417 protein-coding genes, 5 tRNA genes, 3 rRNA genes, 1 other RNA gene and 7 pseudogenes (2 of these 433 running past the window's edge) are annotated in these 455,653 nt (G+C 60.2%); 195 read left to right on the plus strand and 238 right to left on the minus strand.

Annotated features, from left to right (window positions below):
• The 3 genes in view from yajC to queA are tightly spaced (at most 43 nt apart) and all read right to left on the minus strand, a layout consistent with a single transcriptional unit that may run on beyond the window.
• Nucleotides 1-69, minus strand: partial view of a preprotein translocase subunit YajC gene (gene yajC, locus PverR02_RS25830; RefSeq protein ID WP_003175975.1) — the 5' portion only. The gene continues 270 nt to the left of window position 1, outside the view; only the first 69 of its 339 coding nucleotides appear in the window; the start codon lies at nt 67-69; its stop codon lies off the left edge, out of view.
• Between the two features lie 43 nt (nt 70-112).
• Complete coding sequence (gene tgt / locus PverR02_RS25835) at nt 113-1,228, minus strand: tRNA guanosine(34) transglycosylase Tgt (protein ID WP_010565220.1); 1,116 nt, start codon at nt 1,226-1,228, stop codon at nt 113-115.
• Between the two features lie 5 nt (nt 1,229-1,233).
• The gene (gene queA, locus PverR02_RS25840; protein WP_017846191.1) at nt 1,234-2,283 is read right to left on the minus strand and encodes a tRNA preQ1(34) S-adenosylmethionine ribosyltransferase-isomerase QueA; all 1,050 of its coding nucleotides are present in this window, start codon (nt 2,281-2,283) and stop codon (nt 1,234-1,236) included.
• 108 nt (nt 2,284-2,391) lie between these two features.
• Between queA and PverR02_RS25845 the strand changes: the two genes are divergently transcribed.
• Nucleotides 2,392-2,476 (plus strand) — tRNA-Leu (locus PverR02_RS25845).
• A gap of 163 nt (nt 2,477-2,639) precedes the next feature.
• On the opposite strand, the gene PverR02_RS25850 is transcribed toward PverR02_RS25845, so the two are convergent.
• Nucleotides 2,640-2,948: a DUF3077 domain-containing protein gene (locus tag PverR02_RS25850; RefSeq protein WP_017846211.1), complete on the minus strand. Its 309-nt coding sequence runs from the start codon at nt 2,946-2,948 to the stop codon at nt 2,640-2,642.
• A gap of 557 nt (nt 2,949-3,505) precedes the next feature.
• Between PverR02_RS25850 and PverR02_RS25855 the strand changes: the two genes are divergently transcribed.
• The 3 genes from PverR02_RS25855 (at nt 3,506) to PverR02_RS25870 (ending at nt 6,282) form a co-directional block, all read left to right on the plus strand.
• Nucleotides 3,506-3,883 (plus strand): c-type cytochrome, encoded by a 378-nt coding sequence (locus PverR02_RS25855; protein ID WP_079444642.1) that lies wholly within the window; start codon nt 3,506-3,508, stop codon nt 3,881-3,883.
• Nucleotides 3,884-4,092: 209 nt separating this feature from the next.
• Nucleotides 4,093-5,073 carry an AraC family transcriptional regulator gene (locus tag PverR02_RS25860; RefSeq protein WP_079444643.1) on the plus strand — a complete coding sequence of 327 codons (981 nt, stop codon included), beginning with the start codon at nt 4,093-4,095 and terminating at the stop codon, nt 5,071-5,073.
• Between the two features lie 909 nt (nt 5,074-5,982).
• Entirely contained in the window at nt 5,983-6,282 is a 300-nt protein-coding gene (locus PverR02_RS25870; protein ID WP_052735758.1) for a hypothetical protein, read from the plus strand.
• Here the strand turns inward: PverR02_RS25870 and PverR02_RS32345 are convergent.
• The 9 genes and pseudogenes from PverR02_RS32345 to PverR02_RS25905 form a co-directional block, all read right to left on the minus strand.
• Nucleotides 6,275-6,460, minus strand: a pseudogene (locus PverR02_RS32345) (DUF6124 family protein); the annotation flags it as partial. The gene PverR02_RS25870 and the pseudogene PverR02_RS32345 sit on opposite strands and share 8 nt — an antisense overlap.
• Nucleotides 6,452-6,607, minus strand: a pseudogene (locus tag PverR02_RS33195) (integrase); the annotation flags it as partial. The pseudogenes PverR02_RS33195 and PverR02_RS32345, both read right to left, overlap by 9 nt.
• Entirely contained in the window at nt 6,562-6,747 is a 186-nt protein-coding gene (locus tag PverR02_RS33200; RefSeq protein WP_165933317.1) for a hypothetical protein, read from the minus strand. The pseudogene PverR02_RS33195 and the gene PverR02_RS33200, both read right to left, overlap by 46 nt.
• Nucleotides 6,748-7,336: 589 nt before the next feature.
• The gene (locus PverR02_RS25880; RefSeq protein ID WP_046382167.1) at nt 7,337-7,993 is read right to left on the minus strand and encodes a hypothetical protein; all 657 of its coding nucleotides are present in this window, start codon (nt 7,991-7,993) and stop codon (nt 7,337-7,339) included.
• A 100-nt stretch (nt 7,994-8,093) separates the two neighbouring features.
• On the minus strand, nt 8,094-8,555 hold the full coding sequence (locus PverR02_RS25885; protein WP_046382166.1) for a hypothetical protein: 462 nt from the start codon (nt 8,553-8,555) through the stop codon (nt 8,094-8,096).
• A gap of 557 nt (nt 8,556-9,112) precedes the next feature.
• Nucleotides 9,113-9,346 (minus strand): hypothetical protein, encoded by a 234-nt coding sequence (locus PverR02_RS25890; RefSeq protein ID WP_152032042.1) that lies wholly within the window; start codon nt 9,344-9,346, stop codon nt 9,113-9,115.
• Nucleotides 9,347-9,385: 39 nt separating this feature from the next.
• Nucleotides 9,386-10,129 carry a hypothetical protein gene (locus tag PverR02_RS25895; RefSeq protein WP_227778716.1) on the minus strand — a complete coding sequence of 248 codons (744 nt, stop codon included), beginning with the start codon at nt 10,127-10,129 and terminating at the stop codon, nt 9,386-9,388.
• Between the two features lie 117 nt (nt 10,130-10,246).
• On the minus strand, nt 10,247-10,978 hold the full coding sequence (locus PverR02_RS25900) for a hypothetical protein (RefSeq protein WP_046382164.1): 732 nt from the start codon (nt 10,976-10,978) through the stop codon (nt 10,247-10,249).
• A 154-nt stretch (nt 10,979-11,132) separates the two neighbouring features.
• Nucleotides 11,133-11,969, minus strand: a complete 837-nt coding sequence (locus tag PverR02_RS25905; protein ID WP_046382163.1) for a hypothetical protein — start codon at nt 11,967-11,969, stop codon at nt 11,133-11,135.
• A gap of 1,128 nt (nt 11,970-13,097) precedes the next feature.
• Here PverR02_RS25905 and PverR02_RS25915 point away from each other — a divergent pair.
• On the plus strand, nt 13,098-13,667 hold the full coding sequence (locus PverR02_RS25915) for a hypothetical protein (RefSeq protein WP_017846752.1): 570 nt from the start codon (nt 13,098-13,100) through the stop codon (nt 13,665-13,667).
• A 296-nt stretch (nt 13,668-13,963) separates the two neighbouring features.
• Nucleotides 13,964-14,284: a hypothetical protein gene (locus PverR02_RS25920; RefSeq protein WP_017846753.1), complete on the plus strand. Its 321-nt coding sequence runs from the start codon at nt 13,964-13,966 to the stop codon at nt 14,282-14,284.
• Between the two features lie 232 nt (nt 14,285-14,516).
• Here the strand turns inward: PverR02_RS25920 and PverR02_RS25925 are convergent, their stop codons facing one another.
• The 4 genes from PverR02_RS25925 to PverR02_RS25940 all read right to left on the minus strand — a co-directional run bounded on the left by PverR02_RS25925 (nt 14,517) and on the right by PverR02_RS25940 (nt 17,068).
• Nucleotides 14,517-14,909 (minus strand): hypothetical protein, encoded by a 393-nt coding sequence (locus tag PverR02_RS25925; RefSeq protein WP_046382162.1) that lies wholly within the window; start codon nt 14,907-14,909, stop codon nt 14,517-14,519.
• 171 nt (nt 14,910-15,080) lie between these two features.
• The gene (locus tag PverR02_RS25930; RefSeq protein WP_052735757.1) at nt 15,081-15,731 is read right to left on the minus strand and encodes a hypothetical protein; all 651 of its coding nucleotides are present in this window, start codon (nt 15,729-15,731) and stop codon (nt 15,081-15,083) included.
• Between the two features lie 243 nt (nt 15,732-15,974).
• On the minus strand, nt 15,975-16,511 hold the full coding sequence (locus PverR02_RS25935) for a dihydrofolate reductase family protein (RefSeq protein ID WP_079444646.1): 537 nt from the start codon (nt 16,509-16,511) through the stop codon (nt 15,975-15,977).
• A gap of 191 nt (nt 16,512-16,702) precedes the next feature.
• Complete coding sequence (locus tag PverR02_RS25940) at nt 16,703-17,068, minus strand: SMI1/KNR4 family protein (protein WP_017846748.1); 366 nt, start codon at nt 17,066-17,068, stop codon at nt 16,703-16,705.
• Between the two features lie 380 nt (nt 17,069-17,448).
• Here PverR02_RS25940 and PverR02_RS25945 point away from each other — a divergent pair, with 380 nt between their 5' ends.
• On the plus strand, nt 17,449-17,811 hold the full coding sequence (locus tag PverR02_RS25945; RefSeq protein WP_197089044.1) for a DUF167 domain-containing protein: 363 nt from the start codon (nt 17,449-17,451) through the stop codon (nt 17,809-17,811).
• 86 nt (nt 17,812-17,897) lie between these two features.
• Complete coding sequence (locus PverR02_RS25950; RefSeq protein ID WP_161493732.1) at nt 17,898-18,614, plus strand: TonB-dependent receptor domain-containing protein; 717 nt, start codon at nt 17,898-17,900, stop codon at nt 18,612-18,614.
• 46 nt (nt 18,615-18,660) lie between these two features.
• Here the strand turns inward: PverR02_RS25950 and PverR02_RS25955 are convergent, their stop codons facing one another.
• Nucleotides 18,661-19,548: a LysR substrate-binding domain-containing protein gene (locus tag PverR02_RS25955; protein ID WP_079444648.1), complete on the minus strand. Its 888-nt coding sequence runs from the start codon at nt 19,546-19,548 to the stop codon at nt 18,661-18,663.
• A gap of 126 nt (nt 19,549-19,674) precedes the next feature.
• Here PverR02_RS25955 and PverR02_RS25960 point away from each other — a divergent pair, with 126 nt between their 5' ends.
• Nucleotides 19,675-20,184, plus strand: coding sequence for a sugar ABC transporter (locus tag PverR02_RS25960; RefSeq protein ID WP_079445041.1), 510 nt, complete (start codon nt 19,675-19,677; stop codon nt 20,182-20,184).
• Between the two features lie 186 nt (nt 20,185-20,370).
• Here PverR02_RS25960 and PverR02_RS25965 read toward each other — a convergent pair whose 3' ends face one another.
• The 3 genes from PverR02_RS25965 to flgA form a co-directional block, all read right to left on the minus strand.
• Nucleotides 20,371-20,802 (minus strand): flagella synthesis protein FlgN, encoded by a 432-nt coding sequence (locus tag PverR02_RS25965; protein ID WP_046382158.1) that lies wholly within the window; start codon nt 20,800-20,802, stop codon nt 20,371-20,373.
• 27 nt (nt 20,803-20,829) lie between these two features.
• Nucleotides 20,830-21,108 (minus strand): flagellar biosynthesis anti-sigma factor FlgM, encoded by a 279-nt coding sequence (gene flgM, locus PverR02_RS25970; RefSeq protein WP_046382157.1) that lies wholly within the window; start codon nt 21,106-21,108, stop codon nt 20,830-20,832.
• An 88-nt stretch (nt 21,109-21,196) separates the two neighbouring features.
• On the minus strand, nt 21,197-21,856 hold the full coding sequence (gene flgA, locus PverR02_RS25975; RefSeq protein ID WP_227778721.1) for a flagellar basal body P-ring formation chaperone FlgA: 660 nt from the start codon (nt 21,854-21,856) through the stop codon (nt 21,197-21,199).
• A gap of 162 nt (nt 21,857-22,018) precedes the next feature.
• Here flgA and flgB point away from each other — a divergent pair, with 162 nt between their 5' ends.
• The 11 genes from flgB (at nt 22,019) to flgL (ending at nt 31,907) form a co-directional block, all read left to right on the plus strand.
• On the plus strand, nt 22,019-22,432 hold the full coding sequence (gene flgB / locus PverR02_RS25980) for a flagellar basal body rod protein FlgB (RefSeq protein WP_046382155.1): 414 nt from the start codon (nt 22,019-22,021) through the stop codon (nt 22,430-22,432).
• 15 nt (nt 22,433-22,447) lie between these two features.
• Nucleotides 22,448-22,855 (plus strand): flagellar basal body rod protein FlgC, encoded by a 408-nt coding sequence (flgC, locus tag PverR02_RS25985; protein ID WP_079444649.1) that lies wholly within the window; start codon nt 22,448-22,450, stop codon nt 22,853-22,855.
• 3 nt (nt 22,856-22,858) lie between these two features.
• A complete protein-coding gene (locus PverR02_RS25990) occupies nt 22,859-23,536 on the plus strand; it encodes a flagellar hook assembly protein FlgD (RefSeq protein ID WP_046382153.1) in 678 nt (225 codons plus the stop codon).
• A 27-nt stretch (nt 23,537-23,563) separates the two neighbouring features.
• Nucleotides 23,564-24,712, plus strand: a complete 1,149-nt coding sequence (flgE, locus tag PverR02_RS25995; RefSeq protein WP_079444650.1) for a flagellar hook protein FlgE — start codon at nt 23,564-23,566, stop codon at nt 24,710-24,712.
• Between the two features lie 4 nt (nt 24,713-24,716).
• Nucleotides 24,717-25,457: a flagellar basal body rod protein FlgF gene (locus PverR02_RS26000; RefSeq protein ID WP_046382151.1), complete on the plus strand. Its 741-nt coding sequence runs from the start codon at nt 24,717-24,719 to the stop codon at nt 25,455-25,457.
• 31 nt (nt 25,458-25,488) lie between these two features.
• Nucleotides 25,489-26,271 carry a flagellar basal-body rod protein FlgG gene (gene flgG, locus PverR02_RS26005; protein ID WP_079444651.1) on the plus strand — a complete coding sequence of 261 codons (783 nt, stop codon included), beginning with the start codon at nt 25,489-25,491 and terminating at the stop codon, nt 26,269-26,271.
• 23 nt (nt 26,272-26,294) lie between these two features.
• Nucleotides 26,295-26,948, plus strand: coding sequence for a flagellar basal body L-ring protein FlgH (locus tag PverR02_RS26010; protein ID WP_046382149.1), 654 nt, complete (start codon nt 26,295-26,297; stop codon nt 26,946-26,948).
• A gap of 11 nt (nt 26,949-26,959) precedes the next feature.
• Complete coding sequence (locus PverR02_RS26015) at nt 26,960-28,078, plus strand: flagellar basal body P-ring protein FlgI (protein WP_079444652.1); 1,119 nt, start codon at nt 26,960-26,962, stop codon at nt 28,076-28,078.
• Entirely contained in the window at nt 28,078-29,010 is a 933-nt protein-coding gene (gene flgJ, locus PverR02_RS26020) for a flagellar assembly peptidoglycan hydrolase FlgJ (protein WP_079444653.1), read from the plus strand. The genes PverR02_RS26015 and flgJ overlap by 1 nt, the downstream gene beginning before the upstream one ends.
• Before the next feature lie 65 nt (nt 29,011-29,075).
• A complete protein-coding gene (gene flgK, locus PverR02_RS26025; RefSeq protein WP_079444654.1) occupies nt 29,076-30,686 on the plus strand; it encodes a flagellar hook-associated protein FlgK in 1,611 nt (536 codons plus the stop codon).
• Between the two features lie 24 nt (nt 30,687-30,710).
• Nucleotides 30,711-31,907, plus strand: coding sequence for a flagellar hook-associated protein FlgL (flgL, locus tag PverR02_RS26030; protein WP_079444655.1), 1,197 nt, complete (start codon nt 30,711-30,713; stop codon nt 31,905-31,907).
• 1,381 nt (nt 31,908-33,288) lie between these two features.
• Here the strand turns inward: flgL and PverR02_RS26035 are convergent.
• The 14 genes from PverR02_RS26035 to fliF all read right to left on the minus strand — a co-directional run bounded on the left by PverR02_RS26035 (nt 33,289) and on the right by fliF (nt 46,856).
• Nucleotides 33,289-34,467, minus strand: a complete 1,179-nt coding sequence (locus PverR02_RS26035; protein ID WP_372340312.1) for an integrase core domain-containing protein — start codon at nt 34,465-34,467, stop codon at nt 33,289-33,291.
• 1,665 nt (nt 34,468-36,132) lie between these two features.
• Nucleotides 36,133-36,921, minus strand: a complete 789-nt coding sequence (gene fliR / locus PverR02_RS26040; protein ID WP_079444656.1) for a flagellar biosynthetic protein FliR — start codon at nt 36,919-36,921, stop codon at nt 36,133-36,135.
• A 6-nt stretch (nt 36,922-36,927) separates the two neighbouring features.
• Entirely contained in the window at nt 36,928-37,197 is a 270-nt protein-coding gene (gene fliQ / locus PverR02_RS26045; protein WP_046382143.1) for a flagellar biosynthesis protein FliQ, read from the minus strand.
• Nucleotides 37,198-37,211: 14 nt separating this feature from the next.
• Entirely contained in the window at nt 37,212-37,904 is a 693-nt protein-coding gene (fliP, locus tag PverR02_RS26050; protein WP_079444657.1) for a flagellar type III secretion system pore protein FliP, read from the minus strand.
• Nucleotides 37,901-38,305, minus strand: coding sequence for a flagellar biosynthetic protein FliO (fliO, locus tag PverR02_RS26055; protein WP_046382141.1), 405 nt, complete (start codon nt 38,303-38,305; stop codon nt 37,901-37,903). Before fliO ends, fliP begins: the two co-directional genes overlap by 4 nt.
• Nucleotides 38,302-38,772 carry a flagellar motor switch protein FliN gene (gene fliN / locus PverR02_RS26060; RefSeq protein WP_046382140.1) on the minus strand — a complete coding sequence of 157 codons (471 nt, stop codon included), beginning with the start codon at nt 38,770-38,772 and terminating at the stop codon, nt 38,302-38,304. The genes fliO and fliN overlap by 4 nt, the downstream gene beginning before the upstream one ends.
• On the minus strand, nt 38,765-39,820 hold the full coding sequence (fliM, locus tag PverR02_RS26065; protein WP_046382139.1) for a flagellar motor switch protein FliM: 1,056 nt from the start codon (nt 39,818-39,820) through the stop codon (nt 38,765-38,767). Before fliM ends, fliN begins: the two co-directional genes overlap by 8 nt.
• Before the next feature lie 3 nt (nt 39,821-39,823).
• A complete protein-coding gene (gene fliL, locus PverR02_RS26070; RefSeq protein ID WP_046382138.1) occupies nt 39,824-40,294 on the minus strand; it encodes a flagellar basal body-associated protein FliL in 471 nt (156 codons plus the stop codon).
• 123 nt (nt 40,295-40,417) lie between these two features.
• Complete coding sequence (locus tag PverR02_RS26075; protein WP_079444658.1) at nt 40,418-41,620, minus strand: flagellar hook-length control protein FliK; 1,203 nt, start codon at nt 41,618-41,620, stop codon at nt 40,418-40,420.
• A gap of 8 nt (nt 41,621-41,628) precedes the next feature.
• Nucleotides 41,629-42,099: a flagellar export protein FliJ gene (gene fliJ / locus PverR02_RS26080; RefSeq protein ID WP_046382136.1), complete on the minus strand. Its 471-nt coding sequence runs from the start codon at nt 42,097-42,099 to the stop codon at nt 41,629-41,631.
• A 19-nt stretch (nt 42,100-42,118) separates the two neighbouring features.
• Nucleotides 42,119-43,486, minus strand: coding sequence for a flagellar protein export ATPase FliI (gene fliI, locus PverR02_RS26085; RefSeq protein WP_079444659.1), 1,368 nt, complete (start codon nt 43,484-43,486; stop codon nt 42,119-42,121).
• Nucleotides 43,483-44,157 carry a flagellar assembly protein FliH gene (locus PverR02_RS26090; protein ID WP_079444660.1) on the minus strand — a complete coding sequence of 225 codons (675 nt, stop codon included), beginning with the start codon at nt 44,155-44,157 and terminating at the stop codon, nt 43,483-43,485. The genes fliI and PverR02_RS26090 overlap by 4 nt, the downstream gene beginning before the upstream one ends.
• Nucleotides 44,150-45,148 carry a flagellar motor switch protein FliG gene (fliG, locus tag PverR02_RS26095; RefSeq protein ID WP_046382133.1) on the minus strand — a complete coding sequence of 333 codons (999 nt, stop codon included), beginning with the start codon at nt 45,146-45,148 and terminating at the stop codon, nt 44,150-44,152. Before fliG ends, PverR02_RS26090 begins: the two co-directional genes overlap by 8 nt.
• Nucleotides 45,141-46,856, minus strand: a complete 1,716-nt coding sequence (gene fliF, locus PverR02_RS26100; RefSeq protein WP_108524550.1) for a flagellar basal-body MS-ring/collar protein FliF — start codon at nt 46,854-46,856, stop codon at nt 45,141-45,143. Before fliF ends, fliG begins: the two co-directional genes overlap by 8 nt.
• A gap of 238 nt (nt 46,857-47,094) precedes the next feature.
• Here fliF and fliE point away from each other — a divergent pair, with 238 nt between their 5' ends.
• From fliE to PverR02_RS26165, 13 genes are all read left to right on the plus strand, one after another.
• Nucleotides 47,095-47,409, plus strand: coding sequence for a flagellar hook-basal body complex protein FliE (gene fliE / locus PverR02_RS26105; protein ID WP_046382132.1), 315 nt, complete (start codon nt 47,095-47,097; stop codon nt 47,407-47,409).
• 99 nt (nt 47,410-47,508) lie between these two features.
• On the plus strand, nt 47,509-48,915 hold the full coding sequence (fliD, locus tag PverR02_RS26110; protein ID WP_079444661.1) for a flagellar filament capping protein FliD: 1,407 nt from the start codon (nt 47,509-47,511) through the stop codon (nt 48,913-48,915).
• 23 nt (nt 48,916-48,938) lie between these two features.
• Nucleotides 48,939-49,340, plus strand: coding sequence for a flagellar export chaperone FliS (gene fliS, locus PverR02_RS26115; protein WP_046382130.1), 402 nt, complete (start codon nt 48,939-48,941; stop codon nt 49,338-49,340).
• Nucleotides 49,341-49,342: 2 nt separating this feature from the next.
• Nucleotides 49,343-49,714, plus strand: coding sequence for a flagellar protein FliT (gene fliT / locus PverR02_RS26120; protein WP_046382129.1), 372 nt, complete (start codon nt 49,343-49,345; stop codon nt 49,712-49,714).
• A gap of 330 nt (nt 49,715-50,044) precedes the next feature.
• Nucleotides 50,045-50,380, plus strand: a complete 336-nt coding sequence (gene flhD / locus PverR02_RS26125) for a flagellar transcriptional regulator FlhD (RefSeq protein WP_046382128.1) — start codon at nt 50,045-50,047, stop codon at nt 50,378-50,380.
• Between the two features lie 3 nt (nt 50,381-50,383).
• Nucleotides 50,384-50,935, plus strand: coding sequence for a flagellar transcriptional regulator FlhC (flhC, locus tag PverR02_RS26130; protein WP_046382127.1), 552 nt, complete (start codon nt 50,384-50,386; stop codon nt 50,933-50,935).
• An 869-nt stretch (nt 50,936-51,804) separates the two neighbouring features.
• Nucleotides 51,805-52,677: a flagellar motor stator protein MotA gene (gene motA, locus PverR02_RS26135; RefSeq protein WP_046382126.1), complete on the plus strand. Its 873-nt coding sequence runs from the start codon at nt 51,805-51,807 to the stop codon at nt 52,675-52,677.
• A gap of 2 nt (nt 52,678-52,679) precedes the next feature.
• The gene (gene motB, locus PverR02_RS26140) at nt 52,680-53,534 is read left to right on the plus strand and encodes a flagellar motor protein MotB (RefSeq protein ID WP_046382125.1); all 855 of its coding nucleotides are present in this window, start codon (nt 52,680-52,682) and stop codon (nt 53,532-53,534) included.
• 102 nt (nt 53,535-53,636) lie between these two features.
• Nucleotides 53,637-54,806, plus strand: coding sequence for a flagellar biosynthesis protein FlhB (gene flhB, locus PverR02_RS26145; RefSeq protein WP_046382124.1), 1,170 nt, complete (start codon nt 53,637-53,639; stop codon nt 54,804-54,806).
• Nucleotides 54,803-56,899 carry a flagellar biosynthesis protein FlhA gene (gene flhA / locus PverR02_RS26150; protein WP_079444662.1) on the plus strand — a complete coding sequence of 699 codons (2,097 nt, stop codon included), beginning with the start codon at nt 54,803-54,805 and terminating at the stop codon, nt 56,897-56,899. Before flhB ends, flhA begins: the two co-directional genes overlap by 4 nt.
• A complete protein-coding gene (locus PverR02_RS26155; RefSeq protein ID WP_079444663.1) occupies nt 56,896-58,716 on the plus strand; it encodes a flagellar biosynthesis protein FlhF in 1,821 nt (606 codons plus the stop codon). The genes flhA and PverR02_RS26155 overlap by 4 nt, the downstream gene beginning before the upstream one ends.
• A gap of 2 nt (nt 58,717-58,718) precedes the next feature.
• Nucleotides 58,719-59,186 (plus strand): hypothetical protein, encoded by a 468-nt coding sequence (locus PverR02_RS26160; RefSeq protein ID WP_079444664.1) that lies wholly within the window; start codon nt 58,719-58,721, stop codon nt 59,184-59,186.
• A gap of 100 nt (nt 59,187-59,286) precedes the next feature.
• On the plus strand, nt 59,287-59,979 hold the full coding sequence (locus PverR02_RS26165; RefSeq protein ID WP_046382120.1) for an RNA polymerase sigma factor FliA: 693 nt from the start codon (nt 59,287-59,289) through the stop codon (nt 59,977-59,979).
• Between the two features lie 75 nt (nt 59,980-60,054).
• Here the strand turns inward: PverR02_RS26165 and PverR02_RS26170 are convergent, their stop codons facing one another.
• Nucleotides 60,055-63,423: an O-linked N-acetylglucosamine transferase, SPINDLY family protein gene (locus PverR02_RS26170; protein WP_079444665.1), complete on the minus strand. Its 3,369-nt coding sequence runs from the start codon at nt 63,421-63,423 to the stop codon at nt 60,055-60,057.
• A gap of 172 nt (nt 63,424-63,595) precedes the next feature.
• Nucleotides 63,596-64,648 carry a FliC/FljB family flagellin gene (locus PverR02_RS26175; protein ID WP_079444666.1) on the minus strand — a complete coding sequence of 351 codons (1,053 nt, stop codon included), beginning with the start codon at nt 64,646-64,648 and terminating at the stop codon, nt 63,596-63,598.
• A 241-nt stretch (nt 64,649-64,889) separates the two neighbouring features.
• Here PverR02_RS26175 and PverR02_RS26180 point away from each other — a divergent pair, with 241 nt between their 5' ends.
• From PverR02_RS26180 to PverR02_RS26190, 3 genes are all read left to right on the plus strand, one after another.
• A complete protein-coding gene (locus PverR02_RS26180) occupies nt 64,890-65,714 on the plus strand; it encodes a motility protein A (RefSeq protein WP_046382118.1) in 825 nt (274 codons plus the stop codon).
• Entirely contained in the window at nt 65,711-66,481 is a 771-nt protein-coding gene (locus tag PverR02_RS26185) for an OmpA/MotB family protein (protein WP_079444667.1), read from the plus strand. The genes PverR02_RS26180 and PverR02_RS26185 overlap by 4 nt, the downstream gene beginning before the upstream one ends.
• 73 nt (nt 66,482-66,554) lie before the next feature.
• Nucleotides 66,555-66,884, plus strand: a complete 330-nt coding sequence (locus PverR02_RS26190) for a hypothetical protein (RefSeq protein ID WP_017846741.1) — start codon at nt 66,555-66,557, stop codon at nt 66,882-66,884.
• A 44-nt stretch (nt 66,885-66,928) separates the two neighbouring features.
• On the opposite strand, the gene PverR02_RS26195 is transcribed toward PverR02_RS26190, so the two are convergent.
• On the minus strand, nt 66,929-67,564 hold the full coding sequence (locus tag PverR02_RS26195; protein ID WP_046382117.1) for a LysE family translocator: 636 nt from the start codon (nt 67,562-67,564) through the stop codon (nt 66,929-66,931).
• Nucleotides 67,565-67,730: 166 nt separating this feature from the next.
• Between PverR02_RS26195 and PverR02_RS26200 the strand changes: the two genes are divergently transcribed.
• Nucleotides 67,731-68,102, plus strand: a complete 372-nt coding sequence (locus tag PverR02_RS26200; protein ID WP_017846739.1) for a PH domain-containing protein — start codon at nt 67,731-67,733, stop codon at nt 68,100-68,102.
• Between the two features lie 200 nt (nt 68,103-68,302).
• Nucleotides 68,303-68,815 (plus strand): type VI secretion system amidase effector protein Tae4, encoded by a 513-nt coding sequence (locus PverR02_RS26205; protein ID WP_079444668.1) that lies wholly within the window; start codon nt 68,303-68,305, stop codon nt 68,813-68,815.
• A 411-nt stretch (nt 68,816-69,226) separates the two neighbouring features.
• Here the strand turns inward: PverR02_RS26205 and PverR02_RS26215 are convergent, their stop codons facing one another.
• Nucleotides 69,227-69,604 carry a c-type cytochrome gene (locus PverR02_RS26215; RefSeq protein ID WP_079444669.1) on the minus strand — a complete coding sequence of 126 codons (378 nt, stop codon included), beginning with the start codon at nt 69,602-69,604 and terminating at the stop codon, nt 69,227-69,229.
• Nucleotides 69,605-69,646: 42 nt separating this feature from the next.
• Nucleotides 69,647-69,988, minus strand: a complete 342-nt coding sequence (locus PverR02_RS26220) for a demethoxyubiquinone hydroxylase family protein (RefSeq protein ID WP_231589867.1) — start codon at nt 69,986-69,988, stop codon at nt 69,647-69,649.
• Nucleotides 69,989-70,169: 181 nt separating this feature from the next.
• On the opposite strand from PverR02_RS26220, the gene PverR02_RS26225 reads away from it, so the two are divergent.
• From PverR02_RS26225 to PverR02_RS26245, 5 genes are all read left to right on the plus strand, one after another.
• Complete coding sequence (locus PverR02_RS26225; RefSeq protein WP_046382115.1) at nt 70,170-70,550, plus strand: response regulator; 381 nt, start codon at nt 70,170-70,172, stop codon at nt 70,548-70,550.
• A gap of 204 nt (nt 70,551-70,754) precedes the next feature.
• Nucleotides 70,755-70,949 (plus strand): hypothetical protein, encoded by a 195-nt coding sequence (locus PverR02_RS26230; protein WP_079444671.1) that lies wholly within the window; start codon nt 70,755-70,757, stop codon nt 70,947-70,949.
• A gap of 123 nt (nt 70,950-71,072) precedes the next feature.
• On the plus strand, nt 71,073-72,968 hold the full coding sequence (locus PverR02_RS26235) for an alkaline phosphatase D family protein (RefSeq protein WP_079444672.1): 1,896 nt from the start codon (nt 71,073-71,075) through the stop codon (nt 72,966-72,968).
• A gap of 134 nt (nt 72,969-73,102) precedes the next feature.
• Nucleotides 73,103-74,104 carry a sensor domain-containing diguanylate cyclase gene (locus PverR02_RS26240; protein WP_046382112.1) on the plus strand — a complete coding sequence of 334 codons (1,002 nt, stop codon included), beginning with the start codon at nt 73,103-73,105 and terminating at the stop codon, nt 74,102-74,104.
• A gap of 143 nt (nt 74,105-74,247) precedes the next feature.
• Nucleotides 74,248-75,498 carry a 2-aminoadipate transaminase gene (locus PverR02_RS26245; RefSeq protein WP_046382111.1) on the plus strand — a complete coding sequence of 417 codons (1,251 nt, stop codon included), beginning with the start codon at nt 74,248-74,250 and terminating at the stop codon, nt 75,496-75,498.
• On the opposite strand, the gene PverR02_RS26250 is transcribed toward PverR02_RS26245, so the two are convergent.
• Nucleotides 75,495-77,519, minus strand: a complete 2,025-nt coding sequence (locus tag PverR02_RS26250; protein ID WP_079444673.1) for a c-type cytochrome — start codon at nt 77,517-77,519, stop codon at nt 75,495-75,497. The two genes, PverR02_RS26245 and PverR02_RS26250, sit on opposite strands and share 4 nt — an antisense overlap.
• Nucleotides 77,520-77,748: 229 nt before the next feature.
• On the opposite strand from PverR02_RS26250, the gene PverR02_RS26255 reads away from it, so the two are divergent.
• From PverR02_RS26255 to PverR02_RS26265, 3 genes are all read left to right on the plus strand, one after another.
• Nucleotides 77,749-77,982 (plus strand): type II toxin-antitoxin system Phd/YefM family antitoxin, encoded by a 234-nt coding sequence (locus PverR02_RS26255; protein ID WP_227778728.1) that lies wholly within the window; start codon nt 77,749-77,751, stop codon nt 77,980-77,982.
• On the plus strand, nt 77,949-78,026 hold the full coding sequence (locus tag PverR02_RS32815) for a type II toxin-antitoxin system YoeB family toxin (RefSeq protein ID WP_141123716.1): 78 nt from the start codon (nt 77,949-77,951) through the stop codon (nt 78,024-78,026). Before PverR02_RS26255 ends, PverR02_RS32815 begins: the two co-directional genes overlap by 34 nt.
• Nucleotides 78,027-78,318: 292 nt before the next feature.
• Complete coding sequence (locus tag PverR02_RS26265) at nt 78,319-79,035, plus strand: hypothetical protein (protein WP_046382109.1); 717 nt, start codon at nt 78,319-78,321, stop codon at nt 79,033-79,035.
• Between the two features lie 59 nt (nt 79,036-79,094).
• Here PverR02_RS26265 and ptaA read toward each other — a convergent pair whose 3' ends face one another.
• The 6 genes from ptaA to cyoA all read right to left on the minus strand — a co-directional run bounded on the left by ptaA (nt 79,095) and on the right by cyoA (nt 85,165).
• Entirely contained in the window at nt 79,095-80,189 is a 1,095-nt protein-coding gene (gene ptaA, locus PverR02_RS26270; RefSeq protein ID WP_079444674.1) for a pyoverdine biosynthesis transaminase PtaA, read from the minus strand.
• A gap of 148 nt (nt 80,190-80,337) precedes the next feature.
• Nucleotides 80,338-81,225 carry a heme o synthase gene (gene cyoE / locus PverR02_RS26275; RefSeq protein ID WP_017846726.1) on the minus strand — a complete coding sequence of 296 codons (888 nt, stop codon included), beginning with the start codon at nt 81,223-81,225 and terminating at the stop codon, nt 80,338-80,340.
• A gap of 11 nt (nt 81,226-81,236) precedes the next feature.
• Nucleotides 81,237-81,572 (minus strand): cytochrome o ubiquinol oxidase subunit IV, encoded by a 336-nt coding sequence (cyoD, locus tag PverR02_RS26280; protein ID WP_017846725.1) that lies wholly within the window; start codon nt 81,570-81,572, stop codon nt 81,237-81,239.
• On the minus strand, nt 81,572-82,198 hold the full coding sequence (locus PverR02_RS26285) for a cytochrome o ubiquinol oxidase subunit III (protein WP_017846724.1): 627 nt from the start codon (nt 82,196-82,198) through the stop codon (nt 81,572-81,574). Before PverR02_RS26285 ends, cyoD begins: the two co-directional genes overlap by 1 nt.
• A 3-nt stretch (nt 82,199-82,201) precedes the next feature.
• Nucleotides 82,202-84,220: a cytochrome o ubiquinol oxidase subunit I gene (gene cyoB, locus PverR02_RS26290; RefSeq protein ID WP_079444675.1), complete on the minus strand. Its 2,019-nt coding sequence runs from the start codon at nt 84,218-84,220 to the stop codon at nt 82,202-82,204.
• A 3-nt stretch (nt 84,221-84,223) separates the two neighbouring features.
• A complete protein-coding gene (gene cyoA, locus PverR02_RS26295) occupies nt 84,224-85,165 on the minus strand; it encodes a ubiquinol oxidase subunit II (protein WP_026139992.1) in 942 nt (313 codons plus the stop codon).
• A 27-nt stretch (nt 85,166-85,192) separates the two neighbouring features.
• Between cyoA and PverR02_RS32965 the strand changes: the two are divergent.
• Nucleotides 85,193-85,482: pseudogene (locus tag PverR02_RS32965) on the plus strand (hypothetical protein).
• A 473-nt stretch (nt 85,483-85,955) separates the two neighbouring features.
• Here the strand turns inward: PverR02_RS32965 and PverR02_RS26305 are convergent.
• Nucleotides 85,956-86,462, minus strand: a complete 507-nt coding sequence (locus PverR02_RS26305) for a disulfide bond formation protein B (protein ID WP_017846721.1) — start codon at nt 86,460-86,462, stop codon at nt 85,956-85,958.
• A 427-nt stretch (nt 86,463-86,889) separates the two neighbouring features.
• Nucleotides 86,890-88,071: an NO-inducible flavohemoprotein gene (gene hmpA, locus PverR02_RS26310; protein WP_079444676.1), complete on the minus strand. Its 1,182-nt coding sequence runs from the start codon at nt 88,069-88,071 to the stop codon at nt 86,890-86,892.
• A 146-nt stretch (nt 88,072-88,217) separates the two neighbouring features.
• Between hmpA and norR the strand changes: the two genes are divergently transcribed.
• Nucleotides 88,218-89,762 (plus strand): nitric oxide reductase transcriptional regulator NorR, encoded by a 1,545-nt coding sequence (gene norR, locus PverR02_RS26315; protein WP_079444677.1) that lies wholly within the window; start codon nt 88,218-88,220, stop codon nt 89,760-89,762.
• 253 nt (nt 89,763-90,015) lie between these two features.
• Here norR and PverR02_RS26320 read toward each other — a convergent pair whose 3' ends face one another.
• Nucleotides 90,016-90,927: a DMT family transporter gene (locus PverR02_RS26320; RefSeq protein WP_046382104.1), complete on the minus strand. Its 912-nt coding sequence runs from the start codon at nt 90,925-90,927 to the stop codon at nt 90,016-90,018.
• Between the two features lie 138 nt (nt 90,928-91,065).
• Here PverR02_RS26320 and PverR02_RS26325 point away from each other — a divergent pair, with 138 nt between their 5' ends.
• Nucleotides 91,066-91,941 (plus strand): helix-turn-helix domain-containing protein, encoded by an 876-nt coding sequence (locus tag PverR02_RS26325; protein WP_079444678.1) that lies wholly within the window; start codon nt 91,066-91,068, stop codon nt 91,939-91,941.
• On the opposite strand, the gene PverR02_RS26330 is transcribed toward PverR02_RS26325, so the two are convergent.
• From PverR02_RS26330 to PverR02_RS26365, 8 genes are all read right to left on the minus strand, one after another.
• A complete protein-coding gene (locus PverR02_RS26330; RefSeq protein ID WP_079444679.1) occupies nt 91,938-94,445 on the minus strand; it encodes a LuxR C-terminal-related transcriptional regulator in 2,508 nt (835 codons plus the stop codon). The two genes, PverR02_RS26325 and PverR02_RS26330, sit on opposite strands and share 4 nt — an antisense overlap.
• A 226-nt stretch (nt 94,446-94,671) precedes the next feature.
• Complete coding sequence (locus PverR02_RS26335; RefSeq protein WP_046382101.1) at nt 94,672-96,030, minus strand: DUF1329 domain-containing protein; 1,359 nt, start codon at nt 96,028-96,030, stop codon at nt 94,672-94,674.
• A 26-nt stretch (nt 96,031-96,056) separates the two neighbouring features.
• Nucleotides 96,057-97,847, minus strand: coding sequence for a DUF1302 domain-containing protein (locus PverR02_RS26340; protein WP_046382100.1), 1,791 nt, complete (start codon nt 97,845-97,847; stop codon nt 96,057-96,059).
• Between the two features lie 483 nt (nt 97,848-98,330).
• Nucleotides 98,331-99,242 carry an SDR family oxidoreductase gene (locus PverR02_RS26345; protein ID WP_017847774.1) on the minus strand — a complete coding sequence of 304 codons (912 nt, stop codon included), beginning with the start codon at nt 99,240-99,242 and terminating at the stop codon, nt 98,331-98,333.
• A 118-nt stretch (nt 99,243-99,360) separates the two neighbouring features.
• Complete coding sequence (locus tag PverR02_RS26350) at nt 99,361-100,263, minus strand: alpha/beta fold hydrolase (RefSeq protein ID WP_079444680.1); 903 nt, start codon at nt 100,261-100,263, stop codon at nt 99,361-99,363.
• Nucleotides 100,263-101,045, minus strand: coding sequence for a class II aldolase/adducin family protein (locus PverR02_RS26355; protein WP_057005283.1), 783 nt, complete (start codon nt 101,043-101,045; stop codon nt 100,263-100,265). Before PverR02_RS26355 ends, PverR02_RS26350 begins: the two co-directional genes overlap by 1 nt.
• Nucleotides 101,046-101,194: 149 nt before the next feature.
• Nucleotides 101,195-101,881 carry an LrgB family protein gene (locus tag PverR02_RS26360; RefSeq protein WP_017847771.1) on the minus strand — a complete coding sequence of 229 codons (687 nt, stop codon included), beginning with the start codon at nt 101,879-101,881 and terminating at the stop codon, nt 101,195-101,197.
• The gene (locus PverR02_RS26365) at nt 101,871-102,257 is read right to left on the minus strand and encodes a CidA/LrgA family protein (RefSeq protein WP_046385176.1); all 387 of its coding nucleotides are present in this window, start codon (nt 102,255-102,257) and stop codon (nt 101,871-101,873) included. The genes PverR02_RS26360 and PverR02_RS26365 overlap by 11 nt, the downstream gene beginning before the upstream one ends.
• Nucleotides 102,258-102,355: 98 nt before the next feature.
• Between PverR02_RS26365 and PverR02_RS26370 the strand changes: the two genes are divergently transcribed.
• Complete coding sequence (locus PverR02_RS26370; protein WP_046382098.1) at nt 102,356-103,252, plus strand: LysR family transcriptional regulator; 897 nt, start codon at nt 102,356-102,358, stop codon at nt 103,250-103,252.
• Here the strand turns inward: PverR02_RS26370 and PverR02_RS26375 are convergent.
• A complete protein-coding gene (locus tag PverR02_RS26375) occupies nt 103,233-103,688 on the minus strand; it encodes a flavodoxin (RefSeq protein ID WP_017847768.1) in 456 nt (151 codons plus the stop codon). The genes PverR02_RS26370 and PverR02_RS26375 overlap by 20 nt on opposite strands.
• Nucleotides 103,689-103,817: 129 nt before the next feature.
• Here PverR02_RS26375 and PverR02_RS26380 point away from each other — a divergent pair, with 129 nt between their 5' ends.
• Both PverR02_RS26380 and PverR02_RS26385 read left to right on the plus strand, forming a co-directional pair.
• The gene (locus tag PverR02_RS26380) at nt 103,818-104,285 is read left to right on the plus strand and encodes a PAS domain S-box protein (RefSeq protein WP_017847767.1); all 468 of its coding nucleotides are present in this window, start codon (nt 103,818-103,820) and stop codon (nt 104,283-104,285) included.
• A gap of 60 nt (nt 104,286-104,345) precedes the next feature.
• Nucleotides 104,346-104,951, plus strand: coding sequence for a hypothetical protein (locus tag PverR02_RS26385; protein ID WP_017847766.1), 606 nt, complete (start codon nt 104,346-104,348; stop codon nt 104,949-104,951).
• 3 nt (nt 104,952-104,954) lie between these two features.
• Here PverR02_RS26385 and PverR02_RS26390 read toward each other — a convergent pair whose 3' ends face one another.
• Complete coding sequence (locus PverR02_RS26390; RefSeq protein ID WP_079444681.1) at nt 104,955-105,914, minus strand: MerR family transcriptional regulator; 960 nt, start codon at nt 105,912-105,914, stop codon at nt 104,955-104,957.
• 217 nt (nt 105,915-106,131) lie between these two features.
• Here PverR02_RS26390 and PverR02_RS26395 point away from each other — a divergent pair, with 217 nt between their 5' ends.
• From PverR02_RS26395 to PverR02_RS26420, 6 genes are read left to right on the plus strand one after another with little or no spacing between them, the layout of a single operon-like run.
• Complete coding sequence (locus PverR02_RS26395; RefSeq protein ID WP_046382095.1) at nt 106,132-106,692, plus strand: antibiotic biosynthesis monooxygenase; 561 nt, start codon at nt 106,132-106,134, stop codon at nt 106,690-106,692.
• 56 nt (nt 106,693-106,748) lie between these two features.
• Nucleotides 106,749-107,459: a dihydromonapterin reductase gene (folM, locus tag PverR02_RS26400; protein ID WP_079444682.1), complete on the plus strand. Its 711-nt coding sequence runs from the start codon at nt 106,749-106,751 to the stop codon at nt 107,457-107,459.
• Between the two features lie 20 nt (nt 107,460-107,479).
• Entirely contained in the window at nt 107,480-108,040 is a 561-nt protein-coding gene (gene folE, locus PverR02_RS26405; protein ID WP_017847762.1) for a GTP cyclohydrolase I FolE, read from the plus strand.
• 2 nt (nt 108,041-108,042) lie between these two features.
• Nucleotides 108,043-108,414 (plus strand): dihydroneopterin triphosphate 2'-epimerase, encoded by a 372-nt coding sequence (gene folX, locus PverR02_RS26410; RefSeq protein ID WP_026140129.1) that lies wholly within the window; start codon nt 108,043-108,045, stop codon nt 108,412-108,414.
• Between the two features lie 22 nt (nt 108,415-108,436).
• Nucleotides 108,437-108,733, plus strand: coding sequence for a DUF1244 domain-containing protein (locus PverR02_RS26415; protein WP_017847760.1), 297 nt, complete (start codon nt 108,437-108,439; stop codon nt 108,731-108,733).
• Nucleotides 108,726-109,064: a HopJ type III effector protein gene (locus PverR02_RS26420; protein ID WP_017847759.1), complete on the plus strand. Its 339-nt coding sequence runs from the start codon at nt 108,726-108,728 to the stop codon at nt 109,062-109,064. Before PverR02_RS26415 ends, PverR02_RS26420 begins: the two co-directional genes overlap by 8 nt.
• A gap of 209 nt (nt 109,065-109,273) precedes the next feature.
• On the opposite strand, the gene trxB is transcribed toward PverR02_RS26420, so the two are convergent.
• Nucleotides 109,274-110,230 carry a thioredoxin-disulfide reductase gene (gene trxB, locus PverR02_RS26425; protein WP_017847758.1) on the minus strand — a complete coding sequence of 319 codons (957 nt, stop codon included), beginning with the start codon at nt 110,228-110,230 and terminating at the stop codon, nt 109,274-109,276.
• Nucleotides 110,231-110,522: 292 nt separating this feature from the next.
• Between trxB and cysZ the strand changes: the two genes are divergently transcribed.
• From cysZ to PverR02_RS26445, 4 genes are all read left to right on the plus strand, one after another.
• A complete protein-coding gene (gene cysZ, locus PverR02_RS26430) occupies nt 110,523-111,278 on the plus strand; it encodes a sulfate transporter CysZ (RefSeq protein WP_017847757.1) in 756 nt (251 codons plus the stop codon).
• Nucleotides 111,279-111,899: 621 nt separating this feature from the next.
• A complete protein-coding gene (locus tag PverR02_RS26435; RefSeq protein ID WP_017847755.1) occupies nt 111,900-113,078 on the plus strand; it encodes a glycosyltransferase family 4 protein in 1,179 nt (392 codons plus the stop codon).
• Nucleotides 113,079-113,342: 264 nt separating this feature from the next.
• Nucleotides 113,343-113,864 (plus strand): chromosomal replication initiator protein DnaA, encoded by a 522-nt coding sequence (locus PverR02_RS26440; protein WP_079444683.1) that lies wholly within the window; start codon nt 113,343-113,345, stop codon nt 113,862-113,864.
• Nucleotides 113,865-114,105: 241 nt separating this feature from the next.
• On the plus strand, nt 114,106-114,285 hold the full coding sequence (locus PverR02_RS26445) for a hypothetical protein (protein WP_032804636.1): 180 nt from the start codon (nt 114,106-114,108) through the stop codon (nt 114,283-114,285).
• A gap of 49 nt (nt 114,286-114,334) precedes the next feature.
• Here PverR02_RS26445 and PverR02_RS26450 read toward each other — a convergent pair whose 3' ends face one another.
• The 7 genes from PverR02_RS26450 to rplU form a co-directional block, all read right to left on the minus strand.
• The gene (locus tag PverR02_RS26450) at nt 114,335-115,438 is read right to left on the minus strand and encodes an NADH:flavin oxidoreductase (protein WP_017847753.1); all 1,104 of its coding nucleotides are present in this window, start codon (nt 115,436-115,438) and stop codon (nt 114,335-114,337) included.
• A 219-nt stretch (nt 115,439-115,657) separates the two neighbouring features.
• Entirely contained in the window at nt 115,658-116,140 is a 483-nt protein-coding gene (locus PverR02_RS26455; protein WP_017847752.1) for a glutathione peroxidase, read from the minus strand.
• 101 nt (nt 116,141-116,241) lie between these two features.
• Nucleotides 116,242-116,706: a CreA family protein gene (locus PverR02_RS26460; protein WP_017847751.1), complete on the minus strand. Its 465-nt coding sequence runs from the start codon at nt 116,704-116,706 to the stop codon at nt 116,242-116,244.
• A 16-nt stretch (nt 116,707-116,722) separates the two neighbouring features.
• Nucleotides 116,723-117,841 (minus strand): glutamate 5-kinase, encoded by a 1,119-nt coding sequence (proB, locus tag PverR02_RS26465; RefSeq protein ID WP_057005288.1) that lies wholly within the window; start codon nt 117,839-117,841, stop codon nt 116,723-116,725.
• A gap of 139 nt (nt 117,842-117,980) precedes the next feature.
• Nucleotides 117,981-119,204, minus strand: coding sequence for an Obg family GTPase CgtA (gene cgtA / locus PverR02_RS26470; RefSeq protein WP_017847749.1), 1,224 nt, complete (start codon nt 119,202-119,204; stop codon nt 117,981-117,983).
• 193 nt (nt 119,205-119,397) lie between these two features.
• Nucleotides 119,398-119,673 carry a 50S ribosomal protein L27 gene (gene rpmA / locus PverR02_RS26475; RefSeq protein ID WP_007901871.1) on the minus strand — a complete coding sequence of 92 codons (276 nt, stop codon included), beginning with the start codon at nt 119,671-119,673 and terminating at the stop codon, nt 119,398-119,400.
• A 34-nt stretch (nt 119,674-119,707) separates the two neighbouring features.
• Entirely contained in the window at nt 119,708-120,022 is a 315-nt protein-coding gene (gene rplU / locus PverR02_RS26480; RefSeq protein WP_017847748.1) for a 50S ribosomal protein L21, read from the minus strand.
• Between the two features lie 239 nt (nt 120,023-120,261).
• On the opposite strand from rplU, the gene PverR02_RS26485 reads away from it, so the two are divergent.
• From PverR02_RS26485 to PverR02_RS26495, 3 genes are all read left to right on the plus strand, one after another.
• Nucleotides 120,262-121,230 carry a polyprenyl synthetase family protein gene (locus tag PverR02_RS26485; RefSeq protein ID WP_017847747.1) on the plus strand — a complete coding sequence of 323 codons (969 nt, stop codon included), beginning with the start codon at nt 120,262-120,264 and terminating at the stop codon, nt 121,228-121,230.
• Nucleotides 121,231-121,426: 196 nt separating this feature from the next.
• Nucleotides 121,427-121,768 carry a zinc ribbon domain-containing protein YjdM gene (locus PverR02_RS26490; RefSeq protein WP_017847746.1) on the plus strand — a complete coding sequence of 114 codons (342 nt, stop codon included), beginning with the start codon at nt 121,427-121,429 and terminating at the stop codon, nt 121,766-121,768.
• Between the two features lie 158 nt (nt 121,769-121,926).
• On the plus strand, nt 121,927-122,184 hold the full coding sequence (locus PverR02_RS26495) for a PA4570 family protein (RefSeq protein ID WP_003194088.1): 258 nt from the start codon (nt 121,927-121,929) through the stop codon (nt 122,182-122,184).
• Between the two features lie 135 nt (nt 122,185-122,319).
• On the opposite strand, the gene PverR02_RS26500 is transcribed toward PverR02_RS26495, so the two are convergent.
• Complete coding sequence (locus PverR02_RS26500; RefSeq protein ID WP_017847745.1) at nt 122,320-122,937, minus strand: FKBP-type peptidyl-prolyl cis-trans isomerase; 618 nt, start codon at nt 122,935-122,937, stop codon at nt 122,320-122,322.
• A 279-nt stretch (nt 122,938-123,216) separates the two neighbouring features.
• Between PverR02_RS26500 and PverR02_RS33205 the strand changes: the two are divergent.
• Together PverR02_RS33205 and PverR02_RS33210 are read left to right on the plus strand one after the other, a co-directional pair.
• Nucleotides 123,217-124,281, plus strand: a pseudogene (locus PverR02_RS33205) (methyl-accepting chemotaxis protein); the annotation flags it as partial.
• A gap of 258 nt (nt 124,282-124,539) precedes the next feature.
• Nucleotides 124,540-125,136: pseudogene (locus PverR02_RS33210) on the plus strand (methyl-accepting chemotaxis protein); the annotation flags it as partial.
• Between the two features lie 605 nt (nt 125,137-125,741).
• Here PverR02_RS33210 and PverR02_RS26510 read toward each other — a convergent pair.
• From PverR02_RS26510 to PverR02_RS26525, 4 genes are read right to left on the minus strand one after another with little or no spacing between them, the layout of a single operon-like run.
• Nucleotides 125,742-126,110, minus strand: a complete 369-nt coding sequence (locus tag PverR02_RS26510; protein ID WP_017847743.1) for a glyoxalase superfamily protein — start codon at nt 126,108-126,110, stop codon at nt 125,742-125,744.
• Between the two features lie 29 nt (nt 126,111-126,139).
• On the minus strand, nt 126,140-127,603 hold the full coding sequence (locus PverR02_RS26515; protein WP_079444685.1) for an N-acyl-D-amino-acid deacylase family protein: 1,464 nt from the start codon (nt 127,601-127,603) through the stop codon (nt 126,140-126,142).
• Nucleotide 127,604: 1 nt separating this feature from the next.
• Nucleotides 127,605-128,465, minus strand: a complete 861-nt coding sequence (locus tag PverR02_RS26520) for a MurR/RpiR family transcriptional regulator (protein ID WP_046488199.1) — start codon at nt 128,463-128,465, stop codon at nt 127,605-127,607.
• A 12-nt stretch (nt 128,466-128,477) separates the two neighbouring features.
• Nucleotides 128,478-129,827, minus strand: coding sequence for a GntT/GntP/DsdX family permease (locus tag PverR02_RS26525; protein ID WP_227778730.1), 1,350 nt, complete (start codon nt 129,825-129,827; stop codon nt 128,478-128,480).
• A 248-nt stretch (nt 129,828-130,075) separates the two neighbouring features.
• On the opposite strand from PverR02_RS26525, the gene PverR02_RS26530 reads away from it, so the two are divergent.
• Nucleotides 130,076-130,456 (plus strand): lysozyme inhibitor LprI family protein, encoded by a 381-nt coding sequence (locus PverR02_RS26530; RefSeq protein ID WP_017847739.1) that lies wholly within the window; start codon nt 130,076-130,078, stop codon nt 130,454-130,456.
• A 132-nt stretch (nt 130,457-130,588) separates the two neighbouring features.
• Here the strand turns inward: PverR02_RS26530 and PverR02_RS26535 are convergent, their stop codons facing one another.
• From PverR02_RS26535 to PverR02_RS26555, 5 genes are all read right to left on the minus strand, one after another.
• A complete protein-coding gene (locus tag PverR02_RS26535) occupies nt 130,589-132,034 on the minus strand; it encodes a SulP family inorganic anion transporter (protein ID WP_079444687.1) in 1,446 nt (481 codons plus the stop codon).
• 215 nt (nt 132,035-132,249) lie between these two features.
• The gene (locus tag PverR02_RS26540; RefSeq protein ID WP_079444688.1) at nt 132,250-133,143 is read right to left on the minus strand and encodes an NAD-dependent epimerase/dehydratase family protein; all 894 of its coding nucleotides are present in this window, start codon (nt 133,141-133,143) and stop codon (nt 132,250-132,252) included.
• Nucleotides 133,144-133,246: 103 nt separating this feature from the next.
• The gene (locus PverR02_RS26545; RefSeq protein WP_017847736.1) at nt 133,247-134,143 is read right to left on the minus strand and encodes a LysR family transcriptional regulator; all 897 of its coding nucleotides are present in this window, start codon (nt 134,141-134,143) and stop codon (nt 133,247-133,249) included.
• Between the two features lie 30 nt (nt 134,144-134,173).
• Nucleotides 134,174-134,764, minus strand: coding sequence for an NAD(P)H-dependent oxidoreductase (locus PverR02_RS26550; protein ID WP_046382082.1), 591 nt, complete (start codon nt 134,762-134,764; stop codon nt 134,174-134,176).
• A gap of 123 nt (nt 134,765-134,887) precedes the next feature.
• The gene (locus PverR02_RS26555) at nt 134,888-135,652 is read right to left on the minus strand and encodes a sulfite exporter TauE/SafE family protein (protein ID WP_079444689.1); all 765 of its coding nucleotides are present in this window, start codon (nt 135,650-135,652) and stop codon (nt 134,888-134,890) included.
• A 184-nt stretch (nt 135,653-135,836) separates the two neighbouring features.
• Between PverR02_RS26555 and PverR02_RS26560 the strand changes: the two genes are divergently transcribed.
• Nucleotides 135,837-136,733, plus strand: coding sequence for a LysR substrate-binding domain-containing protein (locus PverR02_RS26560; RefSeq protein WP_046488209.1), 897 nt, complete (start codon nt 135,837-135,839; stop codon nt 136,731-136,733).
• On the opposite strand, the gene PverR02_RS26565 is transcribed toward PverR02_RS26560, so the two are convergent.
• Nucleotides 136,679-138,085: an amino acid permease gene (locus tag PverR02_RS26565; RefSeq protein WP_046488211.1), complete on the minus strand. Its 1,407-nt coding sequence runs from the start codon at nt 138,083-138,085 to the stop codon at nt 136,679-136,681. The genes PverR02_RS26560 and PverR02_RS26565 overlap by 55 nt on opposite strands.
• Before the next feature lie 775 nt (nt 138,086-138,860).
• On the minus strand, nt 138,861-140,111 hold the full coding sequence (gene kynU, locus PverR02_RS26570; RefSeq protein WP_017849465.1) for a kynureninase: 1,251 nt from the start codon (nt 140,109-140,111) through the stop codon (nt 138,861-138,863).
• 144 nt (nt 140,112-140,255) lie between these two features.
• On the opposite strand from kynU, the gene PverR02_RS26575 reads away from it, so the two are divergent.
• Complete coding sequence (locus PverR02_RS26575; protein WP_017849466.1) at nt 140,256-140,729, plus strand: Lrp/AsnC family transcriptional regulator; 474 nt, start codon at nt 140,256-140,258, stop codon at nt 140,727-140,729.
• Between the two features lie 127 nt (nt 140,730-140,856).
• On the opposite strand, the gene catA is transcribed toward PverR02_RS26575, so the two are convergent.
• From catA to PverR02_RS26590, 3 genes are read right to left on the minus strand one after another with little or no spacing between them, the layout of a single operon-like run.
• On the minus strand, nt 140,857-141,786 hold the full coding sequence (catA, locus tag PverR02_RS26580; protein WP_079444690.1) for a catechol 1,2-dioxygenase: 930 nt from the start codon (nt 141,784-141,786) through the stop codon (nt 140,857-140,859).
• Nucleotides 141,787-141,827: 41 nt separating this feature from the next.
• Nucleotides 141,828-142,118, minus strand: a complete 291-nt coding sequence (gene catC / locus PverR02_RS26585; RefSeq protein WP_017849468.1) for a muconolactone Delta-isomerase — start codon at nt 142,116-142,118, stop codon at nt 141,828-141,830.
• Between the two features lie 12 nt (nt 142,119-142,130).
• On the minus strand, nt 142,131-143,258 hold the full coding sequence (locus PverR02_RS26590; RefSeq protein WP_079444691.1) for a muconate cycloisomerase family protein: 1,128 nt from the start codon (nt 143,256-143,258) through the stop codon (nt 142,131-142,133).
• Nucleotides 143,259-143,372: 114 nt separating this feature from the next.
• Between PverR02_RS26590 and PverR02_RS26595 the strand changes: the two genes are divergently transcribed.
• Nucleotides 143,373-144,248 (plus strand): LysR family transcriptional regulator, encoded by an 876-nt coding sequence (locus PverR02_RS26595; protein WP_017849470.1) that lies wholly within the window; start codon nt 143,373-143,375, stop codon nt 144,246-144,248.
• 133 nt (nt 144,249-144,381) lie between these two features.
• Here the strand turns inward: PverR02_RS26595 and PverR02_RS26600 are convergent, their stop codons facing one another.
• Nucleotides 144,382-145,374, minus strand: a complete 993-nt coding sequence (locus PverR02_RS26600; RefSeq protein WP_046382074.1) for an AraC family transcriptional regulator — start codon at nt 145,372-145,374, stop codon at nt 144,382-144,384.
• Between the two features lie 312 nt (nt 145,375-145,686).
• Between PverR02_RS26600 and antA the strand changes: the two genes are divergently transcribed.
• The 4 genes from antA to PverR02_RS26620 all read left to right on the plus strand — a co-directional run bounded on the left by antA (nt 145,687) and on the right by PverR02_RS26620 (nt 150,201).
• Complete coding sequence (gene antA / locus PverR02_RS26605) at nt 145,687-147,078, plus strand: anthranilate 1,2-dioxygenase large subunit (RefSeq protein WP_079444692.1); 1,392 nt, start codon at nt 145,687-145,689, stop codon at nt 147,076-147,078.
• Entirely contained in the window at nt 147,078-147,569 is a 492-nt protein-coding gene (gene antB, locus PverR02_RS26610) for an anthranilate 1,2-dioxygenase small subunit (protein WP_017849473.1), read from the plus strand. The genes antA and antB overlap by 1 nt, the downstream gene beginning before the upstream one ends.
• Nucleotides 147,570-147,719: 150 nt before the next feature.
• The gene (antC, locus tag PverR02_RS26615) at nt 147,720-148,727 is read left to right on the plus strand and encodes an anthranilate 1,2-dioxygenase electron transfer component AntC (RefSeq protein ID WP_079444693.1); all 1,008 of its coding nucleotides are present in this window, start codon (nt 147,720-147,722) and stop codon (nt 148,725-148,727) included.
• Between the two features lie 73 nt (nt 148,728-148,800).
• Nucleotides 148,801-150,201, plus strand: coding sequence for an amino acid permease (locus tag PverR02_RS26620; protein WP_079444694.1), 1,401 nt, complete (start codon nt 148,801-148,803; stop codon nt 150,199-150,201).
• Between the two features lie 144 nt (nt 150,202-150,345).
• Here PverR02_RS26620 and kynA read toward each other — a convergent pair whose 3' ends face one another.
• Nucleotides 150,346-151,203, minus strand: coding sequence for a tryptophan 2,3-dioxygenase (kynA, locus tag PverR02_RS26625; RefSeq protein WP_046488227.1), 858 nt, complete (start codon nt 151,201-151,203; stop codon nt 150,346-150,348).
• Nucleotides 151,200-151,850 (minus strand): arylformamidase, encoded by a 651-nt coding sequence (kynB, locus tag PverR02_RS26630; protein WP_046382069.1) that lies wholly within the window; start codon nt 151,848-151,850, stop codon nt 151,200-151,202. The genes kynA and kynB overlap by 4 nt, the downstream gene beginning before the upstream one ends.
• A 385-nt stretch (nt 151,851-152,235) precedes the next feature.
• On the opposite strand from kynB, the gene PverR02_RS26635 reads away from it, so the two are divergent.
• On the plus strand, nt 152,236-152,580 hold the full coding sequence (locus tag PverR02_RS26635) for a cupin domain-containing protein (protein WP_010566207.1): 345 nt from the start codon (nt 152,236-152,238) through the stop codon (nt 152,578-152,580).
• Nucleotides 152,581-152,630: 50 nt separating this feature from the next.
• Here the strand turns inward: PverR02_RS26635 and mmsB are convergent, their stop codons facing one another.
• Together mmsB and PverR02_RS26645 are read right to left on the minus strand one after the other, a co-directional pair.
• Nucleotides 152,631-153,518 (minus strand): 3-hydroxyisobutyrate dehydrogenase, encoded by an 888-nt coding sequence (mmsB, locus tag PverR02_RS26640; protein ID WP_017849480.1) that lies wholly within the window; start codon nt 153,516-153,518, stop codon nt 152,631-152,633.
• A gap of 15 nt (nt 153,519-153,533) precedes the next feature.
• Nucleotides 153,534-155,051, minus strand: coding sequence for a CoA-acylating methylmalonate-semialdehyde dehydrogenase (locus PverR02_RS26645; RefSeq protein WP_079444695.1), 1,518 nt, complete (start codon nt 155,049-155,051; stop codon nt 153,534-153,536).
• 131 nt (nt 155,052-155,182) lie between these two features.
• Here PverR02_RS26645 and PverR02_RS26650 point away from each other — a divergent pair, with 131 nt between their 5' ends.
• Entirely contained in the window at nt 155,183-156,130 is a 948-nt protein-coding gene (locus tag PverR02_RS26650; protein WP_046382067.1) for a LysR family transcriptional regulator, read from the plus strand.
• Nucleotides 156,131-156,444: 314 nt separating this feature from the next.
• Nucleotides 156,445-156,735 (plus strand): DUF3077 domain-containing protein, encoded by a 291-nt coding sequence (locus PverR02_RS26655; RefSeq protein WP_017849488.1) that lies wholly within the window; start codon nt 156,445-156,447, stop codon nt 156,733-156,735.
• 143 nt (nt 156,736-156,878) lie between these two features.
• On the opposite strand, the gene PverR02_RS26660 is transcribed toward PverR02_RS26655, so the two are convergent.
• The 20 genes from PverR02_RS26660 to mrcB all read right to left on the minus strand — a co-directional run bounded on the left by PverR02_RS26660 (nt 156,879) and on the right by mrcB (nt 184,249).
• Nucleotides 156,879-157,370, minus strand: a complete 492-nt coding sequence (locus PverR02_RS26660; protein WP_079444696.1) for an OmpA family protein — start codon at nt 157,368-157,370, stop codon at nt 156,879-156,881.
• A 4-nt stretch (nt 157,371-157,374) separates the two neighbouring features.
• Nucleotides 157,375-158,637, minus strand: coding sequence for a diguanylate cyclase domain-containing protein (locus tag PverR02_RS26665; protein ID WP_017849490.1), 1,263 nt, complete (start codon nt 158,635-158,637; stop codon nt 157,375-157,377).
• Entirely contained in the window at nt 158,634-159,209 is a 576-nt protein-coding gene (locus tag PverR02_RS26670) for a YfiR family protein (RefSeq protein ID WP_046382063.1), read from the minus strand. The genes PverR02_RS26665 and PverR02_RS26670 overlap by 4 nt, the downstream gene beginning before the upstream one ends.
• Nucleotides 159,210-159,352: 143 nt before the next feature.
• Complete coding sequence (gene recD, locus PverR02_RS26675) at nt 159,353-161,422, minus strand: exodeoxyribonuclease V subunit alpha (RefSeq protein WP_079444697.1); 2,070 nt, start codon at nt 161,420-161,422, stop codon at nt 159,353-159,355.
• Nucleotides 161,419-165,093, minus strand: coding sequence for an exodeoxyribonuclease V subunit beta (gene recB, locus PverR02_RS26680; RefSeq protein ID WP_079444698.1), 3,675 nt, complete (start codon nt 165,091-165,093; stop codon nt 161,419-161,421). The genes recD and recB overlap by 4 nt, the downstream gene beginning before the upstream one ends.
• Nucleotides 165,090-168,542 (minus strand): exodeoxyribonuclease V subunit gamma, encoded by a 3,453-nt coding sequence (recC, locus tag PverR02_RS26685; RefSeq protein WP_079444699.1) that lies wholly within the window; start codon nt 168,540-168,542, stop codon nt 165,090-165,092. The genes recB and recC overlap by 4 nt, the downstream gene beginning before the upstream one ends.
• Nucleotides 168,543-168,678: 136 nt before the next feature.
• A 5S ribosomal RNA gene (gene rrf, locus PverR02_RS26690) occupies nt 168,679-168,794 on the minus strand.
• 156 nt (nt 168,795-168,950) lie between these two features.
• Nucleotides 168,951-171,841, minus strand: a 23S ribosomal RNA gene (locus tag PverR02_RS26695).
• Nucleotides 171,842-172,088: 247 nt separating this feature from the next.
• A tRNA-Ala gene (locus tag PverR02_RS26700) sits at nt 172,089-172,164 on the minus strand.
• Between the two features lie 27 nt (nt 172,165-172,191).
• A tRNA-Ile gene (locus tag PverR02_RS26705) sits at nt 172,192-172,268 on the minus strand.
• Between the two features lie 82 nt (nt 172,269-172,350).
• Nucleotides 172,351-173,887 (minus strand): 16S ribosomal RNA (locus tag PverR02_RS26710).
• The 16S, 23S and 5S rRNA genes sit together here with 2 tRNA genes alongside, the layout of an rRNA operon.
• 544 nt (nt 173,888-174,431) lie before the next feature.
• Nucleotides 174,432-175,052 (minus strand): protein-methionine-sulfoxide reductase heme-binding subunit MsrQ, encoded by a 621-nt coding sequence (gene msrQ / locus PverR02_RS26720; RefSeq protein ID WP_046382059.1) that lies wholly within the window; start codon nt 175,050-175,052, stop codon nt 174,432-174,434.
• Nucleotides 175,052-176,065: a protein-methionine-sulfoxide reductase catalytic subunit MsrP gene (msrP, locus tag PverR02_RS26725; protein WP_079444700.1), complete on the minus strand. Its 1,014-nt coding sequence runs from the start codon at nt 176,063-176,065 to the stop codon at nt 175,052-175,054. Before msrP ends, msrQ begins: the two co-directional genes overlap by 1 nt.
• A 63-nt stretch (nt 176,066-176,128) precedes the next feature.
• The gene (gene pssA, locus PverR02_RS26730) at nt 176,129-176,986 is read right to left on the minus strand and encodes a CDP-diacylglycerol--serine O-phosphatidyltransferase (RefSeq protein WP_017847454.1); all 858 of its coding nucleotides are present in this window, start codon (nt 176,984-176,986) and stop codon (nt 176,129-176,131) included.
• A 144-nt stretch (nt 176,987-177,130) separates the two neighbouring features.
• Nucleotides 177,131-178,147 carry a ketol-acid reductoisomerase gene (gene ilvC / locus PverR02_RS26735; RefSeq protein WP_003212125.1) on the minus strand — a complete coding sequence of 339 codons (1,017 nt, stop codon included), beginning with the start codon at nt 178,145-178,147 and terminating at the stop codon, nt 177,131-177,133.
• Between the two features lie 47 nt (nt 178,148-178,194).
• Complete coding sequence (gene ilvN, locus PverR02_RS26740) at nt 178,195-178,686, minus strand: acetolactate synthase small subunit (protein WP_003176102.1); 492 nt, start codon at nt 178,684-178,686, stop codon at nt 178,195-178,197.
• 2 nt (nt 178,687-178,688) lie between these two features.
• Nucleotides 178,689-180,413: an acetolactate synthase 3 large subunit gene (locus PverR02_RS26745; RefSeq protein WP_026140092.1), complete on the minus strand. Its 1,725-nt coding sequence runs from the start codon at nt 180,411-180,413 to the stop codon at nt 178,689-178,691.
• A gap of 431 nt (nt 180,414-180,844) precedes the next feature.
• Entirely contained in the window at nt 180,845-181,174 is a 330-nt protein-coding gene (locus PverR02_RS26750) for a YqcC family protein (RefSeq protein WP_079444701.1), read from the minus strand.
• Nucleotides 181,174-181,908, minus strand: a complete 735-nt coding sequence (locus PverR02_RS26755) for a tetratricopeptide repeat protein (RefSeq protein ID WP_057005452.1) — start codon at nt 181,906-181,908, stop codon at nt 181,174-181,176. Before PverR02_RS26755 ends, PverR02_RS26750 begins: the two co-directional genes overlap by 1 nt.
• Nucleotides 181,909-181,924: 16 nt before the next feature.
• A complete protein-coding gene (mrcB, locus tag PverR02_RS26760; RefSeq protein WP_026140090.1) occupies nt 181,925-184,249 on the minus strand; it encodes a penicillin-binding protein 1B in 2,325 nt (774 codons plus the stop codon).
• A 117-nt stretch (nt 184,250-184,366) separates the two neighbouring features.
• Here mrcB and PverR02_RS26765 point away from each other — a divergent pair, with 117 nt between their 5' ends.
• The 3 genes from PverR02_RS26765 to PverR02_RS26775 all read left to right on the plus strand — a co-directional run bounded on the left by PverR02_RS26765 (nt 184,367) and on the right by PverR02_RS26775 (nt 186,837).
• Nucleotides 184,367-185,923, plus strand: coding sequence for a bifunctional aminoglycoside phosphotransferase/ATP-binding protein (locus PverR02_RS26765; protein WP_079444702.1), 1,557 nt, complete (start codon nt 184,367-184,369; stop codon nt 185,921-185,923).
• Nucleotides 185,924-186,015: 92 nt separating this feature from the next.
• On the plus strand, nt 186,016-186,360 hold the full coding sequence (locus PverR02_RS26770; RefSeq protein ID WP_017847447.1) for a pentapeptide repeat-containing protein: 345 nt from the start codon (nt 186,016-186,018) through the stop codon (nt 186,358-186,360).
• A gap of 204 nt (nt 186,361-186,564) precedes the next feature.
• A complete protein-coding gene (locus PverR02_RS26775) occupies nt 186,565-186,837 on the plus strand; it encodes a TfoX/Sxy family protein (RefSeq protein ID WP_017847446.1) in 273 nt (90 codons plus the stop codon).
• Nucleotides 186,838-187,057: 220 nt separating this feature from the next.
• Here PverR02_RS26775 and PverR02_RS26780 read toward each other — a convergent pair whose 3' ends face one another.
• The 3 genes from PverR02_RS26780 to PverR02_RS26790 are packed head-to-tail and all read right to left on the minus strand — an operon-like array spanning nt 187,058 to nt 189,737.
• Nucleotides 187,058-187,825: a heme ABC transporter ATP-binding protein gene (locus PverR02_RS26780; RefSeq protein ID WP_046382057.1), complete on the minus strand. Its 768-nt coding sequence runs from the start codon at nt 187,823-187,825 to the stop codon at nt 187,058-187,060.
• Nucleotides 187,825-188,808 (minus strand): FecCD family ABC transporter permease, encoded by a 984-nt coding sequence (locus tag PverR02_RS26785; RefSeq protein ID WP_164887008.1) that lies wholly within the window; start codon nt 188,806-188,808, stop codon nt 187,825-187,827. The genes PverR02_RS26780 and PverR02_RS26785 overlap by 1 nt, the downstream gene beginning before the upstream one ends.
• A 50-nt stretch (nt 188,809-188,858) precedes the next feature.
• Nucleotides 188,859-189,737: a heme/hemin ABC transporter substrate-binding protein gene (locus tag PverR02_RS26790; protein ID WP_079444703.1), complete on the minus strand. Its 879-nt coding sequence runs from the start codon at nt 189,735-189,737 to the stop codon at nt 188,859-188,861.
• Between the two features lie 156 nt (nt 189,738-189,893).
• Between PverR02_RS26790 and PverR02_RS26795 the strand changes: the two genes are divergently transcribed.
• Complete coding sequence (locus PverR02_RS26795; protein ID WP_046382054.1) at nt 189,894-190,211, plus strand: Rieske (2Fe-2S) protein; 318 nt, start codon at nt 189,894-189,896, stop codon at nt 190,209-190,211.
• On the opposite strand, the gene sfsA is transcribed toward PverR02_RS26795, so the two are convergent.
• Nucleotides 190,208-190,921, minus strand: coding sequence for a DNA/RNA nuclease SfsA (gene sfsA / locus PverR02_RS26800; protein WP_017847441.1), 714 nt, complete (start codon nt 190,919-190,921; stop codon nt 190,208-190,210). The two genes, PverR02_RS26795 and sfsA, sit on opposite strands and share 4 nt — an antisense overlap.
• Nucleotides 190,921-192,093: a pyridoxal phosphate-dependent aminotransferase gene (locus PverR02_RS26805; protein WP_046487535.1), complete on the minus strand. Its 1,173-nt coding sequence runs from the start codon at nt 192,091-192,093 to the stop codon at nt 190,921-190,923. The genes sfsA and PverR02_RS26805 overlap by 1 nt, the downstream gene beginning before the upstream one ends.
• A 321-nt stretch (nt 192,094-192,414) precedes the next feature.
• Here PverR02_RS26805 and dksA point away from each other — a divergent pair, with 321 nt between their 5' ends.
• The 14 genes from dksA (at nt 192,415) to PverR02_RS26870 (ending at nt 211,862) form a co-directional block, all read left to right on the plus strand.
• Nucleotides 192,415-192,858: an RNA polymerase-binding protein DksA gene (gene dksA, locus PverR02_RS26810; RefSeq protein ID WP_017847439.1), complete on the plus strand. Its 444-nt coding sequence runs from the start codon at nt 192,415-192,417 to the stop codon at nt 192,856-192,858.
• A gap of 84 nt (nt 192,859-192,942) precedes the next feature.
• The gene (gluQRS, locus tag PverR02_RS26815; protein ID WP_017847438.1) at nt 192,943-193,830 is read left to right on the plus strand and encodes a tRNA glutamyl-Q(34) synthetase GluQRS; all 888 of its coding nucleotides are present in this window, start codon (nt 192,943-192,945) and stop codon (nt 193,828-193,830) included.
• A gap of 62 nt (nt 193,831-193,892) precedes the next feature.
• The gene (locus tag PverR02_RS32105; protein WP_003176118.1) at nt 193,893-194,069 is read left to right on the plus strand and encodes a hypothetical protein; all 177 of its coding nucleotides are present in this window, start codon (nt 193,893-193,895) and stop codon (nt 194,067-194,069) included.
• Nucleotides 194,053-197,007: a sensor histidine kinase gene (locus PverR02_RS26820; RefSeq protein WP_026140088.1), complete on the plus strand. Its 2,955-nt coding sequence runs from the start codon at nt 194,053-194,055 to the stop codon at nt 197,005-197,007. Before PverR02_RS32105 ends, PverR02_RS26820 begins: the two co-directional genes overlap by 17 nt.
• Nucleotides 197,008-197,029: 22 nt before the next feature.
• Nucleotides 197,030-198,469, plus strand: coding sequence for a sigma-54-dependent transcriptional regulator (locus PverR02_RS26825; protein WP_017847436.1), 1,440 nt, complete (start codon nt 197,030-197,032; stop codon nt 198,467-198,469).
• A gap of 697 nt (nt 198,470-199,166) precedes the next feature.
• The gene (locus tag PverR02_RS26830; protein WP_079444704.1) at nt 199,167-200,570 is read left to right on the plus strand and encodes a polynucleotide adenylyltransferase PcnB; all 1,404 of its coding nucleotides are present in this window, start codon (nt 199,167-199,169) and stop codon (nt 200,568-200,570) included.
• A gap of 2 nt (nt 200,571-200,572) precedes the next feature.
• Nucleotides 200,573-201,070 (plus strand): 2-amino-4-hydroxy-6-hydroxymethyldihydropteridine diphosphokinase, encoded by a 498-nt coding sequence (gene folK / locus PverR02_RS26835; RefSeq protein WP_017847434.1) that lies wholly within the window; start codon nt 200,573-200,575, stop codon nt 201,068-201,070.
• Nucleotides 201,071-201,310: 240 nt separating this feature from the next.
• The gene (panB, locus tag PverR02_RS26840; protein ID WP_079444705.1) at nt 201,311-202,111 is read left to right on the plus strand and encodes a 3-methyl-2-oxobutanoate hydroxymethyltransferase; all 801 of its coding nucleotides are present in this window, start codon (nt 201,311-201,313) and stop codon (nt 202,109-202,111) included.
• On the plus strand, nt 202,108-202,959 hold the full coding sequence (gene panC / locus PverR02_RS26845; protein ID WP_046382048.1) for a pantoate--beta-alanine ligase: 852 nt from the start codon (nt 202,108-202,110) through the stop codon (nt 202,957-202,959). The genes panB and panC overlap by 4 nt, the downstream gene beginning before the upstream one ends.
• Before the next feature lie 213 nt (nt 202,960-203,172).
• Entirely contained in the window at nt 203,173-204,837 is a 1,665-nt protein-coding gene (gene pgi, locus PverR02_RS26850; RefSeq protein WP_017847431.1) for a glucose-6-phosphate isomerase, read from the plus strand.
• A 105-nt stretch (nt 204,838-204,942) separates the two neighbouring features.
• Nucleotides 204,943-206,880 (plus strand): acetate--CoA ligase, encoded by a 1,938-nt coding sequence (gene acs, locus PverR02_RS26855; RefSeq protein WP_079444706.1) that lies wholly within the window; start codon nt 204,943-204,945, stop codon nt 206,878-206,880.
• Between the two features lie 16 nt (nt 206,881-206,896).
• The gene (locus PverR02_RS26860) at nt 206,897-207,766 is read left to right on the plus strand and encodes an oxygenase MpaB family protein (protein ID WP_046382047.1); all 870 of its coding nucleotides are present in this window, start codon (nt 206,897-206,899) and stop codon (nt 207,764-207,766) included.
• Nucleotides 207,767-207,823: 57 nt separating this feature from the next.
• Nucleotides 207,824-208,840: a class I SAM-dependent rRNA methyltransferase gene (locus PverR02_RS26865; RefSeq protein WP_046382046.1), complete on the plus strand. Its 1,017-nt coding sequence runs from the start codon at nt 207,824-207,826 to the stop codon at nt 208,838-208,840.
• A gap of 88 nt (nt 208,841-208,928) precedes the next feature.
• Entirely contained in the window at nt 208,929-211,862 is a 2,934-nt protein-coding gene (locus PverR02_RS26870; RefSeq protein ID WP_079444707.1) for a DUF748 domain-containing protein, read from the plus strand.
• 192 nt (nt 211,863-212,054) lie between these two features.
• On the opposite strand, the gene PverR02_RS26875 is transcribed toward PverR02_RS26870, so the two are convergent.
• From PverR02_RS26875 to rlmE, 16 genes are all read right to left on the minus strand, one after another.
• Entirely contained in the window at nt 212,055-212,657 is a 603-nt protein-coding gene (locus tag PverR02_RS26875; protein ID WP_046382044.1) for a BON domain-containing protein, read from the minus strand.
• Nucleotides 212,658-212,952: 295 nt separating this feature from the next.
• Nucleotides 212,953-215,058 carry a polyribonucleotide nucleotidyltransferase gene (pnp, locus tag PverR02_RS26880; RefSeq protein WP_017847425.1) on the minus strand — a complete coding sequence of 702 codons (2,106 nt, stop codon included), beginning with the start codon at nt 215,056-215,058 and terminating at the stop codon, nt 212,953-212,955.
• Nucleotides 215,059-215,253: 195 nt separating this feature from the next.
• Nucleotides 215,254-215,523: a 30S ribosomal protein S15 gene (gene rpsO / locus PverR02_RS26885; protein ID WP_003176135.1), complete on the minus strand. Its 270-nt coding sequence runs from the start codon at nt 215,521-215,523 to the stop codon at nt 215,254-215,256.
• A gap of 159 nt (nt 215,524-215,682) precedes the next feature.
• Nucleotides 215,683-216,600, minus strand: coding sequence for a tRNA pseudouridine(55) synthase TruB (gene truB, locus PverR02_RS26890; RefSeq protein WP_014719950.1), 918 nt, complete (start codon nt 216,598-216,600; stop codon nt 215,683-215,685).
• 3 nt (nt 216,601-216,603) lie between these two features.
• Complete coding sequence (gene rbfA, locus PverR02_RS26895; protein WP_017847424.1) at nt 216,604-216,999, minus strand: 30S ribosome-binding factor RbfA; 396 nt, start codon at nt 216,997-216,999, stop codon at nt 216,604-216,606.
• Between the two features lie 159 nt (nt 217,000-217,158).
• Nucleotides 217,159-219,687 (minus strand): translation initiation factor IF-2, encoded by a 2,529-nt coding sequence (gene infB, locus PverR02_RS26900; protein WP_079444708.1) that lies wholly within the window; start codon nt 219,685-219,687, stop codon nt 217,159-217,161.
• Nucleotides 219,688-219,714: 27 nt separating this feature from the next.
• Entirely contained in the window at nt 219,715-221,196 is a 1,482-nt protein-coding gene (nusA, locus tag PverR02_RS26905) for a transcription termination factor NusA (RefSeq protein WP_008057419.1), read from the minus strand.
• Nucleotides 221,197-221,243: 47 nt separating this feature from the next.
• Nucleotides 221,244-221,702: a ribosome maturation factor RimP gene (rimP, locus tag PverR02_RS26910; RefSeq protein ID WP_026140087.1), complete on the minus strand. Its 459-nt coding sequence runs from the start codon at nt 221,700-221,702 to the stop codon at nt 221,244-221,246.
• A 141-nt stretch (nt 221,703-221,843) separates the two neighbouring features.
• Nucleotides 221,844-221,920, minus strand: a tRNA-Met gene (locus tag PverR02_RS26915).
• Between the two features lie 96 nt (nt 221,921-222,016).
• A tRNA-Leu gene (locus PverR02_RS26920) sits at nt 222,017-222,102 on the minus strand.
• 22 nt (nt 222,103-222,124) lie between these two features.
• Complete coding sequence (secG, locus tag PverR02_RS26925; RefSeq protein ID WP_010206600.1) at nt 222,125-222,508, minus strand: preprotein translocase subunit SecG; 384 nt, start codon at nt 222,506-222,508, stop codon at nt 222,125-222,127.
• A 4-nt stretch (nt 222,509-222,512) separates the two neighbouring features.
• Nucleotides 222,513-223,268, minus strand: coding sequence for a triose-phosphate isomerase (gene tpiA / locus PverR02_RS26930; RefSeq protein ID WP_046382042.1), 756 nt, complete (start codon nt 223,266-223,268; stop codon nt 222,513-222,515).
• Nucleotides 223,269-223,334: 66 nt separating this feature from the next.
• Nucleotides 223,335-224,672, minus strand: coding sequence for a phosphoglucosamine mutase (gene glmM / locus PverR02_RS26935; protein WP_017847420.1), 1,338 nt, complete (start codon nt 224,670-224,672; stop codon nt 223,335-223,337).
• A gap of 16 nt (nt 224,673-224,688) precedes the next feature.
• Nucleotides 224,689-225,540: a dihydropteroate synthase gene (gene folP / locus PverR02_RS26940; protein ID WP_026140085.1), complete on the minus strand. Its 852-nt coding sequence runs from the start codon at nt 225,538-225,540 to the stop codon at nt 224,689-224,691.
• Between the two features lie 8 nt (nt 225,541-225,548).
• The gene (ftsH, locus tag PverR02_RS26945; RefSeq protein WP_017847418.1) at nt 225,549-227,459 is read right to left on the minus strand and encodes an ATP-dependent zinc metalloprotease FtsH; all 1,911 of its coding nucleotides are present in this window, start codon (nt 227,457-227,459) and stop codon (nt 225,549-225,551) included.
• Between the two features lie 200 nt (nt 227,460-227,659).
• Nucleotides 227,660-228,310 (minus strand): 23S rRNA (uridine(2552)-2'-O)-methyltransferase RlmE, encoded by a 651-nt coding sequence (gene rlmE, locus PverR02_RS26950; protein WP_017847417.1) that lies wholly within the window; start codon nt 228,308-228,310, stop codon nt 227,660-227,662.
• A gap of 105 nt (nt 228,311-228,415) precedes the next feature.
• Here rlmE and PverR02_RS26955 point away from each other — a divergent pair, with 105 nt between their 5' ends.
• Entirely contained in the window at nt 228,416-228,724 is a 309-nt protein-coding gene (locus PverR02_RS26955; RefSeq protein ID WP_017139256.1) for a YhbY family RNA-binding protein, read from the plus strand.
• A gap of 9 nt (nt 228,725-228,733) precedes the next feature.
• Here PverR02_RS26955 and PverR02_RS26960 read toward each other — a convergent pair whose 3' ends face one another.
• The 8 genes from PverR02_RS26960 to grpE all read right to left on the minus strand — a co-directional run bounded on the left by PverR02_RS26960 (nt 228,734) and on the right by grpE (nt 239,200).
• Nucleotides 228,734-229,138: a hypothetical protein gene (locus tag PverR02_RS26960; RefSeq protein ID WP_017847416.1), complete on the minus strand. Its 405-nt coding sequence runs from the start codon at nt 229,136-229,138 to the stop codon at nt 228,734-228,736.
• A 28-nt stretch (nt 229,139-229,166) separates the two neighbouring features.
• Nucleotides 229,167-229,643, minus strand: a complete 477-nt coding sequence (greA, locus tag PverR02_RS26965; RefSeq protein WP_017847415.1) for a transcription elongation factor GreA — start codon at nt 229,641-229,643, stop codon at nt 229,167-229,169.
• On the minus strand, nt 229,640-232,861 hold the full coding sequence (carB, locus tag PverR02_RS26970; RefSeq protein WP_017847414.1) for a carbamoyl-phosphate synthase large subunit: 3,222 nt from the start codon (nt 232,859-232,861) through the stop codon (nt 229,640-229,642). Before carB ends, greA begins: the two co-directional genes overlap by 4 nt.
• A gap of 105 nt (nt 232,862-232,966) precedes the next feature.
• Nucleotides 232,967-234,103, minus strand: a complete 1,137-nt coding sequence (gene carA, locus PverR02_RS26975; RefSeq protein WP_046382040.1) for a glutamine-hydrolyzing carbamoyl-phosphate synthase small subunit — start codon at nt 234,101-234,103, stop codon at nt 232,967-232,969.
• 259 nt (nt 234,104-234,362) lie between these two features.
• Complete coding sequence (gene dapB / locus PverR02_RS26980; protein WP_026140082.1) at nt 234,363-235,169, minus strand: 4-hydroxy-tetrahydrodipicolinate reductase; 807 nt, start codon at nt 235,167-235,169, stop codon at nt 234,363-234,365.
• Nucleotides 235,170-235,179: 10 nt separating this feature from the next.
• Nucleotides 235,180-236,304 (minus strand): molecular chaperone DnaJ, encoded by a 1,125-nt coding sequence (dnaJ, locus tag PverR02_RS26985; RefSeq protein WP_057005459.1) that lies wholly within the window; start codon nt 236,302-236,304, stop codon nt 235,180-235,182.
• Nucleotides 236,305-236,620: 316 nt separating this feature from the next.
• Nucleotides 236,621-238,537 carry a molecular chaperone DnaK gene (gene dnaK, locus PverR02_RS26990; protein WP_017847410.1) on the minus strand — a complete coding sequence of 639 codons (1,917 nt, stop codon included), beginning with the start codon at nt 238,535-238,537 and terminating at the stop codon, nt 236,621-236,623.
• Between the two features lie 102 nt (nt 238,538-238,639).
• Complete coding sequence (grpE, locus tag PverR02_RS26995) at nt 238,640-239,200, minus strand: nucleotide exchange factor GrpE (RefSeq protein ID WP_017847409.1); 561 nt, start codon at nt 239,198-239,200, stop codon at nt 238,640-238,642.
• A gap of 254 nt (nt 239,201-239,454) precedes the next feature.
• Between grpE and recN the strand changes: the two genes are divergently transcribed.
• Nucleotides 239,455-241,128 carry a DNA repair protein RecN gene (gene recN / locus PverR02_RS27000; protein ID WP_046382039.1) on the plus strand — a complete coding sequence of 558 codons (1,674 nt, stop codon included), beginning with the start codon at nt 239,455-239,457 and terminating at the stop codon, nt 241,126-241,128.
• Between the two features lie 90 nt (nt 241,129-241,218).
• Here recN and fur read toward each other — a convergent pair whose 3' ends face one another.
• Nucleotides 241,219-241,623: a ferric iron uptake transcriptional regulator gene (gene fur / locus PverR02_RS27005; RefSeq protein WP_046385174.1), complete on the minus strand. Its 405-nt coding sequence runs from the start codon at nt 241,621-241,623 to the stop codon at nt 241,219-241,221.
• Between the two features lie 98 nt (nt 241,624-241,721).
• Here fur and PverR02_RS27010 point away from each other — a divergent pair, with 98 nt between their 5' ends.
• Nucleotides 241,722-242,249: an outer membrane protein assembly factor BamE gene (locus PverR02_RS27010; RefSeq protein WP_046382038.1), complete on the plus strand. Its 528-nt coding sequence runs from the start codon at nt 241,722-241,724 to the stop codon at nt 242,247-242,249.
• Nucleotides 242,250-242,312: 63 nt separating this feature from the next.
• Here PverR02_RS27010 and PverR02_RS27015 read toward each other — a convergent pair whose 3' ends face one another.
• A complete protein-coding gene (locus PverR02_RS27015) occupies nt 242,313-242,615 on the minus strand; it encodes an RnfH family protein (protein ID WP_079444709.1) in 303 nt (100 codons plus the stop codon).
• Complete coding sequence (locus PverR02_RS27020; RefSeq protein ID WP_046382036.1) at nt 242,608-243,042, minus strand: type II toxin-antitoxin system RatA family toxin; 435 nt, start codon at nt 243,040-243,042, stop codon at nt 242,608-242,610. The genes PverR02_RS27015 and PverR02_RS27020 overlap by 8 nt, the downstream gene beginning before the upstream one ends.
• A 168-nt stretch (nt 243,043-243,210) precedes the next feature.
• Between PverR02_RS27020 and smpB the strand changes: the two genes are divergently transcribed.
• Nucleotides 243,211-243,693: an SsrA-binding protein SmpB gene (gene smpB, locus PverR02_RS27025; RefSeq protein ID WP_017847403.1), complete on the plus strand. Its 483-nt coding sequence runs from the start codon at nt 243,211-243,213 to the stop codon at nt 243,691-243,693.
• 38 nt (nt 243,694-243,731) lie between these two features.
• Here smpB and PverR02_RS27030 read toward each other — a convergent pair whose 3' ends face one another.
• Nucleotides 243,732-244,499, minus strand: a complete 768-nt coding sequence (locus tag PverR02_RS27030; RefSeq protein ID WP_017847402.1) for an FCD domain-containing protein — start codon at nt 244,497-244,499, stop codon at nt 243,732-243,734.
• Between the two features lie 261 nt (nt 244,500-244,760).
• Here PverR02_RS27030 and PverR02_RS27035 point away from each other — a divergent pair, with 261 nt between their 5' ends.
• The 8 genes from PverR02_RS27035 (at nt 244,761) to PverR02_RS27070 (ending at nt 254,704) form a co-directional block, all read left to right on the plus strand.
• Nucleotides 244,761-246,455, plus strand: a complete 1,695-nt coding sequence (locus PverR02_RS27035) for a lactate permease LctP family transporter (protein WP_017847401.1) — start codon at nt 244,761-244,763, stop codon at nt 246,453-246,455.
• Between the two features lie 136 nt (nt 246,456-246,591).
• Nucleotides 246,592-247,416, plus strand: coding sequence for a (Fe-S)-binding protein (locus PverR02_RS27040; protein WP_046382035.1), 825 nt, complete (start codon nt 246,592-246,594; stop codon nt 247,414-247,416).
• Nucleotides 247,413-248,864 (plus strand): LutB/LldF family L-lactate oxidation iron-sulfur protein, encoded by a 1,452-nt coding sequence (locus PverR02_RS27045; RefSeq protein ID WP_079444710.1) that lies wholly within the window; start codon nt 247,413-247,415, stop codon nt 248,862-248,864. Before PverR02_RS27040 ends, PverR02_RS27045 begins: the two co-directional genes overlap by 4 nt.
• Nucleotides 248,864-249,535 carry a LutC/YkgG family protein gene (locus tag PverR02_RS27050; RefSeq protein ID WP_046487594.1) on the plus strand — a complete coding sequence of 224 codons (672 nt, stop codon included), beginning with the start codon at nt 248,864-248,866 and terminating at the stop codon, nt 249,533-249,535. Before PverR02_RS27045 ends, PverR02_RS27050 begins: the two co-directional genes overlap by 1 nt.
• The gene (locus tag PverR02_RS27055) at nt 249,532-252,342 is read left to right on the plus strand and encodes an FAD-binding and (Fe-S)-binding domain-containing protein (RefSeq protein WP_046382032.1); all 2,811 of its coding nucleotides are present in this window, start codon (nt 249,532-249,534) and stop codon (nt 252,340-252,342) included. The genes PverR02_RS27050 and PverR02_RS27055 overlap by 4 nt, the downstream gene beginning before the upstream one ends.
• Before the next feature lie 137 nt (nt 252,343-252,479).
• Entirely contained in the window at nt 252,480-252,764 is a 285-nt protein-coding gene (locus PverR02_RS27060) for a hypothetical protein (protein ID WP_079444711.1), read from the plus strand.
• A gap of 102 nt (nt 252,765-252,866) precedes the next feature.
• Nucleotides 252,867-253,260: a transfer-messenger RNA gene (gene ssrA, locus PverR02_RS27065) on the plus strand.
• Between the two features lie 187 nt (nt 253,261-253,447).
• Entirely contained in the window at nt 253,448-254,704 is a 1,257-nt protein-coding gene (locus PverR02_RS27070) for an integrase domain-containing protein (RefSeq protein ID WP_079444712.1), read from the plus strand.
• 182 nt (nt 254,705-254,886) lie between these two features.
• Here PverR02_RS27070 and PverR02_RS27075 read toward each other — a convergent pair whose 3' ends face one another.
• The 5 genes from PverR02_RS27075 to PverR02_RS27100 form a co-directional block, all read right to left on the minus strand.
• Nucleotides 254,887-255,141 carry a hypothetical protein gene (locus PverR02_RS27075; protein ID WP_079444713.1) on the minus strand — a complete coding sequence of 85 codons (255 nt, stop codon included), beginning with the start codon at nt 255,139-255,141 and terminating at the stop codon, nt 254,887-254,889.
• The gene (locus PverR02_RS27080) at nt 255,138-256,118 is read right to left on the minus strand and encodes an integrase domain-containing protein (protein ID WP_079444714.1); all 981 of its coding nucleotides are present in this window, start codon (nt 256,116-256,118) and stop codon (nt 255,138-255,140) included. The genes PverR02_RS27075 and PverR02_RS27080 overlap by 4 nt, the downstream gene beginning before the upstream one ends.
• Nucleotides 256,102-256,455 (minus strand): hypothetical protein, encoded by a 354-nt coding sequence (locus PverR02_RS27085; protein WP_079444715.1) that lies wholly within the window; start codon nt 256,453-256,455, stop codon nt 256,102-256,104. The genes PverR02_RS27080 and PverR02_RS27085 overlap by 17 nt, the downstream gene beginning before the upstream one ends.
• Complete coding sequence (locus PverR02_RS27090; RefSeq protein WP_079444716.1) at nt 256,442-257,848, minus strand: YfjI family protein; 1,407 nt, start codon at nt 257,846-257,848, stop codon at nt 256,442-256,444. The genes PverR02_RS27085 and PverR02_RS27090 overlap by 14 nt, the downstream gene beginning before the upstream one ends.
• Before the next feature lie 1,067 nt (nt 257,849-258,915).
• Nucleotides 258,916-259,452 carry a LasR-specific antiactivator QslA gene (locus tag PverR02_RS27100; protein WP_079444717.1) on the minus strand — a complete coding sequence of 179 codons (537 nt, stop codon included), beginning with the start codon at nt 259,450-259,452 and terminating at the stop codon, nt 258,916-258,918.
• A gap of 535 nt (nt 259,453-259,987) precedes the next feature.
• On the opposite strand from PverR02_RS27100, the gene PverR02_RS27105 reads away from it, so the two are divergent.
• Nucleotides 259,988-260,320: a hypothetical protein gene (locus PverR02_RS27105; protein ID WP_079444718.1), complete on the plus strand. Its 333-nt coding sequence runs from the start codon at nt 259,988-259,990 to the stop codon at nt 260,318-260,320.
• A gap of 91 nt (nt 260,321-260,411) precedes the next feature.
• Here the strand turns inward: PverR02_RS27105 and PverR02_RS32820 are convergent.
• The 3 genes and pseudogenes from PverR02_RS32820 to PverR02_RS27115 all read right to left on the minus strand — a co-directional run.
• A pseudogene (locus PverR02_RS32820) lies at nt 260,412-260,712 on the minus strand (IS5/IS1182 family transposase); the annotation flags it as partial.
• 401 nt (nt 260,713-261,113) lie between these two features.
• Nucleotides 261,114-263,477 carry an AVAST type 5 anti-phage protein Avs5 gene (gene avs5, locus PverR02_RS27110; protein ID WP_079444719.1) on the minus strand — a complete coding sequence of 788 codons (2,364 nt, stop codon included), beginning with the start codon at nt 263,475-263,477 and terminating at the stop codon, nt 261,114-261,116.
• Between the two features lie 247 nt (nt 263,478-263,724).
• Nucleotides 263,725-263,995: pseudogene (locus PverR02_RS27115) on the minus strand (integrase domain-containing protein); the annotation flags it as partial.
• Nucleotides 263,996-264,507: 512 nt separating this feature from the next.
• Here PverR02_RS27115 and mads1 point away from each other — a divergent pair.
• The 11 genes from mads1 to PverR02_RS27170 all read left to right on the plus strand — a co-directional run bounded on the left by mads1 (nt 264,508) and on the right by PverR02_RS27170 (nt 279,953).
• Complete coding sequence (mads1, locus tag PverR02_RS27120; protein WP_079444720.1) at nt 264,508-264,717, plus strand: methylation-associated defense system helix-turn-helix domain-containing protein MAD1; 210 nt, start codon at nt 264,508-264,510, stop codon at nt 264,715-264,717.
• A complete protein-coding gene (locus tag PverR02_RS27125) occupies nt 264,714-265,112 on the plus strand; it encodes a hypothetical protein (RefSeq protein WP_079444721.1) in 399 nt (132 codons plus the stop codon). The genes mads1 and PverR02_RS27125 overlap by 4 nt, the downstream gene beginning before the upstream one ends.
• Nucleotides 265,113-265,131: 19 nt before the next feature.
• A complete protein-coding gene (locus PverR02_RS27130) occupies nt 265,132-267,258 on the plus strand; it encodes an HsdM family class I SAM-dependent methyltransferase (protein ID WP_079444722.1) in 2,127 nt (708 codons plus the stop codon).
• A complete protein-coding gene (locus PverR02_RS27135; protein ID WP_079444723.1) occupies nt 267,258-268,802 on the plus strand; it encodes a restriction endonuclease subunit S domain-containing protein in 1,545 nt (514 codons plus the stop codon). The genes PverR02_RS27130 and PverR02_RS27135 overlap by 1 nt, the downstream gene beginning before the upstream one ends.
• 3 nt (nt 268,803-268,805) lie before the next feature.
• A complete protein-coding gene (locus PverR02_RS27140; protein ID WP_079444724.1) occupies nt 268,806-270,002 on the plus strand; it encodes a hypothetical protein in 1,197 nt (398 codons plus the stop codon).
• Nucleotides 269,999-274,285 (plus strand): hypothetical protein, encoded by a 4,287-nt coding sequence (locus tag PverR02_RS27145; RefSeq protein ID WP_079444725.1) that lies wholly within the window; start codon nt 269,999-270,001, stop codon nt 274,283-274,285. The genes PverR02_RS27140 and PverR02_RS27145 overlap by 4 nt, the downstream gene beginning before the upstream one ends.
• Nucleotides 274,282-275,082 carry a hypothetical protein gene (locus PverR02_RS27150; protein ID WP_152032045.1) on the plus strand — a complete coding sequence of 267 codons (801 nt, stop codon included), beginning with the start codon at nt 274,282-274,284 and terminating at the stop codon, nt 275,080-275,082. The genes PverR02_RS27145 and PverR02_RS27150 overlap by 4 nt, the downstream gene beginning before the upstream one ends.
• Before the next feature lie 3 nt (nt 275,083-275,085).
• Entirely contained in the window at nt 275,086-276,228 is a 1,143-nt protein-coding gene (locus tag PverR02_RS27155; RefSeq protein ID WP_079444727.1) for a hypothetical protein, read from the plus strand.
• Nucleotides 276,225-277,910, plus strand: coding sequence for an ATP-binding protein (locus PverR02_RS27160; protein ID WP_079444728.1), 1,686 nt, complete (start codon nt 276,225-276,227; stop codon nt 277,908-277,910). Before PverR02_RS27155 ends, PverR02_RS27160 begins: the two co-directional genes overlap by 4 nt.
• A gap of 79 nt (nt 277,911-277,989) precedes the next feature.
• The gene (locus PverR02_RS27165; RefSeq protein ID WP_227778732.1) at nt 277,990-278,481 is read left to right on the plus strand and encodes a hypothetical protein; all 492 of its coding nucleotides are present in this window, start codon (nt 277,990-277,992) and stop codon (nt 278,479-278,481) included.
• Complete coding sequence (locus PverR02_RS27170) at nt 278,478-279,953, plus strand: protein kinase domain-containing protein (RefSeq protein ID WP_079444730.1); 1,476 nt, start codon at nt 278,478-278,480, stop codon at nt 279,951-279,953. Before PverR02_RS27165 ends, PverR02_RS27170 begins: the two co-directional genes overlap by 4 nt.
• Before the next feature lie 694 nt (nt 279,954-280,647).
• On the opposite strand, the gene PverR02_RS27175 is transcribed toward PverR02_RS27170, so the two are convergent.
• A complete protein-coding gene (locus PverR02_RS27175; protein WP_046382026.1) occupies nt 280,648-281,568 on the minus strand; it encodes a LysR family transcriptional regulator in 921 nt (306 codons plus the stop codon).
• A gap of 159 nt (nt 281,569-281,727) precedes the next feature.
• Here PverR02_RS27175 and PverR02_RS27180 point away from each other — a divergent pair, with 159 nt between their 5' ends.
• Together PverR02_RS27180 and PverR02_RS27185 are read left to right on the plus strand one after the other, a co-directional pair.
• The gene (locus tag PverR02_RS27180) at nt 281,728-283,038 is read left to right on the plus strand and encodes an MFS transporter (RefSeq protein WP_079444731.1); all 1,311 of its coding nucleotides are present in this window, start codon (nt 281,728-281,730) and stop codon (nt 283,036-283,038) included.
• 68 nt (nt 283,039-283,106) lie between these two features.
• Nucleotides 283,107-284,291: a M20 aminoacylase family protein gene (locus tag PverR02_RS27185; protein WP_057005087.1), complete on the plus strand. Its 1,185-nt coding sequence runs from the start codon at nt 283,107-283,109 to the stop codon at nt 284,289-284,291.
• 156 nt (nt 284,292-284,447) lie between these two features.
• On the opposite strand, the gene PverR02_RS27190 is transcribed toward PverR02_RS27185, so the two are convergent.
• Nucleotides 284,448-285,653 carry an MFS transporter gene (locus PverR02_RS27190; protein ID WP_057005088.1) on the minus strand — a complete coding sequence of 402 codons (1,206 nt, stop codon included), beginning with the start codon at nt 285,651-285,653 and terminating at the stop codon, nt 284,448-284,450.
• Between the two features lie 110 nt (nt 285,654-285,763).
• Between PverR02_RS27190 and PverR02_RS27195 the strand changes: the two genes are divergently transcribed.
• Nucleotides 285,764-286,390 (plus strand): TetR/AcrR family transcriptional regulator, encoded by a 627-nt coding sequence (locus tag PverR02_RS27195; protein WP_079444732.1) that lies wholly within the window; start codon nt 285,764-285,766, stop codon nt 286,388-286,390.
• 65 nt (nt 286,391-286,455) lie between these two features.
• Here PverR02_RS27195 and PverR02_RS27200 read toward each other — a convergent pair whose 3' ends face one another.
• Nucleotides 286,456-287,301 carry an MBL fold metallo-hydrolase gene (locus PverR02_RS27200; RefSeq protein ID WP_079444733.1) on the minus strand — a complete coding sequence of 282 codons (846 nt, stop codon included), beginning with the start codon at nt 287,299-287,301 and terminating at the stop codon, nt 286,456-286,458.
• A gap of 46 nt (nt 287,302-287,347) precedes the next feature.
• A complete protein-coding gene (locus tag PverR02_RS27205) occupies nt 287,348-288,541 on the minus strand; it encodes an MFS transporter (protein ID WP_227778736.1) in 1,194 nt (397 codons plus the stop codon).
• A gap of 495 nt (nt 288,542-289,036) precedes the next feature.
• On the opposite strand from PverR02_RS27205, the gene PverR02_RS27210 reads away from it, so the two are divergent.
• Nucleotides 289,037-289,987, plus strand: coding sequence for a LysR substrate-binding domain-containing protein (locus tag PverR02_RS27210; RefSeq protein ID WP_079444735.1), 951 nt, complete (start codon nt 289,037-289,039; stop codon nt 289,985-289,987).
• Between the two features lie 146 nt (nt 289,988-290,133).
• Here PverR02_RS27210 and PverR02_RS27215 read toward each other — a convergent pair whose 3' ends face one another.
• The 3 genes from PverR02_RS27215 to PverR02_RS27225 form a co-directional block, all read right to left on the minus strand.
• Nucleotides 290,134-291,498, minus strand: a complete 1,365-nt coding sequence (locus tag PverR02_RS27215) for a hypothetical protein (RefSeq protein ID WP_079444736.1) — start codon at nt 291,496-291,498, stop codon at nt 290,134-290,136.
• Between the two features lie 398 nt (nt 291,499-291,896).
• Nucleotides 291,897-292,553, minus strand: a complete 657-nt coding sequence (locus PverR02_RS27220) for a VOC family protein (protein ID WP_079444737.1) — start codon at nt 292,551-292,553, stop codon at nt 291,897-291,899.
• A gap of 82 nt (nt 292,554-292,635) precedes the next feature.
• Nucleotides 292,636-293,553, minus strand: coding sequence for a LysR family transcriptional regulator (locus PverR02_RS27225; RefSeq protein WP_046382019.1), 918 nt, complete (start codon nt 293,551-293,553; stop codon nt 292,636-292,638).
• A gap of 101 nt (nt 293,554-293,654) precedes the next feature.
• Here PverR02_RS27225 and ilvD point away from each other — a divergent pair, with 101 nt between their 5' ends.
• Complete coding sequence (gene ilvD / locus PverR02_RS27230) at nt 293,655-295,586, plus strand: dihydroxy-acid dehydratase (protein ID WP_046382018.1); 1,932 nt, start codon at nt 293,655-293,657, stop codon at nt 295,584-295,586.
• A 68-nt stretch (nt 295,587-295,654) separates the two neighbouring features.
• On the opposite strand, the gene PverR02_RS27235 is transcribed toward ilvD, so the two are convergent.
• Nucleotides 295,655-296,098, minus strand: a complete 444-nt coding sequence (locus PverR02_RS27235; protein WP_017847343.1) for a tautomerase family protein — start codon at nt 296,096-296,098, stop codon at nt 295,655-295,657.
• A gap of 95 nt (nt 296,099-296,193) precedes the next feature.
• On the opposite strand from PverR02_RS27235, the gene PverR02_RS27240 reads away from it, so the two are divergent.
• The gene (locus PverR02_RS27240; protein WP_079444738.1) at nt 296,194-297,156 is read left to right on the plus strand and encodes a GlxA family transcriptional regulator; all 963 of its coding nucleotides are present in this window, start codon (nt 296,194-296,196) and stop codon (nt 297,154-297,156) included.
• 52 nt (nt 297,157-297,208) lie between these two features.
• Here the strand turns inward: PverR02_RS27240 and PverR02_RS27245 are convergent, their stop codons facing one another.
• Complete coding sequence (locus PverR02_RS27245; RefSeq protein WP_046382016.1) at nt 297,209-297,703, minus strand: winged helix-turn-helix transcriptional regulator; 495 nt, start codon at nt 297,701-297,703, stop codon at nt 297,209-297,211.
• Between the two features lie 111 nt (nt 297,704-297,814).
• Here PverR02_RS27245 and fabF point away from each other — a divergent pair, with 111 nt between their 5' ends.
• Nucleotides 297,815-299,083, plus strand: coding sequence for a beta-ketoacyl-ACP synthase II (gene fabF / locus PverR02_RS27250; protein ID WP_046382015.1), 1,269 nt, complete (start codon nt 297,815-297,817; stop codon nt 299,081-299,083).
• A gap of 113 nt (nt 299,084-299,196) precedes the next feature.
• Nucleotides 299,197-299,793, plus strand: a complete 597-nt coding sequence (locus PverR02_RS27255) for an NADPH-dependent FMN reductase (RefSeq protein ID WP_079444739.1) — start codon at nt 299,197-299,199, stop codon at nt 299,791-299,793.
• A gap of 67 nt (nt 299,794-299,860) precedes the next feature.
• On the opposite strand, the gene PverR02_RS27260 is transcribed toward PverR02_RS27255, so the two are convergent.
• Together PverR02_RS27260 and PverR02_RS27265 are read right to left on the minus strand one after the other, a co-directional pair.
• Nucleotides 299,861-300,895 (minus strand): alpha/beta hydrolase family protein, encoded by a 1,035-nt coding sequence (locus tag PverR02_RS27260; protein WP_079444740.1) that lies wholly within the window; start codon nt 300,893-300,895, stop codon nt 299,861-299,863.
• A gap of 129 nt (nt 300,896-301,024) precedes the next feature.
• Complete coding sequence (locus tag PverR02_RS27265) at nt 301,025-301,888, minus strand: LysR family transcriptional regulator (RefSeq protein ID WP_079444741.1); 864 nt, start codon at nt 301,886-301,888, stop codon at nt 301,025-301,027.
• Nucleotides 301,889-301,996: 108 nt separating this feature from the next.
• Here PverR02_RS27265 and PverR02_RS27270 point away from each other — a divergent pair, with 108 nt between their 5' ends.
• On the plus strand, nt 301,997-302,389 hold the full coding sequence (locus PverR02_RS27270) for a tautomerase family protein (RefSeq protein ID WP_017847336.1): 393 nt from the start codon (nt 301,997-301,999) through the stop codon (nt 302,387-302,389).
• A gap of 181 nt (nt 302,390-302,570) precedes the next feature.
• On the opposite strand, the gene lpdA is transcribed toward PverR02_RS27270, so the two are convergent.
• From lpdA to PverR02_RS27325, 11 genes are all read right to left on the minus strand, one after another.
• Nucleotides 302,571-303,962: a dihydrolipoyl dehydrogenase gene (lpdA, locus tag PverR02_RS27275; protein ID WP_079444742.1), complete on the minus strand. Its 1,392-nt coding sequence runs from the start codon at nt 303,960-303,962 to the stop codon at nt 302,571-302,573.
• 10 nt (nt 303,963-303,972) lie between these two features.
• Nucleotides 303,973-305,187, minus strand: a complete 1,215-nt coding sequence (locus tag PverR02_RS27280; RefSeq protein ID WP_079444743.1) for a pyruvate dehydrogenase complex dihydrolipoamide acetyltransferase — start codon at nt 305,185-305,187, stop codon at nt 303,973-303,975.
• Nucleotides 305,187-305,672 (minus strand): VOC family protein, encoded by a 486-nt coding sequence (locus tag PverR02_RS27285; RefSeq protein WP_046382011.1) that lies wholly within the window; start codon nt 305,670-305,672, stop codon nt 305,187-305,189. The genes PverR02_RS27280 and PverR02_RS27285 overlap by 1 nt, the downstream gene beginning before the upstream one ends.
• The gene (locus PverR02_RS27290) at nt 305,669-307,861 is read right to left on the minus strand and encodes an alpha-ketoacid dehydrogenase subunit alpha/beta (protein WP_057005097.1); all 2,193 of its coding nucleotides are present in this window, start codon (nt 307,859-307,861) and stop codon (nt 305,669-305,671) included. The genes PverR02_RS27285 and PverR02_RS27290 overlap by 4 nt, the downstream gene beginning before the upstream one ends.
• Before the next feature lie 62 nt (nt 307,862-307,923).
• Nucleotides 307,924-308,766, minus strand: a complete 843-nt coding sequence (locus PverR02_RS27295) for an SDR family NAD(P)-dependent oxidoreductase (protein WP_079444744.1) — start codon at nt 308,764-308,766, stop codon at nt 307,924-307,926.
• A gap of 126 nt (nt 308,767-308,892) precedes the next feature.
• The gene (locus tag PverR02_RS27300) at nt 308,893-310,140 is read right to left on the minus strand and encodes an OprD family porin (protein ID WP_372812282.1); all 1,248 of its coding nucleotides are present in this window, start codon (nt 310,138-310,140) and stop codon (nt 308,893-308,895) included.
• A 115-nt stretch (nt 310,141-310,255) separates the two neighbouring features.
• Nucleotides 310,256-310,978 (minus strand): ABC transporter ATP-binding protein, encoded by a 723-nt coding sequence (locus tag PverR02_RS27305; protein ID WP_079444746.1) that lies wholly within the window; start codon nt 310,976-310,978, stop codon nt 310,256-310,258.
• Nucleotides 310,975-311,730: an ABC transporter ATP-binding protein gene (locus tag PverR02_RS27310; protein ID WP_046382007.1), complete on the minus strand. Its 756-nt coding sequence runs from the start codon at nt 311,728-311,730 to the stop codon at nt 310,975-310,977. Before PverR02_RS27310 ends, PverR02_RS27305 begins: the two co-directional genes overlap by 4 nt.
• Nucleotides 311,727-313,004 (minus strand): branched-chain amino acid ABC transporter permease, encoded by a 1,278-nt coding sequence (locus PverR02_RS27315; protein WP_057005098.1) that lies wholly within the window; start codon nt 313,002-313,004, stop codon nt 311,727-311,729. The genes PverR02_RS27310 and PverR02_RS27315 overlap by 4 nt, the downstream gene beginning before the upstream one ends.
• A gap of 3 nt (nt 313,005-313,007) precedes the next feature.
• Nucleotides 313,008-313,949, minus strand: a complete 942-nt coding sequence (locus tag PverR02_RS27320; RefSeq protein WP_046382005.1) for a branched-chain amino acid ABC transporter permease — start codon at nt 313,947-313,949, stop codon at nt 313,008-313,010.
• Nucleotides 313,950-314,008: 59 nt separating this feature from the next.
• The gene (locus PverR02_RS27325) at nt 314,009-315,250 is read right to left on the minus strand and encodes a branched-chain amino acid ABC transporter substrate-binding protein (protein ID WP_079444747.1); all 1,242 of its coding nucleotides are present in this window, start codon (nt 315,248-315,250) and stop codon (nt 314,009-314,011) included.
• 285 nt (nt 315,251-315,535) lie between these two features.
• Between PverR02_RS27325 and PverR02_RS27330 the strand changes: the two genes are divergently transcribed.
• The 4 genes from PverR02_RS27330 (at nt 315,536) to PverR02_RS27340 (ending at nt 318,128) form a co-directional block, all read left to right on the plus strand.
• Nucleotides 315,536-316,249, plus strand: coding sequence for a FadR/GntR family transcriptional regulator (locus PverR02_RS27330; RefSeq protein ID WP_046382004.1), 714 nt, complete (start codon nt 315,536-315,538; stop codon nt 316,247-316,249).
• A gap of 87 nt (nt 316,250-316,336) precedes the next feature.
• Nucleotides 316,337-316,519: a hypothetical protein gene (locus PverR02_RS32120; RefSeq protein ID WP_126587246.1), complete on the plus strand. Its 183-nt coding sequence runs from the start codon at nt 316,337-316,339 to the stop codon at nt 316,517-316,519.
• Between the two features lie 8 nt (nt 316,520-316,527).
• Nucleotides 316,528-317,358, plus strand: coding sequence for a shikimate dehydrogenase family protein (locus PverR02_RS27335; RefSeq protein ID WP_079444748.1), 831 nt, complete (start codon nt 316,528-316,530; stop codon nt 317,356-317,358).
• Nucleotides 317,359-317,387: 29 nt separating this feature from the next.
• Nucleotides 317,388-318,128 (plus strand): SDR family NAD(P)-dependent oxidoreductase, encoded by a 741-nt coding sequence (locus tag PverR02_RS27340; RefSeq protein WP_046382002.1) that lies wholly within the window; start codon nt 317,388-317,390, stop codon nt 318,126-318,128.
• A 96-nt stretch (nt 318,129-318,224) separates the two neighbouring features.
• Here the strand turns inward: PverR02_RS27340 and PverR02_RS27345 are convergent, their stop codons facing one another.
• From PverR02_RS27345 to PverR02_RS27355, 3 genes are all read right to left on the minus strand, one after another.
• Nucleotides 318,225-318,998, minus strand: a complete 774-nt coding sequence (locus tag PverR02_RS27345; protein ID WP_079444749.1) for an AraC family transcriptional regulator — start codon at nt 318,996-318,998, stop codon at nt 318,225-318,227.
• An 11-nt stretch (nt 318,999-319,009) separates the two neighbouring features.
• Nucleotides 319,010-320,356, minus strand: coding sequence for an MFS transporter (locus PverR02_RS27350; RefSeq protein WP_227778738.1), 1,347 nt, complete (start codon nt 320,354-320,356; stop codon nt 319,010-319,012).
• A gap of 186 nt (nt 320,357-320,542) precedes the next feature.
• Entirely contained in the window at nt 320,543-321,430 is an 888-nt protein-coding gene (locus PverR02_RS27355; RefSeq protein WP_079444751.1) for a LysR family transcriptional regulator, read from the minus strand.
• Between the two features lie 131 nt (nt 321,431-321,561).
• Between PverR02_RS27355 and PverR02_RS27360 the strand changes: the two genes are divergently transcribed.
• Both PverR02_RS27360 and PverR02_RS27365 read left to right on the plus strand, forming a co-directional pair.
• Nucleotides 321,562-322,599 (plus strand): SDR family oxidoreductase, encoded by a 1,038-nt coding sequence (locus tag PverR02_RS27360; RefSeq protein WP_079445043.1) that lies wholly within the window; start codon nt 321,562-321,564, stop codon nt 322,597-322,599.
• Nucleotides 322,596-323,159, plus strand: coding sequence for a histidine phosphatase family protein (locus tag PverR02_RS27365; RefSeq protein WP_017847333.1), 564 nt, complete (start codon nt 322,596-322,598; stop codon nt 323,157-323,159). Before PverR02_RS27360 ends, PverR02_RS27365 begins: the two co-directional genes overlap by 4 nt.
• A gap of 284 nt (nt 323,160-323,443) precedes the next feature.
• Here the strand turns inward: PverR02_RS27365 and PverR02_RS27375 are convergent, their stop codons facing one another.
• Nucleotides 323,444-323,701, minus strand: a complete 258-nt coding sequence (locus PverR02_RS27375; protein WP_079444752.1) for a hypothetical protein — start codon at nt 323,699-323,701, stop codon at nt 323,444-323,446.
• 119 nt (nt 323,702-323,820) lie between these two features.
• On the opposite strand from PverR02_RS27375, the gene PverR02_RS27380 reads away from it, so the two are divergent.
• A complete protein-coding gene (locus tag PverR02_RS27380; protein ID WP_017847330.1) occupies nt 323,821-324,696 on the plus strand; it encodes a WYL domain-containing protein in 876 nt (291 codons plus the stop codon).
• Here the strand turns inward: PverR02_RS27380 and PverR02_RS27385 are convergent.
• Together PverR02_RS27385 and PverR02_RS27390 are read right to left on the minus strand one after the other, a co-directional pair.
• Nucleotides 324,662-325,321 carry an ankyrin repeat domain-containing protein gene (locus tag PverR02_RS27385; RefSeq protein WP_186357210.1) on the minus strand — a complete coding sequence of 220 codons (660 nt, stop codon included), beginning with the start codon at nt 325,319-325,321 and terminating at the stop codon, nt 324,662-324,664. The genes PverR02_RS27380 and PverR02_RS27385 overlap by 35 nt on opposite strands.
• The gene (locus PverR02_RS27390) at nt 325,303-326,775 is read right to left on the minus strand and encodes a hypothetical protein (protein ID WP_079444754.1); all 1,473 of its coding nucleotides are present in this window, start codon (nt 326,773-326,775) and stop codon (nt 325,303-325,305) included. Before PverR02_RS27390 ends, PverR02_RS27385 begins: the two co-directional genes overlap by 19 nt.
• A gap of 550 nt (nt 326,776-327,325) precedes the next feature.
• On the opposite strand from PverR02_RS27390, the gene PverR02_RS27395 reads away from it, so the two are divergent.
• The 4 genes from PverR02_RS27395 to PverR02_RS27410 all read left to right on the plus strand — a co-directional run bounded on the left by PverR02_RS27395 (nt 327,326) and on the right by PverR02_RS27410 (nt 333,369).
• Nucleotides 327,326-328,258 (plus strand): chemotaxis protein CheV, encoded by a 933-nt coding sequence (locus PverR02_RS27395; protein ID WP_017847327.1) that lies wholly within the window; start codon nt 327,326-327,328, stop codon nt 328,256-328,258.
• Between the two features lie 76 nt (nt 328,259-328,334).
• Entirely contained in the window at nt 328,335-329,477 is a 1,143-nt protein-coding gene (locus PverR02_RS27400; RefSeq protein WP_227778741.1) for an HD-GYP domain-containing protein, read from the plus strand.
• 131 nt (nt 329,478-329,608) lie between these two features.
• The gene (locus PverR02_RS27405; protein WP_079444755.1) at nt 329,609-331,771 is read left to right on the plus strand and encodes a methyl-accepting chemotaxis protein; all 2,163 of its coding nucleotides are present in this window, start codon (nt 329,609-329,611) and stop codon (nt 331,769-331,771) included.
• A gap of 158 nt (nt 331,772-331,929) precedes the next feature.
• Nucleotides 331,930-333,369, plus strand: coding sequence for an ArnT family glycosyltransferase (locus PverR02_RS27410; RefSeq protein ID WP_079444756.1), 1,440 nt, complete (start codon nt 331,930-331,932; stop codon nt 333,367-333,369).
• A 15-nt stretch (nt 333,370-333,384) separates the two neighbouring features.
• Here PverR02_RS27410 and PverR02_RS27415 read toward each other — a convergent pair whose 3' ends face one another.
• On the minus strand, nt 333,385-333,873 hold the full coding sequence (locus tag PverR02_RS27415; RefSeq protein ID WP_017847323.1) for a TIGR00645 family protein: 489 nt from the start codon (nt 333,871-333,873) through the stop codon (nt 333,385-333,387).
• A gap of 163 nt (nt 333,874-334,036) precedes the next feature.
• Here PverR02_RS27415 and PverR02_RS27420 point away from each other — a divergent pair, with 163 nt between their 5' ends.
• Nucleotides 334,037-335,860: a hypothetical protein gene (locus tag PverR02_RS27420; protein WP_079444757.1), complete on the plus strand. Its 1,824-nt coding sequence runs from the start codon at nt 334,037-334,039 to the stop codon at nt 335,858-335,860.
• 6 nt (nt 335,861-335,866) lie between these two features.
• Here the strand turns inward: PverR02_RS27420 and PverR02_RS27425 are convergent, their stop codons facing one another.
• Nucleotides 335,867-336,184: a PA4575 family protein gene (locus PverR02_RS27425; RefSeq protein WP_017847321.1), complete on the minus strand. Its 318-nt coding sequence runs from the start codon at nt 336,182-336,184 to the stop codon at nt 335,867-335,869.
• A 179-nt stretch (nt 336,185-336,363) separates the two neighbouring features.
• Entirely contained in the window at nt 336,364-338,802 is a 2,439-nt protein-coding gene (locus PverR02_RS27430; RefSeq protein ID WP_017847320.1) for a Lon protease family protein, read from the minus strand.
• A gap of 267 nt (nt 338,803-339,069) precedes the next feature.
• Here PverR02_RS27430 and PverR02_RS27435 point away from each other — a divergent pair, with 267 nt between their 5' ends.
• From PverR02_RS27435 to PverR02_RS27455, 5 genes are all read left to right on the plus strand, one after another.
• Nucleotides 339,070-339,558, plus strand: a complete 489-nt coding sequence (locus PverR02_RS27435; protein ID WP_046381990.1) for a DUF3015 domain-containing protein — start codon at nt 339,070-339,072, stop codon at nt 339,556-339,558.
• 92 nt (nt 339,559-339,650) lie between these two features.
• A complete protein-coding gene (locus PverR02_RS27440; RefSeq protein ID WP_079444758.1) occupies nt 339,651-341,504 on the plus strand; it encodes an Lnb N-terminal periplasmic domain-containing protein in 1,854 nt (617 codons plus the stop codon).
• Between the two features lie 34 nt (nt 341,505-341,538).
• Nucleotides 341,539-341,844 (plus strand): chorismate mutase, encoded by a 306-nt coding sequence (locus PverR02_RS27445; protein ID WP_079444759.1) that lies wholly within the window; start codon nt 341,539-341,541, stop codon nt 341,842-341,844.
• A 94-nt stretch (nt 341,845-341,938) separates the two neighbouring features.
• Nucleotides 341,939-342,295 carry a hypothetical protein gene (locus PverR02_RS27450; protein WP_046381987.1) on the plus strand — a complete coding sequence of 119 codons (357 nt, stop codon included), beginning with the start codon at nt 341,939-341,941 and terminating at the stop codon, nt 342,293-342,295.
• Nucleotides 342,296-342,365: 70 nt separating this feature from the next.
• Nucleotides 342,366-342,863 (plus strand): GreA/GreB family elongation factor, encoded by a 498-nt coding sequence (locus PverR02_RS27455; RefSeq protein ID WP_079444760.1) that lies wholly within the window; start codon nt 342,366-342,368, stop codon nt 342,861-342,863.
• Here PverR02_RS27455 and gdhA read toward each other — a convergent pair.
• Complete coding sequence (gene gdhA, locus PverR02_RS27460; RefSeq protein WP_057005109.1) at nt 342,860-344,197, minus strand: NADP-specific glutamate dehydrogenase; 1,338 nt, start codon at nt 344,195-344,197, stop codon at nt 342,860-342,862. The two genes, PverR02_RS27455 and gdhA, sit on opposite strands and share 4 nt — an antisense overlap.
• Nucleotides 344,198-344,496: 299 nt before the next feature.
• Nucleotides 344,497-346,161 (minus strand): energy-dependent translational throttle protein EttA, encoded by a 1,665-nt coding sequence (gene ettA / locus PverR02_RS27465; protein ID WP_017848266.1) that lies wholly within the window; start codon nt 346,159-346,161, stop codon nt 344,497-344,499.
• Between the two features lie 285 nt (nt 346,162-346,446).
• On the opposite strand from ettA, the gene PverR02_RS27470 reads away from it, so the two are divergent.
• The 3 genes from PverR02_RS27470 (at nt 346,447) to PverR02_RS27480 (ending at nt 353,127) form a co-directional block, all read left to right on the plus strand.
• Nucleotides 346,447-350,298, plus strand: coding sequence for a sensor domain-containing protein (locus PverR02_RS27470; RefSeq protein WP_079445045.1), 3,852 nt, complete (start codon nt 346,447-346,449; stop codon nt 350,296-350,298).
• A gap of 244 nt (nt 350,299-350,542) precedes the next feature.
• Complete coding sequence (gene glyA / locus PverR02_RS27475; RefSeq protein ID WP_017848268.1) at nt 350,543-351,796, plus strand: serine hydroxymethyltransferase; 1,254 nt, start codon at nt 350,543-350,545, stop codon at nt 351,794-351,796.
• Nucleotides 351,797-351,904: 108 nt separating this feature from the next.
• Nucleotides 351,905-353,127 (plus strand): IS3 family transposase gene (locus PverR02_RS27480; protein WP_167379478.1). Its coding sequence is split into 2 segments (ribosomal slippage): nt 351,905-352,256 and nt 352,256-353,127, totalling 1,224 coding nucleotides; the frame shifts between segments, so codons are not numbered across the junction.
• Between the two features lie 171 nt (nt 353,128-353,298).
• Here PverR02_RS27480 and yjiA read toward each other — a convergent pair.
• The 3 genes from yjiA to PverR02_RS27495 all read right to left on the minus strand — a co-directional run bounded on the left by yjiA (nt 353,299) and on the right by PverR02_RS27495 (nt 356,694).
• The gene (gene yjiA / locus PverR02_RS27485; RefSeq protein ID WP_079444761.1) at nt 353,299-354,258 is read right to left on the minus strand and encodes a GTPase; all 960 of its coding nucleotides are present in this window, start codon (nt 354,256-354,258) and stop codon (nt 353,299-353,301) included.
• Nucleotides 354,259-354,414: 156 nt separating this feature from the next.
• A complete protein-coding gene (locus PverR02_RS27490) occupies nt 354,415-354,612 on the minus strand; it encodes a YbdD/YjiX family protein (RefSeq protein ID WP_017737420.1) in 198 nt (65 codons plus the stop codon).
• Between the two features lie 15 nt (nt 354,613-354,627).
• Nucleotides 354,628-356,694 (minus strand): carbon starvation CstA family protein, encoded by a 2,067-nt coding sequence (locus PverR02_RS27495; protein ID WP_017848270.1) that lies wholly within the window; start codon nt 356,692-356,694, stop codon nt 354,628-354,630.
• Nucleotides 356,695-356,870: 176 nt separating this feature from the next.
• On the opposite strand from PverR02_RS27495, the gene PverR02_RS27500 reads away from it, so the two are divergent.
• Nucleotides 356,871-357,239 (plus strand): PilZ domain-containing protein, encoded by a 369-nt coding sequence (locus PverR02_RS27500; protein ID WP_079444762.1) that lies wholly within the window; start codon nt 356,871-356,873, stop codon nt 357,237-357,239.
• A 53-nt stretch (nt 357,240-357,292) separates the two neighbouring features.
• Here the strand turns inward: PverR02_RS27500 and radA are convergent, their stop codons facing one another.
• From radA to katB, 3 genes are all read right to left on the minus strand, one after another.
• A complete protein-coding gene (radA, locus tag PverR02_RS27505; RefSeq protein ID WP_017848272.1) occupies nt 357,293-358,660 on the minus strand; it encodes a DNA repair protein RadA in 1,368 nt (455 codons plus the stop codon).
• A gap of 35 nt (nt 358,661-358,695) precedes the next feature.
• Nucleotides 358,696-359,244 (minus strand): ankyrin repeat domain-containing protein, encoded by a 549-nt coding sequence (locus PverR02_RS27510; RefSeq protein WP_046381982.1) that lies wholly within the window; start codon nt 359,242-359,244, stop codon nt 358,696-358,698.
• Between the two features lie 138 nt (nt 359,245-359,382).
• On the minus strand, nt 359,383-360,912 hold the full coding sequence (gene katB / locus PverR02_RS27515; RefSeq protein ID WP_227778912.1) for a catalase KatB: 1,530 nt from the start codon (nt 360,910-360,912) through the stop codon (nt 359,383-359,385).
• 299 nt (nt 360,913-361,211) lie between these two features.
• Between katB and mscL the strand changes: the two genes are divergently transcribed.
• A complete protein-coding gene (gene mscL, locus PverR02_RS27520) occupies nt 361,212-361,628 on the plus strand; it encodes a large-conductance mechanosensitive channel protein MscL (RefSeq protein WP_017848275.1) in 417 nt (138 codons plus the stop codon).
• Between the two features lie 45 nt (nt 361,629-361,673).
• On the opposite strand, the gene PverR02_RS27525 is transcribed toward mscL, so the two are convergent.
• Nucleotides 361,674-362,450 (minus strand): ferredoxin--NADP reductase, encoded by a 777-nt coding sequence (locus PverR02_RS27525; RefSeq protein ID WP_079444764.1) that lies wholly within the window; start codon nt 362,448-362,450, stop codon nt 361,674-361,676.
• A gap of 400 nt (nt 362,451-362,850) precedes the next feature.
• On the opposite strand from PverR02_RS27525, the gene PverR02_RS27530 reads away from it, so the two are divergent.
• A complete protein-coding gene (locus tag PverR02_RS27530; RefSeq protein ID WP_046381979.1) occupies nt 362,851-363,561 on the plus strand; it encodes a helix-turn-helix transcriptional regulator in 711 nt (236 codons plus the stop codon).
• A 169-nt stretch (nt 363,562-363,730) separates the two neighbouring features.
• Nucleotides 363,731-364,855: a methyltransferase gene (locus PverR02_RS27535; protein WP_046381978.1), complete on the plus strand. Its 1,125-nt coding sequence runs from the start codon at nt 363,731-363,733 to the stop codon at nt 364,853-364,855.
• A gap of 69 nt (nt 364,856-364,924) precedes the next feature.
• Here PverR02_RS27535 and PverR02_RS27540 read toward each other — a convergent pair whose 3' ends face one another.
• The 3 genes from PverR02_RS27540 to PverR02_RS27550 are packed head-to-tail and all read right to left on the minus strand — an operon-like array spanning nt 364,925 to nt 367,553.
• Nucleotides 364,925-365,092, minus strand: a complete 168-nt coding sequence (locus tag PverR02_RS27540; protein ID WP_017848279.1) for a DUF2474 domain-containing protein — start codon at nt 365,090-365,092, stop codon at nt 364,925-364,927.
• A 12-nt stretch (nt 365,093-365,104) separates the two neighbouring features.
• Nucleotides 365,105-366,112, minus strand: coding sequence for a cytochrome d ubiquinol oxidase subunit II (cydB, locus tag PverR02_RS27545; RefSeq protein ID WP_046381977.1), 1,008 nt, complete (start codon nt 366,110-366,112; stop codon nt 365,105-365,107).
• A 1-nt stretch (nt 366,113) separates the two neighbouring features.
• Nucleotides 366,114-367,553: a cytochrome ubiquinol oxidase subunit I gene (locus tag PverR02_RS27550; RefSeq protein WP_017848281.1), complete on the minus strand. Its 1,440-nt coding sequence runs from the start codon at nt 367,551-367,553 to the stop codon at nt 366,114-366,116.
• A gap of 317 nt (nt 367,554-367,870) precedes the next feature.
• On the opposite strand from PverR02_RS27550, the gene PverR02_RS27555 reads away from it, so the two are divergent.
• Nucleotides 367,871-369,109 carry an MFS transporter gene (locus PverR02_RS27555; protein ID WP_017848282.1) on the plus strand — a complete coding sequence of 413 codons (1,239 nt, stop codon included), beginning with the start codon at nt 367,871-367,873 and terminating at the stop codon, nt 369,107-369,109.
• A 48-nt stretch (nt 369,110-369,157) separates the two neighbouring features.
• Here PverR02_RS27555 and PverR02_RS27560 read toward each other — a convergent pair whose 3' ends face one another.
• The gene (locus PverR02_RS27560; RefSeq protein ID WP_046482566.1) at nt 369,158-369,604 is read right to left on the minus strand and encodes a DUF4879 domain-containing protein; all 447 of its coding nucleotides are present in this window, start codon (nt 369,602-369,604) and stop codon (nt 369,158-369,160) included.
• Nucleotides 369,605-369,826: 222 nt separating this feature from the next.
• Between PverR02_RS27560 and PverR02_RS27565 the strand changes: the two genes are divergently transcribed.
• Together PverR02_RS27565 and trmA are read left to right on the plus strand one after the other, a co-directional pair.
• Nucleotides 369,827-371,122: an NCS2 family permease gene (locus tag PverR02_RS27565; RefSeq protein WP_017848284.1), complete on the plus strand. Its 1,296-nt coding sequence runs from the start codon at nt 369,827-369,829 to the stop codon at nt 371,120-371,122.
• Nucleotides 371,119-372,198, plus strand: a complete 1,080-nt coding sequence (trmA, locus tag PverR02_RS27570) for a tRNA (uridine(54)-C5)-methyltransferase TrmA (RefSeq protein ID WP_046381974.1) — start codon at nt 371,119-371,121, stop codon at nt 372,196-372,198. The genes PverR02_RS27565 and trmA overlap by 4 nt, the downstream gene beginning before the upstream one ends.
• A gap of 6 nt (nt 372,199-372,204) precedes the next feature.
• Here the strand turns inward: trmA and PverR02_RS27575 are convergent, their stop codons facing one another.
• Nucleotides 372,205-372,642: a DUF2442 domain-containing protein gene (locus tag PverR02_RS27575; RefSeq protein ID WP_046381973.1), complete on the minus strand. Its 438-nt coding sequence runs from the start codon at nt 372,640-372,642 to the stop codon at nt 372,205-372,207.
• Complete coding sequence (locus PverR02_RS27580) at nt 372,639-373,067, minus strand: hypothetical protein (protein ID WP_046381972.1); 429 nt, start codon at nt 373,065-373,067, stop codon at nt 372,639-372,641. The genes PverR02_RS27575 and PverR02_RS27580 overlap by 4 nt, the downstream gene beginning before the upstream one ends.
• Nucleotides 373,068-373,340: 273 nt before the next feature.
• On the opposite strand from PverR02_RS27580, the gene aroQ reads away from it, so the two are divergent.
• Together aroQ and PverR02_RS27590 are read left to right on the plus strand one after the other, a co-directional pair.
• Nucleotides 373,341-373,781: a type II 3-dehydroquinate dehydratase gene (aroQ, locus tag PverR02_RS27585; protein ID WP_017848288.1), complete on the plus strand. Its 441-nt coding sequence runs from the start codon at nt 373,341-373,343 to the stop codon at nt 373,779-373,781.
• A 5-nt stretch (nt 373,782-373,786) separates the two neighbouring features.
• Nucleotides 373,787-374,635 (plus strand): shikimate dehydrogenase, encoded by an 849-nt coding sequence (locus PverR02_RS27590; protein WP_046482177.1) that lies wholly within the window; start codon nt 373,787-373,789, stop codon nt 374,633-374,635.
• 64 nt (nt 374,636-374,699) lie between these two features.
• On the opposite strand, the gene PverR02_RS27595 is transcribed toward PverR02_RS27590, so the two are convergent.
• Both PverR02_RS27595 and quiC read right to left on the minus strand, forming a co-directional pair.
• Nucleotides 374,700-375,365, minus strand: coding sequence for a TetR/AcrR family transcriptional regulator (locus PverR02_RS27595; RefSeq protein ID WP_017848290.1), 666 nt, complete (start codon nt 375,363-375,365; stop codon nt 374,700-374,702).
• 81 nt (nt 375,366-375,446) lie between these two features.
• Nucleotides 375,447-377,345: a 3-dehydroshikimate dehydratase QuiC gene (gene quiC, locus PverR02_RS27600; protein WP_079444765.1), complete on the minus strand. Its 1,899-nt coding sequence runs from the start codon at nt 377,343-377,345 to the stop codon at nt 375,447-375,449.
• Between the two features lie 210 nt (nt 377,346-377,555).
• On the opposite strand from quiC, the gene PverR02_RS27605 reads away from it, so the two are divergent.
• Nucleotides 377,556-378,890, plus strand: a complete 1,335-nt coding sequence (locus tag PverR02_RS27605) for an MFS transporter (RefSeq protein ID WP_046381969.1) — start codon at nt 377,556-377,558, stop codon at nt 378,888-378,890.
• A gap of 1 nt (nt 378,891) precedes the next feature.
• Here PverR02_RS27605 and PverR02_RS27610 read toward each other — a convergent pair whose 3' ends face one another.
• Nucleotides 378,892-379,770: a DMT family transporter gene (locus PverR02_RS27610; RefSeq protein WP_017848293.1), complete on the minus strand. Its 879-nt coding sequence runs from the start codon at nt 379,768-379,770 to the stop codon at nt 378,892-378,894.
• 185 nt (nt 379,771-379,955) lie between these two features.
• Here PverR02_RS27610 and PverR02_RS27615 point away from each other — a divergent pair, with 185 nt between their 5' ends.
• Genes PverR02_RS27615 through PverR02_RS27625 form a run of 3 tightly spaced genes read left to right on the plus strand, consistent with a single transcriptional unit; the run spans nt 379,956 to nt 382,282 of the window.
• Nucleotides 379,956-380,369: a lipoprotein gene (locus PverR02_RS27615; protein WP_046381968.1), complete on the plus strand. Its 414-nt coding sequence runs from the start codon at nt 379,956-379,958 to the stop codon at nt 380,367-380,369.
• Between the two features lie 44 nt (nt 380,370-380,413).
• Nucleotides 380,414-381,301 (plus strand): KPN_02809 family neutral zinc metallopeptidase, encoded by an 888-nt coding sequence (gene ypfJ, locus PverR02_RS27620; RefSeq protein ID WP_046482187.1) that lies wholly within the window; start codon nt 380,414-380,416, stop codon nt 381,299-381,301.
• The gene (locus tag PverR02_RS27625) at nt 381,302-382,282 is read left to right on the plus strand and encodes a hypothetical protein (protein WP_079444766.1); all 981 of its coding nucleotides are present in this window, start codon (nt 381,302-381,304) and stop codon (nt 382,280-382,282) included.
• A gap of 59 nt (nt 382,283-382,341) precedes the next feature.
• Here the strand turns inward: PverR02_RS27625 and PverR02_RS27630 are convergent, their stop codons facing one another.
• From PverR02_RS27630 to PverR02_RS27640, 3 genes are read right to left on the minus strand one after another with little or no spacing between them, the layout of a single operon-like run.
• The gene (locus PverR02_RS27630; RefSeq protein WP_079444767.1) at nt 382,342-382,941 is read right to left on the minus strand and encodes an HAD family hydrolase; all 600 of its coding nucleotides are present in this window, start codon (nt 382,939-382,941) and stop codon (nt 382,342-382,344) included.
• On the minus strand, nt 382,938-383,807 hold the full coding sequence (gene tesB, locus PverR02_RS27635; protein WP_046381965.1) for an acyl-CoA thioesterase II: 870 nt from the start codon (nt 383,805-383,807) through the stop codon (nt 382,938-382,940). Before tesB ends, PverR02_RS27630 begins: the two co-directional genes overlap by 4 nt.
• Before the next feature lie 38 nt (nt 383,808-383,845).
• Complete coding sequence (locus PverR02_RS27640; RefSeq protein WP_046381964.1) at nt 383,846-384,415, minus strand: GNAT family N-acetyltransferase; 570 nt, start codon at nt 384,413-384,415, stop codon at nt 383,846-383,848.
• 76 nt (nt 384,416-384,491) lie between these two features.
• Here PverR02_RS27640 and PverR02_RS27645 point away from each other — a divergent pair, with 76 nt between their 5' ends.
• On the plus strand, nt 384,492-385,412 hold the full coding sequence (locus PverR02_RS27645) for a histone deacetylase family protein (RefSeq protein WP_046482194.1): 921 nt from the start codon (nt 384,492-384,494) through the stop codon (nt 385,410-385,412).
• Nucleotides 385,413-385,583: 171 nt separating this feature from the next.
• Nucleotides 385,584-386,810 carry a TIGR03862 family flavoprotein gene (locus PverR02_RS27650; protein WP_079444768.1) on the plus strand — a complete coding sequence of 409 codons (1,227 nt, stop codon included), beginning with the start codon at nt 385,584-385,586 and terminating at the stop codon, nt 386,808-386,810.
• A gap of 138 nt (nt 386,811-386,948) precedes the next feature.
• On the opposite strand, the gene PverR02_RS27655 is transcribed toward PverR02_RS27650, so the two are convergent.
• Both PverR02_RS27655 and yedA read right to left on the minus strand, forming a co-directional pair.
• The gene (locus PverR02_RS27655) at nt 386,949-388,283 is read right to left on the minus strand and encodes a DEAD/DEAH box helicase (RefSeq protein ID WP_079444769.1); all 1,335 of its coding nucleotides are present in this window, start codon (nt 388,281-388,283) and stop codon (nt 386,949-386,951) included.
• Nucleotides 388,284-388,343: 60 nt separating this feature from the next.
• Nucleotides 388,344-389,240 (minus strand): drug/metabolite exporter YedA, encoded by an 897-nt coding sequence (yedA, locus tag PverR02_RS27660; RefSeq protein WP_057005123.1) that lies wholly within the window; start codon nt 389,238-389,240, stop codon nt 388,344-388,346.
• 160 nt (nt 389,241-389,400) lie between these two features.
• Here yedA and PverR02_RS27665 point away from each other — a divergent pair, with 160 nt between their 5' ends.
• Nucleotides 389,401-389,862, plus strand: coding sequence for an Lrp/AsnC family transcriptional regulator (locus PverR02_RS27665; RefSeq protein ID WP_046381959.1), 462 nt, complete (start codon nt 389,401-389,403; stop codon nt 389,860-389,862).
• Nucleotides 389,863-390,037: 175 nt separating this feature from the next.
• On the opposite strand, the gene PverR02_RS27670 is transcribed toward PverR02_RS27665, so the two are convergent.
• Nucleotides 390,038-390,334 carry a DUF6124 family protein gene (locus PverR02_RS27670; protein ID WP_017848305.1) on the minus strand — a complete coding sequence of 99 codons (297 nt, stop codon included), beginning with the start codon at nt 390,332-390,334 and terminating at the stop codon, nt 390,038-390,040.
• A 494-nt stretch (nt 390,335-390,828) separates the two neighbouring features.
• On the opposite strand from PverR02_RS27670, the gene PverR02_RS27675 reads away from it, so the two are divergent.
• Together PverR02_RS27675 and PverR02_RS27680 are read left to right on the plus strand one after the other, a co-directional pair.
• Nucleotides 390,829-391,395 (plus strand): hypothetical protein, encoded by a 567-nt coding sequence (locus PverR02_RS27675; protein ID WP_079444770.1) that lies wholly within the window; start codon nt 390,829-390,831, stop codon nt 391,393-391,395.
• Nucleotides 391,385-391,657 carry an acyl carrier protein gene (locus PverR02_RS27680; RefSeq protein WP_017848306.1) on the plus strand — a complete coding sequence of 91 codons (273 nt, stop codon included), beginning with the start codon at nt 391,385-391,387 and terminating at the stop codon, nt 391,655-391,657. The genes PverR02_RS27675 and PverR02_RS27680 overlap by 11 nt, the downstream gene beginning before the upstream one ends.
• A gap of 175 nt (nt 391,658-391,832) precedes the next feature.
• On the opposite strand, the gene PverR02_RS27685 is transcribed toward PverR02_RS27680, so the two are convergent.
• From PverR02_RS27685 to PverR02_RS27695, 3 genes are all read right to left on the minus strand, one after another.
• Nucleotides 391,833-392,444, minus strand: coding sequence for a 3'-5' exonuclease (locus PverR02_RS27685; protein ID WP_079444771.1), 612 nt, complete (start codon nt 392,442-392,444; stop codon nt 391,833-391,835).
• Between the two features lie 46 nt (nt 392,445-392,490).
• Entirely contained in the window at nt 392,491-392,967 is a 477-nt protein-coding gene (locus tag PverR02_RS27690; protein ID WP_017848308.1) for a LabA-like NYN domain-containing protein, read from the minus strand.
• Nucleotides 392,968-393,095: 128 nt separating this feature from the next.
• Entirely contained in the window at nt 393,096-393,860 is a 765-nt protein-coding gene (locus PverR02_RS27695; RefSeq protein WP_017848309.1) for a DUF2076 domain-containing protein, read from the minus strand.
• Nucleotides 393,861-394,041: 181 nt separating this feature from the next.
• Here PverR02_RS27695 and PverR02_RS27700 point away from each other — a divergent pair, with 181 nt between their 5' ends.
• Both PverR02_RS27700 and PverR02_RS27705 read left to right on the plus strand, forming a co-directional pair.
• Entirely contained in the window at nt 394,042-394,701 is a 660-nt protein-coding gene (locus PverR02_RS27700; protein ID WP_046381956.1) for a YciC family protein, read from the plus strand.
• 40 nt (nt 394,702-394,741) lie between these two features.
• On the plus strand, nt 394,742-395,830 hold the full coding sequence (locus tag PverR02_RS27705; RefSeq protein ID WP_079444772.1) for an endonuclease/exonuclease/phosphatase family protein: 1,089 nt from the start codon (nt 394,742-394,744) through the stop codon (nt 395,828-395,830).
• A 32-nt stretch (nt 395,831-395,862) separates the two neighbouring features.
• Here PverR02_RS27705 and hrpB read toward each other — a convergent pair whose 3' ends face one another.
• Nucleotides 395,863-398,370: an ATP-dependent helicase HrpB gene (gene hrpB / locus PverR02_RS27710; protein ID WP_079444773.1), complete on the minus strand. Its 2,508-nt coding sequence runs from the start codon at nt 398,368-398,370 to the stop codon at nt 395,863-395,865.
• Nucleotides 398,371-398,553: 183 nt separating this feature from the next.
• Here hrpB and PverR02_RS27715 point away from each other — a divergent pair, with 183 nt between their 5' ends.
• A complete protein-coding gene (locus PverR02_RS27715; RefSeq protein ID WP_017848313.1) occupies nt 398,554-398,973 on the plus strand; it encodes a hypothetical protein in 420 nt (139 codons plus the stop codon).
• Nucleotides 398,974-398,988: 15 nt separating this feature from the next.
• Entirely contained in the window at nt 398,989-399,882 is an 894-nt protein-coding gene (locus tag PverR02_RS27720) for a cation diffusion facilitator family transporter (RefSeq protein ID WP_017848314.1), read from the plus strand.
• Here the strand turns inward: PverR02_RS27720 and PverR02_RS27725 are convergent.
• Entirely contained in the window at nt 399,879-400,940 is a 1,062-nt protein-coding gene (locus PverR02_RS27725; protein WP_079444774.1) for a DUF6515 family protein, read from the minus strand. The genes PverR02_RS27720 and PverR02_RS27725 overlap by 4 nt on opposite strands.
• A gap of 415 nt (nt 400,941-401,355) precedes the next feature.
• Here PverR02_RS27725 and PverR02_RS27730 point away from each other — a divergent pair, with 415 nt between their 5' ends.
• Together PverR02_RS27730 and PverR02_RS27735 are read left to right on the plus strand one after the other, a co-directional pair.
• Nucleotides 401,356-401,835, plus strand: a complete 480-nt coding sequence (locus tag PverR02_RS27730) for an Lrp/AsnC family transcriptional regulator (protein ID WP_003194418.1) — start codon at nt 401,356-401,358, stop codon at nt 401,833-401,835.
• Between the two features lie 165 nt (nt 401,836-402,000).
• Complete coding sequence (locus PverR02_RS27735; RefSeq protein ID WP_026140189.1) at nt 402,001-402,210, plus strand: DUF2788 domain-containing protein; 210 nt, start codon at nt 402,001-402,003, stop codon at nt 402,208-402,210.
• Here the strand turns inward: PverR02_RS27735 and PverR02_RS27740 are convergent.
• The 4 genes from PverR02_RS27740 to PverR02_RS27755 form a co-directional block, all read right to left on the minus strand.
• Nucleotides 402,205-402,840 carry a pseudouridine synthase gene (locus PverR02_RS27740; protein WP_017848317.1) on the minus strand — a complete coding sequence of 212 codons (636 nt, stop codon included), beginning with the start codon at nt 402,838-402,840 and terminating at the stop codon, nt 402,205-402,207. The genes PverR02_RS27735 and PverR02_RS27740 overlap by 6 nt on opposite strands.
• A 71-nt stretch (nt 402,841-402,911) precedes the next feature.
• Nucleotides 402,912-404,384, minus strand: a complete 1,473-nt coding sequence (amn, locus tag PverR02_RS27745) for an AMP nucleosidase (protein ID WP_167379492.1) — start codon at nt 404,382-404,384, stop codon at nt 402,912-402,914.
• 155 nt (nt 404,385-404,539) lie between these two features.
• A complete protein-coding gene (locus PverR02_RS27750) occupies nt 404,540-406,192 on the minus strand; it encodes an acyl-CoA dehydrogenase family protein (protein ID WP_079444776.1) in 1,653 nt (550 codons plus the stop codon).
• Between the two features lie 69 nt (nt 406,193-406,261).
• Nucleotides 406,262-408,655, minus strand: coding sequence for a hybrid sensor histidine kinase/response regulator (locus PverR02_RS27755; protein ID WP_079444777.1), 2,394 nt, complete (start codon nt 408,653-408,655; stop codon nt 406,262-406,264).
• A gap of 288 nt (nt 408,656-408,943) precedes the next feature.
• On the opposite strand from PverR02_RS27755, the gene PverR02_RS27760 reads away from it, so the two are divergent.
• The 4 genes from PverR02_RS27760 (at nt 408,944) to PverR02_RS27775 (ending at nt 412,463) form a co-directional block, all read left to right on the plus strand.
• Nucleotides 408,944-409,741 carry a hydroxymethylpyrimidine/phosphomethylpyrimidine kinase gene (locus PverR02_RS27760; RefSeq protein WP_079444778.1) on the plus strand — a complete coding sequence of 266 codons (798 nt, stop codon included), beginning with the start codon at nt 408,944-408,946 and terminating at the stop codon, nt 409,739-409,741.
• A gap of 18 nt (nt 409,742-409,759) precedes the next feature.
• Complete coding sequence (thiE, locus tag PverR02_RS27765; RefSeq protein WP_017848322.1) at nt 409,760-410,389, plus strand: thiamine phosphate synthase; 630 nt, start codon at nt 409,760-409,762, stop codon at nt 410,387-410,389.
• 11 nt (nt 410,390-410,400) lie between these two features.
• On the plus strand, nt 410,401-411,684 hold the full coding sequence (gene hemL / locus PverR02_RS27770; protein ID WP_046381936.1) for a glutamate-1-semialdehyde 2,1-aminomutase: 1,284 nt from the start codon (nt 410,401-410,403) through the stop codon (nt 411,682-411,684).
• Nucleotides 411,685-411,908: 224 nt separating this feature from the next.
• Entirely contained in the window at nt 411,909-412,463 is a 555-nt protein-coding gene (locus tag PverR02_RS27775; protein WP_017848324.1) for a tetratricopeptide repeat protein, read from the plus strand.
• Between the two features lie 42 nt (nt 412,464-412,505).
• Here the strand turns inward: PverR02_RS27775 and PverR02_RS27780 are convergent, their stop codons facing one another.
• Complete coding sequence (locus tag PverR02_RS27780) at nt 412,506-412,832, minus strand: DUF1820 family protein (protein ID WP_003194436.1); 327 nt, start codon at nt 412,830-412,832, stop codon at nt 412,506-412,508.
• A gap of 131 nt (nt 412,833-412,963) precedes the next feature.
• Between PverR02_RS27780 and miaB the strand changes: the two genes are divergently transcribed.
• The 5 genes from miaB (at nt 412,964) to lnt (ending at nt 418,340) form a co-directional block, all read left to right on the plus strand.
• Complete coding sequence (gene miaB, locus PverR02_RS27785; RefSeq protein ID WP_017848325.1) at nt 412,964-414,289, plus strand: tRNA (N6-isopentenyl adenosine(37)-C2)-methylthiotransferase MiaB; 1,326 nt, start codon at nt 412,964-412,966, stop codon at nt 414,287-414,289.
• A gap of 184 nt (nt 414,290-414,473) precedes the next feature.
• Nucleotides 414,474-415,475, plus strand: a complete 1,002-nt coding sequence (locus PverR02_RS27790) for a PhoH family protein (protein WP_017848326.1) — start codon at nt 414,474-414,476, stop codon at nt 415,473-415,475.
• Nucleotides 415,468-415,926, plus strand: coding sequence for an rRNA maturation RNase YbeY (gene ybeY / locus PverR02_RS27795; RefSeq protein ID WP_079444779.1), 459 nt, complete (start codon nt 415,468-415,470; stop codon nt 415,924-415,926). Before PverR02_RS27790 ends, ybeY begins: the two co-directional genes overlap by 8 nt.
• A 42-nt stretch (nt 415,927-415,968) precedes the next feature.
• Nucleotides 415,969-416,808: an HlyC/CorC family transporter gene (locus tag PverR02_RS27800; RefSeq protein WP_017848328.1), complete on the plus strand. Its 840-nt coding sequence runs from the start codon at nt 415,969-415,971 to the stop codon at nt 416,806-416,808.
• 8 nt (nt 416,809-416,816) lie between these two features.
• A complete protein-coding gene (lnt, locus tag PverR02_RS27805; protein ID WP_017848329.1) occupies nt 416,817-418,340 on the plus strand; it encodes an apolipoprotein N-acyltransferase in 1,524 nt (507 codons plus the stop codon).
• Nucleotides 418,341-418,464: 124 nt separating this feature from the next.
• Here lnt and PverR02_RS27810 read toward each other — a convergent pair whose 3' ends face one another.
• The gene (locus tag PverR02_RS27810) at nt 418,465-419,226 is read right to left on the minus strand and encodes a YdcF family protein (protein ID WP_079444780.1); all 762 of its coding nucleotides are present in this window, start codon (nt 419,224-419,226) and stop codon (nt 418,465-418,467) included.
• Between the two features lie 107 nt (nt 419,227-419,333).
• Nucleotides 419,334-419,651, minus strand: a complete 318-nt coding sequence (locus PverR02_RS27815; protein WP_046381934.1) for a hypothetical protein — start codon at nt 419,649-419,651, stop codon at nt 419,334-419,336.
• A 262-nt stretch (nt 419,652-419,913) separates the two neighbouring features.
• Between PverR02_RS27815 and leuS the strand changes: the two genes are divergently transcribed.
• The 5 genes from leuS (at nt 419,914) to PverR02_RS27840 (ending at nt 426,005) form a co-directional block, all read left to right on the plus strand.
• Nucleotides 419,914-422,520, plus strand: coding sequence for a leucine--tRNA ligase (leuS, locus tag PverR02_RS27820; RefSeq protein ID WP_046381933.1), 2,607 nt, complete (start codon nt 419,914-419,916; stop codon nt 422,518-422,520).
• An 89-nt stretch (nt 422,521-422,609) separates the two neighbouring features.
• The gene (locus PverR02_RS27825; protein ID WP_017848334.1) at nt 422,610-423,215 is read left to right on the plus strand and encodes an LPS-assembly lipoprotein LptE; all 606 of its coding nucleotides are present in this window, start codon (nt 422,610-422,612) and stop codon (nt 423,213-423,215) included.
• A gap of 39 nt (nt 423,216-423,254) precedes the next feature.
• A complete protein-coding gene (gene holA / locus PverR02_RS27830; protein WP_046381932.1) occupies nt 423,255-424,292 on the plus strand; it encodes a DNA polymerase III subunit delta in 1,038 nt (345 codons plus the stop codon).
• Nucleotides 424,293-424,453: 161 nt separating this feature from the next.
• The gene (arfA, locus tag PverR02_RS27835) at nt 424,454-424,618 is read left to right on the plus strand and encodes an alternative ribosome rescue factor ArfA (protein ID WP_003176285.1); all 165 of its coding nucleotides are present in this window, start codon (nt 424,454-424,456) and stop codon (nt 424,616-424,618) included.
• A 61-nt stretch (nt 424,619-424,679) separates the two neighbouring features.
• Nucleotides 424,680-426,005, plus strand: a complete 1,326-nt coding sequence (locus tag PverR02_RS27840; RefSeq protein WP_046381931.1) for a lytic murein transglycosylase — start codon at nt 424,680-424,682, stop codon at nt 426,003-426,005.
• A 129-nt stretch (nt 426,006-426,134) separates the two neighbouring features.
• On the opposite strand, the gene PverR02_RS27845 is transcribed toward PverR02_RS27840, so the two are convergent.
• The 13 genes from PverR02_RS27845 to PverR02_RS27905 form a co-directional block, all read right to left on the minus strand.
• Nucleotides 426,135-427,067 (minus strand): S66 peptidase family protein, encoded by a 933-nt coding sequence (locus PverR02_RS27845; protein WP_079444781.1) that lies wholly within the window; start codon nt 427,065-427,067, stop codon nt 426,135-426,137.
• Nucleotides 427,068-427,218: 151 nt separating this feature from the next.
• Entirely contained in the window at nt 427,219-428,220 is a 1,002-nt protein-coding gene (gene lipA, locus PverR02_RS27850; protein WP_167379504.1) for a lipoyl synthase, read from the minus strand.
• A gap of 26 nt (nt 428,221-428,246) precedes the next feature.
• On the minus strand, nt 428,247-428,894 hold the full coding sequence (gene lipB / locus PverR02_RS27855; protein ID WP_046381930.1) for a lipoyl(octanoyl) transferase LipB: 648 nt from the start codon (nt 428,892-428,894) through the stop codon (nt 428,247-428,249).
• Complete coding sequence (locus PverR02_RS27860; RefSeq protein ID WP_017848340.1) at nt 428,894-429,169, minus strand: DUF493 domain-containing protein; 276 nt, start codon at nt 429,167-429,169, stop codon at nt 428,894-428,896. Before PverR02_RS27860 ends, lipB begins: the two co-directional genes overlap by 1 nt.
• 85 nt (nt 429,170-429,254) lie before the next feature.
• Nucleotides 429,255-430,412 carry a D-alanyl-D-alanine carboxypeptidase family protein gene (locus tag PverR02_RS27865; RefSeq protein WP_046381929.1) on the minus strand — a complete coding sequence of 386 codons (1,158 nt, stop codon included), beginning with the start codon at nt 430,410-430,412 and terminating at the stop codon, nt 429,255-429,257.
• 183 nt (nt 430,413-430,595) lie between these two features.
• Nucleotides 430,596-431,594 carry a septal ring lytic transglycosylase RlpA family protein gene (locus PverR02_RS27870; RefSeq protein ID WP_017848342.1) on the minus strand — a complete coding sequence of 333 codons (999 nt, stop codon included), beginning with the start codon at nt 431,592-431,594 and terminating at the stop codon, nt 430,596-430,598.
• Complete coding sequence (gene mltB, locus PverR02_RS27875) at nt 431,594-432,604, minus strand: lytic murein transglycosylase B (RefSeq protein WP_046381928.1); 1,011 nt, start codon at nt 432,602-432,604, stop codon at nt 431,594-431,596. Before mltB ends, PverR02_RS27870 begins: the two co-directional genes overlap by 1 nt.
• Nucleotides 432,605-432,621: 17 nt before the next feature.
• The gene (gene rodA / locus PverR02_RS27880; protein WP_017848344.1) at nt 432,622-433,725 is read right to left on the minus strand and encodes a rod shape-determining protein RodA; all 1,104 of its coding nucleotides are present in this window, start codon (nt 433,723-433,725) and stop codon (nt 432,622-432,624) included.
• A gap of 31 nt (nt 433,726-433,756) precedes the next feature.
• Complete coding sequence (gene mrdA, locus PverR02_RS27885; protein ID WP_046381927.1) at nt 433,757-435,655, minus strand: penicillin-binding protein 2; 1,899 nt, start codon at nt 435,653-435,655, stop codon at nt 433,757-433,759.
• 15 nt (nt 435,656-435,670) lie between these two features.
• A complete protein-coding gene (rlmH, locus tag PverR02_RS27890) occupies nt 435,671-436,138 on the minus strand; it encodes a 23S rRNA (pseudouridine(1915)-N(3))-methyltransferase RlmH (protein WP_003176297.1) in 468 nt (155 codons plus the stop codon).
• Between the two features lie 9 nt (nt 436,139-436,147).
• Nucleotides 436,148-436,642: a ribosome silencing factor gene (gene rsfS, locus PverR02_RS27895; protein WP_003176298.1), complete on the minus strand. Its 495-nt coding sequence runs from the start codon at nt 436,640-436,642 to the stop codon at nt 436,148-436,150.
• Between the two features lie 69 nt (nt 436,643-436,711).
• Nucleotides 436,712-437,356 carry a nicotinate-nucleotide adenylyltransferase gene (nadD, locus tag PverR02_RS27900; RefSeq protein ID WP_017848346.1) on the minus strand — a complete coding sequence of 215 codons (645 nt, stop codon included), beginning with the start codon at nt 437,354-437,356 and terminating at the stop codon, nt 436,712-436,714.
• On the minus strand, nt 437,356-438,621 hold the full coding sequence (locus PverR02_RS27905) for a glutamate-5-semialdehyde dehydrogenase (RefSeq protein WP_046381926.1): 1,266 nt from the start codon (nt 438,619-438,621) through the stop codon (nt 437,356-437,358). Before PverR02_RS27905 ends, nadD begins: the two co-directional genes overlap by 1 nt.
• Before the next feature lie 174 nt (nt 438,622-438,795).
• Here PverR02_RS27905 and PverR02_RS27910 point away from each other — a divergent pair, with 174 nt between their 5' ends.
• Both PverR02_RS27910 and PverR02_RS27915 read left to right on the plus strand, forming a co-directional pair.
• Entirely contained in the window at nt 438,796-439,479 is a 684-nt protein-coding gene (locus PverR02_RS27910) for a DNA-3-methyladenine glycosylase (protein ID WP_046381925.1), read from the plus strand.
• Nucleotides 439,480-439,504: 25 nt separating this feature from the next.
• Nucleotides 439,505-440,821: a bifunctional DedA family/phosphatase PAP2 family protein gene (locus tag PverR02_RS27915; protein WP_079444782.1), complete on the plus strand. Its 1,317-nt coding sequence runs from the start codon at nt 439,505-439,507 to the stop codon at nt 440,819-440,821.
• Here PverR02_RS27915 and PverR02_RS27920 read toward each other — a convergent pair.
• The 4 genes from PverR02_RS27920 to PverR02_RS27935 form a co-directional block, all read right to left on the minus strand.
• Complete coding sequence (locus PverR02_RS27920) at nt 440,815-441,030, minus strand: hypothetical protein (RefSeq protein ID WP_026140195.1); 216 nt, start codon at nt 441,028-441,030, stop codon at nt 440,815-440,817. The two genes, PverR02_RS27915 and PverR02_RS27920, sit on opposite strands and share 7 nt — an antisense overlap.
• Before the next feature lie 102 nt (nt 441,031-441,132).
• Complete coding sequence (locus PverR02_RS27925; protein WP_017848351.1) at nt 441,133-441,723, minus strand: LON peptidase substrate-binding domain-containing protein; 591 nt, start codon at nt 441,721-441,723, stop codon at nt 441,133-441,135.
• Nucleotides 441,724-441,744: 21 nt separating this feature from the next.
• On the minus strand, nt 441,745-442,461 hold the full coding sequence (locus PverR02_RS27930; RefSeq protein ID WP_017848352.1) for an LrgB family protein: 717 nt from the start codon (nt 442,459-442,461) through the stop codon (nt 441,745-441,747).
• Entirely contained in the window at nt 442,458-442,820 is a 363-nt protein-coding gene (locus tag PverR02_RS27935; RefSeq protein WP_017848353.1) for a CidA/LrgA family protein, read from the minus strand. The genes PverR02_RS27930 and PverR02_RS27935 overlap by 4 nt, the downstream gene beginning before the upstream one ends.
• A 159-nt stretch (nt 442,821-442,979) precedes the next feature.
• Between PverR02_RS27935 and PverR02_RS27940 the strand changes: the two genes are divergently transcribed.
• The 3 genes from PverR02_RS27940 to PverR02_RS27950 all read left to right on the plus strand — a co-directional run bounded on the left by PverR02_RS27940 (nt 442,980) and on the right by PverR02_RS27950 (nt 446,021).
• The gene (locus PverR02_RS27940) at nt 442,980-443,435 is read left to right on the plus strand and encodes a MaoC family dehydratase (RefSeq protein ID WP_017848354.1); all 456 of its coding nucleotides are present in this window, start codon (nt 442,980-442,982) and stop codon (nt 443,433-443,435) included.
• Nucleotides 443,436-443,630: 195 nt separating this feature from the next.
• The gene (locus PverR02_RS27945) at nt 443,631-445,349 is read left to right on the plus strand and encodes a C13 family peptidase (protein ID WP_046381922.1); all 1,719 of its coding nucleotides are present in this window, start codon (nt 443,631-443,633) and stop codon (nt 445,347-445,349) included.
• A 30-nt stretch (nt 445,350-445,379) separates the two neighbouring features.
• Nucleotides 445,380-446,021 (plus strand): oxidoreductase, encoded by a 642-nt coding sequence (locus PverR02_RS27950; RefSeq protein WP_046381921.1) that lies wholly within the window; start codon nt 445,380-445,382, stop codon nt 446,019-446,021.
• 58 nt (nt 446,022-446,079) lie between these two features.
• Here the strand turns inward: PverR02_RS27950 and PverR02_RS27955 are convergent, their stop codons facing one another.
• The 5 genes from PverR02_RS27955 to PverR02_RS27975 form a co-directional block, all read right to left on the minus strand.
• A complete protein-coding gene (locus PverR02_RS27955) occupies nt 446,080-446,364 on the minus strand; it encodes a YceK/YidQ family lipoprotein (RefSeq protein ID WP_017848357.1) in 285 nt (94 codons plus the stop codon).
• On the minus strand, nt 446,357-446,986 hold the full coding sequence (gene ubiX, locus PverR02_RS27960; RefSeq protein WP_010206807.1) for a flavin prenyltransferase UbiX: 630 nt from the start codon (nt 446,984-446,986) through the stop codon (nt 446,357-446,359). The genes PverR02_RS27955 and ubiX overlap by 8 nt, the downstream gene beginning before the upstream one ends.
• Nucleotides 446,983-448,332, minus strand: a complete 1,350-nt coding sequence (mpl, locus tag PverR02_RS27965; RefSeq protein ID WP_017848358.1) for a UDP-N-acetylmuramate:L-alanyl-gamma-D-glutamyl-meso-diaminopimelate ligase — start codon at nt 448,330-448,332, stop codon at nt 446,983-446,985. Before mpl ends, ubiX begins: the two co-directional genes overlap by 4 nt.
• A gap of 209 nt (nt 448,333-448,541) precedes the next feature.
• The gene (locus PverR02_RS32130; RefSeq protein WP_152032046.1) at nt 448,542-449,618 is read right to left on the minus strand and encodes a hypothetical protein; all 1,077 of its coding nucleotides are present in this window, start codon (nt 449,616-449,618) and stop codon (nt 448,542-448,544) included.
• 211 nt (nt 449,619-449,829) lie between these two features.
• The gene (locus tag PverR02_RS27975; protein WP_057005937.1) at nt 449,830-451,755 is read right to left on the minus strand and encodes a sigma-54-dependent Fis family transcriptional regulator; all 1,926 of its coding nucleotides are present in this window, start codon (nt 451,753-451,755) and stop codon (nt 449,830-449,832) included.
• 274 nt (nt 451,756-452,029) lie between these two features.
• On the opposite strand from PverR02_RS27975, the gene exaC reads away from it, so the two are divergent.
• From exaC to PverR02_RS27990, 3 genes are all read left to right on the plus strand, one after another.
• Nucleotides 452,030-453,550, plus strand: coding sequence for an acetaldehyde dehydrogenase ExaC (gene exaC / locus PverR02_RS27980; RefSeq protein WP_017848361.1), 1,521 nt, complete (start codon nt 452,030-452,032; stop codon nt 453,548-453,550).
• Nucleotides 453,551-453,735: 185 nt separating this feature from the next.
• A complete protein-coding gene (gene eat, locus PverR02_RS27985; RefSeq protein ID WP_017848362.1) occupies nt 453,736-455,169 on the plus strand; it encodes an ethanolamine permease in 1,434 nt (477 codons plus the stop codon).
• A gap of 63 nt (nt 455,170-455,232) precedes the next feature.
• A protein-coding gene (locus PverR02_RS27990) for an ethanolamine ammonia-lyase subunit EutB (RefSeq protein ID WP_017848363.1) crosses the window boundary here: on the plus strand, nt 455,233-455,653 show its beginning. Its footprint extends 974 nt past the window's final position; 421 of the gene's 1,395 nt are visible here — the first part of the coding sequence; it begins with the start codon at nt 455,233-455,235; its stop codon lies off the right edge, out of view.

Below are 455,653 nucleotides of genomic sequence, written 5' to 3' on the forward strand. Positions count from 1 at the left end.
ACCGCCCATAGGGCCGGCAGCAGCAGGCGCAGCGGCATCAGCCATGGCGTTAGAGATAAAAAAGCTCATTTAGCACTCCAGTTGCAAATAGTGAATCTTAGGGTCGGAAAACTCAGTCCAAGGGCGGCACAGGGAGCCCGCGCTTGGCATAGAAGGCATCGACGAAGGCGGCCAATGTACCCTGTTGAATAGCCTCGCGCAAACCAGCCATCAGGACTTGGTAATGACGCAAATTGTGGATGGTATTCAACATGCTACCCAGCATTTCCCCACACTTGTCCAGATGGTGCAGATAAGCACGGGAGAAGTTCTGGCAGGTATAGCAGTCACAGGTGGGATCCAGCGGCGAATCATCATGGCGATGGAACGCGTTACGGATCTTCAGCACGCCTGTATCGATGAACAGATGCCCATTGCGGGCATTACGGGTTGGCATCACGCAATCGAACATGTCCACACCGCGGCGCACACCCTCTACGAGATCCTCCGGTTTGCCAACGCCCATAAGGTAACGAGGTTTGTCAGCAGGCATCAGGCCCGGCAGGTAATCCAGCACCTTGATCATCTCGTGCTTGGGCTCACCCACCGACAGACCGCCGATGGCCAGGCCGTCGAAGCCGATCTTGTCCAGGCCTTCCAGCGAGCGCTTGCGCAGGCTTTCATGCATGCCGCCCTGGACGATACCGAACAGCGCCGCAGTGTTGTCGCCGTGGGCGTTCTTCGAGCGCTGGGCCCAACGCAGCGACAACTCCATGGAAACCCGCGCGACGTCTTCGTCGGCCGGGTACGGCGTGCATTCGTCGAAAATCATCACGATGTCGGAGCCCAGGTCGCGCTGGACCTGCATCGACTCTTCCGGGCCCATGAACACTTTGGAACCGTCGACCGGCGAGGCGAAGGTCACGCCCTCCTCCTTGATCTTGCGCATGGCGCCCAGGCTGAACACCTGGAAACCACCCGAGTCAGTGAGGATCGGGCCTTGCCACTTCATGAAGTCATGCAGGTCGCCGTGCTTCTTGATCACTTCCGTGCCCGGGCGCAGCCACAGGTGGAAGGTGTTGCCGAGGATGATTTCGGCGCCGGTGGCGACGATATCGCGCGGCAGCATGCCTTTGACGGTGCCGTAGGTGCCGACCGGCATGAACGCCGGGGTCTCTACCGTACCGCGCGGAAAGGTCAGACGACCGCGACGGGCCTTGCCGTCAGTGGCCAGCAATTCAAACGACATACGACTCATAGTTGTTCCTCTGGGCCGCGTGGCGCCGGATTACGGGTGATAAACATCGCATCACCGTAGCTGAAAAAACGGTATCCATTGTCGATGGCAGCCTGATAAGCAGCCATGGTTTCCGGATAACCGGCAAATGCCGACACCAGCATCAACAGCGTGGATTCCGGCAAATGGAAGTTGGTCACCAGCGCATCGACCACATGAAACGGCCGGCCTGGGTAAATAAAGATATCGGTGTCGCCGCTGAACGGCTTGAGCACGCCATCACGCGCCGCGCTTTCCAGGGAACGCACGCTGGTGGTGCCCACGGCAATCACCCGCCCGCCGCGCGCCTTGCACGCGTTGACCGCGTCCACGACGTCCTGGCTGACTTCCAGCCATTCGCTGTGCATATGGTGGTCTTCGATGTTATCCACACGCACCGGCTGAAACGTGCCGGCCCCCACGTGCAGGGTCACATACGCGCTCTCGACGCCCTTGGCGGCGATCGCATCCAGCAGCGGCTGGTCGAAATGCAGCCCGGCCGTCGGCGCCGCGACGGCACCGAGGCGCTGGGAATACACCGTCTGATAGCGCTCGCGGTCCGCATCTTCGTCGGGGCGGTCTATATAAGGAGGCAACGGCATATGGCCGACGCGCTCCAGCAGCGGCAACACTTCCTCGGCAAACTTGAGCTCGAACAACGCATCATGACGCGCCACCATCTCGGCCTCGCCACCGCCATCGATCAGCAGGGTCGAACCCGGTTTCGGCGACTTGCTGGAGCGCACATGGGCCAGCACGCGATGGCTGTCCAGCACCCGCTCCACCAGAATTTCCAGCTTGCCGCCGGAAGCTTTCTGGCCAAACAGCCGCGCCGGAATCACCCGGGTATTGTTGAACACCATCAAATCGCCTGGGCGCAAATGCTCAAGCAAATCAGTGAATTGACGGTGTGCGAGGGCACCGCTGAGCCCGTCCAGGGTCAGCAGTCGACTGGCGCGACGCTCGGCCAAAGGGTGGCGGGCGATCAGCGAATCAGGGAGCTCAAAAGTAAAGTCAGCAACGCGCATGATGGGGTTCGTCTAGCAGGGCCGGGAAGTCTAGCGGAAATAGTCAAAATTGACCATGAAACGTGATTGACCAACGGTAATCTCATCTCTATACTTCGCCGCCATTGAGCCCTGATGGCGGAATTGGTAGACGCGGCGGATTCAAAATCCGTTTTCGAAAGGAGTGGGAGTTCGAGTCTCCCTCGGGGCACCATCTTAAAAAAAGACCTTGAAATTCAAGGTCTTTTTTTTCGCCTGTCGAAAAGTGGGCAACCAGCAAAATCCCCGACCAGCGCAACATCAACTTGAAACACAGCCCCTTGTGGGAGCTGGCTTGCCTGCGATAGCGTCAGCCGCAACACCCTCAAACCACCAGACTAACTACCCGCCACTTCACCCTCCTCCGTCACCCCATTGGCCAACATCCCATTCGCCAAATCATCCACCACCGCCTTCGCCATCTCCCCCAAATAATGCGCCGCCCAGGCATAACGATCCGCGCCCGTGTCCATGGCCGCATCCAACGCCAGCAGCTTTGAACAGTGGAGAAGTTCGGAGGCATGCTCCAACGCATCGCGGATGGGCACGCCGGCGTTCACGCGGAATAGTCGGTGAAGGTTGGGCTGCTTGCCACAGGTGGAAAAGGTGATGACGCCGAGGGTTTTGTTGAGGGGTGGGTTGATCATTGGGCACCTCCTGGATGGGCGGAGGTGTGGGTGGTGGGGTTGTGAGGGTATGGCCTGTCAGAAATGCTCATGGTTTTAGCTCCTAATGTCGAGAAGCTGCCACGTTCGTTATCAGGCGAAAGGGTGGCAGCTGTGCGCAGGCTGATAAACCGGGACAATAGGAACCCGGCAGGCCCGAAGGCCTCCCGCGCACAGCCGCCATAACACGGATGTGCGGACGCAAAAAAAGCGTCGGCATGGTGCTGGAGACGCTAGAGCGCCTATTGTTCCACGGGTTATCAGGCCCGGTCACTGAATTTGCAGCGACGACGGAAAGGTAGCGCGGATGGAGGCGGGACTAAAAGGTGGTATCTGTGGCGAAAGGTTTCCGGGATCTGTAAGGGTTAGGCGAGTGTCGACGGAAACAACCGGGGTCTGCCCCCCGATTACCTCCGGGAAAACGTGTTGGTTTAATGGGCATCAGAAATGACCGTGTGCGCCGACGCGATGGCTGATATCTTTCCCGCGCGCCCAATCGCGTCCAATCAACGCCGGTCCCATCAAGGAAGATAAAAACAATGAAAGTAGTGCTCATCGCTTCGCTAGGAATGTTGTCGCTGACTCAAACATCACTATCCTTCGCGGATAATGCTAATGGAAAAAATCTCTATCTACAGCGATGCAGCATGTGCCATGGAATGGATCTCAAAGCAACAGGACCGCTGGCTAAAAAAAGTAATCCGCCGACGCCTGATCTAACAACGCTCGCTTTCAAAAAACGATTAAATGATTATCCGGGCGTGATTGTGTCTTCGATAATACTTCGCCCAAATGGCGACTTAATTCCAAAAACCTTGCGAGAGAATGGAGTAAAGCTATCGCCGCACTCATGGAGCGTTAAGGATTTTCGCGATTTAAATCAATACATGGGTGGCGTTATTTCACAAACCCGATGACCGTCGAAGTGCCTGGTCCTGTGCTGTCTCCGTGGATTGACATGACGCTTTAAGCGCTCTGCCAACAGTTCAAACTCGATACCTTTGCTACAGATTGGCCTACGCTGGAGCTGCACGCTGCCGAGAAAGAAACGAAGAACGCGCTGCGGTTATCGCAGGAACTCAACGACTCAACAGCCACATGAACGGTGATTTTTAGAATAGCTAACATGACGACCAAGCCTTCTGCGCAAGCATCCCGCGCTGAGTACGCGCGACGGATAAATCGTGTACTCAACTACATCGATGCTCACCTCGATCAGCCGTTAGATGGCGCGCAGTTAGCCGACATCGCCAATTTCTCGCGCTTCCATTTTCATCGAATTTTCGCCGCATGGATGGGCGAAACGCTTGGCAGCTATGCACAGCGTCGACGGCTCGAGAAGGCGGCCTTCCGGCTGTCCTGTGGTAGCCATGAAACAGTACTTGAAACAGCGTTGGCCACCGGCTTCCATTCGGGTGAAGCGTTTGCGCGAGCCTTCAAACTCAAGTTCGGCTGCACGCCATCGACCTGGCGCTCCACGACTCTTCAGCGGCTGAAAATGCAGGCGTCCGCGATCGGACAGCAACCAGGCAACCAAGAGAGCAATCCTGATCAGGTCTTCAGCAATATCCATCAGGAAGGCGAGCCCGCGCTCGGTGAATCTGACGTCTCTTATCGGCTAACGGAAACTTGTGCCATGGATGTACGTATCGTTGATTTACCAAAAGCACGCGTCGCGTATCAACGTTTAATCGGACCATATGGGCCCGCCATCGGCGAATTTTGGCGCGGCACCATTGCCCCGTGGATGCACTCAAATGGCCTCAGTGATGAAACCTGTTATGGCATAGGTCATGACGACCCGTCTCTCACTCCAGCCAACAAGTGCCGCTATGACGCGTGCGTCGAAGTACCCGCTCATTTTGTTGCTAGCGGCCAGGTAGATATTCTAACTCTGCCGGGCGGCCGTTATGCCGTAGCAAGTTTCAAAGGGAAAGCTGAGGTTTTAGGTAACGCCTGGATGTGGCTGACGCGTGAATGGATGCCGTCCAGCGGACTACAATGCGACGATAGGCCTTGCTTCGAGATGTTTTCTGCGACCACGGCACTTGACCCCCACACCGGTGAATTTAGTTGCGACATCTGCATTCCAGTGCGAGCGCTGTAACGCAATTCCCGCGTGCCGCATCGTTTAGGGGCGTGAGCGCATCGCATTCACCAGCCACTATCGTTATGCCATGCAGCTGCATGGCATAACGCAAAATCGAGCAAGCGATAAGAGCCCATATCCCTAACGACGCATTCGTTAAAATCCCTCCTTGATCTAGTTGCACAGGTGAAAATCAGACGAGTTAATTCTCTTCACTCGAAATGGTTTACGGCCTAAAGCGGGCGATCACCACCAGCAGCTATGGGGCGAGAGCGGGGATTCGGAATAGGCCGCATTCGGCCAATAGCTGCCTGTCGGAACCGGCTGAAATAGCCCCAGAGCGGTCATCTCCGCGTTCCAGTATTATCATGCCGATCTTCGGACTATTTATTGGTAGGTTGATCCATGGTCAGAAGCGTTAGGCTTCAAAAAAACTGCATACACGGCATCTGATCGAGACAGCTGAAGAGGTGGTACTTGATGACAGCCTTGTTGGAAAGCTATGGGCGCTCAATCAAGGTGACAGATTTGAGTTGAATTCAGCTTCTCTCACTTTATGGGCTGGCTGGTGAAATGACTGCATGAGCAAGCCTGAACCGGCCAAGTATAAAACGAGTAGCTGGTCACTTTCTTCCCGCGAAATAGAATTCCGAACCGCTAGATTTGGATAGCGGACTACAGTGATCACTTTAGAGCGATAAGGCGTGGGCCTTCACGCTGCCAAGCAGCTCGACGCCATCGATGGCGCTTGAGCTCAATCGCGCGTTCGGCAAGGCTGAGGGGGTTGACCAAAGCCATCACAAGCCAGATCGCCGAGCCGTTGTATGTACCGTATGATGACGCCGCCAGCAATCGGGCAGGTGAGTTGAAACGGCCCGCGTGGATATCGATAGACTGGACGCTTCGATTTTTTAGGATGAAATGCTCATGTTCAAAGCTGCCCTCGCTTCCTTGCTGTTGACCTGCACTTTTTGCGCTCACGCCGGTACGACGGTCGATGTGTCGAAGATTTACGGCAAGATCCAGTTCGTGAACAGCTATCCCGACTACAAGGTGAAAGTGGTGAATCAGTACCCCGACCTTAAGGTAAAGAAGGTGGTTTCCTGGCCGGACTCTGTTGGCAAATGGCAAACCGTCGACAGCTACCCCGACTACAAGATCCAGATCGTCGATTCCTATCCGGACTTCACTATTGAATATGTGGAGAGCTGGCCTGGGGTCAATTGATCGCGGCAAGCCGTTGCAGGTGGCCTGAGACGGCTTGTTGGGCGGGTTGGCCAGGGCAAGGCGTTTCACGATCGAGCAATTTGGCGGTGAGGAGTACGCCCAGTTCGCTCAGTTGATGGATCGCCAGGGCGATGTCGCGGTGTTTGCCGTTCAGGTCTTCGTACAGGTCGAGCAGCAGTTGAACCGCCTGCAGGTTATTCGTTCTGCGATAGATCAGTGATGCCTTCGTACGTCTCATCTCATGAGTGCCATACATGGCTGGATCAAGGCCAACGGCCTTCACCCAGCCTTTGACGATACGAGCGTATTGGCGAGTGGATAGATGGACTGTGTTTGTTCAGTAATCTTGAACTGCGCTGGCCGCTGCGTTTTCTCTATTTCCCAAGCACCAGCATTCGCAAGTGCTTTGCTCAGCGTCGAAATTGTGAGCGTACTATCAGCTTCCAAGCACAGATCAAGACTCATGAATCCTCCCTTTTCCATGGCTGCACACTTGCACCAAAATTTTTGAGCGCGATCTTCTCGACAGTGTATTTGGCTAGCGGTTTGAATGTCTGCTTCTGGCCGATTTCAGCCAGTGGCGACCGGCTGAAATCGACCCACTGCTGCCGTTCGCATACGACTTTACCGTGCCCAATCGCACAATAGGCTTCCCACCAATCACAAAGGCCTTGGTGACTTGAGAAAATTTTCAGCTATCTGTCCAATCGGTTGGATGAGCAGATCTGCGATAAAAAAAGGCAGAGGTCAAGACAGTTCTGTTACACGTTTGTTGGCATACCAGGCATACCAAAACTTTTCGACCACGTTCGTGCTCGTGGTGCCGGTTGAAACCGTTAACCACAACGCTCTGGACTACCTGATTACAGCTCGGTTTCGCTTCCATGATTGCAAGCTGAGGCTGACGGCCAAGCTTACAAGCTGCCAAAGCGGACGTTTGTTATGGGTGGACCAGTTTGATGAGAAACAGGCCCCCAGACCATGGAGTGGCAGCAGGAGGTCGCTGCTTCTATCTGTCTGGCCGCCCGTCGGGTTTTACCGCTGACCTAAACAATCAATCCAGTATCAAAATCAGCGCGTCACGCTCGGAGGCTCGACTGCTCAGCATGTCAACCGCCCTTGACCATGCAGACTTCGCCAGCACAGCCCCTTGACCTGACCAATTCGGAACAATGCCGCCGAGAACTTCTTCGTGACGCGCATGATCGATGAAGAAATAATCGCGAGTTGAATTCAACTCCATGGTCAGCTTGGCGCATTCATCGGGACCGAGAATACCTACGATATCAGTGAGGCCAGTGAATATCGCTTCCAAATCTTTTCTCTCCGCCATAGAAAACAAGATTGTTGCTGGCTTTCCACGAATAAGGTCAGTGATTCGCTCGTTACTCCACCCCGCATCCGTCAGTAGAGCCTTCAGAATCAAATGATATGGAAGCTCACCGCTTCGACCTAGCGAGAGTACTGGATGACAATGCCCAAGTAGGCATACCAGCAATTGCTTTGCCGGGCGATCACTCTCTTCCTCATCGGTAAGCCAAGAAGGGCTAAAACGCACTGCCTCTAAAGCCTCCGCCATCACATGGGACGGCTTTCTGCACGCCTCAGCTGATTTTTGGTGCAACCGAGCAATGACTTCATCTGGGGTTCCAGCGAGATCTTTTTTGAGGACATCGCTTGTGAATGAATAACAATAATGCAGAACAGCCATAAGACTCTCCTAAAAAAAGAAGAGGTGCTAACCAGACACCTCTTCTCAATTGACTGTAGTTCTAATCAGTCATCACAATATCAATTGCGCTCTGGCAGTACTAATTTGGCTGTGCCGGAGTGAGGCATTGAGAAGGACTGCCTCCGGTATAGCCGACATTTACCTCCGCCGCATTGTTTGCAATCACAAAGTTCGTGATTTCAGCCGGGACAGCCGGCGCGGGGTCCTTGGTAATGCTCCAATGCCCCAGCCCTCCGTGCTGAGGAGAGTAAACGCCAATATATCCGGCCATATTGTGGATCGGACCCTGGTCGCCCTGATTGAACGGCGGGTTGACCCCAACGACAGTGAACCGGACCTTGCAAGGCTTTCCGGGCACAATGAAGTTTGCTGCTTCAAATGTGGACAGACCATCCTCGTCAATCCTCCATTGCGCATCTGCTACCTTCGCATAAGTGGCGTTTTTTCTATCGATCGCTCGGAACACGTTAACATCCGCAGTCGCCAGCGTGCTGAACAGCGAACCGGCACAAAACAGCACAATCAGATTTTTACTTTTCATGTCCATTCCTTAGGGCTTAAGTCGAGACAAATCAGATCATCAGACATTCTAGAAATCTCCAAGTGATAAGGCCTCCGCTGGCTTGGATCGCAATGTCCTGCAATCACTACCGCGGCTGACCGTCGTTGCCGTCATTGGCTGCGACCATTTGAGATTCGCGAACTCCCCTGCTTCTGGTAAGTAACGTTACAGATACACCGTGTAACAGCTCGGCTGTTACCCACTAAAAATAAGCGTAGCAATGGGTGACTCGGTGGCTACGAGCCAGAGGTGCATTAATATTTTCATCACAGATAAACCACTAGATAATTTTCGTAAGATCACCCTAAAAAGTTCCAATCTTAAACCACGCTAATTTGTGAAAAACAAGCAAGACCAATAGTAATGAAACACTAAAGACGACTCTGAAATTACGCGACAGACCGCCCATATGTGTTAACGCCAATGCAGAATTGACCCGCGAGCTGACGTGAGACTGACCCACCTTTAAATCAACACAAATCTAGCAAAGGTAGTGGCTCGCGAGGAGTCTGACCGGGTCAGAGATATATCGGCAACTAGGGCAATTCGGCGTCGGCGCCAACACCATGCTCTCTGTAGTTAAAAATCAGTTTATTGGAGCGTTTGTCAGCTTGAGCTAAGTCGTTGATAAACGTTTTTCCATAGGCTTCACTCTGGCTCTCTCCAAAACCAGCAGAAATGGACATCACCGCAAATTCGTCCCACACTGCAAGAATTACTTGCCACTGCATTTGTTCCAGAATCGACCCATTTTTCTGACGCAGTAGCACGTTAGTGGCACAACCTGGGTAAGTATCGTTACCGTAGCGCTACTTCGGGTAGGGCCCACATTCGAAGGCGTTAAGGGATAAGTCAAAATGAATACTGGCCTGGTTCTGTTCATTGAAGGGTACTTCGAGGTAACGACTGATTTGAAAGGACGAACGCCCTTGTGTCGATGCGTTGGCATAGGACAGATACGGCGATACAGACTTGAGCACGCTGTTAGGCAATACGCTGCCGCTGCTGATATTGCTGCCGATCAGCGCCCATATAACCGCGGCCGGCTGCGAGATATAGCGAGATTGAAAGGGGTTGAGGGTGAAGCCATTGATCGGCGACGGTGAAGCAGGCTTTCCTGTGTCACTGTCATAGATAAATAACGCCTGCCCCGTGATCAGCGGTTTCGCGTTAGGGGGTGCGTCGTAGTAGATACCCACGCTGCCGTCCTTGCCTTTGCCGTTTCCGTTAATTTTATAACCGTTGAAGCTGTACGCGTTGCCATACAAGACAGGGCTGGACACCCCGATTTTAAAAGCCTGTGCGGAGCTGACGACACCGTGGGCAACATAAATGCTGGTCTTCGGTTCAATGACCACCACCATCGAGTCCGTGATAGGCGGCGGTAAATTAATAGCCACTACGCTGTTGTCTCCTTCAGACGAGGGGTCGGGTACAACGATGACAATGGACTGGTTAGTGGCATTCAAAAATTGCCGGGCTTCAATGTTCAGATAAAGCGTCAGCCGCAACGGCGCCGCGTGGCAAACCTGAGTCAACAGGCCTGTTATCAAGCAGGCACACAACAGTACGTACGGTCTGTATTCACACACAGGCACCTCCCGCCAGATAGAAAAACACCCGTTTCCGCCAGGACGGACACGGGTGTAGTGCACCTATTTAAAATCCGGTCACTTGGCCGAGTTGACGATGGTGCCAATGGTCGAGCCGGAACTTACGGGGGAAACCGAAGGTTTACCTTTCAGGTTGGTAATGGCAAAGGTGCTGGGCAGCACTTGCATGTCATATTTGCCCACGCTCGCGGAGAACGAGAAGGTGCACCCAGGCGCCGAAACGCTGGCTTGGACATTACCTGACTCCAGGCTCTGTTGCGCTGCAACCAGCAAAATGGTTTCCAGCGGCTTCATCATGATTGAACCCTGTGGGTTCAAGGTAAATGCGCAGAACGGCAAGTACTGTTCGCCTCCTGAAGGGGTAGTGACAAGGCCGGCAAGGCCCACTGTCAGCGGTGGCGTACCCGCAGGCCGATTATTGAACAGCCCCAGGCTATCAGCGGGAACATTGCTGACCCCGCCTGAAACGAAGGTGCCGTCAGAGTTGAATGTTTGCGCAATGCCAAGTTCGAGGGGCCGGGACAGGGATTTCATGAGAATCGTTGTATTGGCAGCGATATCGGCCTGGGTGCTGACGTACAACTTGTATTTAGGTTTGTAATAAATGTCGACGATGCCGAACTGGTCGCCGTAAGGGACCGAAAACCAGGTCGGTACGCCAGTGGTTAGCTGGTTGGGGCCAACGGCGCCTTTATAAGCCAGCAGATTATAACCCTGCGCCTGTAAAGCCGCGAGCACGGCCTGTTGTTCGGAATTTTCAAAGTTGAACTCAATAGTGTACGTAGTCATTTTTTCACCTGTTAATCCCTAACACATTAAAGTTTGTCAGTCGTTCATTCCGCGCGACTGGCTATTTGAATCGCCGGGAGGCTAATCAGTGGTTAGCGCATTCCAGTGGTTCGAGGGGGAGCGTATGAATAACGCGATGTTTTTATAAGTATCGTTACAGTAACGCCGTGCCGCTGTTATGGGCTGAGTGCTCCGAAAGAATACTCGCATGCATTGCCAGGAAGCCTTGTAGTGCATAACAAATAGACGACGCCAGTTCTTGTTGATGTGCAATGGCCGTATACGCCGCGCGATTGAACTGTTCCGACCAGGCCACATAGCCTGTTGTTACATCAATCAGGCGTACTGACGTTCTGATCCGTTCCGCGTCCACGTGGACACTGCCCTCCAGACGGTGACCGATGCCGTTGCAGGGCACACTGTCGAGTGATTGCGCAGGGTGAATGCCTGCACAAGTAGCTGCGGACTCGACGATGATTTTCCTGTCGAGCTTTTTGTACAGGTGGTGGGTCAATTCCTCATGCAGCCCTTCGGTAAAGCATTCCCACCTCGTTTGTGAAGACAGGCATTTGAACGGGCAGATACAAAACGCATGGCTGGGCGCAACCCCGGTGGCGTTTGCTGACTGGCGCTGGAAGGTGGGCATGTAGCAACCCAGGGGAATCACGATCCTGACCTTGGCGTTACGCCCGAATGTTGCGTAGTAATTCCTCAGCTTTGCCCGCAAGCGCCCCACCTGTACCCGAACGACCGGGTCTTCGCCCGTGCTGTACGAACATGGGTCGCGGTCAAATACGCTGATGCCGATGGCGTATTCGCTGGTGTCGCGCACCGACTCGACGATGGCCTGTTCAACAAGATAGTTGAGCAGGCGACTCATGCGCGGAGAGTGTTTGAACATGTCGCTGGATAATAAAACGTCTCTGGCGGATTTAACGTCAATGAGTTCTATAAGGTCGCGACCAAAATAGCGGATGTCGTTGTCAGTCATAGCATTACTTCCCCTGCGTCCGTTCATAGAAAAAGTTTGCGCATGCCGAATGACTGAGTTTGATACTTATTTGGGCAGCCGTGCATTCGCCAAGTAGCATGATCTATAACTGCTGCCCATTGTTTTCGAATCAAAACTCTATTCTTAATTTTGTATTCGCAAACGTTTTCAACTTGCTCGGGGAGTCTAGCGTCTAATCGACTGACGACTAAGTATCGTTACCGTAGCGCAGGGCTACCGCGAGGGGCTTGTAGAACGGCTGCCCGAGCGGGCAACCGAGGGGTCATGAGAGTTAGAAGCACCTCCTTGTACGTTGACTCAGATCCTGCACAGTACAGGGTGCCAGCTTTGTCCCTCAACGAGCTATAGAGGTCAGGGCTGTTGATCTGGTCTAAGCGTTCGGCTTGAAGCAGGCGCTAGAACGATAACTGGTTGTGCCGTTGTGATCGTAAGTACTTAGTCGAAAGGTTTCTGAACGTCCGCAACGGGTCGTTTTTTGCCGGTCGCGAAGGACAGCTTAGGGTCGGTTGCCGTTCTGCGCGACGGGCAAAAAACGGCCAAAAGGGGCCTTTGATAGACAGTAGTTGATGACGAAATTATCACTGTGGCTCTAATTCTGACCATAAACCTTTGCGTCCCATGCCGGCCATTAATGTCCCGAAGTCTTCAAAATTGCAGACATTCACCTCAATCTGGCTCGCCCACGTTGCTTCACACTCGTCGCACACCCACAGTAAAAGTTGTGTAGAGCAGACCCGCATTGCTCGAACGTCACCTTGACCGCACCTTTGGCATTTAATCAGCATGGAAATAATCTCTGACAGGACCCCGGTGTAGTCTAATCCGATCGGTCGACTGTCGCCCGCGGCGACAGGCAGAGGTTGTCCAAAAGCAGAAATCTAAAGTGTCCACTAGAGTGGGGGCTATTCAGATGAGTGCCTGATGGTCGGCACGCTCTCAATCACCCTGGCGTCGTTCCGGGCGCGCACGCCGGCACTCTGGTCTCGGTGCTATTGCACACCTCGGCGAAAGCCGTGAATATCTTGAGGGGCGTCGTGACAAGCCTGTGGCTGTTGAGCTGCGCTGCCTTCGACTCATGTTGGAAATAAAAAATAGAGCATTCAGGGAATGGAATATCCTTCATTTGAAAACGAGCCAAAGAAAAAAGCTTTCTGGGCGGCGACGTGCCTGATTTTGGTGGTGGGCTGGATTATTTATATGCTTTGGGCTAGTCGCATTGGGACTCGAATCGTTTTAATGGCGTCGATTCCTGAGTGGACCACCTATATAGTCGTTGGCTGTTTGGTTGGACTCGTTTTTGCCGGACGAGCAATTTACTATCGCCCTGACGGAAGAGATTTGAAGCGAGTTGCCGACTCTTTTGTGGGGGGCGTTTGTCTGGGTCTTGTATTATCTTTAAATAGTTATAAGGTTTTTACTTATCTGTTGCCTGGCGAGATTGTTCATTATGAATCAGCTTATGAGCTACATATTCCGGGACCTTCCTTTGGAAGGTCTGGCCGGTGTGAGGCGGGCTTGCGGTTTAAGGATTTAAATACTGAGCGCTGGATTGAGCTGTGCACCACTGAGTTGGAGTTCAACGAACGAAGGAAAAAAGGCATGGATGTCGTTTTGGTGACTGCACACTCCAATAAGATAGGCTCTTATATTGTTGGGTATCAGTTCATTTATAAATAAATTATAGTGGAGTCGCTTCCATAGACCTCAGTGCTTAATCAGCCTGTAAGTAACTCTGGCAGCACTTTGATGTAGCCTACTACCGTCGTCCGCATCATAGCTGTTTTCTGTCATAGACGACAGGCAGAATCGACTCAAAAGCGGCTTCCGACACCGACAAAAATCCACAACTGTTTATCAGCCCTCGGCTAAACGGTCGTGTAACCTGACGGCTGCACCCTGCACGTTTAATGAGTTCTGACAAAGTCTTGTCTTGGCTCAGCTACGTGGAAACCCCGACTACCTTACGAGACACCATGGACTCTTCATTTGACGAATTGATCGATAGGGCGATGTATCTGGGCGTGCACCAGGTTGCATACCCAATTGATATCTTTGGTATTGCCAGATTGCTGGCAGAGCATGCGTCCGATGATGCAGACTTTGAAAAAATACTTTTGCTGGTTTCAGATCCCGAGAACCATTTCACTCGTTGGGCTGCCATACGCGCCATTGGTATCCTGGGGCCCGCGTCTGTTGCCAAAGCACGCGCAACGCTGGAAGCCAGGACAAGGCTTGAGGATTTTCCTCTCGCTCGACAAGAGCTTTACAGTGCGTTGGGTTCGATAACAGATTGAGAGTCCATGGTTTCAGCGTCAAGGCAATCGACAGGCGGCTTTTGGCCGATAGCGGTCGGTCTGTAAGCATCGGCCGAAGGGCCATGCTTTACCCCTGGGTGTCTTCGCGGAGCGGTTTCGCCTTTGTTGAACCCGCAACGCGGAAGGAGCCCAGGGGGTGCTGTTGGTCGATGGCTGCCTTTGGCAAAGGGCTGCTATCGACCCAGGTTGTGTGAAAACGAGCTGGAAGCAGTTAACTAAACGTGATGCAGACTGGTTCCATCTCTACCAACGAATTTTCACAGGCCCCTACGAGATCTCGCACACAGTAAAGCCTCCATCCCTTACCTGATCCCCACTTTGCCGCGACAGGTTCAAGCGAAGACTCTTCCTCCTGCGTTGCGCGAGCCCAATCATCGTGCCCGATCTCAGCGATCAATTGAGCCTGGTAGACCTGTAAGAATGGAAGCAAGCTTTTCGCTTGTTCAACCTCTATGAGGACAAATTCTGCTGTATCGAGTTGCTGTTTAACATTTTCGACCAGTTCGTGAGCCTGCAACGGGAGTGCCTCTAACACAACCTCCAAGGCTGATCCGGATTTGTCAGCACTTTGGAAGGTGCCGCAGATGATGTTCCCTCCTGCCATATCTTTCCCCTATCGTGGCTTCGAAGCTTGGATTAGGCAGCTCGCGATTACGTGTCTAACGTCGATTTTTTGCTGGTCTACGCCCGTTGCGAGCGGCCAATTAATCCAAGGCTTGATGAAAAATCCTGCGATTCTCTGACCTTCTGGTGGTCGAGATAGTGACGGGACCTTTCAATCATTTCTTACCTGTTTGAGCCAGTTCCAGAAAGGATCACTGGATTCATGCGCGTCCATGCTTGTTGTGCTTGAGATGAGATCTGATGCGCGCGCCGGGACGCTGAGGCCAAGCGTGCGTTCCACGTACGCCCGCAATGCCCTAGGTGGTGCGGGGTAGTCATCATCTGCGTATTGCTGCTCCCGCAGTTCGGCCGGTGTTCTCGTAAACTCCTCTGGCCAGCAGTGCTCGTTGTAACCGATGGCCAGTAAGCGAATCAGGTCTTGCGTACTATTGGTCAAGACGCAGAGCATGTCTGATCCCGAGCCTGAGCCAAGATGGACGATTCGCTGCTGATCGTGGTCGTCCAGCCATAACCCTGCCCACGATCCATCGCCACCAGTCCTGAGGAATATTGATAGCCGCTCGTTTACTCTGGGATCTTCGCAGGCCGTCCATCGAGCAGTATCGGCGGAGTCCGGAACGTGAAAGGCGGTGATAGCGCTGTTGTTGTATTCAGGTTCGGGATGCAAAGTCATGTAGCGGCCCCCGGTCCGATAGTGACGGACGCAGCCTAGTGCTTCCAGGAATTCCATGGTCTGTCGTAATACTGGAGGTACCGGATTGCTTGCCGGGAAGGCGGCTACTAATTCGTCGGTGAAGTTCATGTCTTTCCTGACCATTGTCTTTAGCGAGTATCGTGAATGAAGGTGGATTGCTATGCCCGGAATATATCGCCATGTGCCACCCAATGCCCGCTTCTGGCCGATTTCTGCCTGTCATATCCGGCAGAAGTCGACCACTAACTGACTGCCAGCCAGAAGAAAAGGCAACGTTCACGAGAATCGGCCTCGGCAAATAAATCCCCCCTCTCCCCTCATTGCTCTAGATCGAACATCCTCGCGAACCGCTCATACCGTCAACCGATAGGTAGACTGCACCAACCCCGAAGCAAAGCTGCAGCTGGATACTAGTTCCAAGTCAATGTCCTGCTGAAGGGCCCCAAACAATCGCCTTCCCGATCCGATCAGTACGGGAACAGTGGTAATCACCATATCGGCGACTAACCCATCGCGCAGGAAGGATTGCACCAACTGCCCGCCATCGACATAGACACGATGCACGCCTTGCCCATCCAGTTCGGCCATCAGGTCCCCTGGTGCGAGGTTTGAGAAGCGCAGCTTGCCCTTCAACGCCTCGGGCACCGGCGTACCGGCCAGTTGTTCAGACAGCACCACGACGGGCCGGTCGTAGAACCATGTGTCGAAGGTCAGCACCTTCTCATAGCTGCCTCGCCCCATCACGATCACATCCTTGTCGGCAATGAAGGCGCAGTAGCCATGATCTTCAGTTGGATCATCACGCTGCAAAAGCCAATCAATGTCGCCATCTGGCCGGGCGATGAAGCCGTCCAGGCTGACGGCGATGAAAACATGTGCAGTGGCCATCAGGACCTCCTAATTGAAACGACGTTTATTCATCCTTGATCATAAGCAGAATAAAAGATTCGCCTTCGCTGACTGCCGTTCAAAATTTCAGATTTAACGTAGATGCGCCCACTTCAATTTTGGCGAAGCGTTTTTACACACTCTGGGCCAGCAGCGGACACTTGGTATGGATCGCGGATATCGTACATACACTACTCGAGAGCTATACAGACCTGTTCGAACCAGGCGGCAAAGGTTGGCCAACTTTCGTCTGTACTTCCGTTGTGGGACCAGTATCGAACAACACCAGCCTGCGATATGCAGAAGTAGTCGCTGTTGTCCTCAATGAAAGGCAACCAATCCCGAGGCACTCCCTGGGCCCAGGCGGCTTCGGTAATTTCAAAAATATCCAGATGGCTGCATCCTCCCAAAATCACCGCGGGTTCAAATGCGGCGTTTGCGACATCGCTGCCACCTTTCAGGAAGCGGATATATTCATCGGGAAAGCGAAAATTGAGCCTGCTCTCTGCGTCAGCAATTTCAGCATCTGTTGGAATACGAAAAGGATTGTCTGTCATTCGTTCAAGTCCGAGTGTTGATCAGTATCGTGCGGTGGACGATAGCTTATTCAATCAGAGAGTGTAGAAGCCCGCTTGGGTCGACTTCTGCCGGTCGCAATAGGCCGGGACGGGCAAGAAGCAGTCGTTCGTCTTTTCCCCAAGCACCGGTGCTACGGCTGCTGCCCTCTTGTCTTTCCTCCAAGCCCCGCGCTACCCTCGACACTGTTAAATACCGTTCGCAAAAGGAATTACTGCAATGGTGTCTAACCGTTTTTACTTCCGCCCTCCTCGTAAATACTGCACTCCGGAGCGGCAGCGCACGTCCGCCCAAAAATGTTATGCACCCATTGATGTCTATTTATAGTTAGGCATTTTTATCCGACCTACGCAGGATCCATGTGAAGAAAGCAAAAGCGATTACCAAAAAGAAATCATCCGGCCGTGGCTTTGAGATGTCCTCGTTTTGTGGGTGGGATGGAGAGACTTTAGTTCTGAACATACTTGGAACTCCGAGCGCCAAAAAGGATGCCATCGGCAAGGCGAAAGGAAGTCAACTCAAGATCAGCGTCACCGCCGCACCCGTAGCAGGCAGGGCGACTGACCATATGGTTAAGTTTCTCGCCCGAGAGTTTGACGTCTCGGTTTCTGACATCACGGTTGTGTTCGGTCGTTTTAATTTGAACAAGCAAATGCGTATAAGGGCGCCCGGAAGCTTACCTGCCGTAGTGGCCAAGGCCCTGTCAGAAGCAGAAAACACCTGACCATTCGCTACGGGCGCGTGCAGCCTAATGAGCCGCCCTGCTGTAGTGCAAACCCGGCGAAACCCTGCCTGCTCGAAGGTTTCCTAGTGTCAGACCCGCCCCTGAAGCAAGTTGTCTCAAGAACCTACGACGCAGGCCTGCGTGGTCACAGCACGGTGAACACCGACTCGACGATTGACTGGAAACTCAGCGTGTTCCGTACTGACAACAGCGATGACATCGTCAGCCAGCCCAGCAGCGTGGTCCCGGGCTATGGCTACTACGTGAATGCGGGCAAAACCCGTCGCCAGGCTATCGATGCCTACGTCCAGTACCGAACTTCCGACTGGTTTGCCTACACGACGCTGGCCTATGTCGATGCAACCTACCAATCCAACCTGAGCCTGACGCCGGCGAACAATCCTGAAGCCGATGCCAACGGCAATATTGCTGTCGCCCGCGGCGAAAAAATCCCCGGAATTTCGCCATGGCAATTGAAGATGGGCGGGGATTATAAAGTGACACCGGCCTTGACCCTCGGCGCGGACATGATCGCCAACAGCAGCCAGTACTATGTTGGCGACGATTCAAACCAGAATGCCAAGTTGGCCGGGTACGCAGTGTTCAATGTCCACAGCGATTATCAGCTCAGCCAAACAATCAAACGCTTCGCGAAACTGAACAATGCCCTTGATCGCAAATATGCCACCTACCGTACTTTCGCCGCCGTTGGTGACATCCCGTCGCTTGGGCTATCCAATCCGCAAACCGTCACCCCGGCGGCGCCTCGGGCGATGCATGCCGGTTTCAATGTGAAGTTCTGAGTCGCTCAGCGTCTGAACCAATCCGGTACAGGCCCCACCGCATCCCCTACTTCACCTGCGCTTCCTCCAACAGCCAACGCGCAAATACCTGGATGGGCGCGCGGCTCAGTTCAAGCGGTTCGGGTAACACGAGGCAAAAGGCCTTGGCGACATTCTTCTCTTGTGGCCATGGCGCGACCAGCCGGCCTTGCGCCAGTTCGGCTTCCACGTACAGGCGCGGTACGAGTGCCACGCCGAGCCCCGCCAGCGCGGCTTCGATCAGCATCGCATGCAAATCGTAACGCGCGCCCATCGCGGCGTTGCTCAGGACAATCCCGGTTTGCTGGGCGTAACGCTGCCAGGCATCCGGGTTCTGTCGTCGGTGTAATCGCGGCAGTGAATCCAGAGCCGTTGCCTGCTTGCCCGGCTTCAGCAGGCCAGGGTGACAAACCGGAATTAACACTTCGTTCAACAGGCGGTGCGTCTGCATGCCTGTCCACGCCGGGTGCTCAAAATGGATGGCGGCATCAAAACCGCTGCCGGCGAGCACGAACGGCTCCATACGTTCCGAGAGGTGTACGCAGATATTCGGGTGTTGCTGGCCAAAGCCGGCCAACCGCGGAATTAGCCAGCGCAGGGCAAAGGTTGGGCTGACGGCGATATCCAGGCTGGCGCCGTCGCTGGGCTGGCCCATCAAATACTGGCTGTCCCTGTCGAGCCGGTCGAGTAGTTCGCGCACTTGGGCCGCGTAGCGCTCACCGTTGGGCAAGAGCCGCACGCGGTTGCCAACACGCTCGAATAACGTGACCCCCAGAAACACCTCCAGACGGCCTATCTGCCGGCTGATGGCGCCTTCAGTCAGGGCCAACTCGTCTGCGGCACGGGCGAAACTGCCATGCCGGGCTGCTGCTTCAAAGGCCATCAGGGCAGCGTTACTCGGGAGCTTTCGACGCATGGGCATTCCTGGTTCAAGTCAAGGCCTCCACCTTGATGTTTAATCACTGAAGAGTGCCGAAAAGTCGTTTTATGGATCATTACCGTGTCACTAGCATGATTAAACATCAACCAACGAAGTGACATGATGATTTATACAGTCGAATGCAACTACGCTGACCCCGCCAGCGAAGCTGAGTGGAATGCGTTTTACAGCCTGGAAAAACTGCCAGCGCTGATCTCGGTGAGCGGATTCAGCTCCTCGCAGCGTTTCAAAGCCTTGAGCGGCGATTGCCCGGCCTACCTGGCCCTGCATTCAGTCGACACGCTTGCCGTGTTGCAGAGCGACGAGTACCGCCAAAAAGGGGGAGGCAATTTTGCCCGTTGGCAGTCGCACATCACTGATTGGAAGCGCAACCTCTATGCCGGGCTGGACCGGGCAGTTGGCGTGGGCGCGGACGAATTCCTGTTGGTCAGTGAACAAGGCCCTCAAGTACTGATTGGATTAGGCCTTACACCTGTAGCGCTGCACGCGGTTGCGTTGGACAAGAACCCTACACACCGTTGGCTGGCCAAACTGGGTTGCACTCAAGCAAGGGCCAGCGATCTGCAGGGGCTGAAGGTATATAGCGCAATGACCATGCAGTTACTGTCATGAGCCACGCGGACATAAATCACTGGAGGCTTGCCGGCCGGCACAGTGATCTAGGTTTTACCCCGAAGGGTCTTACCGGATGACCAATCACCTTCATAGGGGCCCGACTTAGCGGCCTCTTGTTCGCGTTTAACCTTCTCGTCGGTTTGCTGCCTAAGTTTGTTTCGATCACACAGACAACATCACTACTCAATCAACGCCACGCAGCCTGCGCCCATCCGGCCCATACAACTTGTTACCAATAACCGAATTCAAAAACCCGACAACCCGCTGATTACTCGCCATCCGCAGCCCCAACGCCTCGCCATTGGCGATATTAAGCTGCCGCGCCCGCCGCGCCAGTGCCTGCACTTCCCGCCAGGCCGCGACGCAATCGGCATCCTGCGCCGCCTTCAGCGCCCCCTGCCGCCCTGCCCCATAGCCGAGCTTCAACTGCGCCCCAGACCGAATCGCTTCCAACTGCTCCAGCTTCTGCAACGCCGCCTGCTTGCACGCCGTCAGTTCCTGCAGCTTTTCACCGTCGACCTTGGCCTGGGCCAATGCACGCCGTTCCAGTTCCAGCCAGTCGATCAGTTCGACGATCGCCTGCTGCTGCAACTCCAAGTGTTTCGCCAGACTCATAGGTACCTGCTGCTCATCGACCAACGCTCATGGAAGGGTTTCGCGCACGCTGGAGGCCAGGCCGTCGAAGATCGAATCCGCGCTGACCTGATAGGTGCCACTGTCGATGGCCTGGCGCAGCGCCGCGACTTTCTCCATGTCCACGTCCGCCGACGTCGCGACCTGCGAGCTGGCGGTGCTGCTGGAGACTTGCACGCCGTCGTCTAGGGTGGCTTCGAGAGGTTGCAGTTCCACGCGTTGATTACCGCCTGCTTTGCTGTCAGCGGGCGCCAGGGTGTTGGTCAGGTTTGCACTTATGATTTTCACGTTAGAGGCTTCAATTGGCTGTGGTTGGGTCAACTATCGGCAATCGCGACGGCAAACTTTGACCGGTAATCGGGTTTCGCTGAAAAAATCAGTAGCGCAGTTGCAATTCGTTCTGGCCCACCACCTGGGCGTTGAGCATTTTGCCGTCGTTGCCCATGACGCGCACGTTGCCGCCCAGGCTGCCGTTGTCCAGTGCCTTGCCTTCGCGGCGGATGGTGAATCCAGCGCCCCGGGCCTGCAGGACCACGCGGGCGTTCCGCTCGACCAGCCAACGCTCGCGCACGTGATTCACGGTGATCACCATACCCCGGCTTAGGTTGCGGCTGGCCTGGCGGCCGATGATCTGCGAAGGCTCGAACACGCTGCCTTTGGGCAGGCGCTCCAGCGGGCCGCGCTTGAGTTCCAGCATCGGCGCCTTGATCACCTCACCCGCGGCAATCCGCTGACGGCTGACCACGTAGTCGCCGACCACGCGCACGCTGACTTGCAGGTAACCCGCGACCTCGTCCAGGCAACGCACGCCCACGGCCACACGACCGATCACGCTTTGCTCCGGGCGCACCAGGTACGGCCGCGGGTGGGCGCAGGCCGCGATGCGCGCCGCCGGCTGGCCGATGTCCACGGCAACCAATTGGGCGCGCGCGGGCAAGCGTGGCGCAATCACCTCGCGCACCTGCTCCTGCAGGCCGTCCGCCTGGGCCAGGGTGCAGCACAACAGGCCCATCAAGCCCCACATCCGTCTTGTCATCGATCCCGCCCTCCGCGCTACCCAGCGCAGAATTCTAGTCGCCCCGCCAGCGAGGCAAGGCCTGAATTGGTCGTCAAATAGCGGCCTGTTTCGGCCTTTGCCGGGGCAGCCTTGGGACTAACCTGCGAGCCGTTCATTTATTTGATGCACAGGTCCGCAACCATGATCGACAAGCTCGACAACGAGCTGCGCTTTCAGCAGGACGCAATGAGTTTGCGGGCTGAGCGCCAGCAGGTATTGGCCAATAACATCGCCAACGCCGACACACCCAACTTCCGCGCGCGGGATTTCGACTTCAGCGCCGAACTGGCCAGCTCCCTGCAAAAGTCCCACACCCAGGGCCGCGGCATGACCCTGGCCACCACGTCCGACCGCCACCTGCACGCCGACTCCAGCCGCTTCGCCAGCCGCGACCTGCTCTACCGCGTGCCGGACCAACCGAGCCTGGACGGCAACACCGTGGACATGGACCGCGAACGCGCGCAGTTCACCGATAACGCCGTGCGGTACCAGGCCAGCCTGACCTTTCTGAGCAGCCGCCTGCAGTCGCTCAAGACCGCCATGCAGTCCGAATAACCCAGGGAAACCACCATGTCGATGTTCAGCATTTTCGATATCGCCGGCTCCGCGCTGAGCGCCCAGTCTCAGCGCATGAACGTAACCGCCAGCAACCTGGCCAACGCCGACACCACCAGCGGCCCGGACAACGAAGCCTACCGGGCGCGGCAGGTGGTGTTCGAGTCGCAATACCAGGCCGGCAGCAGCATCGGCGGCGTGCGCGTCAGCCAGGTGGTCGAAGACAGCTCGCCGATGCGCCAGGAATACCGCCCCGGCGACCCATTGGCCGACGAATCGGGCTTCGTGACCATGCCCAACGTCGAGCCGGTGGGCGAAATGGTCAACATGATCTCCGCGTCGCGCTCTTACCAGGCCAACGTCGAGGTCATGTCCACCAGCAAGGAAATGATGCTGAAAACTTTGACCCTAGGTGAGGCGTAAACCATGACCAGTACGATTGCCAGCTCGGTGCTGTCGACGATGAACAGCACCAGCACCACCGCCGAAAGCACCACTTCGGCGGCGGACGATTTGCAGGACCAGTTCCTCACGCTGCTGACCACCGAGCTGCAGAACCAGGACCCCACCGACCCGATGGACAACAGCGAGATGGTCACCCAGCTGGCGCAGATCAGCACCATCAGCAGCATCGAAGACGTCACCAGCACCCTGGAAGGCATCTCCAGCCAGATCAGCGCCTCCGAAACCCTGCAAGCCTCGGCCCTGGTGGGCAACGGCGTGTTGATCGACGGCAATGTGATCCAGGTCGACAGCGGCGTGGCGACCACGTTTGGCGTCACTCTGGACAGCGATGCCGACAGCGTCAGCGTCACCATCAAAGACAGCAGCGGCACCGTCGTGCGGACCCTGGACGAAGGCAGCATGAGCGCCGGCACCCAGGCGTTGTCGTGGGACGGCCTGCAAGACGACGGCACCACGGCCGCCGACGGCGCCTACACCTTCTCTATCAGCGCTACCACCGACGACGTCGCCGTGGCCAGCACCGCCCTGAAATACGCGCTGGTCACCGGCGTCACCACCGACAGCAGCAACGAAGTCGCGCTGGACCTGGGGGGCGTCAACGACAACGTCGCCCTCAGCGACATCAGTCTTGTCCTCTGACCCTCTACCTAACGAAGGAGAAACACCATGGCTTTTTCCCAAGCGCTCAGTGGTCTGTCGGCAGCGTCCACCGACCTCAACGTGGTCAGCAACAACATTTCCAACTCCCAGACCGTGGGCTTCAAAAGCTCGACCACGCAGTTCGCCGATGTGTACTCCGGCGCCGACGTCGGCCTGGGTACCCAGGTCTCGGGCGTGGTGCAGAACTTCGAATCCGGCAGCCTGACCACCACCGATAACGCCCTGGACCTGGCGATCAACGGTGACGGCTTCTTCACCTTCTCCGACGGCACGCAAACCGTGTACTCGCGCAACGGCCAACTGACCCTGACCGCCGATGGCTACCTGGAAAACGCCGCCGGCGATCAACTGCTCGGGGTCAACGGCGTGATCCAGATCCCCACCACCGGCATGCAAGCCAGCGCCAGCACCGAGCTGGACGCCGAGCTGAACCTGGACGCCAGCGAGGACATCATCACCACCACCTTCGACCAGACCGACTCGTCGACCTACTCCTATTCCACCAGCGCGACGCTCTACGATTCCCTGGGCATCAGCCACACCAGCACCCTGTATTTCAGCAAGACCGCCGACAACACCTGGGACGTACACACCGCCATCGACGGCAACCTGCTGACCGACTCCCAGACCGTCAGCTTCAGTTCCAGCGGCCTGATCACCAGCGGCGAAACCGGCACCTACACCTACGACCCGGCCAACGGCGCGGCCAGCCTGTCGCTGACCCTGGACCTGACCGGCACGACCCAGTTCGGCAACGACTCCTCGGTGTCCGACATCACCCAGAACGGCTACACCTCCGGCAGCCTGGTGAGCTTCACCATCGACGAGACCGGCACGGTGGTCGCCACCTACTCCAACGACCAGACCAAAAACATCGACCAGATCCAGCTGGCCACCTTCAGCAATGAAAACGGCCTCAAAGCCAACGGCGACAACACCTGGCTGGCCACCACCTCCTCCGGCCAGGCCCTGCTCGGCGCGGCCAGCAGCGGCTCGCTGGGCTCGATCCTGAGCGGCACCACCGAAGACTCCAACGTTGACCTGACCGCCGAACTGGTCAACCTGATCATTGCCCAGCGCAACTTCCAGGCGAACGCGAAGTCGGTGACGGCGCAGAGCGAAGTGTTGCAGCAAGCCGTGAATATCGGTTCCTGACCCTATGGATCGCATGCTCTTCACGGCCATGAGCGGGGCCAATCAGGCGCTCGAACAGCAGGCCGTTGTGGCCAACAACCTGGCCAATATCGTCACCCCGGGGTTTCGCGCGCAACTGGTGGAGATGCAGTCTTCGCCGGTGGCGGGCGAAGGCTTGCCGACCCGCGTGTCGGTGGCCGCCAACGGCGTGGGCGTGGACTGGAGCGAAGGGCCGATCGTGCATACCGACCGCGCGCTGGACGTGGCCCTTGGCGCAAACGTGATGCTCGCCGTGCAGGCCGGCAACGGCCAGGAAGCCTACACCCGGCGCGGTGACCTGCAGGTCGACGGCACCGGCGCCATGACCGTGGGCGGGCGCCCGGTGATCGGTGACGGCGGGCCGATCAGCGTGCCGCTGGGCAGCGAGGTCACCCTGGGCAGCGACGGCACCATCAGCGTGCGCGAGCTGGGCATGGAACCCCGCGGCTTGAGCCCGGTGGGCAAGTTGAAGCTGGTGTCGGCGCCGCCCGGCACCTTGCAGGCCGGCACCGACGGTTTGTTCCGCAGCGCGAACGCGCAGCCGCTGCCGGCCGACGACAGCCTGCGCGTGGCGCCCGGTGCGTTGGAAGGCAGCAACGTCAGCCCGACCAACGCCATGGTCGCGATGATCGACAACTCGCGGCGCTACGACATGCAGATGAAAGCCATCAGCACCGCCGACGAAAACGCCAAACGCGCCAACAGCCTGCTTTCCCTGCAGGGCTGACCTCCCGGTTGAATAGACAAGGAACCGAACGATGATCCGATCACTGTGGACGGCGAAAACCGGACTGGAAGCCCAGCAGGGGCAAATGGACGTGATCGCCAACAACCTGGCGAACGTCAGCACCAACGGCTTCAAGCGCTCGCGGGCAGTGTTCGAAGACCTGGTGTACCAGAACGTGCGCCAGCCCGGCGCCCAGAGCAGCACCGACACGCGCCTGCCCTCCGGCTTGCAAGTGGGCACCGGCGTGCGCGAAGTCGCCACCGAGCGCCTGCACACCCAGGGCAACCTGGAGCAGACCAGCAACTCCAAGGACCTGGCCATCAACGGCCAGGGCTTTTTCCTGGTGGACATGCCCGACGGCAGCACCGGCTACACCCGTGACGGCAGCTTCCAGCTCGATGCCAATGGCGAGATGGTTACCTCCAACGGCTACAAGCTGTCGGCCGGCGTGACCATCCCGGCCAACGCCACAGCCATCACGATCAGCAGCGACGGCATCGTCTCGGTGACCACGCCCGCCACGTCTACCTCGACCCAGGTCGGCCAATTGAACCTGGCGTTGTTCATCAACCCGGCCGGCCTGGAAAGCATCGGCCAGAACCTGTACCTGGAAACCGATGCCTCGGGCTCGCCCACCGAAACCACGCCGGGCCTGAACGGCGGCGGCACGCTGTCCCAGGGCTACGTGGAAACCTCCAACGTCAACGTGGTGGAAGAAATGGTCGGCATGATCCAGACCCAGCGCGCCTATGAAATCAACAGTAAGGCCGTCGAAAGCTCGGACGAGATGCTCCAGCGTCTGACCCAGCTCTGAGCGCCCGGTTCGAGACTCCCTTTATGGCTCACAAGTATCTTCTGGCCGGCGTGCTGGCCCTCGCCGGCTGCGATCAACTGCCCCACAAACCGGTGGTGCCCGACGAAGAAGTCCAGGCGCAGGGCTACCCCGCGCGCCTGGCCAACGGCTCGATCTACCAGAGCAGCCGCTCGCAACCGCTGTTCGAAGACCGCCGCCCGCGCATGGTCGGCGACACCCTGACCATCGAGCTGGAAGAACAGGTCAGCGCCAGCAAGAACTCCTCCTCCAATGCCAGCCGCGCCGGCTCCATGGGATTGAGCCTGGCGACCACCTCCAGCCGCGCCAGCCAGGTCGGCTCCTTTGGGCTGGATGCTTCGACGACTCATGACTTCCTGGGCGCCGGCGGTTCCCAGGCGAACAACTCGTTCACCGGCACGATTTCCGTGACGGTGATGCAGGTGATGCCCAACGGGCACTTGCGTGTGCGCGGCGACAAACAGATCGCGATCAACCAGGGCACCGAGTTCATCCGCTTTTCCGGGCTGGTCAACCCGCGCAGTATCACCGGCGAGAACACCGTGTCATCGACCCAGGTGTCCCAGGCGCGCATCGAATACGTGGGCGATGGCTACATCAACGAAGCGCAGCGGATGGGCTGGCTCCATCGCATCCTCCTCAACGTTTCCCCTTTTTGAGTACCCACGCCATGTTCACTAGAGCCGCCCGAACGTTGCGCACCCTGCTGCTGAGCTGCCCGTTGTGGCTGGGGGCAACGGTTCACGCCGAGCAGATTCGCGACATCGCCGACTTCGCCGGCATCCGCTCCAACAACCTGGTGGGCTACGGCCTGGTGGTCGGCCTGGATGGCAGCGGCGACCAGACCACCCAGAGCCCGTTCACCGAACAGGGCCTGACCAACATGTTGTCGCAATTGGGCGTGACCCTGCCGGCCGGTGCGAACATGCAGATGCGCAATATCGCGGCGGTGATCGTCACCGCCAACCTGCCGGCCCTCTCGCGCCCGGGGCAGCAGATCGATGTGGTGGTGTCGTCCATCGGCAACGCCAAAAGCCTGCGCGGCGGCACCTTGCTGATGACCCCGATGAAGGGCGCCGATGGCGAGGTGTACGCCATGGCACAGGGCAACCTGCTGGTGGGCGGCGCCGGCGCGTCGGCCAACGGCAGCAGCGTGACGGTCAACCAGTTGGCCGGCGGGCGCATCAGCCGAGGCGCGATTATCGAGCGCACGGTGGCGCTGAATTTGAACAACGACCACGGCCTGCTCGGTTTGTCCCTGCACGAACCGGACTCGGCCACGGCACAACGCGTGGTGTATGCGATCAACCTGGAAATGCGTCGAACCGTGGCCTCGGCGGTGGACGGCGGGATGATCGAGATTCAGGGCCCGGTGTCGCCCAATGAGCGCACCAACTTCATGGCGCGCATCGAGAGCATCGAAGTGCTGCCGATCCAGGCGCGCCCCAAGGTGATCCTCGATTCGCGCACCGGCTCCATTGTGCTCAACAGCTCGGTGAAGCTGTACCGCGCCGCCGTGGCACACGGCAATTTGTCGGTGATCATCGACACCACCAACACGGTCAGCCAGCCCGGCGCCTTCAGTGGCGGCCAGACGACGACCAGCTCCCAGAGCAATATTTCCATCGAGTCCCAAGGCGGTTCGCTGCATTTGCTCGAAGGCACGGCGAACCTGATGGACGTGATCAAGGGCCTGAATGCGCTCGGCGCCACGCCACAGGACCTGATGGTGATCTTGCAGGCGCTCAAGGCGGCCGGTTCCTTGCGGGCCGAGTTGGAGATCATCTGATGAACAAAGGCGGCAGTACCGATGGCTTTGCCCTGGATGTGCAAGGCCTGGACCGGCTGCGCAACAGCGCGCACCTGGACCCGCAATCGGGGCTCAAGCAAGCCAGCAAGCAGTTCGAGGCGCTGTTCCTGCAGATGATGCTCAAGAGCATGCGGGCGGCGGTGCCCAAGTCGGAGATGTCGAACAACTCGCAGACCGAGATGTACACCGAGATGCTCGACCAGCAGTGGGCCCAGAGCCTGGCGGGCAAAGGTATCGGCCTGGCCGAGCAACTGACCCGACAACTGAGCGGCTACACCACCCGGCAGGCGCCTGAACTGGACAGCGCCACCACAGCCTTCCTCGACCTGCCGCCCTCGCGCCCCACGCCGTTTGCCAGCCCGGCGTTCGATGCCTGGAAACGCCGTGAAGTCAGCGGCGGCGACAAGGACCAGCCCGAGCATGTACAGGCGTTTATCGCGCGCTTGAGCGAACCGGCGCAAAAGGCCGCCCGCGCCAGTGGCGTACCCGCCGAGTTGATCCTGGCCCAGGCCGCCCTGGAAACCGACTGGGGCCGGCGCACCATCACCACTGCCCAGGGCGCCGACAGCCACAACCTGTTCGGCATCAAGGCCGGCGGCCAGTGGCAAGGCGCGACGACCCAGGTGATGACCACCGAATACACCGACGCCCAAGCGCAAAAACAGCTGGAAGCGTTTCGTGTCTATACCTGCGACGACGCTGCCTTCAACGACTATGCACGCCTGATGCGCAACCGCCCCGGTTATGCCGCCGTGCGCAATGCCGTCGATGCGCCCCAGGCCGCCATCGCGTTGCAACAGGGCGGTTACGCCACCGACCCGCGCTATGCACAGAAGCTGATTTCGGTGATGGCCACCATCGGTCCGCTGCGCAACGTGCCGGCCGTGGCGCAACTGCAAAACGATTTATAGAACAGGGGTCAAGTTGCCCTTTCGCCGGGCCGATAGTGCCAACCATGTAGCCCAGGAGCTTCTCGATGAGCATTATTTCCATTGGCGTCAGCGGCCTGACCGCCGCGCAGATCGCCCTCAGCACCAGCAGCAGCAACACCACCAACGCCTACACGGCGGGCTACACCTTGCAGGTGGCGAACTTCTCCGAATCCACCTCGGGCAGCGGCGTGCAGATCGCCAGCGTCGACCGCCAGTACAACCAATTCGTCACCAGCCAGCTCAACAGCTCCATCAGCGCCGAAAGCGCGCTGTCGACCTACCAGACTGAAGTCGACCAGATCGATAGCCTGCTGGCCGATGGCGATGCCAGCCTCGACACCCTGATACAAAGCTTCTTCTCGTCGATCCAGACCCTGACCTCCGACGCCAGCGACACCGCCGCGCGCGAAGAAGTGGTCGGCGCCGCGCAAACCCTGACCTCGCAGTTCACCCAGTTGGGCAGCTACCTGGACGACATGGCCAGCGACGTGAACAGCCAGATCAGCGACCAGGTCACCCAGGTCAACGACCTCACCGAACAGATCGCCGGCCTCAACAAAAAGATCAGCCTGTCCGACGCCCTGGGTTCGACGTCCAACGCCCTGCTCGACCAGCGCGACCTGCTGGTCAGCCAGCTCAGTGAACTGGTGGACGTGGATGTCACCACCCAAAGCAACGGCAGCTACACCGTGGCACTGAGCAACGGCCTGGCGCTGGTGTCGGGCAATGACAGCTTCGATCTGCAGACCGCCGTCTCGGCCAGCGACCCGACGCAAACCGTGGTCACCTACGTCGACGCCGCCGGCCACACCACGGTGCTCGACGACTCCACCTTCGAAGGCGGCTCCCTGGGCGGCCTGATGGACTTTCGCGACACCAGCCTGAGCGACGCGCAAAACCAGCTGGGCATCCTGGCAGTGAGCCTGACCCAAGCCTTCAACACCTTGCAGGCAGCAGGCATCGACCTGAATGGCGACAGCGGCAGCGCGTTCTTCTCGGTGGATGACCCGAGCATCTACGGCAACACCCAGAACACCGGCGACGCGACGCTGAGCGCGACCTTTACCGACGATGTCAGCGCCCTGAGCGCTACCGACTACACCGTCAAGTATTCCGCCACCGACGGCTACACGGTGACCCGCAACGACAGCGGCGCCAGCGTCACCTCGACCTACGACGCCAATAACGACACCCTGACCTTCGCCGGCATGAGCGTGGCCATCAGCGGCACCGCCGATGACGGCGACAGTTTCCTGGTACTGCCCACACGCAACGCCGCCAGCAGTTTCAGCACCTTGACCAGCGACGGCAGCCTGATCGCGGCAGGCACCTCCACCGGCAGCAGCGACAACAGCAATGCCCTGGCGATGCTCAACCTGCAGACCGACAGCATCGTCGGCGGCAGCAAGACCCTCAGCCAGACCTACTCGGCACTGGTCAGCGACGTGGGCAGTACCGCCAGCAAGGTCGCCGGGCAACTGGAAACCCAGTCGGGCCTCACCGAGCAACTGACCACGCTGCAACAGTCGGAATCGGGGGTGAACCTGGATGAAGAGGCGGCCAACCTGATCGTCTACCAGCAGTATTACCAGGCCTGCGCGAAGGTGGTCGAAGTGGGCACGTCCCTGCTCGACACCCTCCTCGATATCAACTGATAACTTTCTGAGCGGAGCGACGCCATGCGCCTCAGCAGTGCGACGATTTACAACCAAAGCCTGAACTCGATGCTCACCCAGGAAAGCGCCTACCAGGACGCCGCCCAGGAAGTGTCCAGCGGCACCCGGGTGGTCAACCCTTCGGATGATTCGCTGGCCGCCGCCCAGGCCGTCAACGTGCGCCAGGCCATCGCCGCGAATACGCAATATGCCGACTCGCGCAGCACCATCAGCACGTCCTTGTCCCAGGAAGAAAGCACCCTGGACAGCATCAACGATGCCATCACCAGCGCCAAGGCGCTGATCGTGCAAGCCAACAACGGCACCTTGAGCGACGCTGACCGCGAGTCCATCGCCACCTCGCTGCAAGGGGTGTACGACACGCTGGTGACACTGGCCAACGCCACCGACAGCAACGGCAACTATCTGTTTTCCGGCTACCAGAGCCAAAGCCCGGCGTTTGCCACCGATGCCAATGGCGATCTGGTGTATCAGGGCGACAACAACGCGGTCACACAACAGGTCAGCTCCACTCAGAGCATGGCCAGCGGCGATACCGGGGCGACGATTTTCCTTTCGGTGAGCAGTTCGGCGGGGTTTATCGCCGAGGCCGGCGACAATAGCGGCAGCGTGACCTACAGCGGCCCGACCATTACCGATACCCAGGACGCCAATTACGGCAGCGGCTTCAGCCTGACCTTCAGCACCGCCGCCGACGGCACCGCGCAATACAGCCTCGACGGCGCCACCCCGGTGACGTACACCTCGGGCGACACGCTGGAAGTCAACGGCCTGTCCCTGACCTTGAGCGGCACCCCGGTGGACGGCGACACGGTTACCGTGAGCAAGGCCGCCGACGCCGACCCGGACCTGTTCGCGACCCTGAAAAACCTGATCTCGGTGCTGCAGACCCCGGTGGAAACCGACGCCGACCAGGCCAACCTGGACAACACCCTGTCCACCGCCAGTCGCCAACTGAGCAATGCCCAGGACAACGTACTCACAGTGCAGACCTCTGTCGGCTCGCGGCTTAACCAGCTGGACGTGCTCGACACCATCGGCGACGACCTGGCACTGAGCTACACCGAACGCCTGTCGGGGTTGGTGGATGCCGACTACACCGAGTCGGTCACCGAGTACACCGCACTGCAAGTGGCCTTGCAGGCGGCGCAGCAGACCTTCGTCAGCATCCAAAAGATGTCGCTGTTCGAATACATCTAAAACTGTGAGAGGGAGCTTGCTCCCGATAGCGGTAGATCAGTCACCAGATGCATGGGCTGAAACACCGCCATCGGGGGCAAGCCCCCTCCCACAGTTGGACCGTGGCAGTTGATTGGCCAAAAATAGTCCTAAACCAAGCCCACAAAAGCCCATCAACTGCGACGCCCCCATGTCACTGTTCAAACACATCAAAAACTGTGGGAGGGAGCTTGCTCCCTCCCACAGTTGGACCGTGGCAGTTGATTGGCCAAAAATAGTCCTAAACCAAGCTCACAAAAGCCCATCAACTGCGACGCCCCCATGTCACTGTTCGAACACATCAAAAACTGTGGGAGGGAGCTTGCTCCCGATAGCAGTAGATCAGTCACCAGATGCATGGGCTGAAACACCGCCATCGGGGGCAAGCCCCCTCCCACAGTTGGACCGTGGCAGCTGATTGGCCAAAAATAGTCCTAAAGCCCACAGAAGCCCATCAACTGCGACGCCCCCATGCCACTGTTCAAACACATCAAAAACTGTGGGAGGGAGCTTGCTCCCGATAGCGATAGATCAGTCACCAGATGCATGGGCTGAAACACCGCCATCGGGGGCAAGCCCCCTCCCACAGTTGGACCGTGGCAGTTGATTGGCCAAAAATAGTCCTAAACCAAGCTCACAAAAGCCCATCAACTGCGACGCCCCCATGTCACTGTTCGAACACATCAAAAACTGTGGGAGGGAGCTTGCTCCCGATAGCGGTAGATCAGTCACCAGATGCATGGGCTGAAACACCGCCATCGGGGGCAAGCCCCCTCCCACAGTTGGACCGTGGCAGTTGATTGGCCAAAAGTAGTCCTAAACCCAGCCCACAGAAGCCCATCAACTGCGACGCCCCCATGTCACCGTTCAAACACATCAAAAACTGTGGGAGGGAGCTTGCTCCCGATAGCGCTGGATCAGTCATCAGATGCATGGGCTAAAACACCACCATCGGGGGCAAGCCCCCTCCCACAGTTGGACCGTGGCAGTTGATTGGCCAAAAGTAGTCCTAAACCAAGCTCACAAAAGCCCATCAACTGCGACGCCCCCATGTCACTGTTCAAACACATCAAAAACTGTGGGAGGGAGCTTGCTCCCGATAGCGCTGGATCAGTCACCAGATGCATGGGCTGAAACACCGCCATCGGGGGCAAGCCCCCTCCCACAGTTGGACCGTGGCAGTTGATTGGCCAAAAGTAGTCCTAAACCAAGCTCACAGAAGCCCATCAACTGCGACGCCCCCATGTCGCTGTTCGAATACATCTAAAACTGTGGGAGGGAGCTTGCTCCCGATAGCGGTAGATCAGTCACCAGATGCATGGGCTGAAACACCGCCATCGGGGTGTACAGACGGAGACATCCTTTACAAACGAGACCGGGGACATCCTTTACGTTTCTGGGTGCTGGACAGCCGGCTTGCACCGCTGTCTAGCCTACCCAGTGGATAGTTACATAGGTACATGTCCCACACGTTGTCGTCCACTTCTCGCAGTCCAACGGACTCTCCTACCAGTGACTCACTCAAAAAGATCATCCTGCCCCTCCACTTCATTGATCCGTCTGTTCTGACTTTGCGTACCTCCATATCCGCTCCATATTCGGCAGGAGGTACCCAGCCTGTATAGATCCTTGGCGATTTATCGTACAGATCGTTCGGCACTTTCATACCCAACGCCTCGTGCGGCCGATCATGATTGAATTCCTGTCGAAATCGTTCAAACGCCAACTGCTGCTGGACCATATTGGCTTCTGGCGTCTTCAGTAACGCGGCCTTGAGTGAGCGATGCATACGCTCATGCCGCCCGTTCTGATCGGGTCGCCCCGGCTGAATACGCTCTGGGTAGATACCCAGTCGTATCCACCATACGGCCAGACTCGAGAGCCTGTTGAGGCCGGTTGAAGCGAAGGGTGAACCGTTGTCAGTCCTGATGACGTCAGGCAGACCATACTCGCGAAAAGCCCAGTCAAAACCCTCGCGGGCCCCAGCCACACTGGGCTGAGCACGACACAACAATATGAATCTGCTGGCCTGATCCGTGAGTGTCAGCGGGTAACAGCGTCGGCCATCCGTCATTAAAAAGTCACCTTTGAAGTCAGCGGCCCACGTTTGATTGGGGAGGTCTGCCGGGCGAAGTTTGACGGGGCCGGTAGGCGGACGATTGCGCTTGCGCCGCTCTTGGACCAGTCCCGCTCGTTTGAGCCATTCCCCCGCCGTGCTGGGTGCCGGCCAATGACATTCCGGATAGCGATTGGAAAGGACCTTGACCAGCTTTTTGGGGCCCCAGTCATGGTGTTGATGCTTGAGCTCAATTAGAGCAGCAATATGTGCATCGCACGTTTGAAAAGGGCTTGAGAGTGGACGGCGTGAAGCCTCCTTGAGTCCGTCCAAGCCCGCAGTGGCGTACCGTTGCAGCCACTTGTCCAAGGTCGGTCGACTAATGCCGTAGCTCAATGCCAGTTGACGTTTTGAATAGGCGCCGGACAGCCAGTCGCCTATCAATCTGACTTTTTGGTCCATAGGGGACTCTCGATTCCATGACATGGCCAGTTACCTCCTGGCCATGATTAATACATGTAAACGATGTCTCCGGTTTCAAACGTAAAGGATGTCTCCGGTCTGTACCGGGGCAAGCCCCCTCCCACAGTTGGACCGTGGCAGCTGATTGGCCAAAAGTAGTCCTAAACCCAGCCCACAGAAGCCCATCAACTGCGACGCCCCCATGTCACTGTTCAAACACATCAAAAACTGTGGGAGGGAGCTTGCTCCCGATAGCGCTGGATCAGTCACCAGATGCATGGACTGAAACACCGCCATCGGGGGCAAGCCCCCTCCCACAGTTGGACCGTGGCAGCTGGTTGGCCAAAAATAGTCCTAAACCCAGCCCACAGAAGCCCATCAACTGCGACGCCCCCATGTCACTGTTCAAACACATCAAAAACTGTGGGAGGGAGCTTGCTCCCGATAGCGATAGATCAGTCACCAGATGCATGGGCTGAAACACCGCCATCGGAAGCAAGCCCCCTCCCACAGTTGGACCGTGGCAGTTGATTGGCCAAAAGTAGTCCTAAACCCAGCCCACAGAAGCCCATCAACTGCGACGCCCCCATGTCACTGTTCAAACACATCAAAAACTGTGGGAGGGAGCTTGCTCCCGATAGCGCTGGATCAGTCACCAGATGCATGGGCTGAAACACCGCTATCGGGGGCAAGCCCCCTCCCACAGTTGGACCGTGGCAGTTGATTGGCCAAAAGTAGTCCTAAACCAAGCTCACAAAAGCCCATCAACTGCGACGCCCCCATGTCACTGTTCAAACACATCAAAAACTGTGGGAGGGGGCTTGCTCCCGATAGCGCTGGATCAGTCATCAGATGCATGGACTGAAACACCGCCATCGGGGGCAAGCCCCCTCCCACAGTTGGACCGTGGCAGCTGATTGGCCAAAAATAGTTCTAAACCCAGCCCACAGAAGCCCATCAACTGCGACGCCCCCATGTCACTGTTCAAACACATCAAAAACTGTGGGAGGGAGCTTGCTCCCGATAGCGCTGGATCAGTCACCAGATGCATGGGCTGAAACACCGCCATCGGGGGCAAGCCCCCTCCCACAGTTGGACCGTGGCAGCTGACTGGCCAAAAATAGTCCTAAACCCAGCCCACAAAAGCCCATCAACTGCGACGCTCCCATGTCACTGTTCAAACACATCAAAAACTGTGGGAGGGAGCTTGCTCCCGATAGCGCTGGATCAGTCACCAGATGCATGGGCTGAAACACCGCTATCGGGGGCAAGCCCCCTCCCACAGTTGGACCGTGGCAGCTGATTGGCCAAAAGTAGTCCTAAACCCAGCCCACAGAAGCCCATCAACTGCGACGCCCCCATGTCACTGTTCGAACACATCAAAAACTGTGGGAGGGAGCTTGCTCCCGATAGCGCTGGATCAGTCACCAGATGCATGGGCTGAAACACCGCCATCGGGGGCAAGCCCCCTCCCACAGTTGGACCGTGGCAGCTGATTGGCCAAAAATAGTCCTAAACCCAGCCCACAAAAGCCCATCAACTGCGACGCCCCATGTCACTGTTCGAATACATCTAAAACTGTGGGAGGGAGCTTGCTCCCGATAGCGATAGATCAGTCACCAGATGCATGGGCTGAAACACCACCATCGGAAGCAATCCCCCTCCCACAGTTGGACCAGGGTGCATGAGTCAAGCAAGGGTCATGTTGTCGACAAGGTACTGCATGAAGTGCAGGGTGTTGGTGAGCAGGCTGGCCAGAAACGGTCCCAGGTCGCCCATCACCACCATCAGCAGGATCAGGCCCACGGACAAGGTCAGCGGGAAGCCTACCGAGAACACCGTCAACTGTGGCGACACCCGGTTGAGAATGCCCATGGCCAGGCTGATGATCAGCAGCGTGGCGACCATCGGCAAAGCCAGCAACAGGCCAGTGAGAAAGATCGTGCTGCCATAGCGCGCAATCAGGTTCCAGGCGTTGGGGTCAAAACGCAGGTGGCCGATGGGCAGCGTCTTGAACGTGGTCGCCAGCAGTTCGAGCACCATGAGGTGGCCGTCCAGCGCGAGGAACATCAGGATCGTGATCATGCCCAGGTAGCGCGACAGCACCAAGCTGTTGGTGCTGGTATCGGCGGAAAAGAACGTGGCAAACGCCAGCCCCATCTGCATGCCGCAGATATCGCCGGTCATCTCCACCACCGCCAGCGTCACGCGCATCACCATGCCCAGCGACATGCCGATCAGCACCTGCTCCACCGTCACCCCAAGGCCGGCCCAGGAAAACAGCGACACCTCCGGCAGCGCCGGCAAATTGGGCGCCAGCAAGAAAGCCAGCAGCATCGCCAGGCCGACCTTCACCTGGCTCGACACGTTTTTGTGGCCGAGGATAGGGTCGCTCATCAGGTACGCCAGCACCCGGCAGAACGGCCAGAAAAAGCTGGTGAGCCACAGTTGCAGTTGCGCCGAACTGACCTCGATCAAGGTGCGTCAGCCAATCAACGTGGGCAGGCTGGTGAACAGCGCGCGGGTGTAGTCCACCAGCATTTCCATGATCAAGGGCCCGGCGATCACCAGCACCACGCACACACCGATGATCTTGGGGATAAACGAGAGGGTCGATTCGTTGATCTGCGTGGCCGCCTGGAACAGGCTCACCAGCAAGCCGACAAACAGCGTCACGAACAACACGGGCGCGGCCACGATCATGCTCATCCGCATGCCTTTGTAAGCCAGATCCATGACCATTTCCGGCGTCATCGTCTACGTCCTCATCAGGTATAAAAACTCTGCGCCAGGGAACCGAGCAGCAACTGCCAGCCGTCTACCAGCACAAACAGCATCAACTTGAACGGCAGCGAGATGGTCGACGGCGGCACCATCATCATGCCCAGCGCCATCAACACGCTCGCCACCACCAGGTCGATGATCAGGAACGGGATAAAAATGGTGAAACCGGCCTGGAACGCGGTCTTCAATTCACTGGTGACAAAGGCCGGCAGCAACACACGCATGGGCACATCCTCCGGCCCTTGCAGGTCGCCGATGCGCGCCACCCGTGCGAATAATGCGAGGTCGCCCTGGCGGGTCTGGGTCAGCATGAAGACGCGAAACGGCTGGCTGCCCTTGTCGAGAAATTGCTCCACCGTGATCTCGTCCCGGGAGAACGGCTGCCAGGCGGTTTCGTATGCCTGGTCGAGGGTTGGCGACATGACGAAAAACGTCAGGAACAGCGCCAGCCCCAGCAGCACCTGGTTCGGCGGCGCCGAGGTGGTGCCGATGGCCGTGCGCAGCAGGCCGAGCACAATGATGATGCGGGTGAACCCGGTCATCATCAGCAGCACCGCCGGCAGGAACGCCATGGCGCTGAGCAGCAGCAGGGTCTGCAGGCTCAGCGACCATTGCTGGCCGCCGGCCTGGCCGGTGAAGGCGCTCAGGCCCTGCATCGCCGGTTCCAGGGCCGTCATGAGGCGCGCCCCTTGCGCAGGTTGTGCTTCAGCGCATGCGTCAGGCGTTCGGCAAAACTGTCGCCCGGTGCGACCGCCGCCGGCTCAGGCTCGGCTGCTGGCGCGTCCATTTGCGCCAGGGCGGTGACTTGCTGGGCCGTCACCCCCAGCACCAGCCATTGGCCGCGCACCTCCACAATCACCACCTTTTCACGCTGGCCCAGCCCGGTGCTGCTGACCACCCGCAGCATCTTCCCCGGTGCCAACGGCCGTGAACCCATGCGCCGCGCGAGCCAGCCGCACACCAGCACGCAGGCGAGCACCACCACCAGCGCCAGGCCGGTCTTGCCCAGCAATGCCAGGTTCATCACGTTGTCCGAGGGCACGCCAAGGGGCGCGGGTGTTGCGCTGACCAGGCTCATCGGTTGAGCTTTTGCACGCGTTCGGACGGAGTAATGATTTCCGTGATCCGAATGCCGTATTTGTCATCCACCACCACCACTTCGCCCTGGGCGATCAGGTAGCTGTTGATCAGGATGTCCATCGGTTCCCCCGCCAGGCCGTCCAGCGCCAGCACCGAGCCCTGGGCCAGTTCCAGCAATTGCTTGATGGTGATTCGGGTGCGGCCCAGTTCCACGCTGAGCTTGACCGGAATATCCATGATCATTTCCAGCTCACGCGCAGCCGCCGCAGGTGCTGGCACCGGCAACGGCTTGAACAGGCTCGAGCCTACGCTTGGCGCCGGGCCGGCAACCGCCGCGTCGGCTTGCTCCTGTTCGGCCAAGGCCGCCGCCCACGGGTCGTCGTCACCGGCTTCGGCGGCCTGTTCGGCCAGGGCGTCAGCCCATTCATCGGGCTCTTGGGGCTCGAGGGTGTTTGAATCAGTCATGATCGGATTCCTTGGCAGTGGACACGTGGCCCTTCACGAATCGGCTGGTAGAAGAGGAGGAAAGGCTCAGCGAGTGATCGACCAGGTCCTTCACAAGTAACGCGCGCACGCCGTTCTGGCTGCCGTATTCGCAGGTCATGACCGGCACGCCGTCGACCCGCGCACTGACGATCTCGGGCAGGTCGATAGGCAGCACATCGCCGACTTTGAGCGCCATGACCTGGCCCATTCGCGCATCCAGCTCGACAAAATCGGCGATCAGCTCAATCTCGGAATGGGTGATCTCGCCGGCCATGCGCTTGTTCCAGTGGCGCTCTTCCTCGGGATTGGTATCCGTCAGCGGGCCGTTGAGCAGTTGGCGCATCGGCTCGATCATCAGGTACGGGATCACGATGTTGAAATCGCTGGACAGGTTGCCGACCTCCAGGTGGAAGGTGGCATTCACCACGATTTCATTCGGTGAACTGGTGATGTTGGCGAACTTGGCCTGCATCTCGGAACGCAGGTATTCGATTTCCAGGGGGTAGACCGACTTCCAGGCGTCCTTGTAGGCATCCACCGACAACCCCAGCAAACGCCGGATGATGCGCTGTTCGGTGTGGGTGAACTCGCGACCTTCGGACTTGGTCACGAAACGCCCGTCGCCGCCGAACAGGTTGTCCACCACCATGAACACCACGCTGGGCGGGAACACCACCAGGGCCGTGCCGCGCAGCGGTTTCATGGCCAACAGATTGATGTTGGTGGGCATCGGCATGTGCATCGAGAATTCGCTGTAGCTCTGGTAGCGCACGCTTTTGACGGTGATATCGATGCTGCGCCGGATCAGGTTGAACAGGCTCATGCGAAAGTAACGGGCGAAGCGTTCGTTGATGATGTCCAGGGCGTGCAAACGCTCATGGATCACCCGGTGCTGGGTCGCCGGGTCGTAAGGGCGCACCCGCGCGGCGTCCAGGGTGTCGGCGTCATCCGCCGCAGCGTCGCCGTCGTCGCCCCCGCGAAGCAACATGTCGATCTCGTCCTGGGAGAGCAAATCGTCAATGGCCATGGGTTATTGCACGATAAAGTCGGTGTACAGCACGCGCAGCACCGCAGGTGCGGGTTGCTGCGGCGCCAGGGGCTGCTTGAGGGTTTCCAGGACCTTGCCGGCAAGCGCCGCCTTGCCCTGGGGCGTGATCACCTGCGTGGTGTTCTGCCCGCTCAACAGGGTCAACAACTGGCTGCGTATTTGCGGCATGTATTGCTGCAGCAGGGCCTGGGTCGCGTCATCCGCCACTTCCAGGGCAAACCCCACGTACAGCAGGCTTTGCTCATCGCGCTCGTTCACCAGGTTGACCGTCATCGGGGCGATGGTGACCAACCGCGGCGCCTGGGGCTTTTGCGCCACGGGCTCGACCGTCACTGCCTCAGCCGCCATGCCGTGTTGACTGAAATAGAGGTAGGTGCCGCCGGAACTGGCGGCGACGACGACCAGCGCCAGCAGCAGAATCAAGAGCCAGGGGGTTTTGCGGGTGGTGGTCATTGGCTGGAACCATGGAATGAAGGAAAACGGTTAGGCAGGGCTCAAGTATGACCATCGCCCTGCTCCGCCCATGGCGCGATAAGACCAGGGTAACGGCGGTATCTCGCTGTTTTGATTTGAGAATCAGACGTACAGGTCCACACCCGAACTGCGCAACACCACCTGCTGGACGTGCGCCGGGAGTGCTTCGTCGCGGCTGACCGCTGCGCTGGACGGCTGGGCCTGCGGATCACGCGGTGTCTGGCCGCCCGCGGCCTGGCGTGAAGACTGGTCGCTGACCGAGGCTTGCCCCAACGCGATGCCTTGGGTGGCCAGCGCCTCGCGCAACTGCGGCAACGCCTGCTCCACCGCCGCCCGCACCGACGCATGGGCGGCCTGGAACTGCGCCTGGGTGGTGCCGTCATTCAGGTTGAGGCTGATGGACAACGGGCCGAGTTCGGCCGGGTGCAGGCGCAAGTCCACTTGCTGCTCGCCACGCGTGACCATGTCGACCATCTGCTGGCCCAGGTCAGTCTGCCAATCGGCGCTGCCGATAGCGGCGGTGAGCACCAGGCCATTGCTCGCAACCGTGTCGGCGACGGCCAGGTTCGTCGGGTTGAAGGATGCCGCTGAAAGGCTGAAGACACTTTGCGGATCGGGCTGGCTCTGCGCCTGGCTGTCGTGCGTTTGCGCGCGCACGCTGGGCACGCTGTCGGCGACGCTGGCGACCAGCGTCGGCATGGCGTCGGGCAGGTCGATCGGTTGCGGCGTATCTGCCTCGTCATCCGCCGCAGGCAGGCTGGTCGCCTGGGCCGGCGCACGACTGCTGATCAGCGGGGCGGGCTCGGCTGACTCAGCGCTGACCACCACAGGCAGCGGCACGCTGACAGGCGTCGGCGGTGCCACGATCATTGCGGCGGTATCCAACTGGCCGGCGCTTTCGATCAGGGCCATGCGCTGGCGAATGTCGTCCAGCGAGCTGTCGCCCTTGGTCGTCGACTCAGGTTCTTCAACCGCTGTCACGGGTTGATCGGGCCAGGCATTCGGCACCTCGTCCACCGCTACGGGCTCTGGCTCAGCCAGCGGCACTGGCGCTGCGACCACCGGCGTGGGCAGTGCAGCCGCAGCCGGTTCCGGCATGACCGGGGCGGTGTCCGCAGCCGCCAATGCCGGTGCCAATGTCGGGGCCGGTGCCGACTGAACCACCGGCAGCGGGTCAGCCACTGGTACATCGACCTGGCTTAATACCGCGGCAAACGACTCACTCGGCGCAACCGTCGCCTCAGCGGGAAGACTGGCCGACGCAGGCGCTGCGGTCGATGGCGCTAACGACGCGAGAATGTCCATGGTGTCCCTTAGAGGCTGCTATCGATGGAAGTTGGAAACGCTGCCGCCCGGCGCCGCAATTGGCTGGCCAGTTCGTCCATCTGGCGTTGCTCGACACGCCCGGCGCGCACTTGCGCCTGTTGGGCGCGGCGGCTCAACAACGCTTCAATCGCGTTGACCTTGCGCCACTGCGCCATCCAGGTGATCTGGTGGTGCGCCACCTGTTTGCGGTGGCGCTCCAGGCTTTTTTGCGCACGCTCCACGGCCTCTTCCAGCGACTGCAAAAAGCCCCGGTAGTTGGTCAGCGCCGAAGGGCTCATGCCGTCCTTGGCCAGTTCCAACTGCAGGTTCTGGCGGTACTCCTGCTGGTACTGGTCCAGGGTGCGCAACTGGTTGATCACCAGTTGCTCGGCAGTGCGGCTTTGCGCCAGGGCGCGGGCCGCGATGTCGCGTGCCTTGGCGGTCAGTTCGATCAGCAGGTGCAGCGATTGGTCAGCCATCGATGGTTACTCGAAAAGGTCAGTTGCCGGGGAACAACAGGGTCAGGCCGTGCAGGGTCTCGTCAACGCTGGCACGGTCGTCGATGCGCTGCTGCAGGAACCGTTCGATATGCGGGTACAAACCCACCGCGCGGTCGAGTTGCGCGTCGTGGCCCTGGGTGTAGGCGCCCACGCTGATCAGGTCGCGATTGCGCTGGTAGCGCGACAGCGCCTGCTTGAGCTGATTCGCCTTGCGCTGCTGGGCGTCGCTGGCAATGGCCGTCATCGCCCGGCTGATCGACGCTTCGATATCGATGGCCGGGTAGTGCCCGCTTTCGGCCAGGTGCCGGGACAGTACAATGTGCCCGTCGAGGATCGCCCGCGCCGAGTCGGCAATCGGGTCCTGCTGGTCGTCGCCTTCGCTGAGCACCGTGTAAAACGCAGTGATCGAGCCGCCGCCGGGCGGCCCGTTGCCGGTGCGTTCCACCAGCTTGGGCAGCTTGGCGAACACCGACGGCGGGTAGCCCTTGGTGGCCGGCGGCTCGCCCACGGCCAGGGCGATTTCGCGCTGGGCCATGGCGTAGCGGGTCAGCGAATCCATGATCAGCAGCACGTCTTTGCCCTGGTCGCGAAAGTCCTCGGCCACCCGCGTGGCGTACAACGCGCCCTGCAAGCGTTGCAGCGGCGAGGTATCGGCCGGCGCGGCGACCACCACGGAGCGACGCAGGCCGTCTTCGCCGAGAATGTTGTCGATAAAGTCCTGTACCTCGCGGCCCCGCTCGCCGATCAACCCGACCACGATCACATCGGCCTGGGTGTAGCGGGCCATCATGCCCAGCAGCACCGACTTGCCCACGCCGGAACCGGCAAACAGGCCCAGGCGCTGGCCACGCCCGACACACAACAAGGCATTGATGGCGCGGATGCCCACGTCGATCTGACGGTCGATCGGCGCACGCTTGAGCGGGTTGAGCGGTTGGGTGTGCAGACTGGCGTGGTGGGCGCCCAGCAGCGGGCCGCGACCATCCAGGGGTTGGCCGCCGCTGTCGAGCACGCGGCCGAGCAAGGCCATGCCGAGGGGAAAACTGCGATTGCCGCCGACGCCGGTCTGGCCGTCCTGCGCGGCAAACACCCGCGCCCCTGGTTGCAGGCCGTGGATTTCCGCCAGGGGCATCAGGTACAACGTGTCCCCGGCAAAGCCGACCACTTCAGCCTCGGCGTATACGCCTTCATGGGACGTCAGCTCAATACGGCAGGCGCCTCCCAGCGGCAGACGCAGGCCCACCGCTTCCAGCACCATGCCGGTGGCGCGGGTGATGCGCCCGCTGCGCAGGTGCGGCGCGACCTGCAAGGGCTTGCCCTGCACCGACGCCAGGACCTGGCTCCAGCGCTCGAGGTGCGCGTTCATGGCTGTTCATCCAGGGTGCGCTCGACGCTGCGATTGAGCAGGCCCAACCGCGAAGGCCGCGTGGCATCCAGCTCTCCGCCGGCACTGACCACACGGCACCCGCCGGGCAACATCGCCGAGTCCGCATGCAAGGCCCAGCCTGCCGCTTCGATCTGCTCGCCGAGGCTGTGTTGGACGCGTTGCAGATCCTCCGGGTGGAGCCACAGCTTGGGTTTGCCGGTGAGTTCAAGGTCACTGTCGAGCAGGCTTTTGACCAATACCAGCACCTGCTCCGGCTGGGCGGCCAGCGCATCACCGGCCAATTGTCGGGCGGCCTCCAGCGCAATGCCCACCAACTGGCGGGCAATGTGCGTATCCATCGCCTTGAGGGCCTCGTCGAAGTTACGGCACAGCTCCAGCAGCGGTTGCAACGTCTGCCGCACCTGCTGGTGCAACTCCACGGCGGCGGCCTGGCGCCCTTCGCTCAAACCTTGTGCATAGCCCTGCTCCACGCCTTGGGCATGGCCGACCTGCTGGGCTTCGGCGAGGGTCTTTTCCCGCAGCACCTGCATCTCCAGCTTGCGCTGGAAGGCTTGCTTGCGCACGCGCTCGCGGTGGCTGCTCTGCGGATCATCGCCGAGCGAGGCAGGGCTGCCCAACGGGTCCATCTGCCAGGGCTGCCAATCAGACATAAGTGTCATTACCGCGCGCGGTCACGATTTCGCCGCTGTCGGACAAGCGCCGCACCACCGCAAGGATGGCCTTCTGTTCGGTTTCGATCTGCGACATACGGATAGGACCGCGCGCTTCCATGTCTTCGCGGAACAACTGCCCGGCACGCTGGGACATGTTGTGCAGGAAGCGTTCGAGCAACGCCGGCGGCGAGCCCTTGAGCGCGATCGCCAGGGAGTTGTGCTCCACCTGTTGCAGCAGGGTCTGGATGCCGCGGTCGTCGACGTCGATCAGGTTTTCGAACAGGAACATCTCGTCGAGGATCTTCTGCGCCAGGTCTTCGCTGTGCTCGCGCACCGTGCCGATGGCCAGTTCCTCGTGGGTGGAACTCATCAGGTTGAGGATCTCCGCCGCCGTCCTCACGCCGCCCATTTTGCTGCGCTTGAGGCTTTGACCGTCGAGCATCACGCCGAGCACTTCGGTCAGTTCCTGCAGCGCCACCGGCTGCACGCCGCTGAAGGTGGCGATACGCAGGATGATGTCGTTGCGCAGGCGGTCGGGCAGCAATTGCAGGATGTCGGAGGCCTGGTGACGCTCCAGGTGGACCAGGATGGTCGCGATGATCTGCGGGTGTTCGTCGCGGATCATTTCGGCCACCATCGAGGCCTCCATCAGGTTCAGCTTGTCGATGCCGGAGCCGGTGTTGGTGCTTTCGAGGATGTCGTCGATCAGGCTGGCGGCACGCTCGCTGCCCAGGGCCTTGGTCAGCACCGCACGAATATGGTCGCTGGTCTGGATATTGATGGCCGCGTATTGGTCGGTCTCGTCCATGAACTCTTCGAGTACCTGACGCATTTCTTCATGGGAGACCTGGCTCAGGCGCGCCATTTCCATGCTGATGGCTTCCACATCGCCACTGGGCAGGAACTTGAACACTTCCGCCGCGCTGTCGGCATCCAGGGACAGCAGCAAAATCGCACTGCGGCGCGAGCCGTTCATTTTGCTAGTCATTTTTCTTCATCCATCCGCGCACGATCATGGCGACCAGCCGCGGGTCTTCGGCGGCAATCTGTTGCAGGCTCTGCATGTTCTGCTCGTACACCGCCGACTTGCGCGGCAGGGTGTGCGGCGTGTTGTCCTGGCCGGCGACCACCACGCTGGTACCGGTGCTGGTCGGCATCAGCGCGGTGCCCGGCTCGGCACTGGCCGCGAGCATCTGGGCGTTTCGACTGGCGTTGCGCCGTTGCATCGGTCGCAGCACCAGCCACCACAGCAGCAGCGCGGCAAAGGCCACCAGCAGGTAACGCAAACCACTGATCAGCAGGTTGTAGGCCTCGGGGGTTTTCCACCATGGCGGCTCGGCGACCGAGGTGTCTTCGGTCACGAACGGGCTGTTGATCACTTGCAACGCATCGCCACGACTTTCGGTAAAGCCCATGGCCTGGCGCACCAGGTTATTGATGTTCTCCAGCTCTTCCTTGCTCAGCGGCTCAGCGGTCGGCGCGCCGTCCTTGAGCACCGTGCGGTAGTTGACGACCACGGCGGTGGTCAGGCGCTGGATCGTGCCCAGGCTCGATTTGACGTGCTCGACGTTACGGTCGACCTCGTAGTTGATCATCCGCTCGCTTTGAGTGGCATTCGCCGGCTTGCTGGCCTTGGCATCGGCGGCGGTTGCCGTGCCGCCCGCCGGCGTCGGTGCGGTGGCCTTGGTCGGCGCCGGGGTATTGGGCGGCGAGTTGGTCAGCGCGCCAGGCACGCCGCGACCGGCATCATCGCCTTCCACCACATGTTCGGAGGTTTGCTTGCTGCGCACCGCCGCTTCATGGCTGTCCTGGTTGGGCGCATAGCGTTCGGCGGTGCTTTCGCGGGTGGAGAAATCCACTTGGGCAACGACCTGGGCATGCACGTTCTGGCTGCCGAGCAGCGGCGTGAGGATGTCTTCGATACGCCGCTGGTAGGAGCGCTCGATCTCATGCACATAGTCCAGTTGCGTGCCGTCGGGGCCGGTTGTATCGCCGTGGACCTGGGACAGCAGGCGCCCGTTCTGGTCGACCACGGTTACCGCATCGACACTCAGTTCCGGCACGCTGGAGGTGACCAGATGCACAATCGCGCTGGCCTGGCTTTGCCCCAATTCACGGCCGGGTTGCAGGGTCAGTACCACCGAGGCGCGCGCGGCCTCGCGGTCGCGAACGAATACCGATTGCTTGGCCATCACCAGATGCACCCGCGCCTTGGCCACCGGCCCCAGGGATTCGATGGTGCGCGCCAGCTCGCCTTCAAGGCCGCGCTGGTAGTTGAGGTGTTCGGCGAACTGGCTGACGCCAAAGGCCTGCTTGTCGAGCAACTCGAAGCCGATGCTGCCGCCCTTGGGCAAGCCTTGCTCGGCCAGCTGCAGGCGCAGGGCGTTCATCTTGTCGCCGGGCACCAGGATGGTGTTGCCGCCTTCGCTCAGGCGATAGGGAATCGCACGCTTGTCCAGCTCACTGATGATTTGTCCGCCGTCCGCTTCGCCGAGCCCGGAAAACAACACGCGATATTCCGGCTCGCGCGCCCACAGCAGCAACGCCACCACGACGGCAACCGCGGCGGCTGCCGCCAGCAGCAGAGGCACCAGGGGCTGGTTGCGAAACAGCGTGGTCAACGCCTCCAACGGCTGGGTTGGAACACGGGTCGCCAGGTTCTTTTGCGCGCCTTTGGCCAGGACTGCGGTACTCACGAACACCTCGATGGCGAGGGTAGGGCCTGTACGAAAGACATTGCAGAGTCCGGTAACAGTATTATTAGTCGATCAGCCTCCCCTCGCAGAGAGGAACAGCTGGCAGGGCTTCATTCTGGCGAAAATGCCAAAAGCTAAACGCCGGAAAAGCCACCGCTTTTGTGCTCAATTGGGCGAATGTGCAGGCAGGCAGGCTTGGTAATCTGCTGGCCTGATCGCTTCCAATGGAACCTGCAGCATGAATTCGTCCGCACTGACCAACGCCCTGCAACAACTGTCGCTGCTGGCCGAACAGGCCGAAGGCAGCGGCACGCAACGTTTCGCCCCGGCCACGGGGTTTGCCGGCGAGTTGCAGTCGTCCTTGCAGCGCATCAACCAGTTGCAACAGACCGCCACCCGCCAGTCAAACGCCTTCCAGGCCGGCAGTGAGGCGGTGTCGCTGAGCGATGTGATGGCCGATTCGCAAAAGGCCAGCGTGGCCTTCCAGATGGGCGTGCAGGTGCGTAACCGTCTGCTCAGCGCCTACAAAGACGTGATGGCCATGCAGGTGTAAAAAACTTCGGCGCTTGCCTAAAGACGGGTCAGCCGTTTGCCGATGTTGGGTTCAACCGCACCCCATCGTGTGTGAACACAAACCAGGACAGGCATTCACATGGCAACCACGACCTCTACCACTTCGACTGCAAGCATCACTTCCCTGGGGGTCGGCTCCGGGCTGGACCTGGACAGCATCCTGACCAGCCTGGAGGAATCCAAGGAAGCCAGCCTGCTGACGCCCATCACCAACCAGGAAACCTCGGTCAATGCGGAAATATCCGCCTACGGCACCCTGACCAGCGCCCTGACCAAACTGCAAACGGCGGCAGAAGCACTGGCCGACTCGAGCTTGTATGAATCGTTGACCACCAGCCTGTCCGGCACCGGTGTCACCGCCGCCACCACCAGCAAAGCCGAAGCCGGCACCTATAAACTGGAAGTCACCCAACTGGCCCAAGCCCAAAGCCTGAGCACCAGCGGTGTCGCCAGCAAGACCACCGCCCTGGGCACCGGCACCCTGACCCTGCAAGTGGGCACGGCGGACGCGGTGTCGATTACCCTGGACAGCAGCAACAACACCCTTGAAGGCATTCGTACCGCCATCAATGCCTCGGGGGCCGGCGTGACCGCCTCGATCGTCAACGATGGCAGCGACACGCCGTACCGCCTGGTGCTGACCTCTAACAGCACCGGCACCGAATCGGCAATGACCGTGACCTACACCGGCACCGACAGCACCGACCAGGCGTCCAGCCTGCTCGGCTACGACGGCAGCAGCGGCAACATGACCCAGACCGTGAAAGCGCTGGACGCCGAGCTGACCCTCAACGGCATCTCGATCACCAGCCAAAGCAACACCGTGGAGGGCGCACTGCAGGGCGTCACGCTGAACCTGTCCGCCACCAGCAGCTCGCAGACCCTGACGATTTCCCAGGACACCGACGCGATCTACGACGCCATCTCCACATTCGTCACTGCCTACAACAGCTACGTTTCCAGCGTGGATACCCTCACTGCCTACAATGCCGATTCCGACACCGCAGGCGAGTTGCTGGGCGACTCGACCACCCGCCGCATCAGCACAGAATTGAGCAGCGACCTGTACACCGCCATTGGCAGCGGCACCTTCAGCTATCTGTCGCAATTGGGTATTTCCCTGGAAGTCGATGGCACTCTGCTGGTTGACGAAGACACCCTGACCAGCGCCATCACCGACAACATCGACGCCGTGTCGGAGTTCTTTATCGGTACCGACGGCACCTCCGGCTTCATTGGCCAAATGACGGACGACCTCGACAACTACCTGGACGAAGACAGCGGCCTGATCGTCGCCAGGACCGACAGCCTGGAATCCAAACTGGTGCAACTTGAAGAGCGCTATGTCGAAAAGCAGGCGCTGATCGACTCCGAGATGGCGCGCTGGACCGACGAGTTCACCCAGCTCGACACCTTGATCTCGTCGCTCAACTCCACGTCCGATTACCTGACGACCCAGTTCGATGCACTTAACAGCAGCGATTGACGACCACACCTGGAGCAAATCAGATGAGTTCCCTTCGAGACGCGAATGCCTACGCCAAGGTTGGCGTAGAAAGCGGCATTTTGGCGGCCTCCCCTCACCAAAGAATCGTGATGCTCTTCGACAGTTACCAGGCTTCGATCCGTATCGCACGCCTGCATATGCAGGCCGGCCATACCGCCGAAAAAGGCAAGGCCATCACCAAGGCAATCAATATCGTCAGCCAGGGTTTACGCGCTTCGCTGGACCTTGAACAAGGAGGTGACATCGCCGTGCAACTGGACCAACTCTACGACTACGTGGTTCGTGTGCTGCTTCGCGCAAACCTGAACAATGATGAGACCGCACTGACCACGGCCGCGACGTTACTGGAAAACGTCGCCGCCGCCTGGCTGGCCATCGGTTCGCACATCGAGGAAGAGCGGTAGACATGATGCAAGCACAACTGATCGCCGCTTATGAACAACTGCTCGAACAATCCCAACGCCTGCTCGAATACGCCAAAAAAGCCGATTGGGACGGCATCTTCGCGTTGAAGTCCCAGGGGCTGATCGACGCCGCTTACTTACGCCGCGCGCAGGACCAAGTTGATCTTGATGCAAGCGGTCAGCAATACAAGCTTGAACTACTCAGCCAGATCCTGGCGCTGGAAGAACAAGTAAATTGGTTTTTGCATGCGCGACAAAATGATTTGGGCGAGTTGATGCAGATCAACCGCAAAAAGAGCAATTTAAACACGGCCTACCGAGCCTCATCCAACCAAGTGATACCAATAAGCCATTATTTGTATCGAAAAAAATAACAAATACTTACACGCTGTATCTACGCGAGACACATAATTATGAAACTATCGACTATGTACAGTAAAGTACTGAAAACAGACAAGAAATAACATTCCTCAGTCTGTTATCGTACAAATTACTTGATACTTTAGAAAAAATTAAAAAATTCGGTATTCACGGCCTGTGAGCACATGGCCGGGAGCATGGATAACCGAGTAGCGCTACAACCAGGCATTCGTTGTACAACTATAAAAGCCTGACTTTAGTACTTGTCGATTTGCAGCACTGTCTGCCAGAGGTCGCACCATTAGGTGTGCCGAACTGTAGTACCCAACGGGAGGGGTGGAAAGTTGCCAAATACCAACACTGAGCTTGAAGACATCCAGGACCTGAATCTTTCGTATTTATTACTGGCCCAAAACCTATTGCGCAAAGACCGTGAGATCGCGATTTTTCGCCTGAAACTCAGCGAACAAATGGCTGACCTGCTGACCAAACTCAGCAGCAAGCAAATGACCCAACTGGCGCGAGTCAACCAGTTGATTTGTCGTCCGGTGTTCGAAGAGACCGATCGGCTATCCCGGGTGCTGGGTAACGCGCGCGAACTGGGCATGGTGGAAATTCATTCCGCACTGCTGATGGCCGCCGCCGACCGCACGGGCGATTTGCGCATCGGGGAAGGCTGATCCATGTCAGACAAAAGCCTGGTCACCGAAATGCAGCAAGTGCAACTGGCAATCGAACTGATTGAACTGGGCGCACGGCTGCAGGTGCTGGAAACGGAAACGTCGCTGAGCCGAGGTCGATTGATCCGGCTCTACAAGGAAGTTCGCGGCGCCTCACCCCCCAAAGGCATGCTGCCCTTCTCCACCGACTGGTTCGTGACATGGCTGCCGAACATTCACTCGTCGCTGTTCTACGGTATCTATCGCAGCTTGATGGAAATCAGTGGGCACCGTATCGACGCCTTCGTCAAAGCCTATCGCCTGTACCTGGAACAGGTGGGTGACCAGGAAGGAGAACTGGTGCTGGGACTTACCCGCGCCTGGACCCTGGTGCGTTTTTTTGAAAGCGACATGCTTGAACTGATCCGCTGCTCGTGCTGTTCCGGCGAATTCGTTGCCCATTCACACGCACCGGCGCAGCAGTATGTGTGTGGGATTTGCCAGCCGCCTTCGCGGGCGGGCAAGACCTTGAAGCGCAGGGATATCGACGCACAACTGCTGATACGCAAGGCTTAAGTCGAACCGGATCAAATGTGGGAGGGGGCTTGCCCCCGATGAGGGACTGTCAGTCAGTCATTGTTTGGCTGATCCCCCCCATCGGGGGCAAGCCCCCTCCCACATTTGATCCGGTTGTTCTTTAGAGGTATTTGAACAGGGACATCTTCAATACCCTTCATGCATTACCGGGTCGACAACCTGCCCAGCCCTTGAGCTGTAAACCCAATCCAATGTGGGAGGGGGCTTGCTCCTGATGAGGGAGTGTCAGTCAGTCATTGTTTGGCTGACCCACCCCCATCGGGGGCAAGCCCCCGATGAGGGAGTGTCAGTCAGTCATTGTTTGGCTGATCCACCCCCATCGGGGGCAAGCCCCCTCCCACATTTGATCCGGTTGTTCTTTAGAGGTATTTGAACAGGGACATCTTCAATACCCTTCATGCATTACCGGGTCGACAACCTGCCCAGCCCTTGAGCTGTAAACCCAATCCAATGTGGGAGGGGGCTTGCTCCTGATGAGGGACTGTCAGTCAGTCATTGTTTGGCTGATCCCCCCCATCGGGGGCAAGCCCCCTCCCACATTTGATCCGGTTGTTCTTTAGAGGTATTTGAACAGGGACATCTTCAATACCCTTCATGCATTACCGGGTCGACAACCTGCCCAGCCCTTGAGCTGTAAACCCAATCCAATGTGGGAGGGGGCTTGCCCCCGATGAGGGACTGTCAGTCAGTCATTGTTTGGCTGATCCACCCCCATCGGGGCAAGCCCCCTTCCACATTGGATCTGTGGCGTTTTCAATTTCACCGTCTGCAAAAACCCCCTCAATTCGTCCCTCGCCGTTGCCGATATTCAGCAAGTCATCCATTGCTTGAATCTAAGGAACGACCACGTGCTCATCGTATCCGGGCTTATCGTTGTACTGTTATCGGTGTTCGGTGGCTTTGTCCTGTCCGGCGGCGCCCTTGGCCCGCTGTATCAACCCACCGAGTTACTGATGATTGCCGGGGCCGGTGTCGGTGCGTTCATTGCCGCCAATAACGGCAAGGCCATCCGGGCCACGCTCACCGCCGTGTCACGTTTCAAGCGCAGCGCCAAATACGACAAAACCTTGTACCTAGAATTGATGGCCATGCTCTATGCCTTGCTGAGCAAGGCCCGCCGCGAAGGCATGCTCGCCCTGGAACGGGATATCGAAGAACCCGCGCAAAGCCCGATTTTCGCCCAATACCCACGACTGATCGCTGACCCGCTGATCATCCTGTTCATCACCGATTACCTGCGCCTGTTGGTCAGCAGCGCCATGCAGGCCCATGAACTTGACGAGCTGATGCTGCACGAGATCGAAGGCTTCGAACACGAAGCCCACTTGCCTGCCGATGCCCTCTACAAAGTCAGCGACGCCCTGCCGGCCTTCGGCATCGTCGCGGCGGTGATGGGTGTGGTCAAAGCCTTGAGCGCGGTAAACGTCGGCCCGGACTTGATGGGCCAGATGATCGCTCATGCCTTGGTCGGTACGTTCCTGGGCATTTACCTGGCCTATGGGTTGGTCGCCCCCCTGGCCAGCCGCATCGACCGGCAAGCCGCCGAATCCGCCAAGATGCTGCAATGCATCCGCGTCACGCTGCTGGCCAGCGTGCAGGGCATGCCGCCGCAGTTGGCCGTGGAGTTCGGCCGCAAGGCGCTGCACACCAGCGAACGCCCTGGTGCCCTTGAGCTGGAAACTTATGTGCGCAGCGGCAGCGGCCAGCCGGGAATCGACTGAGCATGAGCGATCAACCGATCATCATCCGGCGTAAAAAAGCCGCCCGGCACGCCCACCATGGCGGCGCCTGGAAGATCGCCTTCGCCGACTTCATGACCGCGCTGATGGCACTGTTCCTGGTGCTGTGGGTACTGTCCAATGCCAGCAAAAACGACAAGGACGCGATTGCCGAGTACTTCAGCACGCCGTTGTTGGTGGCCATGAGCAAAGGCGATCGCAGCACGTCCAGCACCAGCGCGATCCCCGGCGGCGGGCCTGACCAACGCTTCTCCGAAGGCGAGCGCGCGCGCCAGACGACGCGCCCTTCGCCGCTTTCCGGTGATGAGCGGCGTCACCTGGAATCCCTCAAGCAGCGGCTGAACAACGCCGTGGATCGCGACCCGCAATTGCGCGAACTCAAGCAGCAGATCGCGATAGAACTGAGCCCCGAAGGCCTGCGCGTGCAGTTGATCGATACCGACAAGCGCCCGATGTTCGAGCTGGGCAGTGCCAACGTCGCGCCGTACCTGAGCAAGCTGCTCAAGACGTTCGCCCCGGTGCTCAACGAATTGCCCAACCGCATTCAAATCAGCGGGCATACCGACAGCCACCCCTACCCCGGCGGCGATGCCGGCTACAACAATTGGGACCTGTCCGCCGACCGCGCCAAGGCCTCGCGCCAGGAGCTGGTGGCCGGCGGCCTGGACTCCAACAAGCTGCTGCGCGTTTCCGGCATGGCCGACCGCATCCGCTTCCACGGCGCCGGCCCCTACGATGCCGCCAATCGCCGCATCGAAATCATCGTGCTCGACAACCGCGTGGCCGAACGCATCCTGTCCCAGGATGAATACGCGCCAGAGGAACCATCCGCTCATTAACGCGCGATTGTGCCGGGTGTTCGTGCGATCGGCGGCCCGGGCGCCTGCGCACAATAGCGGCTTTGACAGGTCGCGCGGGTTGCCGCAGGCGCCCGGAGAGCCATGGCCGAGACCAGCAGAGAAGACAAGACCGAAGCGGCAACGCCGCGACGGATCGAAAAGGCCCGCGAAGAAGGCCAGGTTGCACGTTCCCGTGAAATGAACACCTTCGTCATGCTGCTGGCCGGCATTGGCGGGCTGTGGCTGATGGGCGGCACCCTCTATGACAACCTTGGCCAGGTGATGGAACAGGCGCTGTTGTTCGACCGCGCACAGCTGTTCGACACCGCACGCATGCTCAGTACGCTGTGGACATTGAGCCAGACCGCGCTGCTGACCTTGGCGCCGTTCTTTGCCCTGACGACCTTCGCCGCCCTCGCCGCGCCGGCCCTGCTGGGTGGGCTGGTGATCACCCTGAAGGCCGTGCGCCCGCAGTTTTCCCGGGTCAACCCCATGAGCGGGCTGGCGCGCTTGTTCTCAGTGCAGGTGCTGGTGGAGTTGGCAAAGGCCATCGCCAAGGCCAGCCTGATCGGTACGGTGATCTACTTCTTTCTGCGCAGCCATATCGAGCAGTTGCTCAACTTGCCGCACATGCCCGCGCCCAAAGCCCTGGCCGCCATGCTGAGCCTGACCGCCAGCGCCTGCACGATGTGCGTCGCGGCACTGATCATCGTGGTGGGCATGGACGTGCCTTACCAACTGTGGACTTACGCCAAGAACCTGCGCATGTCCAAGGAAGAGCAGCGCCAGGAACACAAGAACGCCGACGGCGACCCGCATATCAAGGCGAAGATTCGCCAGATGCAACAGACCCGCGCGCGGCGCCGCATGATGAGCAAAGTGCCCAAGGCCGACGTAATCGTCACCAACCCCAGCCACTTTGCGGTGGCCTTGTCGTACCAGAAAGAAAAGAACGGCGCGCCCCGTGTGGTGGCCAAGGGCGCGGATGATGTGGCGCTGCGCATTCGCGAGATCGCCGCGCAACATCACCTGCCGATGCTGGAAGCACCGCCGCTGGCACGGGCCCTGTATTTCCACGTCGACCTGGACCGAGAAATTCCCATCGAGCTGTACACCGTGGTCGCTGAGGTGGTGGCCTGGGCCATCCGCCTCAAGCGTGTCAGTGAACACGGCGGCGATCTGCCGCCGACCCCGGTGAACCTGACTGTACCGCCAGGCATGGACCAGCGTGGCCCGCGTACCCCGACACCTGAGGATGACCCGAACGCATGAAAGGCATGACCGATTTATTCGGCCCCGACTCCTGGCTGGCCACCACCGACCTCAAGATCATGACCGGCCCGGTGCTGATCGTGCTCATCCTGTCGATGATGATCCTGCCGCTGCCCACGTTCATCCTCGACCTGCTGTTCACCTTCAATATCGCCCTGGCGATCATGGTGTTGATGGTCAGCATGCTCACGGAAAAGCCGCTGGACTTCTCGGCGTTTCCCTCGGTGCTGCTGTTCACCACCTTGCTGCGCCTGTCGCTGAACGTGGCGTCCACGCGGGTGATCCTGATGGAAGGCCACACCGGCCCCGACGCGGCCGGCAAGGTGATCGAAGCCTTCGGCGAGTTCCTGGTGGGCGGCAACTTTGCCGTGGGCCTGGCGTTGTTCCTGATCCTGGTGACCATCAACTTCATGGTGATCACCAAGGGTGCCGGGCGTATCGCCGAAGTCGGCGCACGCTTCACCCTCGACTCGATGCCCGGCAAGCAGATGGCGATCGACGCCGACCTCAACGCCGGTCTGATCGGCGAACCGCAAGCCCGCCAGCGGCGCAAGGAAGTCGCCCAGGAAGCGGACTTCTTCGGCTCCATGGACGGCGCCAGCAAGTTCGTGCGCGGTGACGCCGTGGCCGGGCTGGTGATCATGGGCGTGTGCATCATCGGCGGCCTCGCCATCGGCATCCTGCAACACGGCATGGCCTTCTCCGACGCAGCCCACACTTACACCATGCTGACCATCGGCGACGGTCTGGTGGCGCAGATTCCCGGCCTGGTGATTTCGATTGCCGCCGGTGTCACGGTGTCGCGCGTGAACACCGAACAGGACGTCGGCCAACAGATGATGGGCCAGCTGTTCAGCCGCCCGAAAGTGCTGATGATGACCGCAGGCGTGATGGGCCTGCTCGGGCTGGTGCCGGGCATGCCCAACCTGGTGTTCCTGATCCTTACCGGGCTGCTGGCCGGGCTGGGCTGGTGGTTCTCCAAACAGGAGGAACTGGCCCCGGAGGGCTCACCGGTGCAGACCCTGCTGCCCAAATCCGCCTCGCAAAGCAGCGAAGCCTCCTGGGACGATGTGCACTTGGTCGACACCCTGAGTCTGCGCGTCGGCCATCGCCTGATCCAACTGGTGGATGCGCGCCAGCAAGGCGAGCTGATCACCCGGATCAAAAGCCTGCGCAAAAAATTCGCCCAGGACGTGGGCTTTCTGCCGCCGGTGGTGCATGTGCGCGACAAGTTGGAACTGGCCGCCAACACCTACATCATCAGCCTCAAGGGCGTGGAAATCGGCCGCGGCGAAGTGTTCCCCGGCAAGTGGCTGGCGATCAACCCCGGCAAGGTCACCCATGAGCTGGAAGGCACGGCGGCGGTGGACCCGGCGTTCGGGTTGCCGGCGATCTGGATCGAACCGAACCTGCGCGAGCACGGGCAGATCTATGGCTACACCGTGGTCGACGCCAGCACCGTGACCGCCACGCACCTCAACCACCTGCTGCATCAGCACGCCAAGGACATGCTGGGCCGTGGCGAAGTGCAGAAGCTGCTGGACAAGCTCGGCCCCGACAGCAAGGGCCTGGTCGACGAAGTGGTGCCCAAGCTGGTGTCGCTGACGGTGTTACAGCGCGTGCTGCAGAACCTGCTCGAAGAAAACGTCTCGATCCGCGACATGCGGACCATCCTCGACGCCCTGGCCGAACACGGTGGCGTGCAACAACCGCCGGATGTGCAAGAGCTGACGGCTGTCGTGCGCGTGGCCTTGGGACGCTCCATCGTCAATCAGCTGTTTGGCAACAAAACCGAACTGAAAGTCATCGGCCTGGACTTCAACCTGGAGCAGGTCTTGATGCAGGCGGTGGGCAACGGCGGCGCGCTGGAGCCGAGCCTGGCGGACAACCTCATGCAGCAAACCACCTTGACCCTCAAGCGCCAGGAAAACAGCACCGAGCCGCCGGTGCTGGTGGTGCCCAACAAGCTGCGCCCGGTGTTGTCGCGTTTCCTGCGGCGGCGTCTGCGCCAGCTCACGGTGATTGCCCTGAGCGAAATACCCGACGACCGCACCCTGCGCATGACTAACGTGATCGGAGGCAAACCCAAGTGAGCGCTCAACGATTTATCGGCGCCAACAGCCGCGAAGCCATGAACCAGGTGCGCCTGGCCCTGGGTGAAGACGCGCTGATCCTGTCGAGCCGCATGACCGATGTCGGGGTGGAAATCCTGGCGCTGGCCGAAGCGCCGCCCACGCCCGCCACGGCGGATTTCGCCGCGTTGAGTGAACGCCTGCTGAGTGAAATCCAGACTATGCGCCAGTTGATCGATGGCCGGGGGAAACCCTCGCCCTTGCTCAAATGGCTGCTCGACGCCGGTTTCAGCGCCAGCCTCAGCCAGGAGCTGCTCGACCACAGCCCGCCCCCGCTGCCCGATGCCACACCGGCACGGCTCAAGGCCTGGCTGACGCAACGGCTGGACAGCCAACTGATCCAACTGGCCGATGAAGCCGAGCTGTTCAGCGCCCCCACGATCATTGCCCTGGTCGGCCCCACCGGCGTGGGCAAGACCACCAGCACCGCCAAGCTGGCGGCGCGTTATGTCATGCGCCACGGTCCCGGCCCGGTGGCGCTGGTCAGCACCGACAGTTTTCGCATCGGCGCCCACGAACAACTGAACATTTACGCGCAATTGCTCGGGGTTGAACTGCACGCCCTGGGGCCGGATGCCGCGCTCGGGCCGCTGCTGGACAGGCTGGCCGACAAGCGCCTGGTGATCATCGACACCGTGGGCATGAGCCAGCGCGACCAACGCCTGCTCACCCAAATCAACCAGTTGGGCGCCAGCGGCCGGGCGCTGCGCCTGATGCTGGTGCTCAACGCCGCCAGCCATGGCGACACGCTCGATGAAGTGGTCCACACCTACCGGGACGCCGCGCATGCCGCCGGTTGCTGCCTGGACGATTGCATCATCAGTAAATGCGACGAGGCTGCCAGGCTGGGCCCGGTGCTCGATACGTTGATTCGACACGGCTTGCGATTGAACTACCTGTCGGCGGGCCAGCAAGTGCCGGAAGACTTGCAACTGCCCGGCGCTTCGAACTTTTTGCAGCAAGCGCTGGATACGTCCCGGCCTTCGCGGTTCGCCTCGGCCCCCGGCAAGCCGACGAGCCAACGCCTGAATGCGCTGGTGCGCGGGTTGGTGGGGCAGCGCAAGGCGATGCTGGCATTGCGCGACAGCCTGGTCGCACACGTCGACGGCTTCGGCCCATTGCTCGACGCCTGGCCGCTGATGGCGTTACCGGCGGCGCAGCAACCCGGGCGCTGGGACGCCTTTGTCAGCGCGCAAGCACCGTGCGCGCCCGTTACAGCGGCGAAAGCCGCCGCGACCCAGGGCAACCAGCACGTGGTGTATCGAGGTGAACGCCAACGCCTGGGCAACCTGGCCGGGCACGCTGAAGCCTTCGGCCTCCGCGAGTTGCGCTACCGCAACCGCACTGCGCGGTTGACCTTGAGTCATCTGCCGGTGGTGCTCAAAGACGGGGCGGTTCGCGCCTGGTTCGGCACCCTGCAGGACAGCCACAGCGGCCAACGCTTGGGGCAACGCTATTGGCTGGCCCGGGAACCCCATGGGTTGCATGAACAGGTCAGCGACCTCGTGCAGCAGTTGAAACATGATGAACTGGCCAGCTTGGCTGCGCGCGGCAAGACGCTGTTGCTCGACATGCACCCGCACCTGCACGCCGAACTGCAGCGGTACCTGGCCGCCGGTATCGCCGCCAGTGCCGTGCTCCTGAGCAATGCCAGTGATGACTGGGCCTTCCAGGCCCGTGCCCAACTATTGGGGCTGTTGCCGAAAAAACCCAGGGGCCACGCCGCTGAAATCCTCGAAGGCGTGCTGCACTTTTGCGCCATCACGGAAAGCCTCTGACCATGCACGATCAAGCCGCCGGCCTGCGCCATTGGGCCAGTCAGCGCCCGCTCCCCGTGGTGGATCGCACCTTGATGCTGTTCGGCGCGACGCAGGCGGCTGTCCAGGCACACAACACCCTGGAGCGCTGGCACCGTCAAGGTCATCGCTGGGTGGGCGACCCCGCGTGCTGGCGCGTTCAGGCTGTGGATAACTATCACCGCGACCTGCCCGAACGCTGGGGCGTGTGGGTCGACAGCGACCTCGGCGCCTTCCGCCGCACGTTCGACACCTTGAGCCAGCTCCGCGAACAGAATGGCCCCCGGCAGGTATTGGCGCTGCACAGCGGGTTTTCCCAACACGGCCTGCTCAACAATTTGCGTGAAGCGGCGCAGCGGTATCTGGGGACACGATTGTTGTTGATCGACGAGACCTGCGCGCACCGCCAATCAAGCCGCCCCCCACATAGCATCGGTGTCGGCCCGGCTTAAAGGGCGAACACGTCACCTGGCGTACAGCTGTTCCGCGCTTAAGCGGCCAGGGCGAGCGGTAATAATCCCGTGGATTTTCTGTCTTTCGCAGGCGCGCACGATGTATACGGCACAGGGCAAGATTAACCAGCAGGAAGTCCTCCAGCAGTACCTCCCCATGGTCCGGCGCCAGGCACTGGGATTGAAGACCCGGCTGCCTTCCAATATTGAACTGGACGACTTGATTCAAGCCGGCAGCATCGGCCTGCTCGATGCCATGACGCGCTACGACGTGAGTGTGGGCGCAACCTTCGCCACCTTTGCTTCGCAACGCATTCGCGGGGCGATGATCGACGAGCTGCGCACCCGCGATTGGGTGCCCCGCAGCGTGCGCCGTAACGCGCGGGCGGTGGAGGATGCCATGCACCGCGTGGAGCAGAATCTCGGGCGACCGGCGCGGGAGCGGGAAGTCGCTTCGGCCATGGGCCTGACGCTGGAGCAGTACCAGAAGGTGCTCGATGACACCAACGGCAGCCAGATGCTGCCCTTTGACGATGTGGACGAAGAGCACAGCGAGGGCTCCAGTTCGCGGCTGCGCACGCCGTTTGCCGAACTGATCAACGACCGCAACCGCGCCAACCTCACCCGCGCCATCGACGCCCTGCCGGCGCGCGAACGCCTGCTGCTTGCGCTCTGTCACCACGAAAAGCTCAACCTGCGCGAGATTGGCGTGGTGCTGGAGGTGAGCGAATCACGCGTGTGTCAATTGCATGCCCAGGCGATCGCGCGACTGCAGGTCAGAATGAAGGAATAGCGCCGACGATCCAAGGTGGGGGCAGGCACGCCAGCGCCCGCCTTTAATCGACGGCGTTCCCGAGCCTGCCTTGCATCAGGGCAGGTCTTCCCCCTCGGCGTAAGCCACTTCATTGAAACTGGCGATCAGCCAGGTCAGTTCCTCACGCGGCAGGTGCGTCAGCGGCTGCAGATCGAACCGCGCCATGCGCCCGACAAACGCGGTCGGGGCCAACAACCGTTCGACCACATGGTAGTGTCGGCGGTCCAGATAATCGTCGAACAACACGATGACCGGCTTGGTCGCCCGCAGGTACGCGGTGACAAAGCAGGCAATGCGAAATCGCCCATCGATCAGGATTACATCGGGCTGCTCGAAGAACGGCTCATCCCAGACCCTCAGCGGGTAGGTGTGGAATTTCTTCCAGTGCCGGGCGTTCTTCGGCCGTGCCCATTTACCGGTCTCGCCCACATCCACCGGGTAAATCATCGGCCGTGAGGGCAGCACCGCGTTGGCGATCCAGGCTTGCATGTCCTGCGCCCAACGGGCGTCGTTTTCCACCGAGATCACGGTTTTGTCCGGCATGTTGGCGGCCAGTAGGGTGGAACCGCCGCTGCCATATTCCAGAATCACCGAGGCCTGGGTGTAGAGTTTTTTCACATAGGCGGCCACTTCTGCCGGAAAGGTCACCTGGGGGGCCTGCATCGGCGCCCGCGGCAGTTCGAGCGGTTGCGGCATGGCGCTCGGGTTCCGGCAGTGCTTGAGGTACTGCGCGGCCAGGTCGCTATCGATTGTGTTGAGCAGTTGCGTCGCCACGTCAAAGGCAGCGTAGACCGTGTGCAGTAAAAAGGCCAGCTTCAGGCGCTGGTTATCGGACAGTGCTGCCATACGTGTTGCGTCCGGCAAAAACAGCGCATCGGCACACACCAGGTGAGAAGCGCGCAATTGATCCAGGCTTTGCCCTTCGGCCGGATGGCTGATGTGCTGCAGGTTATTGAGCCGGTAAAAACTGAACCCGCGCCGCGCCAGGCAGCGGCTGATCAAGCCCACATCGGCCTGCTGATCATGCGTCGGCGCGAAGTTGACCCGCGCTTGCACCAACAGCGTATCGGCGAGGGTACGTTGGCCATGTTCGATCACGGCCAGGCTGTCGTTGAGGTTGTCGAGCAACAGCCAGTCCACCGACGGCAAGCCGTTGATCGCATCCAGCTTGAGGGTGGGCACCGCCAGTTTGGCCAGTACCGCGGATGCCGCCAGCGGTGCCAATGTGGCGCTCATGGCCGGATCGAGGCAGGCGTAGAGCGTGGCGGGCTGGCCATTGCCCAGCGCCGCATGGGGGTAGTAATGCAACTCACCCAGTTGCGCCAGTTGTCGGGCATTGTCGATACGGCTGGCGGGATCAAAGGCCACCGTGGAAAACGCCGCCATTTTTTGCAGCGCAACAAACTGCGCCGATGCGATCAGCGTGCCGCCGTGGTCCAGGGTCACTACTTTGCCCTGGAACTTGAAACCAAAACCCTCGTCCCTGGCCGGTGCCGCCGGGTGCTGAAGCACGACGGCGGTGGCCTCCCCCTCGAACCTGGCCAGCCCTTGCGGGTTCAATGTCAGGGCGGCAGCCGGCTGGCCCGCGCAGTAGCGCTGCCAGATAGCACGCATGGCGGTGCCGAAGTGGTTAGCGAAACGCTGGCTGTCGCACACCGGCGAGCCCATCAGTACCTCGCGCAGGTGGCTGCGAATGCGCGCCAAGCTGTCCAGGTCATTGGCCAATTCAATGACACGTTGCTGATAGTGCGCCCAACTGTGCGCCACCAACTCCGGCAGACCGGCGTTGACCAAGTGGGTGGCCGAGTGGCGCCCGGCAAAGGTCGGCCCGGGGAAGGTGACCACCGGCACGCCCATCAACAGGGCTTCGCAGGTGGTCAGGCCGCCGGAATAAGGCCAAGGGTCCAGCGCGATGTCGATGCGGTTGTAGGTTTCCAGCAGGGTCTTGTGCCCCACCGGCCCTTCGATCAGCACCCGCTCCCGGGCGATACCGTGGGCAGCCATGATGCCGTGTACATGGGCGCGCAACTCGTCATTGCCAAAGGCTCCGCCCTTGAGCAACAGGCGCGAATCAGGTGCGGCCCGCAGCAATTCGGCCCAGCGCCCGAGCAGCACATCGTTGACCTTGCTCGGGTTGTTGAAGCAGCCAAAGGTGACAAAGCCGTTTGCCAGCGCGGGCAAGGGCTTGATGTCCGGTGTGTAGGGCGGCGGGTCGTAGCAAATGTAGTCGTCGGGCAGGCGGATGAGCTTTTCGGTGTAGAACGCGTCTTCCCCCTCCGGTGACTCGATGCGGTCGGTGAGCAGGTAATCGATGGCATCCAACCCGGTGGTGTTGATCAGGCCGCCGACCCATTTCACCAGCAAGGGCGCCGGCTGCAACGCCATGGTGCCCATGCGGTTGCCGGCATTATGGCCACAGAGGTCAATCAGGATATCGATGCGATCGTCGCGGACGCGCTGGGCCAACGTGACGTCGTCCATATGCTTGATCGCCAGCCATTGCTGCACCGACGCCTGGATGCGCCGGGTCAGGTGATCGCACACCTGACTGGTGCTGTAGGCGAACAACTGGAACTGATGACGCGGCAGTTTTTCCAGCACGCCCACGATCATGTTGCCCACCGGGTGCTGGCGCAGGCCGTCGGATACCAGGCCGATGCGCAAGCAACGGTCGGGCGCGCGGTCGAGCACTTCGGGGCGCGGCGGCACGGCTTTGGGGCCAAAGCGCGATTGCCATTCCTTGCACACCTCGAAGATAAACTCGCGGCTGCGCTCGGGGTCGTAGTGCAGCGAGGTCAGCCGGTTGGAATACGGCAGCACGTCCTTGCGCTTGGCCAGCGCCACAGCCTTTTGATAATAGGTGTCGGCGGTGGCCAGTTGGCCGATGTCCTTGTACAGGTTGGCCGCGTTGTTCCAGTGGCTGTAATCCCCGGGTTCGCGTTCGATCAGCTTGTCGAACACCTTGATGGCTTCGCCATGGCGTTCCAGGCGATTGAGGATCAAGCCTTTGCGCGAGAGCATATGACAGTCATGGGGCGCCAACGCCAGTGCCTGATCGATATGCGACAGGGCGTTGGCGAACTGGCCTTTCTCAAAATACAGCGTGGCCAGGCGGTGATGTCCGACGGCGAAATCCGGGTCGATGCCCAGCGCCTTGTGGACGAGTTCAAGGGCACGATCCGCCTGGCCGAGCTTTTGCGCGGCCTTGGCCACCCACTCCAATGCCTGAGGCTCATCGGGCAGCAACTGCAATGCACGCTCGAAACTGGCCAGCGCTTGCTCGGGGTCGCTGTGCAGTTGCTGATTGCCCAGGTCTTTCCATGCCTGTGGGTCACGGGGGCGTTGCTCGGTGCGTCGTCGCGCCTGGGCAAGCGTATGGGCAGCAATATGGCTGGGCGCGCCGTGGCGCGGGGATCTTGGCATTCAGGAGCAGCCTTGTGCAGAGAGATACTAGGCGAAATGCTATCGCGCCACCCTCCCCACCAAAGCCCGGATAAACCCACCTCAATGCCACGATTACCAAAGATTGTGCAGCGAACGCGCACAAAAAAAGGGGCTCAGCGTGCGCTGGCCCCTTCGTACCGCACCGTCGCGATTATTGCAGCAGCGACAGCATTTGCTCCGGCATGGAGTTGGCTTGGGCCAATACCGACGTACCTGCCTGTTGCAGGATCTGGGCGCTGGTCATGGCTGACACTTCGGTGGCGTAGTCCACGTCCTGAATGCCCGAACGCGCGGACGTCAGGTTAGTGGTCGTGGTGGAAATATTGGTGATCGCCGAGTCGAAACGGTTTTGCACCGCACCCAGGTCCGAACGCATCGAGTCCACCGTGTTCAGGGCGTTGTCGAGGGTGGTCAGGGTGCTGGTGGACTTCTTGGTCACCTCGTTTTCGGTGTCGATGCTGATGCTGGCCGAGGTGGTAGTGCCGCTGGTGGTCAGGGTCACTTCGGCCGCGTAGGTCTTGCCGCCCACGGTCAGGAAGTAGTCGCCGTCGGCGTCGGCGGACAGCGTGCCGGTGGTGACCGTGGTACCGGACTTGTCGACATAGCTGGTGTTGGTCGACGTGATCGCAGTGCCCGAGGAATCCGACAGGGTGCTGGCCGTCAGGGTGGTGTCGTAGCCGTTCACGTTGAAGCTGTCCAGGCCCAGGGTCTTGGCATTGATTTCGCTGAGCTTGATGTCGATGGTTTCGCCATCGTTGGCGCCGACCTGGATGGTGATGGTCTGGTCTTTGGACAGCACGTCCACGCCGTTGAACGCGGTTTGCGAGGAGATACGGTCGATCTCGTCCAGACGCTGGGTGATCTCGTCCTGGATCGATTGCAGGTCGGACTGGGAGTTGGTGCCGTTGGACGCTTGCACCGACAGCTCACGGATGCGCTGCAGGTTGTCGTTCACCTGGTCCAGCGCGCCTTCGGTGGTCTGCGCCAGAGAGATGCCGTCGCTGGCGTTACTGCTCGCCTGCGACAGGCCGGTGATCTGCGAGGTCATGCGGTTGGCAATTGCCTGGCCTGCGGCGTCATCGGATGCGCTGTTGATTTTCAGGCCCGACGACAGGCGTTCGATCGAGGTGCTCAGGCTGTTCTCCGAGGAGTTCAGGTTTTGTTGAGCGATCATGGACGTGATGTTGGTATTGATAACTGACATGGTGCAGTTCCTTTTCGTGGGTGAGCCGCTTGAACAGATGAGAGGCCCGGCGTTGATGCCATCACCGCCGTTGCCGTACAGACAAAGCGAACATCGGCGATCCGATCAGGCGTCTTTAGGCAGCCCCCAAAAAAATTTGCGCAGCCGTCCGATTTCGCCACGCAAAGTGCCTGTATTAGCCGATTTGAATCAGCACCCACCGCGTTATAAAGCCTGCCTTGGCCCACAACAGGAGTGCTGCATGAACCCCTCAACCCTGATCGGCATGCTCGCCAGCCTGCTACTGCTGACGGTGCTGCTCATGTTCAGCGCGCAACAACCCGGCTTGTTCATTGACCTGCCGGCCCTCGGTATTGTGGTGGTCGGCACGTTTGCCGCGACCTTCATCAGCTACCCGCTGCGCGAAGTGCTGCACGTCTTCAGCCTGATCAAGACCGTGGTGCGTCACGAGCGCGAATACACCCAGGAAGACATCGACGAACTGGTGAGCCTGTCGCGCCTGTGGATCGACGGCGACCTGCGCGCGGTGGAGGACGTCCTCGACCGGGTGAAAAACCCTTTCCTGCGCTCCGGCGTGCAACTGGTGATCGACAAGACACCGCTGGACGACATCCTCGACCTGCTGCAATGGCGTATCGCGCGGCTGCGTGCCAAGGAACATGCCGAGGCCCAGCTGTTCCGGGTCATGGCCAGCTATGCGCCGGCCTTCGGTATGCTCGGTACCCTGGTGGGGCTGGTGAACCTGATGTTCGTGCTGGGCGACGGCGACATGGTGACCATCGGCCGACAAATGGCCGTGGGCCTGATGACCACGCTCTACGGCGTGTTGCTGGCCAACCTGCTGTGCAAACCGGTGGCGGTGAAACTGGAACGCCGCACCGAACAGCGCGTGGTGGTGATGAACATGGTGTTGCAGGGCGTGGCGATGATGGCCAACAAACGCAGCCCAGGGCTGATGCGTGAAACCTTGAAGTCGTTCGTGGCCCATTACCAGAACGACTTGCGCGACGAACCGTTGCGCCCGGCGCGCGCCCTGATTGCATTGAAGTGGAAAACCCGGGCATGACGACCATCACCCGCAACCAGGCGGCCGCGATCGCCAGCGGCACGCCGGCCGTCGAAGACCCCGGTGGCGAAACGTGGATGATGACCTACCTGGACATGATGACCCTGCTGCTGGTGGTGACCATGGCCATGCTGGCGTTGGCCGGCAAGAGCCATGAGCTTGCACGGCACAGTGCCAAGTCCAATGGCCCCGCCGTTTTCAGCGTAAAACGCCTGACTACGCTGGACCCGCCGGGTGCGTTGTTGCTGGTGCCTCAGGCGCCGGCCCCCATTGTGGAACCTGAGCCCGAACCCGAGCCAGAACCCGTCGCTGTCGTTGAGCCCGAGCCGCCCAAGCCCACGACGCAAGACCTGCTCAACGAACTGCCACTGGACAAGCTGGGCAATGACATCGAAGTGGTCACCAACGACAGCAGCGTGAGCTTTCGGATCAGCAGCGAAATCCTGTTCCCTTCCGGCCAGTCCGACCTCAGCCTGGGCGGCCTCGCCGTGCTGCGCAAGCTGATCCCTGTACTCGACAGCGTGCCGCACAAAATCATCGTCGCCGGCCATACCGATACTCAAGACATCCGCAACTCGCGCTTCCCCTCCAACTGGGAACTCTCCGGCGCCCGCGCCGGCAGCGTAGTCCGCTACTTGCAAAGCAACGGCATCCAGCCCAACCGTCTCGCCGCCATCGGCTACGCCGACACCCGGCCCCTGGCCGACAACGCCGTCGCCGAAGGCCGCGCCCGCAACCGCCGCGTGGAGCTGATCCTGGAGCGCTGACGCGTGGGTCTTTTTTTTCCGGCGCAGAACAGTGATCATCGCCCTCCCCACCAAACCCCGAGGAAGCGAGACCATGGAATTGACGCTGGAAGCGGTTGCGCTCTTCGCACTGAAACTGGTGTACGAGACCGACGGCGGCAGCCCGGTCTTGCGTGACGATCTGGTGATGGACGGGTACGAGCGGGAAGTGTTTGGGTTACTGGTACGGCAGCGGGATTTGGCTGCGATTCAACGCAAGATCGAGGAATGCGTGGTGCAGGCGCTGGAGGCATTGGGCGGCGCCCACACGGTGCTGGGGCGGGAGTTGCGGCGGTTGGCGACTGACGTGCAAAACGTCCATCAACTCGACGCACTGCCCACGCCGCTAACCACCCTCAAGGACTATTTGAAAGACATCCTGTGAATCGCTGATCAGCGTGCCGGCCGCGGCCAAAAGCGCATGCCCGGTTAGCGCCGCCCTTCAACCGCCATCCGCACGGCCAAGCCCATCAGCACCGAGCCCATCAGCCAGCGCTGCACCACCTGCCAACCGGGCCGGGTGACGAAAAACACCGCAATGGAGCCCGCCATCATGGCAATCATTGCGTTGACGCTCACGCTGATGAAAATCTGCGTGAAGCCCAGCACCAGGGATTGCGTCAGCACACTGCCGTGGCCGTTCGGGTCGATGAACTGAGGCAGCAACGACAGGTACATCACCGCGACTTTAGGATTCAGCAGGTTGGTCACAAAGCCCATCATGAACAGCTTGCGCGGGCTATCCAGGGGCAGGTCCCGCACCTGAAAAGGCGAACGACCACCCGGCTTGACCGCCTGCCAGGCCAGGTAGACCAGGTACAACGCACCGCCAAGCCGCAGCGCGTCATACGCCAAGGGAACCGCCATCACCAATGCGGTGATACCCAATGCCGCGCACAGCATGTAAACGATAAACCCCAACGCCACCCCGCCCAGGGAGATCATCCCGGCCATGCGTCCCTGGCAAATCGAGCGGGAAATGAGGTAAATCATGTTCGGCCCGGGCGTCAGCACCATGCCGAGTGAGATCAGCGCGTAGGCAAGTAAGCTGGACATATCGGGCATTGTTTAGCTCCTGGATTTTTATTCTGCCGGCGTGAAATCCTTCGCCGACGTTGCAGTGTCAGGCGCCATGGTAGGGCGTTGAAAAGCAGGGCGTTAGATACAGATCCACGAGCAAAACGTCATACACCGGTTGACGATTACCGACTCACTCACCCAGGACAGCCACATGATCGACTTCAACAACAAAGGCTTCTTCAAACTCAAACAAAACAACGAATACGCCGAACGCGTCGCCGCCCTGCTGCTGGACGGCGAAGAAGTGATCGATGCCTACAAAGCCATGCGCGACGGCGTGGTCTTCACCACCAAGCGCATCATCGCGGTGAACGTGCAGGGGATTACCGGCAGCAAGAAGGACTTCACCTCGCTGCCGTACAAAAACATCGTGGCGTATTCGGTGGAAACCTCCGGGACGTTCGATCTGGATTCGGAGTTGGAGATTTACTTCTCGTCGCTGGGGAAAGTGAAATTCGAGTTCACGGGGAAGACTTCGATTGTTGAAATCTCGCGGATCATTTCCAAGCACCTGCTGGCGTGATCAGCGGGCAGAAAAAGACCTTGGCGTTCCAAGGTCTCTTATTACTGCATGCGCGGCTGATTCAATGGATACGGACCATGTGAGTTATACCCTGCAATCAAAACTGACAGGCAAGTAGGACCGTTCTGATTTTATCTGATCCCCCTCTTAAGCAGCAGAGCGTTTGCTATGGTCGCGAAAAAACGCAACGGAAATGCTGAATGCTGACGTTCTATACGCTATGGAAAAACCATCCGGAAATCTTCGGAGACGCCGCCCCGTGCCGAACCAACGGCGCGAAAAATTTCAGCGATCAATGCGCGATCAATCTAGGCGTGGCATTGCGCAGATCTGGTGCCGACCTAAGCAGATTAAGGGGGGTGCGCTATTGTTGGCAGCACCCCAAAAGTGAAGGTCACGTACTGGCCGCAGAGGAAATGGCCAAGGCATTAAGCAGCGCCAATATCCCTGGTATACAGCCCGTAAAGAAGGTAAAGCCTGAAGACTTTGAGGATATGTTGGTCGGGCAGCAAGGCATCATCTTCTTCAAAGATTTTTGGCGCAGGAGGAATGAGACGTTTGGCAATCGCAGTGGTGACCACATTGATTTATGGAATGGACGGCGATTGACGGATTGGCTGAGCTACCCGCGAATTCAGTTGGGGTTCTCGATCGAAGGGACGTTCTCGGATTATCACGACTCCAGGGAAATATGGTTTTGGAGGGTTATATGAAGGTATGTAAGGCGGTCGTGTTCGTGTTTTTGGTGGTTGCCGTCGCTGTTGGGGTGTTTAACGGTGTGGTGATGGCGGTGGCGGCGTACTTTGGGCCGTTTTATGAGGGGGATGCGGAGCAGACTCGGAATTTTGGGATTTGGTTAGTGGGGAACGGGGTCACTGTTGTGGGGGCGGTTGTGGGTGGGGTGGTTTGGTATTGCAGGTATTTGGGGCGGGGCTGATGCACCGCGCCCACATTTGAGGGGATGTCCTTATCGGTGTAAGGGCTTCAGAACGACGCAGGTTTTATGTGGGAGTTGTCGAGCCCCAGCGAGGCTGCGATGCAGGCGCTGCGGTCTGGCAGGTGTCACGCGGTGATCCCATCGCAGCCTCGCCGGGGCTCGACAACTCCCACATGGGGTCAGGCGATCACTCAGGTTGAAACGTCGCCAGGTAGGCCAGGATGTTGTCGATCTTTTCCTGATCGCTGATACCCCAGAAGATCATGCGCGTGCCGCTCACCACCTTCTTCGGCGCCTCGATATAGGCCGCGAGTTTTTCCCGGGTCCAGACCACCCCGGAGTTTTTCATCGCATCTGAATACTGATAGTCGGGAGAGGTGCCGGCTGGCCTGCCGATGATGCCGTTGAGTTCGGGGCCAAAGCCGCCGCGCGCGCCCTCGCCGATGCTATGGCAGCCGCCGCAGGTTTTGGCGAAGAGCTTGCCACCCGCTTCGGCATTGCCGGCGGCGCAGGCTGCGCCGGTGTTGAGGATCAGGACGAAGGTCAGTAACGCGCGGTATTTCATAAGGGCTCCACATCGGGTGATACGGGTAATTATGCCGGTTTGTCAGGAACGCATGCCCATCCAGATCACCGCTTCGGTCCACGCTGTCACCACCGGCGCCAGCGCCCTGAACCACGGGTCGTCCCGCTCGATCTGCGCGGCAGAGTGATCATGGTGGTGCTGTTCCTCCTCGACGATCGAGGCAATCGCGGCCACGGCCAGCGGGTCGATGTCACGCAATGTGTGGAGTTGATGGGCCAGGTGCCTGAGGACCACACTCTCGACCGCAACCGTGGTGGCAACAATTGCTTTGCGGCCGCACAGGCCGGTGATCAGCCCCAGTACCAGGCCGCCGAGACCGCATAGCCAGTAACTGCGGCAGCGGCGGTAACCCCGTCGTCGCAATTCGGCCTCAAGCAAGCGGACCGGGAGTGGGTGGAAAAGCGCCCGTATCGTGCAGCAGCACCCGGCAAATGCGCAACCTAGACGCGCAAAACGACCATCCATCGCTCAGCGCATATCGGATCGAACCTAATCCGCTCCGCCCCACTCCACCCTACTGAACCCTGATGGTGGAGTAAGGATCATGGCTCAGCCATCGATTTTAGTGCTGGAAGACGACGAAATCATTCGCACGTTAATGGTGGACGTGCTGGAGGATTTCGGCGCACATGTCACCTCGTTTCCTTCGGCGGATGAAGGCATGATCTACCTGGAGCGGGCCGATGACCCGGTGGACCTGATTGTAAGTGATATCCAGATGCCTGGTTTACTCAACGGCTATGACCTGAGTCGAGTGGTGGCCCATCGCTGGCCGTCGGTGCCGGTGCTGCTGACGTCCGGCAACACCGGGCTGGCGGCGCAGCTGGGGGGATCGGTACGCTTCCTGCCCAAGCCGTGGAGCACCGAACACCTGCTCGAATGCGTGCAAACCGCACTGACCCGGCAGGGCGCGTCGATGCATTGATAGCTTCGCGATATCGCTTTGCTCAACGTCACGACGGGCTGGCAGTGGGCTTCGATTTACGGTGCCCACGGTGAATGACGATTCCCACTCCTGAGTAGTCTCGTTTTGACTCAATAGGTTTATAGCGACTGCCTTCTTACCCGCTGTAAGTTCGGTTCGCGTCGACAGTGTTCGCCGCGAACCGAACTTACAGAGGAAACCGTGATGAATATTTTCTACAGCCATCTGAACTTCGAAAATTCGTTTCTGCCGACCTACTTGAACACACAGGTAGACCACCACTCCCCCTCAAAAACGCCCCCTCAGGGAGCGGCCATTGACGTCAATGGCGAGCAGTCGCCTAAAAAAGACCGCACCGTGAGCGGGCTGGACAGCCTGGGTCGGGGAAACATCATCTGAGGCGCCCAACCAGAGGCTGCCGACCTGCAGCCTCTTCCTCCTTTCGATCCGCCCGGCCTTAACACAATACTGACATCCGCCGGGTTAACCTTCGTGATCATCCTGCGCGGAGCTTTCAACCCTATGCCTCACGCCGGCACCCTGCCCGACGTCCTCGCCGGCCCGCTGCTGCGGCGCCTTGAACCCCTGCGCCTGGTAATGTGGCTGGTGGGGACGCGGCAACTGCCTTTGACCCTCAGGCTGCACGTCGCCGAACAGAGCCGCGACATCGTGCTGGACCAAGGCCAGTGCCAAATCGTGCCGGTGGGGCGCCAGGCCTTTATCCACTTGATCGACATCCCGTTGGACGAGGCCCTGCCCCAGGACGCGCTGATCGGCTACGACCTGCTGATCGACGGGCGCGGCATCGCTCACTGGGCAGCGCACCTGCTCTATTGCGACGCGCAATCGCCGAGTTTCGTGCTGCATAGCCGTATTCATCAACTGGTCCACGGCTCCTGCCGCAAGCCCCATCACCCGGCGGACGAAGGCTTGCTGTGCGTCGATCGCCTGCTGGCCGACGCCCAGACCCCGGCCCAACGCCCGGCATTGTTGATGATGAGCGGCGACCAGGTGTACGCCGACGATGTCGCCGGGCCGATGCTGCGGGCGATTCATGGGCTGATCGCGCGCCTGGGGCTGTTCGACGAATACCTGGAAGGCGCCGTGGTGGACGACAGCACCAGCCTCTACGGGCATCACGCCAGTTATTACCAGCGGGCCGAACTGCTCCCCGCGCTGGACAGCAACGAGACCTTGCGCGAGCGTTTTTTCGGCGGCGTGAAGAAGCCGATTTTCACCAGCAGCACCGCCGACAATCATCTGGTGACCTTCGCCGAAGTGATGGCCATGTATTTGTTGGTCTGGTCCCCCACTCCCTGGACGCTGATCGCGCCACAGCCGCCGCAACTGAACGCCGACGCGCAACAGCGTTATGCCCGCGAACAGGTGCAGATCGATCGCTTCCGCAACGGCCTGCCCGGCGTCGCGCGGGTGTTTGCCCATCTGTCCACGCTGATGATCTTCGACGATCACGACATCACCGACGACTGGAACCTCAGCGCGCAGTGGGAAGAAACCGCCTACGGCCATCCGTTCTCCAAACGCATCATCGGTAACGCGCTGCTGGCTTACCTGCTGTGCCAAGGCTGGGGCAACCAGCCGCAGGTATTTGGCCCGCTGATCAACCAGACCCAGGCGCTTGTCGCCCAGGCACAGCACAACCACCTGAACGCGAGTGCGCAGGATCAACTGCTCGACACGCTGCTGGCCTTCCAACAGTGGCATTACGTGCTGCCGACCACCCCTGCGCTGGTGGTGCTCGACACCCGCACCCGCCGCTGGCGCAGCGAATTCAACCTCAAGCAACCGTCCGGCCTGCTGGACTGGGAAGCCTTGAGCGAACTGCAACAAGCGCTGCTGGACCACCCGTCGGCAATCATCGTCTCCCCCGCGCCGATCTTTGGCGTCAAGCTGATCGAGACCGTGCAAAAAGTGTTCAGTTGGTGCGGCTACCCGCTGCTGGTCGACGCCGAAAACTGGATGGCGCATCGCGGCGCCGCCCAGGTGATCCTGAATATCTTCCGCCACTCCCGCACACCGGGTAACTACGTCATCCTCTCGGGCGACGTGCATTACTCGTTCGTCTACGAAGTGCTGATCCGCCATCGCAACGCCGGCCCCAAGCTCTGGCAGATCACCAGCAGCGGCATCAAGAACGAATTCCCACCGCGCCTGCTGGAATGGTTCGACCGCCTCAACCGCTGGCTCTACTCGCCGCGCTCCCCACTCAACTGGTTCACCCGCCGCCGCACCATGCAGGTGGTGCCGCATATCCCGGAACACGCCGAAGCCGGTGAACGCTTGTGGAACTCGGCGGGGATCGGCCAGGTATTTTTCAACGAGCAAGGCCAGCCCGAGGCCATTTACCAGCACAACGCCAACGGGAAGGCACCGACGAGGATGCGGGCGCCGAAATAATGGCCCATCGCCACACCTCGACAACCGCACAGTCGCTCTATTCAAAGCGTGCAAGCCCCGTTGTACAGTAGCGCCAGCCACGGAGTATCGGCGTCAATTTGACCGGCCTTGGGGCCCACGCAGGAAGCGCGCACATGGACGATACAGCCGGCAACAAACCGTCAACTGACCTCAATGCGGACATGTTGCATGCCGTCATGGAACTGGTCAGCGACGGGGTCTGGGACTGGAACGCGAATACGGGGTTCGTTTATCGCAACCCGGGCTGGTACGAAATGCTCGGTTACCCCCGCCACTCCCTGGAGAACAGCGTGTTCACCTGGGAGAACATCATCCACCCCGACGACTACTCCCGCGTGATGACGGTGTTCGATGACTACATCAACCGTCGCTCGCCCTATTACCAAATCGAATACCGTTGCCGCAAAAAAGACGGCAGCTACCTGTGGATCGAAGACCGCGGCTATGTGGTTGCGCGTAACCTCGACGGCTCGGTAGCGCGCATGGTCGGCGCCCATCGCGACATCAATACGCGCAAGTGCGCGATCGAACAGCTCGAACGGCGCAACCAATCCCTTGAAGCCTTGGTTGCCGAACGCACACGCGAGTTGTCGCGGGTCAACCAGCAACTGCAGTTGCAACTGGACGAGAACCGCTCCCTGGCCGAGCGTGACGCCCTGACCCGCGTGGCCAACCGTTATCGCCTGGAGAAAGTGCTGCTGGAAGAATGTGAGCGCGCCCAACGCTTTCGCCTGCCGTTGGCCCTGGTCGCCATGGATATCGATGACTTCAAGCCGATCAATGATCGACACGGCCACGGCGTCGGCGACCAGACCCTGATGAGCGTCGTGGAGAGCCTGGAGGCCTGCGTGCGCCCCGGTGACTTGCTCGCGCGCTGGGGTGGCGATGAGTTCGTGGTGGTGCTGCCCAAAAGCACCCTGGAGAGCGCAAAAAACCTGGCCGAGCGCATTCGCCAAAGCATGAGCGAAGTACCCACCGTGGGCGACTTCAAAATCACCCTGAGCCTGGGGGTGGTGGAGCGTCATGCGGGTGAAGGCCCCGACGCCCTGATGGCGCGGGCCGATCAGGCGTTGTATCGCTCCAAGGCGGCGGGGAAAGACATCGTCTCGGAATGAATGCGCGGGTTTGTGGCCCCGAACGGCTGCTTGGCAAGCGCTCCTTCCGATTTGGAATGACCCGGCGACTTTATTTCGTTTGCGGCCCGGCCCGGCTCACGGCTTAGATAAAAAGACGCCCGCCACTGCCGAGTCCGAGATTCATGAGCCGCGAAACCATCAGCCAGTCGATTTCCATCGTCCACCCCATCAGCCTCAGCCACGGCAAGAACGCCGAAGTCTGGGACACCGCGGGCAAGCGCTACATCGACTTTGTCGGCGGCATCGGCGTGCTCAATCTCGGGCACTGCCACCCGGCGGTGGTCGAGGCGATTCGCCAGCAGGCGACCCAACTGACCCACTACGCCTTCAACGCCGCTCCGCACAGGCCTTACATCGAGCTGATGGATCGTCTGAGTGCATTTATCCCGGTGGACTACCCGGTCAGCGGGATGCTCACCAACAGCGGTGCGGAAGCCGCGGAAAACGCCCTGAAGATCGTGCGCGGCGCCACCGGCCGCACTGCGGTGATCGCCTTCGACGGCGCCTTCCACGGCCGCACCCTCGCCACCCTCAACCTGAATGGCAAGGTCGCGCCCTACAAGCAAAAAGTCGGTGTCCTGCCGGGCCCGGTGTATCACCTGCCCTACCCCAGCGCTGACAACGGCGTGACCTGCGCCGAAGCGCTGAAGGCTATGGACCGCTTGTTCAGCGTGGAAATCGACGTCGACGATGTAGCCTGCTTCATCATTGAGCCGGTGCAGGGCGAAGGCGGTTTCCTCGCGCTGGATATCGCGTTCGCCCAGGCCCTTCGCCGCTTCTGCGATGAGAAAAACATCCTGCTGATCGTCGATGAAATCCAGTCCGGTTTCGGCCGCACCGGGCAACGTTTTGCCTTCTCGCGCCTGGGCATAACGCCGGACTTGATCCTGCTCGGCAAAAGCATCGCCGGCGGTGTGCCGTTGGGTGCTGTGGTGGGGCGCAAGGCGTTACTCGACAACCTGCCCAAAGGCGGGCTGGGCGGCACATATTCGGGCAATCCCATCGCCTGCGCGGCGGCGTTGGCCACCCTGGAGGTGATGACGGACGCACAGTTGCAGGCCTGGGGCACGCGACAGGAAGAGGCCATCCTGCGCCGCTACGAAACCTGGCGCGCGCAACGCCTGTCGCCTTACCTGGGCCGACTGACCGGCGTCGGCGCCATGCGTGGCATCGAGTTGGCCCACGCCGACGGCACGCCCGCGCCCCAGCAACTGAGCCAGTTGCTGAGCCTGGCGCGGGACGCCGGCTTGCTGCTGATGCCCAGCGGCAAGTCGCGGCACATCGTCCGCTTACTGGCACCGCTGACCATTGAGCCGGCGGTGTTGGAGGAAGGCCTGGACATCCTCCAGGCGTGCCTCAAGCAACTGGACTAGTAACGCGCATCCACCGGCTTGCCGCCGTTGGGCCAGTCTTTGACCTTGTCCGGGAAGTCCGGGCGAGGTTGCCCCGAGAAATACGCTGCGACGTCCACCGCTTCCTGGTCGGACAAACCGCCCTGGCCCAACGGGAATTGCTCGTGGAAGCCGATCGGCATGTTGCGTTTGACGAACGCCGCCGCCGTGTAGGTGCGTGCCATGCCGGCGCCGATATTGAACGACTGATCGCCCCACAGCGGCGGGTACACCCGCTCGCCGTCGGCACGCGCCAGGCCCTCACCGTTGTCGCCATGGCACACCGCGCATTGCTTGGCGTAGACCGCCTTGCCATTGGCCAGGTCCGGCTTGATCGCCGGGTCGACCTTGCCTACACCGCGCCCGGCCACCTTGTCTTCGGGGCGGGTGTTGTTCTTCATCCAGTCGAAGTACGCAACCATCGCCTGCATATCCGCCGACTGCGGCGGCAACGGTTTGCCGTTCATCGAGCGCCGGAAGCAGCCGTTGATGCGTTCTTCCAGACTCACCACCTTGCCCGCGCGCGGTGCATAGCTGGGGAAGAAGGCCGACACACCGACGAAGGGCGAACCGTCCGCCACGGTGCCGGCGTTGAGGTGACAACTGGTGCAATTGAGCGCGTTGCCGACGTTGTCGGGCAGCAATGCCTTGGTTTGCAGGTGCAGGCGCATGCCGCGCACCACCTGGTCGGCGTTCGGCGCCGCGAGCAGGTCGGCCAGGCGCGGGGTTTCGAAAGTGGAGGAGTCGGTCGTGGCCGGGTTGAGCTGATCGCGCAATGTCTTGACCTGCGCGGCGCTGATCGACGTGCCCTGGTTGCCCCAGCGCGTGCGAACGAAACTGAGGATTTCGGCGACCTCCTGGTCCGCCAGCCGGGCAAACCCGGGCATGGTGTAGACCCGTGGGTGAGTGGCCGTTTGTGCGGTCTCCCAACCGGTGAGGGTGATGTGCAGCAGGGATGTCGGGTCGTTCGAGACGATGCTCGGGTTGCCGGCCAACGGCGGGAACAAGCCTTTCACCCCCGCGCCATCACTGCGGTGGCAGTCGCTGCAGAACTGCATATAACCCAGGCCGCCACGGCTGGTGAACAGGTCGGCGGGTGGCGCGGCCGGTGCGCGGGCCACCGACGGCATCGGCAGATCGTCCGGGCCGGGCGGCAGGGATTTCAGATAGCGGGCAATCGCGGTCAGATCGTCGTCGCTGAAATGCTGGGTGCTGTGGTGAATCACATCGGCCATGTTGCCGGCGACGGTGGCAAAACGGTTCTGCCCGGTCTTGAGCAGTTGCACGGTGTCTTCCACGGTCCACAGGTTGCGCAGGCTCAGGGCGCGCCAATGCTCGACGGTTTCGCCGGCCAGGTAATGCTGGCCGCCGCGCCCGTCATCGCTCATGGCCTTTTCCTGGAAGGCGATGCCCCGCGGGGTATGACAGGAGCCGCAGTGGCCCAGGCCCTGGACCAGATACGCGCCACGGTTGAGCTGCGCGTCACGACCGGGTTCGGGCTGGAACGCTTGCTTGTCGAGAAAGGCGAAGTTCCACAAGGCCAGGCCCCAGCGCTGGTTGAACGGGAAGCCCATGTCCGCCTCGAGGTTGGCCTGCCGCACGGGTTCCACGCCTTGCATCAGGTAGGCGTACAAGGCGCGCATGTCCTCCTCGCTCATCTTGGCGTAGGACGGATACGGCATCGCCGGGTACAGGTTCATACCCGCAGGTGTGACACCTTCACGCATGACCCGGTCGAACTGTTCGAAGCTGTAGGCACCAATGCCGGTCTCGCGGTCCGGCGTGATGTTGCTCGAATAGATCGTGCCCATCGGCGTGCTCAGCTCCAGCCCGCCGGCCATCGCGTTGCCTGGCTTGGCAGTGTGGCAGGCAATGCAGTCGCCCAATTGCGCGACATATTTGCCGTGTTCGATCAGTGCGGTATCGGCGGAATTGGCGTGCAGGGGTAGCGTCAGACCAAACGTCGCTCCCAGCAAGGCCAGGCGTGACAGAGAAAGCGCCATTGCATTAGTCCTTTAATGACCTCGCGTGGGGAAGCCCCCTCGGCGCAGGTCCGTTGTCGTTTTTATGGGTTCATCAGACCTTTGTGTTGTAACGGGTTTGGCGCTGCGGGGTTTTGATGTGGGTCAGGCTCAAACCGTAAGGGTGCCACCCATTGACCGTTGATAAGGAAACCCTTGAACACATGTACGTATTTATGGACGTTTCGTACCATCAAGCGAGGACATACCCATGGAAACAATCAACTACACCAATGCCCGTGCCCATCTCTCCGAGACAATGGATCGGGTCAATGACGATCACATCCCGTTGCTGCTCACCCGGCAAAAAGGTGAGCCCGTGGTGATGATCTCGCTATCGGAATTCAATGCCCTTGAAGAGACGGCCCCGAACCACTCAAATACAACCTCAGTGGCTTCTGGTCTCGGCGAATCACCGCCGAACATCGCTTGGTCTATGGCATAGAGGATGATGAGACTCAGGTCTTGATGTGTCGTTATCACTATTAACGGGGAATACCTGTTGAAGCCGACTGCCCTGGTCCGCGCCTGAAAACATCCGACGCTTTTCTGCAGGGAAGCACACTGGCGCTGGCACCGTCGAGACTGTCGAGCGGCGCCTGGGCGGGCGGCGCGATCATCGGCAGCCTGTTGGGCATGCGGGCTGACCGTAGGTCTGTTTTGCGGGCGCTGGCCGCCTTGCGTCGCAATAAGGGCATTGTGCTGCCTTGACCTGCCCCCCCTCCCCGCCGAAAATGCCCGACGCTTTTTTGTCCCTGTTTACTGAAGTAGTGAAATTTCAATGCCCGATTCCTACACCGCTGAATCCGCCGAAGAATCCGTAGTCGCCTTGCAATCCAAAGCTGAATACGAAAACGCCATCAATCTTTCACAGCATGTGCCAGCGGCCAAGATCATCAGCGAGATGGTGCTGGACGCGTTCCACACCTCCAAGGAAAGCGACCAGATCCGCGAGTTGCGCGTGGCCATCCGCCAGGCCCACGATGCCTTCGACGACGACAAGGCCTACGACCTGATGGGCCAACTCAAGCAGCTCAAGGACGCCGAAGCCGCCGACAACATCGCCCTGGAAGACCTGAGCAGCAAGTTCTCGATCAGCCGCATCCTGTCCAGCTTCAAGGACGACCCGGCGTTTCAGGAGCTGGTCTACGGCCTGGCCCTCAAGGTGTTGAACCAGTCCCACCAGGCCATCAGCAACCCGAGCGCCGGCAAGGGCAAGGCCGCGCGGCCGAAGAAAGACGCCGAAGTGTTTGTGATCAGCAAGGATGGCATCAGCGTCACCCTGCCGCTGCGCACGCCGCGCTCGAAGCTCAATGTCGACCGTGAAGCGTTCGAGTTCCTGGGTTTCAGCTTCGTGGGTGAAGGCGATGACGCCGAGTTGGAAGTCGAGAGTTTTGTGGATAACGCCGGCGCCGAACAGCCATTGAGCCGCAAGAGCGTGATCACGGCGTTGCAGCAGCAGACCGCGTTCGATGGGTACAGCATCGCGCAGCAGTAGTACCGCAGAACCCAATGTGGGAGGGGGACTGCTCCCTCCCACATTGGTTTTGTGTTGGGTTAAACGCTGCGCTGGACCTGCGCCGCAAACACCTCGCGAAACCGCTCCATCTCGTGCGTGTTCCCCACCGTCACCCGCACCCACTGCGGCCAACTCTTCCATACGCGGCCGATCATCACACCTTGCGCGGCCAGTTTCTCGATCACTTGCTCCGCCGGTTGCTTCACGTCGATCATGAAGCAGTTGCTCTGCGACAGCGTGCAGGTGAACCCACGGGCCTTGAGCCAGGCGACGGTCTCCTCGCGCAGTTGCGCGTTCAGGGCCTTGCGTTGCGGCAACAGCTTGACGTCTTCGAGGCTGGCCTGCGCGCCGAGCAAGCCGCTGCCGGCAGGGACGTTATCGCCCCCGAACACCGCGAGGCGTGCCAGCAACGCCGGGGCGCCGATCGCCAGGCCCACGCGCGCGCCGGCCATGCCGTAGATTTTCGAGAAGGTGCGCAACACCAGCAGGTCGTCGTGTTCCTTGACCCAACTGACACAGCTGGGAGCGTCGGCGAAGTCGATGTACGCCTCGTCCACCACCAGCACGCTGCCTTGGGGTTTGTTCGCCAGCGCGTGGCGGATGGCCTCGGTGGACGTCAGGGTACCGGTGGGGTTATTCGGGTTGCACAGGTAGAGCATGCCCGCCTGGGGATCGGCGGCGAGCATCGCGGGGATGTCGTGGGCGTGCTCGGCCGTGAGGCTCACTTCCTGCACCGGCGCCCGGCTCGCCTCGGCCGCCTGGCGCGGCACCTCGTAGGACGGCGTGGCCATCACCAGGCCGCGGCTTTCGCCGGTAAACGCCAACACCGCATAGCGCAGCGCCGCCATGGAGCCGGAAAACACCGCCACCTGTGCTTCGGCAATCCCCTGCTGCCGGGCAAACAACGCGGCCAGAGCGTACATGTGGCCGTAGGGATAACGCCCGGCCGTGGCAATCGCGTCCTGCATCGCCTCGCGGGCGGCGCCCGAGGGGCCGTAGGGGCTTTCGTTGTAGTTGAGCCGCACCTTCTCAGCCTTTGCCGGCGGTGGGCTGGCGACTGCCCAGTCCAGGCGCCCGAGCAAGGGCAAGGCCGCGCCCAAGGCGAGAAGGGACCGACGACTAACGCTGATCATGGTGACAACTCCTTGTACGCGGGTAATGGATTCGCACAGCTCGTACAGTGAGGTATGACGAGAAAGGCGCCGGCCGATTTAATCCCGCGCCCAAGAAAAAGCCCCGCGCTTCTCACGAAGGCGGGGCTTGTTCACTGCTTGGAACCACTCAGGGCGCGTAGGTCAGCAACAGCTCTCTCGGCACCTGGAAATCCAGGGACATCATCACGCTGAGCGCGGTGATGGTGAAGATCGAGAACACGAACAGCTTGCGTGCCCAGACGGTGTCGTCCACCGCCTTGTAGCCGGTCCAGGCCATGTACAACCAGTACATGCCCATGGCGGCGGCGACGGCAAGGTAGCTCATGCCGGCGTAGCCACTGAAGGTCAACATCAAGGTCGCCACGAGGAAGGCCAGGATGTACAGCAGGATGTGTTTCTTGGCCACCTGGATGCCGCGCTTGACCGGCAGAACCGGAATCGACGCAGCCAGGTAGTCGTTGAAACGGAAGATCGCGATGGCATAGGAATGCGGCATCTGCCACAGGCTGAACATCACCAGCAGCACCAGCGCGGCCATGTCGAAGCTATTGGTCACAGCCACATAACCAATCACCGGCGGCATCGCCCCCGACAGACTGCCCACCAGCGTGCCGTGAACCGACTTGCGCTTGAGGTACAGGCTGTAGAGGCCGACATAGATGACAAAGCCGATCACGGCAAACAGCGCCGCCAACGGGTTGGCCACCTTGTACAACAACACCACGCCGGCAACACCCAGGACGGTCGCGAACAGCAGTGCCAGTTTCAGGGAGATAAGGCCCTGGACCAGCACGCGATTCTTGGTGCGTTCCATCTTGATATCGATGTCGCGGTCGATGCAGTTGTTGAACACACAACCGGAAGCTACCACCAGGGACGTGCCGATCATGGCGGCCAGGAAGATGGCCAGATCGACATGTCCCTTGGAGGCCAGGAAGAAGCCGCCTGCCACAGAAAGCACGTTACCGAAAATGATCCCCGGTTTGGTGATTTGGATAAAGTGCTTAAGCGACATCGGGTCTTACCTCACTTCGCCATCATGTAGGTGTGGATGCTGAACATGATCCACAGCGACAGACCAACCAGCAGAACGATCACCAGGCCTGCGAACACGAACGCAATCACGTTCTCGCGCTGGGCCTCGGAGCGGTCCAGGTGCAGGAAGTACACCAGGTGAACCAGGACCTGAATCACCGCGAACGCCAGGACGATCATCAAGGTGATCGACTTCGGCAAGGTTGGGTACATCACCAGGCCGAACGGGATCAGGGTCAGGATGACCGACAGGATGAAGCCGATAGCGTAAGTCTTTACGCTGCCGTGACTCGCATCATGGCTGTCATGGGAGTGTGCATTAGCCATTACAGGGTCCCCATCAAGTAGACGACGGTGAATACGCAGATCCAGACCACATCCAGGAAGTGCCAGAACAGGCTCAGGCAGTTCAGGCGAGTCTTGTTGGTGTTGGTCAGGCCGTGTTTATTGACCTGATACATCATCATCGCCATCCAGATCAGGCCAGATGTCACGTGCAGACCGTGGGTCCCCACCAGCGTGAAGAACGCCGACAGGAAGCCGCTGCGGCTAGGGCCGTAGCCTTCGGAGATCAGCAGGTGGAACTCGTTGATCTCCATGCCGATGAAGCCCAGGCCGAACAGGAAGGTCAGGCCCAACCAGGTCAGTACGCCCTGCTTGTTGCCCTTGTAGAAGGACAACATGGCGAAGCCGTAGGTGATCGAACTGAACAACAGCAAGGCGGTTTCGCCGAGCACGTAAGGCAGTTCGAAGATGTCGTGGCCCGCCGGGCCACCCGCTACGTTGTTTACCAGTACCGCGTACACCGCGAAGATCGACGCAAACAAGATGCAGTCGGTCATCAGGTAGAGCCAGAAACCGTAGACGGTTACCGGGCCCGAGTCGTGGTGATGGTCATCGTGCCCATGGTCATCGACATGGGCGTGTCCAGCATTGGTCACTAAGTTCGACATGGTTTAAGCCTGTTCCAACGAGGTTTCTACACGGTTGGCCGGGATCTTCTTCTCGGCCACCAGGCGAGCGTGCTGCTCGGCTTCGATGCGCTCGATCGTTTCGACCGGCACCATGTAGCCTTGATCATCACGTGCAGCGTGGACAATGAAGTAGCCGATGGTGCCCACCAGGCTCACGATTGCCAGCCACCAGATGTGCCAGATCATCGCGAAACCGAACACGGTCAACAGCGCACCCATCACCACGCCAGTGGCGGTGTTGTTTGGCATGTGGATCGGTTCGTAGTGCTTAGGCCGCTGGTACGCAGTACCGTCTTCCTTGGCTTCGGTGAACGCATCGATGGTGTTCGCAGTAGGAATCACGGCGAAGTTGTAGAACGGAGGTGGCGACGAAGTCGACCATTCCAGGGTGTGGCCGTTCCATGGGTCGCCCGATTCGCACATGTTCTGCTTGCGATCACGCACGCTGACATACAGCTGGATCAGTTGGCAGGCGATACCCACCGCGATCAGCACCGCACCGATCATGGCGACGTACAGGTACGGCACCCACTCAGGGTTGGTGGTGGCGTTCAGACGACGGGTCATGCCCATGAAGCCCAGTGCATAGAGCGGCATGAACGCGACGAAGAAGCCCGAGATCCAGAACCAGAATGCAGCCTTGCCCCAACCGTCGTGCAGCTTGAAGCCAAACGCTTTCGGGAAGAAGAAGCTGAAACCAGCGATGTAACCGAATACCGCACCGCCAATGATCACGTTGTGGAAGTGAGCGATCACGAACAAGCTGTTGTGCAGCACGAAGTCAGCACCCGGGATGGCCAGCAGTACGCCGGTCATACCGCCGATGGCGAAGGTCACCATGAAGCCCAGTGTCCACACAACCTGGCTGGTCATACGCAGACGGCCGTGGTAGATGGTGAACAGCCAGTTGAATAGCTTCACCCCCGTCGGGATCGAAATCAGCATCGTCGCCAGGCCGAAGAAGGCGTTGACGCTGGCCCCCGAACCCATGGTGAAGAAGTGGTGCAGCCACACCATGAAGCCCAGTACCGAGATCGCACCGGAGGCGTAGACCATCGAGTGGTGACCGAACAGGCGCTTGCCGGTAAAGGTCGAGATCACTTCGGAGAAGATACCGAACGCTGGCAGGATCAGGATGTACACCTCAGGGTGACCCCATGCCCAGAACAGGTTCACGTACATCATTGGATTGCCACCAAGTTCGTTGGTGAAAATGTGGAAATCCAGGTAACGGTCAAGCGACAGCAGTGCCAGCGTAGCGGTGAGGATCGGGAACGAAGCCACGATCAGCACGTTGGCCCAGGTGCAGGTCCAGGTGAAGATCGGCATGTCCATCATCTTCATGCCAGGGGCGCGCATTTTCAGCACGGTGGCCAGGAAGTTGACCCCCGTCAGCGTCGTCCCGAGCCCTGATAACTGTAGCGCCCAGATGTAGTAGTCCACACCCACGCCCGGACTGTATTTCAGGCCCGACAATGGCGGATACGCAACCCAACCGGTCTTGGCGAATTCGCCGACGCCCAGGGACACGTTGATCAGCACCACGCCAGACACCAGCAGCCAGAAGCTCAGGGAGTTCAGGAACGGGTAGGCAACGTCGCGGGCACCGATCTGCAGCGGCACTGCAAGGTTCATCAGGCCGGTGAAGAAAGGCATCGCCATGAAGATGATCATGATCACACCGTGAGCGGTGAAGATCTGGTCATAGTGTTCAGGCGGCAGGTAGCCTGGCGCGCCCTCAGTGGCCATGGCCAACTGGGTACGCATCATGATGGCGTCGGCAAAACCACGCAGCAGCATGACCATGGCAACGACGATGTACATCACACCGATTTTCTTGTGGTCGACCGAAGTCAGCCACTCAGTCCACAAGTAGGCCCACTTCTTGAAGTAAGTGATACCCCCAACCAGTGCCAGACCACCCAGCGCGATCATGGCGATGGTAATCATCACAATCGGCTCGTGGAACGGGACCGCATCCCAACTTAATTTACCAAACATCGTTTACTCCTCTGCCCCAGCAGTTGAATGCGAGCCCGTGTCAGAACCTTCAACCGCAGCCACTTCTTTCTTCTCGTGCTTGACCGGCTTGCCTGGTTTCATGCCTTCGTACTTGTCGACGACTTTCTGAAACAGGTCAGGCGTGTAAGTGGAGTACAGCGCGACTGGGTTGTTCTGGCTTGGTTTGGCAAGGGCTTCGTATTCAGCTTGATCAAGCTGTTTAGGTGCGGCCTTGACTTCGGCTACCCAGGCGTCGAATTCTTCCTGGCTCGTCGAGATCGCTTTGAATTTCATGCCGGTGAAACCTGCGCCGCTATAGTTGGCGGAGATGCCGTCCATTTCAGCTTTCTGGTTGGCGATCAGGTGCAGCTTGGTCTGCATGCCGGCCATCGCGTAGATCTGGCCACCCAGGCCTGGGATGAAGAACGAGTTCATCACAGTGTCGGAGGTGATCTTGAAGTTAACCGGGGTATGTTCCGGGAACACGATCTTGTTGACGGTGGCGATACCCAGGTCCGGGTAGATGAACAGCCACTTCCAGTCCAGCGCGACCACTTCGATATTGATCGGCTTGACCTCGGAGTCCAGCGGACGGTACGGGTCCAGCGCGTGGGTGGACTTGTAGGTCACATAACCCAGGGCAATGATGATGAGGATCGGAACCAGCCACACCGCGATTTCAATCTTGGTGGAGTGCGACCACTTCGGCGCGTAAGTCGCCTTGGTGTTCGACGCGCGGTATTTCCAGGCGAAGGCGAAGGTCATGATGATCACAGGGACCACGACCAGCAACATCAGCAGGGTGGCAGTGATGATCAGGTTGCGTTCATCCAGACCGACCTGTCCTTTTGGGTCGAGCAAGGACCACTTGCAGCCTCCCAGCATTAACATCATGCCAAGCAGCGGCAAAAAGCCTAGTAATCGGGGGTACCTGTTTTTACTCATCTCACGACCTCTAAAGCAGCTTGCGCAATGCAGTTGGGTTTTGATCGCCAACACTTCACCCTGCCAAGGGTTGGCATTTCTCTTCGATTGAATAAGAGCCTGCCCGTGCGCCCTGATTGGACGGTTCGCGGACCTGCGGTGAGTTCTTATTCGATTTCGTGGTTAAAGGCCTTGTTACAGACCAATTCCATTTGGTGCGGATAGTTGAAAGGCTGCCGGAACCTGGGGTCGCACAGAGCCATCCATCTGCCCCTCGACCGCTCCAATGCTCAAATATTGAACAGCACCGGACATTCAGTGCGGGCGATTGTAGTTAGCTAGCGATCTATAAACCATGTCTTATAAAGAAATAATTTTTATCGATTCCAGCAATAATCCTTCACCTATTTTGCAAAGGTTCGCGATCTTATCGCGTTGGATTCTCAACAAAAACCACAAAAAATGCCGTGTTATAGGGCAAACTGCCACACCCCTTACCCGCCGTAAGGGCCTGAAAAAGCGCTCCAAGCCCCCATAAAACAGGGCACTCGCTGACCACCGAAAGCCGCGAACGGCGCGCTATTCGCGGTGTTGCTCAAACGATGAACTGACAGCACACATTAACGGCCATGGGCAAATTCACGCGGCGTTGCGACGGCTCGGAAACGCCCTGCGACAGCGCCTGTGTGACAACATGTCGCACACCGCGCGCCGTCAAAATTGTCCCGCGTCACTGTCCCTTCAAAAATCCCTACAAACAAAAACGCCCCGGCTTTCCCTTGAGAAAGACCGGGGCGTTTCAGTGAACGGCTCAGGCTTTGCGTTGGCGATTGCGATAGATACCCAGGGGCACCAGGATCACCGTCAGCACGAACGCCACCAGCGCCCACTGCGCCAGCGACAGACCGAGCACCGGCGGGTACGGCGTGCTGCAGAAGCCGTCGACCTGGAAGACCAGCGGAAACACCTTGGCCAGGGGCAGGCCGTCAACGATCGGTTGCAGCACATCCACGCCGCAACTGACCTCGGGGAAGAACTGGGTGTACACATGGTGACCGGCAGCCGCCACACCGCCCAAGGCACTGAGCACCACCAACCCTTCAAACAGCGTGATCGCCCCTTTGTTGCGCATAGCCGCACCAATAAACGCAAAAACGGCAATCAACAGCAAGGCATAGCGCTGCAGGATACACAGCGGGCACGGCGCTTCGCCCAACACCACCTGCATGTACAGCGCACCGCCGATCAGCGCCAGGCAGATGATGCCCAGCAACACCAGAAAGCGCCGCTCCCTGCCTAAACGCAATTCGTCACTCATCTCCGTATCCCTTTGTTTGGTTGTGCCTGTGGCGGCAAGTTTACACACAGAGAGTGGTTTAAACAGAAGGGGGTTAACGGCGGATTAATACGCCACTTGTAGGAGCGAGCTTGCTCGCGAAGAACTCAAAGACGCTGCGGTCATCCAGGATGCACGGGCGTTATCGTTGACGTTCTTCGCGAGCAAGCTCGCTCCTACAGGTGTAATGGGTGTGTGGGGGGCCGAAGAATTCGTAGCGGCTTTGTTTTTCGGGTACGCCCATGGCCTTGAGGTGGCGTTTAATATGCCACTTGTAGGAGCGAGCTTGCTCGCGAAGAACTCAAAGACGCTGCGGTCATCCAGGATGCGGGCGTTATCGTTGACGTTCTTCGCGAGCAAGCTCGCTCCTACAGGTGTGTGGGTGTATGGGTGTGTGGGTGTGGGGGGGTTATTCGAGGGCGGCGGCTGGGCCGAAGAATTCGTAGCGGCTTTGTTTTTCGGGTACGCCCAAGGCCTTGAGGTGGCGCTTGACTGCGGCCATGAAGCCTTTAGGGCCGAGGAAGTACGCATCCAGGTCGCGCTGCTCAGGCAACCACGCCGCCAGTTGTTCCTGGCTCAGCAGGCCCACGGTGTCGCCTGCCGGGCTCACGCCATCGTCCTCGTCATAGCAGTAGAAGCGCTTGAGCTGCGGATGCTTGGCCGCCAGGGCGTCGACCCATTCCCGAAACGCATGCACCCCGCCGTTACGCGCGCAGTGGATAAAATGCACCGGACGCTGGGTGGCCAGGGCCGCTTCGAGCATCGGCAGTGTTGGCGTGATGCCCACCCCGCCGCTGATCAGCACCAGCGGTTTATGGCTGGCGGCCAGGGTGAACTCGCCCGCTGGCGGGAACAGGTCGATCGTCGCGCCGACCTGCAATTGATCATGCAGGTAGTTGGACACCCGCCCACCGGCTTCACGCTTGACGCTGATGCGGTATTGGCCGGCATCGCTGAGGGCCGACAAGGAATAGTTGCGGCGCACTTCTTCGCCATCGAGCAGCAGCGTCATACCAATGTACTGACCGGGCTCGGCGGCGAGGATCGGGCCGTTGTCCAGCGGGGCGAAATAGAAGGACGTGATTTCGGCACTTTCCTCCACGCGCTTGACCAGCTTGAACGGCCGCGCTCCTCGCCAGCCGCCCGGTGCCTGGGCTTTCTCATCATAGATCGCAGCTTCGGCGCCGATCAGGATGTCCGCCAACTGACCGTAGGCCGCGCCCCAGGCGCTCATCACCTCGGGAGTGGCAATCTCGCTGCCCAACACTTCGGAAATCGCACGCAGCAGGCAGGCCCCCACGATCGGGTAATGTTCCGGCAGGATCTGCAAGGCCACGTGTTTGTTGATGATCTTCGCCACCAGATCACCCAGTTGATCCAACTGGTCGATATGTCGTGCATACATCAACACACCATTGGCCAGGGCACGGGGCTGGTCGCCGCTGACCTGGTGCGCCTGGTTGAACAGCGGGCGCACCTCCGGGTACTCGGAGAGCATCATGCGGTAGAAATGGGTGATCAGCGCTTCGCCGCCGCTTTCCAGCAGGGGCACGGTGGATTTGATGATGGCACGGTCTTGGGCACTAAGCATGGAGCCTCCTGGGCTTCTTTACTGATTGCCTTGGAGTACTCAGTATTCATGCCAACTAATAAATCGTTTGATTTCAATAAGTTAAATTACATGTAGTCAGTATGACCTCCTACGACTTATAGTCATAAGGACTACAAGGAGTCATTATGACTGCGCAATCGCTGCTCACCACCCTGCTCCCCCTGGTCGCCGACCTGTCCCGCGAACTGCCCGAAGGCGAGCGTTACCGCCGCCTGTTGCAAGCCATGCGCGCCCTGCTGCCGTGCGACGCCGCCGCGCTGTTGCGCCTGGACGGTGAGTCGCTGGTGCCGCTGGCAGTGGACGGCTTGAGCGCCGATACCCTGGGCCGACGCTTCAAGGTCAGCGAACACCCGCGTTTCGCCGTGCTGCTTGGCAGCCCCGGCCCGACGCGTTTCGACAGCGACAGTGAATTGCCCGACCCCTACGACGGCCTGGTGGACGGCCTGCACGGGCACCTCGAAATTCACGACTGCATGGGCTGCCCGCTGTATGTCGATGACAAACCGTGGGGCCTGCTGACCCTGGACGCCCTCGACACCGAGCGCTTCGAACGGGTCGAGCTGGATGCCCTGCAAGCCTTCGCCAGCCTCGCCGCCGCCACGGTCAACGTCGCCGAACGCATTGAACACCTGGCATTGCGCGCCGAAGACGAACGCCAGCGTGCCGAGATCTACCGCCAGGCCAGCGGCCAGCAGCACAAAGAGATGATCGGCCAGAGCAAGCCCCACAAGCGCCTGGTCGAAGAGATCAACCTGGTGGGCGGCAGCGACCTCACCGTGTTGATCACCGGCGAAACCGGGGTCGGCAAGGAACTGGTAGCCCAGGCGATCCACGCCGCATCGTCCCGTGCGGACAAGCCGCTGATCAGCCTCAACTGCGCCGCCCTGCCGGAAACCCTGGTGGAAAGCGAGCTGTTCGGCCACGTGCGCGGTGCCTTCACCGGCGCGCTGAACGAGCGCCGGGGCAAATTCGAACTGGCCAACGGCGGCACGTTGTTTCTGGACGAAGTCGGCGAGCTGTCGTTGACGGTGCAGGCCAAGCTGCTGCGCGTCCTGCAAAGCGGTCAACTGCAGCGCCTGGGCTCGGACAAGGAACATCAAGTGGACGTGCGCCTGATCGCCGCCACCAACCGCGACCTGGCCGAAGAAGTGCGCAACGGCCGCTACCGTGCCGACTTCTACCACCGCCTCAGCGTCTACCCGCTGCAAGTGCCGGCGCTACGCGAGCGCGGGCGCGACGTGTTGCTGCTGGCCGGGTTCTTTCTCGAACAGAACCGTTCACGCATGGGCCTGGGCAGCCTGCGCCTGAGCAGCGACGCCCAAGCCGCGTTGCTGGCCTACAACTGGCCGGGCAATGTGCGCGAGCTGGAACATTTGATCGGACGCAGCGCACTGAAAGCCCTGGGAAACTGTCGCGAACGTCCGAAGATTCTCAGCCTGAGCGCCCAAGACCTGGACCTGCCCGACGTCAGCGCAGCGCCGATCGCCCCCCCACCCGAAGTCACCGCCATCGCCAGCGGCGACCTGCGCCAGGCCACCGAACACTACCAGCGCCAAGTCATCAACGCCTGCCTGGAACGCCACCAACACAACTGGGCCAGCACCGCCCGCGAACTAGGCCTGGACCGCGCCAACCTAGGCCGCATGGCCAAGCGCCTAGGCCTCAAATAACCCAGATCCCCCAACCAAACCCAATAAATACTGAAATACTGAAATACTGAAATACTGAAATACTGAAATACTGAAATGCTGAAATGCTGAAATGCTGAAAATGCTGAAAATACTGAAATGCTGAAAATGTGGGAGGGGGCTTGCCCCCGATAGCGGTGGGTCAGTCACTTATTTGTAGCTGACCCACTGCTATCGGGGGCAAGCCCCCTCCCACCTAAAGCAATCCCCTCCCACCTTAACCCCCCTTCCCACCTCAGACCTGCTTCGCCCTAAAGCCCGGATTCACCGGCAAAGCCACCCTAACCCTACGAAACACCAACACATTCCCCACCATCACCAACACCAACCCCACCAACGCCGGCGCAGTCCACTGATACCCCTCGGCAAACGCCGACACATTCAGCGCCACCACCGGAAACAACACCGTGCAATACGCCGCCCGCTCAGGCCCCATACGCCCGACCAGCGTCAGATACGCCGTAAACCCAATCACCGACCCCGGAATCACCAAATACCCCAACGCCCCGACATACCGCGCACTCCAGTCCATCTCGAACGGAATACCGCGCACCACGCAATAGGTCGCCAACATCACCGCACCATATGCCATGCCCCAGGCATTGGTAGTCAACGGCCGCAACCCCGCCTTCTGCTGCAGGCTCGAAAGCATATTGCCAGCCGAAAAACACATCGTCCCCAACAGCGCCAAACCCAGCCCGAGCAAGGTCTGCGGGCTCGCGGTGTGCCCCGCCAGCTCCGGCCAGAACAACAGGCCCAAGCCCAGCAAGCCAAGGCCGCCGCCCATCAACACATTGCGCGCGACCCGCTGGCCAAAAAACACCCGCGCATTCAGGGCATTCCACAGCGTCGCCGTAGAAAACACCACCGCCACCAGCCCGCTGGGAATCCACTGGCTGGCCGTGAGAAAACACATGAAGTTCACACAGAACAGGCACAACCCCTGGGCCAGGCAGATCAGATGCCCGCGCCGGTTCATCACCTGCAACTTGCGGCTGAGCAGCAACAGCACAAACAACACCAACGCCGCCAGGGCGAAGCGATAGACAATCGACACGGGAATCGCCACCACGCCCAGTTGCCACTTGAGGGCGATCCAGGTGGTGCCCCAGATCAGCACGGTGAGTAAATACAGGAAAAGGTTCATAACAGGCTCCGCTGGTTGAGCCACAGTGTCGCCTTCAAGCCCTGGCCGGCGCTTGCAGATTCTTGCGCTTTTGTCGCACGGCAGGCTCACAGCGCCAGCGGCTCGGAGTAGGATGCAAGGCGTCGGAGAGTACACACCATGTCAACGTTGGAATCCCTGCAAGTCTTTCAAGCCCTCAACCGCTCGCCCCACGCTCGCCTCGAAGCCTGCGCCGAGCTCGGTGACGGCTTGTCTGCGGCGTTGTGGAGCAATCACCACGACTCCCAGGACTACCAGGCGCCCGGCCATCACACCTTGTCCTGCTACATCGGCGGCGGCACCGGCACGTTTCGTCGCGACCAGCCGGGCACCAAGGGCGGGCCCGACAAGTTGTGCATCCTGCCGGCCGAGCATCAGTCGGCCTGGGTGATCAACGGCGACATCCGCCTGGCCCATGTGTATTTCAGCCAGGCGCAATTCGCCCTGGGCTGCATCACCCTGCTCGACCGCGAATCGCGCGCGCTGCAACTGCAGGAAAGCACCTTCCTCGAAGACCCCAGCCAGGCGCAACGCTTTCACCAGTTGATCGCCCTCAACTGGCACGAGCCCGCCGAACGCCTGCTGACCAGCAGCCTGGCCCATGAAATGCTCAGCCACACCTTGCTCAGCCAAGTCGGCGCGCGCGACGGGCTGCGTTTGAAAGGCGGGCTGGCGGCGCATCAGCGGCGGTTGTTGGTGGACTACATCGACCAGCACCTGGATGACCCCATCAGCCTCGGGCAATTGGCCGGGATGTGTGCGCTGTCGGAATACCATTTTGCGCGGATGTTCCGCCAAAGCTTCGGCCTGCCGCCCCATCAATACCTGCTGGCCCGGCGCCTGGCCCGCGCGCAGAACCTGCTGCGCAGCGGCAGCCTGCCCGTGGGTGACATCGCGTTGATGTGCGGCTTCTCCAGCGCCAGCCACTTCACCCATCGCTTTCGCCAGGCCATGGGCGCGACGCCCGGCGAATACCGTCAGGCGTTCTGCGCTTAAACCATCAAGCCCAACGTCTTGGCCTTGGCCACCGCCTGGGTGCGTCGCTCCACGCCGAGCTTGCTGTGGATGCGCCGCGCGTGGGTCTTGACGGTGTGCAGCGAGATAAACAAGCGGTCGGCGATTTCCAGGTTGGAGTTGCCCAGGGCGATCAGTTGCAGCACTTCCAGCTCGCGTTGGCTCAGCGGGTTGTCCGCCGTGCCGGTCGGCGAGGCCTGCGGTTCCAGGCCCAGCTCACTCAACAGCCCCGGCGAGCGTAAACGCAGCTCGCGGATCGCTTGCTGCACCTGGCAACGCCCTGCCAGTTCCAGGCCGTGTTGCAGTGAACGACGCGCCATCGCCGGTTCGCCCAGTTGCCAGGCCACCTCTCCAAGTACCAGGTGCAATTCGGCCTCCAGGCACAGCATGCCGCGTTGGCGGGAAGCGTCCAGCAGTGCGTTGAGCCGCGCCAGCGGTTGATCGGCGACGCCCAGTTTGACCTCGGCCAACACCAGCAGGTATTCAAGACGCGGGATCAATTCCAGCGTGGCCGGCGGCGCCTGCTTGGCGTCGGGCCCTCGGAAATGGCGGAGCACCCGGCGCAGCGCTGCCACCGTCAATTCGGCGCGGCCCTGTTGCAACCAGAAGTGCCCGCTGACCAGCAGCAACACCGCGCGGTACACCGTGTCCGGCACCTGGCGCTGCTGCATCAGGCGCTCGGCCTCGCGCAACTGGATAAAGGCCTGGGCGTAATCACCGTGATTGGCCGCCAACAGCGCAAGGCCCAGGTAGCCATACAACACACGCTTGTCCTGGCTGTGCAGGCACATGTTCAAACCCGTCTCGAAGCACTCGGCAGCCAACGCGTCCTGCCCCTGGCGCAGGGCCAGATGCCCACGCCGCAAGGCGATGCGTCCGACCAGCGGCCCAGCCTTCAGCCGCTGCTTGAGCAACATCGCCTGCACCTGCTCCAACAGGTTTTGCGCGCGGTACGGCGCGCCGCGCTGTTCGAGCAATTGCGCATGATCCAGCTCCAGCAGGGCTTCGAGCAACAGCGAACCATGGGCCCGCGCCAGGCACAGCGCTTCGCGGTTCAGGGTCTGGGCCGCCTCCAGCTCACCGCGCAGCAAGGCTTGCTGGGTCAGCCCCGACAAGCACATCAGACGTGATGTCCACGCACTGTCGGGCAACGCCTGCAAGGCCTCGAGGAAATGCTCGCGAGAACGTTGCGCATCACCCGCCAGATGCAGCAACCACCCCCACTGCGCCTGCCAGCGCGCCAACAACAGGCGTTGCTGCGGCGCCGACGGTTGCGGGGCGAAACGCGCCAGTTGGCCGATGCACAACGCGGCCTGCTCGAAGCGCCCGGCGAACAGCAACGCGGCCGTGACCAGCCCCACCAACTGCGCGGAACACAGCATCAGCTCGTCACCGTGTTGTTCATGCAGGCGCAACAACAGCACGGCATTCTGCTGGCGGAACAGGTCTTCGAAGCTGAAGTGCTGCAACAGGCTGACGGCCACTTCGTATTCTTCGGCCAGCAGCGCCTGCTCGAACGCGGCTTGCCAGTCGCCCTCGGCACTGAACCATTGGCAGGCCCGTCGGTGCCAGGAGCGTTTGGCCGGCCAGGGCTCATCCCGTATCAACTGCGCAAGCGGCGCGAAGACTTGCAGCCAGTCGGCGGCATCGTCCCAGGGCTGGATAAATGCGCCGAGCGCCTGCAAGTCCCGCAGGTACTGAGCGCCATCGCCAAAGCCGAACAGGTGCTCGCACAAGCCCGCATTGAAACGCGGCAAATGCGCCAGCACCCGCCAGGCTTCCTCCAGTTCCGCCGGCAAGGTGCTGAACAGCTCGTGTTGCAGGTAGTCGAGCAAGGTCTTGTCGGGATGGCCGTCGCCGAGCAAGGCGATGCGAACCCCGGCGCACCAACCGGCGCTGAACCGCATCACGCGCTCGACGCTGTGACCCGGCGCCTCGCCGAGCAGGGCCTGGACTTCCTCGGCGCTGAAGATCAACTCGGCCGCGCTGCATTCCAGCAGCTCATCGTCGAGCAGCAGCCGCGGCCAGTTGCACCCAGGGCGCCGCCGCGCACCCAGCCACCAGGTCAGCGCCGGGTGGCTGGCGCTGAGCAGGCGGTCGAGCAAGGCGTCCAGTTCGGGCGCGGGCAGACGGCTGAAATCATCGAGAAACAGCCACGCCGACGTCTGCCAGCGGCTGAGATCCTGCAGCAGCGTGGCTTCATCGGTAAACGCCAGGCCCAGGTTGTGCGCCAGGCGCCGGCACAAATCCAGCGGGCTTAGCGGCACGCCATTGAGCGGTAGCCAGTACACCTGACAACCCGCCGGCGCCTGCAAGGCGCACTCGGCGAGCAACGCGCTCTTGCCACTGCCGCCCGGGGCACAGAGCAACTTGACCCGCGCCTGCGCCGCCAACAACGGCTCGGCCAGACGCGGGCGCAACAGATGATGGGCGGACAGCCGTGGCATGAATCCAGGACGGTCCAGGCAGCGTGTCATGGCAGTCATTGCTGCATCCTGCGTTTTTATTGTTATGCAACCTGACACCTACCCTAGCCCCGTGCTCAGCGATTCTTGAAGAAGTATTCAGCAGGGTGATTAATGACCATGCACAAAACCCAATGTGGGAGGGGGCTTGCCCCCGATGGCGGTGGATCAGTCAGCTATCTGTAGCTGATCCACCGCTATCGGGGGCAAGCCCCCTCCCACATTAAGATTGCATTTCAAACAGGCATCAACGCACGCCCGAAGCCCTCAACGCCGCCGGCGTGTAGTCCGCCGCCTTGGCCGCAAACCCGAACACAAAACTGCTCTTCTCCTCATTCTTCATGCCCAGGGCGATGTAGCGTCCGGCGATGAGGTCGTACAGGGTTTCCACGGTGTAGGCCGGCACCTGATGGTCGTAGTAGAACTGCGCATGACCTTCGGCGACACGCCACAGTTGGCCGCGGCCGTCATAGTGATCCACCAGCGCGACCTGCCAGCTGTCTTCGTCGATGTACATGTGGCGCTTGGCATAGATGTGCCGTTCGCTCGGCTTGACGGTGCCGACCACTTCCCACACGCGGTGCAGCTCATAGCGGGTCAGGTCCTGGTTGATATGCCCGGCCTTGATGATGTCGTCGTACTTGAGGTTCGGCGAATCGAGCTTGTAGCTATTGTAGGGGATGTACATCTCTTTCTTGCCCACCAGCTTCCAGTCATAACGATCGGGGGCGCCGGAGAACATGTCGAAGTTATCCGTGGTGCGCAGGCCGTCGGACGCGGTGCCCGGGCCGTCGTAGGACACTTGCGGCGCCCGGCGCACACGGCGCTGGCCAGCGTTGTAGATCCAGGCCAGGCGCGGTTCCTTGACCTGGTCGAGGGTCTCGTGGACCAGCAGCACGTTACCCGCCAGCCGCGCCGGGGCCGTTACCGATTGCTTGAAGAAACTCAGCACGTTGGCGGCCTTGGCGGCGTCGATATCCGGGATCGCCTGCGGCACCGCGACTTCTTCTTCAAAGCGGATCGGCGTGTAGCTGCCGTTCGTCTGCGGGGTGGCCTGGGTGATGATGCGCCGCAGGTTGCCGCCGTGGTAACGGGTGATGTGGTTCCACAGCACCTCCACGCCATTCTTGGGGATCGGGAACGCGTAGTAGCGGTTGCCGGTGAAGTTCTCCAGGCCGTTGCCGTCGTTGATCGCATGCACGTTCAGCGCGCTGCGCTTGATCGACTCGTAGATATCCGGCGGCAGGTTGACCGTGCGGTGGCTCGGGTACACCGGGATCTTGTAGGTCTCCGGGTAACGCTTGAACATCGCCACCTGGCCGTCGGAGAGTTTGTCCTTGTATTTGTCGACGGTCGCGGCGGTGATCACGAACAGCGGTTTTTCATTGGCGAACGGGTCGGCGAGGAAGCCCTTGCTGTCCACCGCACCGGCATTTTTTGGAATGCCGCCGGTCCAGGCCGGGATCGAGCCATCGGCGTTGCCGGCCTTTTCGGCGCCGACCGGGGTCAGGCTGGTGCCGAGCTTGGCGGCTTCTTCGGGCGACACGGCCGCCATGACGTTGGCGGCCAACACACTCAGGGCCATCACAGCAATTAACTTACGCATAGAGTCTTGTCCTTCTTTAAGCCAAATCAGAAGTTCACGCCGAAGCTGAGGGCGAGGAAGTCGCGGTCAGTCAGGGTGTTGTAGTCGCCACCAAAAAAGTCGGTGTAACTCAGGCTGGCGGTGTAGGTGTTGCGGTAGTCCGCATCGACGCCGACGCTGATCGCCTTGGCGCCCTGGTTGAACAGGCCGTTGGGGCCGTAGCCGTTGACGTCGTGGGACCAGGACAGGTTGGGCTTGAGGTTCACCCCGGCAAACACGTTGTTGTAGTCGAGGATGGCGCGGGCACGATAACCCCAGGAATTGGCCGTGACGAAACCGTCGGTGTCGCCACCGTAACCATAGGCGCCGTATACCGAGTCGCGGCCGTAGCGCAGTTTGCTTTTCGCTTCCAGCCCGCCGACGTGGACGAAGGCGGCCTCTCCCACCAGGGTCAGGCGTTCGGCCCCGAGTACCTGGTCGAAGAACTGAGTCATGGTGCTCTGGATCTGGGTGATTTCCTTGCGCCGGTAACCGGCATTGTCGGCGCCGAACGAGCTGTGGATCGGCGAGGCGGTGTTGCCGGCAATCGGGTTGATCAGGGCCAGGGTCAGGTCGGTGGTGTTGAGTTGCACCGGCGCATTCGGGCGGTAGCTGATTTCCCCGGTCCAGGCCGTGCCGGTGGGCAGGGTGGTGGAGAAGCTGGCGCCGTACAGGCGAATGTCTTCCGGGTAATCGAGATAGTACTGGCCACGGCCGAGCATGGTGCTCTGGGCCAGGGCCGAGCCGGTGCCTGGCGCAATGGCGTTGGCGGTGTTGACGATGCGCCCGATGGTGGCCAGGTTGGTGTTGGCGGTGAGGGTGCCGACGGTCGGCGTGCGGCTGTGGTAGTTCATGAAGTACAGGCCGTACTCGGTGTCGTCGCCCAGCCAGCGCAAGGCCGCGCCGAATTGGCCGCCATCGCGGGCATCACGGTCCTTGGCGCGCTGCACCACGACGCCTTCACGCGTGACCTCAAAGCCCTGGCCGAACGCTGCGGCCACCGGTTGCAACGGCGCAATCGCCGGGCTGCCGACCGTGTAGTTACCGTTGCAACCGTGGGCCGCCACGTCGCCACCAAAGAACGTGCCGCAGTTATCCAGCACGGTGTTTTCCCAGTTCAACTGGTAGAAGCCTTCTACCGTCAGTTGGTTGGTCAGGCTCTGGGAGGCGAACAGCATATTGACCGGTATCAGCCCTTCCTTGATCTCGGCGCCGGGGCGGCGGAAGGCCGATACGTCGATGGGGTTGATGCTGTTGATGGAGTTACCGATAAACGTACTCTCGCCCCAACTCACCACCTGCTTGCCGACGCGCACGTTGCCCGGCAGGTCGGCGATGGAATAGTTGTGATAGACGAACGCATCGAGCAGCTCGTAGCCGGAGGAGCGCGCACCTTCGTCGCGATGGTGATTGCTGATCTGCTTGAACTCGCGGTCTTCGTCCTGCAACTCGAAGTCGTACCAGTACTTGCCGCGCACGAACACGCCGCTGTCGCCGTACTTGAGTTCCAGGTCGTGGATGCCTTTGAAGATCTTGGAGAAGGTCTCGCCCTTCTTGAAGTTCAGTCGCCCGTCATCCCCGGTGGAAGCCTGCCCCGTGCCGCCATTGGACACGCCCACCAGTTTCTTGTCGGCATCGCGCATGCCCCAGCTGGCGCCGACCGACAGCGAGGAATCGAATTGCCCTTCGATCTCGCCGATGTTGAACGAAACAGCCTGTGCCTGGGCACAGCATCCCAACGCAACCGCGGCGGCCAGCGCCTGCGGCGTGAAGATGGCGCGCATTGTTGTTTTTGTCATGCGTCTTCCCCGGTGAGTGACAGAAGGCCCCACCCTACTGCCGCCCTTCGGGAGCGATAAGCGCACCAAGGAGGTATTCGTGTTGTCGCCCGAAAGGATTAACGCCGCTCTGGCGCGGCTCTGCGCGGGGGCATGCGCCCCATGGATGGCGGGTTATCAGGCCGGTGGATGGCGCCAGGGGGTGACTGTTGTCATATCCGTAACAGTCCTTGTCCTGAAGCGCTATTACTCATTTTGTTACAACCCTCTATTCTTGCCTGGCTTTCAGGGCAAACGGCCCGCTCCCACCTTCGGGAGAACAGCTGAAATTCGACGGATTGGCTACTGTATTCAATCTGTTACCGGTGTTCACTGACGTTGAGTCTGTCGCTCCTTGATCCAACGTCTTACTTCGGCCGCTGCTTTGCAGCGGCCTTTTTTATGCCTGAAAAAAAGCGGGGCGCCGTCAGCGCCCCGCAGTATTGAAGGTGTATCCGGCAATGATCAGAGGCTGAACTTCTGCAAATTGGCCATCATCTCCTTCAAAGCCTCGATAGTGTCCTTGGGATGCACCGCGCCTTCGAAGTCACAGATCTGTTGCCAGTGCGCGGCCACGTCGTCCGGCGAGAACCCGGCCTCCGGGTCGAAGCCCACACCCAGGCTGCGTTCCCAGCGGGTCTTGCCGATCCAGCCGCCGCCCACTTCGAACAAGCCTGAGGTTTCCTGGCACGCCTCGCTGCCCAGGTACACCACCAGCGGGCTGACCAGTTCCGGCTTGAGGCGCTCGAACACCTGCGGCGGGATCAGGCCTTCGGTCATGCGCGTGCCGCCGGTGGGGGCGATGGCGTTGACCAGAATGTTGTTCTTGCGCCCTTCCAGCGCCAGGGTGCGGGTCAAGCCATACAGGCCGAGCTTGGCCATGCCGTAGTTGGACTGCCCGAAATTGCCGTAGATGCCCGACGTGGACGCAGTAAAAATCACCCGCCCATAGCTTTGTTCACGCAGATGAGGCCAGGCGGCGCGGGTAACTTTGTAGGCACCTTCGACATGCACCCGGTAAACCAGGTCCCAGTCGCTGTCGTCCATTTTGTGGAAGGTCTTGTCGCGCAGGATGCCGGCGTTGTTCACCACCACGTCGATACGGCCGAAGGCATCCAGGGCGTTCTGTACGATTTTCTCGCCGTCGGTGACGGAATCATGGTTGGCTTCGGCGATACCGCCGGCTTCGCGGATTTGTGCGACCACACGGTCGGCCGCCGACGCATTGGCGCCCTCGCCCTGGGTGGAACCGCCGAGATCGTTGACCAGCACTTTGGCCCCGTGCCTGGCGAACAGCAGCGCATGGGCCCGGCCCAACCCGCCGCCGGCACCGGTGACGATCACGACCTTATCCTGGAACTGCACTGACTCACTCATACCGAACTCCAATGGCGACGATGGGAATGGCTCGAGTGTCAGGCACGGCGCCTGCGGTCACAATAAATACGGCCACGGCTGAATGGTGCGCGATAAGGCAGCAGGATGATCGCCTGTTTCAGGAATAGGCCATGCGCGGCGGCGCGTGCGCGATCTGCTGTCGAAACTCCAGGTAATGCTTGAGCACCTGCACCGGCGCTTCGATCTGCGGGTAGTGGCCGATATGGGCCAGCAATACCGTGTCGGCGTGGGGCACCAACTGGCGGTAACGCTCGACCATGTGCGCGCCGGATATCGGGTCGAACTCGCCGTCGATCACCCGCAGCGGCACGTCGCCACGTTGCAGGGCGCCCACCCAACGCTCACGCAGGCGACGGCGCTGGGGAATGTAGTTGATCAGTTTATGCAGAATGCGCGGCCCGTCATTGCAGTCGATCAGGCTCCAGAAATCATCGAGGGCGCTCTCACTGGGGCGGGTCTGTGCGCCGAAGATCTGGCTGAAGCTGTCGGACAAGGCATTGCGCCCAAATGTGCGACCGATCATCCAGCCCAAGGGGCTGAGCAGCAGTTTCTGCACCAGGGCCAGGCGATGGGTTTCGGGGAACAACCCGCCATTGAGGAACACGCAACTGGCCATCTGGAAGCGGCCTTCGTGATGCCGCGCCAATAACTCCTGGGCGACGCTGTCCCCGTAATCATGGGCCAGCACATGCACCGGTTGTCGCACATGCAGGTGGTCGAGCAGCGCCTGTTGCAGATCCGCCTGTTCCAACAGGCAATAGTCGTGATCCAGCGGCTTGGCCGAATCGCCAAACCCGAGCATGTCGCAGGCGATCACCAGGTTGCGCTGGGCCAGGGGCTGCCACAGGTAATGCCAGTCCCAACTGGCGGTCGGGAAGCCATGGATCAGCAGCAGCGGCTCACCCTGCCCGGCCACCCAATAGCGAATGGTGTGGCCACGAAAAACAAAACTCTGGCCGCACTTGCGCCAGGCTCTGAGCGGAATTTCGGCGAGAGGCATCAACTTTTATACCCTGGATCTTGCAGGTCCAATTTACGCAGCAGCGCCGGCCAGGCCAGCGCGCCCCCCATACCTTGGGCGCTCTTTGTGACAGCCGCCACCATCGCCCTGGCCCCGGCGAGAATCTGCGGGTCGATGGCGATCAATTCAGCCCCGCCGTTGCGCGCAAGCACTTGGATATCACAGGCGCGCTGAAAGGTGAACATCATCAAGAAGGTGTCGGCGATGGTCGCGCCGCAGGTCAGCAGGCCATGGTTGTGCAGCATCAGGAAATTGTTGTCGCCGAGGTCGGCCTGCAAACGGGCTTTTTCCTCGTGGTTCAGCGCCACGCCTTCGTATGCGTGATAGGCCAGGCTGGACAACACAAACAAGGACTGCTGGCTGATCGGCAGTACGCCCTGCTTCTGCGCAGACACCGCAACCCCCGCCGCCGTATGGGTATGCAGCACGCACTCCACGTCGTGGCGCACTTCGTGGATCGCGCTGTGGATGGTGTAGCCGGCCGGGTTGATGTCGTAGGGGCTGTCCATCCGTTTGTTGCCGGCCTGGTCGACCTTGATCAGGCTCGACGCCGTGATCTCGTGAAACATCATCCCATAGGGGTTGATCAGGAAATCATCGGTGCCCGGCACCTTGGCCGAGATATGCGTGAAAATCAGATCATCCCAGCCGTGCAGGGCGACCAGGCGATAGCACGCAGCCAGATCGACGCGCGTCTGCCATTCGGCGGCGCTGACCTGATCTTTGACACTCTGTGGCGATACAACGGGGGCTAGGCTCACGGCAACGACCTCCTTGACGCACTTTCTTATTATTTTTTAAGTGAAGGGTCAGTGTAGTCAGACGTCGTGGCGCAGGTAGTTGCCTTCGCAGCCAGCTTGATGGCCGCACGAGTCAGCCATGAGAATAGTTTAAATCTGTCCAAGTCGCGTCAGAGAAGTGCCGCCAACAAAGGCGCGGCAAACAGGTTGAGCAGCCCCGTCAACACCATCATCAGGCCTGCGACAGAGCCCTCTTCGCCCCCCACTTCATGGGCCCGGCTCACGCCCGCGCCGTGCGCGCCCACCCCAAACAATGCCCCGCGTGCCAAAGGCGTGCGCAGCGGCAGCCACTTGAGCAGCACACCCCCGAGCATGGCGCCGAACACGCCGGTGAACATCACGAACACCGCCGTCAGTTCCGGCACGCCGCCGAGGTCGGAAGACATCGGCATGGCAAACGGTGTGGTGATCGAACGCGGCACCAGCGACATCGTCACCGCACTGTCCAGCGCCAGCGCCTTGGCCAGGCCGAACGAGGTGCCGATGGACGCCGCGCTGCCGGCCAGCATCCCCAGCAGCAAGGCCGACCAATACCGCGCCAGCAAACGTCGCTGCTGCCAGATCGGCACCGCGAACGCCACCGTCACCGGGCCCAACACCAGCATCAGCCAATGGGTGTCGCTGGCGTATTCGGCATAGGCGGTGTGCATCGGCACGGCCACCGCGAGCAGCAGCGCGGGCACCAGGATCAGCGGCGACAACAGGTAGCGCCCGGTCCGACGGTAGATCCAGCGACTGAAGAAATACGCGCCCAGGGTCAGGGCAAGCCAGAACACCGGCATCAGTTCAAGCTTCATGGCGCAGCTTCCAGCGACACACCATTTCCACGGTGAAGGCCGTCACCAGCATGACCGCCAGGGTGCTGAAGCCGATCACCAGCAGAATCCGCCAACCGTCATTGCGCACTAGGCCGCCGTAGTCCAGCAGGCTCATCAAGGCCGGAATAAAGAACAACAACATTTCCGCCATCAACACGCCCGCCCCCAGTTGCAGGGCCGCCGGCTTGACCAGGCCGGTGGCGAAAGCCGCCAGCAACAGGCCCAGGCCCATCACCCCACCGGGGATGGGCCACGCCAACCAGGCCACCAGTTGCGTACCGAGCAGGTAGATGGCCAGCAGCACGACCAATTCAGTCAGCAGACGGCCGACGTGTTTGAAGCTTAAACGTTTCATGGGCTTTGGGTCCTCGTAGGCCTCCATTTTAGAGAGAGCGCTTCCATCCCCACAGCGAATTGTTAGACTGCCAACTATTCCAAACTGGAATCGTACCCATGGAATTCAAACAGCTGCGCAGTTTTGTCGAAGTCATCCACCGCGGCGGTTTTACCCAGGCCGGGAAAACCCTGCACATCAGCCAGTCCGCCGTGAGCAAACAGGTCGCACAGCTGGAACACAGCCTGGGCACGCCGTTGCTCGACCGCATCGGCTCGCAGATCCGCCTGACGGCCGCCGGCCAGGTTGTGCTGCAACGCGCCGAAGCCATGCTGCGCCTGCAGAATGAGTTGCTCAGTGAGCTGGACGACATGCAGCACCTGACCCGTGGCGAGTTGCGCCTGGGCTTGCCGCAGTTGGGCGGCGATACGCTGTTTGCCGACTTGTTCGCCGAGTACCGCCGGCGCTATCCGAACGTCACCATCCAGTTGCTGGAGGGCGGCAGTCGCAGTATCGAGCAGGCGATTTTGAGCGGCGAGCTGGAAGTGGGCGGCAGCTTGAAACCCAGCGACCCGGCATTCGCCTGGCAAGACTTCTGCGATGAACCGCTGGATGCCTTGCTGCCGATGAACCACCCCTTGGCACAGAACGCCCAGGTGCGCCTGGAAGAATTGGCAGACACACCGTTCCTGATGTATCAGCGCAGCTTTGTCTTGAACGACCGCTTGACGCAGGCGTGTCAGCGGGTGGGCTTTACGCCGAAGGAAGGAGGCCGCAGCGGCCAGGCGGATTTCCTCGCGGCCCTGGTCGCGGCCGGTCAAGGCGTGGTGCTGTTGCCCAGCGTGGTCGCTCGCGGGCTGGTGCGGCCCGGGGTGGTGCGCCTCACGCTGAAGGCGCCCGACTTCCTGCGCTGGGACATCGCGTTTGTCTGGCGTGAGGGCGCCTATCTGTCGAAAGCCGCCCAGGCCTGGCTGGCGTTGTTGCGGGAGTTTCCGGTCAGCCGCGCAGGGCAGTGATCAACTCCGCCAACCAAGGCTCGGCGTCGGTTTCCGGGGTGACGCTTTCGCTGGCGTCCAGGCGCAGCATCGGCTGCACTTCGCGCACGCCCAACTCACTGAACAGCTCGCGCATGTGCTCGCCGCCGGCGCAGAAGGTATCGCCATAGCTGGCGTCGCCCAGGCCGATGACCGCGCCCGGCAGACCGCGCCAGGCTGCGGGCAACTGGTCGCGAATGCTCGAATACAGCGGTTGCAGGTTGTCCGGCAGTTCGCCCATGCCGGTGGTGGACGTCACCGCCAGCAACGCCTGCGGGGCAAAGGCCAACACGTCCGCCAGGGTCGCGCGCGGGTTGTGCCAGGCCTCGAAGCCGGCCGATGTAAGGATGCCGGCAGCGTGGCGGGCGACTTCTTCAGCCGTGCCGTACACCGAGCCGGAAAGAATGGCGACTCTCATCAATACTGATCCTGTCATTGAGCGAAAGCCTGGGATATTACCAGCTGGGGCAAATATTTCGGCGCGTGCCGTGCAACATTCAAGACTTGCCATAAACTGGCAGTTCAAGCACACGCCAGGGACCGCGCAATGATTAACGCCAAGCTGCTGCAAATGGTCGTCAACGCTTCCAACGACGGGATTGTCGTGGCCGAGCGGGAAGGCCGGGACAAACCGCTGATCTACGTCAACCCGGCATTCGAGCGCCTGACCGGTTACACCCTGGACGACGTCCTGTATCAGGACTGCCGCTTCCTGCAGTCCGGCGACCGTGACCAACCGGCGCTGATGGCCATTCGCGAAGCACTGGACAGCGGCGGCGCCTGCCGGGAAATCCTGCGCAACTATCGCAAGGACGGCAGCCACTTCTGGAACGAGCTGTCGCTTTCAACGGTGTACAACCATGCCGACAAGCAGACCTATTTCGTCGGCGTGCAAAAGGACGTGACCTTGCAGGTCAAGGCCCAGCAGCGCGTCGCGCAATTGGAGGCGGAGTTGGCGCAGGTCAAGGCCGAGCTGGCAGCGATCAAGGCGACGAGCGGATCTAACAAAACTTAGAAAATGATGTCTTTAGAGCGGATAATGGCGTTTTAACACTCTCCCCCTTGAGCAAGATCAATGCAACGCGACGCGCTTCTGACTCAGGACGAGTTGGATTTCATTCAGGACATGCAGCACAACCCCCAACTCAACCTGCGGGATGCATCGTCGAGCCTGACCGTCAACGGCGCTGCGCAGCTTCGCGATTTGCTCACTCGGCTGGCCGCCCACGATCACGTCACCCTCCAGGCGCAATTCGACAACCAGCAACTCACCTTCCCGCTGCAGTTGGTGGAAGACGAGTTTCATGCCGTGCATTTACGCCTGGGCGTGCCAAGCATTTTTGAAGACGGGCCGATGATTCGTCCGTGGCGCCTGGCTCTTGAAACGCCAGTGGCGCTGGAAAATGTCAGGGGCAACCCGAGTGCGCTGTGGGTGCATGAGGTTTCGTTCAAGGGCGTGCTGGTGGAGATCCGTGGCCGGATCAAGACGCCGAAGACCTTTGCCCTGTGGTTCAGCCCTTCCGGCTATGAACGCATTGCACTGCGCGGCACGCTGGAGCGGGAAACCGCACGGGGACTGTTTGCCTATCGCCTGGGCCAGAACAACCCGGATGAGACCGAGCGCCTGCGCCAATTCATCCTGCACCAGCACCGCCTGGTACATCCGCAGATGCACGCCTGATCTTCAGGTATCCAGGTTACCGCTGAGAAATTGCTGCAAGCGCCGTTGCATCAAGCGTCCTTCATTGCCCAGGCAGCCAACGGCGGAGCCCGCCAGATCGGCCTGGGCCAGGTCTGACGCGGCACCGGCAAGAAACAGCGGGCAATCGAGGGTCAACGCCAGGCGGTTCAAACGCCCGGCCAACGCTTGGGTGTGTGAGTAATTGGAGAAGAGGACCAGCGCCTCGGGTTGCGTCTTTTCACACACCAGCGTCAATTCATCGAAAGGCTGACCCATCCCCAGCACCTTCACGGCCAGATCGTCTCGACCGATCAACAGCCCCGCCACCAGCAATTCCAATTTACGGCACTCGCCGGGAATGGCCGCGAGCAACACCCGTGGCGCCGCTGACGCACACGCCAGTTGCAAACGCTGCAACACCCGCACCCGCAGGAAGTTGTCGAAGAACAGCCATTCACTGGCTTGGCCGAAGCGCCCCTGATGACGCAACAGGTCGTTCCAAAGAGGCATCAGGATGTCCTGGAACGCGACGTTGAGCGGGTAGGTGGCGATCACCTGGTTGTACAGTTGCTCCAGTTGACGATCATCGAACGCGCCCACGGCCAGCACCAGGCGCGCCTGCCATTGCGGCCATTCGCCTAGCTCGACCGTGTCGTGTTCGACACGCACGGCGGCAGCCTGCTGATCGTCACGCGCAAGGATCTTGCCCACTTTGCTCACGGCCACGCCACGCTCGATCCAATCGACAATGCGATGAACCGTTTGAATATCGGCCTTGGAGTACAGACGATGCCCGCTTTCGGTGCGCGTGGGTTGAATCAGGCCGTAACGCCGCTCCCAGGCACGCAGGGTGACCGGGTTGATGCCCGTCAATCTCGACACGTCACGAATCGGAAACAACTCATCGGAATCGGCAGGGCTGGGGGCGGTGGATTCGCGAATAGGAGCAATGATTTCGGGCATCAGAGGTCATGAACGTCCGTTTGAAAGTGAGTCCCATTTAACGCCTTTACCGCGATGTATATCAAGGTGTGTACCTATCGGACCAATGCTGCTGGTGTATTTCTGCAAAACAGGAATAATCCTTGCTTACCGATAAAGCGTCGCTGCAACACCCCCGCAGCGTCGTCTGTGCGCCACCTACCCGGTTCAGCGCACCCGTTCTATTTGGAGATACACAATGTCTACCTCACCCGTCACCCTGATGGTTGCGCGCCGCGTGGCCAAGGGCCGCTACGAAGAGTTGATGGCCTGGCTGCGCGAAGGCGAGCGACTGGCCACTGACTTCCCCGGCTACCTGGGCTCCGGCGTCCTCGCACCACCGCCCCTTGATGATGAATTTCAGATTATTTTCCGCTTCGCCGACGAAAAAACCCTGCATGCCTGGGAATTTTCCGCCTCACGCAGCGCGTGGCTGAGCCGGGGCAGCGAGCTGTTTGCCGACCCGTCCGAGCATCGCGTGCGTGGCATCGATGGCTGGTTCGGGGCTGCGGGTACACGGCCGCCGCGCTGGAAACAGGCGGTGGCGATCTGGCTGGCGTTTTTCCCGGTGTCGTTGCTGTTCAACTTCGGCCTGGGGCCATTGCTCGGCGGGCTGGACCTGTTCAGCCGCGTGCTGGTCAGCACCTTGGCGCTCACTCCGCTGATGGTCTACTTGTTCATTCCACTCTCGACCCACCTGCTGGCCAACTGGTTGCACCCTTCGCCGCCACGCGCCAAGGCCAGCGAAGCCGCGGCGTGAGTACAGGGGGGCTCGTCACTGGTATGATTTGACCCTGCCAGCGACTTGAGCCTCCCATGACTGCAACGAACGCCCCGATCCTGATCACCGGCGCCGGCCAGCGCGTCGGCCTGCATTGTGCCGAACGCCTGCTCGACGAGGGCCACTCGGTGCTTTTCAGCTACCGCAGCGAACGCCCCGGCGTGCAGGCGCTACGCGAGCGTGGCGCGATCGGCGTGTTTGCCGACTTCTCCAGCGAAGCCGGGATTCTTGCGTTTATCGCCGAGTTGAAGCGTCATACCCAAAGCCTGCGCGCGATCATCCACAACGCTTCGGCCTGGATCGCGGAAACCCGAGGCGACGAAAGCCGTGCCTTTACCGACATGTTCAGCGTACACATGCTTGCGCCGTACCTGATCAACCTGCATTGTTCACCCTTGCTGCATCGCTCTTCACCCGCCGACATCGTGCATATCAGCGATGATGTGGTGCGCAAGGGCAGCCGCCAGCACATCGCCTACTGCGCCACCAAGGCCGGGCTCGACAGCCTCACGCTGTCGTTTGCCGCGCAGTTTGCGCCGCTGATCAAAGTCAACGGCATCGCCCCGGCGATGGTGATGTTCAACGAAGGCGACGACGCGGCCTACCGTACCCAAGTACTGGCCAAGTCGGCACTGGGCATCGAGCCCGGGCCCGAGGTGATTTACCAGAGCGTGCGTTACCTGCTGGACAACCCCTACGTCACCGGTACCACCCTGACCGTCAACGGTGGGCGGCATATCAAGTAAGCCGTTTGTGAGGATGTTGTATGACCTTATCCCTGCCCCACCACTATCGCGAGATCCTTAAAGGCCTGGGTGAAGACCCGGAACGCGAAGGCCTGCTCGACACCCCCAAGCGTGCCGCCAAAGCCATGCAATACCTGTGTCATGGCTACGAGCAAAACCTCGAAGAGATCGTCAACGGCGCGCTGTTCGCCTCCGACAATGACGAGATGGTGATCCTCAAGGACATCGAACTGTACTCGCTGTGCGAGCACCACCTGCTGCCCTTTATCGGCAAGGCCCATGTGGCCTATATTCCGACCGGCAGGGTGCTGGGCCTGTCGAAGCTGGCGCGCATCGTCGACATGTTCGCGCGGCGCCTGCAGATCCAGGAAAACCTCACGCGGCAAATCGCCGACGCCATCCAGGACGTGACCCAGGCCTCCGGCGTGGCGGTGGTGATCGAAGCCAAGCACATGTGCATGATGATGCGCGGCGTGGAAAAACAGAATTCAACCATGAACACCTCGGTGATGCTCGGCGCGTTCCGCGAGTCGAACACCACGCGCATGGAGTTCCTGCAACTGATTGGACGGAGCAAGTAGCAATGCCACAACTTCAACCAGGCATGGCGCGCATCCGGGTCAAGGACCTGTGCCTGCGCACCTATATCGGCATCAACGAGGATGAAATCCTCAACAAGCAGGATGTGCTGATCAACCTGACCATCCTGTATGCCGCCCAGGACGCCGTGCGCGACAACGATATCGACCACGCGTTGAATTACCGCACCATCACCAAGGCGATCATTGCCCACGTCGAAGGCAACCGCTTCGCCCTGCTGGAGCGCCTGACCCAGGAACTGCTGGACCTGGTGATGAGCAACGAGTCGGTGCTGTACGCCGAAGTCGAAGTGGACAAGCCCCACGCGCTGCGCTTTGCCGAATCGGTTTCGATTACCCTGGCGGCCAGCCGCTAACCCCTGGATTTACGTGAGCCCTATGACCGATCAACAACGCCTCGAACTCGAAGCCGCCGCCTTTCGGCGGCTGGTCGCACACCTGGACAGCCGCAAGGATGTGCAGAATATCGACCTGATGAACCTCGCCGGCTTCTGCCGCAACTGCCTGTCCAAGTGGTACAAGGCCGAGGCCGACGAGCGCCAGATCGCGCTGAGCCTCGATGACGCGCGCGAAGTGGTGTACGGCATGCCGTATGCCGAGTGGAAAGCCCAATACCAGCAAGAAGCCAGCGCCGAACAACAGGCGGCGTTCGCCAAAGGAAAACCCCATGACTGACCTGAACACCCTGCGCGCCAGCCTCGACAGCGGCGAACATCTCTTCGCCGACACCTTGGCCTTCGTTGCCGCCGGTTACGACTACCAGCCGCAAGCCTTCACCAACGGCACCGTGGAAAACGCCGCCGGGCAGAACGAAGGTTCGTGCAAGACCCTGGGCCTGGCCTTGCTGGAAGGGTTGAGCGACCAGCACGCCTTGTTGGCGTTTGGCGAGCATTACCGTTCGGTGGTCGCCACGCCTGAGGGCAGTGACCATGGCAATATTCGGGCGTTGATCGCGCACGGGTTGGCGGGTGTGAAGTTTGACCAGCAACCTCTGACTCGCCGCTGATCCAACGTGCAAACCCGATTTAATGTGGGAGCTGGCTTGCCTGCGATGGCGGCGGTAAATCCTGCATAGACGTTGGCTGACACACCGCTATCGCAGGCAAGCCAGCTCCCACAGTGATTGGATTACCAAATTGAGATAGCGATGGATCATCAAATCCCGCGCAAAAAAAACCGGCTTTCGCCGGTTTTTTCATTTCAGCGGGTTCAGACCTAAGCGTTCTGCAAACCGTCGAGGTAACGCTCGGCATCCAGGGCCGCCATGCAACCGGCGCCGGCCGAGGTGATGGCCTGGCGGTACACGTGGTCAGCCACGTCACCGGCGGCGAAGATGCCTTCGATGTTGGTCGCCGTGGCATTGCCTTCGCGACCGCCCTGCACCACCAGGTAACCGTCTTTGGCGTCCAGCACGCCTTCGAACAGCGAAGTGTTCGGCGTGTGGCCGATGGCGATGAACACGCCGTCGACTGTCAGCTCGTCGAAGCTGCCGTCGTTGTTTTTCAGGCGCGCACCGGTCACGCCCATGTTGTCGCCGAGGACTTCATCCAGGGTGGCGTTGAGCTTGAGGATGATCTTGCCTTCAGCCACACGCGCGTGCAGCTTGTCGATCAGGATCTTCTCGGCGCGGAAGGTTTCGCGACGGTGAATCAGGGTCACGGTGCTGGCGATGTTGGCCAGGTACAGCGCCTCTTCCACGGCCGTGTTGCCACCGCCGACCACGGCGACCGGCTTGTTGCGGTAGAAGAAACCGTCGCACGTCGCGCAGGCGGACACGCCCTTGCCCATGAACGCTTCTTCCGACGGCAGGCCCAGGTAACGGGCGCTGGCGCCGGTCGCGATGATCAGCGCGTCACAGGTGTAGACGCCGCTGTCGCCGGTCAGGCTGTAAGGCTTTTTCGAGAAGTCGACCTGGTTGATGTGGTCAAACACGATCTCGGTTTCGAAGCGCTCGGCGTGCTCTTTCATACGCTCCATCAGCACCGGGCCGGTCAGACCGTGGACGTCGCCCGGCCAGTTGTCGACTTCAGTGGTGGTGGTCAACTGACCGCCCGCCTGCATGCCGGTGATCAGCAGTGGCTTGAGGTTGGCTCGGGCAGCGTAGACGGCAGCGCTGTAACCGGCAGGGCCGGAACCGAGAATAATCACTCGCGAATGACGGGTATCAGACATGACTCGCTCCTGTCGACCGCCCGGACAACAAGGCGGCTGGAATAAAAAAGGACCGCGAAGCACTTGGGGAAGGCTTGAACTCGCAGATCCTGAAAATAATGGGTGCAGCGTATAGAGGGGGGCAAGATTAAGGAAATACGGAATAACAATCCAGCTCATAGGCAGTATCTATGCAGCAGGCCCAACTGATCGACGCGTTTGTTTCTGCTGATGTCCTGGCATTGCGCGTGCTTTCGTCCTGAAGGCAAAGCCGGTAAGGTCGGCGCGTTCGTCATTCTGCTCGGAGTTCTCCATGCCCGCCCCTGTTCTTTCCGGTCCGCAATACCTGCGTGAAGGCCTCAAACTGGTGTTGAGCCCCGGCCTGCGCCTGTTTGTGCTGCTGCCGCTGGCGATCAACCTGGTGCTGTTCGTCGGCCTGATCTATTTCGCCGGCCATCAGTTCAGCCTGTGGGTCGACGCGTTGATGCCGACGCTGCCCGGCTGGCTGAGTTTCCTCAGCTATATCCTGTGGCCGCTGTTCGTGGTGCTGGTGGTGTTGATGGTGTTTTTCACCTTCACCATGCTCGCCAATGTCATCGCTGCGCCGTTCAACGGTTTTCTCGCGGAGAAAGTTGAAGTGGTGGTGCGTGGCACCGACGATTTCCCGCCGTTCAGTTGGGCCGAGCTGGTGGCGATGGTCCCGCGCACCCTGGCGCGGGAGATGCGCAAGCTGGGCTACTTCCTGCCGCGGGCCATCGGCCTGTTTATCCTGTCGTTCATTCCGGTGGTCAACCTGATCGCCGCGCCGTTGTGGCTGCTGTTCGGCGTGTGGATGATGGCGATCCAATACATCGACTACCCGGCCGACAACCACAAGCTGGGCTGGAACGAAATGCTCGCCTGGCTGCGCCAGAAACGCTGGCAGAGCATGAGCTTCGGCGGCAGCGTCTACCTGGTGCTGCTGGTGCCGGTGGTCAACCTGCTGATGATGCCGGCGGCGGTGGCCGGGGCGACGTTGTTCTGGGTGCGCGAGCAAGGTGCCGAGACGGCGTTGAACACACCGCGATAACGGTACGCTGGCCGGTCGACCGGTGCCGGAACTGATTGTTTTTTGAGGCCACACAACCTGAGCCGACCTTGGGGCAACCGAGGTCGGCAATCAAACCCGTGACAACAGGAGCCTCACAATGATCAGCACGCTTCCCAACCTGCCAACAAACACAGGACTCAGGATCGACCCGCCTCCCAGCGGGCCACCCCGCACCCCACCCAGCGTCCCGCCATCAAAACCAGGACCCAGGTTCGGGCCAATGCTTCCCGACTTTCCATCCAGGGACCAGAATACAAAACCACCAGGCAGGCCCGGCCCGCTTCCCGACTTTCAATCCAGGGACCAGAATACAAAACCAACAGACAGTAGCTCGATCAGCGTACCCCCAAACGCGAACGGGACTCTGAACCCTGGCGACCGTGAATTCGGCCCGCAAAATAAAGTGCTCGGTGTGCAAGATACGAGCTATGTCACGCCGTCTAAAATCACCTTCTGAGCCCCCCAGGCCAGCGATCTGCACAGAGCCGAAGGGCTCTGTGCTTAAAGGATTGGCGCATTGCCGCCTGCCGCCAATGCCCGTCATAAATCCATCATCTGTATGACACATCGGCGACACAGCCCACAGCGACACTGTGGGTCATGACGACAGCTTCGCTTCACATCACTCTGATTACCGAAACCTTCCCGCCAGAGATCAACGGGGTGGCCAATACATTGGGTCGCCTGTGCGAGGGTTTGCGCGCGCGCGGCCATCAGGTCGAACTGGTGCGCCCGCGCCAAGGCATTGACCAAAGCCGCCCCAGCGACAACGAATTGCTGCTGTGCCGCGGTTGGCCGTTGCCCGGCTATCCAGGCCTGCAATGGGGCCAGTCGTCGATGCACAAGCTGCTGCGCCGCTGGACACGCCAACGCCCGGATGTGCTGTACATCGCCACAGAAGGACCGCTCGGGTTGTCGGCACTACGTGCAGCGCGTCGCTTGGGGATCAGCGTGGTCAGCGGTTTTCACACCAATTTCCAGCAGTACTCGAACCAGTACGGCCTGAGCATGTTGAGCCGCGTGGTCACGCACTACCTGCGCTGGTTTCATAACCGCTCGACCTTGACCCTGGTACCCAGCGCCAGCCAACGCCTGGAGCTGGAGCGCCGCCACTTCGAACGCCTGGGGATGTTGTCGCGCGGGGTCGACAGCCAGTTGTTCCACCCGGCCAAGCGCGATAACGCCTTGCGCGAAAGCTGGGGCCTGGGCAATGACGATATTGCAGTGCTGCACGTCGGGCGCCTGGCGCAGGAAAAGAACCTGGGCATGCTCAAGCGCTGCTTCGATGCCTTGCGCAGTACTTATCCACAGCGTCGCCTGCAACTGATCGTGGTCGGCGACGGACCGCAACGCGCGCTGCTCGAGCACGACCTGCCGCACGCCATATTCTGCGGCACCCAGCGCGGCGAAGAACTGGCGCGACACTACGCCTCGGGAGACCTGTTCCTGTTTCCCAGCCTGACCGAAACCTTCGGCAACGTGGTGTTGGAAGCCATGGCCTCCGGACTCGCGGTGGTGGCATATGACCAGGCGGCCGCAACCCAGCATATCCGCCACGGTTACAACGGCGTGCTGGCGATGCCCGGCGATGAGGAAGCGTTCTGCGACGCGGCCAATTGGCTGCTGGAAGATCGCGAACATTTGCGCAGGGCCCGCCTCAATGCGCGCCATCATGCCAGTCACCAGGGCTGGCCGGCGATCATCGAGCAGTTCGAGAACCAGTTACGCGATGTGTGCGCAGAACCGTTGGCCGCTCCAACGCAGCCTTATGTTCGTTGAACGATCTGCGAATAACGTCAGTTAGTTCGCCTTCCCTCCAGACTTCCCCCTGAATAACGGCTTCATCATTAGGATTTTTTACCTGAAGCCATCGGAGTCGGCGCGCCACAACAGGATATTTCCGGAACGTCGCGCGATTTATCGCCACCTACATGACACCTGCCAAGGAAGAGGTGTCTGTCTCTGGACGCACTCAAAAAAGGCAGGTCATTCATGATGAAACATTAATTAGAGAGCACTATGTCGACACTGATAAATGGATCAATGGCGCTGCGATTCCAACCGTTCAACACGCCCACTCAAGGGCCGACAGACACCTGCCCATCCAACAGCGCCCAGTACGATCACGGACGACCGTCACACCAACAACCCTATAACGCGAACCACGGCTGGAACCGCCCGCAGCCGGCACGTCCGGGCAACCAGTGGCAACGCCCGCAACCGTCGCACCCTGGAAACGATTGGCAGCCGCCGCAGAACGACTGGCAGCGCCCGCCACAGAACGGCGGCTATCGCCCGCAACCCACGCGCCCTGGAAACAACTGGCAGCCGCCGCAGAATGACTGGCAACGCCCGCCACAGAACGGCGGCTATCGCCCGCAACCCACACACCCTGGAAACAACTGGCAGCCGCCGCAGAATCAATGGGAACGTCCGCACAACGGCGGCGGCTATCGCCCACAGTTCACTGACCGCCCGTCAACGCATGACGGTCAAGCATCCTACGCCACCACGCAATATGCAGCGGTCCATTCCGAACCGGCGGAAGATGCCTACTACGGTTAATCCGGATAGGCCAACAACAAGACAATAGGCCTTGAAAAACCCAACGCGCTGAAAACCGGCGGGAGGCCGGGCGCTGTCTACCCGGCCTCCCGCCCGAGCTAGCGGACCGTGTTGCACACCGATTGCCATAGGTTGCGCAAGGTTTACTCGATATTTCCCCCTGGAACGGCGAACGGTGGATGACCAATCATTGATACCTGCTGCTAACGCAGGTCCCTTAGATCAATGGAGACCCTGAGATATGGCAATTTACGGAATGGGAGTGCGCAATGGCATCAACATGCCAACCGCAGAGTGGACGCGTCAGCAACAATGGCTGGATCAGTCTCGAGCAGCACCGCCCACTTATGACCAGGCTGCGCGCCAAGACGGGCACAAGACCGATCACCGCCAGGAGCTGCGCAAGTCAGTAGAGTATTGACCGCTCCAACTGAACAGCTCCCGGTGGCAACCACCGGGAGCCCGGCCCGTTACACCAGGGTCGTCAACGCCTCACGACTGAACGGCAGGATGTCGCCCTCGCGGTGTTCGCGGACCTTCACCGCCCAATCCGGGTCCACCAGCAGGGCACGGCCGACGGCGACCAGATCAAACTCATCGTTGTTCAAACGCTCCAGCAGCTTCTCCAGGCTGGCCGGTTGCGCAACCTTGTCAGTGTTAACCATAAACTGCAGGAACTCGCCATCCAGGCCGACGCTGCCGACAGTGATGGTCGGCTTGCCGGTGAGCTGGCGGGTCCAGCCGGCCAGGTTGAGGTTGGAACCTTCGAACTCCGGCTCCCAGAAGCGCCGGGTGGAGCAGTGGAAAATATCCACGCCGGCGTCGGACAGCGGCTTGAGAAACTCGCCCAAAGCCTCGGGGGTTTGCACCAGGCGCGCGGTGTAGTCCTGCTGCTTCCACTGGGAAAAACGCAGGATGATCGGAAAATCCGGGCCGACGGCGGCACGGATGGCCTGGATCAGTTCGATGGCAAAACGCGAACGGTTGGCCAGGCTGCCGCCGTATTCGTCGCTGCGCTGGTTGCTGCCTTCCCAGAAGAACTGGTCCACCAGGTAACCATGGGCGCCGTGGATCTCCACGCCGTCCATGCCGATGCGCTGGGCGTCCCTGGCCGCCTGGGCGAAGGCGGCAATCACGTCCTTGATGTCCTGATGGGTCATGCCGTGGACAACCACGTTGCCATCCTTGAGTTTTTCCATCGGTCCGTAGGCCGGTACGCTGGCATCCGGCTCGGTACCGATGCGGCGCACGCTGCCCACATGCCACAACTGCGGGACGATTTTGCCGCCTTCGGCATGCACGGCATCGACCACTTTCTTCCAGCCCGCCAGCGCCGCTTCACCATAGAAGTGCGGGACATTGGGATAGCCGTTGGACGCCGGGTGATCGACCACGGTGCCTTCGGTGATGATCAGGCCCACACCCGCCGCAGCACGGCGGCGGTAGTACTCGATGACTTTGGAATTGGGGACGCCGCCCGGGGAAAACGAACGGGTCATCGGCGCCATTACCACACGACTCGACAGTTGCAGCGTTCCGAGGTGGAACGGTTTGAACAAGGCTTGGACAGGCATGGCAACACTCCACGAAAGACGGTTTTTATGATGCCGATAATATGGCGCGTGCAGCGTGCTGAGTAGCACTATTGATCAGGGTGATTAAGGCTTAGAAATGCCGGACACCTGTAGGAGCGAGCTGGCTCGCGAAAATCGTCAACGATAACGCGTTCATACTGGATCAACGCGGTGCGCCTGGATTTTTCGCGAGCATGCTCACGCCTACAGGTCAGGGGATCAGCTCAGGGCTTTTTCGATGGCCTGGACGACGGCCGGATCATCCGGTGCCGTTCGCGGCGAGAAACGCGCAAGCACCCGCCCGTCTTTGCCCAGCAGAAATTTCTCGAAGTTCCAGGTGATGTCCCCGGGGAACTCGGCGCCCTCGCCCGCCAATAAGCGGTACAACTGGTGACGCTCAGGGCCGTTCACATCGAGTTTACTGCCCAGCGGAAAGCTCACCCCGTAATTGAGGCTGCAGAATTCCTGGATGTCTTTCTCGGTCCCCGGTTCCTGGCCCGCAAACTGGTTGCAGGGCAGGCCGAGTACGGTAAACCCCTGGTCCTTGTACTGCTGATAGAGGTTTTCCAACGCCGCGTATTGCGGGGTCAAGCCACATTTGGAGGCCACGTTGACCACCAGCACAACTTTGCCCTTGAAGGGCGCCAGTGGCAGCTCTTGTCCGTCCAACGCTTTGAGTTTCAGGTCGTGGAAAGCACTCATGACGAACTCCAGATATCCCATGTTCTTTGCATTGCGGCTCTTCGAGATTACAACCCGCAAGCCTGCAATCATAGACGCCGATTACAAAACTCGCCTGCGGATCACTGCGCGGTCGGCCACGGCAAAATCGGAATCGCGGTAACGGCGTTCTGCGGGCTGCCTTCGATCAGGCGGTCGCTGTAGACCAGGTACACCAGGGTATTGCGCTTCTTGTCGAGGAAGCGCACCACCTGCATGGTCTTGAACACCAGCGACGTGCGTTCCTTGAACACTTCGTCGCCATCCTTGAGTTCTCCCTTGAAGCGGATCGGCCCGACCTGGCGACAGGCAATCGACGCCTCGGAGCGGTCTTCGGCCAGGCCCAGGCCGCCTTTGACGCCGCCGGTCTTGGCACGGGACAGGTAGCAGGTCACGCCATCGACCTTGGGGTCGTCGAAGGCTTCGACCACGATCCGGTCGTTGGGGCCGACAAACTTGAACACCGTCGACACCTGGCCGATCTCTTCGGCCGACGCCAGCAACGGCATGGCCAACAGCAGGCCGAGCAATCCCTTCATCACACGCATCGTGTATTCCTTTCGTTTAAACCAGAATCAGGTTGTCGCGGTGGACCAGTTCCGGTTCCGCCATGTAACCCAACAGACCGACAATCGCCTCAGACGACTGCCCGATGATTTTCTGCGCTTCCAACGCGCTGTAGTTGGCCAGGCCGCGGGCGATCTCACGACCGTCCGGCGCCACGCACACCACCATCTCGCCACGGCGGAAGCTGCCCTGCACCAACTTGACGCCCACCGGCAGCAGGCTCTTGTGACCCAGGGACAACGCCGCCACGGCACCATCGTCGAGCACCAGGGTGCCGCGGGTCTGCAAATGCCCGGCCAGCCACTGCTTGCGCGCGGCCAGCATGCCGCGTTCCGGCGACAGCAGCGTACCGATGCGCTCACCGGCCTTGAGGCGGTCGAGCACGCGCTCCAGGCGCCCGCCGACGATGATCGTGTGGGCACCGGAACGCGCCGCCAGGCGCGCCGCACGCAGCTTGGTCTGCATGCCGCCACGGCCCAGCGCGCCGCCGACGCTGCCGGCCACGGCGTCCAGCGCGGGGTCATCGGCGCGGGCTTCGTAGATCAATTTGGCGTCGGGGTTGGTGCGCGGGTCGGCGTCGAACATACCGTCACGGTCGGTGAGGATCACCAACAGGTCGGCTTCCACCAGGTTGGCCACCAGAGCGGCCAGGGTGTCGTTGTCGCCGAAACGGATTTCGTCGGTGACCACCGTGTCGTTTTCGTTGATCACCGGGATCGCCTTGAGCTCCACCAGCGCGCGCAACGTACTGCGGGCGTTGAGGTAGCGCTTGCGGTCGGACAGGTCGTCGTGGGTCAGCAGGATCTGCGCGGTGTGAAGGCCGTGCTCGGCGAAGCTGGATTCCCAGGCTTGCACCAGGCCCATCTGACCAATGGCGGCAGCGGCTTGCAGTTCATGCATCGCGCTGGGTCGCGCGGTCCAGCCGAGGCGGCTCATCCCGGCGGCAACCGCTCCGGACGAGACCAGCACCAACTCGACGCCGGCCTCATGCAAGGCCACCATCTGCTCGACCCACACGCTCATGGCTGCGCGATCCAGCCCTTTGCCATCCGCCGTCAGCAACGCACTTCCGATCTTTACGACCCAGCGCTGCGCACCTGTCACTTTGCTCCGCATCATCTTCAACCTTAGTTAGAGGGCGGGACGCGACCCAGCGCCGCCCATAACGTTATTCGTGACTACATTCGTGACTGCAGGTATCCCCAGATACCAAAACGCCGCTCGAGTGAGCGGCGCTTAAGTTTACTGCAACGAATCAGTCGCGCACGTAAATGATTTCCGGACCGTCTTCATCATCCACGTCTTCTTCGTCCCAATCATCGTCGCCGATGTCATGGACCGACTTCACGCCGCTGCGGCGCAAGGCACGCTGGTCGTCCAGGGCTTGCAGCTGGGCGCGGGCTTCGTCTTCGATGCGCTGGTCGAGCTCGGCGAGTTCGGCCTTGAACACCGGGTCGGCCGCCAGGCGGTCGGCGCGGTCTTCCAGGTAACGCATGATGTCGCGGGTCAGGCGCTCGGTGCCTTCTTTGGCGATGGCCGAGATCACGTAGACCGGACCGGTCCACTCCAGGCGATCGACGATTTCCTTGACGCGCTCCTCGTGCTCTTCCTCGAGGATCTGGTCGCACTTGTTCAGCACCAGCCAGCGATCACGCTCAGCCAGGGACGGGCTGAACTTGGTCAGTTCGTTGACGATCACTTCGGCGGCGTCCGGTGCGCTGGTGTCATCCAGCGGCGCCATGTCGACGAGGTGCAGCAGCAAACGGGTACGCGACAAGTGCTTGAGGAAACGGATACCCAGGCCCGCACCTTCGGAAGCCCCTTCGATCAGGCCGGGAATGTCGGCGATCACGAAGCTTTTCCAACGGTCGACGCTGACCACGCCCAGGTTTGGCACCAGGGTGGTGAACGGGTAGTCGGCGACTTTCGGCTTGGCGGCCGAGACCGAGCGGATGAAGGTACTTTTGCCGGCGTTCGGCAGGCCCAACAGGCCCACGTCGGCCAGTACTTTCATTTCCAGCTTGAGGTCACGCTGCTCGCCCGGCTTGCCTGGCGTGGTCTGGCGTGGCGCACGGTTGGTACTGGACTTGAAACGGGTGTTACCCAGACCGTGCCAGCCGCCCTGCACAACCATCAGCTTCTGGCCGGCCTTGGTCAGGTCGCCGATCACTTCCTGGGTCGCGGAGTCGATGATCGTGGTGCCGACCGGTACGCGCAGCACCATGTCTTCACCTTTTTTACCGGTGCAATCGGTGCTGCCGCCGTTGGAACCACGCTCGGCATCGAAGTGCCGGGTGTAACGGTAGTCCACCAGGGTGTTGAGGTTTTCGTCGGCCATCATGTAGATGGAACCGCCGTCACCGCCGTCACCGCCGTTGGGGCCACCGTTTTCGATGAATTTTTCGCGACGGAAACTCATGCAACCGTTACCGCCGTCGCCTGCTTTTACTCGGATGGAAACTTCATCAACGAACTTCATAACAAAACGCCTCTCGCCGCACGGACGAGCTTAAGAAACCAAGACATAAGACTCTTGCAAAAATGAGCGCAGCGACCTCAATCAACGACCGCGAATCCAGCGCTTGAGCTCATTACAAACAGCTTTGCAAGAGACTCACTCCACAAACGAAAAAGCCCCGTCGCGAGACAGGGCTTTTCCAGCAACTACGTAATTATGCCGCGACGACGTCAGTCTTCGGGACGATGCTCACGTAACGGCGACCGAAGGCGCCTTTTACTTCGAACTTGATCACGCCGTCGATTTTAGCGAACAGAGTGTGATCTTTACCCATGCCAACACCGTAACCGGCGTGGAATTGGGTGCCGCGCTGACGCACGATGATGTTGCCCGGAATGATAACCTGGCCGCCATACATCTTCACGCCAAGGCGTTTGGCTTCTGAGTCGCGACCGTTACGGGTACTACCACCAGCTTTTTTGTGTGCCATGAGTCAATTCTCCTAGTGAGGAATTAGGCTGAAATTAAGCCTGAATACCGGTGATTTTGATCTCGGTGTACCACTGGCGGTGGCCCATACGCTTCATGTGGTGCTTACGACGACGGAACTTGATGATGCGGACTTTATCGTGACGACCTTGGGAGATCACTTCAGCCACAACGGTAGCGCCAGCAACAACTGGAGCGCCAATGTTCACGTCATCGCCATTGGCGACCAACAGAACGCGATCAAAAGTCACGGAGTCGCCGGTAGCGAGTTCCAGTTTTTCGATCTTCAGGTATTCACCTGGGGCGACCTTGTATTGCTTGCCACCAGTAACAATTACTGCGTACGACATGGTATTTCTCCGATAATCCTGCTCACCCAGCGCTTTATAAGAAGAGGTATTGGCTGGCATGGCTGCATGGGATGGACGTCCCGAATGCAATTGCGTAAGGCAGGTGCTGCCCAGGAAGTTCAGGGTGCGCGATTGTACGCAAGGCGCGGATACGTTGCAAGAGGCCGTCTATCGCGCCTTGACACTGCGGGGTCAGGGTCCTAGCATGCCGCGCAACCCTTCTGGAGCGACTGTCGCTGATGCAACCCCAAGCTTTCTACCGCGCGGTCGCGGACGATTTTAGCGCCGTCGACGGCATCATCAAGCAGCAGCTGACGTCTAAAGTGCCGCTGGTCTCCAAAATTGGCGACTACATTACGTCGGCGGGCGGTAAACGCCTGCGTCCTTTATTAGTGTTGCTGTGCGGCAAGGCCCTGGGCCGCGAAGGCGATGACCTGCGCCTGCTGGCCGCCACCATCGAGTTCCTGCACACCGCGACCCTGCTGCATGACGACGTGGTCGACATGTCCGGCATGCGCCGTGGTCGCGAGACCGCCAACGCGATGTGGGGCAACGCCCCGAGCGTGCTGGTCGGCGACTTCCTGTACTCGCGCTCGTTCGAAATGATGGTCGAACTGGGCTCGATGCCGGTGATGAAGATTCTTTCACAGGCCACGCGCATCATCGCCGAAGGCGAAGTGTTGCAGTTGTCGAAGGTGCGTGACGCCAGCACCACCGAAGAAACCTACATGGAAGTGATTCGCGGCAAAACCGCGATGCTCTTCGAAGCCTCGACCCACAGCGCCGCCGCCCTGTGCCAAGCCACGGCCGAGCAGGCCGAAGCCCTGCGCACCTTCGGCGACCACCTGGGCGTGGCGTTCCAACTGGTGGACGACCTGCTCGACTACCGTGGCGACGCCGAGACCCTGGGCAAGAACGTCGGCGACGACCTGGCCGAGGGCAAGCCGACCTTGCCGCTGATCTACACCATGCGCGAAGGCACGCCGGAACAGGCGGCCCTGGTACGCAAGGCGATCCAGAAAGGCGGGATCGAAGACCTGGAAAGCATCCGCGCCGCCGTGGAAGCCTCCGGCGCCCTGGACTACACCGCCCACTTGGCGCGTGACTACGTGGCCCGTGCGATCAAGTGCCTGGACGCCCTCCCCGCCAGCGAATACCGGGACGCCCTGGTCGAGCTGAGCGAGTTCGCGGTCGCGCGCACGCACTAGAAATACCAAATGTGGGAGGGGGCTTGCCCCCGATAGCGGTGGATCAGTCAACTTATGCTTAGACTGAAATACCGCCATCGGGGGCAAGCCCCCTCCCACATTTAGTTTGTATTACCAATCCAAGACCGCGCCCTGTCTTCCTACAATTCCCTATATAATGTGCGACTTTAGCCATCCTGACCTTTAAGGAGCTTTAGTGAGCACGTTGCCACCCTGCCCGAAATGCAATTCCGAATTCACCTACGAAGACGGCGCCCAACTGATCTGCCCGGAATGCGCCCATGAGTGGTCCGCCACTGGCGAGGCCGAAGTGGCCAGCGATGAAACCGTGAAGAAAGACTCTGTAGGCAACGTCCTGCAGGACGGCGACACCATCACCGTGATCAAAGACCTCAAGGTCAAGGGCACCTCCCTGGTGGTCAAGGTCGGCACCAAGGTCAAGAACATCCGCCTGTGCGACGGCGACCACGATATCGACTGCAAGATCGACGGTATCGGCCCGATGAAACTCAAGTCCGAGTTCGTCCGCAAGGTCTGATCCTGCTGCTTCCATCCCGCGCCCGCCGCGGGATGGCGTTTCGCCCTGGCTGTTGATCCCTCGCACGACCCACGCAGAAAAATCCGCAAACCGCCAATAGGCACTTGCTATTCTACGAATAAGAATTATTCTCATTGAAACCCATCAAGGAGAATGACATGACTTATTTGATAGATGCTTGGCTGGACCGCCCACACCCTTACCTGCGCATACTCCATCGGGAAACCGGGGAAGTCTGTGCGGTGCTGGAGGAAGAAGCGCTGAACGAACTGCAGGACCAGGGCGACCTGGACGTGAATGGCCTGAGTTCCAGTGAACCCGGTGTACTGAAGGAAGTGGTGCGCAACCTGTTTCTGTTCTGCTATGCCCGAGCATTGCGCCCGGCGACGGAACTCAATGGCAAGTTTCACCCATGAGCGACCGCGCAAAACCCTGTAGGAGCGAGCTTGCTCGCGAAGAACGCACAAGCAACGCGTTCATCCAGGATGCTCGCGTCATCGTTGACGTTTGTCGCAAGCAAGCTCGTTCCTACAGGTAATCAAAAGCAGGTCTTACAGAACGTCGAGCAGCTCGACGTCGAATACCAGAACGCTGTGCGGCGGAATGCTGCCAACGCCTTGAGCGCCGTAAGCCAGTTCGCTCGGCACGAACAGGCGCCATTTGCTGCCGGCATTCATCAGTTGCAGGGCTTCGGTCCAGCCGGCGATCACGCCGCCAACCGGGAATTCTGCAGGCTGGCCGCGCTCGTAGGAGCTGTCGAACACCGTGCCGTCGATCAGGGTGCCGTGGTAGTGAGTACGCACTTGGTCTTCACGGGTCGGCTTGGCGCCTTCACCGGCAGTCAGCACTTCGAATTGCAGGCCGGAAGCCAGAGTGGTGATGCCGTCACGCTTGGCGTTTTCCGCCAGGAACGCCAGGCCCTCGCCTGCAGCCGCTTCCGCCTTGGCAGCCGCTTCGGCTTGCATGATTTCGCGGATGACCTTGAAGCTCGCGGCCATTTGCTCTTGATCAACACGGCTTGGCTTGCCGGCGAACGCGTCGGTCAGGCCGGCCAGGATTGCGTCCAGGCTCACGCCCGGTGGCGGGTTGTCGCGCAGTTGGTCGCCCAACTGACGGCCGATACCGTAGCTGACGCGGGTTTCGTCGGTGGACAGATTAACTTCGGACATGAAGAGGCTCCGCTGTAGGGCAGCGCTGAAAACACGGTTTTCCCGCACCGCCCAGAACTAAAAGGGCCAGCAGACTAGCACAGAATGCGCGTGCGGAATGAGCCCCGCCCACGTCATGCCTGCCTGGCGCCGATGCTCGGTGATGCAGGGTCCCGTACATCGCGCGGACTAATTAATCGTTTCAGTTTCCCCTGCGCCCGCCGATATGGCCTAAACACCTTGGCTGGCTCAAACAACAACACCGTCCAGCAGACAAACATCATTTTTGCGGAGCACTCGATGAACAGCTGGTTCGGTAACATCAGCGTCAACCTCAAACTGGGCCTGGGCTTCGGCCTGGTGCTTGTCCTCACCTCGATCCTGGCGCTGACCGGCTGGACCAGCCTCGGCGGCCTGATCGACCGTAGCAACTGGATGAGCGACATCACCCAGCTCAACGCCTCCCTGACCAAGCTGCGCATCGTGCGCCTGCAATACATGCTGGCCAACGGCGATGAAAGCGTGGCGCAGAACGTACAAACCAGCCTGGATGCCTTCGTCGCCCAGCAGCAAAAACTCCTGGACAGCTTCAAGAGCCCGGACAACGTCAAACTGCTCAACGAGCAGAAAACCGTCATCACGGCGTATCAGCAATCGCTGAACAAAATGCGTGAGGCCTACCGTGCCGGCAATGCTGCGCGCCAGGTCATGGGCGATAAGGCCGACATCGCCAACGCCCAGATCGACGCACTGGACAGCAGTGTGCAGCAGACGCCCGACAACCCCGAGCGCTTCACCCAGTACCAGGCCGTGACTCATGCCAAACAAGAGTTCCAGTTGGCCCGCTACGAAGTGCGCGGCTACACCGGCAACGTCAACGCCGACACCGAAGCCCGCGCCGCCGCCCAGATCGAAAAAGCCATCAACGGCTTGAAAGGCCTCGGCGCGGCGTTCGGCGGCAGCCAACAGGTCGCGCTCAGCGCCCTGGAAAGCGCGCTCGGCGCCTATCGCAGTGCAGTGCAGAACTACAAGGCGGCTAACGCCAATATCGTCGCCGCGCGCGCCGAAATGACCACCCAAGGGGCGGATATCGTCACCATCAGCGATAAGCTCTACGACATCCAGCTCGCCCGCCGCGACGCCGAAAGCGCCCAAGCCCGCAGCCTGCAATTGATCAGCACGCTGCTCGCGTTACTGGTCGGCATCGTCGCGGCACTGGTGATCACCCGCCAGATCACACGCCCGATCCAGGAAACCCTGGCCGTGGTCGAACGCATTGCCTCCGGCGACCTGAGCCACAATATCCAGGTCACCCGCCGCGATGAGCTGGGCGTACTGCAACAAGGCATCCAGCGCATGGGCACGACCCTGCGCGAGTTGATCAGCGGCATTCGTGACGGCGTGACCCAGATCGCCAGCGCCGCCGAAGAGTTGTCGGCCGTGACCGAGCAGACCAGCGCCGGGGTGAACAGCCAGAAGATCGAAACCGATCAAGTCGCCACCGCCATGCACGAAATGACCGCCACCGTGCAGGAAGTCGCACGCAACGCCGAGCAAGCCTCCCGGGCCGCTGCCGATGCCGATGGCCAAGCCCGCGCAGGCGACAAGGTGGTGGCCGAAGCCATCGCCCAGATCGAACGCCTGGCCGCCGAAGTGGCGCGTTCCACCGACGCCATGAGCCATCTGCAACAAGAGAGCAACAAAATCGGCAGCGTGATGGACGTGATCAAGGCCGTGGCCGAGCAGACCAACCTGCTCGCGCTCAACGCCGCGATTGAAGCGGCGCGTGCCGGTGAAGCCGGTCGCGGCTTTGCCGTCGTCGCCGACGAAGTGCGTGGCCTGGCCCAGCGCACGCAGAAATCCACCGAAGAAATCGAAGGCCTGGTGGCCGGCTTGCAGAACGGCACCCAGCAGGTGGCCGTGGTGATGAACAACAGCCGCAACCTCACCGACAGCAGCGTCGAACTGACGCGCAAGGCCGGCGTATCCCTGGAAAACATCACCCGCACGGTGTCGAACATCCAGTCGATGAACCAGCAGATCGCAGCGGCAGCCGAAGAGCAAAGCGCCGTGGCCGAAGAAATCAGCCGCAGCATCATCAACGTGCGTGACGTGTCGGAACAGACCGCCACCGCGAGTGACGAGACGGCCAAGTCGAGTGTGGAACTGGCGCGCTTGGGCAGCCAGTTGCAGCAGATGGTCAGCCACTTCCGGGTGTAAAAACCAAAAAGCCGCCTCGGTCTGCACCGGGGCGGCTCCACTTCTCAGACCTTAGCGGTCATCGAAGCTGTCTCGCAGGAATGTCCATGCGTGATAAACACGCAAGGCATTCATGACGAGGTTCCACGCACGTCGTGCAAACTTAGACATACTCGGCCCTCCATGAGTTGGGCCTTACCTCCAGCGCACTTACCGGAACATGTGAGCCTTTGGACGCACGTCAGTGCTCCTGTGAGGCGGCTGGGTTTATGGTCCTCTTGCATGAATCCGGCACGGATTACTAGCCCGTGGCAGTCGGTCCAAAATTAGCGCGCGAACCCAGCCAACCTACCTCACGATGAACGCAGAACGAGGGCGATACTAGCTCAGTCCCCTACGCCAAGGTGTGACAAGCAACGGCCAATTCCCCTTAAAAGTTGTTGCTGTTTTTTGCGGGGCTCAAGTGAAAGACCACCTATCGTCAGGCCTTGCATAAAGCCCCGAAGCGGCAGTAGTATCGCCAACACGTCAGTGCTTCCTGTGAGATCGCAACCCCAGCCGCAAACCGGGTTTGCACAAAAAAACCGCCCTACTAAGGCGGTTTTTTATTGCCTGCGATTTACCCCTCAGCCCTCGCCTTCCTCGACAAACACCAGCCGATTGCCAAACGGATCGTGGATGCTCATCTCCCGCGAACCCCAGGGCATTTCTTCAACGCCTGGCTTGGCAAAACGATAGTCCTTGCCCTGCAATTGCTGCTGATAGGCGTCTACACCCTGCGCCTGAATCCGCACCGCCGCACCCGGCGATGCATCGCCATGGTGCTCGGACAAATGCAGCACGCACTCACCCAACGACACCTGCAGGTACAACGGAAAATTCGCCTCGAAGCGATGTTGCCAATCGACCTTGAACCCAAGGAAGTCGACATAAAACTCCAACGCCTTGGCCTCGTCGAAAATCCGCAGGATGGGGGTGACTTTTCCTAAGTGCATGGCAACCGCTCCGTGTGTAAGAGCGCCCACTATAGAGTCGAAAACCCAGCCCGCAAATCCCCACTGCGCGCCAGGAACCGCCCCGGCCGCTGACCATTCGGCTGCCCGTCGCTGTAGCTCAACACGCCGTTGACCCACACGCCATCAATCCCTTCTGCCGCCTGCTGCGGCGCCTTGAAATCCGCCACATCGCGCACGCGCAGCGGATCGAACAGCACCAAGTCGGCCCAGTGCCCTACACGGATTTCGCCCCGCTCCGACAAGCCGAACCGCGCCGCCGACAAGCCGGTCATCTTATGCACCGCCGTGTGCAGCGGGAACAGCCCGACGTCCCGACTGAAGTGACCCAACACCCGTGGAAACGCGCCCCACAAGCGCGGATGCGGGAACGGATCTTCGGGCAACCCATCCGACCCGACCATCGACAGCGGATGCGCGAGGATACGGCGCACATCCGCTTCGTCCATGCCGTAATACACCGCCCCCGCCGGTTGCAGGCGACGGGCCGCGTCCATCAGCGAAACATCCCACTCGGCGGCGATCGCCTGCAAGTCGCGCCCGCCCATTTCCGGGTGCGCTGTCGACCAGGTGATGGTGATGCGAAATGCATCGGTGACTTGCTTGAGATCCAGGGTCGAAGAACTCGCCGCATAGGGATAACAATCACACCCCACCGGATGGGTTTTCGCCGCCTGCTCCAGCGCCGCCAACAGCTGCGGACTACGCCCCCAGTTACCCGCACCGGCACATTTGAGGTGGGAAATGATCACCGGCACCTGAGCATGCCGACCGATCAGAAACGCCTCGTCCATGGCCGCCAGCACCGGCTCGAACTCACTGCGCAGATGGGTGGTGTACACCGCGCCGAACGCCGTCAGTTCTTCGCTCAGTTGCAGCACTTCATCGGTCTCGGCATTGAACGCGCTGGCGTAGGCCAGGCCGGTGGATAAGCCAAGGGCGCCATCCTCCAGGCTTTCGCGCAACTGCACGCGCATCGCGGCGATTTCATCGAAAGTGGCGCTGCGATGCAGGTCGTCCATATGATTGCTGCGCAGCGCCGTGTGGCCGATCAGCGCCGCGACGTTGACCGCCGGCTGGGCGCGTTCCACGGCGGCGCGGTAATCGGCAAAACGCGGATAGGTGAACGCTTCACGCGGGCCCAGCAGGTTCATCGGGTCCGGCGGCTCAGCACGCAAACTCACGGGCGAGGCGCTGATACCGCAGTTGCCGACAATCACCGTGGTCACCCCCTGGCTGAGCTTGGGCAGCATCTGCGGCTGACGGATCACCACCGTGTCATCGTGGGTGTGTACATCGATAAACCCCGGCGCCAACACCCGGCCTCGGGCGTCGATCACGTGCGTGGCCAGCGCGGCCGACAAGTCGCCGATCGCCTCGATACGCCCGTCGCGCAGCCCCACATCGGCGACATACCCCGGCGCGTTGCGGCCATCCATGACCAGCGCCTGGCGGATCAGCGTGTCGTACTGCATATCAGTCTCCCAGCGGCAGGCTGTCGGGCCCACCGCGATAGTCGTCGAGGGCCAGCTTGATGCGGCGCAGGCGTTCCTGGTTGTCGTCCGGCATGGCCAGCGCCAGCTCGGTGGCGAGCAGGTCGATGGCCAGCAGCATGCCGTAGCGCGCCGCCGTGGGTTTGTAGATGAAGCTGGTTTCGGCCGGTTGCAGCGCCAGCACCACATCCGCCAGCCCGGCCAGGGGTGAAGCGGCCAGGGTGATGGCGACGATGGGCGTGTCGTAGTTGCGCGCCAGGGCCACCACGTCCAGCAACTCCGGGGTGAGGCCGCTGAGCGAACAGACGATCAGCGCCTGCTCGGGGCCCAGCGTCGCCGCCGTGACGCGCATCATCACCGGGTCATGGCAGGCGGCAATCGGATAGCCCAGGCGCACCAGACGAACTTGCAACTCCTCGCTGCACAGGCTCGACGGGCCGCCCATGCCGAACGCGTGGATCATGCGCGCCTTGCCCAGCAGGCTGACTGCGTCGACGAAGCCGGCCTGATCGAACCCCGACAGGTGCTGGCGCAACGTCGCTTCGATATCGCCGAGAATCTGCCGATGAAACCCCGACTGCTCAGGCTTGCCCGCCGGGTCGAGGAAGCGGCTGCCCACGCCACTGGCCTGGGCCAGTTGCAGGCGCAAGTCGCGCAAATCCCGGCACCCGACGCTGCGCGCAAACCGCGACAACGTGGCGGTGCTGACCTCGGCGCGTTGGGACAACGCCTCCAGGCTGGCCGACGCGGCAAAGCCCACGTCATCGAGCATCAGCTTGGCGATACGCCCTTCGCCGGCACTGAAAGACGCCTGGCGGGCGCGGATCTGGTAGAGGATGTCCATGGAGGCTCCGGGTTACAGGACGCAGGACAGACCATACGTCAGACCGAAGGCGACCAGCGAAATCAGGGTCTCCAACACGGTCCAGGTCTTGAAGGTCTGGATCACAGTCATATTGAAGTATTCCTTGATCAGCCAGAAGCCGCCGTCGTTGACGTGGGAAAAGATCACCGAACCCGCTCCGGTCGCCAGCACCAGCAATTCAGGGTGTGGATAACCCAGGCCCAGCGCAACCGGCGCAACCACCCCGGAAGCGGTGGTCATGGCCACGGTGGCCGAGCCGGTGGCGATACGCATCAACGCGGCGAACAACCAGCCCATCACCAGTGGCGACAGGTTGAACGCATGGGCCAGGCCAAGGATTTCGTCGGTCACGCCGGCGTCCACCAGAATCCGGTTCAACCCGCCGCCCGCGCCCACCAGCAAGGTGATACTCGCGGTCGGCGCCAGGCATTCGTTGGTGAACTTGAGGATCGACTCGCGGTTGAAACCCTGCGCCAGGCCGAGGGTCCAGAAACTCACCAGGGTCGCCACCAGCAGCGCGATCACCGAGTTGCCGATAAACAACAGGAACTGGTTGAAACCGCTGCCGGGCGTGGAAATCAGATTGGCCCAGCCGCCGATCATCATCAGCACCACCGGCAACAGAATGGTGCCCATGGTCAGGGCGAAACTCGGCAAACGGCTGCGTGGCTCGCGCTCGATGAACTGGCGCTCCAGCGGGTTTTCCGCCGGCAGGTGAATGCGCGGCACGATGAACTTGGCGTACAGCGGGCCGGCGATGATCGCCGTGGGAATGCCGATCAAAATCGCATAGAGCACGGTCTGCCCGACCGAGGCGTTATACGCCAGCACCGCCATCATCGCCGCCGGGTGCGGCGGCACCAGCGCATGCACCACCGACAGGCCGGCAACCATCGGCAAGCCGACCATCAGGATCGACACCCCCACACGCCGCGCCACGGTAAAGGCGATCGGCACCAGCAACACAAAACCGACCTCGAAAAACAGCGGCAGCCCCACCAGAAACGCAATGCACACCATCGCCCAATGGGCGTTGCGCTCGCCGAACCGGTTGATCAGCGTGCGCGCCACCTGCTCGGCGCCGCCGGATTCAGCCATCATCTTGCCGAGCATGGTGCCCAGCGCGACCACCAGGGCGATATGCCCCAGGGTTTTGCCGACGCCCGCTTCGTAAGAGCCCATGATGGTGTCCGCCGGCATCCCGGCCATCAGCGCCAGGCCGATGGACACCAGGGTGATGACGATAAACGGGTTGAGTCGGTAACGTGCAATCAGCACGATCAAAGCAATGATGGCGATGGCGGCGTATGCCAATAGCCCGAAGCCCGGTGATGCGGCCATGCGGTACTCCTCGGAAAGGGTCACGTCGAATTGGTTGTGAAACTCATAAATCATTACCGAGGAGCATTTTCAATTTTTATGAAAGTAATTTTCGCCCACAGATAAGCGCTGTCGCGTTGGGACATGCCCAACGGCCGCGCATGAAAATTCGGGGGGTGTTCTTACATCAAATTCAGAAAAGACCGGAAACTCAACGCGCACGCTTGAGTCTTAAAATGCGCCCCCACGAACATCCAGGACACTCGATCATGACCCGCACCTCTCTCACCGCCTGCGCCCTGCTGCTCGCCCTGTGCGGCAGCGCGTCGGCCGCCGACAACGCCGCACTGAAGAAATGCATGGACAGCGCCAACACGACCGTGGACATGGTCAAGTGCAACACCCAGCAGGCCAAGGTGCAGGACAAACGCCTGAACACCGCCTACCAGACCGCCCTCGCCGCCCAGGAAGGCGCGCGCAAGCAGCAATTGCAGGACGTGCAGCGCCTGTGGATCAAATACCGCGATGCCAATTGCGCCTTTGCCGGCAGTGCCACCGGCGGCAGCATCGATCAGGTCAACGGCTCCGCCTGTGTACTGGACATGACCCAGACCCGCGCCCAGGAACTGGAAGACCTGGTCGGGCCGTAATGAATGAAAACCCTCGCCCTCCCGTAGGAGCGAGCTTGCTCGCGAAAATCGTCAACGATGACGCGTGTTGCCTGGATAGACGTGGCGCTCTCGGGTTTTTCGCGAGCAAGCTCGCTCCTACAGGGGTTGCGGTCAGTCGTGATGGACCTTGGCGCGCTTGAGCAGCTTCTTGCAGCGCTCGGACAAATGCAGCACGCGCAGATGCTTGCCGGCCTTGCTGTAACGCTCGCGCAAGGTCATCAGCGCGGCAATCGCGGAGTAGTCGACAACGCTCAGGTGGCGGCAATCCAGCGTCACCGCGGCCGGGTCGTTGGCCGGGTCGAATTGATTCAAAAACGGCGTGGTCGAGGCAAAGAACAACGTGCCATGCACGCGGTAGAGTTTGCTGCCGTCCGCTTCCAGATATTCATCGGCGTACAGTTCACGCGCCTGTTGCCAGGCGAAGTTCAGCGCCGCGATCACGATCCCGCAGAGCACCGCCGTGGCCAGGTCGGTGAACACGGTGATCACGGTCACCGCAATGATCACCAGCACGTCATTGAGCGGCACCTTGTTGATCACCCGCAGCGACGCCCAGGCGAAGGTCTGCTGCGACACCACGAACATCACCCCGACCAGCGCCGCCAGCGGGATGCGCTCGATCAGCGGTGACAGAAACAGAATGAACAACAGGATCATCACCCCAGCCAAGACCCCGGACAAACGCCCGCGCCCGCCGGAGCTGAGGTTGATCACGGTTTGCCCGATCATCGCGCAACCGCCCATGCCGCCGAACAGGCCCGAGAGCATATTCGCCGCGCCCAGGGCCATGCTTTCGCGGTCGGGGTAGCCGCGGCTCTCGGTGATTTCGTCGGTGAGGTTGAGGGTCAACAGGGTTTCCAGCAGGCCTACCATCGCCATCAGGAACGCGTAGGGCGCGATGATGCCGAGGGTATCCAGGCTCCAGGGGATCTGCGGCAGTGCGAAGCTCGGCAGGCCACCGGCGATGTGGGCCATGTCGCCCAGCGTGCGCGTCGGCAAGCCCAGCAGGTACACCGCCAGGCCCACGCCGAGGATCGCCACCAGGGCGGGCGGCACGGCACGGGTCAGGCGCGGCAACAGGTAGACAATGGCCATGGTCACCAGCACCAGGCCGCTCATCACATACAGCGGCGTGCCGCTGAGCCAGGTATCACCGCTCTTGAAATGCTCCAACTGCGCCAAGGCAATGATGATCGCCAGGCCGTTGACGAACCCCAGCATCACCGGGTGCGGCACCATCCGCACCAGCTTGCCCAGGCGCAGCAGGCCGAAGACCAGCATGATCAGCCCGCCCAGCAGCACCGTCGCGAGCAAATACTCCACGCCGTGTTGCACCACCAGCGCGACGATCACCACCGCCATCGACCCTGCGGCGCCAGAGACCATCCCCGGCCGCCCGCCGAACAATGCCGTGAGGGTGCAGATGATGAACGCGCCGTAGAGCCCCATCAGCGGGTTGAGGTGTGCCACCAGGGCAAAGGCGATGCACTCGGGCAGCAAGGCAAAAGACGTGGTGAGGCCGGCCAGGGCGTCGGCGCGAAGACGGGTGAGGTTCATGAGGTACCGGGCATTGCGGGGAATAAGGCGGGGAATGGTACGGAAATGCGGGCGGTGGGGCCAGTGAAGCGTCAGGGCAGATTGACCGGGATGCCCCGTTCGCGGGCAAGCCCACTCCCATGGTTTGATCGGTGCACCCGTTATCGAGGTGTGAACACCGTCAAATGTGGGAGTGGGCTTGCCCGCGAAGGATGCACCACGGTCTCACGCCGACATCAGACCATTTCGTGGCGAATCCACTCCACCACCGACGTGCGCTTGGGCGCCCACCCCAACAATTCACGGGCATGCTTGCCGCGCACCCGGCTGTTGGAACCCAGGCCGTAGTTGGCCATTTCATAGCCCCATTCGGCTTCTGCGGCGGCCAACGGCCAGTCCTGCGGCTTGCCCAGGTTCAGGGCTTCGGCGATGGCGGTGGTCATGTCGATGAACGCCGCTTCACCGCTTTCCACGAAGTAGAACGTGCCCGGCACATTCTTCTCCAGCGCCAGCAGATAGAGCGCGACCACGTCCTCGATATGCACATTGGACCAGATGTTCTGCCCCGTACCGACATGGCGCACCACCCCGCTCTTGCGCGCCTGCTTGAGCAAGCGCGGCAGTTGCACGCTGTCGCGCTTCACGCCCAGGCTGTGGCCGTAGATCAGGGTGTTGCAGATCACCGCCGAGTTCACCCCGTCTTGGGCGGCCGCCAGGATCAGGTTGTCGATGGCGACACGTGCGGCCTTGTCGACGGTCGGTTCCGGCAGGTGGTCTTCGACGTAGATGACATCGCTGGCCTTGCCGCCCGATGCATCGCCGACGATGCTCGAACCACTGGTGTGCAGGAACGGTTTGTTCGAACCTTTCAAGGCGGCCAACAGCGTTTCCACCGCCGCGCGATGGTCGCTGCTGGCGGCGTTGATCACCGCGTCGGCCTGCCGGGCCTGTTCGGTCAACACCGCACGGTCATCCAGGGTGCCGATGACCGGGGTGATGCCCAGGGCCGTCATCTCGGCGGCTTGATCGGCGCTGCGCACCAGGCCCGTCACATGGTGGCCGGCCTTGACCAGGCCGGTGGCGATGGAGCCGCCGATAAATCCGGCGGCGCCGGTAACGAATACGTTCATGGAGGTCTCTCCTGACTGAGTAAGTGATGGGCCCAGTATCAAGCCCCCATCCCTGGCGAATAAGACCGTGTTGCCCAATTCAATCTTGCGCGCAGGTCACGAATCAGCAGGCGTACCGCGCCAGCTTGGCCTGGATGAAGTCCAGGAAGCATTGGATGCGCAAGGCCAGTTGCGAGTTGCGGTAAAACACCGCGTGGATCGGCTGGCGATAACCGCTGTTGAAGGCTTCCAGCAGCGGCACCAGGCGCCCGGCGTCGATGTCGTCGCTGGTCATGAAGTTCGACAGGCAGCCAATACCCTGCCCTTCGAGCGCCAGTTGGCGCACGGTTTCACCGCTGGACGCGGCAATGCCGGGCTCGATCAGCCAGCGGTCACCCGCCACGTGGCGCAACGGCCAGTGGTTGAGCGTCTCGGTCTGGGTGAAGCCGAGCAAGGTGTGCTCGGCCAACTCGGCGACCGTCGTCGGCGTGCCGTACTGCTTGAGGTAAGCGGGGCTGGCGAGGATATGCAGCGGGGTGCAGCCCAGGGACCGCGCATGCAGGGTGGAATCGGCCAGCGCGCCGATGCGAATCGCAATGTCGGTGCTCTGCTCCAACAGGTCGATGATCAAGTCATCACTGTTCAACTCCAGCTGGATCTCTGGGTACAGCCCGCGAAATTCGGCGATGTACGGCACGATCCCATGCAGCATGAACGGCACGGCGGCGTTGATGCGCAAGCGCCCCGCCGGTTTCTTCTGGCGCGACGACAAGCGTTCCTCCAGATCATCCATCTGCGCCAGGATCACCTTGGCCTGTTCGAAGAAGTACTTGCCCTCCTCGGTCAGGTCCATGCGCCGCGTGGTGCGGTTGATCAGCGTGGTGTCGAGCTTGGCTTCCAGGCGCGACAAGGTGCGGCTGACCGCCGACGGCGTCTGCCCGACCTGCTCCGCCGCTGCCGAAATCGAGCCGCACTCAATCACGTTGACGAAGATCTGTAGCTCATCGGATCGGGCTTTCACAGGCTGTCCTCTTTCTCGGTTCAGCGCAGCTTACACCGAGAGGTCGAACACCTGCGCCAGATGCTGCTCGTAGCGCGCCACGTCGGCGTCGATGGCCGGGCGCTTCATGACGTCCACGCAGAGGAACGTCGGCAAGGCCGTCATGCCGAGGAACTCATTGGCCTTGTGAAACGCGAAGTACACCGCGTCCACACCTTTGCCCTCAAAGAAATCGCTCGGGTCGTCGAAGGCTTGCTGCGGGGCGTTCCAGGTCAGCGACAACATGTATTGCTTGCCGTGGATCAGGCCGCCGCTGCCGTATTTCTGCGAGGCGTCGGAACGGGTACGGCCATCGCTGGCGTAGAGGCTGCCGTGGCCTTCGGTGAAGACTTCGTCGATGTACTTCTTCACGATCCACGGCGCGCCCATCCACCAGCCGGGCATCTGGTAGATGATCACGTCGGCCCAGAGGAATTTGGCGACTTCTTCGGCGACGTCGTAGCCTTCATCGATATGCGTGACCTTGACGTCGATACCGCCACGGTCGAGCACAGCCACGGCGGCGTCATGCAGGGTGCTGTTGTAGCGACCGTCGGAGTGGGCGAATTTTTTACCGCCGTTGAGCAGCAGGACTTTTTTCATGGGGGAGCGCCTTGAGATTAAAAATGTCTGAAGGCAGGGTATCGATGTGCCTTGCGCGGAATAAGCCTTGGCGCGGCAAAATACATTTGACTAAAAGTCACGAATCTAACTCTATTGTTGCCTTTATCCACTGATCAACAGATGCGCGCCCAACAGCGCCATGCCGATAAAAAACACCCGCTTGAACAACACGGCACCGATCCGTTGGCGCAACGCCTGCCCCAGCCACATGCCCAACAAGGCCGGCGCCAGCGCCAACAACGAGGCATTGATCTCGCCGCCGCCGAGGCTGCCGCGCCAGGCCAACCCGGCCGCCAGCGCCAGTGTCGACACGCTGAACGACAGCCCCAACGCCTGCACCAACTGATCGCGATTCAACCCCAGCGCTTGCAGATACGGCACAGCCGGAATCACGAAGACGCCGGTGGCCGAGGTGATCAGGCCGGTGACCAGCCCACACACCGGCGCCAACCAACGCTCGGTCGCGGGCTTCACCTTGAATGCGGGCAGGAACAGCCCACTCAACGCATACACCAGCAAGGCCGCGCCCAACGCGCGCACCACCCCGGCGCCACTGCCCATTCCCAGCCACAGCGTGCCCAACCCGGTGCCGAGGACAATCAACAGCAACAGCGGCCACAAGCGCTTGAGCAACACGCTCAAGTGGCCGCCGAAAGCCAGTTGCCAGAGGTTGGTCACCGTCGAAGGGATGATCAGCAACGCCGCAGCCTGCGCCGGCAACATAGCCAGGCCGAGCAAGCCCATGGCGACGGTGGGCAGGCCCAGGCCGATCACACCTTTGACGGTGCCGGCCAGCAGGAAGGTGCCGATCACCAGCAGGGTCAGGGCGGGGCCGAGGTTTTGGTAGAACGCGAGGAAGGTTGTCATCGGCCGAGTGTGGGGCTTTTCGCTGGGCGCGAAAATTCACCATATACTGAGGCAGCCTCTTGTTTTGCATGAGGCTGATGCCGCCATCGCGGGCAAGCCCCCTCCCACTGTTGAAATGCATTCCAAGTGTGGGAGCGGGCTTGCTCGCGATAGCGTCAGTCCAGCGAAAGGAAATCTTCCAGCCATGCACTTTGACCTGATCGACCTGCGCCTCTACCTGCACGTCCTCGATGCCGGCAACATCACCGCCGGCGCCAGCCGCAGCCACTTGTCCCTGGCCGCCGCCAGCGCGCGCATCCGCGCGATGGAAGCTGCGCTCGGGGTTGAATGCCTTGAACGCGGCCGCCGTGGCGTCACGCCGACGGCCGCAGGCCAGGCCTTGGCGCGTCATGCCCGGCTGTTGCTGCAACAGGCCGAGCACCTGCAACAGGACCTGGCGGAATACGCCAACGGCGTCAAAGGCCAGGTGCGCCTGCTGTGCAACACCACCGCCCTCAGCGAATACCTGCCGGAACTGCTCGCGGATTTCCTGCGAGACCATCCCAACCTGGACATCGACCTGCAGGAACTGCCCAGCCTGCGCATCACCCAGGCCTTGCGCCAGGGCACCGCAGACCTCGGGATCATCTCCGACGCGGTGGACACCCACGGCTTGCAGACCCTGGCGTTTCGCGACGATCCGCTGGTGCTGGTCATGCCGCTGGAGCATCCGTTGGCGGCAAGTACGGTGAGTTTTATCGACAGTCTGCATTACGACTATGTGGGCCTGGCCGCCCACAGCGCGCTGGCGGTGTACCTGGAAGAACAGGCGTTGCACGCGGGGTTTCGCTTGCACACGCGGATCCGCGCCGAGGGTTTTGACGGCGTGCTGCGCATGGTCGCACGCGGCGCGGGCCTGGGGATCGTGCCCCAGGCGGCGCTGGCGCGCTGGCCGTGGGCGCAGCGCGTCAAGGCCCAGCCGTTGCGAGAAGCTTGGGCCTGTCGAACGCTGCTGTTATGCGCGCGCTCGTTCGAACACCTGCCGGGTTATGCCAGGGCCTTGCTCGACGCCTTGGCCCTGCCCTTGCGGAAAAATCCGTAATACACCGCCGACAGAATCAGCAGGAACGGCACGCCGAACACCAAGGTCATCTTGAACGCGTCGGTGAAATACGTGGTGATCATCACCGCGCCCATCAGCACCAGGCCCAGCAGCGTGCTGTAGGGAAACAGGCGCAGCTGGAACGACAACTTCGCCCCGCCATGACGCTTGCGATAACGGCGGAAGAACAGGTGCGTCAGGAAGATCATGAACCAGGTGAAGATCGCGCCGAACATCGAGATCGCCATCATCAGCGTGAACGAGCTTTCCGGGTAGACCACGTTAAGCAAGGTCGCCAGGCCGATGCCCGAGCTGGACAGCAACAAGGCGTTCAGCGGGATGCCGCTCTTGCTCAACGCGCCCATGGACGTGGGCGCAAAGCCGGCGCGGGACAGGCTGAACATCATGCGTGTGGTGATGTAGAGCTGGCTGTTCATCGCTGACAGCGCCGCGATCAGGATCACGAAATTCATCACCCCGGTGGCGCCGGGAATGCCGAGGGTCTGCATCACCGTGACGAACGGGCTCTGCGTCTGCCCGGCCTGGTTCCACGGCACGATGGCCAGCATCAGCGCCAGGGTCAGCAGGTAAAACACCACCAGGCGCACGATGGTCGCGCGAAAGGCTTTCTTCACCGCCTGCTCCGGGTCGGCCGCTTCACCGGCGGCGACGGCGATCATCTCTACGCTCAAGTAGCTGAAGATCGAGACGATCACTGCGATCCACATACCGCTCAAGCCATGCGGGAAAAAGCCGTCGTGGGCCGTGTAGTTCTGCACCCCGTACTGCGGGTTACCGGAGCCGAACACCACGTACACCGCGAGGAGGATGAAGCCGACGATGGCGCTGATCTTGATCGTCGAAAACCAGTATTCGAAGTTGCCGAAGGTTTTCACGCTGATGGCATTGAGCAGGATCAGCACGCTGGAGAACGACACGATCCACACCCACTCCGGCACGTTGGCGAACCAGTACTTCATGTACATCGCCACCGCCGTGACCTCGGCGCCCACCGCCAGCACAATCGCCGCCCAATAGGCGTAGCGCACCAGGAACCCGGCCAGCGGGCTGATGTAGAACTCGGCGTAGGCCCCGAAGGAGCCGGAGGTGGAATGGGCCACCGTCATCTCCGCCAGGCAGCCCATCAGCAGCAAGGTGATCAACGCTCCAATGGCGTAACTCAGCAGCACGCTGGGCCCGGCATAGCCGATGGCATAGGCGCTGCCCATGAACAGCCCGGTGCCGATGGCGCCACCGATGGCGATCATGCTCATCTGGCCGGAAGTGAGCTGGCGCCTCAGGCCCAGTTCGCGGTGGGTGATTTCTGCAAAGCCGTCGTTTGGCGTGGTCACGTGGTGTGCCCCTTATTGTTGTGATTGCACGATTTGTCTGTTGCCGCAGATCCCCTGTGGGAGGGGGCTTGCTGGTGATAGCAGTCTTTCAGTCGAGACCTAGGTGACTGACCCGCCGCCATCGGGGGCAAGCCCCCTCCCACATTGAGCCTGCGTCAGGCACTCAGTGGATGAACACCGCAGCCCCATATAGCAGTCTTTCAGTCGATACCTAGGTGACCGATCCGCCGCCATCGGGGGCAAGCCCCCTCCCACATTGAGCCTGCGTCAGGCACTCAGTGGATGAACACCGCAGACCCCATATAGCAGTCTTTCAGTCGATACCTAGGTGACTGATCCGCCGCCATCGGGGGCAAGCCCCCTCCCACATTGAGCCTGCGTCAGGCACTCAGTGGATGAACACCGCAGCCCCATATAGCAGTCTTTCAGTCGATACCTAGGTGACTGATCCGCCGCCATCGGGGGCAAGCCCCCTCCCACATTGAGCCTGCGTCAGGCACTCAGTGGATGAACACCGCAGCCCCATATAGCAGTCTTTCAGTCGATACCTAGGTGACCGATCCGCCGCCATCGGGGGCAAGCCCCCTCCCACATTGAGCCTGCGTCAGGCACTCAGTGGATGAACACCGCAGACCCCATATAGCAGTCTTTCAGTCGATACCTAGGTGACTGATCCGCCGCCATCGGGGGCAAGCCCCCGATGGCGGTGTGTCGGTCGCCGGATTCACACGCTGATACAGCGCTATCGGGCCCCCCCATTGTTGTCTGTGTTTATTCAGGTGACGCTGTTACGGACCTTGAATTGCGCCTGGTCCCAGGTGCGGTTGTCGAGGATCTCACCGAGGATTTCCACGGCGTCCCACACTTCGGTAAAGCAGGTGTACAGCGGCGTAAAACCAAAACGCATGATGCGCGGCTCGCGATAGTCGCCAATCACTCCACGGGCAATCAGTGCCTGGATCACCGCATAACCTTCAGGGTGTTCGAAACTCACATGGCTGCCGCGTCTGGCGTGCTCGCGCGGGGTGATCAACACCAGGCCATGGGCGGCGCAGCGGGCTTCGACCAATGCGATAAACAGGTCGGTCAAGGCCAGGGATTTACTGCGCAGGCTGGCCATGTCGGTCTGTTCGAAAATCTCCAGGCCGCACTCCACCATGGCCAGCGAGGTGATCGGCTGGGTGCCGCACAGGTAACGGGCGATGCCGGCACTCGGTGCATAACGCGTCTCCATGGCGAACTGCCGGGTATGCCCGAACCAGCCCGACAACGGCTGGCGCACCACGTCCACCAGCGCCGGGTTGACCCACACGAACGCCTGGGAGCCAGGGCCGCCATTGAGGTATTTGTAGGTGCAACCGATCGCATAATCGGCGCCGGCCCGATGCAGGTCGATGGGCACCGCACCTGCCGAATGCGCCAGGTCCCAGAGACTCAGCGCGCCGCACTCGTGGCTCAACGTGGTGAGCGCGTGCATGTCGTACATGTAGCCGGTCTTGTAGTTGACGTGGGTGAGCATCACCACCGCCACGTCCGGGTCGATGGCCTGGGGCAGTTCGTCCGGGCTGTTGACCAGGCGCAGCGAATAGCCCTGTTGCAGCAGTTCGGCGAGGCCTTCGGCGATGTACAGGTCGGTGGGGAAGTTGCTCGCTTCGCTGACGATCACCTTGCGCTGCGGCGCGCGTTGGCGCTGCACGCTCAAGGCGGCGCTGAGCACCTTGAACAGGTTGATGGAAGTGGTATCGGTGATCACCACTTCGCCCTCCCCCGCGCCGATCAACGGTGCCAGGCGATTACCCAGGCGCTGGGACAAGTCCGCCCAACCCGCGCTGTTCCAGCTGCGAATCAAGCCATTGCCCCACTCCTCGGCGATCACCTGCTGCGCCCGCGCAAGCGCGGCCACCGGACGTGCGCCGAGGGAGTTGCCGTCAAGGTAGATCACCCCCTGCGGCAAGGCGAACTGGTGGCGCAGCGGCGCCAACCGGTCCTGGTCGTCAAGGGCTTGGCAATGGCTTCGAGTGATCATGGGCTGTCCTGGTTTTTATAAGTGAAGATGCCGTAAATAATGAGCGAAGTTTTAGAGAATTTTCGTGCAAAGTTGTGGGCAACAGGCTAATTAAGCTGTAGGAAATTCGAAGTTCAACCGAAAACACGCGGATTTATTCTAAGCATGATTCTCGACGCCACCGACCTGCGCCTCCTGCATTTCCTGCAACAGGACGGCCGTATCAGCAACCAGGAACTCGCAGAAAAAGTCGCGCTGTCGCCCTCCGCCTGCCTGCGCCGTCTGCGCCTGTTGGAAAGCGAAGGCATCATCAGCGGCTATCGGGCGGTGTTGAATGCCGAGCGGTTGGGGATCGAACTCGAGGCCATCGTCCACCTGTCGGTGCGCCAGGACGTGGAGGACTGGCACGAGACGTTTATCCAGAAGGTGCAAGGCTGGCCGGAAGTGGCCAGCGCCTACGTGATCACCGGCGCCAGCAACTACGTGCTGCGGGTGCAGGCGCGCAACCTCAAGCACTTTTCGGACTTTATCGTGAACCACCTGAACCGCACGGCGGGGGTGATGGATATCCGTTCGGAGATCGTGTTGCAGAAGATCAAGGATCGCGATGAAGTGTTGGACCTAGTGCTGCGCAAATAGTCAGCCACACCACAAAACAATGTGGGAGGGTGGCTTGCCCCCGATAGCCGTGTGTCAGTCAGTTAAATGTTTACTGATCCGCCGCTATCGGGAGCAAGCTCCCTCCCACATTTTTTGACCGCGTTGATCAATCTTCCAATGCACGCACGCGCTGCATGCGCTTTTGCTCCAGCGGCGCATCGGCAAGCTGCACCTCGAAGTCAAAATCGATCTGCGCAAAACGCCCTTCCACACCCAGTTCCCGCGCCAGGTGCTGATCGTCGCTGAAGCGAATTTCGGCAATCAATTCATCCCGTGTCGCGTAGGCAAAATCATCGTGCAGGTACGGGTCGTCCGACAGGTTGATCTGCGTGGTCAGGTGCCGATGCCCCGGCGCCGAGATGAAGAAGTGAATATGCGCCGGCCGCTGCCCGTGGCGTCCCAACTGATTGAGCAACTGCTGGGTCGGCCCGGTCGGCGGGCAGCCATAACCCGACGGCACGATGCTGCGAAAACGGAAGTTGCCCTGGGCATCGGTCTCGATGCGGCGGCGCAGGTTGAATTCCGACTGCGCGGTGTCGAACCAGGAGTAAGTGCCGCCTGTATTGGCCTGCCACACATCGACAATCGCCCCGGCCAACGGCTTGCCCTGCGTGTCCCGTACCTGGCCGCGCATGAACAGCGGCACGCCCGGGTCCTGGCCGTCGTCCAGGCGCGCTTCGTATTTCGACAGCGGCGCCCCCGCCACATACAGCGGGCCTTCGATGGTGCGCGGGGTGCCGCCGGTTTTGCCGGCCTCTTCGTCGGCGGCGTCCATCAACAGGTCCAGGTAATGCTCCAGGCCGAGCCCGGCGGCGAGCAAACCGGCTTCCTGGTGTTGACCCAATTCATTGAGGTAGTTGACCGCCGCCCAGAACTCTTCGGGGGTGACTTCCAGGTCTTCGATGATGTTCACCGTGTCCCGCAGGATCCGGTAGATCAGCGTCTTGGTGCGCGGGTTGCCGCTTTCGCTGTGGTGGCCGCTGGCTTCTTCGAGAAACTGTTGGGCATGGGCAGTCTGGGACAGTCGGATGGACATGGTGCAATCCTCATCTTGTAATTATTGGGGATAAAACAGGCTCAGCGGTCGTCCGCGTGGATCGACGACGGGTGCCGGCACAGCGCATTCACTTCGATGGCCATGTAGGGATAAAGCGGCAGTTGCATCAGCAGGTCGTGCAGTTCCTGCACGCTGTCGACATCGAACACGCTGTAGTTGGCGTAAAGCCCGGCGATGCGCCACAGATGGCGCCATTTGCCCTCTTGCTGCAGGCGCTGCGCCAGGGCTTTTTCGTCGGCCTTGAGGCTGGCGGCACGTTCGGGGTTCATGTCGACGGGCAGGTGTACGCTCATTTTTACGTGGAACAACATGGCAGGCGCCTCTTAGTGGTTGTCACGACGGAAGAACGCCAGGCGCTCTTCATCGATGGCCAGGCCCAGGCCCGGTGCGGTGCTGACATGCAGCTGGAAATCGCGGTACACCAGCGGCTCGGTGAGGATGTCTTCGGTGAGCAGCAGCGGGCCGAACAGCTCGGTGCCCCACGCCAGTGTGTCCAGGGTGAGAAACGCATGAGCCGAGGCCAGGGTGCCGAGGCCGCCTTCGAGCATGGTGCCGCCGTACAGGCCGATCCCGGCCGCTTCGGCAATCGCGGCCGTGCGCAACACCGCGCGCGGGCCGCCGTTCTTGGCGATCTTGAGGGCGAACACCGAAGCCGCGCCTTCGCGGGCCAGGTTGAAAGCGTCCTCGACACATTCGATGGATTCGTCGGCCATGATCGGCACCGGGCTCGACAGCTGAAGCCGGGCCATGCCAGCGCGGTTGTTGCGCGAGATCGGCTGTTCGATCAGGTCGATAGCGTTGTCGCCGAGCACCTTGCAGGCGCGCAGGGCAACGGCTTCATCCCAGGCCTGGTTGACATCGACGCGCACGCTGGCGCGCTCGCCCAGGGCTTTTTTGATCGCGATCACATGGGCCAGGTCGGCACTGACCTCACCGGCGCCGATCTTCAATTTGAAGACGCGGTGACGGCGCAGGTCGAGCATCTTCTCGGCTTCGGCAATGTCCTGCTCGGTGTTGCCGCTGGCCAGGGTCCAGGCCACCGGCAACGCATCGCGCACACGGCCGCCGAGCAGTTCGCTGACCGGCAGGTGCAGGCGTTTGCCCAGCGCATCGAGCAAGGCGCTTTCGACGGCGGACTTGGCGAAGGTGTTGCCGCGAATGCTGCGCGCCAGGCGCAACATGGCGGCATTGATGTTGTTCGCGTCCTGGCCGATCAGCAGCGGGGCGAAGTGGCGGTCGATGTTGATCTTGATGCTGTCGGGGCTTTCGTTGCCGTAGCTCAGGCCGCCGATGGTGGTGGCTTCGCCGAGGCCTTCGATGCCGTCGGCGCAACGCAGGCGGACGATCACCAGGGTCTGGTTCTGCATCGTGTGCATCGCCAGCTTGTGCGGGCGGATAGTGGGGAGGTCGACGATGATGGTTTCGATCGACTCGATGGCACAAATCGGCATGGCTATACCCGTTGGGTTCTTTATAGATTTGAGCCGATTCTGTGCCGCATTTTTCTTGGCTTCCAATATAGAATTGGTCTCGCACAATACCTTCAAGGTATCAAAGGAGCTGTCATGGAACTGCGACATCTGCGCTATTTCCAGGTGCTGGGCGAAACCCTCAACTTCACCCGCGCCGCCGAACGCCTGCACATCGCCCAGCCGCCGTTGAGCCGACAGATCCAGCAATTGGAGGATGAATTGGGCGTGATACTGCTCGAGCGCGGCCGACCGCTGCGGCTGACCGAGGCCGGGCGGTTTTTCTATGAACACGCCACTGTGCTGCTGGAGCAGTTGGGCAAGGTCTGCGACACCACCCGGCGTATCGGCCAGGGCGAGAAGACCTGGCTGGGTATCGGTTTTGCGCCGTCGACCTTGTATGGCGTGCTGCCCGAGCTGATTCGGCGGCTGCGCAACCACGACGCGCTGGAACTGGAACTGGGGCTGTCGGAAATGACCACCTTGCAGCAGGTCGAAGCGCTCAAGGCCGGGCGGATCGACGTGGGCTTCGGGCGGATTCGCATCGATGACCCGGCCATCGTCCAGCGGGTGCTGGTCGAGGACCGCCTGGTTGCGGTGTTGCCCGCCGGCCACGCCTTGCTGGGCGCGCCCGCCACCCTCGCCCAATTGGCCGCCGAGCCGTTTGTGCTCTACCCCGGCAACCCGCGGCCCAGTTATGCCGACCATGTGATCGCGCTGTTCGACGCCCACGGTTTGAGCCTCAAGGTGGCGCAGTGGACCAACGAGTTGCAGACCGCCATCGGCCTGGTCGGCGCGGGCATGGGCGTGACGCTGGTGCCGGCGTCGGTGCAGGTGCTGCATCGCGCGGACATCGGCTACACGCCGGTGGTGGAAGCCACCGCGACCTCGCCGATTATTCTCAGCCGGCGGGTGAATGATCAGTCGCCGGGGCTGAATCATTGTTTGCAGTTGGTTGAAGAACTGATCTGAAATCTCCCAGGCACTGCAGATCAAATGTGGGAGGGGGCTTGCCCCCGATAGCGGTGTGACAGCCCACACATCTACTGACTGACACACCGCCATCGGGGGCAAGCCCCCTCCTACATTTGATCTGCGGTGTTTTTTAGACAGTGCGCAGGCGCTTGCGCTGCAAAGTTTGGCTCGGCGACTCATCGAACAGCTTGCGATACTCCGCCGAGAACCGCCCCAGGTGGGTGAAGCCCCAGCCCAGGGCAATCTCGGAGATGGTGCGGGTGGAGCCGTGTTCGAGGATCTCCTGGCGCACCGCCCCCAGCCGATACTTTTTCAGGTAAGCCATCGGCGACAGCGCGAAGTATTTGCGAAACGCATCGAACAGCTTGAACCGCGAGACCCCGGCGGCGGCTTCCAGGTCTTCCAGATGCACCGCTTCGCGGGCGTTGTCGTGAATGTGCTGGCGGGCGCGGATCAAGTAGTGCGGCAGCTTCACGCCAAGTACGTCGCGCAGTTCCTCTGAGTAATTATTCGGCTGGGCAAGGATCAGGCCCTTGATCAATGAGCTTTCCAGGTCGCGGGTAAACGCCGCCTGCTCGTACAACTCGCTGCTGCGCGCAAGCTCTGCGATAAAGTAACGCGCCATGCGCCACCACGAGGCCGGGGCGCCGTCCACCGCGTCCATCACCGGTTCGAAACGCAGCGGCGCCTCGATCGGCCGTTGCAGCAAGCCTTCCAGCGACTCGCTCATCGCCGCCCGCGTAATCACCACCTGCAACTTGCGGCAATCGCCGGAAATCGCCAGCACCTGGTGCTCGTTGGGCGAGATGATCACGCCTTGATCGCGGTTGGAACTCAAGCGCTCGCCGTTCTTGCTCAACTCCTGCTCGCCCACCAGAGGCAGGCTCAGGCTGTAGCTGCTGAAGTGTTCGGCGTCCTCGATGTCGATGGTCACGTCGGTGCCGTATTCGATCACGCCCAAGGTGGTGGCGCGGGACTTGAACACGTTGGCGCTGTGATGGAAACGCAGGCGCTCGGGCGTGGCCGTCGCCAGGCGGTGCGGCCCGCAGATGCCGGACATCCAGCTGCGGGCGCCCTCCAGGTCGAAGCGTTCGATACGGATATCGCGTGTATGGCTACTCATCAGGCTGCACCCACGGCGGTTAGGCGGTTGCGCGCTCTGGCGGCGCGTCGTGACAGATCGACAGCAAGTTCTGCGCCACGGCGGCAGTCTCACTGCTGGGTGGATAACAACGCTCGACTATGTGGATAAACCACCGACTTCTGCGCGCACCGCCCTGCATGACAGTAGCGCATCGCGTCACCGCCCTGCACCGGCGTGGGTATTTCATGCCCAACTATCCGGCCCGCCTTCGCCCATTAAGCGGATAGCCCGCCGTCTCGGCGCAGTCGCTTAATGGCTGACCCGTTCAGCCATTATCAAAAGGTGCGTCCCATGAGTGGTGCAAGAAGCGTCGAGCAATGGAAAAGCTTCATCGACAGCTGCCTGGATTTCCGCCCCGCCGATGAAGTGTTCCGCATCGCCCGCGACATGTTCACCGAGCCGCAACTGTTCGACCTGGAGATGGAACTGATCTTCGAGAAGAACTGGATCTACGCCTGCCACGAAAGCGAACTGGCGAATAACCACGATTTCGTGACGATGCGCGCCGGGCGCCAGCCGATGATCATCACCCGCGACGGCGACGGCCAACTCAACGCGCTGGTCAACGCCTGCCAGCATCGCGGCACCACCCTCACCCGCGTCGGCAAGGGCAACCAGTCGACCTTCACCTGCCCGTTCCACGCCTGGTGCTACAAGAGCGACGGCCGGCTGGTGAAGGTCAAGGCGCCGGGGGAATACCCGGAAGGTTTCGACAAGGCCACGCGCGGCCTGAAAAAGGCGCGCATCGACAGCTACAAAGGCTTTGTGTTTATCAGCCTGGACGTGAACGGCACCGACAGCCTGGAAGACTTCCTCGGCGACGCCAAAGTGTTTTTCGACATGATGGTCGCCCAGTCCGCCACCGGTGAGCTGGAGGTGCTGCCGGGCAAGTCCGCCTACACCTACGACGGCAACTGGAAGCTGCAGAACGAAAACGGCCTGGACGGTTATCACGTCAGCACCGTCCACTACAACTATGTGGCCACGGTGCAGCACCGCCAGCAGGTCAATACCGCGAACGGCACCGCGGCCGGCACGACGCTGGACTACAGCAAACTCGGCGCCGGCGACGCGAATACCGACGACGGCTGGTTCGCCTTCAACAATGGCCACAGCCTGTTGTTCAGCGACATGCCCAACCCCACGGTACGCTCCGGCTACGCCACCATCATGCCGCGCCTGGTGGCAGAACACGGCCAGCCAAAAGCCGAGTGGATGATGCATCGCCTGCGCAACCTGAACATCTACCCGAGCCTGTTCTTCCTCGACCAGATCAGCTCGCAGTTGCGCATCATCCGCCCGTTGGCGTGGAACAAGACCGAGATCATCAGCCAGTGCCTGGGGGTGAAGCACGAGTCCGACGCCGACCGGGAAAACCGCATCCGCCAGTTCGAGGACTTCTTCAACGTCTCGGGCATGGGCACGCCGGACGATCTGGTGGAGTTTCGCGAGGCCCAGCGCGGTTTCCAGGGCCGCCTGGAGCGCTGGAGCGATATCTCACGCGGCAGCCACCGCTGGGCCACCGGGCCGACGCCGAACAGCGAAGCCCTCGGCATCCAGCCCGCCATGACCGGCACCGAATTTACCCACGAAGGCTTGTACGTCAACCAGCACCGCAACTGGCAGCAGTTCCTGCTCAAGGGCCTCGACCAACGCGCGCTGAAGCTGCGGGAGGTGGAATGATGAATGCGCCATTGCAGTACCGGATCGAGCAATTTTTCTATCGCAAATCCGAGCTGTGCGACGCCCAGGACTGGGACGCCTACGTGCAGCTGTTCGACCCGCAGAGCGAATTCCACCTGCCGCAATGGGACTCCGAACACGTCTACACCCGCGACCCCAAGCGCGAAATGTCGCTGATCTATTACGCCAACCGCTCGGGCCTGGAAGACCGCGTGTTCCGCCTGCGCACCGGCAAGGCGGCGTCGGCCACGCCCATGCCGCGCACCTTGCACCTGATCCACAACGTGCGTATCGCCGAGCAGGCGGACGGCACACTGGAGGTGCGCTTGAACTGGCACACGCTGTTCTATCGCCTGGCCACGTCGGAGCAGTTCTACGGCCACGCGACCTATCGCCTCAAGCCCCATGGCGACAGCTGGCTGATCACCCGCAAGCACGCGTTGTTGCTCAACGACACCATCAACTCGGTGCTGGATTTCTATCACCTGTAACGCTGGCGAACGCCCCTTGTAGGAGCGAGCTTGCTCGCGAAGGACGTCAACGATGACGCGGGCATCCTGAATGTACGCGGCGTCCTTGAGTTTTTCGCGAGCAAGCTCGCTCCTACAAGGGTTCACACATGAACCCACGGAGTACTGGGGATGAATCACAAAGTGGCCTTCAGTTTTGCCGACGGCAAGACGCTGTTTTTCCCGGTGGGCGCGCATGAAATCCTGCTGGATGCGGCCCTGCGCAATGGCATCAAGATTCCGCTGGATTGCCGCGAAGGCGTGTGCGGCACCTGCCAGGGCCGCTGCGAGAGCGGCGAATACAGCCAGGACTATGTGGACGAGGACGCCCTCTCCAGCCGCGATCTGCAACAGCGCAAGATGCTCAGTTGCCAGACCCGGGTGAAGTCGGATGCGACGTTCTACTTCGACTTCGATTCCAGCCTGTGCAACGCGCCGGGGCCGGTGCAGGTGCGCGGCACGGTGAGCGAGGTGCGGCAGGTCTCGACCGGCACGGCGATCCTGCAAGTGCAGCTGGACCAGGCGCTGGACTTTCTGCCGGGCCAATACGCCCGCCTGGCGGTTCCGGGCACCAACAGTTGGCGCGCATATTCCTTCGCCAACCGGCCGGGCAATCAGCTGCGGTTTCTGATCCGCCTGCTGCCCGACGGGGTGATGAGCAACTACCTGCGCGAACGTTGCCAGGTCGGCGATCCGCTGCTGATGGAGGCGCCGCTGGGTGCGTTCTACCTGCGCCATGTCAGCCGACCGCTGGTGCTGGTCGCCGGCGGCACCGGGTTGTCGGCGTTGCTGGGCATGCTCGATGAACTGGCGGCCAACGCCTGCGAACGGCCGGTCCACCTGTACTACGGCGTGCGCGGCGCCGAGGACCTGTGCGAAGCGGCGCGCATCGAGGGTTACGCGTCCACGCTCGCGGATTTTCGCTACACCGAAGTACTGAGCGACCCGCCGCCCGCATGGTCCGGCAAGCGTGGCTACCTCACCGAGCATTTCGACCTGGCCGAATGGCGGGACAGTTCGGCCGATATGTACGTGTGCGGGCCCCCTCCGATGGTCGAATCCATCCAACAATGGCTGGTGGATCAGGCACTTGATGGCGTTCAGTTGTATTACGAAAAGTTCACGCAGAGTAATATCTGACCCCTCAGCACTTCTGAGGGGTTGGGCGCGGCGTGCAATCAACCCCGAGAAAAACAAGTAGAAGGGAATGTTAATGGCGGATGACATGGTTAACCCGGTAGGCCTCAAGCGTGGCCTGAAGAACCGGCATATTCAGCTGATTGCCTTGGGCGGCGCGATCGGTACGGGGCTGTTCCTCGGCTCGGCCGGCGTGCTCAAGTCGGCGGGGCCGTCGATGATCCTCGGCTACGCGATTGCCGGTTTTATCGCGTTCCTGATCATGCGCCAGCTCGGCGAGATGATCGTCGAGGAGCCGGTGGCCGGTTCGTTCAGCCACTTTGCCCACAAATACTGGGGCGGTTACGCGGGCTTCCTGGCGGGCTGGAACTACTGGGTACTCTACGTGCTGGTGGGCATGGCCGAACTGACGGCCGTGGGCAAGTACATCCAGTTCTGGTGGCCGGAGATTCCGACCTGGGTCAGCGCGCTGGTGTTCTTTGTCGCGGTGAACCTGATCAACACCCTGAACGTGAAGTTCTTCGGTGAGACCGAGTTCTGGTTCGCGATCATCAAGGTGGTGGCGATTGTCGGCATGATCGTGCTCGGCTGCTACCTGTTGTTCAGCGGCACCGGCGGCCCGCAAGCGTCGATCAGTAACCTGTGGAGCCACGGCGGTTTCTTCCCCAATGGCGGCATGGGGTTGTTGATGTCCATGGCGTTCATCATGTTCTCGTTCGGTGGCCTGGAGTTGGTAGGCATCACCGCCGCCGAGGCCAGCGAGCCGCGTAAAGTGATCCCGAAAGCGATCAACCAGGTGGTGTACCGCATCCTGGTTTTCTACGTCGGCGCGCTGACCGTGCTGCTCTCGCTGTACCCGTGGGATCAACTGCTGCAAACCCTCGGCGCGTCGGGCGATGCCTACAGCGGCAGCCCGTTTGTGCAGATCTTCTCGCTGATCGGTAACGACACCGCCGCGCACATCCTCAACTTCGTGGTGCTGACCGCGGCGCTGTCGGTGTACAACAGCGGCGTGTACTGCAACAGCCGCATGCTGTTCGGCCTGGCCGAGCAAGGCGACGCGCCGAAAGCGCTGATGAAACTCAACAAACAAGGCGTGCCGCTGCGGGCCCTGGCGATTTCGGCGCTGGTGACGCTGCTGTGCGTGGTGGTCAACTACGTCGCGCCGCACAGCGCGCTGGAGTTGCTGTTCGCGCTGGTGGTCGCCTCGCTGATGATCAACTGGGCGCTGATCAGCCTGACCCACATCAAGTTCCGCAAGGCCATGGCCGAGCAAGGCGTGGTGCCGTCGTTCAAGACCTTCTGGTTCCCGTTCAGCAACTACCTGTGCCTGGCGTTCATGCTGATGATCATCAGCGTGATGCTGGCGATTCCGGGCGTTCGCGATTCGGTGTATGCGATGCCGGTTTGGGTGGGGGTGATCTACATTGCCTACCGCTTGCGGATCAAAAACGCGAAAGTGGCAGTGACGCAATAACCTAGGTGGGAGGGAGCTTGCTCCCGATGGCGGTGTGTCAGTCAGTGGATGTGTTGGCTGTCACACCGCTATCGGGGGCAAGCCCCCTCCCACATTTTTGATTGCATTCCAAATGAAAAGCCCCGGTGATCCGGGGCTTTTTGTTTAGAGCGTGGAACGTACTCGCCACAGCTCGGGGAACAGCACCGTGTCGAGCATCTTGCGCAGGTAACCCACGCCCTCGGTGCCGCCGGTGCCGGGCTGGAAGCCGATGATCCGTTCCACCGTGGTCACATGGCGAAAGCGCCATTGGCGGAAGGAGTCTTCCAGGTCGATAAACTTTTCGGCCAACTGGTACAGGTCCCAATAACGGCTCGGGTCACGGTAGACCTCGCGCCACGCCGCTTCCACGGAGGCATCGTGAACCGTCGCCGCCGTCGGGTCGCGTTCGGCGCGTTGCGGGTCGATCGTCAGGCCGGCCTTGACCATCAGGTTGATCGCCTCGTCGTACAGCGACGGCGTGGCAATCGCCACCTGCAGTTCTTGCAACAATTGCGGGCGATGGGCGTGGGGCCGCAACAGCGCCGGGCTTTTGTTGCCGAGGATGAATTCAATCTCACGGTACTGGAACGACTGGAACCCGGACGATTGGCCGAGGAACGGGCGAATCGCCTTGTACTCCGACGGGGTCATGGTCGCCAGCACCGCCCAGGCGTGTACCAGTTGATCGAAGATCCGCGAGACCCGCGCCAGCATCTTGAACGCCGGCGGCAACTCGCCCAGGCGCAGGTGTTCACGGGCGGCCTTGAGTTCGTGGAGCATCAGTTTCATCCACAGCTCGGAGGTCTGGTGCTGGATGATAAAGAGCATCTCGTTGTGGTCCGGCGACAGCGGGTGCTGGGCGCTGAGGACTTTGCCCAGGTCCAGGTAGTCGCCGTAGCTCATGGACTCGGAAAAATTCAGCTCGGCGTTATGCCATTCTTCCGGCGGCTGGTAATCCTCTGAGAAGGGACATTGGCTCATCGTGCGGGCTCCACAAGCGGGCGCAGGATTGCGCGGACAGGGCTGGCATCGAGGTGGGCAAACCGCAACGGCAGGGCGATCAGTTCATAGTCGCCCTCCGGCACGTCATCGAGCACGATGCCTTCGAGTATTGCCATGCCATGGCGGGCCACGGCGTTGTGGGCATCCATGGTCTTGGACTGTTGCGGGTCCAGGGACGGCGTGTCGATACCAATCAGGCGCACGCCCAGGCTGGCGAGCAGCTCGATGGTCTGCGGGGCGATGGCGGTGAAGTTCGCATCCCATTCGGTCAGCGGCGCCTGTGGATAAGTGCGCAGCAACACACGTTCCGGCAAGTTATCCACACGTCCTTGCAACTGCTGCGGCTGCACCAGCGCGCCGCTGTCCAGGCAATGCAACACACGGCACGGGCCCATGTACACGTCCAGCGACACCTCGCCGATCGGCGCGCCGTCCGCGCTGTAATGCAGCGGCGCATCGACATGGGCGCCGGTGTGCGGCGACAAGGTAACGCGCCCGACATTCACCGGGCACTCCGGGCCGAACTGCCACACGCGCTCTTCCTGGAACGGCGTATCCCCCGGCCAGGTCGGGGTCGCCGTACTCAAGGGCGGGCTGATGTCCCACCACGTTTTTATTGGGTTCATATCAAGGCTCTCGGTCGTGACTGAAGTGAATGATACGAGGGCCAGCCGTGAATTTTCTTGCGAATTCCTGCGACAAGCGGGAAATCTTTCGCACTTAATGCGAAGAAGTGACTCATTGACGCTCAGAAATATCGTCAAGCTACGCTGAAGCGTCCACCCGAGCCCAATGTGGGAGGGGGCTTGCCCCCGATAGCAGTGTGTCAGTTGACACATGTGCTAGCTGATCCGCAGCCATCGGGGGCAAGCCCCCTCCCACATTAACTGCACATGGCCTGAGCAGTGGTACTCGCCTGCGCTTCTGGGCATCCCGATGTCGAGTTCAGACCATTGACCCTGCCTGCGACGCTATAGGGTTCGACTCTCGTTCACTTGCCTCGGAGTCATCATGTCCAAGCCCATCACCGTACTGCGCGACACCCACCCCTTGCCGGTCCTGGATGCCTGCAAATGGGAAAAGCTCGAAGGCGACCCGCACACCGTCAACCTCAACGCCTACACCAGCGAAGACGGCAGCAAGATCATGGGCACCTGGATCTGCACACCGGGCAAGTGGTACGTGGAATACGTCAAGTGGGAATACTGCCATTTCCAGGAAGGCTACTGCGTGATCACCCCAGAAGGCCTGGAGCCGATCCACTTGCGCGCGGGGGATATCTTTGTGGTGGAGCCGGGGATGAAGGGGACGTGGGAAGTGGTCGAGACGGTGCGTAAGTATTTTGTGTTTGCCTGAACCGCAATAAATAGTGGCGAGGGAGCAAGCGCCCTCGCCACAGGCGGTATCTATTTGGGCTTGCGGTAGCTGTTGATGATCGCCGAGAAGTCCTTGCCCCCTTCCCCGCGCTGGCTCATCGATTGATACAACTGCTGGGCCACAGCGCCGAGGATCACCGGCTGGTGCGCCTGGCGCGCAGCTTCGGTGGCCAGCCCCAGGTCCTTGAGCATCAGGTCGGCACCGAAACCACCGGTATAACCCCGCGATGACGGCGCGGTTTCGATCACGCCCGGCCACGGGTTGTACGTGTCGGAACTCCAGCAGCGCCCGGTGGAGCTGTTGATGATGCCAGCCAGCACCTGAGTGTCGATGCCCAGCGCATCGCCCAGGGCCATCGCTTCGCTGACGCCGACCATGCTGATGCCCAGCAGCAGGTTGTTGCAGATCTTGGCGATCTGGCCGGTGCCGACGTCGCCGCAACGCACAATGTTGCGGCCCATCTGCGCCAGCACCGGTTGCAGGGTGGCGAACAAGTCCGCGCTGGCGCCGACCATGAAGGTCAGCGTCCCGGCTTGCGCGCCGCCAGTGCCACCGGAGACCGGCGCATCGGCGACGGCCACGCCTTGCTTGGCCGCCGCCGCCGCGACATCGCGGATGGTCTGCGGGTCGATGGTGCTGCAATCCACCGCCGGCACGCCTTGGCCGATACCGGCCAAAACGCCGTCTTCACCCAGCCAGACACTGCGCACATGGGCAGCGGCCGGCAGCATGGTAATCACCAACTCGGCGCCGGTGGCCGCATCGCGCGGTGAACCGCTGATGCTGCCGCCCAGTTCGGCCAGTTCCTTGAGTACCGCCTGGTTCAGGTCGAACAGGTTCAACGCGTGGCCGGCCTTGATCAGGTTGCGGGCCATGGGCGCGCCCATGTTGCCCAAGCCGATAAATGCAATCTTCATGCTCGTCTCCCGGAATCAGCGCAGGTTGATGGTGGTGTTGACGCCATCGTTGACCGTGTCGTCATCGAACCAGCGGCTGGTGACGGTTTTGGTCTGAGTGTAGAACTGCACCACTTGCTTGCCATACGGGCCGAGGTCGCCGAGCTTGGAACCGCGCGAACCGGTGAAGCTGAAGAACGGCACCGGCACCGGGATCGGGATATTGATGCCGACCTGGCCGACGTCGATTTCGCTCTGGAACTTACGCGCCGCCGCCCCGCTCTGGGTGAACAGGCCGGTGCCGTTGCCGAACGGGTTGGCGTTGACCAGCGCGATGGCCTCATCGAGGGTGTCGACTTCCAGCACCACCAGCACCGGGCCGAAGATTTCCTGGGTGTAGATCTGCATGTCGGTGGTCACGCCCGAGAACAGCGTCGGGCCGACGAAGTTGCCTTGCTCGAGGCCCGGCACCTGGACGTCACGCCCGTCCAGCTCCAGCTTGGCGCCTTCTTTCACGCCGCTTTCGATCAGTTCCAGGATGCGCGCCTTGGCACGCTTGGAAATCACCGGGCCGACATCCGTGCCCGCTTCGCTGCCGGCATTGACCTTGAGCTTCTGCGCCAGCGCCTTCAGATCGGGCAGCCATTGCTTGGAAGCGCCCACCAGCACCACCACCGAAGTGGCCATGCAACGCTGGCCCGCCGCGCCGAAACCGGCACCGACCAGGGCGTTGAGGGTGTGTTCGCGGTTGGCATCCGGCAGCACCACCGCATGGTTCTTGGCACCCATCATCGATTGCACGCGCTTGCCGTGTTTGCCGGCCAGGTCGTACACATGGGTGCCCACGGCGGTCGAACCGACGAACGACACGGCCTTGATGTCTTTATGCGTGCAGAGCGCATCCACCACGTCCTTGCCGCCGTGTACCACGTTGAGCACGCCGGCCGGCACACCGGCTTCCAGCGCCAGCTCCACCAGCAGCATCGTGGACAGCGGGTCTTGCTCGGAAGGCTTGAGGACGAAGGTGTTACCGCAGGCAATCGCCATCGGGAACATCCACAGCGGAATCATCGCCGGGAAGTTGAACGGAGTAATCCCGGCGCACACGCCGATGGGTTGGCGCAGGGTGTAGGTATCGACACCGCCGGCGACGTTTTCAGCGAACTCGCCCATTTGCAGGGTGCCGATGGAGCAGGCGTGCTCCACCACTTCCAGGCCACGGAAAATATCGCCCTCGGCATCGGCAATGGTCTTGCCCTGCTCGGCGCTGAGGACCACGGCGATGCGCTTGGAGTGCTCGCGGATCAAGGCTTGCAGCTTGAGCATGATACGCATGCGTGCGCCGATCGGGGTCAGCTTCCAGGTCTGGAAGGCACGATGGGCGGCGTCGATGGCAGCGTTGACTTCTTCAGCGGTGGCAAACGGGACTTTGGCCAGCACTTGCTGGGTCGCCGGGTTGACGATGTCTTGCCAGTGGGTGGTCTTGGACTCGACCCATTCACCGTTGATCAACAACTTGACCTGTTGCACGGAAATATCGGCAGATGCGTTCATGTGGTCTCCAATTTGTATTTATAGGCAGAGAACCAAGGCGTTGAATCGCCTTGAGGATGAGGCGTTCGGACTGTTTTTGGAGTATAGATGTGCAAACTTCTAATAAGAACGCACATAAAAGCCGGTCCAATATGCAAAAAAACATCACATCACTGGGTTCCCTGAACTGGGACGACCTGAAGTTTTTCCTCGAAGTGGCCCGCACCCGCAAGGCCAGCGTCGCCGCCAAGCGGCTGGCGGTGGACTACACCACCGTGTCGCGGCGCATCAGTTCACTGGAAGTATCACTCGGCACCCTGCTGTTCGAAAAATCCCGGACCAGCGGTTTCGTCCTCACCAACGAAGGCCAGCGCTTGCTCGGCTACGCCGAATCCATCGAAAGCACCTTGCACATGGCCTGCGAACAAGTCTCCGGCTCCGGCGTGGCGCTGTCCGGGCATGTCCGCATGGGCTGCACCGAAGGCTTCGGCAGCTTCTTCGTCACCCCGCAGTTGAGCCACTTCGTCGACACCTACCCGGCGATCTCGGTCGACATCCTGCCCCTGCCCCACTTCATCAGCCTGTCCAAGCGCGAAGCCGACATCGTCATCGCCCTGGAACGCCCGGAACACGGGCCGTATGTGTGCTGCAAACTGTGCGACTACAAGTTGCAGCTGTACGCGACCCAGGACTACCTCGACCAACACCCACCCATCCACCGCCCGACGGATCTGGCCGAGCATCCGTTCATCAGCTACGTCGACGACCTGGCCTTCAGCTCGGAGCTGTTGTACCTGGCCAACGTAGTCCCCGGCGCCAGCGCCAGCCTGCGCAGCACCAGCGTGATCGCGCAGTACGTGGCGGCGCAGCAAGGACGGTCGATGGCGATTCTGCCGTGCTTTTTGGCGGCGCAGGATCCACGGTTACTGCCGGTGCTCGGGGAGCAGATTGCGGTTACGCGGCAGTTTTGGATGTATTGCCGGGAGGACTTGAGGAAGTTGAAACGGATTACGTTGTTGTGGGACTACATCAGGGAAGTGACGGAGCAGAATCGGGGGTTGTTGATGGGGGAGACGCGGGAGATGCGGTTTGCGGATTAAAGGGCCAGCAACGACGATTCGCTTTAAATTGCAGGACGATTCCTAGAGAATCTCCACCCTATTGCGCCTTAGGGTTCGAGTCACTAGCCTCCGTACTTCGCTGAAATCAGCGAACGGGTTTAGCGACCCGAACCCGGACACAGCCCCCAACGGCAGGAGCTTTGTGCTCTTCGTTCTCGTGTTATGGCGGCTGTGCGTGGGAGATCTTCGGGTCTGCCGGGTCCTGGGTCCGGTTCGCTAACCTGCGTACAGCTGCCACCCTTTCATGTTTAGCGACATGAATGGGTGGTTCCTAAAACTCCCAGGTATAGATCATGACCAAAATCGTCCCCGATCCACCGCTTTCTGCCTTCACCACCCTCGGCGTCGTCACCTTCGGCGACTACGGCGAAAACGAAAAACCACTGTTCCGCGTCAACGCGGGCATGCCGCTCGGCGAAGCGCTGGAACACGCCTCTACCCTGCTTTACTACGCCAAGAAACTCGCGATGGAAGCCGCCATGGATGTGCGCGGCGAGCAATACGCCTGGGCGGCGCATTATCTGTGTGAGATGGGCAAGGCGGTGGTGGATGACTTGACGCAGGCGCTGACGCCGAGCAGTTAAGCGAACACTGTACAAATGTGGGAGGGGGCTTGCCCCCGATAGCGGTCGGTCAGACAGATGCATGCTGACTGACACACCGCTATCGGGGGCAAGCCCCCTCCCACATTTGATTGCATTTCACGCATTGGAATGGGCGAAGTCGCTTAGTCGGTACTTACCACAATCGACACCCGCCGATTCTCGGTGCGCCCTGCGGCGGTGTCGTTGGCGGCCACCGGCTGGCTGCTGCCCAGGCCGCGCAGTTGGATATTTTCCTCCTTCATCCCCACGCGGGTCAGCACCGTGGCCACGCTTTTGGCGCGGCGCAGGGACAGTTGCTGGTTATAGCTCTCTTTGCCCGAGGCGTCGGTGTGGCCGTCTACCCGCACGCGGTCGATGCCCACGCCCAGCAATGCCTTGCCGATGCGCTCGACAATGACCGTGCTGGGGGCGTTGAGGCTTTCGACGTCGCTGCCGAACAGCACTTTGCCCGACAGGCCGAACGCCCAGCCGTCGTCGGTCAGTTCGAAGCCTTGTTGCTTGAGGACGGCGACTTGCGCCGGGCTCAGGCCTTTGGGAGGGGGTGTCTGGCAGCCGCTCAGGGCCAGCAGGGCCACAAATAAGGTGATAAACACAACGCGTGCAGTCGAGAACAAGGGATCAACTCCTGTGGTGAACGTTGACGACGGGGAGCTCCGCCTCCGCCGTTTGCTGGCCGCCCAGTGACAACCGTTTGGCCTGGTACATCGCCGCATCGGCGGCGTTGAGCAGGGCGCCGGGGGTGACGCCATGATCGGGGTAGATGGCGATGCCGATACTCAGGGAGGTCAACACGTGGGTGTCGCCCGGCACCGGGATCGGTATGTCCATGCTGGCAATGATCTTGTCGGCGATGCGCTGGGCATCTTCTAGTTTGTGCAGCGGCGAGAGCAGGATGGCGAACTCGTCGCCGCCCAGGCGTGCCACCAGGTCGTCTTCGCGCAATTGCGCGCGCACGCGCGTGGCAACCGCCACCAGCACCGCATCGCCGGCGGCGTGACCGAAGTTGTCGTTGATGTCTTTGAAGCGGTCACTGTCGAGAAACAGCACCGCCACCCGCTCGTTGGCCTTGGCGGCGCTGCGCAGGGCACGGATCAGGCGGCCTTCGAAGAACGCGCGGTTGGGCAGGCCGGTCAGGCTGTCGTGATTGGCCTGGTGGGCAAGGCTTTCGTTTTCGCTTTGCAGGTGGTTTTGCCAGGCTTGCATTTCTTCCAGCAGGGCATTGAAGTCGTTGCCCAGGCTGTCGAGTTCGGCGATTTGTGCCCGTGGCACGCGGCGGTCGAAGTCGCGCTCGATGCGCGCGGCGTGGGCCACCGCCGCGAGGCTATGCAACGGCCCGGTAATCCCCTGCAACAGGCGCCGCGCCAAATGCACGGCGACCCAGGCGCTGAGGACGGTGCAGATCAGAATCCCGGCCAGGCCGCTGAGCAAAAAGCGCAACAGGCTGCCGCCGTGACCGGTCAGGTGAATGCTGCCGATGGTGCGCCCCTGGTGAACGATCGGCTGGCTGATCGGCTGTTCGAGCAGCGAATGAGCCAGTTGCAGCTCGACCCGGGACAACATCCCGGTGTCCGGCCGCAGCCACTGCGCCAGCAGCCGGCCGTTGGCGTCGAAGACTTGGGCCTGGGCCACTTCTTCGGTGGAGGCGATCAGGCTGAGGGCTTCGGTGGCCGCCGCACGGTCGTTGAACACCACCGCCGCTTCCACGGTGTAATTGATGGAGCGTGCGATCAGGTGCAGGTTGTGCTCGGCATACACGCGCAGCGCCAGCACCCCGAGCAAGGTCAGGGACACACTGGCCAGCGTCACCGCCACCAACGCCAGGATCAAGTGCCCGCGGCCGATGACCGAGCGCAGGGTCGGTTGCGCTTTCGTCCATCTCATGACGCAGGCGCTCGACGGCGCGACAGCTGCAACACGCTGGGGTGAATACGCACGCCGCTGCGGGCCACGGAGTCGAGGTTGACCTCGAACGACACCTGCTCATCGCCCACCCGCAGGCAGAACAGACTGCCGACGGTGCATTGGTCGCCGCCTTCGCTGATGCTCAGCACCGGGTGGCCCATCAATGACGCAAACAAGCGGCTGCGCTCATCAGTATTGAGTTCGCCGATGTACACAGCGTCGCAGGCATTGACGATATCGGGGTTGTCGGCCAGCAGGCGCTGCACCACCACCGGGCGACCGGTGGCTTGGGTGGTGCCTTTGACCAGGTCGTCGGTGTATTGGGTCGGCCCGACGACGCACAGGCGCAGTTGCGCCGGTTCCACCGGCCAGCGCGCATAACTGAGGATACCCAGCACCACCTGGGTCACCGCCTGGGCACGGGAGTCGGCCATGCCCACGGGGCTGGCCGTCTGGGCAAAAGCACGCGGCGCGAGCAGGCACAGCACGGCCACCAGTAACATGCGTCTCCAGCTCAAGCGATGCTCTGTGGACGAGACAGCCACGTTCATGCAGCGATTCTCTCAGGTGTCAACGAGGGGTGATGCCGCAACGATAGCACAGCGGCGGAAAGCCCCGCGAGGCTACGCCTCGAAGGGTCCCGCTATTTTTTCAGAAAAATATGACACTCAAATCCGAAATACCAAATGACCGATCAGTCAGGTTTCCCGGGCTCATGCCCCAACTCCAGCATCAACCCGCTCAAGCGCTTGACCTTGCGCCGCACGGCTTCTTCGAACACCCCGCCGCGTGGCTCGATCAGGCTGAACCAGCGCTTGGCGCGGGTGATGCCGGTGTAGATCAGTTCTTTGGTGAGCACCGGGTTCAGCGCGTCCGGCAGGATCAACGCGGTGTGGGTGAACTCGGAGCCCTGGGATTTGTGCACGGTCATGGCGTACACGGTTTCCACATCGTTGAGCCGGCTGGGCAGCACAAAGCGCACGCCGCCCTGGCCGTCGTTACGCGGGAAGGCCACGCGCAACACGTGGGGGCCGCCGGCGCTTTCGGGCAATTTCAGGGCGATGCCGATGTCGCCGTTCATCAGGCCCAGTCCGTAATCGTTGCGGGTCATCAGCACCGGGCGGCCTTCGTACCACTGCTCGTCGCCGTCGATCAGCCGCGCTTTGCGCAAGGCGGCGGTGATGCGCAGGTTCAGCCCTTCCACGCCCCAAGGGCCCTTGCGCACGGCGCAGAGCAGTTGGAAGGCGTCGAAGGCGTGCAGCAGTTGTTGCGCCCAATGGGTCCAGGCGGGGTCGTCACGCGGGGTGTCGAGAGACGGGCGCGCGGCGTGCAGCAGGTTCAGGTAGGCACGGTAGCCCTCGGCGCCATCGCCCGGCCCGTCCAGCACCAGGCGTTCCAATGCGTGGTCGTGTTCGCCCTTGAGGCTGACGCAGAACAAGTCGCGGTGGCTGCCCGCGGCCAGTAACCGTCGGGCTTCTTCGGCGTTCTGCTGGTTGACCCAACGCGCCAGTTGGCCGATGCCGCTGCCTTCGCCGAAGCGCCGCGAGTAGCGCAGCATCACCACTTGCTGGGCCAGCGGATGGCTGCCGTCGCGGTCTTCCTGCAGGCCGCTGTTGCCCAGGTCTTCACCGCTGACCGCTTGCAGCCATCGGCGGGTGTCGGCGCTGTACCAGCCGGCCTCGGCGTCGCGGCACAGGTCGCCGAGTACGGCGCCAGCCTCGACCGAGGCGAGTTGGTCCTTGTCGCCCAGCAGCACCAAGCGTGCGTGGGGCGGCAAGGCATCAAGCAGGTTGGCCATCATTTCCAGGTCGATCATCGAGGCTTCATCCACCACCAGCACATCCAGCGGCAATGGATTGCCCAGGTGATGACGGAAGTGGCGGGTGCCCGGGCGGCTGCCGAGCAGGCGGTGGACGGTGGTGACCTGGGTCGGGATTTTTTCCCGCACGTCGTCAGGCACATTCAACGACAGCACTTGCTGGCTGATGGACTCGGTAAGCCGTGCGGCGGCTTTACCGGTGGGCGCCGCCAGACGAATGCGCAACGGGCTGCCGGCTTCCACGGCCGGCGCCTGCAACAGCGCGAGCAAGCGCACCACGGTGGTGGTCTTGCCGGTGCCGGGGCCGCCGGTGACGATACTGAACGCCCCGCGAGTGGCCAGGGCGCAGGCGAGTTTCTGCCAGTCGATCACGCCATCGGGCGGCGCTTGGTCGAACAGGCCGTTCAGGCGCTGGGGCAGATCGGCGGCGAGGCTTTCTGCTGTGGCCAGGCGCAGGCGCAAGGCCGTGTCGATGCGTCGTTCGTAGGTCCAATAGCGGCGCAGGTACAAGCGTTTGCCAGACAGCACCAACGGGCGACTTTGTGCGGCCTCGCTGCCGTCGACGGCCAACGCGACCAAGGGGCTGGCGGCCAGGGCGTGGCACCAATGCGCGCCGTCCAGGCCCGCGAGCAGTTGCGACGGCAGCAGCATGGTGCCGGTTTGCAGGTCGCCTTCCGGCGGCAGGGACAGGGCGAAATCCGGTGCTTTGAGGGTCTCGAACAGGTCCAGGCACACATGGCCGTGGCCCAGTTGATGGCTGGTCAGGGCCGCGGCCAGCAACACCAAGGGGTCGGCCTGCGGGTCGAGTTCGTGCAGAAAGCCGACGAACGCCTTATCCAGCGCGCGCAGCCAGCCACGCTCGACCCAACGTTCGAACAGTTGCACCAGATCGGCGGCGCGGCTGAGGGGCATCAGTGCCTCCAGCGGTAACGGCGACAGGCTCATAGCAACACTCCTTGTTCCCAGGCGGGCTCAGCCCTGGGCGGTAACGATTGGCCTTGGAACATCAGGTCCAGGCTCTCGATCAGCGCCCGTGGCGGCCGCGTGAAGTACGCCCCCTGGCTGGCGGCCCGAGTGCCGCGCAGGAACAGATAGAGCGCGCCGCCGACATGGCGGTCGTAGTCGTAATCCGGCAGGCGCGCCTTGAGTTGGCGATGCAGGGCCAGCAGGTAAAGCACGTATTGCAGGTCGTACCGATGCTCAAGGATCGACTGTTCCATGGCGTCCTGGGTGTAGGCCGAATCATCGGGGCCGAGCCAGTTGGATTTGTAGTCGGCCACGTAGTAACGGCCGTCGTGCTCGAAGGTCAGGTCGATGAAGCCTTTGAACATGCCGTTGAGCAACACCGGTTCCGCTGCGACGCGGGAGACGCCGTTGTGGGTGTACTGGCACACCAGCTTGTCGAGGGCGAGCACGTCGACTCTATGGCTGGCGAACCAGAACTCCATTTCGATCTGGTAGTGCTGCAGGCCGCTGAGCGTGACCTGATCGTTGTCCAGCGGCAGCGGTGTTTGCAGCAGATGGCCGAGCCAACCGCTGAGGGTGATGATCCAGCCTTCCCAGTTGCGGCGGTTGCAGCGCGCGCCCACGGCCTTTTCGATAGCCTGCGGGGTCACGTCGAAGCCGTCTTCGCCCGCCCACTCCAGCAGGCCATGGAGGAAGGTGCCGGGGTTAGGGCCGCGTGGGAAACGGTGAATATCGCTGCCGGACGCAGCCGCTTCACGCGGTGCGTCAGGGTCGAGGCGTTCGTCGTCGAACAGCTTCTGGGCTTGCGGGCTTTCCGGCGCTTCAAGGTTGGCGGCGCTCATGCTGTCGCCGATGCGCAAGGCGCTGTAGGACGCGATCCACCAGTTTTCCGCAGCCTTGCGTTTGGGCAGCAAGGGCGCGAGCAGCGTGGCTTCGTTACGCGGCGGGTGGAAGACGCTGGCGTGGGCTTCGGGCATCGGCGCGTAATGCACGGCGGCACAGCCTGCCTGCAGGTCCAGCAACCAGCGCGCCAGGCCGGCGGACTCCGCCAACGCGGCGCCGGCGCCGAGCAAATAGCCCAGCGCCGACAGGTGCAGCACCGAGCTGCTGTTGTTGCCGCGCTTGAGGTCGGCAATGCCCAGCCAGCACGCATGTTTGGCGCGGGTCAGGGCGACGTAGAACAGACGCAGGTCTTCCGCCAAGCGCTCGTCATCGGCCTGGGCGATCAACTCGGTGGTCGGGCGCAAGCTAACCTGCGACTTGCCGTTGGCATCGTGGTAATGCAGCGGCAAGCGGCTGCCATCCACCGGTTTGGCCGAGCAGATGAAGGGCAGGAACACCAGGTCGTATTCCAGGCCCTTGGATTTGTGGATGGTCACCACCTTGACCAGTTGCTCGTCGCTTTCCAGGCGCAGGATCTGTTCTTCACCGGCCTGCCCCGACAGCGCGAGGTGTTCGGCCAGGTGGCGGATCAAGGCCTGTTCGCCGTCCAGTTCGGAGGCCGCCTGTTGCAGCAGTTCGCTGAGGTGCAACAGGTTGGTCAGCACGCGCTCGCCATCGCTGCGGGCGATCAGGGTTTGCGGCAGTTTGAAGTCGTGAAGCAGGCGACGCAGCATCGGCAGCACGCCTTGGCTGCGCCAGATCGCGCGGTAGCCACGGAACTGCATCACACGGCTTTCCCACGCCAGTTCGTCCTGGTTCAGACGCTCAAGTTCCGGCAGTGACAGGTTCAAGGTGACGCAAGCCAGCGCGGCGCGCAGCGGGCGTTCGACGTCCGGTTCGGCACAGGCCTTGAGCCAGGCCAGCAGGTCGTGCGCCTCTTGGGCGGCGAACACCGAGTCCTTGTCCGACAGGTACACGCTGCGCACGCCACGGGCGGCCAACTCACCGCGCACGGCTTGGGCTTCCTTACCGTCGCGCACGAGGATGGCGATGTCCGACGGCAACACGCCATCGAAGCTACCGTCGGCGTGTAGGAAACCAGCGCGGCCTTGCTGCCCGCCGTTGAGCAATTCGACAATCTGTGTGGCGCAGGCAGCCGCCAGTTGCTGGCGATAAACCGCGTTGGAAATCGGCTGATCGGTGGGCAGGTGCCAGAGGTTCAGCGCGGGCAGCGTCTGACCCTCGACCTGCAGTTGCTCCTTGCGGCCTTGGGACAGCACCGGCTGGAACGGCACCGGGTTTTCGCCACTCGGCTTACGGAACAGAAACGCGCCACGCCCGGTTTCCGCACGCTGGAACACATGGTTGACCGCCTCGACCATCGCGTGGCTGGAGCGGAAGTTGGTGCCCAGGGTGTGATGCCGGCCGGTGGTGGATTGGCGCGCGCGCAGGTAGGTGTAGATGTCGGCGCCACGGAAGGCGTAGATCGCCTGCTTGGGGTCGCCGATCAGGAACAGGCCGCTGTCGAGGTGGTTTTCTTCGATGCGGTAGATGCTGTCGAAGATGCTGTATTGCACCGGGTCGGTGTCCTGGAACTCGTCGATCAGGGCGACCGGGAACTGTTCGCGGATCACGCTCGCCAGACGCTCGCCGCCGTCGCTTTGCAGGGCGGCGTTGAGGCGGATCAGCATGTCGTCGAAGCCCATTTCGGCGCGCCGGCGTTTTTCATCTTCGAAGCGTTTGCCGACCCACGCGGCGGCGTGTTGCAACACGGCGGCGTCGGGGGTGGGCAGCGCATCCAGGCTGGCCTTGAGGCTGGCCATGGCGTCGATGCCCGGGTGGTGCGGCGGCTCGCCCTTCCAGGCTTCGGCCATGCCGTCCGGGGTCAGGCGGGTGAAGCCGGTGCCGATGTCCAGTTGTTCGAGGGATTCGTCCGCGGCCCAGGCGCTGATCTTTTCGAACCAGGGTTCGAAGTAACGCGCTTGCATCTTGCGCCCATCGACGGCTTTGGCGGCGACGGCTTGCAGGCAGATCTCGCGCAACTCGTCGGCCCATTGCTGCCACGGCGCCTTGAGGGCGACCAGGGCGGCGCGGCGTTCTTGCAGGCACGCAGCGATCAACTCGGCCGGCTCGCGGCTTTCGCCGCTGGGCCGTTCGCTGCCGAACAGCGCACGCACCCGTGGCATCAGCGCGGCCGGGCCACCCCAGTTGTTGCGCACCCAGTTGAGCGCATCGTCGTGCATCGGGTAGCAAAACAGCCGCCAGTAGTCGCGTAGCACTTCGCCGAGCAGGTCGCTGTGGTCGGTTTCCAGGGTCTGGGTGAACAGGCTGCCGCTGTCAAAGGCGTGTTCGCGCAGCATGCGCTGGCACCAACTGTGGATGGTCGAAACGGCGGCTTCGTCCATCCATTGCGCGGCGATGTCCAGACGGTTGGCACAGGCCGGCCATTGCGCAGGCGGGTATTGATCGCGCAGTTCGGCGATCAGGGCGTCGGGCTGTTGGATCTCATCGCGAAAGAACCGCGCGGCTTCGGCCAGGCGGATGCGGATGCGTTCGCGCAGTTCCTTGGTGGCGGCGTCGGTGAAGGTCACCACGAGGATCTGCGGCGGCAGCAGTTCGCGGCCGAAGCCGGCGTCATCGCCACCGTGGCCGAGCACCAGGCGCAGGTACAGGGCGGAAATGGTGAAGGTCTTGCCGGTGCCGGCGCTGGCTTCAATCAGCTGGCTGCCTTTGAGCGGGAAGGCCAGGGCCAAGGGTTTACTGCTCATGCGCCGGCCTCCTCGCCAGTGAGTGATCGCCAGGCGGCGTTGATCAGGGGCCGGTACAAGGTTTCGCACCAGCCTTCGAATGCTTCGCTGGCCACCAGGGCCGCATAGTCGGGGAATTGCCGGGTCAGCGCGGGGGTTTCGCGGCGCTCGCCATCAGTGTTGATGCCATCACCTTCGTAGGCTTTGCTCGCGGCCGCCGCAGCTTTGGCCGGGTCGGTCTGACCGAGCCAGGCGAACGCAGTTTTAACCGCGACGGGCAGCGGTTTGGCCATGCCGACGTGCCAGGCCAGCAGCAGGTCGCCGAGGATGTCCTGGGCGCTGGAGGGTTCCAACGGGGCCAGCAACAAGGTGTCGTCGCTGGCCACCAGCGCGGTACTCAACGGCAGGCCGCAGGCACAGGCCACCAAGTGGTTGACCCACGGGCGAATCAGCCGATGCCACTTGCGGGTCTTGATCGAGCCGATGCTGTTGGGGATGGTGGTGACGCTCAACAATCCGCCATCACTGCGCCGATGCAGGCCGCTGATCCAGCCTTCGAGCTGAATGCCTTGATGCTCGAAACTGATCGGTTCCGCGCCGATGTGCGGAGTGGGCCAGAGGGCCAGCAGTTGTTGATAGCGTTGCAGCAGGCCGGGCAAGGGCTCGATCAGTTCGTTGCGCAGACACTCGCCGAAACCAACCATCGGCAGCAGGCCGCTGCCTTGCAGGCGACGGGCCTGGGCGGTGAGCGCCTGGTCGACATGATCGGGCTGGCTCAGCGCGGCGTTCAGCAGGCTGTCGCTCAGGCTGTAGCGTTGCAGGGCGTCGAGGACAAAGGGTTCCTCATCGGCCAGCGGCACTTCGGCAGCCTCGAAGAATACTTTCAGACGCTGGCTGAAGAAGTGTTTGACCGGGTTGCGCAGGAAGTCCTGCAACTGGCCGAGGCTCAGGGGTTCTTCCTGTCGATGGGCCGCCAGTTCGGTGTTGTCTGGCGGCGCATCCGTGACTTCGTGCAACAACTGCCATTCGCGGGCGTAGCTGAACAGCGGGTCGCCGGCGTGGAAATAGCGCGCGCTGAAGGGTTGGAGCGGGTGTTCCTGGGTCATCGCGTCAAGCAGCGGTGCGTCGCTTTGGCTTGACTGCCAGCCGCTGGCGAGATGATCACGCAGTTGGCCGATCAATACCGATGCCGGGCGCTCGCTGTTGTCGCGAATGCTGCGGCCGACCCAGCTGATGTAGAGCTGGTCGCGGGCTGACAACAGGGCTTCAAGCAGCAGGTAGCGGTCGTCTTCGCGGCGTGAGCGGTCGCCGGGGCGATAGTCGCTGCCCATCAGGTCGAAATCCAGCGGTGGTTGGGCGCGTGGGTAGTCACCGTCATTCATGCCGAGCAGGCAGACCAGCTTGAACGGGATCGCGCGCATCGGCATCAGGGTGCAGAAATTGACAGCTCCGGCGAGGAAGCGCTGGGACAGGCGCCCTTGGTCGAGACCGGCTAGCCACGCTTCGCGGACTACGGTGAGCGGTAACTCGTCCTGCAGGCCGACGGATTCGCAGGTTTCCAGCCAGGTTTCGCGGAGCTGTTCGAGCTGGCCCAACAGGTAGTCGTCGTGTTCGCTGCTGGGCAGGAAAAACAGCTGCATCAAGCGTTGCAGGCGCTCGCCCCATTCTTGCGGAGCCGCAGGTTGCGACAAGGCTTGGTGGGCGTCGCTGAGTGCGTCGAGTAACGCGACCAGCGGGCCGATCAAGGCGGCGTCGAGGCCGCCGATTTCGTCGTAGGGCTCGATGCCGTCACAGGCGACACCCGTGCCCACGGCATAACCGAGCAGCATACGGCGCAAACCAAATCGCCAGCTGTTTTGCTCCAGCTCGTGGGGCAGGCCAAGACCGGCGCGCTGTTCGGCATTGAGGCCCCAGCGGATGCCGGCGCCTTCGATCCAGCGATGCAGCGTCGGCAGGTCGCGCTCCTTGATGGCGAAGCGTTCGCGCAGGGCCGGGACGTCGAGCAGGTCGAGGATTTCACTGACCGGGAAGCGGCTGTCGGGGAGCTTGAGCAGGTGTTCGACGGCGATCAACAGCGGGTCGCGGCCGCGTTGGCCCTGGTCGGTGAGGGTGAAGGGGATGAAGCGCGGATCATTGCGGTCCAACTGGCCGAACACCGCGCGAATGTGCGGCGCGTAACTGTCGACGTCGGGGACCATGACGATGATGTCGCGGGGACGCAACGCCGGATCGGCGCTGAAGCGTTGGAGCAATTGGTCGTGGAGGATTTCCACTTCGCGTTGGGCGCTGTGGGCGATGTGAAAGCGGATCGAGGTATCGCGCTGCAGATCGACGGCGGGCCAGAGGTCGCGGGTTTCGTTGAGCGGGCGCAGTTCGAGGATATCGTCCTGGAGCTGGTTGAGCAGTGTGGTCGGTTCGCCGTCGCTGAACAGGTCGATGCGGCCGTCGCGGAAGGCTGCGCGGTAGCTGTTGGGATCGTCGTAGCTGTCGAGCAGGCTGATGTAGTCGCGACCTTGTTTGCCCCAGGCGGCGAGCAACGGGTGAGCATGCTGGTGCAAGGTTTGCGGGTCGATGGTGACCGGCATGCCGGCTTTGCGTGCCTGGCGTTTGTATTCGTTACGCAGCAAGTCCTTGTCGGCCACGATGTCGGACCAATGGTGGCGACAGGGGTTGTGGACGCAGAGCAGGACCTGACTGAAGCGCGCCAGGCCGGCGAGCGCTTCGAGTGCTTGGGCGGGCAATGAGGAAATGCCGAAAACAATCACTCGGGAAGGCAGCCCTGGCGGCGCTTGCTCAAGGCTATTGATCCGTTCGATAAAGCGCTGATGCACACCGGCACGGCTTTGCGCCATGCCGGCTTCGCCCACATCCAGCAATAGGGCGCGCCATAACTCGGCTTGCCAGCAGTTGGCGGGGTCGAGGGGTTTGGATTCGCCGCGGCCGTTACGCAGTTGATGGCGGCCGGCGGCCCAATCTTCCAGCCAGTCGGCGCGGTAGACCTGGTATTGGTCGAACAGGTCGGCCAATCGCTCGGCGAGTTGGTAGCGTTTGCGCAGATCGGAGTCGTCCGTGAGGAAGCGCTGCAGCGGCTCGAAGTGCGGTTGATTGATCAGCTCGGGGAGCAGGCGCATCAGACGCCAGGTCAGCGGGGCTTTATCGAGCAGGGATTTGGGCGGGATTTCGTCGCGCCCCAGGACCATGCGATAGAGCTGCCACATGAAGCTGCCGGGCAGTTGCACGTCGATCGCCGCAGCAATGCCGCAGCCGCCCATGTCGTCATCTTCCGGATCTTCGGCCAGGGCCAGCTTGAGCCATTGGGCGATGCCGTTGCTCTGGACCAGGGCGATTTCATTTTCCAGAGGGGCCAGGGGATAACGGCGCATCCAACTGACCACCAGGCTGCGCAGTTCGTCCAGGCGGTTACCGTGAACCACCATGAATCCTGCGCTGAGAGGCATCGCATCCGGCATAACGGCTTCCTTGGCAAAAGCAAAATCGAGGCATGGACTTTAGCACTGAAGGCCGTCCGATGAGCCACTTGACCCTTTCCGATCGCCCAAAACAAAACCCCTGTCTGCGTAAGCAAACAGGGGTTCTGGAATTTAATCTTGACGATGACCTACTCTCACATGGGGAAACCCCACACTACCATCGGCGATGCATCGTTTCACTGCTGAGTTCGGGATGGGATCAGGTGGTTCCAATGCTCTATGGTCGTCAAGAAATTCGGGTACTGAGTCGTGGCCAGCTGGCCTCGCTTCAGCAAATTGGGTATGTGATAGTTTTCGGTGTTTTGTAAGAGTCGAACTTTCGGTTCGTTTCGTCTTCACACACCGCAATCTGGTCTCTTTCGAGTTCGCAAATTGCTTGGGTGTTATATGGTCAAGCCTCACGGGCAATTAGTATTGGTTAGCTCAACGCCTCACAGCGCTTACACACCCAACCTATCAACGTCGTAGTCTTCGACGGCCCTTCAGGGGACTCAAGGTCCCAGTGAGATCTCATCTTGAGGCTAGTTTCCCGCTTAGATGCTTTCAGCGGTTATCTATTCCGAACATAGCTACCCGGCAATGCCACTGGCGTGACAACCGGAACACCAGAGGTTCGTCCACTCCGGTCCTCTCGTACTAGGAGCAGCCCCTCTCAAATCTCAAACGTCCACGGCAGATAGGGACCGAACTGTCTCACGACGTTCTAAACCCAGCTCGCGTACCACTTTAAATGGCGAACAGCCATACCCTTGGGACCGGCTTCAGCCCCAGGATGTGATGAGCCGACATCGAGGTGCCAAACACCGCCGTCGATATGAACTCTTGGGCGGTATCAGCCTGTTATCCCCGGAGTACCTTTTATCCGTTGAGCGATGGCCCTTCCATACAGAACCACCGGATCACTAAGACCTACTTTCGTACCTGCTCGACGTGTCTGTCTCGCAGTCAAGCGCGCTTTTGCCTTTATACTCTACGACCGATTTCCGACCGGTCTGAGCGCACCTTCGTACTCCTCCGTTACTCTTTAGGAGGAGACCGCCCCAGTCAAACTACCCACCATACACTGTCCTCGATCCGGATAACGGACCTGAGTTAGAACCTCAAAGTTGCCAGGGTGGTATTTCAAGGTTGGCTCCACGCGAACTGGCGTCCACGCTTCAAAGCCTCCCACCTATCCTACACAAGCAAATTCAAAGTCCAGTGCAAAGCTATAGTAAAGGTTCACGGGGTCTTTCCGTCTAGCCGCGGATACACTGCATCTTCACAGCGATTTCAATTTCACTGAGTCTCGGGTGGAGACAGCGCCGCCATCGTTACGCCATTCGTGCAGGTCGGAACTTACCCGACAAGGAATTTCGCTACCTTAGGACCGTTATAGTTACGGCCGCCGTTTACCGGGGCTTCGATCAAGAGCTTCGCGTTAGCTAACCCCATCAATTAACCTTCCGGCACCGGGCAGGCGTCACACCCTATACGTCCACTTTCGTGTTTGCAGAGTGCTGTGTTTTTAATAAACAGTCGCAGCGGCCTGGTATCTTCGACCGGCATGAGCTTACGGAGCAAGTCCTTCACCCTCACCGGCGCACCTTCTCCCGAAGTTACGGTGCCATTTTGCCTAGTTCCTTCACCCGAGTTCTCTCAAGCGCCTTGGTATTCTCTACCCAACCACCTGTGTCGGTTTGGGGTACGGTTCCTGGTTACCTGAAGCTTAGAAGCTTTTCTTGGAAGCATGGCATCAACCACTTCGTCATCTAAAAGATAACTCGTCATCAGCTCTCGGCCTTAGAATCCCGGATTTACCTAAGATTCCAGCCTACCACCTTAAACTTGGACAACCAACGCCAAGCTGGCCTAGCCTTCTCCGTCCCTCCATCGCAATAACCAGAAGTACAGGAATATTAACCTGTTTTCCATCGACTACGCTTTTCAGCCTCGCCTTAGGGACCGACTAACCCTGCGTCGATTAACGTTGCGCAGGAAACCTTGGTCTTTCGGCGTGGGTGTTTTTCACACCCATTATCGTTACTCATGTCAGCATTCGCACTTCTGATACCTCCAGCAAGCTTCTCAACTCACCTTCACAGGCTTACAGAACGCTCCTCTACCGCATCACTTACGTGATACCCGTAGCTTCGGTGTATGGTTTGAGCCCCGTTACATCTTCCGCGCAGGCCGACTCGACTAGTGAGCTATTACGCTTTCTTTAAAGGGTGGCTGCTTCTAAGCCAACCTCCTAGCTGTCTAAGCCTTCCCACATCGTTTCCCACTTAACCATAACTTTGGGACCTTAGCTGACGGTCTGGGTTGTTTCCCTTTTCACGACGGACGTTAGCACCCGCCGTGTGTCTCCCATGCTCGGCACTTGTAGGTATTCGGAGTTTGCATCGGTTTGGTAAGTCGGGATGACCCCCTAGCCGAAACAGTGCTCTACCCCCTACAGTGATACATGAGGCGCTACCTAAATAGCTTTCGAGGAGAACCAGCTATCTCCGAGCTTGATTAGCCTTTCACTCCGATCCACAGGTCATCCGCTAACTTTTCAACGGTAGTCGGTTCGGTCCTCCAGTTAGTGTTACCCAACCTTCAACCTGCCCATGGATAGATCGCCCGGTTTCGGGTCTATTCCCAGCGACTAGACGCCCTATTAAGACTCGCTTTCGCTACGCCTCCCCTATTCGGTTAAGCTCGCCACTGAAAATAAGTCGCTGACCCATTATACAAAAGGTACGCAGTCACCTAACAAGTAGGCTCCCACTGCTTGTACGCATACGGTTTCAGGATCTATTTCACTCCCCTCTCCGGGGTTCTTTTCGCCTTTCCCTCACGGTACTAGTTCACTATCGGTCAGTCAGTAGTATTTAGCCTTGGAGGATGGTCCCCCCATATTCAGACAAAGTTTCTCGTGCTCCGTCCTACTCGATTTCATGACTAAGAGATTTTCGCGTACAGGGCTATCACCCACTATGGCCGCACTTTCCAGAGCGTTCCGCTAATCTCAAAGCCACTTAAGGGCTAGTCCCCGTTCGCTCGCCACTACTAAGGGAATCTCGGTTGATTTCTTTTCCTCAGGGTACTTAGATGTTTCAGTTCCCCTGGTTCGCCCCTTACACCTATGTATTCAGTGTAAGGTAACCATCTTATGATGGCTGGGTTCCCCCATTCAGACATCTCCGGATCAAAGTCTGTTTGCCGACTCCCCGAAGCTTTTCGCAGGCTACCACGTCTTTCATCGCCTCTGACTGCCAAGGCATCCACCGTATGCGCTTCTTCACTTGACCATATAACCCCAAGCAATCTGGTTATACTGTGAAGACGACATTCGCCGAAAATTCGAATTTCTCAATTAAGAGAACTCACAAATTTTACCTTAGCCTGATCCGTTACCAGTGAAAGTAACGTTCAGTCTATCTTTCTATCACATACCCAAATTTTTAAAGAACGATCTAATCAAAGACTAGAAATCAACATTCACCATCATCACGATGGAATGCTCATTTCTAAGCTTTCAAACTTCAGAAGCAGTAGTGGTGGAGCCAAACGGGATCGAACCGTTGACCTCCTGCGTGCAAGGCAGGCGCTCTCCCAGCTGAGCTATGGCCCCGTATTTCTACAGGTTCCCACACAAAATTGGTGGGTCTGGGCAGATTCGAACTGCCGACCTCACCCTTATCAGGGGTGCGCTCTAACCAACTGAGCTACAGACCCAATTTCGGGCTGCTTCTTATCGTCTTCTTCAATGAATCAAGCAATTCGTGTGGGAACTTATGGAGCAGCTGATGTCGTCGATTAAGGAGGTGATCCAGCCGCAGGTTCCCCTACGGCTACCTTGTTACGACTTCACCCCAGTCATGAATCACACCGTGGTAACCGTCCCCCCGAAGGTTAGACTAGCTACTTCTGGTGCAACCCACTCCCATGGTGTGACGGGCGGTGTGTACAAGGCCCGGGAACGTATTCACCGCGACATTCTGATTCGCGATTACTAGCGATTCCGACTTCACGCAGTCGAGTTGCAGACTGCGATCCGGACTACGATCGGTTTTCTGGGATTAGCTCCACCTCGCGGCTTGGCAACCCTCTGTACCGACCATTGTAGCACGTGTGTAGCCCAGGCCGTAAGGGCCATGATGACTTGACGTCATCCCCACCTTCCTCCGGTTTGTCACCGGCAGTCTCCTTAGAGTGCCCACCATTACGTGCTGGTAACTAAGGACAAGGGTTGCGCTCGTTACGGGACTTAACCCAACATCTCACGACACGAGCTGACGACAGCCATGCAGCACCTGTCTCAATGTTCCCGAAGGCACCAATCTATCTCTAGAAAGTTCATTGGATGTCAAGGCCTGGTAAGGTTCTTCGCGTTGCTTCGAATTAAACCACATGCTCCACCGCTTGTGCGGGCCCCCGTCAATTCATTTGAGTTTTAACCTTGCGGCCGTACTCCCCAGGCGGTCAACTTAATGCGTTAGCTGCGCCACTAAGAGCTCAAGGCTCCCAACGGCTAGTTGACATCGTTTACGGCGTGGACTACCAGGGTATCTAATCCTGTTTGCTCCCCACGCTTTCGCACCTCAGTGTCAGTATCAGTCCAGGTGGTCGCCTTCGCCACTGGTGTTCCTTCCTATATCTACGCATTTCACCGCTACACAGGAAATTCCACCACCCTCTACCATACTCTAGTCAGTCAGTTTTGAATGCAGTTCCCAGGTTGAGCCCGGGGATTTCACATCCAACTTAACTAACCACCTACGCGCGCTTTACGCCCAGTAATTCCGATTAACGCTTGCACCCTCTGTATTACCGCGGCTGCTGGCACAGAGTTAGCCGGTGCTTATTCTGTCGGTAACGTCAAAACAATCACGTATTAGGTAACTGCTCTTCCTCCCAACTTAAAGTGCTTTACAATCCGAAGACCTTCTTCACACACGCGGCATGGCTGGATCAGGCTTTCGCCCATTGTCCAATATTCCCCACTGCTGCCTCCCGTAGGAGTCTGGACCGTGTCTCAGTTCCAGTGTGACTGATCATCCTCTCAGACCAGTTACGGATCGTCGCCTTGGTGAGCCATTACCTCACCAACTAGCTAATCCGACCTAGGCTCATCTGATAGCGCAAGGCCCGAAGGTCCCCTGCTTTCTCCCGTAGGACGTATGCGGTATTAGCGTCCGTTTCCGAACGTTATCCCCCACTACCAGGCAGATTCCTAGGCATTACTCACCCGTCCGCCGCTCTCAAGAGAAGCAAGCTTCTCTCTACCGCTCGACTTGCATGTGTTAGGCCTGCCGCCAGCGTTCAATCTGAGCCATGATCAAACTCTTCAGTTCAAACATCTTTGGGTTTTTAAGAAACCCTAAACTTGGCTCAGCAATCGTTGGTTACATCTTTGATTTCTCGCGGAGTAACTTGTGATGCTGATAATCTTGTTGACTATCAGTCTGACTCCACAAGCACCCACACGAATTGCTTGATTCAGTTGTTAAAGAGCGGTTGGTTAAGATCTTTCGTCTCAACCGAGGCGCGCATTCTACAGCAGCCTCATTTGCTGTCAAGTGATTATTTTCAGAAGCTTTCAAAGTTTCCTTTGTAACTTCAACCACTTGCGCTTCCGATCTCTCGTTGGCGGGAGGCGAATTCTACAGCGTTACACGCTGCTGTCAACACCTCTTTTTCTCCGCTTTCGACCGAGAAGATCGAAACGTCAATAGAGCCAAACAACCCTGCTCTACCAACTCCTTCCAGGCTTCGATGAACTGAAGCAGGTCGCTGTCGAATCTTGCGTAACTCTTTGTTTACCAAGGAGTTTTCCGTTTCGACTGCGCCGGAAGTGGGGCGAATTATAGACGTCCAGGATTTGCCGTCAAGGGTTAATTACGCTTTTGTTGCAGAAGGTGCTTTTTTCGCAATAAGGCGCGGAATTCGCCGCATCACCGGCGGTATCCGCAGGACAAGAAGCAGCGCACCTATAGAAGCATAGATAGCCCACTCCTTCAGATCCGCCCGCACGATCCACAACATATGCAACAAGCCAAGCCCAAGCACGCCATACACCAGGCGATGCAACTTTTTCCAACGGCTGCCCAACCGACGCTGACTGTAGCGATTCGACGTCAGCGCCAGCACCAACAAAGACAGGAAACCCAGGGCCCCCACAATAATGTAGGGGCGCTTACTCAATTCCACCCCCAGCTGCGACCAATCCAGCCCCAGGACAAACACACAATATGCCGCCAGGTGCAGCACCACATAAGCAAAGCACCACAACCCCAACTGGCGCCGCACCGCGATCCACCCTGCCCAACCGCTCAACTTCTGCAACGGTGTCATCGCCAGGGTAATCAGCAGCAGGATCAATGTGCCCAAGCCCAGCCGGTCAACCAGCACCTTGCCTGGGTCCGGCCCCAAGGCAGAACGCCACGCTTCGTACAGCCAGAGCAACGGCCATACCGCGGTGGCGATAAACACGCCGATGCGCCAGATCGGGAAACGCATCAGTAGTTCTTCCGCAGGTCGAGGCCGGTATAAAGCGCCGCCACCTCATCCGAGTAACCGTTGAACATCTGCGTCTCGCGCACATTCGGGCTGAACAGGCCACTCGGCAAGCGCCGTTCACGCGCCTGGGTCCAACGAGGGTGGTCGACCGTCGGGTTCACGTTCGCATAAAACCCGTACTCATTCGCCGCAATACTTTGCCAAGTGGTTTTCGGCTGCTCGCTCACCAAGCTGATACGCACGATGGACTTCACGCTCTTGAAGCCATACTTCCATGGCACCACCAAACGCAACGGCGCGCCATTCTGGTTAGGCAACTCGCGCCCATACATCCCCACCGCCAGAATCGCCAGGGGATTCATCGCCTCATCCAGACGCAGCCCTTCTACATAGGGCCAATCGATCAAGCCAAAACTCGAGCGCTGGCCCGGCATGCTTTTGGGGTCCTGGAGGGTTTCGAAGCGGATGTACTTGGCTTTGGAAGTCGGCTCAACCTGCTTGAGCAACGCCGAAATGAGAAAGCCCATCCATGGAATGACCATCGACCACGCCTCTACACAGCGCAGACGGTAGATTCGCTCTTCCAATTGATACGGCTTCATGAAGTCTTCCAGGGCGTAACGCCCCGGCTTTGCGACCTCGCCATCGATCACCACACTCCAGGGCTCGGTCTTGAGCGAACCTGCATTCGCCGCTGGATCGCCCTTGTCCGTGCCGAACTCATAGAAGTTGTTGTAGTGGGTCGCGTCCTTGAACGGGGTGATGGCTTCGTCCTTGACGGTTACCGCCTGCCATTTCGTACCCGGCAGTTTTTCGGCAAACCAGCCTGGCGCCTTGCCTGGTTCGACATCCGCATACCGCGCGGCATCGTCAGCGCTGGCCCAGCGCGGCAAGCTGCTGGCGGCAACACCGGCCAGCGCACCACCGAGCAAGCTACGGCGAGACAGGTAGAAGGATTCAGGAGTGACGTCCGATTCATGACAATCGGACGCTTTGGGCAATTTGATTAACATGGCAACTCCGCAGCATTGGAGAACTGATGCACCAATAGACTGCGGAGTATGGGGGAAATTACATTAAGGCAATGTTTTGTCCCGACGCAGTTGCAGCAGATACTGAACCGGCCCGGAAGCGGCATACACCAGGAACACCAGCAGCAGAATACGCGGCGGATCGCTGAAGACCACGGCGAACACCAGCACCACCGCAAGGATGGCCACGAAAGGCACGCGCCCCTTGAGGTCGAGTTCCTTGAAGCTGTTGTACTTGATGTTACTGACCATCAGCATGCCGGCGGCCGCAACCATCAAGGCCACCAGGAACGACATCTTCGACCCCTGGATGCCGTAGTCACTGAACGCCCAGACGATCCCCGCCACCACGCCCGCAGCAGCCGGGCTGGCCAGGCCGATGAAGTAACGCTTGTCGGCGGTCCCCACCTGGGTGTTGAAGCGCGCCAGGCGCAGCGCGGCGCCCGCGACATAGATGAAGGCCACCATCCAGCCGACCTTGCCCATGTCACCCAGGGCCCAGGCAAACGCCAGCAACGCAGGCGCGACACCAAAGGCAACCATGTCCGACAGCGAGTCATACTCGGCACCGAAGGCGCTTTGGGTATTGGTCATGCGCGCCACGCGCCCATCGAGACCGTCGAGCACCATGGCGACGAAGATGGCGATCGCCGCAAAACCGAAGTACTTGCTGGCACTCACCGCATCACCCGCCGCCAGCGCGCTCTGGGCGCTCATGGAGTTGATGATGGAGTAGAACCCGGCAAACAGGTTCGCCGTAGTGAACAGATTGGGCAGGAGATAGATGCCGCGATGCCGGACCTTGCGGCCTTCCGCGTCATGCCCTTCTTCAACATGTTCATCGATCGGTAGCAGGCTATCGGCGTCAGAAGCCTGGTTTGGCTCTTCGGGACGTTCGCTCATGGACTTTACCTTGCAACGGTGTGAAAAAATTCGACAGATACTTGCGGCGAGTGTTCGCCCGCAAACGATGCAGCTTTATACCAGAACCAGCCACCCAAACGAAAAAACGCGGCCTAAGCCGCGTTTTTTCTAGATGCATCCGACTTAGTTTTTGGCTTTGTCGACGATCTTGTTGGCACCGATCCACGGCATCATGGAGCGCAGTTGCTCGCCGATGATTTCGATACCGTGAGCGGCGTTGTTACGACGCTTGGCGGTCATCGAAGGGTAGCCGGTAGCGCCTTCGCTGATGAACATTTTGGCGTATTCGCCGTCCTGAATGCGTTTCAGAGCGTTGCGCATGGCCTGACGGGACTCGGCGTTGATCACTTCCGGGCCAGTCACGTACTCGCCGTATTCGGCGTTGTTGGAGATCGAGTAGTTCATGTTGGCGATACCGCCTTCGTACATGAGATCCACGATCAGCTTCAGTTCGTGCAGGCATTCGAAGTAGGCCATTTCCGGCGCGTAGCCGGCTTCAACCAGGGTTTCGAAACCGGCTTTGACCAGTTCAACGGTACCGCCGCACAGAACAGCTTGTTCGCCGAACAGGTCGGTTTCAGTCTCGTCCTTGAAAGTGGTTTCGATGATGCCGGTACGACCGCCACCAACGCCGGCAGCGTAGGACAGTGCAACGTTCTTGGCGTTGCCCGACGCGTCCTGGTAGATCGCGATCAGGTCAGGGATACCGCCGCCTTTGACGAACTCGGAACGCACGGTGTGGCCCGGGGCTTTCGGCGCGATCATGATCACGTCGAGGTCAGCGCGTGGCACGACTTGGTTGTAGTGAATCGCGAAGCCGTGGGAGAAGGCCAGGGTGGCGCCCTTCTTGATGTTCGGCTCGATTTCGTTCTTGTACAGCGCGGACTGGAACTCATCCGGGGTCAGGATCATGACCAGGTCGGCAGCGGCAACGGCGGAAGCAACGTCAGTCACTTTCAGGCCGTGGGCTTCAGCCTTGGCAACAGTGGCCGAGCCTTTGCGCAGGCCAACAGTCACGTCAACGCCGGAATCTTTCAGGTTGCAAGCTTGCGCGTGGCCCTGGGAACCGTAGCCGATGATGGCGACTTTCTTGCCCTGGATGATCGACAGGTCACAATCTTTATCGTAATAAACTTTCATGAGGTTCCTCTATATATCCAGGCCTTAAGGCCATTCACTAATTTGGGTTAGATGCTGAGTACTTTGTCGCCACGGGCAATCCCGGTGACACCACTGCGTACGGTTTCCAGAATCGAGGCCGTCCCGATCGACTGGATGAAGCTGTCCAGCTTGTCGCTTGTACCGGTCAATTGCACGGTATAAACGCTGGCGCTCACATCGACGATCTGCCCGCGATAAATGTCGGTAGTACGCTTGATCTCGGCACGTTGGGCGCCCGTGGCCTTGACTTTAACCAGCATCAGCTCGCGCTCGATGTGGGCACTTTCCGACAGGTCGACCAGCTTGACCACTTCGATCAGCTTGTTGAGGTTTTTGGTGATCTGCTCGATCACCTCATCATGGCCCACGGTGGTCAACGTCAGGCGCGACAGGGTCGGGTCTTCGGTCGGTGCCACAGTCAGGCTTTCGATGTTGTAGTTGCGTTGCGAAAACAAGCCGACAACACGAGACAGAGCGCCGGGTTCGTTCTCCAGAAGCAGGGAGATTATGTGCCGCATGATTAGGTACGCTCCGTCTTGTTCAGCCACATGTCACGCATAGAGCCGTCTTTGATCTGCATCGGATAGACGTGCTCGCTGGTATCCACCTGAATATCGATGAACACCAGGCGATCCTTCATGGCGAACGCTTCTTCCATCTTCGGCTTCAGATCTTTCAGATCGTTGATGCGAATACCGACGTGGCCGTAAGCCTCGACCAATTTGACGAAGTCGGGCAGCGATTCCATGTAGGAATGGGAGTGACGACTACCGTAGCTCATGTCCTGCCATTGACGAACCATGCCCAACACGCCGTTGTTCAGGCACACGATCTTCACCGGAAGGCCGTACTGCAGGCACGTCGACAGTTCCTGGATGTTCATCTGGATGCTGCCTTCGCCGGTGACGCATGCAACATCGCTGTCCGGGAAGCTCAGTTTGACACCCATGGCCGCAGGGAAACCAAAGCCCATCGTGCCCAGGCCACCGGAGTTGATCCAGCGGTTAGGCTTGTCGAACTTGTAGTACTGCGCGGCGAACATCTGGTGCTGGCCCACGTCGGAGGTCACAAAGGCATCGCCCTTGGTCACTTCGCACAGGGTCTCGATCACGGTTTGTGGCTTGATGATGCTGCCGTCGCCCTTGTCATAAGGGAACAGGCCGCGGTCACCGCGCCATTCGTCGATCTGCTTCCACCAGCTGGCGACAGCTTCTTTGTTCGGCGTCTCGCCGATTTCCTTCAGCGCAGCGACCATTTCGGTCAACACGCTTTCCACCGGACCTACGATCGGCACGTCGGCCTTGATGGTCTTGGAGATGGACGCCGGGTCGATGTCGATATGGATGATCTTGGCATTCGGGCAGAACTTGCTCGCGCCGTTGATCACTCGGTCATCGAACCGCGCGCCCACGGCCAGGATCACATCGGCGTGGTGCATGGTCAGGTTGGCGGTGTAGCTGCCGTGCATGCCGAGCATGCCGACGAACTGACGGTCCGTACCCGGGAATGCGCCGAGGCCCATCAGGGTGTTGGTCACCGGCAGGTTGAGCAGCTTGGCCAGTTCGGTCAACGGTGCGGAACCGCCACCCAGAATCACGCCACCGCCCGAGTACAGCACCGGACGCTTGGCCGCCAGGAGCATTTCTGCCGCCTTGCGGATCTGCCCCGAGTGCCCACGAACGGCCGGGCTGTAGGAACGCAGCTTGGCTTTCTTCGGGAAGACGTATTCGAATTTCTCGGCCGGGTTGGTCATGTCTTTCGGGATATCGACCACTACAGGGCCCGGGCGACCGGACTGTGCGAGGTAGAACGCCTTTTTCATGATTTCCGGGATTTCCGAGGCATGCTTGATCATGAAACTGTGTTTCACGATCGGCCGGGAGATACCGATCATGTCGGTTTCCTGGAATGCATCGGTACCGACCATGGTGCTAGCGACCTGGCCGGAAATGATCACCATCGGGATGGAGTCCATATAAGCAGTCGCGATGCCGGTAATGGCATTGGTTGCGCCTGGACCGGACGTTACCAGTACCACGCCGGCTTTACCGGTGGCACGGGCATAACCGTCAGCCATATGGGTTGCAGCCTGTTCGTGGCGAACCAGGATGTGGGTAACAGCCGGTTCCTTGAACAGTGCGTCATAGACGTGCAGCAGAGCACCACCAGGGTACCCGTAGATATAGTCAACGCCTTCGTCACGCAAAAAGCGGACGAGCATCTCACCGCCAGATAAAAGCTCCACGTTGTTCACCTCTAAAACGCCAGAATACCGTCCGTTAAAAACCGACGGGTCTTAATAGGTTTACTTCTCAACAGAGCATGAGCGACGGTGGTCGCCGACTACGTCAGCACTGACTGAGCAAGTATTGGGATCGTCCCAAGTGTTGCGGGCTCTTCCCACCCAGCGCGAGGTAACGCGTTGCGGGTGTAACAGGTCGGCGCGGATGTGCGCCTCATGATCTGCTGAGCGGGCCTGCTTCTGGCAGTCCCGATACAGCGGACTTTGGATTCTTCTGTTTCAGGCCCTTCAAGTCAAGCAATAATTGCGCTTTTTTCCAACTAAGCGCATGAGAACGTAGAAGAAAGGGCTTTGAGGAGGGATAAAACTCGCCTGAATGTCGTCAAGCGGTAGAAATGTGCGCAAGACTGCCGGAAAAACCGGCAGCCAGGCAATTAACGAGCGTCGACGATCAATTGGTCGAACTTTTTCAGCGCATTGCGCAAACCCTGGCTTTCCAGCGGCCGGTCGGTGTAGACCATCTCGGCCATCTCCATGATCCCGGAAGTATTTGGCAACGGCAGGTTCTGTTCGAGGATCTGCTTCATTCGCACCAGGAAGATCCACTGCAGCCACTGGTGGAAGTCCAGGGTGTCGACCGAAAAGGGCTCGACGCTGCTGAGCGCCTCGGCGCTGGGGGACACCTCGTCCCACCAGCCCTGCAGGCGCAATTCGCGCTCAATCAGCAACAGCTGTTCGGCAATCGCTGGAAAACGCACATCCATCAGAGGCTGACCTTGGCTTTCTGCCGAGCCTGGGCGGCACCGGCAGCGTCGCCTTGTGCGGCACGCGCATCACCGATCAAGGCCCACAGGCTGGCCTGCAGGTCAGGACGGCCGTTGGCCAGGGTCAGGCCGCGACGGGCGAACTGTTCGGCTTGCGGCGCATCGCCCTGGGCCATCCGCACCTGGGCCAGGCGATACAGCACCTGCGGTTCACGCGGCGCAACGCGCTGGGCGCGCTCGAGGCTCGACGAAGCGCCGTTCAAGTCGCCACCGGCCTGCTGTTGCTGGGCAGTGGTGAGCAAGGCCAGTACCGGGCCGTCCAGTTGCTCGTCAGCCGACAGGCCGCCCGCGCTGGAGGACGACGGAATGCCGCTTGGCGTCGACGGCATGGTGTAGGTGTTCTGGTTGATCGGCGCGGCCTGGACCGGCGTGGAGTCAATCGGCCCCGACGTGCTAGGCCCTGGCGTCCACGGCTCGGCGCTGATCGGCGCCGATGTCGCAGCACCGGCGCCCGGCACCATCACCACCACACCCGAATCCTGCGGCACGGCGCGGGTCGCGGCCTGGGCAGGACGCTTGGTCACGGTCTGACGGAAACCGCCATTGGCCGAGATCCGATCGTTATTGGAGACGGTTGTGCTCGAGTCCACCACGGGAATGGAGCCGCGCTGAACGCTGGAGCAACCGCCGAGCAAAGCCAGAGCTGTAATAGCTGGAATCCACCACTTGTTCACTTGAAACCCTCTTTGCTTAATTCATCCAGCCCTTGACCCAATCCATCACCGATTCCGCGCTTGCAGGGGCACTGCCACCGCACGCGGCACCGGGAGGTGGTTCGCTGCCGCGAATATACGGCATCTGCACCGCGCCCGGACAGTTGGCATCGGAGCCCTGGCCGGTGTGCGGATCAATCCAGGCCTGCACGATGTTGTCCGGCTGCGGCATGCTCAGCGGCAACGGATCGGCCTTGCGCATGAAACTGGTCCAGACCTGCAACGCACCGGTCGCGCCGGTGAACGGCGTCTTGCCGTTGTCATCACGCCCCAGCCAGACCACGGCCAGCACATCCTGACCGAAGCCGGCGAACCAACTGTCACGCGAATCGTTACTGGTGCCGGTCTTGCCCGCCAGTGTCAGGTTGGAAGGCAGGACCTTGTACACCGAGCTACCGGTACCTTCGCGCATCACACGCTGCATGGCGTTCTGGATCAGATAGATGGAGCCCGCGTCGAAACGCTGCTGAATCTGGAACGGATAGCGCTTGAGCGGTTCGCCTTCGGCCGTCAGCACGCTGCGAATGCCGCGCATCGGCGTGTTGAAACCACCGTTGGCGAGGGTCTGGTACATGGTCGCCACTTCCATCGGCGTCATGGCACCGGCGCCCAGAAGCATCGATGGGAAGGCCGGGAACTCGCGGGTGATGCCCAGGCGCGCGAGGGTCTTGAGGACGTTCGGCACGCCCACTTCGAGCCCCAGGCGCGAGGTCGAGATGTTGTAGGAATGCGCCAGCCCCTGGTACAGGAACACCGTACCGTGCGAACGACGATCGAAGTTCTGCGGGGTCCAGACCTGGCCGTCAGCACCTTTGACCGACAGCGGGTCGTCCGACAGCCAACTGGTCAGGGTGTATTTGCTCGGTTTTTCCAACGCCGTCAGGTACACCGCCGGCTTGACCAGCGAGCCGATCGGCCGCACCGCGTCCAGCGCACGGTTGAAGCCGGCGAAACTGGCCTGGCGGCTGCCGATCATGGCCTGGACTTCACCGGTTTCCGGGTTGGTCACCACCATGGCTGCTTCGACTTCGTCGGAGCCTTTACGCCCCGCCAGACGCTTGAAGGTGTCGTTGACCGACGCTTCGGCTTTCATCTGCAGGATCGGGTCGAAACTGGTGAAGATGCGCAGGCCTTCCTCGGTCAAGTCTTCGTCGCGGTAGTCTTCACGCAACTGGCGTTTGACCAGGTCGATAAAGCCCGGGAAGGAGCTGTCCGCCAGCTTGCCGCGGGTGGTCACGCCCAGTGGCATTTTCTTCGCCGCAGCAACCTGTTCCGCCGTGGCCACGCCCTGCTGCTCCAGCACGTCGAGCACCAGGTTACGCCGCTCAAGCGCGCGTTCAGGATTGCGCCGCGGGTTGTAGTAGGACGGCCCCTTGACCATGCCCACCAGCAACGCAACCTGATGCAACTTCAGCTCGGACAGCGGCTGGCCGAAGAAGAACTGGCTCGCCAGCCCGAAACCGTGGACCGCGCGCTGGCCATCCTGGCCGACGAACACCTCGTTGAGGTAGGCCTCAAGGATTTCCTGCTTGCTGTAATGCAACTCCAGCAGCATCGCCATCATGGCTTCGGTGAGTTTACGGGTCAGGCTGCGCTCGTTGGTGAGGTAGAAGTTCTTCACCAATTGCTGGGTCAGCGTACTGCCGCCCTGGGTCATTTTGCCGCCGGAGGTGTTGACCCAGATCGCACGGGCAATGGACTTCGGCGACACGCCCCAGTGGCTGTAGAAATCGCGGTCTTCCACGGCGACCAGGGTTTCAAGCAGGTACGGCGGCACCTGATCGAGCTTGATCAGGATGCGATCTTCCAGGTTCTTCGGGTAAATCCCGCCGATCATCAACGGTTCCAGGCGCACCACGGGCAGCTTCGAGCCATTCAGCGACGACAGCTCGGCCACGTAGTCGCCGGAGAAGCGCACGCGCACCGGCTGGGGTTTTTCCAGGCCTTCATAGAACTGGAAGCCGCGGGTGTTCAAGTCCACGGTATTGCCGCTGACGGCCGCAGCGCCGGGGCCATTGCTCACAGGTTCGCGGCGGTAGCCCAAGGCGTCGAGTTCGGTGAGGAAGTCATCCTTGCTCAGCTTCTGGCCGGTGAACAGCTCCAGCGGACGGGCGTACACCTTGGCCGGAATGGTCCAGCGCTTGCCGGAGAATTTTTCCTGGACCACGGCATCGAGGTACACCGCAAAGCCAGCGAGCACCACAAGACCCACCAGGCTGAGCTTGAGCGCCCAGCCCAGCCACGGGCGCAGGCCGCGGGAAGGAGGTTTTTTACGGGAACGGGGAGATCGGGTTCGAGTCATGGCGGCGGATTATACGCACTTTATCGATGATCAACATGAGCCGGACAGCGGTTTGCACAGCAGGCGTCAGCAGCCATAATGCCCGCCATGATTTCCCCTGACTTTGAAGGATCGCCCGTGAGCCAGCCCCTGATTGCCGCCCTGCAGAACCCGGCTTTATACCCCCATCCGGTTGAAGCGTTCCAAGTCATCGAGACCCATATTTCCTGGGTCATACTGACCGGCCCTTACGCTTATAAACTGAAGAAACCGGTGAACTTCGGCTTCCTGGACTTCACCAAACTGGAAGATCGCGGGCATTTCTGCAACGAAGAGCTGCGCCTGAACCAGCGCCTGACCAAAGATTTGTATCTTGAAGTGTTGCCGATTACCGGCACGGCCGAAGCGCCGCAATTGGGCGGTGACGGCCCGGTCATCGAATACGCGCTGAAAATGCGTCAATTCCCGCAAAGCCAGTTGCTCAGCACCTTGCAAGCCAACGGTGAGCTGACCAGCGCGCACATCGACGAGATGGCCAAACAGATCGCGCACTTCCACCTCACCGCACCGAAAGTGCCGCAAGAGCACCCGGCCGGCACCCCGGACGAAGTGATGGCACCGGTACGCCAGAACTTCGATCAGATCCGCCCATTCCTCAGCGACAAAGCCGACCTGCTGCAACTCGAAGCCCTGCATGCCTGGGCCGAAAGCAGCTTCGAACGCCTCAAGCCGCTACTGGCACAGCGCAAGCACGATGGTTTCACCCGCGAGTGCCACGGTGATATCCACCTGGGCAATGCCACCTTGATCGATGGCCACGTGGTGATCTTCGACTGCATCGAGTTCAACGAACCGTTTCGCTTCACCGACGTGTACGCCGACACCGGCTTCCTGGCCATGGACCTGGAAGACCGCGGCCTCAAATCCCTGGCACGCCGGTTCATCAGCCAGTACCTCGAACTGACCGGCGACTACCAGGGCCTGGAAGTGCTGAACTTCTATAAAGCCTACCGCGCACTGGTCAGGGCCAAAGTCGCGCTGTTCAGCATGCCCAGCGAAGCGAGCCCGGTGCAGCGCGCCACCACCCTGCGCCAGTACCGCAACTACGCCAACCTGGCGGAGAGCTACAGCATTATTCCGTCGCGCTTCCTGGCGATTACCCACGGCGTTTCCGCTGTAGGCAAAAGCCACGTGGCCATGCGCCTGGTGGAAGCCTTGGGCGCCGTTCGCCTGCGTTCGGACGTGGAGCGCAAGCGCCTGTTTGGTGAACAACAGGTGGAAAACACGCCTCAGGCCGGCATCTATGCTGCCGACGCCAGCGCGAAAACCTACGCCCGCCTGAACGAGATCGCCGAGACTGTGCTGCGCGCCGGGTTCCCGGTGGTACTGGATGCGACCTTCCTGAAACGCGCACAACGCGATGCCGCCGCCAAAGTCGCCGAAGCGACGGGCGCGCCGTTCCTGATCCTGGACTGCAATGCGCCGCAGGCCGTTATCACCAGTTGGCTGGCACAACGTCAGGCAGACAAGAACGATCCGTCTGACGCTACATTGACGATCATTGAAGAGCAGCAAGCCCAACGCGAACCGCTGACAGCCGAAGAGCTGTTGCTGAGCAAGCGCGTCGAGACCAATCAAAGCGGAACCCTCGATGCACTGGTCGAGCAAATTCGCCAGCGCATGCCTGGTCTGTAAGAAAAACTTCTTGGTCGCGTCGTCACCTTAGGCGAGCGGCCAAGCAATAGTGGCACTATAATGGCGCCATAAATCCAACAGGTGTCGCTATCATGAGTCAGCCCAAGCTTCTTGATACCCCGCTCTATTCGCTTCTGCATAAAGACGATATCCGCGGTTTCAACCAGGAACGCCCCAAAGACGGCGTCATCGACATGCGCGGTGGCGACTTCCGCGGGCTGGATCTGCGCGATCTGAACGCCAGCGGCGTGGATTTCACCGATGCGTATTTCCGCTCCGCCGATTTGCGCGGGCTGGACTTGCGCGACTGTTCATTGGAAGGCGCGAGCCTGGCCCATGCGCAGATATCGGGCACCTACTTCCCGCCGGAACTGACGGCCGACGAGATCCTCATGTCGGTCAATTTCGGCACGCGCCTGCGCTACCGCACCAAGTAACACGCCCTCCCAAGCCCCCGGTCTCGTGCAATACGGACCGGGGACTTCGCGCCTGCCCGCAATAAAACGTCGACGCCATCCTTATAAGCTTTTGCGCCATTCCTGACCAAAGAACTACGCTTTTCCTACTGAGCGCTACACTCCTTTTCAGGCTTGCCTGGTCACGACACCCACCGCACCATTCGGCCGTCGCAAGGAGGCTCGATGAACGATGAGCTGCAACACCTGAGAAACCTTGGCAAGACCTCGGCGCAATGGCTGCATGCGGCGGGCATCCACAGTGCGTCAGACCTGCGGCGCCTGGGCGCGGTCGATGCTTATCGAGCCGTTCGCACGCGTGGCTTCCGTGCCTCGAAAGTCTTGCTGTATGCAATCGAAGGGGCATTGATGGATGTGCATTGGAACGACATCCCAGCCGAACGCAAGGAGGCGCTGAACCGCCAATTGGATGCTATCTCGGCGCGCCAGAAGAATTAGATCGACGACCCCACCCGCCGCGGACAAAGATTCCGGACAAGGGCCTGTGAAAACAAATCTTGACTCTCAAATGAGAATCGTTATGATTATCACAACTGGTCGCGAGATCAGCCGATAACTGAAAGACCATTGGTTCGGACTCTCAGATTATCTCCTCATCAGGCTAATCACGGTTATTTGACCCGGCTCTTGCCGGGTCTTTTTTTGCCGGTAAAAAGCCTCAGCGCGCAATGATCAACGGATGCCCGCGCTCCGGATGCGGCTGCACCAGCACATCCAGCCCGAAGACCGCTTTGAGCGGCTCAGGCCGCAGAACCTGTGCCGGGGTATCCAGCGCATGGGGGCGGCCCGCGTCGAGCAACAGAATCCGGTCGCAGTAACGCGCCGCCAGGTTCAGGTCATGCAGAATCACCAGTACTGCTGCGCCACGGTCAGCAAAGCGGCGTATCGCCTGCAAGGTCGTGTGTTGATGCAAAGGGTCAAGCATCGAGGTCGGCTCATCCAGCAGCAACGTCTGCCCCGCCTGCCCGGGCCATAACTGCGCCAGCACCCGCGCCAGGTGAACGCGCTGCCGCTCGCCACCCGACAAGGCCAGGTAACTGCGACCGCTCAAGTGCCCGACATCCGCGGCCTGCAACGCGGCATCGATAATCTCGTCATCCCGCACACGCCCGGTCTGATGGGGCAAGCGGCCCATGCCGACCACCTCTTCGACACGAAAGGCGAAATCCAGGGTTGAAGCCTGCGGCAACACGGCCAGGCGTTGCGCGCGTTGCGACCCGCTCCAGTCTTTCAGTTCGTGCTGATCCAGCCACACCTGGCCTTGATCCGGGTGCAGTTCCCCGCACAACGCGCCCAGCAACGTGCTCTTGCCCGCGCCATTCGGGCCCAGCACGCCAAGCACCTGGCCGGGCAACAGGTCCAACGTGACATCCGCCAGTACGGTTTTGCGACCGCGACGAATCCTCAGCCCTTCCACTCGCAGCATCAGGCGCGCCCTCGCAACAACAGGTAAAGAAAAAATGGCGCACCAATCAACGCGGTGACGATACCGATCGGCAACTCCGCCGGAGCCAAGGCCAGGCGCGCGACCAGATCCGCCAACAGCAGCAAGCTCGCCCCCGCCAGCACCGAGGCGGGTAACAGCACGCGATGATCCGGCCCGGCCAACAATCGCACCAGGTGCGGCACCACCAGGCCGACGAAGCCGATCATCCCCGCTGCCGCCACCGCCGCGCCCACGCCCAATGCGGTGCAGAACACCAATTCGCGCTTGAGCCGCTCAACATCGACCCCGAGATGAGCGGCCTCGGATTCGCCGAGCAACAGTGCATTCAATGCCTTCGCCCGCCGCGGCAGCCACAGCGCCACGCCAGCGCTCACCAGCAGCAACGGCCACAGGCGCGAATAGCTGGCGCCATTGAGGCTGCCCAGGTTCCAGAACGTCAGTGTGCGCAGGGTGGCGTCATCGGCCAGGTAGGTAAACAAGCCCACCGCCGAGCTGGCGAGCGCCGTGAGGGCGATGCCGGCGAGCAGCATGGTCGCGACATGGGTCTGGCCGTTGCGCCGCCCCAGCCGGTAGACCAGCGCCGTCACCCCCAACCCACCGAGAAACGCGCACAACGACAACAGATACGGGCCGAACACCTCCGGCAACCCACCCAGAAACGAGCCACCGACAATGGCGAAGGCCGCACCGAGTGCCGCGCCGCTGGATACCCCGACCAACCCCGGATCGGCCAACGGGTTGCGAAACAACCCCTGCATCGCTACGCCCGACAAGGCCAATACACCGCCCACCGCCAGCCCCAGCAAGGTCCGCGGCAAACGGATCTGCCCGAGAATCAGCTCCGCCTGCTCCAGGCCGCTGGCCTCGATCGGCACGCCCATCAGGCGCAAGGCCGCCCTGAGCGTATCCAGCAATGGCAGGCTGACCGGCCCCAGCGCCAATGAAAGCCAGATTGCCAGCACACACAACAGCGTCAGGCCGATAAACAGCGTTCGGGGTTTCACCAGCGTACTCATGGGGCAGACGTGGCCTGGGACGGATAGAAGCCGGCCGACAACTGCACCAGGCTTTGCGGCAGACGCGGCCCGAGCCCGCCGACCAGCAGCGTCGGGTCCACCTCAAACACCCGTGCCTGTTTAGCCGCCGGCGTGGACGCCAGGATCGGGTTCTCCTTGAACAAGGCCGCACGCGCCGCCTCGCCGCTCAGCGCACGATCGGCAAACACCAGCACCTCGGGGCTCAACCCGGCCAACGACTCCATGGAAAACGGCTTATAACCGCTGTGGGTCGCCAGATTGCGCCCGCCCGCCTGCCGCAGCATCCAGTCAGCCGCCGTGTCTTTGCCAGCGATCAGCGGTTTGCCGCCGGCATTGCCGAGCAGCATCAACACCCCCGGGGCCTTGTGTGTGGCCTGGGCTGTGGCAACCCAACGTTTCTGCCGGTCAAGCGCCTGTTCATACGCGGTAAACAATGCATGGGCCTTGGCCTCACTGCCCAACAACCTCCCCAGGTGTTCGAGGTTGCCTTTCAACGTCGGCAAATCCGGCTGCGCCGAGAACATTTCCACCTGCACCCCAGCGTTGCGGATCTGCGCCAGCACCGGCGGCGGCCCCATTTCCTCGGTACCCACCAAGACCTGCGGGCGCAGACTGAGAATGCCCTCGGCCGACAACTGCCGCTGATAACCGACGCTCGGCAATGCCTTGAGCGAAGCCGGATGCTGGCTGGTGGTGTCGACGCCCACCAACTTCGACTCACCGCCCAGGGCCGTCACCCACTCCGATAACGCGCCGCCAGCACTCACCCAGCGTTGCGGCAGTTCCGAGGCGTGCGCCCCAGGGTTGAGCATCAGTCCGACAACAAGCGCGATAGCGCTGGCACTCAAGCGCATAACAGGGTTTCCTTCCAGGGGCGGGGCTGCTGAAACACTCATGGATGTGACAGATACCTCTTGCCGGGCATCGTACTGAGCGCCCAGTCAGCTAACGGGCGAAGCCTGCATTTGATAATTGTTTGCATTTGAACGTCAAGGCACTTAAGGATTGGAATGAAGTTTCTCTGCCCCTCCGACACCCTCGCCCCCAACAGCAGCCGTGGTTTTGATATCGACGGGCACAAACTGCTGGCCGTGCGCCGGGATGGCATCGCCTACTTCTATCGCAATCGCTGCCCCCATCGCGGCGTCCCCCTGGAATGGCAGCCCGATCACTTCCTCGACGCCAGCGCCAGCCTGATCCAATGCGCCACCCACGGCGCGTTGTTCCTGATCGAGAGCGGCGAATGCATCGCCGGCCCCTGCGCGGGTCAAAGCCTCACTGCCCTGCCCGGCCGCGAAGACGAACAGGGCCTGTGGGTAGAACTCTAGTCGCCGAGCAGCACGTCCAAGCGGCGTTCGACGTAAATTTCCTCGGCCGTGACACGCACACCATACGCCAGCACTTCCACGCCCGCGGCCTTGGCCTCGCGCAGGGCGGCAGCGTAGGCCGCGTCGATTTCCACAGCCGGGCGCACGGCCTCGATCCCGGACAGGTTGACGCAATACAGCTGCACCGCCCGCACACCATCTCGGGCCAGGTGCGCCAGCTCGCGTAGATGCTTGGCACCGCGCTGGGTCACGGCGTCCGGAAACGCCGCAATCGAGGTGCCATCGAACCCCAGCGTCACACTTTTGACTTCGACATAGGCCGCCCCCTCGGGGTAATCCAGGCGAAAATCAATGCGGCTGTTCTCCTGACCGTAAGGCACTTCACGCTTCAACGCGCTAAAGCCGTTGAGTTCGGTGATGACCCCGGCATGCAACGCCTCCTCAACCAGTTGATTGGCACGCGCCGTATTGACGCACGCGAGGCGGCCTTGAGGCGTCTCGGCAATTTCCCAGGTGCCGGGCAACTTGCGCTTGGGGTCAGTGGAGCGACTGAACCAGACCTGCCCGCCCTCGACCATGCAATTGAGCATCGAGCCGGTATTGGGGCAGTGAATGGTCAACAACTCGCCGGTAACGGTTTCGATATCGGTGAGAAAACGCTTGTAGCGGCGAATCAGCCGCGCCTCTTCGAGGGGAGGATGAAAGCGCATCAGCCCTGCCAGCTCCGCAGCCCACGGGCGATGCGCTCTACCGCCTCTTGCAGCCGATCAAGGTTTTGCGTGTAGGCAAAGCGCACATGGTGGCCGGCTTGATAACGACCGAAATCCAGCCCGGGGGTGAACGCCACATGTTCGGTCTCAAGGAAATGACGGCAAAACGCGAAGGCATCACCGCCGAACGCGCTGATATCGGCGTACAAATAGAACGCCCCTTCCGGTTCGACGGCAATACCGAAGCCCAACTCGCGCAGGGCCGGCAGCAGGAAGTCGCGACGGCGCCCGAACTCGGCACGACGCGCTTCCAGGATGCTCAGGGTTTGCGGGGTGAAGCAGGCCAACGCCGCGTACTGCGCCATGCTCGGAGCGCTGATGTAGAGGTTTTGCGCGAGCTTCTCCAACTCACCGACCGCATCGGGCGGTGCCACCAGCCAACCCAGGCGCCAGCCGGTCATGCCGAAATACTTCGAAAAACTATTCAGGACAAACGCATCATCGTCGACTTCCAGCACGCTGGCCGCCTCGGTGCCGTAAGTGAGGCCGTGGTAGATCTCGTCCACCACCAAATGGCCGTTACGCGCCTTGATGGCACTCGACAACCCCGCCAGTTCGTCCCGCGTCAGGATGGTGCCGGTGGGGTTGGCCGGCGATGCGACCAGCGCGCCCACGCTGTCCTGGTTCCAGTGCTTGGCCACCAGGTCGGCGGTCAATTGATAACGCACGTCCGGACCCACGGGCACCAACTGCGCCGCGCCTTCCACCAGGCGCAGGAAGTGGCGGTTACACGGGTAACCCGGGTCGGCCAACAGCCAGTGTTTACCAGGGTCCACCAGCAGGCTGCTGGCCAACAGCAACGCGCCGGAGCCGCCCGGGGTGATCAGGATGCGCTCGGGGTCCACGCTCAGGCCGTAGCGTTGCTGGTAGAAACCGCTGATGGCATGGCGCAGCTCCGGCAGGCCGCGGGCTGCGGTATAGCGGGTCTTGCCATTGGCCAGCGCGGCCTGGCCGGCCTGGATGATCGGCTCGGCGGTGGTGAAATCCGGTTCGCCGATTTCCAGATGGATGACATCATGGCCTGCCGCTTGCAGCTCATTGGCTCGCGCCAGCAACGCCATGACATGAAAAGGTTCGATGGCGCGACTGCGCGCACTGTAGGGCTGAGCCATTAGCCTTCCTTAACGGTGAGGACAAAAACAGCGATTCTACCGAACCCTCGCGGTAAAACATGCTCTATTGCCTGCCAGGCCGTCCACGATGAACCCGGCAAGCGCTTGCAAAACGACTAAAATCAACCTTCGAGACGATTCATACCCAGCCACAGCGGGTTGCTGCTGTTTGCAACCCCTGCGTGATGGGCCTCGACAACCGGGAGTGGCGCACCCTGAATCTATCTGGTAAGTTCGCCCGCTTGCAGCCGCAGGGCCGGCAGGTGTCGGTGACGTTGCAATCCTGCGCAATGGATTAGAAGAGTGAGAGGCGGTCTATTCATGTCCACCCAAGCAAAGCAACAGCAATCCCCAGGCCTCAGCGGCTTCGAACCTTACGTCACGAAGGAAGGTGAGGAGTACATGGGCGAGCCCATGCGCGAGCACTTCACCAAGATCCTTAACAAGTGGAAACAAGACTTGATGCAGGAGGTCGACCGCACCGTTGACCATATGAAGGACGAAGCAGCCAACTTCCCTGATCCGGCCGACCGTGCGAGCCAGGAAGAAGAGTTCGCCCTTGAACTGCGTGCCCGTGATCGCGAACGCAAGCTGATCAAGAAGATCGACAAGACACTGCAGTTGATCAAGGACGAAGAATACGGCTGGTGCGAATGCTGCGGCATCGAAATCGGTATTCGCCGCCTGGAAGCACGTCCTACCGCCGACATGTGCGTGGACTGCAAGAACCTGGCAGAAATCAAGGAAAAACAGGTCGGCAAGTAACCCCTGCCGAGCTGAACGAATGGGGCGTACAAACGCCCCATTTTTGTTTCTGGCGTTTAGCGATTTTCCAGTAGTATCCGGCCCATGACAGCCTCTCCCTATATCGGGCGTTTCGCCCCCACGCCCAGCGGCCACCTGCACTTCGGCTCGCTGGTCGCCGCCCTCGCCTCTTACCTTGACGCCCGCGCCAACCATGGCCGCTGGCTGATGCGTATGGAAGACCTCGACCCTCCCCGCGAAGAACCCGGCGCCCAGGCGGCAATCCTGCATGCCCTGGAAAGCTATGGCTTCGAGTGGGACGGTGAACTGGTCCGACAAAGCGACCGGCACGATGCCTACGCCAAGGTGCTGAACGACCTGTTCAACCACGGCTTGGCCTATGCCTGTACCTGCTCGCGCAAACAGCTGGAGCCCTACCACGGGATCTACCCGGGCCTGTGCCGTAATGCCGGTCATGAGCAGCACGATGCGGCCATCCGCCTGCGCGTCCCGGAGCTGGAATACCACTTTACCGACCGCGTACAGGGCGAATTCCGACAACACCTGGGCCGCGAAGTGGGTGACTTCATCATCCGTCGCCGTGACGGCCTCTACGCCTACCAACTGGCCGTGGTGCTCGATGACGCCTGGCAAGGTGTTACCGACATCGTGCGCGGCGCCGACCTGCTCGACTCCACGCCGCGCCAGCTGTACCTGCAAGAATTATTGGGGCTGCGCCAACCGCGTTACCTGCACGTGCCGCTGATCGTCCAGCCGGACGGTAACAAGTTGGGCAAATCCTATCGTTCCCCGCCCTTGACCACAGACCAGGCCACGCCTTTGCTGTTGAGAGCCCTGCGCGCGCTCGGCCAGCAACCCGGCGACGAACTGCTGCACGCCAGCCCACGGGAACTGCTGGATTGGGGCATTGCCCACTGGGATGCGCAGCTGATCCCGCGCACACTCACGCTGGCCGAAGCGCAGTTGCGCTGAAGGCGCTTGCAGCCGGCCAGGCATCCGTTACCATCGCCGCAGTTATTCAATCAGAGGCCAACATGTACATCTATCGCTTGGTCCTGCTGCTGGTCGTCGGGATCTACCTGTTTTCCCCCGCCATCATGGATTGGTGGATCGACGCCACGGGCGCCTGGTATCGCCCCTATCTGCTGTGGCTGATCCTGATCGTCGTGACTTTCATCCTGCAGAGCCAAAAAGATGCCGATGAGCTTTAGCCTCACCCAGATGCTGCTGATCAGCGCCGCCTACCTGGCCGCGCTGTTCGGTGTCGCCTGGATCAGTGAGCGCGGAATGATTCCGCGGGCGATCATTCGCCATCCGTTGACCTACACCTTGTCCTTGGGCGTCTACGCCAGCGCCTGGGCGTTCTATGGCACGGTGGGCCTGGCCTATCAGTATGGGTATGGCTTTCTGTCCAGTTACCTCGGGGTGTCCGGGGCCTTCTTGCTGGCGCCGGTGCTGCTGTACCCGATCCTGAAGATCACCCGCACCTATCAGTTGTCGTCCCTGGCCGACTTGTTCGCCTTCCGCTTTCGCAGCACCTGGGCCGGCGCGCTGACCACGATTTTCATGCTGATCGGCGTGCTGCCCTTGCTCGCCCTTCAGATCCAGGCAGTGGCCGACTCCATCAGCATCCTGACCCGTGAGCCGGTGCAGTATCGCGTCGCCCTGGCCTTCTGCGCGCTGATCAGCCTGTTCACGATTTTCTTCGGTTCACGCCACATCGCCACCCGCGAGAAACACGAAGGCCTGGTCTTTGCGATTGCTTTCGAGTCGGTGATCAAGCTGATCGCCATCGGTGGCGTCGGCCTGTATGCGCTCTACGGCGTATTCGACGGCCCGCAACAGCTGGAGTTGTGGCTGCTGCAAAACCAGACCGCCCTCGCCGCGCTGCACACCCCGCTGCAGGAAGGCCCGTGGCGCACGCTGCTGCTGGTGTTCTTCGCCTCGGCCATCGTGATGCCGCACATGTACCACATGACGTTCACCGAGAACCTCAACCCACGCTCGCTGGTCAGCGCCAGTTGGGGCTTGCCGCTGTTCCTGCTGTTGATGAGTCTGGCGGTGCCGCTGATCCTGTGGGCCGGCCTCAAACTGGGCGCCACCACCAACCCCGAATACTTCACCCTCGGCATCGGTATTGCGGCCAACAGCCCGGCCCTGGCGCTGCTGGCCTATGTCGGCGGGTTGTCGGCGGCCAGTGGCCTGATCATCGTCACCACGCTGGCGCTCTCCGGCATGGCGCTCAATCACCTGGTGCTGCCGCTGTACCAGCCGCCGGCCGAAGGCAATATCTACCGCTGGCTGAAATGGACCCGCCGCGCGCTGATCGTCGCGATCATCATGGCCGGCTACGGTTTCTACCTGCTGCTGGGCGCCGGGCAAGACCTGGCCAACCTGGGGATCGTCGCGTTTGTCGCCACCTTGCAGTTCCTGCCGGGGGTGTTGTCGGTGCTGTACTGGCCGACGGCCAATCGACGCGGCTTTATCGCCGGGTTGCTCGCCGGGATTCTGGTGTGGCTGGTGACCATGTTGCTGCCGTTGGTCGGCAACCTGCAGGGTTTCTACATCCCGTTGCTGAACATGATCTACGTGCTCGACGACACCAGTTGGCACATGGCGGCGATCGCCTCGCTGGCCGCCAACGTGCTGATGTTCACCCTGATCTCGCTGTTCACCAACGCCAGCCCGGAAGAAACCAGCGCCGCCGAAGCCTGCGCGGTGGACAACGTGCGCCGCCCGCAACGCCGCGAGCTGCATGCCGCCTCGCCCCAGGAGTTCGCCACGCAACTGGCCAAGCCCCTGGGCGCCAAGGCCGCGCAAAAGGAAGTCGAACAAGCGCTGCGCGACCTCTATCTGCCGTTCGACGAGCGCCGCCCCTACGCCCTGCGCCGCCTGCGCGACCGAATCGAAGCCAACCTGTCCGGGCTGATGGGCCCCAGCGTGTCGCAGGACATGGTGGAAACGTTCCTGCCCTACAAGGCGAGCGGCGAAAACTACGTCACTGAAGACATCCACTTCATCGAAAGCCGGCTCGAGGATTATCACTCACGCCTCACTGGCCTGGCCGCCGAACTCGATGCCCTGCGCCGCTACCACCGCCAGACCTTGCAGGAACTGCCGATGGGGGTCTGCTCCCTGGCCAAGGACCAGGAGATTCTGATGTGGAACAAGGCCATGGAAGAACTCACCGGCATTGCCGCGCAACGGGTCGTGGGCTCGCGCCTCAATACCCTGGGCGACCCGTGGAAGGAACTGCTGCAAGGCTTTATCAACCTGCCCGACGAACACTTGCACAAGCAGCACCTGGCCCTCGACGGCCAGACCCGCTGGCTCAACCTGCACAAGGCGGCGATCGACGAGCCCCTGGCCCCCGGTAACAGCGGCCTGGTGTTGCTCGTCGAAGACCTGACCGAAACCCAGATGCTCGAAGACAAGCTGGTGCATTCCGAGCGCCTGGCCAGTATCGGTCGCCTGGCGGCGGGCGTGGCCCATGAAATCGGCAACCCGATCACCGGTATCGCCTGCCTGGCGCAGAACCTGCGCGAAGAGCGCGAGGAAGACGGCGAAATCACCGAGATCAGCGGGCAGATCCTCGAACAGACCAAGCGCGTGTCGCGCATCGTGCAGTCACTGATGAGCTTCGCCCACGCCGGCGCCCATCAGAACCACGACGAAGCGGTGTGCCTGGCCGAAGTGGCACAGGATGCCATTGGGCTGCTGGCCTTGAATCGGCGCAATTTCGAAGTACAGTTCTTCAACCTATGCGATCCGGACCACTGGGTCGACGGTGACTCCCAGCGCTTGGCGCAGGTGTTGATCAACCTGCTGTCGAACGCCCGCGACGCGTCCCCGGCCGGCAGTGCGGTACGCGTCAAGAGCGAGGCTTTCGAGCACACGGTCGACCTGATCGTGGAGGACGAAGGCAGCGGCATTCCACAGAACATCAAGGACCGCTTGTTCGAACCCTTCTTCACCACCAAGGACCCCGGTGAAGGCACCGGTCTGGGCCTTGCACTGGTCTATTCCATCGTTGAAGAGCATTATGGACAAATCACCATCGACAGCCCGGCTGACACAGAAAGCCAACGCGGCACCCGTATTCGGGTGACCTTGCCGCGTCATGTCGAAGCGACGTCCGCTGTGAACTGAGACCGTCGAGAGAATTGAATCAATGCCGCACATTTTGATCGTCGAAGACGAAACCATTATCCGCTCTGCCTTGCGTCGCCTGCTTGAACGTAATCAGTACCAGGTCAGCGAAGCCGGCTCGGTGCAGGAAGCCCAAGAGCGGTTCAGTATTCCCACGTTCGACCTGATTGTCAGCGACCTGCGCCTGCCCGGCGCGCCGGGCACCGAGTTGATCAAGCTCGGCCAGGGCACCCCGGTGCTGATCATGACCAGCTACGCCAGCCTGCGCTCGGCGGTGGACTCCATGAAGATGGGCGCGGTGGACTACATCGCCAAGCCGTTCGACCACGATGAGATGCTCCAGGCCGTGGCCCGCATCCTGCGTGACCGCCAGTCGGCCAGCAGCGCTACGGCCGAACAGCGTCCCGCCGGCAAGGCGGCCAACGGCGCCGACAAGCCGGGCGTCGACAACAGCAATGGCGAGATCGGCATCATCGGCTCCTGCCCACCCATGCAGGACCTGTACAGCAAGATCCGCAAAGTGGCGCCGACGGACTCGAATGTGCTGATCCAGGGCGAATCGGGGACCGGTAAGGAACTGGTGGCCCGCGCCCTGCACAACCTGTCCAAGCGCGCCAAGGCACCGATGATCTCGGTGAACTGCGCGGCAATCCCCGAATCCCTGATCGAGTCCGAACTGTTCGGCCACGAGAAAGGCGCGTTTACCGGCGCCAGCGCCGGGCGCGCGGGCCTGGTGGAAGCGGCGGACGGCGGCACGCTGTTCCTCGACGAAATCGGCGAGTTGCCCCTGGAAGCCCAGGCGCGCCTGCTGCGTGTACTGCAAGAAGGCGAAATCCGCCGGGTGGGTTCGGTGCAATCGCAGAAGGTCGATGTGCGCCTGATCGCGGCCACTCACCGCGACCTCAAGAGCCTGGCCAAGATCGGCCAGTTCCGTGAAGACTTGTATTACCGCCTGCATGTGATCGCACTCAAGCTGCCGGCCCTGCGGGAACGGGGTGCCGACGTCAACGAGATCGCCAATGCGTTCCTGTTGCGCCAGAGCGCGCGCATCAACCGTACCGACCTGCGGTTCGCCGCAGACGCCGAGCAGGCGATTCGGCACTACTCATGGCCGGGTAACGTGCGGGAGTTGGAGAATGCGGTCGAGCGTGCGGTGATTCTGTCGGAGAGCCCGGAAATTTCCGCCGAACTGCTGGGTATCGATATAGAGCTCAGTGACCTGGAAGACGACGACTTCATCGGCCTGGCCCCGCAACAGGGCGCCGCCGGCAATACCAGCCATGAACCGACGGAAGATTTGTCACTGGAAGACTACTTCCAGCATTTCGTCCTCGAGCACCAGGACCACATGACCGAGACCGAACTGGCGCGCAAGCTGGGCGTAAGCCGCAAGTGCCTGTGGGAACGGCGCCAACGCCTGGGCATTCCACGGCGCAAGACCGGAGTGGCCAGCGAAAGCTGAGGGCGCGCGCCCACAGGTAACACCCGCCAATGTGAAAAAACTGTTACCGCGGATATTTCGCGTAACAAAAGCCGGGGCTTACGGTAACGAAGCCCCGGCTTTTTTTTCGCCGCCAAACAGCCAAAAACCCCTCAACCCCCTGATTTTGCTGGTCGGCGCAAAAGTTGGCACGCACCCTGCTATATGCTTAGTACAAAAACAATAACAAGCTTTGTACAAGACAATAAAAATAAGACGAATCGACTCACGCACAATAAAAACAACACGGCGGAGGCGCAGCTAACTGATTCTTTTGGAGAGGCGTTGCATTTGGGGCTTGCCCCGCAACCAGGCCGAGAACAACAAAAACTGCCCTAAGGCAGAGCCTGAACTGGTTGGATCGTAGATCAGCAACACAGCGACCAAAGCAATCCGTTTGCTCTTGACTCCCGATTGGGAGTGTCATGAAGGTCACACTTCATGGCGAGGGCGATCAACAAAAACAAAAAGCCCGAAACCAATAATAAAAATAGAGCACGCAACTACTTCTGGGGGAGCTTCGGCTCCCCTTGTAGTTTCCGGTATTTGACGTTTTTAGGCTTATGGCGCAAGGCCTGTAGCTTGTTCCTACACCATCCCCCGACTAAATGCTAGAATCCCGGCCCATCATGCGGTCATTCTTCGTTATGGCCGAACATTCCTTCAAACAGTGCATCCCATGCTGAAGAAGTTGTTCCAGTCATTCCGTTCTCCCTTGCGTCGAACGCAACACAAACGCAGCACGCCTGAAGTGCTCAACAGCAGCCAACATTCGCTGCAACGCGCTCAGTTCAGCCGTTATGCAGTGAACATCGTCGAACGTTTGCAGAACGCCGGTTACCAGGCTTATCTGGTGGGCGGCTGTGTACGCGACATGTTGCTCAATATCACGCCCAAGGACTTCGACGTCGCCACCAGCGCCACGCCCGAGCAAGTGCGCGCCGAGTTTCGCAATGCGCGCATCATCGGCCGCCGCTTCAAGCTGGTGCATATTCACTTTGGCCGCGAAATCATCGAGGTCGCGACCTTCCGTGCCGGTCATCCGCAAAACGATGAGGAAGAAGACACCAATCAGTCTTCCCGCAACGAAAGCGGACGCATCCTGCGCGACAACGTCTACGGCACCCTGGAAGAAGACGCGCAGCGCCGCGACTTCACCATCAACGCCCTGTATTACGACCCGGTCAGCGAGCGCATCCTCGATTACGCCAACGGCGTACACGATATTCGCAACAACCTGATCCGCCTGATCGGCGACCCGACGCAACGCTACCAGGAAGACCCGGTACGCATGCTGCGGGCGGTGCGTTTCGCCGCGAAGCTGAACTTCGGTATCGAGCGCCACACGGCGGCACCGATTCGCGAACTGGCGCCGATGCTGCGGGAAATCCCCTCGGCGCGCCTGTTCGAAGAAGTGCTCAAGCTGTTCCTCTCGGGCTACGCCGCCGATACCTTCGAAATGCTCGTTGACCTGCAGTTGTTCGATCCCTTGTTCCCGGCGAGCGCCGAAGCACTGGAATACAACCCGACGTATACCCACACCCTGATCAGCGAAGCGTTGATCAACACCGACCTGCGCATCAAACAGAACAAACCGGTCACCCCGGCGTTCCTGTTTGCCGCCCTGTTGTGGCCGGCCTTGCCCAAACGCGTAGTGCGCCTGCAGGACCGTGGCATGCCGCCGATCCCGGCCATGCAGGAAGCCGCTCACGAGTTGATCGCCGAGCAGTGCCAGCGCATCGCCATCCCGAAACGCTTCACCCTGCCGATCCGCGAGATCTGGGACATGCAGGAACGCCTGCCGCGTCGCAGCGGCAAGCGCGCCGACCTGTTGCTGGAGAACCCGCGCTTCCGTGCCGGCTACGACTTCCTGCTGCTGCGTGAAAGCGCCGGCGAGCAGACCGACGACCTGGGCGAATGGTGGACCGACTACCAGGACGCCAATGACAGCGAGCGCCGCGAGATGATTCGTGAACTCGGCAGCAAAGGCGATGGCGTCGGCGAAGGGCCCAAGAAGCGTCGTCGCAGCGGGAGCAAACGCAAGCGCAGCGCCGCCGATGCCTCGGGCGCCGCAGGCGAATAAACGTGGAACGCATCTACATCGGCATGGGCAGCAACCTGGCGGCCCCGGAGCAACAATTGCGCAATGCTATCGAGGCGTTGGCGCAATTGCCGGGTACTACCGTCGCCGGGGTGTCGGCCTTCTATCAAAGCGACTCCCTGCTCCCCGGCCAACCGCGCTACACCAATGCGGTCGCGGCCCTGGACAGCTGCCTGGCGCCACTGGAACTGCTCGATGCGCTGCAAGCCATCGAGAACGACCAAGGCCGCGAACGCCTTGAACGTTGGGGCCCACGCACGCTCGACCTGGATATCCTGCTGTTCGGCGACCGCCTGATCGACGAACCACGCCTGCAAGTGCCGCACTATCAGATGCACCTGCGCGCCTTCGTGCTGTACCCGCTGGCCGAACTGGCCCCAGCCACCCTGCAATTGCCCGATGGCCGGCGCCTCAGCGACCTGCTCGCAGCCTGCCCGTTTGTCGGCCTGGAACGCATGCCTGCGCTCAGCACCCAGCGTTGATCAGCCACTGCTGAATCGCATCAGTAACAGCGGTAACACCACCGTCGTAACAATGCGGTAACACATGCAATTGACTTCCCGTGTCCTCCTCACGACTATAGGCGTCCCGCTGCCGCCAACCGGCGCTAAAGGGCGCAATCCAGGCCTTATAAGCACTGCTCTCAAGAAAGTGCGCCTGTATAAACGAAGACTCACGCGCGTTACTCGCTGTTTCCATGCGCCTGAACGAGGACCCTTTTCATGCCAGACGTTACCCTGACCACCTTGCAGAGCCTCAAGCTCAAAGGTGAAAAAATCACGATGCTGACCTGCTATGACGCCACCTTCGCCCACGCCTGCTGCCAAGCCGGTGTCGAGGTGTTACTGGTGGGCGACTCCCTCGGCATGGTGCTTCAAGGGCATGACAGCACCCTGCCCGTCACCACGGATGAACTTGCGTACCACACCGCCAGCGTCAAGCGCGGTAACGACGGCGCCTTTATCATCGCCGACCTGCCGTTCATGGGTTACGCCACCGTCGAACAGACCTTCCACAACGCCGGCAAATTGATGCAAGCCGGCGCGCACATGGTCAAGCTCGAAGGGGCCGCCTGGCTCGCCGACTCGATCCGCATGCTGGCTGAACGCGGCGTGCCGGTGTGCGCGCACATGGGCCTGACACCGCAGTCCGTGAACATCCTCGGCGGCTATAAAGTCCAGGGCCGCAACGAAGCCCAGGCGCGCCAGATGCGTGCCGATGCCATCGCCCTGGAACAAGCGGGCGCCGCGATGATCGTGCTCGAGTGCGTGCCCAGCGAACTGGCCGCGGAAATCACCCATGCGGTCAAAGTGCCGGTGATCGGCATTGGTGCCGGGTCGGCCACCGACGGCCAGGTCCTGGTGCTGCACGACATGCTCGGCCTGTCGATAACCGGCCGGGTACCGAAGTTCGTGAAAAACTTCATGACCGGCCAGGACAGCATCCACGCCGCGTTGAGCGCATACGTCGCCGAAGTCAAAGGCGTGACCTTCCCAGGCGCCGAACACGGATTCTCTGCATGAACACCGTAAAAACCCTACGTGAACTGCGGGCCGCCGTTACCCATGCCCGCAGCGCCGGCAAACGTATCGGCTTTGTGCCCACCATGGGCAACCTGCACAGCGGCCACGCGGCCCTCGTGGCCAAGGCGGCCCAACAGGCGGATTTCGTGGTCGCGAGCATCTTCGTCAACCCGCTGCAATTTGGCGCCGGCGAAGACCTGGACAAGTACCCGCGCACCCTCGCCGCCGACCAGGAAAAACTCCTGCAAGCCGGCTGCAACCTGTTGTTCGCGCCAAGCGTCGAGGAAATGTACCCCAGCGGCATGACCGGCCAGACCCGCGTCAGCGTGCCGCAATTGTCCGAAGGTCTGTGCGGCGCCAGCCGTCCTGGGCACTTTGAAGGTGTGGCCACGGTGGTCAACAAGCTGTTCAACATGGTCCAGCCGGATATGGCCGTGTTTGGCCAGAAGGACTACCAGCAACTGGCCGTGATTCGCGCCATGGTCCATGACCTGAACATGCCGATCCAGATCATCGGTGAACCGACCGTGCGCGCCGAGGATGGCCTCGCGCTGTCATCGCGCAACGGTTACCTCACCGCCGAGCAGCGGGCCGTCGCGCCGACGTTGTACCGCAGCCTGAGTCAGATTGCCGCCGCCATCAAAGGCGGCGACCGCGACTTCGCCAAACTGCGTGCCGAACAGGTTCAGCAGATCGAAGCCGCCGGCATGCGCGTGGATTACCTCGAAGTGCGCCAAGGCGTCCACCTGCGCCCGGCCACGGCCGAGGATCGCGATGTAGTGATCCTGGTCGCGGCCTACCTGGGCGCGACACGCCTGATCGACAACCTGCATCTGACCCTCGACTGACCCCCTGCCCGTTACCCAGCCTGATGCGCCGGTATAAAAAAGTACCGGCCACAGCGCAGACAAAGCCAAGACATATCGACACGCTAGGTTTAATGTATTCGCCCTGCGCTATGGTTAGCGCTGTCCGGAACCCATTGCTTGATGAAAGACTGGATGTTTCGGGCTTTGAAGTGTCCTAAAGGCAGTCCCCGTAATAAAAGGAAACCCGCAGCGATGGCGTACTACCGCACCCCTCATGACGTTACCGCTCTGCCCGCCTGGCGAGCGCTCAATCAACATCGCCAAGCCATGCAGGATTTCAGCATGCGCGACGCGTTCAATGCCGATCCTCAGCGTTTTTCCCAATTCACCTTGAGCAGCTGCGGGCTTTTCCTCGATTACTCGAAAAACCTGATCACCAGCGAAACCCGCAACCTGCTCGTGGACCTGGCCAAGGAAGTCGACCTTAAAGCCGCGATCGACGCGCTGTATGCCGGCGAGCCGGTGAACTCGTCCGAGGGTCGCCCTGCCCTGCACACCGCCCTGCGCCGCCCAGTGGGCGACAAGTTGTCGGTCAACGGCGTGAACATCATGCCGGACGTACACAAGGTGTTGAACCAGATCACTGACCTCGTGGGCCGCATCCACGACGGCCTGTGGCGCGGCTACACCGAGAAGCCGATCACCGACGTGGTGAACATCGGCATCGGTGGCTCGTTCCTCGGCCCGGAGCTGGTCTCCGAAGCGTTGCTGTCCTACGCCCACAAAGGCGTGCGCTGCCACTACCTGGCGAACATCGACGGCAGCGAGTTCCACGAGCTGACCATGAAGCTGCGCGCCGAGACCACGCTGTTCATCGTCTCGTCGAAATCCTTCAACACCCTCGAAACCCTGAAAAACGCCCAGGCCGCCCGCGCCTGGTACCTGGCCCAGGGCGGCTCGGAAGCCGAGCTGTATCGCCACTTCATCGCCGTATCGAGCAACAACGCGGCCGCCGTGGCCTTCGGTATCCGCGAAGAAAACATCTTCCCGATGTGGGACTGGGTCGGCGGCCGTTACTCGCTGTGGTCGGCCATCGGCCTGCCCATCGCCCTGGCCATCGGTATGTCGAACTTCAAGGAACTGCTGTCCGGTGCCTACACCATGGACCAGCATTTCCAGAACGCGCCGTTCGAACAGAACATGCCGGTGCTGCTCGGCCTGCTGGGTGTGTGGTACGGCAACTTCTGGGGCGCGCAGAGCCATGCGATCCTGCCCTACGACCACTACCTGCGTAACATCACCAAACACTTGCAACAGCTGGACATGGAATCCAACGGCAAGAGCGTGCGCCAGGACGGTACACCGGTGTCCACCGATACCGGCCCGGTGATCTGGGGCGGCGTGGGCTGCAACGGTCAGCACGCGTACCACCAGTTGCTGCACCAGGGCACCCAACTGATCCCGGCCGACTTTATCGTGCCGATCGTCAGCTTCAACCCGGTCTCCGACCACCATCAGTGGCTGTACGCCAACTGCCTGTCCCAGAGCCAGGCGCTGATGCTCGGCAAGACCCGCAGCGAAGCCGAAGCCGAGCTGCGCGACAAGGGCCTGCCGGAAGCCGACGTGCAGAAGCTGGCCCCGCACAAGGTGATCCCGGGCAACCGTCCGAGCAACACCCTGGTGGTCGAGCGCATCAGCCCGCGGCGCCTGGGCGCACTGGTCGCGATGTATGAACACAAAGTGTTCGTGCAAAGCGTGATCTGGGGCATCAACGCCTTCGACCAATGGGGCGTGGAGCTGGGCAAGGAACTGGGCAAGGGCGTCTACAACCGCCTGACCGGCGCCGAAGAAAGCCTGGCCGACGATGCGTCGACCCAGGGCCTGATCAACTACTTCCGCGGTCGTCACCGCGGCTGATGTCGGTCACATAGGGCCGGCGTCCATTCGGACGTCGGCCTTGAACCCGCCCCCGACTGGGTGCATCTTTATGACTTGTCGCAAAAACAAGAATAAGGATCGCTCATGTTCGATATCAGCATGTTTCCCATCGCCGATGCCGTCCGCCGGGCTGCGCAACTGAGTCAAGAGGACTATCAGCGCCTCTATCGCCAATCCATCGAACAGCCGGACACGTTCTGGGCCGAACAGGCCAGGCGCTTTCTCGACTGGACCACGCCCTGGCACACCGTCAATACCTCGGACATCCAGACCGGCGCCACCCAATGGTTTGCCGGCGGCCAATTGAACGTCAGCTACAACTGCATCGACCGCCACCTGGCGCAACGCGCCGAGCAACCGGCCTTCATCTGGGAGGGCGATGATCCGACAGCATCTTCCACCATCACCTACCGCCAACTGCATCAAAACGTCAGCCGCCTGGCCAATGTGCTGAAAAGCCGTGGCGTGAAAAAAGGCGACCGGGTGTGCATCTACATGCCGATGATTCCGCAAGCGGCCTACGCCATGCTCGCCTGTACGCGGATTGGGGCGGTGCATTCGGTGGTGTTTGGCGGTTTTTCACCCGACGCCCTGCGCGACCGTATTCTCGACGCCGACTGCCGCACGGTGATCACCGCCGATGAAGGCGTGCGCGGCGGCAAGCCGGTGGCGTTGAAACAAAATGTCGACAAGGCCCTGGCCAGTTGCCCGAACGTCAGCACCGTGCTGGTGGTAGCGCGCACCGGGGCCGCCGTGAACTGGAGCGAAGGCCGCGACCTCAACTATCAACAGGCCGTGGATGCCGCCAGCGATGACTGCCCACCCGAGCCGATGGGCGCCGAAGACCCGCTGTTTATCCTCTACACCTCCGGCAGCACCGGCAAACCCAAGGGCGTGCTGCACACCACCGGCGGCTACCTGCTGCAAGCCGCGATGACCTTCAAGTACGTGCTCGACTACCGCGACGGCGAAGTGTTCTGGTGTACCGCCGATGTGGGCTGGGTCACCGGCCACAGCTACATCGTGTACGGCCCGCTGGCCAATGGCGCCACCTCGCTGATGTTCGAAGGCGTGCCCAGCTACCCGAGCAGCTCGCGCTTCTGGCAGGTCATCGACAAGCACCAGGTCAATATCTTCTATACCGCGCCGACGGCCCTGCGCGCATTGATGCGCGAGGGCCACGCTCCGTTGGAGAACACCTCCCGCGCCAGCCTGCGCCTACTCGGCAGCGTCGGCGAGCCGATCAATCCGGAAGCCTGGGACTGGTACTTCAACGCCGTCGGCGAACAACGCTGCCCGATTGTCGATACCTGGTGGCAGACCGAAACCGGCGGCATCATGCTCAGCCCGCTGGTCAGCGCCCAGCGCATCAAGCCCGGCTGCGCGACCCAACCGATGTTCGGCGTGCTGCCGGTGCTGCTCGATGAGCACGGCAAGGAAATCCACGGCCCGGGCAGCGGCGTGCTGGCGATCAAATCCAGCTGGCCGGGGCAGATCCGCAGTGTCTATGGCGACCCGCAGCGCATGATCGACACCTATTTCAAACCCTACCCCGGTTATTACTTCACCGGCGATGGCGCGCGGCGTGACGAAGACGGCGACTACTGGATCACCGGGCGCATCGACGATGTGATCAACGTCTCCGGCCACCGTATCGGCACCGCCGAGGTGGAAAGTGCCCTGGTGTTGCATGACTGGGTCGCCGAGGCTGCGGTGGTGGGCTATCCCCATGACGTCAAAGGCCAGGGCATCTATGCGTTCGTCACGCCGATGAATGGCGTGGAGCCCAGCGATACACTGAAAAAACATCTGCTCGAACTGGTCAGCAAGGAAATCGGCAGCTTTGCCAAACCGGAACTGATCCAATGGGCCCCGGCCTTGCCGAAAACCCGCTCGGGTAAGATCATGCGACGCATTTTGCGCAAAATAGCCTGCAACGAGTTGGACAGCCTCGGAGATACCTCCACCCTGGCCGACCCCAGCGTGGTCGCCGGCCTGATCGACAAACGCCTGAACCGATAGGAACCCGCGCGTCGCCATGGAATTTATCCGCAGCCGTATCGAAACCCAGTTGATGAGCCTCACCGGCTTGTCGCTGGGCCAGTTGGACCTGGAAAACCCCAAGGGCGACCCCGGCCTGTTCGGCCCGGACTCGGTCAGTTGGCAAGTGCATGGCGATTTCAGCAGCATGCTCATCGGCGGCATCAGCGCCTTGATGCTGCAAGCCTTGCACCCATTGGCGCTGGCTGGCGTGTGGGACCATTCGAACTTTCGCCAGGACATGCTCGGGCGCCTGCGCCGCACATCGCAGTTCATTTCCGGCACCACCTTCGGCTCGCGCAAAGACGCCGACTGGCTGATCGAGAAAGTACGCACCATTCACCTGCAGGTTGTCGGCCATGCGCCCGACGGCCGCGCCTACGCGGCCAGCGACCCGCAGTTGCTGACCTGGGTGCATGTGGCGGAGGTCAGCAGCTTCCTCGCCGCGCACGTGCGTTATCGCAACCCGCAGCTGTCGGGGCGCGATCAGGATCGTTACTACAACGAAATCGCCCTGGTCGCCGAACGCCTGGGCGCGCGGAATGTGCCGCGCTCACGCGAGGAAATTGCGGATTATCTGGCGCGTATCCGTCCACAATTGTTGTGCGACGCGCGCAGCCGCGAAGTGCTGCGCCTGCTGCTCGAAGCCCCGGCGCCCAGCACCCTGGCCAAACCCTTTGGCGCCCTGATGATGCAGGCCGGGATCGACCTGCTGCCGGCCTGGGCCGCCGACATGCTGGGGCAACACCCGAGCCCGCTGCAACGCCAGTTGGTGCGTGCCGGGGTCAAGCGCAGCGCGCCGGTGCTGCGTTGGGCGATGCGCAATGGCTCGGTGCAGCGCGCGCATCGGCGGATGGGGTTGATGTAGGCGACGCTCCATAACTGCTAAACTCCGCGCCCACATTTACCCAGCAAGGCGCGCTCCATGTCTCCCCTGAACCAGGCGCTGCGCGCCGCCCTCGATCATCGTCAAGGCCTGATCAGCGAGTTGCATGCCCAAGGCACCGACTGTTACCGGCTGTTCCACGGCAGCCAGGAAGGCGCCGGTGGCCTGACCATCGACCGCTATGGCCCGCAATTGCTGGTGCAGAGCTTCCACCAACCGCTGGAAAGCGCAGACCTGCTGGACCTGCATCAACTGATCAGCCAGTACATGGGCCTGGAATTGCTGCTGGTGTACAACGACCGTTCCCGTGGCAACTCGCGGATCGACCGCGAAGACACGGTCTACCGCGCCACACCGCAAGCGCTGCAGGACCTGGTCGGCCACGAATGGGGCCTCAATTACCGCGTGCGCGGGCGCCATGCCGGGCAAGACCCGTTGCTGTTCCTCGACCTGCGCAACACCCGCGGCTGGGTCAAGACACACAGTGCCGGCAAAAGCGTACTGAACCTGTTCGCCTACACCTGTGGCGTGGGCCTGAGCGCCGCGGCCGGCGGTGCCCGTGACGTGTGCAACCTGGATTTTGCCGAAGGCAACCTGGCGGTCGGTCGCGAAAACGGCCTGCTCAACCCGCAGTTGGCACCCATGACGTTCGTGCAATCCGATTATTTCCCGGCGATTCGCCAGCTGGCCGGCCTGCCGATCACTCAGCGGCGCGGGCAGAAACTGCCGAGCTATCCGCGCCTGGAACCGCGTCAATATGACCTGGTGTTGCTTGACCCGCCGGCCTGGGCCAAGAGCGCCTTCGGCACCGTCGACCTGTTGCGCGACTATCAAAGCCTGCTCAAGCCGGCGCTGTTGGCAACCGCCGATGACGGCGTGCTGATCTGTTGCAACAACCTGGCAAAAGTGAGCATGGACGATTGGCGTGAGCAGGTGCTACGTTGCGCCGAGAAAGCCGGGCGTCCGGTGCGCGACTGGCAAATCATGCCTCCTGGCGCCGACTTTCCGTCGCAAGACCAGCAACCTCCGTTGAAGACTCTGATCCTGCAGTTATAGGAATTTTCTGAAAGAGGGTGGCTCTTCGGAACCGAAAACCCGTGCCATACTCCAAGGCACTCCTGTTCGACATAGATGGCGCCGCCCCATGCCCAAAGGATTGATTCGCGCCACTGGCGCCTTGTTGACTGCCGTTGCCCTGTACAGCTTGCTGGGCTTTTTGATTTTGCCCGGCATTGCCCTTCGCATAGCCAACCAACAGTTGACCAACTACGCCACGGTGCCGGCCCGCATCGAGCGTATCGAGCTCAACCCGTTCAGCCTGGAAGTGACGCTGTGGGGCCTCAAGATCGGCGACCCCGGCAAGGAACAAGTGGGTTTCGAGCGGCTCTACGCCAACCTGCAGCTCGACAGCCTGTGGACCCGCGCCCTGCACCTGGCCGATGTGCAACTCGACAAACCCAAGACCGAGTTGCTGTTCGACAAGTCCGGCCAGTTGAACCTGGCGCAGTTGTTCAAACTGCCACCCAGCGAACCGACACCGGCAGACCCCAACGCCAAACCGTTCCCGTTGCGGATCGAGCGGATCAAGCTGGCGGGCGGTTATCTGCACTTTGAAGACCTGCGCCCCAGCGAGCCAATCGAGTTCCTCTACGACAAACTCGACTTCGAGCTGAAAAACCTCAGCACCCTGCCGGAAGACAATGCCGACATGACCCTGGTCGCCGCCGGCCCGGAAGGAGGGCAGATCGACTGGAAGGGTAACGTCAGCCTGGTGCCGATCACGTCCAAAGGCACCCTGAAAATCACCGATGGCAAGATGAAAGCCTGGTGGCCCTATGTGCGCGACGCCCTGCCCCTGGTCCTCGAAAACGGCGTGCTCAACTTCAGCACGGACTACACGTTCAGCCTGGCCAAAGAAACCGAACTGAACCTGACCAACACCGCCGCCAGCATCGCGCCGTTCGCCATCAAGGCGCCGGATGGCCGGCCATTGGTGCGCCTGGAGCGCCTGGACGTCAGCGAAACCACGATCGACCTGGCCAAGCAGCAGGTGGTGGTCGGCAAGATCCGCAGCAACAAGCTGGAAACCTGGGCCGCCCGCGAAGCCGATGGCCAACTGGACTGGCAGAAACTGTTCGCCAGCCAGCCGGGCAAGCCGGCCAAGGCACCGGAAGCGGCCAGCGCGCCAGCAGCTGCCGACTCGCCCAAAGCCGCGCCCGCAGCGCCGAGCAAGCCTTGGCAAGTACTGCTCAAGGATGTGCAACTGCGCAACTATCAGGTCCACCTGGCCGACCGCCAGGCCAAACCTGCGGTCGCGCTGGAACTCGGCCCACTGAACGTCGATGTGCAGAACTTCGACAGCCTCAACGGCAGCCCCTTCACCCTCAAGATCGACACCGGCCTGGGCAAGCAAGGCAAGATCCAGGCAACCGGCGAGGTCAACCTCAACCCGATCAGCGCCAAGCTGAAAGTGAACACCCAGGACATCGACCTGCGGGTCGCACAGTCCTATATCAGCCCGTTCATCCGCCTGGAACTGCGTAGCGGCATGCTCGGCAGCAACCTCGATGTGAACCTCAAAAGCACCGAGCCGCTGGCCCTACAGATCACCGGCCGGGCGCAGGTCGATCAGTTGCACACCCTCGACACCCTCAAGACCCGCGACTTCCTCAAATGGCAGCGCCTGGTGCTGGAAGGGCTGAACTACCAGCATGGCGACAGCCTGTCGATCGACAAGATCAACCTGCAACAGCCCTATGTGCGCTTCATGATCAACGATGATCGCACCACCAACGTCGACGACCTGCTGATTCCACAGCCGGCCGACAGCGGCGCCAAGTCGGCGGCCAAGCCGGCCGCAAGCAAAGAAAAGCCGCTGGGTATTCATATCGGGCAGATCGCGATCAACGACGGTTCGGCCAACTTCGCCGACTTCAGCCTCACGCCCAACTTTGCCACCGCGATCCAACAGCTCAACGGGCAGATCGGCACCATTGACAGCCGCCAGGCCAAACCGGCAGCTGTCGACATCAAGGGCAAGGTGGATCGCTATGCACCGGTGACCATCAAAGGCAGCGTGAACCCGTTTGATCCGATGGCGGCACTGGATATCGCCACCAGCTTCAAACGTGTCGAGCTGACGACCCTGACGCCCTACTCGGGTAAGTTCGCCGGTTTCCGGATTCGCAAGGGTCGCCTCAACCTCGACCTGCATTACGTGATCACCAAAGGCCAACTGAAGGCCGAGAACAAAGTGGTGGTCGAGCAACTGCAACTGGGTGAGAAAGTCGACAGTGCCGATGCGGTAGACCTGCCGATTCGCCTGGCGATCGCCCTGCTCAAGGACTCTGACGGCAAGATCTCGATTGAACTGCCCATCAGCGGCGACTTGAACAACCCGCAATTCAGCGTGATGCCGATCGTCTGGCAGACCCTGCGCAACCTGGTGGTGCGCGCGGCAACGGCGCCGTTCAAGTTTATCGGTGGGCTGGTGAGCGGCGGCGGTTCGGAAGACCTCGGCAATGTCTCGTTCGCCGCAGGCTCCAGCGAACTGAACAAAGACGCCGAGGGCGCCCTGAACACCTTGGCCAAGGCCCTCAAAGAACGCCCTACCCTGCGCCTGGAAATCGAAGGCACGGCAGCGGCCGACAGTGACGGCAAGTTCCTCGCCGAGCAGCGTCTGGAGCGCGAATACCAATATAACTATTACAAGATCCTGCAGCGCCGTGGCGACAAGGTTCCGGCCCAGGCGTCCTTGCTGCAAGTACCGGAAAAGGAAAAAGCCCCCTTGCTCGAAGGTATCTACCGCACCCGCCTGAAACAACAACCACCGGCGGAGTGGAAAAACCTGAGCGACGATGAACGCACGGCCAAACTCAAGGGCGGCGTGATCACGTTCTGGAGCAGCAGCGACGTGCTGTTGCGCCAGCTCGGTCAGGACCGCGCAAGCACCATCAAGGACTACCTGGTCGACAAAGGGCAGCTGGAAGATGACCGGGTGTACTTCGTCGACGCCAAACTGGGCCAGGCCGAGAAGGATGGCCGGGTGGTAACGCAGATGCATCTGGACGCCGAATGACCCCACGCGCCAGCGCAAGCTGGCGCCCACTTCGAAAGCATTCCTGGCCGGAATAGAACAGGCCCCGACACATGTGCCGGGGCCTGTAATGACCACATCCCTATGGTCGGTCGCATGAACCCGTGAGGTGCATTGAGTGGATATCTAACTCACTCGTTGCCGCCGCCGCCTAGTTCAGCGATTGGTTGGGCGTTACTCTGCTTTCAGGCCATCGGCCGATACAGCTTTCACGCCTTTGATTTTCTTGGTGATGTTCACCGCGGTAGTTTTCTGCGCTTCGGTCACTGCGACGGAAGAAGACAGGGAAACTACACCCTTGTTGGTTTCGACTTTGATGTCGGTACCCGGAATGCCTTTCTCGGTAACCAGGTCAGCCTTCACCTTGGTAGTGATCCAAGTGTCCGAAGTGGCCTCTTTGGATTTGTCGATGTTGTCGGCTTTTACCGCACCGCCAGCCAGCAGGCCGTCAGCGGATACAGCGGTCACACCTTTGATACGCTTGGTGATGGCGACAGCGGTAGCTTTCTGCGAGTCAGAGATGGCAACGGTCGAAGACAGGGAAACCACACCTTTGTTGGTCTCAACCTTGATGTCCGAACCTGGGATGCCCTTTTCGGTCAGCAGGTCAGCTTTGACTTTGGTGGTGATCCAAGTGTCCGAGGTGGACTCTTTGGCTTTGGTCATTTCGCCAGCTGCCAGCGTCATCGGCGCCTGCGCGGTTTGAGCGAAGGCAACGTTGGCCATGGCCAGGGTCAGGGCGGTAGCAGTTGCGGTAGCGAGAGCGAACTTCTTCATACGAGTAACTCCTGTTTTATTAAAAGTCTGCAGTGTGTGAACCTTGATGCTGCAGCATTAACAGGACTATTGCAGGCACTGTGCCAAGTCGAACCCTTCAAATAAACCCTTTAAAAACAATGAGTTATAGATTGAGCGAATTTTCGGATTCGTGCAATTTGCATGAAGCAGAGCGTGCCTGCATGCAAGTTGCGGCTTTTGGCTGTGATTAAGCGTCTGATTTTTCGGCATTTTCCTGCACGCATAAAAAAAGGACTCCGAAGAGTCCTTTTTTCAGCGTGAAGCCTGCGGGTATTTAAGCGCCCGAAGCCTTGGCTGCTGCCACGTCTTTGATGGACAGCTTGATACGGCCGCGGTTGTCCACGTCCAGTACCAGCACTTCCACTTCCTGGCCTTCTTTCAGAATGTCGGTCACTTTCTCAACACGAGCGTCGCTCAGCATGGAGATGTGAACCAGACCGTCTTTGCCCGGCAGGATGTTGACGAATGCGCCGAAGTCGACGATGCGCTCAACTTTACCGACGTAGATCTTGCCGATCTCGGCTTCGGCAGTGATGCCCAGAACGCGCTGACGCGCCGCTTCTGCAGCTTCCTTGGTTTCGCCGAAGATCTTGATCGAGCCGTCGTCTTCGATATCGATCGAAGCCTTGGTCTCTTCACAGATCGCACGAATGGTCGCGCCGCCTTTACCGATGACATCACGGATTTTGTCGGTGTCGATTTTCATCGCGATCATGGTCGGAGCATTTTCCGACAGTTCGGTGCGGGACTGACCAATGATCTGGTTCATCTGACCGAGGATGTTCAGGCGCGCTTCCAGGGCTTGGCCCAGAGCGATTTCCATGATCTCTTCGGTGATGCCTTTGATCTTGATGTCCATCTGCAGCGCGGTAACACCTTTAGCGGTACCGGCTACTTTGAAGTCCATGTCGCCCAGGTGGTCTTCGTCACCCAGGATGTCGGTCAGGACGGCGAACTTCTCGCCTTCTTTGACCAGGCCCATGGCGATACCGGCAACCGGCGCCTTCATCGGCACACCAGCGTCCATCAGTGCCAGGGAAGCACCGCAGACCGAAGCCATGGAGCTGGAACCGTTGGACTCGGTGATTTCCGACACTACACGGATGGTGTACGGGAACACGTCGGCGGCTGGCAGCATGGCCTGAACCGAACGACGGGCCAGACGGCCGTGACCGATTTCGCGGCGACCGGCGCCACCCATGCGACCACATTCGCCCACCGAGAACGGCGGGAAGTTGTAGTGCAGCATGAACGGGTCTTTTTTCTCGCCTTCCAGGGTGTCCAGCAGCTGTGCGTCGCGGGCAGTACCCAGGGTCGCAACAACCAGGGCCTGGGTTTCGCCACGGGTGAACAGCGCGGAACCGTGAGTCTTCGGCAGAACGCCGACTTCGATGTTCAGCGGACGCACGGTGCGGGTGTCGCGACCGTCGATACGTGGCTTGCCGTTAACGATGTTTTCGCGAACGGTGCGGTATTCGATTTCGCCGAATGCTGCTTTGACGTCGCTGGCAGAAGGCTGGCCTTCTTCACCGGACAGCTTGGCAACGACCTGATCCTTCAGCTCGCCCAGGCGAGCGTAACGGTCGGCCTTGACGGTGATGGTGTAGGCCTGGGAGATCGCTTCGCCGAACTCGGCACGGATCGCGCCCAGCAGTTCGGTGGCTTCGGCTTGCGGAGCCCAGGCCCAGGTTGGCTTGGCGGCTTCGGCAGCGAGTTCTTTGACGGCGTTGATCACAACCTGGAACTCGTCGTGAGCGAACAGTACCGCGCCCAGCATCTGGTCTTCCGTCAGCTCTTTGGCTTCCGATTCAACCATCAGTACGGCTTCCGAGGTACCGGCAACGACCATGTCCAGGCTCGACGCTTTCAGTTGCTCGTAAGTCGGGTTCAGCAGGTAGCCGGTGCTTTCGTGGAAAGCCACGCGCGCAGCGCCGATCGGGCCATCGAAAGGAATGCCGGAGATAGCCAGGGCAGCCGAGGTACCGATCATCGCAGCGATGTCCGGATCGGTCTTTTTGCTGGTGGAGACGACGGTGCAGACAACCTGCACTTCGTTCATGAAGCCTTCTGGGAACAGCGGACGGATCGGACGGTCGATCAGTCGGGAAGTCAGGGTTTCTTTCTCGGAAGGACGGCCTTCGCGCTTGAAGAAACCGCCAGGGATCTTACCGGCAGCGTAAGTCTTTTCCTGGTAGTGAACAGACAGAGGGAAGAAGCCTTTGCTTGGGTCTGCGGTCTTGGCGCCTACAACGGTCACCAGTACGGTAACGTCGTCGTCAACGGTAACCAGCACTGCGCCGGAGGCTTGACGGGCGATACGGCCTGTCTCGAGGGTAACGGTCGACTGACCGAACTGAAATTTTTTGATAACCGGGTTCACGGTGTCCTACCTTCTTTGTGGCTCTTGGGGAACTTGTCTTCTTGCGAAATTCTTGGGCAATGTCGGGAATCGGCCCAACCCTTGTCCAGGGGTAAAACGTGTATCCAGATAAAACTTGAGGCTGGAAGCCTGCCATGGGCCAGCGGGAATCCCACTGACACACGGCAAACAACCAACCTCTAGCGCAATCGCTTATTAGCGACGCAGACCCAGGCGACCGATCAGAGCCTGATAACGACCCAGATCCTTGCCTTTCAGGTAGTCCAGCAGCTTACGGCGCTGGTTTACCATGCGGATCAGACCACGACGGGAGTGGTGATCTTTACCGTTGGCCTTGAAGTGACCTTGCAGTTTGTTGATGTTGTGGGTCAGCAGTGCAACTTGCACTTCTGGCGAACCAGTGTCACCAACAGCTTGCTGATAGTCAGCTACGATTTGTGCTTTTTCTTGAACGTCGAGAGCCATGAGGCAATCCTTTTTTCAGGAAACCACCCAAAGGGCAGTTTCAACAGGCCAGGGACAAATCCCTGTATCTAAAAATGAGTAGTGACCGTGCCTGTTAACAGCCACCCTCGTTCCAGTTTGCGTAAAGGCTGATACGCTTTTACCACAAACTGGTTTCGGTCATTCTGACCGAATCAGTCGACGCGGCGCGATGCGCCCGTCTTCGCTCACTTCACCGATACCGATAAAGCGACCGTTATGATCCTGTACCCGCACCATGCCGAATTTCGGCGCGTCCGGGGCACGTACCGGCTGGCCGTTGAGCCAGTAGAACGCGCTGTGCTCCGAGAAGTGCAGCAATGGCCAATCGAGCAAACCGCTGTCCGATGGCATCAAGAAGCGATCGACCGCTTCATTGCCGCCTTCGGCGTGTACCGCTTCCAACTCTTCCAGCGTCACCGTCTGGGCCAGGCTGAAAGGGCCGGCCTGGGTCCGTCGCAGTTCTGCGACATACGCGCCGCAACCGAGCTTTTCACCGATATCTTCCACCAGGGTACGGATATAGGTGCCTTTGCTGCAGTCCACGGCCAGGCGTGCGGTGTCGCCTTCACAGGCGAGCAATTCCAAGCGCGCAATAGTAACAGAACGCGGTTCGCGCTCCACTACTTCACCCGCACGAGCCAGCTTGTAAAGTGGTTGCCCATCGCGCTTGAGCGCCGAGTACATCGGCGGTATCTGACTGATTTGCCCACGAAAAGCGGGTAAAGCAGCCTCGATATCAGCACGACCAACGGTCACGTCGCGAACCTGCAAAACATCACCCTCGGCATCGGCCGTGGTGGTGGTCTTGCCCAGTTGCATCAGGGTTTCGTAACCCTTGTCGGAATCGAGCAGGTATTGCGAGAACTTGGTGGCCTCGCCAAAGCACAACGGCAACACACCGGTGGCCAGGGGGTCGAGGCTGCCGGTGTGCCCGGCTTTCTCGGCATTGAGCAGCCAGCGGACCTTCTGCAAGGCGGCATTGGAGGTAAAGCCAATGGGCTTGTCGAGCAGAATGATGCCGCTGACGTTGCGACGGATACGTTTGACCTGAGCCACCGCTTACTCCTTGGCGTCTTCAGGTGTGGACGGATGCTGATTATCCTCAGCCACGGCGCGCTCGATCAGTGCCGACAGGTGCGCGCCACGCACGACGCTTTCGTCGTAGTGGAAGTGCAACTGAGGCACGCTGCGCAGCTTCATTTCGCGGGCCAACTGCATGCGCAGGAAACCTGCGGCCGAGTTGAGCACCTTGATGCTTTGCGCGATTTCTTCGCTGCTGTCCTCACCCATCACGGTGATGAAGATTTTTGCGTGACCCACGTCACGGCTCACTTCAACGGCGGTGATGGTGACCAGGCCAACACGAGGATCTTTGACTTCGCGACGGATCAGTTGGGCCAGCTCGCGCTGCATCTGATCGCCGATACGTTGGGTACGGCTGTATTCTTTTGCCATGTCTTGTTACCTGTTACTGCCACACGGTGAAACCCGTGGGGTCTGAAAGCGGCAAACGCCCGGCCTGACAAAAGCCAGACCGGGCGTTGCGTTTAGAGTCCGGACGTTGCGCGGGGCATTTGCATGCCCACACGCGGCGTGGCTCCTGAAGTGCGCGAGTTAGAGGCTGCGAGCAACCTGAACCTTCTCGAAGACTTCGATCTTGTCGCCAACCTTGACGTCGTTGTAGCTCTTGACGCCGATACCGCATTCCATGCCGGCACGTACTTCGGAAGCGTCATCCTTGAAGCGGCGCAGGGATTCCAGCTCGCCTTCGAAGATAACGATGTCTTCACGCAGTACACGGATCGGACGGTTACGGTGAACGGTGCCTTCGATAACCATGCAGCCGGCGATCGCGCCGAATTTCGGCGAGCGGAACACGTCACGCACCTCGGCGATACCCAGGATGTTCTCCCGGACGTCGCTGCCAAGCATGCCGGTGAGGGCTTTCTTGACGTCTTCGATGATGTCGTAGATGACGTTGTAGTAACGCATGTCCAGGCCTTCCTGCTCGACGATCTTGCGAGCGCCAGCATCGGCACGCACGTTGAAGCCGAACAGTACAGCGTTGGAAGCCAGTGCCAGGTTGGCGTCGGACTCGGTGATACCACCGACACCGCCACCGACGACACGCACTTGCACTTCGTCGTTACCCAGGCCGTTCAAGGCGCCGTTCAACGCTTCGAGGGAACCACGGACGTCAGATTTGAGGACGATGTTAAGCGTCTTCTTCTCTTCCTGGCCCATGTTCTCGAAGATGTTTTCCAGCTTGCCGGCGTGAGCACGGGCCAACTTGACTTCGCGGAACTTGCCTTGACGGAACAGAGCCACTTCACGGGCTTTCTTCTCGTCGGCAACCACGCTCATCTCGTCGCCAGCGTCCGGGGTACCGTCCAGGCCGAGAATCTCGACAGGGATGGACGGACCGGCTTCCTTGATGGACTTGCCGTTCTCGTCGAGCATGGCACGTACACGGCCATAGTTCGAACCGACCAGCACCATGTCGCCTTGGCGCAGGGTACCGTCTTGAACCAGAACGGTCGCCACCGGGCCACGGCCCTTGTCGAGGCGGGACTCAACCACAACACCACGGCCAGGAGCCGATGGCGTAGCGGTCAGTTCCAGGACTTCGGCTTGCAACAGAACAGCTTCGAGCAGTTCGTCAACGCCAGTACCGACTTTCGCCGAGACCGGTACGAATGGAGTGTCGCCACCCCATTCTTCGGAAGTCACGCCGTGAACCGACAGTTCGCTACGGATGCGATCGAGATCGGCGCCCGGCTTGTCGATTTTGTTCACCGCAACCACCAACGGTACGCCAGCTGCCTTGGCATGCTGAACGGCTTCGATGGTTTGTGGCATCACGCCGTCGTCTGCTGCAACGACCAGGATCACGATGTCGGTCGCCTTGGCACCACGGGCACGCATCGCGGTAAACGCGGCGTGACCAGGGGTGTCGAGGAACGTCACCATGCCGCGATCGGTTTCAACGTGGTAGGCGCCGATGTGCTGGGTAATACCGCCAGCCTCGCCTGCCGCAACCTTGGCACGACGGATGTAGTCGAGCAGGGAAGTCTTACCGTGGTCAACGTGGCCCATTACGGTCACGACCGGCGCACGGGAAACGGCTTCACCTTCGAACTTCAGGGACTCGGCCAGGGAATCTTCCAGGGCGGTGTCGCTGACCAGGGTCACTTTGTGGCCCAGCTCTTCGGCAACCAGTTGGGCAGTTTCCTGATCCAGTACCTGGTTGATGGTGGCCGGAGTGCCCAGCTTGAACATGAACTTGATGATTTCAGCTGCCTTGACCGACATCTGCTGGGCGAGATCGCCCACAGTGATGGTCTCGCCGATCTTCACTTCACGCACGACAGGGCCGGTTGGGCTCTGGAAACCGTGGGCGTTGCGTTTTTTCAGCTTGGCCTTGCCGCGACCACCACGACGGAAGCTGTCGCTTTCTTCGTCGGTGGTACGTGGGGCAACGCGTGGCGCAGGCGCTTTCTCTTTGACCGAAGCACGATGCGGAGCGTTTTTGCGCTCACCATCACCGCCGCCACCGCGACGACTGTTATCGTCGGCACGTGGTTTGTCCGGACGACGAGGTTCGTCGCGTTTACGCGCATCAGCAGCAGGTGCTGGTGCAGCGGCCACCGGAGCGGCCTCACGCACAGCTTCTACAGGCGCGGCAGCAGGAGCAGCGACCGCATCAGTGGCAGCAGGTTGCGCAGCAGCAGGCTGGCGACGCGCTTCTTCTTCGGCGCGACGCTTGGCTTCTTCTTCAGCCTTCTGACGAGCAGCATTTTCTACTGCGCGACGTTCTTCCAGTTCGTGTTTGCGCTCGGCTTCGATTTCTTCCGGGCTGCGCTGTACGAAGACTTTCTTCTTGCGTACTTCAACGCTGATGCTCTTGCTACCAGCAACACGCAGGGTGCTGGTGGTTTTGCGCTGCAATGTAATCTTGCGCGGTTCTTCCACTTTCGCCTTGTGGCTGCTCTTCAAGTGAGTCAGCAAAGACTGCTTCTCACTATCGCTCACACCTTCATCGGCGGCGGTGTGCGGCAGACCTGCCTCACGCATCTGCTGCAACAGGCGCTCTACCGGTGTTTTGACCTCATCGGCCAGTTGTTTCACCGTGACTTGCGTCATGCACTTCTCTCCTCAGGCCGCGCCTAATTACTCGAACCAATGGGCTCGGGCGGCCATGATCAACTTGCCGGCACGATCATCGTCAATGCCGTCGATGTCGAGCAGATCGTCAATAGACTGCTCGGCCAGGTCTTCGCGGGTAATTACGCCGCGCACCGCCAGTTCCATCGCCAAATCCTTGTCCATACCCTCAAGCGAGAGCAGGTCTTCGGCCGGATGGGCGTCTGCCAGCTTTTCCTCAGTAGCGATGGCTTTAGTCAACAAACGATCCTTGGCCCGAGCGCGAAGCTCGTTGACGGTGTCTTCGTCAAAGCCATCGATGTTGAGCATTTCTTCCAACGGTACGTAGGCAATCTCTTCCAGGCTGGTGAAGCCTTCATCTACCAGCACCTGCGCCAGGTCTTCGTCGACTTCCAGCTCGTCGATGAAGTTGCGCAGGATGTCACCGGTTTCAGCTTGCTGCTTAGCCTGGATGTCCGATTCGGTCATCACGTTCAGGGTCCAGCCGGTCAGTTGGCTGGCCAGACGCACGTTCTGACCACCACGACCAATGGCCTGAGCCAGATTGTCTGCGCCAACGGCGATGTCCATGGCATGGGCATCTTCGTCAACGATAATTGCCGCCACTTCAGCCGGCGACATGGCGTTGATCACGAACTGCGCCGGGTTATCGTCCCACAGGACGATATCCACACGCTCACCGCCCAACTCGCCCGACACTGCCTGGACGCGCGAACCGCGCATACCAATGCAAGCGCCCTGCGGGTCGATGCGTTTGTCCTTGGAACGGACCGCGATCTTGGCGCGCGAACCCGGGTCGCGGGACGCAGCCATGACTTCGATCAGGCCTTCGGCGATTTCCGGCACTTCGATGCGGAACAGTTCAATCAGCATTTCCGGCGCGGTACGCGACAGGATCAACTGAGGACCGCGGTTCTCGGTGCGGATTTCCTTGAGCAGCGCACGCAGACGCACGCCGACACGGAAGGTTTCGCGAGAAATGATGTCTTCGCGGGCCAGCAACGCTTCGGCGTTGTTGCCCAGGTCGACGATCACGTTGTCGCGGGTAACTTTTTTCACGGTGCCGGAGATGATTTCACCCAGGCGCTCGCGATAGGCGTCAACGACTTGAGCGCGCTCGGCCTCGCGAACCTTCTGCACAATGACCTGCTTGGCAGTTTGTGCAGCAATACGGCCGAACTCGATCGATTCGATCTTTTCTTCGACAACATCACCGACCTTGGCGCCAGGGTGCGTTTCAGCGACCTTGCTCGGCCAGGTTTCGATGGCCGGATCATCAAGATCGGCTTCTTCAACGACCGTCCAGCGACGGAAAGTTTCATAGGCACCGGTGTGGCGGTTGATTTCCACACGCAGATCAACTTCGTCTTCAAAACGCTTTTTGGTCGCAGTGGCCAGGGCCAGCTCCAGCGCTTCAAAAATCACGTTTGCCGGTACGCCCTTTTCATTGGATACCGACTCAACAACCAGCAGTACTTCTTTGCTCATCGTACGCCTCGCCTTTCGCAAGCCATTGGATCCGCGGGATCCGCGTCTCAGTCAAAACTGGGAATAATGTTGGCCTTGTCGATCATATCGATCGGCAACAGGAACTCATGGTCTTCTACTTGCACCACGACATCCTGCTCTTCTACACCGCGCAGAAGGCCCTGAAAATTGCGTCGCCCTTCAAAGGGAGATCGCAGCTTGATTTTCACTTGTCCACCGGCAAATTTTGCAAACTGCTCGAGAGTGAACAGTGGGCGTTCCATGCCAGGCGAGGAAACTTCGAGGGTGTACTCAACGGCGATTGGATCTTCAACATCCAGGACACCGCTGATCTGACGGCTGACAATGGCACAATCGTCCACCAGCACGCCGCCCTCTTTATCAATATAAACGCGCAACATTGAGTGGCGACCTTGAGCCGAAAACTCAATACCCCAGCATTCATAGCCCAGGGCCACGACCACCGGGGCCAGCAAGGCCTGCAACTCTTCTAGCTTGCTCGACACCTGAACCCCCTCGTGCATGTATGTGCATGCTGTGCAAAATAAAAAAATGGGCGAAACGCCCATCCTTGAAACGCCGTCGAATAGCGGCGTTGAAAGTGTCCAGCTAACAAAAAGCCCCTTAATAAGGGGCTCCGCTAAAACTGGTTGCGGGGGCCGGATTTGAACCGACGACCTTCGGGTTATGAGCCCGACGAGCTACCAGACTGCTCCACCCCGCGACAAAGCTGGGGCGGAAGTATACGACCGATCCCTTACAGGGTCAATGTAACCTTCCACCTACAAGAAAGCCCGCAACAGCGGGCTCTCCTGATAATTGGTACCGAGAAGGGGACTCGAACCCCTACACCCTATGGGCACAACCACCTCAAGGTTGCGTGTCTACCAATTCCACCACCTCGGCAATACAGCGTTTACAACCCTTCTTACTTCTGCTCTTGAGCTGGAGGCACGTCAGTCGCTGGAGTAGCCGACTTTTGCTCTTGAAGCACCGGGACATCATCAGAAGCCGGTTTTGCTTTTGGTACTTCCAACACTGCTGGGTTTGGCAAACCTACTTGAGTCAGCACATGAGCTTTCTCTTTAGCAAAGTAACCTAACCCTAAGCTGGTTATGAAGAAACCTGCGGCAAGTATAGCAGTAAACTTACTAAGAAAGGTAGAGGAACCTTGGCTTCCGAACACAGTATTTGAAGCACCTGCACCGAAAGACGCACCAGCATCCGCACCTTTACCCTGTTGCAACAAAACCAGGGCAACTACGCCCAGGGCAGCCAACAGATGAAAAACGACTACGACTGTTTCCAGCATTTTTTCAGTTTCCCGCGGCGCGACAAATCGCACCGAACTCATCTGCATTCAGGGAAGCTCCACCAATGAGCCCCCCATCGATATCCGGCATGCCGAACAGTTCGACCGCATTGGCCGCCTTCACGCTGCCGCCGTATAGAAGCCGCACACCTTGTGCGACCTCAGAATTCTCTGCCGCCAACTGCGCGCGGATAGCTGCATGCACATCCTGCGCCTGTTGCGGTGTTGCAGTCAGCCCGGTGCCAATAGCCCAGACCGGCTCGTAAGCGATGACTGCCTTCGCAAACGCACCAACACCCAGCTCCTCGATGATGCTGCCCAGCTGACGCGAGACAACTTCAAGAGTCTTGCCCGATTCGCGCTGTTCAAGGGTCTCCCCTATGCACAACACCGGAATCAAGCCACAAGCCTGTGCCGCTGCGAACTTGCGATTGAGTGTCCCATCCCGTTCGCCCATCAACTGACGGCGCTCGGAGTGCCCGACAAGCACGTAGGAACAACCCGCATCAACCAACTGACTTGGCGAAATCTCACCTGTCAGCGCACCTTGCATGGGTTCCATTGCGCAATTCTGCGCGCCGACCTGAATCGACTTACCTTTCAAGCCATCAACCACTTGGTTGATATGCAAGCAAGATGGAAAAACCGCGACATCAACACCGCTCGGCAAGGCCAAGTGACGAAGGCCATTGATCAGCTCAGCGACACTGGCGCGGGTACCGTGCATCTTCCAGTTACCAGCTACCATAGTGCGACGCATGCTGTACCTCGTCGGTCAAAGTGGGCGCAGATGTTACCCAACCACACCATCACTGGCAAGCCGAATTCAGGAGCAAACTTCAGTTACTAGTTTTGCCAGGTCTTCGGCATGCCCGCGAACCAGGGTTTCGTCCTCACCTTCGACCATGACGCGCACCAGCGGCTCTGTGCCGGACTTGCGCAACAACACGCGCCCACGCCCCGCCATTGCCAGGGTCACGCGCTCGCAGGCCGCTTTGACAGCCGGGTGTTCGATCGGGTTGTCGCCACCGGCAAAGCGCACGTTGAGCAGCACTTGCGGGCACTTGCGCAGGGCTTGACGCGCCTGGGCCAGGCTTTCCTGGCGACGGCGCAACGCCAACAGCACCTGCAGCGCGGCGATGATCGCGTCGCCCGTTGTGGTGTGCTGGAAGCACACGACATGCCCGGAGTTCTCGCCACCGATCTGCCAATTGCGCTCCAGCAGTTCGGCAATCACATAACGATCCCCGACATTGGCACGCACAAAAGGAATGCCCAGCTCGCCCAGTGCCAACTCCAGCCCGAGATTGCTCATCAGCGTACCGACAACACCGCCCTGCAAGCGGTTACGCTCATGCAGGTCGCGGGCAATGATGAACATCAAGTCATCGCCATCAACCACGGCGCCGGTGTGATCCACCATCAGCACGCGGTCACCGTCGCCATCAAAGGCAATACCCAGGTCGGCATGCTCGGCCAGGACGGCAGCCTGCAATTGCTCCATATGCGTGGAGCCGCAGTTTTCGTTGATGTTCAACCCGTTAGGCTGGGCCGACAGCACCGTCACTTCCGCACCCAGCTCCTTGAATACGCTCGGCGCCACTTTATAGGTCGCACCATGGGCACAGTCGACGACGATCTTCAGCCCGGCGAAATTGGTGCTGCTTGGCACACTGCTCTTACAGAATTCGATATAACGGCCAGAGGCGTCGTTGATCCGCGACACCTTGCCCAGCTTGCTGGACTCGACCACCGTCATCGGCGCATCCAGCAGCTCTTCGATCATCAGCTCGATCTCATCCGGCAGCTTGGTGCCCTGCCCCGAGAAGAACTTGATGCCGTTGTCATCATGAGGATTGTGCGAAGCACTGATCACAATGCCGGCTTCGGCATGGAAGGTACGCGTCAGGTAAGCGATCGCCGGGGTCGGCATCGGGCCCAGCAGCATTACATCGGCACCGGCGGCGGACAAACCGGCCTCCAGCGCAGACTCAAACATATAGCCTGAGATACGCGTGTCCTTGCCCACCAGGATGCGGCACGCGCCCATGCTGCGGAACGCCATGCCTGCCGCCCAACCCAGCTTGAGCATGAAATCGGGGGTAATCGGAAACTCGCCGACCCGACCACGGATACCGTCGGTGCCAAAGTATTTCTTTGTCATAAGTGCTCCATCATTCTTATTCGGCCGATTCTACTGCGGCAATCATGCGGACGACATCCACGGTCTCAGCGACATCATGCACACGCAAGATACGCGCACCCTTGGTCACAGCAAGTGCCGCCAGCGCCAACCCACCATAAAGCCGCTCGCCCACCGGGCGATTCAGCGCCAGACCTATCATGCTCTTGCGCGAAACGCCGACCAACAAAGGTCGACCCAGGGCATGCAAGGCTTCCATATGCTTGAACAGACTTAGATTGTGCTGCAGGGTCTTGGCGAAACCAAACCCCGGATCGAGGATGATCTTGTCGGCAGCGATCCCTACGGCGGCGCATTGAGCAATGCGATCAGCCAGGAACCCGCTCACTTCGCCAACCAGATCATCGTAGTGTGGATTGTCCTGCATGGTGCCGGGCTCGCCCAGCATATGCATCAGGCACACCGGCAGGCCGGTCGCCGCGGCGGCGTCCAGCGCACCATCACGCTGCAACGAACGCACATCGTTGATCAGCCCCGCACCCAGGCGCGCCGTTTCGCGCATCACCGCCGGGGTCGATGTATCCACGGAAATGATCACATCCAGCTCGCGAGCGATGCGCTCGACGATCGGCGCCACCCGCTCCAGTTCCTCCACGGGAGAAACCACGCGAGCACCAGGCCGGGTCGACTCGCCGCCGACATCGATCAAGGTCGCACCCGCCGCCACCATCGCCTCGGCGTGACGCAACGCAGCATCGAGCTGATTGAAGCGACCACCATCGGAAAAGGAATCGGGGGTTACATTAAGAATGCCCATGACATGCGTGTGGGCCAAATCAAGAACCCGGCTGCCGCAAGGCAACCGGGTGGAGGACGACGCAAAAGTCATTTCAAACCTTAGTGGTCAGCTGCAGGACCGCCGATCGGGTTTTCGGGGCGTTCGTTCTGAACCACTGGCGGCGTGCCAGAGGTGCCCGAACCACCTTCCCAATCGCGAGGTTCACGCGGTGTACGGCCCGCCATGATGTCGTCGATCTGATCGGCATCAATGGTTTCGTACTTCATCAGCGCATCCGCCATGGCATCCAGCTTATCGCGGTTGTCGGTGAGGATCTGCTTGGCCGTGCCGTAACACTGGTCAATGATGCTGCGCACTTCGGAGTCGATCAGCTTGGCTGTCTCACCGGAGAAGCTGGCACTTTGACCGCCACCGCCACGCCCCAGGAACACTTCACCTTCTTCCTCGGCGTACATCAAAGGACCGAGTTTTTCCGACAGACCCCATTTGGTCACCATGTTCCGCGCAATCTGGCTGGCACGCATGATGTCGTTGGAAGCGCCGGTGGTGACACCGTCGAAGCCCAGGGTCATCTCTTCAGCAATCCGGCCGCCGTACAGCGAGCAGATCTGACTGATCAACGCACGCTTGGAGAGGCTGTAGCGATCCTCTTCCGGCAGGAACATGGTCACACCCAGCGCCCGACCACGAGGAATGATCGACACTTTGTAGACCGGGTCATGCTCAGGCACGACGCGCCCTACGATAGCGTGACCGGCTTCGTGATAAGCGGTGTTCTGCTTCTCTTTCTCGGACATGACCATGGATTTGCGCTCGGCGCCCATCATGATCTTGTCTTTGGCCAGTTCGAACTCTTTCATTTCCACGATGCGCTTGCCGGTACGGGCCGCAAACAGCGAAGCCTCGTTCACCAGGTTGGCCAGGTCGGCACCGGAGAAGCCAGGCGTACCGCGGGCAATCACGGCCGGAGCCACGTCGTCGCCCATGGGTACTTTACGCATGTGGACTTTCAGAATCTGCTCACGACCACGGATATCCGGCAAGCCCACCACAACCTGACGGTCGAAACGGCCTGGACGCAGCAATGCAGGGTCCAACACATCCGGACGGTTGGTTGCGGCAATGACGATGATGCCGTCATTCATTTCAAAGCCGTCCATCTCCACCAGCAACTGGTTGAGGGTCTGCTCACGTTCATCGTGACCACCGCCCATGCCAGCACCACGATGGCGACCAACGGCGTCGATTTCATCGATGAAGATGATGCATGGCGCGTGCTTCTTGGCCTGCTCGAACATGTCGCGAACACGGCTGGCACCGACGCCGACGAACATTTCGACGAAGTCCGAACCGGAAATGGTGAAGAACGGCACCTTGGCTTCACCGGCAATCGCCTTGGCCAGCAAGGTTTTACCGGTACCCGGCGGGCCGACCATCAGCACACCGCGTGGAATGCGGCCACCCAGGCGCTGGAACTTGCCCGGATCACGCAGGAACTCGACCAACTCACCCACTTCTTCCTTGGCTTCGTCGCAACCGGCGACGTCAGCCAGGGTGGTCTTCACCTGGTCTTCGGAGAGCAGGCGCGCCTTGCTCTTGCCGAAACTCATCGGCCCGCCCTTGCCTCCTGCACCGCCTTGCATCTGGCGCATGAAGAACATGAACACGGCGATGATCACCAGGATCGGGAAGCTTGCCACCAGGAGTTGAGTCCAGATGCTCTGCTGCTCAGGCAGCTTGCCTTCGACAATCACGTGGTTATCCACCAGGTCGCCGATCAGACCGTTGTCCTGGATTGCCGGACGAATGGTCTTGAAGCCGTCGCCATCGTTGCGCTTGCCGGTAATCACGTAGCCATCAACCGCTACGCGCTCGACCTTGCCATCCTTAACTTGCTGGATGAAGTCGGAATAGTTGAGGGTCTGCGGCTCGTTAGGGCTGGAGAAGTTGTTCATCACCGTCACCAGGACAGCCGCGATGATCAACCACAGGATCAGATTCTTTGCCATATCGTTCAATTAACTACCCTCTGAAGCAAGCTCCGCTACTGGCGCGCGCTTCGCATGATATTCACCGGCCTAACTTACTACATTACCTACAACTCTGGCAGGCGCCGTCTGTAACCCTTTGTGAAACTTTGACTACACAATATTCGTAAAGCTTCGTGACGAAAGCGATATAAAAAAACCTATCGACTCCCCTCAAACCTTCAAAGGCGCTCATCACTCGCTGCACCTTCGATACCGCGGAACCCCCGCGCCAGCAGATATTGCTCGCGAGACCGGTCCCGTGAGGAGTCCGGTTTGCGCATCTGCACCTTATCGAACAGCTTGCGGATGTTCTTGTGGTACTCGTCGAAACCTTCGCCCTGGAAGACCTTGACCAGGAAATCACCACCCGGACGCAATACCCGCCCCGCCAGATCCAGCGCCAACTCGCACAGGAACATGGCTCGCGGCATATCAACAGCCGGTAATCCACTCATATTGGGGGCCATGTCGGAAATCACAAGGTCCACCTGCGAATTTCCCACAGCCTGCAGGATCTCAGCTAACACCGCATCCTGGGTAAAGTCACCATGGACGAAGGTCACATCCGGGATGCTGTCCATCTCCAGGATGTCGGAAGCGATCAACCGGCCTTGCCCGCCAATCAGACGACTGGCCACCTGGGACCAGCCACCCGGGGCGGCGCCCAGGTCGATCACGCTCATGCCGGGACGGAACAGTTTGTCCTTGTCCTGAAGCTCCAGCAGCTTGTAGCTGGCCCGGGAACGGTAGCCGTCCTTTTGCGCCTTTTTGACGTAAGGGTCGTTGAAATGCTCTTGCAGCCACTTAAGGCTAGTTTTGGAACGGGCCACGGGCCACCTCGAAAATAAAACGGGTCGTGATTAACTGGGCGGTCCCGGACTCGCTCGGGTAAACTGGCCGCCGCTTTTTACAAGATCAGACGCAGGGGTCAGATTATGCCGCTCACTCAAGAGCAGAAGAAACAGTACAAATCCATTGGCCACCATCTGAAACCAGTTTTGATCGTGGCCGACAACGGTTTGACTGAAGGTGTGTTAGCCGAACTTGAACGCGCATTGGGCGATCACGAACTGATCAAGATCAAGGTCAACATCCTTGACCGCGAAGCGCGCCTGGCCGCCATTGCAGAACTGTGCAAGGTTGGCAAGGCAGACCTGGTTCAGGTCATCGGCAAGATGGCACTGCTGTATCGCAAGAACTTCAGCGTCAACAAGCAACTGTCGAACGTTCATCGCTTCAAATGACAACAAGGGTCACGGGCGTGCTTCGCGCGCCCCGCCACTCCACCCAGGCGCCGGTTGCATCACCAGCACCAGGCCGGAAAACCCTAGCACAAGATAGCTGAATAGCTGCCAGCGCAACGCTTCCGGCAGCCACACATGCACGATGCAATACATTGCACACGCATACAGAGCCATCAACAGCAGTTGGCCGCGAATATCCCGCCACAAACTCCCCAAGCCTTCGGCCTTGATCAGCACCAGCGCCTGAAGCGTCACGCACGCCGCCGCAAAACCCACCAGCAGCGCACTCAGTAATCCATCGATCTCATCGATCAACAACGGCGCCAGGCCAATCAGGCCCAACGCCGGTAACACGCCAATATGCAACAACCACAGGCCGCCCACCCACAGCATCTGGGCAAACTGCCAAAGCATGGCGCCCGCACGAAGCGGGCGCCGCCTTTCAGACATGGCGAACTTCAACAATCTCGTACTCGATCACGCCACCGGGCGTTTTCACAACCACCACATCACCCTCTTCCTTGGCAATCAAGGCACGGGCGAGTGGCGAACCGACGGAGATCTTGCCGAGTTTGAAGTCAGCTTCGTCTTCACCGACGATGTGGTACACCACGCTTTCGTCGGTTTCGACATTGGCGATTTCCACCGTGGTGCCGAAAATCACTTTGCCGGTGTGCGGGATGGTCGTGACGTCGATGATGACCGCATTCTGCATACGGCCCTCGATGTCACGGATCCGCGCCTCGACCATACCCTGCTGCTCGCGGGCAGCGTGGTATTCGGCGTTTTCCTTCAAGTCACCCAGCTCGCGGGCCGTACCGATGTCCTGGCTCAGCTTTGGACGTACGACCTTGGTCAGATGGGCGTGCTCCTCTTCCAGGGCCTTGGCGCCCCGAACGGTCATTGGGTATTTGATCATGCCTTCAATCCTGCGTGTAGATCCTGCAAGCGACGCACGGTCTTTTCCGGACCGAACTTGAGCGCTTCGCAGATAGCTTCGCCAGCAGCAATGGTCGTGGTGCAGTAGATCTTGTGCTGCAAGGCATTACGACGAATGGAGTAAGAATCCGCAATCGACTGACGACCCTCAGTGGTGTTGATGATCAGAGTGACTTCGTCATTCTTGATCATATCGACCACATGCGGACGGCCTTCCGTCACCTTGTTCACGCGACGCACTTTCAGACCCGCCGCTTCAATCAGCCTGGCGGTCCCGGCGGTGGCCACGATCTCGAAGCCCAAGTTGATCAGATCACGGGCCACGCCTGCAACCAGTGGCTTGTCATCGTCGCGCACGCTGATGAAAGCAGTACCGCCGGTCGGCAGCACTTCGCTGGCACCCATCTGGGCCTTGGCGAACGCTTCACCGAAGGTATCGCCCACGCCCATCACTTCACCGGTGGACTTCATCTCTGGGCCCAGGATCGGGTCCACGCCAGGGAATTTGGCGAATGGGAACACCGCCTCTTTCACGCTGTAGAAGTTCGGAATGATTTCTTTGGTAAAGCCGATTTCCTTCAGGGTCTTACCGGCCATCACGCGGGCAGCGATCATGGCCAGGGACACACCGATGCACTTGGACACGAACGGCACGGTACGCGAGGCGCGCGGGTTGACTTCAATGACGTAGATGTCTTCGCCTTGCAGCGCCAACTGTACGTTCATCAGGCCGACCACACCCAGTTCCAGGGCCATTTTCTTGACCTGTTCGCGCATCTCGTCCTGGATGTGCAGCGGCAGCGAGTAAGGCGGCAGCGAGCACGCGGAGTCACCGGAGTGAACGCCCGCCTGTTCGATGTGCTGCATGATTGCGCCGATGACCACGTCAGTACCGTCGCAAACCGCATCCACGTCCATCTCGATGGCGCAGTTGAGGAAGTGGTCCAGCAGCACCGGGCTGTCGTTGGACACTTTCACCGCATCACGCAGGTAACGCTTGAGTTCTTCTTCTTCGTAGACGATTTCCATCGCCCGGCCGCCCAGTACGTAGGACGGACGCACCACCAGCGGGTAGCCGATCTTGCTGGCCGCACGCAGGGCTTCGTCTTCGCTGCGCACGGTAGCGTTTGGCGGCTGACGCAGGTTCAGGCGCTCGACCATTTGCTGGAAGCGCTCACGGTCTTCGGCACGGTCGATGGCGTCTGGGCTGGTGCCGATGATCGGCACGCCAGCGGCTTCCAGGGCACGGGCCAGTTTCAGCGGGGTTTGGCCGCCGTACTGGACGATCACGCCTTTAGGCTTCTCGACGCGCACGATTTCCAGCACGTCTTCCAGGGTGACCGGCTCGAAGTACAGGCGGTCGGAAGTGTCGTAGTCGGTGGAAACGGTTTCCGGGTTGCAGTTGACCATGATGGTCTCGTACCCGTCTTCGCGCAGGGCGAGGGCGGCGTGTACGCAGCAGTAGTCGAACTCGATGCCCTGGCCGATACGGTTCGGACCGCCACCCAGGATCATGATCTTGTCGCGACCCGACGGCGCAGCTTCGCACTCTTCCTCGTAGGTGGAGTACAGGTAGGCGGTGTCGGTGGAAAACTCGGCGGCGCAGGTGTCAACGCGCTTGTAGACCGGGAAGATGTCCAACTTGTGGCGATGAGTGCGCAGGTTTTTCTCAGTCACACCCAGCAACTTGGCCAGGCGCTGGTCGGAGAAACCTTTGCGCTTGAGGCGGAACATGGTGTCGCGGTCGATGCTGGCCAGACCCAGGGTCTTGACCTTCTCTTCTTCCTTGATCAGATCTTCGATCTGCACCAGGAACCACGGATCGATCATGTTCATGCCGAAGATGTCTTCGACGGTCATGCCGGCGCGGAACGCGTCAGCAACGTACCAGATACGCTCGGCACCCGGCACGGTCAGCTCGCGCTTGAGCACGCTCATGCTTTCCGGATTGCTCAGGTCGAGCTTCTCGTCCAGGCCGCAAACGCCGACTTCGAGGCCGCGCAGGGCTTTCTGCAGGGATTCCTGGAAGGTCCGGCCAATGGCCATGACTTCGCCGACCGACTTCATCTGGGTGGTCAGGCGCGCGTCAGCCTTGGGGAACTTCTCGAAGGCGAAACGTGGCAGCTTGGTCACGACGTAGTCGATGGACGGCTCGAAGGACGCCGGGGTCTTGCCGCCGGTGATGTCGTTCGACAGTTCGTCCAGGGTGTAACCCACAGCCAGCTTGGCCGCGACCTTGGCGATCGGGAAACCGGTGGCTTTCGAGGCCAGGGCCGACGAACGGGACACACGCGGGTTCATCTCGATCACGACCATGCGGCCGGTGTTCGGGCAGATACCGAACTGCACGTTGGAACCGCCAGTCTCCACGCCGATCTCGCGCAGTACCGCCAGGGAGGCGTCACGCAGGATCTGGTATTCCTTGTCGGTCAGGGTCTGTGCCGGAGCAACGGTGATCGAGTCACCGGTGTGCACGCCCATCGGGTCGAAGTTCTCGATGGAGCAGACGATGATGCAGTTGTCCTTCTTATCGCGGACAACCTCCATCTCATATTCTTTCCAGCCGATCAGGGATTCGTCGATCAGCAGCTCTTTGGTCGGCGACAGGTCCAGGCCGCGGGCGCAGATTTCTTCGAACTCTTCACGGTTGTACGCAATACCGCCACCGGTGCCGCCCATGGTGAAGGACGGACGGATGATGCACGGGAAGCCCAGGGTCTCGAGGACCGCATTGGCTTCTTCCATGCTGTGGGCGATACCGGAACGCGGGCACGCCAGGCCGATGGACTTCATCGCCTTGTCGAAGCGCGAACGGTCTTCGGCCTTGTCGATGGTGTCGGCGTTGGCACCGATCATCTCAACGCCGAATTTTTCCAGGATGCCTTCGCGCTCCAGGTCGAGGGCGCAGTTCAGGGCGGTCTGGCCGCCCATGGTCGGCAGCAGTGCGTCCGGACGCTCTTTCTCGATGATCTTGGCAACGGTCTGCCACTTGATCGGCTCGATGTAGGTGGCGTCGGCCATGGCCGGGTCGGTCATGATGGTGGCCGGGTTGGAGTTCACCAGGATGACGCGGTAACCCTCCTCGCGCAGGGCTTTACAGGCCTGGGCGCCGGAGTAGTCGAATTCGCAGGCCTGGCCGATCACGATCGGGCCAGCGCCGAGAATCAGGATGCTTTTTATGTCTGTACGTTTTGGCATGGGTTTGTCACTCAAATCCGCAGGTCAGTCGGCAAGCCGTCTTGAACAATCTTTGAAGAGCCTGCGGGGGCCACCGACAGTCGGGGCCGCCCGCAGGCCGCTCAGTCAGCGTCGCTTGGCCATCTCATTGATGAAACGGTCGAACAGCGGCGCTACGTCGTTCGGGCCCGGGCTGGCTTCAGGGTGGCCCTGGAAGCTGAACGCGCTCTTGTCGGTGCGCTCGATGCCTTGCAGGGAACCGTCGAACAGCGACTTGTGGGTCGCACGGACGTTGGCCGGCAAGGTCGTTTCATCCACCGCAAAACCGTGGTTCTGGCTGGTGATCATCACTACGCCGGTGTCCAGGTCCTGTACAGGGTGGTTCGCGCCGTGGTGGCCGTGCCCCATTTTCAGGGTCTTGGCGCCGGAGGCCAGAGCGAGCAGCTGGTGGCCCAGGCAGATACCGAACACCGGGATCTCGGTCTCCAGCACGTCCTTGATCGCCTTGATGGCGTAGTCGCATGGCTCAGGGTCACCCGGGCCGTTGGACAGGAACACGCCGTCCGGCTGCAACGCCAGGACGTCGCTGGCAGGGGTTTGCGCCGGCACCACGGTCACGCGGCAACCGCGCTCGACCAGCATGCGCAGGATGTTGTACTTGATGCCGTAGTCGTAAGCCACTACGTGGTAGGGCAGATCAGCAGCGTCGATGGTCTCGTGGCTGTCGGTCTTCAAGTCCCAGACAGTGGAGCGCCAATCGTACTGTTCCTGGGTGCTGACGACTTTCGCCAGGTCCATGCCCTTCAGGCCAGGGAAGCCTTGCGCCGCAGCAATTGCCGCAGCCTCGGAGATATTCTCACCGACCATGATGCAGCCGTTCTGCGAGCCTTTTTCACGCAGGATGCGTGTCAGGCGGCGCGTATCGATACCGGCGATCGCCACAACGTTGTTGGCTTTCAGGTAATCGGACAGCGACATCGTGCTACGCCAGTTGCTCGCAACCAGTGGCAGGTCACGAATCACCAGGCCCGCGGACCAGACGCGATTGGACTCGACGTCTTGCGGTGTAGTACCGGTGTTGCCGATGTGCGGATAAGTCAGGGTAACGATCTGTTGGGCGTAGGAAGGATCGGTAAGGATTTCCTGATAGCCGGTCATGGCAGTGTTAAACACCACCTCTCCAACGGTTTGACCGTCGGCTCCAATGGCTTCGCCGCGAAAAATGCTGCCATCAGCAAGGGCGAGTATGGCTGGCTTAGTCAAGAAGACCTCCCGTAAATAAAGCCTGAAAGGGCGATCGCAGGTTGTAAAAAAGCGGAGTGACGTATGGACACGTCACCCCGCTTCTTCACTGAATTATTCTGCGCGCTTTTAGTGGACACACTAAAGCTGTAGCTTACAGAAAAAGGCTGTTTTGGTCCACCGCTAATGAGCCTTAAAGGCAGGAGAATGCGACAGGACGTCGCTTAGCGGGTAAAAACGGGGCCTTAGGATAATCCCGAGGCCCCATTTTAGCTACTGATTAGTGCAGATCCAGCACATCGCGCATGTCATACAGACCCGGCGCACGCCCATCCAGCCACAGCGCGGCACGCACCGCACCCTTGGCGAATGTCATGCGGCTGGAGGCTTTGTGCGTGATTTCCAGGCGCTCGCCTTCAGTGGCGAACAGCACGGTGTGATCACCGACGACATCGCCACCACGAACGGTGGCAAAACCAATGGTGTCACGCGCACGCGCGCCGGTATGACCTTCACGCCCGTACACCGCCACCTTCGACAAGTCGCGACCCAGGGCATCGGCGATAGCCTCACCCATGCGCAACGCGGTTCCCGACGGCGCATCGATCTTGTGGCGATGATGGGTCTCGATGATTTCGATATCCGCCTCATCGCCCAGCACGCGCGCCGCCAGATCCAGCAGCTTGAGCGACAGGTTCACGCCCACGCTGAAGTTGGCGGCAAACACGATGGGAATATCCTTGCCCGCCTCGACCAGCAACTGTTTCTGCTCAGCACTCAAGCCGGTGGTGCCGATCACCATGGCCTTGCCCGCCTTGCGGCAGAACGCCAGGTTTTTCAGCATCACGTCCGGCAGCGTAAAGTCGATCAGCACGTCGAACTCGTCCGCCACCTGCTCCAGGTTGCCGGACAACGACACGCCGATACGCCCCAGCGAAGCCAGCTCACCGGCATCGGCGCCGATCAGCGTACTGCCTGGGCGAACGATCGCCGCGGTCAGGCCGGAGGCCGGCGAGCGCTGCTGTACCGCTTCGATCAGGGTTTTACCCATGCGCCCGGCAGCGCCCATTACGGCTATACGTCGCATACTCAATTCCTTACAAGTCGCCGAAGAAGCGCTTCACGCCATCGAAGAAGCCCGTGGTTTTCGGCGAGTGGGAGTCGTCACCCTCCAGCGAACTGCGGAACTCTTCGAGCAACTCGCGTTGGCGACGACCCAGGTTGACCGGCGTTTCCACCGTGACACGGCACATCAGGTCGCCCGCACCGCCACCACGCACCGGCGCCACGCCTTTGCCACGGATACGGAACTGCTTGCCGGTCTGCGTCCCCTCAGGGATCTTGAGCTTGACCCGACCATCCAGGGTCGGAATCTCCAGCTCGCCGCCCAGGGCCGCATCGACGAAGCTGATCGGCACTTCGCAGAACAGGTGCTTGCCGTCGCGCTGGAAGATCGAGTGCTCGCGCACATTGATCACCACATACAGGTCACCCGTCGGGCCACCCTGAGTCCCCGCCTCGCCTTCGCCCGACAGGCGAATGCGGTCACCGGTATCCACGCCCGCCGGCACTTTGACCGACAGGGTTTTGTACTCTTCGACACGCCCTTCACCGTGGCAGGAATCGCACGGGTCAGAAATGATCTTGCCTTGGCCTTGGCACCGCGGGCAGGTTTGCTGCACCGAGAAGAAGCCCTGCTGCATGCGGACCTGACCGATACCACCGCAGGTCGGGCAAGTGATCGGCGAGGAGCCTTTCTTGGCCCCCGAACCGTCGCACGGCTTGCAGTTGACCAGCGTCGGCACGCGGATATTGACGCTGGTGCCGCGCACGGCTTCTTCCAGGTTCAGTTCCAGGGTGTAGCGCAGGTCGCTGCCGCGCTGGGCACCGCCACGCTGACCACCGCGGCCACCGCCGAAGAAGTCGCTGAACACATCGCCGAAAATATCGGAGAAGTTCTGGCCGCCGAAGCCAGCACCGCCGCCACCCATGCTCGGGTCGACGCCGGCGTGACCGTACTGGTCGTAGGCCGCACGCTTGTTGGGATCACACAGGCATTCGTAGGCCTCGTTGGCCTCTTTGAACATTTCTTCGGATTCTTTGTTATCCGGATTACGGTCCGGGTGGTGCTTCATCGCCAGGCGACGGTAAGCCTTCTTCAGGTCCGCCTCGCTGGAACCGCGCTCCACACCCAATACTTCGTAATAGTCACGCTTTGCCATAAGTCTTTGCACTCTTAAGGACGTTCAGCCAGACCCTCCTGAGCCTTGCCGAACTCGTTGAGCCCCAATACAGGCCCGGACCCAACTCACGTCAATTCAACGATCCTGGTCATAACAGCTTTCAGCCAGGGACCCGGCCAAAAACGCGGTGACTGTCGCCGGAAAGCAGGAGCATTCCCGATCACACCGCCAGCATCCGAGCCTTGTCGCATGCTGTAAAAATTCGCATACCCCAGACACGCCAACGCGGGAGCAAGCTCCCGCGCGGCGACATCCTACCAGTCACCGCTTGATAGCGGTCAACCGGCCAAGCAGATTACTTCTGCTCTTTGACTTCTTCGAACTCGGCATCGACAACATCATCGTGCTTGGCTTCAGGCTCTGCCTGATGCGCGGCACCGTCAGCTGGCTGACCTTGCTCGGCGTACATTTTCTGAGCAACCGGCGCGGAGACCTTCGACAGTTCCTCAACCTTGGCTTCGATGGCCGCCTTGTCGTCGCCTTTAACTGCGGCTTCCAGGGCAACCAAGGCCGCTTCGATTGCGGTCTTCTCTTCGGCAGTCACTTTGTCGCCAGCTTCAGCGATCATTTTGCGCGTCGAGTGAACCAGTGCGTCGCCCTGGTTACGGGCAGCAGCCAACTCTTCGAACTTCTTGTCAGCCTCGGCATTGGTTTCCGCATCACGAATCATCTGCTGAATTTCTTCATCAGACAGACCAGAGTTGGCCTTGATGGTGATCTTCTGCTCTTTGCCGGTAGCCTTGTCTTTGGCGCCTACGTGCAAGATGCCGTTGGCGTCGATGTCGAAGGTCACTTCGATTTGTGGCACGCCACGTGGTGCTGGTGGAATCTCGGCCAGGTCGAACTTGCCCAGGGACTTGTTCTGCGCCGCTTGCTTACGCTCACCTTGCAGCACGTGAATGGTCACGGCGCCCTGGTTGTCATCGGCCGTCGAGAACACTTGCGATTTCTTGGTAGGAATCGTGGTGTTTTTCTCGATCAGCGCAGTCATCACGCCACCCATGGTTTCGATACCCAGGGTCAGCGGGCTGACGTCCAGCAGCAATACGTCTTTCACGTCGCCGGCCAGTACCGCACCCTGGATGGCAGCACCCATGGCAACAGCTTCGTCCGGGTTCACGTCTTTACGTGCTTCTTTGCCGAAGAACTCGGTCACCAACTTCTGAACCAGTGGCATACGGGTCTGACCGCCGACCAGGATCACGTCGTTGATCGCACTCACTTCGATGCCGGAGTCTTTCAGCGCGATGCGGCAAGGTTCGATGGTGCGCTGAACCAGGTCTTCAACCAGCGCTTCCAGCTTGGCGCGCGAGATCTTCACGTTCAAGTGCTTAGGACCGGTAGCGTCTGCAGTGATGTACGGCAGGTTAACGTCGGTCGACTGAGCCGAAGACAGCTCGATCTTGGCTTTCTCGGCAGCTTCTTTCAGACGCTGCATGGCCAGCGGGTCACCCTTGAGGTTCATGCCGCTTTCTTTCTTGAACTCGTCAACGAGGTAGTCGATCAGACGGATGTCGAAGTCTTCACCACCCAGGAAGGTGTCGCCGTTGGTGGCCAACACTTCGAACTGGTGCTCGCCGTCAACTTCCGCGATTTCGATCACGGACACGTCGAAGGTACCGCCACCCAGGTCATAAACGATGACAGTGTGGTCGCCCTTGGCTTTGTCCATGCCGTAGGCCAGAGCGGCTGCGGTTGGTTCGTTGATGATACGTTTTACGTCCAGGCCCGCGATGCGGCCGGCGTCTTTGGTCGCCTGGCGCTGGCTGTCGTTGAAGTAGGCCGGAACGGTGATCACCGCTTCAGTCACCGCTTCACCGAGGTAGTCTTCGGCGGTTTTCTTCATCTTTTTCAAGATTTCAGCCGAGATCTGTGGCGGCGACATTTTCTGGCCGTTCACTTCAACCCAGGCGTCACCGTTGTCAGCCTTGGCGATTTTGTAAGGGACCATCTTGATGTCTTTCTGTACGACTTCTTCCTCGAACTTACGCCCGATCAGACGCTTCACCGCGTACAGGGTGTTGTGCGGGTTGGTCACCGCCTGACGCTTGGCCGACTGACCGACGAGGATTTCGCCGTCGTTGGCGTAAGCAATGATCGACGGCGTAGTACGCGCGCCTTCGGCGTTTTCGATGACTTTTGCAACGCCGTTTTCCAGCACGGAGACGCAGGAGTTGGTGGTCCCCAGGTCGATACCGATAATTTTGCCCATGATTTACTCTCCCGAAACTTGAATTTGGATGCCGCAGCAGTGGTGGCTAACTGCGGTAGCACTTAAACGCTTGACTTATAAATGGGGGCCTTGCGGCGTATTTCAAGCCTGCTCATCAATCGAAGGTGAAACCGGTGCAGGCGCCTTGCTGACCACGACCATTGCCGGACGCAGCAGGCGACCGTTGAGCTGGTATCCCTTCTGGAATACTTTCAACACGCTGTTTGGCTCAAGGTCATGACTTTCCTGCATCGCCATGGCCTGGTGATGCTCGGCGTTGAACGGCTCGCCGCCTTGCGGATCGACAGCCTCCAACTGATAACGCTTCAGGGTGTCCTGGAACATTTTCAGGGTCAGCTCGATACCTTCACGCATCGGGCGGATGTTTTCGTCATCCGGGTTGGACAACTCAAGGCCGCGCTCCAGGCTGTCGATGATCGGCAACAGATCACCGGCGAATTTTTCCAGCGCGAACTTGTGGGCCTTTTCTACATCCTGCTCGGCACGGCGGCGGACGTTCTGCAGATCGGCGGCAACACGCAAAGATTGATCCTGCGCAGCGGCCAATTGCTCTTCGAGCACTTGCACACGAGTCGCCAGCTCATCACCGGCAGCCGAATTGGCGTCTGGAGTTTGCGTATCCTGCGTCTGTTCGTCAGCCATAGATTTCTCCTTTCAAAATCATGCGCGAACTCAACTCGCGCTTCTGTTCCGGTATATGGGGCCACAATTTCCAGGTTCAAGGGTGCGGGCGTCACCAAAAGTCTTTCATCTGATCCAGATCAATTCCGACCCATTCATTCCTCTTCGCACTAAAAAAAACATCGAAGCAAGCAAATCGAGCTAAGCGCCAGGATTGTCAGCCCGGAACAAAACACTGTATAAATAACCAGACCTAAAGCCTGGGAGCGGCCGTCATGCTCGTGCACCTGTCCGTACATAACTACGCCATCGTTGAACATCTGGATCTCGAACTGGATCGCGGGATGAGCGTAATCACAGGCGAAACCGGCGCCGGCAAGTCGATCATGCTCGACGCCCTCGGCCTGACCCTGGGCGACCGCGCCGACAGTGGCGTGGTACGCCCCGGCGCAGACAAGGCCGACATCCTGGCGACCTTCGACCTGGCGGACATCCCCGAAGCCGAAGCCTGGCTTGCCGAGCGCGACCTTAATAATGAAGGGCCGTGCATCCTGCGCCGGGTCATCACCGCCGAAGGCCGCTCCCGTGGCTACATCAACGGCACGCCCTGCCCGCTGGGTGACTTGAAGGCCCTGGGCGAGCTGCTGATCGATATCCACAGCCAGCACGAACACCAATCCCTGCTCAAAACCGATACCCATCGCCGCCTGCTCGATGAATACGCCGGCGCCACCGACCTCGCCCGCCAGGTCCAGCTCGCCGCCCAACGTTGGCGCCAGACCCGCCTGGAACTGGAGCGCCTCTCCAATTCCGGCGACGAGCAACGCGCACGCCACCAATTGCTCAGCTATCAACTCGAAGAGCTCGAAAGCCTTGGCCTCGGCGAAAGCGAGCTGGAACAGCTTGAGCAGGAACACAAGAACCTCACCAACGCCGAAACCCTGCTGGGTATTTGCCGCCAGGTGGTGGAGCAATGCAGCGAGAGCGACTCGGGCAATGTGCTCAATGCACTGACCGTCAGCCTCAATCGGCTGTCCAGCGTGAACAATGCGTCCGGCTCGCTGAATGAAGCCACGACCTTGCTGACCAGTGCGCAAATCCAGGTAGAAGAAGCCGTAGGCGAACTGAACCGCTTCCTCGATCACTTCGACGCCGACCCGGCACGCCTGCAGGAAATAGAAGAACGCCTGGACACCATCTACACCCTGGCGCGCAAACATCGGATCCAGCCGACTGAAGTGGCAACGATGCAGCAGAAGCTGCTGGATGAAATCGAAACCCTGAACGCGAATGACGAGTCCATTGAGCGCCTGGGCGACGAACTGGCTTCTTTCGCCCGCCATTACCAAGAGAAGGCCCGCGAACTGAGCGATCTGCGCCATCAAGCCGCCACGAGCCTGGCCAGCGCGGTCGAGCAGGAAATCCAGCGCCTCGGCATGCCCGGCGGCCGCTTCACCATCGAACTGCACAGCAATACCAGCGCCGAACTGCAGCCCCACGGCCTGGAACAGGTAGAACTGCTGGTCAGCGCCAACCCAGGGCAGCCGCTCAAAGCGCTGGCAAAAGTCGCCTCCGGGGGCGAACTATCGCGGATCAGCCTGGCGATTCAGGTGATCACCGCCCAAACCTCACGGGTTCCGACGCTGGTCTTTGACGAGGTAGACGTTGGCATTGGTGGCCCGACCGCAGAAATTGTCGGCCAACTGCTGCGTCGCCTGGGGGATCGCGGCCAGGTGCTGACGGTTACCCACTTACCGCAAGTAGCCGCCCAAGGGCATCAGCATTTGTTTGTACACAAAGTACGCGGCAGCGATGCGACGCATACGGCGGTGTCCAAGCTGAACAAGTCGGAACGCGTGGAGGAAGTCGCGCGCATGCTCGGCGGCATCGACCTGACCAAGGAGTCCCTGGCCCACGCGAAAAAAATGGTGGTGGCGGCGAAGGCCTGACCGAACCGGCAATTTTCTCTCTTGTAGAAAGCACGAAGGCGACCCAGGGGTCGCCTTCAATCGTTCCGCAGAGCGAATCTGCGTCGATTTTTACTTTTTCTTACGTACGTAAAGAACCAAATTGTGGTCCGACAACTCGTAGCCATGCTCCTCGGCAATTGCCTTCTGCAACCGCTCGATTTCCGGGTTGGTGAATTCGATAACCTCACCAGTGTCCACGTCGACCATGTGGTCGTGATGACCACCATCAGCCAATTCGAACACTGCGTGACCGCCGTCGAAATTATGACGAACCACCAGCCCCGCGGCTTCAAACTGGGTCAGCACGCGGTAAACCGTGGCCAGGCCAACGTCCTCATTGGACTCCATCAGCGCCTTGTAAACATCCTCGGCACTCATGTGGCGCTGCTCAGCAGAATCGAGCATTTGTAGAATCTTGACGCGTGGCAGAGTCACTTTAAGACCGGCTTTGCGTAGTTCGCTATTTTCAACCATGGTTAGCTTTCTCGCGGATGCTGCTTCGCAGCTTCTCTTAATACGGGTATGATCGGCGTTTACGTTGTCCCAGCCAAGATAGTGGAAGTCGCCCACCGATGCAAAACACCAAGCTCTTGCTAACCAGTTTCACCTTTGTGGGACTGCTCGCACTCGCCGGTTGTTCATTCCCCGGGGTTTACAAAATCGACATCCAGCAGGGCAATGTCGTCACGCAGGACATGATAGACCAGTTACGCCCGGGAATGACCCGACGGCAAGTACGGTTTATTATGGGCAACCCCCTGCTGACTGACACTTTCCACGCCGATCGCTGGGATTATCTCTACAGCATCCAGCCTGGGGGCGGTGAACGCCAACAGGAGCGCGTCAGCGTCATCTTCAATGGCAATGATCAACTGGTCAGTCTGTCCGGCGATTTCATGCCCGGCGTAAGCCGCGATGAAGCCTTGCTGGGCAAGGATAACGGCACCAACGTGACTGCGCCTGCGCAGGAAGCCGAGAAGCCGAAATCCGAAGTACCGGCCAAGCCTGGCTCATTGCTCGACAAGATCCAGAAAGACGTCGACCGCGTACAAACAGTTCCAGTCCCGACGCCACAGCCTCTGGACACCAGCCCGCAGTAAGTTTGCGGCGCTCGATAAAAAGCCCGGCATGCCGGGCTTTTTGTTGCCTGCAGATTCGCCGGCCTATGAACGCTGTTGCTTGGCCAACGCCGCCTTGGCCGCACGCAGCCGCCGCACTTCTTTGGGGTCGGCCAGCAGCGGGCGGTAGATCTCGATACGATCACCTGACTGCACGGTGCAGGTATCGGGGTCGACCACTGCCTTACCGAATACCCCCAACGGGCAATCAGCAAGGTTCACCTCAGGAAAGTGCGTAGCAATCCCCGACGCCTGCACCACAGCCCGCAGGCTCGTCCCCGCTGGCACCGCGACCGCCACCAACACCTGGCGATCCACGCCGGCATACACCACTTCAATCTCAACCATGCAGTTGCTTGGCTCGCTGACAGAATGCGTCGACCAGGGTATTGGCCGCCTGATTGAACAAAGGCCCCAACGTCGCCCGCACAATGGGCCCCGCATAATCGAAGGACAGATCCAGGCTGATCTTGCAGGCTTTCTCGGTCAACGCCTTGAACACCCAGACACCATGCAATTGGGTAAACGGCCCTTCCTGCAGATTCATTTCAATGGACTTGCCCGGCACCAGGACATTGCGTGTCACAAAGTGCTGGCTGAGCCCCCCCTTGGCCACCCCGACACTGGCAACCATGTGCTCATCACTGCCTTCCAGCACCTCGGCGGTCGAGCACCAAGGCAGGAATTCCGGGTAACGCGCCACGTCGTTGACCAGGTCATAAAGCACCTGGGCCGGATAGGGCAGCAGGGCCGAACGTTGAATATGCGTCGTCATGTGAGCGTTATTTCCACAGCTGAGCGGCAAACATCGCGAAAGAACAACCCGATCCGCGAGAGAAAAAAACCAAAGAACTGCCGGTATTGTCCGGGATTCGTCCAACACGCTCAAGCACGCAGGTTGACCGTAGCCGACACGCTCGCAACGCCCTATAATGCCGCCCCTATGGCTAAACAAAAGAAACACCCCACAGGGACCATCGCGCAGAATAAAAAAGCGCGACACGATTACTTCATCGAACATCGGTTCGAGGCTGGTCTGGTCCTGGCCGGCTGGGAAGTAAAAAGTCTGCGTGCCAGCAAGCTGCAACTGGTCGACAGCTATGTGCTGCTCAAGGATGGCGAGGCATGGCTGCTCGGCAGTCATATCACCCCGCTGACCACCGCGAGCACGCACGTGATTGCCGACCCGGTACGCACACGCAAGCTGCTGCTCAATGCCCGCGAACTGGACAAGCTCGCCGCTGCCGTACAGCAGAAAGGCTATGCCTGCGTCTGCCTGTCCTGGTATTGGAGCAAGCATCTGGTCAAGTGCGAGATCGCACTGGGCAAAGGCAAGAAGGAATACGACAAGCGTGACACCGAGCGCGAGCGCGATTCCGACCGTGAACTGCATCGCGCCGTGCGCAACAAGGGCAAGGAAGAATAATCCTTGTGCCGCTGTAGCCTAGGGCGCTTCGCCCTTGGCTACATGCCCTTGCGCCGCGCCGCCCGGGCCACGCGCTGAACTTCCTGACGTACCTCCTCCAACACCTCCTGCACATACAACAGGTGACGTGTTGAGACTTCCCGCGCTTGCTCGGCCCGCCCCTCGATGATCGCCAGGTACAAATCCCGGTGCTGACTGATCAGCATATCGCGGGTTTCCGTGCGCTGCTGGTACATACCGCCAATGTTGGTCACCACGTTCCGCTTGAGCAGGTCGAACAACCCGCGGATGGTGTGCAACAGCACAGCATTGTGGCTGGCCTCGGCAATGGCCAAGTGAAACCGCGCATCCGCGGCCCCCTCCTCTGCGCGGCTGACCTTATCGTCGCGCGCGTAACAATCCTGTAGCGCTTCAAAGGCCGCCGTCAGCCGCTCACGGTCGACTTCGGTAGCGCGCAATGCCGCGTAATAGGCACAGGACGCTTCGAGGGTTTGGCGAAACTCCAGCAAATCACGCTGAGCCTCGGGATTGTTTTCCAGCAGGTGCAACAACGGATCGCTGAACGTCGAGCCCAACGAATCAGACACATAATTGCCACCGCCCTGGCGACTGACCAGCAACCCCTTGGCCGCCAGTTTCTGGATCGCCTCGCGCAGCGAGGGGCGCGAAACGCCGAACTTTTCAGCCAACGCGCGCTCGGCCGGCAAGCGCTCGCCCGATTTCAGCGTGCCCTCAAGGATCATGCCCTCAAGCTGCTCGACAATATCGTCAGACAAACGGCGCTGACGCACCTGATCAAACCCCATAACTCTCTCTCCACGATCCCGACCACTCGCCGGGGCCTCTATTCTGGCCTATCGCAACGCTTGCAGCACCCATCAGAACATCTTCGATTGATGCGATCAGAGCTCCCGCCCTCCCGCTTAAGACCAAAGTTTCGCAGGCGGCAAATTGACACATCCCTGCCTAGGCTTTTACTCTAGCCAACAGCGGCTGTAAATTGGTATTACCAATTATCCAAGCCGACTAAAATGTGCCTGACCAACAACAATTAGGGGCCACCCCATATGCAAACCTGGCAACAGCTCTACAGCCCGCTCGGCAGCCTCGGCCTGTCCGCACTGGCCGCCGTTATTCCAATCGTATTTTTCTTCCTGGCTCTGGCCGTGTTTCGCCTTAAAGGCCACGTCGCCGGCAGCATCACGCTGGCGCTGTCGATCCTGGTGGCGATCTTTGCCTTCCAGATGCCGGTGGACATGGCACTGGCCGCTGCCGGCTATGGCTTTGCCTACGGCCTGTGGCCCATCGCCTGGATCATCGTCGCTGCGGTATTTCTCTACAAACTGACAGTCAAGAGCGGCCAGTTCGAGATCATCCGCAGCTCGGTACTGTCGATCACCGACGACCAACGCCTGCAGGTCCTGCTGATCGGCTTCTGCTTCGGCGCCTTCCTGGAAGGTGCCGCCGGCTTTGGTGCTCCCGTGGCGATTACCGCCGCGCTGCTGGTCGGCCTGGGCTTCAACCCGCTGTACGCCGCCGGCCTGTGCCTGATCGCCAACACCGCGCCCGTCGCCTTCGGTGCCCTCGGGATTCCGATCATCGTCGCCGGGCAAGTGACCGGCATCGACGCGTTCAAGATCGGCGCCATGACTGGTCGCCAATTGCCACTGCTGTCGCTGTTCGTTCCGTTCTGGCTGGTGTTCATGATGGACGGCCTGCGCGGCGTGCGCGAAACCTGGCCGGCCGCCTTGGTGGCAGGCTTGAGCTTTGCCATCACCCAATACTTCACCTCCAACTTCATCGGCCCGGAACTGCCGGACATCACCTCGGCCCTGGCCAGCCTGGTTTCCTTGACTCTGTTCCTGAAAATCTGGCAACCCAAGCGCACCGCCGGCGCGCAGATTGCCGGTGCGACCTCCAGCGCAACGATCACCGCCAGCGCCGGCGGCTTCGGCCTGCCACGCAGCACTGTCGCTTCGCCCTACAGCCTGGGGCGAATCTTCAAAGCCTGGTCGCCGTTCCTGATCCTGACCGTGCTGGTGACCATCTGGACCCTCAAGCCCTTCAAGGCGATGTTCGCCGCAGGCGGCTCGATGTACAGCTGGGTGTTCAACTTTGCGATCCCGCACCTGGACCAACTGGTGGTCAAGGTTGCGCCTATCGTGACCAACCCGACGGCCATCCCCGCGGTATTCAAACTGGACCCGATTTCAGCGACCGGCACTGCGATTTTCTTTTCCGCGCTGATCTCGATGCTGGTATTGAAGATCGACATCAAAACTGGTCTTACCACTTTAAAAGAGACCTTCTACGAACTGCGCTGGCCGATCCTGTCCATCGGCATGGTGCTGGCGTTCGCGTTCGTCACCAACTACTCGGGCATGTCCTCGACCATGGCATTGGTCCTGGCCGGCACCGGCGCAGCCTTCCCGTTCTTCTCGCCGTTCCTCGGCTGGCTGGGGGTTTTCCTGACAGGCTCCGACACCTCGTCCAACGCGCTGTTCAGCTCGTTGCAAGCCACCACCGCCCACCAGATCGGTGTCAACGACGTCCTGCTGGTCGCGGCAAACACCAGCGGCGGCGTGACCGGCAAGATGATTTCGCCGCAATCGATCGCTGTGGCCTGCGCCGCTACCGGGCTAGTCGGTAAGGAATCCGACCTGTTCCGCTTCACCCTCAAGCACAGCCTGTTTTTCGCCACCATCGTCGGGCTGATCACACTGGCCCAGGCCTACTGGTTCACCGGCATGCTGGTGCATTGAGACCACAGGTAATCACGCAATAACCGACGCCGAACCGCGATTTCGGCGTCAGCTCTCCACAACCCTTCTGCCGGGCCGCTGAACACGCTGCGGCCCTGATGGACGGACAACCGGGACCACCCGGAGAACGCGCCTGATGAGCGAGCTTTTTTACAACGCCGTGCCGAATGCCACCCGTGTCGCGCCGCCTCTGGCCGAGCCACGCGAATACCCCCACGAAAAACCGCAGAAGGTCTACCTGTTCGGCACCTGCGTGGTCGATCTGTTTTATCCCGAAGCCGGCATGGACGCGATCCACCTGCTGGAACGCGAAGGGATCTGCGTGGATTATCCCCAAGGGCAAAGCTGCTGCGGGCAACCGGCCTACACCTCGGGCTATACCGACCAGGCCCGACAAGTGGCACGCGCGCAACTGGCGCTGTTCGCCGGCGACTACCCGGTGGTGGTGCCATCCGGCTCCTGTGCCGGCATGTTACGTGAGCACTACGCCGACCTCTTCAAGGACGAACCCGACACCCTCAAACAAGTACAGGCCCTCGCGGCCCGGACTTATGAGTTGGCGGAGTTCCTGTTGTTCGTGTGCAAGGTGCAACTCAACGACAGCGGGGCGCCGGTCAAGGTCGCCCTGCACACGTCGTGCTCCGCGCGTCGGGAAATGAACACCCACCTTCACGGCCGCGAACTGCTGGCCCAATTGCGCAATGTCGAACGCGTCGACCACAGCCACGAAAGCGAATGCTGCGGCTTTGGTGGGACGTTCAGCGTGCGTATGCCAGACATTTCCGGCGCAATGGTGGCCGACAAGACCCGAGCCTTGCAGGACTCCGGCGCCCATCAAGTACTGAGTGCTGATTGCGGTTGCCTGATGAACATCAATGGCGCTCTGGAGAAACAACAGGCGGCCTTACGCGGGCAACACCTGGCCAGCTTTCTCTGGCAACGCACCGGGGGTGAACGATGAACGCCGCGCTGATTCCCACCGTCGAGGTGTCGGAAGACTTCCGCACCCGCGCCCACCAGGCACTGGGCGACGCGCAACTGCGAAACAACTTTCGCAATGCCATGGATTCCCTGATGAGCAAACGGGCGGCGTCTTTCAGCGACGCCCACGAACGCGAACACCTGCGCGCCCTCGGTAACGCAGTGCGCGCCCGCGCCCTGTCGAAGCTGCCCGACCTGCTCGAACAACTGGAAGCCAACCTGACCCGAACCGGCGTGACCGTGCATTGGGCAGAAACGGTTGAAGAGGCCAATGCGATCGTGCTGTCGATCATCCGCCGGCGCGAAGCCACGCAGGTGATCAAAGGCAAATCCATGGTCAGCGAAGAGATGGAGATGAACCACGTACTCGCCGCCCAAGGCATCGAATGCCTTGAGTCGGACATGGGTGAGTTTATTGTTCAACTCGACCATGAGAAGCCGTCCCACATCATCATGCCGGCGATCCACAAGAACGCCAGCCAGGTCGCGTCGCTGTTCCACGAAAAACTCGGCGTGGAGTACACCAAGGATGTCGACCAGTTGATTCAGATTGGTCGCCGCGTGCTGCGGGAAAAGTTCTTCGAAGCGGATATCGGCGTCTCCGGCGTCAACTTCGCCGTGGCCGAAACCGGCACGCTGCTGCTGGTGGAAAACGAAGGCAACGGGCGTATGTCGACCACAGTGCCACCCGTGCATATCGCCGTGACCGGCATCGAGAAGGTCGTGGAAAACCTGCGCGACGTGGTGCCGTTGCTGTCGCTGCTGACCCGCTCCGCGCTCGGCCAGCCAATCACCACCTACGTCAATATGATCTCCGGCCCGCGCAAGGCCGATGAGCTCGACGGCCCCGAAGAAGTCCACCTGGTGCTGCTGGACAACGGACGCAGCCAGGCGTTTGCCGACAGCGAATTGCGTCAGACGCTCAACTGCATTCGCTGCGGCGCCTGTATGAATCATTGCCCGGTGTATACCCGAATCGGTGGCCACACCTACGGCGAGGTCTACCCCGGCCCTATCGGAAAAATCATCACACCGCATATGGTCGGCCTGGCAAAAGTACCGGACCATCCCAGTGCGTCTTCGTTGTGCGGTGCTTGTGGAGAAGTGTGTCCGGTAAAAATTCCGATCCCGGCCTTGCTGCGCCGTCTGCGGGAAGAGAACGTAAAAGCGCCGGATAGCCCACACCCCGTGATGCGCGGCCAAGGCAGCAAGTATTCGCGCCAGGAGCGGTTCATCTGGAACGCCTGGGCCAAGCTCCACAGCTCACCGACGCTGTACCGCCTGTTCACATTCGCCGCCACGCGCCTGCGCGCCCTCGTACCGAACAACGTCGGGCCATGGACGCAAAACCATAGCGCGCCTAAACCCGCCGCCCGTTCGCTGCATGACCTGGCACGCGAGCATTTGGCCAAACAGGGAGCGCGTTGATGAGCGCCAAGCAAAATATCCTCGGCAAATTGCGCCACAGCCTGACGGGCACAACACCAGTGCCCGACAACTTCGATGAGACCCTGGTCACACAGATCTACACCTACCCGCCAGAGCAACGCATCGCACAATTGCGCAAGCTGATGGAGGCGGTGCATACCGAGATCCACCTGACCCGCGGCGCCGAATGGCCAGCTTTACTCGCGCAGCTGCTGCAAAAACGCGAGCTGCCCAGCCTGCTCATCGCGCCGACAACCGAGCATGGGCGGCGCATCACCGAGCACTGGTCGAACCATCCGCAATTGCCGCAGCTCAAAGCCTACGACCGCCCTGTGGAAGAATGGAAAGCCGAGCTGTTTAATGACACACCGGCCAGCCTGACCACGACCCTCGGCGCCATCGCCGCCACCGGTAGCCTGATTCTGTGGCCCACGCGGGAAGAACCGCGACTGATGAGCCTGGTGCCGCCGGTACACTTTGCACTGCTCAAGGCCAGCGAGATTTACGACAACTTTTATCAGGTCCAGCAGCAATTCGCCTGGGCCCAAGGCATGCCCACCAATGCCCTGCTGGTGTCCGGCCCGTCGAAGACCGCTGACATCGAACAAGTTCTGGCTTATGGCGCCCACGGTCCGAAGGACCTGGTGGTGCTGATCCTGGAGGACCAATGAGTCTGCCTGCCGCTTTCCTTGCTGACGTCGCACAGCTGATCCCGAAAATTCGTCGCTTCGACGACCCACTTTCCACCTTGGCATTTGGCACAGACGCCAGCTTTTACCGACTGATCCCACAGCTGGTGATTCGCGTCGAGTCGGAAGACGAAGTCGTGGCGCTGCTGAAACTGGCCCAGCGCGATCATGTTCCGGTGACCTTCCGCGCAGCGGGCACCAGCTTGTCCGGGCAGGCCATCAGCGATTCGGTGCTGATCGTACTGGGGGACAACTGGAACGGCCGCGAAATTCGTGGGCAAGGCACGCAGATCCGCCTGCAACCCGGCGTGATCGGTGCCCAGGCCAACGCCTGGCTGGCGCCATTCGGGCGCAAGATCGGGCCGGATCCGGCGTCGATCAACGCCTGCAAAATCGGCGGCATCGTCGCCAACAATGCCAGCGGCATGTGCTGCGGTACGGCGCAAAACACCTACCACACCCTGGCCGGGATTCGCCTGGTGCTGGCCGACGGCAGCCGCCTGGACACCGAAGATGCCGCCAGCGTCGCGGCATTTCGTCAGCAGCACGGCGCACTGCTTGAACGCCTGGCCACACTCGGGCGGGAGACGCGGGCAAACGCTGAACTGGCCGCCAAAATCCGCCACAAATACCGTCTGAAAAATACCACCGGCCTGTCACTCAACGCCCTGGTGGATTTCGATGAGCCGCTGGATATCCTCAGCCACCTGCTGGTGGGCTCCGAAGGCACCCTGGGCTTTATCAGCGCAGTGACTTACGACACCGTCATCGACCACCCGAATAAAGCCTCGGCGCTGATCGTATTCCCCGATGTCGAGACCTGCTGCAATGCGGTGACCGTCCTGAAAACCCAACCGGTCTCAGCGGTTGAGCTGCTCGACCGACGCAGCATGCGTTCGGTGCAGGACAAACCCGGCATGCCCGCCTTCGTACAACATCTATCGGAAAATGCCTGCGCACTGTTGATCGAATCCCGTGCGGCATCGCCCTCTTTGCTCCAGGAGCAACTGGCGCTGATCATGGCGTCCCTGGCGGCGTTCCCGGTGGAAAAACAGGTCGACTTCACCGAAGACCCGGTGGAAAACGCCCGCCTGTGGGCGATCCGCAAAGACACCTTCCCCGCCGTCGGCGCCGTGCGCAAAACCGGCACCACGGTGATCATCGAAGACGTGACGTTCCCGGTCGAGCAGTTGGCCATCGGCGTTAACCGTTTGATCGAGCTGTTCGACAAACACCACTACGACGAAGCCATCCTTTTCGGACACGCTCTGGAAGGTAATCTGCACTTTGTGTTCACCCAAGGCTTCAACAGCAGCGAAGAAGTCGCACGCTACCAAGCGTTCATGGACGACGTCGCCCAACTGGTGGCCGTAGAGTTTGGCGGCTCACTGAAAGCCGAGCATGGCACCGGCCGCAACATGGCGCCGTTCGTCGAGCTGGAATGGGGCAGCGACGCCTATCAACTGATGTGGCAACTCAAACGCCTGCTCGACCCCAACGGTATTCTCAACCCGGACGTGGTGCTCAGCGAAGATCCGCAGATCCACCTTAAACACCTCAAGCCGCTGCCTGCCGCCGACGAGCTTGTGGATAAGTGTATCGAGTGCGGTTTCTGCGAGCCGGTATGCCCGTCGAAAGGCCTGACCTTGAGCCCGCGCCAGCGCATCGTGATCTGGCGCGATATCCAGGCGAAGAAACGCGCCGGCATCGACACCACTGAACTGGAAACGGCCTACCACTACCAGGGCATCGACACCTGCGCCGCCACCGGGTTATGCGCCCAGCGCTGCCCTGTGGGAATCAACACCGGCGACTTGGTGAAAAAACTCCGGGCCCGCGACGCTGACCATACGAAAACCGCCGAATGGTTGGCCACCCACTTCGCCACTGCGCTACAAGGCGCGCGCTTTACCCTGCACGTCGCCAACGGCGCACGCATGCTGTTGGGCGCGCCGCGCCTGGCCAAGTTGTCGGCCACAGTGAGCAAGTTGTCCAAGGGACAAATCCCACAATGGACCAACGCCATGCCGCAACCGGAAAAAGCCATTCGCTTCAGCCCGGCAGTGACCGATGAGCGGCCACGCGTGGTCTACCTCGCGGCATGCGTCTCACGCGCCATGGGCCCGGCGGCTGGCGATAAAGAGCAAACGTCGCTGTACGACAAAACCCGCGGCCTGCTGGAAAAAGCCGGCTACCAAGTCGTCTTCCCCGACAACCAGGACAACCTGTGCTGCGGCCAGCCTTTCGCCTCCAAGGGCTATGCCGAACAGGCCGAACACAAACGCCAGGAACTGATCGGCGCCTTGCTCCACGCCAGCCGCGGCGGCCTCGACCCGATCTACTGCGACACCAGCCCCTGCACCCTGCGCCTGGTGCAAGACCTGGGCGAAACACGCCTGGACCTGTACGACCCGGTACGATTTATCCGCACGCACCTGATGGACCGCCTCGACTTCATACCGCAGGAAGCACCGATCGCCGTACACGTCACTTGCAGCACCCAGCACCTCGGGGAAAGCCAGGCCCTGATCGACCTGGCCCGCCGCTGCGCGAAAACCGTGGTGATCCCGGAAGGCATCCACTGCTGTGGTTTTGCCGGCGACAAAGGCTTCACCACCCCGGAACTCAACGCCCACTCCCTGCGCTCACTGAAAGACGCCGTGCAATATTGCAGCGAAGGCATCTCCACCAGCCGCACCTGCGAGATCGGCCTGAGCCAGCATGGCGGCATCGATTACCACGGGCTGGTCTACCTCGTGGACCGCGTAACCCGACCGAGGGCGCACTAATCCTGCACAAAAACAGAACCCCAACGCAGCGGCGTAGTCATCTGCATAGGCCTCGGCGATCGAGGCTCATCAGTGATGTCGCTGGCAGCCCTTGAACGCCAGCAGCGTCGAGCCCTTTTTCGCAAGGAGATACCCTTATGAAGTATTCCGCTCTTGCTGGCGTGTTCATTACCGCTGCGATGCTGGCCTCACCGGCGTTTGCCGCCGGAAAAACCGACCAGCTTTGTCAGATTAATCTCGACAAAATCAACAACGGCAAAGCCCTGCTCGCCACCGACACCACTGGCAAAAGCGGCGAAATCGACACCGCCGTGTCTCAAGCCAAAGCCGCCCAAGCAGCAGGTGATGACAAGAGGTGCATAGAGATCACGTCCAAAGCCCTGCAAGACCTACAGAACAGCGACAAAGGCGCCAATCAGTAACACCCCGACGCTCATGGCCAACCTTCGGGTTGGCCTTCTGTGACCGTTTGGCGTACACTGCACAGGCTTGTCACTCACTAAGAAACAACGAGTTACAAGCACGGGGCCGTTTAGGATTCGACGCCGGTCGCGAAACTTTAGGTGCATGCCGAGTTGGTAACAGAACTCGTAAATCCACTGTTGCAACTTTCTATAGTTGCCAATGACGAAACCTACGGGGAATACGCTCTCGCTGCGTAAGCAGCCTTAGCCCTTCCCTCCTGGTACCTTCGGGTCCAGCAATCATCAGGGGATGTCTGTAAACCCAAAATGATTGTCATATAGAACAGAATCGCCGTGCAGTACGTTGTGGACGAAGCGGCTAAAACTTACACAACTCGCCCAAAGCACCCTGCCCGTCGGGTCGCTGAGGGTTAACTTAATAGACACGGCTACGCATGTAGTACCGACAGCGGAGTACTGGCGGACGGGGGTTCAAATCCCCCCGGCTCCACCACTTCTACATCTAAAGACGTCCACGGACGTCTTTTTTTGTGCCTGAAATCCAGTGAATACAGGGGTTTCAGGGCTACGGGAGGCTTTCCAGGTTTTTTGAGTTCCAGGCGGTTTGGTATTCCCAATGGTATTCCCGGCTACCCGGCGCTAATCTTGGGAATACCAAAAGGTGTCATGGAGTACTTCTCATGTGCGCTCAAACCACCCGCCTCTCCGACCGCCAGCTCAAGGCGGTCAAACCGAAAGACAAGGATTACGTCCTCACCGATGGCGACGGGCTCCAGCTGCGAGTCAGGGTCAATCGCTCGATGCAGTGGAATTTCAACTACCGGCATCCCGTAACCAAGAACCGAATCAACATGGCACTCGGCTCCTATCCCGAGGTTTCTCTTGCGCAAGCCAGGAAGAAAACCGTTGAAGCCAGAGAGCTGCTTGCACAGGGCATCGACCCCAAAGCTCAGCGTAATGAACTGCAGGAAGCCAAACGAGCGGAAACGGAACATACGTTCGAGAACGTAGCCACCGCGTGGTTCGAATTGAAGAAGGATTCCGTCACCCCGGCGTATGCCGAAGACATCTGGCGCTCGCTCACACTGCATGTTTTTCCAAGCATGAAATCAACGCCGTTATCGGAAGTGAACGCGCCGATGGTCATCAAGCTGCTTCGTCCGATTGAAGCTAAAGGCAGCCTAGAGACGGTTAAGCGAGTGAGCCAGCGCCTTAACGAGATCATGACCTACGGGGTCAACTCCGGAATGATCTTTGCCAACCCCCTCAGCGGCATTCGAGCCGTGTTCAAGAAACCCAAGAAAGAGAATATGGCCGCGCTACCACCTGACGAGCTTCCGGAGCTCATGATGGAAATCGCGAACGCCAGCATCAAGCGGACGACCCGCTGCCTGATCGAATGGCAACTTCATACCATGACCCGCCCTGCCGAGGCGGCCACCACTCGATGGGCAGACATCGACTTCGACAAACGCATCTGGACCATCCCTCCGGAGCGAATGAAAAAGCGTCGTCCGCACACAATTCCGCTGACCGAACATGCACTCTCGTTATTGGAGACGCTTAAGCACCATAGCGGCCACAGGGAATATGTGTTCCCGTCAGATAGAAACCCGCGCACCCACGCGAATAGCCAAACAGCCAACATGGCGTTGAAACGAATGGGCTTTCAGGACCGCTTGGTCAGCCACGGAATGCGTTCCATGGCCAGCACAATCCTGAACGAGCATGGATGGGATCCGGAGCTGATCGAAGTCGCGCTGGCGCATGTCGATAAAGACGAAGTCCGAAGCGCCTACAACCGGGCGGATTACATCGAACGCCGGCGTCCGATGATGGCCTGGTGGAGTGAACATATCCAGAAGGCAGCCACCGGCAGCCTCTCGGCATCCGCCATCAATCAAACCAGGGACCGCAACGTTGTGCCGATACGCTGAGCATCCAAAGGTTGGCGACGCCGGCGACAATCCGTGTCGTGCAGCAGGGTGACAGAAGTGACGACTGTCGCTAAATCTGTCGCATGCCTGCGCTTCTTCGGCCAAGCCCCTGAGTATGGGAAGGCTCCGCATTCCCATACTCAGGGGCTCACGCTTAAAAGCGTCTATCAGACAACCACGAGTTACGCCTTTCTGCGGCGGATCAACCCTGCTGTTAACTCATAGTAATAGACGGTCGCTGGTGCTGAGCAACGCAGATAGTGCTCTAAAAACCATCTGGTGTGCTTTTCCTTCCAGGACCAGGGGGTCGCACAACTCCAGCGCTCATGAATTGCCTCGTGCATCCTTTCTGCCTGCCTGATATGCCGCTGCCGCGTGGCATGTGCACCTTTGAGCACGGGACTCAGGAACAACGCCATATCGAACTCGGACTTCATCGCAGACCTCCGATGTAGGCACTCACCACATCGATGCGGTTATGTCCCAACTCTTGGCTGATCTGCTGTCGTGCACGCTGATCAAGCTCTCGATCTTCTCGATGAACACGACCGCCATTTACAGGTGCGGGAAAACCGGTCAGTTGCTCATAGCGCTTACAGGCGTAAGCCGCCCGCAGTTCATGAAAGCCTTTCAAACCTTGCTCATGCAGGAGGTCCCGTGCCGGCCGCACGACTTTTTGTATGAAGTCTTTGTAGCTTTCATCGGGCGCCAACAAATTCCGACTGCCACTGGGTGACGCCTCGCAGGCTATATCCAGGGCGCCGCGGACTTGATCCGTGACCGAAATCCAACGCGGTGCGGACGCGCCTGTTCGACCGCCTTTAGTGCCGTCCTGGATATTGATCTTTCCCAGTCGTTGAGCCTCTCGTTGCAGCCGTGGCAGGTCCGCCAAGATCGCTTCACGCAGGCGCATGCCGGTCTCCCGGGCGAGGAGCACAATGGCACTCACCCTCGCTTGCTGTCGCTCTAACAGCGCTTGCGCAATCAGCCTGACCTGCACACGGTCTTGGCCTTGCGGGGCCTCACTACGCACGCTTGAGCGCTGCAAGCCCAGCGCCTTGCTCGGACTGGGGATTTTGACGTACTGATCACCGCGCAGCGCGGCCATCGTTCGGTTGACGCTGGACAGGCGGTTCTGCGCGGTGGCGATGCCGACGTTGCCCTGATCAACCTGCTCCCGCATGTGAGTGGCGTACCGCATGAGGATCTCGCGGTCGATCTGCCGCGCGTCATTGAGCCTCGGTCCTTCCTCGGAACGACACCAACGCACAAAGGCCTGCCAGCGATCGCTATGGGCTTTGACGGTAGCAAAATGGCCGTCGCCGAACAGATCTTTCAGGGCTTGCGGTCCTGCATAGCTGAGCTGGCGACCGAAGCCGAAATTACGCCCAGCTCGCTTACCGACCCGAGCCATTTTTCTGTTCCTGATCGACTGCAGCGAGATCATGCAAAAGGGCTCGCCATTGCGTACTCACGATAGCAAGTTGGGCCCAATCAGTCGGGCGAAAACACAGCGTATTGTCGGTGACGTAGAGATGCGCGCCCTCCTCTTTCAGCCATTGAATAATGGCTGTCGTCGAGGTGATAGTTTTACGGAGGGTGGCGACACCGGCGACACCAGCGACAACCCCTGTCCCGCCTGGCTTTGAGCGTGGCGACAAAATGGCGACACTAGCGGCGACAGACTGCGTTTTTGGCTTTTTTTGGCGCTGAGCTAGATGGTTGCGCAGCGCCTCATCAAGATTGAACATGGCGCACCTCGAAGGTGTGGCCGTCGGTGATCAGCCACTGATGATCAAGCAACTCGACCAACAGCTTGGCGGCATGGCGACTGCTCTTACGAGCAAAACGGGGACCGTTGCGGTTCAGCTCTCGAATGCTGAAGCGCTTCCAATCTTTGACCTGGAGCCAGCGCAGCAGCCGGTCCGCCTCTTCCTTTACCCGGCACACCGGTTCCTGTTCGGTCAGGCGCTGGATCTCCGTAAGGTAGTAGCCGACTAAGGACGAGGCTCGTTGGATATGGTCGACCTCCACAACACTGCTCTCCTCCACAACTGCCAGAATGCCGGCGACACGCAGCAGGTTGTCGGCGGCCTTCGATCCGCTAGGCCGTACGCTGGCCAGCTCGCCAAACTCACCCAGTTGGGCTTCGATGGCATCATGCAGATCAATCCAGCGACGACGAGCCAGTGGACTGAGGCTCAGCGGTGATAGACGCAAGGCACCGTCAGCGGAAAGTGACCAAGGCTGATAAAACAGCGCCGAAAGGCGGTGGTGATAGCGCTTTATGGCGGGGTCTTTGGACAAGTCGATAGCCTGGTAACTGCGTTGTCCGGCTAGGCTGGTAGGCCAGGTCATCAGGCAGCGTCCGAGAATACCTTGCCCCTGCAGCAACGGGTCACTGAGTAACTGCATGGCCAAATACGGTTGCAGCATCAGGTGCAGGCTCAGGCGTCGGTCGTAGGCTCGCAGGCTTTCGCCGGCCATGGAACGAGCGCGATCAATCGGGCTGCCGTCCCAGAGTGATGACAAGGTCGTGATCGCTTTCAAACGGTTATCCCGATTCATGGTGCTGCTGCCGAGGAACTGTCCGCCTTCGTCACAGAACAGGCCCATGCTCGGCAGGTCATGGCAGAGCCCTTTGATCAACGCTTCGATAGTTGGGTCTGTAGTAATCAGCCGAGGGGCAGAGGGCTCCGGTTCAAGCGGCATGCCGTTTGTAGAGTCGGGATCGGCAGGGTTGATACGCGTCGCCTGTCGCTGTGCAACGCGGTACCGGGCGAGTTGTTCGCGGTAGCGCTGCCACTGCTCACGTTCCCATTGCCGTACAGGCAGCAGTGCAAATCGGTCTGCCGCTGTCTTGCGATCACCTGACGCGGCAACAGTGATCAGGTACAGCGACAGGGGGTAATTTCTCCCGTCGAGCTGCAAGCCCACATGACCTTGAGTGCCCAGTGCCGAGGCAGCCAACACCGATTGAGCGGCCAATGCCTGAGGCACACCGATGACCTCGGCGATGCGCTCGACTGCTGGCCCAAGAATTCCGCCCAGCACCTGGACCGGGTAGGGCTCGGCCAGGGGATTCGACTCGATTAACGGTCGAGGGGATTGTGGGAGTTCAAGCTTCGGATCTAATTGCTGCATGGTCCTCTCCTCGGTGATTGCTGGCTGTCCTCACGTACTCCCGCCACGGTTTGTTGAGTGTTATCAGGGATCAAGGCCCCTGCGGCCTGTGAGGTGTTCACTGACGCGGAACGTACGGCTCCTTACGACCGGGAGCGAGGGCATGAACCCATGAACCTGGCCTCCTTGGCGCATCCGAAGATGCGGGCGGGCGGAGGCTGTACCGACTGACGAGTTCGGCACCTGGAGATCCTGAGTGGGAGAAGGCAACGACCTGGACACCTGGGGCATGCCTGACTGTCAGTCAGATGCAGCCTTTCCATGGACTGCGGCACCGGTGCCTGTGTCGTTGCGGATGGCGACGAATCAGATTTGTCACGCCGATTGTCACGAGGAGAGTTGCGGCAATGCCCTTTACGACGTGGCATGCAGCAGTGGTACGAGCGCCCGTCTCTTTCCAGAAGAAAGAGACGGGCGCGGATTGGCGCAGCGAAGTGTGCCGAGAGGTAAGGTTGCTGCAGCGCAGCGAGGTAGGCCCATCGTCTGCCGCAATGGGCAGATCGGTCGAGTAGGCATCCATCACTCTTGGGGAGTGATCGTGCGAGCCGCCGGACGCTAATCGCACTTCGGGAGAACCACCAACAAGTGGCGTAGCCTTGAAGGTTCTGGCTACCTGGGCAGGTGCTGTCAACGACAGTGGTCCGTGCGCCAATTTTTATACCCACTCGAAAAGACGGTCAAGCGTCATGGCCAAAGCACTCAAAAAGTGGCGACTGTCGCCACTTTTGTCGCCATGCTCCAGCCCGCGTCCTGCATGGGTTGTCGCCGGTGTCGCCGATGTCGCCACTTCTCTAGCCATAGCCCCATGACAAGATCCGTTCTCACACTAGAACTGCACTGCAGTCGAGCACGAGCACGAGCAATTACTGACGGGTGAGCGACGGCGTGGTGCGAATTAAATTGGGAATGGGATGATGGTACGAGGTGCTTCGAAAAAAAGCGGGTGAACCCTCCGATCGGCGCGATCAAAGATCGCTGGATCGGAGGGTTTGGCGGGAAAAGCAAAGTATCAAACGTCAATTACAGCCTCAAGCATCGAAACTTGTTGGTCGGGATGCAGCGGCTTTACGAAGGTTGATCAGCGTCTGCTGCAAACGTAGTAGAAAACCGGCCTCAAACGCTTCTTGGGGATCCCCCGGGCGATGACGTTTTCTGTTCTGCGCCAGTGCCCACCATAAAGGTAATGATGAGCCTTCGAGCCAAGTCTCTGCACAACGAACGCCGTCCTTAATCGCCGGAGCGAACTCATCACCCCACGGGGTTTGGATCGCGGGACAGCCTTCTACGGATGGGACAGAGAAGTACTCATTGATCTGTTGATGAACGCGTTGAGCAGGGATGCCGGTCAAGCACCGGAACGCCTTGTCGAACAACACTGCCGCATCATCCAGCAGCTCAACAGCCAGCTCAACGTCCTGCGGAAAATGCAGCAGAATGCTTTGTGCTCCATTAAGCCGAAGAGTCGCAGCCTGCCGTAGTTTAATCGCAGCATCTTCAGGGGTAAGCGATGCAGTGTCGATGGTGTTGGGTTTGGGGAGGCTGATTAGTAGCGAGAGATCAAACATCACGGATGTCCTCCGAGATAGTTTGCAGCTTGAACCAAATCGCCAGGGTGGCGCACGAGCTTAAAAGGGGGGCATGCCATTTTCCTTATCTCCTTGGTTTGATTAAGGAATGCCATCCACCGTTCTGACTCGGCATAGGGTGGCAAACCGTACGGGGGTCAGAAACCGGAAACCAAGGAACCGGCCAGGCCGAAGCCTGCCCCGCACGGTTCGCCATAGAAAAGCAGCAGCTAGCACTCGAAGTGCTGACTGTGCGGAATGGAAGAAACCGCGCCTTGGTTTTGATTCAGGTTCTGACGCCCGGTCGCGGGATTGACCGCGACGAAGCAAAGCGTAAATGTGAAGCCGAGACAACACAAGCATGCAGTATGAATAAGCTCTGCATCCGAATGAAAGCTGCCGGCCAGCCGCTGAAGCTTGCCGGTATCTTGTGGCCGTCTACCGAATCAGGTCTGACCCCGCGACTCTTGCTACAGATTTCGGCCATGCTGATAGAATAGGACAGGTTATAAATAATGCCCTTCTGAGAAATGGTATGAACACAGAATTGACGGAAGAAGAGATGCGTCGTGCACTATTCGGTGGGTCTGAATCCCCTGCCCCGGCAACTAATCCATACACACAATACACCGTTCCGGATGTCGTAATCGTGCAACCGGTAAAAGCCGCGAAGAAACAGAAAGTTTCCAAAGGCTTCACTCCCAGACTGAGAGTTACGCTGCGGGTGGGAAATGAATTTGAAGGCAAGATGCACGAGATGGTACATGAGGCCGATACGCTGAGTTCCCTAGTTGCGGAGCAAGAAGCTACTAAGATGGCCAGAAAAAAATTCAGATTCGTGGAATTGATATCGGTCAAGTCGATGTAAGTGGTCACTCTCACTTGCCTTACTCGCGGGCACCTGATTTGACCGGCTCGTGTGGTGGACGGGCTTTAACACTATCACTCCATCCAAAATCTCGGCACTTACTCGATTCAATTTCGTCCATTCGCGCTTCAGTTTTGCGCTGGTGAAACTGCAGTCGCGGCTGTTGAGGGCTTCGAATTGACTGCCATGGATGGGTGGCCGGATTCTCTCCAAACAGTCCCCGCTGCTGACACAGCACTACGACCTGGCGACAGATGCCTCGGATGGCCTTGCTGTTGTCTTTTCCGGAATGGGCGATGGTCTTGAAGTCTGGCACCGACCGTCGGTCACATCAGTTTGATGTTGCTTTGGGCATCTCGCTCCAAATGTCGGCTTGACTGGATGCGGGTGAGGATGGGTATCTTGTCCGTCAGCTTTGGAAGCATGCTAGAACGTTGGAACACAGAATTACGGTGAATTGCGTCAACCCAGTTTGGCGCGGTGCAAAGGGCGTGAACACGATGAAGCAGGCATGTTTACTCCTACAGCTGATTTCTCGCGAATTACGCAAGCCAGGGGCCGTCACGGTACAGACTCGACCAACGGTGGAACCGAGCATACACGTGGTTAGATCTCAGCATCCGATGCCTCGATGAAGTTCAAGTAAAACGCTTAATTGGTTAGCTGAGCAATGTCGATTTTTTTGCAAGATCTTATAATCTTATTACAAAGTATAAAACATAAGTTGATTGAAGACCGGGGAGACCCTCAGATTTTTAACTTCTAAAATCTGAGGGCACGGCTGCATGAGCCGTTATTTTTTAAAGTCAGGCGTCATGAAGTTTCTAATTTTATCTATAGAATCTTTTTTCAAAAGAAAACTCACTGTGTTGGCGCTCAAGATGCTCTCGAAAGCTATTCGGGTCTCAGGTTTTCGAGGCTTATGAAATGAGGTTTTTATTTTTTCCAAATAAAAGAAGTTATTTTCATAGTCATCTAGCGACTCTATGAAGCTGTCTATTATTTCTAGTAGTATTTCGTCGTTTTTCTGGAAGGAATATTTTCGACAGAGCAGCTGGACCATCACCAATGTTGCACTGTAATAAGTTTTTATGTTTAGACGATCGTCACTTTTCTTTAGATCTACACGGATTTTTTTTGCGCTGTAGATTCCATTATCAATGTCTTCTTCAGTTTTCCCCGCCATTAGTTCGCATTTGGCCATCTGCAACCAATAGTGAGATGTCGCCTTGAAGTCGTTAGACAATTTTGAATATACCTGTCTAATTATTCCCGCTGCGCCGTATTTATCCGTGGAGAAAATCTCATTTAAATTGTCAAATTTTATTATTGAATAAGCTGCTTCTCTATGAGTACTGGCAAGTAATTCGCTAGCAAGTTTTGCTGTAAGGTCGGATGTCTTAACAACATCTTTGGCGAATCTCTTTAAAGTATTAATGATCCAGGTTTTTGTATTGCATACTATCTGGTAGCCGATACTTGCTGGTATATCTTCCCGCTCGAATATAGGGCTGTGATGTTGAATAAATTTTTCTACGTCGAAATTCCCATTGATGGATAAGATTTGATCTGACCTAGCTTTGTCAAAAAGAATCAAAAGCAAAAGAATAGCAAATACTTCATCCGCAATAGGCTTATCAAATATGTTCGAACTTCCCAACTGGCTTTTGTACTCATGGTGTATTCTGTATGAGAAATCTAAAAGGTTTTCAGTTCTGCCATTCTCATAGTTATACCTAGGAAGACCCAAATTATTTAGGCGCTCATTGAGATTTTCCGACTCCGCCCTATCAAGCTTGTTGCTTATCTCAAAGTAGTTAAAGTTAGCTCTCTTTGAGGAGAGGATCTCATTTATTTTTTCGGAGTCATTTCTGCTTGTGCAGAATATAAATCTATTGGTGCTTTTTATATTGGCTGACTTTAATATTTCCTGTATGTTTCTTTCCGTGAATGAGTTATTGTCCAATATAAAAATAGTGTGCTCTTTGGTCTCAGCCAGACTTATGATTTCACTAGAAAACTCGTCCAGTGATGATAGAAAATATACATCTAGCTCGCTCAGCTCTCTTATTATTTTAGCAAGGAATGTTGTCTTTCCGGAAAATCGCCTGCCTGTTATCAACGTGAATGGTTTTTTAGCTATAGAGTCTCTTTGTTGTGAAAGAAGTGTTCGGTTTACCATGACATCCGGTAAGTTTATTTCGTTGGAATTGTTGTGCTTCGCTACAACCGGACCACCATTGGCTATGAACTTTACAACTTCTTCTTTGTTTTTAGTTAGGTTATTTAAGAATTTTACGTCCTGAAACTTACTATCTATAGCTATGGAGCTTAGGGTCTCATAGAAAAAACTGTATATTTCGTCATAACTGTCAAAATAGAGTACGGTTTTAATTCCGTATTCCTTTAGCTTGAGTTTTTCCTTTAAGTTTGGCTTTCCCTTTTTTACGAAAATTGATTTCTTAAATGTGTGAGCAGTTGAAAGATGTAGCAAGTCCACTTCCGCATCTAAGCTGCAGCCTATAAAAATAACTGATCCGTTTACTGCTATATTGGAGAAGTAAGAGAGCATCCCTTTATTGCTATCAATGCTTTTTGCATATTCTTGCCATGTAAATATAAGATTTTTTTCTTGATAGTTTAAATATTCATGAATATCACCGTGTATCTTAAAAAAACATTTTTTCGAATTTAAATGGTCAATATTTATTTTTTTGTTAGGCAGTACTTTCGAGTAGCCTTCGTCGATAACTCTTTCGATCGCATCATCAATATTGAACGTGAAAATATTCGGCCATGCAAGGTTTAGGAATTTTCTTTTAGATTCGTCTATTTTTACTTTTGTAAATGCAGATTCAAAGTATTTCAGAATTTTATTTTTTGGGACGATAGTTTCGTCATCTATTATAGAAAATATTGTTTTTAAATCTCCAATTTCTGCCAGGTCTTCTTGGGAGATGTCATTTTCGGAGGTGAGCACTATGGTTTTTAATTTTTCGACTAGCGCTTTTGCGTCTGGAACCGTTGTCTTATAAGAGTGGCAGCCCAAAGTGAATCCCGCTCCTAGCAACGGAACTAGTTGAGACTTTTTGTAAAGATTTTCTATTCTGCTTTTCGCTTCTTCAGAATTGAAGTGAATTATTTCTATGCTTTCCAAGCTGCACTTCCTTTAGTTTTTTTGTGCATGGGGGTATATTCATCTTCCATGCGTTACAGGGAAATATGCCCTAATATAGGTTATTGCTAGCCAATTTTCAACATGGGCTTTAGGCGCTTTTTTTATACTTATTTGTGGTTATTGATTGTCGTGACTGACCAGTGATTTTTTTTGTAAAAACCGAACCAAAACTTTATCTTTTTTCAAGACACTTACAAATTAATAAGATGGTAGTCGAGTGGAAATGTATGAAGTTATGGCTGCTGGCAGGTGATGAGCCTTGAGCCAACAGCAATGCCGCTTTCGCTTGTTCATTAGCCGCAACCCATCTCGGCGCCGAAGTCCGCCCCCGAACGGCCGCCTTTGGTGCCGTCCTGGATGTCGATGCGACCAAAATTTTTAGATTCGCGATGCAATCGAGGCAGTTCAGCCAGGATCGCTTCGCGCAGACGCATGCTGGTTTCGCGGGCCAAGTGCACGATGGCGTAGACGCGATGGTGCACTTGAGGGGAAAGCGCCGTCGTCTAGTAGCGCAAGCACTATTCATCGTCTGCAGCGGTACCGAGGGTTCCAAGGCTACAACCAATCCCCTCAGGCACAACTCGCCGTTGAGCAATCATCCATATATGAAGTGCGTCGATCATCGGCGCTGCTTCTCTTGTTGTGTTCGCCGCCGGGTACCCGGCTCCAAGCCTCAATTTGACTTTCACCTCGAGCCGCGAGGTAGTGAAGGACTTGCGCTTATTGGTTGAGTGAAAAACTTGCTGCACGCATGGGGGCCGCCCACCCCAAACATTGAGATCAGAAAGGTGTGTTGGCCGGACGCTTACCTATGAAAAAACGGCTTCCGCTCCTAAAAAATGGGCGGTCCAGCGCCCCGCTCTTCTTACACAGAGCTTAAAGATCCCGAATACGACGGTGTACAACTGCACGCAATCATCAGCGTGAAAGTCTCAAAAATAGCTGTATTTCTTTGTACTCTTTTGACACTCTCTGTATTCGGCTGAATTTCCAAGCATGGAAAATTGCTATGAATGATGAAGTTATGACCATCAAGGAAGTGGCTGAGTACCTGAAGGTGAACGAGCGGACTATTTATCGGCTCGCTGCCAGTTCGGGATTACCGGCTTTCAAGGTGGGCAACTCTTGGCGCTTTAAGCGAAGTGAGCTGGAGGCTTGGATCAAATCCCAGCAATGCGGGAACCGTAATACTGGTTCAGAGGGGGAGCTGGCCAGATGAGTCCGCTCAATCTTATCGACGCCGTGCAGCACACGCTGGAAAGTGGGCCGTCCACGCTCGAACAACTAGTCGCTGAACACGCCTCACTATGGCAACAATTGGATTGGCGCGAGGAACAAGTTCGCCTCTGGTTGGCTTGTTTGCCTGGCGTGCGTCGCTGTGATTTACCAACCGGTGAACGTGCCTATGAGCTGCGGGCCATATCAAGCAGGCAGGTTGATAGCCTGGCGGATGAACTGGTGGCCTTACTGGAAAAAGCCGGGCGCCCGATGCCGCTGACGCAATTGATGGGCAAGTTGGCTTCTGGGACGGTGGTCACCGAACCCATGCTGCGTACGGCTGCAATGCAAGATGCACGACTCGAATTTAAAGGCCCGCTGCTGAAGCTGGCTTGAAACGGAACACAGGATAACCATGGCAAACGTACAAACGCTGGACCAACGCTACCAAGAAATCCGCACGCAGTACCTTGAGTACACCGAGCATACGCCGCTGGCGTCTGAGCACGATTTCGTAAAAGCCGGGCTAATCTGGGGCGAGGACCAAGGAAATCAGACGCCATCAGTGCTGCTGGTCGCGCTGGAACCTGGTCATTGGGAATACTCGCGAGAAGACAAGCTTGACCAACTCGCCTATGAATTGCTGTCCAGCGTGAACGGCGACTGGCCAGTATTTGCTCATATGCAAGACAACAAGAATACCCGTTGCTACAGCTTGTTTGGTGTTGATGGTAGCGACGGTACGCACTCGGTGGATGAGGTGCCGTCCATCGAGCTGATACGCAATTACGAGAAGCTGGAAAAAGACCCGACCTTCCGCTGGTCGATGCGCATCTACACCAGACTGATGCATAGATTTGATGCCTTCCACGAACAAGTGTTTCAGACCGTAAAAGACCGAGTCAACGACAAGAACGACATCATCGAAGAAGTAGCAAAGCTGCTCTTTCTCGAGACCTTCCGCGTACACCATGGCGAAGAGCTCAACTTTACGGACCATGAGGGAAGAACCCAGGGCTTCCGCGAGGTTTTCGATTACGAGTATGTGGCCAAGCATGGCGCAAAGGCGGTGGAACAGATCAAGGCCGCGTTCGAAGTGTTCAAAGCCCACGAAGACTATGTGGTTGTCAGTGACGACGGAAGTCGTAACGCCATCTTCCCTAGCGACTCGCATCTGCGCCTGAGCCGGCCGGAAAACTACCATACCCTCCTGGAAGCTATGCAAAACTTGGGACCGGTAACCGACAACCAAGGCCGCGCGATCGCGGGCAAAGAAGAGGGCACCTTGGCTGATGTGGCAGGCGATTTGCTGGGCCGCGTGTTCGACGTATTCCTGCGCGCTAACTTCGAATCTAAGGGTGGTCTGGGCGTTTACCTCACGCCCAATCCGGTGAAGCAGGCAATGTTGGAAATCGCCATGCACGATATCCAGCAAGACAACGCCATCATGGAGCGCCTTGTCTCGGGCGCTTTTCGCTTCTGTGACCCCACATGCGGCTCCTTCGGGTTTGGCTCGGTGGCGCTTAGTCATATCGAAAGCGTGGTCGATCACTTAGGTGGTATGAGCGACGTGCAAAAAGAGAAGCTCAAGCAAACTCTACGCGACACTGCATTTACTGGTGCGGATGCTGCGCCGCGCATGGTGATGCTGGCACGCGTAAACATGGCGCTGCAAGGTGCGCCAAAAGCCAAGATTTTTTACACCGACAACTCGCTCACCACTAACGCATTCAAACCCAACTGCTTTGATCTCATCTGCACCAACCCGCCTTTTGGAACGCCCAAGTTCACGAGCGATAAAAAGGGCAAGGAATCCAAAGAGCGCTACGAAGCCCAAATGGAACAGGTGCTCGGTGGTTTCCGGCCCACTGAAAAAGATGTGGATGAATACGTTGCCTACTATGACCATCTCAAGATGAAGTGGGAGGACACCGGTGACTTGTACCTGAATGAAGACGGCATGCCAAAGTGGCCGGGCTATCGTACCGATTTGCGTAATATTTCCACCAGTAAAAAGGCACAGTACAAATTATTTCCCTCTACTAGCGGCCTGGCATTGGGTAGCAAGCCGGATGGCAAAGGCAACTGGAAACCGGTTGGGGCTAACATCGACCCTGCGGTGTTATTCATCGACCGCTGCCTTCAATTGCTACGTCCTGGTGGTCGTCTGATGATCGTGTTACCCGACGGCGTGTTGTGTAACTCCGGTGACCGATATGTGCGTGAATACATAATGGGTAGGAAGGATGAGATAACTGGCCAGTTTGTCGGTGGTAAGGCGATCGTCAAAGCCGTTTTGTCGCTGCCATCCGACACCTTCAAACTGTCCGGAACTGGTGCCAAAACTTCTGTGGTTTACTTGCAAAAGCGTAACGCCAGCAAGGAGCACACCGAGCAATTCCTGCCGGAACCGCAAGGCGACGTGTTTATGGCTGTAGCCGAAACGCTGGGTTATGTGGTGAAAAACAATATCGAGGATTACTCAGCGGGAGTGCCCAACGACCTCGATAAAATCGTTGGCGCCTATAAGCGGGGTGAGTGATGGAGTCTATCGTCCGAGTTCCCGTAGCAGACTTTTCGCCTGAAAGACTGGATACTGGTTTTTATTCGAAGGAGTTCTATTCAGCGAGAGAACTAATCGAGAACGCTGGATTTGAGCTGGAGGCGATTGGTTCAGTTTGTGAGCCTTGGCAATTTGGCGCCTACGCACTTTGTAATGATATTGTTTGGGACGGTGCGGAAACAGGGGTTCCTTTTATAAAGGCGGAGGCAATTGAGAGCCCATTAATTGATGAGGCCTCACTCTCCTACGTCACCCCAAAAACCCATTCCATTTTATCGAAGTCAGCACTTAAAGCAGGGGACATAATTGTTTCAACCTCAGGCACGGTTGGGCGACTAGCTGTACTTCCTGATTCGATACCTGTCGCTAACTCAAATCAAGACACCATCAAGTTCAGCCTAGCAGGCACCAATTACAATTCGCACTTCGTTGCAGCTTGGCTTACCACGAAGTACGGCCAAGCATTTATGAGCCGAGAAGCCGGGGGAGCAGTTCAGCAACATATTTATCTTTATAATTTTAAGCGCCTTCCACTACTCAAGCTTCATAATGGCGCTCAAAATTACATTGGCGAAAAAATCCATCAAGCCGAGAGGCTTAAAGCTTGGGCTAGAAGGATTATCGCTGGTCAAAATGCAATCTATTCAGAGCAGTATGCTGCGCTATCAGATTACAAAAAATATAAATCACAGTTCTTTCGGATGAGTTTTAAAACTGCATTCGATGTCTTAACTCCTGAGTCCTACCCTCCTGAAATTGACCAGTATTTTCGTGAAAATGAATTTGTCACCCTGGGTGAAATATCCTCTGAAATTTTTACTGGCAATACTCGAGAAGAGTCCGAAAATAGCTCTGAGGCTGTTGCGCAGGCAACCTCTAGGAGCTGTACCGGTCTTTTTTTAAAAGGCCCGTTCAACAAGGTTGAAAGGCCATCAAAAGGTAAGTACCTAAAGAAATTTGACATACTGCTTACCTGTGGAGCTCATGACAAGAAATATATTGGCAGAGACGTGTCTATTTATCATGCCGACGACGAAAACCTTCCCTCCTCGAAGGTGTTAGTTGTAAGGGTTAAAGAGGGTTCGCTGCCAGCGTCGTATGTGCACTCTTATTTGACTTCTGATGCTGGGTATATACAGTGGCAGTCAGTCGTGAGAGGCGTTTCCGCTGGAATACATCCAGGTGACGTGTCGCGGATTAGAATTCCGGTACCTTTAAAAATAAGGGGCTGGGATTCGATTGCGCACATTGCAGATGATCAGTTTTCATCAGCGGGAAAGGCAGTCGACTTTGCTCAAAAGTTAACTAGGGCAGCTAGATTTTTAGTCGAAGCCGTGATCGAAGGCCGGCTCGATGAAAGTTTACTGAAAGCAGCTCAAGTATTACTTGAAGGCGGTAATGAAAGCGTCGATCGTAGCATTTTGAATCGCCTAAAAACCGATGGCATCGATGGAGGGGGCCAGCAGCTGTTTAGCGATCTGGACGAGCTGTACCGTCTGCTGGACCAAGCGCAGGAGGATTAGCCCGTGGCCGTTGCCTTGCCCTCTCTGATCCAACGTCTGAGCAAATTGCTTGCCAACGGCTTGGCGACAGATGCCGACGGCGGGCTAGCTGATCTTTTGGGTGGTTTAGTGCATCCCATGGCGGAAACATCTCAGGTCGGCTTGGTAATTAGTCAGCGCCTGCTTGCAGTTCGCCCCAGATTGGCAAGTGATGATGAGCTGGTGTGTGCGTTGCTGGCACAGCTAACCGAGGTGCGAAACAGTTGGGTCGCTTTTGCAGCGGCGCGCTGTATAGAAGCCGGGCAAATGCCAGACGGTGAACCCCTGCTGGGCTTGGTGAGTGCACTGCAGGGGGCTGCGGCATGGGTAGAAGCAGGTCTACCCGACGCGCAACTCACCGCCAGCCCCTTTTCTTCGCTTGAACGTGAATTGCTGAATGTTAGTTTTGAGCAATCCGCCGCTATGCCTGCGCTAATGCGCGTGCTGGCTGTGGCTGCGGAGCTGTCTCAACACCTGCATGATGTGCTGCCCGCTTTACCGCCGATAGATGCTCGGGGTATGGAGGCGCAGCAGAATTGGATCAAAGGCCGCTTGTTGGCTTTGCCAGGGATATCAGAGGCGACGCGCCCCATCGGGGTGAACTACGTATTGCACGGTTCGTTTGATGCGGCTCCCACAACTGGCGATCAGCCCAGCATGGGCTGGGTGTTGGCAACCCCTTGGTCACTGCTGCTGACCATGGTGGTGTACGTCCAGGATGTTTGGAAAGCCGAGGCTCGTGGAGGATTGTTACTGGAGCTTTCTAGTGGGCAGAACGCCTTCAGCCCAGGTGAAATCTCGATTTTGGTACAGGGGCCAGAGGGTGATGAAACCCCTTGTGGCAACTTGGCCGAGTTGCTACTGAAGAGCCTTAGCCTTTTGGGGATACATTGCTTCCCCAATACACCGACATCTGTCGAGTTGAACGCACAGCTCGCACCGCTGGTAGGATTACTATTGAGCCGCCGAGTGTGGCGTTACCAAGACGGATCAAGCGGCCAGAACGGTCAATACCAAATTCATCCATTGTTTGCCGATGCCTGCTTTAGGCTGCCGGGCAGCAAGGTTTTCAATCGTACCGGCCGCTTATTGTGGCAGGCCGTTAGACTCAGCGCAGAAGCGATGCGCGATGAACGCAGACGTAGCTCGCGTGGTGTCGCGAACAATGGAGAAGTGTCGTGAGCAAAATGGATCAGCTGAATACCGAGGTGATCGATAACCTAACCAAACGCCACAACTGGGCCGCCACCGGTGTGTCGGACTACCCGCCGCGCGACCCGCTTGTGGGTCAGAGTCGCTTTTTTAAGCGCTACCGCACCTTCATTCAAACCGTGGACCAAGATGCTGATCACTTCGCCCATGTATTCGCCGTAGAGGCGGAATGGGGTCGAGGCAAGTCACGTTTGGGGCATGAACTAATTGCGCAGATCAACGACTGTTCAAAAGGCTGGTTTGTACGCGATCAGAGCGGCACATTGGCTGACCAAAAATTATTTGATCAGGCTACGCAAGATAAATACCTAGCGCTGTATATCCGCTACTCGCAAGTGGCATCGGACTATCAGAACTCGGACAACTGGTTTGGCTTTGGCCTGTACAAAGCTCTGTTGCCATTGGCTACACGCAAATTCGATGGCTCGATCCAGAGCAAGATTGCTGAGCAGGCGCTGCATCGCCTAAATCCGACAGGCTTTGATACCAGTCAACTCGCTAACCTTTTGGAGCTGGACAAACTACACAGCGATGAAGCGCTTTATGAGGAGGATGGCTTGGTAGTGCGGCTGGTGCAGGCGGCTTATGCCTATCTGCAAAAGTTCGGTATTGCCTATTTGCTAGTAGTGCTTGATGAGCTGGAAACCGTTGCTGAGGCCGCGACCTTTGGAATGGAGCAGGACGATGCCAAACGTCTGGATGGCCAAGCTATTCGCCTGATTGGTAAGGCTATCAAAGAAGAAGACCCGCGTCGTAAATTGCCATGGCTGCGCTATGTGGCCTTGTGTTCGCCACTGCTAGGCCAGCAACTGCGTGAGATTCAGTCAGTAGCTCGCCGCTTCGAGTTGGTGGAGCTGGAGCACAATGCTTTTGCCGATGTCTCAGACTATGTGGGACAACTGAAGGCCGAACGCAAACTGGCGCACGACTACCCCACCGGCTTGGTTGAAGCGGCTTACGCCATGAGCGGTGCCAACTTTGGTTGGTTTAACGTGATCATGGCCAATGTGGATGCCGTGCTGGCCCAGTACGAAGCTGCAGGAAAATCCATCCCCGCTATAGGCGAGTTGTTCGATGCGGTGACTGAAAGCTCGGGGCGTGTTGCAGGGCATGTGCTGGATGCCCACGCCATTGAAGGCATTAAGACCCGTGACCACGGCCTGAGGGCGGTTGCGCAGGAGCTGCTTTATGGGCAACTGCCACTCTCCTTAAGCCAATGTCCGCCGCGCGGCAAAGAGCTGTTATCTCTTGCCAACGAAGACGGCGAGCCGGTGGCTAGCCTCTACCGGAAAATTCCATTTGATCAGTTGCAATGTCGCCAAGCATTGGAAGACGCCAAATTCAAACGCGAGAAAGACGAGTGGCTTTACCCCGCAGTCGAGCAAGCACTCAGCTTGAGCGTTTTGCTGCAGAATCTGCGAACTTTTGCAATCAACGAGGCAGAACAAGATGTGTTGCTGCTGCCACTGTCGCGCGCTGAATTCAAGCATCTGCTGAGTTTACTGTACGACCATCCGGCTGTGGAATTTGCGGCAGATGCGCTCTGGCAAAAACTGATCGGCAGCGAACAGCAACTTCCAGAAGAAGAAGCCACGCACATCGGCCCTAGCGTGGCGATGCTGCTACGGCTGGACCTGCGCTACCGCAACCAGCAGCACAACTCGATGATCTTCCGTGATCCAGCCGATGCCGATGCTCACGAAGTAGCTATGAAGGGCTTGCTCAAGGACGGCGGAAAAAACATCGGCCTGCGCTTTCAGGTGCGTCTGACAGGCTTGATGCGCTTACTGGACAAAAACTGGCAGTACTCGAAGACGCCCTATGCCAACAATGAGAGCATCACAATTCAAACCAGCCTAAGCGGTCAAGGCTCTGGACAGCGCGGTGGGTTGTTGTTCTGCGATGCGTTGAAGTTGCACCCGGAAAATCTCGTTTGGTTTGCCTGGGTGAATAACCGTGATGAACTGGACCGTTTGCACCAATTGGTCGCCATGCGCCATTCCGACGAAGGCCGCTTCCCGGTAATGGCGTTTACCACATCAACGCATTTGATGGAGCAATACAACCGAGGCGATGTGAGCGAGAAGTTTAAGGACGACTTGCTGCTCTACTACTTGAACCCCAGTGAAGTGGACCAGCTGGAACGCATTGGGTTGCTGCCTGAGCAGTGCAAAGGTTTCGTGCTGGACGATTCGCGGTTAACAAGTAAGTTTAAGAGCAAGCTTAATGCGCTACGAGATTTCGCTTATCAAGCCATGCACCAATGGCGGCAGCGGCTTAATGAGCGGGGTCTGATCGCCTGGCCGCTGAAACCTACGGGCAAGATCAATGCGCAGGATCGAGAATTGTTGCTACGCGCCTGGACTCTGTTTGCAGTTAATGAGTCCAACCTGTTCGGCTTGAATGATCTGGAAACCCGACATCGCATAGACGCCGAAGAGGTCGCGTCGCTGATGCAACGCTTGGCATTGCCGAACAAATTTTTAAGTCTTGGATATGGCAAAGAGGAGCACGCTGGGCTGTTCTCCGAGCTGGCCAATCCACAGCAATCACAAGTCCAGTTACCACACTTTCTGGCACGTATCTCTAACCCCGCCAAGACCCAGGAGTGGACTTTGGCAAAGGCAAGGCGCGACTGGTATTGGGGATATCTGTCGCACGCGGGCTTGACACCGAAGAATGTGTTTGACGACTGGATGTGGTGGTGCGGAGAGTTGCACTTGTTGCAGTTGACCGATGCCACGGCAAGTTACGCGAAATGGCAAACATACCCTCGCGCCAAACTCGATAACTCCATTGTTGAGGCTAAGAACTGGTTTGATGGAGGAACCTCTGATGGCTATAGAGCGACTGTCGCCATGCTGGAGCGTGTATTTGGTTACGACCGAGTTCCAGGCTTGTTTGCACCCCTAGGTAAATCTCCAGTGGGTATAGAGACGGTCGAAGCGAACGACCAGCTTAAGGCAGCACGTAAAGCGTTCGACAAGCTCAAAATCGATGAAGAGGCACTGGGCTTGGTGGCCACAGATGAGTTGGGCTTTGTTGCCGAAAAACTGCCAGCGCTGCTGCAAAGTCGCTCAGAAGTAATTATGCGCGTAGCGCGGGTCAAACCAGAGTTGGCTCCGGTCATCACCCTTGGAAACGTCAATACCTTGCGACTGGACGATAAGGCGCAGCCACTCTTCCAACGTGTCGAGCAGGCACGCTTGTTTGCCGAGTACGTGGATAAGGCTGCCCAGCAGATCAAGCAGCGCATGAATAGCCTGATCAGCGATATCGATGCGGATAGCCAAGGCTTGGATTTATTTCCCCGCAGCTTGTTCACGCTGTCGTTGCAGACGGTGTCGAACATTTTGGACGGTGCTTTGCAATATCAGAACGATAGTGGTACCGCGAAAACCGAAGGATCTGCCAGTTCAGAGACCTTGTTGCATTACCTGCGCTCCCTACAGCTCGACAAGGCAGCGGAGCGGCTACGCCTACTGTCAGATGAAGCAGGCGTCAATATCGATACAGGCTCCCTGCAAAGTTTTGCGGATAACAGCGGCCACATCATGAGCGCCTATCGGACTGGCAAGGAGAAGTTTGTCAAAGTGACAAGCTATCTGGCCGAGCTGCAAACACGCTGCAAAGTAGCTGCACGCCAGCTTGAGCCAATGCCAGCCGACTATGCAGAGCCAGCTCATCTTAAAGAATTGGCCCAACTGACGCAGAAGCTGGTTCTGATTGGCGATGCGTTTGAGGATTTGGGAGAGTCCGCGAAAAACGAGCGAGAGAAATTTCGCGAGCAAGCCCGAAAGGGGCAGTTCAGTGCAATCCGCGAGGTGCCGGACCGTCTGTTGAACCCAGTGTATGCCCAATTACATACGGTTGGCGGAGCGATCACGAAAATCGAAAATGCAATACAGACTCGTCGTGACTATCAAGTGAGGGGGCTGAACGAGCAATATGTGCCTGTACTTATGCCATTGTTTTTTGCTTGCAAAGAACCTTCTCCTGAGCCCGTGCAATTGGCAAAGGTAGCTCAGCTAAGTCTGCATGATCTGCAGATGACTCTGGATGCGCAGCGCATGCAATGGGAGAAGCGAGCTAGCCAGTTGTTGAACGGTACCGGGCTTGACTATGCCAGCTGGCAGCAGCTGGCGACCGCCATTGATGCTGGTAACAATCCAATGCTCACTAATGCAGTACAAGAGGCACTGGTCGGCAAGGGCATTTTGAAGATGCAACTCTACTTCGGGGACGGAGCGTGAAACTCTATTTAACTCCCGAATTGCTTGCTCATCGGCGTGGTCGCTTTTTGTCTAGCCTCTTGGCTATTGAGACGTCGTCGGCTGTTGAGTTGCCGGAGTCTGGATTTGTCCTTATGACGGGTCAGCAGCTCCAGGAGTCGAGCGAGCTGCAGACGACATGCTCGACTTGGGCACGTCAGCCGGGATGCACATTGCTTCTGCTACCGCCTTACAAAGAAGGCCCACTCCTTTCAGCTTTGGATTGGGCTGTTGAGTTTTCACCTGATCATCCTATTGTCCTTGGGGGGAACTCGGCAGAGAGCATCGTCGCGCAAGAAGTGATGTATCAATTGCAAGGAGTGCAAGGTGGAGATCATCGAGGCCATACCCGTTACTGGAAGTCTCATTCAAGCAGCGGTCTGTTTGCCGCAACAATGCTGCCGCTATGGTCCATCAGTTTACTGAATCATGCTCATTTGGTAACGGAGTTCCTCGAAGACCTTAACCGGCACACAGGCAAGGCATCGGTGCCCGTAGCAAAAGATGATCAGTCAGAGATTATGTTGTATCCACAGGACTTGACCGTGATGGTTTGCTGCTACGGTTTCGAAGTCGCCACAGCGGCAAGCCTAATGGACCGGCTACATGGTTTCGCAGTACCTCTGCTGAATCTGGAACATTTTAACTTGCCTGAAAGCATTGGCCGATTGCAGCAGGGTGGATTACTTAATCAGCAAGGTCTGACTCAAGCGGGCTTGGCTTTTCTGCAGACATCAAAGTTCTGGGCGTTTGCGGAAAACCTGAAGGGGGAAGCGTAACTCATGAAGACAACAAATCTCGCACAAGCTCTGGCGATTGATAGCCAACTGCGCTTACCCGGAAGCGCAGGCCGTCTTCTTAAGCAGATCCGCGACATCGAACTTATGGCTCCTTTATTCCGGGATACAGGTCTCATTAAGGCAGTTAATAGACCCTCGGTGGTCAATCTGGTGGTGTCCGGCATCGCTAGCCATTCATGTATTCAGCGCGCGCTTGGTGGTTTCATTTATGCGTCTGCTGCAGTAAGGACGGATCTTCTTATACATGACAACAAGGTCAGCACAATAGGCTCTGACTCTGTATCGGAGCTAGATGATATTGACTTCGAAGCTCAGAGAAAGCGCCTGGATCTGGTAGAGATGCGCCATTGCTATGCCCTAGTGGAGCGCCTTTTGGCACAAGGCGGAGCAGCCAATCTGATCCTGATTGATACACCATTCTTTATTGACCGGGACATGGCCCCTTTGAAGCGGAATGCACGCCACTGGTCCGAGTATGAGAAAACGCAGGTTGCAATTGAACGATTTTGGCAAAAACACCGGCAGGATCTCTTTCCCTGGAATCAGGAAGGTCCAGTACTAGTAAGCATTCTAGCTGAGCGATTTAGCGCCATAGTAAGCATTGCTCGGCAAGATTTGCGAACCGAAGAAGGGCGCAAGCACATCTTACTTACTGATGGCTTTTCTTCCGATTCGACTGCGAAGCTTGAGGGGTTGGAAGAACGTTTGCTGGGCATCGGTGACACTCGTTTTATAAACGGGATTTTAGGCAGCTTTAACCGGACGATTGCGTTTCGGATGACTGAAAACAGTCCGCGTATGGAACCCGCTAGTGAAGTCGCGCAAGGTCTGATTGGATTTCATTATCGAAGCGCTCGCTCAAGCGAAATCAAAATGGCCCAGTTGGCCGGTGAGGAGTCTGACTGGAGTGCCGATGAGCTAGATACTGTGGCATCGCGCCTAATGATTTTGGATATGCAAAGCCAGAAAAAAGCAATGCCATTGCCGCAGCTCTTGAGCAGGCAGCAACTACAAATTTTGGAAAAATTCACCGCCTACTACCGGCAGGGTTTAAACGAAGCGCTACGGAATAATGAGGTAGAGAGCACGTGGCTGTCCGGTCTTGACGAAGGGTTCGAGTCATGAAGCACAAGGTACTAGGAAAGCTGGTCGGCAACACCGGCGACGCGGCGCAACTGACAATGGTCGTGCAGGACTCTTTCTCTGTGCGCCGAGGTGAGTTCGTGCGCATCATGCATCAGGAGCGAGTAGATGAAGGCGTTGTTCCTGTGCTTGGGCGCGTGACGCGCATAACCCGGACTAACATGCTTTTCAATGCAGGTTTTGGTGACGGAGCGACAGAACTTGAGTTACTGCCCGGGGCCAGTGTTACAGGGGAAAATCTATTCGCCAACCTTGAGCTCGTCGGCTACCGAGACCCAGAATCGCGCCAGATCAAAATTCCACGTCGCCCACTTGATCCTGGGGCAGCAGTGGAAACAGTGGACTTTCAGTTTCTAAGCGATTTTTATGAATTCAACGAGCACACCAGCCTTCACTTGGGCAATCTCGTTGGTTATGAGCGTGGCGAGAACACGGTACCGGTCTTTCTGGATGTAAACAAACTAGTGACCGAGCACATGGCTGTGCTGGCCATGACGGGCTCGGGCAAGTCATACACCGTTGGCCGCATTATTGAGCGGCTTGTAGCGCTCAATAACGGAACTGTGGTCGTCTTTGATCCGCATGGCGAATACGGCAAAGCATTAGCCAAAGGACAGCTTAACTTTTCAGATGGCCTTTCGGACGTTGAAGATGAGCGTGACCGTGAGGCTCTTCCAAAAATTCGGGACACCCTTGAACGACTGCAAAAGATCGGCGCTGGGGTTGAGGTATATACGCCTCAAATTGAATCCTTCAAGCATAAATACGCAGGCAAAAATATTCAGCTTGCGCTTCAGTTTGATCACTTCGAAATGGATGATGTGGCTGAAATTTTGCCGGGTTTAAGTGAACCTCAGCAGCGAGTCCTGGATGTAGCCATTCGCTATTGGAGGACCGCGGATAAAATCGAACCGAGGGATATCAATCGCCTGCGTCATCTTTTAGGTGACGGGCTCGAGGAGCTGCGAGAGTGGGATGACCTGTCAGAGGCAGAATCCAAGGCATTGAATGGCCGAAGCGCCGCCGTAGCATCAATGAAGCTATCGCGGGTGCTCAATGAGGCACAAAGTTTCTACTCAGCAGCAATGGCCGCACCAACTGATATTTACAGGATGGTGGGTCGCCCCTCGAATCGTCAGGGGCGGCTGGTTGTGGTCGATCTTCAAGGCTTGAGTGACACTGCAAAGCAAGTCATCTGTGCATTGATATCCAGTGAGATTCTAAAAGCTGCCTCGAGCAAGACGGATCCTTTGAGGCCATGTTTTTTGGTCTATGAGGAAGGCCACAACTTCGCTCCCGCGGGTGGTAACGCCGTTAGTCATCGCATCATCAAAAAGATCGCAGGTGAAGGCCGTAAGTTTGGGGTTGGCTTTGCGATTGTCAGTCAGCGCCCATCGAAGCTTGATGCGGATGTAACATCGCAATGCAACACGTTGATCACGATGCGCCTGAAGAATCCAGATGATCAGCGCTTTATTGCCAAAGCGTCGGACATGGTGAGCAAGGCAGATTTGGATGAGCTTTCTAGTCTCTCGACAGGTGAGGCTCTTGTGTGTGGCCGATCAATTCCTGCACCACTTCTTGTAAAGGTCGGTGGTAAAGCTTTGATTCATGGTGGTGAGTCCCCTGAAGTTTTGCGCGTCTGGGGCTCCTTGGATGACTGATTTGGTTGCCTGCATCAGGGACTCGATGAGCTCTCTAGGTTTCATAAATAGCTGTTACCCGATGCTAAGCAGCTGGGGAGTGCGCGACGAAGATGTGCTGGTTCATAGCCTGGGCTGCAGCGCTTGGAATCAATTAGGTCATGAGCTTAATTTTATGGCAGTCACCGAATGCCCGGCTCCAATGACACATAGTGCGGATATTCGACCAGACTCAACTTGGTTTAATCTTGAGAATCGAACTCCTGATGTCCTAATCGAGTTTGAGAGATTCGACGGTACTGATCGAGGGCAACGAAAGCTTGATGAAAAGCTTTGTAATTTGCTTGAAGCCTCCATGAGATGGGGGGATTCCCCTTCGGTTTTGATTCTCTCCGCGTGGAGCAAAGGGGTCGTCTCTGCACCTAACAAAGAGAGGTTTCTGGAACGATGCACGCGAGGTTTTAAATCAGCAGCTGGGGTTCAGGTACCACCAATTCGAAATACGGTGGTGCTGTTCAGTCGATTCATTTTTGAGATTGAAGGCCGCGCAAGCCTGCTGCTGAATCAGGTTCGATGCGAGAGGTTGCTATGAATATTAAATCTGCACACTTTCTACCTGGCACTAACAAGCGTTTGGGTGACAAATACCTCCTTCTTGAATGCTTGGGTGATGGCAGTCACGGTTGGGTGTGGCGTGCAGAGCGACTTATCGATGGGGCGATCGTAGCGGTTAAAATCCCCAAAGATTTGACCAAAGATGATCGAATGCTCGCGGAAGGAAAAGAGCTTCTTAACATCGACACACATAAAAACATTGTTCGCATCTTAGATATGGGAAGAGTACCTCCGGAGAACGAGTGGTTCTTCATTGAGATGGAATACTTTCCCAGTCAGAGCCTGGCGCAAAAATTGGAGCAAAGAGCTCAGCACTTCGGTAACACATTTGAGCGTTTGTTCGGAATTTATGCTCAGGTTCTCGACGCTGTTGGTTTTCTGGCAAATTTCCAAACTCCGATTTCCCACGGAGATATCAAGCCACACAACATACTCGTTGGCGCAGGGGACTTGGTGAAACTGACAGACTTTGGAAGCTCTGCCCTTCCTGAAGAAATTTATGTCAGAACAAGAGAGAATGGCGGCACAGTTCTTTATGCTGCTCCTGAATACTCAGACAGCGTTTCTCGCAAAGGTTCTTTCGAAGATCTGCTTCGTGGTGACATATACAGCCTTGGCGTATTGCTTTACCAACTACTCACTGGTCAGCTTCCCCATGACACCCCATCTCAGGTGCGCCGCCATGCACCTTTCAGGCGACCAAGTGAAGTTAACGCGAGTATCGCTCCCTCCATTGACGCTTTGATCCTTCGTTGCTTGGAAAGAGTACCATCTGATAGGTATTCCGACATTGACTCTCTGCGCAATGCATTTGATTCAGCTAGACAACATCAATTAAACAGTCCGAAACACGTTGTACCCAATTCGAGTAGGCTTGCTGGATCAGATTGGTCGACATCGGTCGTTGACGCTCTAGAGGAGCGCGACTATTTAAAGGCTGCAAGGATTGCCGAAATAGAATTTGCTCGAACTCACGACTATGGTGCACTGCTACAGCAACTCAATGCGCTTTATCGCGCCGATAGACTTTTCGAATTTAAAGATGTGTTCGAGCGCGAAAACCAGAACGCTAAACTTCAAGGCGAAGACGCTAAATCGATAAATATTCTAGCTATTAAAACCTACTTATCTCTCCGAGAAATTGATCTTGCAAAAGCGATGCTTCTTCAGGAAAATGTGTTAGATGCAGACTCTCTGGAATATGACTTCCTCTTGGCAAATGTATATGGATTGGAAGCAAATTTTTCGGCGGCACGAAAAGCTCTTGAGGCGATTAACCGAAAATCGCCATCTAAACCACATGTACTGGTCCGCCTCATTCAAGTGTGCGAGCAAATGCGTGACTATGCCGCTGCAGCGGGGTATTTGAGACACGTATTGAGACTAGTGAAAAGCTCACCAGAGCTTGACTTGAAGCAGCAGCGCTACCAAGCACTTGGCCTTTGGTGAAAGTGGTAGAAAAATTAATTTTTCAGTAGCCGACTATGTCAGTTCGACTGAAATTGGGAGCTCGACTGTTTAGGCACTGATTTCGTCGACATCTCCAAACGCCTGCTTCTGGCCGATTGCTACCTGTTGTCCCGTCAGAGCTGCACGCAGTTGACCACTCATCACATACACGAAGCACGATAGTCAGCGCGGATGTAAACGGCCTTCATATCGAATACAAGAGGGTAATAAAGCGGAGTGAAATTTCGCAAGGTATTCCAGTTGGTATTCCAAGTAAAAATCAAAACAGTCATTAATTATAAAAAACAATATGATAAGGTTCAGGTTCAGATTACCCCGGCCCACCAACTCATCATCTAAATGACGTCCACAGACGTCTTTTTTCACCTTAAACCCAACAAAATCAAATCCCTATAGGCCATCAGTACCCCTAGACATCCGCCCCCCCCACATTACCGGGTACTCCAAATGGTACCAGTGGTCATTTTTGGAATACCAATTGACGCCATGGAACACCTCATGTGCGCCCAAGCCCCCGCCTCTCTGACCGCCAGCTCAAAGCGGTGAAACCGAAAGACAAAGACTATCTCTGCGCCAAGACGCAGCGCGCGGGTGATTTGGCGACCATTAGCCCAGGGCCAGAATCTTCCATGTTTAAACTCATGCACCGGTTTTCGGGGCAGTTGGGTCAAGATTATTCAGAGACTTCAAAAACGGCCTTCTGTTTCAACATGGCCAACAACCTTTCAGCGGCAACTGACAGTTGCCGACCCGCTCGGACCATCAGGTGTGCCTCGGCACTTTCGAATACTTCGCTGCGGGTCCTGAGCGCTACAAGCGTACCTTCTGCGATCTCATTGGCTACCGCGTGCGAGGACAGGAAGGTCACCCCGAGATGGGCTTTTACATAGCTCTTGAGGGTGGCGATTGAGTTGGTGACCAGATTGGATTCGAATTGAATGCGATCGTGGAATTGCGCCAGCTTAACCAGATTGCTTAAGCCAAAGCCGTTGGACATCAAGCCCACCGGATAGGGGCAAACATCACTCAATGCCAGCGGCTGCTGCTTCTCGGTAAGGGGATGGCCGGGCCAGGTGATGACGCACATTGGCTGTTTGCGCAACATGACCGTACGCACGGCGGGATCGATAGGCGGACGGTATGCCAAGCCGATGTGAGCCTGATCACTTGCCAGCATCCGCACTGTGTCGACGGCATTGGCGAACTCCAGCGTAACCACCAGCTTGGGGTGCTGCTGGCTGAAGTCCTGAAGCACCCAGCGGACTAATTCCTCGCGGAAACCCTCGCCCGCAACAATGTGAATCTCACCTCTCTCCAGACCCTTGAGTTCGGAAATCTGAGTCAGCAGCAATGCTTCGCTTGATCGCCGCTCACGACAATGGTTGATCACCAGTTTGGCAGCTTCCGTAGGGACGATACCCCTGCCGTGGCGCTGTAGGAGTTGCACCCCCAACTCGCTTTCCAACTGGTGGATTTGCCGGCTGACAACTGAGGGCTCGATATTCAGACGATCCGCTGCGCCTCGGATCGAGCCGGCTTCTGCGACCTCTGAAAAATAGTGAAGTCGCCGTTCATTAAGGCCGATTTTTTGCAATTAGGGCTCTCCTGTCTGTTGACTTAAAGTCAACACTCGCAAGCGAAGATCGCTATTGTTTGAAGTTTCTGCGCTCCCCATACTTTCTGTCAATTGGGCGATGCCAAGCTCATTTAATAGACACAATAAAAAAAATGCGGAACTTGTGAGGACTTCACTATGGCTCAGGCCGCAATACTGATTACACCGACCTCCCCCGATGACCTCGCCCTACGCAAGATGTATCGCAAAATCAGTTGGCGCCTATTGCCCTTTCTGTTGTTGTGCTACGTCCTCGCCTATTTAGATCGGGTCAATATCAGTTACGCCAAGATTGCGATGCAGCAGGAATTCGGTCTGACCGATGCAGCTTATGGATTGGCGGCAGGGATTTTCTTTATCGGTTATGTAATGTTCGAAGTGCCGAGCAATCTCTGGCTGGCGCGGGTAGGAATACGTAAGACGCTCAGTCGCATCATGTTGTTGTGGGGGGTGGCTTCAACCTCGATGCTGTTTGTCCATGACAGCACTACCTTTTATGTCCTGCGGTTTTTTCTAGGGGTGTTTGAGGCTGGATTTGCTCCGGGCATGATCCTCTATCTGACCTTCTGGTTTTCAGGTAAGCGTCGCGCTCAAGTAATGGCGTGCGTCCTGTTGGCAGGGCCAGTCTCGAACGTCATCGGTGGACCATTGTCGACCTGGATTATGGGGACTTTCGCCGACATTCATGGTTTGGCGGGATGGCAGTGGATGTTCATCCTCGAAGGGGCGCCTTGCATTCTTTTGGGTATCGCGGCGTTCTTCTTTTTGAGTGACTCGCCGGAACAGGCCAAATGGCTGAGCCAAGAAGAAAAACGACTGCTGGCGAATGATCTGGAGCAGGTGCAGGCGTCAAAACAACATACTTTCGCTGCCGCCTTGAAAGACTGGCGAATTTACCTGATGGCCCTCATTTACTTCTGTCTGATCTGCGGTCTGTATACCGTCAGTTTCTGGCTGCCGAGCATACTGCGGGACGCTGGCGTAAAGAATATTTTCGAGATCGGGCTCTATTCAATGATCCCTTACAGCGCCGCCATTTTCGCGATGCTGATCAATGCTCGGAGTTCCGACCGCCTGGGCGAGCGCCGCTGGCACGGCGCAGTACCCGCCTTTCTGGGCGCAATAGGCTTAGTGCTGACCGGTTTCAGTTCCGGCAACCTGACGTTGGCGCTGTGCAGTATTACCCTCGCAACGCTATCCACATACTCGGCCTATGCCGTGTTCTGGGCTGTGCCCTCCAGCTACCTCAAAGGTACTGCCGCCGCTGGAGGCATAGCCCTGATCAACAGCATCGGTGCCTTCGGTGGCTTTGTCAGTCCTTCCATCATCGGTGCTCTGAAGACCTTCACCGGCTCGTTCGCTGCGGGGATGGCCGTAATGGCCGTCCTTTTAGTGATCGGCGGTCTTTGCACGTTGGCACTGCGTTTACCGGCCCAGGCTCAACCGTAGGAGCCGGGGATGCATCCCAACTGACGGCACTCCTGCACTCCATTATTCACCGCTAGGAACTCACTGTGATGAAGACTGAACCTCACTACTGCAAAGTCGATGATTTACGCCCTCAAACTGAGGAGCTGACACGTATTCGCCGCCATATTCACCAGCATCCGGAAATGGCCTACGAGGAGTTTCAAACCGCCAAACTCGTTGCAGAGCGCTTACGGGCCTGGGGGTTCAGCGTAACCGAAGGCGTTGGTGAGACCGGTGTGGTAGGCAGCCTGACGGTAGGCGCCGGCAAGAACATTGGCATACGAGCAGACATGGATGCTCTGCCGTTGACCGAGCAGACCGGCTTGCCTTACGCCAGTGTCCATCAGGGAAAAATGCATGCCTGCGGCCACGACGGCCATACCACCATGCTGCTTGGGGCCGCTGAATATCTGGCGCGCACACGAAACTTCCGCGGAACGGTGCACCTCTATTTTCAACCCGCGGAGGAGAAGGGCTTCGATAGCGGTGCGCAACGCATGGTAAATGATGGCTTGTTCGAACGCTTTCCCTGTGATGCCGTGTTCGGAATGCACAACCACCCCGGCGAGGCTCCAGGCACCTTCCTGTTTAGAAGCGGACCGTTCATGTCGGCGAGCGACAAGGTCGCGATTACCATTCATGGTCTCGGAGGCCATGCGGCTCGCCCACACCTTACGGTAGATCCGGTTGTGGTGGCGTCCAGCATTGTCATGTCGCTGCAGACCATTGTCGCGCGCAATATCAACCCTGTTGAACCCGCTGTAGTCACGGTCGGCTTGCTTCAGGCGGGGGTTGCTAACAATGTGATTTCCAGCAGTGCCTACCTTGAGCTGAGCATCCGCTCGTTCAGCAAGCGGGTCCGTAGCCAGTTGAAAGAGCGCATCGAAGCACTGGTCCACGCCCAAGCAAACAGCTATGGAGCAACGGCCACGATCGACTATATGGAAGGTTACCCGGTGATCGACAACGACCGAGCGCAAACCGAATTTGCTCTGCAAGTAGCACGGGAACTGGTGGGTGATGAGCATGTGATTGCCCATGCCGATCAGCTCATGTCCAGCGAGGACTTCGCTTACATGCTTGAGCAGCGGCCAGGTTGTTTTTTACGCCTGGGCAATGGCGTTGGCGAAGATGGTTGTATGGTTCATAACCCGGCCTACGATTTCAATGACAAAAACTTGCCAATCGGTGCTGCCTACTGGGCGCGCCTAGTGGAACGGTATCTAAACTAAAGCAAAAAACCAGACCCTCGTCTTGGGCGATCCAGACTCGCCCAAGCCCGGTAAATCTATAGCAAGTCGCCGCTGCGGCTTAAGTCACGTATTCATGCTGTTCACTCGTTGTAATGCGTTGGAAGCTTGAGCATGCAGCGCAATGCTGCCCACACATCAATGACCAGCGACCACTTGGCTGGACTGCCTGTCACCTTGCGCAAAGCCGTGGACCCGCGCTCTAGATGCGATGAACAGACTGAGGAGTAGCAGTATCAATAACACCCAGGGAAAGGAACCCACTCCCCACTGGCCGAGTAACACGCCACCCAAGAGTCCCCCGCCAGCGACAGCGCTGTTCCAGACGACGACGTTCATGGAGAGAGCAACATCGGCGCCCTTGCCTGCGGCGTCGGCAAGCGCGGTTTGTAGAAGCGTCGCGGCGCCACCAAAGGTCAGGCCCCAGATAAAAACACCTAGATAAATCGCCACGGCAGAGCCTGAAAACAAGCCGAAGAAAACCGAAACGGCTGCGAAGGTTGCGAGACTGGCCAACACTGTCTTGCGCAGATGCCGATCAACCAGCCGCCCCGTTATCCAGATGCCCGCCAAAGCGGCAACACCAAATACCAGCAGAACCAAACCAACCTCATCGGCCAACCCAGCCCTGGAAACAAACGGCGCGACGTAGGTATAAAGAATGTTGTGAGCCAGCATCCAGGTGAAGACGACCCCCAGCACCGAACGTACACCAGGTGTGAAAAAGACCTGACGCAACGCCATGCGCTGTGAGGAGGATTGGCCAGGGTAGTCCGGCACCTTGATCAGCACCCAGACAATCAACAGCAAGGTCATCCCGGACATCAATCCGAACGCCATGCGCCAGCCCATGAATCCCCCCAGCCAGGTTCCCAAAGGCACGCCCAGCGACAATGCGATGGGCGTTCCCACCATCGCTACTGCCAATGCGCGTCCCTGCAATTGTGGAGCAACCATCCGTCGCGCATAGCCCGCAATGAGGCTCCAGGCCAGTCCCGCAGAAACGCCGGCAAAAAACCGCGCAATCAAAGTAAGCCAATAGTGGGAAGACAGCGCCGTGAGGGTATTGAATACCAGGAAGCCGACAACTGTTAGCAGCAACACCGTCCTGCGGCGCCAGCTTTGCGTGGCAATAGTCAGCGGAATTGCTGCCAGCAGTGACCCCAAGGCATAAACGGTCACCATCTGCCCAGCCAAAGATGCCGAAATACCAAGCCCGCTGCTGATCTCGGGCAACAAACCCGCGGGCAATGTCTCAGTCACAATGCAAATGAAACCTGTCATCGCCAGTGCCAGTAATGCTCCAAGCGGAAGTTTCCCGCTCTGCGGCTCATCTGTAGTCATTCGATCACTCCCACTAATATACTGATCGGTATAAATATAGGGAGAGGCCGCAGGGTAGTCAATAACTTATGTATCGATTAGTATTTAAGTAACTCTGGAGGAGATCCGACATGGCACAGATGGGACGCCCGCGCACGTTTGACCGTGACCTTGCAATCACTCAGGCACTGCATTTATTTTGGGAGCATGGATACGATGCGACATCCCTGAGTCAGCTTAAGGCTAATATTGGTGGAGGCATCACCGCGCCGAGCTTTTACGCGGCGTTTGGCTCCAAGCAAGCCTTGTTCAACGAGGTAATAGAGCGCTACCTCACTACGCACGGTCGGGTCACCGACAGCCTGTTTGATACGACCCTGCCACCCAAGGAGGCGATTGAACTCACCCTTCGCCGGTCAGCGAAAATGCAATGTGAGCCCGATCATCCCAAAGGGTGTCTGGTGTCGTTGGGCCTGATGAGCGCTTGCTCGGACGAAAGCAAGGCCATTTCAGAACCTCTCGCACAGGCCAGGCGCTTAACCCGCGCAGGCATGGTTGCCTGTATCGAACGTGCTATCGCGGAGGGCGTGCTACCGGCGACCATTACCCCAGACACCCTCGCCGCGGTGTTCGACAGTTTCCTTCTGGGCTTGTCTACATTGGCGCGCGATGGTCTTCCACATGCCACGCTGGATGCCGCAGTGACTCAAGTGATGGGGATATGGGATAGCCTGTGTATTGTTCCCGACGGTCAATGAGCCAGACTCTCAAACGTCAGGAACCTTCCACGTGGTGATGGGCAACTTCGCCTGCAACTGAACACTTAGGTTCTGCTGACCAGCTTCAATTCATAACCGCCTGCGCAACAGGTGTGGACGTGTCCAATTCCCATTACGTGCGGTCCCGTCACCAGCATGTCCTCATGCGCGAGCCGCTCCAGCAATCGAACTCTCGTGTCGAGGGCCTGGACTGGGTCCATGTCAAAACCGATGCTCCAATGCGGATAGCGCAATTGCAAGAGTGTCGAATGTATGACATCTCCCCAGATCAGCACACGCTGGCCACCGCTCTCAATCTGGATGCCACTGTGACCTGGCGTATGCCCGTGAAGTGGGATCAAGCTGACGCCAGGAATGACGTGTGCATCGGCAGGTAGTGCCTTGATACGTGGCGCATAGGCCGTCAATGCCGAGTTTGCCAATTTGAACAGGCCAGCCTGCGACATCTGAGGATGTTTTTCAGGAGCCGTCGGGTCGGTCCAGAACGCCAACTCCTCGTGCGAAAGAAAGAGCGTCGCGTTGGGATACAACGCACTACCGTCCTCTTTGATAAGACCGCCAACATGGTCCTCATGCATATGAGAAATAATAACGCCTTGAATCTGGTCAAGCGCATAGCCAGCAGACAGCAACGCCGCCGATGCTTTTCCGAAGCGAGGTCCCAGCTCGCGACCACAACCGGCATCGATCAACCAAAGCTCGTCGTTTTTCTTCAAAAGGAATGCGTTGATCGGCTCAGGAACCGGCCCCGATGCGGGGAGACCTGCACTTTTGAATAATGCAGCCCCCTCTTCCGAGGCCGCGGCTTTAATCATGTCCGTACTGCATAGAAAAATTCCGTCCAGTAACGTGACTAGTGTGAATTCGCCGATAGTGTGCTCTTCAATCATTTCTTTATTCTCCAGATTGACCAGGGTAGGTACGCCGCAAGCGTCTTTACGCTCGCGCTCCAACCTTTGAGTGGTGGGTAAATTGCACGAGCAACGCAGTTGCGGAAGCGATCAAGGCCATGGCCATCACCGCGGTCCAGCCGCCGGACTGCCAGCCGATGCTGCCTGCGGCGGAACCGATGGCGCCGAAGGCGAATTGGGAAGCCATGAAAATGGTGTTGAAGCGGCCTCGGGCGGTGCCGGCGAGTGCGAGGATTCGCGACTGGTTGTAGATAAGAGACATCTGCAAACCGGTCGTCATCAGAATGGCTCCGACGCTAAGCCCCACCAGATTCACGAACGCGATCATTACGACAAAGCTCGCCACGACAAGGCCGATACCGACGTGACCGGCGTACTGGCCAGCAAGGCGCAACCCCAGTGGGGCAAGCATCACCCCGCCGAGTGCCACCACGCCGAAGAGCCCCGCAGTCCCACTGTTCAACCCAAACCCAGGGCCTTGCAGCAGGAGCGTGAGAATTGTCCAGAACGCACTGAAGCCGAAGAAAACGAGGCTTTGCACCAGTGCGGCCTGGCGAAGTTCAGCGCCATCGCGCACGACCCCAAACAATGAAACAAGCAACTCAATGTATGAAGCGCGGGATTGCGGTTGGCTGGTTGGAAGTTTCGCCGCGAGCCCTGCAAGCATCATCAGAGAAAGCACAGCGCCCAAGAGGAACATCGCGCGCCAGCTGAAATAGGCGCCCACGAAGCCGCTGATCACCCGAGCCAGCAACACCCCAACAAGCAGCGCGCTGGTGATTGATGCGAGAACTCGTTCCCGACTGCTTGGCGGGGATAATTCAGATGCGAGCGGGATGATGTGCTGGGCAATCGTCGCGAACACCCCAATCATGATGGACGCCATTGCAAGGCTATACAGCTCGGGGGCCGCGCTCGCGCAAAGCGTCGCTACCGTGAGCCCTATGCATTGAATGAGGATGAGCCGTCGACGGTCGATCTTGTCGCCTAGTGGCACCAACAGAACCAAGCCCAACGCGTAACCAATCTGTGTCGCAATCGCGACGAGACTGACCTTGGTACCTATCCCGAAGCCGTCCGCAATCAGTCCGAGCAAAGGCTGGTTGTAATACTGGGTGCCTACTGACAAGCCGGTCGCTGCTGCAAGTAACAGTACAAGCCCCCGGCTCATGCCGGCGCCCTCAGTTTCCTGCTTGAGCTCTATAGATGGGGCGTTCATAACATGATCCTCCAGGCAGCGGGGTGCCATTACCTGAGGTAAAACTCAGGCAAGCAAAAATTCGGGGTATGTGGTTTGTTGCGCTTACAGCCTTAGCGGCGGCTGAGAGGCATGCCGAACAAAACTCGTTTGTCCGCAGGATTTATCGATACATCATCAAGGCCCAGGTCAGTTCCGGTGCGCCACTCGCGCGGCCGCCCGTCGCACTGATCAGGACGCCCTGCCGCAACGCGGCCTGCCAATGGGTCCTGGAAGACTGTGATCGGCCCTCGCTGCGACTTCCGACCAACTCGTAGCGGACAGCGCGACGCCTTGGTAATCGTCAAGAATTGCTACTTTCATCACGGCACGTTCCTATATCCGATTTGGTCCGCAAGTACGCCTAAGCCAAGGCTCCATACCAACGGCTGGGTGCGATGCGTGAGATATTGACCGATCGATACATATCTGACAAATTGCTGTTCGTGATGGCATCTATCTCTGCGAGAGATGTAAATGACAACCCTTCGGACCCTCGATCTAAATCTCCTGCATGTGTTTTCCGTGCTCATGGAGGAGAAAAGTGTCAGTAAGGCCGCTGCACGACTATTTATTGGCCAACCGGGTCTTTCGGGCGCGCTGCGACGCCTGCGAGAGACGTTGGACGATGAGTTGTTTGTACGTGTTGGACGAGGTCTGCAGCCAACGCCCAGGGCACTCGCGATTGCACCGGAGATCGCCAAGGCGTTATCTACCATCGAACACGCAGTGCGGGCGCCAGGGGTGTTCGATCCCGCCACATGGGAAGGTGAATTCCGCATTGGCATGTGTGACAACTTCGAGGTAGCACTACTTGGGGCCCTCGCGGCTCGAATCCGCGAACTCGCACCGCGCTCGCGCGTATTGGCAGTCGCTTCGACGAAGCGCGATTCGGTTCAACTTTTAGAGCAGGGCGCTTACGACGTCAGCGTTTCCGTTCACGAAAACCCACCTTCGTGGCACATGTGTGAGTTGCTATTCCAACAACGTCTTGTCTGCCTTTATGACCCCAGGCAGCTAAAACTGACATTGCCGCTGAGCATCAAAAGCTACGCGAAGGCCCAACATGTCATCGTGTCGTCGGAAGGCGACGGCGCGACAAACTTGGACAGCGTGCTCAGCGCTGCCGGGGTCAGGCGCAACATCGTCGCAGGCGTGTCGAGACACGCGTCAATTGCGCCGTTATTGCTGTCGGTACCGGCGATTGCAACTGTTCCCGAGATCACGGCTTATTGCATGGCGCCGCTTTACGGCCTTGAGGTCACCGCCGCGCCCTTCGAACTGCCTATGGAGCAAATCTCGATGCTGTATAGGCGCACTGATCAAATGGATGGCCGCTCCATTTGGTTCCGGAATATTCTTAAAGAGGTCATATCAGAGACATTAACAAGTCGCACGACGCTGGATGCAGTCGTGCGACTGTCTTGACTTGATCGCCCCCTCTGGACGTGCAAGGACGCGTATCACGATGTCTGAGCATTTTCTCCCTAAGCTCTTGCTCAAAGGTTTGTGATAGCTGCCAGCCATCCGGCGATGGTTGGAGAGTATCTAGAAAACCCGGGGCGATTCAGACCTCACCAAAACCAATACGGCAAAAACTTGGGTGTCGGCTCGTTGGCCAACTCCAAATGGTAAGTAACAGAGTTAAAGAAAAACATGTCCAGTATGAGGAAGGCGATAGCACCAAAAGAGAAAATCACAAACTCACGATGTGGATGCACGCTGAAACGTGTCACCATCCAAGGCCTAACGGCAACAAGGGCAATCAACCCCATGGACGCACCGAGATAGTTCGGCTGAAGTGGAGTCGTCGCATACAGACCATGAATAAACGCAAGCAGTAACACTCCCAGGCCAACCACTGGCAGGTTTAAGCAAAACCTCAGCAGTTTGTCTCGGATACTTGCAAAGAGAGCGCTGCGATCCACGAAGATGTAGGCAGCCAACAAGGAAATAGCGGGTGTAATTGAAAGTATGTAACGCGCCTTCTTGGAGCTTGGAATCGTGAACAGTACGATCACCACAAGGAGCCAGCCCGAGAGATACAAGAGCATGTTCGTGGCTGGATCAGGTGAGCGTTCAAAAAAGCACTTCCCCTTCTTGGCGATAACGCTCAAAGCGATAAGAGCTGTTACGCCATAGGTCAGCAAGCCGGCAGAGAAATAGAAGTAATAACGAGGCGCGTGGTCACTGCCAAACCGCCCCAGCCCTTGCATGATCAATACCTCTTGTAGAAACGCGTCTCCACCTTGTACGTAGGCAGCCCATGTCAGCACCGCAATGCCTGTGGCCAGGACCAAGCCTGCCAGCAAGCAAAACACAACCAGCATGCGCCATTGCTTGCTCAAAAAATAATAAGCGGCGACCACACTGGCGGGGCCGATCAGCCCAATGGGGCCACGAAATGCAAAGCCCAGCGCAAGGCCTGCGAGCACAAGCAGCACGCGGAAACGTTGTTTGTATACCTCTCCCGTGTAGGCCAGATAAAAACACACCACTGTAAAAAGCGCGGGGTATATATCCAGTGCCAAGGAGTTCACGCCGTCCAGAAATGACCAGGTGAACAGGGCAAATACAACACCATATGCGCCCCATTTTTTCTCATGCAATGCACCGAGCTTGTAAACAAACACCAGCATCAAGGCCGCGGCAACACAGAAGGGAAGGCCCATTGAAAGAATCGATACACGACCAAACGGCAAAGAAACCAGATAAACAAGGAGCGTATTGATCACCGTGTAATCGGGATATGGCCGCAGATCATCCGCAATTGGAAACAGCGTCACCCCATGCGCGAGCATATATTGAGCAAAATCGACAAAGCGCGTTGTGTAATTGAGCACAGCAGGCTTGTATTGCAGCACTGCAAACACGAGGAATGTCAATATAAAAATAAATGAGCATGGCTTTTTTACAGCCATTTCCTTTAGCACTTTCATGTGGACCTGCTATCCCAAAAAACTCGCAGGCTAGCATTTTGCTTTTTGCGCCATCCAGACAAAAACAGTGAAAACTTGTTAAACACATGCGACCTATTGACTCAACTAATCAACTAGCATGCGAGTTCTGAACATCAGCTGAACACACTCTAAAAACATGCAAACAGCCCAGCGCCGGTATTGACTCTCTCACCAATAAACTCTATGGATTCGCCAATTTCGAACTATCGAGCACGGACTAGCACGTACATCGGCGTCATGTTGCATCCAGGGAAGTCCCCCGCCGTCGGGTGATATTCGTCATTGCCCGTGTTGTACCCCACCGCACGGTCTATGGCAGCGCCGACCACCGTGGGCTCCAGATCATCAAGATAGAACGGGGCCTCCAGGCCAATGCATCACCAGTTCACAATCATCGGCAACCCGGGACGGAAATCGTGTGCCTGGCCGCTGGCGCCATGATCGATTTCCAGTAAGAGCAGGTGTTCATCACCCTGAACGATTTCAAACTCTTTCAACTGGTTTGCGCAGGTGGCAGCGGTCGAAAACGCGTGGTGGTCGGGCGTGATAACCCGCAACGATGTCATCTCGCGAAAGCCGTTGGGATGTTCAAACGGCTGCGCTCGCTCAGCAGGCGCCTCATCTGGCCTCTTGGCAAACGAAAGAAAAAACCACATCGGTTCGGATATCGGCGCATGCCCTACGTCGACTTTCAGCGCGGCGGGTAAGTAAACAGGTCGATATTCCCAGACCGGAAACAGTGGCTTCTCGTCGACGCTGGAGGGTCTGAAGCAAATGCCAAAGGGCGAAGCGAGCCCATCCGTACACGTGAGGCGGTCAAAGAGTTGGGTTGGCACGGTTAACGGACTTTGAGCTTCCAACTCATCGGTGAGATGCAAAAGCTCAATGAATGAGTTTCGCCAGAAGAACCTTCTATTGGCCGTGCCTTGGCCGGGGTGGACGTTTGGCGTCCCTTCAGCAAGCCCGAGGGCTTTCAAAGCATCAGCGCCTTGGCCGTCATCATTCACACAAATAAAGATGTGATCCACTTCCATCGTTAATTCCCTTTAATCCCAGGCGTTGATTGCCCAACTATGCGGCCACAGGTTAACAACCTCACTCGCCCGCTGCATCGGATCAACTCATGTCCAGTTCGAGCAATTGACTGGCCATGTTCAGGAAGTTGGCAAGCGTCGGTGTCGTATCGTCGCGGCGGTACACCAGGCCGGTTTCCAGATGTGGCGCATTTTCCTCCAAAGCGAGATAGCACACCCCCGAGCGAGCGAGATGACGCAATGACGCCGGCACCAGCGCGATGCCCATGCCTGCCGATACCAAGCTAATGATCGTCTGCATCTGAATAGCGTGCTGGGCAATATGCAGGCTACCGCCGCACGCGGCATAGTAGCCGGTGACCAGGTCATAGAACGCCGGTGCCGCACGCCTGGGAAAGACCACCAGCGGGCAAGATATCATCGCGTCCGAAGATAACCGGCCCTCCACATCGACCAGGCGCCCGTCCGCCATCCACGCTTGCGGCACAGCGGCAATCAGTGGCTCGACGACCAAAGACCGGTAGGCCAATTGATCGGGGATCGTGGCCCACGGGTTGGCAATGACAATGCCTGCGTGCCCCTTGCCCTCGAGCAGCGCAGCGATCTGAAGATCACTGGTAGCCTCCATCAACGAAAGTTCCACCGCCGGGTACAGGCTGCGGAAGCGTTGGACCAGCACGGGAAGAATGCTGTAGTCAGCGGTACTGACAAACGACAGCTCCAACCCGCCGGCATCGCCGCGAAGGATGGCTTGCGCTGTATGACCCAGCGCATCGATAGCCCCCAGCGCGGCCCGCACCTGAGGTAGCCATTGCTCGGCGAACGGGGTCAGCGCCACGCTGCGTTTGGTCCGTACAAACAGCGAGGCACCGACTTCGCGCTCCAGCGCCATGATCGACTGGCTCAACGGCGGCTGGGTCATGCACAGGCGTTGCGCTGCCAGGCTGAAATGCAAAGTCTGGGCGACAGCGACAAAATGCCTGAGCTGGCGAACATCCATTTCTTATACCTCCAGAGACTTAATAAGCATTAAATAATATATTTCACAGCCTTCCAACCGATCTTTAGCCTGAGTCCATACCGTCAGCCCAGGAGGACTCAATGCCCGCTTATCGTTCGAGAACCACTACCCATGGCCGCAACATGGCCGGTGCCCGCAGCCTATGGCGCGCCACAGGTATGACCGATGACGACTTCGGCAAACCCATCATTGCCATCGCCAACAGCTTTACGCAGTTTGTTCCAGGCCACGTACACCTCAAGGACCTCGGCCAACTGGTTGCCGGCGAAGTGATGGCGGCCGGTGGCGTGGCGAAGGAGTTCAACACCATCGCCGTCGACGACGGTATCGCCATGGGCCATGACGGCATGCTCTATTCACTGCCCTCGCGGGAACTGATCGCCGATGCCGTTGAATACATGGTCAACGCGCATTGCGCCGATGCGCTGGTATGCATCTCCAACTGCGACAAAATCACCCCCGGCATGTTGATGGCTGCCATGCGCCTAAACATTCCGACCGTGTTCGTTTCTGGCGGGGCGATGGAGGCTGGGAAGGCGGTAATCAAAGGCACGCGCCAGTCTCTGGACCTGATCGACGCGATGGTGATCGCCGCCGATGACGCCTATAGCGACGAGGAAGTCGCCGCGGTCGAACGCGCCGCCTGCCCCACCTGCGGTTCATGCTCCGGCATGTTCACCGCCAACTCAATGAACTGCCTGACGGAAGCGCTTGGTCTGGCATTGCCGGGCAATGGTACGGTGCTGGCGACTCATGTTGAGCGTGAGGGCTTGTTTCGCCAGAGCGGGCGGCTGATTGTCGAGTTAGCCAAACGTTGGTATGAACAGGACGACGCACGCGCGTTGCCGCGCAACATTGCCAACCGCGCGGCGTTTGCAAACGCCATGAGCCTGGACATCGCCATGGGCGGCTCGACCAACACGGTCCTTCACCTGTTGGCAGCTGCGCGCGAAGGCGGCGTGGCGTTCAACATGGCCGACATTGACCGGCTGTCTCGCCAAGTCCCGTGGCTGTGCAAAGTCGCGCCCGCCTGCAGCGATGTACACATCGAGAACGTGCATCGCGCCGGTGGCATCATGGCGATCCTTGGCGAGTTGGACCGCGCAGGCTTGATCGACACAAGCCTGCCGACAATCCACGCGCCCACCTTGAAAGATGCGCTGGATCGCTGGGACATCGCCCGTAGCCCAGACCAGCAAGTGCAGACATTTTTCCGCGCAGCGCCAGGCAATGCCCTCACCCAGCGAGCCTTCAGTCAGTCAGCGCGCTGGGATGACCTGGACACAGACAGGTCAACGGGCGCGATCCGATGCGCTGAACAGGCTTTCAGCAAGGACGGCGGCCTCGCGGTGCTGTTTGGCAACCTGGCGCCGGAGGGCTGTATCGTCAAAACAGCCAGCGTCGCCCCCTCCATGTTGGTGTTCGAAGGCAAAGCCGTGGTTTTCGAAAGTCAGGAGGCAGCGGTGGCTGGCATTCTTGGCGACCAGGTGGTGCCTGGCGATGTGGTGGTCATCCGCTACGAAGGCCCCAAGGGCGGCCCTGGTATGCAGGAAATGCTCTACCCCACCAGCTATCTCAAATCCAAAGCGCTGGCCAAGTCCTGCGCGCTTTTGACCGACGGGCGATTTTCGGGCGGCAGCTCGGGCCTGTCCATCGGCCATGTCTCACCGGAAGCGGCGGAAGGTGGACTGATAGGCCTGGTGGAAACAGGGGACGTGATCAAGATCGATATTCCCAACCGTTCCGTTGAACTGAGGGTCGATGAGGCAACGTTGAACCAGCGTTACCACTCGATGGATGCCAAGGAAGGGCAAGCCTGGCAGCCCGCCGCACGGGCGCGAAAAGTGTCGGCGGCACTTCAGGCCTACGCGGCACTGACATCGAACGCGGCTCGTGGTGCGGTCAGGGATGTGACGCAGGTTCAGCATCGAGCTGGCGGCAGGCGAGCATCCCCCCCTGCCCCACCGCGAATCGCAACACTACCGCCAACCGTTTTTCTCGACAGGGACTGAAACAACCGACGGTTCGACCGGGGGACGAATAAGCGTACAGGTGTACGCTTTCTGGCGGGCGCCTATCGTTAGTCAGCGAGATGTCCGTATCCGGCTGCACGGGTGAAGTCGGCCAAATGCCAGATCTCACCGTTCGCCCCCCACGTTCCGTCGACAACCTCCTCGATCTGTATCGAGCTCAGCAACCGGCGCTGATCCCCCGCCGCCAGGTTCGATTGTAGGGCGCCATGCAGTTCACTCACGTAGCGCTGGCGCATCGGTGCATCAAGGACGCCGGCGGGCACCTTGACGATGACCATGCACGGGACAACCTGGGCATGAGGAGCAACGCCTCCGCACAGCCATTGATCGGCCTGTACTTCCTCAATCAACACCCAGCACAACATACGTTGCTGAGGGGCATCGCCCATGTGTTCATTAATCATCGCCACGTCGCTCACGCTTCGAAGCAACTGGTGGCGCTGTGGCAGGTTGAAAGCGCCGGTAGGCACCTTGATCAGGATGTTTGGCATGGCGAAACCTCGCGGTTAACTGGAGGCGCCATTGGGCCAGTTATCCCTCCCCTCGATAAGTGACCGATTCGTCTTCTTTCGGGCATAATCGGACAATGTACGATTTCACTGTCCTCGTCTTTCCAGGGGCGTTCGCCTCGAGCGTCGCAGCCACCCTGGACATCCTCGGCACCGCCGCAATACTTGCGCAGCGGCGCGGCCTTGCCGTGCCGCGCTGGCGCGTGTGTGGGCCGCAGCCAGGGTTGAGTACGCTGGGCCAAGGCATGCTGCTGCAGGTTGACGCGCTGACCACAGATGTCGAGGACAACTCCTGCTGGGTCATTCCGGGCCTCGGCATCAGCGACTTCGACGTGCTGCGGCAGCGGCTTGAGGAAGACGTGGTCCTTCAGACCCTGCCAGCGCTGAAGGCACATGTGAATCAAGGCAAGGAGATTGCCGCCTCATGCTCGGCGGTCTTTCTCCTGCATGCCGCCGGGTTGCTCACGGGGCGACGGGTGACGACTTCCTGGTGGCTCGCCCCTTGGCTGTCGAGCATGGCGCCTGACTGCATTGTCGATCCCAACGTCATGGTGCTCCGCGATCCGCCGCTGACGACCGCCGGTGCAGCCTTCGCACAAACCGACTTGATGCTGCACCTGCTGCGCAGACGTCTGTCGCCGGAACTCGCCGACGCGGTGGGCAAGGCCCTGCTGCTCGATGGCCGGCAATTGCAGTCCCCCTTCATCAACCCGGCAATCATGGCCCAGGGCAATACGCTGGTCGCCAACCTCACCGCCTACATCGAAGCACGCCTGCCCCATCCGCCCAGTGTGCCGAGCCTTGCGGCATACGTCGGCATGTCTGAGCGAACGCTGTCGCGGCACCTTCGAAAAGCAACCGGTCTTTCAACTCGCAATCTGATCCAACGCGTGCAATTGAACAGAGCCCGCGTGCTGCTGGAAACCAGCAGGCACTCCGTTGAATCTATCGCCGCGCAGGTGGGATACCAAGATGCCACGGCCCTGCGGCGACTCATGCGCCGCCTGTTGAACGCCTCGCCAAAACAACTGCGCCAGTAAGCTCTAACCGCTGGCAGCCCTTGAGTGCCGCACTCCTCCGCTGCATGGCGCCTCACTCAATCCGGTCAGCCATGCACCCAAACCGCTGACGCATGCCCGCGCTGGCCGCGGGTCCGGCCTGCACGCTGCACTGGTCCAGGGGCACAAGACGGCCATCGGCGATATCCGCCATCACCGGCAGCACCGGCCGCCCCGTCTCCCGCTCGACAATCTGCACGCTTTCCCCTTCTGGCGCGTAATGGCGATTGCCCCAGGCCACGAAGGCCATGAGCACCACGCGGAAATCTTCGCCCTTGGCCGTCGGCACGTACTGGTAGCGCAACGGGCGCTGACTGTAAGGCTGACGCTCGAGCAGGCCCGCCTCCACCAGCGAGTTCAAGCGTCTGGTGAGCATGTTCGGGGCAATATCCAGGCTGCGGGAAAACTCCTCGAAGCGTCGCAGGCCATGCAGGGCGTCGCGCATGATCAAAATGCTCCACCACTCGCCAACCCGTTCCAGGCTACGGGCGATCGGGCATTCGGCATGAATGAGGGTCTTGCGCTGCATGACAGTTCCTTACGGGGTTCAAACATTTGATGGCCCGGCATGTTACTTTCATAATGATAGTGACGTCCATATGTCGTTACCCCTCCCTTAAGCACAAAGAACTGGATCATCATGAACAAACGCATCGTCGTTACAGGCATGGGCGCGCTGACCCCACTTGGCTGCGGAGTCGAGCAAATATGGCAACGCCTGCTGGCAGGGCAGTCGGGGATCCGCCGGTTGCCACCGGAGCTGATCGGCGATCTGTCGATCAGCATCGGTGGCCAGGTTCCCGACCGCATCCAAGACCCGGAGGCCGGCTTCGATCCGGATCTACTGCTGGCCCCCAAAGAACAGCGCAAGATGGACCGCTTCATTCTGTTCGCCCTGGCAGCGGCCCATGAAGCGTTGACACAGGCCGGCTGGGCGCCGCAAACCCCTGAGGCGCAGGAGCGCACCGCCACCATCATCGCTTCGGGCGTGGGCGGGTTTCCGGCGATTGCCGAAGCCGTGCGGACGACTGACAGCAAGGGGCCACGGCGCCTGTCACCCTTCACCATCCCGTCATTTCTCAGCAATATGGCCGCCGGTCATGTCTCCATCCGCCATGGTCTCAAGGGGCCACTGGGGGCTCCGGTGACCGCATGTGCGGCGGGCGTCCAGGCCATCGGCGACGCTGCACGGATGATTCGCGCGGGGGAAATCGACGTAGCGCTCTGCGGCGGGACGGAGGCGGCCATTCACCGGGTCAGCCTGGCTGGCTTCGCTGCCGCACGCGCCCTCTCGAGCGATTACAACGACACCCCGGAGCGCGCCTCGCGCCCCTTCGATCAGGCCCGCGATGGTTTCGTCATGGGTGAAGGCGCCGGCCTGTTGGTCATCGAAGAGTTGCAACATGCCTTGGCACGCGGCGCCACACCCATCGCCGAGCTGGTGGGCTATGGCACCAGCGCCGACGCGTACCACATGACCGCCGGGCCCGAAGATGGCGACGGCGCCCGCCGCGCCATGCAACAGGCATTGCGCCAAGCCGGCGTGGACGCATCCCAGGTTCAGCACCTGAATGCCCACGCCACCTCGACCCCGGTGGGCGACAAAGGCGAACTCGCGGCAATCAAAGCCCTGTTCGGCACCGACAGCGGCCTTGCGATCAGTTCGACCAAGTCCGCCACTGGCCACCTGCTGGGCGCTGCGGGGGGGATCGAGGCGATCTTCACCGTACTTGCGCTGCGCGATCAGGTAGTTCCGGCGACACTCAATCTGCAAACTCCGGATGCCGCTGCCGAAGGCCTGAACCTGATTCGCGGCCAGGCCCAGCACCTGCCCATGGAATATGCGCTGTCCAATGGCTTCGGTTTCGGCGGGGTCAACGCCAGCGTGCTGTTCCGACGCTGGATCTAAAACCGGATATTGCGTCCGGCTTCAGTGTGGTTGAGGTCTCGGCACCGAGAGGTCGAGACCTCAACATCGGGTGCCGCCAAGCTCCCCGCTGAGCGCTGGATGGCTATGCCGCAATGGTGAACGAAGCTCAGCTCGTGCGAAACTTCACCGACTCACGAATCACGAACGGTGTTGAAATGGTGCGTTTGCTTGCTGTCTCGGGAAGTCTGCGTCAGGCCTCTTCCAACTCAATTTTGCTACGCGCAGTTGAGCATCTATGCCCCGAAGGGGTACAGGTCGCACATTACGAAGGCATCGCTGAATTGCCTCACTTCAACCCGGACCTGCTCGAGGATCCCCCCGAGTCAGTCTTGGCGTTGCGCGCAATTATCGGGCAGGCGGATGGGCTGTTGGTTTCGTGCCCCGAGTATGCTCGAGGTATTCCCGGCGCATTCAAGAACATGCTCGATTGGCTGGTGAGCAGTGAAGAGTTTCCGGGCAAGCCTGTCGCGCTGTTCAACGCATCGCCCAGAGCCAGCCACGCGCAAGCGGCATTGCGGCTGGTCCTGGAAACGATGTCGGCGAGCATCATCGAGCAAGCGTCAATCACGGTTAACCTCCTGTCCAGCCAGTCGAGCGCCGAGGGCATTGCCGCCGACCCGGTGATGGGCCCGTTGATCCGTACTGCGCTCGACGCGTTTAAACGGCGTCTCGAAACTCAGGAGCCTTGAGGCTCCAACATCGCTTGTCGAGTGGTTGCCCGCACGCGTTGATTGCCAACGCTGGCCGCCAGTGCATTCACTGGCTGGCTCTGGCGTGAACCCACGCGTTTATCGTTTCAAGGGCGCCTGGGGCGTAGGCAAGACGACCTTCCATGAGGAACCTCATCGTGGTGAACCAGGACCACTCGCTGGTGAGTTGCGTGTTGTAAGCCGCCGCCTTGAGCAGCCCATGGGTTGCATCCGGTATGACTTCAATCCGGTTGGCGGGATGGTTGCCGCCGAGCGCCTTTCGGTAGAGGGCTGCGCTGGCTTCGGGATCGACATTCAGATCGTCCGCGCCCCATAGCGCAAGCAGTGGAATGTCGAGTTTTTCCAAGGCACCGGTTGCGTCTTCGTGAAGATTGCGCCGCACAAACGCCCATCGATCTGCACTCATGCCGTCCAGAAGGGCAACCGGCGGCACCTGCGCAGAGGCGAACAAACGCTCATCGTCTGCGGCGATCCGAGCCATCGTTGCGTCGATGTCGGGCTCGGACATCCCCGTGCGTTGCAACCGTGTCCGCGTGTAATAGTCACCTTGCCGTTGCCAGGATACCGCGCCGCCGACAAGCACCAGAAAGTCCGCATCCCCCGACGCCAGGCGGGGCAGTACCCAGCCGGCTTGTGAAAACCCAAGCGCACCGACAGGGATTGCTGGCAGCCTACTGCGCAGGGCAGACAACGCGCTGCGCACGTCCACGTAGCGGTCCGTCATCGACTGGCTGAGCCAATTCCCCGGCGAATCCCCAACGCCCGGTTTATCCCACGAAACAACCGCAATGCCAGCATCGAGAAGCGCGTTGATGAGTGGATCGTAACCCTGCTGCGACGTGCGATCCTGGGGGCCATCCCCGTGAACCAGAACCACTGCCGCTGTTGCTGCGTGGTCGGGCAGCCAGAGCGTGCCGGCCAGGCGCAGCCCATTTGCGTCGAATGCAAACGGTTCGCTGGCTCTGCGATCCAGACCATAAGTGTCAAGCCGCGCGAGAACAAGCAACGCGATAGTCACGATAAGACAAACGACGGCAATCAACTTTACGCGGTAACGTTTCATCCAGATTTCTTTATGCATAGTCACTCCTTTTTTTCCTTTAAAGAGTCCCGGCTGACAGGCCCGAATCTCAGTGCCAATCCCTGACGCAGTGCATGCATTTCGCAACGCCCCGTAGCGCCCTAGCGGCGCTGCTGGCTTCTCGGACGATTAACTGAACTGGCTCGCAAGCATTTCCCTGACAGCCCCGACCAAGGGCGATTCGCCAGGACGAGGGGGCAACAGGCTGAACTCAACATCCGGCAATCCCGGTAAATGGTGCGCCGACTGGCAGACCTGCGCGCCCATCGGTACTGCGGACGCATTCAGACAAGCGACGCCCAAACCTGCCAATAACGCTGATTGCAGCCCCGCGACGCCGGACGCCGAATGCGCAACCACATAAGGCACCTCGTGAGCCTCCAAGGTCTCTCTGGCGAGGCGCTGCAGGCTGCACCCCTGCGGCAGTACCAAAAGTGGCAACGGGGTGTTTTCCTCCCGCTCAGCCTCGAACCCCGCGACCGACACCCAACGCAACGCCTCCCGTCGTACCGGCAAGCCCTCGGGCAGGCTGCGCCCGTCGAGAATTCGCATGGAAAGGCCGATATCGAATTCATCCGAATCCGCCCCGCTCTCGATTTGCATGCTCTTGCGTACCGACACATGCAGGCGAAGGTGCGGATAGCGCACTCGCAGTTTCTTCAACAGGTCGGCGATCGAGCTGGGCAGAAAGTAGTCGGTGATGGCCAGCCGCAACTCGCCGACAAAGGTCACGCCACGCACGCTTTCAAGGGCACGCTCACTCAAGGCGAGCATGTCGCGTGTATGGACCAATAAGCGTTCGCCAGCCGGTGTCGGCCTGACGCCTTTTTTACCCCGCTCCAGCAACGTAACCCCGGTGAAGGCCTCGAGCTTGCGCAATTGCTCGCTTAACGCCGACTGCGACCGACACAACTTAGGCGCCGCCTGCGCGAGGCTGCCCGACTCCATCGCAACGGCGAAGGCTCGCAAAAGTTCCAGGTCAAAGGGACGCATGCTCATCCTGCCGTTTTTCCGAAGGATACGATCATATCTTCCGGCTTTTCAGCACTCAAGCCACTCCTTACTCTGAGCCAGACATTTACTTCCGACGAGGACTCCAACATGCCCGGCATCACACTCAAAATCTCTGGCCAACCTGACCTTGCGCGAGTCCAGGGGATCGTTTCCCAGCTCACCGCGCTAACCTGCGACGTGCTGGAGAAACGCCCGGAGCAGACGCTGGTGATGGTGCATTTCGTGCCTCATGAGCAATGGTTCATCAACAGTTGCTCGCTGGCCGAACTGGGTTACAACTCGTTCCGGCTGGAGGTCACCATCACCGATGAGACAAACACCAAAGCGCAGAAGGCGCGCTTTCAGCGCGAGGCGTTCGCGCTATTGGCCGAGGAAATCGGCAACCTGCATCCACACTCCAACATCCACCTCATTGATTGCAGGGCCAGTGCATATGGGTATGGCGGCGTGAGCCAGGAATATAAACATCACCATCCCTGAGCCCCAAACCCGCGACACCGGGAATGACGCGTGACCGAAGACGAGTCTTCCGATCGGTTGAGGCCGTTGAGCATCACGCGGTCTTTCCTCGCACTTCTAGGCAGCCCCGAACGCTCCCGGCGCCTGCCGAACTGACACGACTCAACCTCGTACAGTTCGGCAATCGCTCGTGGATCAGTGCTCAGCAATGGAGGGCGCGTTCATAGGCGGCCAACACGGCCTCATGCATGGCTTCGGACATCGTCGGGTGCGGCAGGATGCTTTCGATCAGTTCGGCCTCGGTGGTCTCCAGGCCTCGCGCGATGGTGTAGCCCTGGATCATTTCGGTGACCTCCTCGCCGACCATATGCGCGCCGAGCAACTCGCCGCTGTCTGCGTCGAACACCACTTTGACGAAGCCCTCCGTGGCGCCCATGGCAATCGCCTTGCCGTTGGCGGCGAAGGGGAACTTGCCGACCTTGAGGGTCTTGCCGGCACTGCGCGCCTGGGCTTCGGTGTAGCCGACACTGGCGACTTGCGGGTGGCTGTAGGTACAGGCCGGCACGCTGCGGGGGTCCAGTGGGTGGGGGTTCTGACCGGCGATCTTCTCGACACAGATCACGGCTTCATGGCTGGCCTTGTGCGCCAGCCACGGCGCCCCGGCCAGATCACCAATGGCGTAGACACCCGGCTCGCCCGTGCGGCAGAACTCATCCACCAACACGTGGGTATGCTGCACCTTGACCCCTGTGCCTTCCAACCCCAGCTCCTCGACATTGCCGACAATGCCCGCGGCCACCAGCACCACGTCAGCCTGCAGCGTCTCGTTGCTGTTGCCTTCGAGGCGCAACTGCACGGCGCCCTGCTCCACCTTGCTACCTTGCAGCGCACAGCCGGTGTACAGGCAGATACCGTCGCGAACCAGGGCCTGCGCCACATGGGCGCTGACCTCGTGGTCTTCTACCGGGAGGATCCGCTCCGCCATTTCCACCACGCTGACCTGGGCGCCCAGCGCGTGATAGAAACTGGCGAACTCGATCCCGATCGCACCGCCGCCGATGATCACCAGCCGCTTGGGTACGCTGTCCGGCACCAACGCCTGACGGTAGCTCCAGAAATGCTTGCCATCCGGCTCCATGCCCGGCAGCACTCGGGCCCGGGCCCCGGTGGCGAGAATAATATGCGGCGCATTCAGGCTCAGCTCGCCTTGCTCCCCACTGACTTTCAGGCGCTGCGGCCCATCCAGCCGCGCATGCCCATTGAACACCTGGACGCGGTGCTTTTTCATCAAACCGCTGACCCCACGGTGCAACTGGGCGGCGACATCGCGGGAGCGCTTGACGATGGCCTTCAGGTCCGGCCTGGCCGGCCCGACCTCGATACCAAAACTGCCTGCGCTGCCGATCAGGCGCAACACGTCGGCACTGCGCAACAGGGCCTTCGTCGGAATGCAGCCCCAGTTCAGGCAGACCCCACCCAGTTGCGCCTTTTCCACCAACGCCGTGCGCAGCCCCAACTGGCTGGCGCGAATGGCCGCCACGTAACCGCCGGGGCCGCCACCGACGACGATCAGATCAAATTTCATTTCGCTCATGGGTACTCTCTCAAATCAGCATGCCCAGCGGGTTTTCCATCAGGCCCTTGAACACCGCCAACCATTGCGCAGCGAGTGCGCCATCCACGGCCCGATGATCCACCGACAACGTGCAACGCAGTACCGCACCGACCTTCAGCTCACCGTTTTCAACCACCGGTTTTTGCTGCGTCGCACCCACCGCCAGAATCGCGGCGTGGGGTGGATTGATGATCGCGCTGAACTGCTCGACGCCGAACATCCCCAGGTTGCTGATGGTGAAACTGCCGCCCTGGTATTCCTCGGGGCGCAGACGTCCGTCGCGGGCGCGCCCGGCCAACTCCGCCACCTGCGCGCTGATCTGCGAAAGGGCCTTGCTGTCGGCATTGCGCACCACGGGGGTGATCAGGCCGCTCTCGGTGGACACCGCCACGCAGACATCCGCCTGGTGGTAGCGGCGCAGCGCCGTCTCGGTCCAGGTCACATTCATCGCCGGTACTTGCTGGAGGGCGACAGCCGCCGCCTTGACGATGAAGTCGTTGATCGAAATCTTCCTCGCTGCGGTCCGGTTGACCTGCTCGCGCAGGGCCAGCAGAGGTTCCATCCGGCATTCCACATCAAGATAGAAATGCGGGACCGTGGCCTTGCTCTCCACCAGGCGGCGGGCAATGGTCTTGCGCATGCTGCTGTGGGGGATTTCATCAAAGTCGACGGTCGACACGGGCGTCGGTGCGGCCACCGCAGCGGCAACGGCGACCGCCTCGACGTCGCGTTTGACGATGCGCCCGTTCGGCCCGCTGCCCTTGAGGCTCGCCAGGTCAAGCCCCTTGGCCGCTGCCAGGCGGCGGGCCAGAGGGCTGGCGAAGATCCGCCCGCTGTGCGCGTCAATCGCAGGCGCCACCTCGGCCCGAGGCTGGAGCACCGGTGCGTCATCCACCACCGGCTCATTGGCCGCCGCCAGCGCACCGGCCTTGGCCAACAGCGCGGCAATGTCGACATCGGTTTCGCCTCTGGCAAACAGCACCCCGATCGGCGCGCCCACTTCCACTTCGCGCCCCGGCTCGACCAGGATCTTGCCCAGCACCGCATCTTCCTCAGCGGCCAGTTCGACCAAGGCCTTTTCGGTCTCGATCTCGGCAATGCAATCACCCGCGCTGATGGTGTCGCCTTCCTTGAGGGTCCAGTTCTGGATCGCGGCGTGGGTGGCGTTGGCCGACACTTCCGGCATATGTAAGAGCTTGGCCATCAGGCGCTCCTGTCGCTGAACAGATCGGGACGGTAGGCGGCGATATCGGCGTACTCCACCAGTTCCAGCACGTTGCCCTCCGGGTCGCGGCAGAACAGCGCCTTCACATCGGGGCGCAGTTGGATCGGGGCAGCCTCGGCGCAGAAGCTCGCACCGGCATTTTTCAGGTCGTCCACCAGGCTGGCGATGTCTTCGACGATGAACGTCAGGTAACTCGCATTCTGCCGGTCGAGAATCAGCCCCGGTTCAGGCCGGACCGGCGCCCGCTCAGGCGCCAGCAACTTGATCCGTTCACCGTAAGGCGTCTGCAGACGCACCACGCTGTAGCCGCCTTCGCTCAGGCCCACCAACTGCGCGGCGGCGGCCGGCATTTGCACCTGTGCGACAAAGGTGAAACCCAGCACGTCCTGATAGAAACGGCTGAGGGCCGGGAGATCGACGCAGCAAATCCCCACTTCCATTGGAACCAGCATCTTCACGCTCATTGGTGTGCCCCTTTTTCACGGATGACCTGTTGCAGGCCTTCGATCACTTCCTCGGTGCGGGCACAGGCGGCGCGCTCCAGGACTTTGGAAATACTCGGTGAGCCTTCGCCACCGGTCACGCGCTGGATCGGCTGGTCGAGCCAGTCGAAGCAACGGCGCTGCAGTTCGTCGGCCAGCCAACCGCCATAGGACGTCCCTCGGGCGCCCTGCTCGACGATCAGCACATTATTGGTCTTGCGAATACTCGCCTCGACCGTGGCCCAGTCGAAGCTGGCGCGGTCGAGGAAACGCAGGTCAATGACTTCGGCATCGATGCCGGTCTGCTCCACGGCTTCCAGGGAGTGTCCGACCATGCTCAGGTACGTGAGGATGGTCAGGTCACGGCCTTCTCGGCGCACGGCGGCGGTCCCGAATGGAATCTGATAGTCCAAGTCGTCCACCGGCACTTCACCGCTGTGGCTGTACAGATCGACGTGCTCGATCACCAGTACCGGGTCCTTGCAGGCCAACGCGGTGTTCATCAGGCCGATGTAGTCGAACGGCGTGGACGCGGCAACGATGCGCCAGCCCGGGTTGGTGACGTAGATGCCGGCCGGGTCCATGGAATGCTGCGAGCCGTAGCCGGTGCCCATGGCGATCTTGGTGCGCAGCACCAGCGGCACGTCACTCTGCCCGCCGAACATGTGCCGCGCCTTGCCGATCTGGTTGAACACCTGGTCGGCGGCGACCCACATGAAGTCGGGGTACATGAACTCCACCACTGGTTTGAAACGCCCGTCCAGCGCCATGCCGCCACCCAGCCCGCAGAAGGCGTTCTCGCTGATCGGGGTACCGAGGATGCGCTGCGGAAAACGCTCTTTCAGGCCGCGCGTGGCGCCGTTGGTACCGCCCTTGAGACGGTGTACGTCCTCACCCATGACCACGATACTGTCATCGGTTTCCATACGTCGGTTCATCACGTCGGCGATGGCGTCGATGAACTTGCGTTGCTGCAGGCCGCCGCGATAGGTCGCCAGTTCACAGGTCCGGGCCGTGGCCAGTTCGCTGAGGTCGCCACGAATCCCGACATCGCGAAAGTCCGGCGAAGGCCACAACTGGGGACGGATCCGTCGCTTGCCCGGTTTGCCCGCCGGGTCGGCTTCAAGCAATTCAGCCGCCGCCTGGGCCATGGCCAGCTTGATGGTTTCACGCAGATCGGCCAGGCCGGCGTCGTCGATCAGGTCGCGCTTTTTCATCTCGCGGGCCAGGCGTTCCAGCGGATCACGGGCGCGCCAGCTCTGCTCTTCTTCCTTGCTGCGGTAACCGAATGCGCTGCCGGGGAACGGACCGTTCTGATGGAAGAACCGGTACACATCGGCCTCGATGACGGTCGGTCCGTTGCCGGCGCGCATGTGCGCCAGGGCTTGCTGCATGGCCAGGTAAACCGCCAGCGGGTCCATGCCGTCGACCTTCCAGCTCGGAATATTGAAACCCAGCCCGCGTGCCGACAGGCGCGGCTCGGCAGTGGCCTCCTCAACCGTGGTGGACACCGCGTACAGGTTGTTCTCGATGAAGAAACACAGCGGCAGTTTCCAGGCCGCCGCCAGGTTCATGGTCTCCAGCACCGAACCGATGTTCACCGCGCCGTCACCGAAATAGGTGACCGCCACGGTGTCGGTCCCGGCATGCCGGTGTGCCCAGGCGGCACCGGCCGCCAGCGGCACACCACCGCCCACAATGGCGTTGGTCCCCAGGGCGCCGGCCTCGGCCCACTGCAGGTGCATCGAACCGCCCCGGCCTTTGCAGAACCCTTGGGCCAGGCCGAGAATTTCCGCCAGGGTACGTTGCAGCAGATCCTGGATGGGTGCAGTGACCGGCGCTTTCGGGTCGATACCCTCGGGCATCAGGTAGACCAGCGCCTTGGCCAGGAACTGGTGATGACCACGGTGCGAGCCGTTGACTTCATCCGCCGCGCCCAGCGCAACGATCGAACCTACCGCGCCCCCTTCCTGACCGATGCTCGAATGCGCCGGACCATGCACCAGGCCTTCTCCGGCCAGTTCCAGCACGGTCTCCTCGAAGGCGCGGATCAGGTGCAACTGGCTGAGCATCGTGCCCAGCAACGCAGGGTCGGCCTGCTTCCAGTCGGCATCGGTGGAACTGAGCTCGACCCACGGCGAGGCCGGCGACAAGGCAACACTTTTCGGCATTTCACTTCTCCACAAAGAACTCGAATCGACGGGCCACGGCGGGCCGCCACAACGAAGGCGAACTAGAAACCGTTGGCGGTCCAGCCGCCGTCCGACACGTAGATCTGCCCGGTGATGAACGTCGCGCTGCTGGACGCCAGGAACAGCGCCAGCTCGGCCATCTCGCCCGGCTCACCGAGGCGTTGCAACGGCGTGCGCTTGCGCAGGGCCTCGACGTCCAGGCGTCCGGCCCGTTGCAGTTCTTCCACCAACGGTGTGCGGGTATAGCCAGGGCCGATGGCGTTCATGCGGATGCCATGGCGGGCCCATTCCACTGCCAGGCACTTGGTCATAGAGACCACGGCGGCCTTCGTCGCGCAGTACGCCGTGCGATCGGCGGAGTGGGACACGCCCCACATCGACGAGGTGTTGATGATCACGCCCGCCTGCTGCTCGATCATGTGCCGGGCCGCCGCCTGGGCGCAGAAGAACACGCTGTTGAAGTTGATCTCGACGGCCCGACGCCATTCGGCCGGGCTGATATCGAGCGACGGTTTGTTGATCGATACGCCGGCGTTGTTAAGCAGCACGTCGATACGCCCGAAACAGGCCTTGGCGTGGGCAAAGGCCGCTTCAACCGCATCTTCGTCAGCAACCGAAGCCTGGAAGCATTCGACTCGACTATTGGGGAAGGCTTCCTGCAACTCGCCCTTGGCGTCGGCCATGGCTTGAGCGTTGATGTCGATCAGCAGCAAGTGCGCGCCGTTGCGAGCAAAACCTTTGGCGAGTGCCAAGCCGATACCGCTGCCTCCACCGGTGACCACCACCACCTTGTCGTGGATGCCGGCATAGGCGCTGTGCTGGAAAACAGCCGTTTCAGGCTGTGGTTGTACGGACGCAGGTGCTGAGCTATCTGAGTAGGACATGAGGTTCTCACTTATTTTTGTAGCTGGTCATACATTTAAAACAACTTGTCTGACCAGCTCAGAAAAACTAACCCGCACTGCGGGGTCTGTCAAAGGAAATTGTTACCGGAATAGTCGGCATATCGATCAGAACAGCGCCAGGCTGTAGCTGACGATGAGTCGGTTATCGTCGACTGACGGACCGAAACTGGAACGCACCATGGCGTTTCTCCAGCGCAGGCCCAGGTTCTTCAGCGCGCCGCTCTGGATCACATAGGACACGTCAAAATCGCGCTCCCATTCCTTGCCGTCGTTGCTGCCCGCCACCAGTACGTTGTCGCCACTGACGTAACGCACGAAGGTCGTCAGCCCTGGCACCCCCATGGCGGCAAAGTTGTAGTCGTATCGCAGCTGCCAGGCTTTCTCTTGGGCGGAGGCGAAATTGCGCACCTGGATATCACTGGGCAGCACGGTGGTGGTCGGGCTTAGCCAGATGGTCCCGTCTTCGCCGTACATGCGCTGCCAGGCGGCCATCAGCGTGTGCCCGCCATGTGCCGCGCTGAGGGTGCTGTAGAACGAGCGGTTGTCGATTTTGCCGGCCTTGGCCTGGCCTTGTTCCTCGGAGTCGAGCAGGCCGACAGTGGTCCCAAGCGTCCAGGTACCGACCGGTTGCTTGTGGGCGAACTGGACTAAGCGTTGGCGATAGATATCCTCCAGTTCTGCGCCCCAGAGGCCGAGCATGGTCCGCTCCTGGTTGAAGCGGTACTCGCCACCCAGGTAGTTGTAGCGGTCGGACGTGGCGAACGAGCGGCCATCAATAAACAGGTCTTCGCGGTTACTGGAGTTGCGCTGAGTGAATGAGCGCATCTGCCCGGCATTGAGGGTCAGCCCGGTGATTTCTTTCGAAGTCAGCATCGCCCCCTGAAAGGTTTGCGGCAGCAACCGCGCATCGTTGTACTGGAGGATGGGCAGGCTCGGCAGCAGCTCCCCGACTTTCAGCTCGGTCTTCGACAGTTTCAGTTTGAGCGCAGCCCCCAGGCTGGAAAAATCATCCGCCGAGCCTTTGCCGTCCGCCGGCAACAACAGGCTGCCAGCACGCCCACTGCCGCTGTCGAGTTTGACCCCGAGACGGCCGATCAGATCGACGCCGACACCCACGGTGCCTTGGGTGTAGCCGGACTGTGCGTTAAGCAGAAAGCCCTGCGCCCACTCCTCGCTCTTGGCCTGGGCGGCACCGCTGTCGCGAAAGTCGCGGTTGAAGTAGAAGTTGCGCATCAGCACGTTGGCCGTTGCGCCTTCGATAAAGCCCTGCTCCTGGGCCAGGACCAGGCCCGGCAAGACGCTGAGCAACAGCAGGGGTTGTACGGTGATGTAATTAGGCAGGCTCATTTTTATTGTTTTTCCCGGTGGATTTAAAACGCAGAACCCCCTGGCAAGCACACGTGCTGCCACACAATCGGGGGGGAAATTGGCAGGCGAACCTGCCGGGTTGAACACGCTGGCGGTCGGTCTAGACCGCCAACCATTCCTTCATCAAATTCGCATCGTCGGTCAGCGCCTGCGGCGTGCCCTCGAAGACAATCCGCCCATGCCCCATCACGCAGACTCGCGACGAGACCTTAAGCGCGATGGTCAGCTTCTGTTCCACCAGCAGGATCGAAACCCCACGTCGGTGGATCTCGCGAATAGCCTCGGCGACCACCGCCACAATCTTCGGCGCCAGGCCTTCGGTGGGTTCATCGATCAGCAGCACTTTGGGGCAGCCCAGCAACGACCGGCACAGGGTGAGCATCTGCTGTTCGCCCCCCGAAAGGTTGCCCGCGCCAGTGTTACGGCGCTCGCGCAGCCGCGGAAAAAACTCGAACATCTGCTCGACGGTCCACGCAGTGGCGCCGTCGGTGGGCGCTTGCTGGCCCATGCGCAGGTTTTCCTCGACGCTGAGGTTGGCGAAGACCTCACGTTCCTCCGGGACGAACCCGATGCCGGCACGGCTGATGCGATAGGGGCGCAGCCCGGTCAACTCGCGCCCGGCCAACTGCACGCTGCCGGCACTGGGCGGCACCAGGCCCATGACCGCTTTCATGGTGGTCGAGCGCCCGGCGCCGTTGCGCCCGAGCAGGCTCACCACCTCGTTGTGACCGATGTGCAGATCGACCCCATGCAATACATGGCTCTTGCCGTAATGCACATGCAGGTCGCTGATCGACAGCAGGTTTTGCGAAGTAGGGTTCATGCACATTGCTCCTCACCCAGGTAGGCTTCCTGCACCCGACGATCTGCGCGGATCTGGTCCGGTGTACCGGTGGCGATGACTTCGCCGTAGACCAGCACACTGATGCGGTCGCACAGGGAGAACACCACGTCCATGTCATGTTCGACGATCAGCAGCGAACGCCCCTGGGTCACCTCGCGGATCAGGTTCAGGGCGTAGTCGGTTTCTTCATGGGACATGCCCGCCATCGGCTCGTCGAGCAAGATCACCCGAGGGTCACAGGCCAGGGTCATGCCGATCTCCAAGGCGCGCTGTTCGGAGTAAGAGAGTTCGGCCGCGCACACCGTTTGCTTGTCCTGTAGCCGCACCTGTTCGAGCAATTGCTCAGTCTGCTCGCGCACCTCGGGGTAACGCTGGACGGAGCGCCAGAAGTGGTATTGCATCCGGTGCTTGCGCATCACCGCGATGCGCAGGTTTTCGAACACCGAGAGCCCGGGAAAAATGTTGGTGATCTGGAACGAGCGCGACAACCCCAGGTGATTGATGTGCTGTGGCGAGTAGCCCTGGATCGCTTCCGCGCCCAGGAGGATCTGCCCGCTACTGGGCTGCAACTGCCCGGAGATCAGATGGAACAAGGTCGATTTGCCGGCCCCGTTGGGACCGATCACCGCATGACGTTCACCGGCACGCAATTCAAGCTGCGCCCCCCGAATGATGTGAGCCTCGCCAAACGACTTATGCACATCGCGTAACTGCAGGATCGCATCGCTCATGGTTGTTCTCCTTCGACCCGAGGCCTGAGTGCGGCGGCGTTGACCACCGGTTCGTCATCCAGCAGGCGCAGCCATTGGTGGCGGGCCAGTTTCAGGACCAACAGCCCGGCCACCCCCAAGAGCAACGGCGTGGCCCAGGTCAGCAGCGCGCCCGGCAGCCATTCGCGGCCGAACAGACTGATCGCCGGCCAGGCTTGGTCCGTCATCAACAGGGCCTGATAGTCCTGGCTGAATACGCGTTGCAACGTCTCGATCAAAAACACCACCGCCAGGCTCAACACCCCAGCGCCAAGCAGCGCCGAGAACGCCGCCGGGATGATCGCCAGCCAACCGCGCCGACGGATCTGCGCACTCCAGCACAGCACCAGCCCGGCCAGGCCGCTGGGCATGAACATCATCACCAGTACGAACAACAGGCCCTGATACAGCAACCAGGATTGCGTGAGGTCAGAGGCGGCGTTGCCAAAGAACGTCATCAGGGCAGCGCCGAGCACCGGCCCGAGGAACACGTTGACGCCGCCGATGTAGGTGTTGAGTACCACTTCGGCAGAAAAACGCATGTCGAACAGCACGTAGTTGGCCGACTCCAGGTTCAGTGCTTGCAAGCCACCGGCAATACCGGCAAACATCGCCGACAAGGCAAACACCAGCACTCGCAAGCGGTGAACGTTGTAGCCCAGGAACTGCAGGCGGTGGCCGTTCTCGCGCAAGGCGAACGTCAGGCGCCCCATGGGCGTCAGCGTGAAGGCGTAGAGCAAGGCAATCGACAGCACCACCCAACCCAGCGTCAGGTAATACACTTGGGTCGCGTCACCGAAATCCAGGCCCCAGGCAGGGGCGCGCATGGACGAAATACCCGCCTCGCCGCCAAACAGCGTATTCAGGTGCGGGGCCAGGGAATGCAGCAACTCGGCCAGCGCCAGGGTGATCATGGAGAAGTAGACGCCCGCCCGTTTAGTGGCGAACCAACCGGCGCAGAGGCCGCAGATAAAGCCGCCCATGGCACCGATCAGCGGCAGCAACGGTGTCGGCAGCAGGCCTTGGCCATTGAGCGCACTCATCGCATGCAATGTAGCGAACGACCCCACGCCGAAGTACGCCGCATGACCGAACGAAAGCATGCCGCCCTGCCCGCACAACAGGTTGAAGGCACAGGCAAACAAGGCCGCGATAAGCATCTGGATGGCCGCGTTGACCATCGCCGCCGGCAGGATGGCGGGCAGCACCAGCAGGGCCAGCAACAGCACCGCCAGGAGGATTTTCGTCAGTTTCATGGTTTACCCCTTCTCGCCCATCAACCCGGACGGCCGGATCAGCAAAATCAGCAGCATCAGCGCAAACGGAATGGTTGCCGCCACACTGGATACCTTGAGGGTCATCAACCCGCCCATCTGCTGCGCCCAGTCACCTGCCCCCAGCAAACCCAGGAGTGAAGCCAGGCTGAGGTCCACACCCACCGCGAACGAAGAAATCAGCCCGATCAGCAGCGACGCGATCATGGCCCCGGCCATCGAACCCAGGCCGCCAACCACCACCACGACAAACACGATGACCCCCAGCTCCAGGGCCATGTTCGGGTTGGTGGTGTAGAACGCCCCAGCCAGAGCCCCGGCCAGGCCGGCCAGTGCCGCGCCGATGCCGAACACGGCCATGAACACCAGCGGGACGTTGTGCCCCAGGGCCTCGGCCATTTGTGGACGATGAATCGCCGCCCGCACCACGATGCCGACCCGAGTGCGGGTCAACAGCAGGTAGATCAGGCCGAACACCAGCAGCGAGACCACGCCCATCAACAAGCGATAGAACGGATAGTCGGTGCTGAACACCTGGAAGGCGGCAAAGTTGAGGAACTCTGGAACTCGGTATTCGACGGAAAAGTTGCCGTAAAACAACTTGATCAGTTCAGCAATGATGAACGTCAGGCCGAAGGTGAGCAGCAGTTCATGAGCATGGCCATGTTTGTGTACGCGGCGCAGGAAGAAGCGCTCGACGATCACGCCGAGCAGGCCCACGAGCACGGTCGAGAGCACTACCGCAGTCGTGAAGCCGACAACCTTCTGCAGGGTGTAGGCCAGGTAGGCGCCCACCATATAGAAGGAGGCATGGGCGAAATTGAGCACGCCCATCATGCCGAAAATCAGCGTCAGGCCGGCGGAAACCATAAACAGCAGCAGGCCGTAGATCACGCCGTTAAGCAGTGAAACTGTGAGAAATTCCATAGGCGACTCCAGCGTTCGCGATGGGCAGGAAGGCGTGCCGCTCGGCACGCCAGGCGGCGTCACTCGGGTCGTTGCATCCGGCAGGCATCCTGGACAGGCGCTGCTGCTTGATCGGCACTGAACGACTTGATCGGCACAAAGCCCATGTCGGTGCCGTCAACCTTGTAGCGCGCCTCCTTCGACACCACCGACACCACGAACGGCATCAGCAGTTGGTGATCCTCGGCACGCATCCGCACGTCACCCAATGGGTTGCGGTCGCTGGCCTGTTCCAGGGCCAGGGCGAAACTGCGGGTATTGAGACGGCCATCTTCGGCCGGCAGCTTCTTCAGCACATTGCCGACCATCTGCAAGGCAAATACCGTCTGTGGCTCGATGTAGGCTGGCAGGTGCCCGGTCTTGGCCTGATACTCGCTGGCAAATTTTTCGCCCTGCTCGCCCGCCGCCTCAATGTTGAACGGGTGGGAAACGTAGTGCCCCAGCGCGACATCGCCGGCGTTGGCGAGGTTGCCCGGCTGATCGAGAAAGGCCGTGCCGAAGCGCAGCTTCAGGCCGGCGGCGCGGCTGGCTTTCATCAGCAGCAACAGGTCGTTGCCCCAGTTGCCGGTCAGCACGGTTTCTGCGCCGGAGGCCTGGATGCGAGCGATATAGGGCGAAAAATCCTGCACCTTCTGCGTGTCGTGCAGGCTTTTACCCACCAACTGATAACCGCCAGCCGCGGCGTTTTCAGTGATGGATTTTTCCATGTCCTGGCCCCAGCTGTAGTTCTGGTTCATGGAATAGACTTTGCTGCCCAGGGTGCCCGCCTCTTTCATTGCCGCGACCAGGGTCTTGACCCGGATCGGTGCGTTACCGTTGAAGCGGAAGTGATAGAAGTGGCATTTGCTGCCGGTCAGTTCAAGCGCTTCACCGCCGACGTTGAGGAACACCACCTCCTTGCCCTTATTGCGCAGGTTGTACTTGCGCACGTCTTCGGTGATCTGCCCGGCAGCCACTGACGAAGCCCCTTGGACAATCATTTGCGCGCCGCTGCCAATGGCGGCCTTGAGTTTCTCGGAGGCGCCCGCGGGGGTCCCCTGGCTGTCGAACTCGAGGAGCTGGATCGGTTCGCCGTTCCAACCGCCCTCGGCATTCAGCCGTTCGATCTGAAAACGCGTGGCGGCGCGGAACATTTGCCCGGTGGCGGCCGACGGCCCCGACAGGGTCTCGACCAACGCCACTTTCAAAGGATCAGCGCAGGCGATACCGGCGAACAGGGTCGTGCCGAGGGTGAGCAGACGCAGCGTGGTCTTGGTGTGCATGGAAACCTCGAATTTTTATTGTTATTTGCAATCTGGTAGTACATCAGCAAGTACATGTCTGACCAGTTGGCGAAAATTACGTCAAGCCTGCCGCGAAGTCAAAGCACTCCTACCACGATTTATGCATTTATTTTTTATAAATGCACCTGCGGGCCTTTAAAACAGACAACTCCACCCTGGATTATTTTTTCAAAAACTTGTAAGACCACAGCTCAATCCGTCACTATCAACAGCTCATCACATCAATGCCCGTACCCGTGCTGCCCCCTGGCAGAGGACCGAACCATGAAAAGCGACAACGCGCACCCCAACCAGCCCCTGCCCATGGAAATCGTTCACTGGCTCAGTGGCGAGATCCAATCCGGGCGGCTGGCCACTGGCGATCAACTGCCCAGCGAACGGCAACTGTGCGAACAGTTTTCGGTCAGCCGGGCGGTGGTGCGCGAAGCCTTGTCGCAGCTCAAGTTCGAAGAGCTGATCACCACTCAGCAAGGCAAGGGTGCCTTCGTCGCCAAGCGCGGCGAGCGCCATGCGTTTCGCTTGAAAGCAGTCTCGCTGGGTGAAGGGGACGCATTGCTGCATATCCTCGAATTCCTGATCACCATTGAAGTGGGCGCCACGCGCCTGGCAGCCTTGCGCCACACCCCCGAAGACCTGAAGAAGATTCGCCAGGCACTGGTTGGTATGGAATACGCCATGGTCAATGATCAACTGGGGGACGAAGAAGACTATGCCTTCCACCAGGCGATTGTCGCGGCCACGCACAACCCGCATTTCAAATCGCTCAACGAGTACCTCGACCACAGCGTCCGGCGCCTGATTCGCGAAGCTCGCAGCAACACCGCCGAAATCTACAACGAGCTGATCCAGGACGTGCAGGACGAGCACCAGGCCATCTTCCAGGCCATCCAGGCCCGTGATCCGGTGCTGGCCGGCGAAGCCGCCGAGCGCCATCTGCGCAATGCCGCCAAGCGGATGAACATGTACCTGCAGGCCTGATTCCCGGCAGCACCCTTGACACCGAAAAGCGAAGCCTTCTACCATCATGTCAGACAACAATAAAATATGTCAGACAGGTTACTGCTCATGAGTTCTATCAGCGCACTGTTACAAGCATTGGCTTCATTGATCCGCACCTCCGACACCCCTCCTGCCCTCGGCACGACCGCCCACCCCGCGGTATTCCAGCTTCCACTCGATCCCTTTTTCGGCCCGGCTCTTTATGAGAAGCGCCTCGGCACGACCGCCCGTACCCACTCCTACCGTTGAGGTTTCCCATGCACATCAGTGGCCAGACGCAACTGATCGGCATCGTTGCCGATCCGATCGCCCATGTAAAAACCCCGCAAGTGATCAACCACAGTGCTGCCAACCAGGGCCTCGACCTGGTCTGCGTGCCGCTGCACGTGCAAGGGTCGAACCTGCACAAGGTGCTGCTCGGCGTATCCGGCATCGCCAATCTGCACGGCCTGGTAGTGACCATCCCGTACAAGGAAAGCATCGTTGAATACTGCGACGAACTGACCGAGACCGCACGCCAGGTCGGCTCGGTCAACGCGGTGCGGATCGACCCCGAGAGCGGCCGCTTGATCGGTGGCAACTTCGACGGCGAAGGCATGCTCGCCGGGCTGCATCAGCAAGGTCATAGGCTGGAAGGCAAACGCGTGCTGCTGGTGGGCGCCGGGGGCGCCGGCAAGTCGATCGCCGCAGCGATTGCCCGGCAGGAACCGGCACGGCTAGCGATCTACAATCGCTCCCCTGCCCGCGCCGAAGCGCTGTTGGAACGCCTGAAAACGCAGTTCCCCAAGGTCGAGCTAAGCACCAGCGACAGCAATGCGCAGGACTTCGACGTGATCATCAACGCCACCTCCCTGGGCCTCAAGGACGACGATGCCCTGCCGCTGGACCCCAGCACCCTGCGGGCTGATGCCCTGGTCTGCGAAGCCGTGATGCGCGCCGGCGACACCCCCCTGTTGGCCGCGGCTCGGCTGCGCGGCTGCCGCGTTCACCATGGACAACACATGATCTATGGCCAGATCGTGCAGATCTGTCGTTTTCTCGGCGTTGACCTGCAACACGAACATCTGGCGCGCATTCTCGGCCCATGAACCCAGGCACTCTTTCGGAGACAACGACCATGTACGATTTCAACAATCGCGTCCTGCTGCTGACGGGTGCCAACGGTGGCATCGGCCGCGAAGTGGCAAGGCTGTTCTATCAGTACGGCGCCTCGATGGTGCTCGCCGACCTGGACGGCGACGGCCTGGCGGATTTCGCCCGGGAACTGGACGCCAGCGGCGAGCGCGTCGCCACCCTGCGGATGAATGCGGCCGACCCTGCCGATTCGGCCAAGGCTGTGCAACTGGCCGTCGAACGCTTCGGCGGCATCGACTTCCTGGTGCCATCGGCCGGTTTGTACCAGTCGCAGCCGATTCGCCAAATGACCGATGAGCAATGGCGCCAAACGCTGGGCATCAACCTCGACGGCGTGTTCTACCTGTGCCAGCGGGCAATCCCGGTACTGCGTGCCAACAGCGCAATCGTCAACCTAACCTCGGTGGCCGCACATCGGGGGGCGTTCTCTAACGCGCACTATGGCGCCTCCAAGGGCGGCCTACTGAGCCTGACCCGCGCTCTGGCGCGGGAGTTGGGGCCGCAGACCCGGGTGAACGCGGTGTCCCCCGGGATCATCGAAACCCCGATGACCCAGCACCTGATCGCGAGCCGCGGCAGCGATTCGGTGGAGCAGACCCCGCTCAAACGCCTGGGTCAACCGAGCGAAATCGCCTCGGTGATCGCCTTTCTATGCAGCAACGGCTCAAGTTTCATGACCGGCGAAGTACTGCACGTGAACGGCGGGCTGTACATCGCCGGATGAGCCTTGCGCGCCTCGTTTTTTTGCCCGTTGAGCGGTCAAGCGAGAAATGAGCGCGCGCCCTTCAGGGGCGCGGGCTCATGGGGCCAGCGGCCGCACTTACGCGCTGGCAACCTGCAAAGAGCTACGCACCTTGCCTGGGCTGCTGCCGGTGATGCGCCGAAACCAATGACCAAAGGAATCCCCCGACGCAAATCCCAGGTGCTGCGCCAGGGTCTCGTTGGAGTGTTCGCCTGCCAGGCCTCGGTATGCCTCCACGAGGAGCAGGCGGTTGTGCCAGTCCGTGTAGCGCAATCCGGTATCCTTGCGAAACAGCCGCGCCAGCGTCCGCTCCGTAGCGCCTACCTCGTGCCCCCATTCGGTCAGGCTCTTGCGCATCCCAGGCCTGGCGATCAGTTGCTCGGCCACACGCTTGAGCCGTGCGTCGCTCGGCAAAGGCAGGACCATGTTGCTGGGCACCCGCTCTTCGATCTCCTCGAACAACAACTGCAACATGCAGGCGCGCCGTTGTTCGCAAAGCGGTCGAGTGCTCTGCTCGGCCAACCGCTCGCACAGGGCGATGATCAGCGGGGATGCATCGATCAGCTTGACGCTCGGGGAGATGTGTTTGCACAGGTCAGGGTCAAGGTACAAGACCGTGAGGTCTACCGGGTTATACGCCTCGCCCGAGTGCAAGGTCTGTGGCGGAATCCAGACCGCCATTCCCGGTTTGAGCAACCAGCGTTGCTCGATGGCGTTGCCATGAAGCACACCGTTTTTGACTAACACAAACTGCCCGAAGGGGTGTTGATGAGCATGACGCTCCGCCTCGGGCAGCTTGGTTAACTGCCGTTCAACAACCAGTGCGGTGTGATCCAGGTCGACGAAACTCATTGCGACTCTGCTTACCCTTTCTGCGGTCCACCGCGCGCAGGCAGCTTGAAGGCAAAGAGTAAACCGAGTGCCATCAAAAGACCAAGCAACAGGAACGTGTCCGGGTAGGACTGGTCTGGCGGCAGGTACAACGCAACAGCCACCAGTGCATTGACGCCAAACGCCGCGCCAAGGTTGCGCAGAAACTGCACCGTGGAGGTATAGGCTCCCAACTGATCAGGCGGGGCGCTGTTCTGTGCGAGTACCAGGGTCGTTGTGGCTGTAAAGCCCATACCCAGCCCGACCAGAATCTGACCGATGCCCATCAGCAGCCACTGCGAGCAGTGCAACCCCGCAGCCACCCCCAGACAACCGAGCATCAGCATGGCCATCCCAACGATAGCCATGGACTTGAACCCGACATTCGCCAGACGCTTGCCACAGACGGTGGCACCGCCTACCCAGCCCAACGCGGCCAGCATGATCAGCCCGCCGGTCGACAATGCGCTGCCCGGCGAATGGCTCAGGGCAATTGGCAACACGCTGACCGTGGCGTACAAACCGATACTGGAGATCACCACCAACGCCATGACCGCTCCCAGTGCAGGCCGTTCAAAGAAACCAAACGGCATTGGGCTACCGGCAGGTACCTGACGCACGCGAGCTATCAGCGCGACCAGACTGATGAGCACCACAAACGCCAGCGTCGCTATCGGGTATGGGATCATATCCAGACGCTGACTGCTCAACATGAACAGCCCCGCACAAGCAGCAATGGCCAAAAGGCCCTGCGCTATCGGGTCTACCGTCCTGGTCGATTGACCTCGACCGATAGCAGGTGTGAAACACAACACCGCCAATGCCAAACAGCCCAGCGGCAGATTGAGCCAGAATACCCAGCGCCAACTCAGGGTGTTGCCCAGCACCGTACCGGCAACCGGGCCCAACACAGCCGCCAGCCCCCAGACACTGCTGAGCATGCCCTGCATGCTGGCACGCCTGGGCCCGTCGAAGAGCGACGCCAGCATCGAGTAGGAAAGAACGATGATGCCACCCGCCCCGACGCCTTGCAGCGCTCTGCCGGCAATCAGCATGACCATGCTCTGGCTAGCGGCAACCAGCGCCGACGCGGCGATGAAGATCAGCAGGCTGACCTTCATCATCGACGAAACCCCGAACCGATCCGCCAGTGCGCCGGCCAGCGGGGCAATGAGTGCCAGGGGTAGCAGGAAGCCTGAGACCACCCAGGGATAGAGCGTCGCGTCCTGCATTTGCGCATTGATCTGCGCCAGTACCGTGCTGACAGCAGTACTGTCCATCGCCGCGAGAAACAACACGACGAGCACCGCCAGAACGCTCAGCGAGCGTTGGCGCTGCACATGATCATTCTCATCTCGCAAAGAGGCGCGAGTAACACTCTTCATAACCGATCCCTTCACGGCATTTACCTGGGATCAGGTTACGTAACCGCCTGGATGAGCGAAATGTTCCGTCAAGACAACTCATCGACTGAAACGGACGAGAACCATCAGCGGTGCCTCTTCGCGATCCGCACTGCGACGTTGTCAGTTCGCCCTTTGATGCGTGCCGACGCAGAGGACTTCGAGCAATACCTGCTCCAGAATGTCGAAGAAACATCTGATGTGCGCCTGTTTCAACGCCTGAGGCCGGGTTACCAGATAGACCTCCATCTCTGGAAGTTCCAGCTCGGGGAACAACTCCGTCAGGCCCTTCGCCAGAATACGCGGCAGTACAGCCACGCCCATGCCTTGCCGCACCGACTCCAGTTGGACGGCGAACGAGTTCACGCTGATTTGCGCACGGTCCAGGCCCGCAGCCTTTGCGGCACGCATTTGAGGCAACATATCCAGCGGAGGAAGCAAGGCGATGTTGACCGCCGTAGCCAGGGTCACCCCGGGAGATCGCTTCAGGTACCCGGCCTCAGCGAAGACGCCATAGGCGAGCTTGCCGATGGGTCGATAAATCAACGATGGCTCGCCCAGGTGCGCTGTGCGTATGGCGATATCCGCCACCCCGCGGACGATCTTGTGAAAGTCGGTGGCGACCAGTAACTCCACGGAACAGCGCGGATGCAGGGCCGTAAACCGGCTCGCGGCGTCCAACACACAAGAAGAAAACCCCTCGCCGGCACTGACCAGCACGCTGCCACATAGCGCTGCGTGTTCCCCGGACAACTCCGCCGCCGTCTGACGCCTCAAGCCCGCCTCTGCTGCCACCGCGACGTCCACCAGGGCTTGGCCCCGCGAGGTCAACCAGCAGCCTTCAACGCCGCGCTCAACGAGCGGCTCACCCAGGGCCGCTTCCAGCTGGGTCAGGCGACGGGACACGGTAGACGCCGCGATCCCCAGCAGTTGGCCGGCTTGAAGAAAACTGCCACGCCGCGAGACCGCCAACAGCAGACGAAGATCGTCCCAATTTGCCTGCAACGCCATACCTCCCATCCTCCAGGGTTTGCATATATGCAAAGCCATTATGCAGTAGTCGCTGTTTTTCAGGCGCAGCCTCAACGGTATATCTACCGGCCTTCGAAACGACTGGAATGAAATGTATGACTATGGACCCCATGCGCAACGCATTCGTCACTGGCGCAACCGGCTTGCTGGGCAACAACCTGGTGCGGGAACTGGTCGCACACGGCTACGCCGTCAAAGCCCTGGTCCGCTCACGGGCCAAGGGTGAGCAGCAGTTCAACGACCTGCCGAGCGTGGAACTGGTCGTTGGCGATATGGCCGACACCGACGCGTTCGCAACATCGTTGCAAGGCTGCGATACGGTGTTTCATACCGCAGCGTTCTTTCGCGATAACTACAAGGGCGGCAGCCACTGGGAAGCGCTCGAAAAGATCAATGTCGCCGGTACGCAAGCCCTGCTTCACCAGGCCTATCGCGCGGGGGTCCGCCGCTTCGTGCATACCTCGTCGATTGCCGTGCTCGACGGAGCCCCCGGCACCTCTATCGACGAGACATGCCTGCGGGCCGAAGCCGATGCGGATGACTACTACCGCAGCAAGATCCTCGCCGAGCGTGTCGTCTTGACGTTCCTTGAAACCCATCCCCAAATGCATGCCTGCATGGTGCTGCCCGGCTGGATGTGGGGCCCGGGCGATATGGGCCCGACCTCCTCCGGACAATTGGTCAAGGACGTGATCAACGGCAAGTTACCCGGGCTGATCCCCGGCACCTTCTCCGTGGTCGATGCCCGCGATGTGGCATGTGCCCAGATCGCCGCCGCCAAACATGGGCGGCGAGGAGAGCGCTACCTCGCGGCCGGTCGCAACTTGACCATGCGCCAGTTGGTACCTGTGCTGGGGCGTATCGCTGGCGTCAAAACCCCTGTTCGGCAACTGCCAGTGCCCGCACTGTACCTGTTGGCGGCGGTGCAGGAGGTTTACGCGCGCGTTACCGGCAAGCCTATTTTGCTGAGCATGGCGACGTTGCGCCTATTGATACGAGAGGAGCACCGTACCTGTTTTAACCACCACAAGAGCGAACAGGAGCTTGGCCTGAGTTTTCGAGTGCTGGAGCAGACCGTTTCTGACACTGTGGCGTGGTATCGGAAACATGGCGTGATTAAGCCAAACAAGGACGAAAACACACGATGAGCAAAACCATCATCCTGATGCGTCACGGCCAGCCCAAGATGGCCGCGCGCGAAAGAATCTCGATGTTCGAGATGAAAGACTGGATCGAGCAATACAACCGATCCGAAATCATCCGCCATCCGGCTCCGGACGCCAGCCAGCAACTCGCCGCAGCCGCCACCCTGGTTGTTTCAAGCAGCGCGCCTCGTGCGCTGACCTCGGTCGAGGTGCTCGGGCTGAAGCCTGCTGTCGTCGACGCGCTTTTCTGCGAAGCGCAACTGCCTTATGGCCGTTGGCGACTGCCCCGGCTATCGCCGTTTACCTGGGCATTTATCTTCCGGGTCTTATGGCTGTGCGGTTACTCACGCAATATCGAATCCGCTGGCGCCGCAAGGTTGCGCGCCAACACGGCCGCTCAACGACTGCAGTCCCTCGCCGGTGAAGGGCCAGTTCTGCTGCTCGGTCATGGCGTGATGAATCGAATGATCGCCAAACACCTGCTCGCAGACGGTTGGACCCGCCAACAGCACAATGGCAGCCAATATTGGAGCGCGACGGTGTATCAATACGCTGGTGTATAGACGGTGATCGGCTGAGCGTCGCCAAGATCCACGCGTTCAGCCTGTAGCTGTCGACGCCTAGCGCCGCGCCACACACTCCGCCAGCGCTGCCTCCAACCACCCGGCCGCGCGCATTTTCAGGGCTGTGCTTCCGCATTTCGGACAGCTCGCGAACCAGTCGCCGGGCATCAGCGCGTCACTGCGCGGCGCAATGGTTTTCTTCCACTTGCAGTCTTCACACACAAAGGTGAAGGGTCTGGGTTTTATCGGCATGAATGGGTTCTCCTGGATGGCGATACTGCGGATTATTCTGTGACCGGGAGCAGCGCTTGCAGCAATTCCAGCTTGCGCTGCAACTGCGCGACGTGTTCTCGCTCGGCGCGCAACGCCGACCGCAGCTCGCGGTTTTCCATGTCCAAGATCTGCGCCAAACGCAGATCCTTTTGATAATGGGCAACCATTTTCCAAAGCTCGCTCAACTTCAAACAATGCTGTACCAGCACCAGCAGGATGATCCCCATCACCGCCAATGCCCCCGTCGAAACCACTTCCGACATACTCATGTTCACATCCTTCCATCCCTTCGAGATATTCCGAAGATAGCGACACGATATGTAGTGATTTACGACAGGTATAGAATGTAGACTTATACAGGTAAAGTATTCACGCACATGGAGCAGGTATGAAACGCAAGCAATCCATCGAACAAGTGCGCTGGGACCTGGCACTTCGCTATCGTTTGATCGAGACCGTCGCCTGGTGGGAAGGCCGCCTGACCACGGGGCACTTGATCCAGAGCTTCGGCATCAGCCGCCAGCAAGCCTCCAAGGACATCAATACCTACATCAATGAACATGCGCCCCGAAACTTGACATATGACAAGCAACGCAAGGGCTATGTACCGAGCAAACACTTCAAGCCGCTGTTCATCGATGACAGCGCCAGTGCCTACCTGCACCTGCTTTACCAGAACAATGAACGGGCGCCGCACATCGAAGGCCTGGCCCTGGCTTATGCCCATACCAAGGTGCTCGAAGTGCCGGACCGGCCGATCCGGCCGGAGATCCTGCGCCCCTTGCTCGCGGCATGCCGCGACGGTCTGCGCCTGGAGACCGAGTACGTATCGCTCAATACCCCGAACGTGGAAATCCGCCTGATTGCCCCTCACACCCTGGTGTACACCGGGATGCGCTGGCATGTGCGCGCTTACTGCGAGAAGAATCGGCAGTACCGCGACTTTGTGCTGAGCCGCCTGCGCGGTGAGCCGGACCTGCTCGACGCGTCGCAGAACACACGGGAACTGGACGAAGACTGGAATACCGAAGTGCCGATCATCTTCGCCCCCGATGGCCGCTTGAACGCGGCGCAGCAGGCCATCATCGAAACCGACTTCGGCATGACCGACGGGCAACTGGTGGTGTCCAGTCGCAAGGCACTGGTGAAGTACGTCTTGCGCCGCTATCAGGTCGACCCGCGCAACCAGGCGACCAACCCCGAGGCCCAGCAGATCGTGGTCACCAATCTCAAAGAGTTGAGACCGTGGTTGATGCATGATTGAGGCGCATTTCCTGCCAGAGGCGCAGCGCACGCAGGCAATTGTCGATCTCGGCCGCGAGTAAGCGCTGTGCCAGCTCATGCTGGCCGTTGAGCAGAGCAATATTGCGCAGCGTATTGCCCTGGTGATTCTTCGCGCCCAGATCAAGACCGAACGTCATGGCGCGGTCGATGAAGTACCGCGCGGCCTTCAAGTGGCCATTGAGCAGCAGCCAATGCAGTGGCGTGTTCCCCAGCCCATCGCGGTCATTGAGGCTGGCACCCAGGCGGTAGCGGGCTTGCAGGGTTTTGACATTGCCGTATCGCGCAGGCAGGTGGATGTATTTGTCGTGGGGCATGAAGCTGCCCAGGCCGGCCCAGCCGCGAATCTGCGGGTTGCCCTGGGCGCCGAGTGACTCCAGCGTGTCGATCAGGCCGCTGCGGTTCAGCCGGTAAGCCATGTCCAGCGGCGTGTCGCCCGCCAGGTCACGCTGATTCAAGCCGGGCGGATCGAGAGGCGGCGCCTCATCGAACAGCACGCAGAGGTGCCAGTCGCTGAGGCCAAGCTCGGCGCGATCATCGATGCGCTCAAACAGAGTGATCGGCCGCCCCGCACACAACGTCGTGAGCGTCACGCCTCGAGCGAACATGCGCCGAAGAAACGCTCGAAGAGCGGCGTAGGCAAATGCTTGTCGTCCAGCAGACCGAAGTGCTTGCCCACGTTGCGCCCCAGGGCCATCAGTGTGTTTGCGCTGTTTTTCGTGCCGGCGTACCCGGCGCTCAAGATCGACTCGACACGCGCGTCACCGGTCGACTCTCGCTGATACGCCCGCCCCGTGATCATGACGTCTACCAGACACACACTGACGCGCTCATCGCCCAAGGTGAAAGGCTCCAGCGCCTCGCTCGCCAAGACGGCACGCAAGCCGTCCTCGCCACCGGCGACAATCCGCTCCAGCGCTTCGAGTGAGCGGTCGAAGAGGTCGAACTCCTGCATCGAAAACGCAAAACAGTAGTCCTGAGCGGTAGCCCGCGAGATCGGACGCGCGTGGTGCGGATGAGTCGACAACCAGTCAACGAACGAGGCTTTATCGCTTTTTCCACCCTGGCGACGGAACAGCAGATAGTCGTTGATGACCTGACTGAAAGGGTTCCCCGTCGGCACCCAGCCCGTGCTGTCACGTTCTTCGGGTTCCGGCAGGTCAACCACCGGCACGGCTGACTTAGGCGTCCACCCAAAGCACCGCAGGTCATAGCCAAGCACAAACAGGCTGGCCTCGAACGCATGGCACCGCGCAGGCAGCGCGCCTTGCTCGGCGAACCAGCCGGTGCGCTCGAGCAGGGCGCGGATAATCCAGCCCAACCGCACTTGCCAGCGGGCCCATGTCTCATAGCTGATCGAAGAGAACTGAGGCGCGGCCAGGCCGTTCAAAAATGCTCCGGGGTTGCGGATCTGGCTGCCACGAGCGGCTCCGGACGGGAAAGCCAGCAAGGGTTTGCCGCTCCCCGTCCATTGCTGGCGAAACAGTGAATACAGCATGCCTATCGCTGCGCCGACGCGGCTGTCATAGATGGGGGAGCCCGACGAATCAAACAACGCATGAATCTTGGTCAGGCCCGCATCGAAACGCTCGACGCTGATCGCATCGAGATCATCCAGGTCATTTTTGCCGTCGAGCGACATCAGCCCGGCCATCTTTTGCAGATAGCTCGACAGCTTGCCGTTTGCGGCCAGTCGGTGCAAAAACGGAATGGCGCCCCGCACACCGCCCCAACGAAGAATCTGCAGGCAGGCCTGAAGCGCTTGCTGGTCATTCCCCTGATTGACCGCACTCGTCAGCCATTCGCGAAGTTGCCCGAGAGAGCGTTGGGTTTCAGCCCAGGTGCGTGAATCCACCGAGCATTGGTGAGCATCCTGCCAGCTTGCCTTCCAGCGATAGTGCCCCAGCACCTGCTCGATGCCCTGGACATCAGCCGTCAAACCGCCAGGCACGAATTTGCTCGACTTGAAGCGCAGCTTGAAGGTCAGCGTCGGCAAATTCGCTGCAAGCCATGCGATGAAGGACTCAATTTCAGGTTGCGCCAGGAACTGTTCGCGCTGCATGCAGACCACCTTGCCAGTAATATCGAATGGCCACACCCTAAGCAAAATCAGCGACCCCGTCCACGATGTTTGTCCGTACAGGTAAACAAATGGAGCAGGTTCTCAGGCCCAGGCTAGACGCTTCTCGACCATCGCCAGGGTTCGGCCGAAACAGATATATGAACGGTTCAGACACCCCGCTTCTGTTTACACGCGGCCCATCGACTTATGCATCGGCGTGCCTTTGCAACGCATGCGCGAGATTGATGTGCCCGGCACCCGCAAGGATCATCAGCGGCGGTCATGCCTCGACTCCGACTTGGGCTATATGAATTATCGAATGTTGCAGATCATCTAAAACCTTCGATCTAAATCATTCTCAACAATAACAAACAATAAGTTAGCCAACTAAGCATTTAAAACAACTGTGCGAAAAGACATTCACCTGACTTCATATCGTTTTAACGACAAACCCTGGCATTCTTTTATTTTCACATATATTTTACATCCCCCTACATATGCTAATGTCATTACGACATCAGCGCTGTTCAACCAGGTTTAAGGAGTGTGTATGACCGGTGTACTGGCCTCCGTTAACAGCCGCACACAACTGGTCGGGCAGAACAGGCTTGAACTGTTGCTGTTCCGTTTCAACAACCACCAACTGTACGGGATCAACGTATTCAAAGTTCGTGAAGTTATCCGCTGCCCGAAGTTATCTTCGATACCAAAGTCGAATAGCAACATTTGTGGCGTGGCCAATATCCGAGGTGTCTGCATCCCTATTCTTGACCTGGCCATGGCAACGGGACTGCCCGGAGTCGAGGATCAGGAAAGCGCTTTTATAATACTTACGGAGTACAACAATCGCGTTCAGGGTTTCCTCGTCTACGCGGTCGAACACATCGTCAATCTGAACTGGGAAGACATCCATCCGCCGCCCAAGGGCAGTGGTGAGAACAATTACCTGACGGCCGTCACCCGCACGGACGACCGCCTGGTCGAGATCATCGATGTTGAAAAGGTGCTGACAGAAATATCGCCATCGTCCGAGGAAATATCCAGCGGCGTAATCGATCACGAAGTCACCCAGCAGGCGCGACACCTGCGGGTGTTGACCGTGGACGACTCGATGGTCGCGCGCAAACAGGTGACCCGCTGCCTGGAAACCGTGGGCGTCGAGGTAGTGGCCTTGAACGATGGCCGACAAGCGCTGGACTACCTGCGCGCCATGCTCGACGAAGGGCGCAAGCCGGATGAGGAGTTTCTGATGATGATCTCCGACATCGAGATGCCGGAGATGGATGGCTACACCTTGACCGCCGAGATCCGCAACGACCCGCGCATGGCCAACCTGCACATTGTGCTGCACACCTCGCTCTCGGGGGGCTTCAACCAGGCCATGGTCAAGAAAGTCGGGGCCGACGACTTCCTGGCCAAGTTCCGCCCCGATGACCTGGCCGGCCGCGTCGTCTCACGTATCAAAGCCGTCAACACGAACTGACGCTCTACGACAACAACACTCAAGCCAAGGAGGCTGTAAGGAAACGAATAAGAACAAAATCAACAGAGGGCAAATCATGTTGAAATGTAATGAACTCTATCATCTGGCGCCAGACAGTGGCGAGGCCAGGCCCTTCTGGCAAGGCCGCGCACGCGACGCGCAGGCGGATATCCAATGCGCCATGGGCTGCGGCGCGCAGCTACCCGAGACGCCCCAGTCAGCAGAGCCGCCCCCTGCGCCCGCGGCGGCGACGATCACTCCCACCCGCATGAACGACGAGCTTGTTGCCGCCCAGGAAATCTGTGCCCGCGCCAAGACCGCCGTGGTCGAGATGTTCAGCCATGTCCGCATGGGCCGCGCCCTGGAGTTGGAGAATATCAGCGCACTGGTCGACGACATTTCCGCGTCGATCGCCCGCCATCCCAATGCCTTCATCAGCCTGGCACGCCTGAAAAGCCTCGACGATTACACCTATATGCATTCGGTCGCCGTGTGTGCACTGATGATTGCCCTGGGCAACCAGTTGAACCTGCCCGCCGTGTTGATTCGCCGGGTCGGGATGGCCGGCCTGCTGCATGACATCGGCAAAATGGCCATACCGGGCGCGATCCTCAACAAGCCCGGGCGCTTGAGCGGTGACGAATTACAACTGATACGCACGCACCCGCTGGAAGGTGAGAAAACCCTGTTGGCGACTTCGCAGATGTGCGACATGGTCGTGGATGTCTGCCTGCATCACCATGAGCGGGTGGACGGCAGCGGCTACCCCCATCAGTTGGTCGGCGACCAGATCAGTCTTTTTGCGCGAATGGCCGCCGTTTGCGATGTCTACGATGCAATCACCTCGGATCGTTCCTACAACCAAGGCTGGGACCCCGCGGTCGCCATCCAGCAAATGTCGACATGGGACGGGCATTTCGACGACGAGGTGTTCCGCGCGTTTTTGAAGTCCGTGGGTATTTATCCGGTGGGGTCTATCGTTCAGTTGAAAAGTGGCAGTATCGGCGTGGTGATCGAACAACACCCCGACTCTTTATTGACGCCAAAGATTAAGTTGTTCTTCGTGCCGGTGTTGAATATTTATATCACCCCAAAAATAATCGACCTGAGTGATCCCGAACAAACCGATCGCATCATTGCGCGCGTACCGTCACAGCGTTATGGCTTTAAAAACACCGAACGTCTCTGGCTCGACGATGAGGCGTCCGAGCAGAACTAAGCGACGCCCCAGCTGTACTGCATTTATATGCTCAAGCAGCCCATGATCAAGCAGTAAGCCTTGCGAACAAAAAAAACTGAAATGCCGCCATCCAATTATGTCGGCAACTACTAGCGTGGGCAGGAAATACCATGAAATTCAACTCATTACAGACTCGGATTTGCTTCACCGCCGGACTCTGCCTGTTAATCTCTTGCGCAAGCCTGGTGTTATATGGGTTGTACTCCTCAACCGCCAATCAAGCCTACGTGGGCACCGAAGTTTCAACATTGATCGAAAGCGGCACCATTCGCGAAGTACAAAACCTGGCGGAGTCCCGTGCCAATGCGATCAGGGCGAAACTGCAAAATGCCTTGGACTCGGCACGCACGCTGGCCAATACGCTGGGCGCGAGTAAAAGTGCGCAAAGCCCGCTGGCACTGGGCCGCGATCAAATCAATACAATGTTGCTCAGCGTGCTCAAGGACAACCCCGACTTCAACGGCACGTATTCGTGCTGGGAGCCGGATGCGGTGGACGGCCAGGACCAAGCGTTTCGTAACAACGAAGGCGGTAACAACCCGTTGACCGGCCGCTTCACGCCCTATTGGACACGCGGCTCGGACGGCCATATCGCCGTGCAACCGCTGGTCGAATACGACTCCGATGCCCGCCACCCCAATGGCGTGCTCAAGGGCGGCTGGTACAGCGGCCCCCGGGACACCCTGAAAGAAAGCGTGCTCGACCCTCTTCCCTACGTGGTGCAAGGCAAAAATGTGTGGCTGACCACGCTCTCGGTGCCGATCACCGCCAATGGCAAGTTTTACGGCGTGGTCGGCGCAGACTTCGACATCTCGTTTATCCAGAAACTCAGCGAGCAAATGTCCGCCGACCTCTACGGCGGCAAAGGTTCGGTGTCGATCCTGAGCAACCAGGGCTTGGTGGTCGCCGACAGTAAACGGCCGGAACTGATCGGCCAGTCATTGAAGGCATTGCTACCCGACACCTGGGACAAGGTGCTGGCCAATGTGCAGAAAGGCCAGGGCGACAGTCGCCTCAACCAGGAGTCCCAGGAAATCGAAGTACAGATGCCGATCATCCTGGGCCGCACCGAAAAACCCTGGGCCATCTTGATCCACCTGCCCAAGGCGGTGGTCATGAGCCAGGCGATTGCCCTGGAGAAGGAACTGCAATCCCGTGGCGTCAGCAGCAGTATCTGGCAGGTCTCGGTCGGCCTGGGTATCTCGGTACTGGCATTGCTGGCGCTGTGGTTCGCCACCGCAAAAATCGTCGGGCCGATTCGTGAAGCCGCCGCCTTGGCTGCCAACATCAGCCTGGGGGATTTCTCGCGTCGCCTGGTGCAAAAATCCGACGATGAAGTCGGCCAGTTGTCCTTGGCCTTGAACGAGATGTCCGAAAGCCTGCAGCGTCAGGTCCGTGTGGCTGAACGTATCTCCGAAGGCGATCTGGACCTGGAAGTGCGTTTGTCCTCCCCCAACGACACGTTGGGCAAGTCCCTGGAAAAAATGGTCGGCAACTTGAACACCTTGATTTCCCAGGTGCAGGCCAGCGCCACGCAAATCACCGGCAGCTCCGCACAGGTCACCGAGTTGAGCCAGTCGTTGTCCGACGGGGCGTCCAACTCGGCGTCGTCCATCACTGAAATCAGTGCCGTCATGACGCAAATGGCCGCGCAGACCACCGACAACGCCGCCAACGCAAAAAAGGCCGACGAACAATCCCAGGCCTCACGCGCCGACGCCGGGGAAAGTGACAAGCTGATGAGCGAACTGATCGCCGCCATGACCGAAATCGACAACTCGGGCAAAGACATCACCGCGATCATCACCACCATCGACAACATCGCCGCCCAGACCAACCTGCTGGCCTTGAACGCGGCGATCGAGGCGGCACGTGCCGGCGAATTGGGCCGTGGCTTTGCCGTCGTCGCCGATGAAGTCAGGAGCCTCGCCGCCCGCAGTGCCGAAGCGGCCCAGCAAACCGCGGCGCTGATCGCCGACTCGTCGACCAAGACACAGCGCGGCATGGTCATCGCCGGTCGCACGGCCGACTCGTTGCGAAACATCGTCACCGGCACCAGCACCGTTTCCAGCCTGGTGTCGTTGATCTACCAAGCCTCGAGTGAACAGGCGTCCGGCTTGCAGCAAGCCAGTATCGGCCTGGAGCAGATCGACGAAGTCACCCAGCAGAATCAGGCCAACTCCCAACAATGCGCGGTGGCTGCCCGCGACCTGTCGGAACGGGCCAGCTCCATGCAACAAGGGCTGAGCCGGTTTAAAGTCAAAGCGACATAACCCCCATCCGCAGTGAAGCCGGGGCGGAAATAAACCACCGCCCCGGTCCCCCTGCACAAACCTCGTACCCATTCATGAAATATTAAGAATCGCCCCCCTATACTCACCGATTGCGAGCCGTTCCCTCGAACGGCCCCCTGCCCCGGTAACCAGCCCCCATGACGCGTCCCGTTCCTCTGCTGCTCCTGCTTGCTGGCCTGTTGTTCTTCTTCGCCCTTGGTAACCATGAACTGCAAGGCTCCACTGAAGCCCGCGTCGGCGGGATCGCCATGGCCATGCACCTGGACAACGACTGGGTGGTGCCACGGCTGTTCCGTGAGCCGTTCCTGGAAAAACCGCCCCTGAGCCTGTGGCTCGACGCCGGCGCGATCCGCCTGTTTGGCGGCACGCCCGGGGCCGTGCGCCTGGCCTCGGCGTTCGCCGGGTTGTTCAGCGTGATGCTGCTTTACGGGATGCTGCGCACGTTCGGGCGGCCAAAGACACTGGCGTTCTGCGCGGCGCTGATCCTGGCGACCATGGCCAGTTACTGGAGCAATGTGCGCGGCGTCGGTGAAGATGCATTGCTCAGCCTGGGTGTGACCACCGCGCTGCTGGCGTTCTACCAGGCCATGCGGCCGGCGGCCGAGCGCCAGGGCTCAACCGCCTGGGCGTGGGCCCTGTTCACGGCCGGGATGGTGATCGCCACCCTGAGCAAAGGCGTGCTGGGCCTGGCGATGCCGGGCATCGTGATCTTTGTGTACCTGGCCTGCACCAGTTGGATGGACAAACGCCTGCGCATCGGCGACTGGCTGCGGCCGGCACTGTTTACCCTGCTGGCCTTGGTGCCACTGCTGATCTGGCTGGGGTTTCTGTTCCAGCGCGGCGGGCTGCAGGCTGTGGGCGAAGTGCTGTGGACCAACAGCGTCGGGCGGTTCAGCGGCTCGTTTGTCGAAGCCGGGCACTACGAACCCTTCTACTACTACATCGCCAAACTGCCCGAAGCCTTTTTGCCGTGGAATATCCTGGTGTACCTGGGGTTGTGGCACTTCCGTAAAAGCCTGGTGCGCAACCGCTACCGTCTGTTTTTCTGCGTCTGGCTGGTGGCGCAATTCACCCTGCTGACCCTGGCTTCCAGCAAGCGCACCGTATACCTGATGGCGCTGACGCCAGCCGCCGCCGTACTGGCTGCGGAATATGCGCAGGTGCTGCTGCACTGGCTGAAAGATCACAAACCGGCGCTGTATAAGCGGCATAAAATCGTGATTGGCGGCGTGTTCACCGTGCTCATCGCCTGCTACCTGAGCGCTGCTTTCTGGTTCGCGCCAAAAGCCGACAAAAAACAGTCCTTCGTGCCCGTGATGAGCCAGATCCAGGCGCTACAGGCCGAAGGCAAAAAGGTCGCGTTGTTCCGGCCCAACGAGCGCATCGATGGCGCCAGCGTGTTCTATCTGCAGGCCTACTTGCCGATTCTGCAAACCGAGCCCGAACTGCGCAGTTACCTGGCCGCCGCCCCCGGCAACGTCGCGCTGCTGGATAACACGGAGCAACTGACCGGCAAGGTCACGGTGATCAAGGAGATGGCAATCAATCGCCAGCCTTACTACTTCATCGGGCAGTAAGGCCGGCGCGGGGGATCAGTGCTTGGTGAGCTTGTCCAGGTAACCCATGGCGAACGCCGAGACCACAAAGGTCATGTGGATGATCACGTACCACATCAAATGCTGCGGATCGACGTTCTTGGCATCCATGAAGATGCGCAGCAGGTGGATGGAGGAAATCGCCACGATGGAGGCGGCCACTTTCATCTTCAGCGAGGAAGAGTCCATGGTGCCCAGCCAGTTGAGCTTTTCCTTGTTTTCATCGATGTCCAGCTGCGAGACGAAGTTCTCGTAGCCGGAGATCATCACCATCACCAGCAGGCCGCCGACCAGTGCCATGTCGATCAACGACAACAGCAGCAGGATCACTTCCGATTCGAGCATGCTGAAGATATTGGGAACGACGTGAATGATTTCCTGGAAGAATTTCAATGCCAGGATCAACAAGCCCAGAGACAACCCCAGGTAGATCGGCGCCAGCAACCAGCGCGAGGCGTACATCGTATTTTCGATAAAGCGTTCCATTGAATCTCACACAGCGTGGTTAGAAATGACGGCGAGTATACCAGCCGCTACCCAACACCTGTGACCGCGAGAAAACTGACCTGAGTGGCATCTGTAAGAGCGTTTTTCTGCTAGTGTCGAGGCCATCAACTCGGCTCAAAGACGTCGGACAGGAAAACTCAAGATGATGGATGTGCGTTCCCCTTGGGCCAGCATCGGCCTGTGTGCGGCATTGCTGCTGGCCGGTGGCTGTTCTCCCAGCGACGAGCAAAAGCAGACCACCCTCGAAGAGAAAACCAAGCAGTTCGAACAGTCGCTCGACAGTATCCAGGACCCCAAACTGCGCGACGCCATCGCCGACCTCGGCGGTTCGCTGTTGTTGCTGGAACGGGCGCGGGTCAAGCTCGCCAGCAAGCCCATCGAAGCCGAATACGGCGAAGACAGCCTGGCCCTGCTCAAGCACTACCCCACGCCCCAGGCCCTGGTCGACACCTATATCAACGGCCTGTTCGTGCTGCGCAAGACCTCCCACTCCGACTACCTGACCGATCTGCAGCCGGTGTTCCCGTTCAACTTCAACACCCCCGACCAGTTCCCGTTCCCCCACGGCCTGGAATGGCAGTCGGTGACCTTGAGCAACAGCAAAGTCATCCCCTTCCAGCCGGAATGGTCGGAAACCGATCCCGGCATCCAGTTGAGCCCCAGCAGTTCCAACCTGACCAACCCCGATGACCTGACGGTGACCTACCCGTTCATCGACGGCATCGAGACCGACAACAAGAGCCAGCCGCAGCCCGTCAGCCTCAAAGGTACGGTCGAGGTGGTCGCGCCGGGCAAGGTGCTGACGTTCGACCTGTCGAAAAAAGACCTCGGCCACCCACGCACCGAGGGCAATATCACCCTCAACCTGCTGAGCCTGGAAAAAAACTACGCCGAGATCGAACTGACCAACCACGAACCGCTGGCGGCGGAGGTCGGCGACGAATCACCGGACCCGTTGCTGGTGCAGGCCCGCGACAGTACCGGGCAGTTCCTCACGCGCTCGGGCTCGATCAACGAAAATGCCGCGCAGGTGGCGTTCTACGAGAAACAACTGGCGCAGATGCAAAAGCAGAAAGCCTGGTCGGACGCGTTTGAGAAACAACTGACGGACGAGCAGAAAGCCTTCGAACACCAGCAAAGCAGCCATTACGCCAAGGTCTACTTCAATGGCCTGATCGACACGCTGCAGGTCGACGTGCTGGACTTTTCCAAGGCCACGCTGACCCGCAAGGACCTCGACCTGCCCGTATTGCGCTTCGACAAGAACAGCCTGCAGAAAACCGTGCAAGCCTTGCCGATGGCGGTAACGGTGTACGACGACAGCACCGCCAGTTGGCTGAAAACCGCGACGATGACCGAGGACCAACTGAAAAACAGCGTGACCATCAGCCAGTCCGTCGAAGATGCCAGCGCCGCGCATATCGTGTTTGACCACCCCTACACCTTCAACGACGAATTGGCGGGCACCGAACGCAACAGCGACGAAGCCCCGGTGACGTTTTTCACAGCCAATGAAAAAGGCGAGCGCGGCGAGCCCATCGAGTTGCCGAGCGAAGCCTTCGAGCTGAACCCTGCACGCGGCACGCTCACCTACGACCTCAACCTGTTCCCGGAGAACCCGGCGTTTGTGGTGGGCTCGATTCCGCTGTTCCTGGCCAGCATCGACCAAGCCACGATCGACGTGGCCAAGCTGCCCAAGGGCCTGTCGCTCAAGGACAACGCGCTGATCGTCGACCAGGCGCAGTTCCCGTCCGACAGCTGGCGCTTCTATGCCAAGGACGCCAGCGGCAACTACCTCAAGGAAATCCTCGGGGTCAGCCACCACGCCGAGGAATACGGCACGGCGTTGTTTGATGTGCACTACTTCTACGGCCAGCCGACCCAGCTGGAAAGCTACCAGCGTACCAACCTGAGCACCGTGCAATACGGCTTCGAAGTCAAGCTGGACAAGCCCGAAAGCAAATAACCGGGCCTACAGGGCCAGGCATTCCTGCCCGTTATTGAGCTGGCGCAGGTGGGCCTGCAGATGCAGGCACCAGATCTGCGGCTCCTGCGCCAGCTCGTAGCCTTGCTGGGTCAGGTTTTCGACGATCGATTGCAGGAAGGTTTCGGCCACGAACGGCCCGGGAAACGGTCCCTGGGATTTGATGGTCGAAGGCTGCTCACCGGTCATTCCAGCGGCAAACAACAACGTCCACATCCCGTTATCCCCCGCAAGAGGGCGAATGGAGCATTCGATGCGAGTGCCCAGGCCCAGACACTGGCGGGTCAGGCAAAGGTTGCGCGGCATGGCGGCGACCCTCGGTAGATCGGCGTTCAGCCTCAAGCACGGCGAGACTGTTTCTATCCTGCGACTCCGGTGGATATCCCTAGTGCTCAGAATAGAAGAAAAACGCGATAAACCAAGGTTGTAGGGACCAACGGGCGTTGGTCCCCAACCTGGAGTCAATTTAGTGGCGGGCTAACCGATCAGCTCGGTTTGGCTTCCGCCTGCGCGTGCAGCGCCAGTTCCTTCTCAGCTTCCTTCAAGTCTTCCTCGCTGATCATCTCGGCAATCGCGCGCAAACGCTCGACCACACGCGCATTCACCGTGCCTTCGGGGAATTGCCCTTCTGCGTCCGGCTCACCGGCCGGCTCGCCGACCAGCAGGCTCAACGCCTCATCCGCCTGGCGCACCGCATAGATATGGAATTGCCCGGCGCGCACGGCCTGCAACACCTTCTCATCGAGCATCAGCGTGGCGACGTTGGCCTGCGGAATGATCGCGCCTTGTTCGCCGGTCAGCCCACGCGCTTCGCAGAGGCGGAAGAAACCTTCGATCTTCTCGTTGACCCCGCCCACCGCCTGCACTTCACCAAACTGGTTGATCGAACCGGTGATGGCAAAACACTGTTTGAGCGGGGTTTTCGACAAGGCCGAAATCAAGGTACAGGCCTCGCCCAGGGACGCGCTGTCGCCGTCCACATAACCGTAGGACTGTTCCAGCGCGATACTCGCCGAGATCGCCAGCGGGAATTCCTGTGCATAACGGCTGCCCAGGTAACCGGTGAGGATCATCACGCCCTTGGAGTGAATCGGCTGGCCGAGGTTGACCTCACGCTCGATGTCGACGATGCCGCTGCCGCCCGGGTACACCGTGGCGGAAATCCGCGCCGGCACGCCGAACGCCGAATCGCCGACTTCCAGCACCGTCAGCCCGTTGCACTTGCCGACCGCCGCGCCGGCGGTGTCGATCAGGATCACCCCGGCGAGCATGTCGTCGAGAATCCGCGCCGACACCCGCCCGGTGCGCGTGGCCTTGGCCTTCAGCGCACGTTCGATGTGGCCGGCGTCGGTCATTTCGTCGCCCGCCAGGTGGCGAATGAAATCCGCCTCGCTGACCAGTTGGAACAAGTCGCCAATGCGCGCCGACAACCGCCCCTGGTGTTCGGCCAGGCGTGCGCTATAAGTGGCCAAGCGCGCCACCGCGTCCGAGGTCAGCGGCGCCATGCCCTCTTCCGAGGTGCGGGTTTTCAGCAACTGCGCGAACTGCTCGAGGCTTTCGTCGACCATCGGGATGTCTTCGTCGAAATCCACCAGCACGCGGAACATTTCCTGGAAGTCCGGATCGGCGTCCTGCAACGCGTAGTACAGCTGGCGGGAGCCGATGATGATCACCTTGACCTGCAACGCAATCATCTGCGGGTTGAGCGTCACCGTGGCCAGGCGGCCCAGTTCGCCCAGCGGCGACTCCATCTTCAGCTTGCGCGACTGCAGGGAACGCTTGAGGGCGTCCCACACAAACGGCTCGCTGAGCATCTTCTCGGCTTCGAGGATCAGGAACCCGCCGTTGGCCCGGTGCAAGGCGCCCGGACGCAACTGGCGATAGGTGGTGTAGAGCGCGCCCTGATCGGTGCTGTATTCGATCCGACCGAACAGGTTGTCGTAGGTCGGGTGCGGTTCAAACACCACCGGGGCGCCGCCGTTGACCGGATGGCCGACCACCAGGCTCGGGCAGTACTGTTCTTCGAGCAGCTTGCGGGCCTGGGCGTCGGTCTTGGCGTCGTCCACCAATTGCTCGACCACGGTTTTCAGCAAGTACACCTGCATGGCTTGCAGGTAACCGCATACGGCGGCGTTTTCTGCGTACTTTTCCGACAACGGTGACAGCAATGGCTGTAGGGCCAGGGTGATGGTTTCTTCGTTGAACTGACGCAGTTGGTTGTTCGACTCACGCTTCCACTGCGGCAGGCTGGCCAGCTCTTCGTTGAGGCGTTCTTCCAGTTCGGAAATATCGGTGTGGAAGCGCTCGCGATCGACTTCCGGCAGCTGCGAGAACTCGGCCTCGTCCAGCGCCTTGCCGTCGAGCATCGGGGTGAACGCGATGTTGGAACTGTCGCGGTACAGCGCCACGTCCTTTTCCAGGGCCAGGCGTTCGATCACGTCCAATGCCTTGTCGTAACGCTGGTTGAACGCGCGGTCGATAGCGCTTTTGCGTTGTTGATACGTCGGGTGCTCGAACACTGCCGGGAAGGTCGCCACCAGGTTGTCGATCAAGCCGTTGATGTCGCTGATGAACGCCGCGGCGCCGCCTGCCGGCAGTTCCAAGGCGCGGGGTTCGCGGGGCTCATCGAAATTATTCACATAGACCCAGTCCGACGGGGTCTGCAGGCGTTTGCCTTCGGCCTTCAGGTAGCGTTTGACGAACGAAAAGCGACCGGTGCCCGGCTCGCCCATGACAAACACGTTGTAACCGGGGCGTGGCATGGCCACACCGAACTGCAAGGCTTCAACCGCACGTTCCTGGCCAAGCACACCGCGAAAGGGCTCCAAATCATTGGTGGTCGAGAAGCTGAACTGTTCAGCGGAGAAAGGGCGAGTCAGCGCTTCGGGCGCTAGACGCAAGCTGGCAGCAACAGGATCAGGCATCGGGCTTCCTTACATCAGGCGGGGCAGATGGCGGCATTCTGGCTCTCTGTTACGCGCTCTGGCAAGGCGCGCCTGAGGTAAAGCATAGACACGGGCTGCGTCCTACAAAAAAATCGAGATATCTCTGATTGTTTTATTAAAAATCACGGAACCCCTGGAACCTGCCTAAACTCCAAACTGCGCGGGCTGGACTAATAACCGGCCCCTAAGGCACGTTACTGCGCCTGAACCCTTGTCCATTGGTTTGCACACAAAGAGAACAAAGCTATGAAACGGATCCTTCTCGGTACTCTCTTCACCGTCGTTTCCCTCAACGCAATGGCTGAATCACCCGGTGGCCCGAACTGCGGTTGGGGCAACATGCTGTTCGAAGGCCAGCGCGGCACGCCGGCGCACTTCCTGGCGTCCACCACCAACGGCACCTCGGGCAACGCTACCTTCGGCATGACCTCGGGCACCAACGGTTGCAGCACCAACAGCGCCCTGACCTACGGCGGCAAATCGTGGATTGCCATGAATGGCATGATGAACGAGCTGTCCGAAGACATGGCCAAAGGCAATGGCGAAGCGCTGACCACCTACGCCGTGGTACTGGGCGTTGCACCAGAAGATCGCGAGCACTTTGCTGCCGTGACCCACGAGCACTTCCAGCAAATCTTCAGCAAGGCCGACGTGACCGCTGACGATGTCCACAACAACACCCTGGCTGTACTGAAAAGTGATGCCCGCCTGGCGAAATACGCAACCCAGGCTTAAGCTCGAGCCGCCCGCGCCCTCCAAGGCGCGGGTCTTATTTTTGGACCCGCCTCCCCGCTTGGGTCTCACTTTTTCCGACTTAAGTTGCCCCTATGCTCAAACGCCTTGCCTGGATGGCACTCTTCGCCTGCGCCCCGTTGTATGCGGCGCCGCATCTTGATGATCAACGTTTGCAGCAATTGGCCAACGATCCGTTCTGGTTGTCCTTGGGCCATTACGAAGCCGGCAAAGTCAGTGGCTGGCGCAGCTATGTCAGCGACAAAAAATTCTTCCTCGCCGCCGATGGCACCCATCACCCGGATGCCGAACTCAAGGCCACCGTCGACGCGCTCTACGCGCCGGCCAGCCTGGGTGAAAAACATGCGCAATGCGTTTACCCCGCACGTACCCGCTGGCTCAAGGACCGGTTGCAACTGACCGACCTGCCCGCCGTGGGCTGCAACGAATTCAAGCAATGGTTCAAGGACGTCGCGCCCCATAGCGCGGTGATGATCTTCCCGGCGGCCTACCTCAACAGCCCTTCATCGATGTTCGGCCACACCCTGCTGCGCATCGACCAGGCTGACGTGCAGAGCAACAACACCGCGCTGCTCAGCTATGCGATCAACTTCGGCGCGTACATCGAAGGCTCGGACAACAGCATCCTCTACGCCTGGAAAGGCCTGATGGGCGGCTACCCCGGCCTGTTCGCCCTGGTGCCCTACCAGGAAAAACTCTCCGAATACCGCAGCCTGGAGAACCGCGACCTGTGGGAATACCGCCTGAACCTGACCCAGGTCGAGACCGAGCGCATGGTCGAGCACGTGTGGGAACTCAAGCAGATCCAGTTCGACTACTTCTTCTTCGACGAAAACTGCTCCTACCGCCTGTTGGAGTTGCTGCAAGTGGCCCGCCCCGGCCTGCGCCTGACCGAGCAATTCCCGCTCACTGCGATCCCCACCGACACGGTCAAGGCCGTGAAAGACGCCGGCCTGGTCGAGAAGATCGACTATCGCCCGTCCCGTGAGCGCGAGTTGCTGGAACGCGCCAAACCGCTGGACAGCGACGAGCAGCAATGGGTGCTGAAAGTCAGCGACGACCAGAAACAATTGCAGGCGCCCGCGTTTAAAGCGTTGCCGCGCGAGCGCCAGGCGCTGATCATCGACGCCGCCTACCGCCTCGGCCGCTACCGCGCCAATGGCCTGGAGCGCGACACCGAACGCTCCCAACGCAGCTTCGAACTGCTGCGTGCGATCAACCAGAACCCCGCGCCCGACCTGAAGATCACGCCCCCAGGCCTGCCGGAAACCGGCCATGAATCACGCACCTGGCAAGCCGGCATCGGCACGCGTGGCGACAAAGCCTTCGGCGAATACGGCCTGCGCATGGCCTACCACGACCTCAACGACAACGCCGAAGGCTTCCCCCTCGGCGCGCAGATCGAGATCCTGCAAATGAAACTGCGCCAGTACGAAGGCAACCACTGGCAACTGCAGCAACTGGACCTGGCCACCATCCGCTCCCTGACTCCGCGCAACGCGTTGCTGCAACCCTGGTCATGGCAAGTCACCGGCGGCCTGGAACGCGTGCCGGGCAAACACGACGATGAAACCCTGGTCGCCCACGTCAACGGCGGCGCCGGCGGCACCTGGCAACTGCGCGACGACATGCTCGGCTTCGCCCTCGGCACCGTGCGCGTGGAACACAACAACGACTTCAGCGAAGCCATCTCCCCCGCTGCCGGTTTCAACACCGGCGTACTGTGGAAAAACCCGCTGGGCAACCTGAGCTTGGAAGCCAAGGGAGATTTCTTCACCAATGGCGAAGTACGGCGCAGCATCAGCCTGAACCAGCAGTGGGAATTGTCGCGCAACCTCGGCCTGCGCCTGAGCGCCCAACGCGAGTACAGCCACTTGTCGACGCCGGTGAATGAGGTAATGCTTGAGATGAAGTGGTATCACTACTGACCAACGCCCAACCAGAATCAGGAGTTCACTCAACATGGCCGTTACCTGCACCACCCTTGAAGAAGTCCGAAGCAACATCGACCGCCTCGACCAGCAAATCGTCAGCCTGTTGGCCGAACGCGGCCACTACGTTTCCCAGGCGGCACGCTTCAAAAAAGACACCGACGGCGTCAAGGCACCACAGCGCGTCGAACAGGTGATCAGCAAAGTGCGCAATCTGTCCCAAACGGTCGGCGCCAATCCCGACGTCACCGAACAGGTGTACCGCGCGATGATTGCGGCGTTTATCCAGCAAGAATTGGCTGAGCATGCTGCGCTGGCCAGCCATCAGACGACATAGCACCCAACACCTTTCTCACCCCCCTTTCACATCCCCCCGACGAATCCCCTTCTAAACTTCCCCTATCAGCCGTGAAACGGCCAGGGAGCAAGTAATGTGGCGGTATGCAGTAATGCTGTGTGCGGTGCTGGGGTTGTCGGGTTGCCAATCGACCCATCAGGAGTTGCTGGCCAAGGGCTATCCACCGGCGTTTGCCGATGGCTTCGATGACGGTTGCAGCAGTGGTCGCCAGGCCGCGGGGGTGATCACCGGGGAGTTTCGCAAGAATGTGCCGCGTTATCTGAAAGACCGCGTATACGCCGAAGGCTGGGAAGATGGCTTTCGCCAGTGCAAGGCCATGCGCGAAAACGAAGAGTTGCGCGACTACAAAGACCATCACTGGGACGAGCGCGAGCGCGCCTGGCAGCAGGAGAAGGATCGCGACGCAGCCAAGGCTTATCGCTCGCAATAGGTCGCTTTCAGACATTCGTCGAAACTAAAGTGCGGCGAACATGGCCCAAACGCTATAGAGGGAGCCTGTCATGAGCCGAGCTTTTGTGAATGAAGACAGCGCCGCCGCCCAGGCCGACCCACCGGTCGAGCGTCAGGTCAGCGAGCAACCCAATCGCCTCACCGCGCGCGGGTTGGCGCAGTTGCAGGCCAAGGTTGCGCAGTTGCAGCAGGAATACAGCATCGAATCCGCCAAGGGCGAACAGGCCGACAAACAGCGCCAGGCCGACCTTGAGCGGGATTTGCGTTACTTCAACCAGCGGCTACAGAGTGCCCAGGTGGTGGCGCCGGCCGTGTCCACCGACAAGGTGCAGATCGGCAGTTGGGTGACCTTTGCCAATGAGCAGGACGAGCAACAGCGCATTCAGTTGGTCGGTGAAGACCAGGCCGATGCCGGTGCGGGCCTGATCAACTGGGGTTCGCCCCTGGGTCGGGCGCTGCTCGGGGCCCGGGTGGGCGACGAGGTGCTGTGGCAGCGCCCCGTCGGCGATCAGTTGATCGAAGTGCTGCGCATCGAGGCCGAGACCTAGACGATGCCTTGGGCCAGCATCGCGTCGGCGACTTTGACGAAGCCGGCGATATTCGCGCCCTTCACGTAGTTGATCCGGCCGTTTTCCTCACCGTAATGCACGCACGCGTGGTGGATCGACTGCATGATGTTGTGCAGTTTGCTGTCCACCTCACCGGCGGTCCACAGCAGGCGCATGGCGTTCTGCGACATTTCCAGGCCACTCACCGCCACGCCGCCAGCGTTGGACGCCTTGCCCGGGGCGAACAGAATGCCTGCGTCGATAAAGATATCCACAGCCTCCAGGGTGGTCGGCATGTTGGCGCCTTCGGCCACGCAGAGGCAGCCGTTGCGCAACAGGGCGCGCGCAGCGTCGGCGTTGAGTTCGTTCTGGGTGGCGCATGGCAGCGCGATGTCGCACGCCAGTTCCCACGGGGTTTTACCGGCGCGGAACTCCAGGCCGTAACGGGCCGCCAGTTCGCTGATGCGACCGCGCTGGACGTTTTTCAGCTCCAGCAGCGCCGACCATTGCTCCTCCGTCAACCCGTTTTCGGCGTACAGGGTGCCTTCGGAGTCGGACAACGAAATCACCTTGCCGCCCAGGTCCATGACCTTGCGCGCCGCGTATTGCGCCACGTTGCCGGAGCCGGAGACCGCCACGCGCTTGCCCTCGACCCGCAGGCCATCGCGCTTGAGCATTTCTTCAGCGAAGTACACGCAACCGAAACCGGTGGCTTCGGGGCGGATCAAGCTGCCGCCGTAGGTCATGCCTTTGCCGGTCAGCACGGAGGTGAACTGGTTGCTCAGGCGCTTGTACTGGCCGAACAGGAAACCGATCTCGCGGGCACCCACGCCGATATCGCCGGCCGGGACGTCCACGTCCGCGCCGATATGGCGGTACAACTCGCTCATGAACGCCTGGCAGAAGCGCATCACTTCGGCGTCGCTCTTGCCCTTGGGGTCGAAGTCCGAGCCGCCTTTGCCGCCGCCCATGGGCAACGAGGTCAGGGAGTTTTTGAAGGTCTGTTCGAAGGCGAGGAATTTCAATACGCCCAGGTTGACCGACGGGTGAAAGCGCAGGCCGCCCTTGTACGGGCCGATGGCACTGTTCATCTGGATACGGAAACCGCGGTTGACCTGAACCTTGCCGTGATCATCGACCCACGACACCCGGAAAGTAATCGCACGTTCCGGCTCGCAGATGCGCTCCAGGATGCCCGAGGTCAGGTAGTGAGGATTGGCTTCAAGAAACGGCCACAGGCTGCGTAGGACTTCTTCTACAGCCTGGTGGAATTCCGGCTGGTCGGGGTCGCGTTTCTTCAGGCGGGCAAGGAAGGATTCAACGGATTCGATCATGAAAAGTCTCGGCAAATTTATTGTCGTTAAGGGCGATTGAGCCGGACTTTATCAATTCATGTCGCACCGCGACAGGGCAAAATGTCGCCTTTGTGAATTTAAATGGTGCATTGGATATAAATAAACCTGAAAAACAGGCATTTATCGCACCTAAAAGGGGATTTCAAAACGGCGCCATGCACCAACTGAAAAACCGCTATCGGAGGCAAGCCTCCTCCCACATTTGATCGATGTTCGTCAGGAAGTCATGGGCAAAAAAAACGGAGCCCGAAGGCTCCGCTTTTCCAAACCGACCCGAATCAGGCCAGTTTCTTGTGCCGTACACGGTGCGGCTGGGCAGCGGCTTCGCCCAGGCGTTTCTTGCGATCCGCTTCGTACTCGGTGTAGTTACCTTCGAAGAACACCGCCTGCGAGTCATCTTCATACGCGAGGATGTGGGTCGCGACGCGGTCGAGGAACCACCGATCGTGAGAGATCACAATGGCGGCGCCCGGGAAGTCCAGCAGGGCTTCTTCCAGGGAACGCAGGGTTTCAACGTCGAGGTCGTTGGACGGTTCGTCGAGCAGCAGGACGTTGCCGCCCTCTTTCAGGGTCAGGGCCAGGTGCAAGCGACCACGCTCACCACCGGACAGGTCCTTGACGAACTTCTGCTGGTCACCACCCTTGAAGTTGAAACGGCCGACGTAGGTGCGCGACGGGATTTCATAGTTGCCGATACGGATCTGGTCGGAACCGTCGGAAATCTGCTGAAACACAGTTTTGCTGCCGTCGAGGTCTTCGCGGCTTTGGTCCACGCAGGCCAGTTGCACGGTTTCACCGACTTCGATGGTGCCCGAGTCCGGGGTTTCCTTGCCCATCAGCATGCGGAACAGTGTGGATTTACCCGCACCGTTACCGCCGATAACGCCGACGATCGCGCCTTTTGGCATGGAGAACGACAGGTTGTCGATCAACACGCGGTCGCCATAGCCTTTGGACACGTTCTTGAATTCGATGACCTTGTCACCCAGGCGCGGACCGGCCGGGATGTAGATCTCGTTGGTTTCGCTGCGCTTCTGGAATTCCTGCGACTGCATTTCTTCAAAGCGTTGCAGACGTGCCTTGGATTTGGATTGGCGGGCCTTGGCGCCTTTGCGCACCCACTCCAGTTCTTCCTTCATGGCTTTTTCGTGGGCCGATTGCTGCTTGGATTCGGCAGCCAGACGGTCGGACTTGGCTTCGAGCCAACCGGAGTAGTTGCCCTCGTAAGGGATGCCGGCGCCACGGTCGAGTTCGAGAATCCAGCCGGCGACGTTGTCCAGGAAGTACCGGTCGTGCGTGATCGCAACCACGGTGCCCGGGAAGTCGTGAAGGAAATGTTCCAGCCAGGCGACGGAATCGGCGTCCAAGTGGTTGGTCGGTTCGTCGAGCAGCAGCATGTCGGGAGCCGACAGCAGCAGGCGGCACAGGGCCACACGGCGCTTCTCACCACCGGACAGGTGTTCGACCTTGGCGTCCCACGCCGGCAGGCGCAGCGCATCGGCGGCGACTTCCAGCTGGCGATCGAGGTTGTGACCGTCGCCAGCCTGCAGGATGGCTTCGAGCTTGGCCTGTTCGGCGGCCAGCTTGTCGAAGTCAGCATCCGGTTCGGCGTAGGCGGCGTAGACTTCGTCCAGCCGGGCCTGGGCGTCCTTGATCACGCTGACGGCTTCTTCGACCACTTCGCGCACGGTCTTGGCCGGGTCCAGGATCGGTTCTTGCGGCAGGTAGCCGATGTTCAGATCGGGCATCGGGCGGGCTTCGCCTTCGAACTCGGTGTCGACGCCGGCCATGATTTTCAACAGGGTGGATTTACCCGAACCGTTGAGGCCGAGCACGCCGATCTTGGCGCCGGGGAAAAAAGACAGCGAAATGTTTTTCAGGATTTCCCGCTTCGGCGGAACAACTTTGCCCAGCCGATGCATGGTGAAGACGTATTGAGCCATGGTGAACCTAGCGTCAGTGACTGATGAATTGAGCGGGCGAAGCCCGTGCCAGACCATGCGCCGCGCGGGCCGTTGACCTTGATCAATGCCTGCGAGCGGAAAAAGCCTGATTGTCTGGGGCTGGAACGCCCCCGCGTAACCGGCAAAGCTACCTGAATGCGCCAGGGCAGTCCAGCCAGGCAGGACTGGCACTTTGCCACAAGTCAAGGCATGCTAGCCGCCCTCCGGGCGTCCGGCTTATAGTGCATGTCGCGCGCCAGTCCAGCCAAACCGCAGGATCACAGTTTGTCCAACGTCACGCCGCCTACTCCCCTGCGCGCCGCTCACATAGCGCCGGGAGCGCCCCTGCACGGCACCCTCAAAGGCGCATTGGCGACGCTTGTCCTCATGTTGCTCGCGTTATTGTTCTGGCAACTGCTCGACCAACTGCAGCAGAACCAGAAAAACCAGCAGCAATACACCATCGACTACAGCGCCGACCTGGCGGAACAGATCAGCCTGAACATGGCCCTGAGCGCACAGATCGCGCTGAATCTGCTGCCGATGGTCGAGCCGCCGCGCAACGACGAACAGCAACAGGCGTTGATGCTCAGCTTGCAACGCTCTCTGCCGGAACTGCGCAGCTTCGCGCTGCTCGCCCCCAGCGGCGCGATAATCCGCGACACGGCCAAAGACAGCCAGGACAGCGACTTCCTCGAGGAACTGGTCAAGCGCAGCCATTCCCAGCCCTACTACCTGAGCAACGACAACAACGGCACCATCATTTATCTGCTGCTGCATCAGCCCAGTGGCGATTCGAAAATGTACTGGGCGCTGCGCCTGGCGCCGAACTACCTGGCCAACCTTACCCGCCAGGATGGCCAGGGCCAGCGGCCGATGTGGGCCGTCGAGAATCGCCTGAACCACCACATGGTCAGCCGTGACAGCGGCATGCCGACACAATTGGCCGCCGCCCTGACCCCGGACGAGTTGAAAAAAAGCGTGCTGGTCACGCCACTGAGCAAAAGCGACTGGCAACTGCGCGGCCTCTTCGACCGTAACGCCGTGCTGGAACAATTGCTGCCGGCGTTTATCGGCAAGTGCCTGCTGGGCCTGGCCTTCTCGTTGGTGCCGGTGATCGTGCTGTTGAATATGCGCCGCCGCCAGCGCCAGGTGAACGAAGGTCGGCGGCGTTATCAGGATATTTTCGAAGGCACCGGCGTGGCCCTGTGCGTGCTTGACCTGTCGGGGCTCAACGCGTTCTTCGACAAGGCCAAGATCCGCACGCGCGAGCAATTGCACGGGTGGCTGCAGGGCAACCCCGAAGCGCGTCGCCAGTTGCTCAAGGAACTGCGTGTCACCGAGGTCAACCAGGTGGCGGTACGCCTGTTGAACGTCAGCTCGTGCGAGCAAGCCTGGGAACGCCTGATCGATGACTGCCCACGCAACGCCACGGCTATCGGCTATCAGGTGCTCGAGGCGGTGCTGACCCAACAGAACCAGTTGGAACTGGAAATCCAGCTCAACGATGTGCTCGGCAACAACCAATACCTGTGGCTGGTGATGCGCCTGCCGGAACAGCGCGACGACTTCAAGGCGGTGATCCTCAGCATCAGCGACATCACCAGCCGCAAGCTGATCGAACTGTCGCTGGTGGAGCGCGAAAGTTTCTGGTCGGACGTGGTGCGAACCGTGCCCGATCACCTGTATGTGCAGGATGTGATCAGCCAGCGGATGATTTTCAGCAACCACCACCTGGGCCACACCCTCGGCTATAACAAGGCCGAATTGCAGCAAATGGGCGAGTACTTCTGGGAAATCCTGCTGCACCCCGAGGACGCCGAGCATTACCACGACTTGCGCCAGCAGCAGCGCCAGGCCGGTTATTCGAGCCAACTGCAATGCCAGTTGCGCTTTCGCCACCGCAACAATCAATGGCGCCGCTTCGATATCCGCGAGCAAGCCCTGGCCGGGGACAAGACCGCGCAGGTCACGCGCATCATCGGCGTGGCCAAGGACATTACCGATCAGATCGAGGCCAGCGAATCCCTGCGTGACAGCGAACAACGCTACCGCATGCTGGCCGAAAGCATCAGCGACGTGATCTGCTCCACCGACAGCCGCCTCGCCCTCAACTACATCAGCCCCTCGGTCAGCGCCGTGCTGGGCTATGACGTGGACTGGGTGTTCAAGAATGGCTGGCAGTCGATCATCGCCAACCCGCAGCAATTGGCCGGCATCTACAGCCTGGTCGAGCAAGTCAGCCGGGCCTTGGGCGACGCCGAGGCGCTGGCCAAGCTGCGCGATGACATCCACACCCAACTGTACCTGTTCGACTGCCTGCGCGCCGACGGACGTAAAGTTCCGATCGAGCTGCGCCTGGTGCTGGTGTGGGACGAGCACGGCGCCTTCGAGGGCATCCTCGGCGTCGGCCGCGATATCAGCCAGCAGCGCCGCGCCGAGAAAGACCTGCGCATGGCCGCCACGGTATTCGAGCACTCCACGTCGGCGATCCTGATCACCGACCCGGCCGGCTATATCGTGCAGGCCAACGAGGCGTTCAGCCGCGTCAGTGGCTACGCCGTGGCGGACGTGCTCGACCAGTTGCCGAACATGCTCACCGTCGACGAGCAGCAGGAAGCCCACCTGCGCTACGTGCTCAAGCAGTTGCACCAGCACAGCACCTGGGAAGGCGAAGTGTGGCTCAGGCGCCGCAACGGCGAGCATTACCCGGCCTGGGTCGGCATTACCGCCGTGTTCGACGATGAAGGCGACCTGGCCAGCTACGTCTGCTTCTTCAGCGATATCAGCGAGCGCAAGGCCAGCGAACAGCGCATCCACCGCCTGGCCTATTACGACGCCCTGACCCACCTGCCCAACCGCACGCTGTTCCAGGACCGCCTGCACACCGCACTGCAGTCGGCCGAACGGCAGAAGTCGTGGGTGGTGCTGATGTTCCTCGACCTCGACCGCTTCAAACCGATCAACGACTCCCTGGGCCACGCCGCCGGCGACCGCATGCTCAAGGAGATGGCTACCCGCCTGCTCGGTTGCGTGGCCGAAGACGACACCGTGGCGCGCATGGGCGGTGACGAGTTCACCCTGCTCCTGCAGCCGCGGATCAGCCGCGAAATGGCGCTGAACCGCGCGATTCACGTGGCCGAGCAAATCCTCGCCAGCCTGGTCAGACCGTTCGTGCTGGAAGGCCGCGAGTTTTTCGTCACCGCAAGTATCGGCATCGCCCTCAGCCCGCAGGACGGCAACGAGCTGAGCCAGTTGATGAAAAACGCCGACACTGCGATGTATCACGCCAAGGAGCGTGGCAAGAACAACTTCCAGTTCTACCAGGCCGACATGAACGCCAGCGCCCTGGAGCGCCTGGAGTTGGAAAGCGACCTGCGCCACGCCCTCGACCAGAACGAATTCGTGCTCTATTACCAGCCGCAATTCAGCGGCGACGGCAAACGCCTGACCGGCGCCGAAGCCTTGCTGCGCTGGCGTCACCCGCGCCGTGGCCTGGTGCCGCCAGGGGACTTCATTCCAGTGCTGGAAGAGTTGGGCCTGGTGGTGGATGTGGGCGACTGGGTGATCAGCGAAGCCTGCCGCCAGCTCAAGAGCTGGCACCAGAACAAGGTGCGGGTGCCGAAAGTCTCGGTGAACATCTCGGCGCGGCAATTCTCCGATGGTCAGTTGGGTGAGCGTATCGCCAGCATCCTCGAGGACACCGGCCTGCCGCCGGCGTGCCTGGAGCTGGAGCTGACCGAAAGTATCCTGATGCGCGAAGTCAACGAAGCCATGCAGATCCTCGCCAGCCTGAAAAACCTCGGCCTGAGCATTGCGGTGGACGACTTCGGCACCGGCTATTCGTCGCTCAACTACCTCAAGCAATTCCCCATCGACGTGCTCAAGATCGACCGTACCTTCGTCGACGGCCTGCCGTCCGGCGAGCAGGATGCGCAAATCGCCCGTGCGATCATCGCCATGGCCCACAGCCTCAACCTGGCGGTGATCGCCGAGGGCGTGGAGACCCATGAGCAACTGGACTTCCTGCGCGAGCATGGCTGCGATGAGGTGCAAGGTTATCTGTTCGGGCGGCCGATGCCGCCGAATCGGTTCGCGGCGCAGTTCAGCAATGATGCGCTGTTCATGTTCGACTGAGAGTTTGTGGTGAAGCCGCTGGCCCCATCGGGAGCACGTCGAATCGTCGCACCGCCCCTCCCACACTTCGATTTGTGAATACATTCAAATGTGGGAGGGAGCTTGCTCCCGATAGCGGCGGTACAGTCCCCCCCACGTCAGATGAACACCACTTGTCCGCGACATGACGTCCTTTCATATGCCATCTAAAACCCATTAGGTTAGAATGCCTTCCTTTTCTGCCCCCCGATCCTTGAGGACCGCCATGTTCAGCCGTGATTTGACCATTGCCAAGTACGACGCCGATCTCTTCGCCGCCATGGAGCAAGAAGCCGTGCGCCAGGAAGAGCACATTGAGCTGATCGCTTCGGAAAACTACACCAGCCCTGCGGTAATGGAGGCTCAAGGTTCGGTTCTGACCAACAAATACGCCGAAGGCTACCCAGGCAAGCGCTACTACGGCGGCTGCGAATACGTCGACGTGGTTGAGCAACTGGCCATCGACCGCGCCAAGCAACTGTTCGGCGCCGATTACGCCAACGTCCAGCCACACGCCGGCTCCCAAGCCAACAGCGCCGTGTACCTGGCCCTGCTGCAAGGCGGCGACACCATCCTGGGCATGAGCCTGGCCCACGGCGGTCACCTGACCCACGGCGCCAGCGTTTCGTCCTCCGGCAAGCTGTACAACGCCGTTCAATACGGTATCGATGCCAACGGCCTGATCGACTACGACGAAGTCGAGCGCCTGGCGGTCGAGCACAAGCCAAAAATGATCGTGGCCGGTTTCTCTGCCTACTCGCAGATCCTCGACTTCCCACGTTTCCGCGCCATCGCCGACAAAGTGGGCGCGTACCTGTTCGTCGACATGGCCCACGTGGCCGGTCTGGTCGCCGCTGGCGTCTACCCGAACCCGGTGCCGTTCGCTGACGTGGTCACCACCACCACCCACAAGACCCTGCGCGGTCCGCGTGGCGGCCTGATCCTGGCGCGCGCCAACGCCGAGATCGAGAAGAAGCTCAACTCTGCGGTATTCCCAGGCTCCCAAGGCGGCCCGCTGGAACACGTGATCGCCGCCAAAGCGGTCTGCTTCAAAGAAGCCCTGCAGCCTGAGTTCAAGACTTACCAGCAACAAGTGGTGAAAAACGCCAAGGCCATGGCCGAAGTGTTTATCGCACGCGGTTTTGACGTGGTCTCCGGCGGGACTGAAAACCACCTGTTCCTGCTGTCGCTGATCAAGCAGGACATCTCCGGTAAAGATGCTGACGCCGCCCTGGGCAAAGCCTTCATCACCGTGAACAAAAACTCCGTGCCGAACGACCCACGTTCGCCGTTCGTCACCTCGGGCCTGCGTTTCGGCACCCCGGCCGTGACCACTCGTGGCTTCAAGGAAGCAGAGTGCAAGGAGCTGGCCGGCTGGATCTGCGACATCCTGGCTGACCTGAACAACGACGCCGTGATCGACGCGGTCCGTGAGAAGGTCAAGGCCATCTGCAAAAAGCTGCCGGTGTACGGCGCTTGATTGCAGTTGCTTGAATAAAAAGCCCGGCTCTTGAGCCGGGCTTTTTTATGCAGATTGTCCCGTCCTGAATAAGGTTTACGCCTTCTGACCTATCTTCAGGAGGACTCAATGGATACGGGCAAAAGGCGCAGCCAGCGCGACTACACGTTAGCTTTTAAATTATCGGTCGTAGACCAAGTTGAAAAAGGCGAGTTAAGTTATAAAGAGGCTCAACGGCGCTTTGGCATTCAGGGCCGGTCCACGGTACTGGTTTGGTTACGCAAGCATGGCCGACAGGACTGGAGTCAAGGCGCATCAATTCGAGCGCCGCGGAGCAAGCCAATGACCGACCCCAACCTCCCGCTAACACCCGAACAGCGGATCAAAGAGCTTGAAGAGCAACTGGCACTGAGCAATCAGAAAGCCCAGTTCTTTGAGGCTGTCGTGAATGTCTTGAAAAATGACTACGGTGTTTCCATCGTAAAAAAGCGACCCGGCAAGTCCTCTCGCAAGGGCAAATCCAAAACCTGAGCATTACCAGGGCTTGCCTGTTCATGGGTATTTCGCGTCAAGCGTATTACAAACGCAATCGAGTTTTTGATGCCCGAGTCCGCCAGGACCAGGAAGTGGTGGACTTTGTTCTGGAAAAGCGTCGACGCCAACCCAGGCTAGGAACGCGTAAGCTGCATTACCTGATGAGCATTGAGGCTGGTGCGGCATTAAGTGTCGGCAGAGACCGCCTGTTTGCCATCTTGAGAGAGGCGCGAGCGCTCGTTCCACGCAAGCGGGCCTACCATAAAACCACTCATAGCCATCATCGTTTTCGCCGCCATCCAAACCTGCTCAAAGCAGGTCCGGAACAAGTCGTAGCCAGCAGGCCCGAACAGGTTTGGGTCGCAGACATTACCTATCTACCAACGCGGGAAAGTGTCGCCTACGTCAGCCTGATAACGGACGCGTACTCACGCAAGATCGTAGGTCATCATGTGCATGAAAGCCTGCATACGGAATCGGTGATCAAAGCGCTGCAGAAAGCGGTTAGCCAGCGAAGCTCCAAGGAGCCGCTTGTCCATCACTCAGACCGCGGCGCCCAATACTGCTCCGACTTATACCAGCGGATGCACATCAAGCACGGGATCAGGTGCTCAATGACCGACGGTTATGATTGTTATCAGAACGCGATGGCCGAGAGGATAAACGGGATTTTGAAAACTGAATTTTTGCTACATCGCCCCAAAGACTTGGCAGACGCAGTAAAAATGGTGGATGAGTCGGTGCGGATCTACAACGGGGAGCGACCGCATTTCTCCCTGAAATACAAAACGCCCGATGCGGTGCACCGGGCGTTTTGAGACTGAAATAGGTGTAAACCTATTTCAGGACTAGACAGATCAGGATTTGGAATACCGGCCAATGTGGGAGGGGGCTTGCCCCCGATAGCGGTGGGTCAGTCGACACATGTATGGCTGACACACAGCTATCGGGGGCAAGCCCCCTCCCACATTTTTGATCGCATTTCCAAGTTAGGCTTGATAGATCTTCGCAAAACCCTCGCGAATCTTGTCTTCCGGCAACTCATCGGCAATAAACACGATCACACTCTCCCGCGTTTCGCCCTCGGCCCATTCGGTATCCCAGTCGAAGCCGTAGAGCTTCAGCACGCCCTGGAACACCATGCGCCGGTCTTCCCCGGCGATGTTCAGCACGCCCTTGTAGCGCAGCAGTTGCTTGCCGTGGTCTTCCAACAACTCGTTCATGAACTCGCTGAGGCGGTCGATATCCAGCGGCTGTTCGGTGCGCAGCACCAGGCTGGAGATGCGGTCGATGGACGGCGCGGCGCTGACCGGGCGCAGGTTCATGCCGGCGTTGAGGTTGAAGCCGCGCACGTCGAGCAGCTCGGCCAGGTCGATGGCGCCGTGGTCGACCACGCGAATCGGCGCGCGGCGGTTGATGCGGGTCAGGCGCTGGCTGAGGGCATCGAAGCTGGCGTCGTCCACCAGGTCGCGCTTGCTCACCAGCAGGCGGTCGGCAAACCCGATCTGTGCCTGGGCGATGGTTTGGGTCAGGTGGTGCTCGGCGTGGGCCGCGTCCACCAGGGTGATGATGCCGTCGAGGATGTAGCGCTCGCGCAGCTCTTCATCGATGAAAAAGGTCTGGGCCACGGGGGCCGGGTCGGCCAGGCCGGTGCATTCGATCACCAGGCGGTCGAAGGCGATTTCGCCGCTGTCGAGGCGCTCCAGCAGCAGGTACAGGGCTTTGGTCAGGTCGGTGTGGATGGTGCAACACACGCAGCCGTTGGACAGGGTCATGACTTGCACCGGCTCGTTGCCCAATAGCTGGGTGTCGATACCGGCGTCGCTGAATTCGTTTTCGATCACGGCGATTTTCAAGCCGTGCTCGGCTTTGAGCAGGTGACGCAGCAACGTGGTCTTGCCGGCGCCGAGGAAGCCACTGAGGACCGTGACGGGAATGGGAGAGGACAAAGACAGTTCTCCTGAAAATGGGGAGGTAAAAACAACTGTAGGAGCGCGCTTGCTCGCGAAGAACGTCAACGATAACCCGTGCTATCTGGATGCACGTGGTGTCCTTGCGTTGTTCGCGAGCAAGCTCGCTCCTACAGGTAAAGCGGTTTTACCAACTTAACAGCACTTGGGCCCACCCTTGCCGCCGTAACGGGCTTCCTGGCGTTCCCGGAAGAACGTCTTGTAGTCCATCATCGGCTTGTCCGGGTGTTTGGTTTGCATATGCTCGACGTAAGTGTCGTAGTCGGGCATGCCGACCATCAGGCGCGCGGCCTGACCGAGGTATTTACCGAGGCGACTGATGTCATTGAACATGGCTGCAATCCTCGATCATGCGTCCGGTACGGCCTGGAACGGGGCTTCTTTATCCGTGCGCTCTTTGTTGCCCCAGGCGGCGACGCCGACTTTGAGCGCATAGAACAGGATACTGAAGACCACGAACAGGAACAGCGCCGTCAGCGTTGCGTTGGTGTAGGCGTTCCAGATCACATGCTGCATCTGGTCGATGCTCTTGGCCGGGGCGAGGATCTGGCCGTTGGCCAGCGCATCGCTGTACTTCTTCGCCAGCGACAGGAAGCCGATCGCCGGGTTGGCGTCGAACAGCTTGATGAAGCCCGCCGTGGTGGTGCAGATCAGCAGCCAGACGGCCGGCAGCATGGTCACCCAGATGTAGCGTTGGCGCTTCATTTTGATCAGCACGACGGTCGCCAGCATCAGCGCGATACCTGCCAGCATCTGGTTGGAGATACCGAACAGCGGCCACAAGGTGTTGATGCCGCCCAGCGGGTCGATCACGCCTTGATACAACAGGTAACCCCACATCGCCACACAACCGGCGGTCGCGATCAGGTTGGCCGTCCAGGACTCGGTGCGCTTGAGCGCCGGCACGAAGGAGCCCAGCAGGTCCTGCAGCATGAAGCGCCCGGCACGGGTACCGGCGTCGACGGCCGTCAGGATGAACAGCGCTTCGAACAGGATCGCAAAGTGGTACCAGAACGCCATGGTGTTTTCACCCGGCAGCACACTGTGCAGGATCTGCGCGATACCCACCGCGAGCGTCGGCGCACCGCCGGCACGAGCCAGCACGGTGGTTTCGCCGATGTCATGGGCAACGGCCGACAGCGCCTCAGGCGTAATCGCAAAGCCCCAGCTGCTGACGGTTTGAGCGACGGTGACCACGTCCGAGCCGACGATCGCCGCCGGGCTGTTCATGGCGAAGTACACACCCGGCTCGATCACCGAAGCGGCAACCATCGCCATGATGGCCACGAACGACTCCATCAACATGCCGCCATACCCGATGTACCGGGCGTGGCCTTCACTGGCCAGCAACTTCGGCGTGGTGCCTGAAGAGATCAGCGCGTGGAAGCCCGAGACCGCACCGCAGGCAATGGTGATGAACAGGAACGGGAACAGACCGCCCTTCCACACCGGGCCGGTGCCATCGATGAACTGGGTCAGCGCCGGCATTTTCAGGTCGGGCATGGTCACCAGGATACCGATGGCCAAGGCGACGATGGTGCCGATTTTGAGGAAGGTGGACAGGTAGTCACGCGGGGCCAGGATCAGCCACACCGGCAGTACCGCCGCGACGAAACCGTAGCCGATCAACATCCAGGTGATCTGGATGCCGGTGAAACTGAAGACCTTGGCCCAGACCGGGTCGGCGGCAATCTGCCCGCCCAGCCAGATCGAACCGAGCAACAACAGCACGCCGACGATCGAAATTTCACCGATGCGGCCCGGGCGGATGTAGCGCATGTAGATGCCCATGAACATCGCGATCGGGATGGTCGCCATCACCGTGAAGATGCCCCACGGGCTTTCGGCCAGGGCCTTGACCACGATCAGCGCCAGCACCGCGAGGATGATGATCATGATCAGGAAGCAGCCGAACAGCGCGATGGTCCCGGGAATGCGGCCCATCTCTTCGCGGACCATATCCCCCAGGGAACGGCCGTTACGACGGGTAGACAGGAACAGCACCATGAAGTCCTGCACCGCACCGGCCAGTACCACGCCGGCGATCAGCCACAGGGTTCCGGGCAGATAACCCATTTGCGCCGCCAGCACCGGGCCGACCAAGGGGCCTGCACCGGCAATCGCCGCAAAGTGGTGACCGAAAAGGATGTGTTTGTTGGTCGGTACGAAGTCCAGACCGTCGTTATTGACCACTGCGGGGGTGGCCCGTCGTGGATCGAGTTGCATCACGTTATTGGCGATGAACAGACTGTAGTAGCGATAGGCGACCAGATAGATCGCCACTGCTGCGACGACGATCCACAAGGCATTGATCGCCTCGCCGCGGCGTAAGGCCACTACGCCCAGAGCGCACGCACCTACTATGGCCAGTACCAGCCAGGGTAAGTGGCGTAGCAGGCTATTATTATTTTTCATTTTTTGTATTCCAGCCAGGGTGGACAGAAAGGACAACCAGCTCGAGTTTAGCGCTACTGGCCTTAAAGGCCAGCCCCCTACGTTGGTCTAGAGCCTTCCCATGGCAAAAAAAAGCAGAAATAAATCCTCAATAATGGCGTAGGGCTACAATCCCTTCATCCACAGAGGGTTTCACCATGACCGAGCATGCGTCTGATCGCCGTCGTTTTCGCCGGATCGCCTTTGATGCCAAGACCAAACTCCGGCAGAACGGTCGGGAATGGTCGGTGCAACTGGTGGACTTATCGCTGAAGGGCTTGTTGGTGCAGAAACCGACGCCCTGGCTCGGCATCGGTACTGAGTCGTTCGATGTGGATATCCACCTGGATGCCGATACCGATGTGCAGATGCGGGTCAGGCTGACCCATGACCAGAACGGTCACCTGGGGTTTGAATGCGAGCACATCAGTCTGGAATCGATCAGCCATTTGCGCCGCTTGATCGAGTTGAACCTGGGGGATCAGGCAGAACTGGAGCGGCAGTTGGGCGCGCTGCTGGAGCACTGACCACCGGTGCGAGGGGTTAGCGCCCTCCCACATGTGTACTGCGGTGTTGCGGGCTACTCGAAAAGTGCATCCAACGCCTGCTCCAGCCGCGTCACTGCAATCACCTGCAACCCCGGCGGCGCTTCCTTCGGCGCGTTGCCCTTGGGCACGATCGCACGCTTGAAGCCGTGTTTGGCCGCTTCCTTCAAACGCTCCTGACCGCTGGGCACCGGGCGCACCTCGCCCGACAGGCCAACTTCGCCGAACACCAGCAGGTCGTGGGGCAGCGGCCGGTTGCGCAGGCTGGACATCACCGCCGCCATCAACGCCAGGTCGGACGCGGTCTCCAGCACCTTGACCCCGCCCACCACGTTAAGGAACACGTCCTGGTCATGGGTCGGGATGCCGCCGTGCCGGTGGAGTACCGCGAGCAGCATCGCCAGGCGGTTCTGGTCCAGGCCCAGGGTCACTCGACGCGGGTTGGCCAAATGGCTGTCGTCCACCAGCGCCTGGACTTCCACCAGCATCGGGCGGGTGCCTTCCCACGTTGCCATCACCACACTACCGGGGACTTCTTCCTGGGCACGGGTCAGAAAAATCGCCGAGGGGTTGGAGACTTCTTTCAGCCCGCGGTCGGTCATGGCGAATACGCCCAGCTCGTTCACCGCACCGAAGCGGTTCTTCACCGCGCGCAGCAAACGCAAACGGCCATCGGACTCGCCTTCGAAATACAGCACGGTGTCGACCATGTGCTCCAACACCCGTGGCCCGGCCAGCGCGCCTTCCTTGGTCACGTGACCGACCAGGAAAATCGCCGTGCCGCTCTGCTTGGCATAGCGCACCAGCAGCGCCGCGCTCTCACGCACCTGGGACACGCCGCCCGGAGCCGATTGCAGTTGTTCGGTGAAAATCGTCTGGATCGAGTCGATCACCATGACCTTGGGTTTTTCGATCCGCGCAGTGGCGATGATGCTTTCGATGCAGGTTTCGGTCATCACCCGCAGTTGGTCCTGGGGCAAGCCCAGGCGGCGTGCGCGCATGGCCACTTGTTGCTGGGATTCTTCGCCGGTGACGTACAACGCCGGCATGCGGCTGGCGATGCTGCACAGGGTTTGCAACAGGATGGTCGACTTGCCGATACCGGGGTCGCCGCCGATCAGCACCACCGAACCGTCCACCAGGCCACCGCCCAGCACGCGGTCGAGCTCACCGGACGCGGTGGAGAAACGCGGGACTTCCTCGACGCTGACTTCGGCCAGGGTCTTGATCTGCGCCTGTTGCCCGGTCCAGCCGGCACGGCCGCTGGGGGCCGCGGCGCCGCCGCTTTCGATCATGGTTTCGGTGAGGGTGTTCCAAGCCCCGCACTCGGTACACTGGCCGGCCCACTTGGGAAAGGTCGCGCCGCACTCGGTGCAGCCGTACATGCGCTTGGCCTTTGCCATTTGAGAACCTCCAACCGAAAAACCGCGATGATAGCTCAGCGCGGCGCCGGGGTCCGGATTTCACCGCTGGCCAATCGTGAAGCACTGTTGCCGATCGGGTCTTCGGCATTCAGGTCGGCGCCTTTGGCCTTCAATTCGTCGAGCAGTTCGAGACGCTTGAACAGCCCGGCGTACATGGCGGCGGTCTGCCCGGCGCCGTTGCGCTGGTCGGGGTTGCAGTCGGTGGCCAGCAGGCGCTGGGCAATCTTCAGCTCGCCCTTGAAAATCGCGCCCATCAACGCGGTGTTGCCGCGCTTGTCCTGCACACAGGCATCGGCGCCGGCGGCGAGCAGACGCTCAACGTAGGCGCTTTCGCCGTGGTAGGCGGCGAGGATCAGTGCGGTGTAGCCCTTGTCGTCCTGGGTATTGAGGGGGAAGCCGGCGTCGATGAAGGTATCGAGCATGGGCAGGTCGCCGCGACGTGCGGCATCGAAATAGTAGCCTTGCAATTGCGCCTTGAGCGCCGCTGCGTCATTGGGCGCAGGCTGCCCGGCAACCCCGCTCAGCGACCAGCAGGCCAGCAGCGCGCCGATGAAGGTACGCATTGATTCAACTCCTCTACAAAACCCTTGTAGGAGCGAGCTTGCTCGCGAAAAACGTCAACGATGACGCGTGCATCCTGGATGCACGCGTTGCCTGGCAGATCTTCGCGAGCAAGCTCGCTCCTACAGGGGGGGGTGGGGTTAGTCGGTGAGTTTTTGTGCCAGCGCTTTCACGCGGGCCAGGTCACCTTTGGCGACCTTGGTCACGCCGGCGCCGTATTCCGGGTCGGCTTTATAGAGGAAGGACAGGATGATGTGCTTGCTCTCGTCGTCGGTGGTGGCCAGGGAGCCGCCGAAGTTGTCGATCAAGTCCTGACGTTCTTTCTTGCTGTAGGAGCGATACAGATCACCGGCCTGCTTGAAGTTCTGCTCACGCTGGATCTTCGCCTGCTGGGTACTGCCCGCCAGCGGCGACTGGCTGTAGCGCGCGGTTTGCGGCTCTTCCCGTGGCAGCAGGCGGCTTGGCTGGTAGTTCACGCCGGTGCTGGTCTTGCCGGAATTCATCGCGCCGTCCTGGTTGCCGTTGTTGACGGTGACCCGTGGCGCGTTGATCGGCAGTTGCAGGGCGTTGGCGCCCAGGCGGTACATCTGCGTGTCGGCATAGGAGAACACCCGGCCTTGCAGCAGGCGGTCTTCCGACGGCTCGATACCCGGCACCAGATTGGCCGGGGCCATGGCCACTTGCTCGGTTTCCTGGAAGACATTGGCCGGGTTGCGGTTCAACACCATCTGCCCGACTTTGCGCTCGGGTATGCCGGGCCAGATCTTGGTGGCGTCCAGCGGGTCGAAATCGAACTTGGCCAGTTCCTCAGGTTTGAGCACCTGCACGTACAAGTCCCACTTGGGGAAGTCGCCCTTGTTGATATGGGTGACCAAGTCATTCGTCATATGACTGTAGTCGCGGCCCTGTACGTCGGTGACTTGCTTGGGATCAAGATTCTTGATGCCTTGCAGGCTCTTCCAGTGGAACTTGACGTAATGCACTTCGCCCTTGGCGTTGATCAACTTGTAGGCATGTACGCCGTTGCCGTCCATTTCGCGGTAACTGGCCGGCGTGCCGGAGTCGGAGTACAGCTCGGTCAGGGTGCGGGTGGCTTCGGGAACATGGGAGAAGAAGTCGAAACGACGCGAGTCATCATCCAGGTTAGTGCGCGGGTCGGGTTTGAAGGCGTGGACCATGTCCGGGAACTTGATGGCGTCTCGGATAAAGAACGTCGGGAAGTTGTTGCCGACCAAGTCCCAGTTGCCGTCGGCGGTGTAGAACTTGGTGGCGAAGCCGCGAGGGTCGCGCAGGGTTTCCGGGGAGTGATTGCCGTGTACCACCGCCGAGAACCGCACGAATACCGGGGTTGCCTCACCGGCGGCGAAAACTTTGGCCTTGGTCAGGTCGCTGAGGTTATCGGTGACGGTAAACGTGCCGTGAGCGCCGGTACCACGGGCATGTACCACGCGCTCGGGGATGCGTTCGCGGTCGAAGCGTTGCAGCTTCTGAATCAGTTGCACATCTTGCAGCAGCACCGGGCCGTTGGCGCCCGCGGTTTGCGAGTTCTGGTTGTCGCCGACGGCGGCACCATTGTCGCGGGTCAGATTGGCAGCTTGCACAGACAGGGAAAGCAGGCTGACGGCTGCCAGCACCAGCGCATGTCGCGCCAGAACGGGCGCGCGGCTCATTGGGTTGTTCATCGGGGTTTCCTCTGGTTTTTTTAATGCACATTCAGTTGTGCTTGCCAGAGGCTAGTGACCCGCGAGTCAGAAGATAAATAGAAAAACCCCACCGGGTCGATTGAGAAAATAATCTGGTAACTCACTGAAATCGCGGGTATTTCGCGCGCGATTGATGGCACTTTGCAAACTATTTGCGATTTAATGTGTCGATAAAAACCGACAGTGTTAACAGTTGTGTCAGGCAAGCCCGCTACGACTGACTTACACTGACTTCCACCCTTCTCATCTGTAACAAGGAATAACCTATGGGCGTGATCAGTGAGTTCAAGGCCTTCGCGGTCAAAGGTAATGTGGTCGACATGGCCGTCGGGATTATCATCGGCGCCGCCTTCGGCAAAATTGTTTCCTCGTTTGTAGGCGACGTGGTGATGCCACCGATCGGTCTGTTGATCGGCGGTGTGGACTTCGCTGATCTGGCGGTGACGCTCAAGGCTGCGCAGGGCGATGTCCCGGCGGTCGTGCTGGCCTACGGCAAGTTCATCCAGAGCGTGATCGACTTCCTGATCGTCGCGTTTGCGATCTTCATGGGTGTGAAGGCCATCAACCGCCTGAAACGCGAAGAAGCCGTGGCCCCCAGCCTGCCGCCGACGCCGAGCAAGGAAGAAGTGTTGCTGGGTGAGATCCGCGATCTGCTCAAGGCACAGAACGACAAACCGCAATAAGCCGTATCGGTTTGAACGAAGGCGCCTCCAGGGGCGCCTTTTTTGTTACCAGTAGTTCTCCACCGCCACCTGGCCGGGGCGCCGGGACAGGCTCAATTGCATATCGCGTTGTTTGAGCAACTGACGGGTGTCGTCGATCATCTGCGGGTTGCCGCAAATCATCACGCGCGAATGCTCTGGGGTCAGCGCGACGCCGGCTGCGCGCTCCAGCTCGCCATTCGCGATCAGGGTGGTAATGCGCCCGTGCAGGGCGCCGGGGTGCTGCTCGCGGGTGACCAGCGGCAGATAGGTCAGCTTGTGGGCGTACTCGGCCAGGTACTCACGCTGCGCCAGTCCCTGGATCAGCGACTGATAGGCCAGCTCCCTGGCTTCCCGGGCGCTGTACACGAGGATGATGTGCTCGAATTTTTCCCAGACCTCGAAGTCCTGCAGGATCGACAGGAACGGCGCCACTCCGGTGCCGGTGCCCAGCAACCATAAGTCACGACCGTCGACAAACCGGTTCAGGGTCAGGAAGCCTGTGGCCTGACGCTCGACCATCAACGTATCGCCGACGCGCAGACGGCTCAGCTCGCTGGTGAACTCGCCACCGGGCACCACGATCGAGAAAAAATCCAGGTACTCATCAAACGGCGACGACACCACGGAGTACGCGCGCCATACCGTGCTGCCATCGGCCTTGGTCACCCCCAGGCGCACGAACTGGCCGGCGGTGAACCGAAAGCCCGGGTCACGGGTGGTGCGCAGGGTGAAGAGGCTGGGGGTCAGCGATTGCACGTCGAGCAGGGTCTGGCGGGTAAATTTCTCAGCACTGGCCGTCATGGGGAGCTCCGTTCTACAGGTGCCCTAGTGTCCCTCAAAGTCACGTGCGGAAACACCCGCAGTCGGTAGTGGCATTGTGAATAGAGCAAAAAAACCACAAGTTGATGGCTATTTAATTGCACTACTAAACATTTGGCTATTAGTCCAAGACACATCACAACATCGCCCCATAGTGCGATTGTCAGTGACGCACTACAGACGCTAAAACCCACTAAAAAAGGGCAAAACTTCGCAAAAAGTTGCGGACGAAAGTTGCACACCTGCTTAAAGAGTCTTAGAACACGACGAACAAGAACGAAAATTTCCGCTGCAAGTGTAGTCCATGTCCTACACTAATTTGCGTGCAACATTGGGGGCCAGGACGTACCCAAGTCACAAAGAACTCCATGGAGATTTTCCGATGGTCAACTGGCGCAATACACGACTCCCTAAACTGGAAGGCGAGGACAAGATCACCAGTGTATTTGAAATGGTCATCAACAAAACCTACGAGCTTGGCTTCCAATTCTGTTCCTTCACGATGAGTTCACAGCGACCCACACATCCATGCAAACCGATTTGCCTCAACAACTACCCAAATGAATGGAACTCCCTGTACGACCAGGCCCACTTTTTCGACGTAGACCCGGTTGTCACCCACTGCAAACGTTGCGTACTACCGATTGTCTGGGAGGAAAAAGTGTTCGGCGCCGCGCCGAATTTGTGGGAACTGGCCCGGTCCTCTGGCGTGCATCTTGGATGGACCCAGGCGGTCCACGATTTCCAGGGCGTGTTCAGCATGCTGACTCTGGGACGCAGCAAGGGCGAGGTCAGCCCGGAAGAGCTGTACGAAAAGGCCGGCCAGGTATTGTGGCTCTGTCATGCGATGCATGCGGTGGTCGCACAGAAATATGCCGACAAGCCCAACGCGCCTTCGGCCTGCAAATTGACACCACGGGAGACAGAAATCCTCAAATGGTCAGCCCTGGGCAAAACGGCTGCCGATATCGCCGCCATACTGTGCCTGTCGGAACGCACCATTGGTTTTCATCTCAAAAGCATCTTCACTAAAATGGGCGTCAATAACAAAATTGCTGCGGTGCTCTGTGCCTCGAAAGCAGGCTTGTTTTAACCCGCTTTGAAACACCGCATGTAATCACTCCAAAAAAAAAGTAACATTTACGGCCAACTCTGAGTGTTGACGCAGCCCCTCGGTGCCGCCTCGCAGTTCACTCAGACGGTTCCGCCGGCCGCCACAGCGCCTGTCGAACACCCATCGATTACCCAGAGCCTCCCCCGCCATGCCCCTGCTCGAAAGCCCGTTCGCCCAGCTCGATCTGATCCGCCAACCCGAGCAGCACAATGATCCGCTGCAGGCCTTCGACGCCGCCGACGAGTATCTGCTCAGCTACCTGGCCGAACAGCAACCGAACGCCGCAACTCGCGTGCTGGTGCTTAACGATAGCTTTGGCGCATTGGCCGCCAGCCTTGAGGGCCATGTGCAGGTGACATCCAGCGGCGACTCGTTTCTCGCCGCCCAAGGCCTGGAAAAAAACCTGCTGCGCAACGGCAAGGCGTTCGATGCGGTGTCGTTCATCCCCGCCAGCCAAGTGCCTGTCGGGCCATTCGACCGGGTGCTGATCCGCGTACCGAAAACCCTGGCGCTGCTCGAAGAACAGTTGATCCGCCTGCAGGGCCAACTGGCGCCGGACGCTGAAGTTATCGCCGCAGCGATGGTCAAGCATCTGCCACGGGCCGCCGGTGAATTGCTGGAGCAGTACATCGGGCCGATGCACGCGTCCCTCGCGCTCAAAAAGGCGCGGCTGTTGATCGCCACCGTTGGGGAGCGCCCGGCCGCCGTCTCGCCCTACCCCACCCGTTATGCCTTGGACACACCGGCCATCGCCCTGCTCAACCACGCCAACGTGTTCTGCCGCGAAAGCCTGGACATCGGCACCCGCGCCTTCCTGCCACACTTGCCCACGGGCCTTGGCAGTGCGCGAGTCGCCGACCTGGGTTGCGGCAATGGCGTACTGGCGATTGCCAGCGCCCTGCAGAACCCGGACGCGCATTACACCTTGGTGGACGAGTCCTACATGGCCGTGCAATCGGCCGCCGAGAACTGGCAAGCGGCCCTGGGTGATCGCGAGGTCATCGTCCGCGCCGACGATGGCCTGGCCGGGCAGGCACCGCAATCGTTGGATGTGGTGCTGTGCAATCCACCGTTCCACCAGCAACAGGTGGTCGGCGACTTCCTCGCCTGGCGCATGTTCCAGCAGGCGCGCGAAGCGTTGGTGGTCGGCGGCGCCCTTTATATAGTCGGCAACCGTCACCTGGGTTATCACAGCAAGTTGGCGCGGCTGTTCCGGGGCGTCGAGCAAGTGGCCGCCACGCCCAAATTCGTCATTCTCAAAGCGCGCAAATAAAAAAAGACCCCGCCCCTCCAAAGAGGGGCAGGGTCAAAAAACCGTGCCGCAAGGCAACGGGATGGGATGTCAGTGCGTGGTCAGGCCGGCCGCGCTCATGAACAGGCGCATCAGGCTGGCCACGATGAACAGGGCCAGCACGCTGCCGCTCCAGATCATCGCCAACCAACCAAGGCGCCGCCACAGCGGTTGCTTCTCAGCCTGTTCAATCTCGTGCAACGAAGGTTTGCCGGACATGAAACGACCCTCCTAGTGATAACCGTCTTCATGGGTGACCTTGCCGCGGAACACGTAGTAGCTCCAGAAGGTGTAGCCCAGGATGAACGGGATGATGAACAACGTGCCCACCAGCATGAAGCCCTGGCTTTGCGGCGGCGCGGCAGCGTCCCAGATCGATACCGACGGCGGGATGATGTTCGGCCACAGGCTGATCCCCAGGCCGCTGTAGCCGAGGAAGATCAGCACCAGCGTCAGCAGAAACGGCGTGTAGTGCGCGTTGCGCGCCACGGCACGGATCAGCCCGTACATGGTCACCAGCACCAGGATCGGCACCGGCAGGAACCAGAACAGGTTCGGCAGGGTGAACCAGCGCGAGGCGATTTCCGGGTGCGACAGCGGCGTCCAGATACTCACGATACCGATCACCGCCAGCACCACGAAGGCCAATGGCCGCGCCAGGTCGTGCATCTGCTCCTGCAACTTGCCTTCGGTCTTCATGATCAGCCAGGTGCAACCGAGCAACGCGTAGGCCACGATCAGCGCCACGCCGCAGAACATCGTGAACGGCGTCGCCCAATCCAGTGAGCCACCGGCAAACTGGCGATCGACCACCGGGATGCCGTCGATGAACGCACCCAACGCGACGCCCTGGAAGAACGTGGCCGCCAGCGACCCGCCGATGAACGCCTTGTCCCACAGGTGACGCTTGTGGTCCTTGGCCTTGAAGCGGAACTCAAAGGCCACGCCGCGAAAGATCAGCCCGATCAGCATCAGCATCAGCGGCAGGTACAACGCCGACAGCACCACCGAATAGGCCAGCGGGAACGCGCCGAACAATGCCGCGCCGCCCAGTACCAGCCAGGTTTCGTTACCGTCCCAGACCGGGGCGACGGTGTTCATCATCACGTCACGGTCGGTCTTGCCGGGGATGAACGGAAAGAGGATGCCGATGCCCAGGTCGAAACCGTCCATGACCACGTACATCATGATGCCGAAGATGATGATCACGGCCCAGATCAGCGGAAGATCAATACCCATCTCAATGCCCCTTATGCTGGAGGTCGACGTGATCGTCATCGCTGCCGTCATCGGCCGCCGACAACGGCCGCGCCGGTGTGCGTTTCTGGCCTGGGCCACCGTGGGTTGGCTCGATGCCGTCGTGGGCCACCGGGCCTTTGCGCACCAGGCGCATCATGTAGCCCAAACCGGCGCCGAACAGCGCGAAGTACACCACCACGAACAGCACCAGGGTGATGCTCATCTGCGCCAGGCTATGCCCGGAGGACGCATCCGCAGTCCGCATCAGCCCGTAGACCACCCACGGCTGGCGGCCGATCTCGGTGGTGAACCAACCGGCGAGAATCGCGATCAAGCCGGATGGGCCCATCCACAACGCCAGGTACAGGAACGGCCGGGACGTATACATCTTGCCGCCCCGACGCAGCCAAAGGCTGAACAGGCCGGTGAAGATCATCAGGAAACCCAGGCCGACCATGACCCGGAACGACCAGAACACGATGGTCGAGTTGGGGCGGTCCTCAGGCGGGAACTCCTTGAGCGCCGGTACCTGTTTGTCCAGGGAGTGGGTCAGGATCAGGCTGCCGAGGTAGGGGATTTCCACCGCGTACTTGGTTTTTTCCGCCTTCATATCGGGCCAGCCGAACAGGATCAGCGGCGTCGGCTCGTTGCCGATGTTTTCCCAGTGGCCTTCGATCGCGGCGATTTTCGCCGGTTGGTGCTGCAGGGTGTTGAGGCCGTGGAAGTCACCGATCACTGCTTGGATAGGCGCGACGATCAGCGCCATCCACATGGCCATCGACAGCATCTTGCGGATCGCCGGGTTGTCCTTGCCGCGCAGCAAATGCCAGGCCGCCGAAGAACCGACGAAGAACGCCGTCGCCACAAACGCCGCCGTGGCCATGTGCATCAGGCGGTAGGGGAACGAGGGGTTGAAGATCACGGCCAGCCAGTCCGTAGGGATCACGCGGCCGTCAATGATTTCAAAGCCCTGGGGAGTCTGCATCCAGCTGTTGGAAGCGAGAATCCAGAAGGTCGAAATCAGCGTGCCGACGGCCACCATCACGGTCGCGAAGAAGTGCAGCTTGCGCCCCACCTTGTTCCAGCCGAACAGCATCACGCCGAGGAAACCGGCCTCGAGGAAGAAGGCCGTGAGTACTTCATACGTCAGCAGCGGCCCGGTGACGGAGCCGGCGAAGTCCGAGAAGCGGCTCCAGTTGGTGCCGAACTGGTACGCCATGACCAAGCCAGAGACCACACCCATGCCGAAGTTGACGGCAAAGACCTTCGACCAGAAATGGTAGAGGTCACGGTAGGTATCGTTATGGGTCTTGAGCCACAAGCCTTCCAGCACCGCAAGGTAACTCGCAAGGCCGATGGTGATCGCCGGGAACAGGATGTGGAACGAGATAGTAAACGCGAACTGAATTCGGGCGAGATCTAGCGCCTCCAAACCGAACATAAGTCTTCCTCTGTCAGGTAATACCGAATGCTGGCTGGAGGCCGCATCCACTGCCCCCACGGATATGGAGTGTGGCGAATTTCAATTCGTTTCTTTTTTTACCAACCACGTAGGGAGTCAGGCCTTGCGGCCGCCAGAACAAATCCTGAAATAGCTTTGATCTGGATCAATCACAGTCAAAAGAGTAGTCCCATTTTGGTAATTGGCTTGTGTGGTCTTTTGCCGCGTGACAGCTTGCCTCAGCGCAGTTTCTGCAACTGTTTGTTACAGCTTGATGCTAATCTCGGGTTTCCCTACCGCGCTGGCCCGAACTCCCGATGCCCAATGAACCCGCGTTGCTGTTGCGTCACCACCGCCCTTTCATCGCGTTCTGGCTGGCGCGGATCTTCACCGCCAGCGGCTTCCAAATGCTCACCGTGGCCATCGGCTGGAACCTCTATCAACTGACCGGCAACGTGCTGGACCTGGGCCTGGTCGGCCTGGTGGAATTCGTTCCCCGCGTGCTGTTCATGCTGCACACCGGGCATGTGGCCGACCGCTATGATCGGCGCAAGGTGGCGGCTATCTGTCAGACCGTGCAGGCGCTGATTGCCGTGTCCCTGGCCATTGGCGGCCTGACCGGCAATGTGACCCGCGAGATGATCTTTATCCTCGCCTTCCTGCTCGGCGCCGCGCGCTCCTTTGAAATGCCCACCACCCAAGCGCTGCTCCCGAGCATCGTGCCCAGCACGCTGTTCCCGCGCGCCGTGGCCTCGTCGCAATCGGCCCAGCAACTGGCAACCATCGTCGCCCCGGCCCTCGGCGGTTTGCTCTATGCGTTCGGCAGCGTGTGGGTGTATGGCCCGACCGTGGTGCTGTACCTCATTGCCTGCACGCTGACCCTCAACCTGCCCGCGCGCCAGACGCCGCTGAACAAGGCCAAGGCCACGATGGACTCGCTGCTGGCCGGGATTCGCTTTATCCGCAGCCGCCCGGACATCCTCGGGGCGATTTCCCTCGACCTGTTCGCCGTGCTGCTCGGCGGTGCCACCGCGTTGCTGCCGGTGTTCGCCAAGGACATCCTGCTGACCGGCGCCTGGGGCCTGGGCCTGCTGCGTTCGGCACCGGCGGTGGGCGCGCTGTTGATGTCGTTGTGGCTGGCGCGCTTCTCGGTCGACCGACACGTGGGCCGTGTGATGTTTACCGCCGTCGGGGTGTTCGGGGTGGCGACCATCGCTTTCGGCCTGTCCACCTCGTTCTGGTTTTCCCTGGCGGTGCTGGTGGTGCTGGGCGCGGCCGACATGATCAGCATGGTGATCCGCGCATCCTTCGTGCAATTGGAAACCCCGGACGACATGCGCGGGCGGGTCAGTGCGGTCAACGGCCTGTTTATCGGCGCGTCGAATCAACTGGGCGAGTTCGAATCCGGGATCACCGCCCACTGGTTCGGCACCGTGCCCGCCGTGGTCATGGGCGGGATCGGCACGTTGGTGGTGACCGGGACGTGGATCAAACTGTTCCCGACCCTGGCTCACCGCGACCGCATGCATGTGCCGCTGGACGAAGCCAAGGGCTGAACCTCACCACCAGCCGGTGCGGATATCCGTGACGTTCAGGGCCATTGATCAGCGGATATTGAGCTGGGTATTCAAGGTATTTCGCGGCGCGTTGATCGACGTGTTGCTGTATTCGAACCAGCCTTGGGCTTCGACGTTCAGGTCGAACACATAGATGTAGCCCATCAACGTGCCCGCGCCATTGCAGGCCTGGCTGACGTTGCCGACCTGGCACACCGCAGTGCGTTGCCCGTTGAGTACTGCGCCATTGAAGCGACCCATCGGGTTGTTGCCCAGGCCAACCTCCATCACCGACACCTGGGTGGGCCCACGGTGCGTACACATCTGTGTGCTCTGGGAGCGCTCCGGAATCGTTTCCACACACCCGGCCGACTCGACCTTGAACACCCGCACCTCGCTCAAGGCCGGTGCAGTCGCGCCCCACGCCGGTGCCGCGCCTAACCACGCGCTGATACAAGCGATCAGAGCTAGACTCCACCGGTTGGCTTTTTTCATGCTGTCGATGACCCTGAATTAAACATCGGCGCAGTATGCCTCAAGGCCATGATTCACAGCCATGCGCCACAAAGCCAAGCCCGTGCGCCACACGGCCTCGGCTGCTGGTATGATGCGCCGCTTTTTCCGATCCTCTCTGAAACCACAGGCGCTTGGCGCAATTTGTGCTTTGACTTAGAGGTCAACAAATAACGACGCAACATAGCGTCACAGGGAGCAGGCATGCTGGAAAAGCTGTTTCAACTCAAAGCACACAACACGAACGTGCGAACCGAGATCCTCGCGGGCATCACGACATTCCTGGCCATGGCCTACATTTTGTTCGTGAACCCGAGCATCCTCGGCGAAACCGGCATGGACAAGGGCGCAGTGTTCGTCGCCACCTGCTTGGCAGCAGCCATCGGTTCGACCGTGATGGGCTTGATCGCCAACTACCCGATCGCGCTGGCGCCGGGCATGGGCCTCAATGCCTTCTTTACCTACACCGTGGTCCTGCACATGGGCCATACCTGGCAAGTGGCGCTGGGGGCGGTGTTCATTTCGGCGGTGCTGTTCTTCATGCTGTCGATCTTCCGCATCCGTGAATGGATCATCAACAGCATCCCCCTGCCCCTGCGCTCGGCGATTGCTGCCGGTATCGGCCTGTTCCTGGCGCTGATCGCCCTGCACAACGCCGGGATCGTGGTGAGCAACTCGGCCACCATGGTCGGCCTGGGCGACCTGAAACAACCGGCACCGATCCTCGCCGCCCTCGGTTTCGCGCTGATCGTCGCGCTGGAAGCCCTGGCGGTACGCGGCGCGGTGCTGATCGGCATCCTGGCGGTGACCATTGTCTCCATTCTGCTCGGCGTGACCCCGTTCGGCGGCGTGACCTCGATGCCACCGTCCCTGGCCCCGACCTTCCTGCAGCTGGATATCAAGGGCGCGCTGGACATCGGCCTGGTCAGCGTGATCTTCGCGTTCCTGTTCGTCGACCTGTTCGACAACTCCGGCACCCTGATCGGCGTGGCCAAGCGCGCCGGGTTGATGGACAAGGATGGCCACATGCCAAAAATGGGCCGTGCGCTGATCGCCGACAGCACCGCCGCCATGGCCGGTTCGCTGCTGGGCACCTCGACCACCACCAGCTACATCGAATCCGCCGCGGGCGTGAGTGCCGGTGGCCGCACCGGTTTGACCGCGGTCGTGGTCGCGATCCTGTTCCTGCTGGCGCTGTTCTTCTCGCCACTGGCCTCCAGCGTACCGGCTTTCGCCACTGCACCGGCGTTGCTGTTCGTGGCCGTGCTGATGACCTCGGGCCTGGCGGAAATCGACTGGGATGACATCACTGTTGCAGCGCCGGTGGTGATCACCGCCCTGGCGATGCCCTTCACTTACTCCATCGCCAACGGCATCGCCTTCGGTTTCATCGCCTGGACCGCCATCAAGCTGCTTTCGGGCCGCTACCGTGAGCTGAACCCGGCGCTGGTGATTCTGTCGATTCTGTTTGTGATCAAGCTGGGCTGGTTCAACGCATGACTTTTGACGCCGCAAGCTACACCGTTCAACTGCAAGACAAGGTCACGCGCTTGCGTGACCTGCTGGCACCGTTCGACGCACCACAGCCTCAGGTCTTCGACTCGCCCCTGCAGAACTTCCGCCTGCGCGCGGAATTCCGCCTGTGGCGCGAAGCGGGGGAACGCCACTACGCAATGTTCTCCCAGGACGACAAGCGCACGCCGATCCTGATCGACGAGTTCCCCATCGCCAGCCAGCGCATCAACCAGTTGATGCCGCAGCTCAAGGCCGCCTGGCAAGCCAGCGCCGCCCTGAGCCACAAGCTGTTCCAGGTGGAGTTCCTGACCACCCTGGCCGGCGACGCGATGATCACCCTGTGCTATCACCGCCCGCTGGACGAGCACTGGCACACCGCCGCGAACCAGCTGGCCGCCGACTTGAACGTGAGCATCATCGGCCGCTCCAAGGGCAAACGCGATGTGATCGGCCATGACTACGTGGTGGAAAAACTCGACGTCGGTGGCCGCACCTTCAGCTATCGCCAACCCGAAGGCGCTTTCACCCAGCCCAACGGTACGGTGAACCAGAAGATGCTCAACTGGGCATACGACGCACTCGGCGATCGCCCGGACGATCTGCTGGAGCTGTACTGCGGCAACGGCAACTTCACCCTGCCGCTGGCCACCCGCGTGCGCAACGTGCTCGCCACCGAAATCAGCAAGACCTCGGTGAACGCAGCCTTGAGCAACCTCGATGAAAACGCAGTGGATAACGTCACCCTGGTGCGCCTCTCCGCCGAAGAACTCACCGAAGCGCTGAACGACGTGCGCCCGTTCCGACGCCTGCACGGCATCGACCTGAAAAGCTACGAATTCGGCAGCGTCTTCGTCGACCCGCCGCGCGCCGGCATGGACCCGGACACCTGCGAACTGACCCGGCGCTTCGACAACATCCTCTACATCTCCTGCAACCCGGAAACCCTGGCGGCGAACATTGCGCAACTGCATGACACGCACCGGATTACCCAATGCGCGATGTTCGACCAGTTCCCATGGACGCACCATATGGAGTCCGGGGTGCTGTTGACCCGTCGATAACCTCCCTTACGGTTCCTTGCGCGGCCGACCGCCCTTCTTGCCATTGGCTCGGGCGGCGGCGGATTTGGCCGCGCTGCTTTTGCGGCCGTTGTGCGACGCCACCAGGCTCACGGCCAGATCCATCAAGGGCTGGCTGGTCGCAATCAGGCCGGTGATGGAAACATGCAGGTCGCGGGCTTCACAGCACAGCGCCTTGCCGCCAAAGCCGACCTCCAATTGCTCGAAGTCCTGCGCGGAAAACCCTTCGAACTCCGGAAGACCGGCCACCGGCAACATGATGCGACTGCCATCGCTGAAGCCGATGGAGATGCAGTCATCCTCGTAACGCACCGAGCAGGCATTGGCGTACACACGCTTCAGTTTGCGCCCCCGCACTATGGCCTTATCGATATCGGCCTCAGTGATCGGTACATCGGGCAAGGTTTTGGCTTTTACGATTTTCATAGATCAATCTCCACACAATCTGGCGCCCTGACCAGATTCAAAAGGGTTCGCTGCCCCGCCACATCGTGTCGGGCGTTTGCAATCACATAGACGCCACGCCGAATGATCAACCCCGGCACCACCTCGTCGGCGTCCCAATCCCAGGAATGGTTCTCCAGGCAAACCGTTTGCAGTTTTTCCCACCAGATCCTTCGTACACGAGCCAGGACGTGTCGCTGCATCAACGTCTGGCGAATGCCCTCCAGAATCCCGGGGGGTGGCCGCCGCCGTTCGGGGTCTACATCCCAAAGCTCCACTCGCCCATCCAGAAAGCTGAAACGAAAACGCGCATCCCATTGCTTTCCCCTGACATGCACGTGAGGCGGGCAATGCTCATCCCTGAGAAACACCGCAATCACATGTCCTTTGTAAGTGCCTACTTTCATCGTAACCCATCCGTTAGGTTATTTTCCGCCGGGTAACACTTTTCCATACATCACCCGACAACCGGCTCCTTGATCAGGGCGTTTTTCACAGCGTAGTAACAGCGGGCAAACCGTCGAATACGGTCTTGTAACGACTCATGGCAGCACCTGGAAATGCCCGGTCTCACTGATTAACGGTTCGATAATCGAACACATCTACCGCCATCGATTGACCAAATTAACCATTCAGTACATTTTATCCGCACAACGAACAATAACTGTGGAGATCCCCTTATGCCGCCCATCGTGCTGGTGCTCAACGGCCCCAACCTCAACCTGCTCGGCACCCGTGAGCCCGCCACCTATGGCCATGAAACCCTGGCCGACATCGCCGCGCTGTGTGGCCGCAGTGCCGAGCAACTGGGGCTGACCATCGAATTTCGCCAAACCAACCACGAAGGCGAATTGCTCGACTGGATTCACGGCGCCCGCGCCCGTTGCGCCGGTATCGTGATCAACCCGGCGGCCTGGACCCACACCTCGGTGGCGATTCGCGATGCGCTGGTGGCCAGTGAAGTGCCGGTGATCGAGGTGCATTTATCCAACGTGCATGCGCGCGAGCCGTTTCGTCATCACTCGTTCGTGTCGCCCATCGCCAAGGCGGTACTCGCCGGGTTTGGCAGCCACGGCTATCACCTGGCCCTGGAACATTTCAGCCGCACGGTGAAAGGATGAGCCCGATGAAACCGCGCGTCCTCGCCGGCCTGATCGGCGCCGGCATCCAGGCCTCCCGCACGCCCGCCCTGCATGAACAGGAAGGTGACGCCCAAGGCCTGCGCTACCTGTATCGCCTGATCGACCTGGAACCGCTGCAGCTGGACATCAATGCCCTGCCCGACCTGCTGCAGGCCGCCGAGCAGATGAACTTCACCGGGTTGAACATTACCTACCCGTGCAAGCAGGCGATCCTGCCTTTACTCGATGAATTGTCCGACGAGGCCCGGGGCATTGGGGCGGTCAACACCGTGGTGTTCAAAGCGGGCAAACGCATCGGCCATAACACCGACTGCCTGGGGTTCGCCGAAGGTTTCCGACGCAACTTGCAGGATGTCGTTCGGCGACGCGTGGTCCAGATGGGTGCCGGCGGCGCAGGCGCGGCGGTGGCCCATGCGCTGCTGGCGGAAGGCGTTGAGCACTTGAGCATTTTCGATGTGGACGCCAGCCGTGCCCAGGACCTGGCGGATAACCTCGCACACTGTTTCGGCCCGGGACGGGCCCAGGTCGGCACCCATCTGGAAAACGCCATGGCCGAGGCCGACGGGTTAGTGAACACCACGCCGATGGGCATGGCCAAACTGCCCGGCACGCCCGTGCCGCCGGCCTTGCTGCACGCGCAATTGTGGGTCGCGGAAATCGTGTATTTCCCACTGGAAACCGAACTGCTGCGCAACGCGCGCGCCTTGGGTTGCCGCACTCTGGATGGCGGCAACATGGCAGTATTTCAGGCGGTGAAGGCGTTCGAATTGTTCAGTGGCGTGGTGCCGGATGCACACAGGATGTTGGCACACTTCCAGAGCATGAAGAGCTGACGGCCGAAACCGCATCCAAATGTGGGAGGGAGTTTGCCCCTCCCACCGTGAATCCGCGCCAACCTCAGGTTTGCAGGTAACGCAGCACCGACTCGCAAATCATCTGTCGATGCCGCTGCTTAACGGCCTCGTCCGACAGTTCGATCTGAAAAATCTCACTGAACGTATGGCGGTTGGATACGCGATAAAAACAGAATGAGTTGATCAGCAGGTGAACGTCCAGCGGCTCCAGCCCCTCGCGGAACAGCCCCATTTCGGCGCCACGGCGCAAGGTCGTGCCCAGCGCATCCAGGATGTTGCTGTTCATCGCCTTGATTGAATCGGAGCGCTTCACGTACTCGGCATTGTGGATATTTTCGATGCAGACGATACGCACGAAATCCACGTTCCGGTCGTGGTGATCGAAGGTGAATTCCACCAGCCGACTGATCGCTTCGCGCGGTTCCAGGGCCGTGAGGTTCATGCGTGATTCGGTGTTGCGGATATCGCCGTAGAGCTTCTCCAGCACCTCGACGTACAACTGCTCCTTGCTGCCGAAGTAGTAATAGATCATGCGTTTGGAGGTGTGGATACGCTCGGCGATCGCATCCACGCGAGCGCCGGACAGGCCCTGCTGAACAAACTCGACAATGGCTTCTTGCAGTATGTTTTCGCGGGTCTTTTCCGGGTTGTTCTTGCGACTCTTGCGCGGTGCGTCTGACACTGCGGAGAGATCGGGAGTCAAGGTCATGGTGCGCTCACGGCCGTTTTTTATTGTGCAGGCCGCGATTATGGGCCGCGGCGCGCCCCGAAGGAAGCACCGGCCCTGCCGTCACAACCGTGCCTGGCGTACCGCACCACTGCGCGACTTGGCCATCGCCGCCAGACGCACCGCCACATTGGCCGCACCGTAGCCGGCGTAGCCATGCTTGCGCTGGATAATCTCGAAGAAAAACCGCCCTTCGAACGGCTCGGTGTACACATGAAACAACTCACCGCCCTGGGCGTCGCGGTCGTACAGCACGTTGTAGTACGCCAGCTCGCTGAGGAACTCGTCGTCGAAATCGAAGCGCGCCGCCAGGTCGTCGTAGTAGTTGAGCGGGATATCCAGCAGCGGCACACCCGCCTCCTTGGCCCGGCGCACTTCGGCGAAAATATCCGTGCAGTCGAAGGCAATGTGATGCACACCCGAGCCGCGATAGCTCGACAGCGCGTGGGAAATCGCGGTATTGCGGTTTTCGGAAATATTCAGCGGCAAACGAATCGAGCTGCAACGGCTGCGCAGCGCACGGCTTTTCACCAGGCCATACGGATCAGGCAGCACCACTTCGTCATCGGCCTCGAAATCCAGCAAGCTCTTGTAGAACAGCACCCAGCTGTCGAGGCTGTCGGCAGGCAAGGCCATCGCCATGTGGTCGATGCGCAAAAGCCCGCCGCTGGTGGCAGCGGCCGGTTGCAGATTGAAATCGGTGTCGTATACGCCTTCGCTTGGGTCCACCAGGTAAATCAGGCTACCGTCCGGCGCGCGCACCGCCGCCAATTCCAGTTCATTCGGCCCGACCAGGCCACGATACGGCTGGCCCTTGTAGGCCACCGCCCGTTCCAGGGCCTTGGCGCTGTCCTTGACCCGAATCGCGGTGGCGCACAGCGACGGCCCATGCGCCTCGAAAAAGTTGTGGGCGAAGGAGTAGGGCTCGCAGTTGAGGATCAGGTTGATATCGCCCTGACGCAGCAGGCTGACGCTCTTGGAGCGATGCTGGCCGGCCTTGACGAAGCCCAGGCGCTCCAGCCATTGGGTCAGCTTGGCGCCAAGGTCTTCGTCCACGGCAAACTCAAGGAACTCGATGCCGTCGTATTCGCTGGCGGGCGGGGTTTCGAAGAGAATATCCAGCGGTGCGGCAGGGCGTTCCTGCGCCAGGCGTTGGCGGGTTTTCTCTTCCAGGTAGAGCAGCGAGCGCAGGCCGTCCGCCGCGTTGGCTCGGGTTGGCGCGGCACGGAAGCCGTCGTTGAAGATTTCCAGGGACAGCGGCCCGGTATAGCCGCTCTTGATGATCGGCGCGAGAAAACCCGCCAGGTCGAATTCGCCTTGGCCGGGGAAGCAACGGAAGTGTCGGCTCCACTCCAGCACATCCATGGCCAGGATCGGTGCATCGGCCATCTGCACAAAGAAGATCTTGTCGCCGGGGATCTCGGCGATGGCGCTCGGGTCGCCCTTGAGCGACAGGGTGTGGAAGCTGTCGAGCAACACCCCGAGGCTCGGGTGATCGACCTGACGCACCAGGTTCCACACCTGCTGCCAAGTGTTCACATGCCGGCCCCAGGCCAGCGCTTCATAGCCGATGCGCAAGCCACGGCGGCCGGCGCGTTCGGCGAGCAGGCTGAGGTCATCGAGTAGAATACGTTCATCGCCCACGCAATCGGCCGAGGCGTTGCTGCACACCAGCACCAGGTCGGTGCCCAGCTCGTGCATCAGGTCGAACTTACGCTCGGCGCGCTCCAGGTTGCGCGCCAGACGGTCGCGGCGGCAGCCTTCAAAGTCGCGGAACGGCTGAAACAAGGTGATGACCAGGCCCAAGTCAGTGCATATTTGCCTGACTTCCCGCGGGCTGCCGTCGTAATACAACAGGTCGTTCTCGAAGATCTCGACCCCATCAAACCCGGCGGCAGCAATGGCTTCGAGCTTTTCCGGCAGGGTGCCGCTCAAGGAAACAGTGGCGATGGAACGTTGCATGGGGCGACTCCCGGCAATTGTTATTTACAGTAAATTATTCGCCCCCTAGCCTAATGCAGCAATTGAAATGTACGAACCAGTTAGTTTTCAGGGCGATTATCGAACACAATGGGCATTGGCGAATTGACGATTTTTTAGCCACTGCGCACCATCGATTCCGTAACAAAACCCAGAACACACCATAAAAATTTCAAAAACGGGTAAACCCTCATGCCTTCGCAAAACTCAGTCCTGGCTGCGCGCCCGGCCAACCCGCACGCCGGCATCGGCGACAAGATCCGCGGTGCAATGGCCGTCGGTAAAACTCGCTGGGGCATGCTGGCCCTGGTGTTCTTCGCGACCACACTCAACTACATCGACCGCGCCGCCCTCGGCGTGATGCAACCGATCCTGGCCAAAGAAATGAGCTGGACGGCGATGGACTACGCCAACATCAACTTCTGGTTCCAGGTCGGCTACGCGATTGGCTTTGTGCTGCAAGGCCGGCTGATCGACCGCGTAGGTGTCAAGCGCGTGTTCTTCTGCGCGGTGCTGCTGTGGAGCGTGGCTACCGGCGCCCACGGCCTGGCCACCTCGGCCGTCGGCTTCATGGTTTGCCGCTTTATCCTCGGGCTGACCGAGGCCGCCAACTACCCGGCCTGCGTCAAGACCACCCGCCTGTGGTTCCCTGCCGGCGAGCGCGCAGTGGCCACCGGCATCTTCAACGCCGGTACCAACGTCGGCGCGATGATGACGCCGATGCTGCTGCCGTTGATCCTGCATGTGTGGGGCTGGCAAGCGGCGTTCCTGTGCATGTCGGCACTCGGTGGGATCTGGCTGCTGTTCTGGGGTTTGAAGTACTACAACCCGGAAGAGCATCCGACGGTTAAGCAATCCGAATTGGACTACGTGCAACGGGAAGTCGAACCGGAACAGCCCCGTGTCCCCTTCAGCCGTATCCTGCGCATGCGCGGCACTTGGGCCTTCGCCATCGCCTACTCGCTGACCGCACCGGTGTTCTGGTTCTACCTGTACTGGCTGCCGCCGTTCTTGAACCAGCAATACAACCTGGGCATCAACGTCACGCAGATGGGTATCCCGCTGATCATCATTTACCTGACCGCCGACTTCGGCAGCGTGGGCGGTGGGATTCTGTCGTCGTTCCTGATCGGCCGCGGGATGAATTCGATCAAGGCGCGGCTGCTGTCGATGCTGCTGTTCGCCTGCTGCATCATCGGGGTGATCATGGCCGCCGGCTCCAGCCAGTTGTGGGTCGCGGTGTTCGCCATCTCCCTGGCGATTGGCGCACACCAGGCCTGGACCGCCAACATCTGGAGCCTGGTGATGGACTACACGCCCAAGCACATGATGAGTACGGTATTCGGCTTCGGCGGCATGTGCGCGGCCATCGGCGGCATGTTCATGACCCAGATTGTCGGCCACATCCTGACCGTGACGAACAACAACTACACCGTGCTGTTCACCCTGATCCCGGCGATGTACTTCATCGCGCTGACCTGGATGTACTTCATGGCACCGCGCAAGATTCCCAGGGTCGACGCCTGATTCAGCGCCGCCGCTGCTGCCAGGCAGCGGCCAACCCGCTCATGCAGATCACCCCGATGCCGACCACCGTGGTCAGGTCGGGGGTATGCGCAAACACCAGCCAGCCCAACACGCCCGCAAACACGATCTGGCAATAGCCGAACGGCGCCAGCAAGGCCGGCGCCGCGAAGCGGAAGGCCTGGGTCAGCAGCAAGTGCGCGGTCATCCCGCAGGTGCCCAACGCCAGCATCAACACGCCGTGCCACAGGGTTGGCACTTGCCAGAAGAACGGCACCATCGCACTCATCACCAAGGTATTGCACAGGCCGGCGAAGAAGTTACTGGTGGTGGGCGTGTCGTATTGGCTGAGGATGCGCGTGAGCAGTTGGTAGAAGCAGAAGAACAATGCCGAGCACAGCGGCAGCAGCACCGCCGGGGTGAACAGTTCACCGCCCGGGTGGATGATCACCAGCACCCCGACAAACCCGCAGATCACCGCCAGCCATTGGCCACGCGTCACGTGTTCACCGAGCAGAGGCACCGACAGCGCCGTCACCAGGATCGGCGCGAGGAAGTTCACTGCGGTGGCTTCCGCCAGCGGGATGTAATGCAGCGCGGCGGTAAAAAACAGGCTGGTGCCCAACAGGCACAAGGCCCGCACCACCTGCATCCCCGGCCGCTTGCTGCGCAGCACGCGCAAGCCCGATTGCGGCAGGAAAATCCCGGCCATCAACAAGGTATGCACCAGGTAACGCGCCCACACCACCATCACGATCGGGTAGAACCCGGCCAGGAATTTGGACAAGGCGTCGTGGCTGGAGAACAGAAAAGTCGCCACCACAATCAGCAGAATGCCTTTGAAGGGATGGTTGACGCCGGAAAGTGGGGTGCTGACAGTCATTGAATTCTCTTGCGTGGCGGGCTGAACGCGGTAGTACTCAACCCGTTAATCTAGCAGTCGGGCATGCGTCTGCCCCAAGAGCATAACCAAACACAGTGCGAACAGCGCACTAAATCACTGCAATCGAGTCCAACGCTGCACGTTCGCCCCGGCGTTGCACACTTTTTAACCAAGGCCTTGCCGCTATGAAAAAAACTGTCTTTCTTCTGTCTACCCTTGCCCTGCTCGCCGCGTGCAACCAAGAGTCCAAGGCGCCCGCCAAACCGGCGCCGCCTTCCGTGCAAGCGACCCTGGTACCGCAAACCCCACCCACCGACAGTTGGGTCGGCAAATGGATCGGCGTCGAAGGCTTGCACCTGACCATCGCCAAGGACGACAGCATCGGCCGTGGCCACTACCTTCTTACCATGCAATACGGCCTCGACGCCGACGCCGCCGGCACCTTCAAAGGTGAAGCGGCCGAAGACGGCATCGCCTTCACCCGCCCCGATGGCCCGCAACAGCTGCGCGCCGGTGACGGTGCGGCAACCGGGTTGAAGTGGCTGGCGGATAAAAAGAACTGCCTGATCGTCGCCACCGGCGAAGGCTATTGCCGTTAATCACGACCATAATCAATCACGCTTAGCACACAGAGGATTGCCCCATGCTATGGAAAAAAGGCCGACGCAGCGACAACGTGGTGGATGCCCGCGATGACAGTGGCGGTGGTGGTGGTGGCATGCGTTTTGGCGGCGGCAAGGGCCTGAGCCTGACCGCGATTGTGTTGATCGTCGGCATCGGCTGGCTGACCGGCCAGGACCCGCTGCAGATCCTCGGCCAATTGACCGGCCAGTTGGAGCAGGCGCCCTCGGTGAGCACCCCGTCGCGCCAGGCGCCGCCGGCCAATGATGAGCAGACCGACTTTGTCCGTGCGGTGCTCGGCGATACCGAAGACACCTGGGCCCAGGTGTTCCAGGAAAACGGCTTGGCCTACAAGAACCCGAAACTGATTCTGTTCCGTGGCCGGGTCAATTCCGCCTGCGGTGGCGCCACGTCCGCCAGCGGCCCGTTCTATTGCCCGGCGGATCAGCAGGTGTACCTGGACCTGGATTTCTTCCGGGAAATGTCGCAACGCTTCCAGGCCGCCGGCGATTTTGCCCAGGCCTACGTGATCGCCCACGAAGTCGGGCACCACGTGCAGACCTTGCTCGGCATCTCGTCGAAGATCCAGGTTGCGCGCCAGCAAGGCCGGCAGATGCAAGGCGACGGCGGCCTGCTGGTGCGCCAGGAGCTACAGGCCGACTGCTTTGCCGGCGTGTGGGCCAACCGCGCGCAAAAACGCCTGAACTGGCTGGAACCCGGCGATATCGAAGAAGCGCTGAATGCGGCCAACGCGATTGGCGATGACCGTTTGCAGCAACAGGGCCAGGGCCGTGTCGTGCCGGACTCGTTTACCCACGGCACCTCGGCGCAGCGCGTGCGTTGGTTCAAGACCGGCTTTGCCCAAGGCCAGATCACTCAATGCGACACCTTCGCGGCCAAGAGTCTTTAAATGCATACGCGATTGCGAATGCTGCTGGGTGTGCTGGTCGCCTGCAGCGCCTCCACCTGGGCCGCCGAGCAGGGGGTCAAGGCGGTCAGCCCCGAGCGCTTTCACCTGCCGGCCGGCGACCTCAGCCTCGGCTTGAGCCAGGACTGGAGTAACCCCCTGCCCAACGTCACCCGTGCGTTGATCATCGTGCATGGTCGCCTGCGCAACGCACAGACCTACCTGCAGAGCGCTGAAGACGCCGCCGAACATGCCGGGGTTGGCGGCACGACGCTGGTGGTCGCGCCGCAGTTTCTCAATGACTCGGACGTGAAACGCCATCACCTGGCCCCGCAAGTGCTGCGCTGGAACGGCAATGACTGGATGGCCGGCGAGCCCTCCACGGGCCCCGGCCAGGTCAGTTCCTACGGCGCCCTGGACCAGATTATCGAGCACCTGGGCAACCGCACCGTGTTCCCGGCACTGAAAGAGATTGTGGTGGCCGGCCATTCCGGCGGCGGCCAGGTGGTGCAGCGCTTCGCGCTCACCGGCCATGCTCAACCGAGCCTGCAAAGCGCGGGCATCCGCCTGCGCTATGTGGTGGCCAACCCGTCGTCCTACGCCTACTTCAGCCCGCAGCGCCCGGTGCCGTTCAAGGTCGCCGACTGCCCTGGCTTCAATGACTGGAAGTACGGCATGCAACACCTGCCCGCCTATGCCAAGGGGCAAAGCGCCGAGCAACTGGAACAGGCCTATGTGTCGCGTGACATCACCTACCTGCTGGGCCGGCAAGACACCGACCCGAACCACCCGGCGCTGGATAAAAGCTGCGAAGCCGAGACCCAGGGCGCGTACCGCCTGATTCGCGGGCACAACTATTTCGACTACCTCAAGCAGCGCCACCCGCAACTGACCCAGAAGCTGGTGGAAGTGCCGGGGGTTGGGCATAACGGCGATGGGATCTTCACTTCGCCTGAAGGGCAGAAGGCACTGTTCTCTCAGTAATACCTGCAGAAACCGGCTCAACCTGTGGGAGGGGGCAAGCCCCCTCCCACATTTGATCTCTATTGCCCGGGCTGGATCATCCGGCGCAGTACCGCGCAGTCTGCGGCATGCCAGTCCGCCAACTCCGGCCACGGGTTTTCCGGCACGTTGACCAGTACCGTCCTGGTCCCGGCTGCGCGGCCGCAATCCAGGTCAAAGCGGTAATCCCCCACCATCACCATCGCACTGGGCGATACATCCCAGGCCGCCGCCAGTTTCAGCAGGCCGCCTGGGTCGGGCTTGGGCGGCGCATCATTGCGCCCCAGTATATCCTCGACGGCAAAGCAGTCCGCCAGGCCAATCGCTTCCAACGTCACATGCGCCAGCTCCCGCGCGTTGCGGGTCAGGATGCCCAGGCGACAACCCCGCCCGGCCAATTCCCGCACCAGTTCCACCGAGCCTTGCGCCGCGACCGAACCCAGCGCCAGCTCGCGCTCATGCTCCAGCAACCAGGCATGTTTGGCCGCCGCGACATCCGCCGGCAATGCTGCGAGGTGGGTGAGGATGTCATCCTCGGGCGGAATATCCAGCGCTACGCGAATGGCCGCGAAATCATGCACGGCCACCGTGAGGGTGCCGTCCATGTCGAACACCCAATGTTTAATCTGCGCCAGGCTCATGCCCAGTCCTTACGGTGGCGGATCAGGCCTTCCTGAGTGACCGAGGCCACCAGTTGCCCAGCGCGGTTGTACACGCTGCCCCGCGAGAAACCACGGGAATTGCCGGCCCACGGGCTGTCCATGGCGTAGAGCAACCAGTCATCGGCGCGCAGGTCGGCGTGGAACCACAGCGCGTGGTCGAGGCTGGCGACCTGCATGTCTTTCTGCCACACGGTCTTGCCATGGGGCAGCAGCGACGTGGTCAGCAAGCCGAAGTCCGAGGCGTAGGCCAGCAGGTACTTATGCAGCGCCGGCGTGTCGGCCAAAGCGCCGTCGGCGCGGAACCACACGTACTTGACCGGGTCGGACGGCTGCGGGTTGAACGGGTCTTTTTCGGTCACCGGGCGCACTTCGATCGGCTTGGGGCACAGCAACTTGTCGCGCATGTGCTCGGGGATCAGGTGGACGCGCTGCTTGGTCAGTTCCAGCTCCGACGGCAGGTTTTCCGGGCCGACCACCGCAGGCATGCTGGTCTGGTGCTCGAAGCCGGCTTCGTCGTACTGGAACGACGCGCTGCAGGTAAAAATCGGGTGGCCCTTCTGGATCGCCGTCACGCGGCGTGTGCTGAAGCTGCCGCCATCGCGCACGCGGTCCACCGAATACACCACCGGCAATGCGGCATCGCCGGGGCGCAGAAAATAACCGTGCAAAGAATGCACGTGCCGCTCGGCTTCTACGGTCTGGCTGGCAGCCGACAGCGACTGGCCGAGCACTTGCCCGCCGAACAGTTGGCGAAAACCCAGGTCCTGGCTGCGGCCGCGAAAGAGGTTTTCCTCGATCGGCTCCAGGGTCAGCAAGTCCACCAGATCTTCCAATACTTGGCTCATAGAGCAACTCCTACAATCTATGGGGCATTCCGGGCTGCTTATCCGTGCAGCGTGTCCAACCATTGGGCGCGGGTGATGCGGTACAAAACATGCGGGCGCAGCGGGTCATCGGCCGCGACCTTGGGGTGTTCAAAATCTGCCTGGGGATCGTAATGCATCCCGATGGCTTGCATGACTTTTTGTGATGGCAGATTGGTTTGGGTGGTGAAGGCGACGATTTCGTCCAACTGCAGGCGGTCGAAACCACAACGCAACGCGGTCCATGCCGCCTCGCTGGCATACCCCAGGCCCCAATGCTCACGCGCCAGGCGCCAGCCGATTTCCACCGCAGGGGTGAAGGCGGTTTCAAAACTGACATTCTGCAACCCGGTCAGACCGATGAACTCGCCGCTGTCCTTGCGCTGCAAGGCCCACAGGCCGAAGCCGTATTCGGCGAAATGCCCACGAATCCGGCCGATCAACGCGGCGCTTTCCAGGCGGTCCAATCGGGCCGGGAAATAACGCATCACCTGCGGGTCGGCGCACATGTGCGCAAACGCCGGCAGGTCGGCATCGCGCCATTGGCGCAGCACCAGGCGTGCGCTGTGCAATTCCAGTATCGGCTCCATGGGTCCCCCTCCCTTGCCATGTGCGTGAGTGTACCGCGCTGTTAAGATCCGTCGCAGGTTCCCGTCAGAAAATCCCATGCCTTTGCCATTGATCTACCACGATGATTACAGCCCCGAGTTCCCGGCGGACCACCGCTTCCCGATGGACAAGTTCCGCCTGTTGCGTGACCACTTGGTGTCCACCGGGCTGACCCAGGACAGCCAATTACTGCGCCCACCGCTGTGTCCGGCGGACATTCTGGCCCTGGCCCATGAACCTGGGTATATCGAACGCTACATGAGCGGCGAGTTGTCCCGCGAAGACCAACGGCGCCTCGGCCTGCCCTGGAGCGAAGCCCTGGCGCGGCGTACCGTGCGCGCGGTGGGCGGTTCGATCCTGGCGGCGGAGCAGGCGCTGGAGCACGGCCTGGCCTGCCACCTGGCGGGCGGCACCCATCACGCCCACTACGATTACCCGGCGGGCTTTTGCATCTTCAATGACCTGGCCGTGATCAGCCATTACCTGCTGGCCAGCGGCCGGGTCAACCGCGTGCTGATCTTCGACTGCGACGTCCACCAGGGCGACGGCACCGCGCGCATCCTCCACGACACGCCGGACGCGATCACCGTGTCGCTGCACTGCGAAAAGAACTTCCCGGCGCGCAAGGCCCAGAGCGACTGGGACATCCCGCTGCCCATGGGCATGGGCGACGCCGATTATCTCAAGGTGGTGGACGACGCGCTCAACTACCTGCTGCCGCTGTACCAGCCGGACCTGGTGCTGTACGACGCGGGCGTCGACGTGCATAAGGACGACGCCCTCGGCTACCTCAAGCTGACGGACGAAGGCGTCGCCGCCCGCGATGAGAGCGTGATGCGCCATTGCCTGGGCCGCGACATTCCGGTGATGGGCGTGATCGGCGGCGGCTACAGCAAAGACCGTGTGGCCTTGGCCCGCCGCCACGGCATCCTGCACCACAGCGCGCAACGGGTGTGGACGTCATCAGGTTGTCATTGAAATATGGGCGTTACCCACAATGCCTGTGGAACGGCCTGTGGATAACTTGAGCGTAAACGTCTGAAAGCCAGTAACCGCATAGGCTGTAGGAAGCTGTACGTTTTTTGATCAGGAACTTGCGCCGTCCTCGGGTAGAATGCTCGGCCTATTCACGCGACCGTAGCCCTGCCCATGCCTCAGACCCCTGCCCAACACGTCACCATTATCGGCGGCGGCCCTGCCGGCCTGATGGCCGCTGAAATCCTGAGCCAGGCGGGCCTGCGGGTGGACGTGTACGACGGCATGCCCTCGGTGGGGCGCAAGTTCCTGCTGGCCGGCGTGGGCGGGATGAACATCACCCATTCCGAGGCTTACCCGGCGTTCCTGTCACGCTACGCCGAACGTGCGCCGCAGATGGCGCCGTTGCTGCGTGCGTTCGGTGCGCAAGCACTGTGCGGATGGATTCATGGTCTGGGCATCGATACCTTTGTCGGCACCTCCGGCCGGGTGTTTCCCACAGACATGAAAGCCGCCCCGCTGTTGCGTGCCTGGCTCAAGCGCCTACGCGACCACGGCGTGGTTATCCACACCCGCCATCGCTGGCTGGGCTGGAGCGCGGACGGCGGTTTACTTATCCACAGCCCGGACGGCGAAAAAACCATCCACAGCGACGCCGTGCTGCTCGCCCTTGGCGGCGGCAGTTGGTCACGCCTGGGCTCCGACGGCACCTGGCTCAAGCGGCTGGAAGCTAAAGGCGTGCCCTGCGCGCCGTTACAGCCGAGTAATTGTGGCTTCGAGGTGTCGGCCTGGAGCGAACTGATGGTCAGCAAATTCGCTGGCGCACCGTTGAAAAACGTCGCTATCGGCCTGGGAGATGACAAGCCGCGCCTCGGCGAATGCGTGATCACCGCCAGCGGTATCGAGGGCAGCCTGATCTATGCGCTGTCGGCACCGATTCGTGAGGCGATCAATCGCAATGGCGCCGCCACGGTGCACATCGACCTGCTGCCGAGCAAGCCGCTGGACAAGGTCCTGGCCGCCTTGGCCAAGCCGCGTGGGTCGCGCTCGATGAGCAAGCATCTGCACAGTCAGTTGGGGTTGGATGGGGTCAAGGCGGCGTTGTTGCGTGAGCTGGCACCCGCCGAACATTTCAACGACCCGGCGCAATTGGCTGTGGCTATCAAGGCATTGCCCCTGAGCCTGGTGAAAACCCGGCCGATGGATGAAGCGATCAGTACGGCGGGCGGTGTGCCGTTTGAGGCGCTGGATGAGCGGTTGATGCTCAAGCAATTACCAGGGGTGTTTTGTGCGGGGGAGATGCTGGACTGGGAGGCGCCGACCGGCGGGTATTTGCTGACGGGGTGTTTTGCCAGTGGCAGAGCGGCTGGGCGGGGGATGTTGGAGTGGCTTAAGCGTTGAGATCTGCGGTGAATTCAAAGCCGTCATCGGGGGCAAGCCCCCTCCCACATTTTGACTATGTGAACCCGATCAATATGTGGGAGGGGCGGTGCGACGATTCGACTTGCCCTCGATGAGGCCATCAGCAGCGCCGCAAAATCACTTCTTCTTACGCGGCCCGGTGTTGAACACCGGCACCTTGCGCACCGGCTTGATCGACGGCTCGGCAGGCGCTACCTCGCCACTGTCCACCCACTTGCCCAGGTTGCGCTTGCCGCCACCACCGGAAGCCTTGGGCTTCTTCGGCTTTTTCGGTTTCTTCACCACTTGCCCACTGGCATCGGTGTCCGGCACGCGGTGTTCCGGCTCGAAGTCTTGCTCCATCTTGCGGGTCAAGGTCTGACGCGTGAGCATCTCGATGGCCGACAGCATGTTCACTTCATCGGCGCACACCAGGGAAATCGCTTCGCCGGTGTTGCCCGCGCGGCCGGTGCGGCCGATACGGTGGATGTAGTCTTCAGCCACAATCGGCAGGTCGAAGTTGACCACCAGCGGCAGGTCTTCGATATCCAGGCCACGGGCCGCCACGTCGGTGGCCACCAGGATCTGCACGTCGCTCGACTTGAAGCGGTCCAGCGCGCGTTGACGGGTCGCCTGCGGCTTGTCGCCGTGGATGCCGTCGGCATTGATGCCCAGGCCCTGCAGCTTATCCACCAACGCGTCCACGCCGTTACGGGTCTTGGCGAACACCAGCACCTGCTTCCAGCGGCCCTTGCGCATCAGGTGGACAAACAGCTCCGGCTTGCGCTTCTTGTCCACCGGCACCACCCATTGCTTGACGGTATTGGCGGCGACGTTGCGCGGGCTGACTTCGATGCTCAGCGGGTCGTTGAGCATTTGCCCGGCGAGCGTGCGGATTTCATCGGAGAAGGTCGCGGAGAACAGCAGGGTCTGGCGCTTTTTCGGCAGCATGCGGTAAATATTCGCCAGCTCCTCGGAGAAGCCCAGGTCGAGCATGCGGTCGGCTTCGTCGAGCACCAGGGTTTGCAGCTGATTGAGTTTCAGCGCGTTCTGGCGAAACAGGTCGATCAGGCGGCCAGGCGTGGCGACCAACACGTCGACGCCTTTGCGCAGCTTCATCATCTGCGGGTTGATGCTCACGCCGCCGTACACCGCGTAGGTGGTGAGTGGCAGGTGCTGGGCATACTCAGCAACGCTGGCGTGAACCTGCTCGGCCAGCTCGCGGGTCGGGCACAGGATCAGCGCGCGCGCCGAGTTGGCGGCGACTTTCGGTCCTTCCATGGTCAGCAGTTGCAGGAGCGGCACGGCGAAAGCGGCGGTCTTGCCGGTGCCGGTCTGGGCAGCGGCCATCAGGTCGCGGCCGGCCAGCACCGCCGGAATGGCTTGCGCCTGCACCGGCGTCGGGGTCTGGTAGCCGAGCGTCTCAAGGGCGTGCTGCAAGGGTTCGATCAGGCCAAGTGTGGCGAAAGTCATGTGGTTACCGTAGGGGAAATTCAGCGCCTAAGCGGGTAAAAAGGCGTTATGCGCGGCAGTTTACCTTATTTTCGGCCCAGGCTTTCGCCACTGGGGCAGGCTGATCAACAGCACGGCGCTGATGATCACCAACATGGCCAGTGCCTCTTCGATGCCGATGGACTCGCCGACAAACACGATCCCCAACAACACCGCCACCGCTGGGTTCACATAGGCATAGCTGGTCGCGGCAGCCGGACGCACGTGCTTGAGCAGGTACATATACGCGTTGAAGGCGATGATCGAACCGAACACCGTCAGGTAGGCCAGGGCCAGCCAGCCCTCCAGCGGCGGCATGGCTTGCAGGTGCTCACCGGACACCGCGCTGCCGAGCAACAGGGCCGCACCGGCCACCAGCATCTCCGCCGCACTGGCCATCGCGCCCTGGGGCAGCGGCAGTTGCCGGCTCCACACCGAACCGAACGCCCACGAGGCGGCGGCGAACAGCAGTAAAGCCGCGCCGATCGGGCTCGATTGCAAGGTGCTGCCCATGTTGAGCATGGCAATGCCGATAATGCCCAGGATCACCCCCGCCCACTCCAGACGGGTATTACGCGCGCCCCAGAAGTAACCGCACAGCAAGGTGAACAGCGGCACGGTCGCCACGGCCAGCGCAGCGACACCGGACGACACCCCCGCGTGCTCCGCCAACGTGACACCGCCATTACCGAAAGTGAGCAGCAAAATCCCGATCATCCCGGCAGACTTCCATTGCACCCACGTCGGCGCCGGCACTCCACGCCAGCGCAAAAACGCGTACATCAGCGCCCCCGCCGTACAGAACCGAATCCCCGCCAGCAACAGCGGTGGCCAGTACTCCACACCGATCCGGATCACCAGGTAGGTAGACCCCCAAATCACATACAACGCAAAAAAGGCGGCGATCAACGGTAAGGGAAAGCGACGTGGGCCAGGCATTGGGCAGCTCTGCGGCAGAAAAAGAGAGGCTTATTCTAAAAAGACAGGTGCATAAACATAAGTTACAAAACCTGTTTAAACCGCCCATACACTTTTCAAAGCATGGTTATGAGGGCTATAAACCATGCTTTCGAAAGCCACCTGACGCTGGAGCCTTTTCATGGACAAATACGACCGCATGCTCCTCAGCGCCCTGCTCGAAGACGGCCGCGCGTCCTACGCGCAACTCGCGCGCACGGTCAACCTCTCCGCCCCCGCCGTGGCCGAGCGCGTGGCCAAGCTGGAAGCCAGCGGCGTGATCACCGGCTACCAGGCCAAGGTGGACCTGTCCAAAGTGGGTTTGCCGATCCAGTGCGTGATCGAACTGCGCCTGACCAACCATGGCAGCCAGAAGGTGTACGACGCCCTGGCCGAAATCCCCGAACTGACCGAATGCCACCGGGTCACGGGCGATCCGTGCGTGATCATGCAAGCGGCGGTAGGCACCATGCCGGAGCTGGAGAGTTTGATTAATCGGATAGCGAAGTTCGGGTTCAGCAAGACCTCGATCATTTTGTCGAGCGCGATAGAGCGGCGGGTGCCGTTGGGGCAGTTGGAGGGGAATGGGAAAAGTGGTGGCTGATCCAGCGCCATCGGGGGCAAGTCGAATCGTCGCACCGCCCTTCCCACTTTGATGGATGAACACAGTCAAAATGTGGGAGGGGGCTTGCCCCCGATAGCAGTGGATCAGTCAGCTTATGTGTAGCTGACCCACCGCAATCGGGGGCAAGCCCCCTCCCACATTCGTTATGTGTGGTTCAACGAGGTTGCACACACTCCAGCGCCCGATCCACCACTCCCTTCGCCATTTCCACCAAATGCATCACCGCCCGCTGCTGCGCGTTCATCGCCTCACCCGGCAAGTGCGCAGTTTTCACCGCGCAATGCAGCAAGTCCGCCGCATGGGCGAGGGCATCTTCTAGGCTCAGGTTGTCATTCAGGATGAAGGTGGGTGCATCCGGGGCGGACGCTTTGAGGTAGTAGTCGATGGCGCGGCGGTTGAGCAGGGCGTCTTCGCTCAAGAAGTCTGGTGGATCGGGGGTGACTTTGACCATGGTGTAATTCCTCTGAAGTAAGAGGCCGTCACCGTTCGCTTGCACGCGAATGAGGGTGGCAGCTGTACGCAGGTGTGCAAGACCGGGGCAAAGGAAACCCGGCAGACCCCGAAGGTCTCCAGCGCACAGCCGCCATAACAGATAAACGCCGACCACTAAAAACCAGGCGTTGAGATGTAGGGCGCTAGTGCACCTTTGCGAACCGGACTTGCACGTCCGATCATCGATGATTCGATGACGAGGCGAGACTAGCTACCTGATCCGAGGGGCGCAAGGCCGTGGAATTCTCTAGGAAACGTCCCGCAAATGAAAGGGATTGGTCTTGCTTGCCACTAAAACATCAGTTCTTTGTGGAGGCTTTTAGCGGTCTTCTGAAACGTCAGTAGGCTAAGCGCTACTGCTTCGTCGGACCTTTCTGGTTTTTCCCGCCAACCACCAATCGCCCTTTGCTGAAACTTACTATCCGCCTGTCATTTACGTACAGGGACTACGGCATGCAGGAAAGCGATCTTCATACAGCAATCATGCGAAGCAAGTTTGAGCTCGAAAACAAGGGCATCGATTTCGGCTCAACTTCAAGCATGGCGTTTCATATGGGAAACACAATGACAAGCTGCCCGGCAGTCATGGCTTTGCCTAATTCGCCAGGCTGGACCCATGGCGCCAGTTATCAGTTACTCAAGCCCATTCATGCGGAATCCTCGGTGCCGAGCACTACTTTTGACGAACTCTGGAAGTGTACAAAGCAACACTACGGCTTGACGGCTGCAACGGTTCTCACTGGTGCGGCGGGCATACCGATAAGCAAAATTGCCGTGGGCACTTGGGTTCAAGTCGGCTCCAGCAAAACGACGAACCTGGCTAGCCTCATCGGAATGCGCTTCTTCCCTCGTACATTGATCAGGCAGCCAACCGTGGCCAGAATGGCGAAAGCAACATTTGGAACTGTCAGGGTATTTGGCATTATCGGGCGAGGCATTCCCTTCGTGGCTGCGGGGTTGGCTGTCTTTGATCTAATCAGTATTGGTAAGTGTGCCTACGAGGCAAGAAATGGAAAGTAATCTGACCCGAGCCGAGATCAGCGAAAAGGTCATTCAACTGTTCGTCGATATCATCGGCTTCATCGACCGCAGCCAGGTGACGGAACAAACGGATTTCATCCATGACTTCAAGATCATCGATGACGATTTGACTTGCTTTGTCATGCAGATCAAGTGGCAATTCAAACTGCGCGCGACGCAGGCAGATTGGGATCACATCACCACCCTTGAGCAAATTGTCGACTTGATCGTTCAGCGTTCAAATCTGCAGTGCGGCCTCTGACGCCATCGGGGGCAAGTCGAATCGTCGCATCGCCCTTCCCACTTTGATGGATGAACACAGTCAAAATGTGGGAGGGGGCTTGCCCCCGATAGCAGTGGATCAGTCAGCTTATGTGTAGCTGACCCACCGCAATCGGGGGCAAGCCCCCTCCCACATGTTGAACGGCGTTGTTCTATCAGAACCCGCGATGCTTCTTCAAATGCTCATTGATCTTCGCCGCCGGGACTTTCTGCAAGGTACACAGCAGGTCGTGGGACAGCTCGCGCAAGCCATGGGTTCGCCGCAGTTGCTCGGCCAGGTGCACCGTCAGGTTAGCCGCCATCTCCGCATCGGCCATGGCCCGGTGAGCCTGGCCGGTGTGGGGCAGTTGGGCGTAGCTGTTGAGGGTGCCGAGTTTGTGGTTGGGTGCAGCAGGCATGAGGCGGCGGGCCAATAGCAGCGAGCAGGCGAATTTTTGCAGGCGGGTGCGGCGGATCAGGCCCAGTTCGAAGTCCCAGAACTTCTGGTCGAACGCGGCGTTGTGCGCCAGCAGCGGTGTGGTGCCGACGAACTCGTTGACTTCGTTCATCACCCGCTCGGCCGGCGGCGCGCTGCGCAGCATGGCGTTGCTGATGCCGGTGAGCTGTTCGATAAAGCCCGGCACGCGCACACCTGCGTTCATCAGGCTCTGGTAGCGGTCCACGATCTGGCCACGTTCGAGGATGACCACCGCGATTTCCGTGGCCCGGCAGTGGCTGCTCGGGGTGATGCCGGTGGTTTCAAAGTCGATGACCGCTATACGTTCCAAACCTGTTCCAACTCCGTCTAAGCATTTATCTATTGAACCGCAGCGCTTATTTGAGCAGCAACGCGCCTTCGATCGGCACGTAGCGGCTGGCGGCGCGTATCAGTGAGTTGGCCGTCAGCCCCGGCACGCCATAGGCCACAGCTTCGACGCCATGCTTGTGGATGATGCGGTCGAGCAGCATGTCGAAATCACCGTCGCCGGAAGCCAACACCACTTCGTCGACGTTAGCGGCGGCGTCCATGATGTCGATGGTGATACCCACGTCCCAGTCGCCCTTGGCCGAGCCGTCGCTGCGCTGGATGTAGGGTTTGAGCTTCACGGTAAAGCCCAGGTTGCGCAGGATCTGCTGGAATTGCTGCTGCTTGCTGTCACCACGGTCGATGGCATAGGCATACGCCTCGACGATCTGCCCGCGCGAGCTGATGTCAGCCCACAGGGCGGCGTAGTTGAAGTGGCAGCCATACGCCTGGCGCACGGTGTAGTAGAGGTTTTGTACATCGGCGAACACTGCAATTTTCTTCACCGCACTTCCCCATGACTGCCGCTTGGACCCCGGACGCGAAGGTCCGCAAAGGTTGCCAGTATGCCAGCCACGGGAAAGTTTCCGGGAAAAATCAGCCCGGGGCGGCAAAGCGCCCCGGCCTGGATGCGTCAGACGAAGGAATCGTCGTCGTCGAAGGAGGACGAGTTGTCGGAATAATCACTGTCCGCGAAGCTGTCGGAATTGTTGCTGCCCCAGTTGTCATTGCCAGCAAACTTCTGGTCATCGTTGCCCCAGTTGCTGTTGTCACTGGCAGGCGCGGGCACTTCACGGATGATTTCTTCCACCACTTGCGGCTGTTGCGAGTTGTGGTTGAACAGGCTGCTGATACCTTCCGCCAGCATCACACCACCGGCCACACCCGCTGCGGTTTTCAGGGCGCCACCGAGAAAGCCACTGCCGATGGGGGCGGCGGCGGGTTGTTGCGGCTGTTGGTAATTCTGCTGTGGGGCGGCGTAGTTTTGTTGCGGCGCAGGTTGACCGAAAGACGGCCGAGCCGGTTCACGCCAACCGCCGCCGGATGAGGCCGGAGCGCTCTGTGGCGGTTGCGCGTCACGGGAACCGCCGCCGAAAATGCTCGACAGAAAGCCACCGCTGCTCGGCGCCGGTTGTGCCGCCTGGGACTTGGCCCGCTGCAGCTCGTCCTGCAATTGCTGGATCTGTTGCGCCTGCTGCTTGTTCTGCGCGTCGAGGTTCTTGAGCGCGTGTTCCTGCACCAGGATCGACTGGGTCATGTAGTACCCGGCCGCCGGTTGGCGCGTCATATGCTCCTTGATCCGCGCTTCGGCCTGCGCGTCGCGGGGGGCTGAGTCCGTTTCGGCCTGTTGCAGCCGTGAAAACAGTCCATCGATCAGGGTTTGCTCTTCGCTGTTCATGGCGACCTCGTTAGATTGCCGGTAGAAATCATGGTCCGACCTGTGATCAGGCTCGGTCCTGCTAGTTATGGGGGTGTTACCAGTTGTTTCAATGGTCTTTACTCAAGGTTTACGTTTGCTTGCTCACGGCACCTATCGGTTAAAGTGTGCCCCTGCTTTTTTTCGGCCTGTGATGACTCTGATGAATCCGTTAGATGTGCTGCGCGACTCCCTCCGTTTCACCCAGCGCAACCTGGGCGCCATCGTCCAGCTGTGCCTGCCGCTGGTGATCCTCGAAGCCCTGCTGCAACAGGTGCTCGACCACACGCTCGGCCCGGACGCCTTCCCCGGCTACAGCGTGGTGGTGGGGTTGCTGGTGTATCCGCTGTACACCGGGGCGCTGATCCTGTTTCTCGACGCCCGCACCCGTGGCGAATCGCCGCGCACCAAGGATGTGTGGGCCATGGCCCTGACGCTGTGGCCGCGCTTCGCCCTGCTGACGGCGATGAGCACCCTGCTGATACTGCTCGGGCTGTCGCTGTATTTCCTGCCGGGCCTGTGGCTGATGGTGGTGCTGGCGTTCGCCGAATACCTGCTGGTGCTGCGCGGCATGCCTGCACTGGCGGCGATGAAGGAAAGTTTGCGCCTGACCCGCGGGCATTTCTGGCGAATCCTGGTGTGCCTGCTGTGCGTAATGACGCCACTGTGGCTGCTCAAAGGCGCCAGCATGGCCGCGTATCCCGAGCCCGCGCCGTTGCTGGGCGTGCTGATCGACAGCGCGCACAGCTTCCTGCAGCTGTTTACCAGTGTGGTGCTGTTCCGTTTATTTATGCTGATCGGTGGCGACGCCGACGTGCGGTGATATGCTCCGTGTCACCCCTGACACGCTATAAGCCGAGCCGATGACCCGTTTATTGCGCATCACCTTGCTGGGCCTGCTGATCATCGCGGGCCTGCTGACGGCCCTGATCTACAGCCTGACCTGGCGCCCCGCCGACAAGCAAACCCTGCCCGTGAGCTGCATCGCGCCCCGTGCGCCGACCCTGCTGCCCGGGCAGGCGCTCAAGGTGATGACCTGGAACGTGCAGTACCTGGCCGGCAAGAACTACGTGTTCTGGTACGACACCGCCGACGGCAGCGGCCCGGACGACCGCCCCACCGTCGAAGACATGGCCTTCAGCCTCGACGAAGTGGCCCGGGTGATTCGCGACGAACAGCCCGACATCCTGCTGTTGCAGGAACTCGACGAAGGCGCCAAGCCGTCCCACTACCAGGATCAGGTGGCGCTGCTGCAAGAGCGGCTCGTCGATCTCTACCCCTGCAGCGCCCAGGCCTTCGACTGGAAAGCCGACTTTATCCCCAACCTGCATATTTTCGGCAGCGTCGGCCGCAAGCTGGTGACCCTGAGCCGCTACCAGATCGAACACGCCGAACGCCTGCAACTGCCCGTACCGCCCGCGGATTTCATCAGCCGTCAGTTCCAACCCAAACCGGCGTTGCTGCTGACCTATCTGCCCTTGAGCGACGGCGGCCAACTGGCGGTGCTCAACACTCGCCTGGAGGGCGACGCACCCGGGCGCAGTGCAGTGCAAGCACAAGTCCAGGCCACGGTGAAACTGCTGGATAAGTTCGAAAGCCGCGGTACGCCGTGGTTGATCGGTGGGGATTTCAATTTGCTGCCGCTGGGGCAATTCCTGCGCCTGGATGCCGGTAAACGCGGGCAGTATTCACCGGACAGCGAACTGCATCTGCTGTGGGACAAATACCCGATGATCCCGAGCAACAGCGAATCCAGCGGGATTGATCGTGAGCAGTGGCTGACGCACTTTCCGAATGACCCGAGCCTGGACGGGCCGGATCGCACCGTCGATTACCTGTTCTACAGCTCGCGGATCAAGCGTGTAGAAGCCAAGGTGCGCCAGGCGGATACGTTGCGCATTTCCAACCATCTGCCAGTCATCGCCCGCTTCTTGCTGCCCGCCGCGCAATAACCGCCCCTCCCACATTTGAGTCGCGGTCACGCTTACTTGCGTGGTTTGATTCGGGCGGTGGCCTCGGCCACCAACGGGTCATCCGGCCAGTAATGTTTGGGATAGCGCCCTTTCAGATCTTTCTTCACCTCGGCGTAGGTACTGCGCCAGAAGTTCGCCAGATCCTGGGTCACCTGCACCGGCCGTCGCGCCGGGGACAGCAGGTGCAACTTGACCACCTGGCGCCCGCCGGCAATGCGCGGTGTATCCGCCAGGCCGAACAATTCCTGCAGGCGCACCGCCAGAATCGGCGGATGCTCGCTGTAGTCCAAGCGCACCGACGAACCCGACGGCACTTTCAAATGGTGCGGTGCCAGTTCGTCCAGGCGTTGGGGCAACGGCCAGGGCAACAGGTTGTGCAGGTAGCTGGAAATATCCAGATTGGCGAAATGACTGAGGCGCGAGACCTTGCCCAGGTAAGGCATCAGCCAGTGCTCCAGGCTGGCGAGCAAGGCGCTGTCGCTGACGTCGGGCCATTCGCTGGTGGTGCCGGTGTCCAGCTGGCGCAGCAACATCACACGGGCCTGCCATTGGCGCAGTTCCGGCGTCCAGGGCAACAGCTCCAGGCCTTTGCGCCGGACCAGGTTGACCAGCGCCTGGCTGCGGGCGTTTTCGTCGAGGCCGCTGAGGGGTTCGCGGCTGAGCACCAGTTCGCCGACTTTGCGCTGGCGCTCGGCGCGCAGCACGCCTTCGCGCTCGTCCCAATCCAATTGGTCGACGGTGCGTACTTGTTCGGCGAGGACCGTGTCGAACAGCGCCGGATCAAAATCCGCCGCCAGGTAGATGCGTTCTTCGCGCTGGCCCTGGCGGCTGCCCAGGTCGGCAATCACCAGCCAGGCTTGTTTCATCAGGCTATCGGCCTCGGCGAACAAGGCGGCGCGGCCATTGGCCAGGCGGTATTCGGCGCCGCCGGGGCGGCGTTGTTGGGCCACGCGGTCGGGATAGGCCAACGCCAGCAGCGCGCCAAGCCAACGCGGGTGTTCGGGGTCGGCCACCGGCTGGGTCGCCTGGCCGCGCAAATAGCCGCGATATTGCCGGGCCAACTGCTTGGCGCGCTGAACACCACCCTGAGTGCCCCGCGCGCGTTCTTCACCGGACAATAACGCCAGGCGACTGTGCAGATCCGCGCCGCCCCCGCGCAGGATGTCGCGCTCGCCCAGCAGCGCGGCGACATCACACGCAGTGGCCGCCAGCCCCAGATCCTGCCCGCGCAGCAGCAGATGGGCGATGCGCGGATGGGCCGGCAGCTCGGCCATCTTCTGGCCGTGGGCGGTCAGTTTGTCGTCATTCAAGGCGCCGAGGCGTTGCAGCAGGTCCTGGGCCTGGGCATACGCGGCAGCGGGCGGCATGTCGAGCCACACCAACTGCGCGGGCGCAACGCCCCAACGCGCCAGTTGCAAGGCCAGCCCGGCGAGGTCGGCGGCGAGAATTTCCGCGCTGCCATAGGCGGCCAGGCCTTCGTGCTGGTCCTCGGACCACAAGCGATAGCACACGCCCGGTTCCAGGCGCCCGGCCCGACCGGCACGCTGAGTGGCGCTGGCGCGGGAGATGCGCTGGGTGTCGAGGCGGGTCATGCCGCTGCCGGGGTCGAAACGCGGCACACGCGCCAACCCGGCGTCGATCACCACGCGCACGCCATCGATGGTCAGGCTGGTCTCGGCGATGTTGGTGGCCAGCACCACTTTGCGCTTGCCGGCGGGTGCCGGGTCGATGGCGGCACGCTGGGCGTTCAGGTCGAGTTCGCCATGCAGCGGGCAGAGCAGCACATCGCGGCGATCACCGAGCACGTCCGCCAGTTGCTGGTTGACCCGGCGGATCTCCGCCTGGCCGGGCAGGAACACCAGCACGCTGCCGGTTTCGTCATGCAAAGCGTCGAGGATGGTCTGCACCAGGCGCGGCTCGATGAATTCACCGGCCTGGTACGGCCGCCCCCAGCGCATCTGCACCGGGAACATACGCCCTTCGCTGCGCAGGATCGGCGCGTTGTCCAGCAGCGCGGCCAGGCGCTCGCCTTCGAGGGTGGCGGACATCAGCAGGATTTTCAGCGGCTGCTCGTCGCGAAACAGGTCGCGGCCATTCAGGCTCAGGGCCAGCGCCAGGTCGGCGTCGAGGCTGCGTTCGTGGAATTCGTCGAAGATCAGCAGGCCCACGCCGTCCAGCGCCGGGTCGTCCTGCAGGCGGCGGGTGAGGATGCCTTCGGTGACCACTTCGATGCGTGTGTTGGGCCCCACTTTACTGTCGAGGCGGATGCGGTAGCCGACGGTTTCACCGACCTTTTCCCCCAGCTCGCTGGCCAGGCGCTCGGCGGCGGCGCGCGCGGCCAGGCGTCGGGGTTCGAGCATCAGGATGGTCTGCCCGGCCAGCCAAGGCTCATTCAACAAGGCCAAGGGTACGCGGGTGGTTTTACCGGCGCCGGGCGGTGCTTCCAGCACGGCTTCATGGCGATTCGCCAAGGCGTCACGCAGGGCGGGTAAAACATCATCGATCGGCAACGAATTCATACTGGCTCCAAAGCAGAGCGGCGAGTATAACGGCGAACTGTCGGATACCGGTGGTGGTCTCCCGTAGGCGCGAGCCTGCTCGCGAAAAATCACAGAGCACCACGCACATTCAGGCAGCACGCGGTATCGTTAACGTCTTTCGCGAGTAAGCTCGCTCCCACAGTGACTGACAGGAGATTTTCCATGCGTATCGCTTCCCGTGTCATCGGCGGTGTCCTCGCCGTCACTCTGCTGAGCCAACTGACGGCCTGCGGTTCGATTTTCTATCCCGACCGCCGCGGCCAGATCGACGGCAAGATCGACCCGACGATTGCCGTGCTCGATGCCGTGGGCCTGCTGTTCTACGTGATCCCTGGCCTGATCGCCTTCGGCGTCGACTTCGCCACCGGCGCGATCTACTTCGAACCGGGCAAGACCGCACAAGTCGCCCCGGAGAAACTGCAGCAAGCCATCGGTGCCGACGGCAAGGTCGACACCGCCAAGCTGCAGACCATCATCCAGCAGGAAACCGGTCGCACGCTGCCGCTGGACGACCCGCGCATGATCCAGTTCAAGGGCAGCGTGCAACAACTGGCGGCCCTCGGCTTACAACCGTCCGCCTAAGGATCTGACCCGCTTATGACCAGCAGTCCCGAACACGCCCGGCTCTTGCGCCTGGCCACGCGCGCCTCGGTGGGCGTGGCCTCTGTGCTGATTGTGACCAAGGCCATCGCCTGGTGGCTCAGCGGCTCGGTGAGCATGCTCGCCGGGTTGACCGATTCGCTACTCGATGGTGTCACCTCGCTGCTCAATCTGCTGGCGGTGCATTACGCCCTGCGCCCGGCCGATGACGATCACCGTTACGGGCATGGCAAGGCCGAGTCGCTGGCCGGGATGGCGCAGGCGCTGTTTATCGCCGGCAGTGCGGTGCTGATTGCGTTGCAGGCATTCGAACGGATCAAGCATCCCGAGCCGGTGGGCGCGCCGTGGCTGAGCATTGGCGTGATTATCTTGTCCCTGGCGCTGACCGTGGCCCTGCTGGTCCTGCAACACCACGTGGTGCGGGAAACCGGCTCAAGCGCCGTGCGCGCCGACTCGCTGCACTACCGCTCGGACCTGCTGCTCAATGGCAGTATCTTGATTGCGCTGATCCTGGCCGGTTTCGGCTTCCATCAGATCGACGCCTGGTTTGGCCTGGGCATCGCGGCCTACATTCTGTGGAGCGCGATCCAGATCGCCCGGGAAAGCTTTGCCGTGCTGATGGACGAAGAACTGCCGCCGGACGTCAGCCAGCACATGCTGGAATTGGCGCGTGGCGTACCCGGCGTGCTGGGCGCACACGACTTGCGCACGCGGATTTCCGGCAACCACTGGTTTGTGCAACTGCACCTGGAATTGCCGGGGGAATTGACGTTGTCTGTCGCCCACGGCATCAGCGACCAGGCCGCCGATGCCATTCACAAAGCCTACCCGCGGGCCGAAGTGCTGGTACACGCCGACCCGTTGGATGTGGTGAGTGGCGCCCAGGCCTAGTACTGCACCTGATAGCCGCGACTGCTCAGGCAGTTGCCCTGGGCCTGGCGGTAGGCTTGCACCACTGCCGGGGCTGGAGCGTAGGTGACCGCTTGCGGGTCAAAGCCACTTTGCTGCACGGCCCAGCGATAACAGTCGTAACCATCCTGCTGCACCTGCGCCGGTGACTGGCCGTTGGCGGGATAGGCCACCACGTCATAACCGTTACCCTGGGGTGCTGGCTGCGGTGCCGGTACGGCGGTCGGCGGTTCCACCACCACGTACTGCTGGGTACTGTTTTCGTAGGTGTAATAAGCACCCGCCGCGAGGAAGAACAGCGCACCGCCCACCCACACTTCGCGCGCGTAGTCCGGCAAGTAATGCACGCGGATGCCATACGGCGGCGCCACCACTACATAGCGCGGGCCTTGCGGGCGATACCAGTAGCCGCCGGAGAAGAAATAATCCTGGCCACGGTAAGGCACGCGGTAATTACGCTCGGGAAAACGATCCACCATATACCCCGGGCGATACTGCGGGCCGGGGCCCCAGCCGTTGCCGTGCCCATCGGGGCGACCTGGCCAGCGATTATCACCGGGACGCCCATTGTGGTAGCCGCCGTCGTTGCCTGGACGTGAACCGGGGCCACCGGCCTCCCAATGTTGATTGCCGTCGTTGCGGCGCGGGATATCGCGGTAGTAACCCTCACGCGGTTCCTGGGTCTGGCGCACCGTATCGGGCCGCCCCTGGATCGGCAGGCTGTTCGACGGTTGTGGCTGCGGTGCCGGGCGACCCGGCTCATTGCCCTGGGGCCGGCCTTGCCCCTGACCGCCGCCGTTCGGGCCGCCGCGATCAAAATGTGGGTTCTCCGGGCGTGGCTGATTGTTCTCAGGCCGAGGCGGCGCGATCTGCGGGCGTGGCTGATTATTCTCGGGCCGCCCGCCACCTTCAGGGCCGCGTTCATGCTGCCCGCCGCCCTGCGGCCGCTCGGGTGAATTATCACGCTCGTCCGCTGTTACCTGCGCGCTGACGCTGACCACCAACAAACCAACACCTGCCATTCGCCAGATGCGCTTCATGCTCTTCCTCACTGCGGTTTAGGGCTTATCAATGAGACTGGAAAAGCCTCGCCCGGTTCTGGAACAGGTTATCAGTCACGAGAACTATTTTCTTAAGGCAAAAAGAAAGGGGCAGCCCGTCGGCCGCCCCTTGAGAACTTCGTCCTGGCTCAACGCTTATGACGTTGGCTCACCTCACGCCGTCTTGTGGACAGTGTGCAGCCTGGAGGCCGGCTCAACCCTGCTGGGGTGGCGGCCGCAGCGGGCCTGATTGGGCGAGCTGCAGTGGACTATGTCCAGGCGGTGATTCTGTTGGTAATCATAGGCGCAGCGCCCCGGCAGATGATTGCGAAGATTGCGTCAATAAACAGTGCTTGCGCAATTTTTAACCCTTAAGGGATAATTCACCGCAATAGTTACGACAAAGGCCAGCCCCATGAGCAAACTTGACCGATACGACCTGAGTATTTTGGCGGAATTGCAGCGCGACGCGAGGATCTCCAACCAGGAGTTGGCCGAGCGTATCGGGCTGTCGCCGTCGCCCTGCTCGCGCCGGGTCAAGCAATTGGAGGACGACGGCTACATCGCCCGCCAGGTCGCGCTGCTCGACCGCAAGATGCTCGGCCTGAGCCTCACCGCCTACGTGCTGATCGGCATGGACCGCCACACCCCCGAGCGCTTCGAGAACTTCGAAGCCGCCATCCGCACCCTGCCGCAGGTGCTGGAATGCAGCCTGGTGACCGGGATGGATGCCGACTATCAGTTGAAAGTGGTGGTGCCCGACATGGATCACTACCAGAAGCTGCTGCTGGGCCACCTCACTCGGATCGAAGGCGTGACCAGCGTGCGCTCGAGCTTTGTGCTGAACCAGGTATTGAACAGCACCGAGCTGCCGCTGACCCACCTGCGTACTTGAGATCGGTGACGGTCAAAGGTGGGAGTGGGCTCGCTCCCTCCCACATTCAGCCTGTGTTTCAACCGTGAAGTCTGCCTGCGACGCACCGACGCAGGTCAATGCCCAGCCCGAGCACTGCCGTATACTTCCCGCCTGCCCTGTCGGAAAAATTACCGAATGAACTCGATTGACCCCGCACTATTCGAAGAATGGATGATGACCGGCCTGGTCACGATTCTGATCATTTTCATGGGCTTCATCGTCTGGGACCTGGCGAAAAAATCCAAGGCCGGGCGTTTTGGCTCGTTCATTCTGTTCTTCGTGCTGGGCCTGGGCGTGGCCGCGTTCGTCATCAAGAGCGTGGTGATCGGCCTGATCGAGTCCGGCGCCTTATAAGCGCGCCGGTACGGCCTTCCATTGGCCCTGATCCAGGCCGTCGATGGACCAATCGCCAATCCGCACGCGCACCAGGCGCAAGGTGGGCAACCCCACCGCCGCGGTCATGCGCCGCACCTGGCGGTTTCGCCCCTCACGAATCACCAACTCCAGCCAGTGGGTCGGCACGCTTTTGCGAAAACGCACCGGCGGGTTGCGTGGCCATAACTCAGGCTCGTCCAGTTGCCGGGCTTCGGCGGGCAAGGTCATGCCGTCGTTGAGCTCCACCCCGTCGCGCAGGCGTTGCAGTTGTTCTTCGGTAGGTTCGCCTTCCACCTGCACCCAGTAGGTTTTCGCCAGCTTGTGCTTGGGGTCGGCAATCCGCGCCTGCAATTGACCGTCGTTGGTCAACAGCAGCAGGCCTTCGCTGTCACGGTCCAGGCGGCCCGCCGGGTAGATGCCGGGGATGTCGATAAAATCCTTGAGGGTCGCCCGCCCGCCTTCGTCGCTGAACTGGGTCAGCACGTCGAACGGTTTATTGAACAGGATCAGCTTCGGCTCGGCCGGTGGCGCCTTGGCGACGCGACGGGCTGCGGAATACGGGGCTTTCACGCCAGGGCGACGCGAATCGGGACGGCTGGGACGGGACATGGCAAAGGAACATCTAACGGTCAGGACCGACAATGCTAGTGGCCTGACCGCTAAATGACCATCCCAACCGCTTAGCGGAACGGCGGCTCGTCGAAGCTGCGCAGTTTGCGCGAGTGCAGCGAGTTGAGCTCGGTGCGCAACAGGTCGACCGCTTCGATGCCGATCTTCAAGTGCTGGCTGACCGCCCGCTCATAGAACGCGTTGGCCGAGCCCGGCAGCTTGATCTCACTGTGCAACGGCTTGTCCGAGACACACAGCAACGTGCCGTAGGGCACGCGCAAACGGTAGCCTTGAGCGGCGATGGTGCCGCTTTCCATGTCCACCGCGACGGCGCGGGACAGGTTGATCAGCGGCCGTTCCTGGGCCCAGCGCAGTTCCCAGTTGCGGTCGTCGTAGGTCAGCACGGTGCCGGTGCGCAGGCGCTTTTTCAGCTCTTCGCCTTTTTCGCCGGTGACGTTGGCCGCCGCTTGCTGCAAGGCCATCTGCACTTCGGCCAGGGCCGGGATCGGGATGTTCGGCGGCACTACGCGGTCGAGAATGCCGTCACGGCGCATATAGGCGTGAGCCAGGACATAGTCGCCGATGGTCTGGGATTGGCGCAGGCCGCCGCAGTGGCCGATCATCAGCCAGCAATGCGGACGCAGCACGGCCAGGTGGTCGGTGATGTTCTTGGCGTTGGACGGGCCGACGCCGATGTTGACCAGCGTCACCCCGTGGCCGTCAGTGGCCTGCAGGTGGTAGGCCGGCATCTGGTAACGGTGCCAGACCACGCCTGCGGCAATGGCGGACGCTTCGCCGTGGTCCATGCTCTTGTCGATGATCACGTTGCCCGGCAACACCATGCGGATAAAACGCGGGTCGCTGCGCAGTTGCTCCAGGCCATGCACGATGAACTGGTCGACATAACGGTGGTAGTTGGTCAGCAGGATCCACGGCTGTACATGGCGCCAATCGCTGCCGGTGTAATGCACCAGGCGGCGCAGGGAAAAGTCCACGCGGGCCGCATCGAACAGGGCCAGGGGCAGCGGGTCGGTGTTTTCCCAGTCGTACAGGCCGTCGGCGATGCCATCGGTGGCGGCCGACAGGTCGGTGCTGGGGAACACCCGCGCCAGGGTCGCGGCGGTCACGCCGGAGCCGGCCAGTTCGTCGCCCTGCTCGACCACATACGGGTAAGGAATATTCTGCTGGCTGACGCCGACTTCCACCGTCACGGTGAAGTCGTGCATCAGCGGCACCAATTGCTCCAGCAGGTATTTACGGAATGCCGACGGATGGGTGACGGTGACGCTGTAAGTCCCCGGCAGTTGGACCTTGGCATACGCCCGGGTGGTTTGTGGGACTTCGCCATGGCATTGGTAAGTCAGGCGCAGCTCCGGGTAACGAAACATCGCGCGTTGTTCGGCGTCGGGCTCGACGCGGTCCTTGAGGTATTGCTTGAGGGCCTGATTGAGCGCGCCGGTAGCACGCTCATGCAGAGCCGCCAGCCGGTCCACGGCTTCTTCGGCGGTTTGAACGACAACAAAAGCTTCGGTCACGGTAAGCATCCTGTGTGCTGACTTGCAGACCTTTATCTTGCCTGTATCCCGGCCAGACGCAAACTTTGAATTGGCATGCCTACTCAAGAAGAGCTCAGTCCCTGTGGGAGGCTGGCACACCGCGATCGCAGGCAAGCCAGCTCCCACATGTTGACCGCGTGTATTCAAAGGGCCTGTGGCGTGGACCGCGCGACAATCGCCTCAACATCCACACCTCGTGGCAAGGTGCCATACACGCGTCCCGACGACTGGCCCAAACGGCTGGCGATAAACCCATCGCTGACCGCCGCGTTCCCAGCCTCCAGCAACAACTTGGCCTGCAACGCTACGGCAATGTCCTCAGTTAGCTGCCGCGCGCGGTACTGGATATCCTGGGTGTCCATGAACGCCGATTTCAGTTGCTCGACATGCCGCGCCAACTGCCTGTCGCCATGCCCGTCGCCCAGCTCGACGAACAGCGCTTCCAGCACGCCCGGTTCTTTGGACAAGGCGCGCAGCACGTCCAGGCACTGCACATTGCCGGAACCTTCCCACGTCGAATTCACCGGCGCCTCACGATACAAGCGCGGCAGGATACTGTCCTCCACATAACCGGCACCGCCCATGCACTCGGCGGCTTCGTTGATCATCGCCGGCGCGCGCTTGCAGATCCAATACTTACCCACCGCCGTCACCAGCCGGGAGAACTTGGCTTCCTGCTCATCGCCTAAATGATCGAGGGCGCGGCCCATGCGCAAGCTCAAGGCCAGCGAGGCCTCGCTTTCCAGCGCCAGGTCGGCCAGCACGTTTTGCATCAGCGGCTGCTCGCTGAGTACGCGACCGCCGACCGAACGATGGGCGCAATGATGGCTGGCCTGGGTCAGCGCCTGGCGCATCAAGGCGCTGGAGCCGACCATGCAATCGAAGCGGGTCATGGCGACCATCTCGATGATGGTCGGCACGCCACGGCCTTCTTCGCCGACCATCCAGGCCAGGGCGCCGCGGAACTCGACTTCGCTGGACGCGTTGGAGCAATTGCCGAGTTTGTTTTTCAGACGCTGGATATAGAACTGGTTGCGCGTGTCGTCCGGACGGTGCCGAGGCAGTAGGAAGCAGGTGAGGCCCTTGTCGGTCTGGGCCAGGGTGAGGAACGCATCGCACATCGGCGCCGAGCAGAACCACTTGTGCCCCACCAGTTCATAGGCTTGGCCGGGACCGGCCGCGCCCACGGGGTAAGCACGCGTGGTGTTGGCGCGCACGTCGGTGCCGCCCTGTTTCTCGGTCATCGCCATGCCGATGGTGGCACCGGCCTTGTGGGCGATGCCGACGTTGCGCGGGTCGTAGTCGGTGCTGAGGATTTTCGGCAGCCAGGTCTGCGCCAGGTCCGGTTGCAGGCGCAGGGCCGGGACGCTGGCAAAGGTCATGGTCAACGGGCAGCCGGTGCCGGCCTCGGCCTGGCTGTGCAGGTACGTCAGGGCAGCACGGGCCACATGGGCGCCGGATTGTGGATGAGCCCACGGCAGCGACGGCAGGCCATGCTCGACGGCGGTGTGCATCAGCTCATGGTAGGCCGGGTGAAACTCCACCAGGTCGACACGGTGACCATAGCGGTCATGGCTGCTGAACTGTGGCTTGTTCTGGTTCGCCAGGAACCCGGCCGCCATCAGCGGCCCACCGGCCAACGCGCCATACGCATCGAAGCGCGGTGCAGCCCAGCCGGCACCGAAGCGGTGCGACCAGTCTTGCAGCGGCACATCGATGCGGTACAGGTTGATGCCGTCCAGGGAGGGCGGCTGGTTGGTGACGTCGTGGGTTTCGGCGAACTGGTGCAGGTTCATGACGGGCCTCCTGGAAAAAAGGCCACCTGGAGTTGCGGCCCGAATTTCAGTTAAGCACCGTCATCTCGCTTAAAAAAGTGGCATACGCGCCGAATGTCCGGCGCTTTCGCCCTCTGACGGACACAGCAGCCGACGTTCCAGCAGCGCTTGCAGCGCGTCGAAACGTACCGGCTTGACCAGGCGCTCGGTGATGCCGATGCCATGGCAGCGCTCGCGTTCGGACACATTCAACGTGGTGCTCAGGGCGATCACCGGTAACTCGCCGCAGCCGGGCAACGCGCGAATCTGACAGCACAACGAGAAACCGCCTTCCGGTATATCCAGCAACACTGCGTCGAAGGTTTCCCCCTGCAACGCCGCCAACGCCGCCGGCCCGCTGTCGACGGTTTTCACCCGATAACCGAGCTTGAGCAACATGCCGCGCACCACCAACTGGCCGACGCTGTTGTCGTCCACCAGCAACACCGCACACTGCGCAGGCGTGCGTGCGTGCGCGGGGCTTGCCGGGCGTGGCTCGGGCTGCAGCGGGGTGACCGCCAGTTCCAGCTGAAAACGACTGCCCTTGCGCGGTTCGGAATGATGGGTGAGACGCCCGCCGAGTAATTCGATCAGTTGCCGGCAGATTGCCAGACCAATCCCCAGGCCACCGTATTCGCGGGTCGTCGAGCCATCGAGCTGGAAGAACCGCTGGTACAGGGTGGCCTCGTCGAGGAACGCAAAGCCGATGCCCGTGTCGGTGACGATAAAACTCAGGCGCACGGTGCCATCGCTCAGGGGCACGCCGACCACCCGCAGACGCACGACGCCTTCGTGGGTGAACTTGAAGGCGTTGTCCAACAGGCAATCCAGGCACTGGCTGAGTTTGTCGGCATCGCCGCGCAGGCGATCGGGCAAGTCGTCGGCGACATCGATGGAAAAGGCCAGGCCTTTGCTCTGGGCGCTGGCGCTGAACTGCTGGCGCAAGGTGTCGAGCACGCCGCGCAGGCTGAACACCCTGGGCTGGGCACTCAGGCGCCCGGCCTGCAACTCGGTGAGGGTGAGGATGCCATTGACCATCCGCATCATGTCCCGCGCCGAGCCGGCGGCGGTTTGCTGGTAGTTCGCCAGGTCGTCGTCCAGGGGCACGGTCTGCATCAACTCCAGGGAGCCGATCACCCCATTCATCGGCGTGCGCAGTTCGTGGGTCAGGGTGGCGAGGAATTCGTCCTTGAGCCGGTTACTGCGGGCCAACTGCTGGTTGAGCAGTTCGAGCTTCTGGCTCGCATCGTAGAGGATCTGCGCCTGTTGCTCGCGCATGGCGTTGATGCGGTCCGCCAGGGCCAGGGACAACAGCGCCACTTCGATCGCCGAGCCGATCTGGCTGGCGTACATGGTGAGGAACACATTCGGCAGGTAACCCAGCACCATCAAGGTGTTGACCACGCCGCCCAGCAGGAACGCCGACCAGGCGATGATGAAATAACGCGCCACCCGCTGGCCGCAGTACCAGGCCTTGATGGCGGCGACGAAGATAGTCACGGTGAACACCAGCGCCAGGCCGGTGGCCAGGCGCAGCGCGAGGGCGTAGCTGGTCATCAGTGAGAGCAGCATCACCACCGCGCCACAGGCCACCAGCGCCAGCAACAGGCGATTGATCCAGCGGCTGTGCTGGGCGGTGTGCAGGAAGCTGCGGGCGAACAAGCTGCCGAACAACGCCGCCGAGCCGATCATGAACGGCGTCGCGGCATTCGCCCACCAGGGGTTGTTCGGCCAGAAATACTCCACCGCCGCACCGTTCACCGACAGCTGGTACAGACCGAACGAGGCGATATAGAAGATGTAATAAAGGTAGCTGGTGTCGCGCACGCTGAGGTAGATGAACAGGTTGTACACCAGCATCCCCAGCAACACGCCATAGATCAGGCCCAATACATATAGGCGCAGCGGTTGTTGTTCCAGGTAGGCAGTGCTGGACCACAGCGTCAGCGGCGCCTGGATCGAACCTTCGCTTTGCAGGCGCAGGTAGACGGTCTTGGTTTCGCCCGGCGTGAAGTCGACCTTGAACAAATAGTTGTTCTGGCGAATCTCGCGGCTGGAGAACGCCAAGGCATCCCCGGTGCGACCGGCCAGGCGATAGTTGCCGGTGCTGTCGGGCAAGTACAGGTCAAGGTGGTCGAGGGGCGGATAGGCCAACTCCAGCAGCCAGGTGCGCTGGGTTTCAGGCGGCTTGGGCTGGTAACGCAGGTTGACCTTGAGCCAGAACACCGAGCGCGAATAGCCGGCGTTGAGGGTGTCTTTGTCGTGGGGCTTGAACTGTGTGGCAGCGGCGGGAGCGCTCACATCGGCGATGGTCAGGGTGTTGGTCGGGTCTTCGAGCACTTGCATGGCCCGGCCCAGCGGCAGGCTTCGAGTGTCTTGGGTGAACTCAATGGCGTCGGCGAGCAGCGGTAGCCCGCACAATAATAAAATCAGCAAATAACGCATAGAGCCCCAGCGTGACCTGTCCGGTCATGTCAAAAAGCCCCCCATTCCTTTTGAGAAGACGTATACCGGCGATACAGTAAGTTGTTTCGAATCACTTTAGCATAGCTGCTAAAGGCCATTAGACACCATTGATATAATTTTTCTAAAGGCTCTAGAACAAGGCTTTCAGCGGACTTCACAACTAAAATCCGATACTAGCAAACAGCCATAACCGCCCATGGATCCGGGCAAAATTCAGCCATCGCCAGACGGCCACGCCAAAAGCGTTTGGTGGTAAGCTCGCGCACCATGAATATCTACAGCTCTCGCCCCGTTGTCCTCTGTCTCTCCGGCCATGATCCCAGTGGTGGCGCCGGCTTGCAGGCAGATATCGAAGCCCTGCTCGCCCAGGGTTGCCATGCGGCCCCGGCCGTTACCGCGCTGACGGTGCAGAACACCGTCAACGTCAGTGATTTCCGCGTGCTCGACCGCGAGTGGGTGCTGGCCCAGGCCAACGCCGTGCTCAGCGATTCGCCAGTGGCGGCGGTCAAGCTGGGCATGCTCGGCTCCACCGCGATGGTCGACACCGTGGTCGAACTGCTGCAGGCGCACCCGCACCTGCAGGTGGTGTGCGACCCCGTGCTGCGCGCCGGCGGCGGCGGCAGCCTGGGCAAGGACGAAGTCGGCTACGCCATGCGCGAGCGGCTGTTGCCGTTGTCGCTGATCGCCACGCCCAACCTGCCTGAAGCACGCATCCTTGCCGAACTGCCTGAGGGCACGGCGGACGAATGCGCGGAAAAGCTGTTGCCGTTTATCAAGCACCTGCTGATTACCGGCGGCCATGGCGATGAGCACCAAGTCCACAACCGCCTGTACAGCCGCGACGGCACGCGCCAGACCTTTACCTGCCAGCGCCTGCCCGGCAGCTATCACGGTTCGGGGTGTACGCTGGCCAGCGCGCTGGCGGGCCGGATCGCCCAGGGTGAAGGCCTGGTCAGCGCCGTGCAATCGGCCCTCAACTACACTTGGCGCACCCTGCGTGACGCCGAACAACTCGGCCAGGGCCAGTTCGTGCCTCGCCGACTGCCGCTGGATTTCTGCTCGTAACACCAAGAGGCCTGCCCGATGAAACTACGTGGCCTTTATGCCATTACCGACAGCCAATTATTGGCCGGCAAATTCCTCGCCTACGTCGAAGCGGCGCTGGATGGCGGCGTGACCCTGCTGCAGTACCGTGACAAAAGCAGCGACGAGGCCCGGCGCCTGCGTGAAGCGGAAAAGCTCCGCGAATTGTGCTCGCGCTACAAGACCCAACTGATCATCAACGATGACGCCGAACTGGCCGCGCGCCTGGGCGTCGGCGTTCACCTGGGCCAGACCGATGGTCCCCTGACCACGGCCCGTGCGTTGCTGGGCTCCAAGGCGATCATCGGCGCCACCTGCCACAGCCAGATCGAACTGGCCGAACAGGCCGCGAAAGAAGGCGCCAGCTACGTCGCCTTCGGCCGCTTCTTCAACTCCAGCACCAAGCCCGGCGCCCCCGCCGCCAGCCTCGAAATGCTGGCCCAGGCCCGCGCGCGCCTGCAGTTGCCGATCTGCGTGATCGGCGGCGTCACCCTGGAGAATGCCGAACCGCTGGTGGCCCACGGGGCCGACTTGCTCGCCGTGGTACACGGCCTGTTTGGTGCCGACAGCACCCAGGAAGTCACGCGTCGCGCCCGCGCTTTCAACGATCTTCTTAAATCTTCAGTTTAGAGAGCCCGATCATGTCCCGTTCCGAAACCCTGTTTGCCGATGCCCAGAAACACATCCCCGGCGGTGTGAACTCCCCCGTGCGTGCATTCAAGAGCGTCGGCGGCACGCCGCTGTTCTTCAAGCATGCCGAAGGCGCCTACGTCACCGACGAAGACGACAAGCGCTATGTGGACTACGTCGGTTCCTGGGGCCCGATGATCCTCGGCCACAGCCACCCGGACGTACTCGACGCCGTGCGCCAGCAGTTGCAACACGGCCTGTCCTACGGCGCCCCGACCTCGATGGAAACCGAGATGGCCGATCTGGTCTGCTCGATCGTGCCGTCGATGGAGATGGTGCGGATGGTCAGCTCCGGCACCGAAGCCACCATGAGCGCGATTCGCCTGGCCCGCGGTTTCACCGGCCGCGACAGCATCATCAAGTTCGAAGGCTGCTACCACGGTCACTCCGACAGCCTGCTGGTCAAGGCCGGGTCCGGCGCGCTGACCCAGGGCGTGCCAAGCTCGGCCGGTGTGCCAGCAGACTTCGCCAAACACACCCTGACCCTGCCGTTCAACAACATCGCCGCCGTCGAGCAGATGCTCAATGAAGTGGGCCAGGAGGTGGCGTGCATCATCGTCGAGCCGGTCGCTGGCAACATGAACTGCGTACCGCCGGCCCCGGGCTTCCTCGAAGGCCTGCGCGCACAGTGCGACAAGCATGGCGTGGTGCTGATTTTCGACGAAGTGATGACCGGCTTCCGCGTGGCCCTCGGTGGCGCCCAGGCGCATTACGGCGTAACGCCGGACCTGAGCACCTTCGGCAAGATCATCGGTGGCGGCATGCCGGTGGGCTGCTTCGGCGGCAAGCGCGAAATCATGCAATACATCGCGCCGCTGGGCCCGGTGTACCAGGCGGGCACCCTGTCCGGTAACCCGCTGGCCATGGCCGCCGGCCTGACCACTCTGCGCCTGATCAGCCGCCCGGGCTTCCATGCCGAGCTGACCGACTACACCTCCCGCCTGCTCGACGGCCTGCAACAGCGCGCCGATGCCGCTGGCATTCCGTTTGTCACCACGCAAGCAGGCGGCATGTTCGGCCTGTATTTCAGCGGCGCCGACGATATCGTCACCTTTGAGGACGTGATGGGCAGCGACGCCGGCCTGTTCAAGCGCTTCTTCCACCTGATGCTGGACGGCGGCGTGTACCTGGCACCGAGCGCCTTTGAAGCCGGCTTCACCTCGATCGCCCATGGCGACGCCGAGTTGAAACTGACCCTGGATGCTGCCGAGCGCGCCTTCGCCGCCCTGAAATAACCGGCACAGCATTCTGACGTCGCCCCCGGCGGCGTCAGATTTGCTACTTTGCTTACAGACTTTTCCTGGTTTTCTCGAGAAATCACCTGCAATCCGGCAGATAACTTGCCCAACCGGCAGAAAAACGAGTAAAGACTTTGTAAGCAGAGGTCTGCTTATTTCATAATGCGCGCTTATTGGACCCCCGAGGGTCCGCGTGCCCCGTCAGAGGTAAGTCGATTCCCATGAAACGCACCGGCCGCACCCTGGTCCTGGGCTGCCTGTTGCTCCTTCAGCCGCTGCTGGCACATGCACAAGCAGGCGGCAACTCGTTGTTAATCCCAGCGATGGGTCGTTGCACCCTCAATACCCAGCCAGACAGCCAGGCCGAAGCCCTGAGCGCGTGCCAGAAACAGGCCGACGGCGGGGATGCGCAGGCGCAATACGAGTTGGGCGAGTACTACCACGACGGCAAGAACCCCGCGCGCGACCTCAACAAAGCGTTGAACTACTTCGAAAAAGCCTCGCTGCAGGGCCACGCCCAGGCGCAATTCCAGCTGGGCACCATGTTCTTCAAAGGCGAAGGGGTGCCGGCCAATAACGTCCAGGCGTATATCGTGCTGAAAATGGCCGCGGTCAACGGCGCCGAAGACGCGCTGGACACCGCCGACGAAGTTGCCGAACACATGCAGCGCGATGAACTGGAACTGGCGACCCAGGTGCTGGGCCAGATCTTCCGCAATTATCTGCAGGAACTGCAGAGTGCGGATGGGCGCTCGCCGTTCTCGCCCCTGCCCTGATCGACCGGTGACGAGGGAGCCAGCGCCCTCGCTACAAACGCCCTACTTCTCAGGCATCGGCATCGGAAACGGCATGACATTGCTCGTGCCACGCGCTTCGCTGATCTTCGGCGTGCCCAGGCGCTCGACTTCATCGATACGCACGATCGAATGCATCGGCACAAAACTGCGCACCACGCCTTCGAACTGGGCCTTGAGTTTTTCCTCGCCCGGGTCGACGACCAGTTGTGTGCGCTCGCCAAAGACGAACTCTTCCACTTCCAGGAAGCCCCACAGATCACTTTGATAGATCTGCTTGGCGTACATTTCGAACACCTGGCCCTGGTTGAGGAAAATCACCTTATAGATTGGAGCTTCACGTTTGGTCATGGTGGGCGGGGAACACATCGGGGATATAAAAGAGGGCGCGAACTATAGCATGGCACCCGATGCACAGTGCTAGGAACCGATGGACATGACCCCTATAATGCGCGGTTCTTTACCACCAGTTGACGATTCCCATGGCCAAGAAGCTCTACATTGAAACCCACGGTTGCCAGATGAACGAGTACGACAGCTCGCGCATGGTCGATCTGCTGGGTGAACATCAGGCCCTGGAAGTCACCGCCCGCGCCGAAGATGCCGACGTAATCCTGCTCAATACCTGCTCGATCCGCGAACGGGCACAGGACCGCGTGTATTCGCAGCTGGGCCGCTGGCGTGAATTGAAACTGGCCAACCCGGAGATGGTGATTGCCGTCGGCGGCTGCGTCGCCAGCCAGGAAGGCGCAGCCATCCGCGACCGCGCGCCCTACGTGGATGTGGTCTTCGGCCCGCAAACCTTGCACCGCCTGCCGGAAATGATCGACGCCGCACGCCTCACCAAGCTGCCCCAGGTCGACGTCTCGTTCCCGGAAATCGAAAAATTCGACCATTTGCCCGAGCCGCGCATCGATGGGCCGAGCGCTTACGTGTCGGTGATGGAAGGTTGCAGCAAGTACTGCACCTTCTGCGTGGTGCCCTACACCCGTGGTGAAGAAGTCAGCCGGCCGTTTGACGATGTAATGTCAGAAATCATCCACCTGGCCGAAAACGGCGTGCGTGAAGTGACCCTGCTGGGCCAGAACGTCAACGGCTATCGCGGCCAGACCCACGACGGGCGCCTGGCCGACCTCGCGGAGCTGATCCGGGTTGTCGCCGCGGTGGATGGCATCGAGCGCATTCGCTACACCACCTCGCACCCGCTGGAGTTCTCCGACAGCCTGATCCAGGCCCACGCCGAAGTGCCGGAGCTGGTCAAGCACCTGCACTTGCCGGTGCAATCGGGTTCGGACCGCATCCTGTCGGCGATGAAACGCAACCACACCGCCCTGGAATACAAATCCAAACTGCGCAAGTTACGCGCGGCAGTGCCGGGCATCTGCATCAGTTCGGACTTTATCGTCGGCTTCCCCGGCGAGACCGAGAAAGACTTCCAGCAGACCATGAAGCTGATTGAAGACGTCGGTTTCGACTTTTCCTACTCGTTTGTCTACAGCCAGCGCCCCGGCACGCCTGCCGCCGACCTGCTGGACGAGACCCCGGAAGAGCTGAAAAAAGAGCGCCTGAACGCCCTGCAACATCGCCTGAACCAGCAGGGGTTCGAGATCAGTCGACAAATGGTCGGGTCCACCCAGCGCATCCTGGTCACCGACTACTCGAAAAAAGACCCGGGCGAACTGCAAGGGCGCACCGAGAACAACCGCATCGTCAACTTCCGTTGCGACAACCCGACCCTGATCGGCCAGTTCGCCGATGTCCACATCGATGCGGCGCAACCGCACTCGTTGCGCGGCTCTCTGGTGTAATAAATGTGCGAGGGGGCTTGCCCCCGATTGCGGTACATCAGCAGCACATGAGCTGCCTGACACTCCGCTATCGGGGGCAAGCCCCCTCCCACACTGGATCGGGTTGGATAAGTGCTTTCGCACACTGGCGCGTGGCGTTATCCTCTCTTTCACCTCAACAGCCAAAGGGCGGCTAAAAGCGACCTTGAACGCACCCATCGAACCCCATCGTTTTCTCCTCGAGCCGTTTGAGGCTCGCCGTTTCGCCAATTTGTGCGGACAGTTCGACGAGCACCTGCGCCTGATCGAACAACGCCTGAGCATCGAGATCCGCAACCGCGGCAATCAATTCGAGCTGATTGGTGAACCCCAGCACACCACGTCTGCAGAAAACCTGCTCCGCCGCCTCTACCGCGAAACCAAGGGTAGTGAGCTGTCGCCGGAAACGGTCCACCTGTACCTGCAGGAATCGGCCGTGGAAGACCTGGCCAACAACCCAGTGGCCGAAGCCAGCGTGGCCTTGCGCACCAAAAAGGGCATGATTCGCCCACGCGGCTTGAATCAGCAGCGCTACGTCAAAGAAATCCTCGGTAACGATATCAACTTCGGCATCGGCCCCGCCGGTACCGGCAAGACCTACCTGGCCGTGGCCTGTGCCGTCGACGCCCTGGAGCGCGAGCAAGTGCGCCGCATCCTGCTGGTGCGCCCGGCGGTCGAGGCCGGCGAAAAGCTCGGCTTCCTGCCCGGCGACCTGGCCCAGAAGATCGACCCGTACCTGCGCCCGCTCTACGACGCGCTCTACGAGATGCTCGGCTTTGAATACGTGGCCAAGCTCATCGAGCGCCAGGTGATCGAGATCGCCCCGCTCGCCTACATGCGCGGCCGGACGCTGAACAACAGCTTCATCATTCTCGACGAAAGCCAGAACACCACCGTCGAACAGATGAAAATGTTCCTCACCCGTATCGGTTTCGGCTCCACCGCCGTGATCACCGGCGACGTCACCCAGGTCGACCTGCCCAAGGGCACCAAGTCGGGCCTGGCCCAGGTGATCGAGGTGCTCAAAGACGTGCCGGGGATCAGCTTCACGCACTTCATGCCCAAGGACGTCGTCCGCCACCCGCTGGTCCAGCGCATTGTCGAAGCCTACGAGCGCTTCGAGCACCGCGACGACGCCCCGGCCAAGGACACCCGCCGCGATGCTTGAGCTTGACCTGCAACTGGCAACCGACGCGCACGCCCCCAGTGAAGAGCAGTTCCGTCAATGGTGCGCCCTGGCCCTACGCCAGCGCACCGCCGACTCGGAGCTGACCATCCGCCTGGTGGACGAACCCGAAGGCCGCGAACTGAATCACACCTGGCGCCAGAAGGATTACGCGACCAACGTGCTGTCCTTCCCCGCCGACGTACCCGACGAACTGCTGGATATCCCGTTGCTGGGCGACCTGGTGATCTGCGTCGAAGTCGTCGAGCGTGAGGCGCAGGAACAAGGCAAGGCCCTTGAAGCCCATTGGGCTCATCTGGTCATCCACGGCTGCTTGCATCTGTTGGGTTACGACCATATAGACGATGACGAAGCCGAAGAAATGGAAGCACTGGAACGATCGTTGCTTGCAGAATTGGGTCACCCTGATCCGTATGCAGATGACGAAAACTGATCAACACTCAACTGAAACATCAAAGGATTTAGAGTAATCGCTATGAGCGAAGACCGATCGAGCAACGGGCAAAAGTCATGGCTGGGTAAACTGACCCAGGCTTTTGCCCACGAGCCGAAAAACCGCCAGGAGCTGCTGGAGCTGCTGCGCGAGGCCCATCAGAACAAGTTGCTGGACAGCGAAGCGCTGGCCATCGTCGAAGGCGCCATCCAGGTGGCTGACCTGCAAGTTCGGGACATCATGGTCCCGCGTTCGCAGATGATCAGCATCAAGGCGCCCCAGACCCCACGGGAATTCCTCCCGGCCGTGATCGACTCGGCGCACTCGCGCTACCCGGTGATCGGCGAAAGCCATGACGACGTCATGGGTGTCCTGTTGGCCAAGGACTTGCTGCCGCTGATCCTCAAGGAGAACGGCGACAGCTTCAACATCAAGGACCTGCTGCGTCCGGCCACCTTCGTCCCCGAATCCAAGCGCCTGAATGTGCTGCTGCGCGAGTTTCGCGCCAACCACAACCACATGGCCATCGTGATTGACGAATACGGCGGCGTCGCCGGCCTGGTGACCATCGAAGACGTGCTGGAACAGATCGTCGGCGATATCGAAGACGAGCACGACGTCGAAGAAGACAGCTACATCAAGCCGCTGCCGAGCGGTGATTTCCTGATCAAGGCGTTGACGCCGATCGAGAACTTCAACGAGTTCTTCGACAGCGAATTTTCCGACGACGAGTTCGACACCGTCGGCGGCCTGGTGATGAGTGCGTTCGGGCACTTGCCCAAACGTAACGAGACCACCGAGATCGGCGCTTATCGCTTCCGCATCCTGAATGCCGATAGCCGCCGGATTCATCTGATTCGCCTGACACCTATTGCCCGTTAAGGACTGACATGCGCCGTTTCATCGCTCCCGGCTGGCCCGGCAACTTGTTGGCCGTGGTGGCTGGCGCCATCACCACCCTGGCGCTGGCGCCATTCGATCTGTGGCCGCTTGCGTTGGTCGCGGCCGGATTGTTCTATATCGGGCTGCGCGAGCTGTCCCCACGCCAGGCACTCGGCCGTGGCTGGTGTTTCGGTTTCGGCCTGTTTGGCGCCGGCACCAGCTGGATCTACTACAGCATCCACCACTTCGGCGGCGCTTCGGTGTTGCTGGCTGGCTTGCTGATGCTGGCGTTCACCGCTGCCATTGCCTTGTTCTTCGCCCTGCCCGCCTGGTTGTGGGCGCGCTGGCTGCGGCGCAATGAAGCGCCACTGGCCGATGCCCTGACGTTTGCGGCGCTGTGGGTCGGCCAGGAAGCGTTCCGGGGCTGGTTCCTGACCGGGTTTCCCTGGTTGTACTCCGGTTACAGCCAACTTGACGGCCCCCTCACCGGCCTCGCGCCGCTGGGTGGGATGTGGCTGATTTCCTTCGCCCTGGCCTTGACCGCCGCCCTGCTGTGCAACCTGCCGCGCCTGCTGGCGACCCAGCGCAACGCCTTCATCGGCGCTGGCCTGTTGCTGCTGGTGGCGCCCTGGGCCATCGGCCTGGCCCTCAAGCATCACGCCTGGACTTCACCGTCCGGCGACCCGCTGAGCGTGGCGGCGATCCAGGGTAACGTCGAACAAAGCATGAAGTGGGACCCCGAGCAGCTCAATGCACAACTGGCGCTGTACCGCGACATGAGCTTCAGCTCCAAGCGGGTCGACCTGCTGATATGGCCGGAAACGGCCGTGCCGGTGCTCAAGGAGTCCGTCGAGGGCTACCTCGGGATGATGGGCAAGTTCGCCGCCGAACGGCACACCGCGCTGATTACCGGCGTGCCGATTCGCCAGGAAGTGCATCACCAGAAGCGCTACTACAACGGCATCACCGTCGTGGGCGAAGGTGACGGCACCTACCTCAAACAGAAGCTGGTGCCCTTCGGCGAGTACGTGCCGCTGCAGGACATGCTGCGCGGCTTGATTGCCTTCTTCGACCTGCCCATGTCGGACTTCGCCCGCGGCCCGTCCGACCAGGCGATGCTACAGGCCAAGGGCTATCAGATTGCACCGTTCATTTGCTATGAAGTGGTCTACCCGGAATTCGCCGCCAGCCTCTCGGCCCAGAGCGACTTGCTGCTGACCATCAGCAACGACACCTGGTTCGGCACCTCCATCGGCCCCTTGCAGCACCTGCAAATGGCGCAGATGCGTGCGCTGGAAGCCGGCCGCTGGATGATCCGCGCCACCAACAACGGCGTGACCGGGCTGATCAACCCGTATGGGCAGATCACCGCGCAGATCCCGCAGTTCGAGCGCGGCATCCTCTATGGCGAAGTGGTGCCGATGCACAACCTCACGCCGTATCTGCAATGGCGGTCATGGCCGCTGATCGTGGTGTGCCTGGTGTTGTTTGGCTGGGCGCTGCTGGCCGGCCGGATGTCCAAAACCGTCTAACAGAATCAAACCGAACCCAATGTGGGAGGGGGCTTGCCCCCGATAGCAGTGTGTCAGTCAGTACATTTGATACTGATACACCGCAATCGGGGGCAAGCCCCCTCCCACATTTTGATTTGCGGTGCTATCGGTAGAACAACCGATACCCCACCTGCCCCACCGCCTCATTGAGCAACTGCCCGCTCTGCCACACCGACTTGAACTCCGGCATCCAGCCACCCAGCGGCCGCGCGTTATCCTCGCCGAGGAAGCCGACCGGCGCCGGCACCACGCTGAAACCGGCTTTTTCAAAGCTCCAGACCGCACGCGGCATATGCCAGGCCTGGGTCACCACCACGACGCGCTTGATCCCCTCGGGCAACAGAATCTCGGCACTCATCTGCGCATTTTCCCAGGTGGTGCGGCTGCGCTCTTCCTTCCAGCGCACCGCCACATCGAAGTCGTCCCGCATCGACACCGCCATCAACTCAGCTTCGCTGGGCGGTGTGCCGTAATGCAAACCGCCGCTGGTCAGCACCGGCAGCCCGGAGGCCTTGGCCAATCGCGCGGCGTAGCGCTGACGCTCCAGCCCGATGCCGGTTGGCTGGTCCGAACCCCAGGCCGGGTCGCCACGCTCGCGCCCCGAACCCAGCACCACAATGGCATCGGCGCGCCGGGCCAGGCTCGACCAGTCCTCCCGGGCCAACGGCGGCGCCGTCTCCAGGGCGCGCGCGCCCCACTGCACCATGATCGGCAGGCTCATCAGCCACATCCCGCCCAGGCCGAGGGCAAAGCAGCAGCCGGCCAGGCGCGGGCGGCTGCGGCGAAACCACCAGGCAAGGGCCAGCAACAGCAAGAGAATGCCGGGCGGCAACAGCAGTTGTTTGATGAAATAACGAATAGGCATCGAGCATCTCCATAGATGCCCGAAGCCTAAGGTGTAACGGGGTTTAGCGACAATCTTTACAAGAACGAAGCAGAGTCAGCGATGATCAGGAAACTAAGGGGCATGTATTACTTGAACCGCACGGACCGATGTTTTTCCGGACCGCGAGCGGCTGACACATCCTTGAGCCACACCACCTTGGCCGACCGCACGGGCTCGTTGGGCGGCGTGCTCGCCACGCCGGTAAAAGCCGAACGTTCGTTCCTTGCCAGGTAAGCCTTGATCAGTTCCAGCTCCGCGTGGCTCAAGCCTCGCAGTTCCAACTCGACGGGCTGCTCATCACGCAATCGACCCGCCGTACTTGCTGCATCCAATGCACGACCCAAACGGTCGATGAGTCCTTGGTACACATCCGGTTTAGATAACATTCGCTGCGATTCCACCATCCCCTCACCTCATTGAAGATAAGACTCACTCCCCAATAAACAGCGTAGCCCCCATGGCTGCGCCTGCCCGGCGCCGCGACAGACGGCCTCGACCGCGCAATCAGGGTTTCCCTCGATAGAGTGGGGTCATGTATGCTACGGCGCTTCCTGTAACTCCACTTCCCGCAGGGTTTGGGCACGGACGCGGCGCTTTATGGTGTCGGCCAGCTCGGACAATGCACCGAAGAGGATTAGGCCACCCCTATTCAGTTCAAAAGTAGCCATGCACGAACAATATCAGCCCCGTGAAATAGAAAATGCCGCCCAAACCTTCTGGGATGAGCAAAAGTCCTTTGAAGTCAGTGAACAGCCGGGCAAGGAGACGTTCTATTGCCTATCGATGTTCCCTTACCCCAGCGGCAAGCTACACATGGGGCACGTGCGTAACTACACCATCGGCGACGTGATTTCCCGTTACCAGCGCATGCAAGGCAAGAATGTCCTGCAACCCATGGGTTGGGACGCCTTCGGCATGCCGGCGGAAAACGCCGCGATGAAGAACAACGTAGCGCCCGCCAAGTGGACCTACGAAAACATCGCCTACATGAAGACCCAGCTGCGCAGCCTGGGCCTGGCGGTGGACTGGTCCCGCGAAGTGACCACCTGCAAGCCGGACTACTATCGCTGGGAACAATGGCTGTTCACCCGCCTGTTCGAAAAAGGCGTGATCTACCGCAAGAACGGTACCGTGAACTGGGACCCGGTCGACCAGACCGTGCTCGCCAACGAGCAGGTGATCGACGGTCGCGGCTGGCGTTCCGGCGCGCTGATCGAAAAACGCGAAATCCCGATGTACTACTTCAAGATCACCGCCTACGCGGATGAACTCTTGTCGAGCCTCGACGACCTGCCGGGCTGGCCTGAACAGGTCAAGACCATGCAACGCAACTGGATCGGCAAGTCCAAGGGCATGGAAGTGCAGTTCCCGTACAACGTCGATTCGATCGGCGAAGCGGGCACCCTCAAAGTCTTCACCACCCGTCCGGACACCCTGATGGGCGCGACTTACGTCGCCGTGGCCGCGGAACACCCGCTGGCCAGCCAGGCCGCACAGAACAACCCTGAGCTGCAGGCGTTCATCGCCGAATGCAAAGGCGGCAGCGTGGCGGAAGCCGACGTCGCCACCCAGGAGAAAAAAGGCCTGCCGACCGGGCTGTTCGTCGAGCACCCACTGACCGGCGAAAAATTGCCGGTATGGGTCGCCAACTACGTGCTGATGCACTACGGCGATGGCGCAGTAATGGCTGTGCCGGCCCACGACGAACGCGATTTCGAATTCGCCACCCAGTACAACCTGCCGATCAAATCCGTGGTACGCACCAGCTCGGGCGACACCAACCCGGCCCCGTGGCAAGACGCCTACGGCGAGCACGGTGAATTGATCAACTCCGGCGAGTTCGACGGCCTGGACTTCGCCGGCGCCTTCGACGCCATCGAAGTCGCGCTGATCAAGAAAAACCTCGGTGCCTCGCGCACCCAGTTCCGCCTGCGCGACTGGGGCATCAGCCGCCAGCGTTACTGGGGCTGCCCGATCCCGATCATCCACTGCGAAACCTGCGGTGACGTGCCGGTGCCGGAAGACCAGTTGCCGGTGGTCCTGCCGGAAGACGTGGTGCCGGACGGCGCCGGTTCGCCTTTGGCGCGCATGCCTGAGTTCTACGAGTGCAGCTGCCCGAAATGCGGCCAGCCAGCCAAGCGCGAAACCGACACCATGGACACTTTCGTCGAGTCCTCGTGGTACTACGCCCGTTATGCCTCGCCGCACTACGAGGGTGGCCTGGTCGAGAAATCGGCGGCCGACCACTGGTTGCCGGTGGATCAGTACATCGGCGGTATCGAACACGCCATTCTTCACCTGCTGTACGCGCGCTTCTTCCACAAGCTGATGCGCGACGAAGGCCTGGTCAGCTCCAACGAGCCGTTCAAGAACCTGCTGACCCAGGGCATGGTGATCGCCGAGACGTATTACCGTCGCGAAGCCAATGGCAGCTACACCTGGTTCAACCCGGCGGATGTCGAGCTCGAGCGCGACAGCAAAGCCAAGGTCATCAGCGCCAAGCTGATCGCCGACGGCCTGCCGGTGGAAATCGGTGGCACCGAGAAGATGGCCAAGTCGAAGAACAACGGCGTCGACCCACAGTCGATGATCGACCAGTTCGGCGCCGACACCTGCCGCCTGTTCATGATGTTCGCCTCGCCGCCGGACATGAGCGCCGAATGGTCCGACTCCGGCGTCGAAGGTTCGCACCGTTTCCTCAAGCGCGTCTGGCGCCTGGCCCATGCCCATGTCAGCCAGGGCCTGCCGGGCAAGCTGGATGTGGCCGCCTTGAGCGACGAGCAGAAAGCCATTCGCCGCAGCACCCACCTGGCCATCAAGCAAGCCAGCCAGGATGTGGGCCAGAACCACAAGTTCAACACCGCCATCGCCCAGGTGATGACGCTGATGAACGTGCTGGAAAAAGCCCCGCAAGCCACCGAACAGGAGCGTGCGCTGGTTCACGAAGGCCTCGAGACGGTCACCTTGCTGCTGGCCCCGATCACGCCGCACATCAGCCACGAACTGTGGCACCGCCTGGGCCACAGCGAAGCCGTCATTGACGCCCGCTGGCCGGTGCAGGATGACAGCGCGCTGGTTCAGGACACGCTGCAACTGGTAATTCAGGTCAACGGCAAACTGCGTGGCCAGATCGACATGCCGGCCAGCGCCAGCCGCGAAGACGTCGAAGCGGCCGCGCGCTGCAACGAGAACGTACTGCGCTTTACCGAAGGCCTGACGATCCGCAAAGTGATCGTCGTGCCGGGTAAACTGGTCAACATCGTCGCCAGCTAAATCGGATCGGGCGCAGGGCTTGAGCGCTGCGCCGAACTAAACCTTCAGGGCCTCGATAAGGCCCGCATGGTTTCAAGGGGAGCAATAAAATGATCAAACGCAATTTGCTGGTGATGGGCCTTGCTGTGCTGCTGAGCGCTTGCGGCTTCCAGCTGCGCGGTACCGGCACCAATGAACTGACCATCAAGGAATTGGACGTCAGCGCCCGCAACGCCTACGGCGAAACCGTTGTGCAACTGCGCGACACCCTGAAAAACAGTGGCGTACACGTCTACACCGGCGCGACCTACAAGCTGTTCCTGGCCGACGAGAAAGAAACCCAGCGTAACCTCAGCTACGCCAGCGCCGGCCGTGCGTCCGATATCGAGCTGATCACTTCGTTGACGTTTGAAATGCAGGGCCGCGACCATCTGCCGTTGATGGGTGACAAGATCGAAGTGCAAAAGGTCGTGAGCCACGATGGCAACAACCTGGTGGGCTCGGACTCGGAAATGACCCAGGTGCGCAAAGAAATGCGTCGTGAGCTGGTCCAACGCGTGATGCTGCGCCTGCAACAGCTGACGCCGGAAAAACTGGAACTGCTGCAACAGACCGCCGACAACAAGGCCAAGGCTGACGCCGACGCCCTGAAAGCCGCGCAAGAGTACGAAAACAACACGCCGAAACAATCGCCTGTTGAAGTCCCTGTAGACTAAGCCAGACGGGGCGCCCCAGGCGCCCCGTTCATCGCGCCTATGAAACTCGCCCCCGCCCAACTCGCCAAACACCTGCAAGGTGCTCTCGCGCCTGTCTATATCGTCAGCGGCGATGACCCGTTGCTGTGCCAGGAAGCGGCAGACGCCATTCGCACCGCCGCGCGCCAGCAAGGCTTCGACGAACGCCAGGTGTTCAGCGCCGACGCCAGTTTCGACTGGGGCACGCTGCTGCAAGCCGGCGCGAGCATGTCGCTGTTTGCCGAAAAACGCCTGCTGGAACTGCGCCTGCCGTCGGGCAAGCCCGGCGACAAGGGCGCGGCGGCCTTCATCGAGTACTGTTCGCGGCCTGCCGAAGACACGGTGTTGCTGATCAGCCTGCCCAAGCTCGACGGCAGCGCGCAGAAAACCAAGTGGGGCAAAGCGCTGGTGGAAGGGGCACAGACCCAGTTCATCCAGATCTGGCCGGTGGACAGCAATCAGTTGCCGCAGTGGATTCGTCAGCGCCTGTCCCAATCGGGGCTGTCGGCCACGCAGGACGCCGTGGAACTGATCGCCGCCCGGGTCGAAGGCAACCTGCTTGCCGCCGCCCAGGAGATCGAAAAACTCAAGCTGATGGCCGAAGACGGGCAGATCACCGTCGAAACCGTGCAAGGCGCGGTGGCTGACAGCGCGCGTTTTGACGTGTTCGGGCTGGTGGACGCCATCCTCAACGGCGAGCCTGCGCACGCCCTGCGCATGCTCGAAGGGTTGCGCGGTGAAGGCGTGGAACCGCCGGTGATTCTCTGGGCGCTGGCTCGCGAGTTGCGGGTACTGGCCAATATTGCGCTGCAATACAGCCAGGGCACGCCGTTGGACAAATGCTTCAGCCAAGCCAGACCGCCGGTCTGGGACAAGCGCAAACCGCTGATGAGCAAAGCCCTGCAGCGGCACTCGGCGCAACGCTGGGCGCAACTGTTGCTCGAAGCCCAGCGCATCGATGCGCAAATCAAGGGCCAGGCAGCGGGTTCGCCGTGGATGAGCCTGAGCCGTTTGTCACTGCTGATGTCTGGCCAGCGCCTGACATTACCTGCCGAATAACCCCCCCGCTTAAAAACACCGCAAAACCAATGCGGGACGGGGCAACCCCCCTCCCACATGTTGGCTGCATTTGTATTTCAAAAAACTTGCCGGGCTTTACAGCGGCCAGACTTCGGCAGATGATTTGCACCGCTGCATCCCACCTGAAGAGAGTAACGACCATGAGCAAAAAGCCATCTAAGCATGGCCCCAACAAGGCCAAATCCATCATCGCCCAGCCACTGTTCCGCAGCCGTCAGGAACGCGCCGGCAAGGGCAAAGGCAGCTACCGCCGCGAAGCCTTCCAGTCTAATAGCTGGGAGGCTTCTTACTTTCTGGCCGCCTGAAGGCAAGCGCCCCTCCGGCATGATAAGGTCAGCACTTGATTTGTAATCCCTGGACCTGTGCATGCCCTCTAGTCTTTCCCGTCGTTGGCACCTTCGCCAATTGATCGCTGCCTCCAGCCTCATTCTGCTTGTCGCCTGCGCGGAAAAACCTACCGCCGCAGATGCTCAACCCTTGCCGACACTGTCGACCGCACCGGTCGTAGCGCCCGCTGTCGTGGCCCCGCTGGCTGTGGATAACCTGGACATCCAGCCCACCCAGACCTTTGCCGAATGGCAGGCCGGTTTCCGTGCGCAAGCCTTGAAGGCCGGCATTACCCCAGCCGTGTTTGATATCGCCTTCGCCAACGTCACCCCGGACATGGCGGTGATCCGCGCCGACCGCAGCCAACCGGAATTTTCCCGCCCGGTGTGGGAATACCTCGACGGCGCCCTGTCGCCAGTACGTGTGCGTAATGGCCAGGCACTATTGGTCAAGTACGCCGACATCCTGCAAAGCATCGAGCAACGTTATGGCGTCGACCGCCAGGCGCTGGTCTCGGTGTGGGGCATGGAAAGTAACTTCGGTCAGTTCCAGGGCAATAACTCGGTGATCCGTTCCCTCGCGACCCTGGCCTACGAAGGCCGGCGCCCGGCCTTTGCCCAGGCGCAATTGCTTGCGGCGCTGCAAATCATCCAGCACGGCGATATCCAGGCCGACCAGATGCGCGGTTCGTGGGCCGGCGCCATGGGCCAGACCCAGTTCATCCCGACCACCTACAACACCCACGCCGTGGACTTCGACGGCGACGGTCGCCGCGATATCTGGAACAGCCCGGCCGACGCCCTCGCCTCCACCGCGCATTACCTGCAAAGCTCCGGCTGGCAGAAAGGCCAGCCGTGGGGTTTCGAAGTCAAACAACTGCCGGCCAACTTCGATTACACCCTGGCCGACGGTGGCGTGCGCAAGACCGTCGCCGACTGGCTGAAGCTGGGTATCCAGCTGCCACCGGGAGCGAGCATGCCGCCTAACGTCGACCAGCTCTCCGCCGCCCTGCTGCTGCCAGCGGGTTACCGTGGCCCGGCGTTCCTGGTGCTGGATAACTTCCGCGCAATCCTCAAGTACAACAACTCGTCGTCCTACGCACTGGCCGTGGGCCTGCTGTCGGAACGGTTCGGCGGAAGTGGTGTGATTCGTGGCGATTGGCCGAAAGATGAACTGCCGCTGAGTCGTTCCCAGCGCATTGACCTGCAGACCGTACTCAGCAGCAATGGCTATGACGCGGGCAACCCGGACGGGATTATCGGCGCCAACACGCGCAAGGCGATCCGTGCGGCGCAACAGTCACTGGGCTGGCCGGCGGATGGTTATCCGACGGTGAAGTTGCTGGAGTCGTTGCAGAACCGTTAGATCGGCTTATGGCGACTACCGCTATCGGGGGCAAGCCCCCTCCCACATTTTGACCGCGTACATCCTTTGAAATGCGGTCAAAATGTGGGAGGGAGCTTGCTCCCGATAGCGGTTTAGCAGACGACAGATTCAGCGGTTGAACACCACATCCTGTTCCAGCACCAGCCGCTGCTCCCCCGCATCCAATCGCACCCGCGCGCCCATCGGCAGCGTCACGTTCGGATCGCAATGCCCACTGCGCCAGCCAGACAGCACCGGAATGCACAGCGGTTCGAAGGTCTGCTTCAGCAGCCGCTCCAGCGCGGTGCTATCCACCCCCGCCACGTCCCCCACCAACACACCCGCTACCTGAGCCAGCTTGCCGGTCAGGCGCAGATGCGTCAGCAAGCGGTCGATGCGGTAGATCGGCTCGTTGACGTCTTCGATAAACAGGATGATGCCCTCGGCATCGATTTCGTAGGACGTCCCCATCATGGCCGCGATCATCGACAGGTTGCCGCCGAGCAAGCGCCCACAGGCGATACCGGGCTCGATCGTGGTCAATGGGTAGGCCACCGGGTGCGCCAGCACGCTGCCTGCACCCACCTGGCCACGCAGCATGTTGAACAACGACGACTCGGTGGGTGGCTGCTTGTCGCCGAGCAGGTCGGCATTCAGCATCGGGCCGTGGAAGGTCACAAAACCGACATAGCGGTTGATTGCCAGGTGCAACGCAGTGATATCACTGTAACCCACGAAAGGCTTGGGGTTGGCGCGCAGCAGGTCGAAGTCCAGGCGGTCCAGCAGGCGGGGCGTGCCGTAGCCGCCGCGCAGGCAGAAGATCGCATCGATATCAGGGTTGGCGAAGGCGGCGTGCAGGTCGCGCAAGCGCACGTCATCGCTGCCGGCCAGGTAGCCGTCGCGTTCATATACTCCGGGGAAGATGCGTAGCTCATAGCCACGGGCGCGCATCCACTGCCCGGCTTTTTCCACGTCCAGCGCGGCAGGGCCGGCGGGTGCGATCAGGCCGATGGTGGCTTCAGAACGCAATGCAGGTACGGCGGCGGCTAGTCGACTGGTCATCCCTGATTCTCCCTATATGACGCGGAACGAAATGTGGGAGGGGGCTTGCCCCCGATAGCACTGAATCAGCCAGTACCTGTAGCGACTGACACACTGCCATCGGGGGCAAGCCCCCTCCCACATTGGATCTGCGGTGTTGCGCAGATCTGTATTACGAAATCAGGCTAGCCTTGACCAGCTTGGCCTGCTCATCGGCGTGGTACGAGGAACGTACCAGCGGGCCCGACGCGACGTTCTTGAAGCCCATCTTGTAACCTTCCTCGGCGAACCAGGCGAAGGTGTCCGGGTGAACGAAACGCTGTACCGGCAAGTGGCTGCGCGATGGTTGCAGGTATTGGCCGAGGGTCAGCATGTCGATGTCGTGTTCGCGCATGCGCTGCATGACTTCGATCACTTCCTCGTCGGTTTCGCCCAGGCCGAGCATCAGGCCGGATTTGGTCGGGATGTGCGGCATCATCTGCTTGAATTTCTGCAGCAGGGTCAGCGACCACTGGTAGTCCGAACCTGGACGCGCCGCCTTGTACAGGCGTGGTACGGTTTCCAGGTTGTGGTTGAACACATCCGGCGGCTCGGCGGCGGTGATTTCCAGCGCGACGTCCATGCGGCCACGGTAGTCCGGCACCAGGGTTTCGAGCATCACGTCCGGCGACAGCTTGCGGATTTCGCGGATGCAGTCGGCAAAGTGCTGGGCACCGCCGTCACGCAGGTCGTCGCGGTCGACAGAAGTGATTACCACGTACTTGAGTTTCAGGTCGGCGATGGCGATGGCCAGGCTTTCCGGCTCGTTGACGTCCAGCGGCTTCGGCCGGCCGTGGCCGACGTCGCAGAACGGGCAACGACGGGTGCAGATGTCACCCATGATCATGAACGTGGCAGTGCCGCCGGAGAAGCATTCGCCCAGGTTCGGGCAGGACGCTTCTTCGCACACGCTGTGCAGCTTGTGCTTGCGCAGCAACGCCTTGATACGGTCGACTTCCGGCGAGACCGGGATACGCACGCGAATCCAGTCAGGTTTTTTCGGCAGTTCGGTGGTCGGGATGATCTTGACCGGGATGCGTGCAACCTTCTCGGCGCCGCGCAGCTTGACGCCGGCTTCCACCTTGGCACGCGGGGCCGGGGCCGAACGTTCGGTGACGTCCAGCGTCGGGATCATGGTTTGCACTGCATCAGTAGTCATAATCAGTCGATTCCGCCCGTAAGGGTCGTCTGCTCAGCATAGTCGAGGTGTTTGACGAGCTGCGCACGCAGCCGGGCACTTACCTCGGCAAATTTAATCGGTGTGGCGTGGTCGCTCAACTGGGTCATCGCCAACCCGGCATAACCGCACGGGTTGATGCGCCGGAACGGCGCCAGGTCCATGTCCACGTTCAACGCCAGGCCATGAAACGAACAACCGTGGCGAATGCGCAGCCCCAGGGAAGCGATTTTCGCACCATCCACATACACACCGGGTGCATCGGGCTTGGCCACGGCGCTCACGCCGTAACTGGCCAACAGCTCGATCAGGCAAGCCTCCATACGGTTCACCAGGTCGCGCACGCCAAACCCCAGCTTGCGCACATCCAGCAGCAGATACGCCACCAGTTGACCGGGCCCATGGTAAGTCACTTGACCCCCTCGGTCGACCTGCACCACCGGAATATCACCCGGAAGTAGCAGATGCTCGGCCTTGCCGGCCTGGCCCTGGGTGAACACCGGCGGGTGTTCCACCAGCCAGATCTCATCGGGTGCCGAGGTGCCGCGCTCGTTGGTGAAGCGCTGCATCGCGTGCCAGACGGGCTCGTAGTCCATCCGGCCGAGCTCGCGAAAGCCCAGGACCTGTGGCATCACAGCACCATATGTACGAAGCCGGTGGCCCGCAGTTCGCTGTTGATGTCGTAAAGCTGGTCTTGACCGGTCGCAACGATGTGCAACTGGATCGTGGTGTACTTACCGTTGGTGCTCGAACGCTCATCCACACGGTTGTCGTTGATCGTCGCGTGTTTACGCACGATGTCGAGAATCTTGTCCTTGTTGCCCACACCGGTATCGCTGATCACCTTGACGGGATAATCCGTCACCGGGAATTCGATCTTTGGCGCCTTTACTTCTTTATCGGTCATGGCGTAACGGCCTCGTAAGCGTAAGCCGTGGCGACGGGCAAAGCCCCGCGTCGGATCAACACGGGGCTTTGCAGGTGCACACTTATCAGTTGAACAAGCTGTAGAAGAACAGGCGGATGCTATCCCACACGCGGCGGAAGATACCACCCTCGTCGACGGCATCCAGGGCGATCAGGTCGGCACTGTGTACCACTTTATCGTCCAGCTTCACTTCGACCTTGCCGATCACGTCGCCCTTGGCGATTGGCGCAACCAGGTGCGGGTTCATGGTCATGCTGGCCGCGAGCTTTTTCAGCTGACCTTTAGGCATGGTCAGGGTCAGATCTTCAGCCAGGCCGGCCTTGACTTGCGAGGTTGCGCCTTTCCATACCGGCGCGGTCGCCAGTTCAGCACCCTTCTGATAGAAGGTCTGGGTTTCGAAGAAGCGGAAACCGTAGGTCAGCAGTTTTTGCGTCTCGGCCGCACGGGCCTGCTCGCTGTTGGTGCCGAAGACCACGGCGATCAGGCGCTGGCCATCACGCACGGCGGACGACACCATGCAGTAGCCGGCTTCTTCGGTGTGGCCGGTTTTCAGACCGTCGACGGTCTTGTCGCGCCACAGCAACAGGTTGCGGTTAGGCTGCTTGATGTTGTTCCAGAAGAATTCCTTCTGGGAGTAGATCGCGTAGTGGACCGGGTCGACACGAATGATCGCGCGCGCCAGGATCGCCATGTCGTGAGCCGACGAGTAGTGCTCTGGGTTCGGCAGACCGGTCGGGTTCATGAAGTGGCTGTTGGTCATGCCCAGGTCGGCCACGGTTTTGTTCATCATGTCGGCGAACGCGTCTTCGCTGCCAGCGATGTGCTCGGACAGGGCGACGCTGGCGTCGTTACCGGACTGGATGATGATGCCGTGCAGCAGGTCGCTGACCGTCACCTGCGAGCCGACCTTGATGAACATCCGCGAACCACCGGTGCGCCAGGCGTTTTCGCTGACGGTCACCGGGTCGTTTTCGCCGATCTGGCCGCGACGGATTTCCAGGGTCGCGATATAGGCTGTCATCAGCTTGGTCAAGCTGGCGGGCGGCAGGCGCTGGTCACCGTTGTTTTCCACCAGCACGTTGCCACTGGCGGCATCCATGAGGACCCAGGCCTTGGCGGCCAGTTGCGGTGAAGCCGGCACCATTTCAACCGCCCAGGCGGCCGGGGTGATGATCAGCGAGATAAGCAGGCACGTGCGTTTGGCTAAGGTGATGATGTTCATCCGTCTCTCGAAATTACGTATGGAAACTTGCCCTCGCGGGCAAAACTTATTCAGACAGCCCGTTACCGGTCTGTCGCGTGTTCGGTTGCCTGCTCACCCCTTGCCCCTGGGTTTTATTGTTCAACGAGCCAACAACCAGGGCCCAGGCCCGCGCACGGACCTGAACCATCAATCCTTTACGGTTTATTCGGCGCTGACCACGCTGGGTTGCCCCAGGTTGGCCAGGCGCACGCTGTTCTGCACTTGCGCGACCTCGCTCGGCGAACCGATCGGGCCCATACGCACACGGTGCAGGGTCTGTTGATTACGCACGATGGAACTGATGAAGACCGGCGCATTGACCATACTGCTCAGCTTGGACCTTAACAGCTCTGCCGCATCCGGGTTGGCGAAAGCGCCCACCTGCAGGTATTGCCCACCGGCAGCCGAAGCACCCGGTGCGGCGCGAGGCACCACGACCGTGTCGGGCGCGTGCTGTTGCGCGGGTGGCGTCCACTGCTCGATCTTGCCGGTCGAGGCTGTGACTTGCGGTTGCGCGGCCTGCGGCTCGTTGAGCATCAACGGTGCCGGTTTGCCACGCTGGGCCCAGTATTGCGCGGGGTCGATCCCTTCGACCTTGACCCGCGCGGTGCCGGTTTCGGCATAACCGAGTTTCTTCGCGGCGGCGTAGGACAAGTCGATGATCCGGTCCGAATAGAACGGCCCGCGATCGTTGACCCGCAGGATCACCGTGCGGTTGTTGTCCAGGTTGGTCACGCGCACATAGCTGGGCAGCGGCAGGGTCTTGTGGGCCGCGCTCATGCCATACAGGTCGTAGACCTCGCCATTGGCGGTGTTCTGGCCATGGAACTTGGTCCCGTACCACGACGCCGTGCCCGACTGCACGTAGGTCTTGGAGTCCTGCAGCGGAAAGTAGCTCTTGCCCAGCACGGTATAGGGGTTGGCCTTGTATGGGCCGGTGTGCAGGGTCGGCGTGGCATCCGGGATTTTCGACACGTCGACGTCCCACCACGGCGCACCGTCTTTATGCGCGCGGTTGATGTCCAGCCCCGGCTGGGAACGAATAGCGGTGCCGCCGGACTTTTGCGTCGGCGCGCGACTGGTGGAGCAACTGACAACCAGCAAGGACAACGCGGCAAACGCCACCAGCTTGAGCGGTTTTTTCAACGGCGATGCCCGCATTACTTGTTGCCCCGTGCTTGGACCAGCATGTCAGACAGTTGATGCACGGCCATGGCGTACATCACACTGCGGTTATAACGCGTGATTGCGTAGAAATTCTTCAGGCCCATCCAGTATTCAGGGCCGTTTTCGCCTTCCAGGCGGAAAGCCGTGACCGGCATATCATCGCGCAGCGCATCATGACTTGACCAGCCCAGCGCCCGCAACTCCCCGACCGTCTTGGCCGGCTCGATGCCCTGGGTCAGGCCTTCATCGGCGCGCTCGCCGCTCACGTCGGCACGGCTGACGACCGGTTCGCCGCTCACCCAGCCATGGCGCTTGAAGTAGCTGGCCACGCTGCCGATGGCATCGTCCGGGTTGCTCCAGATATTGATATGGCCGTCGCCGTCAAAATCCACCGCGTAGGCGCGAAAACTGCTCGGCATGAACTGCGGCAAGCCCATCGCACCGGCGTAGGAGCCTTTGAGGGTCAGCGGGTCGACCTGCTCTTCGCGGGCCAGCAGCAGGAATTCACGCAGTTCCTTACGGAAGAATTCAGCGCGGGGCGGGTAATCGAAGCTCAAGGTCGACAAGGCATCGATCACCCGGTAACTGCCGGTGTTGCGCCCGTAGAAGGTTTCAATGCCAATGATCGCGACTATCACCTGGGCAGGCACGCCGTATTCCTGCTCGGCGCGGGCCAGCGCGGCTTCGTGCTGGCGCCAGAAGTCCACGCCCCGGGCCACGCGGGCGTCGGTCAGGAACATCGGGCGATAGTCCTTCCACTGCTTCACGCGCTCGGCCGGGCGGGAGATGGCATCAAGGATCGCCTGCTTGCGCTGGGCCTCGCGGAACACGCCCATCAGCTGTTCACCGGCGAAGCCATAGTCACGGGTCATCTCACCGACGAATTCGGCGACCTGAGGTGAGCCATCGTAGTCACCGGCCTGCGCTTCGTGCATGGCGCCCAGCAGCCCGATCAGGCTCATCCAGGACGCATGCCGAGTCGCCCAGCCGCGCAATACTTGCATTGACATCTTCACCTTATTCAAACCTGTGCGATCCATTTGCGATGCGTGTGAATCGACATCAAAACCCCAAACGCTGACATCAATGTCACCAGCGAAGTTCCGCCGTAGCTAATGAACGGCAACGGCACCCCAACCACCGGCAAGAGGCCACTGACCATACCGATGTTGACGAAAACGTAAACAAAAAAAGTCATGGTCAACGAGCCCGCCAGCAATTTGCCGAACAACGTCTGCGCCTGCGCGGTGATCACCAGGCCACGCCCAATCAACAGTAAATAGATCAGCAGCAACGCGCAAATGCCCACCAGGCCGAACTCTTCGCCCATCACCGCAATAATGAAGTCGGTGTGGCTCTCGGGCAAAAAGTCCAGGTGCGACTGGGTGCCCATCAGCCAGCCCTTGCCAAAGACACCGCCGGAACCGATGGCCGCCTTCGACTGGATGATGTTCCAGCCGGTGCCCAGCGGGTCGCTCTCCGGGTCGAGGAACGTGAGAATCCGCTGCTTCTGGTAGTCATGCATAAAGAAGAACCACATGGCCACCGCCACCGGCACGGCAGCGGCGAGCACGCTGAGAATCCAGCGCCAGCGCAAGCCGCCCATGAACAGCACGAACGCACCGCCCGCCAGGATCAGCAGCGATGTACCGAGGTCCGGCTGGCGCACGATGAGGATGAACGGCACGCCGATCAGGATCAGGCTGATCCCCACATGCTTGAGTTGCGGCGGCAAGGTGCGCTTGGACAGGTACCAGGCGATGGTCGCCGGCATCAGGATCTTCATGAATTCCGACGGCTGGAAGCGAATCACCCCCGGAATGTTGATCCAGCGGGTCGCGCCCATGGCGTTGTGGCCCATCACGTCCACCACCACCAGCAACAACACGCCGGCGACGTACCCCAGCGGCACCCACCGCGCCATGAAACGCGGCTCCAGCTGGGCAATCACCACCATCGACAACAGGCCCAGGCCGAACGACGACGCTTGCTTGATCAGCAGGTCCCAGTTCTTGCCGCTGGCCGAATACAGCACGAACAGACTGCCGGCGGCCAGGGTCAGCAGCAGAATCAACAACGGGCCATCAATGTGCATGCGCTGCAGCAATGTCGCGCGGCGACGCATCACATCCTCACTGGAGAGGATGCGGTCAAAATTACTCTTCACTGGCCGTAACCTCGGTGCTTGAAGGGGGGCCGCCATATTCGGGCTTGAGCTTGCCGTCATCGGTCAACAGCCAGGCATCCATCACTTGACGGACCACCGGCGCGGCGACGCCCGAACCGGACTCGCCGTTCTCGACCATCACGGCGACCACGATCTTCGGGTCGTCCGCCGGAGCGAAGCCGACAAACAGGGCGTGGTCGCGGTGGCGCTCCTGGACTTTGGAACGATCATATTTTTCGCCTTGCTTGATCGCGACCACCTGGGCCGTACCGCTCTTGCCGGCAATGCGATATTGCGCGCCGATCGCCGCCTTGCGCGCCGTGCCCCGGGCGCCGTGCATCACCTGCTGCATGCCGTGGTTGACCTTGGTCCAGTCCGACGGGTCACGCAGCACAATGTCCGGGATCGGGTTTTCATCCACCGGCTTTTCGCCTTCGATGGTGCGGGCCAGGTGCGGACGGTTCCAGATGCCTTTGTTGGCCACCAACGCCGTGGCCTGGGCCAGTTGCAGCGGTGTCGCCTGCATATAGCCCTGGCCGATGCCCAGGATCAGAGTCTCGCCGGGGAACCACGCCTGGCGGCGGGTCGCACGCTTCCATTCGCGCGACGGCATCAGGCCTGGGGATTCTTCGAACATGTCCAGGGAGACTTTCTGACCCAACCCGAACTTGCCCATGTAGGCCGACAGGCGATCGATCCCCAGCTTGTGGGCCAGGTCGTAAAAATAGGTGTCGTTGGACCGCATGATCGCGGTGTCCAGGTCGACATAGCCGTCACCGGTGCGGTTCCAGTTACGGTATTTGTGATCGTAATTAGGCAGCATGTAGTAGCCGGGGTCGAACACGCGACTCGACGCCGTGACCACGCCCGCGTCCAGGCCGGCAATCGCTACCGCCGGCTTGATCGTCGAACCCGGCGGATACAGGCCGCGCAACACCCGGTTGAACAGCGGCCGGTCGATGGAATCGCGCAGCTCGGCGTAGGCCTTGAAGCTGATCCCGGTCACGAACAGGTTGGGGTCGAAACTGGGCTGGCTGACCATGGCCAGGACTTCGCCGGTACTCGGGTCCAGCGCCACCACCGCGCCACGGCGCCCGCCCAAGGCCATCTCGGCCGCTTCCTGCAACTTGATGTCCAGGCTCAGCACAATGTCCTTGCCCGGCACCGGATCGGTACGCTTGAGCACCCGCAACACGCGGCCGCGGGCGTTGGTCTCGACCTCTTCGTAACCCACCTGGCCGTGCAGCTCGGGCTCGTAGAAACGCTCGATACCGGTCTTGCCGATATGGTGGGTGCCGCTGTAATTGACCGGATCGAGGCTTTTCAGCTCTTTCTCGTTGATCCGCCCCATATAACCGACGGAGTGCGCGAAGTGCGGCCCTTGCGGGTAATGCCGCACCAACTGCGCCACCACTTCCACGCCCGGCAGGCGGAACTGGTTCACCGCGATCCGGGCGATCTGCTCTTCGGTCAGCTCGAACAGGATCGGCACCGGCTCGAACGGCCGACGCCCCTGTTTCATGCGCTTTTCGAAGATCGCCCGGTCTTCCGGGGTCAGTTGCAGCACGTCGACGATCACATCGAGAACCTGCTGCCAGTCGCCGGAGCGTTCGCGGGTCATGCTCAGGCTGAAGCTGGGCCGGTTATCCGCGACCACCACGCCGTTGCGGTCGAAAATCAGGCCACGGGTCGGCGGAATCGGCTGCACATGCACCCGGTTGTTTTCCGACAGAGTGGAGTGATAGTCGTACTGGATCACCTGCAGGAAATACAGGCGCGCGATCAACACCCCGATCAACGTCACCACCATGATCGCGCCAAAAACCACGCGCGAGCGCACCAGACGTGCGTCTTTCTCGTGGTCCTTGATGCGGATCGGCTGAGTCATCGGGAGGGGCGCAGACTATTTGTGGTAAGGGTGCCCGGACAGAACTGTCCAGGCGCGATACAGCTGTTCACCGATCAGGATCCTTACCAGCGGGTGCGGCAACGTCAGCGCCGACAGCGACCAGCGTTGGTCCGCCCGCGCGCAGACTTCCGGCGCCAGCCCCTCGGGGCCGCCGACCATGAAGTTGACGGTGCGCGAGTCCAGGCGCCAGCGATCCAGTTCCACCGCCAATTGCTCGGTGCTCCAGGGTTTGCCGTGGACTTCGAGGGTGACGATGCGCTCGTTGGGACCGACCTTGGCCAGCATGGCTTCGCCTTCCTGACGGATAAAGCGCGCCACGTCGGCGTTCTTGCCCCGGGTATTGAGCGGAATTTCCACCAGCTCAAGCGACAGCTCGGCGGGCAGACGCTTGGCATATTCATGCCAGCCTTCTTCCACCCACTTGGGCATGCGTGAACCGACAGCGATCAGACGCAGGCGCACAGCCGTTCCTTATTCCTGGTCTTTGTTGAGCTTGTCGAAGTGCGCGTGGCCCACTTCCGGGCTGTGGTGCTTGCCATCAGCCGCACGGCTCTGTTCGGCGCCTTTCCACAGACGCTCCAGGTCGTAGAACTGACGGGCGTTGGAGGTCATCATGTGAACGATCACGTCGTCCATGTCCAGCAGCACCCAGTCGCTGTCGCCCTTGCCTTCTTCACCCAGCGGCTTCACGCCCTGGGCTTTGACGGCTTCGCGCACTTTGTCGAGCATCGCGCCGATCTGGCGGTTGGAGGTACCGGTGGCGATGATCATGAAGTCGGTGATGCTCTGCTTGTCGCGCACGTCCAGCACCTGGATGTCCTGGGCCTTGACGTCTTCCAGGGCCGCCACGGCGACTTTCACCAGTTCTTCGCCAGCCAGTTCCGGGCCAACATGGGCTTCAACCGGCAGTGGCGCGCTCTTGAAGGTGCCTTTGCGCTTAACTTTGCTTACGTCTTTGTTCGTCATATAAAACTCGTTTTGCTCGTATGTTCGGGCGCTCGCTGCACGACTGTTCGTGCGTTCAAGCGCGCCTTTTCAGTTCGACGCACGGTAAAGCCCGTGCGCATCGATGTAGGCCAGGACCGCGTCAGGCACCAGGAAACGTACCGACTTCCCGCTGGCCAGCAGTTGACGGATCTGGGTGGCGGACACCGCAAGCGGGGTCTGCCAGACGAATGCAATATTCCCGTTCGGCCCGGTCAGGGCCAAGGGGTCACTTACCGACCGCGCGGCCAGCAGGTTGCGCAAGGCATCCGGCGGTTCGCTGTCGGCATCCGGGCGTTGCAAAACCAGGATGTGGCAATGCTGGAGGAGTTCCTCCCAGCGATGCCAAGAGGGCAGGCCGCAAAATGCGTCCCAGCCCAAAAGCAGAAACAACTGGTCGTCCGCGGCCAACTCGGCACGCATCAGTTCCAGGGTGTCGACAGTGTAGGACGGTTTATCGCGCTTGAGCTCGCGGTCGTCCACCACCAGCGGCGGTATGCCAGCTACGGCAAGGCGCACCATTTCCAGGCGCTGCTGCGCTGACACCTGCGGCGTATCGCGGTGCGGCGGCCGGGCATTGGGGGTCAGGCGCAATTCATCCAGCGCGAGGGCATCCGCGACTTCCAGGGCACTGCGCAAATGGCCGATATGCACGGGGTCAAAGGTGCCGCCGAGCAACCCGATGCGTTTACCCATCAAGCGCGCACATGCCCGTCGCCGAACACTACGTACTTCTCGCTGGTCAGGCCTTCCAGGCCAACCGGGCCGCGTGCGTGGAGCTTGTCGGTGGAGATACCGATCTCCGCGCCCAGGCCATACTCGAAGCCGTCGGCAAAACGCGTCGAGGCGTTGACCATCACCGAAGCGGAGTCCACTTCGGTGAGGAAACGCCGGGCATCGCTGAAATGCTCGGTAACAATGGCATCGGTGTGCTTGGAGCCGTATTTGTTGATGTGCTCGATGGCCTGATCCAGGTCGTCGACGATGCGGATCGACAGGATCGGCGCCGTGTACTCGGTGTACCAGTCTTGCTCGGTGGCTTCGATCACGTCCGCGCCGAGCAGCGCACGGGTGCGCTCGCAACCGCGCAGTTCAACGCCCTTGTCGCGGTAGATGGCAGCCAGCGGCGGCAGCACGCGATCGGCAATGCCGGCGTGCACCAGCAGGGTTTCCATGGTGTTGCACGGCGCGTAACGGTGGGTCTTGGCGTTGTCGGCGATGCGGATCGCCTTGTCGATGTCGGCGGCGATGTCGATGTAAACGTGGCACACGCCGTCCAGGTGCTTGATCACTGGCACCTTGGCATCACGGCTGACGCGTTCGATCAGGCTCTTGCCACCGCGCGGCACGATCACGTCGACGAATTCCGGCATGGTGATCAGCGCGCCGACGGCGGCGCGGTCGGTGGTTTCCACCACTTGCACCACTTCGGCCGGCAATTCGGCCACGGCCAGGCCCTGCTGGATGCAGGCGGCAATCGCACGGTTGGAGTGGATCGCCTCGGAACCGCCGCGCAGGATGGTGGCGTTGCCAGACTTGAGGCACAGGCTCGCGGCGTCGATGGTCACGTTCGGGCGCGACTCATAGATGATGCCGATCACGCCCAGGGGCACGCGCATCTTGCCGACCTGGATGCCGGACGGCAGGTAACGCATATCGCGGATTTCACCGATGGGGTCAGGCAGCTTGGCCACCTGACGCAGGCCTTCGATCATGTCGTCGATACGCGCCGGGGTCAGCGCCAGGCGGTCGAGCAACGCCGGTTCCAGGCCATTGGCGCGGCCGTTGGCCAGGTCCAGTTCGTTGGCGGCGGTCAACTCGGAGCGCGAAGCATCCAGAGCATCGGCGGCGGCCAGCAAGGCACGGTTTTTCTGCGCGGTGCTCGCACGGGCGATCAACCGCGAGGCCTGACGGGCAGCGCGACCCAGGCGGGTCATGTAGTCAAGAACGGACTCAGTCATGGTCAGGGAGTCTTGGCAAAGAGGAAAGCGGCAGATTATAGCTGTGACGCCGCCCGACTGACAGCGGTGAGGGGCGGATGGTCGAAATGAACTGTAAAAACCTGGGGTTCAGCCGTAATTAAGGTAGGAGTTGTTATTATTCCGTCACATTTAGCCGTATTAACCCTGAAGGCCATGTCGAGTTTCACCCCCCAACTCCCCGCCAGCGCCCTGCCCGACCGCTTCTTCGACCGCGATGCACAACTGCTTGCGCGGGAATTGCTCGGCAAAATCATTCGTCATCGGGTCGGCGATCTCTGGCTTTCGGCGCGGATTATTGAAACCGAAGCGTATTACGTGGCCGAAAAAGGCAGTCATGCCTCACTGGGCTACACAGAAAAGCGTAAGGCTTTGTTTCTGGATGGCGGTCATATCTATATGTACTACGCCCGTGGCGGCGATTCGCTGAACTTCAGCGCCCAGGGCCCGGGCAATGCAGTATTGATCAAATCCGCCTATCCCTGGGTCGATGAGACCTCCGGCCCGGCCAGTTTGGCGCAGATGCTGCTGAACAACCCGGACGCCAATGGCAGACCGCGCGCCTCGCAGAAGCTCTGCGCCGGCCAGACCTTATTGTGCAAGGCGCTGGGCCTGAAAGTGCCGATGTGGGATGCCAAGCGCTTCGACCAGGAGCGGCTCTATGTAGAAGACGTCGGCCAGGTGCCGACGCACATTATCCAGACCACCCGCCTGGGCATTCCCGGCGGCCGGGACGAACACTTGATGTACCGCTTCGTCGATGCAGGCTATGCGCCTTATTGCACGCGGAACCCGCTGCGCCGGGGCCAGGTCGAAGGCCGCGACTATTTTTTGATTTGAAACGGTGACGAGGGAGTGAAGAAACATGGGCCAATGGCTCGATAGTATCACCGGCTGGCTGACCCTGAACCCCCAATGGCTGGCGGCCGCGGTATTTATCGTGGCGTGCGTGGAATGCCTGGCCATTGCCGGCTTGATCGTGCCCGGCACCGTGCTGCTGTTCGCCATTGCCGTGCTGGCCGGCAACGGTGCGCTGTCGTTGAGTGAAACCCTGCTGCTGGGTTTTCTCGGCGGCCTGGTGGGCGATGGGGTGTCCTACTTCCTTGGACGCCATTTCCACCAGAACATCCGGCGCCTGCCCGGCCTGCGGCATCACCCTGAATGGATGAACGGCGCCGAGACCTACTTCCACAAGTACGGCATCGCCAGCCTGCTGGTCGGACGTTTCATCGGCCCGTTGCGCCCCATGCTGCCGATGGTGGCCGGCATGTGCGACATGCCGTTCCCACGCTTTGCCCTGGTCAGCATTCTCGCGGCGGCCGGTTGGACAGTCGCGTACCTGCTGCCGGGCTGGGCGACCGGCGCGGCTTTCCGCCTGCCATTGCCGGCGGGGTTCTGGCCCGAGGCGGGAATTGTCGCGGCATGCCTGGCGGTGTTGCTGGGGCTGAGCTTGAACAGCAGCCTGCGCGGCCATCGCCGCGCCACAGGGTGGATAGGTTGCGCCAGCCTGATTCTGTTGATCGCCCTGTTTATCGGCTACCCGCACCTCAACGACTTCGACCAGGGGCTGAGCGCCCTGGTGCAGGAGCATCGCAGCGCCTGGCTGGACGAGACCATGGTGAGGCTCACCCAACTGGGCGAGTTCAAGAATATGTTTGTCGCCAGCGCCCTGTTCACCGGCCTGTTGTTACTCGCACGCCAATGGCGCCACGCGCTGTTTGTCGGCATCACGCTGGGCATGGCCGCAGTGATCAATACCGCCACCAAGCTGTTCTTCGCCCGCGGTCGCCCGGAAATCCTCACCGACCCACTGAGCAGCTTCAGCATGCCCAGCGGCCACTCCTCCGGCGCATTCGCGTTTTTCCTGGCGTTAGCCGTATTGGCCGGGCGCGGGCAGCCCACGCGTCTGCGCCTGACCTGGCTGCTGCTGGGCTGCATCCCCGCGGCATTCATCGCGTTGTCGCGGGTTTACTTGGGCGTCCACTGGCCCACCGACATCCTCGCCGGAATGTTGCTGGCGATGAGCGTGTGTACATTGAGCCTGGGCGCAATCCAATACCGCAGCCCGCTGCCGCCGATGTCGCAGAAAGCCTGGTGGCTGGTATTGCCTGCCCTGGTGGCGGTGCTCGGTTTCATCGCCTTCAGCGACACCTCGCAGGCCCTGTTCAAGTATGCCTACTGACCCTTGGCCGGGCCGATCCAATCGATTGGCGCGGTTCGGCGCTCAACGCAACGTTCGCGCCGCTCCAGCAGCATTTCATCGGCAATTTCTGCGGCACGCTCGGCGATGTATTCCGGGCCGCGCTGTGCATCCTGCGCGAGCAGTTGTGAGGTAATGCTGACAAAAAAAGCGTCCCAGGCCGCCTGCTCCGATTGCGCTAGCCGAATCATGTTCATCCCCTGATCAGTGGTTGTGTGATCGGAAACTATTTCAGCCCGCGCGATGGGAGCAACGCAGAAATGTCTGAAAGCAGCACCAGACAATTCTGAAAATCAGGTGAACAGCTCACCTTGCAGTTCATCCAGCAGCCTCTGGATCGCATCCAGCCGTTGTTGCGGATCGTCGAGCTGCAGCAGGTCGATCTTGTCGGCCTCGGTGAACGGCAGCAAATACGCCAATTGATTGCCCAGGGCCTGCTGGCCGTCGGCATCGGCGCCCATGTCCAGCGAGGCCACCATCGGGTGTTCGGCCAGGGCCTGGAGCAAGGCCTGCAGGTCGGCGTCCGCCTCTTCCAGCGCGTGGTCCGGCCGCTCTTCCAGCCATTGCACCTCGGCCACCAGCAACTGGTCCTTCTGCACCTCGGCGTCGCGGACACGGAAGCGCCGCCCGCCCTCGACGCGAATGCCCAGCAGGCCGTTATCCTGCTGTTTGAAGTCGCGAATCAGCGCTTCACAGCCGATCAGCGCGTAGCCATCCGGGGCCGCGCCCACCTCTTTGCCGTCGAAGATGCACACCACGCCGAAACTTTCGCCCTTTTTCATGCAGCGGCTGATCATGTCCAGGTAGCGCGCCTCGAACAATTGCAGATCGAGGGTGCAGCCAGGGAACAGCACGGTGTTGAGCGGGAACAGCGCCAGACTCATAAAGGTTTCCTTAACCCTGGTTCAAACAATCACCGACACGGCCAGCGGCAGGAACACCGCCGTCGCCACGCCCATCAGACTCATGGCCAGCGCCGCAAAGGCGCCGCACTCTTCGCTTTCCTGCAGGGCCACCGACGTGCCGACGGCGTGAGCGGTCATGCCCAGCGCCATACCGCGCGCCTCGGGGCTGTGGACGCCCAGGCGCGACAAGTACGCCGGGCCGATCATCGCCCCGATCACGCCGGTGATCAGCACGAACACCGCGGCCAACGCGGCCACGCCGCCGATCTGCTCGGCCACCAGCATGGCAATCGGCGAGGTCACCGACTTGGGTGCCATGGTCATCAACATCCTGTGTTCGGCACCGAACCACCAGCCCAGCAACACACACAGGCCGGTGGCCAACACACCACCTATCACCAGCGTAGTAAAAATCGGCCAGAACAATTGACGAATCCGGCGCAGGTTCAGATAGAGCGGCACCGCCAGGGCCACGGTCGCCGGGCCCAGCAGGATGCTCATGATCTCGGTGCTCTTGCGGTACTCGGCGTAGCTCAGGCCACAGGTGAGCAGCACGCCGATCACCAGCAGCATGGACACCAGCACCGGCTGCAGGAAGATCCAGCGGGTTTTCTCGAAGCCCGCGAGCACCAGTTGATAGGCGCCGAGGGTGATGCCGATGCCGAACAGCGGATGATGAATCACCGCCGCCCACGCGCCTTGCCAGTCGAAGGTCATGATTGCTCCTCCTGCTGCGCCTGGCGCTTGACCAGTTTTTGCATCAGCACGCCGACGAACCCCATGGCGATCACCAGCGACAACACCAAGGCGCCGACGATGGCCCAGAAGTCTGCGGCGATGTCCTTGGCATACACCATCACCCCGACCGCCGGCGGCACCAGCAGCAAGGGCAAGTAACGCAGCAGGCTGCTGGCCGCCAGGCTCAGCGGCTCGCCGACTTCGCCGCGCCACACCAGGTAACCCAGCATCAGCAGCAGACCGATGATCGGCCCCGGCAACACCGGCAGCAGCAAATGGTTGATCGCCGTGCCGATCAATTGAAACAGCACCAGCCATGTCAGACCGCGTAATAGCATCCGTCCTTCCCCCCTCAAGACCCACCCGCATTATAAGCATGCCCGCGCTATGCTCCGGCATTCGCCATAAGCATGGTGGGTTGACCGGGCTGGTTGCCCATGATGATCTAACATGGTTCTCGCACATCAATAAAAACCGATGAACCAAGGAGAGACGCAATGCCCTATGTACCCGTAGCGCAGCTCAAAGATTATGTCGGCAAGGAACTGGGACGTTCCGACTGGCTCACCATCGACCAGGCCCGCATCAACCTGTTCGCAGAAGCCACTGGCGACCATCAGTTCATCCACGTCGACCCGGTCAAGGCCGCGCAAACCCCGTTCGGCAGCACCATCGCCCACGGTTTCCTGTCGCTGTCGCTGATGCCCAAGTTGATGGAAGACATCCTGATCATGCCCGAAGGCCTGAAAATGGCGGTCAACTACGGCTTGGACAGCGTGCGCTTTATCCAGCCGGTGAAGGTCAATTCCAAGGTCCGCCTTAACGTGACCCTCACCGACGTCACCGAGAAAAAACCCGGCCAATGGCTGTTCAAGGCCACCGCCACCCTGGAAATCGAAGGCCAGGAGAAACCCGCTTACATTGCCGAGTCGTTGTCGCTCTGCTTCGTGTAACCGCCTCCTTCCTCCCTGTAGGAGCTGGCTTGCCAGCGAAAAGCCCCCAGACGCCACATTCCCCCTGAATGCCCGCGTTTTCGTTGACCACCTTCGCCGGCAAGCCGGCTCCTACAGGTCATCATTCCCCAACAGACCACTAGGTATGGCTCCTTCGCTGCGGCATACTCGGCGCTCAATTATCCGGATCCCGCTATGCGCCCACTCGCTCCCCTTGCCCTTGTCCTGTTGCTCACCGCTTGCGGAGACGGCGAATCGCTGTTGCCGCCCGATGCGCGCCTGCCCGACGGCGGCCGTTACCGGGGTGATGTGGTCAATGGCTTGCTGCAAGGCCAGGGCCGCGTGGACTACCCCAACGGCAGTTGGTACGCCGGCCAGTTCGACAAAGGCCAGTGGCACGGCCAGGGCGAATGGCATGGCAGCAACGGCGAAGTCTATAAAGGCCAGTTCCAGCAAGGCCTGTTTGACGGCCAGGGCAGCCTGACCACTGCGGGCAGCCACTACGTCGGTGGCTTCAAGCAAGGCCGGCGCAACGGCGAAGGCACCCTCAAAGAGGGGCAAATGACCTATCGCGGCGAATTCAAGGACGACCAGTATTCCGGCCTCGGGCGCCTGGAGCTGGCTGACGGCAGCCAATACCAGGGCCAGTTCGCCCACGGCAAGCCCAACGGCGAAGGCCAGCGCAACGACGACAGCGGCAACCAGTTCAGCGGCCACTTCGTCGATGGCCAGCTGGAAGGCAACGGCACCTTCAACAGCGCTGACGGCGACATCTACGTCGGCCAGTTCAAACAGAACCAATTGAACGGCAAGGGTCGCTACGAAAACGCCGACGGCGACGTGTGGATCGGCCAGTTCAAGGAAGGCGCCCTCAGCGGCAAGGGCGAGTTGATCGGCATCGATGGCAGCCACTACATTGGCCAGTTCAGCGATTGGCGCTTCAGCGGCGAAGGCCGCCTGAACCTCACCGACGGCAGCTTCTATATCGGCGGTTTCGACAGCGACAACTACCAGGGCCGCGGCACCCTGGTGCTCGCCGACGGCACCGTGCAGGCCGGCACCTGGGTCAACGGCATGCGCGTGCGCGACGCCGACGGCAAGCTGTTGCCCGACCCGTTGGAAATCGGCGTGCTGGCCCAGGGCCGCCTGCTCGATGCTGCCCTCGCCGCCGTGCCGCCCTCGACCCCCGCCGTGGAACTGTACACCCTGGTACTCGCCGGCGACGGCAAACAGAGCGTGTTCCTGCGCGAAGCCGATTACGTCAGCAATATGCTCGCCAGCCGCTTCGGTGCGCGCGGGCAGATTCGCCTGGTCAACCACCGCGACCATATCGCCGACCGCCCGCTGGCTACCCGCGAAAGCCTGCGCCGTGCGGTGCAGACCCTGGCCGAACGCAGTGGGCCGGAGGACCTGGTGTTTATCTACCTGACCAGCCACGGCACCCACGAAAGCGAACTGGTACTCGACCAGCCGCGCATGGAGCTGGCCGACCTGCCGGCCGATGAGCTCGCCGCAGTGCTCACGCCGTTGAAGAACCGCGACAAGGTCGTGGTGATTTCCGCGTGCTACTCCGGCGGTTTCATTCCCGCGCTGAAAGACGAGCACACCTTGATCATGACCGCTTCCCGCGCCGACCGCGTGTCGTTTGGCTGTTCCGAGGAAGCCGACTTCACCTACTTCGGCGATGCCCTTTTCGCCCAAGCCTTCAACCAGACCGACGACTTGCAGCAAGCCTTCAAGCTGGCGCAACTGCACGTGACCGAACGCGAACAGGCGGACAACTTCGAAGCCTCCGAACCGCAGATCTGGGCCCCCAAAGGCGTGATCGCCCATTGGCAACTATTACGCAAGCAGCAAGCACGAAAGGCGCTCGAAAGCGTCTCAATGAATAGCAAGGAAGCTAAAGGCAACTAAGCTGTAACGTGTAACAAAGGGGGAAACACCATGTACCTGACGCCTCAGCATATTTTGCTCGCAGGAGCCTCTGGCCTGACCGGCGAACACCTGCTCGATCGCCTGCTCAACGAACCCACCGTGACCCGTGTGCTGGCGCCCAGCCGCAAGCCATTGGCCGAACATCCACGCCTGGAAAACCCAGTGGGCGACCCGGCGGTGGTCCTGCCGCAACTGCGTGGCCAGGTCGATATCGCCTTCTGCTGCCTGGGCACCACGATCAAGCAAGCCGGCTCCGAGGAAGCCTTTCGCGCGATCGACCTGGACCTGGTCGTGGCCTTTGCCAAGCGCGCACGGGAAATGGGCGCGCGGCACCTGATTGTCATCAGCGCGATTGGCGCCGACCCGAAATCCTCGATCTTCTACAACCGGATCAAAGGGCAAATGGAAGACGCCTTGAAAGCCCAGGGTTGGCCGCAACTGACCATCGTGCGGCCTTCGCTGTTGCTGGGGGAGCGCCTCGAACCGCGCCTGGCCGAGCAATTGGCCGGGCCGTTGTCACGGCTGATTCCAGGCAAGTACCACGGCATCGAAGTGTGCGAACTGGCACGCGCCATGTGGCGCCTGGCGCTGGAAGAGCAAGATGGTGTGCGTGTGGTCGAATCGGATGAGTTGCGCAAGCTGGGTAAATAAACCCGCCAACCGAGCTGCCAGCTCAACATGTGGGTTCAGATGGGGCCTGAGCGCGGAGTCACAGCCCTCCCGTGGCGTTGAACCCTACCCCCAACACCGTCAACACCGACAGCGGCAACAGCAGGGTATCGAGCAACGCGCTGGCTGGCAGGTCGACGCCGGGATAGCTCGGCGCCTCGGCGCCAAAACGGTCCATCGCGCAACAGCCGCCGTTCATCGCATACAGGTCCAGCCGCGTGCCGGCGTACACCACCGGCGCGCCGGGCTTCGCCGCATCCAGCGTGCGCGCGGTGGCGCAGCCCGCCAGTTGCAACGCCAGTAACACCAACAGCGCCTTATTCATCGCTGCTCAAATGGTGCTCACCCCAACGCGGGAGCATGTCCTGGGGAATGTTCAGCAGGTTGAGAATCCGCGCCACCACAAAATCCACCAGGTCATCGATGGTCTGCGGCTGGTGATAGAAACCAGGCGACGCCGGCAAGATGGTCACGCCCATGTTCGACAACTTGAGCATGTGCTCCAGGTGAATGCTCGAATACGGCGCCTCACGCGGCACCAAAATCAGCTGGCGCCGCTCTTTCAACGTCACATCGGCGGCCCGTTCGATCAAATTGTTGCAGGCGCCCGTGGCAATCGCCGACAACGTACCGGTGGAACACGGCACCACCACCATCGCCGCCGGCGCGCCGGAGCCGGAGGCCACCGGCGACATCCAATCCTCTTTACCGTAGACCTTGATCTGCCCCGCCGCCGCACCGGTGTACTCGGTGAGGAACGCCTGCATCATCTGCACCTTGGGCGGCAGCGCGACATCGGTCTCGGTGGCCATCACCAGTTGCGCGGCCTTGGAGATCAGGAAATGAACTTCACGCTCCTCGCGCACCAGGCAGTCGAGCAGGCGCAAGCCATAGGGCGCGCCGGATGCGCCGGTCATCGCCAGCGTCACGCGCTCGGGCCCGCTCATTTCAGGGCCTCGGCCAATTTGCCGTGCAGGCCGCCGAAGCCGCCGTTGCTCATGACCACCACGTGGGTGCCGGGCGTGGCCTGTTGCTTGACGTGTTCAATGATGCCTTCGATCGAATCGCAGACCGTCGACGGCACGTGACACAGCGCCGCAATGGCGGGCAGGTCCCAGCCGAGGTTGGCCGGTGCGTACCAGACCACTTGGTCCGCATCATTGACGCTCTCCGGCAAGCCATCGCGGTGCGCGCCGAGCTTCATGGAGTTGGAGCGCGGTTCGATAATCGCAATGATCGGCGCATCACCGACCCGCTTGCGCAGGCCATCAAGGGTGGTGGCAATCGCCGTCGGGTGGTGGGCAAAGTCGTCGTAGATGGTAATCCCATTCACATCGGCAACCTTTTCCATGCGCCGTTTCACACTTTTGAACGCACTCAAGGCCGCGATGCCCATGGAAGGCACCACGCCAACATGCCGTGCCGCCGCCAAGGTGACCAGGGCGTTGGCAACGTTGTGCTGGCCGGTCATGTCCCAGTCGACCACACCCTGGGCCTCGCCTTCGAACAGCACTTCAAATGTCGAACCGTCTTCACTGAGCAACCTGACCTGCCACTGCCCGCCCGCGCCGGTGGTTTGCACCGGCGTCCAGCAGCCCATGTCGATGACGCGCTGCAAGGCCGGCTCGGTGGTCGGGTGGATCACTAGGCCCTCACTCGGGATGGTGCGTACCAAATGGTGGAACTGCCGCTCGATGGCCGCCAGATCGGGGAAGATATCCGCGTGATCGAACTCCAGGTTATTCAGGATCGCCGTGCGCGGGCGGTAGTGGACAAACTTGGAGCGTTTGTCGAAGAACGCGCTGTCGTATTCATCGGCTTCGATCACGAAGAACGGCGTATCGCCCAGGCGCGCCGACACCGAGAAGTTCTGCGGTACGCCGCCGATCAGGAAACCCGGGCTCATGCCCGCGTGCTCCAGCACCCAGGCCAGCATGCTGCTGGTGGTGGTCTTGCCGTGCGTACCAGCCACCGCCAGCACCCAGCGCCCTTGCAGCACATGGTCGGCCAGCCATTGGGGGCCGGACACATACGGCAAACCTTTGTTCAGTACGTATTCGACCGCCGGGTTGCCCCGAGACATGGCGTTGCCGATCACCACCAGGTCGGGGACCGGATCGAATTGGGATGGATCATAGCCCTGGGTCAATTCGATGCCCTGGGCTTGCAGTTGCGTACTCATGGGCGGATAGACGTTGGCATCGGAACCCGTCACATGGTGGCCCAACTCCTTGGCCAGAACCGCCATCGAGCCCATGAAAGTACCGCAAATACCGAGAATATGAATGTGCATGGTCGACCTCGTAAAACATCGAGGCAGGTTAGCGCAGGGAGGGGGAAATCGCACTCTTTTAGCGGTACACGCCAGCTCAATCGTCTGAATTCGGCCGGCAGTGCGGTCGTTGAACCCGGTGCCGGCACCCGCCGTGACTGCACCGGACTCAGCGTATACGAGGGGTCACTATGGGGTGTCAATTAACGGCCTCCCCTGCATAACCCGCATCAGACAAACTGCATCGAGGATGGCGGCCCCTTCGGCTCCAACACCGTATTGATACGGGAGATCTGGTTTAAAACAGCCTGATTGCGTCGATCCAATGTTTCAAGGCGGCGCACAGGGTCTTTCTCGGTGGCGGCGGTATCACTTTTAAAGGGCCTGAATATAAAATCATTTTCCTTAGCGATTAATTCCAAGTTCGACTCGACGGTGTTGTATTGCTTTTCCAACATATCAAGTCGGGCAGTTGTCTCGGTTGGCCAATCGGGGCTTTTATCCAAGGCTTGACCCTCGCTCCCTTCGGTATAGGCCTGGATCGTATTACTGACCAAGAGCAGTTTTAATTCTGCATTGTCCAAGTGCAACGCCAGGTCTTGCGGCGATGAAGGACTCGGCGCCGATCCCGCCACACCGTTCTGTTGACTCGGCGCGGGCTGGTGCGCGGGAGGAAGTAAGGGGGTATTGGCGCTGAACGCCCCCTTGATCTGCTCGCCACTCCATACGGAGCCTGCGTAAGTACCAATACTCAATGGCGTACTGACCAAGCCGTTGACTGCGGCATTCACGAAAGCGTCCCGTGTCACGGTTTTCAGATCTGGCCCGGTCTTGAACACGCCAGCCTTGACCAGGCGATCGGCAGTGACGAGGTTTTGCGCCACCTCGCCAAACGTCTTGGGAACGGGGTGAGACCTGGAAGGAAGGGTAGAGCCCCCGAACCGGTTGTTATTAATCAGATCTCGAAAGGGCTTATTAGATGCATGAGTGGAAGGTGGGTTTGAGAAAAACGGTCCCTTATTAACCTGATTATATTGACCGGGCGTCCCAGACGGCACGCGGGAAGTGCTATGCGTCGGCCTGCGGAAAAAACGTCCGAAATCAATTCCCCTTTTGCTACGAACCTGCGTGTCCGAGTTCAAACGTTCAGCATCATAAGTAAGCTCGGAGCGATCATTTTGCCAAGTAGCCGAAGCGGCGTTGCGCGGGTTACCGGTCGATCCAGTATTATTGGCAGCTTGAGTAACATCAGCTGAAACGTCACTGGACGGTGCTGTAGTGTAAGTTGGAACACCTGTAACATTCATAATCATCACCTTAGTCAGCCAATAAAAACTTGCATTCACTGGGTGACAAAAATATCTATCTCAGTTTCACCGAAACAACATTACATGCATTTACTTCCGCGCCAGCCAGGACATACTTTTTCAACAATTAACCCACAAAAGTAAAAACAGTAAATCCCCCTACAACCAACAATTAAAAACCGCCCCCACACACTCGACAACAACTTACGAATTACAACGCCGAACGCAGTTCAATGCCATGTTTGCGTAACTTTCGATATAACGTATTGCGGCTCACCCCCAACCGTTCAGCCACAAGGGTCATATGCCAGCGCTGCTGCGTCAGGACCTTCAACAATGCCAGGCGCTCGGCATCCTCAAGCAGCGACAGCGGGGGGACATCCGCAGCAGGCGTAGTCAAGGACGCCGGGCGGATCATCGGCGGCAAATCATCGACACCGATCAACGCGCCGTCACACAGTGCAACCAGGGTACGCAACACCGTGCGCAACTGCCGCACATTGCCCGGCCAGGCGAACGCCAGCAATGCCTGACGCGCGCCGGCATCGAGCGTTATCGTCTGCTCCCCGGCTTCCTGGGCCAGCAGAAAATCCAGCAATTGCGGCTTATCACTGCGCTCGCGCAACGGCGGCAAGCCGATTTCGAGGCCATTGAGTCGGTAGTACAAATCTTCACGAAAGCTGCCGGCCTGCACACGCTGCAACAAATCACGGTGGGTGGCGCTGATGACTCTAACGTTTACCGCCTGGGGCTCGCCGCCGATGGGCACCACCAGGCGATCCTCCAGCACCCTCAAGAGCCGGGTTTGCAAAGCCAGGGGCATGTCGCCGATTTCATCCAGGAACAACGTGCCCCCATCTGCCTGTTGCAGCTTGCCGCGCATGCCTTCCTTGCGGGCACCGGTGAAACTGCCGCCGCGATAGCCGAACAGTTCGCTTTCGATCAGGCTTTCCGGGATGGCGGCGCAGTTGAGCGCAACAAAAGCCTTGTCCGCGCGCTGGCTGGCCTGGTGTACGGCCTTGGCGAAGGCCTCTTTGCCGGAACCGGTTTCACCGTTGACCAGCAGCGGCACATCACGTTCGAACACGCGCAACGCCTTGCGAAAATCGCTTTGCAACGCGGAATCGCCCAGGCAGATACCGAGCAGACGCTCGGGCTTGGCGGCAACCACCGGCTGCGGCGGTACGGGCACCGGCACACTGCGCGGCTGGCCGCGCAACGCGGCAAACAGATGTCGACCGTCCCGCGTCCGCAGCGGCCAACTCGCTGTGGCATTGGCGCTGGCGCGGCCCAGCAGTTGATCCAGGGTGCATTCGAAAAGCGCTTCCACAGGCTGCCCCAGCAAGCCACCACGCATCTGCCCCAACAGGTTCAGGGCACTTTGGTTGACTGCGCAAATGCGCCCTTCACCGTCGAACGCCAGCAGCCCTTCACTGAACAAGCCCACGGACTCCGCCTGCAAGTGAAAACGCAGCAGCCAGTGGTGTTCAAAGTGACGCAGGAAGTAACAACTCTCGATCATCTTCGCCGACAGGTTGACCAGCGCCATGGTGTGGAACTGGCTCTGACGCGACACTGCTTCCCGCGCCGACGACACGTCCAGCACCGCCAGCAACTCACCATGGGGATCGAACACCGGGCTCGCCGAACAGGTCAGCCCGGTGTGGCGCCCGCGAAAATGCTCATCGCGGTGAATGGTCAACGACTGGCGCTCCACCAGGCAGGTGCCGATGCCATTGGTGCCTTCGCAGGCCTCGCTCCAGTCGGCGCCGAGCCACAACCCGGCGCGCTCGAAAATCTTGCGCTCGGACGGCGCGGTGACGCAGTTGAGGATCACCCCGCGCGCGTCGGTGAGCAGCACGGCGTGACCGGCGCCCGAAAGTTGCTGATGCAGGCTGTTCATCTCGCCGCCAGCGATGTGCAGCACCTGCTGCAGGCGCTCGCGGCTTTCCAGCAGACGGCCATGTTCGAGCACGGTGGGGGCGATGCTCAGCGCAGGGTCGAGGTGATAATCCTCCAGGCAACGCAGCCAGGAGCGGGCGATGGACGGGTCGCTGCCGGGGCCTTGGGAAAGGTCTTGCCCACGGGTCACGGTCAAGACTTGCTGGGCATGGCGACTGAAATGATCGTGATGCATGTTCTTATTATTCTCCCTGCGTGAGAACGTCCAGCATCCCCCAGCCACCCGGTCATTGCAATCCCGCGCCGACCCACCGGTCACAGGTTGTACCGTGCATGGCACAAACTGTCACACAGACTGTACCAAGGCTGGCACAGCCGCACTTTTTGGCTCTCGCCAACCCCCTGATTTAACTGGCTTGCAAGGCAGTGGCCCGACCTTTGCTCTACGCTTTATCAAGCGCTTGCCGCGCTGCACTCCAATAAACATAAAAAGCCAGGAGATACCCACCATGCGTTACGCACACCCCGGTACTGAAGGCGCCATCGTTTCGTTCAAGGCCAAGTACGGCAACTACATCGGCGGCGAATTCGTGGCGCCGATCGATGGCAACTACTTCACCAACACTTCCCCGGTCAACGGCAAGCCCATCGCCGAATTCCCGCGCTCCACCGCCAAAGACATCGACAAGGCGCTGGACGCCGCGCATGCCGCCGCCGACGCCTGGGGCAAAACCTCTGCCCAGGACCGCTCGCTGGTGCTGCTGAAGATCGCCGACCGCATCGAACAGAACCTCGAACTGCTGGCCATCACCGAAACCTGGGACAACGGCAAGGCCGTGCGTGAAACCCTCAACGCCGACATCCCGCTGGCCGCCGACCACTTCCGCTACTTCGCCGGTTGCATCCGCGCCCAGGAAGGCAGCAGCGCCGAAATCAACGAACACACCGCCGCCTATCACTTCCATGAGCCCCTGGGCGTGGTCGGCCAGATCATCCCGTGGAACTTCCCGCTGCTGATGGCCGCCTGGAAACTCGCCCCGGCCCTGGCCGCCGGCAACTGCGTGGTGCTCAAGCCGGCCGAGCAAACCCCGCTGGGCATCAACGTGCTGATGGAAGTCATCGGCGACCTGCTGCCGCCGGGCGTGCTGAACGTGGTACACGGTTTCGGCAAGGAGGCAGGCGAAGCCCTGGCCACCAGCAAGCGCATCGCCAAGATCGCCTTCACCGGCTCTACCCCGGTGGGCGCGCACATCATGCATTGCGCCGCCGAGAACATCATTCCGTCCACCGTTGAACTGGGTGGCAAGTCGCCGAACATCTTCTTCGCCGACATCATGAAAGCCGAACCGCAATTCATCGAGAAAGCCGCCGAAGGCTTGGTGCTGGCGTTCTTCAACCAGGGCGAAGTGTGTACCTGCCCATCCCGCGCGCTGGTGGAAGAGTCGATCTACGACGACTTCATGAAAGTGGTGATGAAGAAGGTCGCGTCGATCAAGCGTGGCGACCCGCTGGACACCGACACCATGGTCGGCGCCCAGGCGTCCGAGCAGCAGTTCGACAAGATCCTGTCGTACCTGGAAATCGCCAAGGGCGAAGGCGCCGAGTTGCTGGCCGGTGGCAAGGTCGAGAAGCTGACAGGTGATCTGGCCACCGGCTATTACATCCAGCCGACCCTGCTCAAGGGCACCAACAAGATGCGGGTGTTCCAGGAAGAAATTTTCGGCCCGGTGGTGAGCATCACCACCTTCAAGGATGAAGCCGAAGCCCTGGCGATCGCCAACGACACCGAGTTCGGCCTCGGCGCCGGCCTGTGGACCCGCGACATCAACCGCGCCTACCGCATGGGCCGGGCGATCAAGGCGGGCCGCGTGTGGACCAACTGCTACCACCTGTACCCGGCGCATGCCGCGTTTGGCGGTTACAAGAAATCCGGCGTCGGTCGTGAAACCCACAAGATGATGTTGGATCACTACCAGCAGACCAAGAACCTGCTGGTGAGCTACGACATCAATCCATTGGGCTTCTTCTAACCCAACACCGCCGGGGCGATAACCGCCCCCCGTATGAGCGAGCTTGCTCGCGAAGAACCTCAACGATTACGCGGATAGCCTGGCTCTGCGCGGTGCTCTGAAGTTTTTCGCGAGCAAACTCGCTCCTACATTACCCGGCGACAACTTGTCGGGACCAAAACAATAAGAATGAAAGGTACTTTCCCATGCCTAGCGAACCCACTGGATCCTCCGTCGACTTCGAAAAAGTCGATTCCCAATACTTCCAACAACGCGAACTGAAAAAAGGCGCCGCCGGCTGGGTGCTGCTGGTCGGCCTTGGCGTTGCCTACGTGATCTCCGGCGACTACGCCGGCTGGAACTTCGGCCTGGCCCAGGGTGGCTGGGGCGGCATGTTCCTCGCCACATTGCTGATGGCCACCATGTACCTGTGCATGTGCTTTTCCCTGGCCGAACTGTCTTCCATGATCCCTACTGCCGGCGGTGGCTACGGTTTTGCCCGCAGCGCCTTTGGCCCTTGGGGCGGGTTCCTGACGGGCACCGCGATCCTGATCGAATACGCCATCGCCCCCGCCGCCATCGCGGTGTTCATCGGCGCCTATTGCGAGTCGTTGTTCGGCATCGGCGGCTGGATGATTTACCTGGCGTTCTACATCATCTTCATCGGCATCCATATCTTTGGCGTGGGTGAAGCCTTGAAGCTGATGTTTGTCATCACCGCCGTCGCCGCCATTGCACTGGGCGTGTTCCTGGTGTCGATGGTGCCGCACTTCAACGTCGCCAACCTGCTCGACATCCCGGTGACCGACGCCAAGGGCGCCAGCACCTTCCTGCCATTCGGCTACGTCGGCGTGTGGGCGGCGATTCCGTATGCGATCTGGTTCTTCCTGGCAGTCGAAGGCGTACCGTTGGCCGCCGAAGAAACCAAGAACCCGAAGCGCGACCTGCCTCGCGGCCTGATCGGCGCCATTGTGGTGCTGACCAGTTTTGCCCTGCTGATCCTGGTGATTGCACCGGGCGGCGCCGGCACCTACGCGCTGATCAAGTCCGGCAACCCGCTGGTTGAAGCGTTGGCGCTGTCGTATGGCGGCTCGACCTGGATGGGCAGCTTCGTCAACCTGGTCGGCCTGGCGGGCTTGATCGCCAGCTTTTTCTCGATTATCTACGCCTATTCGCGGCAGATCTTCGCGTTGTCCCGTGCCGGCTACCTGCCGCGCAAACTGTCCCAGACCAACAAAAGCAAGGCGCCGGTCCTGGCGCTGGTGATCCCCGGCATTATCGGTTTCGGCCTGTCGCTGACCGGCCAGGGCGACCTGCTGATTCTGGTGGCGGTGTTTGGCGCGACCATTTCCTACGTGCTGATGATGGCCGCGCACATCACGCTGCGCATCCGTCGCCCCAAAATGGATCGTCCGTACCGCACGCCGGGCGGCATCTTTACCTCCGGCGTGGCCCTGGTATTGGCCTGCGTGGCCGTGGTGGCGGGCTTTCTGGTCGACCCGCGAGTGGTGATTGGCGCTGCAATCATCTATGGAGTATTAATTGCTTACTTTGCTTTCTACAGCCGGCATCACTTGGTAGCAGGCACGCCGGAAGAAGAGTTCGCGGCGATCCAGGCCGCAGAGGCCGCCTTGCACTGACTGCCGTAAACCTCGACGCGGGCGCCTTACCCATATTTGCCCGCGTCATCAAGGAGACACTGTATGGCAAGTTTTTCCCACGCGGTGGGCGCATCGACCTACCGCTTCGACAGCCTCAAGGACGTGATGGCCAAGGCCAGCCCCGCCCGTTCAGGCGACTTCCTCGCTGGCGTCGCCGCACAGAACGATGGCGAGCGGGTGGCGGCGCAAATGGCCTTGGCGAATATCCCGCTGAAGCACTTCCTGCAAGAGGCGCTGATTCCCTATGAAAGCGACGAAGTCACCCGACTGATCATCGACACCCACGATAAACAGGCGTTTACCGCCGTCAGCCACCTGACCGTCGGCGGCCTGCGCGACTGGCTGCTCAGTGACGCAGCCGATGAACAATCCCTACGCGCCTTGGCGCCAGGGCTGACACCAGAAATGGCCGCCGCCGTGTCGAAGATCATGCGCGTGCAAGACCTGGTGCTGGTCGCGCAGA

It is taken from the genome of Pseudomonas veronii (assembly GCF_002028325.1).
GTDB classification, from domain to species: Bacteria; Pseudomonadota; Gammaproteobacteria; order Pseudomonadales; family Pseudomonadaceae; genus Aquipseudomonas; species Aquipseudomonas veronii.

What these genes read in the sequence shown, in the direction of transcription:
- tgt (WP_010565220.1), bottom strand. Translation starts at nt 1,228, where the DNA reads ATGTCGTTTGAATTGCTGGCCACTGACGGCAAGGCCCGTCGCGGTCGT.
- queA (WP_017846191.1), bottom strand. Translation starts at nt 2,283, where the DNA reads ATGCGCGTTGCTGACTTTACTTTTGAGCTCCCTGATTCGCTGATCGCC.
- PverR02_RS25850 (WP_017846211.1), bottom strand. Translation starts at nt 2,948, where the DNA reads ATGATCAACCCACCCCTCAACAAAACCCTCGGCGTCATCACCTTTTCC.
- PverR02_RS25855 (WP_079444642.1), top strand. Translation starts at nt 3,506, where the DNA reads ATGAAAGTAGTGCTCATCGCTTCGCTAGGAATGTTGTCGCTGACTCAA.
- PverR02_RS25860 (WP_079444643.1), top strand. Translation starts at nt 4,093, where the DNA reads ATGACGACCAAGCCTTCTGCGCAAGCATCCCGCGCTGAGTACGCGCGA.
- PverR02_RS25870 (WP_052735758.1), top strand. Translation starts at nt 5,983, where the DNA reads ATGTTCAAAGCTGCCCTCGCTTCCTTGCTGTTGACCTGCACTTTTTGC.
- PverR02_RS33200 (WP_165933317.1), bottom strand. Translation starts at nt 6,747, where the DNA reads ATGAGTCTTGATCTGTGCTTGGAAGCTGATAGTACGCTCACAATTTCG.
- PverR02_RS25880 (WP_046382167.1), bottom strand. Translation starts at nt 7,993, where the DNA reads ATGGCTGTTCTGCATTATTGTTATTCATTCACAAGCGATGTCCTCAAA.
- PverR02_RS25885 (WP_046382166.1), bottom strand. Translation starts at nt 8,555, where the DNA reads ATGAAAAGTAAAAATCTGATTGTGCTGTTTTGTGCCGGTTCGCTGTTC.
- PverR02_RS25900 (WP_046382164.1), bottom strand. Translation starts at nt 10,978, where the DNA reads ATGACTACGTACACTATTGAGTTCAACTTTGAAAATTCCGAACAACAG.
- PverR02_RS25905 (WP_046382163.1), bottom strand. Translation starts at nt 11,969, where the DNA reads ATGACTGACAACGACATCCGCTATTTTGGTCGCGACCTTATAGAACTC.
- PverR02_RS25915 (WP_017846752.1), top strand. Translation starts at nt 13,098, where the DNA reads ATGGAATATCCTTCATTTGAAAACGAGCCAAAGAAAAAAGCTTTCTGG.
- PverR02_RS25920 (WP_017846753.1), top strand. Translation starts at nt 13,964, where the DNA reads ATGGACTCTTCATTTGACGAATTGATCGATAGGGCGATGTATCTGGGC.
- PverR02_RS25925 (WP_046382162.1), bottom strand. Translation starts at nt 14,909, where the DNA reads ATGGCAGGAGGGAACATCATCTGCGGCACCTTCCAAAGTGCTGACAAA.
- PverR02_RS25930 (WP_052735757.1), bottom strand. Translation starts at nt 15,731, where the DNA reads ATGAACTTCACCGACGAATTAGTAGCCGCCTTCCCGGCAAGCAATCCG.
- PverR02_RS25935 (WP_079444646.1), bottom strand. Translation starts at nt 16,511, where the DNA reads ATGGCCACTGCACATGTTTTCATCGCCGTCAGCCTGGACGGCTTCATC.
- PverR02_RS25940 (WP_017846748.1), bottom strand. Translation starts at nt 17,068, where the DNA reads ATGACAGACAATCCTTTTCGTATTCCAACAGATGCTGAAATTGCTGAC.
- PverR02_RS25955 (WP_079444648.1), bottom strand. Translation starts at nt 19,548, where the DNA reads ATGCGTCGAAAGCTCCCGAGTAACGCTGCCCTGATGGCCTTTGAAGCA.
- PverR02_RS25960 (WP_079445041.1), top strand. Translation starts at nt 19,675, where the DNA reads ATGATTTATACAGTCGAATGCAACTACGCTGACCCCGCCAGCGAAGCT.
- PverR02_RS25965 (WP_046382158.1), bottom strand. Translation starts at nt 20,802, where the DNA reads ATGAGTCTGGCGAAACACTTGGAGTTGCAGCAGCAGGCGATCGTCGAA.
- flgA (WP_227778721.1), bottom strand. Translation starts at nt 21,856, where the DNA reads ATGACAAGACGGATGTGGGGCTTGATGGGCCTGTTGTGCTGCACCCTG.
- flgB (WP_046382155.1), top strand. Translation starts at nt 22,019, where the DNA reads ATGATCGACAAGCTCGACAACGAGCTGCGCTTTCAGCAGGACGCAATG.
- flgC (WP_079444649.1), top strand. Translation starts at nt 22,448, where the DNA reads ATGTCGATGTTCAGCATTTTCGATATCGCCGGCTCCGCGCTGAGCGCC.
- PverR02_RS25990 (WP_046382153.1), top strand. Translation starts at nt 22,859, where the DNA reads ATGACCAGTACGATTGCCAGCTCGGTGCTGTCGACGATGAACAGCACC.
- flgE (WP_079444650.1), top strand. Translation starts at nt 23,564, where the DNA reads ATGGCTTTTTCCCAAGCGCTCAGTGGTCTGTCGGCAGCGTCCACCGAC.
- PverR02_RS26000 (WP_046382151.1), top strand. Translation starts at nt 24,717, where the DNA reads ATGGATCGCATGCTCTTCACGGCCATGAGCGGGGCCAATCAGGCGCTC.
- flgG (WP_079444651.1), top strand. Translation starts at nt 25,489, where the DNA reads ATGATCCGATCACTGTGGACGGCGAAAACCGGACTGGAAGCCCAGCAG.
- PverR02_RS26010 (WP_046382149.1), top strand. Translation starts at nt 26,295, where the DNA reads ATGGCTCACAAGTATCTTCTGGCCGGCGTGCTGGCCCTCGCCGGCTGC.
- PverR02_RS26015 (WP_079444652.1), top strand. Translation starts at nt 26,960, where the DNA reads ATGTTCACTAGAGCCGCCCGAACGTTGCGCACCCTGCTGCTGAGCTGC.
- flgJ (WP_079444653.1), top strand. Translation starts at nt 28,078, where the DNA reads ATGAACAAAGGCGGCAGTACCGATGGCTTTGCCCTGGATGTGCAAGGC.
- flgK (WP_079444654.1), top strand. Translation starts at nt 29,076, where the DNA reads ATGAGCATTATTTCCATTGGCGTCAGCGGCCTGACCGCCGCGCAGATC.
- flgL (WP_079444655.1), top strand. Translation starts at nt 30,711, where the DNA reads ATGCGCCTCAGCAGTGCGACGATTTACAACCAAAGCCTGAACTCGATG.
- PverR02_RS26035 (WP_372340312.1), bottom strand. Translation starts at nt 34,467, where the DNA reads ATGTCATGGAATCGAGAGTCCCCTATGGACCAAAAAGTCAGATTGATA.
- fliQ (WP_046382143.1), bottom strand. Translation starts at nt 37,197, where the DNA reads ATGACGCCGGAAATGGTCATGGATCTGGCTTACAAAGGCATGCGGATG.
- fliP (WP_079444657.1), bottom strand. Translation starts at nt 37,904, where the DNA reads ATGACGGCCCTGGAACCGGCGATGCAGGGCCTGAGCGCCTTCACCGGC.
- fliO (WP_046382141.1), bottom strand. Translation starts at nt 38,305, where the DNA reads ATGAGCCTGGTCAGCGCAACACCCGCGCCCCTTGGCGTGCCCTCGGAC.
- fliN (WP_046382140.1), bottom strand. Translation starts at nt 38,772, where the DNA reads ATGACTGATTCAAACACCCTCGAGCCCCAAGAGCCCGATGAATGGGCT.
- fliM (WP_046382139.1), bottom strand. Translation starts at nt 39,820, where the DNA reads ATGGCCATTGACGATTTGCTCTCCCAGGACGAGATCGACATGTTGCTT.
- fliL (WP_046382138.1), bottom strand. Translation starts at nt 40,294, where the DNA reads ATGACCACCACCCGCAAAACCCCCTGGCTCTTGATTCTGCTGCTGGCG.
- PverR02_RS26075 (WP_079444658.1), bottom strand. Translation starts at nt 41,620, where the DNA reads ATGGACATTCTCGCGTCGTTAGCGCCATCGACCGCAGCGCCTGCGTCG.
- fliJ (WP_046382136.1), bottom strand. Translation starts at nt 42,099, where the DNA reads ATGGCTGACCAATCGCTGCACCTGCTGATCGAACTGACCGCCAAGGCA.
- fliI (WP_079444659.1), bottom strand. Translation starts at nt 43,486, where the DNA reads ATGAACGCGCACCTCGAGCGCTGGAGCCAGGTCCTGGCGTCGGTGCAG.
- PverR02_RS26090 (WP_079444660.1), bottom strand. Translation starts at nt 44,157, where the DNA reads ATGTCTGATTGGCAGCCCTGGCAGATGGACCCGTTGGGCAGCCCTGCC.
- fliG (WP_046382133.1), bottom strand. Translation starts at nt 45,148, where the DNA reads ATGACTAGCAAAATGAACGGCTCGCGCCGCAGTGCGATTTTGCTGCTG.
- fliE (WP_046382132.1), top strand. Translation starts at nt 47,095, where the DNA reads ATGAATTCGTCCGCACTGACCAACGCCCTGCAACAACTGTCGCTGCTG.
- fliD (WP_079444661.1), top strand. Translation starts at nt 47,509, where the DNA reads ATGGCAACCACGACCTCTACCACTTCGACTGCAAGCATCACTTCCCTG.
- fliS (WP_046382130.1), top strand. Translation starts at nt 48,939, where the DNA reads ATGAGTTCCCTTCGAGACGCGAATGCCTACGCCAAGGTTGGCGTAGAA.
- fliT (WP_046382129.1), top strand. Translation starts at nt 49,343, where the DNA reads ATGATGCAAGCACAACTGATCGCCGCTTATGAACAACTGCTCGAACAA.
- flhC (WP_046382127.1), top strand. Translation starts at nt 50,384, where the DNA reads ATGTCAGACAAAAGCCTGGTCACCGAAATGCAGCAAGTGCAACTGGCA.
- motB (WP_046382125.1), top strand. Translation starts at nt 52,680, where the DNA reads ATGAGCGATCAACCGATCATCATCCGGCGTAAAAAAGCCGCCCGGCAC.
- flhB (WP_046382124.1), top strand. Translation starts at nt 53,637, where the DNA reads ATGGCCGAGACCAGCAGAGAAGACAAGACCGAAGCGGCAACGCCGCGA.
- flhA (WP_079444662.1), top strand. Translation starts at nt 54,803, where the DNA reads ATGAAAGGCATGACCGATTTATTCGGCCCCGACTCCTGGCTGGCCACC.
- PverR02_RS26160 (WP_079444664.1), top strand. Translation starts at nt 58,719, where the DNA reads ATGCACGATCAAGCCGCCGGCCTGCGCCATTGGGCCAGTCAGCGCCCG.
- PverR02_RS26165 (WP_046382120.1), top strand. Translation starts at nt 59,287, where the DNA reads ATGTATACGGCACAGGGCAAGATTAACCAGCAGGAAGTCCTCCAGCAG.
- PverR02_RS26170 (WP_079444665.1), bottom strand. Translation starts at nt 63,423, where the DNA reads ATGCCAAGATCCCCGCGCCACGGCGCGCCCAGCCATATTGCTGCCCAT.
- PverR02_RS26175 (WP_079444666.1), bottom strand. Translation starts at nt 64,648, where the DNA reads ATGTCAGTTATCAATACCAACATCACGTCCATGATCGCTCAACAAAAC.
- PverR02_RS26180 (WP_046382118.1), top strand. Translation starts at nt 64,890, where the DNA reads ATGAACCCCTCAACCCTGATCGGCATGCTCGCCAGCCTGCTACTGCTG.
- PverR02_RS26185 (WP_079444667.1), top strand. Translation starts at nt 65,711, where the DNA reads ATGACGACCATCACCCGCAACCAGGCGGCCGCGATCGCCAGCGGCACG.
- PverR02_RS26190 (WP_017846741.1), top strand. Translation starts at nt 66,555, where the DNA reads ATGGAATTGACGCTGGAAGCGGTTGCGCTCTTCGCACTGAAACTGGTG.
- PverR02_RS26195 (WP_046382117.1), bottom strand. Translation starts at nt 67,564, where the DNA reads ATGCCCGATATGTCCAGCTTACTTGCCTACGCGCTGATCTCACTCGGC.
- PverR02_RS26200 (WP_017846739.1), top strand. Translation starts at nt 67,731, where the DNA reads ATGATCGACTTCAACAACAAAGGCTTCTTCAAACTCAAACAAAACAAC.
- PverR02_RS26205 (WP_079444668.1), top strand. Translation starts at nt 68,303, where the DNA reads ATGCTGACGTTCTATACGCTATGGAAAAACCATCCGGAAATCTTCGGA.
- PverR02_RS26215 (WP_079444669.1), bottom strand. Translation starts at nt 69,604, where the DNA reads ATGAAATACCGCGCGTTACTGACCTTCGTCCTGATCCTCAACACCGGC.
- PverR02_RS26225 (WP_046382115.1), top strand. Translation starts at nt 70,170, where the DNA reads ATGGCTCAGCCATCGATTTTAGTGCTGGAAGACGACGAAATCATTCGC.
- PverR02_RS26230 (WP_079444671.1), top strand. Translation starts at nt 70,755, where the DNA reads ATGAATATTTTCTACAGCCATCTGAACTTCGAAAATTCGTTTCTGCCG.
- PverR02_RS26235 (WP_079444672.1), top strand. Translation starts at nt 71,073, where the DNA reads ATGCCTCACGCCGGCACCCTGCCCGACGTCCTCGCCGGCCCGCTGCTG.
- PverR02_RS26240 (WP_046382112.1), top strand. Translation starts at nt 73,103, where the DNA reads ATGGACGATACAGCCGGCAACAAACCGTCAACTGACCTCAATGCGGAC.
- PverR02_RS26245 (WP_046382111.1), top strand. Translation starts at nt 74,248, where the DNA reads ATGAGCCGCGAAACCATCAGCCAGTCGATTTCCATCGTCCACCCCATC.
- PverR02_RS26250 (WP_079444673.1), bottom strand. Translation starts at nt 77,519, where the DNA reads ATGGCGCTTTCTCTGTCACGCCTGGCCTTGCTGGGAGCGACGTTTGGT.
- PverR02_RS26255 (WP_227778728.1), top strand. Translation starts at nt 77,749, where the DNA reads ATGGAAACAATCAACTACACCAATGCCCGTGCCCATCTCTCCGAGACA.
- PverR02_RS26265 (WP_046382109.1), top strand. Translation starts at nt 78,319, where the DNA reads ATGCCCGATTCCTACACCGCTGAATCCGCCGAAGAATCCGTAGTCGCC.
- ptaA (WP_079444674.1), bottom strand. Translation starts at nt 80,189, where the DNA reads ATGATCAGCGTTAGTCGTCGGTCCCTTCTCGCCTTGGGCGCGGCCTTG.
- cyoE (WP_017846726.1), bottom strand. Translation starts at nt 81,225, where the DNA reads ATGTCGCTTAAGCACTTTATCCAAATCACCAAACCGGGGATCATTTTC.
- cyoD (WP_017846725.1), bottom strand. Translation starts at nt 81,572, where the DNA reads ATGGCTAATGCACACTCCCATGACAGCCATGATGCGAGTCACGGCAGC.
- PverR02_RS26285 (WP_017846724.1), bottom strand. Translation starts at nt 82,198, where the DNA reads ATGTCGAACTTAGTGACCAATGCTGGACACGCCCATGTCGATGACCAT.
- cyoB (WP_079444675.1), bottom strand. Translation starts at nt 84,220, where the DNA reads ATGTTTGGTAAATTAAGTTGGGATGCGGTCCCGTTCCACGAGCCGATT.
- cyoA (WP_026139992.1), bottom strand. Translation starts at nt 85,165, where the DNA reads ATGAGTAAAAACAGGTACCCCCGATTACTAGGCTTTTTGCCGCTGCTT.
- PverR02_RS26305 (WP_017846721.1), bottom strand. Translation starts at nt 86,462, where the DNA reads ATGAGTGACGAATTGCGTTTAGGCAGGGAGCGGCGCTTTCTGGTGTTG.
- hmpA (WP_079444676.1), bottom strand. Translation starts at nt 88,071, where the DNA reads ATGCTTAGTGCCCAAGACCGTGCCATCATCAAATCCACCGTGCCCCTG.
- norR (WP_079444677.1), top strand. Translation starts at nt 88,218, where the DNA reads ATGACTGCGCAATCGCTGCTCACCACCCTGCTCCCCCTGGTCGCCGAC.
- PverR02_RS26320 (WP_046382104.1), bottom strand. Translation starts at nt 90,927, where the DNA reads ATGAACCTTTTCCTGTATTTACTCACCGTGCTGATCTGGGGCACCACC.
- PverR02_RS26325 (WP_079444678.1), top strand. Translation starts at nt 91,066, where the DNA reads ATGTCAACGTTGGAATCCCTGCAAGTCTTTCAAGCCCTCAACCGCTCG.
- PverR02_RS26330 (WP_079444679.1), bottom strand. Translation starts at nt 94,445, where the DNA reads ATGACTGCCATGACACGCTGCCTGGACCGTCCTGGATTCATGCCACGG.
- PverR02_RS26335 (WP_046382101.1), bottom strand. Translation starts at nt 96,030, where the DNA reads ATGCGTAAGTTAATTGCTGTGATGGCCCTGAGTGTGTTGGCCGCCAAC.
- PverR02_RS26340 (WP_046382100.1), bottom strand. Translation starts at nt 97,847, where the DNA reads ATGACAAAAACAACAATGCGCGCCATCTTCACGCCGCAGGCGCTGGCC.
- PverR02_RS26345 (WP_017847774.1), bottom strand. Translation starts at nt 99,242, where the DNA reads ATGAGTGAGTCAGTGCAGTTCCAGGATAAGGTCGTGATCGTCACCGGT.
- PverR02_RS26350 (WP_079444680.1), bottom strand. Translation starts at nt 100,263, where the DNA reads ATGCCTCTCGCCGAAATTCCGCTCAGAGCCTGGCGCAAGTGCGGCCAG.
- PverR02_RS26360 (WP_017847771.1), bottom strand. Translation starts at nt 101,881, where the DNA reads ATGAAGCTTGAACTGATGCCGGTGTTCTGGCTTGCCCTGACCCTGGGC.
- PverR02_RS26365 (WP_046385176.1), bottom strand. Translation starts at nt 102,257, where the DNA reads ATGAAACGTTTAAGCTTCAAACACGTCGGCCGTCTGCTGACTGAATTG.
- PverR02_RS26370 (WP_046382098.1), top strand. Translation starts at nt 102,356, where the DNA reads ATGGAATTCAAACAGCTGCGCAGTTTTGTCGAAGTCATCCACCGCGGC.
- PverR02_RS26375 (WP_017847768.1), bottom strand. Translation starts at nt 103,688, where the DNA reads ATGAGAGTCGCCATTCTTTCCGGCTCGGTGTACGGCACGGCTGAAGAA.
- PverR02_RS26380 (WP_017847767.1), top strand. Translation starts at nt 103,818, where the DNA reads ATGATTAACGCCAAGCTGCTGCAAATGGTCGTCAACGCTTCCAACGAC.
- PverR02_RS26385 (WP_017847766.1), top strand. Translation starts at nt 104,346, where the DNA reads ATGCAACGCGACGCGCTTCTGACTCAGGACGAGTTGGATTTCATTCAG.
- PverR02_RS26390 (WP_079444681.1), bottom strand. Translation starts at nt 105,914, where the DNA reads ATGCCCGAAATCATTGCTCCTATTCGCGAATCCACCGCCCCCAGCCCT.
- PverR02_RS26395 (WP_046382095.1), top strand. Translation starts at nt 106,132, where the DNA reads ATGTCTACCTCACCCGTCACCCTGATGGTTGCGCGCCGCGTGGCCAAG.
- folM (WP_079444682.1), top strand. Translation starts at nt 106,749, where the DNA reads ATGACTGCAACGAACGCCCCGATCCTGATCACCGGCGCCGGCCAGCGC.
- folE (WP_017847762.1), top strand. Translation starts at nt 107,480, where the DNA reads ATGACCTTATCCCTGCCCCACCACTATCGCGAGATCCTTAAAGGCCTG.
- folX (WP_026140129.1), top strand. Translation starts at nt 108,043, where the DNA reads ATGCCACAACTTCAACCAGGCATGGCGCGCATCCGGGTCAAGGACCTG.
- PverR02_RS26415 (WP_017847760.1), top strand. Translation starts at nt 108,437, where the DNA reads ATGACCGATCAACAACGCCTCGAACTCGAAGCCGCCGCCTTTCGGCGG.
- PverR02_RS26420 (WP_017847759.1), top strand. Translation starts at nt 108,726, where the DNA reads ATGACTGACCTGAACACCCTGCGCGCCAGCCTCGACAGCGGCGAACAT.
- trxB (WP_017847758.1), bottom strand. Translation starts at nt 110,230, where the DNA reads ATGTCTGATACCCGTCATTCGCGAGTGATTATTCTCGGTTCCGGCCCT.
- cysZ (WP_017847757.1), top strand. Translation starts at nt 110,523, where the DNA reads ATGCCCGCCCCTGTTCTTTCCGGTCCGCAATACCTGCGTGAAGGCCTC.
- PverR02_RS26435 (WP_017847755.1), top strand. Translation starts at nt 111,900, where the DNA reads ATGACGACAGCTTCGCTTCACATCACTCTGATTACCGAAACCTTCCCG.
- PverR02_RS26440 (WP_079444683.1), top strand. Translation starts at nt 113,343, where the DNA reads ATGGCGCTGCGATTCCAACCGTTCAACACGCCCACTCAAGGGCCGACA.
- PverR02_RS26445 (WP_032804636.1), top strand. Translation starts at nt 114,106, where the DNA reads ATGGCAATTTACGGAATGGGAGTGCGCAATGGCATCAACATGCCAACC.
- PverR02_RS26450 (WP_017847753.1), bottom strand. Translation starts at nt 115,438, where the DNA reads ATGCCTGTCCAAGCCTTGTTCAAACCGTTCCACCTCGGAACGCTGCAA.
- PverR02_RS26455 (WP_017847752.1), bottom strand. Translation starts at nt 116,140, where the DNA reads ATGAGTGCTTTCCACGACCTGAAACTCAAAGCGTTGGACGGACAAGAG.
- PverR02_RS26460 (WP_017847751.1), bottom strand. Translation starts at nt 116,706, where the DNA reads ATGCGTGTGATGAAGGGATTGCTCGGCCTGCTGTTGGCCATGCCGTTG.
- proB (WP_057005288.1), bottom strand. Translation starts at nt 117,841, where the DNA reads ATGCGGAGCAAAGTGACAGGTGCGCAGCGCTGGGTCGTAAAGATCGGA.
- cgtA (WP_017847749.1), bottom strand. Translation starts at nt 119,204, where the DNA reads ATGAAGTTCGTTGATGAAGTTTCCATCCGAGTAAAAGCAGGCGACGGC.
- rpmA (WP_007901871.1), bottom strand. Translation starts at nt 119,673, where the DNA reads ATGGCACACAAAAAAGCTGGTGGTAGTACCCGTAACGGTCGCGACTCA.
- rplU (WP_017847748.1), bottom strand. Translation starts at nt 120,022, where the DNA reads ATGTCGTACGCAGTAATTGTTACTGGTGGCAAGCAATACAAGGTCGCC.
- PverR02_RS26485 (WP_017847747.1), top strand. Translation starts at nt 120,262, where the DNA reads ATGCAACCCCAAGCTTTCTACCGCGCGGTCGCGGACGATTTTAGCGCC.
- PverR02_RS26495 (WP_003194088.1), top strand. Translation starts at nt 121,927, where the DNA reads ATGACTTATTTGATAGATGCTTGGCTGGACCGCCCACACCCTTACCTG.
- PverR02_RS26500 (WP_017847745.1), bottom strand. Translation starts at nt 122,937, where the DNA reads ATGTCCGAAGTTAATCTGTCCACCGACGAAACCCGCGTCAGCTACGGT.
- PverR02_RS26510 (WP_017847743.1), bottom strand. Translation starts at nt 126,110, where the DNA reads ATGCACTTAGGAAAAGTCACCCCCATCCTGCGGATTTTCGACGAGGCC.
- PverR02_RS26515 (WP_079444685.1), bottom strand. Translation starts at nt 127,603, where the DNA reads ATGCAGTACGACACGCTGATCCGCCAGGCGCTGGTCATGGATGGCCGC.
- PverR02_RS26520 (WP_046488199.1), bottom strand. Translation starts at nt 128,465, where the DNA reads ATGGACATCCTCTACCAGATCCGCGCCCGCCAGGCGTCTTTCAGTGCC.
- PverR02_RS26525 (WP_227778730.1), bottom strand. Translation starts at nt 129,827, where the DNA reads ATGGCCGCATCACCGGGCTTCGGGCTATTGGCATACGCCGCCATCGCC.
- PverR02_RS26530 (WP_017847739.1), top strand. Translation starts at nt 130,076, where the DNA reads ATGACCCGCACCTCTCTCACCGCCTGCGCCCTGCTGCTCGCCCTGTGC.
- PverR02_RS26535 (WP_079444687.1), bottom strand. Translation starts at nt 132,034, where the DNA reads ATGAACCTCACCCGTCTTCGCGCCGACGCCCTGGCCGGCCTCACCACG.
- PverR02_RS26540 (WP_079444688.1), bottom strand. Translation starts at nt 133,143, where the DNA reads ATGAACGTATTCGTTACCGGCGCCGCCGGATTTATCGGCGGCTCCATC.
- PverR02_RS26550 (WP_046382082.1), bottom strand. Translation starts at nt 134,764, where the DNA reads ATGAAAAAAGTCCTGCTGCTCAACGGCGGTAAAAAATTCGCCCACTCC.
- PverR02_RS26555 (WP_079444689.1), bottom strand. Translation starts at nt 135,652, where the DNA reads ATGACAACCTTCCTCGCGTTCTACCAAAACCTCGGCCCCGCCCTGACC.
- PverR02_RS26560 (WP_046488209.1), top strand. Translation starts at nt 135,837, where the DNA reads ATGCACTTTGACCTGATCGACCTGCGCCTCTACCTGCACGTCCTCGAT.
- kynU (WP_017849465.1), bottom strand. Translation starts at nt 140,111, where the DNA reads ATGATCACTCGAAGCCATTGCCAAGCCCTTGACGACCAGGACCGGTTG.
- PverR02_RS26575 (WP_017849466.1), top strand. Translation starts at nt 140,256, where the DNA reads ATGATTCTCGACGCCACCGACCTGCGCCTCCTGCATTTCCTGCAACAG.
- catA (WP_079444690.1), bottom strand. Translation starts at nt 141,786, where the DNA reads ATGTCCATCCGACTGTCCCAGACTGCCCATGCCCAACAGTTTCTCGAA.
- catC (WP_017849468.1), bottom strand. Translation starts at nt 142,118, where the DNA reads ATGTTGTTCCACGTAAAAATGAGCGTACACCTGCCCGTCGACATGAAC.
- PverR02_RS26590 (WP_079444691.1), bottom strand. Translation starts at nt 143,258, where the DNA reads ATGCCGATTTGTGCCATCGAGTCGATCGAAACCATCATCGTCGACCTC.
- PverR02_RS26595 (WP_017849470.1), top strand. Translation starts at nt 143,373, where the DNA reads ATGGAACTGCGACATCTGCGCTATTTCCAGGTGCTGGGCGAAACCCTC.
- PverR02_RS26600 (WP_046382074.1), bottom strand. Translation starts at nt 145,374, where the DNA reads ATGAGTAGCCATACACGCGATATCCGTATCGAACGCTTCGACCTGGAG.
- antA (WP_079444692.1), top strand. Translation starts at nt 145,687, where the DNA reads ATGAGTGGTGCAAGAAGCGTCGAGCAATGGAAAAGCTTCATCGACAGC.
- antB (WP_017849473.1), top strand. Translation starts at nt 147,078, where the DNA reads ATGAATGCGCCATTGCAGTACCGGATCGAGCAATTTTTCTATCGCAAA.
- antC (WP_079444693.1), top strand. Translation starts at nt 147,720, where the DNA reads ATGAATCACAAAGTGGCCTTCAGTTTTGCCGACGGCAAGACGCTGTTT.
- PverR02_RS26620 (WP_079444694.1), top strand. Translation starts at nt 148,801, where the DNA reads ATGGCGGATGACATGGTTAACCCGGTAGGCCTCAAGCGTGGCCTGAAG.
- kynA (WP_046488227.1), bottom strand. Translation starts at nt 151,203, where the DNA reads ATGAGCCAATGTCCCTTCTCAGAGGATTACCAGCCGCCGGAAGAATGG.
- kynB (WP_046382069.1), bottom strand. Translation starts at nt 151,850, where the DNA reads ATGAACCCAATAAAAACGTGGTGGGACATCAGCCCGCCCTTGAGTACG.
- PverR02_RS26635 (WP_010566207.1), top strand. Translation starts at nt 152,236, where the DNA reads ATGTCCAAGCCCATCACCGTACTGCGCGACACCCACCCCTTGCCGGTC.
- mmsB (WP_017849480.1), bottom strand. Translation starts at nt 153,518, where the DNA reads ATGAAGATTGCATTTATCGGCTTGGGCAACATGGGCGCGCCCATGGCC.
- PverR02_RS26645 (WP_079444695.1), bottom strand. Translation starts at nt 155,051, where the DNA reads ATGAACGCATCTGCCGATATTTCCGTGCAACAGGTCAAGTTGTTGATC.
- PverR02_RS26650 (WP_046382067.1), top strand. Translation starts at nt 155,183, where the DNA reads ATGCAAAAAAACATCACATCACTGGGTTCCCTGAACTGGGACGACCTG.
- PverR02_RS26655 (WP_017849488.1), top strand. Translation starts at nt 156,445, where the DNA reads ATGACCAAAATCGTCCCCGATCCACCGCTTTCTGCCTTCACCACCCTC.
- PverR02_RS26665 (WP_017849490.1), bottom strand. Translation starts at nt 158,637, where the DNA reads ATGAGATGGACGAAAGCGCAACCGACCCTGCGCTCGGTCATCGGCCGC.
- PverR02_RS26670 (WP_046382063.1), bottom strand. Translation starts at nt 159,209, where the DNA reads ATGAACGTGGCTGTCTCGTCCACAGAGCATCGCTTGAGCTGGAGACGC.
- recD (WP_079444697.1), bottom strand. Translation starts at nt 161,422, where the DNA reads ATGAGCCTGTCGCCGTTACCGCTGGAGGCACTGATGCCCCTCAGCCGC.
- recB (WP_079444698.1), bottom strand. Translation starts at nt 165,093, where the DNA reads ATGAGCAGTAAACCCTTGGCCCTGGCCTTCCCGCTCAAAGGCAGCCAG.
- recC (WP_079444699.1), bottom strand. Translation starts at nt 168,542, where the DNA reads ATGCCGGATGCGATGCCTCTCAGCGCAGGATTCATGGTGGTTCACGGT.
- msrQ (WP_046382059.1), bottom strand. Translation starts at nt 175,052, where the DNA reads ATGCGTTTCCCGATCTGGCGCATCGGCGTGTTTATCGCCACCGCGGTA.
- msrP (WP_079444700.1), bottom strand. Translation starts at nt 176,065, where the DNA reads ATGTTAATCAAATTGCCCAAAGCGTCCGATTGTCATGAATCGGACGTC.
- pssA (WP_017847454.1), bottom strand. Translation starts at nt 176,986, where the DNA reads ATGAGCGAACGTCCCGAAGAGCCAAACCAGGCTTCTGACGCCGATAGC.
- ilvC (WP_003212125.1), bottom strand. Translation starts at nt 178,147, where the DNA reads ATGAAAGTTTATTACGATAAAGATTGTGACCTGTCGATCATCCAGGGC.
- ilvN (WP_003176102.1), bottom strand. Translation starts at nt 178,686, where the DNA reads ATGCGGCACATAATCTCCCTGCTTCTGGAGAACGAACCCGGCGCTCTG.
- PverR02_RS26750 (WP_079444701.1), bottom strand. Translation starts at nt 181,174, where the DNA reads ATGGATGTGCGTTTTCCAGCGATTGCCGAACAGCTGTTGCTGATTGAG.
- mrcB (WP_026140090.1), bottom strand. Translation starts at nt 184,249, where the DNA reads ATGACTCGAACCCGATCTCCCCGTTCCCGTAAAAAACCTCCTTCCCGC.
- PverR02_RS26770 (WP_017847447.1), top strand. Translation starts at nt 186,016, where the DNA reads ATGAGTCAGCCCAAGCTTCTTGATACCCCGCTCTATTCGCTTCTGCAT.
- PverR02_RS26775 (WP_017847446.1), top strand. Translation starts at nt 186,565, where the DNA reads ATGAACGATGAGCTGCAACACCTGAGAAACCTTGGCAAGACCTCGGCG.
- PverR02_RS26780 (WP_046382057.1), bottom strand. Translation starts at nt 187,825, where the DNA reads ATGCTGCGAGTGGAAGGGCTGAGGATTCGTCGCGGTCGCAAAACCGTA.
- PverR02_RS26790 (WP_079444703.1), bottom strand. Translation starts at nt 189,737, where the DNA reads ATGCGCTTGAGTGCCAGCGCTATCGCGCTTGTTGTCGGACTGATGCTC.
- PverR02_RS26795 (WP_046382054.1), top strand. Translation starts at nt 189,894, where the DNA reads ATGAAGTTTCTCTGCCCCTCCGACACCCTCGCCCCCAACAGCAGCCGT.
- sfsA (WP_017847441.1), bottom strand. Translation starts at nt 190,921, where the DNA reads ATGCGCTTTCATCCTCCCCTCGAAGAGGCGCGGCTGATTCGCCGCTAC.
- PverR02_RS26805 (WP_046487535.1), bottom strand. Translation starts at nt 192,093, where the DNA reads ATGGCTCAGCCCTACAGTGCGCGCAGTCGCGCCATCGAACCTTTTCAT.
- dksA (WP_017847439.1), top strand. Translation starts at nt 192,415, where the DNA reads ATGTCCACCCAAGCAAAGCAACAGCAATCCCCAGGCCTCAGCGGCTTC.
- gluQRS (WP_017847438.1), top strand. Translation starts at nt 192,943, where the DNA reads ATGACAGCCTCTCCCTATATCGGGCGTTTCGCCCCCACGCCCAGCGGC.
- PverR02_RS32105 (WP_003176118.1), top strand. Translation starts at nt 193,893, where the DNA reads ATGTACATCTATCGCTTGGTCCTGCTGCTGGTCGTCGGGATCTACCTG.
- PverR02_RS26820 (WP_026140088.1), top strand. Translation starts at nt 194,053, where the DNA reads ATGCCGATGAGCTTTAGCCTCACCCAGATGCTGCTGATCAGCGCCGCC.
- PverR02_RS26825 (WP_017847436.1), top strand. Translation starts at nt 197,030, where the DNA reads ATGCCGCACATTTTGATCGTCGAAGACGAAACCATTATCCGCTCTGCC.
- PverR02_RS26830 (WP_079444704.1), top strand. Translation starts at nt 199,167, where the DNA reads ATGCTGAAGAAGTTGTTCCAGTCATTCCGTTCTCCCTTGCGTCGAACG.
- panB (WP_079444705.1), top strand. Translation starts at nt 201,311, where the DNA reads ATGCCAGACGTTACCCTGACCACCTTGCAGAGCCTCAAGCTCAAAGGT.
- panC (WP_046382048.1), top strand. Translation starts at nt 202,108, where the DNA reads ATGAACACCGTAAAAACCCTACGTGAACTGCGGGCCGCCGTTACCCAT.
- pgi (WP_017847431.1), top strand. Translation starts at nt 203,173, where the DNA reads ATGGCGTACTACCGCACCCCTCATGACGTTACCGCTCTGCCCGCCTGG.
- acs (WP_079444706.1), top strand. Translation starts at nt 204,943, where the DNA reads ATGTTCGATATCAGCATGTTTCCCATCGCCGATGCCGTCCGCCGGGCT.
- PverR02_RS26860 (WP_046382047.1), top strand. Translation starts at nt 206,897, where the DNA reads ATGGAATTTATCCGCAGCCGTATCGAAACCCAGTTGATGAGCCTCACC.
- PverR02_RS26865 (WP_046382046.1), top strand. Translation starts at nt 207,824, where the DNA reads ATGTCTCCCCTGAACCAGGCGCTGCGCGCCGCCCTCGATCATCGTCAA.
- PverR02_RS26870 (WP_079444707.1), top strand. Translation starts at nt 208,929, where the DNA reads ATGCCCAAAGGATTGATTCGCGCCACTGGCGCCTTGTTGACTGCCGTT.
- PverR02_RS26875 (WP_046382044.1), bottom strand. Translation starts at nt 212,657, where the DNA reads ATGAAGAAGTTCGCTCTCGCTACCGCAACTGCTACCGCCCTGACCCTG.
- rpsO (WP_003176135.1), bottom strand. Translation starts at nt 215,523, where the DNA reads ATGGCTCTCGACGTTCAAGAAAAAGCACAAATCGTAGCTGACTATCAG.
- rbfA (WP_017847424.1), bottom strand. Translation starts at nt 216,999, where the DNA reads ATGGCAAAAGAATACAGCCGTACCCAACGTATCGGCGATCAGATGCAG.
- infB (WP_079444708.1), bottom strand. Translation starts at nt 219,687, where the DNA reads ATGACGCAAGTCACGGTGAAACAACTGGCCGATGAGGTCAAAACACCG.
- nusA (WP_008057419.1), bottom strand. Translation starts at nt 221,196, where the DNA reads ATGAGCAAAGAAGTACTGCTGGTTGTTGAGTCGGTATCCAATGAAAAG.
- secG (WP_010206600.1), bottom strand. Translation starts at nt 222,508, where the DNA reads ATGCTGGAAACAGTCGTAGTCGTTTTTCATCTGTTGGCTGCCCTGGGC.
- tpiA (WP_046382042.1), bottom strand. Translation starts at nt 223,268, where the DNA reads ATGCGTCGCACTATGGTAGCTGGTAACTGGAAGATGCACGGTACCCGC.
- glmM (WP_017847420.1), bottom strand. Translation starts at nt 224,672, where the DNA reads ATGACAAAGAAATACTTTGGCACCGACGGTATCCGTGGTCGGGTCGGC.
- folP (WP_026140085.1), bottom strand. Translation starts at nt 225,540, where the DNA reads ATGACTTTTGCGTCGTCCTCCACCCGGTTGCCTTGCGGCAGCCGGGTT.
- ftsH (WP_017847418.1), bottom strand. Translation starts at nt 227,459, where the DNA reads ATGGCAAAGAATCTGATCCTGTGGTTGATCATCGCGGCTGTCCTGGTG.
- PverR02_RS26955 (WP_017139256.1), top strand. Translation starts at nt 228,416, where the DNA reads ATGCCGCTCACTCAAGAGCAGAAGAAACAGTACAAATCCATTGGCCAC.
- PverR02_RS26960 (WP_017847416.1), bottom strand. Translation starts at nt 229,138, where the DNA reads ATGCTTTGGCAGTTTGCCCAGATGCTGTGGGTGGGCGGCCTGTGGTTG.
- greA (WP_017847415.1), bottom strand. Translation starts at nt 229,643, where the DNA reads ATGATCAAATACCCAATGACCGTTCGGGGCGCCAAGGCCCTGGAAGAG.
- carB (WP_017847414.1), bottom strand. Translation starts at nt 232,861, where the DNA reads ATGCCAAAACGTACAGACATAAAAAGCATCCTGATTCTCGGCGCTGGC.
- dapB (WP_026140082.1), bottom strand. Translation starts at nt 235,169, where the DNA reads ATGCGACGTATAGCCGTAATGGGCGCTGCCGGGCGCATGGGTAAAACC.
- dnaJ (WP_057005459.1), bottom strand. Translation starts at nt 236,304, where the DNA reads ATGGCAAAGCGTGACTATTACGAAGTATTGGGTGTGGAGCGCGGTTCC.
- dnaK (WP_017847410.1), bottom strand. Translation starts at nt 238,537, where the DNA reads ATGGGCAAAATTATCGGTATCGACCTGGGGACCACCAACTCCTGCGTC.
- grpE (WP_017847409.1), bottom strand. Translation starts at nt 239,200, where the DNA reads ATGGCTGACGAACAGACGCAGGATACGCAAACTCCAGACGCCAATTCG.
- recN (WP_046382039.1), top strand. Translation starts at nt 239,455, where the DNA reads ATGCTCGTGCACCTGTCCGTACATAACTACGCCATCGTTGAACATCTG.
- fur (WP_046385174.1), bottom strand. Translation starts at nt 241,623, where the DNA reads ATGGTTGAAAATAGCGAACTACGCAAAGCCGGTCTTAAAGTGACTCTG.
- PverR02_RS27010 (WP_046382038.1), top strand. Translation starts at nt 241,722, where the DNA reads ATGCAAAACACCAAGCTCTTGCTAACCAGTTTCACCTTTGTGGGACTG.
- PverR02_RS27015 (WP_079444709.1), bottom strand. Translation starts at nt 242,615, where the DNA reads ATGGTTGAGATTGAAGTGGTGTATGCCGGCGTGGATCGCCAGGTGTTG.
- PverR02_RS27020 (WP_046382036.1), bottom strand. Translation starts at nt 243,042, where the DNA reads ATGACGACGCATATTCAACGTTCGGCCCTGCTGCCCTATCCGGCCCAG.
- smpB (WP_017847403.1), top strand. Translation starts at nt 243,211, where the DNA reads ATGGCTAAACAAAAGAAACACCCCACAGGGACCATCGCGCAGAATAAA.
- PverR02_RS27030 (WP_017847402.1), bottom strand. Translation starts at nt 244,499, where the DNA reads ATGGGGTTTGATCAGGTGCGTCAGCGCCGTTTGTCTGACGATATTGTC.
- PverR02_RS27035 (WP_017847401.1), top strand. Translation starts at nt 244,761, where the DNA reads ATGCAAACCTGGCAACAGCTCTACAGCCCGCTCGGCAGCCTCGGCCTG.
- PverR02_RS27040 (WP_046382035.1), top strand. Translation starts at nt 246,592, where the DNA reads ATGAGCGAGCTTTTTTACAACGCCGTGCCGAATGCCACCCGTGTCGCG.
- PverR02_RS27045 (WP_079444710.1), top strand. Translation starts at nt 247,413, where the DNA reads ATGAACGCCGCGCTGATTCCCACCGTCGAGGTGTCGGAAGACTTCCGC.
- PverR02_RS27050 (WP_046487594.1), top strand. Translation starts at nt 248,864, where the DNA reads ATGAGCGCCAAGCAAAATATCCTCGGCAAATTGCGCCACAGCCTGACG.
- PverR02_RS27055 (WP_046382032.1), top strand. Translation starts at nt 249,532, where the DNA reads ATGAGTCTGCCTGCCGCTTTCCTTGCTGACGTCGCACAGCTGATCCCG.
- PverR02_RS27060 (WP_079444711.1), top strand. Translation starts at nt 252,480, where the DNA reads ATGAAGTATTCCGCTCTTGCTGGCGTGTTCATTACCGCTGCGATGCTG.
- PverR02_RS27070 (WP_079444712.1), top strand. Translation starts at nt 253,448, where the DNA reads ATGTGCGCTCAAACCACCCGCCTCTCCGACCGCCAGCTCAAGGCGGTC.
- PverR02_RS27075 (WP_079444713.1), bottom strand. Translation starts at nt 255,141, where the DNA reads ATGAAGTCCGAGTTCGATATGGCGTTGTTCCTGAGTCCCGTGCTCAAA.
- PverR02_RS27080 (WP_079444714.1), bottom strand. Translation starts at nt 256,118, where the DNA reads ATGGCTCGGGTCGGTAAGCGAGCTGGGCGTAATTTCGGCTTCGGTCGC.
- PverR02_RS27085 (WP_079444715.1), bottom strand. Translation starts at nt 256,455, where the DNA reads ATGTTCAATCTTGATGAGGCGCTGCGCAACCATCTAGCTCAGCGCCAA.
- PverR02_RS27090 (WP_079444716.1), bottom strand. Translation starts at nt 257,848, where the DNA reads ATGCAGCAATTAGATCCGAAGCTTGAACTCCCACAATCCCCTCGACCG.
- PverR02_RS27100 (WP_079444717.1), bottom strand. Translation starts at nt 259,452, where the DNA reads ATGTTTGATCTCTCGCTACTAATCAGCCTCCCCAAACCCAACACCATC.
- PverR02_RS27105 (WP_079444718.1), top strand. Translation starts at nt 259,988, where the DNA reads ATGAACACAGAATTGACGGAAGAAGAGATGCGTCGTGCACTATTCGGT.
- mads1 (WP_079444720.1), top strand. Translation starts at nt 264,508, where the DNA reads ATGAATGATGAAGTTATGACCATCAAGGAAGTGGCTGAGTACCTGAAG.
- PverR02_RS27125 (WP_079444721.1), top strand. Translation starts at nt 264,714, where the DNA reads ATGAGTCCGCTCAATCTTATCGACGCCGTGCAGCACACGCTGGAAAGT.
- PverR02_RS27130 (WP_079444722.1), top strand. Translation starts at nt 265,132, where the DNA reads ATGGCAAACGTACAAACGCTGGACCAACGCTACCAAGAAATCCGCACG.
- PverR02_RS27135 (WP_079444723.1), top strand. Translation starts at nt 267,258, where the DNA reads ATGGAGTCTATCGTCCGAGTTCCCGTAGCAGACTTTTCGCCTGAAAGA.
- PverR02_RS27155 (WP_079444727.1), top strand. Translation starts at nt 275,086, where the DNA reads ATGAAGACAACAAATCTCGCACAAGCTCTGGCGATTGATAGCCAACTG.
- PverR02_RS27160 (WP_079444728.1), top strand. Translation starts at nt 276,225, where the DNA reads ATGAAGCACAAGGTACTAGGAAAGCTGGTCGGCAACACCGGCGACGCG.
- PverR02_RS27170 (WP_079444730.1), top strand. Translation starts at nt 278,478, where the DNA reads ATGAATATTAAATCTGCACACTTTCTACCTGGCACTAACAAGCGTTTG.
- PverR02_RS27180 (WP_079444731.1), top strand. Translation starts at nt 281,728, where the DNA reads ATGGCTCAGGCCGCAATACTGATTACACCGACCTCCCCCGATGACCTC.
- PverR02_RS27185 (WP_057005087.1), top strand. Translation starts at nt 283,107, where the DNA reads ATGAAGACTGAACCTCACTACTGCAAAGTCGATGATTTACGCCCTCAA.
- PverR02_RS27190 (WP_057005088.1), bottom strand. Translation starts at nt 285,653, where the DNA reads ATGACTACAGATGAGCCGCAGAGCGGGAAACTTCCGCTTGGAGCATTA.
- PverR02_RS27195 (WP_079444732.1), top strand. Translation starts at nt 285,764, where the DNA reads ATGGCACAGATGGGACGCCCGCGCACGTTTGACCGTGACCTTGCAATC.
- PverR02_RS27200 (WP_079444733.1), bottom strand. Translation starts at nt 287,301, where the DNA reads ATGATTGAAGAGCACACTATCGGCGAATTCACACTAGTCACGTTACTG.
- PverR02_RS27205 (WP_227778736.1), bottom strand. Translation starts at nt 288,541, where the DNA reads ATGAACGCCCCATCTATAGAGCTCAAGCAGGAAACTGAGGGCGCCGGC.
- PverR02_RS27210 (WP_079444735.1), top strand. Translation starts at nt 289,037, where the DNA reads ATGACAACCCTTCGGACCCTCGATCTAAATCTCCTGCATGTGTTTTCC.
- PverR02_RS27215 (WP_079444736.1), bottom strand. Translation starts at nt 291,498, where the DNA reads ATGAAAGTGCTAAAGGAAATGGCTGTAAAAAAGCCATGCTCATTTATT.
- PverR02_RS27220 (WP_079444737.1), bottom strand. Translation starts at nt 292,553, where the DNA reads ATGGAAGTGGATCACATCTTTATTTGTGTGAATGATGACGGCCAAGGC.
- PverR02_RS27225 (WP_046382019.1), bottom strand. Translation starts at nt 293,553, where the DNA reads ATGGATGTTCGCCAGCTCAGGCATTTTGTCGCTGTCGCCCAGACTTTG.
- ilvD (WP_046382018.1), top strand. Translation starts at nt 293,655, where the DNA reads ATGCCCGCTTATCGTTCGAGAACCACTACCCATGGCCGCAACATGGCC.
- PverR02_RS27235 (WP_017847343.1), bottom strand. Translation starts at nt 296,098, where the DNA reads ATGCCAAACATCCTGATCAAGGTGCCTACCGGCGCTTTCAACCTGCCA.
- PverR02_RS27240 (WP_079444738.1), top strand. Translation starts at nt 296,194, where the DNA reads ATGTACGATTTCACTGTCCTCGTCTTTCCAGGGGCGTTCGCCTCGAGC.
- PverR02_RS27245 (WP_046382016.1), bottom strand. Translation starts at nt 297,703, where the DNA reads ATGCAGCGCAAGACCCTCATTCATGCCGAATGCCCGATCGCCCGTAGC.
- fabF (WP_046382015.1), top strand. Translation starts at nt 297,815, where the DNA reads ATGAACAAACGCATCGTCGTTACAGGCATGGGCGCGCTGACCCCACTT.
- PverR02_RS27255 (WP_079444739.1), top strand. Translation starts at nt 299,197, where the DNA reads ATGGTGAACGAAGCTCAGCTCGTGCGAAACTTCACCGACTCACGAATC.
- PverR02_RS27260 (WP_079444740.1), bottom strand. Translation starts at nt 300,895, where the DNA reads ATGCATAAAGAAATCTGGATGAAACGTTACCGCGTAAAGTTGATTGCC.
- PverR02_RS27265 (WP_079444741.1), bottom strand. Translation starts at nt 301,888, where the DNA reads ATGCGTCCCTTTGACCTGGAACTTTTGCGAGCCTTCGCCGTTGCGATG.
- PverR02_RS27270 (WP_017847336.1), top strand. Translation starts at nt 301,997, where the DNA reads ATGCCCGGCATCACACTCAAAATCTCTGGCCAACCTGACCTTGCGCGA.
- lpdA (WP_079444742.1), bottom strand. Translation starts at nt 303,962, where the DNA reads ATGAGCGAAATGAAATTTGATCTGATCGTCGTCGGTGGCGGCCCCGGC.
- PverR02_RS27280 (WP_079444743.1), bottom strand. Translation starts at nt 305,187, where the DNA reads ATGGCCAAGCTCTTACATATGCCGGAAGTGTCGGCCAACGCCACCCAC.
- PverR02_RS27285 (WP_046382011.1), bottom strand. Translation starts at nt 305,672, where the DNA reads ATGAGCGTGAAGATGCTGGTTCCAATGGAAGTGGGGATTTGCTGCGTC.
- PverR02_RS27290 (WP_057005097.1), bottom strand. Translation starts at nt 307,861, where the DNA reads ATGCCGAAAAGTGTTGCCTTGTCGCCGGCCTCGCCGTGGGTCGAGCTC.
- PverR02_RS27295 (WP_079444744.1), bottom strand. Translation starts at nt 308,766, where the DNA reads ATGTCCTACTCAGATAGCTCAGCACCTGCGTCCGTACAACCACAGCCT.
- PverR02_RS27305 (WP_079444746.1), bottom strand. Translation starts at nt 310,978, where the DNA reads ATGAACCCTACTTCGCAAAACCTGCTGTCGATCAGCGACCTGCATGTG.
- PverR02_RS27310 (WP_046382007.1), bottom strand. Translation starts at nt 311,730, where the DNA reads ATGAGCGATGCGATCCTGCAGTTACGCGATGTGCATAAGTCGTTTGGC.
- PverR02_RS27315 (WP_057005098.1), bottom strand. Translation starts at nt 313,004, where the DNA reads ATGAAACTGACGAAAATCCTCCTGGCGGTGCTGTTGCTGGCCCTGCTG.
- PverR02_RS27320 (WP_046382005.1), bottom strand. Translation starts at nt 313,949, where the DNA reads ATGGAATTTCTCACAGTTTCACTGCTTAACGGCGTGATCTACGGCCTG.
- PverR02_RS27325 (WP_079444747.1), bottom strand. Translation starts at nt 315,250, where the DNA reads ATGCACACCAAGACCACGCTGCGTCTGCTCACCCTCGGCACGACCCTG.
- PverR02_RS27330 (WP_046382004.1), top strand. Translation starts at nt 315,536, where the DNA reads ATGAAAAGCGACAACGCGCACCCCAACCAGCCCCTGCCCATGGAAATC.
- PverR02_RS32120 (WP_126587246.1), top strand. Translation starts at nt 316,337, where the DNA reads ATGAGTTCTATCAGCGCACTGTTACAAGCATTGGCTTCATTGATCCGC.
- PverR02_RS27335 (WP_079444748.1), top strand. Translation starts at nt 316,528, where the DNA reads ATGCACATCAGTGGCCAGACGCAACTGATCGGCATCGTTGCCGATCCG.
- PverR02_RS27340 (WP_046382002.1), top strand. Translation starts at nt 317,388, where the DNA reads ATGTACGATTTCAACAATCGCGTCCTGCTGCTGACGGGTGCCAACGGT.
- PverR02_RS27345 (WP_079444749.1), bottom strand. Translation starts at nt 318,998, where the DNA reads ATGAGTTTCGTCGACCTGGATCACACCGCACTGGTTGTTGAACGGCAG.
- PverR02_RS27355 (WP_079444751.1), bottom strand. Translation starts at nt 321,430, where the DNA reads ATGGCGTTGCAGGCAAATTGGGACGATCTTCGTCTGCTGTTGGCGGTC.
- PverR02_RS27360 (WP_079445043.1), top strand. Translation starts at nt 321,562, where the DNA reads ATGCGCAACGCATTCGTCACTGGCGCAACCGGCTTGCTGGGCAACAAC.
- PverR02_RS27365 (WP_017847333.1), top strand. Translation starts at nt 322,596, where the DNA reads ATGAGCAAAACCATCATCCTGATGCGTCACGGCCAGCCCAAGATGGCC.
- PverR02_RS27375 (WP_079444752.1), bottom strand. Translation starts at nt 323,701, where the DNA reads ATGAGTATGTCGGAAGTGGTTTCGACGGGGGCATTGGCGGTGATGGGG.
- PverR02_RS27380 (WP_017847330.1), top strand. Translation starts at nt 323,821, where the DNA reads ATGAAACGCAAGCAATCCATCGAACAAGTGCGCTGGGACCTGGCACTT.
- PverR02_RS27385 (WP_186357210.1), bottom strand. Translation starts at nt 325,321, where the DNA reads ATGTTCGCTCGAGGCGTGACGCTCACGACGTTGTGTGCGGGGCGGCCG.
- PverR02_RS27390 (WP_079444754.1), bottom strand. Translation starts at nt 326,775, where the DNA reads ATGCAGCGCGAACAGTTCCTGGCGCAACCTGAAATTGAGTCCTTCATC.
- PverR02_RS27395 (WP_017847327.1), top strand. Translation starts at nt 327,326, where the DNA reads ATGACCGGTGTACTGGCCTCCGTTAACAGCCGCACACAACTGGTCGGG.
- PverR02_RS27400 (WP_227778741.1), top strand. Translation starts at nt 328,335, where the DNA reads ATGTTGAAATGTAATGAACTCTATCATCTGGCGCCAGACAGTGGCGAG.
- PverR02_RS27405 (WP_079444755.1), top strand. Translation starts at nt 329,609, where the DNA reads ATGAAATTCAACTCATTACAGACTCGGATTTGCTTCACCGCCGGACTC.
- PverR02_RS27410 (WP_079444756.1), top strand. Translation starts at nt 331,930, where the DNA reads ATGACGCGTCCCGTTCCTCTGCTGCTCCTGCTTGCTGGCCTGTTGTTC.
- PverR02_RS27415 (WP_017847323.1), bottom strand. Translation starts at nt 333,873, where the DNA reads ATGGAACGCTTTATCGAAAATACGATGTACGCCTCGCGCTGGTTGCTG.
- PverR02_RS27420 (WP_079444757.1), top strand. Translation starts at nt 334,037, where the DNA reads ATGATGGATGTGCGTTCCCCTTGGGCCAGCATCGGCCTGTGTGCGGCA.
- PverR02_RS27425 (WP_017847321.1), bottom strand. Translation starts at nt 336,184, where the DNA reads ATGCCGCGCAACCTTTGCCTGACCCGCCAGTGTCTGGGCCTGGGCACT.
- PverR02_RS27430 (WP_017847320.1), bottom strand. Translation starts at nt 338,802, where the DNA reads ATGCCTGATCCTGTTGCTGCCAGCTTGCGTCTAGCGCCCGAAGCGCTG.
- PverR02_RS27435 (WP_046381990.1), top strand. Translation starts at nt 339,070, where the DNA reads ATGAAACGGATCCTTCTCGGTACTCTCTTCACCGTCGTTTCCCTCAAC.
- PverR02_RS27440 (WP_079444758.1), top strand. Translation starts at nt 339,651, where the DNA reads ATGCTCAAACGCCTTGCCTGGATGGCACTCTTCGCCTGCGCCCCGTTG.
- PverR02_RS27445 (WP_079444759.1), top strand. Translation starts at nt 341,539, where the DNA reads ATGGCCGTTACCTGCACCACCCTTGAAGAAGTCCGAAGCAACATCGAC.
- PverR02_RS27450 (WP_046381987.1), top strand. Translation starts at nt 341,939, where the DNA reads ATGTGGCGGTATGCAGTAATGCTGTGTGCGGTGCTGGGGTTGTCGGGT.
- PverR02_RS27455 (WP_079444760.1), top strand. Translation starts at nt 342,366, where the DNA reads ATGAGCCGAGCTTTTGTGAATGAAGACAGCGCCGCCGCCCAGGCCGAC.
- gdhA (WP_057005109.1), bottom strand. Translation starts at nt 344,197, where the DNA reads ATGATCGAATCCGTTGAATCCTTCCTTGCCCGCCTGAAGAAACGCGAC.
- ettA (WP_017848266.1), bottom strand. Translation starts at nt 346,161, where the DNA reads ATGGCTCAATACGTCTTCACCATGCATCGGCTGGGCAAAGTTGTTCCG.
- glyA (WP_017848268.1), top strand. Translation starts at nt 350,543, where the DNA reads ATGTTCAGCCGTGATTTGACCATTGCCAAGTACGACGCCGATCTCTTC.
- PverR02_RS27490 (WP_017737420.1), bottom strand. Translation starts at nt 354,612, where the DNA reads ATGTTCAATGACATCAGTCGCCTCGGTAAATACCTCGGTCAGGCCGCG.
- PverR02_RS27495 (WP_017848270.1), bottom strand. Translation starts at nt 356,694, where the DNA reads ATGAAAAATAATAATAGCCTGCTACGCCACTTACCCTGGCTGGTACTG.
- PverR02_RS27500 (WP_079444762.1), top strand. Translation starts at nt 356,871, where the DNA reads ATGACCGAGCATGCGTCTGATCGCCGTCGTTTTCGCCGGATCGCCTTT.
- radA (WP_017848272.1), bottom strand. Translation starts at nt 358,660, where the DNA reads ATGGCAAAGGCCAAGCGCATGTACGGCTGCACCGAGTGCGGCGCGACC.
- PverR02_RS27510 (WP_046381982.1), bottom strand. Translation starts at nt 359,244, where the DNA reads ATGCGTACCTTCATCGGCGCGCTGCTGGCCTGCTGGTCGCTGAGCGGG.
- katB (WP_227778912.1), bottom strand. Translation starts at nt 360,912, where the DNA reads ATGAGCCGCGCGCCCGTTCTGGCGCGACATGCGCTGGTGCTGGCAGCC.
- mscL (WP_017848275.1), top strand. Translation starts at nt 361,212, where the DNA reads ATGGGCGTGATCAGTGAGTTCAAGGCCTTCGCGGTCAAAGGTAATGTG.
- PverR02_RS27525 (WP_079444764.1), bottom strand. Translation starts at nt 362,450, where the DNA reads ATGACGGCCAGTGCTGAGAAATTTACCCGCCAGACCCTGCTCGACGTG.
- PverR02_RS27530 (WP_046381979.1), top strand. Translation starts at nt 362,851, where the DNA reads ATGGTCAACTGGCGCAATACACGACTCCCTAAACTGGAAGGCGAGGAC.
- PverR02_RS27535 (WP_046381978.1), top strand. Translation starts at nt 363,731, where the DNA reads ATGCCCCTGCTCGAAAGCCCGTTCGCCCAGCTCGATCTGATCCGCCAA.
- PverR02_RS27540 (WP_017848279.1), bottom strand. Translation starts at nt 365,092, where the DNA reads ATGTCCGGCAAACCTTCGTTGCACGAGATTGAACAGGCTGAGAAGCAA.
- cydB (WP_046381977.1), bottom strand. Translation starts at nt 366,112, where the DNA reads ATGGGTATTGATCTTCCGCTGATCTGGGCCGTGATCATCATCTTCGGC.
- PverR02_RS27550 (WP_017848281.1), bottom strand. Translation starts at nt 367,553, where the DNA reads ATGTTCGGTTTGGAGGCGCTAGATCTCGCCCGAATTCAGTTCGCGTTT.
- PverR02_RS27555 (WP_017848282.1), top strand. Translation starts at nt 367,871, where the DNA reads ATGCCCAATGAACCCGCGTTGCTGTTGCGTCACCACCGCCCTTTCATC.
- PverR02_RS27560 (WP_046482566.1), bottom strand. Translation starts at nt 369,604, where the DNA reads ATGAAAAAAGCCAACCGGTGGAGTCTAGCTCTGATCGCTTGTATCAGC.
- PverR02_RS27565 (WP_017848284.1), top strand. Translation starts at nt 369,827, where the DNA reads ATGCTGGAAAAGCTGTTTCAACTCAAAGCACACAACACGAACGTGCGA.
- trmA (WP_046381974.1), top strand. Translation starts at nt 371,119, where the DNA reads ATGACTTTTGACGCCGCAAGCTACACCGTTCAACTGCAAGACAAGGTC.
- PverR02_RS27575 (WP_046381973.1), bottom strand. Translation starts at nt 372,642, where the DNA reads ATGAAAATCGTAAAAGCCAAAACCTTGCCCGATGTACCGATCACTGAG.
- PverR02_RS27580 (WP_046381972.1), bottom strand. Translation starts at nt 373,067, where the DNA reads ATGAAAGTAGGCACTTACAAAGGACATGTGATTGCGGTGTTTCTCAGG.
- aroQ (WP_017848288.1), top strand. Translation starts at nt 373,341, where the DNA reads ATGCCGCCCATCGTGCTGGTGCTCAACGGCCCCAACCTCAACCTGCTC.
- PverR02_RS27590 (WP_046482177.1), top strand. Translation starts at nt 373,787, where the DNA reads ATGAAACCGCGCGTCCTCGCCGGCCTGATCGGCGCCGGCATCCAGGCC.
- PverR02_RS27595 (WP_017848290.1), bottom strand. Translation starts at nt 375,365, where the DNA reads ATGACCTTGACTCCCGATCTCTCCGCAGTGTCAGACGCACCGCGCAAG.
- quiC (WP_079444765.1), bottom strand. Translation starts at nt 377,345, where the DNA reads ATGCAACGTTCCATCGCCACTGTTTCCTTGAGCGGCACCCTGCCGGAA.
- PverR02_RS27605 (WP_046381969.1), top strand. Translation starts at nt 377,556, where the DNA reads ATGCCTTCGCAAAACTCAGTCCTGGCTGCGCGCCCGGCCAACCCGCAC.
- PverR02_RS27610 (WP_017848293.1), bottom strand. Translation starts at nt 379,770, where the DNA reads ATGACTGTCAGCACCCCACTTTCCGGCGTCAACCATCCCTTCAAAGGC.
- PverR02_RS27615 (WP_046381968.1), top strand. Translation starts at nt 379,956, where the DNA reads ATGAAAAAAACTGTCTTTCTTCTGTCTACCCTTGCCCTGCTCGCCGCG.
- ypfJ (WP_046482187.1), top strand. Translation starts at nt 380,414, where the DNA reads ATGCTATGGAAAAAAGGCCGACGCAGCGACAACGTGGTGGATGCCCGC.
- PverR02_RS27625 (WP_079444766.1), top strand. Translation starts at nt 381,302, where the DNA reads ATGCATACGCGATTGCGAATGCTGCTGGGTGTGCTGGTCGCCTGCAGC.
- PverR02_RS27630 (WP_079444767.1), bottom strand. Translation starts at nt 382,941, where the DNA reads ATGAGCCTGGCGCAGATTAAACATTGGGTGTTCGACATGGACGGCACC.
- tesB (WP_046381965.1), bottom strand. Translation starts at nt 383,807, where the DNA reads ATGAGCCAAGTATTGGAAGATCTGGTGGACTTGCTGACCCTGGAGCCG.
- PverR02_RS27640 (WP_046381964.1), bottom strand. Translation starts at nt 384,415, where the DNA reads ATGGAGCCGATACTGGAATTGCACAGCGCACGCCTGGTGCTGCGCCAA.
- PverR02_RS27645 (WP_046482194.1), top strand. Translation starts at nt 384,492, where the DNA reads ATGCCTTTGCCATTGATCTACCACGATGATTACAGCCCCGAGTTCCCG.
- PverR02_RS27650 (WP_079444768.1), top strand. Translation starts at nt 385,584, where the DNA reads ATGCCTCAGACCCCTGCCCAACACGTCACCATTATCGGCGGCGGCCCT.
- PverR02_RS27655 (WP_079444769.1), bottom strand. Translation starts at nt 388,283, where the DNA reads ATGACTTTCGCCACACTTGGCCTGATCGAACCCTTGCAGCACGCCCTT.
- yedA (WP_057005123.1), bottom strand. Translation starts at nt 389,240, where the DNA reads ATGCCTGGCCCACGTCGCTTTCCCTTACCGTTGATCGCCGCCTTTTTT.
- PverR02_RS27665 (WP_046381959.1), top strand. Translation starts at nt 389,401, where the DNA reads ATGGACAAATACGACCGCATGCTCCTCAGCGCCCTGCTCGAAGACGGC.
- PverR02_RS27670 (WP_017848305.1), bottom strand. Translation starts at nt 390,334, where the DNA reads ATGGTCAAAGTCACCCCCGATCCACCAGACTTCTTGAGCGAAGACGCC.
- PverR02_RS27675 (WP_079444770.1), top strand. Translation starts at nt 390,829, where the DNA reads ATGCAGGAAAGCGATCTTCATACAGCAATCATGCGAAGCAAGTTTGAG.
- PverR02_RS27680 (WP_017848306.1), top strand. Translation starts at nt 391,385, where the DNA reads ATGGAAAGTAATCTGACCCGAGCCGAGATCAGCGAAAAGGTCATTCAA.
- PverR02_RS27695 (WP_017848309.1), bottom strand. Translation starts at nt 393,860, where the DNA reads ATGAACAGCGAAGAGCAAACCCTGATCGATGGACTGTTTTCACGGCTG.
- PverR02_RS27700 (WP_046381956.1), top strand. Translation starts at nt 394,042, where the DNA reads ATGAATCCGTTAGATGTGCTGCGCGACTCCCTCCGTTTCACCCAGCGC.
- PverR02_RS27705 (WP_079444772.1), top strand. Translation starts at nt 394,742, where the DNA reads ATGACCCGTTTATTGCGCATCACCTTGCTGGGCCTGCTGATCATCGCG.
- hrpB (WP_079444773.1), bottom strand. Translation starts at nt 398,370, where the DNA reads ATGAATTCGTTGCCGATCGATGATGTTTTACCCGCCCTGCGTGACGCC.
- PverR02_RS27715 (WP_017848313.1), top strand. Translation starts at nt 398,554, where the DNA reads ATGCGTATCGCTTCCCGTGTCATCGGCGGTGTCCTCGCCGTCACTCTG.
- PverR02_RS27720 (WP_017848314.1), top strand. Translation starts at nt 398,989, where the DNA reads ATGACCAGCAGTCCCGAACACGCCCGGCTCTTGCGCCTGGCCACGCGC.
- PverR02_RS27725 (WP_079444774.1), bottom strand. Translation starts at nt 400,940, where the DNA reads ATGAAGCGCATCTGGCGAATGGCAGGTGTTGGTTTGTTGGTGGTCAGC.
- PverR02_RS27730 (WP_003194418.1), top strand. Translation starts at nt 401,356, where the DNA reads ATGAGCAAACTTGACCGATACGACCTGAGTATTTTGGCGGAATTGCAG.
- PverR02_RS27740 (WP_017848317.1), bottom strand. Translation starts at nt 402,840, where the DNA reads ATGTCCCGTCCCAGCCGTCCCGATTCGCGTCGCCCTGGCGTGAAAGCC.
- amn (WP_167379492.1), bottom strand. Translation starts at nt 404,384, where the DNA reads ATGCTTACCGTGACCGAAGCTTTTGTTGTCGTTCAAACCGCCGAAGAA.
- PverR02_RS27750 (WP_079444776.1), bottom strand. Translation starts at nt 406,192, where the DNA reads ATGAACCTGCACCAGTTCGCCGAAACCCACGACGTCACCAACCAGCCG.
- PverR02_RS27755 (WP_079444777.1), bottom strand. Translation starts at nt 408,655, where the DNA reads ATGCGTTATTTGCTGATTTTATTATTGTGCGGGCTACCGCTGCTCGCC.
- PverR02_RS27760 (WP_079444778.1), top strand. Translation starts at nt 408,944, where the DNA reads ATGAATATCTACAGCTCTCGCCCCGTTGTCCTCTGTCTCTCCGGCCAT.
- thiE (WP_017848322.1), top strand. Translation starts at nt 409,760, where the DNA reads ATGAAACTACGTGGCCTTTATGCCATTACCGACAGCCAATTATTGGCC.
- hemL (WP_046381936.1), top strand. Translation starts at nt 410,401, where the DNA reads ATGTCCCGTTCCGAAACCCTGTTTGCCGATGCCCAGAAACACATCCCC.
- PverR02_RS27775 (WP_017848324.1), top strand. Translation starts at nt 411,909, where the DNA reads ATGAAACGCACCGGCCGCACCCTGGTCCTGGGCTGCCTGTTGCTCCTT.
- PverR02_RS27780 (WP_003194436.1), bottom strand. Translation starts at nt 412,832, where the DNA reads ATGACCAAACGTGAAGCTCCAATCTATAAGGTGATTTTCCTCAACCAG.
- miaB (WP_017848325.1), top strand. Translation starts at nt 412,964, where the DNA reads ATGGCCAAGAAGCTCTACATTGAAACCCACGGTTGCCAGATGAACGAG.
- ybeY (WP_079444779.1), top strand. Translation starts at nt 415,468, where the DNA reads ATGCTTGAGCTTGACCTGCAACTGGCAACCGACGCGCACGCCCCCAGT.
- PverR02_RS27800 (WP_017848328.1), top strand. Translation starts at nt 415,969, where the DNA reads ATGAGCGAAGACCGATCGAGCAACGGGCAAAAGTCATGGCTGGGTAAA.
- lnt (WP_017848329.1), top strand. Translation starts at nt 416,817, where the DNA reads ATGCGCCGTTTCATCGCTCCCGGCTGGCCCGGCAACTTGTTGGCCGTG.
- PverR02_RS27810 (WP_079444780.1), bottom strand. Translation starts at nt 419,226, where the DNA reads ATGCCTATTCGTTATTTCATCAAACAACTGCTGTTGCCGCCCGGCATT.
- PverR02_RS27815 (WP_046381934.1), bottom strand. Translation starts at nt 419,651, where the DNA reads ATGGTGGAATCGCAGCGAATGTTATCTAAACCGGATGTGTACCAAGGA.
- leuS (WP_046381933.1), top strand. Translation starts at nt 419,914, where the DNA reads ATGCACGAACAATATCAGCCCCGTGAAATAGAAAATGCCGCCCAAACC.
- PverR02_RS27825 (WP_017848334.1), top strand. Translation starts at nt 422,610, where the DNA reads ATGATCAAACGCAATTTGCTGGTGATGGGCCTTGCTGTGCTGCTGAGC.
- holA (WP_046381932.1), top strand. Translation starts at nt 423,255, where the DNA reads ATGAAACTCGCCCCCGCCCAACTCGCCAAACACCTGCAAGGTGCTCTC.
- arfA (WP_003176285.1), top strand. Translation starts at nt 424,454, where the DNA reads ATGAGCAAAAAGCCATCTAAGCATGGCCCCAACAAGGCCAAATCCATC.
- PverR02_RS27840 (WP_046381931.1), top strand. Translation starts at nt 424,680, where the DNA reads ATGCCCTCTAGTCTTTCCCGTCGTTGGCACCTTCGCCAATTGATCGCT.
- PverR02_RS27845 (WP_079444781.1), bottom strand. Translation starts at nt 427,067, where the DNA reads ATGACCAGTCGACTAGCCGCCGCCGTACCTGCATTGCGTTCTGAAGCC.
- lipA (WP_167379504.1), bottom strand. Translation starts at nt 428,220, where the DNA reads ATGATCCCGACGCTGGACGTCACCGAACGTTCGGCCCCGGCCCCGCGT.
- lipB (WP_046381930.1), bottom strand. Translation starts at nt 428,894, where the DNA reads ATGCCACAGGTCCTGGGCTTTCGCGAGCTCGGCCGGATGGACTACGAG.
- PverR02_RS27860 (WP_017848340.1), bottom strand. Translation starts at nt 429,169, where the DNA reads ATGACCGATAAAGAAGTAAAGGCGCCAAAGATCGAATTCCCGGTGACG.
- PverR02_RS27865 (WP_046381929.1), bottom strand. Translation starts at nt 430,412, where the DNA reads ATGAACATCATCACCTTAGCCAAACGCACGTGCCTGCTTATCTCGCTG.
- PverR02_RS27870 (WP_017848342.1), bottom strand. Translation starts at nt 431,594, where the DNA reads ATGCGGGCATCGCCGTTGAAAAAACCGCTCAAGCTGGTGGCGTTTGCC.
- mltB (WP_046381928.1), bottom strand. Translation starts at nt 432,604, where the DNA reads ATGCAAGTATTGCGCGGCTGGGCGACTCGGCATGCGTCCTGGATGAGC.
- rodA (WP_017848344.1), bottom strand. Translation starts at nt 433,725, where the DNA reads ATGCGTCGCCGCGCGACATTGCTGCAGCGCATGCACATTGATGGCCCG.
- mrdA (WP_046381927.1), bottom strand. Translation starts at nt 435,655, where the DNA reads ATGACTCAGCCGATCCGCATCAAGGACCACGAGAAAGACGCACGTCTG.
- rsfS (WP_003176298.1), bottom strand. Translation starts at nt 436,642, where the DNA reads ATGACGAACAAAGACGTAAGCAAAGTTAAGCGCAAAGGCACCTTCAAG.
- nadD (WP_017848346.1), bottom strand. Translation starts at nt 437,356, where the DNA reads ATGGGTAAACGCATCGGGTTGCTCGGCGGCACCTTTGACCCCGTGCAT.
- PverR02_RS27905 (WP_046381926.1), bottom strand. Translation starts at nt 438,621, where the DNA reads ATGACTGAGTCCGTTCTTGACTACATGACCCGCCTGGGTCGCGCTGCC.
- PverR02_RS27910 (WP_046381925.1), top strand. Translation starts at nt 438,796, where the DNA reads ATGTCGAGTTTCACCCCCCAACTCCCCGCCAGCGCCCTGCCCGACCGC.
- PverR02_RS27915 (WP_079444782.1), top strand. Translation starts at nt 439,505, where the DNA reads ATGGGCCAATGGCTCGATAGTATCACCGGCTGGCTGACCCTGAACCCC.
- PverR02_RS27920 (WP_026140195.1), bottom strand. Translation starts at nt 441,030, where the DNA reads ATGATTCGGCTAGCGCAATCGGAGCAGGCGGCCTGGGACGCTTTTTTT.
- PverR02_RS27925 (WP_017848351.1), bottom strand. Translation starts at nt 441,723, where the DNA reads ATGAGTCTGGCGCTGTTCCCGCTCAACACCGTGCTGTTCCCTGGCTGC.
- PverR02_RS27930 (WP_017848352.1), bottom strand. Translation starts at nt 442,461, where the DNA reads ATGACCTTCGACTGGCAAGGCGCGTGGGCGGCGGTGATTCATCATCCG.
- PverR02_RS27935 (WP_017848353.1), bottom strand. Translation starts at nt 442,820, where the DNA reads ATGCTATTACGCGGTCTGACATGGCTGGTGCTGTTTCAATTGATCGGC.
- PverR02_RS27940 (WP_017848354.1), top strand. Translation starts at nt 442,980, where the DNA reads ATGCCCTATGTACCCGTAGCGCAGCTCAAAGATTATGTCGGCAAGGAA.
- PverR02_RS27945 (WP_046381922.1), top strand. Translation starts at nt 443,631, where the DNA reads ATGCGCCCACTCGCTCCCCTTGCCCTTGTCCTGTTGCTCACCGCTTGC.
- PverR02_RS27950 (WP_046381921.1), top strand. Translation starts at nt 445,380, where the DNA reads ATGTACCTGACGCCTCAGCATATTTTGCTCGCAGGAGCCTCTGGCCTG.
- PverR02_RS27955 (WP_017848357.1), bottom strand. Translation starts at nt 446,364, where the DNA reads ATGAATAAGGCGCTGTTGGTGTTACTGGCGTTGCAACTGGCGGGCTGC.
- ubiX (WP_010206807.1), bottom strand. Translation starts at nt 446,986, where the DNA reads ATGAGCGGGCCCGAGCGCGTGACGCTGGCGATGACCGGCGCATCCGGC.
- mpl (WP_017848358.1), bottom strand. Translation starts at nt 448,332, where the DNA reads ATGCACATTCATATTCTCGGTATTTGCGGTACTTTCATGGGCTCGATG.
- PverR02_RS32130 (WP_152032046.1), bottom strand. Translation starts at nt 449,618, where the DNA reads ATGAATGTTACAGGTGTTCCAACTTACACTACAGCACCGTCCAGTGAC.
- PverR02_RS27975 (WP_057005937.1), bottom strand. Translation starts at nt 451,755, where the DNA reads ATGCATCACGATCATTTCAGTCGCCATGCCCAGCAAGTCTTGACCGTG.
- exaC (WP_017848361.1), top strand. Translation starts at nt 452,030, where the DNA reads ATGCGTTACGCACACCCCGGTACTGAAGGCGCCATCGTTTCGTTCAAG.
- eat (WP_017848362.1), top strand. Translation starts at nt 453,736, where the DNA reads ATGCCTAGCGAACCCACTGGATCCTCCGTCGACTTCGAAAAAGTCGAT.